This window comes from Bacillus salipaludis (assembly GCF_004358205.1).
In genome coordinates this window covers 173014-568850 of sequence record NZ_SMYO01000002.1, presented here as the reverse complement: position 1 = coordinate 568850, position 395837 = coordinate 173014, and the positions used below count along the sequence as shown (strand labels likewise).

359 protein-coding genes and 7 pseudogenes (1 of these 366 running past the window's edge) are annotated in these 395837 nt (G+C 40.4%); 88 read left to right on the top strand and 278 right to left on the bottom strand.

The window, feature by feature from the left end; all coding sequences use genetic code 11:
* Positions 1 to 332 (bottom strand): annotated as a pseudogene (locus tag E2K98_RS05350) (YfcC family protein); the annotation flags it as partial.
* A gap of 269 nt (positions 333 to 601) precedes the next feature.
* Here E2K98_RS05350 and E2K98_RS05345 point away from each other — a divergent pair.
* Positions 602 to 2644 (top strand): sigma 54-interacting transcriptional regulator, encoded by a 2043-nt coding sequence (locus E2K98_RS05345; RefSeq protein ID WP_133333211.1) that lies wholly within the window; start codon positions 602 to 604, stop codon positions 2642 to 2644.
* Between the two features lie 226 nt (positions 2645 to 2870).
* Positions 2871 to 3005: pseudogene (locus tag E2K98_RS05340) on the top strand (nucleotide excision repair endonuclease); the annotation flags it as partial.
* A 16-nt stretch (positions 3006 to 3021) separates the two neighbouring features.
* Here the strand turns inward: E2K98_RS05340 and E2K98_RS05335 are convergent.
* The 6 genes from E2K98_RS05335 to E2K98_RS05310 all read right to left on the bottom strand — a co-directional run bounded on the left by E2K98_RS05335 (position 3022) and on the right by E2K98_RS05310 (position 10348).
* Positions 3022 to 4212, bottom strand: coding sequence for a helix-turn-helix transcriptional regulator (locus E2K98_RS05335; protein ID WP_133333210.1), 1191 nt, complete (start codon positions 4210 to 4212; stop codon positions 3022 to 3024).
* An 80-nt stretch (positions 4213 to 4292) separates the two neighbouring features.
* The gene (hutH, locus tag E2K98_RS05330; protein ID WP_133333209.1) at positions 4293 to 5852 is read right to left on the bottom strand and encodes a histidine ammonia-lyase; all 1560 of its coding nucleotides are present in this window, start codon (positions 5850 to 5852) and stop codon (positions 4293 to 4295) included.
* A gap of 36 nt (positions 5853 to 5888) precedes the next feature.
* Positions 5889 to 7262: an MFS transporter gene (locus E2K98_RS05325; protein ID WP_235824722.1), complete on the bottom strand. Its 1374-nt coding sequence runs from the start codon at positions 7260 to 7262 to the stop codon at positions 5889 to 5891.
* Between the two features lie 285 nt (positions 7263 to 7547).
* The gene (gene solA / locus E2K98_RS05320) at positions 7548 to 8669 is read right to left on the bottom strand and encodes an N-methyl-L-tryptophan oxidase (protein WP_133333208.1); all 1122 of its coding nucleotides are present in this window, start codon (positions 8667 to 8669) and stop codon (positions 7548 to 7550) included.
* A gap of 208 nt (positions 8670 to 8877) precedes the next feature.
* Complete coding sequence (locus tag E2K98_RS05315; RefSeq protein WP_235824721.1) at positions 8878 to 9582, bottom strand: hypothetical protein; 705 nt, start codon at positions 9580 to 9582, stop codon at positions 8878 to 8880.
* Between the two features lie 139 nt (positions 9583 to 9721).
* Positions 9722 to 10348: a metal-dependent hydrolase gene (locus tag E2K98_RS05310; RefSeq protein WP_133333206.1), complete on the bottom strand. Its 627-nt coding sequence runs from the start codon at positions 10346 to 10348 to the stop codon at positions 9722 to 9724.
* Positions 10349 to 11224: 876 nt separating this feature from the next.
* Here E2K98_RS05310 and E2K98_RS05305 point away from each other — a divergent pair.
* Positions 11225 to 14389, top strand: coding sequence for an EAL domain-containing protein (locus E2K98_RS05305; protein ID WP_133333205.1), 3165 nt, complete (start codon positions 11225 to 11227; stop codon positions 14387 to 14389).
* A 59-nt stretch (positions 14390 to 14448) separates the two neighbouring features.
* Here E2K98_RS05305 and E2K98_RS05300 read toward each other — a convergent pair whose 3' ends face one another.
* Positions 14449 to 15537 (bottom strand): patatin-like phospholipase family protein, encoded by a 1089-nt coding sequence (locus E2K98_RS05300; protein ID WP_133333204.1) that lies wholly within the window; start codon positions 15535 to 15537, stop codon positions 14449 to 14451.
* Positions 15538 to 15836: 299 nt separating this feature from the next.
* Here E2K98_RS05300 and E2K98_RS30785 point away from each other — a divergent pair, with 299 nt between their 5' ends.
* Positions 15837 to 15992 (top strand): hypothetical protein, encoded by a 156-nt coding sequence (locus tag E2K98_RS30785; RefSeq protein WP_165976178.1) that lies wholly within the window; start codon positions 15837 to 15839, stop codon positions 15990 to 15992.
* Between the two features lie 55 nt (positions 15993 to 16047).
* On the opposite strand, the gene pyc is transcribed toward E2K98_RS30785, so the two are convergent.
* The 22 genes and pseudogenes from pyc to E2K98_RS05190 form a co-directional block, all read right to left on the bottom strand.
* Positions 16048 to 19488: a pyruvate carboxylase gene (gene pyc / locus E2K98_RS05295; RefSeq protein ID WP_133333203.1), complete on the bottom strand. Its 3441-nt coding sequence runs from the start codon at positions 19486 to 19488 to the stop codon at positions 16048 to 16050.
* Between the two features lie 52 nt (positions 19489 to 19540).
* Complete coding sequence (locus tag E2K98_RS05290; RefSeq protein ID WP_133333202.1) at positions 19541 to 20848, bottom strand: aminotransferase class I/II-fold pyridoxal phosphate-dependent enzyme; 1308 nt, start codon at positions 20846 to 20848, stop codon at positions 19541 to 19543.
* 47 nt (positions 20849 to 20895) lie between these two features.
* The gene (locus E2K98_RS05285; protein WP_133333201.1) at positions 20896 to 21477 is read right to left on the bottom strand and encodes a cysteine dioxygenase family protein; all 582 of its coding nucleotides are present in this window, start codon (positions 21475 to 21477) and stop codon (positions 20896 to 20898) included.
* 27 nt (positions 21478 to 21504) lie between these two features.
* Positions 21505 to 22689, bottom strand: a complete 1185-nt coding sequence (locus E2K98_RS05280; protein WP_133333200.1) for a MalY/PatB family protein — start codon at positions 22687 to 22689, stop codon at positions 21505 to 21507.
* A 229-nt stretch (positions 22690 to 22918) separates the two neighbouring features.
* Positions 22919 to 24397: an amino acid permease gene (locus E2K98_RS05275; protein WP_133333199.1), complete on the bottom strand. Its 1479-nt coding sequence runs from the start codon at positions 24395 to 24397 to the stop codon at positions 22919 to 22921.
* 352 nt (positions 24398 to 24749) lie between these two features.
* A complete protein-coding gene (locus tag E2K98_RS05270) occupies positions 24750 to 25127 on the bottom strand; it encodes a RidA family protein (protein ID WP_208025319.1) in 378 nt (125 codons plus the stop codon).
* 130 nt (positions 25128 to 25257) lie between these two features.
* A pseudogene (locus E2K98_RS05265) lies at positions 25258 to 26061 on the bottom strand (sulfite exporter TauE/SafE family protein).
* A gap of 46 nt (positions 26062 to 26107) precedes the next feature.
* A complete protein-coding gene (locus E2K98_RS05260) occupies positions 26108 to 27535 on the bottom strand; it encodes an MBL fold metallo-hydrolase (RefSeq protein WP_133333198.1) in 1428 nt (475 codons plus the stop codon).
* 16 nt (positions 27536 to 27551) lie between these two features.
* Entirely contained in the window at positions 27552 to 28133 is a 582-nt protein-coding gene (locus E2K98_RS05255) for a hypothetical protein (RefSeq protein WP_133333197.1), read from the bottom strand.
* A 26-nt stretch (positions 28134 to 28159) separates the two neighbouring features.
* Positions 28160 to 29359, bottom strand: a complete 1200-nt coding sequence (locus E2K98_RS05250; RefSeq protein ID WP_133333196.1) for an FAD/NAD(P)-binding oxidoreductase — start codon at positions 29357 to 29359, stop codon at positions 28160 to 28162.
* 287 nt (positions 29360 to 29646) lie between these two features.
* Positions 29647 to 30390, bottom strand: a complete 744-nt coding sequence (locus E2K98_RS05245; RefSeq protein ID WP_133333195.1) for an amino acid ABC transporter ATP-binding protein — start codon at positions 30388 to 30390, stop codon at positions 29647 to 29649.
* Between the two features lie 20 nt (positions 30391 to 30410).
* On the bottom strand, positions 30411 to 31094 hold the full coding sequence (locus E2K98_RS05240) for an amino acid ABC transporter permease (RefSeq protein WP_235824720.1): 684 nt from the start codon (positions 31092 to 31094) through the stop codon (positions 30411 to 30413).
* A gap of 11 nt (positions 31095 to 31105) precedes the next feature.
* Complete coding sequence (locus E2K98_RS05235; protein ID WP_133333194.1) at positions 31106 to 31924, bottom strand: amino acid ABC transporter substrate-binding protein; 819 nt, start codon at positions 31922 to 31924, stop codon at positions 31106 to 31108.
* A gap of 377 nt (positions 31925 to 32301) precedes the next feature.
* Positions 32302 to 32643, bottom strand: coding sequence for a thioredoxin family protein (locus E2K98_RS05230; RefSeq protein WP_026573868.1), 342 nt, complete (start codon positions 32641 to 32643; stop codon positions 32302 to 32304).
* A 13-nt stretch (positions 32644 to 32656) separates the two neighbouring features.
* Positions 32657 to 33622 carry a thioredoxin-disulfide reductase gene (gene trxB / locus E2K98_RS05225; protein ID WP_133333193.1) on the bottom strand — a complete coding sequence of 322 codons (966 nt, stop codon included), beginning with the start codon at positions 33620 to 33622 and terminating at the stop codon, positions 32657 to 32659.
* A 229-nt stretch (positions 33623 to 33851) separates the two neighbouring features.
* Positions 33852 to 35324, bottom strand: a complete 1473-nt coding sequence (gene nhaC, locus E2K98_RS05220; RefSeq protein ID WP_133333192.1) for a Na+/H+ antiporter NhaC — start codon at positions 35322 to 35324, stop codon at positions 33852 to 33854.
* A gap of 21 nt (positions 35325 to 35345) precedes the next feature.
* On the bottom strand, positions 35346 to 36527 hold the full coding sequence (locus E2K98_RS05215; protein WP_133333191.1) for a MalY/PatB family protein: 1182 nt from the start codon (positions 36525 to 36527) through the stop codon (positions 35346 to 35348).
* 124 nt (positions 36528 to 36651) lie between these two features.
* On the bottom strand, positions 36652 to 37632 hold the full coding sequence (locus E2K98_RS05210) for a 1-aminocyclopropane-1-carboxylate deaminase/D-cysteine desulfhydrase (protein ID WP_208025318.1): 981 nt from the start codon (positions 37630 to 37632) through the stop codon (positions 36652 to 36654).
* A gap of 17 nt (positions 37633 to 37649) precedes the next feature.
* Complete coding sequence (locus tag E2K98_RS05205; RefSeq protein ID WP_133333189.1) at positions 37650 to 38822, bottom strand: trans-sulfuration enzyme family protein; 1173 nt, start codon at positions 38820 to 38822, stop codon at positions 37650 to 37652.
* 243 nt (positions 38823 to 39065) lie between these two features.
* A complete protein-coding gene (locus E2K98_RS05200) occupies positions 39066 to 40514 on the bottom strand; it encodes a sigma-54 interaction domain-containing protein (RefSeq protein ID WP_133333188.1) in 1449 nt (482 codons plus the stop codon).
* Between the two features lie 253 nt (positions 40515 to 40767).
* A complete protein-coding gene (locus E2K98_RS05195) occupies positions 40768 to 41925 on the bottom strand; it encodes a trans-sulfuration enzyme family protein (RefSeq protein ID WP_133333187.1) in 1158 nt (385 codons plus the stop codon).
* Between the two features lie 307 nt (positions 41926 to 42232).
* A complete protein-coding gene (locus E2K98_RS05190) occupies positions 42233 to 42418 on the bottom strand; it encodes an aspartyl-phosphate phosphatase Spo0E family protein (protein WP_133333186.1) in 186 nt (61 codons plus the stop codon).
* A gap of 300 nt (positions 42419 to 42718) precedes the next feature.
* On the opposite strand from E2K98_RS05190, the gene E2K98_RS05185 reads away from it, so the two are divergent.
* Positions 42719 to 42868, top strand: a complete 150-nt coding sequence (locus tag E2K98_RS05185) for a DUF2922 domain-containing protein (protein ID WP_235824719.1) — start codon at positions 42719 to 42721, stop codon at positions 42866 to 42868.
* 241 nt (positions 42869 to 43109) lie between these two features.
* Here E2K98_RS05185 and E2K98_RS05180 read toward each other — a convergent pair whose 3' ends face one another.
* The 3 genes from E2K98_RS05180 to E2K98_RS05170 all read right to left on the bottom strand — a co-directional run bounded on the left by E2K98_RS05180 (position 43110) and on the right by E2K98_RS05170 (position 44693).
* Entirely contained in the window at positions 43110 to 43334 is a 225-nt protein-coding gene (locus E2K98_RS05180) for a hypothetical protein (RefSeq protein WP_133333185.1), read from the bottom strand.
* A 241-nt stretch (positions 43335 to 43575) separates the two neighbouring features.
* Complete coding sequence (locus E2K98_RS05175; protein ID WP_133333243.1) at positions 43576 to 44283, bottom strand: DNA alkylation repair protein; 708 nt, start codon at positions 44281 to 44283, stop codon at positions 43576 to 43578.
* Positions 44284 to 44426: 143 nt separating this feature from the next.
* Positions 44427 to 44693, bottom strand: coding sequence for an aspartyl-phosphate phosphatase Spo0E family protein (locus tag E2K98_RS05170; RefSeq protein WP_133333184.1), 267 nt, complete (start codon positions 44691 to 44693; stop codon positions 44427 to 44429).
* A gap of 514 nt (positions 44694 to 45207) precedes the next feature.
* On the opposite strand from E2K98_RS05170, the gene E2K98_RS05165 reads away from it, so the two are divergent.
* The 3 genes from E2K98_RS05165 (at position 45208) to tatC (ending at position 47988) form a co-directional block, all read left to right on the top strand.
* Positions 45208 to 46953, top strand: coding sequence for an alkaline phosphatase D family protein (locus E2K98_RS05165; protein WP_133333183.1), 1746 nt, complete (start codon positions 45208 to 45210; stop codon positions 46951 to 46953).
* Positions 46954 to 46980: 27 nt separating this feature from the next.
* Positions 46981 to 47187, top strand: coding sequence for a twin-arginine translocase TatA/TatE family subunit (locus E2K98_RS05160; RefSeq protein ID WP_133333182.1), 207 nt, complete (start codon positions 46981 to 46983; stop codon positions 47185 to 47187).
* A gap of 72 nt (positions 47188 to 47259) precedes the next feature.
* A complete protein-coding gene (gene tatC, locus E2K98_RS05155) occupies positions 47260 to 47988 on the top strand; it encodes a twin-arginine translocase subunit TatC (RefSeq protein WP_133333181.1) in 729 nt (242 codons plus the stop codon).
* A gap of 204 nt (positions 47989 to 48192) precedes the next feature.
* Here the strand turns inward: tatC and E2K98_RS30780 are convergent, their stop codons facing one another.
* Entirely contained in the window at positions 48193 to 48342 is a 150-nt protein-coding gene (locus E2K98_RS30780; RefSeq protein ID WP_165976177.1) for a hypothetical protein, read from the bottom strand.
* A gap of 312 nt (positions 48343 to 48654) precedes the next feature.
* On the opposite strand from E2K98_RS30780, the gene E2K98_RS05150 reads away from it, so the two are divergent.
* Positions 48655 to 49122, top strand: coding sequence for a phage tail protein (locus E2K98_RS05150; RefSeq protein WP_133333180.1), 468 nt, complete (start codon positions 48655 to 48657; stop codon positions 49120 to 49122).
* Positions 49123 to 49843: 721 nt separating this feature from the next.
* On the opposite strand, the gene E2K98_RS05145 is transcribed toward E2K98_RS05150, so the two are convergent.
* Genes E2K98_RS05145 through E2K98_RS05135 form a run of 3 tightly spaced genes read right to left on the bottom strand, consistent with a single transcriptional unit; the run spans position 49844 to position 53325 of the window.
* A complete protein-coding gene (locus E2K98_RS05145) occupies positions 49844 to 50629 on the bottom strand; it encodes an SDR family oxidoreductase (protein WP_133333179.1) in 786 nt (261 codons plus the stop codon).
* Positions 50630 to 50645: 16 nt separating this feature from the next.
* A complete protein-coding gene (locus E2K98_RS05140) occupies positions 50646 to 51920 on the bottom strand; it encodes a (Fe-S)-binding protein (protein WP_133333178.1) in 1275 nt (424 codons plus the stop codon).
* Complete coding sequence (locus tag E2K98_RS05135; RefSeq protein ID WP_235824718.1) at positions 51913 to 53325, bottom strand: FAD-binding oxidoreductase; 1413 nt, start codon at positions 53323 to 53325, stop codon at positions 51913 to 51915. Before E2K98_RS05135 ends, E2K98_RS05140 begins: the two co-directional genes overlap by 8 nt.
* Positions 53326 to 53430: 105 nt before the next feature.
* On the opposite strand from E2K98_RS05135, the gene E2K98_RS05130 reads away from it, so the two are divergent.
* A complete protein-coding gene (locus E2K98_RS05130; protein ID WP_133333177.1) occupies positions 53431 to 54072 on the top strand; it encodes a hypothetical protein in 642 nt (213 codons plus the stop codon).
* Positions 54073 to 54138: 66 nt separating this feature from the next.
* Here the strand turns inward: E2K98_RS05130 and E2K98_RS05125 are convergent, their stop codons facing one another.
* The 8 genes from E2K98_RS05125 to E2K98_RS05090 all read right to left on the bottom strand — a co-directional run bounded on the left by E2K98_RS05125 (position 54139) and on the right by E2K98_RS05090 (position 64408).
* On the bottom strand, positions 54139 to 54936 hold the full coding sequence (locus E2K98_RS05125) for an ABC transporter permease (RefSeq protein ID WP_133333241.1): 798 nt from the start codon (positions 54934 to 54936) through the stop codon (positions 54139 to 54141).
* Entirely contained in the window at positions 54936 to 55883 is a 948-nt protein-coding gene (locus E2K98_RS05120; protein WP_133333176.1) for an ABC transporter permease, read from the bottom strand. Before E2K98_RS05120 ends, E2K98_RS05125 begins: the two co-directional genes overlap by 1 nt.
* Positions 55847 to 56947 carry an ABC transporter ATP-binding protein gene (locus E2K98_RS05115; RefSeq protein WP_133333175.1) on the bottom strand — a complete coding sequence of 367 codons (1101 nt, stop codon included), beginning with the start codon at positions 56945 to 56947 and terminating at the stop codon, positions 55847 to 55849. Before E2K98_RS05115 ends, E2K98_RS05120 begins: the two co-directional genes overlap by 37 nt.
* 17 nt (positions 56948 to 56964) lie before the next feature.
* On the bottom strand, positions 56965 to 58059 hold the full coding sequence (locus E2K98_RS05110) for an ABC transporter substrate-binding protein (protein ID WP_133333174.1): 1095 nt from the start codon (positions 58057 to 58059) through the stop codon (positions 56965 to 56967).
* A 34-nt stretch (positions 58060 to 58093) separates the two neighbouring features.
* Positions 58094 to 59071 carry a TAXI family TRAP transporter solute-binding subunit gene (locus E2K98_RS05105; RefSeq protein WP_165976176.1) on the bottom strand — a complete coding sequence of 326 codons (978 nt, stop codon included), beginning with the start codon at positions 59069 to 59071 and terminating at the stop codon, positions 58094 to 58096.
* A gap of 156 nt (positions 59072 to 59227) precedes the next feature.
* On the bottom strand, positions 59228 to 60604 hold the full coding sequence (locus E2K98_RS05100) for a sigma-54-dependent transcriptional regulator (protein ID WP_133333172.1): 1377 nt from the start codon (positions 60602 to 60604) through the stop codon (positions 59228 to 59230).
* Positions 60579 to 62732 (bottom strand): transporter substrate-binding domain-containing protein, encoded by a 2154-nt coding sequence (locus E2K98_RS05095; protein ID WP_133333171.1) that lies wholly within the window; start codon positions 62730 to 62732, stop codon positions 60579 to 60581. The genes E2K98_RS05100 and E2K98_RS05095 overlap by 26 nt, the downstream gene beginning before the upstream one ends.
* A 704-nt stretch (positions 62733 to 63436) precedes the next feature.
* Positions 63437 to 64408: an LCP family protein gene (locus E2K98_RS05090; RefSeq protein ID WP_208025317.1), complete on the bottom strand. Its 972-nt coding sequence runs from the start codon at positions 64406 to 64408 to the stop codon at positions 63437 to 63439.
* Positions 64409 to 64804: 396 nt separating this feature from the next.
* On the opposite strand from E2K98_RS05090, the gene E2K98_RS05085 reads away from it, so the two are divergent.
* The 3 genes from E2K98_RS05085 (at position 64805) to E2K98_RS05075 (ending at position 65633) form a co-directional block, all read left to right on the top strand.
* The gene (locus E2K98_RS05085; RefSeq protein ID WP_026574130.1) at positions 64805 to 65023 is read left to right on the top strand and encodes a DUF1659 domain-containing protein; all 219 of its coding nucleotides are present in this window, start codon (positions 64805 to 64807) and stop codon (positions 65021 to 65023) included.
* A 36-nt stretch (positions 65024 to 65059) separates the two neighbouring features.
* Positions 65060 to 65278, top strand: coding sequence for a DUF2922 domain-containing protein (locus E2K98_RS05080; RefSeq protein WP_026574131.1), 219 nt, complete (start codon positions 65060 to 65062; stop codon positions 65276 to 65278).
* Positions 65279 to 65486: 208 nt separating this feature from the next.
* Complete coding sequence (locus E2K98_RS05075; protein WP_133333170.1) at positions 65487 to 65633, top strand: YvrJ family protein; 147 nt, start codon at positions 65487 to 65489, stop codon at positions 65631 to 65633.
* 388 nt (positions 65634 to 66021) lie between these two features.
* Here the strand turns inward: E2K98_RS05075 and E2K98_RS05070 are convergent, their stop codons facing one another.
* From E2K98_RS05070 to E2K98_RS05055, 4 genes are all read right to left on the bottom strand, one after another.
* The gene (locus E2K98_RS05070) at positions 66022 to 67218 is read right to left on the bottom strand and encodes a uracil-xanthine permease family protein (RefSeq protein ID WP_133333169.1); all 1197 of its coding nucleotides are present in this window, start codon (positions 67216 to 67218) and stop codon (positions 66022 to 66024) included.
* 450 nt (positions 67219 to 67668) lie between these two features.
* Complete coding sequence (locus E2K98_RS05065; protein WP_133333168.1) at positions 67669 to 68430, bottom strand: SDR family oxidoreductase; 762 nt, start codon at positions 68428 to 68430, stop codon at positions 67669 to 67671.
* 682 nt (positions 68431 to 69112) lie between these two features.
* Positions 69113 to 69910 carry a fumarylacetoacetate hydrolase family protein gene (locus tag E2K98_RS05060; RefSeq protein WP_133333167.1) on the bottom strand — a complete coding sequence of 266 codons (798 nt, stop codon included), beginning with the start codon at positions 69908 to 69910 and terminating at the stop codon, positions 69113 to 69115.
* A gap of 652 nt (positions 69911 to 70562) precedes the next feature.
* Positions 70563 to 71111, bottom strand: a complete 549-nt coding sequence (locus E2K98_RS05055) for a hypothetical protein (protein WP_133333166.1) — start codon at positions 71109 to 71111, stop codon at positions 70563 to 70565.
* A gap of 359 nt (positions 71112 to 71470) precedes the next feature.
* On the opposite strand from E2K98_RS05055, the gene E2K98_RS05050 reads away from it, so the two are divergent.
* Positions 71471 to 72169 carry a VIT1/CCC1 transporter family protein gene (locus E2K98_RS05050; protein WP_133333165.1) on the top strand — a complete coding sequence of 233 codons (699 nt, stop codon included), beginning with the start codon at positions 71471 to 71473 and terminating at the stop codon, positions 72167 to 72169.
* Positions 72170 to 72934: 765 nt separating this feature from the next.
* Entirely contained in the window at positions 72935 to 74179 is a 1245-nt protein-coding gene (locus tag E2K98_RS05045) for a DUF4153 domain-containing protein (protein ID WP_133333164.1), read from the top strand.
* Positions 74180 to 74426: 247 nt separating this feature from the next.
* Here the strand turns inward: E2K98_RS05045 and E2K98_RS05040 are convergent, their stop codons facing one another.
* The 4 genes from E2K98_RS05040 to E2K98_RS05020 all read right to left on the bottom strand — a co-directional run bounded on the left by E2K98_RS05040 (position 74427) and on the right by E2K98_RS05020 (position 80141).
* Positions 74427 to 75821 carry a sugar porter family MFS transporter gene (locus E2K98_RS05040; protein ID WP_133333163.1) on the bottom strand — a complete coding sequence of 465 codons (1395 nt, stop codon included), beginning with the start codon at positions 75819 to 75821 and terminating at the stop codon, positions 74427 to 74429.
* A 491-nt stretch (positions 75822 to 76312) separates the two neighbouring features.
* The gene (gene araA / locus E2K98_RS05030) at positions 76313 to 77737 is read right to left on the bottom strand and encodes an L-arabinose isomerase (protein ID WP_133333162.1); all 1425 of its coding nucleotides are present in this window, start codon (positions 77735 to 77737) and stop codon (positions 76313 to 76315) included.
* Positions 77738 to 77752: 15 nt separating this feature from the next.
* On the bottom strand, positions 77753 to 78466 hold the full coding sequence (locus E2K98_RS05025) for an L-ribulose-5-phosphate 4-epimerase (RefSeq protein WP_133333161.1): 714 nt from the start codon (positions 78464 to 78466) through the stop codon (positions 77753 to 77755).
* A 22-nt stretch (positions 78467 to 78488) separates the two neighbouring features.
* On the bottom strand, positions 78489 to 80141 hold the full coding sequence (locus E2K98_RS05020) for a xylulokinase (protein WP_407921202.1): 1653 nt from the start codon (positions 80139 to 80141) through the stop codon (positions 78489 to 78491).
* Positions 80142 to 80442: 301 nt separating this feature from the next.
* Here E2K98_RS05020 and E2K98_RS05015 point away from each other — a divergent pair, with 301 nt between their 5' ends.
* Together E2K98_RS05015 and E2K98_RS05010 are read left to right on the top strand one after the other, a co-directional pair.
* Positions 80443 to 81525, top strand: a complete 1083-nt coding sequence (locus tag E2K98_RS05015; protein WP_133333160.1) for a GntR family transcriptional regulator — start codon at positions 80443 to 80445, stop codon at positions 81523 to 81525.
* Between the two features lie 76 nt (positions 81526 to 81601).
* A complete protein-coding gene (locus E2K98_RS05010) occupies positions 81602 to 82303 on the top strand; it encodes an HAD family hydrolase (RefSeq protein WP_133333159.1) in 702 nt (233 codons plus the stop codon).
* A gap of 200 nt (positions 82304 to 82503) precedes the next feature.
* Here E2K98_RS05010 and E2K98_RS05005 read toward each other — a convergent pair whose 3' ends face one another.
* Together E2K98_RS05005 and E2K98_RS05000 are read right to left on the bottom strand one after the other, a co-directional pair.
* On the bottom strand, positions 82504 to 83412 hold the full coding sequence (locus E2K98_RS05005) for a DMT family transporter (protein ID WP_133333158.1): 909 nt from the start codon (positions 83410 to 83412) through the stop codon (positions 82504 to 82506).
* A 290-nt stretch (positions 83413 to 83702) separates the two neighbouring features.
* The gene (locus tag E2K98_RS05000; protein WP_133333157.1) at positions 83703 to 84767 is read right to left on the bottom strand and encodes a hypothetical protein; all 1065 of its coding nucleotides are present in this window, start codon (positions 84765 to 84767) and stop codon (positions 83703 to 83705) included.
* Between the two features lie 783 nt (positions 84768 to 85550).
* On the opposite strand from E2K98_RS05000, the gene E2K98_RS04995 reads away from it, so the two are divergent.
* Positions 85551 to 86291, top strand: a complete 741-nt coding sequence (locus E2K98_RS04995) for an SDR family oxidoreductase (RefSeq protein WP_133333156.1) — start codon at positions 85551 to 85553, stop codon at positions 86289 to 86291.
* A gap of 84 nt (positions 86292 to 86375) precedes the next feature.
* Here the strand turns inward: E2K98_RS04995 and E2K98_RS04990 are convergent, their stop codons facing one another.
* A complete protein-coding gene (locus tag E2K98_RS04990) occupies positions 86376 to 86801 on the bottom strand; it encodes a MaoC family dehydratase (RefSeq protein WP_133333155.1) in 426 nt (141 codons plus the stop codon).
* 368 nt (positions 86802 to 87169) lie between these two features.
* Here E2K98_RS04990 and E2K98_RS04985 point away from each other — a divergent pair, with 368 nt between their 5' ends.
* The 6 genes from E2K98_RS04985 to E2K98_RS04965 all read left to right on the top strand — a co-directional run bounded on the left by E2K98_RS04985 (position 87170) and on the right by E2K98_RS04965 (position 92236).
* A complete protein-coding gene (locus E2K98_RS04985) occupies positions 87170 to 88561 on the top strand; it encodes an amino acid permease (RefSeq protein ID WP_133333154.1) in 1392 nt (463 codons plus the stop codon).
* An 869-nt stretch (positions 88562 to 89430) separates the two neighbouring features.
* Positions 89431 to 90513, top strand: a complete 1083-nt coding sequence (locus E2K98_RS04980) for an LLM class flavin-dependent oxidoreductase (RefSeq protein ID WP_133333153.1) — start codon at positions 89431 to 89433, stop codon at positions 90511 to 90513.
* Positions 90514 to 90964: 451 nt separating this feature from the next.
* Entirely contained in the window at positions 90965 to 91150 is a 186-nt protein-coding gene (locus E2K98_RS30775) for a hypothetical protein (RefSeq protein WP_165976175.1), read from the top strand.
* Positions 91151 to 91641: 491 nt separating this feature from the next.
* Positions 91642 to 91761 carry a YjcZ family sporulation protein gene (locus tag E2K98_RS04975; RefSeq protein WP_081810731.1) on the top strand — a complete coding sequence of 40 codons (120 nt, stop codon included), beginning with the start codon at positions 91642 to 91644 and terminating at the stop codon, positions 91759 to 91761.
* A 49-nt stretch (positions 91762 to 91810) separates the two neighbouring features.
* A complete protein-coding gene (locus E2K98_RS04970) occupies positions 91811 to 91897 on the top strand; it encodes a YjcZ family sporulation protein (protein WP_133333238.1) in 87 nt (28 codons plus the stop codon).
* Positions 91898 to 92002: 105 nt separating this feature from the next.
* Positions 92003 to 92236: a hypothetical protein gene (locus tag E2K98_RS04965; protein WP_133333152.1), complete on the top strand. Its 234-nt coding sequence runs from the start codon at positions 92003 to 92005 to the stop codon at positions 92234 to 92236.
* A gap of 31 nt (positions 92237 to 92267) precedes the next feature.
* Here E2K98_RS04965 and E2K98_RS04960 read toward each other — a convergent pair whose 3' ends face one another.
* The 10 genes from E2K98_RS04960 to E2K98_RS04915 form a co-directional block, all read right to left on the bottom strand.
* Complete coding sequence (locus E2K98_RS04960; RefSeq protein ID WP_235824717.1) at positions 92268 to 92984, bottom strand: hypothetical protein; 717 nt, start codon at positions 92982 to 92984, stop codon at positions 92268 to 92270.
* 257 nt (positions 92985 to 93241) lie between these two features.
* Positions 93242 to 94708, bottom strand: a complete 1467-nt coding sequence (locus tag E2K98_RS04955) for an aldehyde dehydrogenase family protein (protein ID WP_133333151.1) — start codon at positions 94706 to 94708, stop codon at positions 93242 to 93244.
* 417 nt (positions 94709 to 95125) lie between these two features.
* On the bottom strand, positions 95126 to 96934 hold the full coding sequence (locus tag E2K98_RS04950) for a sigma-54 interaction domain-containing protein (RefSeq protein WP_133333150.1): 1809 nt from the start codon (positions 96932 to 96934) through the stop codon (positions 95126 to 95128).
* Between the two features lie 246 nt (positions 96935 to 97180).
* Positions 97181 to 98623 carry an aldehyde dehydrogenase family protein gene (locus E2K98_RS04945; RefSeq protein ID WP_133333149.1) on the bottom strand — a complete coding sequence of 481 codons (1443 nt, stop codon included), beginning with the start codon at positions 98621 to 98623 and terminating at the stop codon, positions 97181 to 97183.
* A 115-nt stretch (positions 98624 to 98738) separates the two neighbouring features.
* On the bottom strand, positions 98739 to 100691 hold the full coding sequence (locus E2K98_RS04940) for an oxidoreductase (protein WP_133333148.1): 1953 nt from the start codon (positions 100689 to 100691) through the stop codon (positions 98739 to 98741).
* Positions 100692 to 100694: 3 nt separating this feature from the next.
* Positions 100695 to 101435 (bottom strand): (Fe-S)-binding protein, encoded by a 741-nt coding sequence (locus tag E2K98_RS04935; protein ID WP_133333147.1) that lies wholly within the window; start codon positions 101433 to 101435, stop codon positions 100695 to 100697.
* Entirely contained in the window at positions 101435 to 102703 is a 1269-nt protein-coding gene (locus E2K98_RS04930) for a (Fe-S)-binding protein (protein ID WP_165976174.1), read from the bottom strand. Before E2K98_RS04930 ends, E2K98_RS04935 begins: the two co-directional genes overlap by 1 nt.
* 11 nt (positions 102704 to 102714) lie before the next feature.
* Positions 102715 to 103557 (bottom strand): adenine nucleotide alpha hydrolase family protein, encoded by an 843-nt coding sequence (locus tag E2K98_RS04925; RefSeq protein ID WP_133333145.1) that lies wholly within the window; start codon positions 103555 to 103557, stop codon positions 102715 to 102717.
* On the bottom strand, positions 103550 to 104566 hold the full coding sequence (locus E2K98_RS04920) for an electron transfer flavoprotein subunit alpha/FixB family protein (RefSeq protein ID WP_133333144.1): 1017 nt from the start codon (positions 104564 to 104566) through the stop codon (positions 103550 to 103552). The genes E2K98_RS04925 and E2K98_RS04920 overlap by 8 nt, the downstream gene beginning before the upstream one ends.
* 318 nt (positions 104567 to 104884) lie before the next feature.
* Positions 104885 to 105175 carry an SAV0927 family protein gene (locus E2K98_RS04915; RefSeq protein ID WP_133333143.1) on the bottom strand — a complete coding sequence of 97 codons (291 nt, stop codon included), beginning with the start codon at positions 105173 to 105175 and terminating at the stop codon, positions 104885 to 104887.
* A 378-nt stretch (positions 105176 to 105553) separates the two neighbouring features.
* Here E2K98_RS04915 and E2K98_RS04910 point away from each other — a divergent pair, with 378 nt between their 5' ends.
* Both E2K98_RS04910 and E2K98_RS04905 read left to right on the top strand, forming a co-directional pair.
* The gene (locus E2K98_RS04910) at positions 105554 to 105904 is read left to right on the top strand and encodes a cupin domain-containing protein (RefSeq protein WP_133333142.1); all 351 of its coding nucleotides are present in this window, start codon (positions 105554 to 105556) and stop codon (positions 105902 to 105904) included.
* A 2-nt stretch (positions 105905 to 105906) separates the two neighbouring features.
* Positions 105907 to 106503: an NAD(P)H oxidoreductase gene (locus tag E2K98_RS04905; RefSeq protein WP_133333141.1), complete on the top strand. Its 597-nt coding sequence runs from the start codon at positions 105907 to 105909 to the stop codon at positions 106501 to 106503.
* A 181-nt stretch (positions 106504 to 106684) separates the two neighbouring features.
* On the opposite strand, the gene E2K98_RS04900 is transcribed toward E2K98_RS04905, so the two are convergent.
* The 3 genes from E2K98_RS04900 to E2K98_RS04890 all read right to left on the bottom strand — a co-directional run bounded on the left by E2K98_RS04900 (position 106685) and on the right by E2K98_RS04890 (position 109837).
* Positions 106685 to 108106, bottom strand: a complete 1422-nt coding sequence (locus E2K98_RS04900) for a purine-cytosine permease family protein (RefSeq protein WP_165976173.1) — start codon at positions 108104 to 108106, stop codon at positions 106685 to 106687.
* Positions 108103 to 108312 carry a hypothetical protein gene (locus E2K98_RS04895; protein WP_133333139.1) on the bottom strand — a complete coding sequence of 70 codons (210 nt, stop codon included), beginning with the start codon at positions 108310 to 108312 and terminating at the stop codon, positions 108103 to 108105. Before E2K98_RS04895 ends, E2K98_RS04900 begins: the two co-directional genes overlap by 4 nt.
* 145 nt (positions 108313 to 108457) lie before the next feature.
* Entirely contained in the window at positions 108458 to 109837 is a 1380-nt protein-coding gene (locus E2K98_RS04890; protein WP_133333138.1) for a purine-cytosine permease family protein, read from the bottom strand.
* Between the two features lie 1160 nt (positions 109838 to 110997).
* Between E2K98_RS04890 and E2K98_RS04885 the strand changes: the two genes are divergently transcribed.
* From E2K98_RS04885 to E2K98_RS04870, 4 genes are all read left to right on the top strand, one after another.
* Positions 110998 to 111774 carry a GGDEF domain-containing protein gene (locus tag E2K98_RS04885; protein ID WP_133333137.1) on the top strand — a complete coding sequence of 259 codons (777 nt, stop codon included), beginning with the start codon at positions 110998 to 111000 and terminating at the stop codon, positions 111772 to 111774.
* Between the two features lie 338 nt (positions 111775 to 112112).
* On the top strand, positions 112113 to 113063 hold the full coding sequence (locus tag E2K98_RS04880) for an isopenicillin N synthase family dioxygenase (RefSeq protein ID WP_133333136.1): 951 nt from the start codon (positions 112113 to 112115) through the stop codon (positions 113061 to 113063).
* Between the two features lie 844 nt (positions 113064 to 113907).
* Positions 113908 to 114126, top strand: a complete 219-nt coding sequence (locus tag E2K98_RS04875; RefSeq protein WP_133333135.1) for a DUF1659 domain-containing protein — start codon at positions 113908 to 113910, stop codon at positions 114124 to 114126.
* Between the two features lie 36 nt (positions 114127 to 114162).
* Entirely contained in the window at positions 114163 to 114381 is a 219-nt protein-coding gene (locus E2K98_RS04870; RefSeq protein WP_133333134.1) for a DUF2922 domain-containing protein, read from the top strand.
* A gap of 269 nt (positions 114382 to 114650) precedes the next feature.
* Here the strand turns inward: E2K98_RS04870 and E2K98_RS04865 are convergent, their stop codons facing one another.
* The 16 genes from E2K98_RS04865 to E2K98_RS04795 all read right to left on the bottom strand — a co-directional run bounded on the left by E2K98_RS04865 (position 114651) and on the right by E2K98_RS04795 (position 137208).
* On the bottom strand, positions 114651 to 117131 hold the full coding sequence (locus tag E2K98_RS04865; RefSeq protein ID WP_165976172.1) for an exo-alpha-sialidase: 2481 nt from the start codon (positions 117129 to 117131) through the stop codon (positions 114651 to 114653).
* 148 nt (positions 117132 to 117279) lie between these two features.
* Entirely contained in the window at positions 117280 to 118425 is a 1146-nt protein-coding gene (locus E2K98_RS04860; protein ID WP_208025316.1) for a cyclically-permuted mutarotase family protein, read from the bottom strand.
* Between the two features lie 40 nt (positions 118426 to 118465).
* Entirely contained in the window at positions 118466 to 119314 is an 849-nt protein-coding gene (locus tag E2K98_RS04855) for a MurR/RpiR family transcriptional regulator (RefSeq protein ID WP_235824716.1), read from the bottom strand.
* A gap of 308 nt (positions 119315 to 119622) precedes the next feature.
* Positions 119623 to 119793 (bottom strand): hypothetical protein, encoded by a 171-nt coding sequence (locus tag E2K98_RS30770; RefSeq protein WP_165976171.1) that lies wholly within the window; start codon positions 119791 to 119793, stop codon positions 119623 to 119625.
* 1001 nt (positions 119794 to 120794) lie between these two features.
* Complete coding sequence (locus E2K98_RS04850; protein WP_133333132.1) at positions 120795 to 121037, bottom strand: hypothetical protein; 243 nt, start codon at positions 121035 to 121037, stop codon at positions 120795 to 120797.
* A gap of 209 nt (positions 121038 to 121246) precedes the next feature.
* Complete coding sequence (locus E2K98_RS04845) at positions 121247 to 122221, bottom strand: Gfo/Idh/MocA family protein (protein ID WP_133333131.1); 975 nt, start codon at positions 122219 to 122221, stop codon at positions 121247 to 121249.
* A gap of 37 nt (positions 122222 to 122258) precedes the next feature.
* Positions 122259 to 123431 carry a sugar ABC transporter permease gene (locus tag E2K98_RS04840; RefSeq protein ID WP_235824715.1) on the bottom strand — a complete coding sequence of 391 codons (1173 nt, stop codon included), beginning with the start codon at positions 123429 to 123431 and terminating at the stop codon, positions 122259 to 122261.
* Positions 123428 to 124948, bottom strand: a complete 1521-nt coding sequence (locus E2K98_RS04835) for a xylose ABC transporter ATP-binding protein (RefSeq protein ID WP_133333129.1) — start codon at positions 124946 to 124948, stop codon at positions 123428 to 123430. Before E2K98_RS04835 ends, E2K98_RS04840 begins: the two co-directional genes overlap by 4 nt.
* 205 nt (positions 124949 to 125153) lie before the next feature.
* Complete coding sequence (xylF, locus tag E2K98_RS04830) at positions 125154 to 126245, bottom strand: D-xylose ABC transporter substrate-binding protein (protein ID WP_133333128.1); 1092 nt, start codon at positions 126243 to 126245, stop codon at positions 125154 to 125156.
* A 177-nt stretch (positions 126246 to 126422) separates the two neighbouring features.
* Positions 126423 to 127136 carry a DsbA family protein gene (locus E2K98_RS04825; protein ID WP_133333127.1) on the bottom strand — a complete coding sequence of 238 codons (714 nt, stop codon included), beginning with the start codon at positions 127134 to 127136 and terminating at the stop codon, positions 126423 to 126425.
* 112 nt (positions 127137 to 127248) lie between these two features.
* The gene (locus E2K98_RS04820) at positions 127249 to 130857 is read right to left on the bottom strand and encodes a glycoside hydrolase family 3 C-terminal domain-containing protein (RefSeq protein WP_133333126.1); all 3609 of its coding nucleotides are present in this window, start codon (positions 130855 to 130857) and stop codon (positions 127249 to 127251) included.
* 515 nt (positions 130858 to 131372) lie between these two features.
* Entirely contained in the window at positions 131373 to 132269 is an 897-nt protein-coding gene (locus tag E2K98_RS04815) for a carbohydrate ABC transporter permease (RefSeq protein WP_133333125.1), read from the bottom strand.
* A 19-nt stretch (positions 132270 to 132288) separates the two neighbouring features.
* Positions 132289 to 133164 (bottom strand): carbohydrate ABC transporter permease, encoded by an 876-nt coding sequence (locus E2K98_RS04810; protein WP_133333124.1) that lies wholly within the window; start codon positions 133162 to 133164, stop codon positions 132289 to 132291.
* A 76-nt stretch (positions 133165 to 133240) separates the two neighbouring features.
* The gene (locus E2K98_RS04805) at positions 133241 to 134536 is read right to left on the bottom strand and encodes an extracellular solute-binding protein (protein ID WP_133333234.1); all 1296 of its coding nucleotides are present in this window, start codon (positions 134534 to 134536) and stop codon (positions 133241 to 133243) included.
* Between the two features lie 150 nt (positions 134537 to 134686).
* Positions 134687 to 135460, bottom strand: coding sequence for a response regulator transcription factor (locus E2K98_RS04800; protein ID WP_208025315.1), 774 nt, complete (start codon positions 135458 to 135460; stop codon positions 134687 to 134689).
* Positions 135454 to 137208 (bottom strand): sensor histidine kinase, encoded by a 1755-nt coding sequence (locus E2K98_RS04795; RefSeq protein WP_133333123.1) that lies wholly within the window; start codon positions 137206 to 137208, stop codon positions 135454 to 135456. Before E2K98_RS04795 ends, E2K98_RS04800 begins: the two co-directional genes overlap by 7 nt.
* Positions 137209 to 137382: 174 nt before the next feature.
* On the opposite strand from E2K98_RS04795, the gene E2K98_RS04790 reads away from it, so the two are divergent.
* Positions 137383 to 138006 carry a YesL family protein gene (locus E2K98_RS04790; protein ID WP_133333122.1) on the top strand — a complete coding sequence of 208 codons (624 nt, stop codon included), beginning with the start codon at positions 137383 to 137385 and terminating at the stop codon, positions 138004 to 138006.
* Positions 138007 to 138030: 24 nt separating this feature from the next.
* Here the strand turns inward: E2K98_RS04790 and E2K98_RS04785 are convergent, their stop codons facing one another.
* The 5 genes from E2K98_RS04785 to xylA form a co-directional block, all read right to left on the bottom strand.
* Positions 138031 to 138657 (bottom strand): polysaccharide deacetylase family protein, encoded by a 627-nt coding sequence (locus E2K98_RS04785; protein ID WP_133333121.1) that lies wholly within the window; start codon positions 138655 to 138657, stop codon positions 138031 to 138033.
* A gap of 16 nt (positions 138658 to 138673) precedes the next feature.
* The gene (locus E2K98_RS04780; RefSeq protein WP_133333120.1) at positions 138674 to 139657 is read right to left on the bottom strand and encodes an aldo/keto reductase; all 984 of its coding nucleotides are present in this window, start codon (positions 139655 to 139657) and stop codon (positions 138674 to 138676) included.
* An 18-nt stretch (positions 139658 to 139675) separates the two neighbouring features.
* Entirely contained in the window at positions 139676 to 140713 is a 1038-nt protein-coding gene (locus tag E2K98_RS04775) for an aldose epimerase family protein (RefSeq protein ID WP_133333119.1), read from the bottom strand.
* Between the two features lie 46 nt (positions 140714 to 140759).
* On the bottom strand, positions 140760 to 142259 hold the full coding sequence (gene xylB, locus E2K98_RS04770; protein WP_133333118.1) for a xylulokinase: 1500 nt from the start codon (positions 142257 to 142259) through the stop codon (positions 140760 to 140762).
* Between the two features lie 67 nt (positions 142260 to 142326).
* Complete coding sequence (gene xylA, locus E2K98_RS04765) at positions 142327 to 143658, bottom strand: xylose isomerase (protein WP_133333117.1); 1332 nt, start codon at positions 143656 to 143658, stop codon at positions 142327 to 142329.
* A 306-nt stretch (positions 143659 to 143964) separates the two neighbouring features.
* Here xylA and E2K98_RS04760 point away from each other — a divergent pair, with 306 nt between their 5' ends.
* Together E2K98_RS04760 and E2K98_RS04755 are read left to right on the top strand one after the other, a co-directional pair.
* Positions 143965 to 145125 carry an ROK family protein gene (locus E2K98_RS04760; RefSeq protein WP_133333116.1) on the top strand — a complete coding sequence of 387 codons (1161 nt, stop codon included), beginning with the start codon at positions 143965 to 143967 and terminating at the stop codon, positions 145123 to 145125.
* 273 nt (positions 145126 to 145398) lie between these two features.
* Complete coding sequence (locus E2K98_RS04755) at positions 145399 to 146388, top strand: glycoside hydrolase family 43 protein (RefSeq protein WP_133333115.1); 990 nt, start codon at positions 145399 to 145401, stop codon at positions 146386 to 146388.
* 358 nt (positions 146389 to 146746) lie between these two features.
* Here the strand turns inward: E2K98_RS04755 and E2K98_RS04750 are convergent, their stop codons facing one another.
* Complete coding sequence (locus E2K98_RS04750) at positions 146747 to 147187, bottom strand: CoxG family protein (RefSeq protein WP_133333114.1); 441 nt, start codon at positions 147185 to 147187, stop codon at positions 146747 to 146749.
* A 469-nt stretch (positions 147188 to 147656) separates the two neighbouring features.
* Between E2K98_RS04750 and E2K98_RS04745 the strand changes: the two genes are divergently transcribed.
* Entirely contained in the window at positions 147657 to 148613 is a 957-nt protein-coding gene (locus E2K98_RS04745) for a DMT family transporter (RefSeq protein WP_133333113.1), read from the top strand.
* A 105-nt stretch (positions 148614 to 148718) separates the two neighbouring features.
* On the opposite strand, the gene E2K98_RS04740 is transcribed toward E2K98_RS04745, so the two are convergent.
* Both E2K98_RS04740 and E2K98_RS04735 read right to left on the bottom strand, forming a co-directional pair.
* Positions 148719 to 149720 carry a glycoside hydrolase family 25 domain-containing protein gene (locus tag E2K98_RS04740; protein WP_133333112.1) on the bottom strand — a complete coding sequence of 334 codons (1002 nt, stop codon included), beginning with the start codon at positions 149718 to 149720 and terminating at the stop codon, positions 148719 to 148721.
* A gap of 36 nt (positions 149721 to 149756) precedes the next feature.
* Positions 149757 to 150878, bottom strand: coding sequence for a prolipoprotein diacylglyceryl transferase (locus E2K98_RS04735; RefSeq protein WP_133333111.1), 1122 nt, complete (start codon positions 150876 to 150878; stop codon positions 149757 to 149759).
* A gap of 406 nt (positions 150879 to 151284) precedes the next feature.
* Between E2K98_RS04735 and E2K98_RS04730 the strand changes: the two genes are divergently transcribed.
* Positions 151285 to 151758, top strand: a complete 474-nt coding sequence (locus E2K98_RS04730; protein ID WP_133333110.1) for a hypothetical protein — start codon at positions 151285 to 151287, stop codon at positions 151756 to 151758.
* A gap of 184 nt (positions 151759 to 151942) precedes the next feature.
* Positions 151943 to 152143, top strand: coding sequence for a cold-shock protein (locus E2K98_RS04725; RefSeq protein WP_028401851.1), 201 nt, complete (start codon positions 151943 to 151945; stop codon positions 152141 to 152143).
* A gap of 856 nt (positions 152144 to 152999) precedes the next feature.
* Here the strand turns inward: E2K98_RS04725 and E2K98_RS04720 are convergent.
* A complete protein-coding gene (locus E2K98_RS04720; RefSeq protein WP_133333232.1) occupies positions 153000 to 154472 on the bottom strand; it encodes a DHA2 family efflux MFS transporter permease subunit in 1473 nt (490 codons plus the stop codon).
* 962 nt (positions 154473 to 155434) lie between these two features.
* Here E2K98_RS04720 and E2K98_RS04715 point away from each other — a divergent pair.
* Together E2K98_RS04715 and E2K98_RS04710 are read left to right on the top strand one after the other, a co-directional pair.
* The gene (locus E2K98_RS04715; protein ID WP_133333109.1) at positions 155435 to 155668 is read left to right on the top strand and encodes a hypothetical protein; all 234 of its coding nucleotides are present in this window, start codon (positions 155435 to 155437) and stop codon (positions 155666 to 155668) included.
* Positions 155665 to 155910: a hypothetical protein gene (locus E2K98_RS04710; protein ID WP_133333108.1), complete on the top strand. Its 246-nt coding sequence runs from the start codon at positions 155665 to 155667 to the stop codon at positions 155908 to 155910. Before E2K98_RS04715 ends, E2K98_RS04710 begins: the two co-directional genes overlap by 4 nt.
* Positions 155911 to 156069: 159 nt before the next feature.
* Here E2K98_RS04710 and E2K98_RS04705 read toward each other — a convergent pair whose 3' ends face one another.
* Positions 156070 to 157185 (bottom strand): PepSY-associated TM helix domain-containing protein, encoded by a 1116-nt coding sequence (locus tag E2K98_RS04705; protein ID WP_133333107.1) that lies wholly within the window; start codon positions 157183 to 157185, stop codon positions 156070 to 156072.
* Positions 157186 to 157663: 478 nt separating this feature from the next.
* Between E2K98_RS04705 and E2K98_RS04700 the strand changes: the two genes are divergently transcribed.
* A complete protein-coding gene (locus tag E2K98_RS04700) occupies positions 157664 to 157948 on the top strand; it encodes a hypothetical protein (protein ID WP_133333106.1) in 285 nt (94 codons plus the stop codon).
* A gap of 397 nt (positions 157949 to 158345) precedes the next feature.
* Here the strand turns inward: E2K98_RS04700 and E2K98_RS04695 are convergent, their stop codons facing one another.
* Positions 158346 to 158531: a hypothetical protein gene (locus tag E2K98_RS04695; protein WP_133333105.1), complete on the bottom strand. Its 186-nt coding sequence runs from the start codon at positions 158529 to 158531 to the stop codon at positions 158346 to 158348.
* 369 nt (positions 158532 to 158900) lie between these two features.
* On the opposite strand from E2K98_RS04695, the gene E2K98_RS04690 reads away from it, so the two are divergent.
* The 3 genes from E2K98_RS04690 to E2K98_RS04680 all read left to right on the top strand — a co-directional run bounded on the left by E2K98_RS04690 (position 158901) and on the right by E2K98_RS04680 (position 162752).
* A complete protein-coding gene (locus E2K98_RS04690) occupies positions 158901 to 160256 on the top strand; it encodes a glycosyltransferase family 2 protein (protein ID WP_133333104.1) in 1356 nt (451 codons plus the stop codon).
* A gap of 716 nt (positions 160257 to 160972) precedes the next feature.
* Complete coding sequence (locus E2K98_RS04685; RefSeq protein ID WP_133333103.1) at positions 160973 to 162082, top strand: processed acidic surface protein; 1110 nt, start codon at positions 160973 to 160975, stop codon at positions 162080 to 162082.
* A 1-nt stretch (position 162083) separates the two neighbouring features.
* Positions 162084 to 162752, top strand: coding sequence for a class D sortase (locus E2K98_RS04680; protein ID WP_133333102.1), 669 nt, complete (start codon positions 162084 to 162086; stop codon positions 162750 to 162752).
* 191 nt (positions 162753 to 162943) lie between these two features.
* Here the strand turns inward: E2K98_RS04680 and hutG are convergent, their stop codons facing one another.
* The 6 genes from hutG to E2K98_RS04650 all read right to left on the bottom strand — a co-directional run bounded on the left by hutG (position 162944) and on the right by E2K98_RS04650 (position 169922).
* Positions 162944 to 164011 (bottom strand): formimidoylglutamase, encoded by a 1068-nt coding sequence (gene hutG, locus E2K98_RS04675; RefSeq protein WP_133333101.1) that lies wholly within the window; start codon positions 164009 to 164011, stop codon positions 162944 to 162946.
* A 127-nt stretch (positions 164012 to 164138) separates the two neighbouring features.
* The gene (locus tag E2K98_RS04670) at positions 164139 to 164897 is read right to left on the bottom strand and encodes an amino acid ABC transporter ATP-binding protein (RefSeq protein ID WP_133333100.1); all 759 of its coding nucleotides are present in this window, start codon (positions 164895 to 164897) and stop codon (positions 164139 to 164141) included.
* Positions 164894 to 165562, bottom strand: a complete 669-nt coding sequence (locus tag E2K98_RS04665; protein ID WP_133333099.1) for an amino acid ABC transporter permease — start codon at positions 165560 to 165562, stop codon at positions 164894 to 164896. Before E2K98_RS04665 ends, E2K98_RS04670 begins: the two co-directional genes overlap by 4 nt.
* 51 nt (positions 165563 to 165613) lie before the next feature.
* Positions 165614 to 166423, bottom strand: coding sequence for a transporter substrate-binding domain-containing protein (locus E2K98_RS04660; RefSeq protein WP_133333098.1), 810 nt, complete (start codon positions 166421 to 166423; stop codon positions 165614 to 165616).
* Positions 166424 to 166570: 147 nt separating this feature from the next.
* Positions 166571 to 167926: a sigma-54-dependent transcriptional regulator gene (locus tag E2K98_RS04655; protein ID WP_133333097.1), complete on the bottom strand. Its 1356-nt coding sequence runs from the start codon at positions 167924 to 167926 to the stop codon at positions 166571 to 166573.
* Positions 167919 to 169922 carry a transporter substrate-binding domain-containing protein gene (locus E2K98_RS04650; protein ID WP_133333096.1) on the bottom strand — a complete coding sequence of 668 codons (2004 nt, stop codon included), beginning with the start codon at positions 169920 to 169922 and terminating at the stop codon, positions 167919 to 167921. The genes E2K98_RS04655 and E2K98_RS04650 overlap by 8 nt, the downstream gene beginning before the upstream one ends.
* Before the next feature lie 220 nt (positions 169923 to 170142).
* On the opposite strand from E2K98_RS04650, the gene E2K98_RS04645 reads away from it, so the two are divergent.
* The 7 genes from E2K98_RS04645 to E2K98_RS04615 all read left to right on the top strand — a co-directional run bounded on the left by E2K98_RS04645 (position 170143) and on the right by E2K98_RS04615 (position 175548).
* Positions 170143 to 170496 (top strand): DUF898 family protein, encoded by a 354-nt coding sequence (locus E2K98_RS04645; protein WP_133333095.1) that lies wholly within the window; start codon positions 170143 to 170145, stop codon positions 170494 to 170496.
* A 615-nt stretch (positions 170497 to 171111) separates the two neighbouring features.
* Entirely contained in the window at positions 171112 to 171378 is a 267-nt protein-coding gene (locus E2K98_RS04640; RefSeq protein WP_235824714.1) for a helix-turn-helix domain-containing protein, read from the top strand.
* Between the two features lie 293 nt (positions 171379 to 171671).
* Complete coding sequence (locus tag E2K98_RS04635) at positions 171672 to 171902, top strand: helix-turn-helix domain-containing protein (RefSeq protein WP_133333093.1); 231 nt, start codon at positions 171672 to 171674, stop codon at positions 171900 to 171902.
* A 291-nt stretch (positions 171903 to 172193) separates the two neighbouring features.
* The gene (locus E2K98_RS04630; RefSeq protein WP_133333092.1) at positions 172194 to 172715 is read left to right on the top strand and encodes a competence protein ComK; all 522 of its coding nucleotides are present in this window, start codon (positions 172194 to 172196) and stop codon (positions 172713 to 172715) included.
* A 91-nt stretch (positions 172716 to 172806) separates the two neighbouring features.
* Positions 172807 to 173790: a DnaD domain protein gene (locus tag E2K98_RS04625; protein WP_235824713.1), complete on the top strand. Its 984-nt coding sequence runs from the start codon at positions 172807 to 172809 to the stop codon at positions 173788 to 173790.
* Positions 173790 to 175052: a replicative DNA helicase gene (locus E2K98_RS04620; protein ID WP_133333091.1), complete on the top strand. Its 1263-nt coding sequence runs from the start codon at positions 173790 to 173792 to the stop codon at positions 175050 to 175052. The genes E2K98_RS04625 and E2K98_RS04620 overlap by 1 nt, the downstream gene beginning before the upstream one ends.
* A gap of 64 nt (positions 175053 to 175116) precedes the next feature.
* Positions 175117 to 175548: a hypothetical protein gene (locus E2K98_RS04615; protein WP_133333090.1), complete on the top strand. Its 432-nt coding sequence runs from the start codon at positions 175117 to 175119 to the stop codon at positions 175546 to 175548.
* A gap of 131 nt (positions 175549 to 175679) precedes the next feature.
* Here E2K98_RS04615 and vanZ-A read toward each other — a convergent pair whose 3' ends face one another.
* Complete coding sequence (gene vanZ-A / locus E2K98_RS04610) at positions 175680 to 176177, bottom strand: glycopeptide resistance protein VanZ-A (protein ID WP_133333089.1); 498 nt, start codon at positions 176175 to 176177, stop codon at positions 175680 to 175682.
* A gap of 259 nt (positions 176178 to 176436) precedes the next feature.
* Entirely contained in the window at positions 176437 to 177219 is a 783-nt protein-coding gene (locus tag E2K98_RS04605; RefSeq protein WP_133333230.1) for a class I SAM-dependent methyltransferase, read from the bottom strand.
* Positions 177220 to 177582: 363 nt separating this feature from the next.
* Between E2K98_RS04605 and E2K98_RS04600 the strand changes: the two genes are divergently transcribed.
* Positions 177583 to 178257: a hypothetical protein gene (locus E2K98_RS04600; protein WP_133333088.1), complete on the top strand. Its 675-nt coding sequence runs from the start codon at positions 177583 to 177585 to the stop codon at positions 178255 to 178257.
* Positions 178258 to 178788: 531 nt separating this feature from the next.
* Here the strand turns inward: E2K98_RS04600 and E2K98_RS04595 are convergent.
* The 3 genes from E2K98_RS04595 to E2K98_RS04585 form a co-directional block, all read right to left on the bottom strand.
* Entirely contained in the window at positions 178789 to 180261 is a 1473-nt protein-coding gene (locus E2K98_RS04595) for a sodium:solute symporter family protein (RefSeq protein WP_133333087.1), read from the bottom strand.
* A complete protein-coding gene (locus E2K98_RS04590; RefSeq protein ID WP_133333086.1) occupies positions 180258 to 180458 on the bottom strand; it encodes a DUF3311 domain-containing protein in 201 nt (66 codons plus the stop codon). The genes E2K98_RS04595 and E2K98_RS04590 overlap by 4 nt, the downstream gene beginning before the upstream one ends.
* A gap of 1401 nt (positions 180459 to 181859) precedes the next feature.
* Positions 181860 to 185210, bottom strand: a complete 3351-nt coding sequence (locus E2K98_RS04585; RefSeq protein WP_133333085.1) for a fibronectin type III domain-containing protein — start codon at positions 185208 to 185210, stop codon at positions 181860 to 181862.
* A 683-nt stretch (positions 185211 to 185893) separates the two neighbouring features.
* On the opposite strand from E2K98_RS04585, the gene E2K98_RS31975 reads away from it, so the two are divergent.
* Positions 185894 to 186109: a helix-turn-helix domain-containing protein gene (locus E2K98_RS31975; protein ID WP_407921201.1), complete on the top strand. Its 216-nt coding sequence runs from the start codon at positions 185894 to 185896 to the stop codon at positions 186107 to 186109.
* Positions 186110 to 186208: 99 nt separating this feature from the next.
* On the opposite strand, the pseudogene E2K98_RS04575 reads toward E2K98_RS31975, so the two are convergent.
* From E2K98_RS04575 to E2K98_RS04555, 5 genes and pseudogenes are all read right to left on the bottom strand, one after another.
* Positions 186209 to 186736: pseudogene (locus E2K98_RS04575) on the bottom strand (hypothetical protein).
* Between the two features lie 22 nt (positions 186737 to 186758).
* On the bottom strand, positions 186759 to 188294 hold the full coding sequence (locus tag E2K98_RS04570; protein ID WP_133333084.1) for a YifB family Mg chelatase-like AAA ATPase: 1536 nt from the start codon (positions 188292 to 188294) through the stop codon (positions 186759 to 186761).
* A 27-nt stretch (positions 188295 to 188321) separates the two neighbouring features.
* A complete protein-coding gene (locus E2K98_RS04565) occupies positions 188322 to 188894 on the bottom strand; it encodes a transposase (RefSeq protein WP_133333083.1) in 573 nt (190 codons plus the stop codon).
* Positions 188895 to 189041: 147 nt separating this feature from the next.
* A pseudogene (locus E2K98_RS04560) lies at positions 189042 to 190574 on the bottom strand (polysaccharide biosynthesis protein); the annotation flags it as partial.
* Positions 190575 to 191176: 602 nt separating this feature from the next.
* Positions 191177 to 191590 carry a hypothetical protein gene (locus tag E2K98_RS04555; RefSeq protein ID WP_208025314.1) on the bottom strand — a complete coding sequence of 138 codons (414 nt, stop codon included), beginning with the start codon at positions 191588 to 191590 and terminating at the stop codon, positions 191177 to 191179.
* A 566-nt stretch (positions 191591 to 192156) separates the two neighbouring features.
* On the opposite strand from E2K98_RS04555, the gene E2K98_RS04550 reads away from it, so the two are divergent.
* The gene (locus tag E2K98_RS04550; RefSeq protein WP_133333081.1) at positions 192157 to 193113 is read left to right on the top strand and encodes an LCP family protein; all 957 of its coding nucleotides are present in this window, start codon (positions 192157 to 192159) and stop codon (positions 193111 to 193113) included.
* A 509-nt stretch (positions 193114 to 193622) separates the two neighbouring features.
* Here the strand turns inward: E2K98_RS04550 and E2K98_RS30765 are convergent.
* The 19 genes and pseudogenes from E2K98_RS30765 to E2K98_RS04460 form a co-directional block, all read right to left on the bottom strand.
* Complete coding sequence (locus E2K98_RS30765) at positions 193623 to 193769, bottom strand: hypothetical protein (protein ID WP_165976170.1); 147 nt, start codon at positions 193767 to 193769, stop codon at positions 193623 to 193625.
* 627 nt (positions 193770 to 194396) lie between these two features.
* A complete protein-coding gene (locus E2K98_RS04545) occupies positions 194397 to 195677 on the bottom strand; it encodes a right-handed parallel beta-helix repeat-containing protein (RefSeq protein WP_133333080.1) in 1281 nt (426 codons plus the stop codon).
* Positions 195678 to 196182: 505 nt separating this feature from the next.
* A complete protein-coding gene (gene rfbB / locus E2K98_RS04540) occupies positions 196183 to 197205 on the bottom strand; it encodes a dTDP-glucose 4,6-dehydratase (RefSeq protein ID WP_133333079.1) in 1023 nt (340 codons plus the stop codon).
* Positions 197202 to 198059: a dTDP-4-dehydrorhamnose reductase gene (rfbD, locus tag E2K98_RS04535; RefSeq protein WP_133333078.1), complete on the bottom strand. Its 858-nt coding sequence runs from the start codon at positions 198057 to 198059 to the stop codon at positions 197202 to 197204. The genes rfbB and rfbD overlap by 4 nt, the downstream gene beginning before the upstream one ends.
* A gap of 3 nt (positions 198060 to 198062) precedes the next feature.
* The gene (rfbC, locus tag E2K98_RS04530; protein ID WP_133333077.1) at positions 198063 to 198623 is read right to left on the bottom strand and encodes a dTDP-4-dehydrorhamnose 3,5-epimerase; all 561 of its coding nucleotides are present in this window, start codon (positions 198621 to 198623) and stop codon (positions 198063 to 198065) included.
* A gap of 12 nt (positions 198624 to 198635) precedes the next feature.
* Positions 198636 to 199514 carry a glucose-1-phosphate thymidylyltransferase RfbA gene (gene rfbA, locus E2K98_RS04525; RefSeq protein ID WP_133333076.1) on the bottom strand — a complete coding sequence of 293 codons (879 nt, stop codon included), beginning with the start codon at positions 199512 to 199514 and terminating at the stop codon, positions 198636 to 198638.
* A 980-nt stretch (positions 199515 to 200494) separates the two neighbouring features.
* Complete coding sequence (locus tag E2K98_RS04520; RefSeq protein WP_133333075.1) at positions 200495 to 201547, bottom strand: N-acetylneuraminate synthase family protein; 1053 nt, start codon at positions 201545 to 201547, stop codon at positions 200495 to 200497.
* 1 nt (position 201548) lies between these two features.
* A complete protein-coding gene (locus E2K98_RS04515; RefSeq protein WP_133333074.1) occupies positions 201549 to 203174 on the bottom strand; it encodes a cytidylyltransferase domain-containing protein in 1626 nt (541 codons plus the stop codon).
* 26 nt (positions 203175 to 203200) lie between these two features.
* Positions 203201 to 204628 (bottom strand): oligosaccharide flippase family protein, encoded by a 1428-nt coding sequence (locus tag E2K98_RS04510; protein WP_133333073.1) that lies wholly within the window; start codon positions 204626 to 204628, stop codon positions 203201 to 203203.
* A 49-nt stretch (positions 204629 to 204677) separates the two neighbouring features.
* A complete protein-coding gene (locus E2K98_RS04505; protein WP_133333072.1) occupies positions 204678 to 205787 on the bottom strand; it encodes a polysialyltransferase family glycosyltransferase in 1110 nt (369 codons plus the stop codon).
* Positions 205780 to 206712 carry an O-antigen ligase family protein gene (locus E2K98_RS04500; protein WP_165976169.1) on the bottom strand — a complete coding sequence of 311 codons (933 nt, stop codon included), beginning with the start codon at positions 206710 to 206712 and terminating at the stop codon, positions 205780 to 205782. The genes E2K98_RS04505 and E2K98_RS04500 overlap by 8 nt, the downstream gene beginning before the upstream one ends.
* A gap of 332 nt (positions 206713 to 207044) precedes the next feature.
* Positions 207045 to 207965, bottom strand: a complete 921-nt coding sequence (locus E2K98_RS04495; protein WP_133333070.1) for a glycosyltransferase — start codon at positions 207963 to 207965, stop codon at positions 207045 to 207047.
* A complete protein-coding gene (locus E2K98_RS04490) occupies positions 207965 to 208636 on the bottom strand; it encodes a sugar transferase (RefSeq protein ID WP_133333069.1) in 672 nt (223 codons plus the stop codon). The genes E2K98_RS04495 and E2K98_RS04490 overlap by 1 nt, the downstream gene beginning before the upstream one ends.
* Before the next feature lie 3 nt (positions 208637 to 208639).
* Positions 208640 to 209533, bottom strand: a complete 894-nt coding sequence (galU, locus tag E2K98_RS04485; RefSeq protein ID WP_133333068.1) for a UTP--glucose-1-phosphate uridylyltransferase GalU — start codon at positions 209531 to 209533, stop codon at positions 208640 to 208642.
* A 309-nt stretch (positions 209534 to 209842) separates the two neighbouring features.
* Positions 209843 to 210607, bottom strand: coding sequence for a tyrosine-protein phosphatase (locus E2K98_RS04480; RefSeq protein ID WP_133333067.1), 765 nt, complete (start codon positions 210605 to 210607; stop codon positions 209843 to 209845).
* A 99-nt stretch (positions 210608 to 210706) separates the two neighbouring features.
* Entirely contained in the window at positions 210707 to 211411 is a 705-nt protein-coding gene (locus E2K98_RS04475; RefSeq protein ID WP_328591956.1) for a CpsD/CapB family tyrosine-protein kinase, read from the bottom strand.
* A pseudogene (locus E2K98_RS04470) lies at positions 211401 to 212139 on the bottom strand (YveK family protein). The gene E2K98_RS04475 and the pseudogene E2K98_RS04470 overlap by 11 nt, the downstream one beginning before the upstream one ends.
* Positions 212140 to 212970: 831 nt before the next feature.
* Positions 212971 to 213702 carry a LytR/AlgR family response regulator transcription factor gene (locus E2K98_RS04465; protein ID WP_133333066.1) on the bottom strand — a complete coding sequence of 244 codons (732 nt, stop codon included), beginning with the start codon at positions 213700 to 213702 and terminating at the stop codon, positions 212971 to 212973.
* A gap of 65 nt (positions 213703 to 213767) precedes the next feature.
* A complete protein-coding gene (locus E2K98_RS04460) occupies positions 213768 to 215789 on the bottom strand; it encodes a PAS domain-containing hybrid sensor histidine kinase/response regulator (RefSeq protein WP_133333065.1) in 2022 nt (673 codons plus the stop codon).
* 193 nt (positions 215790 to 215982) lie between these two features.
* On the opposite strand from E2K98_RS04460, the gene E2K98_RS04455 reads away from it, so the two are divergent.
* The 4 genes from E2K98_RS04455 to E2K98_RS04445 all read left to right on the top strand — a co-directional run bounded on the left by E2K98_RS04455 (position 215983) and on the right by E2K98_RS04445 (position 219165).
* Positions 215983 to 216147 carry an aspartyl-phosphate phosphatase Spo0E family protein gene (locus E2K98_RS04455; protein ID WP_133333064.1) on the top strand — a complete coding sequence of 55 codons (165 nt, stop codon included), beginning with the start codon at positions 215983 to 215985 and terminating at the stop codon, positions 216145 to 216147.
* Positions 216148 to 216328: 181 nt separating this feature from the next.
* Complete coding sequence (locus E2K98_RS30760) at positions 216329 to 216487, top strand: hypothetical protein (protein WP_165976168.1); 159 nt, start codon at positions 216329 to 216331, stop codon at positions 216485 to 216487.
* A gap of 510 nt (positions 216488 to 216997) precedes the next feature.
* Complete coding sequence (locus tag E2K98_RS04450) at positions 216998 to 218449, top strand: C40 family peptidase (protein WP_235824711.1); 1452 nt, start codon at positions 216998 to 217000, stop codon at positions 218447 to 218449.
* A gap of 257 nt (positions 218450 to 218706) precedes the next feature.
* Entirely contained in the window at positions 218707 to 219165 is a 459-nt protein-coding gene (locus E2K98_RS04445; protein ID WP_235824710.1) for a DUF2306 domain-containing protein, read from the top strand.
* A gap of 331 nt (positions 219166 to 219496) precedes the next feature.
* On the opposite strand, the gene E2K98_RS04440 is transcribed toward E2K98_RS04445, so the two are convergent.
* A complete protein-coding gene (locus tag E2K98_RS04440; RefSeq protein WP_133333062.1) occupies positions 219497 to 220726 on the bottom strand; it encodes an ATP-binding protein in 1230 nt (409 codons plus the stop codon).
* Between the two features lie 169 nt (positions 220727 to 220895).
* Here E2K98_RS04440 and E2K98_RS04435 point away from each other — a divergent pair, with 169 nt between their 5' ends.
* The gene (locus tag E2K98_RS04435; RefSeq protein ID WP_133333061.1) at positions 220896 to 221438 is read left to right on the top strand and encodes a flavodoxin family protein; all 543 of its coding nucleotides are present in this window, start codon (positions 220896 to 220898) and stop codon (positions 221436 to 221438) included.
* A 171-nt stretch (positions 221439 to 221609) separates the two neighbouring features.
* Here E2K98_RS04435 and E2K98_RS04430 read toward each other — a convergent pair whose 3' ends face one another.
* The 8 genes from E2K98_RS04430 to kdgD all read right to left on the bottom strand — a co-directional run bounded on the left by E2K98_RS04430 (position 221610) and on the right by kdgD (position 231573).
* Positions 221610 to 222572, bottom strand: a complete 963-nt coding sequence (locus E2K98_RS04430) for an NAD(P)H-dependent glycerol-3-phosphate dehydrogenase (protein WP_133333060.1) — start codon at positions 222570 to 222572, stop codon at positions 221610 to 221612.
* A gap of 59 nt (positions 222573 to 222631) precedes the next feature.
* Positions 222632 to 223120, bottom strand: coding sequence for a DinB family protein (locus tag E2K98_RS04425; RefSeq protein ID WP_133333059.1), 489 nt, complete (start codon positions 223118 to 223120; stop codon positions 222632 to 222634).
* A 117-nt stretch (positions 223121 to 223237) separates the two neighbouring features.
* Positions 223238 to 224056, bottom strand: coding sequence for a sugar nucleotide-binding protein (locus E2K98_RS04420; RefSeq protein ID WP_133333058.1), 819 nt, complete (start codon positions 224054 to 224056; stop codon positions 223238 to 223240).
* Between the two features lie 134 nt (positions 224057 to 224190).
* Entirely contained in the window at positions 224191 to 225510 is a 1320-nt protein-coding gene (locus E2K98_RS04415; protein WP_133333057.1) for an MFS transporter, read from the bottom strand.
* Between the two features lie 232 nt (positions 225511 to 225742).
* Entirely contained in the window at positions 225743 to 227125 is a 1383-nt protein-coding gene (locus E2K98_RS04410; RefSeq protein ID WP_407921204.1) for a glucarate dehydratase family protein, read from the bottom strand.
* 489 nt (positions 227126 to 227614) lie between these two features.
* Entirely contained in the window at positions 227615 to 229144 is a 1530-nt protein-coding gene (garD, locus tag E2K98_RS04405) for a galactarate dehydratase (RefSeq protein WP_407921200.1), read from the bottom strand.
* 20 nt (positions 229145 to 229164) lie between these two features.
* The gene (gene gucD, locus E2K98_RS04400; protein WP_133333054.1) at positions 229165 to 230628 is read right to left on the bottom strand and encodes an alpha-ketoglutaric semialdehyde dehydrogenase GucD; all 1464 of its coding nucleotides are present in this window, start codon (positions 230626 to 230628) and stop codon (positions 229165 to 229167) included.
* Entirely contained in the window at positions 230629 to 231573 is a 945-nt protein-coding gene (gene kdgD, locus E2K98_RS04395) for a 5-dehydro-4-deoxyglucarate dehydratase (protein WP_133333053.1), read from the bottom strand.
* Positions 231574 to 231813: 240 nt separating this feature from the next.
* Between kdgD and gudD the strand changes: the two genes are divergently transcribed.
* On the top strand, positions 231814 to 233172 hold the full coding sequence (gene gudD / locus E2K98_RS04390) for a glucarate dehydratase (RefSeq protein WP_133333052.1): 1359 nt from the start codon (positions 231814 to 231816) through the stop codon (positions 233170 to 233172).
* Positions 233173 to 233302: 130 nt separating this feature from the next.
* Positions 233303 to 234004: a FadR/GntR family transcriptional regulator gene (locus E2K98_RS04385; protein WP_133333051.1), complete on the top strand. Its 702-nt coding sequence runs from the start codon at positions 233303 to 233305 to the stop codon at positions 234002 to 234004.
* 692 nt (positions 234005 to 234696) lie between these two features.
* Here the strand turns inward: E2K98_RS04385 and E2K98_RS04380 are convergent.
* The 13 genes from E2K98_RS04380 to dat form a co-directional block, all read right to left on the bottom strand.
* Entirely contained in the window at positions 234697 to 235548 is an 852-nt protein-coding gene (locus E2K98_RS04380; protein ID WP_133333050.1) for a MurR/RpiR family transcriptional regulator, read from the bottom strand.
* A 14-nt stretch (positions 235549 to 235562) separates the two neighbouring features.
* Positions 235563 to 236450 (bottom strand): ROK family protein, encoded by an 888-nt coding sequence (locus tag E2K98_RS04375; protein ID WP_133333049.1) that lies wholly within the window; start codon positions 236448 to 236450, stop codon positions 235563 to 235565.
* Between the two features lie 75 nt (positions 236451 to 236525).
* Entirely contained in the window at positions 236526 to 237215 is a 690-nt protein-coding gene (locus tag E2K98_RS04370) for an N-acetylmannosamine-6-phosphate 2-epimerase (protein WP_133333048.1), read from the bottom strand.
* Positions 237216 to 237879: 664 nt separating this feature from the next.
* Positions 237880 to 238719 (bottom strand): carbohydrate ABC transporter permease, encoded by an 840-nt coding sequence (locus tag E2K98_RS04365; protein ID WP_133333047.1) that lies wholly within the window; start codon positions 238717 to 238719, stop codon positions 237880 to 237882.
* 12 nt (positions 238720 to 238731) lie between these two features.
* Positions 238732 to 239607: a carbohydrate ABC transporter permease gene (locus E2K98_RS04360; RefSeq protein WP_133333046.1), complete on the bottom strand. Its 876-nt coding sequence runs from the start codon at positions 239605 to 239607 to the stop codon at positions 238732 to 238734.
* A 69-nt stretch (positions 239608 to 239676) separates the two neighbouring features.
* Positions 239677 to 241059, bottom strand: a complete 1383-nt coding sequence (locus tag E2K98_RS04355) for an ABC transporter substrate-binding protein (RefSeq protein ID WP_133333045.1) — start codon at positions 241057 to 241059, stop codon at positions 239677 to 239679.
* Between the two features lie 14 nt (positions 241060 to 241073).
* The gene (locus E2K98_RS04350) at positions 241074 to 241712 is read right to left on the bottom strand and encodes an SGNH/GDSL hydrolase family protein (RefSeq protein ID WP_133333044.1); all 639 of its coding nucleotides are present in this window, start codon (positions 241710 to 241712) and stop codon (positions 241074 to 241076) included.
* A gap of 1 nt (position 241713) precedes the next feature.
* Positions 241714 to 242628 carry a dihydrodipicolinate synthase family protein gene (locus E2K98_RS04345; RefSeq protein WP_133333043.1) on the bottom strand — a complete coding sequence of 305 codons (915 nt, stop codon included), beginning with the start codon at positions 242626 to 242628 and terminating at the stop codon, positions 241714 to 241716.
* Between the two features lie 96 nt (positions 242629 to 242724).
* On the bottom strand, positions 242725 to 244419 hold the full coding sequence (locus E2K98_RS04340) for an FAD-binding protein (protein WP_133333042.1): 1695 nt from the start codon (positions 244417 to 244419) through the stop codon (positions 242725 to 242727).
* A gap of 11 nt (positions 244420 to 244430) precedes the next feature.
* Positions 244431 to 244883: a YhcH/YjgK/YiaL family protein gene (locus tag E2K98_RS04335; RefSeq protein ID WP_133333041.1), complete on the bottom strand. Its 453-nt coding sequence runs from the start codon at positions 244881 to 244883 to the stop codon at positions 244431 to 244433.
* Between the two features lie 229 nt (positions 244884 to 245112).
* Positions 245113 to 245385, bottom strand: a complete 273-nt coding sequence (locus E2K98_RS04330; protein WP_328591955.1) for a type II toxin-antitoxin system RelE family toxin — start codon at positions 245383 to 245385, stop codon at positions 245113 to 245115.
* On the bottom strand, positions 245342 to 245596 hold the full coding sequence (locus E2K98_RS04325) for a hypothetical protein (protein ID WP_133333039.1): 255 nt from the start codon (positions 245594 to 245596) through the stop codon (positions 245342 to 245344). Before E2K98_RS04325 ends, E2K98_RS04330 begins: the two co-directional genes overlap by 44 nt.
* 182 nt (positions 245597 to 245778) lie before the next feature.
* Positions 245779 to 246618: a D-amino-acid transaminase gene (gene dat, locus E2K98_RS04320; RefSeq protein ID WP_133333038.1), complete on the bottom strand. Its 840-nt coding sequence runs from the start codon at positions 246616 to 246618 to the stop codon at positions 245779 to 245781.
* Positions 246619 to 246725: 107 nt separating this feature from the next.
* Between dat and E2K98_RS04315 the strand changes: the two genes are divergently transcribed.
* The 4 genes from E2K98_RS04315 to E2K98_RS32285 all read left to right on the top strand — a co-directional run bounded on the left by E2K98_RS04315 (position 246726) and on the right by E2K98_RS32285 (position 249480).
* Entirely contained in the window at positions 246726 to 247637 is a 912-nt protein-coding gene (locus E2K98_RS04315; protein ID WP_133333037.1) for a LysR family transcriptional regulator, read from the top strand.
* A gap of 119 nt (positions 247638 to 247756) precedes the next feature.
* Positions 247757 to 248545, top strand: a complete 789-nt coding sequence (locus tag E2K98_RS04310; RefSeq protein ID WP_133333036.1) for a hypothetical protein — start codon at positions 247757 to 247759, stop codon at positions 248543 to 248545.
* Positions 248546 to 248550: 5 nt separating this feature from the next.
* Positions 248551 to 249015 carry a hypothetical protein gene (locus tag E2K98_RS04305; protein WP_133333035.1) on the top strand — a complete coding sequence of 155 codons (465 nt, stop codon included), beginning with the start codon at positions 248551 to 248553 and terminating at the stop codon, positions 249013 to 249015.
* 15 nt (positions 249016 to 249030) lie between these two features.
* Complete coding sequence (locus tag E2K98_RS32285; RefSeq protein ID WP_372512546.1) at positions 249031 to 249480, top strand: CBO0543 family protein; 450 nt, start codon at positions 249031 to 249033, stop codon at positions 249478 to 249480.
* 125 nt (positions 249481 to 249605) lie between these two features.
* Here the strand turns inward: E2K98_RS32285 and E2K98_RS04300 are convergent, their stop codons facing one another.
* Entirely contained in the window at positions 249606 to 250499 is an 894-nt protein-coding gene (locus E2K98_RS04300) for an SH3 domain-containing protein (RefSeq protein ID WP_133333034.1), read from the bottom strand.
* Between the two features lie 139 nt (positions 250500 to 250638).
* Complete coding sequence (locus E2K98_RS04295) at positions 250639 to 252294, bottom strand: PucR family transcriptional regulator (RefSeq protein WP_133333033.1); 1656 nt, start codon at positions 252292 to 252294, stop codon at positions 250639 to 250641.
* Positions 252295 to 252580: 286 nt separating this feature from the next.
* On the opposite strand from E2K98_RS04295, the gene E2K98_RS04290 reads away from it, so the two are divergent.
* The 3 genes from E2K98_RS04290 (at position 252581) to E2K98_RS04280 (ending at position 256876) form a co-directional block, all read left to right on the top strand.
* Positions 252581 to 253699 carry an alanine dehydrogenase gene (locus E2K98_RS04290; RefSeq protein WP_133333032.1) on the top strand — a complete coding sequence of 373 codons (1119 nt, stop codon included), beginning with the start codon at positions 252581 to 252583 and terminating at the stop codon, positions 253697 to 253699.
* A gap of 311 nt (positions 253700 to 254010) precedes the next feature.
* Complete coding sequence (locus E2K98_RS04285; RefSeq protein WP_133333031.1) at positions 254011 to 255351, top strand: APC family permease; 1341 nt, start codon at positions 254011 to 254013, stop codon at positions 255349 to 255351.
* 223 nt (positions 255352 to 255574) lie between these two features.
* On the top strand, positions 255575 to 256876 hold the full coding sequence (locus tag E2K98_RS04280) for a helix-turn-helix domain-containing protein (RefSeq protein WP_328591954.1): 1302 nt from the start codon (positions 255575 to 255577) through the stop codon (positions 256874 to 256876).
* A 76-nt stretch (positions 256877 to 256952) separates the two neighbouring features.
* Here the strand turns inward: E2K98_RS04280 and E2K98_RS04275 are convergent, their stop codons facing one another.
* Complete coding sequence (locus E2K98_RS04275) at positions 256953 to 257960, bottom strand: DUF3231 family protein (RefSeq protein ID WP_133333030.1); 1008 nt, start codon at positions 257958 to 257960, stop codon at positions 256953 to 256955.
* 115 nt (positions 257961 to 258075) lie between these two features.
* Here E2K98_RS04275 and E2K98_RS04270 point away from each other — a divergent pair, with 115 nt between their 5' ends.
* Positions 258076 to 258564 carry a CBO0543 family protein gene (locus E2K98_RS04270; RefSeq protein WP_133333029.1) on the top strand — a complete coding sequence of 163 codons (489 nt, stop codon included), beginning with the start codon at positions 258076 to 258078 and terminating at the stop codon, positions 258562 to 258564.
* A 25-nt stretch (positions 258565 to 258589) separates the two neighbouring features.
* Here the strand turns inward: E2K98_RS04270 and E2K98_RS04265 are convergent.
* A pseudogene (locus E2K98_RS04265) lies at positions 258590 to 259566 on the bottom strand (NAD(P)-dependent alcohol dehydrogenase).
* A 204-nt stretch (positions 259567 to 259770) separates the two neighbouring features.
* Here E2K98_RS04265 and E2K98_RS04260 point away from each other — a divergent pair.
* From E2K98_RS04260 to E2K98_RS04250, 3 genes are read left to right on the top strand one after another with little or no spacing between them, the layout of a single operon-like run.
* Positions 259771 to 260142, top strand: a complete 372-nt coding sequence (locus tag E2K98_RS04260; RefSeq protein ID WP_133333028.1) for a DUF2089 domain-containing protein — start codon at positions 259771 to 259773, stop codon at positions 260140 to 260142.
* Positions 260143 to 260526, top strand: a complete 384-nt coding sequence (locus E2K98_RS04255; protein ID WP_133333027.1) for an SHOCT-like domain-containing protein — start codon at positions 260143 to 260145, stop codon at positions 260524 to 260526.
* 5 nt (positions 260527 to 260531) lie between these two features.
* The gene (locus E2K98_RS04250) at positions 260532 to 260801 is read left to right on the top strand and encodes a hypothetical protein (RefSeq protein WP_133333026.1); all 270 of its coding nucleotides are present in this window, start codon (positions 260532 to 260534) and stop codon (positions 260799 to 260801) included.
* Positions 260802 to 261241: 440 nt separating this feature from the next.
* Here the strand turns inward: E2K98_RS04250 and E2K98_RS32280 are convergent, their stop codons facing one another.
* The 3 genes from E2K98_RS32280 to E2K98_RS04235 all read right to left on the bottom strand — a co-directional run bounded on the left by E2K98_RS32280 (position 261242) and on the right by E2K98_RS04235 (position 262182).
* Positions 261242 to 261409, bottom strand: coding sequence for a spore germination protein (locus E2K98_RS32280; protein ID WP_165976167.1), 168 nt, complete (start codon positions 261407 to 261409; stop codon positions 261242 to 261244).
* Between the two features lie 238 nt (positions 261410 to 261647).
* Positions 261648 to 261872 carry a spore germination protein gene (locus tag E2K98_RS04240; RefSeq protein ID WP_133333025.1) on the bottom strand — a complete coding sequence of 75 codons (225 nt, stop codon included), beginning with the start codon at positions 261870 to 261872 and terminating at the stop codon, positions 261648 to 261650.
* A gap of 85 nt (positions 261873 to 261957) precedes the next feature.
* Positions 261958 to 262182 (bottom strand): spore germination protein, encoded by a 225-nt coding sequence (locus tag E2K98_RS04235; protein ID WP_026572771.1) that lies wholly within the window; start codon positions 262180 to 262182, stop codon positions 261958 to 261960.
* Between the two features lie 355 nt (positions 262183 to 262537).
* Between E2K98_RS04235 and E2K98_RS04230 the strand changes: the two genes are divergently transcribed.
* Both E2K98_RS04230 and E2K98_RS04225 read left to right on the top strand, forming a co-directional pair.
* Positions 262538 to 263086, top strand: coding sequence for an NADPH-dependent FMN reductase (locus E2K98_RS04230; protein WP_133333024.1), 549 nt, complete (start codon positions 262538 to 262540; stop codon positions 263084 to 263086).
* 177 nt (positions 263087 to 263263) lie between these two features.
* A complete protein-coding gene (locus tag E2K98_RS04225; RefSeq protein WP_133333023.1) occupies positions 263264 to 263815 on the top strand; it encodes a DUF3231 family protein in 552 nt (183 codons plus the stop codon).
* A 362-nt stretch (positions 263816 to 264177) separates the two neighbouring features.
* Here the strand turns inward: E2K98_RS04225 and E2K98_RS04220 are convergent, their stop codons facing one another.
* Together E2K98_RS04220 and E2K98_RS04215 are read right to left on the bottom strand one after the other, a co-directional pair.
* Positions 264178 to 265584 (bottom strand): M20 family metallopeptidase, encoded by a 1407-nt coding sequence (locus E2K98_RS04220; RefSeq protein ID WP_133333022.1) that lies wholly within the window; start codon positions 265582 to 265584, stop codon positions 264178 to 264180.
* 13 nt (positions 265585 to 265597) lie between these two features.
* On the bottom strand, positions 265598 to 266812 hold the full coding sequence (locus tag E2K98_RS04215) for an MFS transporter (protein WP_133333021.1): 1215 nt from the start codon (positions 266810 to 266812) through the stop codon (positions 265598 to 265600).
* 767 nt (positions 266813 to 267579) lie between these two features.
* On the opposite strand from E2K98_RS04215, the gene E2K98_RS04210 reads away from it, so the two are divergent.
* A complete protein-coding gene (locus E2K98_RS04210; protein WP_133333020.1) occupies positions 267580 to 269202 on the top strand; it encodes an SWIM zinc finger family protein in 1623 nt (540 codons plus the stop codon).
* Positions 269203 to 269348: 146 nt separating this feature from the next.
* Here the strand turns inward: E2K98_RS04210 and E2K98_RS04205 are convergent, their stop codons facing one another.
* The 23 genes from E2K98_RS04205 to E2K98_RS04095 all read right to left on the bottom strand — a co-directional run bounded on the left by E2K98_RS04205 (position 269349) and on the right by E2K98_RS04095 (position 295487).
* On the bottom strand, positions 269349 to 270773 hold the full coding sequence (locus E2K98_RS04205; protein ID WP_133333019.1) for an NAD-dependent succinate-semialdehyde dehydrogenase: 1425 nt from the start codon (positions 270771 to 270773) through the stop codon (positions 269349 to 269351).
* Positions 270774 to 270825: 52 nt separating this feature from the next.
* The gene (locus tag E2K98_RS04200) at positions 270826 to 272019 is read right to left on the bottom strand and encodes a thiolase family protein (RefSeq protein ID WP_133333018.1); all 1194 of its coding nucleotides are present in this window, start codon (positions 272017 to 272019) and stop codon (positions 270826 to 270828) included.
* 61 nt (positions 272020 to 272080) lie between these two features.
* Positions 272081 to 272386, bottom strand: coding sequence for a hypothetical protein (locus E2K98_RS04195; RefSeq protein ID WP_133333017.1), 306 nt, complete (start codon positions 272384 to 272386; stop codon positions 272081 to 272083).
* A gap of 60 nt (positions 272387 to 272446) precedes the next feature.
* On the bottom strand, positions 272447 to 273007 hold the full coding sequence (locus E2K98_RS04190; RefSeq protein WP_133333016.1) for an NADPH-dependent FMN reductase: 561 nt from the start codon (positions 273005 to 273007) through the stop codon (positions 272447 to 272449).
* 55 nt (positions 273008 to 273062) lie between these two features.
* The gene (locus E2K98_RS04185) at positions 273063 to 273236 is read right to left on the bottom strand and encodes a Spo0E family sporulation regulatory protein-aspartic acid phosphatase (RefSeq protein ID WP_133333015.1); all 174 of its coding nucleotides are present in this window, start codon (positions 273234 to 273236) and stop codon (positions 273063 to 273065) included.
* 231 nt (positions 273237 to 273467) lie between these two features.
* The gene (locus tag E2K98_RS04180; RefSeq protein ID WP_133333014.1) at positions 273468 to 274751 is read right to left on the bottom strand and encodes an MFS transporter; all 1284 of its coding nucleotides are present in this window, start codon (positions 274749 to 274751) and stop codon (positions 273468 to 273470) included.
* 498 nt (positions 274752 to 275249) lie between these two features.
* Positions 275250 to 277157 (bottom strand): sigma 54-interacting transcriptional regulator, encoded by a 1908-nt coding sequence (locus tag E2K98_RS04175; protein WP_133333013.1) that lies wholly within the window; start codon positions 277155 to 277157, stop codon positions 275250 to 275252.
* Between the two features lie 70 nt (positions 277158 to 277227).
* Positions 277228 to 278169 (bottom strand): phosphotriesterase family protein, encoded by a 942-nt coding sequence (locus tag E2K98_RS04170; protein ID WP_133333012.1) that lies wholly within the window; start codon positions 278167 to 278169, stop codon positions 277228 to 277230.
* A gap of 278 nt (positions 278170 to 278447) precedes the next feature.
* Complete coding sequence (locus E2K98_RS04165; protein ID WP_133333011.1) at positions 278448 to 279512, bottom strand: LLM class flavin-dependent oxidoreductase; 1065 nt, start codon at positions 279510 to 279512, stop codon at positions 278448 to 278450.
* Between the two features lie 243 nt (positions 279513 to 279755).
* The gene (locus tag E2K98_RS04160; RefSeq protein WP_133333010.1) at positions 279756 to 280472 is read right to left on the bottom strand and encodes a carboxymuconolactone decarboxylase family protein; all 717 of its coding nucleotides are present in this window, start codon (positions 280470 to 280472) and stop codon (positions 279756 to 279758) included.
* A 26-nt stretch (positions 280473 to 280498) separates the two neighbouring features.
* Positions 280499 to 281260, bottom strand: a complete 762-nt coding sequence (locus E2K98_RS04155) for an SDR family NAD(P)-dependent oxidoreductase (protein ID WP_133333009.1) — start codon at positions 281258 to 281260, stop codon at positions 280499 to 280501.
* Positions 281261 to 281280: 20 nt separating this feature from the next.
* Complete coding sequence (locus E2K98_RS04150) at positions 281281 to 282075, bottom strand: enoyl-CoA hydratase-related protein (RefSeq protein WP_133333008.1); 795 nt, start codon at positions 282073 to 282075, stop codon at positions 281281 to 281283.
* 128 nt (positions 282076 to 282203) lie between these two features.
* Positions 282204 to 283442: an acyl-CoA dehydrogenase family protein gene (locus E2K98_RS04145; RefSeq protein ID WP_165976166.1), complete on the bottom strand. Its 1239-nt coding sequence runs from the start codon at positions 283440 to 283442 to the stop codon at positions 282204 to 282206.
* 321 nt (positions 283443 to 283763) lie between these two features.
* Positions 283764 to 284537, bottom strand: coding sequence for an SDR family NAD(P)-dependent oxidoreductase (locus E2K98_RS04140; protein WP_133333007.1), 774 nt, complete (start codon positions 284535 to 284537; stop codon positions 283764 to 283766).
* 37 nt (positions 284538 to 284574) lie between these two features.
* Positions 284575 to 286680 carry an acetate--CoA ligase family protein gene (locus tag E2K98_RS04135; protein WP_133333006.1) on the bottom strand — a complete coding sequence of 702 codons (2106 nt, stop codon included), beginning with the start codon at positions 286678 to 286680 and terminating at the stop codon, positions 284575 to 284577.
* A 214-nt stretch (positions 286681 to 286894) separates the two neighbouring features.
* Positions 286895 to 287671: an enoyl-CoA hydratase/isomerase family protein gene (locus E2K98_RS04130; protein WP_133333005.1), complete on the bottom strand. Its 777-nt coding sequence runs from the start codon at positions 287669 to 287671 to the stop codon at positions 286895 to 286897.
* Between the two features lie 5 nt (positions 287672 to 287676).
* Positions 287677 to 289743, bottom strand: a complete 2067-nt coding sequence (locus tag E2K98_RS04125) for a heterodisulfide reductase-related iron-sulfur binding cluster (protein ID WP_133333004.1) — start codon at positions 289741 to 289743, stop codon at positions 287677 to 287679.
* Between the two features lie 149 nt (positions 289744 to 289892).
* Positions 289893 to 290864 (bottom strand): electron transfer flavoprotein subunit alpha/FixB family protein, encoded by a 972-nt coding sequence (locus tag E2K98_RS04120; RefSeq protein ID WP_133333003.1) that lies wholly within the window; start codon positions 290862 to 290864, stop codon positions 289893 to 289895.
* A gap of 25 nt (positions 290865 to 290889) precedes the next feature.
* Positions 290890 to 291654: an electron transfer flavoprotein subunit beta/FixA family protein gene (locus E2K98_RS04115; protein WP_133333002.1), complete on the bottom strand. Its 765-nt coding sequence runs from the start codon at positions 291652 to 291654 to the stop codon at positions 290890 to 290892.
* Positions 291655 to 291694: 40 nt separating this feature from the next.
* Positions 291695 to 292843, bottom strand: a complete 1149-nt coding sequence (locus E2K98_RS04110) for an acyl-CoA dehydrogenase family protein (RefSeq protein ID WP_133333001.1) — start codon at positions 292841 to 292843, stop codon at positions 291695 to 291697.
* Between the two features lie 21 nt (positions 292844 to 292864).
* The gene (locus E2K98_RS04105; protein ID WP_133333224.1) at positions 292865 to 293707 is read right to left on the bottom strand and encodes a 3-hydroxyacyl-CoA dehydrogenase; all 843 of its coding nucleotides are present in this window, start codon (positions 293705 to 293707) and stop codon (positions 292865 to 292867) included.
* 4 nt (positions 293708 to 293711) lie between these two features.
* The gene (locus tag E2K98_RS04100) at positions 293712 to 294899 is read right to left on the bottom strand and encodes a CaiB/BaiF CoA transferase family protein (protein WP_133333000.1); all 1188 of its coding nucleotides are present in this window, start codon (positions 294897 to 294899) and stop codon (positions 293712 to 293714) included.
* Positions 294900 to 295301: 402 nt separating this feature from the next.
* Positions 295302 to 295487, bottom strand: a complete 186-nt coding sequence (locus tag E2K98_RS04095) for a hypothetical protein (protein WP_133332999.1) — start codon at positions 295485 to 295487, stop codon at positions 295302 to 295304.
* A 220-nt stretch (positions 295488 to 295707) separates the two neighbouring features.
* Between E2K98_RS04095 and E2K98_RS04090 the strand changes: the two genes are divergently transcribed.
* On the top strand, positions 295708 to 296880 hold the full coding sequence (locus tag E2K98_RS04090; RefSeq protein WP_133332998.1) for an N-acetylmuramoyl-L-alanine amidase: 1173 nt from the start codon (positions 295708 to 295710) through the stop codon (positions 296878 to 296880).
* 36 nt (positions 296881 to 296916) lie between these two features.
* Here the strand turns inward: E2K98_RS04090 and E2K98_RS04085 are convergent, their stop codons facing one another.
* The gene (locus E2K98_RS04085; protein ID WP_026572757.1) at positions 296917 to 297126 is read right to left on the bottom strand and encodes a glycine zipper domain-containing protein; all 210 of its coding nucleotides are present in this window, start codon (positions 297124 to 297126) and stop codon (positions 296917 to 296919) included.
* Positions 297127 to 297275: 149 nt separating this feature from the next.
* Between E2K98_RS04085 and E2K98_RS04080 the strand changes: the two genes are divergently transcribed.
* A complete protein-coding gene (locus E2K98_RS04080; protein ID WP_133332997.1) occupies positions 297276 to 300188 on the top strand; it encodes a DEAD/DEAH box helicase in 2913 nt (970 codons plus the stop codon).
* Positions 300189 to 300549: 361 nt separating this feature from the next.
* On the opposite strand, the gene yiaA is transcribed toward E2K98_RS04080, so the two are convergent.
* The 6 genes from yiaA to E2K98_RS04050 form a co-directional block, all read right to left on the bottom strand.
* Positions 300550 to 300966: an inner membrane protein YiaA gene (gene yiaA, locus E2K98_RS04075; RefSeq protein ID WP_133332996.1), complete on the bottom strand. Its 417-nt coding sequence runs from the start codon at positions 300964 to 300966 to the stop codon at positions 300550 to 300552.
* A 162-nt stretch (positions 300967 to 301128) separates the two neighbouring features.
* Entirely contained in the window at positions 301129 to 302250 is a 1122-nt protein-coding gene (locus E2K98_RS04070) for an acyltransferase family protein (protein WP_235824709.1), read from the bottom strand.
* 179 nt (positions 302251 to 302429) lie between these two features.
* Positions 302430 to 303527, bottom strand: a complete 1098-nt coding sequence (locus tag E2K98_RS04065) for a 3D domain-containing protein (RefSeq protein ID WP_133332994.1) — start codon at positions 303525 to 303527, stop codon at positions 302430 to 302432.
* Positions 303528 to 303773: 246 nt separating this feature from the next.
* A complete protein-coding gene (locus E2K98_RS04060) occupies positions 303774 to 304175 on the bottom strand; it encodes a hypothetical protein (protein ID WP_133332993.1) in 402 nt (133 codons plus the stop codon).
* Between the two features lie 386 nt (positions 304176 to 304561).
* A complete protein-coding gene (locus E2K98_RS04055; protein ID WP_133332992.1) occupies positions 304562 to 304765 on the bottom strand; it encodes a hypothetical protein in 204 nt (67 codons plus the stop codon).
* A complete protein-coding gene (locus E2K98_RS04050) occupies positions 304755 to 305189 on the bottom strand; it encodes a single-stranded DNA-binding protein (RefSeq protein ID WP_133332991.1) in 435 nt (144 codons plus the stop codon). The genes E2K98_RS04055 and E2K98_RS04050 overlap by 11 nt, the downstream gene beginning before the upstream one ends.
* Positions 305190 to 305483: 294 nt before the next feature.
* Between E2K98_RS04050 and E2K98_RS04045 the strand changes: the two genes are divergently transcribed.
* A complete protein-coding gene (locus tag E2K98_RS04045; protein WP_133332990.1) occupies positions 305484 to 305918 on the top strand; it encodes a YwpF family protein in 435 nt (144 codons plus the stop codon).
* Positions 305919 to 306028: 110 nt separating this feature from the next.
* Here E2K98_RS04045 and fabZ read toward each other — a convergent pair whose 3' ends face one another.
* From fabZ to spoIIID, 4 genes are all read right to left on the bottom strand, one after another.
* Positions 306029 to 306463 carry a 3-hydroxyacyl-ACP dehydratase FabZ gene (gene fabZ / locus E2K98_RS04040; protein WP_026572751.1) on the bottom strand — a complete coding sequence of 145 codons (435 nt, stop codon included), beginning with the start codon at positions 306461 to 306463 and terminating at the stop codon, positions 306029 to 306031.
* A gap of 94 nt (positions 306464 to 306557) precedes the next feature.
* Positions 306558 to 306827 carry a DNA-directed RNA polymerase subunit beta gene (locus E2K98_RS04035; protein WP_133332989.1) on the bottom strand — a complete coding sequence of 90 codons (270 nt, stop codon included), beginning with the start codon at positions 306825 to 306827 and terminating at the stop codon, positions 306558 to 306560.
* A 399-nt stretch (positions 306828 to 307226) separates the two neighbouring features.
* Positions 307227 to 308228 (bottom strand): rod shape-determining protein, encoded by a 1002-nt coding sequence (gene mreB / locus E2K98_RS04030; RefSeq protein ID WP_026572749.1) that lies wholly within the window; start codon positions 308226 to 308228, stop codon positions 307227 to 307229.
* 256 nt (positions 308229 to 308484) lie between these two features.
* Positions 308485 to 308757: a sporulation transcriptional regulator SpoIIID gene (gene spoIIID, locus E2K98_RS04025; protein WP_026572748.1), complete on the bottom strand. Its 273-nt coding sequence runs from the start codon at positions 308755 to 308757 to the stop codon at positions 308485 to 308487.
* A gap of 538 nt (positions 308758 to 309295) precedes the next feature.
* Between spoIIID and E2K98_RS04020 the strand changes: the two genes are divergently transcribed.
* Entirely contained in the window at positions 309296 to 309604 is a 309-nt protein-coding gene (locus E2K98_RS04020; RefSeq protein ID WP_133332988.1) for an MGMT family protein, read from the top strand.
* Between the two features lie 37 nt (positions 309605 to 309641).
* Here E2K98_RS04020 and E2K98_RS04015 read toward each other — a convergent pair whose 3' ends face one another.
* The 17 genes from E2K98_RS04015 to E2K98_RS03935 all read right to left on the bottom strand — a co-directional run bounded on the left by E2K98_RS04015 (position 309642) and on the right by E2K98_RS03935 (position 331724).
* Positions 309642 to 310055, bottom strand: a complete 414-nt coding sequence (locus E2K98_RS04015) for a hypothetical protein (protein ID WP_133332987.1) — start codon at positions 310053 to 310055, stop codon at positions 309642 to 309644.
* Positions 310056 to 310377: 322 nt separating this feature from the next.
* The gene (locus E2K98_RS04010) at positions 310378 to 315141 is read right to left on the bottom strand and encodes an Ig-like domain-containing protein (protein ID WP_133332986.1); all 4764 of its coding nucleotides are present in this window, start codon (positions 315139 to 315141) and stop codon (positions 310378 to 310380) included.
* A 13-nt stretch (positions 315142 to 315154) separates the two neighbouring features.
* Positions 315155 to 315547 (bottom strand): hypothetical protein, encoded by a 393-nt coding sequence (locus E2K98_RS04005; RefSeq protein ID WP_133332985.1) that lies wholly within the window; start codon positions 315545 to 315547, stop codon positions 315155 to 315157.
* A 15-nt stretch (positions 315548 to 315562) separates the two neighbouring features.
* The gene (locus tag E2K98_RS04000; RefSeq protein WP_133332984.1) at positions 315563 to 317497 is read right to left on the bottom strand and encodes a protein kinase domain-containing protein; all 1935 of its coding nucleotides are present in this window, start codon (positions 317495 to 317497) and stop codon (positions 315563 to 315565) included.
* A gap of 19 nt (positions 317498 to 317516) precedes the next feature.
* The gene (locus E2K98_RS03995) at positions 317517 to 318284 is read right to left on the bottom strand and encodes a PP2C family protein-serine/threonine phosphatase (protein ID WP_133332983.1); all 768 of its coding nucleotides are present in this window, start codon (positions 318282 to 318284) and stop codon (positions 317517 to 317519) included.
* A 111-nt stretch (positions 318285 to 318395) separates the two neighbouring features.
* Positions 318396 to 319460 carry a DUF6382 domain-containing protein gene (locus tag E2K98_RS03990; protein ID WP_133332982.1) on the bottom strand — a complete coding sequence of 355 codons (1065 nt, stop codon included), beginning with the start codon at positions 319458 to 319460 and terminating at the stop codon, positions 318396 to 318398.
* Between the two features lie 99 nt (positions 319461 to 319559).
* Complete coding sequence (locus E2K98_RS03985) at positions 319560 to 319862, bottom strand: pore-forming ESAT-6 family protein (protein WP_051590913.1); 303 nt, start codon at positions 319860 to 319862, stop codon at positions 319560 to 319562.
* 33 nt (positions 319863 to 319895) lie between these two features.
* Positions 319896 to 320198 carry a WXG100 family type VII secretion target gene (locus E2K98_RS03980; RefSeq protein WP_026572740.1) on the bottom strand — a complete coding sequence of 101 codons (303 nt, stop codon included), beginning with the start codon at positions 320196 to 320198 and terminating at the stop codon, positions 319896 to 319898.
* Positions 320199 to 320353: 155 nt separating this feature from the next.
* A complete protein-coding gene (locus tag E2K98_RS03975; protein WP_133332981.1) occupies positions 320354 to 320605 on the bottom strand; it encodes a ubiquitin family protein in 252 nt (83 codons plus the stop codon).
* Entirely contained in the window at positions 320598 to 325169 is a 4572-nt protein-coding gene (essC, locus tag E2K98_RS03970) for a type VII secretion protein EssC (protein ID WP_407921199.1), read from the bottom strand. Before essC ends, E2K98_RS03975 begins: the two co-directional genes overlap by 8 nt.
* Positions 325170 to 325234: 65 nt before the next feature.
* Entirely contained in the window at positions 325235 to 325483 is a 249-nt protein-coding gene (locus tag E2K98_RS03965; protein ID WP_133332979.1) for a hypothetical protein, read from the bottom strand.
* Positions 325484 to 325544: 61 nt separating this feature from the next.
* Complete coding sequence (locus E2K98_RS03960) at positions 325545 to 326345, bottom strand: hypothetical protein (RefSeq protein ID WP_133332978.1); 801 nt, start codon at positions 326343 to 326345, stop codon at positions 325545 to 325547.
* Positions 326346 to 326524: 179 nt separating this feature from the next.
* Positions 326525 to 326860 carry a hypothetical protein gene (locus E2K98_RS03955; protein ID WP_133332977.1) on the bottom strand — a complete coding sequence of 112 codons (336 nt, stop codon included), beginning with the start codon at positions 326858 to 326860 and terminating at the stop codon, positions 326525 to 326527.
* Between the two features lie 31 nt (positions 326861 to 326891).
* Positions 326892 to 328055, bottom strand: coding sequence for a hypothetical protein (locus tag E2K98_RS03950; RefSeq protein ID WP_133332976.1), 1164 nt, complete (start codon positions 328053 to 328055; stop codon positions 326892 to 326894).
* A 14-nt stretch (positions 328056 to 328069) separates the two neighbouring features.
* Complete coding sequence (locus tag E2K98_RS03945) at positions 328070 to 328399, bottom strand: hypothetical protein (RefSeq protein ID WP_133332975.1); 330 nt, start codon at positions 328397 to 328399, stop codon at positions 328070 to 328072.
* Positions 328400 to 328586: 187 nt separating this feature from the next.
* Positions 328587 to 330581: a penicillin-binding transpeptidase domain-containing protein gene (locus tag E2K98_RS03940; protein WP_133332974.1), complete on the bottom strand. Its 1995-nt coding sequence runs from the start codon at positions 330579 to 330581 to the stop codon at positions 328587 to 328589.
* A gap of 279 nt (positions 330582 to 330860) precedes the next feature.
* Positions 330861 to 331724: a M23 family metallopeptidase gene (locus E2K98_RS03935; RefSeq protein ID WP_133332973.1), complete on the bottom strand. Its 864-nt coding sequence runs from the start codon at positions 331722 to 331724 to the stop codon at positions 330861 to 330863.
* 119 nt (positions 331725 to 331843) lie between these two features.
* On the opposite strand from E2K98_RS03935, the gene E2K98_RS03930 reads away from it, so the two are divergent.
* Positions 331844 to 332266, top strand: a complete 423-nt coding sequence (locus E2K98_RS03930) for a VanZ family protein (protein ID WP_133332972.1) — start codon at positions 331844 to 331846, stop codon at positions 332264 to 332266.
* Here the strand turns inward: E2K98_RS03930 and E2K98_RS03925 are convergent.
* The 10 genes from E2K98_RS03925 to E2K98_RS03895 all read right to left on the bottom strand — a co-directional run bounded on the left by E2K98_RS03925 (position 332191) and on the right by E2K98_RS03895 (position 338869).
* Complete coding sequence (locus tag E2K98_RS03925; RefSeq protein WP_165976165.1) at positions 332191 to 333210, bottom strand: NERD domain-containing protein; 1020 nt, start codon at positions 333208 to 333210, stop codon at positions 332191 to 332193. The two genes, E2K98_RS03930 and E2K98_RS03925, sit on opposite strands and share 76 nt — an antisense overlap.
* A 161-nt stretch (positions 333211 to 333371) precedes the next feature.
* Positions 333372 to 333536: a hypothetical protein gene (locus tag E2K98_RS30755; RefSeq protein ID WP_165976164.1), complete on the bottom strand. Its 165-nt coding sequence runs from the start codon at positions 333534 to 333536 to the stop codon at positions 333372 to 333374.
* 20 nt (positions 333537 to 333556) lie between these two features.
* Positions 333557 to 333721, bottom strand: a complete 165-nt coding sequence (locus tag E2K98_RS30750) for a hypothetical protein (protein ID WP_165976163.1) — start codon at positions 333719 to 333721, stop codon at positions 333557 to 333559.
* A 123-nt stretch (positions 333722 to 333844) separates the two neighbouring features.
* Complete coding sequence (locus E2K98_RS30745) at positions 333845 to 333982, bottom strand: hypothetical protein (protein ID WP_165976162.1); 138 nt, start codon at positions 333980 to 333982, stop codon at positions 333845 to 333847.
* A 68-nt stretch (positions 333983 to 334050) separates the two neighbouring features.
* Positions 334051 to 335079, bottom strand: a complete 1029-nt coding sequence (spoIID, locus tag E2K98_RS03920; protein ID WP_133332970.1) for a stage II sporulation protein D — start codon at positions 335077 to 335079, stop codon at positions 334051 to 334053.
* Positions 335080 to 335493: 414 nt separating this feature from the next.
* On the bottom strand, positions 335494 to 336798 hold the full coding sequence (murA, locus tag E2K98_RS03915; RefSeq protein ID WP_133332969.1) for a UDP-N-acetylglucosamine 1-carboxyvinyltransferase: 1305 nt from the start codon (positions 336796 to 336798) through the stop codon (positions 335494 to 335496).
* Between the two features lie 32 nt (positions 336799 to 336830).
* Entirely contained in the window at positions 336831 to 337580 is a 750-nt protein-coding gene (locus E2K98_RS03910) for a YwmB family TATA-box binding protein (RefSeq protein ID WP_235824708.1), read from the bottom strand.
* A gap of 264 nt (positions 337581 to 337844) precedes the next feature.
* Complete coding sequence (locus tag E2K98_RS03905; RefSeq protein ID WP_133332968.1) at positions 337845 to 338075, bottom strand: DUF1146 family protein; 231 nt, start codon at positions 338073 to 338075, stop codon at positions 337845 to 337847.
* 148 nt (positions 338076 to 338223) lie between these two features.
* Positions 338224 to 338403, bottom strand: coding sequence for a hypothetical protein (locus E2K98_RS03900; RefSeq protein WP_133332967.1), 180 nt, complete (start codon positions 338401 to 338403; stop codon positions 338224 to 338226).
* Positions 338404 to 338542: 139 nt separating this feature from the next.
* On the bottom strand, positions 338543 to 338869 hold the full coding sequence (locus tag E2K98_RS03895; protein ID WP_133332966.1) for a general stress protein: 327 nt from the start codon (positions 338867 to 338869) through the stop codon (positions 338543 to 338545).
* A gap of 197 nt (positions 338870 to 339066) precedes the next feature.
* Between E2K98_RS03895 and E2K98_RS03890 the strand changes: the two genes are divergently transcribed.
* Positions 339067 to 339450, top strand: a complete 384-nt coding sequence (locus E2K98_RS03890) for an IDEAL domain-containing protein (RefSeq protein WP_133332965.1) — start codon at positions 339067 to 339069, stop codon at positions 339448 to 339450.
* 36 nt (positions 339451 to 339486) lie between these two features.
* The gene (locus E2K98_RS03885) at positions 339487 to 339741 is read left to right on the top strand and encodes a GlsB/YeaQ/YmgE family stress response membrane protein (RefSeq protein WP_133332964.1); all 255 of its coding nucleotides are present in this window, start codon (positions 339487 to 339489) and stop codon (positions 339739 to 339741) included.
* A gap of 39 nt (positions 339742 to 339780) precedes the next feature.
* Here E2K98_RS03885 and E2K98_RS03880 read toward each other — a convergent pair whose 3' ends face one another.
* Together E2K98_RS03880 and E2K98_RS03875 are read right to left on the bottom strand one after the other, a co-directional pair.
* Positions 339781 to 339999, bottom strand: a complete 219-nt coding sequence (locus E2K98_RS03880; protein WP_133332963.1) for a hypothetical protein — start codon at positions 339997 to 339999, stop codon at positions 339781 to 339783.
* A gap of 299 nt (positions 340000 to 340298) precedes the next feature.
* The gene (locus E2K98_RS03875; protein WP_133332962.1) at positions 340299 to 340649 is read right to left on the bottom strand and encodes a hydrolase; all 351 of its coding nucleotides are present in this window, start codon (positions 340647 to 340649) and stop codon (positions 340299 to 340301) included.
* A gap of 155 nt (positions 340650 to 340804) precedes the next feature.
* On the opposite strand from E2K98_RS03875, the gene E2K98_RS03870 reads away from it, so the two are divergent.
* A complete protein-coding gene (locus E2K98_RS03870; protein ID WP_133332961.1) occupies positions 340805 to 341062 on the top strand; it encodes a GlsB/YeaQ/YmgE family stress response membrane protein in 258 nt (85 codons plus the stop codon).
* Between the two features lie 40 nt (positions 341063 to 341102).
* Here the strand turns inward: E2K98_RS03870 and cls are convergent, their stop codons facing one another.
* Together cls and E2K98_RS03860 are read right to left on the bottom strand one after the other, a co-directional pair.
* The gene (cls, locus tag E2K98_RS03865; RefSeq protein WP_133332960.1) at positions 341103 to 342602 is read right to left on the bottom strand and encodes a cardiolipin synthase; all 1500 of its coding nucleotides are present in this window, start codon (positions 342600 to 342602) and stop codon (positions 341103 to 341105) included.
* A gap of 81 nt (positions 342603 to 342683) precedes the next feature.
* Positions 342684 to 343073 carry a KGG domain-containing protein gene (locus E2K98_RS03860; protein WP_133332959.1) on the bottom strand — a complete coding sequence of 130 codons (390 nt, stop codon included), beginning with the start codon at positions 343071 to 343073 and terminating at the stop codon, positions 342684 to 342686.
* A 349-nt stretch (positions 343074 to 343422) separates the two neighbouring features.
* On the opposite strand from E2K98_RS03860, the gene E2K98_RS03855 reads away from it, so the two are divergent.
* On the top strand, positions 343423 to 344292 hold the full coding sequence (locus E2K98_RS03855; RefSeq protein ID WP_133332958.1) for an SDR family oxidoreductase: 870 nt from the start codon (positions 343423 to 343425) through the stop codon (positions 344290 to 344292).
* 120 nt (positions 344293 to 344412) lie between these two features.
* Here the strand turns inward: E2K98_RS03855 and sigB are convergent, their stop codons facing one another.
* From sigB to E2K98_RS03840, 3 genes are read right to left on the bottom strand one after another with little or no spacing between them, the layout of a single operon-like run.
* Complete coding sequence (gene sigB, locus E2K98_RS03850) at positions 344413 to 345189, bottom strand: RNA polymerase sigma factor SigB (RefSeq protein WP_133332957.1); 777 nt, start codon at positions 345187 to 345189, stop codon at positions 344413 to 344415.
* Positions 345155 to 345637 (bottom strand): anti-sigma B factor RsbW, encoded by a 483-nt coding sequence (gene rsbW / locus E2K98_RS03845; RefSeq protein WP_133332956.1) that lies wholly within the window; start codon positions 345635 to 345637, stop codon positions 345155 to 345157. The genes sigB and rsbW overlap by 35 nt, the downstream gene beginning before the upstream one ends.
* A 13-nt stretch (positions 345638 to 345650) precedes the next feature.
* The gene (locus E2K98_RS03840; RefSeq protein WP_133332955.1) at positions 345651 to 345965 is read right to left on the bottom strand and encodes an anti-sigma factor antagonist; all 315 of its coding nucleotides are present in this window, start codon (positions 345963 to 345965) and stop codon (positions 345651 to 345653) included.
* 270 nt (positions 345966 to 346235) lie between these two features.
* Between E2K98_RS03840 and E2K98_RS03835 the strand changes: the two genes are divergently transcribed.
* Positions 346236 to 346415 carry a hypothetical protein gene (locus E2K98_RS03835; RefSeq protein WP_133332954.1) on the top strand — a complete coding sequence of 60 codons (180 nt, stop codon included), beginning with the start codon at positions 346236 to 346238 and terminating at the stop codon, positions 346413 to 346415.
* A gap of 27 nt (positions 346416 to 346442) precedes the next feature.
* Here E2K98_RS03835 and E2K98_RS03830 read toward each other — a convergent pair whose 3' ends face one another.
* Together E2K98_RS03830 and E2K98_RS03825 are read right to left on the bottom strand one after the other, a co-directional pair.
* Positions 346443 to 347294 carry a CheR family methyltransferase gene (locus E2K98_RS03830; RefSeq protein WP_133332953.1) on the bottom strand — a complete coding sequence of 284 codons (852 nt, stop codon included), beginning with the start codon at positions 347292 to 347294 and terminating at the stop codon, positions 346443 to 346445.
* Positions 347291 to 350017, bottom strand: coding sequence for a CHASE3 domain-containing protein (locus tag E2K98_RS03825; protein WP_235824707.1), 2727 nt, complete (start codon positions 350015 to 350017; stop codon positions 347291 to 347293). Before E2K98_RS03825 ends, E2K98_RS03830 begins: the two co-directional genes overlap by 4 nt.
* A 202-nt stretch (positions 350018 to 350219) precedes the next feature.
* On the opposite strand from E2K98_RS03825, the gene E2K98_RS03820 reads away from it, so the two are divergent.
* Complete coding sequence (locus E2K98_RS03820; protein ID WP_133332951.1) at positions 350220 to 350684, top strand: Dps family protein; 465 nt, start codon at positions 350220 to 350222, stop codon at positions 350682 to 350684.
* A 92-nt stretch (positions 350685 to 350776) separates the two neighbouring features.
* On the opposite strand, the gene E2K98_RS03815 is transcribed toward E2K98_RS03820, so the two are convergent.
* The 3 genes from E2K98_RS03815 to E2K98_RS03805 all read right to left on the bottom strand — a co-directional run bounded on the left by E2K98_RS03815 (position 350777) and on the right by E2K98_RS03805 (position 353326).
* Entirely contained in the window at positions 350777 to 351919 is a 1143-nt protein-coding gene (locus E2K98_RS03815; RefSeq protein WP_133332950.1) for a fused response regulator/phosphatase, read from the bottom strand.
* Between the two features lie 137 nt (positions 351920 to 352056).
* The gene (locus tag E2K98_RS03810) at positions 352057 to 352266 is read right to left on the bottom strand and encodes a hypothetical protein (protein WP_133332949.1); all 210 of its coding nucleotides are present in this window, start codon (positions 352264 to 352266) and stop codon (positions 352057 to 352059) included.
* A 151-nt stretch (positions 352267 to 352417) separates the two neighbouring features.
* Positions 352418 to 353326: a magnesium transporter CorA family protein gene (locus E2K98_RS03805; protein WP_133332948.1), complete on the bottom strand. Its 909-nt coding sequence runs from the start codon at positions 353324 to 353326 to the stop codon at positions 352418 to 352420.
* Positions 353327 to 353440: 114 nt separating this feature from the next.
* Between E2K98_RS03805 and E2K98_RS03800 the strand changes: the two genes are divergently transcribed.
* Together E2K98_RS03800 and E2K98_RS03795 are read left to right on the top strand one after the other, a co-directional pair.
* A complete protein-coding gene (locus tag E2K98_RS03800; RefSeq protein ID WP_235824706.1) occupies positions 353441 to 353707 on the top strand; it encodes a hypothetical protein in 267 nt (88 codons plus the stop codon).
* 47 nt (positions 353708 to 353754) lie between these two features.
* Positions 353755 to 354462, top strand: coding sequence for a TrkA C-terminal domain-containing protein (locus tag E2K98_RS03795; protein WP_133332947.1), 708 nt, complete (start codon positions 353755 to 353757; stop codon positions 354460 to 354462).
* A 123-nt stretch (positions 354463 to 354585) separates the two neighbouring features.
* On the opposite strand, the gene E2K98_RS03790 is transcribed toward E2K98_RS03795, so the two are convergent.
* Positions 354586 to 356076: a mechanosensitive ion channel gene (locus tag E2K98_RS03790; RefSeq protein WP_133332946.1), complete on the bottom strand. Its 1491-nt coding sequence runs from the start codon at positions 356074 to 356076 to the stop codon at positions 354586 to 354588.
* 141 nt (positions 356077 to 356217) lie between these two features.
* On the opposite strand from E2K98_RS03790, the gene E2K98_RS03785 reads away from it, so the two are divergent.
* Positions 356218 to 356388 carry a CsbD family protein gene (locus E2K98_RS03785; RefSeq protein ID WP_035423704.1) on the top strand — a complete coding sequence of 57 codons (171 nt, stop codon included), beginning with the start codon at positions 356218 to 356220 and terminating at the stop codon, positions 356386 to 356388.
* Between the two features lie 112 nt (positions 356389 to 356500).
* Here the strand turns inward: E2K98_RS03785 and nuoN are convergent, their stop codons facing one another.
* The 13 genes from nuoN to E2K98_RS03720 all read right to left on the bottom strand — a co-directional run bounded on the left by nuoN (position 356501) and on the right by E2K98_RS03720 (position 369628).
* Complete coding sequence (nuoN, locus tag E2K98_RS03780) at positions 356501 to 358012, bottom strand: NADH-quinone oxidoreductase subunit NuoN (RefSeq protein WP_133332945.1); 1512 nt, start codon at positions 358010 to 358012, stop codon at positions 356501 to 356503.
* 6 nt (positions 358013 to 358018) lie between these two features.
* Positions 358019 to 359530, bottom strand: coding sequence for an NADH-quinone oxidoreductase subunit M (locus E2K98_RS03775; protein ID WP_133332944.1), 1512 nt, complete (start codon positions 359528 to 359530; stop codon positions 358019 to 358021).
* Positions 359527 to 361398 carry an NADH-quinone oxidoreductase subunit L gene (gene nuoL, locus E2K98_RS03770; RefSeq protein ID WP_133332943.1) on the bottom strand — a complete coding sequence of 624 codons (1872 nt, stop codon included), beginning with the start codon at positions 361396 to 361398 and terminating at the stop codon, positions 359527 to 359529. The genes E2K98_RS03775 and nuoL overlap by 4 nt, the downstream gene beginning before the upstream one ends.
* Before the next feature lie 195 nt (positions 361399 to 361593).
* Positions 361594 to 361908, bottom strand: a complete 315-nt coding sequence (gene nuoK, locus E2K98_RS03765) for an NADH-quinone oxidoreductase subunit NuoK (RefSeq protein ID WP_133332942.1) — start codon at positions 361906 to 361908, stop codon at positions 361594 to 361596.
* A complete protein-coding gene (locus tag E2K98_RS03760) occupies positions 361905 to 362423 on the bottom strand; it encodes an NADH-quinone oxidoreductase subunit J (protein WP_026572701.1) in 519 nt (172 codons plus the stop codon). The genes nuoK and E2K98_RS03760 overlap by 4 nt, the downstream gene beginning before the upstream one ends.
* Complete coding sequence (gene nuoI / locus E2K98_RS03755) at positions 362420 to 362839, bottom strand: NADH-quinone oxidoreductase subunit NuoI (protein ID WP_026572700.1); 420 nt, start codon at positions 362837 to 362839, stop codon at positions 362420 to 362422. Before nuoI ends, E2K98_RS03760 begins: the two co-directional genes overlap by 4 nt.
* 271 nt (positions 362840 to 363110) lie before the next feature.
* Entirely contained in the window at positions 363111 to 364115 is a 1005-nt protein-coding gene (gene nuoH, locus E2K98_RS03750; RefSeq protein ID WP_026572699.1) for an NADH-quinone oxidoreductase subunit NuoH, read from the bottom strand.
* Complete coding sequence (locus tag E2K98_RS03745; protein WP_133332941.1) at positions 364115 to 365215, bottom strand: NADH-quinone oxidoreductase subunit D; 1101 nt, start codon at positions 365213 to 365215, stop codon at positions 364115 to 364117. The genes nuoH and E2K98_RS03745 overlap by 1 nt, the downstream gene beginning before the upstream one ends.
* 3 nt (positions 365216 to 365218) lie before the next feature.
* Positions 365219 to 366661, bottom strand: coding sequence for an NADH-quinone oxidoreductase subunit C (locus E2K98_RS03740; protein ID WP_133332940.1), 1443 nt, complete (start codon positions 366659 to 366661; stop codon positions 365219 to 365221).
* A gap of 3 nt (positions 366662 to 366664) precedes the next feature.
* A complete protein-coding gene (locus E2K98_RS03735) occupies positions 366665 to 367177 on the bottom strand; it encodes a NuoB/complex I 20 kDa subunit family protein (protein ID WP_026572696.1) in 513 nt (170 codons plus the stop codon).
* Positions 367168 to 367542, bottom strand: coding sequence for an NADH-quinone oxidoreductase subunit A (locus tag E2K98_RS03730; protein ID WP_026572695.1), 375 nt, complete (start codon positions 367540 to 367542; stop codon positions 367168 to 367170). Before E2K98_RS03730 ends, E2K98_RS03735 begins: the two co-directional genes overlap by 10 nt.
* Positions 367543 to 368008: 466 nt before the next feature.
* Positions 368009 to 368725: a GntR family transcriptional regulator gene (locus E2K98_RS03725; RefSeq protein WP_133332939.1), complete on the bottom strand. Its 717-nt coding sequence runs from the start codon at positions 368723 to 368725 to the stop codon at positions 368009 to 368011.
* A 72-nt stretch (positions 368726 to 368797) separates the two neighbouring features.
* Positions 368798 to 369628, bottom strand: a complete 831-nt coding sequence (locus E2K98_RS03720) for a TIM barrel protein (protein WP_133332938.1) — start codon at positions 369626 to 369628, stop codon at positions 368798 to 368800.
* 205 nt (positions 369629 to 369833) lie between these two features.
* Between E2K98_RS03720 and E2K98_RS03715 the strand changes: the two genes are divergently transcribed.
* Positions 369834 to 370820 (top strand): SIS domain-containing protein, encoded by a 987-nt coding sequence (locus E2K98_RS03715; protein WP_133332937.1) that lies wholly within the window; start codon positions 369834 to 369836, stop codon positions 370818 to 370820.
* 209 nt (positions 370821 to 371029) lie between these two features.
* On the opposite strand, the gene E2K98_RS03710 is transcribed toward E2K98_RS03715, so the two are convergent.
* The 29 genes from E2K98_RS03710 to prfA all read right to left on the bottom strand — a co-directional run.
* Positions 371030 to 371887 (bottom strand): PfkB family carbohydrate kinase, encoded by an 858-nt coding sequence (locus E2K98_RS03710; RefSeq protein ID WP_407921203.1) that lies wholly within the window; start codon positions 371885 to 371887, stop codon positions 371030 to 371032.
* Positions 371888 to 371932: 45 nt separating this feature from the next.
* Positions 371933 to 372952, bottom strand: a complete 1020-nt coding sequence (locus E2K98_RS03705) for an SIS domain-containing protein (RefSeq protein ID WP_133332935.1) — start codon at positions 372950 to 372952, stop codon at positions 371933 to 371935.
* A gap of 83 nt (positions 372953 to 373035) precedes the next feature.
* Entirely contained in the window at positions 373036 to 373956 is a 921-nt protein-coding gene (locus E2K98_RS03700) for a carbohydrate ABC transporter permease (RefSeq protein WP_133332934.1), read from the bottom strand.
* A gap of 2 nt (positions 373957 to 373958) precedes the next feature.
* The gene (locus tag E2K98_RS03695; protein ID WP_133332933.1) at positions 373959 to 374834 is read right to left on the bottom strand and encodes a carbohydrate ABC transporter permease; all 876 of its coding nucleotides are present in this window, start codon (positions 374832 to 374834) and stop codon (positions 373959 to 373961) included.
* A 96-nt stretch (positions 374835 to 374930) separates the two neighbouring features.
* Positions 374931 to 376208, bottom strand: coding sequence for an ABC transporter substrate-binding protein (locus tag E2K98_RS03690; protein WP_133332932.1), 1278 nt, complete (start codon positions 376206 to 376208; stop codon positions 374931 to 374933).
* 399 nt (positions 376209 to 376607) lie between these two features.
* Complete coding sequence (locus E2K98_RS03685) at positions 376608 to 377015, bottom strand: F0F1 ATP synthase subunit epsilon (protein WP_133332931.1); 408 nt, start codon at positions 377013 to 377015, stop codon at positions 376608 to 376610.
* Positions 377016 to 377036: 21 nt separating this feature from the next.
* Positions 377037 to 378437 (bottom strand): F0F1 ATP synthase subunit beta, encoded by a 1401-nt coding sequence (atpD, locus tag E2K98_RS03680; RefSeq protein WP_133332930.1) that lies wholly within the window; start codon positions 378435 to 378437, stop codon positions 377037 to 377039.
* 174 nt (positions 378438 to 378611) lie between these two features.
* Entirely contained in the window at positions 378612 to 379469 is an 858-nt protein-coding gene (gene atpG / locus E2K98_RS03675; RefSeq protein ID WP_133332929.1) for an ATP synthase F1 subunit gamma, read from the bottom strand.
* A 48-nt stretch (positions 379470 to 379517) separates the two neighbouring features.
* Entirely contained in the window at positions 379518 to 381026 is a 1509-nt protein-coding gene (atpA, locus tag E2K98_RS03670) for a F0F1 ATP synthase subunit alpha (RefSeq protein ID WP_133332928.1), read from the bottom strand.
* Positions 381027 to 381050: 24 nt separating this feature from the next.
* The gene (locus tag E2K98_RS03665) at positions 381051 to 381587 is read right to left on the bottom strand and encodes a F0F1 ATP synthase subunit delta (RefSeq protein WP_133332927.1); all 537 of its coding nucleotides are present in this window, start codon (positions 381585 to 381587) and stop codon (positions 381051 to 381053) included.
* Positions 381584 to 382114, bottom strand: a complete 531-nt coding sequence (locus E2K98_RS03660) for a F0F1 ATP synthase subunit B (protein ID WP_133332926.1) — start codon at positions 382112 to 382114, stop codon at positions 381584 to 381586. The genes E2K98_RS03665 and E2K98_RS03660 overlap by 4 nt, the downstream gene beginning before the upstream one ends.
* Positions 382115 to 382237: 123 nt before the next feature.
* Positions 382238 to 382450 carry a F0F1 ATP synthase subunit C gene (gene atpE / locus E2K98_RS03655; protein WP_026572680.1) on the bottom strand — a complete coding sequence of 71 codons (213 nt, stop codon included), beginning with the start codon at positions 382448 to 382450 and terminating at the stop codon, positions 382238 to 382240.
* 51 nt (positions 382451 to 382501) lie between these two features.
* Entirely contained in the window at positions 382502 to 383215 is a 714-nt protein-coding gene (atpB, locus tag E2K98_RS03650) for a F0F1 ATP synthase subunit A (protein WP_133332925.1), read from the bottom strand.
* Between the two features lie 23 nt (positions 383216 to 383238).
* Positions 383239 to 383613, bottom strand: a complete 375-nt coding sequence (locus E2K98_RS03645) for an ATP synthase subunit I (RefSeq protein ID WP_026572678.1) — start codon at positions 383611 to 383613, stop codon at positions 383239 to 383241.
* Between the two features lie 2 nt (positions 383614 to 383615).
* Positions 383616 to 383840, bottom strand: coding sequence for an AtpZ/AtpI family protein (locus E2K98_RS03640; protein WP_133333221.1), 225 nt, complete (start codon positions 383838 to 383840; stop codon positions 383616 to 383618).
* A gap of 331 nt (positions 383841 to 384171) precedes the next feature.
* Positions 384172 to 386373, bottom strand: a complete 2202-nt coding sequence (locus E2K98_RS03635; protein WP_133332924.1) for a S8 family serine peptidase — start codon at positions 386371 to 386373, stop codon at positions 384172 to 384174.
* Positions 386374 to 386552: 179 nt separating this feature from the next.
* On the bottom strand, positions 386553 to 387182 hold the full coding sequence (gene upp, locus E2K98_RS03630) for a uracil phosphoribosyltransferase (RefSeq protein ID WP_026572675.1): 630 nt from the start codon (positions 387180 to 387182) through the stop codon (positions 386553 to 386555).
* A gap of 120 nt (positions 387183 to 387302) precedes the next feature.
* Positions 387303 to 388544 (bottom strand): serine hydroxymethyltransferase, encoded by a 1242-nt coding sequence (glyA, locus tag E2K98_RS03625; RefSeq protein WP_133332923.1) that lies wholly within the window; start codon positions 388542 to 388544, stop codon positions 387303 to 387305.
* A gap of 129 nt (positions 388545 to 388673) precedes the next feature.
* A complete protein-coding gene (locus tag E2K98_RS03620; RefSeq protein WP_133332922.1) occupies positions 388674 to 389240 on the bottom strand; it encodes a TIGR01440 family protein in 567 nt (188 codons plus the stop codon).
* Positions 389241 to 389265: 25 nt separating this feature from the next.
* On the bottom strand, positions 389266 to 389712 hold the full coding sequence (gene rpiB, locus E2K98_RS03615; protein WP_026572672.1) for a ribose 5-phosphate isomerase B: 447 nt from the start codon (positions 389710 to 389712) through the stop codon (positions 389266 to 389268).
* Positions 389713 to 389826: 114 nt separating this feature from the next.
* Positions 389827 to 390273 (bottom strand): low molecular weight protein arginine phosphatase, encoded by a 447-nt coding sequence (locus E2K98_RS03610; protein WP_133332921.1) that lies wholly within the window; start codon positions 390271 to 390273, stop codon positions 389827 to 389829.
* Between the two features lie 48 nt (positions 390274 to 390321).
* The gene (locus tag E2K98_RS03605) at positions 390322 to 390879 is read right to left on the bottom strand and encodes a manganese efflux pump MntP (RefSeq protein ID WP_133332920.1); all 558 of its coding nucleotides are present in this window, start codon (positions 390877 to 390879) and stop codon (positions 390322 to 390324) included.
* 130 nt (positions 390880 to 391009) lie between these two features.
* Positions 391010 to 391162: a hypothetical protein gene (locus tag E2K98_RS30740; protein WP_165976160.1), complete on the bottom strand. Its 153-nt coding sequence runs from the start codon at positions 391160 to 391162 to the stop codon at positions 391010 to 391012.
* A gap of 31 nt (positions 391163 to 391193) precedes the next feature.
* On the bottom strand, positions 391194 to 392249 hold the full coding sequence (locus E2K98_RS03600) for an L-threonylcarbamoyladenylate synthase (protein ID WP_133332919.1): 1056 nt from the start codon (positions 392247 to 392249) through the stop codon (positions 391194 to 391196).
* 185 nt (positions 392250 to 392434) lie between these two features.
* Complete coding sequence (locus E2K98_RS03595) at positions 392435 to 392881, bottom strand: GNAT family N-acetyltransferase (RefSeq protein WP_133332918.1); 447 nt, start codon at positions 392879 to 392881, stop codon at positions 392435 to 392437.
* Between the two features lie 102 nt (positions 392882 to 392983).
* Complete coding sequence (locus E2K98_RS30735; RefSeq protein ID WP_165976159.1) at positions 392984 to 393145, bottom strand: hypothetical protein; 162 nt, start codon at positions 393143 to 393145, stop codon at positions 392984 to 392986.
* Positions 393146 to 393253: 108 nt separating this feature from the next.
* Positions 393254 to 394264, bottom strand: a complete 1011-nt coding sequence (gene spoIIR / locus E2K98_RS32200; RefSeq protein ID WP_133332917.1) for a stage II sporulation protein R — start codon at positions 394262 to 394264, stop codon at positions 393254 to 393256.
* A 226-nt stretch (positions 394265 to 394490) separates the two neighbouring features.
* Positions 394491 to 395345, bottom strand: coding sequence for a peptide chain release factor N(5)-glutamine methyltransferase (gene prmC, locus E2K98_RS03585; protein ID WP_133332916.1), 855 nt, complete (start codon positions 395343 to 395345; stop codon positions 394491 to 394493).
* Positions 395338 to 395837, bottom strand: the 3' portion of a protein-coding gene (gene prfA / locus E2K98_RS03580) for a peptide chain release factor 1 (protein WP_133332915.1). 574 nt of this gene lie beyond the right edge of the window; only the last 500 of its 1074 coding nucleotides appear in the window; its start codon lies off the right edge, out of view; its stop codon occupies positions 395338 to 395340. Before prfA ends, prmC begins: the two co-directional genes overlap by 8 nt.

Genomic DNA, 395837 nt, shown 5'->3' with positions numbered 1-395837 from the left:
ACGTCAACCGTACCTGTTGCTCTTAATACACCGAAGAATCCTCCGATAATTAACAAGAAAAAGATAATATTGCCCGCTTCTACCATTCCTGTAGGAACAGCTTTTATCATATCGAACAAACCTACTGGTGCAGATTTTAACCACTTAAAAGAGTGAGGGTCTACCGTTGTCCGTCCATTCGCTTCAATCCGTACATATTCCCCAGCAGGCAAAACATAGGTTAATAGAGTTGCAATAAAAAGAATGATGAATAGCAATACAAAAATATTGATTTTTCTCTCTCTTTTCCCCGCTGTTCCGAGCGAAACAGTCTTTTCTTGTGGATAACCCATACACATATCTCCTTTGTAATGAAAATAAATGAAGAATACTAAAACGCTTACAAATATTTTTCTGATAGCCTATCTTTTTTTACCTTTCATCCTGCTTTTCCCCTCCTTTTCAAATCCTCTGGCACTTCATCGATTTATAAATGCAAAATCTGTGCCAAAATGTGTAGATTGATTTTCAAGGAAATTTTATGCTTAGAATCATTCTTTAGGGTTTTATTGGTCTTTTTTGGTGATATAATAGAACCAATTTAAAGACAGGAAGGTATCTTATGACGAAATCCACACTTACACTTATAGCGGGAAGTGTAAAAACAAAGCAAGCTTTGCATGAACAGCTGGAACACCTGCTTGGAGACTATGTTCAAATTAACAGTCATGCTGCAGATGAAGGAATACCGCGGTCTCTGGAAGATACCATTATCGTGTGTTCATCAGATGCCGCTTATAATAGAACAAACGGTATATATAGTGTGAATGCCGAGAAAATAATTGTGGGCAAGAGAACCGTTCATCATGAATATATTGACAAACTTTTAAGAATACCTGAAGGCTCCGACGTTCTGCTGGTAAATGATGATCCTGATGCAACGATCAATCTTATTGAATCCTTATATCAGCTTGGTGTCGACCATATTCAATTTATCCCTTTTCAAAAAGGCAGATTGTTTTATAAGGATATTCAAATTGCCGTTTCACCAGGAGAAACGCATCTGTGCCCCTCTTATATAAAAGAAGTAATCGATATAGGCGTGCGTCTTTTTGATATGACAACCATTTTGGAAGTTGTGGAATGCTGCGGTTTGGACAAAGATATAGCCTCGAAGATTTCAGAAAGGTATATTCGCAATATCATTGAATTACAACGTAAGCTGTTAGTTGCAGAGCGGGATGCCAAGCAGATGAGCGAGCACATTCAAAATGTGTTGGGAACTGTCGATGATGGAATATTGGTCGTTAACCAGGAGGGACGGATTACGGTATTCAATCACAGTCTTGCGGCATTGTTTCATGTTATTGCTCAAGATGTGGTTAATAAGTATATAGAACATGTGATGAATCGCCGGGATATGATCGAGTTCATCATGAACGGCAAGGATGATAGCAAATTCTTCGACATAAACGGCGTGGAAGTCGTAATTTTTCGATCGCAAATAGTGGAAGAAAATACCATTGTTGCAACCTTCAAAAGTGTACATCAAGCCTTTGAAATTGAAAAGACTGCACAAAGAGAAACGCAAAATAAAAGGTTTTATACGAAATACAGCTTTCATGATATTATTGGCGAGCATGATGGAATGAAAGAATGTAAGCAGATCGCCAAGAAGTTCGCCTTGTCGGAACATCCGATTTTGATTCAGGGCAAGACAGGAACAGGAAAAGAACTATTTGCGCATGCTATTCATGAGCATTCAATGCGGAAAAACGGGCCGTTTCTGGCTGTGAACTGCAGCGCATTAACAGAAACCCTGCTTGAAAGCGAATTATTCGGCTACGAAGAAGGGACATTTACAGGAGCGCAAAGGGGAGGCAAGAAAGGTCTGTTTGAATTGGCGGATAACGGGACTATCTTTTTGGATGAAATTGGCGACATAAGTCTCACTGTTCAATCACATCTGCTGCGCGTTCTGCAGGAGAGAGAAATTCGCAGAATCGGAGGTGGAAGAATTATCCCTATTAATGTTCGAGTGATTACCGCAACGAATAAAGATCTTCAAGGAAAGATACGGGAAGGCTCATTTAGATCAGACTTGTTTTACAGGCTGAATGTACTTAATCTCTGTATTCCACCACTCAATGAGAGAAAAGCCGATATTCCACTTTTGATTAAGCATCTCATCACAAAGAGCGGAAAGTGGGTAAAGTTAGAGCAAGATGTTCTGGAGCTTTTCTTGCAATATGAATGGCCTGGAAACATAAGGGAACTGAAAAGCACAATTGATTACATGCTTACGGTTTGTGAGGGAAATGTCGTAACAAAAAGAGACCTTCCTTCCTTTCTGGGGCAAGCTGGAGACAGTATAAAATCCGAATATTTCGCATGTGAAAGTATGCTAGAAATGCAGGAGCACGCTTTCATATTGGAAGTAATCAAGCAATACAACGAAAAAGGAAAAGCGGCAAGCAGAGAACTGATTTCACGTCAAAGCAAAGAATCGGACTTTGCCTTGTCCCCTCAGCAGATCCGTCGCCGGTTGGATATTTTAGAAAGCGAAGGATTTGTCGTCAAAGGCAGAGGAAGGGCAGGCACGAAGATCACCGCTGACGGAATAGAGTATTTATATTTTCTTAAGACAAAGCATTCTGTGAATTGATAGAAACTATTCCTGTATTTAATTTTTAAAATTATGCCTTTGATACGACTAGAGAAGGTGGTTAATCCATCCTAAAATATTTGGAAACAATCACCCGCTCTTTACAAACCGACAAGATCTACGCATTTTTTTAATCAAACGTTTGATTAGAATCAGGGAATAGATTATAAAATGGTGATTTCTTTTACATTGCAGTAAAAAGATTGTCAAAAAGAGCGTACAAAAAAAAATGCACCGTGATGAAGTGTATAAAATTTCTGTATCCGTCGTCGAGGATCCGATGGATAGAGAAATTTACGAAATCTACATCATCAACAACCAGCACACCAAATACAATATTGACAAAGTGTTTTATAAATAAATCCTGCCAAGAGCCCTCAAAAACGGTTACTCATTAATCGCCGATATTCGGTTGGGCTCGAATGGATATATTTTTTAAATAATCGGCTAAAGTAATTGGAATCCTCGAAACCCACTTGATTCGCAATTTCCTGCACGGATAAGTCGGTCTTTTCTAAATAGAATAAGGATTTATCAATTCGGAGCTTATTAAAAAAATCCATGACACTGGTTCCCACCTCTTTTTTAAAAAGATGGCTAAAATGATATCTACTTAAGTGGCAATAATGGGCGATCTCTTCTAAAGAAACCTCTTTTTGGTGATTCTCTTTCATATAACGAATCGCCTGTTTTATATTCGGGGAAACATCACGAATATAGATATTTTCTACCTGTTCGGTTAACCATTCTGCATACTTACAAACCTTCATAACAAATTTGTCATATCGGATCGTGTGATAGAGATCTTGAATCACATTTGCCGTATTGGTCAAAATCGAGACAGGACTTACTCCGGCTTCCAAAACAATTCTAGACATCATCATCAGCAAATCAATAACCTCAGATTTAAAAACCTCTTCATTATAATTATAAATCTCAGCAACCCGATCCATGATTCCTTTAATACCAGTCACAACCCCTTCTGTGTGCCCGATTCTAACAATAGAAAATAGTTCTGACTTTTCTTTTGTTAAAGGAATCTTTAAGGATTCCACGATGTTTTTTCTCATATCTGTGTGAAAAATTAATTTATTCCCTTGAAAAAACCTTCCGGACATTGATTTCTTGGCTTCTTCAAATGAACAAATGAGAGAAACTGGGTCATCATAAAAATTTCCGATCCCAATCGATACATGTATGCCAATTTGATCGGATCCCTTTTGAATCTCTTCAGCCAGTAAAAGGATTTCCCTTTTTCGATCATGTGCAGGTACCTCATGAAAATCCAGTAAGAGCGCCAGAACCCCCTCTTCTGTCCATGCCCATAAAAATGGAATAGGTAAGAGGATGTCTAATTGTTCCACAAGCTTCCGTCCAACAATTATTTTCCATTCGACTGGTTTTCCGTCAGCTAAATCCGGATAACGATCCATCGAAACCAAAACAACTACATTAGGCTGAATATTCACGCCGTACTTTTCTTGCAAAACTTCAAAAGGTGCCACGTGTACAAAGGTTCCTGAAAGCAGTAGCTGTGCAAAAGATATTTGTGTCAGTTCCTCGACCATATTCTAAGCCCCCAAAAAGAATAGAAGCTAATCTACTCGAATGAAGATGAGTAAAAAAGCTTCCATTATTCTAGACATTCCTACCAATCTAGTTTTCCCATTATCAATTCGACAGCGTTTAGAATTTCTCCTTCATTTATAAGGTTGGTAATAAATTCTATATCAGGATAGAAATATCGATCTTCTTCTACCGTTGGAACGGCGCTCCTGATGAGCTCATAAACCTTTTGGCTGACAGGTGAAGGTTTTAAAGGTCGATGAAAATCCAAGGCTTGGACAGCAGCCATCATTTCAAGTCCTAAAATATACTCCAGCTTTTTAGCGATTTGATAGGCTTTTTTTGCGGCAAAATAAGCAAAACTGACAACATCCTCCTGACTGGCACAGGTTGGTGTATTATCAACCGTTGCGGGATGTGCAAGAACCCTTATTTCATTCAGCAGTCCTGCTGCCGTATACTGTGGAATCATGTAACCGCTATTTAAGCCTGGTTTGGCTACGAGAAAATTCGGAAGTTCACTTACATGATAGTTAACTAGTCGGTCTAGCCTTCTCTCTGAAACCTTTGCTAGATTGGCCATTGCAATGGCCATTGTATCCGCATAGATACCGACGTATGTTCCATCGAAATTCCCACCCATAAGGGCATCTCCCTGATTCTCTGTAATAATCAGTGGATTGTCACTTGACGAGTTTATCTCATTACATATGGTAAATTCCGCATCTTTTAAAACCTTTTTTACGGCTCCATGAGCTTGAGGAATACATCTCAGGCTAAGGGCATCCTGTAATCGGTAATCCTGATATTTTTCAGCAATCTCACTGCCTTGCAGCATTTTTACAAGGTTTCGAGCTGTGCCAGCTTGTTCAATATGTCTCTTAACCTCATGTGTTCGTGGATCAAAGGCTTTAATGGTTCCCTTTAACGCTTCTAGAGACAACGCACCAGCAATATCCGCTGTTTTTGTCACCTGAATACTGTTGTAGAGAGCTAATGATGCGAAAGCAGTGACCGAAGTCGTTCCACTTGTAAGGGCTAATCCTTCCTTACAACCTAATGTTACTGGCTGTAAACCAGCTTTTTCTAATGCTTCACTCCCGGGAATCAGCTCACCATTATACCAGGCCTTTCCTTCCCCCATTAACACTAAGGCCATATGCGCTTCCGGAGATAAATACCCGACCGACCCTTCCCCAGGGGCAAAAGGAGTAATTTGGTGATTGAGCAGCGACCTTAAAAGTTCTAAAGTCGCTAACTTTACACCTGAAAAACCATTCCCTAAGTTCACTAGAATCATGAATTGGATGGCTCTTACCACTTCTTTCTCCAACGGAGCACCAACCGAAACGGCATGAGAACGAATAATATTTTTTTGAAGGGTCTCAGCATCTTCAGCGGAGATATTTTGGGTTACATTACTGCCAAATCCCGTTGTGACCCCGTAAATGACCCGCTCTTCTTCCAAAAACTTTTCAATGACTGATCGCGAAAGATTGACCCGGTCGTCGTAATCTTGTGAAAATAAAACCTCTGCATCATATCTAGCAACAGCAATGATTTCATTTAGGGAAACATCTCCATCACCCAAGGTAACTTTTTTTATTTCCTTTGGGCGGGTGTTTGATTCCGTAGTAATCATCCCTTATTTCCCCCTTTCATGACCAAGAAATGAATGTTATTTGACTGCTTCAACACTCTTTCCCTCTCCATTTAGACTAATTTCAACGTCTAGGTTTGGATCACTCGCTTCATTCAAGCCAAGTGATTTCGTTTCAGGTGCCCAGAAAATCGAAACAACCGTTCCAATCAATAAGATAACAGACATGGTGATCATAGATGCTGTCATTCCAAAGGAGCTTACACTAATCGGCAAAAGGAATGTTCCAATCGCTGAACCGATTCGGCTGATTGCGGTAACCATCCCAACGCCCGTACCGCGAATTTCCGTTGGGAATAGCTCTGCTGGGTAAACAAGAGTTAAATTGGAAGCTGCCGCCATAACAAAGGTGAAAATGACGAAAATCATAATCGAAAAACCATGCGATCCTGCTGGCAAAAGACTTAGAACAAATAAGGAAATTGTTAGGATAATAAAGGTATAAATGGTAAAACCGCGGCGTGAGAGCTTTTCTGTACACCATAAACCTGCGATTGAACCCACAAGAAGGAATAGATTTAACAGCATATCAACCGTAAAGGTTTCTTCAAAGCCCATTTTCTCTAAAATGGTTGGAAGGAAAGTATAAATAGCAAAGTATGGGACTACCTGACATACATAGAAAAGGCCGCCAAATGCCGTGCGTTTCCAAAGATGTTTGTTGAAAAGATCCTTCATTCCATAATTGGTGGCAGCATCTTGCGAAATCGTTTCATCCATTACGGCATGAGGTCCAATATATTTTTTCACGATTTCTCTTGCCTCTTCTTTTCGGCCCATTTTCACCAGCCATCTTGGAGATTCAGGAGTTCCAATCCGCATCACTAAAACAATGACAGCAGGAACGACTGCACTCACAAGCATCCAGCGCCAAGAATCCGGTCCCATTTTTCCAAGATAATATCCTACAACATTGGAAAGCACATAACCAACGGTCCATAAAACATTTAAGGATGATAATAGAAGACCTCTGTACTTTCTTGGTGCAAATTCCGCAAGTAATGTAGAACCTACTGCATAATCCCCGCCAAGAGCAATACCGATTAAAATCCTTAGTATGAAAAGGGTGATGGGATCATTCACAAAAAATTGCAAAGCAGAAGCTATGGTAATAATGACAAAATTAGATAAGAAGATTTTCTGTCTGCCAATTTTATCAGAAAGTCCGCCAAGCAAAAGACTACCAAAGAATAATCCGATTAAGGCTGAGCTTCCAATTAATCCATTCCACAATGGACCAAGATGCATTTGCGGACTAAGCAGACTAAGGGCCATCCCGATGATTCCAAGAGCATATCCATCCGAAAAATTGGAACCAAAGGTCAGCGCAGTAATTTTTATATGAAACTTATTTAGCGGAGCGTCATCCATCCTATAGGTTTGTTTGTTCACTGGAAATTCCCCTCTCTAATTTTTGATTTTTCAGATATTCAATTCCAAAAAAATAAACGTATCGACTCATTCCTCCTCTACAGCTAGCAATTAAAGCGTTTTCAATTGATTAATAAACTAGTAAATAATTAATCAATTAGTGTGATAAAGCGATTATATCTATTTTTAAATTGTTTGACTCTAGAGGATATTTCGAAATATTAGCACAATATTGCTATTTTAAAAAGACCATAGGGACGGTTCTCCTGATTCAAAAAGCCAGAAGAACCGTCCCCATGGACATTATCACCTTATTGAAAATCTACTCAAATCGTAATCCGCTTTCCCCTTTGTAACAACCTGGCTGATGACTTCGCCAATAACGCTTGAAAATTTAAATCCATGTCCAGAAAACCCAGCAGCAATAAACAGATGCGGATACTCAGGATGCTTGTCCAAAATAAAATCTTCATCCGGCGTTAACGTATAGAAGCAAGTACTTCCTTTTACCAAAGGGCCATTTGCTCCCGGCATATATTTCTCTAAAAACGTACGTATCTCCTGTTCATCATCCGCTCCATACGGGCTTACCGTTGCATCCGGATCCACCGGTACTCCCCCATCATGGCGGCCGATTTTCACTCCACTTCCACCAATGCTCGGAAACCCATAATAATGGGCATTCAGTAAATCAACTGTAAAGGCGGGAAATAGGCTAGAATCATATAATTGCCGGTCACATTCCAACCATGAAACGGTTTTCCTGGTGGGCTGAAGTGAGAGATCCAATCCTAACTCCTTTAACAATTTCCCCGACCATGCACCCGCACTTACCACGACAAAATCTGAATAATAGGTGTCATTCTCCGTTGTAATGGTTGCTCCATTTGAATCAACTTCAATCTTTTCAGCCTGTGTAAACGGAAGTAACGTCATACCATTTTCAATGCCCAGGTCTCGAAAAGCCTGTATGCATTGTTCACTATACAGTACTCCTGACCTCGTTTCAAAGCATCCGGTAAATCCTTCTGGGAAGGTAACACCCGGCCATCGATATGCCATCTCCTCACTCGATAAGACCTCAAAAGGCAAAGTATATTCCCTGCCGCTATTGATTGCTCCTTTTATAAAAGGAGACCCAGGTGCTCCAACTCCCAGCACTCCTGTTTGGAGAAATAACCGTTTATTCGATTCCTCCTGAAGTTGTTCCCATAATTCCTGTGCTCGTAATACAAGGGGAACATATTGTTTCCCTTCACCATAAGCATGGCGGATAATCCTTGTTTCCCCATGATGGCTTCCCTGATCATGCGGTGGATTATTCCGGTCAAGCAGCAAGGTTTTGATTCCCAGCTTGGATAAATAATAACCAGCAGCCATTCCCATAGATCCTGCTCCAACAATAATCACATCATAATGTCTTCCCATCTGTTTTCACCTCTCCCATGTAATCTTCTACATGTTTAAAATAATTCCTATATAATTAATAATATATCATCCGGAAAGACCTTCCCTTATAAATTGACAGGAAAAGCTGAATTTTGAAAAGAAAATCTTAAAACAATAAAAATAAGCATCGAAATCGATGCTTATTTTTTCAGCTTAATAAAATATTCAATTTGGTAAAAATACCAATTTACCGATCGCATCTGTATTTGAACTTAGGCTCTGTCTGAATATAATAAGCATTTCTTACCTCTGCACTCCAATTGGCAAAGGCTTCTCTCCACTCAATGGTATTAAAAAATTCATCAACTGTTTGATTTTCAGAATCCCAAACAATAAATGTGTTGAGCGGGGCAATTCCGCCTGACCAAATTCCATTATTGGCGTCCGTATTATCTTCCCTTACTAATAATATAGGTAGACCAAATTGAAAAGCCATAGAAGGTTCTACTTGTGAATATACGGATCCCTCCCAGAACGGAGGGGTCGATGGAGATGGTCCTTCATTGGTTTCAACGACCTCAACGAGAAATCGACGAAAGTTCATGGCCAACATTCCATAACTTGATGAAACTAACCGGCGAATATCCGTTAAAATGGATTCCGGGTAACTCTCACTTAAAGGTAAGGTACGCGGAAAAAGCAAAGCATTCTCAATCTCTAATATTAGACGGTTTAGAAACATGCTTTGATTGTCATTTAAATGTGTGGTCGTACTTAAAAATATCGGAATGCGATAGGCACGCTCAATAACTTCTTGGTGTTTAGCTTTAAATTGTTCTTTACTGCTGGGATAGGCATACTCAACGCCTTCTTGGTGTTTATCTTTATTTTTTTCTTTACTATTGGGAATACGATTGTCTTGGTTACCTTTGTGTTTTTCTCTACTCCCCACTGTCCTTTTCCCCTTTTTTATTTTTCTTCATACTTTTTAGTTGAACGGTTTTCGGCCTTCTTCTTGGGTACCAATAACATTTAATGCAACAGGTTTGAAAGATGTGTGGGAAAGGATTATTTTCAAGGTAAATTACAATCTATAGTTCCTTCGATGAAATAGGCAAAAACAATTTAACGCCCCGTCTATTACATGGCAATATTTTTAAATCAGCAATCAGATGACTAATGTATCCTAGAATGCACGTATAATAAACACCGTCCATTCCGAGTGACGCTTCTAACTTTGAAGCGGTCACTCCGAAGAAAATGACTCCTAATATAGAATGGGTATAGCTGCGATGTGGAACAAAGGACGCAATTAATATATATATCCCCAGTAGAATCAACCACATTTCCTGTAAAGAGAATCCACCTGCTAGTACACCGATTCCGGTAAGGGTTAACATATGCTTTTGCTTGATCTTCGCCGATATCACCATCATCACCAAGCCGATTCCAATCCCAAGCAATTTTTCTCTCCCTGCACCCTGAAAAAAGCTATAAAGGATCATCAAAATTCCAATTAACTGTGCTACTAGCTGGATCACCTGATGGGATAAGGTAATTTTTTCACGAAGTTTCCCGTCAATGTCAAGGTCGGGGACTAATCCCGAAACCCCACCCAATCCTATTAAAAATAGAGTCATAGACGGGGAGGTTTGTATAGTGTTGGCAACAACAAAACCTGTCGCTGCCCCAATTGCTGCATGTGCTGTTCCATTCAATCGAAAATCCACCTCTAACTAAATTTTTCTAAAAACACCATTGTCTTCATTCTACAACAAAACAAGTGTTCTGTTTAGCTTTAATTAATGAATGCATGATTCTTTTCCTGATGTATTTTAACTTTATCAGCCACTTTTGCACTTTTATCTTCCACTTCCCACCTTTTACCCTCTACTTTCTATTAAAACTACTAAACATCCATGTATTTCCCTTAAAATAGGTCTCTTTCTAAAAGATAATTTCCATTTTCAGTAAAACCCTACTCCGCAGGATCCAAGAAATCAACACATTTTAACGTTATCCACCAGTTTTGACACTTTACCTTCCAGTTTTATCAATTTATCTTCCACTTTTGCGCTTTTACTTTCCACTTCCCTTCTTTTATCTTCCACTCTCTATTAAAACTGCTAAACACTCTTTTATTTCTCTCAAAATGGGTCTCTTTTCAAAAGATAATTTCCATTTTCAGTAAAACCCTACTCCGCAGGATCCAAGAAATCAACACATTTTAACGTTATCCACCAGTTTTGACACTTTACCTTCCAGTTTTATCAATTTATCAGCCACTTTTGCACTTTTATCTTCCTCTTCCCTCCTTTTATCTTCCACTCTCTATTAAAACTACTAAACGCCCATGTAATTCTCTTAAAATAAGTCTCTTTCCAAAGGATAATTACCATTTTCAGTAAAATCCCACTCTTCAGGGTCCAAGGACCCAACGTATTTTAACGTTACCCACCACTTTTGCACTTGTACCTCCCATTTTTTAACCAAAAGCAGAATCTATTTTTCGAAAAAACGTTTATAATTATTAAATATAGAATCTCAACCCACTAAACTTAGATCTTCAAATATTACGTTTAGGAGTTTATGTGATGGCCAAAGACATGATTGAACAATTAGAACTATACAATCAACATTACCAATCGCTTTTTCAACATAATGCCAGCATGGTCTTCTCCCTTGATGTAGATGGAACCTTCTCCCACTACAATTCTGTTTGTGAAAAACTTACAGGGTTTCGGAAAGAAGAACTATTACGGCCGATGAAAATAAGAGACCTGATCGTTCTGAAACAACGCGAACAGGCTCTGCACCACTTTGACCGATGTATAAAAGGAGAACCACAAAACTTTCGTACGACAATCCTTCATAAGAACGGATCAAAGATTCATTTACAGGTTACCTTCGTCCCTATTATCGTAGAGGGACAAATCAATGGTGTTTTTGGAATCGCACAGGATATTACCAATCAAGTAGAAATAGAAAAAAACTATAAACATATGGCCTATCATGATTACTTAACAGGCCTGCCAAACCTAAATAAATTAAACTCAACACTCTCAAATGAATTAATCCTAGCCGCAGAAAAGAAACAAAATATTGCCGTATTATTTATGGATCTTGATCGATTCAAAATGATCAATGATACCCTTGGTCATCATACAGGGGACCAATTATTAAAAGCAGTAGCTGCACGTGTAAAGTCAACTGTAGAGGATAAAGACATCGTTTTCAGACAAGGCGGCGATGAATTTATTGTCCTTTTATATAACGCGGACCGAGACGTGGCAGCAAAAGTTAGTAAAAGGATACTAGATGCTCTAGCTTCTCCCTTTAAAATACAAAATTACGATATTTTTACGAGTCCCAGCATCGGAATCAGCTTATTCCCCGAAGACGGTGAGTCAGTAGAAAGCCTAATCAACCATGCTGATTTTGCGATGTACCAAGCCAAAAAGGATGGAAAACATAATTTTAAATTTTACTCCATGAATAGCCGCGAAACGGATATAAATCCGTTGAAATTAGAAATGTACCTTCATAAAGCAATCCAACAGGAGGAGTTACTTCTTCACTATCAACCAAAGATCAGTTTAAAAACAGGGAAAATCGTTGGAGTTGAGGCTTTAATCCGTTGGAACCATCCAGAACTAGGGATGGTCGCGCCAAATACCTTTATTCCGGTTGCCGAAGAAACGGGGTTAATTATTCCGATTGGCGAGTGGGCACTCTATACAGCTTGTAAACAGAATAAGGAATGGCAGCAGAAAGGATTCGTAACAACCGTATCGGTTAATCTATCGGCTAAGCAGTTTACTCAATCCAATTTGGAGGAAACGGTTGCGAAGATTCTTCTTCAAACGAAGTTGGAACCAAACTATTTAGAATTAGAAATTACCGAGAGTATGACGGCAAATATCGAACGTACGATTAACACCTTACACAAACTAAAGAAGCTTGGGGTCCATATTAGTATAGATGATTTTGGAACTGGCTTTAGTTCATTGAATTATTTGCAAAAGTTTCCGGTGAATACCTTGAAGATTGATCAATCGTTTGTTCGTAGTCTGCAAAACAACCCGAATGACGAAACGATTGTAAAAACCATCATTTCCATGGCACATAACTTAAATTTAAGTGTGGTCGCGGAAGGAATTGAAACAAAAGAACAACTAATCTTTTTACAGCAGCATCTCTGTGATGAAGGACAAGGGTTCCTCTTTACGAAACCATTATCAGCACAGGAATTAGAGGGTTCCCTTATTGAAATTGAAAAAGTAGTGAAAGATTCCGGAATTTCTCAAGATATCAATGAACGTAAGTGGTCCGAAGAATTAGTGCGTCAGGCGAAAAAAGAATTAAACGAAACGATCCGTTTACAACAAGGAATGATTTTTAAATTCAAAAAAATTAATGGTCATTTTATTCACACCTTATGTGACGGTGAATTATTGTATCGTTTAGGCCTTATGCCTAACCTTGTCGTAGGGAAGCAATTAATCGAGTTTTTTCCGGAAGAGATTGCGAAAGAAAAGGAACCGTATTATGAGCGGGCCTGGAATGGAGAAGAACGAGTTACCTATGAAACAGAGGTGAATGGCGTTTCCTATCTTGCAGTGTTAAGCCCGATTAAACGCGGCGGAGAAGTGATGGAGGTAATTGCTTCCTGTATCGATATTACAGATCGAAAGAATACAGAAAGAGCACTGCTGGAAAGTGAAAAGAACTATCGTTTAATTGCAGAAAACATGTCGGATTTGCTTATTTTATTTGATCTGAATGGAAACGGGATCTATGCATCCCCTTCCCATGCAACTGTATTAGGGTATTCTCCAGAGTTTTTTGAAGACAACAATACCCTTCATCTTATTCATCCCGAAGATTCTCTCATGATCCAAAGGCAATTTGACGAAGTGATCAAGACCCAATCCATTTCCAAGGCGGAGGCTAGGCTTTTACATGCCAATGGCGAATGGAGATTATTTGAATTAACAGGAACCCCCGTAATGGTTGAGAATGGCGTAGTAGAGCATATCATGGTAGTCGGAAAAGATATTACAGAGAAAAGAAAAGCAGAAGAACTCCTATGGAACTCAGAGAAGTTATCTTTAGTTGGGGAGTTAGCTGCAGGAGTCGCACACGAAATAAGAAATCCGCTTACCTCGATAAAAGGGTTTATTCAACTTTTCCAACAAGGTCCATTAAAAGAAGAATACTATAATGTGATTCTATCGGAATTTAATCGAATCGAGGATATTATCAAGGAATTTCTTTCCCTTGCAAAACCACAGGAAATTCAGCTTAAACAAGTAAATATCTCTGCCTTGTTAAAAGAAGTAGAAACCTTACTAGAGTCGGAAGCCCATCTGAAAGGAATCCAATTTTTCATTGAAATGGAACCGAAGCTCCCTTCCATTATGTGTGACGCGAATCAAATCAAACAAGTCTTACTTAATCTTTGTAAAAATAGTATTGAAGCTTTAGATTTCAACAGAAGAGGAATGATCACCATCACCGTTCGAATCGAGAACGGAGAAAATCTTCTGATTCAGGTTCGTGATAACGGAGTGGGAATCAGCGAAGAACGGATCAAGAGATTAGGAGAACCCTTCTATAGTAACAAAGAAAAAGGAACGGGATTAGGTTTAATGCTATGTATGAGGATTATCAGACAGCATAAAGGAACGTTAACGTTCGAAAGCATCGAAAATCTGGGTACAACAGTGAATATTAGGGTGCCGCTTTCTTTAGGGTAAAGCCACAGGGACGGTTCTCTTGGTTCAAAAATGCCATCAGAACTGTCCCCATGGTCCACTTATTGGAAAAAGCAATCAAACGGTCGGGCTTTTTTCCTGCCGGGAAGGATGAAAGTTTGGGCCTCAGGGGAGTCCGAACCAAAAAACTTTTCAACATCAAAGGTTGACTCGACGCCAATCTTATCGTAATTTTCCTTAATCCATGAATCCGCATTTTTTCGGCCGAAGTCACGCAAGTAAGTGAGATAATCCCACGAAACATTCAATTTACTTGAACCATTTAAATGGTTCAACCCTTCACCTGTATTAATAAAATGAATATATACTTTCTCCAATTCACCATCGTAATCAAATCCGTTATCGACAAGTCGATTTAACCCATTGATGAAGCGTATTTCACGCATTAAACTAGCATTAAAACCGATGTCGGTTGCACGGTCAACAATATCATGAGCAGTTGTTGGCAGCTTGGGATAATTGGTCGGGTTAATTTGAACAACCATTAAATCATTACAATCATGCTCCCATAACAGTGGGTAAAGAGCAGGATTCCCTACATAACCACCGTCCCAATAATGCTCTCCGTCGATTTCAACCGCTTTAAAGACTTGCGGCAAGCACGCTGAGGCTAGCACGGAATCGACTGTAATTTCATCGGTATCAAACACTTTAACTTGTGAAGTCCTCACATTCGTAGCAGATAAGAAAAGCTTTATTTTCTGATTGTTACGGACCTTCTCAAAATCAATCATTTCATTCAGTGTATCCTTAAGCGGGTTAAAATCGAATGGATTGAGCTGATAAGGGGAGAGGAACGAAGTAAGGATTCCCCATGATTGATAGAACGGGTTGAAATCCATATTACCAGGACTCACCATCCGATCGAGCCATGTCGGTTGAAAAGGAGAAAACATTCCCGATTCAGCGTTTTTACGCCAAAATAGGTCAAGCATCTCCCGCGCTGTTTGTCTGTTTCCAATCGTCAATCCATAGGCCAATACGGTTGCGTTCACCGCCCCCGCACTCGTTCCGGATGCAGCCGCAATTTCTAGGTTTTCTTCTTCAAGCAATCGGTCGAGAACTCCCCATGTAAAAGCTCCATGCGCCCCTCCGCCTTGTAAGGCTAAGAGAATCTTCTTTTTTTCCATATTTTCTTCTCCTTAAAATAACTGGATTTGCTTCATACTTATAGCCTTTCGTACATATATTAATCAAGGCTCTTGTTCATTTACCTTTAATTGTAAGTGATAACATCAATTAACACCTATATTTTATCATTTTAGTTTTCGACACGATTAGCGATAATGTCGAATTTTTTCGAATTTTATCAATTTTTTATACGCGAAATTTATAGTACTATTTAAATAGTTTAATCGCGATCGAAAAATGATAAATTCACTTAAAAAATGACCCTATTTTTCATGAAAATTTAAGGAGTGGTAGGTTTATGAGGAATCCTGATAGCATTACGATAGAGGAGTTAGATGAACGAATTGCTCATTTTGAGGACCGTCTTACCGATTTTATTATTACCGAAGATCAAATTGAGTTCATCCAAGAAAGGTTAAAGGAACTAAAGACGCTAAAGAGTGCAAAACTCTAATGCCACAGGGACGGTTAACCGTCCCTATGGGCGATTTATGCTTTCGAGAAAGGATTTATCGGCTTACCTCAATAAGCAAATCCCCTTGTTGAATGGCTTCCCCACTTTTCACATAAATATCTCTTATGATTCCGTCGAATGGTGCTTGAATGGTGGTCTCCATCTTCATCGCTTCGGTAATGATGAGATGATCACCTTTTGAGACCGTTTCTCCCTTTTGCACCAATACTTTGATAATCGTACCCGGCATAGTAGCTCCCAGATGGTTTAAATTGGTTAAATCAGCTTTCTGTCTAGAAAGGATAGTGGTCTTAATACTCTCATCTTTAATCATGACTTCACGGGATTGACCATTTAACTCAAAATACACCGTACGTATGCCATCCTGCCCAGCCTCACCAATGGAGACAAGCTTAACAATCAACGTTTTCCCTTTTTCAATTTCAATTTCCATTTCTTCGCCAAGGCGCATTCCGTATAAGAAAGTAGGCGTGTCTAAAACGGAAATATTCCCAAATTGCTCAACGTTCTTCTGATAATCGATAAATACTTTTGGATATAAGGCATAAGCAATCGCTTCTTGACTGGTAACAGGACGGTTAAGCGAAGAAAAAAGCGTTTTTTCTATTTGTTCAAAGTTAACCTCTTCTAATCGTTCTCCGGGACGAACCGTAATCGGCTCTCTCCCTTTCAGAACAATGCGTTGAAGTTCTTTTGGGAAACCTTCATAAGGCTGACCTAAATACCCCTCAAATAGTTCAATTACCGAATCCGGGAAATCCAATGTTTCTCCGCGCTCGTAAATATCCTGCTCCGTAAGATTGTTTTGAACCATGAATAGGGCCATATCACCAACGACTTTTGAAGAAGGCGTTACTTTGACAAGATCTCCGAATAAGTGATTCACCCTTGAATACATGTCTTTTACTTCATCCCAGCGATCCCCTAATCCAACTGATTTGGCCTGTTGCTGTAAGTTGCTGTATTGACCTCCGGGCATTTCGTGAACATATACCTCTGTATGCGGGGCGATCATTCCACTTTCAAAAGGTTGATAATACTTACGAACATCTTCCCAATAATAGGAGAGCTCCTCAAGGCTCTGAATATCGATGTTTGGTTTCCGTTCCTGACCCTCTAACGCATAAAATAACGAATTCGCACTTGGCTGCGAGGTTAAACCCGCCATCGAACTTACGGCTGTATCGATAATATCTACCCCTGCCTCAATGGCCTTCGCATACATATAAATTCCGTTTCCACTTGTATCATGGCTGTGCAGGTGAATCGGAATGTCTACGGTTTCCTTTAAAGACGAGATTAACTCATAAGCGGCTTGTGGCTTTAATAATCCAGCCATATCTTTAATCCCAATAATATGGGCACCTGATTCTTCTAGCTCTTTCGCAAGCTGTTTATAATAACTCAAATCATACTTTCTTCTCGTCGGATCTAAAATGTCTCCAGTATAACACATGGCAGCTTCGGCAATTTTACCGCTGTCTCTTACAGAATTAATCGCTAATGACATCCCTTTCACCCAATTTAAACTATCAAAAATTCGGAACACGTCAATTCCGGCATTTGCTGATTCTTCAACGAATTTTTTAATCACATTGTCTGGATAGTTTTTATACCCCACCGCATTGGAAGAACGAAGAAGCATTTGGAATAATAGATTGGGCATTTTCTTGCGTAATTGGAATAACCGATCCCAAGGATCCTCATGTAAAAAACGATACGATACATCAAATGTAGCACCACCCCACATTTCTACCGAAAAAAGATGAGGGGTTAAGCGTGCCGTTGGCTCCGCAATTCGTACTAAATCATTGGTCCGTATCCGGGTTGCCAGCAGAGATTGATGGGCATCACGAAAGGTCGTGTCGGTTAACAATACTTCTTTTTGTTCCTGAATCCACTTGACGACACCAGCAGCACCTTCAGCATCCAAAATTTGTTTCGTACCAACGGGAATAGGTTCTGAACAGATGGTTTTAGGTAAGGTGGGTTTTGTAAATACAGGCTTCTTCTTTTTCCCGATGCCAGGGAACCCATTTACTGTGACATTCCCGATATACGTCAGCAATTTTGTCCCACGGTCCTTACTTTTCGGAAATAGGAATAATTCTGGTGTCGTATCAATAAAGGACGTGTCAAAGTCACCCTTTAAAAACTTTTCGTGCTTGACCACATTTTCCAAATAAGGAAGGTTCGTTTTAATCCCGCGGATACGAAATTCACGAAGGTTACGCAGCATTTTTGAAGCCGCCTTCTCAAACGTATCTGCCCATGTCGTTACTTTTACGAGCAAGGAATCATAATAAGGAGTAATGACCGCCCCTTGAAACCCATTTCCAGCATCCAGACGAACACCAAACCCGCCACCTGAACGGAACGCCATAATTTTTCCTGTGTCCGGCATAAAATGGTTAAGAGGGTCTTCTGTCGTCACCCGAGATTGGATCGCAAAACCATTGATTTGTATGTCATCCTGAAGCGGAATCCCCATCTCCTTACTATGTAAGGAGTATCCATCCGCAATGAGAATTTGCGACTGAACAATATCAATCCCTGTAATCATTTCAGTAATCGTATGCTCCACCTGAACCCTTGGATTCACTTCAATGAAATAAAACGCATCTCCTGCCACAAGGAACTCTACGGTTCCGGCATTTAGGTAGCCAACGTTTGCCATTAATCGAATAGCTGCCTCGCAAATTTGTCTACGCAATTTTTCCGATAAGGTAACACTCGGTGCGATTTCCACAACTTTTTGGTGTCGGCGCTGGATCGAACAATCACGCTCATATAAATGAACAATGTTGCCGTCTTGATCACCCAAAATCTGTACTTCAATATGCTTAGGGTTTTCAATAAATTTTTCGATATAAACCTGATCATTCCCAAACGCAGTCTTTGCTTCAGACTTAGCACGTTCATAAGCTTCTTTTAATTCATCCGCACTTCGAACAATACGCATACCACGGCCGCCCCCACCCAATGCGGCTTTAATCATAAGAGGATAACCAAAGTCTCGGCCGAACGTTTCCGCTTCATCCTGACTTGAAATTGGACCATCGCTCCCGGGGATCACGGGAATATTAGCTTGGAGGGCTTGATAACGAGCTTTCACCTTATCACCAAATTGATCAAGATGTCTGGATTGTGGACCAATAAAGATGATACCCTCTTCTTCACAACGTTTGGCGAATTGAATATTTTCCGACAAAAACCCATACCCTGGGTGAATGGCATCTACTTCATGTGTTTTGGCCAGTTCAATGATTCCTTCAATGTCTAAATAGGCTTCAATTGGCTTTTTCCCTTTTCCAATTAAATACGCTTCATCCGCTTTATAGCGATGAAAAGATCCTGCATCTTCATTGGAATAAATGGCTACAGTCCGGATATTTAGCTCTGTGCACGCACGAAAGATACGAATCGCAATTTCCCCTCGGTTTGCCACTAACACTTTGTTAATTTTTCGAGTCATATTTTTACCTTCTCCTTATGATCTATAAACTTAGTAAATAGTAATCTCGTATCTATAATTTGACCAAATTCGTCTCTAGTTCCTTACTGGCTTGATAAATACATTCAAAAAGTTGTTGTAAATCCTCTACTTCAACACTTGAAAAAGCAATCCGGAGATTCTGCTGTCCAAACGAAATGGTACCTACCCCATATTGATCAATTAAATATTTCCGAAGGGACTCCGCATCCACCTGCTTGATACGGAGACAGACAAAATAACCCGAATTAAAAGGATAGGCCTCAAATGCATCCGTATACTTTTTACTGCTCACAATCTCTTTAATTCTTTGCCAACGCGTTTTCATTACTTGAAAATGGTCCTTTCGTTGGACCTCAAAATTTGGATGCTGAAGAACATCTAAAATAAAGGTTTGCGAAGGGTGCGGACAACAGGAAATCGTGCTTCGAATCGAAGCCAAAGTCTTTTCCTCTAAAGCTTCTAAAACTTCTGGATTCTGAATGCCAAAGGTCAGAAATCCAACCCGAAACCCCCATGCGTATTCTTCTTTCGTTGCGCCATCTACCTTGATGGGAAGTACACGTGGATGAACACCAACTAACCGTGAAAAAATCGATTCTTTTATTGAATCCTCATAAAACTGTCCAAAGTACGCATCATCGGCTACCACAACGAGATCAATACCTGAATTTGCTACCCTTATAATTGCCTCAATAATCTTGGCTACTTCTTCTTCATATGGAGTGTATCCTGTTGGATTATTCGGGAAATTCATCACTAAAATTAACTTGGACTTGCCGCATTGCATCATGGCTTCTTCCATCGCTTCTACATGAAACGTACCTGTGCTTGTAAAAAGAGGGTAGGTTACGGTTTGGCTTCCGTGTCGTACATCAAACGTTAAGTGATAATTATCCCAAAACAAATTGGGCAGAATGATTGGATCCCCCTTTTCCACAAATAAGTCAGCCACAATGCTTAATCCATGCGTTAGACCGTTGGTGACAATAGGGAGACCCAATTTCTTTTCACCTAATGAGGGATTTTCCTTCATTAATTTTTCTTTCCAGATCGTTCGTAACTCCATTTTTCCTGTTGGCGGAGCATAAGGATATAAATCCTTTGGATCAAACGCTGCTAGTTTGCTTTGTAAAGCCTCCAAGTACATGGGACTTCCTTTTTTTGTGGCAGTCCCAATCGTTGCATTAAAGGTATGGGCTTTTTCACGAGCCTCTCCACTCTGACTTACAATTCCTCTTGGAAAATACAGGGACTTCCCAAGCGAAGATAACATTTGATAAACATGTGCATCATTTTTTTCTATCGTATGATTTAATTCTTTAGCTAACGGGTTTAACATGGCTCTCCTCCTCGCGGTAATAAATTCTAGTCAATCCAGATCACAGCCTATACAGCGGTGTATTCCACATACTTTTCTTGTGCAAGATAGAGCCCTTCTTCTTCTAATGGAGTGAATTCCCGGAATTTCCTCAATTGCTTTCCATAAACATGGATTGTGATGGCGGGATAATCCCCCACCCCCTCTAAAATATGACAGTCGGCTGGAGGCAATAGCGTCCCTGTATTCTGTTCGTTTACAACGATGGTATCCGTCTGCTGCAACTTAACGATTTTTCCCCCTGATAATTCCTCTAATCGGATATAATTCGTAACTTTGATCTGACCCGCTACAACGCCTTCTGCACCCCATGTTTCATCGTGATCATGAAGCGTGGTCCTTTGACCGGGCTTCCAGACGAGCGCGATCACTTCGAAACGATCCTTTGGATCACAATACAACGGATGCCGCGAGTATCCCCCATCACTTGGCCTTCTCTTCTCTGCAGGCAGCCAGGAATGGGATTGAATTAATTTACCAACTAACCTTTCCGCTTCCAAAACACAAACTTTATCATTCTGACTCCGTTCAACCATATCGGTCATATCCTCAACAAAATCTTTGAAATCATATTTATTCCTGTGATCCATCCTACTTCCTCCTCAATGTATTAGGTCTTACTTTGTATGTGAAAGTTGATTGACGGCTTGTTCTAATTGGCGAAGGGCTTTTTCTAACGTAGAGCGGGGACATGCAATATTCATTCTCATAAATCCCTCTCCCCCTTGACCGAAAATGTGACCTTCATTTAAGGCCAATCTTGCTTTTTGCAGCATAAACTGATCTAATTCTTTCATACTAAATCCAAGTTCCCGGCAATCCAGCCATAGCAGGTATGTTCCCTCCGGTTCGACAAGCTTGATTTGCGGGACATTCTTTTTCAAATACGACCGAACAAAATCTACATTTCCTTCTAAATAATCAATCAGCTGATCCAGCCATTCTTCCCCAGATCGATAGGCACTTTCTAAAGCGGCTATACCAAAAGGGGTTGCCCATCCAATCGCCATACTGTTGATTTCACGATTATAGCGTTCTCTCAGATCACGATTTGGAATAATCACCACAGATGTTTGGACTCCCCAAATATTGAAAGTCTTACTTGGAGAAAAACACGTGATCGTCTGTTTAGCCAGCTCTTCTGAAATCGAGGCGATTGGAACATGTTTATACTCGTTGTAGACGAGATCAAAATGAATTTCATCCGAAACAATTAAAATATTATTTTTAAGACAGATTTCCCCAAGACGTGTGAGCTCTTCTTGTGTCCATACCCTTCCCACGGGATTATGCGGACTGCAAAGGATTAACATTTTAACGGACGAATCAATCTGATTCTCTAAATCCGCAAAATCCATCGTGTATCGTCCATCCTTAAAGGATAGAGGGTTGTTCACAACCGTACGTCCTTGCGATTCAATCACTCTGAAGAAGTGATGGTAAACTGGTGATTGAACGATGATCTTATCACCTGGCTGGGTTAAGGAGCGCAGGAGAAAGGCCAAAGCCGGAATAACGCCGGGGCTATGGGTGATCCATTCCTTTTTAATGGACCATTGATGCCTTCTTGACACCCAATCCACAATCGCTTCAAAATACGAGTCCGGGCGATAGGTGTAGCCATAAATCCCGTGTTCTACCCTTTCCTTTAAGGCTTCAATCACAGTAGAAGGTGCCTTAAAATCCATGTCAGCCACCCACATGGGCAGGACATCATTCACACCAAAGCGTGTCTCAAGATCATCCCACTTATCGCAAGCTGTATTGGTCCGGTTAATTTCCTGATCGAAGTTGTAATTCATTTCGCATCCCCCAAACTAATTAACTCTTTACGCCAAACTATATTGCAAAAACCATGCCAACTATAAAAATGATCCTCAAGCATTGATACAACAATTTTTGGTGTATTCGTTCAAATTTGCTTTTGGCCGTCTTTTAGCAAATCTGATAAGAATCCATCTCACATCCGAAAAAAAATCCTTCCTCAGAAAGGAAGGATTATCTCATTATTGAAATACAGTTGGGATCAACTTACTCGCGATTCTCAAAGTCACACTCCGTAAGAGGTACAACCTTAGTTTTTTTAATCATTTTATAACCAATCCAAAGCACTACAAAGAAAACAATGCCGATATAATTAGCGATGGTCGTTCCCCAATCAAACTTGCCTTCCGTAAATAAATTTTGACCAAGAACTAAAACAATAATGAACAAGAAGGTGATCATTGGACCTAAAGGGAATAATTTAGCTTTAAACGGCAGTTCACTAGGATCTTTTCCTTGAGCAATATAGGCCTTGCGAAAGCGGTAATGACTCACAGCGATCCCGAACCACTTAATAAATCCCGTCATAGCCGAAGTAGCCACTAGCCACATAAAAACGGAACCGCTTCCAAACATAGATGAAAGAAATGAAATAAACCCGAAGATGACCGATACCATTAAGGCAGCCATTGGAATACCGCGAGAATTAACCTTCGCAAACATACGCGGAGCTTTTCCCTCCTTCGCCAATGACCAAAGCATACGTGAAGATGCATACATGGCGGTATTTGCTGCAGATAAAATAGAAGTAAGCAGGACTGCATTCATGGCCGAAGCGGCAAACGCTAATCCGGCCCGTTTAAACACAAGGGTAAATGGACTAATCGAAACATTGCTAATACCCGTTTTAAGCAGATTTGGATCCGTATAAGGAATAATCAAACCAATAATAAAGATCGTTAATACGTAGAAAATAAGAATCCGCCAGAAAATGGTTCGAATGGCTTTAGGGACATTTTTAGATGGATTATTCGTTTCACCAGCAGCCGTTGCAATCACTTCGGTCCCCTGGAAGGCGAAACCGGCAACAAGGATTACACTAAAGAAGGCTAAAAATCCGCCGTGAAAGGGAGCATCTCCTTTTGTAAAGTTACTTAAACCCTCGGTATGCCCTCCCATTATTCCGAATATCATAGCTGTTCCGATGATTAAAAACAAAATAATCGAAACGACCTTAATACCTGCAAACCAATATTCACTTTCCCCATATCCCTTAACGGATAATAGATTAAGAGCTAGTAATATAACTAAGAAAATCGTACTCCATAATAATGCAGAGGAGTCTGGAAACCAATATTTCATTATCAGAACTGCTGCTGAGAGATCGGCCGGAATCGTAATAGCATTGGTATACCAATAATTCCATCCTAAAGCAAATCCGAAGGCGGGATCCACATACCTTGTTGCATAAGTTTCAAATGACCCCGGCACAGGTAAAAAGGATGCCAGCTCCCCTAAACTATTCATCACAAAATAAACCATGATTCCCACTAGTAAATAGGCTGCAAGAGCCCCTCCAGGTCCTGCTTTACTAATCGCTGATCCACTCGATACAAACAACCCTGTTCCGATTGCACCGCCAATCGCCATCATCGTTAAATGTCTGGACTGTAGACTTCGGTGTAACTGTCCAGTTGATTTTTCCTTGTTTGGGATCATATTTAATTTAAGTACCGGTTTGCCCATATAAGTACCTCCGATTTTATAAAATTACTTTCAAAAATGATAAAATATTGCAAAAAATTAATAGCCATTTTGCCGTATACAAAATCAATCAGGCAAAGAATCGTTTGCAACGCTCATCCGTATGAAAGAGGAGTGCGTGTAATCTAGGGATCATCATCACATACAAGCTGACACTGGAGCATAAGATGCAAAGAGAACGATACGATAACGCTTTCATTTAGTTCTGCCAAAGGGGCATGTAGAAGGGACTTATGTACGATCGTAAAGCTTCATAGGTGATCTAGGCAGAACTCGAGACTCAAAATTGACCTAAGATCACCTATGTTCAAAAAATCGTTGATCACAGCAAAAATTATTTCTTAGCAATAGCTTCTATTTCGATCATTACATCCTTTGGAAGACGACTTACTTCCACAGTAGACCTTGCAGGGTTATGCCCCTGCATAAATTGACTGTACTCTTCGTTAATAACAGGGAAATCATTCATATCTTTTATAAAAATAGTCGTTTTTACAATATTCGTAAGTAAAAAATCTTCCTCTTCTAAAATACCCTGAATATTCTTTAAAACCTGCTCGGTTTGAAGTCTAATATCCTTTTGAACTACCTCTCCCGTTTCGGGATCAAGCGGGATCTGCCCCGAAAGAAATAGAAATCCATCTACACGAATGGCTTGCGAGTATGGCCCAATCGCTTGCGGTGCTTTATTTGTTGAGATAACTTTCATCATAGTAATCACTCTTCCTTTTCAAATTTAATCTTAATATCACATTTCCACCGTGCAATGGTGGAAATTAGCATACTTTCAATCTAACAAAAAATAAATCAATTCCTTCCTGTTGTCTCTACAAAATATAGATTCATAAATTCAAAGCGTCTCCATTTTTAATCATTATATAAATAGCTACAGTTATGACAACAGCAGAGAAGATATATTGAAGGGCTTGTCGTTGTTTGCTTAAACGCTTTGCAACGATGGTACCAAAGATTCCCCCTATAAATCCACCGCATACAAGTGCCAGTACTACGAACCAATTAACCAATCCAGAAAGGCTGTAATTCAGTGCGGTTGTTAGTCCAAAAGTTCCTACAGAAAACAAGGATGTGCCGATTGCTTCAACGATGGCCATATTTGTGGCTGCCAGCAGGGAGGGAACAACCAAGAATCCACCGCCTATGCCAAAAAATCCTGATGCCAATCCTGTCATAACGCCGAATAGGGATAACTTTTTTCCATTAAATTTATCCATTTAACTCAAACCTTCTGTTTCAATATTTGCTGCCTGTTTTACTGCCTTTTTAGGCATGATCATCTTAATAGCCATAAAAATCATAAGTAGCGCAAAAAGAAACAATAATTGCTTGCTCGGTAAAAGCTTACCAAGATAAGAACCAAAGAGGGCGCCCACTACACCTGGTATTGCAAATACGATGGCCGGTCTTAGGTGGACATGCCCTGCACGTGAATGGGGTATAAGATTCAAGAAGGCATTAATGGAAACAGCAAGGGCTGTACTGCCAATCACAATATGCGGGTCTTTCACCCCGACCACATAAAGCAAAAGAGGAACCGCTAAAATGGAACCGCCACCGCCAATAAGTCCTAAAGTAAAGCCAATTATTCCGCCAGAGGCAATTGTGAGAATCCATTGTAGAATTGTCATTCGATAACTCCTTTTTACAATCCACGATGTGTATATAGGTGTTTCTTTAGTGAATTTTATTTACTAGTTTTGTACTGCTCTCTTTTAGCCATTGGTCAAACCCGCCTGTTAAATTAAGGACTTGGTCAAATCCATTTGCTTTCAAGATACTAACGGCAATCGCCGATCTTGCGCCTGATTTACAGTTTATAAGAATTGGTTTTTCACTAGGAATCTCGTTCATTCTGTCTTTTAAATGTCCAAGCATGATATGGTGAGCCTTAGGAATATGGCCTGCCCTCCATTCACTGTTCCGACGAACATCAAGGACATAATACTCCTCAAGCCTCTCCATAATCTCTTTTGGTTCAACTGATTGATAATCCACGACATCCATTTCATTCAATTCAAGCTGTTCAATGAACGAGTGATCCATCACAGCTTTCACCTGATCTAGTCCAATCGATTGTAATGCTTTCAGGGTTTCCGCTTCTTTTTCCTTACTTACCAATAAATAGATCGGCTGATCATAATCAAGCAGCCATCCAGCCCACGTCACAAAGGATTGATTGCAGGGAAGATTGATGGTTCCCGCAATATGTTTTTGCGCAAATTGCAACGCTTGCCGGGTATCCACCACAATGCCGTTTTGGATCCATTCCTGAACGAGGGTTAATGAAGGTTGTGCATGATGGACTGGCTCAAGTTTTTCGATTAGGGTAGTCCCCTGTTTGTTCAGTGACTTCATGATTCCAAAATATTTTGGCGCCTCAGGTTGTCCGGAAAGCAATTCTTCAATAAATAAATCTTCCTCATCATATTGCAATGCCCAGTTGGCCAACTTTTCATATCCAACGGTTGACGAAGGCACTGCACCCAATGATTTCCCGCATGCACTCCCTGCTCCGTGCGCTGGCCAGACTTGTAAATAGTCTGGAAGTTGTTGAAATCGCTGCAGGGATTTAAACATTTTTTTTGCCAGCGAATAAGCCGAACCCTTTACACCGGCAGCTCTCTCCAGTAAGTCGGGACGGCCTACATCTCCGGCAAAAACAAAGTCACCTGTGAATAAACCAATAGGGGCTTGCACTGTTGTGCCGCCGTCTGTCAATAGGAATGAAACATGTTCCGGTGTATGCCCTGGAGTATGAAGGACTTCAAAGGTTAAATTCCCAATTGAGAAGCGATCCCCGTCTTTCAGCAATTGGGAATCAATCTGATCGGCAATCTGATACTTCCAATCAGCATCGCCCTCATCTGACAGATAAAGCTTGGCCCCTGTTTTGGAGGCCAGCTCCATTGAACCGGAAATATAATCAGCGTGAATATGTGTCTCCGCAACAGCTGTAATCGATAATCCATTAGCCTCCGCTGTAATCAAGTAGGAATGGATGTCGCGGGAAGGATCAATCACAATGGCCACTCCCTTAGCTTGACACCCGACCAGATAAGAGGCATGAGCCAGTTTCTCATCATAAAAATATTTCATGAACATGTGAGTGAACACTCCTTTATTTTGATTTAGGTTCTGAAGCCAGGGTTACAAGCGCTTTAACAAAATGAATCCCCCGCTGAACGGCAGGTTCCTTGATTAATTTGAATACGGTAAAGATGGTCACAGGTGAATGGTCTTTGTCCGCTTCATTTTTCGCCCGCTGAATCAAATTCATGCCATTTTCAACCTTTTGCTGGATCGGGCCTGCGATTTCCTGTGCCCCCTTATACAAATAATCAACGGACTCCTTATCACGGGATATCGATAAGAGGAAATCCATAATCGGTTCCATCATTGACAAGTACTTAGTATATTTAGGGAGGCCCTGGACTAATGCCGTCAATGCTTCCAATGAATCTTTAGTGGGAATGTATTTTCCGAATTCATCTCCTAGTCCACCCAATAAATAGTCCATCGATTCTTTATCGCTCAGAGTGGATTTTATAAAAGCGATGTTTCGTTCTAAGGCAGAATACTGGTCAACAAGCCCTGGCAATTTTTCCAGTGTTTCGATTAAACTAGTTTGTATTTCCTTCTGGCTCAATAATGAAAGTAATGGTTGGAGATCAGATAAGTGATCAATCGTTGTTTTCTGCATAATCTTCCTCTCACTGACATGTTTTTTTATAACAAACCTTTCAACATTCCGTTCCAATAGACAATAGGGAGTACCTGCTTCTTTAATAAATACATACTGTATCTTTCCTTTGCTTGATCAAAAGGAAAGCTCTCATCCGGCTTAGATTCATAATCAAACTCTGCTAAAACTAAGCTGCCATATCCCGTTACAAGTGGGCACGAAGTATAGCCGTTGTACTTTTGCATACCTGTCTTTTGGTTCATTAGACATAATAAGTTCTGGACAAGAACCGGCGCTTGTTTTCGAATAGCGGCGCCAGTTTTTGATGTTGGCAAATTGGTACAGTCTCCAATTCCAAAGATATTTCCATATTTTTTATGGCGCAATGTATACGGATCTACATCCACCCAGCCAGTCTCGTTGGCTAATGGACTTTTCTCAATGAAATCAGGCGCACTCATTGGCGGGACAACATGAATCATGTCATAGGAAACCGTTACCAATTCATCAGTCGAAAGGTTTTTAAAAACAGCCTTTTTTTGCTGTGCATCTATTTCCACTAAATTGTGCTGATAATGTGTTTCAATTTCTTTTCTTTCAATTACTTTGTTCAATGTATCCGCATATTTTTTTACGCCAAAAATACTGCCCGCTCCTGAGAAAAAGTGGATCGTGGAATTTGAGCGAACCCCTGATTTGCGAAAGTAATCATCCGCCAGGTACATAATTTTTTGCGGTGCACCGCCACATTTAACCGGTGTATTCGGATTTGTAAAGATGGCATTACCGCCGCTGAAATTGCGAATATTTTCCCAAGTACTATCGACATAATCAAAAGAGTAGTTACTGCAGACGCCATTCTTGCCAATGCTTTCTTTTAAACCTTTCACCTTGGTCCAGTCAATTTGAATACCTGCTGCAACCACTAAATAGTCATAACTCAATTTGTTGCCAGATGACGTTACGATTGATTGTTCATTTGGAAAAAAATCTTCAACCGCTTCTTTAATCCAAACAATACCATCTGGAATTAAAGTAGACTGTTCTCTTTCTGTTACCTTTTTATCAACAACCCCGCCACCAACCAGTGTCCATAGCGGCTGGAAATAATGTTTTTCAGCAGGGTCAATAATGGCAATTTCCCCATAAAGAGCCCTTGATTCTTTTAATAGACGTGCTGCCACAGTAATACCGGCACTTCCGCCGCCTACAATCACAACTTTGTAGTCTGTCCTATCATTCATATAAACCCTCCTCTAGTCACCTAAGTTTGCACAGATTCAAAGTCTATTTTTTTTAATTTCCTCCCCCTCCCTCTTTTCGTTTTTTTATCTTGCAAGTGTTGTGCCAAAATAAAACCATTGGTAATTCAGCTTTCTTGCTACTGAAAAAACCAGTAATTTATCATTTCCGATATGAAAATAGTGTAAATCTACTGTTTCGTACTGTTTTTAGATTCCCAAATTTGAAAATACTTTCTTAATTATTCAAAAAAAAGATTGCAAATGAGATTTGCAATCTTAGGCCTTTCCTATGAACAAAGTTTATTTAAAAATTGTAATGTCCGTTCATGCCCTGTATGTTCAAAAATTTGTTGAGGTGTTCCTTCTTCAACGATCACACCTTTATCAATGAATACGACTTTATCCGCCGCTTCACGTGCGAAATTCATTTCATGTGTCACGACAACCATCGTCATTCCTTCTTTAGCAAGTTCTTTCATGACCTTTAGAACCTCTCCTACTAACTCAGGATCTAACGCGGAAGTAGGTTCATCAAAAAGGAGGACTTCAGGCTCCATTGCCATCGCCCGGGCAATTCCTACCCGTTGTTGTTGTCCACCGGAAAGCTGGGATGGATAGTGGTTCGCCCGTTCCGATAATCCTACCTTTTTCAGCAATTTAAGAGCCTTCGTACGAGAGGTTTCCTTGTCTTGTTTACGAACGTAAACTAAACCTTCCATAACATTTTCTAGTGCCGTCATATGAGGAAACAAATTGTACCCTTGGAAAACCATACCTGTTTGTTGACGGAACTTAATCACTCGATCTTTTGGAACTTGTTTTTTCTCCTGAAAATCCAAAGAAAACTTTCCAAGCGTAATGGTCCCTTTTGTAGGCGCTTCCAATAAATTCAGACAACGTAACAAGGTTGTTTTCCCTGAACCCGATGGCCCAATAATACAGACTGTATTGCCTTCCTCAATTTTAAGATCGATTCCCTTTAAAACCTCTGTTTGTCCAAATTGCTTATGCAGGTTCTTTATCTCAATCACGCGGATATCCCCCTATCAAATTAACCCGTCACATAACGATCAAACCGTTTTTCCATCCGTCCTTGAGCGTTAGAAAGAACTGTACTGAAAATCAAATAAATAAATCCTGCTAGACAATAGAGTACCAATGGTTCATAGGTTGTTGCGGTAATTTGCTGGGCCACTCTAAACATTTCCGTCACCGTAATGGTAGCGGCCAAAGATGTATCCTTTACCAAACTAATAAAACTGTTTGCCAAAGGCGGAACAGACACCCTTGTTGCCTGCGGGAGAATAATTCTTTTTAATGCCTGCGGGTAGCTCATCCCAATGGAGTAACCTGCCTCCCATTGACCTTTGGGAATGGAAAGGATAGCTGCGCGAATAATCTCTGAGTTATAGGCGCCCATATTAATGGTAAAACCGATTATTGCGGATGGCAGCGGACCAATGGTAACCCCTATACTTGGAAGACCATAAAAAATAACAAACAGCTGAACAAGCAGCGGTGTTCCCCTAATCACCCATACATAAAATCGTGCAGCAGCATCCAGAGGTTTAATTCCAGAGATTCGAGCCAGTGCAGTAAGCAGAGCAAGAATCAGTCCCAGAAAAAAAGAAAGGAGTGTCAACGGCACGGTAAAAGCAACCCCGGCTTTTAACATCGGAAAAAATGAGTTGACAACGATGTCAATAATTCGGTCCATTCTTTCTTGATCCAACATTCGAACACTCCTTATTTGGAAACATCGGTTTCAAAGTATTTTTTTGAGATGCTTAAATACATCCCATCTTTCTTCATATCAGCGAGTGCTTTATTGATAGCATCGACCAATTCTATATTCCCTTTTCTTAACATAATTCCCATTTTTGTTGGTTCATCAAGTTCGGCTGCAACTTTAAGCGGCGCATTAGGCTGTTGCTTTTTGAAATCAAGATAAGACAACCCATCATTAATCGTCGCATCCACACGTTTTGAAATTAATAAATCAATAGCTTGATTAAATCCTTCAACACCGACGATTTCAGCACCATTGGAAGCTGCCATGTCTTTAAACATACTAGTTAGTGACTCGGCTGACTTTTTCCCCTTCAAATCTTTGAACGTTTTAATCGTGTTATTGTCTTTGCTGACAATTAAGTAAGGTTTTGACACATTCGTTGGATCAGAAAAATCATATTTTTCCTGCCGGTCAGGACGAATACCTACTTGACATGCAATAATATCGAATCGCTTCGAATCAAGTCCCGCAAAAATTCCGTCCCACGGGGTTTCAACAAATTCAGCTTTCACACCAAGTCTTTTTGCTACTTCTTCAGCGATTTCGATATCAAAACCAGTCAATTTCCCCGATGCATCATGGTAACTAAAGGGTGCATATGTTCCTTCTGTACCAATTTTAATCGTCCCAACTGCTTTTATTTTTTCCAGTAGGTTCTTACTTTCTGCCGCCTGATCAGGTTTGGCTGATGTTTCTTTTTGAGTGTTCCCGCATGCCGTTAATACAAGTGCTACGAATACTGAAAAAGCAAATATAAATAAACTCTTTTTCATAAAACTCCCCCCTGTATTTATAAAAAATGGATGATTTGCGGTTTATTAGTTTCATTTTTCAGTATCATTTAAATATTCTGTTAATTTATCCCGTTTCAATATCTACTTTTTTCAAATGAACTCCACCTCCTCCTATTCAATTACTTTTTATGCAAAAGTTGTGCCATAATAAAATCCTTGTTAATTCAACATTCCTGCTAAAAAAAAAGATGCATCATTATCATTTCTGCAATAATTCTAGTGAAAACCTACTGTTCAGTACTATTCTCCTATTCCCAAATTCGAAAAATATTTTTCAATTATTCAAAAATATTCCTTTTAAAGCCAATAAATATAGAGCAATATCTCCATATTTATTGGCCCCTGGCAAGGATTTTCTATCCTAGTTTTCCACTTGCCTCAACAATTTGATTAAGAAACTGTTCAACCTCTTCCTGACTTTTTCCAAGTTTACTTACAAAGCGGTCCAGTTCCTTCCCTTCTTGAAAAGCAATAAAGCTTGGGATTCCGTACACGTCTAGTTTCTCTAAAACTTCTGGAAAATGTTCTCGGTTTACTGCAATCATGTCTACCTTTTCTTTATACGATTCTTCTAAAATGGGCATAAATAAATCGGTATGCTGGCAGTCTGGGCAATATTCGGCATAGAATTTGGCCATAACTGGTTTTGTTGATAAAATTGCCTCTTCAAACTCTTGTTTCGTTTTAATCTCTTTCATTTTTAAATCCTCCCTATATTTGGTTTTCCATGATAGATTGATTGTTTTCACTACATAATTCACTTGCATCAAGGTATTTTTCGCAATCCAGTGCAGCCATACAACCGCTTCCTGCAGCGGTAATGGCTTGGCGGTATTTATGATCTTGAACATCCCCACAGGCGAATACACCTGGAATATTGGTTTCGGTGGTACCAGGATTCACCACGATATATCCCATATCGTCCGTTTTGATTTGATTGTCTAAAAATGCTGTGTTCGGTTTATGGCCGATGGTAACGAAAATACCATCCGTTTCCAGGATTTCCTCTTTTCCTGTTTCGCTGTTTCTTACTTTCAAGCCAGTAACGTGTCGATCCCCTGCAATTACTTCTTCAGGAATGGAATTTAAGCTCCACGTAATTTTGGGATTCTTTTTGGCACGGTCTTGCATAATTTGGGAAGCGCGAAGCTCCTTTCTGCGATGGACAATGCGAACCTCCGAAGCAAACTTCGTTAAAAAATTGGCCTCTTCCATAGCTGAATCCCCGCCGCCGACAACGATAATTTTCTTTCCTCTAAAGAAAAATCCATCGCATGTTGCACAGGTGCTTACCCCACGGCCAATATTTTCTCTTTCCCCCGGAATTTCCAAAAGTTTTGCAGAAGCTCCCGTTGAAATGATTAATGATTGCGTTTTTAGCTCCCCTATTCCTTCCACCGTTAAGGTAAAAGGGTTGTTTGAAAAATCGACCTTTTTAACCCAACCTCTTTTAAACTTTGCTCCAAAATGCTCAGCTTGCTTTCGCATGTTCTGCATCAACTCTCGTCCTAGAACCCCTTCAGGAAAACCAGGAAAATTCTCGACATCTGTTGTCAATGTCAATTGCCCTCCTGGTTCTGGCCCTTCAATGACTAAAGGACTTATGTTAGCACGTGCTAAATAGATTGCAGCGGTTAACCCAGCAGGTCCAGTCCCTAGAATAATAGCTTTATACATCTCATTCCCCCCTTTCTCTTAGTCATGAAGATTAACTTGCAATATTCGTGCCAATTTTAAATTCCTTGCAAAATCACTATTTCCCCAGCTTCTGATAGGTTACTTATTCCTATTTCCTATCATGTTTGAAAAAAATTTTTTTAAAACTAAGAAAACATGAACCAGGTCAACTTACCAATTAAAAAAGGGCGATTCCGATTAGGAATCGCCTACATTAAAACCTATTCAGTTAGATCGCTTTAGTTACTGTTTCAACATCCTCGAGCTTCTCAGGCTTTAACTTCTTTATTGCAAATCCAGTGGCACCGTAGAGTAAATCGAATAATGGGACAAAGAAAGCTAAAAAGACATATGGGAAATAAGCATATGGCGATACACCCAGCATCTGCGAACAATAGATGGCGTTGGAATTCCATGGAATAACCGGTGCACCCATCGTTCCAACATCCTCGATATTACGCGATAGATTTTCTGGCGCCAAATGATTATTTTTAAAGACATTTCTCATAAGCGAACCCGCTACAATCGCAGTTAATAACATCGATGAGCCAATCATATTTGTGATTAAGGCAATTAACATAGTCACTAAAGTTATTTTAAAAGTAGAACCGTGTGTACGTTTAACTAAAGGCTCTACTAAAGCACTGAGAATGCCTGATTGTTCTAACATGCCGGTTACACACATGGCTAAAAGGACAACAAGGAATGAGCTCATTAAACTGTAGAGCCCGCCTCTGCTTAGGATGGGGTCAACTAACGTACTGCCGCTTTTAAACACAAATCCATTGGTCATGATATCAAACACTTTTGTTAAATTATACCCCTGAGTAAAAACAGCGACAGCCATGCCGCTAAACACTCCCATTAATAGCGAGATAATAGATGGAATGCCCTTTATAAGCATCACTAGTACAACCAGAAGAGGAATCAATGAAATCCAGGATAAATGGAAATGCTTTGATATTACACCAGTGATTTGTTGAATCTCCTGCATATTCGCTCCACTTTTTCCATACTTTAAACCTAAAATGATAAAGATAATTGCTGTTAGAATATACGCCGGGACAGTTGACCATAACATATGTTTTACGTGTGACATTACTTTAGAGCCGGCAACGGTAGCTGCTAAAATGGTACTATCAGACAATGGTGACAACTTATCTCCAAAGAAGGAACCACAAATAATGGCACCTGCTGTCATTGCTTGGGGAACTCCAAGTGCATTACCAACTGTCATTAAGGCCAAACCCGCTGTACCCAAAGTCCCCCATGAAGTTCCGGTTGCAAGAGATGTTGCTGATGTTAGGAGCAAAGCCGTGATTAAAAAGTATTGCGGTGAAATTAATTCTAAGCCCCAATACATAACATAAGGGATTGTACCAGAAGCCATCCAGGTAGCAATCATGACGCCGACTACTAAAATAATCGTATTCGGCTCAAAAGATTGCTTTCCCATTTCCCAAGCCATATTTTGAACCTCATTATATTTGTATCCCAGTTTCATAACTAGCAGGCTCACAACAATCCATAACAACAAAAACATTAATTCCAGAGATGCACCAAAACCAAGTGTTCCTGTAAGCAGCAGGCCGAAAAAGATTAAGACAGAAACCACTGCATATTTAAATGACACCGGAAATTTATAAGATTTATCATCCCACGAAACAGTTGCATTTCCCTGCTTTTCAGGTTTGTTCCCCATACGCAAAACCTCACAATTCAATTAGTTTTTTTTAAAACCATATTTATCATAGTTTAGCTTAATCTGTTTCAATGCGCGCTCTAGTAAAGCCCTTGTGCAAGCAATATTTACTCTTACAAAGTTACCACTATCTTTTCCGTATGAACTCCCATCATTGACTCTAACCCCTGCGTCTGTAAAAAATTCATCCAATTCCGTACTGGTGAGGCCCAGCCCCTCACAGTCAATCCATAACAAATAGGAACAATCAGGATACTGAACTTTTAACTTTGGTAAATGTTTATGGATATAGTTAATCGAAAAATCAATGTTGCTTCGTAAATAAGCATTTAATTCATCCACATAATAATCGCATTTATTATAAGCCGTAATTAAAGCCTCAACTCCTAAATAGTTATAATCAAAGTGGTATTTTGTGTAAATATCATCAAATGCTTTTTTCATTTTTTTATTTTTTATAATCACATATGCACTGAAGAAAGAGGCTAAATTAAAGGTTTTACTTGGAGAGTTCATTACCACCACATTTTGATCTTCTTCCTCACAAATCTCTAAAAAGGAGTGAAAAGGCAAACTTTTGTGAATCATATCGCTATGAATTTCGTCACTTATAATCATTACGTTATTCTCACGGCATAAATCATACATTCTCTGCATTTCCGCTTTTGTCCATACCCGCCCGATTGGATTGGCTGGATTACATACAAGAAGTATTTTCACATCTGGTAGCTTTAGTTTAGCTTCTAAATCTTCAAAATCAATCTGATAACTTCCGTTGTAGTAAGTTAATGGATTGTCGACTGCAACTCTATTAAAATTCTCTATTACCCTTTTAAAGGTTGCATAGACAGGAGGCTGTATCACTACTTTGTCTCCCGGATTGGTATAGGCATCTAAAAACATCCATAACGCCCCTGTCATTAATCCAGGCGCATAACTAATATCGTCTGCCCTAATATCAATTTTATGATGGCGGCCATACCACCCTTTGATCGCATCATTAAATCGATCATGCGGAAAATATCCATAACCAAATACGCCAAAATCCACCTTTTCCCTTACAGACTCTAAAACTTCACATGGTGCCTTGTAATCGGTATCAGCAATGCCCAGTGGAATCAATTGGCCGCATTTTCCTTCATTGTCCCATTTATCGGAATCCGTACCAATTCGATTAATCGTTTCATCAAAGTTGTGAATCATGCTTACCCCCCATTTTTCTAAAAAATTACTGCGAATGCGTTTACATTTTCGCAGCCAATATATCAAATGAAACTTTTTAAAAGTCTTCCGGACACACCCCGAGATGTGTCCAAAGAACAGACAATTAAATAGCTCCATATAACATTTTAATCTTCTCGTCCGTCCAGCCAAAAATCCCACCGGTATGAATAAACAGTATGTTTTGGCTTCCCTGAAGTTTTCCATCTTTAAGTTCGTTGTATAAACCATACATCGACTTCCCGGTATATACCGGATCAAGGATAATCCCTTCTTCTTGTGCGAATTTCTCTATGAATCTCAGTTCATCCAATTGGCTCTTACCGTAACCTAAACCTATATAGCGATCAATAATGTTGATTTCCTCAGCCGAAAAACGGAGATGATGGTCTCTATATTGATCCATATCTTCTAAAATGTGTAATAGATCATGAACGGCTTGTTCCCTCTGATTTAAGACACTCATGCCAATAATGGTTTTATTTTGATTACTTTCTTTATTTCCATATAACAAACCGGCATAAGTACCGCCCGACCCATTCGTAACCACAATCGTGTCGAACACGATTCCTAATTCCTGTTCTTGAAGGAGTATTTCATAATAGGCTTCTACATACCCTAGAGCACCAATGCCGTTTGAGCCTCCCATCGGAATGACATAGGGGTTGTGCCCGGAGGCAATCAATTCTTTTGTCAATTTTGCAATCATGGGTGTTAAATCTTGATACTCATCCTCAGTTGCCACCTTAATGGTTGCACCAACTAATTTAGTAAGAAATAGATTCCCTTCCGTTCTATTTACTTCACTTTCTTTTAAAATCAACAAGGATTTCATCTGATATTTAGCCGCCAACACCGCAGTTGCCCTCGCGTGGTTCGATTGGATCCCGCCACAGGTAATTAAATAATCACATTTTCTGTTTTTTGCATCGGCTAATAAATATTCCAGCTTTCTAATTTTGTTTCCCGATGATCCCATTCCCGTCTGGTCATCGCGCTTGATAAAAACTGATTTGTTTAAGTGTTTATTGAAAAAGTCCACTTTTTCAACCTTTGTGGGTACATTGGCGATTTCTATTTTCTCCATTAAGTATTTTCCAATCATTATAGTATTTTTTTCTGTAAGACATCGGCTGTTTTTACATGATCCAAGGCTTTAAATAAATCATTTAGAAGATCATTTTTATCTTCAATGCCGCAGCTCAGCCGAACTAGCCCGTCTGTCACCCCTAATTCAAGCCTCTCTTTTTCAGGAATTACGGCATGGGACATCGTGAAAGGATAAGATAATATCGATTCAACACCGCCTAAGCTAACGGCCACTATAGGTATGCTTACATGGGCAAAAAAGTCCTTCACATTTTCATAGCTTCCTAAATCAAATGTTAAAACAGCTCCACCGCTGCCTGCTTGGGAAAAATGAATCTCCCGTCCATTGTGATATTCAAGACTCGGATAATAAACTGCCTTCACCTTGCTATGTTTTAGAAGCTCACCCGCTATAAATGCCGCATTTTCAACTTCCTTTTCCATACGGATTTTCATGGTCTTGATTCCTCTTAAAATTAACCAACAATCATATGGGGGGAGCATACTGCCCAGCATTTTTTGCGTTTTGAATAACGTTTCCGCAATCTCTTGATCATTGGTCACAACCAATCCAGCGGTTACATCACTATGGCCATTGATAAATTTTGTCGCACTATGGATGACGATATCCACTCCCAATTTAATCGGATTTTGGAAAATGGGTGTCATAAACGTATTGTCGATGATGGTCAGCAAGTTGTATTTCTTTGCTAAATTAACAACACCTCTAATATCGGTAACCGTTAATAGGGGATTAGAGGGTGTCTCAATATAAATTCCTTTTGTATTTTGCTTGATTGCTTTCTTCCAGGCGTTAAGATCCGTCTCATCCACGAAAGTGTATTCAATTCCGTATCTCGGAAACATCTCGGTTACGAGCTGATAGGCTCCCCCGTATATATCTTTACAAAGGATTACGTGATCCCCCTGTGAGAAATTTAGCAATACCGCAGAAATTGCCGCCATACCGGAAGCAAAGGCATATCCATATTTAGCAAACTCCAAACAGGCAACCGTTTCCTCCAATGCTTTCCTTGTTGGGTTGCCAAAACGCGTGTAGGTAAACTCTTGTGATTGCGCAAATTGAGCTTGATGAAAGGTAGAGGATTGATAGATCGGTACGGATGAGCTTCCGGTATGCTGATCAATCAACGGACCACCGTGAATTAATTTTGTATCCAGTTCCATTTTGTTCACTCCTTTTGATTAATAATTATGCAAGAGTTGTGCCATAATAAAATCCTTGTTAATTCAACATTCCTGCTTGCAAAAAGGAGATGAAATTATCATTTCCGCGATGATTATAGCGAAACATGACCATTCAGTACTGCTCTTCTATTCCCAAATTTGAAAAATATTTTATTAATTATTCAAAAATATTTTTCCTTAAAGTAAAAAGATTGCAAATGAAATTGCAATCTCAGGGAAAAGTTAGAAAACTTTTAGATGATATCGTTCTAGCTTACGATAAAGTGTCGATAAACTAATTTTCAATTCATCGGCTACTTTTTCTTTGTCATTTCGGCCATGACCACTCATAAAGAAACTTTGAATAATGGACTTTTCATATTCGGCAACCATCTCATCTAAGCTTAACCCTCCTGTCTGAATAGGTGCCTTAATCTGGTACAAATAATCCGGAAGATCTTGAAAACCAATTACATCCGATTCCGCCATATTCACCATATACTCCACAATATTTTCTAACTGCCGAATATTCCCTGGCCAATCATATTGGATTAGCCATTTTTCTAACTGTGGGTCCACCGTCATGTACGGACGGTTTAAGATTGAACAATACTTACAAATGAAGTATTGGAGGAAGAAGGGAATGTCTTCCCTCCTCTCCTTCAATGACTTTGTATTTAGCGGAATCACATTGATTCGATAATATAAATCCTCACGGAAGGTACCATTTTGAACCATCTCTTCTAAATTGCGGTGTGTTGCCGTTATCACACGAATATTGACAGGAAGCGATTTGTTTCCTCCTACTCTTTCAACCTCTCGTTCCTGTAATACCCTAAGAAGTTTGGGCTGCAGGGAAAGAGGTAGATCCCCTATTTCATCAAGAAAGATGGTTCCATGATTCGCCAGCTCAAACTTCCCTGCTTTTCCTTCCCGGTTTGCCCCTGTAAAAGCCCCGCCCGAATAGCCAAACAATTCACTTTCTAGTAAACTCTCCGGTATAGCGGCACAATTAACCGCAATAAAAGGGTTGTTTTTCCGATTCCCTTCATAATGAATCGCCTTTGCCAATACCTCTTTCCCCGTTCCCGTTGCCCCTCTAATTAAAACGTTTGCCGTGCTGTTTACAATCCGCCTGGCTTTACGGATTACCTCTTTCATATCCTCGTTTTTGCTGACAAAGTTATCAAAGGTAATGATTTTATTTGTATTTAATGTCTCTTCGTATAAATTGCATTGTGATGCGAATCTTTCATTCTGCGATATTAACTGGGATTCTACTACAAGACTTAGATGTTGGAGGAATCCCTTAAGTGATTCAGCATTTTCAATCATCTTTTCTTTTTGTTCCATTGAAAAGCCCATGAGTCCTATGGCTCCTAATGTCTCACTTCCCTTGACAATCGGAAAACCAATGGTTGCTGTCTCTTTGCATTCCTTAAAAAATTTACAGCTCATACAATGGGATTCATTTTTAATAACATCATAGGTCATATCGGGTCTGCCGGTCTTCATTACAGCACGCAACAAGGAGCCATCAGGTGCAGGTTTGCCAATTTGATGTTGATAGCTTCCTGTACCGCTAACCCGATATCCGTTTCGGTCAAGGATGGTGATATCAAAACCAAGTACCGCTGTTAGGTTTTCCGAAAATAGTTGAATGAATTCCCGATTTTGAGTGATACCTCTCACGTTTTCTACCTCCCGTATGCTCCAGTGCTTTTAAATTTTTCCACGTACTATTTCTATATGCAATTTTCAAGCCAACAATAAATTTCCGAAAAACTATGTAAAAAAAAGCAAAACATCATTGTTTTGCCAATTTTCTATTTTTCTATTATACTAAATTTCTCAATTATGAAAATACATTCTCTCAAGGTTGATAAAATTTCAGATATTTACCTACCAAAGACCTTACTGAGGAGCACTTCCTTTTGCCGTACTGTTATTCTAATGCTGTTTCAAGATCGTTCCATATATCCTCTACATCCTCAATTCCAACTGAAAAACGAACGAGTCCATCATCGAGACCTGCTTTTTCTCTTTCTTCTTTTGGGATGATGGCATGTGTCATCGAAGCTGGATGTTGAATTAATGTACCTACATCACCTAGGGAAACGGCTAAAGTACTCAGTTTTACTGAATTCATAAGTTTAACCCCTGTTTCGTATCCCCCCTTCAAGACAAAAGAAATCATTGCTCCGGGACCTTTCATTTGTTTCTCCATGATCTGTTGATCTTCAAAGCTTGCAAGTCCGGGAAAATATACCTTCTCTATCGCCTCATGTTTTTCCAGACGTTCAGCCAAAATCTGTGCATTTTCTTGAGAGCGGTCCATGCGAATATGCAAGGTACGTATCCCCTGACAGAGAAGCCAGGCATCCATAGGGGACAAATTTGCTCCCATCGTCTTCTGCACTTCTTTCCTCATCGGATCAATGATTTCCTTACTGGAAATGACGAGTCCGCCAATAAGATATCCATGACCAGACAAATATTTTGTTGCACTGTGGATAACAATATCAATGCCGCATAAAATAGGATTTTGTAAGTATGGAGACAAAAATGTATTATCAACAACCGTCAAGATTCCCTTTTGCTTAGCAAGCCCCGCTACACTCTTCATATCTACCAAGGAAAGCGTAGGATTGGAAGGGGTTTCAAAGTAGATTACTTTCGTTCTATCTGTTATGTGTGGTTCAATCTCTTCCCCTGTCTTAAAGGGGACAAATGTTACATCAATTCCAAATTTCTTTACCGTTTTAGATAGAAATGCGTGCGTCGCCCCATACAACGCTGTGTGTGCAACAACATGATCCCCTGCTTGCAAAACACCCAAAAGGCAGCCAGTTATGGCAGCCATTCCAGATGAGAAAGCCAAACACCCTTCACCAAATTCCAATTCTGCTACCTTCTCCTCCAGTTCTCTTACATTTGGATTTCCCAGGCGTGAATACATAAATCCTGGATCCGCTCCCGCGAAGCGTTGTGCTCCTACCTCTGCATTATCAAAAACAAATGTGGAAGTCATATAAACAGGGGAGATGTGTGAGCCATGCCCTGGATCTTTGTTTACTTTTACTAGTTTTGATGTATAGTTCATGAGTATTTTCGCCTCCTGATTTTTGTAATCTGAAATGTTGCAGTTTTTATTTCTTCCTATTCGGTGTATACAAGTCTTTATATGCAAAAGTTATGCCAATTCTGTAAACCTTATAAAATCTGCAGTTTTCATTTTAAAATTTTCAAGTTATTTTCATTTTTGCCAAGGTTCACTGCAAAACATTGTAATGATCGAACCTACCAATTTTGCAATATCGAGAATACTTTCCTATAATTGGAGGGATTCTAAATATTATTCTAGCTTCTAAGTATTTCGTATGCCCGAAACACCCGTTCCACTAGCCCGATTAGGAGAGGCGCTTAATTCTCCGTGCTAATCCTGGATATCTAATTTTCATCATTTTGTTAATTAATATATCTAAATCTTGACTATATTTAATGGTTCTTGGATCAGACAGGCCATATATTGATCCTGACTTTTCCATTTCTATTTTTAGATATTTGTATTCTTCCACATATTTCATAAGTTCCATTTTTTATTCCTCCTTAAAGCAATCAGTGATATCAGTCTCCTTTGCTAATGTATATATATTTTGCAATTCCCATGCCAATCTTTAATTCTCTGTTAAGTGACTGTTCTTCAAAGATTGTATTAAGCTAGTCAGTCTCATTTCCTTTCATAATTGAGAAAAGTGTTTTCTAGATTGAGAAAAACTTTATTAGTCTAGTAAGCATTAATTTTAAGGATAGGAGGTGAGTTAATTGGCTAAATCATTGGAATTACAATTCGTAACGGCCACCGGTAAAATTGCCCGTATTGTGTTGATAATCCAATGGAACCGATTGACGAAGCGGTTGTGAATCAATCGATGGATGAAATCGTAAGCTCAGGGGCTTTCTATACAGGAAGCGGCGACCTTGTTTCGACAAAGGGAGCAAGAATCGTGGAGCGCAATGGAACAGATTATGAGCTTGTTTCGTAAGGAGGGAGGCCGGGTTCTTTGTGAGAAACCGGCCTCTTTTAGTAATTTGTTTCTATTTATCCTTAAAATATCCTTATTTTTAGCTGGATATACAGTTGTAAATCCACAGGGACGGTTCTACTTGCCTTTTTCGGGCTAAAAAAGCCTCCAGAACCGTCCCCGTGGTTCCCCACCCCGTACAGAAAAACTGACCCAAATGGGTTGTCATTCAACGCCCGCTTGGGTCACCTTCATGTAGAAATTAAAACCAACAAAATGGAAATATCGGCCAGCAAAATGGAATGAAGCATGCTCCCCAAAATCCATATCCATACCCTTCATTTTTATAAGAAGGATTGAATTCAACAATTTCTAATCCATCCCGTCTTACTTCTACGACTCTCCCTACTGCCCATTCTCCGTTTTCTTTCTTAAAACGAACCAATTCACCCTCTAAGTGACGGGCGTTTTCATAATTTAATTGCATGTAAGTCCCTCCTTTCAAAAGTGGACTTACTATAAGGTATGATAGATATGACTTCTTGCTAGGGCAAACGTCATAAGTTTGTCTGAAATGCTAGAAATTCTTATCACTAGAGTTAGATAAATGATACAACGGAGTAAGAACTCTTCTATGTATACTAGAATCAGATGTTAAACACTTGAAAAAAGCCACAGGGACGGTTCTCATGGCCCAAAAAAGCCGCAAGAACCGTCCCTATGGTCACTTAACACCTAACATATTTTCGTTTGAAGCCAAGCCGCCCTCGGTCTAGATCCTTTTGAATATTTTCGGAAGCATGCAGAATACTGCTTTTTTTCTTGTCACGCTTGATTTCGACTGGACCCACTGCCTTTGCAGTTTCAACCGCCTTATCATGGAGCGGCAAATAGGATATCCCGACGGTGTACATAAAATTATTCATCGCCGATTTCGTCCGGTCTGGAGAATCTTGAATCGTATTTTTCACCAGATCAAGCATTCCGGCAAGCTTGCTTGCACTAAACTCACTGTCCGGGCGATTACCCAAAAGCCAGCAGTAACAACTCCAGCCTGCCGACATTTTAAGCTCCTCCCCGCTGGCAATCCATTTATCGGCAACAGCTTGCGCAATATCGGTTTCAGCCAACGTTACGGCAACAACATAATCAGACAGCATATAAAAATACGCCGCTCCAATCCAACGCTCAAAATCCTCCTCCGTCATGGCCATGGGATCCGCAATGATGCCGGCAAAATACATGGCATCGTAGTTTCCGGTGGCGTAAAGCTCCTCTGCCAAAGGCTGATCTTTCTTGATTTTCTTCGCAATCGGCTTCATTGCACCTGTAGCCACACCAAAAAGCGGCTCATGTGCACCATTGCTTATGTACGTCTTTTTCATTCGTTCCTTGCCAAGCGCCTCTAGTTCTTGCATAACCGTTTCGAAATTCATCATTTTACACTTCCTTCCTTTATCATCATACCCACTTCTATAGGGATGTTCTCATGGTCATTATGCAAAAAACAATAAGGAATAGAGAAAAAAAGAGTGACATTTTTAGCCACTCCCTATCAAAATGAAATATAATTTTCATATTATAGTATAGAAAAAATAGAACTGTAACCTATACGTACAGACTTAAAAAGTGTTTTTTGTATAAACAGTAAAAATTCATGGTATACATCCATTGGATTGGTTTGTTTTGTTTCAATTAATACTAAATGATTATAATCATTTAGCAGCTGGTCGAGCTCTTGGCTACACTTGATTGTTTCTTGACACACCAATCCTTTATCCATTCCTACCTTAATCATCTCTTCTCTTTTCTTGCTTATAGCAAACTCCAAATCTGCCAGTTTCATTATGGACTCACACCTCGAAAAATTATTATAACTGTGTATATCTGCTAATCATATGAGGCAACTTGGACACTAAAATCATTATATCATTTTCCGACTTTTAAAAAATCAATTCGATAAAACAAGATAAAAACAGACAAAAACAGACACTATCCCAATAACAAATCAATATAGTTGAGACCGGCCATATCGTGAAGCCGGTCTCTTTTAATAGAATAATGAAGGGAAGGACCTATAAATGGGAATTCTACAGGGACGGTTCTCAATTACTTCCCATTTATTAAGCTTTTATTAATAAATGATTAAGAAATATAAGCCATAGGAACTAGTAAACTTCCTCTCTTCTCCATCACCAGGAGAAGAGTTCGTTAGTTGTAAAAATCTTAGTCAAAAAATAAACGGGCCTTTACTCCCTCTTTTCTAACTACAGCAATTTACAATTCTTAACATCCAGTTAAAACTAGCAAACTATAATAGGATTTATTGAAAACGATATAGGGAAAAGAGGGGTAATTTCATGAATAACGAAAGAGCACTGGATGAATGGATCAAAAACTGGAGCGAGGAAAGCCTGAGCAAAAATTTGGACCGACGCAGCTTTTTACAAGGCGCCACTAAGATTGCAGGACTATCATTAGGACTCGCTCTCGCCCAGTCAGTTGGAGGATTGAATGTTGAAGCTGCTCCAATGTTTAGTGATTATCCTTTTACCCTTGGTGTTGCATCCGGTGACCCGCTATCTGATGGAGTCGTATTATGGACAAGACTTGCACCAGACCCGTTAAACGGAGGCGGAATGCCCGACACCGAATTCGAGGTAAAATGGGAAATGGCACAAGACGAGCATTTCCGCCACATCGTCCAAAAAGGAACGGAGATTGCCTCCCCTCAACTCGGACATACCGTCCATGTTGAAGTAAGCGGGTTAAAAGCCAATCATCTTTACTATTACCGTTTCAAAAGCGGAAACGAAATCAGTCCAGTAGGAAGAACAAAAACACTGCCAAAGGCAGGTTCTAATGTCTCCAATCTAAAATTTGCCTTTGTATCCTGTCAGCAATATGAACATGGTTACTATACCGCTTATCAGCATCTGGCGAAAGAAGATCTCGATGTGGTATTTCACCTTGGGGATTACATCTATGAATACGGAGCAAACGAATATGTTGCAGCGAACGGAAACGTCCGGACGCATATTGGTCAAGAAATTATCACTCTTCAAGATTATCGAAATCGTTACGCCCAGTATCGCAGTGATGCAAACCTAAAAGCTGCCCATGCCGCCTTCCCTTGGATTGTAACCTGGGATGATCATGAAGTGGAAAATAACTATGCAAATGTCATTCCAGAAAAGGGACAATCTGTTGAGGAGTTTATCAAACGACGTGCAGCTGCGTATCAAGCCTATTATGAAAACATGCCGCTGCGCAAATCCACCATGCTTGGCGGTAACATGCAATTATATCGCAGCTTCCAATATGGGAATTTGGCCAATTTCTTTGTCCTCGATACCCGCCAATACCGGGATGACCAGGCAAATGGAGATAAAAGCAGTCCGCAGACAGCTGAGTCTCTTGATCCAAACCGTACTTTAATGGGCATGGAACAAGAAAAATGGCTTCTCGACAACCTGGAACACTCAAAATCGGTATGGAATGTGATGGCACAGCAAATCTTCTTTGCACAGCGGAATTACGGCACCGCTGCTTCACCAAAATTCAGTATGGATGCCTGGGATGGTTATCCGGCTGCACGCCAGCACCTGCTAGATTTTGCAAAAAACAGAAACATCGACAACTTAATCATTTTAAGTGGAGATGTTCATGCAAACTGGGCTTCCAACCTATTGACCAATTTTGATGATCCGAACTCGAAGATCATTGGAGCTGAATTTGTTGGAACTTCGATTACCTCTGGTGGTGATGGATCGGATAAACGAGCCGATACGGATAAAATCTTGGGCCTCAATCCGCATATTCAATTTTTCAATGATTTTCGAGGGTATGTACGCTGTAAGGTAACACCGGAGAAATGGCAAGCAGATTACCGCGTGGTTCCATACGTATCTTCCCAGGGGGCAGACATTACGACTAGAGCTTCCTTCGTCTTTGAAAAAGACCAAAACGGACTGAAGGAAGTATCAAAAGCAGCTGTTCCACACGGCAAGCGGCGATCGAATGAAGTAGAGGAAGATCGTGATCGTGCCCATACACGCGCACATGAAAAACAAGTAGAGAAACAGCGTGGAAAAATCCTACATTAATTCAAAATCGAAAGGCAGTGATTAAGCATGTTATCCAATATTGGAATCCCCGGTTTAATTATCGTTCTCGTGATCGCATTAATTATTTTTGGCCCCTCTAAATTACCGGATATCGGCCGGGCGTTTGGGCGTACATTAACTGAATTTAAAAGTGCCTCCAAGGGACTCATTTCAGATGAAGAAAAAGAGGATGAAAAAAAGCCTGTCCTGACGGCTGTAGAGAAAAAGGGATAATCGATTTTAAAAAAAGTGGACGAGGCAACTCGTCTACTTCTTTTATGAAGATTAAAAAAGGGAGGTACAGACATGGAACATCAACATCTTTTAGGGCATCTCGAAGAATTACGGAGCAGAATCATAAAAACATTAGTGGCATTTGTATTCTTTTTGATCGTGAGTTTTTGTTTTGTAAAGGAAATCTATCATTGGCTCGTTCAAGATATGGATCAGAAACTTGCCATACTTGGACCGAGTGATATCCTGTGGATTTATATGGTGATTGCGGCAGTCATTTCAATCGCTGTGACAATTCCTGTGGCGGCCTATCAAACATGGCGCTTTGTTTCCCCCGCTTTAAAACAGGAAGAAAAACAGGTCACGTTACGATTCATCCCAGGTCTCTTTCTATTATTTCTCTTAGGAATCTCGTTTGGATACTTCGTATTATTTCCGATGGTCCTGAAGTTCTTAACTTCTTTATCGGACGGTCAATTCGTGACGATGTTTACTGCCGAAAAATACTTCAGGTTCATGATCAATCTTATTTTGCCTTTCGGATTTCTATTTGAAATGCCGCTTGTGGTGATGTTTTTAACAAAACTAGGGATTCTCAATCCGAAGAGGCTCGCGAAAGCTCGGAAAGTCTCCTATCTGGCTTTGATTGTAATAGCAGTGGTCATTACTCCGCCGGATTTTCTATCTGACTTTTTAGTGACCATTCCTTTACTTGTTCTGTATGAGTTGAGCATTACTTTGTCGAGGGTGGTGTATAGGAAAAAGCTTATGAATGAAAATGTGGCAGTAGCACAAATATAAAAATTCCACATGGGCGGTTGTCTTGGTTGTATCAAAACTGTCCCCATAGTCTCTAAAGCAGCCAATTTGTTTCAGGTTTCCGATGTGTTTTTTACTTTTATAACGGAATTTTTTTGTATATAATGGATATATACTAAAAAAGAGAAGTGCTGCAAACACTTCTCCCTGCAGCTGCTACCGTCAGGGTGGTGGTTGTCAAATACCTTATTGATTTTCTTGAGAACCTCCCTTTTGCTTACGACGGCGTAGGGTGGTTTTCTTGTTTTCTAGAATGTTTTTCCGAAAGAAATAAGCAGTCAGTTCACGCAGTAGCCCTTTCAGAACTTCTCGTAGAATTTCAAGAAATGTTTCCATGATTATCACCTCCCTTCCTTAGCAACGGAAAGAAGACTGACAACCTACCACCCTAACAATATTCAGTTGCAACTCCATTCTAACACTTTCTATAAATACAATAGCCTATCAATCTTCGACAAAATTCGCAGAGCGGCTATCAGAACTGCCCTTATGAAAAGCTTCTTTTCTTTTTTATGGCTCGTTAACTTTCCGTGAAGTACAATAATTGGTGATAGTATAAATACATGGACATGTCTAGTTAAATTTTCAAAAACTGACCATACTGGAAGGGTAAGGATTTGTCCTTTAGATATAAGAGGAGGAATGGAAATGTCCTATGTTGTTGATTTTAAAAATGTGTCTACGATTGGTTTAGAGTCTTCACCTGCAGCAGATGCGCTTGCTGGTTTACGTGCGAATGAAGCCCGTTACTTTATGAACAAATACAAGCATGAATTTACGGTTGTCCCAGCTAGCGAAAGCAAGGAAACCCTTGATTATGTGAACCGAATTTTGAAAGAAGAACGTGATATTGAGTTTGCAGCCAAACCTTTAGAGACCTCGCGTTTACAAGTGGAAAATATCGATTGGACTTATGTCTTTTATGAGGATGGTCTTTCGGTCAACGTCCTGTATACGCTTGATGGCCCTAAGCCAAAGCGGGCCGTTGGTTTTAAGCTTTCTGAGGGGATGGAGGTCCCTAAGGAGTTAGAAGGGAAGTTTAAGTTTGCTAGGCAGAAGTCTAAACTAGCAGGAACCATTCGGGGCTCGTATTTTGTCATTAAAGGAGAATATTAAATTCCACCGGGACGGTTCTCCCGGCTTTTTTTGTCTATGAGTGAGAACGGTCCCTTTGTCGCCAAAATTGTCGATAAAAGCTAATTTTGTGTTGATATCATTCATTTTTGTGTTGATATACGGCAAAAAGTGTCGATATAATCCCATTTTGTGTCAATATCATAAAAACGGCCATTCGTTTACCCACCGTTTTAGCTCTTTACCCACCTATTTGAGCTATTTACATTCCGGTTCTCCCCTTTTACCCTCCACTTCACATTTTAGCTACTGAAAATCAGTTATCCTTTTCTAAAAATTACCTTTTTAAATTTAAATTACCATTTTCAGTAAACCCCTAGCCCTAGATTGGGTATCCTTTATAACCTAATTTCATTTACCCACTTGTTTTGGCTCTTTACCCACCACTTTGGGGCGTTTACATTCCAGTTCTCCCCTTTTATCCACCACTTCTGGCCATTCACCCTCCACTTCGCATTTTAGCTACTGAAAATCAGGTATCTTTCTTTAAAAATTACCATTTTCAGTAAACCCCTAGCCCTAAATTAGGCCTCCTTTTCAACCTAATTTCATTTACCCACTAGTTATGGCTCTTTACCCACCACTTTGGGGCGTTTACATTCCGATTCTCCCCTTTTACCCACCACTACTTCCTATTTACCCTCCAAAATAAAAAGGGCAGCTTCATATAGAGTCGAAGCCTGCCCGAAATGTAGCTATATTCTTAAACCGATTTCACCATCCCACCATCCACAAGCAACGAACTTCCTGTAACATAGGTGTTCGCATCCGAAGCTAAAAAAGTGACAACTCTAGCAAACTCCTCTGGTTTCCCATACCTGCCAAGAGGAATATTCTTCTTGGAAGCCGCCTCCACCTCATCAGGAGAAACCCCCAACTTATCTGCCTTAAGCTGATCTAGAAAAGCTACTCGGTCTGTTGCAATTCTACCCGGTGATACGGTATTGACCAAAATATTGTACGGAGCCAGTTCTTCCGCAAGACTTTTCCCAAGTCCAAGAACGCCTAAACGAAAGGTATTCGATAAAATTAGGCCAGGTATCGGTTGTTTAATGGAAGAGGAAGCGATATTAATGATTCTGCCGCCTTCTTTCTTTAAATCTGGCAGAACTTCTCGGACAAGTCGCACATAGCTTAATAGATTCAATTCGAAAGCTTGATACCAATCTTGATCTTGAAAGTCTTCAAAACCTCCCCCCTTTGGTCCTCCCGAGTTATTAATTAAAATCTGAATGTTTCCTAAGGTTTCCCTCGTATGCTTGACTAATGCTTCAATTTCCTCCGCTTTGGTAATATCCGCGGGAAAATAGGCAACTTTCCCTTCTCCTAACGACTGCAGCTCTTCTTGAACTTCCTTCAGCTTTTCTTTATTTCGGCTGGTTAACATAACATTAGCGCCCTCCATGACGAGTTGGGCCGCTATCGCTTTTCCCAATCCTTGGCTAGATGCCACCACAATCGCTGTCTTTCCTGCTAAATGTAAGTCCATTTTTTTCTCCCCCATATCAAATTTTATCGATTTCACAGGCTTCCGCTAGCAGTTCAACAAGATGAACCACTTTGATTTTTTCTTCTTTCCTTTCGCGCCTAACACCTAATTTCATCTGTAAATGGCATCCCGGATTACTTGTGACGATGATGTCCGGCTCCACTTTTTCAATATGATTCATCTTTTGATCCAACACTTCCATCGCTTCATGGTAATGGACGACATTGTAAATTCCTGCAGATCCACAGCACATGTCCTGTTTTTCAAACATACGGTAATCAATCCCCGGAACCTTCTTAATTAATTGATGAGGCTCATCAGCGACTTTTTGAACATGCCGTAAATGACACGAGGGTTGGTAGGCAACGATTTTTCGAATTTCTTTGGTAAATGGCAATGAACTCTCGGTCAATAAAACGCTAATGTCTTTACACCGCGCAGCAAATTTCTCTGCACGAGAATGCCATTCTGATTCTGCCTCAAACAATTCAGGATACTCCACCAACATCGCACCACAACCGCCGATACTATTGACAATAAAATCAAAATCATAGTGTTCAAAGGCGGCGATATTTTTTTTAGCAAGGGCGATGGTCTCTTCTTTTTTCCCACTATGATGCAAAAGGGCTCCACAACAGGATTGTTCTTCAATCAAGGTGACTTCACAGCCAGCAAGCTGCAGTAATTTCATACTGTCATCATTGATTTTTGAAAACATCACATCCATAATACAACCCACAAAAAATCCAACTGTATGGGTCTTCTTCCCAATCGGAGGTAATACTCGATATTCTCTTTCCTTTTTTGCCGGCATCTTGATCATGGGAGTAATGGATTCCATTGCCTGAATACTTTCTGGGAATGCCTTCATAATGCCTGACTTTCTCGCTAAAGAAACCATTCCGGTTTTTTGTGCGAATTGTAACCCTCTTCCCGCAACCTTTTGCCACTTTTTATTCGGTAATCCTTTTTCAAGGAGCATCGTTTCCATTTTGGAAGCAGGCTTCTCGTTCGCGATGAATTCCTTCGCGGATTGCAAAATGGTTCCGTATTGAACATTGGTCGGACAGGCGGTTTCGCAAGCTCGGCAGCCTAAACATAATTCAATGGAGGATGCGGCAGCCTCGACTGAAATCTTTTCTTCTGATAATAATTTCACTAAATTGATTCGCCCCCGTGGTGACTGGGTTTCCACACCGGTCGTCTCGTAGGTGGGGCATTTTGGCAAACAATAACCACATTGGACACAGGCAAAGGTTTCTTCATAGGCTAATCTATCGCTTCTACTCATCGGTTAACACAAACCTTTGTCCAGGCTCCGGAAATATTTTTCCGGGGTTTAAGAGATTATGAGGATCCCAGGCTTGTTTCATCCGTTTCATCATCGATAAACCAGCTGCACCAAGCTCCATTTCCATAAACGGAGCCTTCATTGTTCCAATCCCATGTTCTCCTGATAATGTGCCGCCCATTTCGACTGCAGCTTGAAAAATCTCCTCGACTGCTTTTTCCACTCGTTTCATTTCTTCGATATCACGTTTATCCGCTATGATATTCGGATGCAAATTCCCATCTCCAGCATGGCCAAATACAACTAAATCGATGGTATACTTTTCTCTTATTTCCTTTAACCGTTGAAACATATCGGGAATCCGACTGCGCGGAACCGTAGCATCTTCTGAAATCTTCGTTGGCTTTTTTCGAACAATCGCTGGAGAAACGAGTTTTCTCGCCTTCCAAAGTTCGGCTTCTTCTTCCTTTGTTTCTGCTATTTTCACTTCTCTCGCGCCAATTTCTAAACAAATTTCCTTCACCCTTTGGGCTTCTGCTTCGATGGCAGCAGGATGTCCGTCCAATTCGATTAATAACAGCGCTTCGATATCGGTGGGTAACCCGGATGGCTCAAATTGCTCTACTGCGATAACAGATGCTTGATCCATAATTTCTAATTTCGATGGTAAAATCCCACCTGTCAGGATGCTGGAAATCGCTTTTCCGGCAATGACGAGGTCATCAAAAAGGACCATTAACGTTCCGGTCGACTGTGGTTTAGGGATTAACTGTAGTATCGCTTTTGTGATAATCCCTAACGTCCCTTCAGAACCAACCATTAATTTCGTTAAGTCATAGCCTGTTACATTTTTTACCGTTCTTCCCCCGGTTTGGATGACTTCCCCGTCAGCCGTAACCACTTCAAGGCCGAGCACATAATCCTTCGTCACCCCATATTTAAGTCCGCGCGGGCCGCCGGCGTTCTCCGCTAAATTCCCGCCAATGGTAGACACATGGGAGCTGCTCGGATCAGGAGGATACATTAGACCATATTCACTGGCCATTTTATTGATATCTGCCGTGATCACTCCTGGGGAAACAATCGCGACTAAATCATCTGGTTCGATCACTAACGTATCTGTCCATTTAGAAAAATCAAGGACAATCCCGCCATGAACCGGTAATGGGCCCCCGCTTAAGCTCGTTCCCTTTCCCCTTGGATAAATCGGTGTTTTATGTTTATTGGCTACTTTGACAATTCCGACCACTTCATTCGTAGAAGTGGGCTGCACAACCACATCCGGTGGAAACACGCCGAAAGAGGCATCATAGGAATAACTGGCAAGATCCGCTTCATTTGTAAGGACTCGACGTTTGTCCTGAACCACTTGGCGGATTTCTATTTCGATTTCTGCATGTATCACAACCCCCACCTCCCTTTCTAAAAAATATATAGACAGAATATTGAGAGTATTATAGATAAAAATTAGTTATAATGAACAAAATGAGAATGAGAGAGGATGACAATTTTGAAAGTAGCCTTAATTCATGCAACAACCACAGCCTTACAGCCGATTGAAAAAGCGTTTCAGGAATCTGCTCCTGAAGTAGAGCTGCAACATTTTATGGACACCCATCTGCTTTCCATGATGGAAAAAGCCGGGGGCCTCACTCCCGAAATCATTCGCAGATTTTCGGTATTGGTAAACCTTGCTGCTGAATCGGAAGCCAATTGCATTCAATTGACTTGTTCAGCCTTTAATAACACACAAAAGATTTTGCAGCCGATGCATGCGGTTAAACTTTTTCGGTCCGATGAAGCAATGTTGGATGAAGCACTAGCTTATGAACGAATTGGCCTCATTTCCACCGTTAAAGAAACCCCAATCGCCTTAATGAGTTATTTACGAGAAAAAAGACCGGATTGTATCATTGAATCTCTAGTAGAACCGGGACTAATCCATCTTCTATTTCAAGGAAGGATTGATGAACATGATGAAAGGGTACGTAACATGATCCAGCAAATGGACGGAACAGTGGATGTCATTGTCCTTTCACAGTACAGTATGGCTCATGTTGCCGATCAGGTTCAGACCTCTGTTCCGATTCTTACTGCACCACAAGCAACGGTGAACAGATGTTTAGGCTATTTAAAATCTCATTCCTCTTGAACTTAAAACAGCCGGCTGTTTTGCTTTTACTAGCAAAATGCCGGCTTTTCTTTTTCCTCTTAATTCCTAATGCTGGGTGCCACCGAATAACTTTCCAACCCCATGAATCTTTTCAAGTACCACGATTAAAATGACAGAAATGAAAATAACCACACTCGACACAGAAGCGACGATTGGATTATACGCATCCTGCATCGTTGAGAAAATCTCGATTGGAAGGGTTCGCATATCCGGAGATATCATAAACAATGAGACGGTAACATTATCAAAAGATGTCAAGAATGCAAATAATCCTCCAGAGATCATGGCCGGCCGGATGAGCGGCAGGGTCACCTTCCAAAAGACAATCAATGGATTTGCCCCTAGAATCGCGGCTGCTTTTTCCAAATTGTAATCAAATCCGCTTAACCCTGTTAGGACCAAGCGAATCACATACGGGATACAAATGATCGTATGTGCAATTAAAAAGCCTGTTGAAGTACCTGCAAGCATCATCGGTGTGAAATAGATCAGCAGGGCAATCCCTAGTACAAGTTGAGGTACACTTAACGGCGCGGTCAAGATGGATGTAATATAGTGCTTTCCGGGAATATCATACTTCGCAATCGCAAGGGCCCCCAGCGTCCCGAATAAAACAGCAAAAAAGGCAGCTAAGGAAGCAAAGAGCAAACTATTATAAAAGGCTTCGACGAATTCAGTGCGTTCTAAAATCTTTGTATACCATTGCAGCGAAAAACCTTTTGGTGGAAAGCTTGGATAAGCTGCACTTGTAAACGATGCAGGGATGACCACCATTAATGGAAGTAAGATATAGATGATCCCGATCACAGCAAGGACCACACGGAACTTTCCAAGTACTTTCATCATCGGAACACCTCCCGAAACTTACTTTTTTCAAATGCACGTGTAAAGATGAAAACGGAAAGAAGCGTAATCAAAAGGAGTACGTACGACAATGCTGAACCAAATGTCCATTTCAGAAGGTTGTTAATTTGATCATATACAACCACTGGCATCATCGGAACATTTGCGCCTCCCATTAAAGAAGGAGTGACATAGGCACTCATCGATAAACTAAAGACCAGCACACAGCCCGATACAATCCCTGGCAAACTAAGCGGAAGAGTAATCGAAAAAAAGCTCCGCAGTGGACTGGCACCAAGAATCGCTCCCGCTTTCTCTAATGATGGGTCAATATTATACAAGCTCGTCACAATCGCTAACACCATGAAAGGCAAATAGGCATTTGAAAGACCGATGACCACACCAATTTCAGAGAATAATAGATTGAGCGGCTTATGAATAATGCCCAGATTCATTAAAAGTGAATTGATCGTACCGTTCGGTAATAATAATAAGTACCATCCAAAATTACGTACAACAATGCTGACCAAAAGAGGGGAAGCAATTAATAAAGTAATATATCCCCGAACTTTCGGTGAGCTTTTCGCCATCGTTAACGCGATGGGGTATCCCAGAATAAGGGAAACAAGTACAGAATATAAACTGATTTTTACCGTCAACCACATCGAAGATAAGTAATAGTGGTCGGTAAATAACGTGATATAGTTTTGTAAACTAAAAGCGGCATCGGTACCATTCAAACTATCAGTAGAAATAAAACTTAAATACAAAATATACAGCATCGGGACCACAAAGAATCCAAAGATGAATAACAGGATTGGGACTAAAAGAAGAAGCCCGGCAATCCAAGTTCTTCTTTTTTTCACTTTCGTCCTTTTTTGCGGTTCCGCCTTTACCGTTTTTTGTTCACTTACTTCTTGATCAGCATAATTTCTGACGGGTTCCATCCAACATACACCTCACTTCCATTTTGCCAGGTTGAGTCATAGGAACTGGTTAATAATTGTAGCGTTTTCCCTTGCAGGGAAACATCTACTTCCCATGAAGTACCAAGGTAATTCAGCTGAATGATTTTAGCCGGCTGAAGTTCCAAGTTTGGTGAGGAGGTTTCCCTCGTTGAGGAAATGTGAACATTCTCAGGGCGAATATAAAGTCTCACCTCATCCCCTGCTCTCAATGAACGATTCTCGCCAATCATATTGGCCGAATCGACATGAATGATTTCCTCACCGACTATCACCGAAATTTCCCTTCCTTCGGCTACCACAACCACTCCTTCAAACGAATTCGATTTTCCGATGAATTGAAAGACAAATTCCGTGTTCGGATGATTGTAGATCGCGGTCGGTGTGCTGATTTGTTCAATTTTTCCTGCATTCATCACAACGACCCTGTCCGACATCGATAAAGCTTCCTCTTGATCATGGGTAACAAAAATCGTGGTGACCCCTATTTCCTTTTGTAAACGCTTAATTTCCGCGCGCAGTTCATGTCGTAATTTTGCATCCAGATTGGATAGTGGTTCATCGAGCAGCAATAATTCCGGCTCAACGACGAGTGCTCTAGCAATCGCGACACGCTGCCTTTGCCCTCCCGATAATTCCCTTGGGTAACGATGTTCAAGCCCGGACATCTTCACCAGTTCCAGAACTCGATCCATTTTCTTTTTTTGCTCCGATTTAGCCACTTTTCTTAGGTTCAAACCAAAGCTTAGGTTTTCTTGCACCGTCATATGTGGAAACAAGGAATACGTTTGAAAGACCATTCCTAAATCGCGCTTATAAGGGGGGACTTTCGTTACCTTTTTCCCTTTAATGTACACATCCCCCTGATCGGCTTCCAGAAAGCCTGCAATTAAATTCAATGTAGTCGACTTCCCGCAGCCTGAAGGTCCGAGCAATGTTAACAATTCACCCTGTTTTACTTCCAAGTCAATATCATTCAGTACGACATTGGATCCAAATTGTTTTCTTGCACCCCTGATCTCTACATCGCAAGGAATTGCGTTCATGGTCTGTCCCTCCATTCTTATTTTAATTTTTTACCGATTTGTGGAACGACTTCTTTCGTCCAACGATCAGACCATTCAGCCCGTACTTTCGCGTATGCAGCAAAATCAGGTTTATAGGTTTTGTCTGTATCCTTTAGCCCAATCGATTCTTGGAACTTCTCTGGAAACTTCACGCCTTCAACAACTGGATAAAATCCCTGTTCTGCAATTAAAGCTTGTGAATCAGCACTTACTACATAGTTGAGGAATTCGAGTGCTTCCTTCTGGTGAGGAGTATTTTTCACAAGAGTTCCACTAAAGGCTTGAATCGGTACCCCTTCTTTTGGTACCACCATTTTAAGTGGAACACCTTGAACCGCTAAATCACCAATCGCATAGCTTCCCATAACGGTTACATCAGCAGCACCTTGCTGAAGCGCTGGCATCACTTGCGTTGAATTTTTATAAAAAGTTGTGGAGTAACCGGCAAGCTCTTTTGCTTTTTGGATCCCTGGCTCCACATTATCTGTACCGCCACCGTTTGCCATCGCAAGTGCGTTTAAGGTGTTAAAGCCCCAGTCATTTGTAATATCTACAAACGCTGTTTTTCCTTCATATTGGCCAGATGCTAAGTCGTTCCAGGATTCAATCGGTTTCAAGCCCTTCTCTTTAAACGTTTTTGTATTATAGGCAGGGGCAATGGCCAATCCAAATATTGGAGCACCTGCATCCTTAACGGCTACAAACTTCGGATCGACATGACTCATATTCGGAGCATTCGATTCATCGATTTTATCGATAAGCCCTTTATCATTTGCACGCTGTACATCGGTTGGTACAAAGATGGCAATGTCAATTTGTGGAGCATTTTTTTGTAATTCTACCTTCGATAAAATTTCTCCAGAAAGTCCTGGAACAAAGTTAACCGTGATGCCGGTTTCCTTTTTGAATTTCGGAGCAATGACGTCCCGGATGGTTTTTTCAATAACCCCGCCATTTCCTGCAATGGTAATAGATTTTTCCCCATCTTTTCCCGCTTTCGCAGTCCCTCCGGCCTTTTGTGGATTAGGAGCTCCACAGGCTGATAAAATAATTAGTAAAGCGATTGAAATTAATGAAAGGATCTTTTTCATTTTCACTTGCCCCCTATTTTTTTGTAGTAGTATTTTAATGGATGATTTCTTTGAAAAATTGTTTTGCTCCAGGATGGAGCTTGATTGGAATCCCTGCAGTTGCATTAGATAAATGGAGTTCCATTGCTTCTAGGTGAGCGTTTTTGGATTCTGGTAAATGGTCATATAACGTTTTTACTAGTTTGTAAGCTTCTTGTTTAGGCAAATCCGGGTATGTAAAAAGGACATTTTTTACGATTAATGTTGGTGTACGCTTGATGCCAGCGTAAGTTTGACTGCTTATTTCATCCAGTGTGTAAAATTCAAACTTCTCATGAAGGCTTTTTGCCATTTGTTTTGGAATCGGAATAAGAGAAATTTTCATCTCTGACGCAAGTTCCGAAATCACTGGATTCGGTAAACCGGAAGAAAAGAACGCAACATCAATCGTTCCATTTCTTAAGGCATCTGCCGATTGTGTGAAGGAAAGAGTAGATACATCCATTTCATTGCTTGCTAGATTGGCAGCCTTCAGGACCCTTTCAGCCATCAGTTTGGTTCCGCTTTCGACGGTTCCAATACTGACCCTTTTCCCACGTAAATCTTCTAAAGTATGAATATCACTTTTGGTTGTGACAATTTGGATATAATTCGAGTAAAGTCCAGTAAGGGCGAGAATTTTCTTTTTTTTCGTTTCTGGCAATGACAGGACATCCACCGTACTAAATCCTAATTCCGCTTGTTTCTGACTCACTAGCTTTGTATTCTGAATCGAAGCGTGCGTCACTTGTGTTCCAGCTGCTTTTCCATTGTACTTTCGAAATAAATCTGCCATCGCCTCTCCCAAAGGAAAATAGACACCTGACATATCCCCCGTCGCAATCACTAATGGAGTTTGACTTTCTGTAAGTTCCTCTGCAGGTGGAGGAACGGTTTGAACCCCACTTGGAAATAATTCCCGACTAACCGTTATACACCCAATCAAAAGAAAGAGTAAAAGGACTAAAATTTTTATAAGTGTCCCTGTTTTCAATGACTGTCCTCCTTTCACACAGATAATATGCAATTACCGTGCCAATTTTCAGATTATTGAATTTAAAAGCGTTTTCATAAATAGTTGTCCCTTTTTTAAAAAGAAAAGCGGCAAATTCTGCCGCTATTTTCGGCAAAATTTGCCGTATACCGGAATTTATTCAATTCCGATTTCATATAGTTTTATTTTCTCCCGGAGACTTCTTTCAGAAATTTGTAACGTCTCGGCAGTCCTTTGACGGTGTTTTCCACAATGTTTTAAAGTCCCAGAAATGACCTTTTTCTCAATTTCCTTCATCGATAGACCGACCGGAATAACGATACTATTCTCAGAATCATTTAAAATACCGCCAGCCTCTTTCTTTTGCTCTAGCATGTAATAAGGCAAATCCCCCTCATCAATGACGGTATCAATGGAAAGCGCTACTGCGTATTCAATGATATTTCCCAGCTCCCGAACATTACCCGGATAGTGATAGTCAAGTAAAAGTCTGCGGGCAGCTGCAGAAAGGGATCTCTTTTCTCTGCTCATTTCTTTACAATACTTTTGCAAAAAATAATCAATCAACAGCGGCAGATCCTCTTTTCGCTCTCGTAATGGCGGTGTTTTAATCGGAATCACGTTCAGCCTGAAATACAAATCCTCCCGGAACTTCCCTTCCTGGACCATTTGGGCAATATCTTTATTCGCCGCACATAGAATCCGAACATCTAATGAGATTTTCTTATTCGATCCGAGAGGTGTCACTTCACGTTCTTGAATGACCCTCAATAATTTAGCCTGAAGGGGCAGAGGCATCTCACTAATTTCATCAAGAAATAAAGTTCCTCCATTGGCGGCGACCCACTTTCCTTCCTTTGACTGTGTTGCCCCTGTAAACGCTCCCTTTTCATACCCGAATAATTCCGATTCAAGTAAGGTTTCAGGGATGGCTGCACAATTCAAAATTTCTAATGGTCCATCCTTACGCTTCCCTGAAAAATGAATCCTTTTCGCAACCAGTTCTTTCCCCGTTCCACTTTCTCCGGAAATCAAGACGCAAGAGTCGATATCTTTAATGCGATCGATCATTGAAAAGACATTTTTCATCGCTTTACTATTTCCTAAGAAGTCTTTAAAGCCCTTCCTTTCCTCCAGCTCTTCATGGAGGGTTTCAAGCATATTCGAGATTTGCTTAAACTCAGCGGCTCTTAATAAAAGCAAGGATAGGTTTTCGATATTAATCGGCTTTTCAATATAATAAAAGGCACCCATTTTGATCGCTTCGATGGAGGTTTCAATCGAAGCATAAGCAGTCATCATGATGACCGTCACAGATGGATCTTTTTGTTTAATTCTTTGCAAAACATCCAGCCCATTATAACGTCCAATCCGAAGATCCAGCAGAATAATATCGACCCGTTCTTTTTCCACGATGCCAATGCCTTCCTCCGGATCCGTTGTCGTCATCATAAAATAATCATCCTCAAGAGCAAAGCTAAGTGAAGCACAAATGGCTTGTTCATCGTCAATAACCAGTACCCTTGGCTTCAATCCGAATCTCCTCCTTTGTGTATAAAGGCAATAAAATCGTGAATGTCGTTCCTTGATCAGGAATACTATTTACTTGAATATCTCCATGGTTCTCTTTGATTAAATTGTAAGATAAGGTCAACCCCAGCCCGACACCTTTTCCCTTGGTCGTAAAAAATGGTTCAAAGATATGGTTGAGCACCCCTTGCTCCATCCCTTTACCCGTATCTATAATCAAAATCCTCCCCTTCTCGAGATCCTCTTTCGCCATGCAGATTGTAATTTTCTTCTCTTCTGTCTCTTCCACTGCATGAACGGCATTTAATAATAGATTAAGGAGGACCTGACGAATTTGCTGCGGATCAATGTGAAAAACAAGATCAGGTTCGATGCATTGTTCAAATTCAATCCTATTTTTATCCATCGTTACTTTTAGAATAGCGAGTAAGGACGTCAGCTGTTGAGCCGTGCAGGGTTGAATATTCGGTAAGCTGGGACGAGCATAATCAATTAAGTCGGTTACAATCCGATTGAGTCTGTTCACCTCTTCTGGTAAATGCTCCATTAGAACCTTTTGAAATTTCGGTTGATCGTATTTCTTTGGAATCAGGTCGATGAACGTTTTAATCGATGTTAACGGGTTCCGAATTTCATGAGCTACACCCGCTACTAACTGGCCGAGCGCATGGAGCTTTTCTTGTGTAATCAGCTTTTGTTCGAGTTTCTTTTTTTCTGTTTCGTCGTTCATGGAGAGCAAATAGCCTGCCTGGTTTTCAAGTGAGTTAAACATCTTATTGAGAGAATAATAGATGACCTTCCGTTCACCATTCTCATTTATTTCTAAAAAGCGATAATAATCAGCACCCTCTTGTTGCAAAGCTTGTCCAGAACGATCATGCTCAAAAAGCTTTAAAAAGATGGGCGAATCCTGAAGGTTGAACTTCGTATGGGCAGGAAGTTCGAGAATTTCCAATGCCCGCTGATTACAGCTTGTGATCTTAAAATCGATATCGAACGTGACAATGCCAGTGTCGATATTATTTAAAATTTGATCTTTAAATGCATTGCTATCAGCCGTTCGCTGCCGTTGCATGTGTAAATCTTCATTTAATAGTTGGAGGTCTTTTGTTTGAAGATTCACAGCTGCTTTTAACCGTTGATTCCAAATATAGATTGCAATGAGGATCAGGGCACCAATCAAAAGAAAGAGAGATAAATAGAAGATAAAATGTTCCAAACGGGCAATTTTCGCTTCGGTTTCGGGACGAACCCATTGATCAATTAATTTACTGACTTCTCCCTTAGCCTTTAATTTTGTAAGCGTTTGATTAATCATCGAAAGAAGGTCCTCATTCCCTTCCTTTACGGCAATCGCATAATCGGCCGGATTCATGACTTCATCCAGAATGAGGTAGTTGTCTTGTTGATCAAACTCTTTTAGAAAATAAGAAGCGGTAAATTCATTTCCAATAAAAACGTCCGCCCGGCCATTTAGAAGCGTTAAAAGACCAGAGTATTGATTGGACACCAAGGTAAGATTCGTATTCCTTAAATTTAGTAGCGTGCCTAGTACAGGAGTATGATCTTGCAGGACAATATGCCTGTTCCTTAGGTCTTCGATACTTTTAATTTTGTCCTTACTTGCTTTTGGGATAATTAACGAATCGGACATCGTAAAGTAGGATTGAGAAAAATCGAATACTTTATCCTTTTCGGTGGTATAGGTTACCCCCGCGATTGCATCTATTTTACCATCTCGTAAGGCCTGCTCTGCTTCATGCATCTCCATTGGTATATATTCAAATTTAAGCCCGTTTGCATCTGCAATTTTTTCCATTAATTTAATATTTATACCTGTCAGTGACCCTTGCTGATCTTTATAAGAAAAAGGAGGAAGGTCCCATTCTCCGGCGATTTTATAGGTTTTCCCTTCAGCAAATACAATAGGTTGTAGTAAGGATATAAATAATAGGAGACTTATGATGATAAAAAGCCTTCTTGCCAGTTCTCGGATAACACGGCCTCCTTTGCATAAGGATTCAAAATTCAGAATAATAATATAATCATAGGGAAAACTGCGGATGATAGCAAGTGCTCTGGAGTTCAGATTGGGGCGGTTTGCGCCGGATTTGGTCGAAGTTGTCCGCATTCCAAGGGGATTTATTAAATTGTCGATAAAATCCTACTTTTGTTGATATTCCACTAAAAAGTGTTGATATAACTCCATTTTGTGTTGATATCCGATGAAAAAGTGTTGATATCACTCCATTTTGTGTTGATATCCGGTGAAAAAGTGTTGATATCATAATAGAGGCCCTTCGCTTACTCACGAATAGGATATCTATAAATACAATAACCTACCATTCTTTGACAAAATCCGCAGCACTGATATCTGAAAGTTTTAATACCTGGGCCCATGTCGAAAACATTTTGTTAACTACGACATACTTCCCGCTTTTTCACATCCACTGTTTGCTATCTTTATATATATAATGAACCTATTATTCTATATAACAGAATGGTCATTTGATAGACGGGAATGGTTTACCACATAAAATAGGGGTTGATTTTTTTGGATCGACAAGAGAACTTTTTTTGCGGTTTGATTTGGGGTGCCTCTTTAAGTATTCCGTTATGGATTGCTATTCTCGGCTGGATCAAACTATTATTAACCCTATAGGTAGGCTCTAAAATCAAGATGATCCTTTCAGGCTTTTGGCAACCGTTTTATAGATATCCAGCCCACTAATGTAGCACTATTTCGGATTGCTCTATTAATCTGCCTTTTTATAATCATGGACCTAGTATTAATTTTAAAAAAGCCGTAACCTATCTGCAGGTTACGGCTTCTTTTTAACTATTAAAATATTTAGCAATTGTGCTTTTTAATTGTTCTGGATCAATAATGATTTCGGAATTGTTGGCCTTTAGGATGTCATCATACATCGTTCGGCCAACCCCTGTTAGTTGTTTGTATTTTAATTGCTTATTAGGATCAAAATCTTTCATGGCAAGGCCTAAGCTAACCATATCCGATGTTGACATATTCGTACCAACCATATATTTGGAAACCGAATTAACGAGTGAAGGCATTTTTGCAACATTGCTAGGGTTTAAAGCTTGTTTGGCAATTCCTTTTAGAGCCTCCAATTGAAGCTGCTGACGTCCATAATCTCCATTTGCAAGCGAATGGCGCTCACGGGAAAGAGATAATACAGTTTTTCCGTCCAAGAAATGAGACCCGGCAGTGACCACTTTATTACCAATTTTCACATCTGTTGGCACGTACATGTTAATACCACCCAATGTATCAATCATCGATTGAAGACCGTCAAAATTGGTTTCCACATAGTAATTAATCGGCACCCCAGTAAAATCACTGATTGCTTTTACGGCCCCTTCCATCCCTTGCTTAGGACCTTTATTGGCCTGCAAAATATACTGGACACTGGTGAGTTTCGTATATCCGTAACCATCTAGATGAACACGTGTATCACGTGGAATACTTACTGCATTAATTTGATTTTTATCCAAATCAACATGCGCAAGGAGCATGCTGTCCGTATGACCAATTTTTTGACCTGGTCTCGCATCGGAACCCATGATTAATAGGTTAAAATTCGTTCCAGTAGAATTGCTTGGTTGTGTTTTTTGTTCGGTTGTCCCCGCGTTCGCGTTCACTACGGGAATATTTTTAAAGTGATTCTTTGGTTGAAGCTGATAGTAGGCAAAGCCAACCGCTGCAATGGCTACCACGATAATCCCTAGAAGAGAATAACCAAAAACCTTCCATTTACTTCGTTTTTTCTTACTGCTTCTATTCATAAATTCCTCCGCTATAAATTGCGTCATTTCTATTAATTTAATACTGTAACAACTTAAAATATTATCACCATATGTGATAATTGTCACTTACTACATAATACCAATGTCTGCCTTTACGCCAATCGATCCTTCTTCCACTTTAAAAAGAAAGATAAAATCTCTCCATGTACTTCCCTGTTTGTACTCCCATGTTTTATCTGCGTTAAAATTAGATTTTATCTGCCATTCTGATGTATTTATCTGCGTAAATGGGACTATTAACTGCGTTCGAAAGCATCTTATCTGCGTATCTAAGAAGATGGAGCTTTCTTCCCCTAAGCGGAAAATTTATTTTCCAACACCATGTCCTTTCCCTCCATTTTTCTTTATATAGAAGGTGTGAGGAGGTGATAAACAATGGCACAGGCACGATTGACTACGACGAAGCTTCGCATCGTATTTGAAACAGGTGTGGACGGAGAAGGAAATCCAATTTTACGATCCAAGACCTTCAGCAATGTAAAAAAAGAGGCAACAGCGGATCAACTCTATCAAGCAGCACAAGCCATCTTTGTATTGTGTAATGACACGCTTTACCGCATCGAGAAAAATGACAGTTCCGATCTATTAGTCTAGTGAGCAATTCATTTTTGAGGATAGGGGGTGAGGAAATTGGCTAAAACATTGGAATTACAATTCGAGACAGCTACCGGTAAAATTGCTCGCATTACCGTTGATAATCCAAAGGAACCCATTGATGAGGCGGTTGTGAAACAATCAATGGATCAGATCGTGAGTTCCGGTGCTTTCTATACAGGAAGCGGCGATCTTGTTTCGGCAAAAGGAGCAAGAATCGTGGAACGTAATGTAACAGATTATGAGCTTGTATAAGGTGAATCTTCAATCAGTGGGGTCTTTTTCCCACTGATTGTTAGTTGAACCAATCGGGCTTTTACGGACAGTTGACCCCCGCTTATCTGAATGGTCCATCAAATTCTTAAGCTGGGGTCTTACTGTCCGTTAATGCGGGATAAAAGAGAGAGGCCGGGTTCTTCGTGAAACCGGTCTCCTTTACTAGAATGGAAGGAGGTGGCAGAAAATGGAGCAGATTATTCCAATCATTAGTGAAGTAGGTTTTCCGATCGTAGTGACACTCTATTTGCTTTATCGGATTGAAGCGAAGCTTGATATGGTGGTCCAGTCCATACAGAGCCTGCCGGACCGAATGAAGGGGCAAATGAAATAAGGGGGTTAACCCACCCATCCAAAGTAGGAAATACTTGCAATCATCTTTCATAAAAAAGCCGTAACCTATTTACAGGTTACGGCTTTTAAATAGGGCCATGGGGACTGTTTTCATGGTTTCAGTGTTCAATAGAATTGTAGATAAAGAGCAAAAAGTGTTGATATATACCCAAAAAGTGTCGATATCCTCCTAAAATGTGTTGATATAATCCCAATTTGTGTTGATATCACGTAAAAATATGTTGATATCCTAAAACATCGACTACCTTTCACCTAAAATCCACTCACATTCTCTATACCTTTTAGATAAAACCTTCCCATTACCAGGCATTGAGACCCTTTTTATTTAATTGAGCCAAAGTCTGACCGTAAAAGATTCTCCTAACGCTTCAATTGTTTGAAATAGCTTTTTCATTTTGATCTTCTCTCTTTGTCGTAAAATCAGGTACGATCCAATAAATGAGCAATCCGGCAATAGTAGCATAGGCGATCCCATTATGCGCATATCCAACCCCGATGATGAAGATAATCGCAACGATGACCAAATTTTTCATATTCGCTAGACTCACTTTTTCCTCCAGGAGGTGACGGATTCCCATTGCTGCAATCATCCCAAACAACAGGATACAGATACCACCCATCACCGCAACGGGAATGGATTGAATCACAGCTCCCACTTTACCGAACAAGCCAAGAAGAATCGCAAGAACAGCAGCCCCCTGAATGATCCTGCTGGAAAACTGGCGAGTGATGGCGAGAACCCCAAGATTTTCGGCGTAGGTGGTTTGCGCGGGTCCGCCGATGAAACCGGAGATTAAGGTTGCAATGCCATTCCCCCATAAGATCCTTGAAAATCCAGGATTCTTTGTTACATCTTTTCCGATAATCTCATTTAGTACAAACATATGTCCAAGGTCCTCGATAATGGTAACCAGGGCTATCGGCGCCATTCCAAGAATGACGACCCAGGTAAATTCCGGCGCGACGAAATGCGGAAGAGCAAAAGCCGGTGCAGCGGCGATGGTTTGAAAATCAACAAACCCACGTATGGCGGCATAAACATACCCAACAGCAAGACCGATGATAAGCGGCAAGAGACGGATTATCTTTGTGCCTGCGAGCGTTGCGATGACTGCCGCAAGAAGGCTGACGATTGCGACATCCCAATGGGTGGAGGCCATGTTAGTCACCGCCGTGGTTGCCAGCGAAAGACCGATAATACTGACAACCGGTCCGACGACAACTGCAGGAATTACCTTACGGACTTTTTCAAAACCGACAATTGATATAATCAATGATACAATGGCATAAACAATGGAAACGCTAATCAGACCTGCAACGGCTTCACCCGGTGAATGCAGCTTCCCGACATACAACGCAAGCGGAGCAATAAAGGCAAAGGATGAACCTAGATACGTTGGAACCTTTCCGCCTGTAATAAGATGAAAAATCAAAGTTCCGACACCACTAGCAATAAGAGCACTTCCTGGATCAAGACCGGTGAGGGCTGGCACCAAAACGGTTGCACCAAACATCGCAAACAAATGTTGTAACGATAACGGTATTGCGCTTAAAAATTTCTTCAATCCGTTTCCCTCCTTTATTCGTTCTTTAATGATATATTTCCTTAAGTGACTTTTAGACTAAATATTCAAAATATTATTCACTGCAAAAAAAGATCCTTTTCTTGCATGAAAAAGGGACCATTCTCTTAGTCTATTTTATTTTTTGGAACAAAAAAGCCAATAGAACCGTCCCCTTGGTCATTTAATCAAGGGGGGCCCCACTGGTATCTTGTTGCAGGAGATCTAAAAAATTGTTGATATAATCCTATTTTTGTTGATATCCTGCCAAAAAGTGTTGATATAATCCCATTTTGTGTTGATATCCTACTAAAAAGTGTTGATATAATCCCATTTCGTGTTGATATCCTACTAAAAAGTGTCGATATCCTTAAACCAGCTGGCCATTCTCCTGCTCCCACACCCCGAGAATTCAATAATAAAGAGCTCCCCACAAGGGAAGCTCTTTATTCATTATAGAATGGTGTTTTTCATATTGGCGTACATCGCCTTTACGGTCTCATCAATTTCATCTCGGGACATCCTCAGCGCATTTTCAGAACGGGCATAACCGATTTCGTTTTTTCCTGCTTCAAGGCCTTTAAAGATCGCATCAGCAAATTCATCTACAGGTGTGCCAAAGGTGTGAAGGCCTACTCCGCCTAGATCGGTATTCACGGCCGGCGGCGCAACTTCGATCACTTCAATGGCCGTATCTTCAAGCTGACTTCTTAAGCTCATCGTAAAAGAATGAACCGCCGCTTTCGTTGCGGAATAAATCGGCGCAATCGCCATTGGAGTAAAGGCTAAACCGGATGATACATTAAGGATCGCCGCATAGTCCTTGTTGGCAAAGTACGGCGCAAAGAGCATGGCAAAATGAAAGGGAGCCTCTACATTGGAGGCGATTTCTTGGCTGTAATAGCTCCAATCATCCTTCGCGTTCGTTTTAAGAACATGGAAGCGCTGCTGAATGCCGGCGTTATTTACAAGTACGTTCACATCGGGGTGCTCGCTCGTGATCCAGTCGAACAAAGCAATCCGGTCCGATTCTTTGGTGACATCACAAACACGTGTGATGAGTTCAGGATATTTTTCCTTCGCTTCCTGAAGACTTGCTTCGCGTCGGCCACAGACAATAACTTTATTGTCTGCTTTAATGAATCTCTCGGCAAAAGCAAACCCGATTCCTGCCGCCCCACCCGTAATAAGTACTGTATTTCCTGATAATTTCATCATATCCCTCTTTCGTTAAACGAACTTTCCTTCCTCATAAACAGTTTAACCTTTTGAAATTGTATTTCAAAACCATGTTTTTTATTCAGACAAGACTTCTTAATTTTCTACGATTCATGTCCAAATACCAGCCTCATTCAGATAGGCGGGGGTCTGCCCTTTCCAGATGTGATTGAATCAACTCTTTTAATTTTTCAACGCAGCATTCTCCTCACAACAATATTCTTATAGGATAATTTGACCACACTAAAAGTTCTAATTACTGTAAAGAAAAATTGGATTGAAACAACTTTAAATTGAAAGAATCGTTATTCAGATTTCTTTCTCCTAAACGACAGCATCCGACGCTTTCTTTTTCAATTAAACGTTTAATTAAAAACGTTCCAAAGCGCTTTGGAAAACGAACATTGTACAGTTTCCGAGGAAATTATTTGTCGATAAATTCTGTCCCATTCTCCCGATTGATCTCCTAAACTATCAAAAAATGACCTCATATCGCACAATGATACGCGTTTCTACAAGCTGGGCTTCTACACAAACGTTTGTCCTTCCAGCTACTTTGGATGGACACTTTTATTGGTTTCACGCATGATTTTGTCCTTCCACCTCTATCGGGCAATGAAACCGACTTAAAAAAAAGAGAAGTGCAGTTAGCACTTCTCTACCTTCAGCCTAATGGTTGCTAGATTACATAATTACGTAGTTTACCAATATTCTCTACTTCCACCGTTACGACATCGCCCGACTTCATTGGACAACTGCCGGAAGGTGAACCAGTAGCCAAAATATCCCCTGGCTCCAGTGTCATAACCTGTGAAATCCAACTGATTAGAAATGGAATGGAAAGTGACATCTGATTCGTATTCCCGTCTTGTACAACTTTCCCGTTTAAAGTGGTAACGATCCGTAAATTCGATGGATCAATACCTGTCACAATCCACGGGCCCAATGGACCAAACGTGTCAAAACCTTTTGCGCGTGTAAACTGGGGATCCTTTTTGGTAAGATCTCTTGCCGTTACATCATTAAAGATCGTACAGCCAAAAACATAATCCATTGCCTCTTCTACTTTTATATTTTTGCCGCGTTTCCCAATGACAAGGGCAACTTCCCCCTCCAATTCCACCTGCTGGGTTAAATCACTTGACGGAAGAATGATATCCCCTTCATTTGGAATCAAGGAAGAGGCCGGTTTTAAGAACAAAAAGGGTTCTTTGAGATTGGCCTCCCCGCCAGTCTCTTTAGCGTGTCCAGCATAGGTCCAGCCAAAATTAATCACTTTTGATGGGGCTACAGGCTCCAAAATTTTCACATCACTAAATTGAACTCTTACACCATCATATTTCAGTTCGTTGTTCGCAATTTCAGCAAAAGTACTGGACAATTGCAAAATATCATTGTCCTCAACCATTCCGTAATATACTTCACCATTATGATTTTCATACCGAACAATGGTTTGTGTTTTTTGTAAAACCTTCATGACAATACCAACTCCATTTTTAATTCATTGCAATTCTTCTAAAATACAACGTCTATTTTAAAACTTTAATGATTCTATCATTGTAGATGTTTCATCGTATGCAAACGGGCATGACGATCCATCATTTCTCTTGAGAGTGAATTTTAAGCCAAATTCACAATCTGGAATTTACACTTTATTTCCATATATTTCCGCAAAGCGCGTATTTACATTAGCTATTATATAATTAAATGGTAAAAAATCAATAAAATGTTCTCATTATGCACACATTTCCTATCTCTACTATTTTCCCTTCTTCTGATGATTCACATAAAAAAATGAAGATTAAGAGATCTATACCGTCCTTTTTCTGGTCCCACAAAAAACCTGTCGAATATCTCCGAACTTTCTTACCAACAATTGGGTGATTTTGTAGTATGATAAAAATATAACTTTCAAACTATTAAGAAAATTAATGGCCTTTTTTTATTCATAACGAATCACAATAGGTTTTCAAATAGTTAAATAACCTAAAGAGGAGTAAACACAAATGAAGCTAAAAAGAATCTTTTGTTTTTTTCGCAAATATCATAAGAATGATTACTACACTAGCGTTTGTGTTAGATGTGGTAAAAAAAGATAGAACCACGGGGATGGTTCTCGTCCCCGTGGTCTATAAAAAAGAATGAATTAAAAATAGAACTGCAAAAGCAATACCAGACCGCAAATGCCATTTCCGGTCCATCTTCTTATATCGAAATAGTCCCGATATAGGAACTGGAAGCAGGACTACCAAGGAAATCAATCCACTTATATTATTAAAATCAAATTTGAAACCGTGCATAAAGACAGCTACCGTATGCAAGACAATAAAAGCGATGGCGATAATCGCTGCTGGAGTATGCCATTTTCGGGCAAAACGTAGTAAAGTGGACAACCATTTTTTCACCTTAACTTGACCTTTTAATTGACGAAGCTTCATAACACGAAGAAGCACATAATAAGCAAGTACAAAAAAAACGGCAATTCTTCCATTGGAACCAAAACCTTTAAATGTATGTTCAAACTGCCTGCTATGCAGGGTGGTGAATGAAAGTTGTAATAGTCCTTTAAGCTCCCAAAGCATGATTAAAGCAGCGATCATAATTGCCACAATTACCCATATACGTTCCTTTTTAGGAATCCATCCTTGTTTTTGGACCTTGATTTCCCGTGTACTCATTGGTATGTCCTCCTATATATAACTTGGGCATTGTCACCGAATCCCGCCTTTTCGAAAAAAAACACTTAAAGTTAAAATAACCTTCAATTTTATTTAAATACAATTTAGCACGAAAAATGAAACATTTGTTAAATGAATGAATTCTTAAATTTTTAAAAAAGCCTTTTTTAAAATTGAATACCAAATTAACGTTTTTGTATCTTTGCTAATACATGTTTCCAATTTTATTCGGAGATTTTTTTACTAGCGATCGTAAATACTATAAAAAACTTTTTCCTTTTAGGAGGAGTTAGGAAAACATTAAACACAACAAAAAGAATCACATATTGATGTTAGATTAGTTAATAGGCGGTGAAAAAATGGATCAACACCTGCATCACGTGGAAGAACACTTTTCTGGGTCTGATTTCATTCGGGATATTGTAATTGGTATGTCAGACGGATTAACCGTACCGTTTGCATTAGCTGCTGGTTTGTCGGGTGCTGTGGATACAACAACTTTGATTCTCACAGCAGGAGGTGCTGAAATTGCAGCAGGGTCAATTGCAATGGGACTCGGCGGATACTTGGCAGGAAAAACAGATGTGGAACATTACGAATCAGAACTTGCTCGTGAACAGCGTGAAATAATAGAGCTTCCAGAACGCGAAGAAGAGGAAGTATCGGAAATTTTCAGGGAATATGGACTGGAAGAAGAACAAATCAAATCGATTACAGAAACCATGAAAAAGAACCCTGAAAAATGGGTGGATTTTATGATGAAATTCGAATTAGGGTTGGAGAAACCAGAGCCGACAAGGGCAAGGAACAGTGCGATTACCATTGCTGTTTCTTATATTGTCGGCGGGTTAATCCCTCTGTTCCCTTATTTTATCTTAAAACATCCTGCAACAGCATTAATGGTTTCGGCAATCGTTACACTGATCGCATTGATGATTTTTGGCTACGTAAAAGGAAGGTTTACGGGTACTTCCCCTATTAAGAGTGCTGTTCAAACGACGATTACTGGAGGACTTGCAGCAGCAGTTGCGTTTGGTTTAGCGAGAATACTCTCTTAAAAGCAGAATGGCAAACTGCATAAAAATTTGCCGGAGCTAATATAATGAATGGGGTCTTGCCCCTGAAACCGATCCCCTAGCATGATCAGTGCAAAGGGAAGATTGATAAAACCTTAAAAAGTGTTAATATAATCGGAATTTGTGTTGATATCCTACAAAAAAGTGTTGATATAATCCCATTTTGTGTTGATATTCGATGAAAAAGTGTCGATATCCTAAAAAACCTGCTTAAAGCACGGGTAAACTCCACTATTGTTCGCATGATTTCTTTTATGCCGTGTACTTTTCAGCTGTTCCGGCTTTATTACCGTATCTTTGAGAATGAATCCGTCTTGTTTCAGGATTGTCCCTAATCAAATCGTGATTTGATGGGGAATGAACCAAATATTGATCTCTTCGACAAAAATCGGGTGGTGCCTGGCACCACCCGATTTTTGTCGAATTAGCTTTTACTTACTTCTATCACCGCAAAGGTTTTAAGCGCATTGTATTCCTCAGGTGTTAGTCTTTTTAATACTTGGCTTGTAATTTCTGATTTCTCTTGAGGGGTGAGGCCATCTTTCGCTTTATCCGCAAAGGCTGCGATCTTTTAATAGTGGAGTGGGGGTCTGACCACATAGTCACATGGTCCAAAAAAGCCACGAGAACCGTCCCCGCGGTCTTCTAATCTACAACAAAAATATTATGAAAACTAATAAAAATTTATTGATAAACAATAAATAATGTTTTAAAATCAAATAAACAATGATTGAGGGAGGTTGAACCATGGACATGAACAATTTGATTAATAAAAATATCGCAAACCCCCATGAGCTGGAGAGACTGTTTAGAAAAGACCCTAAAGCATTTAAAAAGTCATTCCCACATGTCTGGGAGCAAAGCCCTGATTCGCAGGTTCTTGCCGTTTGGTATGAAAGATTGCATTTCAAGGAGACATCAAATACTGAAAAAGCTTTCTTGCTTCAGAAAGGTTTCTTATTCATGGGTCTGTTAGCGATTCTGGCCGGGATATGCACCAGGATCATTTTCCATTATGTCGAACAGCAAACCATTGCACCCATTAATCTTGCTTTCGGTATACTTCCCTTTATTGCAGCCTATTTTGTATACAAGAATCCCCCCAAAAAAATGGTTGTGATTTCCCTTGCAGCGCTGTTCCTCATCTCCGGGATTTACCTTAATATGCTGCCATTGAATTATAAAGACAGTATGATCTTAGCTTATATACACCTTCCCATTTTCTTATGGGGATTGGTTGGGCTTGCATTTACAGGAAATGAATATGGGGAAGGCAGCACAAGATTAGCCTATCTTAAATTTAATTTAGAATTCGGTATTCTCTACGCGAGCATGGCAGTTTGCGGAATGCTGCTAGCAGGATTAACCATGCGGTTATTTAGCTTTGTCGGCTTGAATATAGAAGACTTCTATTTTAGAAATATCGTTGTATTTGGCGCTGCGGCTCTCGCGATTGTGGCTGCTTACCTTGTTTCCATGAATCTTAAATTTGCTAAAAATATTACACCCTATATAGCGAAAATTTTTAGCCCGCTTGTCCTGGCCACATTGTTGGTCTATCTGATAACGGTGATTTTGGTCGGGAAAAATCCATTCTTGGACCGCAATTTCCTGATTGCTTTCAACGGAATCCTTCTTGGTGTATTGGCTGTCACCATATTTTCCATTACTGAAAGCGACACAGACGAGAAAAAGACCATTTCAGATTATATCAACTTTGCCTTAATTGTTCTTGCACTAATCATTGACAGTGTGGCTTTGTCAGCCATCGTGTTCAGACTTTCTTCTTATGGGATTACGCCCAATAGACTTGCTGTTTTAGGCGTCAACATACTGATCTGGGCAAACCTAATATGGATTATGCTCTCCTATATGCGATTTCTACAAAACAAAACCGGGCCTTCACCTATCCAAGATGCCGTTACGAAGTATTTGCCGGTCTACGCACTTTGGGCAGCTATCGTTGCATTTACGTTTCCTTTAATTTTTTAAAATAATACCTAATAGGGGGGCTGGCCGTTTAGTTGCCACCCCCCCTATTCTTACAAGCATGTAAGCATCCTTCTTAATTACCATTTTCATCGGAGATTCTGCTTATTATTGTATCTCGTTCTTTTTATGTTCCATTTCACTCAGTTTATGTGCCATTTTTCCGATATATGGACCAAACTAGCAAATATATGTGCCGACCTGCGGATTTCCATTCAAAAAGCCAGGAGAACCGTCCCCTGGCCTTTCTTTACGCACTTTTTCCGTTAATTTTTTTATTTTCTCCAATTTTTTCAATTTCCTCTAAACTACGACCGCGCGTTTCAGGAACGCGTGTCCGGATAAAGAAAACTCCAAGTATACAAATAACACCGAAGATGGCAAAAACAGCTTCTTGAGACATGGAAGCGGTCATGATTGGAAATAGCAATCCAACCAAGAAAGAACCAATCCAGTTAAAAGATGAAGCGAATCCAGACGCACGCCCGCGAATGGCTAGCGGGAAAATTTCTCCAACGATGACCCAAGTTAAAGGAGCCCACGTGAAGGAATAAAGTGCTACATAGATACTTAAAAAAACAACCATCATCATCGGACTTGCATTAGGAATTAATGAATTCAATATGGCCGGCAAAATAAAGGATAGCCCCATAATCGTTCCGCCTACGGTTAATAAAGTACGGCGATTAAATTTATCAGCAATCATTAGGAATATGAATGAACCTAGTACGAGAATAACTCCTTGAATAATGGGCCACATCAACGCTGAACTAGCCGCATGCCCTGTTGCTTTTTCTACAATCAAAGGAATGTAATAAAAAATTGCGTTTGCGCCTTGGAATTGTTGAAAAGCAGCAACACCCACACCGGCAATGACTAAATAACGGTATTTATTACTAAAGAGTGTACCCCATGATGCTTTTTGCTTTGCCTTTCTTTCCTCTCTGGCAGCTTCTTGAATTTGCGTGATTTCAGATTCAATTTCTTGTTTGTTAGAGCGAATATAGCCCAACACCTTACGAGCTTCATCAAATTTATGGTTCTTGATCAAAAAACGTGGTGATTCGGGTAATTTTAACATTCCAAAAAATAAGATCAAAGCAGGTACAGCAGCCAAACCAAGCATCAACCGCCATGCCATGGTTTCTGGTAAATCTTTCAATAAATAATCAACAATGTACGAAAGCAACATTCCGGAAACAATCATGGTTTGATTAATACCGGACAGACGTCCACGTAAACGGGCAGGCGCCATTTCTGACATATAGGCTGGGACCAACGCAGAAGCAGCACCAACAGCCAATCCTAATAAAATCCGAGCAACAATCAAATAAAATATCCCATTATGAGGGGCGATTCCTGACAAAATCGATCCAACAACAAAAATTAAAGCAGATATTAAAATCATTTTGCGCCGTCCTAAACGATCAGAAAGTTGTCCGGCCAAGGCACCTCCAAAAATAGCTCCAAACATCACTGATGAGGTAATCCAGCCAATAGCACCAGCGTCGTTTTGAAGGTTCCAATCATGTTGCAGGAAAGGCAAAGCACCCGTCATAACGCCGATATCATAACCGAAAAGAATGCCGGCAAAAGCCCCAAAAAAATAAATGAAGCCACTTGAGATTTTCTTTTCATTAACCATTAAAGTTCCCCCTCAAGGTTTTAAAATTATATTGTTAAAAATCCTACTACTTAAAATAAGGATGGCTTTTTAAGAAATGGCTGTGTTAAATTAGTGTGTTGATTTCCGTTCCAGGCACTTCGCTTTCCGCGGGCGTGACGGGGAGCCTCCTCGTCGCTTCGCTCCTGTGGGTCTCCCCTGCCCCGTACTCCCGCAGGAGTCTTCGTGCCTTCCACTCCAATCAACGGGGTAAAAAATCAACAATGTTCTTTAACACAGCCTAAGAAATAAAAACTGTTTTTCCCCATAAATCACATAGTTTCATTCCGCTGATTAAACGCTTTCAACTTTTCCTAAAATCCATGATCCCGCTTACAAATAAGGAGACCATGTTTTGATTATAACGCTTATTGTCCCTCTATCATTTTCCAATTTTCGGAATACTGATATCGCTTCCAATGGAAAGTACTAATACCCCCAAGGAAGCAAAGCCTCCTCGGAGAGAAAAGTCATTATTTAATCACAACATAATCCAAATCAACAAGTTTTGCATACGTGATCATTTGGTCTGTTGTTAAATTCAAAGAAACCACTGTATGGTGACCGCCGCCATTCTCAATCCAAGCTTTCACCCCATCTTGGAAGTTCGGCCGAATCTTCCAAATGACACGGGACACTGGAAGGTTTGGTGCTGGAACAGTCGGCTCAAAGGCAGAAACTTCGTTGATCAACAGCTTGTAATGGGTTCCAAAGTCGGCCATGGAAACCACTACACCGTCTCCTGCTTTACCGTCAAATACTAAACGTGCCGGATCCTCACGATTCCCAATCCCTAATGGAGAGACGATAATTTTTGGTTTGTTGCTTGCCAAAGTGGGGTCTACTTCAAGCATATGGGATTGAAGGGCTGATTCTTGACCAACCGCTAATTCATAGGTGTAATCTTCCATAAAGCCGGTTGATTGGTTATGGCTCATGACTTTGAGCAGGCGATCGAGCGCCGCCGTCTTCCAATCTCCTTCACCAGCAAAGCCATATCCTTGTTCCATCAAACGTTGAACGGCAAGACCAGGAAGCTGTTTCATCCCATATAAATCTTCAAAGTTCGTTGTGAAGGCATTGTAACCGCCATCATCAAGGAAACGTTTCATGGCGATTTCATAGCTCGCTTGAACTTTTACGCTCTTCTCCCAATCTTCCCTGCTGTATGGACCATAATCAAATTCATAAAGGTTTTCATATTCTGCAAATAATGCATCAATTTCTTCGTCCGTAACAGCATTCACGTATTGAACAAGGTCACCGATACCAAAGTAATCCACTGTCCACCCAAATTGAATTTGTGCTTCGACCTTATCCCCTTCGGTAACGCCAACGTTTCGCATGTTATCGCCAAAGCGGGCAACTTTGATGTTAAAGCTTTCATTATAAGCAACTGCTACGTCCATCCATTCTGCAATTTGCTTTTGCACTTCAGCGCGTTGCCAATAACCGACGACCACTTTATTTTGTTTTTTCAAACGGGCATTGATAAAGCCATACTCACGGTCTCCATGAGCAGATTGGTTCAAGTTCATGAAGTCCATATCAATCGTGGCCCAAGGAATGCTTTCATTAAATTGGGTTGCTAAGTGAAGCAATGGCTTTTGCAATAATTTGGTTCCGCGAATCCACATTTTCGCAGGTGAGAACGTATGCATCCACGTGATGACACCGGCAACTTCGTCCCGATAGTTGACTTCTTTCATAATGCTTGTGATTTTATCGGCACTAACAGCCAAATCTTGCAATACAAGTGGATAAGGGAAAACACCGCTTTCATTTAATGCATTGGTCATCGTTTGTGCATGTGCTTTGACTTCTGCTAACGCTTCTTCCCCATAAAGATGCTGTGAACCTACGACAAACCAAAACTCTCTTTTTTCTGTTGTGGTCATTATGATCCTCTTTTCTTAGTTTGATAGAATGTGTTGTTTTTGACCGTAATAAGCATTTTCCCCATGTTTTCTCAAGTAGTGCTTATCTAAAATACGTTGTGGTAATACTTCAGCAAAACGATTTAATTCTCGGGCAAATAAATTCATCTTCGAAACTTCTTCCAACACCACGCTATTCATGACAGCCGATTTTACATCTTTCCCCCACGTAAATGGAGCATGGCCATGCAGTAAGACACCGGGAACGGCCAAAATATCCAAACCGCGCTCTTCAAATGTTTCAATGATGACTTTACCGGTTTCCACTTCATACCCACGATCAATCTCCTCCTGTGTCAAAAAGCGGGCACATGGAACGGGACCATAGAAGGTGTCTGCATGTGTGGTTCCCATCGCAGGAACATCAAGACCTGCTTGAGCCCAAATGGTCGACCATGTGGAATGAGTGTGCACGATGCCTCCGATTTCCGGGTAATGCTTATACAGTACGGCATGTGTCGGTGTATCGGATGAAGGGTTCAACTCTCCTTCAACCACCTTGCCCTCTAAATCAACCACCACCATATCACTCGGTTTCATCTTTTCATAATCAACACCGCTGGGCTTGATGACGAATAAACCGCTTTCGCGATCAATGCCACTTGCATTTCCCCATGTGTATTTCACAAGTCCATGCTTCGGTAAGTCCAAATTGGCTTGAAATACTTCTTCTTTCAGTTGTTCTAACACGTTCATTCCTCCCGTTTCCCACTCATACGATCAAGGTTTCTACTGCAGCCTGTTCAATCATTAAACCTTTCTTGTATCGTTCAATAAATGCTTCAAATCCTTTAACATCCAATCGGTCAGGATACATTTCAATCCTATCAACCTCTTCAAATACTTTTAGGTCGAGGAATTCTTCTAAACTTTCATTTTGATGTTTGTTCAACATATAAGATGCAAGAATCGCCATTCCCCACGCTCCGCCTTCCCCGGCCGTTGCCATAACAGAAACGGGTGCATTCATGGTAGCTGCAACAATTTTCTGTCCAACAACGGGGGTTTTAAATAAACCGCCGTGAGCTAAAATGCTATCAATGGCGACGCTTTCATTCTTTGTTAAAATATCCATTCCGATTTTCAAAGCTCCAAAAGCGGTAAAAAGATGAGTCCGCATGAAGTTCGCTAAATTGAAATGACTCTCGGGTGTCCGGACAAATAATGGCCGTCCCTTTTCTAACCCTGTAATATTTTCACCTGAGAAATAACCGTAGCTTAACAGCCCGCCGCCATCTGAGTCGGCTTCGAGCGCCTTATTCAACATCACTTCAAATAATTGATTCGTTTCAATCTTTTGTCCCATTGCCTCCGAAAATTCACGGAACAATCCTAGCCAGGCATTGAGGTCACTTGAACAGTTATTTGCATGGACCATTGCCACCGGACTGCCGTTTGGTGTCGTGACCAAATCAATTTCCGGGTATACCTTTGAAAGTTCTTTCTCTAAAACAATCATGGCAAAAACGGAAGTTCCGACTGAGACGTTTCCAGTCCGTTTCCTCACACTGTTCGTCGCCACCATCCCTGTTCCGGCATCACCTTCCGGCGGACAAAGCGGAACGCCCGGTTGCAGATTTTGTGATTGATCGAGAATTTTTGCTCCAACTTCGGTTAAGGTACCTGCCTGTTCGCCTGATATACAAACTTCGGGAAGAATATCCCTTAGCCTCCATGGATAACCTTTTGGTGCAATGAGTTCATCAAATTGCTGGACCATCGCTTCATGGTAATCCTGTGTCGATTCATCCATGGGGAACATGCCCGAAGCATCCCCAATGCCAATGGCCTTTTTACCCGTTAGTAACCAGTGAATATATCCAGCTAAAGTGGTAATAAAATCAATCCGGGGCAAATGACTTTCCTCATTTAATATGGCTTGATACAAGTGGGCAATACTCCACCGTTCAGGGATATTAAATCGGAATCGATCCGTTAATTCTTTTGCTGCAACACCAGTTGTTGCATTGCGCCAAGTCCGAAACGGAACAAGCAGCTCGCCAGTACGATCGAATGCCATATAACCGTGCATCATGGCAGAAAATCCAATAGAACCAATGGTTCGAATGGTAATCCCATAATTTCGTTCCACTTCTTGTTTCATTTCACTATAAGCTGTTTGCAATCCAGTGATAATATCGACTAAGTTGTACGTCCAAAATCCATCTTCCAAGCGGTTTTCCCACTCATAACTTCCAGAGGCTATGGTTTCAAAACGATGATCAATCAACACCGCTTTGATACGTGTGGATCCGAATTCGATTCCAAGGGAAGTTTCTCCTTTGGCAATCGCTTGTTTTATGTCTGCTCGATTCGTTTTCACGTGAATCCCCTTTCCGATAGCGGTTTCAATTCCATCTGTCATGATTTATCTTCGTAAGGAGGCGATTTCCTTTTGCTTAACTTATTTACACCCCTAGTATATTTTCTGTACGTACATTTGTCAATAATTATATTAAAGGTCCACACAAATAGTTTTAATAGGATTTTGCCCTACTCTCCTTATTTGGATAAAATACTCGTGTAAAAATACAATCGGAAAATTGGTATTTTTTATAAAAATAAGCGTGATATGTTGGTTCATTTAAAACTATGGTAAAATATGTCCATACAAATTTTTCGAGCGAATTCATTCGTAAGTGAACAACTATGAAAGAGTGAGGTAAATGAAAACAAAGTATCAGATCATCATTGATGAGATTAAAAGTAAAATCCTTTCAGGAGATTACAAGTTAGACGAAAAAATTCCAACTGAATCCGACCTGCAAGAAACGTACAATGTGAGCAGACACACGGTTCGAAAGGCCATTTTAGAACTGGCGAATGAGGGATTCCTAAGAAGTGAAAAAGGATCTGGCACGTATGTCAGTAACAAATATCAAGCAAAATCCGGTGGAAATTCTACGAATAAAACGATTGGGGTCATCACGACTTACATTTCGGATTACATTTTCCCTTCCATTATTCGCGGAATTGAAAGAAGATTGAAGGAGGATAATTATTCGTTGCTGTTAGCCAGTACAAATAACGATGTAGAACAAGAAAAGAAGGCATTGGAAATGATGTTGTCCTATGGCGTGGATGGATTGATCATTGAACCTACGAAAAGCAATTTGTACAATCCCAATATTGCTTACTACCTTTCGTTTAAGGAGCAGGATGTCCCCTTCATCATGATCAATGCGTATTATGAAGAATTGGAAGTTCCTTTTTTATGTCTAGATGATGTGCAATCCAGCTATCTTGCAACAAAAGAGTTGATTTCAAAGGGACACACACAAATTGGACTGATTTCAAAAACCGATGATTTACAAGGAAAGTTTCGTATGAAGGGGTACATCAAAGCGCTTGGAGAAGCCAAATTGCGATTTCAGCCGGAGCAAGTGCTTTCCTATACGACCGAGACGAAGCCGGACCTATCCAGTAACTTGAAGAAGTTCCTCATTGAAAATAGAGACGAGTTGACGGCAATGGTTTGCTATAACGACGAGGTAGGGTTAGAAGTGGCAAATGTATGCAGACAACTGGATATTTCTGTACCGGAAAAACTATCCATTATTGGCCAGGACAATTCTTATATTGCCAAAAATGCAAATATCAAGCTAACTACCTTGACACACCCACAAGAACAAATGGGCCGTGATGCAGCGGATTGGGTCATTAAAAAGTTACAAGGAAAGAAAGATTTACCAAATGAAAACTACTATCAGCCGGAATTAGTTGAAGGTGAAACGGTTAAAGAATTATAAAGCCACTGGGACGGTTCTCTTGTTTTTTTAGGAGAGGGCCAGTAGGCTTGGTCTCGTTAATGGAAAGGAGATTGCGATGGAGATTAAAGCTGTTTTTTTTGATTTGGATGATACGCTGCATGATCATCAGGCCCCTTTTGCCAAGGCGCTGCTTGATACATTTTATCATTGGCCATCCATGCCTGATTTTAATACCGCTTATAAAAAGTTCAGATATTATAGTGATTATTTTTGGAAGGACTACACGCAAGGAAACATTTCTTTGGAGCAGCTCAGGATCAACAGAATCATAGCAACATTAGAAAACCTGGGGAAAGGGATATCTGAGCAAGAAGCTGTGCGATTTCAGGAGAACTATGAAAATAATCTAAATACCCCCATCTTATTTACAGAAGTCCCTTCTGTTTTCGACGCCTTAAAGAGGAAAGGGATCGTGGTTGGGCTCATTACAAACGGTCCTATCACTCATCAGCAAAATAAAATCAGCCAGCTCGGACTTCAAGATTTTATTAATGAAGAGCTGATATTTATTTCCGACCAAGTCGGTTTTGCCAAACCAAATCCCCAGCTTTTTCATACAGCCGCAAAAAAGATTGATCTCCCTGCGGAGCACCTCCTCTATGTAGGGGATACCTGGGAAAATGATGTCGTGGGGCCGATTTCAGCTGGTTGGAATGCGATTTGGTTTAACCACCGGAGCCGGGAACCATTAACCGACCATAAGCCACTCGCGGAAATAAACAAGTTGTCGTCGTTATTAAACCTTTTAAACTTGTAAAAGGCAGTACGAACAGGAACATTTCTCTTGGTCTATATCAATTAATAATTTCAAATAGCGAGAAGCCAGGCGGGCGCCTGGCTCAGATTATTTTTCTCCTAAGTATATAACGCTGTAAACTACTATTCGCACGTTCCCCTACTTTTAAATTACCATTTTCATGGGACATTCGTTTTTTATTGCACCCTATTCATACCCTCTCATTGGGCCATCTTTTGTTCATCAAAAGAATCGATTTTTCTTTTGCCGTACCGGACATTTCCACTTATAATACCTCCTAGTATGAGGAATACTCCAATCCACTGAGACCAACTCACGGGTTCCGTCAAAACGAACGAAGACAGGGTAACGGCTACTGGAAGTTCGGAAGCAACTAATATGGTGCCAAGCCCTGGTCCAATATGAGGCATTCCAATTGAAAATAAAAGCGGTGGAAGAGCAACTCCAAATAAACCAAGAAAAAGCCCGTATGGCGCCAAACCCGTTAAGACAGAAAAGTCGAATAGAAATGTTGGTGGATATAATGCAAATACAACGATTAATGCACCGGTAGTAAGAAGAGCACTTTTTAGCACCGGAGGAGTATCTTTCTCAACTGAACCACTCAGAAAAATGAAAGTGGTATGCATGAAAGCAGCAAGCACACCCCAAATCATTCCTTGCCAAGAGAGAGCAGCTCCCTCTTGTGAAATAATATTTGCAGCTAAACCAGAACCAATGAGTAGGATGGATATAGAAACAAGCTTTTCTTTGGACGGCTTTTTCTTATGAAATATCCACTCAAAAAGCGTACCCATCCAAATAAATTGAAATAAAAAAATGATGGCCAATGAAGCATCAAGTGTTTGCAGTGACTGATAATAAAATAAACCTGATAAGCCAACCGGAATTCCGGATACTAGCAGTTTGAAGATTTGTTTAAACGTTACTTTTGCCTTTTTTGTAAACAAAAAAACGATCCAAATCAGCACGGTTCCGAAAAAGAATTGTCCACCTGTTACCTCTGGCGCTGAAAAACCTGCTGAGTAGGCAAGTTTGACAAATGTTGATAATACTCCGTAACAGCATCCACCTAAAAATACAATTAATGCATAATGCCAAAGTTTCAAAATCTTTACCTCCTTTTTTACAATAAGACTCTGTTAAACCTAGTTGTTGATTTCCGCTCCAGGCACTTCGCTTTCCGCTCCAATCAACAAGGTCAAAAAATCAACATTGTCCTTTAACACAGCCTTTACAATAAAAAAAGCCACACAATTACCAATAAGGTAATTGTGTGGCGAAACTAGAGTTACTCTAGAAAAATCCACATCCGAAGACAGGTTTTAATATTCAATTCCATTAAATTTTATAATCAGCCATCATAAATTGTCAACTGCAATAATATGGCCATGTTTCATCATACCTTCCTCAATGCCTTTCGGGAAGGAGAAAGGTCAGATTGTTTTACAAAATTAACAATTAATTGTAGAAACAAAATAGGATCGTCTCTTTCAACAGATTTTGTCCTTCCAGACACTCTGGAAAGACAGGTTTCAGCTTTTTCATTAGATTTTGTCCTTCCAGCCACTCTGGAAAGACAGTTTCCAGCTTCTTCAACAGATTTTGTCCTTCCAGACACTCTGGAAAGACAGTTTTCAGTTTTTTCAACAGATTTTGTCCTTCCAGACACTCTGGATAGACAGTTTCCAGCTTTTTCAACAGATTTTGTCCTTCCAGACACTCTGGAAAGACAGTTTTCAGCTCTTTCATTAGATTTTGTCCTTCCAGACACTCTGGATAGACAGTTTCCAGCTTTTTCAACAGATTTTGTCCTTCCAGACACTCTGGAAAGACAGTTTTCAGCTCTTTCATTAGATTTTGTCCTTCCAGACACTCTGGATAGACAGTTTCCAGCTTTTTCAACAGATTTTGTCCTTCCAGACACTCTGGAAAGACAGGTTTCAGCTTCTTCAACAGATTTTGTCCTTCCAGACACAGGTTTCAGCTTTTTCAACAGATTTTGTCCCTCGAGCAAACTGGAAAGACAGTTTCCAGCTTTTTTATTAGATTTTGTCCTTCCAGACACTCTGGAAGGACAGTTTCCAGCTTCTTCAACAGATTTTGTCCTTCCAGACACAGGTTTCAGCTTTTTCAACAGATTTTGTCCCTCGAGCAAACTGGAAAGACAGTTTCCAGCTTTTTTATTAGATTTTGTCCTTCCAGACACTCTGGAAGGACAGTTTCCAGCTTCTTCAACAGATTTTGTCCTTCCAAACACTCTGGAAAGACAGGTTTCAGCTTCTTCAACAGATTTTGTCCTTCCAGCCACTCTGGATAGACAGTTTCCAGTTTTTTCAACAGATTTTGTCCTTCCAGACACTCTGGATAGACAGTTTCCAGCTTTTTCATTAGATTTTGTCCTTCCAGACACTCTGGAAAGACAGTTTCCAGCTTCTTCAACAGAGTTTGTCCTTCCAGACACTCTGGATAGACAGTTTCCAGTTTTTTCAACAGAGTTTGTCCTTCCAGACACTCTGGATAGACAGTTTCCAGCTTTTTCATTAGATTTTGTCCCTCCAGACACTCTGGATAGACAGGTTTCAGCTTTTTCAACAGAGTTTGTCCTTCCAGCACTCTGGAAAGACAGTTTCCAGCTTTTTCATTGGTTTTTGTCCTTCTAACTCTCTGGAAAGACAGAACAAATTGAACGAGATGAGGAGGATATGGAGCATTATCTTTTGTTAAATTTTTATAAATAATGTAAACATTTTTCCTAGTGGATAGTAACTATAATTATTTATTTGTATAATCTTTAAAAATACTCGAATGGAGATGAATAAGATGGAACATCCTCTTTTGGAACCGTCACCAATAATTGAAGAGGTCAAAAAGAAACCTTCATCAACTAGAGTTTTAAGGAATGCAATAACGATTTCGCTCGTAATAATTTCATTGTTTATTGATGTCATTATGGTTATTACCAATATGAGTAGAATAACAAGTATCGGATTAGGAATTATATCAATATTTATTTTTTGGCTTTCCTTGGATAATTACTACGAAAAGTGCCCCAAATTGCATGGAAAAACTGACCACTCCCATCACTAAAGCAGTACACCAAATAGACGGTTCTCATGGTTCAAATAACAAGCCCGGTCCCATGTTCACTCTTGAAAGTGTTAAACTGATGATAGCCAAAAATCCGTTATCCCGGGCGATTTTTTTGGCTGACCCATAATAGTATTAAGAAAGGATGTTATCCAGAATGTCTACGATTCAAGATAGAGTGGTGATCATTACAGGCGCCTCCAGCGGAATTGGGGAAGCGACCGCAAAAGAACTTGCATCAAAAGGGGCGAAGTTGGTACTGGCGGCTCGACGTGAAGATCGTCTAAAGAAACTGCAAGAAGAGATTCAAAGAAATGGCGGACAAGCTACATACAAGGTGACAGATGTGACTTCGCATGAACAAATGGAAGAGTTAGCGGAGTATACTCTGAAAGAGTTTGGGAAAATCGATGTCTTAGTGAATAATGCAGGCGTAATGCCTCAATCATTCCTCTATAAGAAAAAAATTGAAGAATGGAATACAATGATTGATGTCAATATTAAAGGCGTACTTTATGGAATAGCGGCTTGCCTTCCATCCATGAGAGAAAGAAAATCGGGTCATATTATTAATCTTTCTTCCGTTGCCGGATACGGAGTATGGCCAGCTAGTTCAGTTTATAGTGCTACCAAATCTGCCGTACGTGCCATTACGGAAGGTCTCCGCAAAGAAGAGTTTCGCAACAATATTCGTACAACCATTATCTCGCCAGGAGCGATTAGCACCGAATTAACAGAAACGATTACAGAACCTAAACTAAAAGCGGCATTCGATGAACTGTACAAAGGTGCGATTGAAGCCGAAAATATTGCCCGTGCGATTAGCTTCACCATTGAACAACCAGCAGACGCAGCTGTAAGTGAGATGATTGTTCGGCCTGCTCAACAAGAGTTGTAGGTTCCACAGGGACGGTTCTCTTGGTCTATTTTATAAATTTCTTGGAATAAAAAAGCCGGCAGAACCGTCCCCTCGGTCTCCCCTTCATCGCTCCATCAATGTGGACATCTCGCCCTCAAAAACTTTTTCTTCTTTATCATTGAATGTAGATAATTGTAACGTAAGAATCCCCGTTTGATTTTTCATTGCTTTTTTATCCATAACCTTACAAATGACTTGCAATTCATCTCCAGGATACACGGGCTTCATAAATTTAAGATGATTCATCTGTGTTCCTGCAATGATATCGTCCCCATAGATTCCTTCTTCCACCAAAAGCTTAAATGAAATGGCTAGCGTATGGATACCGGAAGCAATGATTCCCTGAAACCTTCCCTGATTTGCCCTTTCCTCATCCAAATGCATATATTGAGGGTCATATTCCGCTGCAAACCTCATAATATCCTCTTTTGTTAATTTGAATAATTTTGTTTTATAAACCTGCCCAACTGTAAATTCATCTAATTTCATTTATACCCCTCTATTCGATCATTGTAGTACTTGTTTATCTTAGCATTAATTACTACAAGTGAAAAAGGTATGAAAGATTGATTGAGATTGGCTTAATCAAGAAATAAGGTACTGGATTATAGAATTTTAATCAAATTTTAATAATTGGTAAAACCTATGTAAAATATCTTCGATTCCACAGGGACGGTTCTCATGCTCAAAAAAAAAGCCAGCAGAACCGTCCTCATGGTCTTTAGAAAATATTGATTTTTTCCAAAATAAATTATATTATTAATTTCGTTGTGAAATTCGACAAAAATCGCTATGATTCTTATTTGTTCATTTTATCAGAATATTTAGTTGATTTTGATTTGAGGAGGAACTATCATATGGATTTGTTTAGAAAAAAATCCATTCAAGATTTAATAAAAGAGTCAGGAAGAAAAGAGGTTTCATTAAAGAAAGAGTTAGGCGCCTTTGACTTAACGATGCTCGGAATTGGCGCCATTGTTGGAACTGGAATTTTTGTTCTGACCGGGGTCGCCGCAGCCCAACATGCAGGTCCAGCCCTAGTCCTATCCTTTATTATTTCTGGGCTCGTCTGTGTGTTCGCTGCCCTTTGCTATGCAGAGTTTGCTTCTACGGTACCCGTATCAGGCAGTGCTTACACCTATAGTTATGCCACTTTTGGCGAAATTATCGCCTGGATCCTAGGCTGGGATTTAATTCTCGAATATGGATTTGCCAGTGCTTCTGTTGCCAGCGGATGGTCGGGTTACTTTCAAGGTTTAATTGCCGGATTTGGGATCCACTTTCCTAAAGCCATCTCGAGCGCATATGACCCGGCACATGGTACGTATATAGATGTACCAGCCATTTTAATCACTCTGATCGTCGCATTCATGTTAACAAGAGGAGCAAAAGAATCAGCACGTTTTAATGCCATCATGGTAATTATAAAAATATTGGTTGTTCTCCTATTTCTTGGTGTCGGTGCATGGTATGTGAAGCCTGCTAACTGGACTCCTTTTATGCCGTTCGGATTCTCAGGGGTAACAGCTGGAGCTGCAACAGCCTTCTATGCCTATATTGGTTTTGACGCAGTCTCAACAGCAGCGGAAGAAGTAAAAAACCCACAGCGCAATATGCCAATTGGAATTATTGCATCCCTGATCGTCTGTACGATTCTATATGTGGCAGTATCAGCGGTATTAACAGGAATTGTTCCCTATCAATTACTTGATGTAAAAAATCCTGTCGCATTTGGACTTAATTACATTCATCAGGACTGGATTGCTGGTTTCATCTCCCTTGGAGCCATTGCTGGGATTACAACCGTTCTAATCGTCATGGTTTATGGACAAACCCGCTTGTTTTATTCCATCAGCCGAGATGGACTGCTTCCAAAGGCTTTTTCAAAAATAAATAAGAAAACGAAAACACCGGTTGTAAATACGTGGATTACCTTTGTTCTCGTTTCTATTTTTTCTGGCTTAATCCCACTTGGTAAGCTGGCTGAATTAACGAATATCGGCACGCTATTTGCGTTCATGTCCGTTTCGATCGGCATTTTGTTTTTACGTAAAAAACAAGGTCCGCCAAAACAAGGTTTCCGCGTTCCGTTTGTACCATGGATTCCAATCCTAGCCTTCCTATCCTGCGGATATTTAGTCCTGCAACTTCCATCCATAACATGGATCAGTTTCATCGTATGGCTATTGATTGGTTTAATTATTTACTTTAGCTATGGAAAAAGACATTCAGCATTGGGCAAAGAATAAAAAGCTCCATTCATCATGATTGTAACGGTAAATGAAGACTTTTCCTTTCTAGTAATCAATGGAGTTCATCATAAAAGCCGAGAGGCTAATGGCTCCTACCAGAAAAAAGATACATTATTTCTGGTAGGAGTCATTTTTTTTGTAAAACTTTTGAAATTTGCTGGGGGTGATTCATGGTACGGTTTCACTCGGAGGGGCGCTTGGGGCTGTACCAAGGCAAGGAACTCTTTATTGTCCTGACATTTATGCATATCCTGTCCACTTATGTATAAAATGAAGTGCAGGGGCAAGTTCTGGAGTCTACGATTCTTTTCTATCAGTCTGCAATTTTTTATTTTGCTGCAGCAGCAAATCTAATCTACGAACAAGCATTTCCTTCTTTTTTTTCTTCTCTAACACTTTACTTTTAATATTTAATGACATAGTTGCACCTCAAAAACGTTTAAATTTAGAATTTTAATTATTAAAGACATAGATAGGTTATGTAATCTTAAAAAAGTTTACTTTTTTTATAGGAAGATTACCTCATTGTCTTGCTTAATGTGATCGGACTTTTTGCTTAACGCTTATATCATTCGACATAATTCTTGTTTTTTTGTACTTAGTCTTTAAAAAATATCCTCTATAAGGAATAGACTTTCCCAAATATTTCAAAATCAACATCCTTTTTTTCTTACCAATAGGATTTATACCGTAGGCAGAAGGTCGTTTTAGAGGATGAAGATTGGTTCCTCTAACCTTGCGTAACCATTTAAAATTTACTTTTTTTAATCATTTAAAGTGGATTGGCCAAAAAATCATCATATACATATTTAAAAGCGGATGAATAAGTTCCGCGCGGACCCAATAACCTTTGTTGGAGGAGACCTATGGGGAAAGAGATCAAATTAAATGATTCTGGATTTGAAATGGGTATTTATACTTTTGGGGAACTACTTAGAGATCCCTATACTGGTCAAATCATAAATGCAAAACAACGTATAAATGAGATTGTAGAGGCAGCCAAGCTGGCAGATGATGCGGGACTGGATGTGTTTGGGATTGGTGAGCACCATCGTTTAGATTTCGCTGTATCCTCACCACCGGTTTTATTAGCGGCTATCGCTCAAGTTACCCGTCAAATTAAGTTAATCAGTGCAACGACTATTTTAAGTACAGCAGATCCGGTCCGATTATTTGAGGACTTTGCAACATTAGATATTATTTCAAATGGTCGTGCAGAAATAGTCGCAGGAAGAGGGGCGTTTTTAGAATCATTTGCACTGTTCGGCTATAGCTTGGATGACTATGATCATTTATTCGCAGAGAAGATAGATCTATTATTAAAACTAAATGAGAATGAGCACGTTACTTGGAAAGGTCAGTTCCGCTCGGAGCTTAAAGGCGCGGAGATTGCTCCTAGGCCCATTCAACAGGGAATCCCCGTTTGGATTGGTGTTGGAAGTTCACAAGAAAGTGCAGAACGAGCAGGCAGGCTGGGACAAGGGCTAATGTTAGCGGTGCTAGGAGGAGACCCTGGCTATTTTAAGCCAATCGTTGAGGCCTACCGGCGTGAAGGATTAAAGGCAGGACATATTCCAGCAAAACTTAAGGTGGCAGTTGGTGGACATGGTTATCTTAGTAAAACATCACAACAGGCGAAAAAAGAATTCTATCCTTATTATACCAATTACTTCAAGTCTTATATGAAAAACGGGATGCTACATAATATCACTGAAGCTGATTTTGAGCAAATGGTTAGTCCAAATAACAGCTTGTTCGTCGGGAGTCCCCAAGAAATGATTGAAAAAATTCTCCGACAGTATGAATTGTTCGGGCATCAACGCTTTCTAGCTCAAATGGACATTGGTGGTGTTCCGTTTAATCAGGTGGCTAAAAGCATAGAGCTATTTGCCACGGAGGTAGCTCCGGTGGTTCGCAAGGAAATTAAAAAAGGCTGCAAAAAGGAGTAGTACCAGCGAAGCGACCACCACCAGCAATTCGTTATTTCAGTTTAATCCTTCTAACATGCATACCCCCGTCCTTTTGGATGGGGGTATTATAAAATGTTCCTTATTTATGCTTTGAATTTTTTAAAGCGAATGCAAATACGATTAAAAACTTTTTCTTAGTCGGTGTCCCCACTATAAAATCTAACCATCCTATATTAGGCTGGACCATAACCGATCGCATGAGCAATGATAACCGCTATAAGTGGGACAAAAATAGAATGACAGTACATGGAAAAATCACAAATGTAATCATTAAAAAGGATAAGGTTTCGTTTAATAAAAAAAAGTCATCCTTTGTAGGTAATAACCTAATTTGAATATTGATAAGCTCTTTTCTAGTTACAGACCATAACATGAAGCAGGTTAGACAATTCCCTTTAAAAATGCAGGTGAAAATCTATGTATCATCCTTATGGAACAGGTCATATACCATATCCTTTTATTGGAACCCACATGGGATACGGATATCCATTGTCATTGTACCATCACTACCATCCACAACATCCTTTGTTCACTTTGGACATCACTTTCCGTATTTTGCTGTGCCCATTCAGGCGCCGGTTCGATTCTTGAATTAGAAATCACTGCATTAACATGAGTTTATTCCATACCATTGGTCATGTATTCTTTTATTAAGCAGAAAGTATTAAACATACAAAAAAGCCCAAGTTGGGCTTTTTTGATTGAGATTACTCTAACAAATCTTTGCGTTAAGGAAGAACATGGGTTTTCGGCTACACTCTAGACTATGCAATCGTTTAAATGAGTATCCAACCGATTAAGCCTATTTTGAGAAATTTTTATTTAAGAACAGACCAAGAATTAATTCTTTAATATCAGCCCTTGTCCATGCCATTTTATGATCTTGTACATATATTATGATTACCACCAGCGTAGAACCAACATATTCTACATTACCTTCTTTTCATGAAAGAGCGTTTGCCTATAAAGGCAGACGTTCTTTGCATTTTTAGGAAAATCGTATATTTTTCGATACCAATATGATAGTTGTCCAAGCCACTTTTGTTTTATGAAATATGATACATAGTGAAAGTTCTATTTAAGATCTTCTAACAGGTGGTGATCATTATGTGCTTTGGATACGGTGGTTATGGCTATGGCGGTGGTTTTTACGGAGGCAGTACATTTGTTTTAATCGTAGTATTATTTATCCTTTTAATTATTGTTGGTACTGCTTTTGTTTATTAATGACCAATACACGTTCTGGTGTAAAGAATCAATGCTGGAGGTGTAATAAATGAGCGGGCATGGAAATAATTTTGCGTTAATCGTTGTACTATTCATTCTCCTTATCATCGTTGGTGCATCCTTTATGTTCTACTAATAAGATGGATGGAGTAGGAAAAAGGCCCTTTTTATCGGGCCTTTTTTTCTCTTGCTTTCGGACTCTCTACCGGCATTCCCTGCTGGCTTTAGTATGCGGAAATAGATGAAATATGGATTAGCCAACCAAATGGTTAAAACCAACACCATTCTTTACGAATCGACTGCTACCGACGCTTATTTTTTTAATCAAACGTTTGATATAAACCGGGACAAAGCCTTTTGGAAAACGAACATCGTCAAGTTTCCGGGGAAATTTTTTGTCGATAAATCGTACCAAAACAGCGCTTATCATATTAGTGATGAAAATTCACTTGCAAGAAATATTCCCTCCGAATGAGTAAAACTTTTCTTTATCCAATCACCTATTATTATTCTTCTAAAAGTGCATAATAACGTTCTCCTGTCACACTACTCTTAGGAGAAAGCAAATTTAAGGCTGTCTCTAAATCGATTTTCCGATAAGTTTCAGTTACTCGACCATTAATCATTAATTTTTTCCGATATTCTAATATACCATCAACAACATCTTTTGAGAGCTCCTTTGAATTTTGAAGACTATCGAAAACACATTTTTCAGCAGCCTCACAACTAGTTATTTTCACATCAGAGTCTTTTACATTTCCAGTAGGAGAGTATGCTAAAGCGGTAATTATTTGATGTTTAGCAGCACTCACTGTTTCTCTCAAAAAGTTTGCTTTAACTGGTGGAATATCTTCTACAAGCAATCTAGTAATCCCCCGGTCATTAATGGCTCCGAGAATCTGTTCGGGTTCATCTTCGACCACAACTTCCTTGTGTGGCGGCCAAATATCAAGATAATAATAACTAGATTGTTTTTTTCCAACATGAAAAATATAGAACTGAGGATAAATGACAAGTTGGTCAGGCTTAAACCCAAGCTGAGGTCGGAAGAAATCATAGAACCGGGCTACAGCTGACATAAGAAGTGCACTGGCCCCGATTCCGCCTGCTGTTTCCCTTACTACCACACCAATACGATCATACTCATTAAATCCTTCAAAAATTTCTTCCAATAAAGCACTCTGTCCCTTTACCTCGATATCAAAGTCATTAGAACCCATCATATTCCTGGTATGTATTTTAAACACCCCCACTTCATTTTTAGAAACTAAAAAAATATATAAAACACTAAGAATAATATTTTCGAAATTGAATGTTCGGTGTGAGAGGAATTAGTCCTGCTAGTTCATTAATTATCATAAGGCTTCAAATGGATAGAAAAGATAGTAGAACGGCGGGCCAGTCAAGGGAAACAACTGACCACTTCCATTCTACTTCCTAGTTTGCTATGGAGTATTGATCATGCTTTTTGTACAAAAGATTATTTCCGCTTTGCTTTTGTTGGATCAAATGTAATCTGTTTCACCTCTGTTAAATGTTGGAATACCCATTGGCTTAAAATCCTTCCATTCCCGCTATTCTTCATGCCGCCAAATGGTGCTAGGAAATCCCAATAATTCGTGCTTTCATTTATATGAACCGTTCCATGTTCGAGATTATCTGCCATATACCAGGCATCTGCTAGGCCAGATGTAAATACTGAAGAGGTAAGCCCATATGGTGTGTCATTGGCAATCTCCACTGCCTCTTCTCTAGTTTTAAATTTAATAATTGGTGCTATTGGGCCAAAGGTTTCTTCTTTTCCTAAAAGCATAGACTGATTTGCATTAACGAGGATTGTTGGTTCATAATATAAACCACTGTGATTCCCACCATAAACGACTTTTGCACCTTTATTGACAGCATCCTTTATATGTTCATTCATTTTATCTACTACTGGTTGGCCCGATAATGGTCCCATTTCTGTACCATCTTCTAAAGGGTTACCTAAACGAACTTTTTTAGTTCTTTCAACTAATAAATCAACAAACTCATCGTGTATACTTTCATGAACTAAGATTCGTTCAGCTGCTGTACACACTTGGCCGGCATTATAAAAACAACCATTAATTGCAGCTTCTACAGCTTCCTCTAAATTTGCATCTTCCATAACAATTTGAGGTCCGTTACCGCCTAACTCTAAAAGAGTTCTCTTTAACCCAGCAGCTTGGGCGATCTTTTCACCTACAGCAGCACTTCCTGTAAAGCAAACCCCACGTACATCTTCATGAGTTACAATTCGGTTTCCAACGTCCCCTTTTCCTTGAACTAAATTAACTACCCCTGGTGGAAAACCTGCTTCATCAAATAGCCTAATCAGCAATTCAGTGCTAAATGGGGTAATTTCAGATGGTTTAAACACTACAGTATTTCCCACTGCCAATGCATAAGGGATAAGTTCAGCTGATAGAGATACCGGGAAATTCCATGGTGTGATTACGCTTACAACTCCGATTGGAGCATGGGTGATATGAATTCTTTTATTATTTGTTCTTTCAAAAGTACTTGGCAGTGTAGACCCTCTAAATCTTTGGACTTCTCCAATCGCATGTTCAAAGTTAGAGATACCAAGTTCATAGACTTCTTCACGAGCCTCTGTGATTGTTTTTCCCATTTCTAACGTAATATAGCGGGCCATCTCTTCCCCATATTTTGTTCTTCCGAGCTCTTCCGCTTTCTTAAGTAAATCTAATTTATCTAATAATGGAACATTTGCCCACTCTTTCTGAGCCTCTTTTGCACTTTTAATAGCTAAATTCACTTGTTCGATTGAGCTATTTCTGTAGTTACCGATAATTTCTCCATTTACAGGACTAACAACTTCAACAAGTTCTCCTTCACCATCCATCCACATCCCGTTAATATACGTTTTTGCATTCAAAATAGCCTTAGAGACTGTTTTTTCCATAAAAAAATTCCTCCTAATTTATTAGTTTTATAGTTAAATCTTCATTAAGTAGTACAAACTTTATAAATGCAATTTTTATGCCACTTTTTCAAAAATCAAAGAAAACTGCTGGACATATAGTAATATTGAGGTCTTCTAGGAAAGTTTTTTAAATTTCAGGAATTTATTGTAAGATTCTACAAATTATGCGGAAAAAATCGAACCTATTAAGCATCTATTGATGCAATAAAGGTTCGATATACTAATAGATGATGATATCATTTACGGAACCTGCCATCGCTTTATTCATGTCAACCACAAAGTGGACTTAAAAAAATGAATTACATTCTACAATGAACAATCGATGCAAAATGTGTTCAACCAAACTTACCCTTTCTATACTCCTATATTTGGAGGTCACTGATAAACAATCCCTTTTTACAAGCCGGAAAACTCTTCTTCATTACTTAAATTTAAATTATATTTATGTGTTTTCCGAATAATTGTCGTCTGATTCACTTCTAGTATTCTAGCCATTTTACGGGAGGTTTTGTACTTTTCCTGTGCCCTTTTTAGAAGCTGACGTTCCGTTTCTTCCACAGCTATTTTTAGCGGAAGAATACCAGATACGGTTACCCTTGGCGTTGTTTTCTCCTGCGTTTTTACAATATAAGAGGGTAAATCGATTTCATAAATCACTGCTCCCCTGGCAGTCACGATTAATTGTTCGATAAGGTTTTCAAGCTCCCTCACATTCCCGCCCCACTCATAGCCATTTAAAAGATTGATTGCCTCGTCGTCGATCATAATAGAGTGTTCATACTTATCATTAAACTTTTTAAGAAAATATTCTATTAGCAAGGTTATATCTTCTACACGCTCGCGTAAAGGTGGTACGGTGATTGGAACCACATAAAGCCGATAGTACAGATCCTCTCGGAAAAGATTATCCTTTACTCTCTGCTTGAGATTTTTATTGGTTGCAGAAATAATCCGGATGTCCACTTTTATTTCCTTGGTACCACCAACCGGGATGAAGGTTTTTTCCTGTACGAGCTGCAAAAGCTTGACTTGCAGGTCCATTGGTAGTTCCCCTATTTCGTCTAAAAACAAAGTCCCCCCATCCGCTTGTTTTACTAGGCCGATTTTCCCGCTTTTGTTAGCCCCTGTAAAAGATCCGGGCTCGTACCCGAATAATTCCGCCTCAATTAAGGAAGGAGATATAGCACCACAGTTTATTTGTACAAAATTCCGATCATTTCTTCTGCTTTTATCGTGGATAAGGCGAGCCAATAAATTCTTTCCCACTCCTGATTCCCCTTCAATTAACACAGAAGAATCAGTTGGGGACACCTTTTCAATAAGTTCAATAATAGAGAACATTTTTTCGGAACGCGTATTCAGCCTTTCCAAAAGGGGATTTGATTGAAAATCAGATAGTAATTGTTTTTGACGATCAATAACAGAATTGGCATAAGCAATTTGATTGCGCAACTTGACAAGTTCCGATATATCTCTCGAATTAATAATAATGAGACTAATCTCTCCTTTATCATTAAAAACCGGCTTTCCAGTAGCCAAAACCGTTGTTCCATTGGTATAAGTCTGCTGGCGAGACACTATTTTCTTGGTTTTAATCACTTCAAGACTAACGGAGTTTTCAACGAGACCTTGGTTAACAAGTTCCCTAACGTTCTTTCCTATAAAGAGTTCCGGTGGGAAACCCGTAATTTTTTTAGAAATTTCACTGACGAATAATGTGTTTCCTTGTCCATCAGTGACAAAAATTTCATCATAGGAGGAATCAAGGATGCATTTTAACTGATTGACCTGCTGACGAAGTGAATCCATCTCTCTATTTAATAAATCAACATTATTTAGGAGAGAATTATTATGCTGGCGTAGGGCGGTAGTTTCAATTTCCAAGCTGCTATATACCCTATATACATCCAGAGAATCCCGCAAAATAAAGTACTCCACATCAGGATTCGTGCCTGCTTCAGAAATAAGCATTTCCTCATTTTCAATCATGATAAAACGATCGTTAAAACAGCCACTTATTTCGGATTCCCAGCCTTTTACCGCGACATGTTTCCAAAAGCTCATTTCATCTACGATCCCCTGAACCCCTTCTTGGCTATCTACAAGGATATAAAGAAAATTTGACACATCTAGGAATTGCTTTAAGTTTTTACAAAGTTGTCCCTTGAAGGTACGTAATGGTAAAGCAGTTTTAAATTTAATCATCCAATACCACCATTAGAAAGTTTTTTTAAAATAAGATTCCTTATCGCCCATTTCATTTAACTAATCAGATTTTTCTGTTAACTGAACACAATTTGCATCTTTATTCTAACATAATTATCACAACATTACTAATATTAATAATTTTCAATATACTTTAAAATAAATGATCTCTATCTGCACAAAAAAGAGATTGTTATCCAATCTCTAAATTATGATGTTCATAACTTACATCGATATTTTGGTCAACTATAATTGATCAACATATATGGTTTTCACTTGAGTATAAAACTCAATGGCAGTTTTCCCTTGTTCTCTCGGTCCATAACTGGAATTTTTCACCCCTCCAAATGGCACTTGCGGCTCAGCACCTGTGGTTTCTGAATTCACATGAACCATACCTACTTCTATCTCATCAATAAATTCTTGGGCTAGGCTAAGATTATTCGTACAAAGGGATGCACTAAGTCCAAATTCTGTATCGTTTGCAAACCGGATGGCCTCGTGATAGTCCTTTGCTTTTAAAAGTACAATGACAGGTCCAAAAATCTCTTCTCGAGCAATACGCGCTTCTTGAGAATCAATTTCAAATATGGTCGGCTGTATATAAAAGCCTTGCTGAAGATTTGGATTTTGCAGTGTTTCTCCCCCGTAAAGTAATAATCCTTCCTGTTTTCCTGCTTTAATTAATGAAAGTACTGTTTCTTGCTGTGAATGGGAAACACACGGTCCCATAAAGGTATCTTTTTCTAAGGGATTTCCTACTTTAAGTGACATTGTCTGTTCGATTAATCTAGTCCGAAATTCGTCATAAATTTTTTCTTCTATGATGACTCGACTGGTAGCAGTACATTTCTGACCCGTTGATAGAAATGCTCCTTTAATGGCTAGGTCAACCGCCTTGTCAATATTTGCATCTGCCAACACAATTAATGGGTTTTTCCCGCCCATTTCTAATTGCACTTTTTTCCCAGTGCTAATAGCCAGTTCCTTAATCCCATTTCCAACTTTATTTGATCCGGTAAAAGATATTGCTTTAATATCAGGATTTTTGACAAGCTCCGTTCCAATGACCCTACCACTTCCAAACACGCAGTTAATGACTCCCGGTGGTATGCCTGCTTCATGAAATGCACTTATTACATGATAAACCGATTTAGGCGTCAGGTCGGCAGATTTCATCACGACTGTGTTTCCGTAAATGAGAGCAGGTGCCAGCTTCCATACCGGTATAGCTATTGGGAAATTCCAAGAAGTAATCAATCCAACAGGTCCTAATGGTATTCTCTTAGTATAAATCAGTGTTTTCTCATTGGATGAAGGAATTACACTGCCAATCGATTGGGCAGATTCTCCCGCGAAAAATTCCAGAATACTTATAGCTCGCTGTGTTTCTCCTATACCTTCAGCTATTGTTTTTCCTTCTTCTAACGTTAAGTCATAACCTATTTCTTCTACTTTATCTTTCAAAATTGCTGCTGCTGCCAATAGATAGGATGCCCGTTGCTTATAAGATAGGCTTTTCCATAATGAAAAAGCACCTTTTGCTGAGGCAATCGCCCTCTGCGCATCTTCTACTGAACTAGCAGGAAATTCCCCCAGTTCCCGGCCATCAATTGGACTTGAATTTGTATTGTAAGATCCGGAAAATGGTTCTACCCACTCGCCATTAATGTAATTTAAATAACGCATACATTTTACTCCTTTACATACTTTCTATATGATTCAGTAACATTAAACTATTAATCTATCCAATTTTAATTTATAAGATTCGTTATTCCCCATGAGAATGGGGCTTCTCATTTGTCTATAAATTAGCGGCTACTTCAAATCCTTCAAGAATTGCTTCTTCAACCGTTCGAGGCAACATGCAATCCCCAATACGATGAAGACTTGGTACGGATCCCTTTAATTGATAATAAATGTCTACAACTTGTTGGTTTCCTGTGGCAAGCACCAGCGTATCTACTTGATTCCTTACCAACATTTGCCCAGTATAAATGTTTTCAAATGTAATATTTGCTGCTTCTACCCTATGAAGATTGTATTGTGGTGTCATTTTCACTTCTAATAAATGCAGTTTGGACAGCATCACATCTCGTACATACTGTTGAAGACCATATCCAACTTGATAACAAGCACTGATTAACTCCACTTCATGTCCTTGCTCAGCTAAATATAAAGCTACACCTATACCTGGCATGTCACCTTTCCAATCAGCTACAATAACCTTTTTTCCAACCGGTTCTTTTTTCATCAACACATCCCAAGCCGTTATTACGCTTGGAAGATGAATACCGGAAACATTCGGAATATAGGGGGTTGCTCCAGTTGCCACGATCACTTCATCAGGCTGATGCGAGAGAATTAATTCTTTGGTTACATTCGTATTTGTTTTTACAACAACACGGTGATAGGCCAGCTCACGCTTTAGATTAGCTACCAGCTCCCCAAACTCTTCACGTCCAGGTATTTTGCGTGCTAATTTCACCTGTCCCCCCAATTCTTCTTCTTTCTCAAATAAAGTAACTTTATGGCCTCTTTCCGCTGCAATAACAGCTGCTTTCATCCCCGATGGACCTCCGCCAATAACAATTACCGTTTTGATATTTTTGGCCTTTGACATATGAGCGAATTGCAACTCTCTGCCGGTAACGGGATTTTGAATACACGTTATGGGTAAATCATTATGCATATGTCCAATACACCCTTGGTTGCACCCAATACAATACCGAATTTTCTCCATCTCTTCCCTCATTGCCTTATTAGGCATGTGAGGGTCACAAATAAGAGAACGGGTCATTCCCACCATATCTGCCTGCCCGCTTTCCAAAACCTTTTCACCCATGACAGGATCATTGATTCTTGAATTCACGAATACAGGTGTAGATAATAATTCCCTCATCTTCCCTGAATAAGCTGAAAAATGTGCTGGAGGGACAGGGGATGGCGGCGCAATAAAAATAGAGCTCATAAGTGTGGCAGAGCTTCCTCCGGTTAAGTTAAAGTAGTCTAATCCTCCAATTTCCTTTTCGATATACACCAGTATTTCTTTTACCTCCTCAAAAGTAGAACCATTTGTCTCATAATCATCTACACTCACACGCATACCAACTGCTATTTCACTTCCTACTTTTTGCCGAATACCCTCAATGATTTCTTTTAAGAAACGCAGCCGATTTTCAAATGATCCACCATATTGATCGGTTCGCAGGTTAAGTCTCGAAGACCAAAATTGGCTGATAAGATAACCATGTGAAGCGACAATTTCTACCCCGTCCAGTCCGCCTTTTTTTACCCTTTCCGCCGTTTCCACATAACCATTTATAATCTCTTGTATTTCTTCTACTTCTAGTTCCTTGGGCATTACCCGAAATCGATCATTTGGAATCGAAGAAGGGGCTACTGCTATGGCCCCCCCTGAAGGGAATACTTCTCTTCCCGGATGGAATAGTTGGACAAACATTTTAGTTCCATGGGGATGAACAGCTTCTGCTAATTTTTTATAATAAGGGAGCATCTCATCCGTATAAGCCATAATCGTATGCGAGGTAAACGCAGCCGTCCAATGGACAGCATTTGCCTCTATTACAATTAACCCAGCGCCTCCCTTTGCTCTTTCTTCGTGATAGGCAATGAATTGGTCGGTAGGTAAGTTATCTTTAACAAAAGTGGTCATGTGCCCAGTACTCAATATCCTATTTTTAATCCAGTGTGGACCAATTTTTATCGGTGTGAACAGATACTTAAATTGAGACATAGGTTAATCTCCCTTCGTTACTAGTTCATTTACAATTTCAGCAATATCTTTTGAAACCATGTTTGTTTTGCCATCTTGTTGAAGTAATCCAAGCGCTTCTTCCATCATGCTAAAGCAAAATGGACAAGAGGTAACCGTCATACTCCCCCCGGTTTGGACTGCTTCTTCCGCACGGATTGTATTGATTTTTTTTCCGCAGCTGGGTGATTGGAACATTGCAGCTCCACCAGCACCACAGCACATGGATTGTTTTTTATTTTTGTCCATCTCTTTAAGCTCGTAACCAAGCATTTCTAAAATGTCCCTTGGCTCGTCAAATACCCCGTTTTGTCTTCCTAGGTAGCAAGGGTCATGGTAGGTAATTAACTCACGATTTTGCTTATCAGGAATTTTTATTCTCCCTTGTTCGATCAGTTGATAAATAAATGTTGTATAATGCATTACTTTATAATCGCCACCAAGCTGCGGGTATTCATTTTTAAACATATTGAAGCAATGCGGACAGGTTGTAACAATGGAATCCACCTTATGTTTTTTCAAGGTTTTTATATTTGTAAATGCTAACTCTTGAAACAAAGCTTCATCTCCTGCACGTCGAGCCATGTCTCCTGTACAACGCTCCTCTGCACCTAAGGTTGCAAAATCGACATCAGCTTTTTTTAAAATATCAACAAATGCTCTGGCAATGCTTTGCAAACGTACATCATATGCTGTTGCGCATCCTACCCAAAACAATACTTCCATTAGATAATCTCCTCCTGTATCACTTCGTTATCTTCTCTATCTAACTGCGGAACTTGCAGCCCCTCGCTCCATCGACTTCTTTCAGACCAAGGTTTTCCCCAGATGTTTTGCTGTTCCTCAACATTTAAAAGCATATTCTCAACCTGTTTCCCCATAACAGACTCGCTAATTAACCCTCTTCTCATTGACATAATGAGATCAACATGATTAATTGCAACCGGACAAGCTTCCACACAGGCACTACAGGTCGTACAGGACTGCAACTCTTCAGCAGAGATAAAGGAAGCAACTTCTCTTTCTTTTGCCATATTATCTCGAATCTTTAGTACGATCGATCTTGGAGATAGTGGCTTGCCACTTATATTTGCTGGGCACTGAGAATCACAACGCCCGCATTCTGTGCAAGCATCGGTACTTAACAATTGCCAGGTAGTAAAGTCTTTAATTTTGGTAACGCTTTGAATATTATTTAGGTCTGTAACGATTTGTCCTGTTTTTTTCATCTCATATTCAGGATTTCTCAACATTCCTGTACGGTGGATTGGTTGAAAAAAGATATTGATTGGAGCCATGATGATATGGAATAGTTTTGTATAAGGTATTAGTGCAATTAATAAAAAAGCGAGTAATGCATGAGAGAACCAAAATACTCCATATAATCCCGATAATCCCTGATTGTTTTGGAACAGTTTAGCCAGAGCATATCCAACAGGGGACCACCCCCCATATTCAACCTTGGTCTCTGCAATTCTAATGCCTTCAACCATAAAGCCCCCAATTCCGATAAAAACGAGCAGCCACAAAAATGCATTATCGGCAAAACCATTTTTAAGACGGGGTCTCTTCTTCTTTGAACGAATCCAAATGGCCATCAACAAACCAGCAATGAAAAGTACACCAAATACATCCAAAAAAAGTTCATAAAAAAGATAGAAGTTCCCTCGTAAGATCGGAATGTGGAAATCATAATCAACCACTACTAAGCAGGTACCAATAAACAAAATAACGAATCCATAACTCGTAAATCGATGCATGAGTCCAAAAAACTTATCCCGTTTAATTTTTTCCTGTTTGACAGTCATAGTAAGAAAAATTTTTATATTATCTCTTACATCTTCCCACTTTACCTTCACCTTTCTCCCCTGTTTCCACAATCGATAGCGGCGGTAAAAGCCGTATAGAAAAATACAAATAGCGAACGAAGCAAAAACATATAGTGAAATTTTTAATCCTGAAGAAATGTTCCAAAAAGTGTGTCTTGCAACCATTGATTCCCCACCTACTCTTTCAACCATTGTTCTACTTTTCTAGCAATAAAATGAATATGCTCAGGAGTAGGAACACTTTTAGTCTTCGCTGAACTTTTTTCATTTTGATTTTTTGTAATCCCTGCGACACTCAACATCCGATGTTGGGCTAAAAAATCCGTAGGAACTTCAAGATAGCGGATCACCGGTTGTTTCTCTGAAATTTTTATCCGTTTATTTTTAACCGTTGCACTTTGAATCGGACCTGCCCTCTTGGTTATGATTTCAACTGATTTATTCCCATGGATTCGAGATATGTACCTTAATGGTGTGACCGATCGCTCCACACCGATTAGGGCTGGGAGTTTGATAGTGAAAGTATGCAGTGTACTCCTGCCTTCCTTACATTGAACACCCCATGTATCATCACCGAGTTCGGAATCAATTGAATACACCCTGGAAATGTAAGGTATATTTAAATATCTAGCTAAAAGGATGGGAGTTGTACCTCTTTGCATGTCTTCACTTTCTGAACCGCAAAGAATTACATCATAGTGACTCTCTTTTAGCTCTTCATAAATGTATGGAGCCATATCCGTTGAATGTTGATCACCTTCAGGAACATGAACAACTTTGCAGACATCGATTGGGAATTTTTTAATACGGTGCAAGGAGACTTCTCTTCCTTCTTCTACCATTAATAACACGGTAATATGTGCAGGTTGTTTCTCCTTGTAATTACATGCCCATTGCAGTGCATGTAAATCTTGTTTATTAAAGTTATCAGACAAATACTTAAGTTTTTGATTTTGATAATCCCACTTGATTGATATGGAATCAAACACAGATCTTACAAGAACTACGAAATTAAGCATATGCTTCCTGATACCGCCTTTCCATTTCAAAAGATTCAACAAGCATTTTAACCCCTTCTCTGAAATCCCCTACGATTCCGATGTCACAGCGATTGAAAATTGGAGCTGAGGCATCATCATTTATCGCGATTACATTTTTAACTCCTCTTATTCCTTCAAGATGTTGTGTTGAGCCCGAAATTCCGATTGCGATATAAATGTCAGCCTCTATATTGCTTCCACTTGCGCCAATTCTATTTTCCCTAGGAATTAACCCCAATTCATCCGCCACTTTACTTCCCCCTATAGGTGCGTTCAGAATTTCTGCCAGTTTCATAATCAGATTAAGTTCCTCCTGGTTACAACCGCTTACCCCTCTTCCAATCCCAATGACACAACGGGCTTCTGTAATTTTAAGTTCTTCTAGTGACATTTTCGACGATTTAACAAATTTGATTTTACGATCATTTTCAAACTTAAAATGGATACCTTTTAGTCTTGGTCTTTGACCATTTTCCTTTTCACCGTATAAGATTGCTTGATCGATTGTGACATATTGGAAGTTTATTTCTGGACTTAATGTAATCCATTCTTGGATTTTCTCGTTGTATAAGCTTCTCCTAACCATATAGTTTTTTGGGCCATCGCCAATCTGTTTAACTTCTAAGACCTTTATACTAATATCTGATTTATGTTTATCAGATAGACTTGTAGCAATATCGTGATAGAGATAACCAGATGAGAATAAACACATTCCCTGAATCGCGGATAATTCTTGGTAAATTCTTTCAAATGCTTGAATATGAGCTTCCACAAGGTGCCATTGTTCTTCCTCAAGCTTTACATGATAAACTTCGTCAAAGGGAAGTTCTAATAATGTTTTTTCTTCTAGTCCAGAATGTACTACGATCGCCAGGAAACGGGAATGTTCTAGTTGTGCAATTTTTTTGGCAAAATGATAAAGCCCCCATGTTTTTTCATTTATCACCTTTCCACTCTGAATTGGTACATAACAAATGATATGATTCATAAACTGCCTCACCTCTTACACATATACTTGCAAAAAATATGCCAACAAAATATCAGCTTTAGATAAAACAACTTCTAATCAAACAAATTTGTCATTGAGGCAAAAACGCATCAAAAAACCATTAAAAAAGAATTTTGTGGGAAGTTTCAACAAAAAAATCGAACACAAAAAGAATCGTATTGAGTCTTTTTGTGTTCGATTTTTTTCAGAATGTTTTTTGACCATAAAATTCCCCTACCAGGTTGACATAAGAGACTATCAAAAGAAATTCTCTTTTTCAGCTCCTTGAAGGAGATTAAATAAATCTTTTTTAAGTAGTTAAAATTTTTCTAGTAATTGATTCTTATCTAAAACCAAAGATAGTAAGTTTCGAAACTCCTCAATGTCTTCTTCTTTAATATCAAGCTTACGCGCCCAGTAATCTTCATCGGAAATGTCATTATAATTTAACATGACCATTTGCCCATTTTGAATGGAAATAGCCATTGCTTTCCCGAAGTACATTTCTGAATGCATAAAAACAAGATCATATCTATGATTCGTTGATGCGAGACAATAATAGCGAATTAAATGATTGGCTGTTTCCTCTAAAAGATTTTCTAATAACATAAAACGGATCCCCTTCCAAAATTGGATTATGGCAAAACAAAAACTTATACAAAATATATGCAACTAACATGCCAACAAATTTTCATCTTTTTTACAAAGAAAAACATCACAAAAGGGATTATTCGAACCTAAACTGCATCAAGATGAAACAATTTAGATTCGAACTTCTATTTTTTTGGCTGTGTTATAGAACATTGTTGACTTTTAAACAAAGTTGATTGGAGCGGAAATCAACAACCAAGATTAACAGAGCCATTTTTTTAAAAATAATACCCATTCTTACAATAAGTTGAAACTCCTTTCTATTAAAAGTTGGCATATATTTTGCATTTAAATAAGGTGTAAAATAAATCATGATGTAAAGGAGAAATCAGTCAAATGAAGAAATTAGTTAGTTTATTAAAAGGAAATGAAACCGAATTTGAAAATGTACCAGGTGCTCAAGGCGATTTAGCCATCTTCTCAAGAAATCTATCCGGGCTATCTACAACCATTGGAAGTGGATTTAAACATCTAAAGAAAGCTACAATTGATTGGGAATTGAAATACGATGAAGTGGTCTATGTGATTTCTGGTGAAATGTTTATCATTGAAGGTGATCGCAAAATGGAGGCAAAAGAGGGCGACTTATATTTTTTAAATGAAGGCGCAAAAGTCACATATGGAACAGATAGTGAGGTGAGATTTTTATACTCTTTATATCCTATAAATTGGAGAGAAATCAACTAACGATGAATGTATTATCAGTCTTAAGTCACCCGCGAGAAGATTCACTTACTTTTGCTGTTGCAAGATCATTTAATGAAGGCCTCGTAAATGCCGGCCACAATCCCGAGGTTTTGGATTTGTATCGGGAAAATTTCGATCCGCGATTATTTCAAGCGGATGAGCCTGACTGGAACGATCCTAATAAACAATACTCTGTCGCTGTGGAACATGAAATGAATAGATTGAGGCGTAATGATGCAATATCTATTATTTTCCCAGTGTGGTGGTATAATTTACCTGCTATCACAAAAGGTTGGATTGATAGGGTTTGGAACCATGGCTTTGCTTATGGTGGAGGACGAAAAATGGAGCAGAACAAAATATTATGGATTGCCTTAGCAGGTGAATCAGAAAGCAGCTTTAAAAAAAGGAAATATGATAAATTACTAGAACATCATCTAAACATCGGGATAGCGGGTTATTGTGGTATTGCAGATTCCGAGGTAAAGATCATCTATAATACCTTCGGTGAAGGAATCCATGAAGATGGAATCGATTCTGCCCATGTATTCTATCAAAATATCCTTCAACAAGCCTATGATCTAGGGAAAGAGTTTTAATTCATTTCTGCTAATCAAAGAAAAATAAAGCCAGAGAGTTTTAGAATGGAGCTCTCTGGCTTTATTTATATAGGCTATATTTACAGTGAACTTTTAGAGATTTTTTAAGATATCTTTCTTAGATTAATTTATTAATGATAGGATTTCGGAATTTCAACCGTGAAACAGTGCTTTTTCCACCCTATAGGTAATCACCTTTTTTAGAAGGTATCACAATGATTTTAGTTAGAAGGAAGTAACAAAGTCCAGATAATATGATCACTGGAATTGATGCACTGGTATATTTAAAGAAAGATGCAGATTTATAGGTGATGGGGTCAAGTAAATAAATATATGCAAAAAATCCGATTATACACGAAATAAATGCTGCAACATTAACTCCTTTCCAAAAATAATATTTAGATTCCTTTCCATTCATATATAACTGATTTAGAGAAATTCTTTGTTTTCTTAAAAGAAAGTAATCTGTGATTTGAATTCCAATTATTGGAGCAAATACAACTCCAAGAAATGCAAGGAACGAAGGAATTGAATTTAAAAATTGGTCGGCAAAAAATACACATATAATCGCGACAGGTAATAGAACAATTAGGGTAGTTTGATTCCAGGACGTTTTCTTTTCAATCCATTTTATTTGCCTTAAACCAATTCCAGTTGTGTATGCTCCTACAATCGCAGTTCCTATATTCGCCAATGCTAAAAATAGTAATGCAATAATACCGAACCCTATTCCACCGACTTCTACAAACCATTTAGTAGGGTCATAGTTTCCAGTTGCAAGCGCTGAATAGAGGCCGATTAGACTGATAACACCAGTTGGTAATCCCATTCCAAGCATGGTGGGCCATAACGTTTTTCCGGAACTTGGGACCATTCGAACAATGCCTCCCATATAAGGCCACCACGACAGAACACTCGCAACTAAGATCTCAAAACCAGCCGTGTAATCCCATAGGCGGTCACCCGAAGAGGCAAGGGGTTTTGCGTGAAAAATCTTAGTAATTCCAACTGTGCTGATTAATTTATACATGATTAATATTCCGGTTAAACCTACCAGCAGGCTAATAATAAGTGAGGTATTTTTAACTGCAGCAGATCCGCCACGTAATGAAATCCAACTAATAGAAATGGCTACAAGGGAACTAATGGCTGTGACGATTTGTTGTGAGGTTGAATGAAGTAAGCCGGTGGCCAAAAGAACCTCACTTACAGCTTTTCCAAATAGAATGATTAATAAGCAATTCCAGCCAACAATGGATGCATACTGCAGAAGAATTGCAAATACCGATCCTTTTTGACCAAAAATAGGTTTACTGGAAGCAATATTTTCTACTCCATATTTAACACTTACCGGAACTGTTGCAAGAACAACAAAAAACATCCCTACTAAACAACCTGCAATCATTGCCAATGTTCCCATTGTAGCATTAAGGTAATAGGCAACATAGCCGCCAATGGAGTAGCTCCATGCTGCAACTCCGGCACTTAAAGCTACTCCGGCTAGTCCCCAGGAGGTCCAAGTCCGTTTATTTTTCGGTAATGGCCAGCTTCCTTGGGCTACTTCCTGCGAAATAGATAATTCAATATTTTTTCCTGCTTTCATAAGAACCATCCCCCAATCATCAGTAAAGCAGGAATCACTATTCCAACAACAAAAAGGAAAATGTATTCCTTCTTATTGAAGTCCAAACCAAGATTAGATTCATCTGACATTTCATTGAGAATATGTTGCAGGTCCATTGATAATTGTTGGTCCATAAGGAAATGGTCGTTTACTATTTTCATTTCATCCTTAGTCATGTTATTCATTTTCCATCCCTCCTTAATTGAAATTTGTAAGGGCCTTCATCTAAATCACATATTTCGGATAAAATTTTCAAATTGTAATTCCTGACCGAAAAGATTATTTTGATTATTCAGATAATTGATTATATTGAAGGATAAATCATAGAAATTATCCTTCAATATTCGATTTAACCAACTTTAAATTCATTTGATTTAATTTGAGTTTCATTGGATAGTAATAGAGTATTCCAGGTAAAAAGATCCCTACAATCCAGGTTATATCGGCACCATCCAAAGCATTTGCGATAGGTCCCTTATACATGGAGGTGTGCATAAATGGAATCTCAATCATAACAACAAACAGGTAAACGATTAAACTGATCCAATTATATTTCCCATATATCCCATTTACATCAAAGATATCTTTTACGCTGTACTCACCTTTACGTAAGAAATAATAATCTGTTAGGTTGATTGAACTCCATGGAAGTAAAAAATAAGCCAGCCAAATCATAAATTCTGTATAGTATGCCTGCAGATTATTTTGTACTCCGATCGCAATTGCAGTTCCTAGAAAAGCCGCTACAAATAGAAGCCATGCTCGGAGCTTTGGCGTTATGCGCAGGTCAACAAATGATACGAGTGTTGTCGTGATTGACATAAATGTCCCATAAATATTCAGCACATTTAGTGCAACGATTCCTAAAATAAGAGCCAATACTACGATCACAGAGAAATTGGAACCAAACATGTTAGCAAAGTGCAAAGTAGAATTATTCATGAAATCAGGTATAGCCAATGTCAAAAGAACCCCCAGAGTCATCATCCAAACGGCCCCAATTACACTTCCAAAATAAGTGTACCAAAACGTCTTTGAAGTTGATGTTTTGCTAGGAAGATATCGGGAATAATCTGCAACATATGGTCCAAAACCCACTTGCCAGGTTACAATGATGCTCAAAAATAGCATAAAAGGGACAAAGTGAAAATCACCCATGGACCAGCTGCCCGCTGGCACTCCAATTGTTAGGACTAATATCGTTGCAATACCAAATAAAATCGTTGAGAGAAAACTTAAGTACTTTTCTAATGAATGAATAAAATCATATCCCAAAATACCGAAAATCAGCGTAATCACACTGAGTCCTACTAATGACCAATTCATTGGTATCGGTGTTACTGCACTAAGTCCTTCTGCTCCAAGCAGAGCGACTGCACTAAAGAAACCAATATACATTAGAATAACAACAATCAATGGTATGACGGCACCTTTTACACCAAATTGTGCACGACTTTGGATCATTTGCGGAATTCCCAGTTTTGGACCTTGTGCTGAATGAGAGGCCATGAAAATACCGCCTATCCCATTTCCCGCAAGTATTGCCACAACACTCCAAAAGAGATTTAGACCCATTGTGACTGCAAGAGCACCAGTAACAAGTGTCATTAATTGCATATTTGCACTAAACCACATTGTGATTAAGCTTTTAGCATTGCCATGCCTCTCATTCTCAGGAATAAATTCAATGCTTCGTTTTTCAATGTTCATATACTACACCTCTCGTTTATAGTGATTGAAAATTAAAGCGCTTTCTAAATTTTAAAAACCACTTCCAAAAGCCCCTTGTTTCTATTCCATTTTAACTTGTTTGGAGATAACGATATTGAGGATAAATCTTCTAAGAGGTTTGCTATTTGTTCCTTTCTTAAATTCCAAAAATTGTTGAAATAGCTTATAACCAGACCCTAAATTTTCCAAAATTTTTAATAGTTTGATTTTATACCTTTTGATTGATTATAAACCATATACCATTCTGACATCACCTCCCTTTTTTTATAAATGCAAGAATTATGCCATATTAAGTACTGAAAAAAGGGCCCATTCATAGAATAGTTTTTAAAATACTCATTTCAGATTGAACACATTTCGCATCATTGTAATGTGTAATTCGTAGAAAGTGTAAATGATTGTTTACTTTTCACACGAATCTATCATTGAACTTTTTTTACATCGAATGATGCAAAAGTGATTCGTTTTATCCTAATTGCTGTTTAATTTAACTTTTTATTTTTGAAACTTTTCTGCTTAGGTCTTGCATTCGGACTCTCTACCGGCAATTTCCCGCTTGTCCTATCCGAATAACCCTTACATTCCATTCCGACAATCTCTCTGAAACTGCTACGGCTTCTTGGAAAAAATTTAATGGCTTTATTATGCGGAAATATATGAAATGTGGATTAGCCAACCAAATGGTTACAACCATCACCTTTCTTTATGAATCGACAGCTGCTGACGCTTATTTTTTTAATCAAACGTTTGATTAAAACCGGGACAAAGCCTTTTGGAAAACGATCATCGTCTAGTTTCCGTGGAAATAATTTGTCGATTATTTCGTTTAACTTTTCCCGATTACTCTCCCAAACGATCAAAAAATGACATAATAGCACAAAAAAAGGTTCTTCGTTAACGACTCTTTCCGTCTATATATTCATCTTGATTGCTCAGAAAAAATAAATAAGCTGCCGAAGCAGCTTAAATTTGTCAATAAGAAAGTTGGCAAAAGTGGATATTTGAGAAAATGTTGAACGGGAGTTATCTAACTAAACCGGATTTGGAGTGAGGTTTTTTTACCAGAAAACATCATTTGAAGTACTCGTTGGGATTTAGTAATCTGTTAAAAGGGATGTTCTAAATTGGAGTTGACTTTTTTGGAAATAAGAAAAAATAAATATTTAAATTGGTCATATAAAATCATTTTTATCTTAATGGGTTTACTGGTTTTAAAAGTTTCTGAATTTAACGTTCTATATAGGATTATCCACTGGGCTTGGAAAATACCGGTGGTTGGAACGGAAGAGCTCATTGGTACGATTAGCACTACATTAATCTTTATGCCCTTCCTCTTTATTGTAATGAAACAAAGGATTCGATTAGAGGGGGCAGAAGAAAAATTTAAAGCCCTATCCTATTATGATCAGTTGACGGGACTGTCAAATCGGAGATATTTTGAAGAGAATTTGACTCATTCACTGATCGATTTAGGAAAAGAAAATAAAACGGGTGTTGTCTTATTTTTAGATTTTGATGGATTTAAACAGGTCAACGATAATCATGGACATGAAGTGGGTGATCTTTTATTAAAGGAAATGGGAAATCGACTTTTGGACTGCATACGCAAAGAGGATACGATTTCACGTTATGCCGGTGACGAGTTCGTGATCTTTTTACCAGACACGGACAAACCTGCTGTTATAAACATTGTTAAAAGAATCCTTGAGGAGATGAATAAGCCTATTACCATCAATAAGATTCAAATCAAGACTTCTACAAGTATTGGTTTAGCCTTTTTTCCGGAACATGGAACAGAGACGATAACATTAATAAGAAACGCTGATGTAGCCATGTATAAAGCTAAATCACTGAAAAAAAACAGTTATTATTTGTATGATCAGGGTGCTCATGAAGCTAAAGCAAAGAGTTGTTAATGGGTTTCATTTGCCGAAACAATTTCCAATTCCAAATGGATCCCCCTGATGTTAAACAAAAGCTCTCAATGGTAAAAGTAAATGGCATCTGGAAAGCATATAATTATTCCTGGTAAACCTATATCAAGAAGAAAATAGACTAGGCTAGCTCTCCTTACTTTAGGGAGGGCTGTTTTTGTAGAGGATGGCCGGATTCTTCGGGACGCCGTTCTCACGTCGCGACAACCCTCCCATGGTCCTGGTTTTCCCAATAATTTTTCTATTGTGTTTACCTAAATGTTATGTTACTTTTATATAGTTTTGAAGCGCTTACAAAATGGATAGGAGACAAATAGAAGATGACAAATCTAATGATTCGCACCTTAGACTTAAAGCAATACACCTACGGGAATTCAGAGCAACGAGCTGCATTTGCAGAAGAATTTGCTGCAGGTTTAAAAGAAACAGGCTTTATCATTTTAGAGGGCCATGGGGTTGATCCTAAGCTAATTGAAAAAAACTACGAGCTATGGAAAACGTTATTCAATCTAGATGTTGATATAAAAAAACAATATGAAGGTATTAATGGAGGTCAACGTGGATACACAGGTTTTGGTAAAGAGCATGCGAAAAACCGTACAGTTGGCGATTTAAAAGAGTTCTGGCATGTTGGCCAAGAATTACCTGTCGGCCATCCTCTAACCAGTCAATATCCTGCCAACATTTGGCCAGCGGAAGTTCCTGAACTGAAGCAATTTGCTGTAAACTTTTACAGCGAATTAGAGCGTGTGGCACGTAATATGCTCGAAGCACTTGCTATGCATTTTGATCTTCGCCCTAACTTCTTTGCGGATATGATTAAGGATGGAAATAGTATCCTTCGTACCATTCATTATCCCCCATTAGAAGAATCAATGGATCCAAATGCCATTCGTGCAGCCGAGCATGAAGATATTAACCTTATTACGTTATTAGTGGAATCCACTGCTTCCGGACTAGAACTGTTAACACGTGAAGGAGACTGGATGCCAGTCAAAGCGAAGCCAGGACAAATTATTGTCGATGCTGGAGATATGTTATCTCGTATTACAAATGAGGTGATCCCAGCTACAACGCACCGCGTCGTGAACCCTGAGGGAGAAAACACAGCTCGTTATTCTATGCCTTTCTTCGTCCATCCATATAGCACTTGCTTATTAGAAACCATTCCAGCTTGTATTTCTGAAGAAAATCCAGAAAGATATCCTGCCATTACAGCTGGTGACTTTCTGTATGAAAGATTGGTTGAGATTGGCTTAATCAAGAAATAAGGTACTGGATTAAAGCTTAAATACTTTTGAAATGATTAAAGGCAACTACCCCAAAACGGTAGTTGCCTCATTTATTAATGATTGAAAAAACCGCATTTACTTATGGTACGGTTCGGGGCAAAATACCCTAAACTTCTAAATCTCCCCCCAAGTATGGAAATAATCCGGAACTTTACGGGCATTTCTATGCTTAATCTGCGTTAAATGCGAGTTTATCTGCGATTCCGAGGAATTTATCTGCGTAAATACAACATTTATCTGCGTACCGAAGCATTTTATCTGCGAACCGAAGAAAGCTAAGAATCTTTTAAAAATAAAAGCATTCGAAAGGGACACTTCTATTGATCTATGTCCCCCCATAACGGATCAAAATTTCTGCCACGAAATCTAAATAAGAAGAATTTCATACACCCTTCCTCAATAAACATACTAAATCAGACAAATCTCGACCCTTTTCACGAAACATATTGTTAATCAAACGTTTAATTAAAACCGCAACAAAACCTTTTGAAAAACGAACCTTTTCTCCTTTTCAAGCAAATTTTTTGTCGATAAAAATGTTCTGTTCTCTCTATTTATCGACTAAGCTAGCAAAACTAGTGATCTTTTTACAATCTTTTACTTATTCCCACAAAAAGCATTTCCAATCAAACGTTTGATTAGAATCGAATTTTACCTTGTTAAATAAGGATTTCATTGTTTTTTCCAGTAAGGAATTTGTCGAAGGTTGCTTTCACTGAAAGGCAAATCTTAGCAGACACCAGGTTAATTTTTATTTTCCAAGACCCTGTCCTTTTCTTTCATTTTTCTTTATATAGAAGGTGTAAGGAGGAGGTGAGAAACAATGGCACAGGCACGATTAACTACGACGAAGCTTCGTATCGTATTTGAAACAGGCGTGGATGGTGAAGGAAATCCAATTTTACGATCCAAGACCTTCAGCAATGTCAAAAAAGACGCTACTGCGGACCAGCTTTATCAAGCAGCACAAGCCATCTTTGTATTATGCAACGATACGCTTTACCGCATCGAGAAAAACGACAGTTCCGATTTATTAGTCTAGTAAGCAATTATTTTTTGAGGACTGGAGGTGAGGAGTTTGGCTAAAACATTGGAATTACAATTCGTAACAGCTACTGGTAAAATTGCCCGGATTACCGTTGATAATCCAAAGGAACCGATTGATGAAGCCGTTGTAAAACAATCAATGGATCAAATCGTGAGTTCCGGAGCTTTCTATACAGGAAGTGGCGACCTTGTTTCAGCAAAAGGAGCAAGAATCGTGGAACGTAATGTAACAGATTATGAGCTTGTATAAGGTGAAACTTCAATCAGTGGGGTCTTTTTCCCACTGATTGTTAGTTGAACCAATCGGGCTTTTACGGACAGTTGACCCCCGCTTATCTGAATGTCCGTCAAATTCTTAAGTTGGGGTCTTACTGTCCGTTAATGCGGGATAAAAGTGAGAGGCCGGATTCTTCGTGAATCCGGTCTCCTTTTATACCACAGGGACGGTTCTCTTGGTCTACTTTATTCATCTCGCGGACTAAAAAAGCCGGCAGAACCGTCCCCATGGTCCCCAAAAATTCACTCTAAATTCGCTTTAACAAAGGAAATATCATCCAAAAGCAATTTCGCACCATTTTCATCCATCTTTTTGCCTTCTTGTGCTTTCACTTCGTTCTCGAGAGCCTTCAGACCGTTCAGAACGGTGCCTTTGTCATCCTGCTTAGACTGAATGTGCTGAACTTTTGACGTTAAACTGTTCAAAATTCCTTCATCTGTCACCCAGCCTTTATTCTTCGCGACAGCCAGGAATTCATCCAGATAACCGATATCAAAGGATACATGGAGCGTACTTGTCTTCACTGCTTCATTTCCAGCAACATCCACTGCTTTCACTTGAAGCGTATGATCGCCCGCCTTAAGGGATAGCGGCTCGATATGAATCGGATTCTCGACTTCTTTCCCATCCAAAGTCATTTGAACGTCAGCCACTCCGCTTATTGGATCCGTCACTGTAACTGGAATATTGGCTTCATCTGTCTGGTTTACGGTCAGAGAGTCCTTAAGATCAATCACAGGCGGGGTGGAATCCTCTTTCGTTACATCATAGAGCGAGAAGGAGGTGAATAAAATCGACCCTGCGTTATCTTCATATAACAGACCGATTTTCCCATCCTGTAGAACGGTTAAAGCTGAATAAGCATAGCCGCCCGGTTTTACCAGCATGGAAGATTTCCATGTCTTCCCGTCATCTTCACTTACACGTACCGTCCCGTTTACCCTGCCGGAGGTACTTGCCGGATTCGCCCAGATGACACGGTTTTTACCGTCTCCCAGATCAGGATAATTGATAACCGTTGACTGGCAATAAGGGTCCAACAGGGTTTGATCAAAGGTTACATCCCCCCAGGTTTCTCCTCCATCCAAGCTTTCGGCAACTGCCACTCTTCCTGTCCCTGAAGTATTTCGCATATATAATTTTAACGTTCCGTTGTCCAGTTCAATTACTTGTGATTCGGTTAATTGTGCCCCATAAACACCTGTTGTTTCAGATTGCAGCGTTGTGCCTTGCCATACCCTGCCATCGTTTGGAGATTCACCGCGTTTCCACGTCTTTCCGTGATCGTCACTATAGACGACGGCACTTGATTGCATCCCGTTCTTGTTTGTATAGTAAACTGGAAAAACTAATCGTCCCTTATGCTCACCCTTAGTTAGTTGAAGTCCTCTTCCGGGTCCTGTACCAAGGAATTTCATCCAGGACTCCTTCACCTGGCTGTTCAAATCCATCGGTTTTGACCATGTCTTTCCATCGTCATCACTTTTAATGATTTGCAAAAAGGCGGTTCTTGCTTCAAGAAGGCTTTCTTTCGGGTCAACACCTTTTTTCAGATATATGTTTCCACGTTTTTCGTCGTTTAGATCGACATCACCATTGGAAGAAACTGTGTATTCTGTTTTGACTCCGGCTTGGTTAAACACTTGTCCGTTTTCTCTTAGGGTAAATTCCTTTCCATCCTTGTCATAAAGAAGGCGGTATCCGTTGGCATCAAACCCTTTACCTGCTACAGCACTTCCAAACCCAATGCCGCCAGGGAAATGGTCAACCAAAAGCCAGATGGTCCCGGACTCTTGATCCTGCAGCATGGAAGAGTCAATGGTAGAAGCACCATCATATCCCGAACCTGGATAATCAATAATGACATCCAAATCACTCCAGGTCTTACCATTATCTGTACTTCTGCGGATGCCGGTATCAATATTATTCGGACTATCGGCTATACCAATTTTTCTTACATCTGCAGCAGCGATGATGGTTCCCTTTTGGGTGGTAAGCAAAGAGGGAATCCGATAGGCAGCCGTATTCGCCATGCCTGGTTCAAATAAAGGAACAGCCGCAGGTACATCTGGAGCAGGATAGATGTTATCACCGCTTATTTTTTTCACATCTTCCGCCGTTAAGGCTTGGTTGAAGATCTTCACGTTCTCAATGTCTCCACTAAAGTACCACTGTCCGCCGCCATTATCGGCATTACGGCCAATATACAAACCATCCATGTCTGTTACATGGGAGAAAAATGCTGTAGAAGAATGGGTGGCCATTAAAATTCCATCGACATATAATTTAGTTCCAGCAGCATCCACCGATAGGACAGCCGTGTGCCAGTTCCCGTCATTATAATAACCGGCTGCCTTCAGACTAGCAGCGTAACTTCCGTTTTCCCGATTTTCAAAGTATAAATCAGATCCATTTACACTTAAGGTGATATTACTCGAAGGATCTTTTTTATCCGTACCACTAATGATTGCTTTGGCAGCAGCACCGCTAGTGGTTTTAAACTTCGCCACGATCGATCCTTCCGTCAGCCCTGAAACCTTTTGAACATCCGCTGTTTTATCTATGTAGTCACTCGTGCCGTTAAAGGATTGATTTACCGAGTAATCAAGCAGTGCATTGGCCTCTGCCTTTATGTTACTCACATGGATCATCGAACTAAGAGAGAATACAAGCACAAAAGCTAGCAAAAAATTAAATAGACGTTTAGCGAAAAAAGTATTCATACAAAACTCCATTTCTATAAATTTTTTAATCGAAACAAACTACTTCTCTCTGTGCTGTAAGCTCTGCATTTTAGCTTGTCCTCATAAGCTGTATGAAATATTCGTTTCACGAGTCAATAAAGGGATTTCTAGAAATCATTTAATCTAGTTAATGGTTGAGTAAGGTTCCTGAATAAATCGCATTCGTTCTTACGCCAGGTTTTATTTCTCCATTGATCGAAAAGATATTTTTATTCATTAACACTAAGCCTTCCCCACAAGGTGCATCAAAAGGAACCTTTCCGATTGATCTCCATGTATCCTTTTTTGCATTATAGATTAAAACTTCTTTATTCCAATGAAACTCATAAGGGTCCGCATTAAAATATTTCGTTCTAAAAGCGGCTAATTCTTCTCCTGTTAGTGAGCCTAAATTTTTAACAGCGTTATCATAGATTTCCTTATTAAATCCACCAATGACCATCATTTCATCCCGATTTAATTTTACCGAATTGGCTCCTAGTAAAGAGATTTCTTTTCCATCCACTTTGACGGAAGAAACTTTTGACCAGGAATTTTTTTCAATATCATATTTATACCCATCTGTATAAGCAACGGATCCTCCACCACTAAAGACATAGAGGTTTCCGTTTAATAGTTGGGCCACACTTTGATTCCTGGCACTTTCCCCTGGGATGGACGCTAGCTCTTTCGTTTTAGACGTTTTTAAATCATATTCATATAATTTATTACTATCTTTTCCATTTTGCTTACCAAGGCCAATATACAATTTTCCATCTTTCTGAACAGCGATCCCATCACTGATCGTAAATGGCAGATCGCCTATTTTTTTCACTTTCAATTTTTTATGTGAATCAAGAGTTAGCAGCGTGATATCATCTGCGTATTCTTTTTCAGGACTTCCTCCAATGTAGTAAACGCCTTGATCTGTCGTGATGGAAGTTCCATATCCAATCTCATGATCAAGATTTGTATGTTCGACCATCTTTAATTGATGATCTTCATTTTTTAAAACATAGATATCGGAGTAATATTTCTTTGCCCCTCCATTTAAGACGGATTCGTAAGGAAAATTCGCTCCGCCTCCAATGATTAAATTCTTTTTATAAGATCCCGCTAGCACTCCTGCTGTACCGATATTCTTGTCAAATCCCTTTTGTGCCTCTAGTTCTCCTCCATATTCCCATGTGATTCGATCAACAGATTTTGCACTTCCAGAAGCGTTTGCTTTAATCCCAACATAGCTTCCCAGAACCAGCATGGATGTCATTCCTGCTATTAAAAATTTTTTCAAGCGATTTCCTCCTCGTATTGTACTCTTCCTTCAAAAAATCCTAGTAAAGCTTACTTGATAAGTTTTCAGATATCTTCGCGTTCATCGATTTGGCAATTTCAAATTTTTGCATGGCCAGTCCCGTACAGAGAAGGTCAATGAGATACATTTGAGCGACTTTCGACACTAAGGATCCACTATCTAATGGACTCTCCTTCGCAGACGACAATAAGACCAAATCAGCAAACCGTGTTAAAGGAGATTTAACATAACTTGTTAAGGCAATCACTGTCGCGTTATTGCGCTTGGCCACTTCCACCGCATCAACAATGTCCTTTGTACTGCCTGTAAGACTAATGGCAATGACAACCGTTTTCTCCGTCATCGACGATGCCCGCATGATTTGAAAGTGTGAGTCCGTGACAACACTGGCATGTTTTCCAATTCGCATTAAGCGATTCTGCATATCCAATCCGGCGATACCTGAAGCCCCAATACCAAATATTACGACATCATCGGATTGATGGATCATGTCGATTCCCGCTTGCAAGTCTTCCAATCTGACAATTTCAGATGATTCATTGATTGCTTGGATCATAGTATTTCTGATTTTTCTAATGATGGTTTCATGGCTGTCCTTTTGTGCTGCGTGTAATGTCTCTTGTGCAAACAAAAACTTAAAATCCTGAAACCCTTTAAACCCCAGTTTTCGAAAAAAACGTAAAACGGTTGCTTCCGCTACCCCGCTCGCCTCTGATAGTTCTGTTAAAGAATGATAGATCACCTGTTGACTATGATTTCGAATGTATTCATAGATTTTAATTTCTGCTTTCGTAAAGGTATGCTTGTTTTGCTCCAATAAAATGGACGGTTTAATCCCCTTCATTTTATCCATCGAATTTGTTGTCATCGTCTCTAACCTCCAAAATTGAAAACAGCCCTACAGTGTGTATAAGACCTTTCTTTAAAGATAACATGGCAGAGCGAAAGGTCCTATGCGAACGCTTCCAAAATCCTTGTCACCGTTTTTCAAAAGTCACCTCACTTCTTCCTTTTCTTGTTCACATGATGTTCGTTCAATTATGTTAGGGAAATATTAACACAATTGACAATTAGTTGTCTATATATTTTAAAAATTGACAATTTACTATCAAAATTAAAAGAAGTCTAAAAAGCGAAGAAAGGCAGAGCATTCTGCCTTTCTTCGCTTTTTAGATTCTAATTCGGTTTCTTAACCCAGACTTGATGATTCTTTCCCTTGTCAGCTTTTATATAGGCTACATTGCCTTTTTCTTGAGTTTTGTATTTCGTATTTGTTTGAAGGTATTTTTTACCGTTGTGATTTTGGTTTGCATTATTATTTTTACTGCCGCCACAGGAACATCCCATAAATTCTACCACCTGCCAAGTTATTTCAAATTCCAATCTTCTAACCGATAAAGGTCTATAAAATCGCCAGTATCATGTTGAAAAAAATACACCAGACAAACTTGAATTTACTTTCACATTATATTAAATGCTAAAGGGGCACTTTTTGATAAGGAAAAATACAAAAAAGCCCAAGCTGGGCTTTTTTTGATTGAGATTACTCTAACAAGTCTTTGCGTTAAGGCAGATTATAGGTTTCCGGTACACTCTAGACTATACGACCGTTTAAATGAGTATCCAACCGATTAAGGGGAATTTGTATTTAAGCACAGACCAAGAATTAATTCTTTAAAATCAGCCCTTGTCCATGCCATTTTATGATCTTGTACATATATTATGATTACCACCAGCGTAGAACCAACATATTCTACATTACCTTCTTTTCATGAAAGAGCGTTTGCTTATAAAGGCAGACGTTCTTTGTATTTTTAGGTAAATCGTATATTTTCCGATATCTATGTTTTATTAATAAGATGGATGGAGTAGGAAAAAGGCCCTTCTATTCGGACTATGGTTTTAAAACCCTCACCATTCTTTACGAATCGACAGCTACCGACGCTTATTTTTTCAATCAAACGTTTGATTAAAACCGGGACAAAGCCTTTTAGAAAACGAATATTCTCGCGTTTCCGAGGAAATATTTTGTCGATAAATTCCATTCAATTTCCCTGCTCATATCCCCATTCTCAAAAAAATGACTTTCAGTTACAATATTATACCGATTTCGACAAACATGACTTCTACACAAACGTTTGATTAAAAACCGAACAATCCCTTCTATTATATAGGTTTATGGACAGAAAAATGCAAAAAAATTGTCAAAAAATCAGACGAAAACACAAGAAAATTTATTTGTACAATGAAAAAATCAGGTGAAAAATTCGCCTGATTTCTTCAACTTATAATTTTCCAACTCTACTAAATAAATACCGTCTTTATGATAAGGTTCACCGTGCCAAGGATCAGCCAACCCAATTGGCGGCATTCATGTTAGTAACCTTTTTAATAGCTTCTTGCATCCCATCATTTTCAATTTTAATGAGGTAATTCGTCACAGACTCTGTTAACAGTGGCACATGATTTAGGTCCATACCCCAAACTTTTTCATAGGCAAGTACAGATGTAACAAGTTGTTTTATACCGCTGTCTGTTCCGTCATAGACAAGTTTTCTACAGGGCCCCAAAATTACTTTTTGATTAACCATTGTTGATATCCTACTAAAAAGTGTTGATATCCTATTAAAAAGTGTTGATATCCTATTAAAAAGTGTCGATATCCTACCAAAAGTGTTGATATAATTCAATTTTGTATTGATATCCAGTGAAAAAATTTCGATAGCATAAATGGGAAAAGGAAAAAGTGCAGAGACGAATAGCTGCGGCCCACAATTTTTATGTACCGTTATAAACTTTTTCATCTATTATTTAGAGAATGATAACAAGCATCGATGACACGCATATTATTAATGATATTCTCACCAGTATAATGGATTGGTTCATCTTTCAAAATAGCATTTGAAAAATACTCGACCTCCTGTAAATAGAGATCTCCATATATTCTTTCCGTTCTGTCAACAGAATCGTTTTGAACAATAATAACCCCTTCGCCGCCATTAACATCCGGACGGAAAGCTCTTGGAACAACGACTCTTCCTTTTGTCCCGACAATTTCATATTCATGTTTGAACGCCATTTCAAAGCTGCAATCAAAAACGGCCTTTACTCCATTTTCAAGTTTTAGTATACCAATGGCTGAAAGATCCACACCTGTTTTAGAATCAAATTCAGCGTAAGTTTCAACTGTTACCGGTTCCGAATCTAAAACATTTCGGATTGCATGAATACAGTAGCATCCCAAATCGTAAATGCTGCCGCCGCCTTTCGCTTTGTCCATACGAATGTTTCCCTCTTTTTGTTCAAGAAAAAAGGAAAAAGAGGCACGCATTAGCTTAACTTCCCCTATTTCACCTGAAACAAGAATTTCCCGAACCCGTTGATGCTGCGGATGGAATTGATACATAAAGGCTTCCATGAATTTAACATGATTTTCACGACAGACATTGACCATCTCAAGCGCATCTTCTGCGCTTAGAGCTGCCGGTTTTTCAACGAGTACATGCTTTCCCTGTTTTGCCGCTTCGATCACCCATTGTTTATGCAAGTGATTCGGAAGTGGGATATACACAGCATCAATTTCCGGATTGGCTAACATTTCCTCGTAACGATCATAATAGTTAGGAATATTGAATTCTAAAGCTGTTTCTTGCGCACGGCCACTTAAACTTGCAATCGCTGCAATTTCTGCATTTCCTGCTTGAAGGATGGCAGGAATCACTTGTGTTCTTGCAATATCAGCAGTACTTACGATTCCCCAACGAACTTTTCGCATGAATGAGCCTCCTTAAACGAGTTTACGAAATACTCTATTATTTTTTCTGGTTCGATACGTCCATCCATACAGCAAAAATAAGGATCAAACCTTTAACGATGTACTGCCAAAATGCCTCAATATTCATCATACTCATACCATTATCAATACTTGTCATAATAAGGGCTCCAATAATGGCTCCAACGATTTTCCCTTTTCCCCCCATCAAGCTTGTCCCGCCAATTACACAAGCTGCGATGGCATCCAATTCATAGGAAGTCCCTGCGCTTACAGTTGCAGCGTTCAATCGGCTTGTTAATAGAACCCCAGCTACACCAGCCAAAGCACCCATTAGAATAAATACATATAATATCGTTCGTTTAATATTAATCCCTGATAGAGCTGCGGCTTCAACGTTACCGCCGATCGCATAGGTGAACCGGCCAAAGGATGTCTTGTGGGATACAAATAGAAAGATTCCAGCTAAGATCACGACAATGAGCATTGGGACAGGAATTCCCAAATAACGATTAAGCATATACGTTAAAAATAATATACAAATAGAGTAAACAGATATTTTTCCATAGTCGATAAACAATGGTAAAAGGGACAAGCCTAAAGATTGACGTTTTGCTCTTGAACGTACTTTTGAAATAAACAATAGAACGACAGCGATGATTGCAAGGATGTATCCAAGAACATAAGGCAAAAAGCTGTTTCCAATTTGACCAAAACTCTGGCTTAGCGGGGCAATCGTTTGTCCCTTGCTGATACCAATTAATACTCCGCGAAAAATCAACATACCGCCTAAAGTGACAATGAAAGCAGGAACATTGCGGTAGGCAACCCACCATCCTTGCCATAAACCAATGATGGCTCCGACCACAATTGCCGCAATTATAACCGTTCCAGTATTCCAGCCATTCCATACTTGTAAAATGGCCGCTATTCCCCCGGTTAAACCCACAATGGAACCAACGGATAAATCAATATGGCCGGCAACAATGACAAGTGTCATCCCAACAGCGAGAACAGACATAACGGCCATTTGTGTAAATAAGTTTGAAAGATTTCGAGATGATAGGAACTCCCCGCCGGTAAAAGCCCCAAAAATAATTGCAATAAAAACTAGAGCGATAATTAATGTATAAGATTGTAGATCAAATTTAAAGCTGACTGCCTTTTTTTCTTGCGGTTTCATTTTAGTAGAAGTAGAGATCTGACTGCTCATAACTTTTTCCCTCCAGTAGCACATGCCATTATTTTTTCTTGTGTCGCTTCAACACGGCTGAATTCCCCCATTATTTCACCTTCTGACATGACAAGGACACGGTCTGACATTCCAAGTACTTCCGGCAATTCCGAGGAAACAATAACAATTCCCACTCCTTGCTCAGCCAATTCATTAATGATTTTGTAAATTTCATATTTGGCTCCTACATCAATGCCTCTGGTTGGCTCGTCTAAAACGAGAATTTTGGGATCATTAAGGATCCACTTGCTTAAAACGACTTTTTGCTGATTCCCCCCGCTCAATTGACCAACCTTTGCCTCAAGATTGGGTGCTTTCAGCTTCATTTTTTTCGTAATTTCTTCAGCTCTTTTAATCTCAAGGGCATCATCAATTACCTTAAGTTTAATTACTTTATTAAGGGCGACGAGTGTAGAATTCTTTGCAATATCCATCCCTAATACAAGGCCATATTTTTTTCGATCTTCAGAAACATAGGCCAAACCTGCTTTTATAGCATCTGCTGGTTTTTGAATATGTACTTCCTTCCCATCAATAACTACCTGACCTTGTTTTTTGCCTTCAAGACCACCGAATAGACTTATGAACAGCTCTGTACGGCCAGCACCCATTAACCCTGAAAATCCAAGTATTTCACCTTTTTTCAAGTTAAATGAAGCATTTTTAACAATCATTTTATTTGCTTTTTTGTCATAAAAAGAAAAGTTTTCCACTTCCAAGACGTTTTCACCAATTTTCCTTGGTTCATAAGGAAATAATTCAGTGAGTTCTCTGCCAACCATTTTTTCAATAATCTTATCTTCATTCATTTCTGAAATGGGATAGGTTCCAATTGTACGACCATCACGAAGGATGGTTACACTATCAGCTAATGCCATTACCTCACCAAGCTTATGAGAGATATAAATACAGGTAACACCTTTAGACCTTAGATCCATTAAAATTCCTTTTAAAATTTCAACATCACTCTCGGTCAGTGCAGCGGTCGGTTCGTCTAAAATCAAAATATCCGTATGATGTGTCAATGCTTTTGTGATTTCAATCAATTGTTGTTTTCCAACGGTCAGTTGATTAACCTTCGTTTCAGGGTCAATATCCAAACCAATATATTTCAGCCATTTCTGTGCTTCGGTATTAATCTTATTCCAGTCGATTACTTTACTTCTCATTAGATCATGACTTAGGAAGATATTTTCCGCTACTGACATTTCTCCTACTAGCGCCAGTTCCTGATAGATAATCGAAACACCAGCAATCTGTGACTCCTTAATCGATTTGAACGAAACCTCCTTCCCATTAATCAAAATTTGACCGCTGTAAGAACCACTGGGATATACACCACTTAATACCTTCATTAAGGTAGACTTTCCTGCACCATTTTCACCACATAAGGCATGAATCTCTCCCTTGCGCACTGAAAATGTTACATTATCTAACGCTTTAACTCCGGGAAACTCTTTCGTAATGCCTTGCATTTGCAGTGCAAAAGCTTCCATACTTTGTACCTCCCCAATAAAGCAAAACGCCTTATTAAAAATCTTTTTTAGGCTGGACTTCACTCAAACCGTTATGACGGCCTATTGTCGGACATCATAAAAAGACGCCGGGTTTCTTTCATTCATGTAAACTTTTATTCTGCCATTCTGTCATTCTAAAAAAAGAAGAAGGGGATAATAGCCCCCAATCTTCAATTTTCACCAGTTATTGTTTAGCTGGGCGTTCACTTGCTGGAACGTTTTTGTAAACATCATCATAAGGATGGAAATTATCTTTAATGATTGTATCCATCACGTTATCTTTGTTTACCATGATTGGATCAAGCTTGATAAATGGAACATCCATCTTTCCATTGTTTACAGTACTATCTGCCTGAACTTTTTCACCTTTGGCAAGTTGTACGGCTACTTCTGCACTCTTCGTAGCAATCGTCTTAATTGGTTTGTACACAGTCATCGTTTGTTTACCTTCAACGATCCGTTGAACAGCTGCCAAGTCAGCATCTTGTCCGGAAATTGCAACTTTTCCATCTAAATGTTGTCCTGCTAACGCTTGGATGGCACCGCCAGCAGTGCTATCGTTTGATGCTACAATTGCATCAATTTTATTCTTATTAGCGGTTAAACCATTTTCAATAATTTTCATGGCTTCGTTGGCATCCCAATCTTTTGCCCATTGGTCTCCAATCACTTTAATATCACCTTTATCCACTAGTGGCTGGATCACATTCATTTGACCTTGTCTAAACATTTTAGCGTTGTTGTCTGTTGGCGATCCGCCTAGAAGGAAGTAGTTTCCTTTTGGTACTGATTTCACAATGGCTTCAGCTTGCATTTCTCCTACACGAACATTATCAAAGGATACATACGCATCCACATCAGCGTTATTAATTAAGCGGTCATAGGCTAAAACAGGAATGCCTTCCTTTTTCGCTTGCTCAACCACTGGGGATAATGAATCAGAGTTGATTGCAATGATAACAAGGGCATCAATGCCTTGTGAAAGCATATTTTGAATTTGTGATAATTGCTTCGCTTCATCACCATTCGCTGATTGTACTAAAACATCTGCCCCAAGTGATTTGGCTTTGTCTACAAAGATGTCTCTGTCATGCTGCCATCTTTCGAGTGTTAAGTCTGAAACAGATAAACCAATTTTGAGTTTTCCGCTCTTTTTACCGTCAGCCTTGTTATCGCTTACATTCTTGCTGGCCAGATCCTGTCCGCCGCATGCCGCAAGCATTCCAACTAACAAAACGACTAGTAAGCTAGCAATAATACCTTTCCACTTCTTCATTATGTTGCCCCCTTAATTTTACTTTTGTTCCTTACAAAACCAATATACCATCACACCATTAGTTTGTCCATTAGATAAACTAAGTTAACAAAATGTTTATACTCTTCTTCCCCATCTTTCATTGTGAACCAACAATCACCGCTATTCGTTTCTTCTCCTCTACCTTGTATGCGGGTCTCATTTCTCCTTTGCTGCCTTGTCTACCATGTTTTTCAAATCATCCATTGTCTTTGCCAATTTACCATTAACAAAAATCGTAGGAGTCCCATTTACATTCAGTTGCTTCACAAGATCCATATCCTTTTGCCAAGCAGCATCCGCTTTATTCGCATCAAAATATTCAACAACCCTTTTTACACCGGCCTCACTGACAACTTTTTTTAATGTGTCCGTAAGAAATTTTTCATTATAAATATCCATTTTTTCATATTGGCTGTCAGGCTGTTTTCGATAAAGGAGATCATGAAATTTCCAATAGATCTTATTTCCCAGTACGGCATAAACAGATTCGGCAAACTTTGCCGAACGTTCTGAATCAGTATAAATGAAGGAATAATTCATAAAGTATAATTTCGCCTTACCCGTAGCTACTAGCTCTTGTTTAATGGTTGGGATGACCTTTTCGTTAAAATTTTTACAGGCTGGACATTTATAATCTCCAAACTCAATAATCGAAACAGGTGCTGAACTTTTTCCTATGAAAGGCTCATTTGAATAATCAATCTTTGCTGAACTTTTTCCAGTATTAGACTCAACTTTTGGACTTGTTGTACTTTGACTTTTATGAGGAGCTAAAAAGATAAAGCCAATTGTCATGACTGCAACAAAACTGACCACCCAAAATATGAACTTCGCAGAAGAAGGATTAGAACCTTTTTTTTGATTAGACATTTTGATAGCACCTCAACTGCCTGGTTTTCCATATGGATTTAAATGAATCAGCATTGGCAGAAATCTCTGCCAATAGCTGATTCATCGAAGTTATTGCTAGTTTACCTGCGTATTAATAGTTTTTAAGATATGAGAATACTGCATTGATAGGAACAGCTGCGTTTGCTGTTCCATTCGTAGCGATTATACCGATCTTTGGATTCGCCATTGATATCGGTGCCGTATTCAGCAATCTAAAAGTAGAACCATCAGTAGAATAATACGCAGTATATTGGCTGCCTGCCTTAACAATACGTAAATAAAGATTTGTTGCACTTAGATTTTGTGTTTTAAACAACATCTCGCCTCCATCGATAGACCTGATGAGATTGAGAGATTGCTGGCCTGAATAGGATGTTCCGTAGGTTACCTTGATATAATTATTCTGATCATCATATACTCCAAGTCCAACCTCTTGAGTGCCTGTAGGTTTGGCTGATAGATTGATTTTCGTTTCATACTGCCAATCACCTGCAGCCTGCTGAAGGAACATATTTTTAATCGATCCATCGGCAATATTGCCTGGCTGTGTTGTGATCTGCAATCCGTCAGTTGTCAAACTGTAATTATTTTTAGCTTCATTTAGGATTGACCACTGGTCACCAAGTGTACCAGACTTAAAATCAGCGGAAACCGGTGCCCGTCCGAAGCCGATTTTATAGGTGTGTGAATAATCACCCTCCTGAGTAACGATCGTAGCCGTACCCGAAATGGAAGTTGCCTGAGTTACTTTTACTTTCACATCCGGATTATGACTGGTGGCTGAAATTTGCGGAACAGTATTCGTGCCATCCGCTACTTGTACGGAGTAGTTGTATTGATTACCGGAAAATCCAGCTAACGGTTTACCATCCACATTAATTCCATCTAATTCTCCTTGCTTAACATACACAACAAATTGAGTGGACTTTTTAACGCCATGATAGCTTGCAGTAGCAGTAATGGTAGCTGCACCGCCTTTAATCGTTCTGATTACGCCATCATCAACGGAAACTACATCAGGACGGTTACTGCTGTATTTGATATTCAATCCTTCAGGTAATGATTTGCTGTTATTCTTGTAAATGTATCCATATAGACTATCATCGTTCATAGATACAGTAACTTGAGGAATGACTACTTTACCTTTGTCATACATCACGCGGCTAGGAACATCTGCCTCTTTGTCACCTTCTTGAACAGGCTTCACGGTAACAACACTTAGTTCAGGCTTTAAGTCTCCATGTACCTTTATGAACCCTTGCTGCTGGATATCAGCATCAGAACTTGATGTACCAATCTGAATGCCATAACGGCCTTGGTCTACTACATATTTATTCTGCGCTTCATCAAAGAAAGCAAGATCAGGAACTTTAACAGTCATGGTAACTGTCTTGGTTTCTCCAGGATTCAATGAAACCTTCTGGAATCCTTCCAGACGTTTGTTTGGACGCTGTAATTCCGGTGCCGCGTCAGGGGTGTTCACATAAAGCTGAACAACCTCATCCCCTTTTGTCTTTCCAGTATTCGTAACATCAACACTTACATCAAATGTGTCATTAGCCTGAAGATTTTTCTTGCTAATATCAAGATTTGAATACTTAAAGGTTGAATAACTTAGACCATGTCCAAATGGATAGGAAATCGGACCGTTAAAATACATATAAGTCCGGCCAGGATTATCTCCTGTAGGTCTTAATGTATAATCAGTGATCGCTGGAAGTTGTGAACTGCTTTGATACCATGTGAATGGTAAATGTCCGCTTGGATTATGGTTGCCTAAAAGAACATCCGCCAGACCTTCACCTTTGCGCTCGCCGTTATAAGAGCTCCAAATCATTGCAGAAACATCCTGATCAAATGAATTCACTTCTACTTGGCCAATTGTTTCCATAACGGCAATTGTATTTGGGTTCGCCTTAGCAACTTGATCAATTAATGAAGCCTGTGCTCCAGGCAGATTGAGGTCGTGACGGTCCCCGGCTTCGTCTGCAGTAGTGTTGTCAGTTCCAGCATATACAATCACAACATCGGCATTTTTTGCAGCCTCTACAGCGGCTGGATCTACTGTATTCAGATCTTTTGCTGTATTCCCTTTATCAGTAAAGCCCTTGTAGTAAGTAACTTCAGCATTAGGGTTAACAGCGGTTACAGCATTTTTGATACCATTATAGGCATTTACAAATTTGGCAACACCGGCACTGCCCTGATTACTTGAATACCCGCCGAGATACATGTTGTCAGGATTAGCAAAATAGCCTACTACTGCAACTTTGAAGCTGCCGGAAGCTGGAACCTTAAGAGGAAGAAGCTTTCCTTTGCTTCCGTCTTTCTGTGTGGTTTCACTATTTTTCAACAGAACTAATGAGTTAGCAGCTACTTTACGGGCCATGTCTAATCTTTCTTTTGTCTGAGTTATGGCGTTATTGTCATTACTATTCGTCCATGCACCTTCTGGAACATTCTTACGTGCTTCTTTCACCCATGGAACACTATTTGGATTATCAAATTCTCCAAGCTGCATACGAGCAGTAAAGAGACGGATTAAGGCTGTATCAACATCGTTTTCTGAGAATGTGCCAGTCGGAGTGACAATTTTCTGTGAAATAGCAGCTGGTACAGTGTTACCAAAGCTGTATCCATCGCTGTAGCCTGCGTTACAGTTAAGATCTTCACCTGCTCCTATTGAAAAAGCAGTTCTTTCTATCTGATTTACAGGACGCGTCCATCCTGGCGGAGTCCAGTTGTGGCCGCCAGGATTTGAAACTTCATAAACGGCGTCACAGTCAGAAGTCTCATAACCGGAGAAACCAAACGTTTGACGAAGGAGCGTGTCCATTGTGTGAACATTGGCTGATCCTGGTACTCCGTTAATGCTATTATAAGAAGTCATGACTGAACTAACATTGGCTTTCTGTACAACCCCTTTGAAAGGTGCAGAAAAGTACTCTCTTAGTGAACGTTCATCTACATTTGATGAACCGTTTAAACGGTTGACTTCACTGTTGTTAGCAACATAATGCTTAATTGTGGTTACCGTTTTGAGGTAGCCGTCGCTCTCAGGCAGCAGCTTTCCATCCATGTCCTTACCTTCCATACCGTTCACAAACTGAGAAGCGATTTGTGTTGTCAAGAATGGATCTTCTCCGTAAGACTCATCATTTCTTCCCCAGCGCGGGTCACGGGCCAAATTGATGGTTGGTGACCAGTAATCGAGATCCTGAGTATTCTCTGGCGCCACTTCACGGGCCTCATCGGAAATCATCCCTGCTTCCTTATACATTAGCTGCGGATCCCATGTAGAACCAAGTGAAAGGTCGATAGGATAGGAGGTTGTGTTATTCAATAGTGTAGCGTTACCGGTTGGATTGTATTGAGTACGGGCCACACCATGCAGTGCCTCATTCCACCAGCCATAGGCTTTAACACCAAGTCTTGGTATAGCCGGTGCTGAGCTGCTATTCATCTGGGAAGCTTTCTCCTCCAGCGTCATGCGGGAAACTAAGTCCGCAGCTCTTTCTTGGAAAGAGTAAGATTTGTCCAGATAGATGGGCTGTTTCGCTAAAACATTAGGTGCCTGAACCGGTAAATTTTGTTTTGTTCCTGCTGCACCGTTGGATGCCTGAACTGGTAAACTACTAAATAAGCTAAGACCAAGGCCGGCAGTGAGTAGCACGGACAAGGTTTTTTTACGCTTACTCATATATTCATCCTCCTTTTAATTTATATCCACCAGATTAACGAAGGGCCTCCATTAACCTGAGAGATTCCTTTTGAAGACGTTTTCAATACAATCAAAAAAAAATGGTTGTCTACTACGTCTATCAACTTAGTTTATATAATTGACAAACTAAGTTTAGAACAAAAAATACTTATTCTAATTATTTTGTCCATTGACGTTTCAGTGGCATTTCATTCCCTCATTTTTACTTGAAGTATGATGTCTGCATGCAGTGAACGCAACCTTAGCTATCCTTATAGTTTTACATTATCCTTTCAAACTATTCTGAATTTACATATTCATTCTAAACCTAATCATATAGTTTGTCTACTAGATAAACAAAGTTTAGTTCTAAAATACCATAAAATAAAAATACAAAATTCAACATCCTTCGACGTTCAGCTTGAGCTGTTAAAAGGATCATTTCAATTGCTATTGATCAGCAAAAAAAAAGCTGACTCGAAGGTTTTGAACTGTCACTCGAGTCAGCTTTTTTCTTATCCTTTTACCGATCCTGATGCAATCCCTTCGACGATTCGATCACTAAGAATAAAGTAAGCAATTAATACAGGGATAATACTAATCATAAGGGTCGCCCCAATTGCTCCCCAATCCGTTAAATACTGGCCAACAAAGTTGTTGACGCCAACAGTAATAGTTTTCCATTTATCAGAACTAAGGAATGTATTCACAAAAACAAATTCATTCCAGTTATAAATCATGTTAATAATAACAGTTGTTGAAAGTACAGGTATTGTCATTGGCAATGTGATTTGGAAGAAGATCCTATGGACCGAACACCCATCCATTACGGCTGCTTCTTCAATCTCCCGCGGAATCGTTCGATAAAATCCTGCCAAGATCATAATCGTAATGGGTAAATTAAATGCTACATAAGATAAAATCACGGAAACTGGATTATCAATGAGGTTTGTCGATTTAAATATGTTGAATAATGGAATCAAGGTTGAATGAAGAGGAATCATATACCCTGCCATAAACAACCCAAGAACGATTCCACTCCACTTCCAGTACATTCTTGTAATCGCAAACGTAACAAAGCTCGCAAGAATAACGGTTAGTACGACAGCGATAACGGTGTACAACACACTATTAAAAAAGTAAACATCAATGTGACCTGCTGTCCAAGCCTTGGCATAGTTGCCCCACTGAGGATCATGCGGCAGTGAAAACGGTGACATGCCAAAAACCTCTTGATTGGTTTTCAAGGAAAATAGGAATAACCACACTAACGGGTAAACTTGAACAATCGCAATGACTCCGAGAATAACGTATAATATTCCGAATCCGATTCTATTTCCGAGTGATTTACTAGTTTTATAAGAAGCTGAGAGGGACGTATTGCCTTTGGTTTCAATTGCTGCTCTACTCATTCTTTTCCACTCCCCTTTGTTAAAATTCCACATCTTTAGAAGACAGTAATTTTTGAATCAGCCAGGTCATCAGAAGACAAATAATCAATAAACCAAATCCAATCGCACTTCCGTATCCGAAGTGGTATTTGCTAAATGCTTCTGTATACATATAGGAGGCCATAACCTCACTCGCATGGTTCGGGCCGCCGCCAGTTAAGACAAAAATCAAATCGAAATACTTTAAAGAACCGACAATCGCTAAAATCACCATAACTTTTATAACACCTGAAATAAGCGGCAATTTAATTTTATAAGCAATTTGAATCGGAGTGGCTCCATCAATTTTCGCCGCTTCCACTAGTTCTTCTGGAACATTTTTTAATGCAGCATAGAAAATGATGATATAAAAGCCTGCGTATTGCCAAACGATTGGGAAGAACAGCGCATATAATACAATGTTTGAATCAGCTAACCATACAGGCGGGTTATCAACACCAAAAAGGATTAGCAATCGATTGATCATACCGTTTGAAGGATCAAAGATCTTGGCCCAAAGCTGACCAATCGCAACCGATGATAATAACATTGGAATCAAATAGATTTTTCTTAGAATGTTAGCTCCTTTTATCTTACTTGCCAAAATCAGCGATAAAATTAAATAACCAACCAGGCTCAATGCAGAGAAAGCACCTAATAACAAGGAATGCCACGTACTTTGCCAGAACAATTTGTCCTTGACTAACTCCATGTAATTGTCTAAGCCAATGAACTTCATCTTACCGATGCCGTTCCAGTCCATTAACCCATAATAACCAGTTAAAACGATTGGAATATAAATCAATAATAAAATAAGAATTAACGCAGGAAGTACGTAAAGGCTGATTACCCATTTGTTTGACATTACACTTTTCATTTTCTATACTCCCTTCTGATTGAAAAGCGGTTAAAATGATAGAGGGCATATCCTGTATGCCCTCTATACTTAAATTTTACTTCTTTTGCTCCTTAGCAAGTTCATCTGCCTGCTGCTTAACAAAATCTTTTGGCGTAACTTGTTTTCCAAATAAAGCTGTAACTAAATCATGGTGTAATTCCGATACAGCAGGGCTGGATTGAGTATCAAAATAAGTGGTAACATTCGATGCTTCACTCAAGTCTTTCAAAATATGAATGTACATTGGATTAAGATCCAATTTTGCTGTGTCAACTTTTGTTGCAGGGATAACACCTGCATCCGTTACAGACTTTTCTCCCCATTTCTTCACAAAGTAACCAACAAAATCTTTTGCTTCTTTTTGAACTTTAGAATCTTTTGCTACGAATAAACCTACACCAGGGCCGCCAACATAACTGTTGATATCGGTGCCTTTACCGCCTTCATAAACGGGGAACTTAAAATAACCAATCTTATCTTTAAATTCTTTTTTAACATCAGGGCTTGTTGTATAGTTTGGCAGTTCCCAAGTAGCTGTTAAGAACATAGCCGCTTTTTCATTCATGAAGAATCCTTTTGCATCATCATTTGATAAAGCGCTGGCACCCTTTTCAAAGCCGCCCATATCTACAAGATTTTGTACTTCTTGTGCTGCTTTTATAATGGCTGGATCATCCATTTTTGTTTTTCCATGGATAACATCTGTCAGAATAGTAGGTCCGCCGATACGGTCTGCAAGATACATAAACCAGAATGATGCCGGCCAGCCGTCTTTTGCTCCTACAGTTGCAGGGATCACTCCATGATCTGCTAAAGTTTTAACAACATGTTTGTATTCTTCAAAGGTTTTTGGAACTTCAAGGTTGTACTTTTTGAAGATTTCCTTATTGTAGAAAACATAGGAAATGTTTAACTCTAGTGGAAGACCATACGTTTTTCCATCAACTGCATAGGATTCTTTTACACCGGGAATAAACGCATCTTTAAGATCCGGGTTTTGATCAACTACATCGTCCAATGGCGCTAACATGCCGCCGTCCACGTATGGTTTAATGAACCCATCTGACCAAGTCATACCGATATCGGGAAGTTCATTGGAAGAGGCTAGAACCTTAAGCTTTTCTCTGTACTGGTCCGGATTGAGGATTTCTGTTTCAATCTTTATATCTTTATGTTCTTTTTCATAGTCTCCAATGATATCTTTGACGATGGAGAACTGGGCATTGGAACTGCCTTCAGGCCATAAATGCATAAATTTGATCACTTTTTTGCCATCAGCGCTGCTTTCCTCACTCGAACTTGTGGAAGAACAACCTGCTATTACTAGAGAGATAAGCATGATTACAGACATTAAGATTGCAACCGTTTTCTTTTTAAACAATATGATTCCCCCTATGACCTTTTTTGATATTGCTTATATATATAGATTACATTCAGATAGTTCAGAAAAATAGGTCACTACGATTAGGAAAAATACTACTATTTTTAGAAAACCCTTTCATTATTGGCTTTTCCGGTATGCACTTGGTGTCATTCCTTCTAATTCTTTGAATATCTTAATAAAATACTTCGCGGTTTTGTACCCTGATTCTTCAGCGATATCATTTATTGGAAAATTAGTAGTAATTAATAATTCCTTCGCCCGTTGAATTCTCCTTCTGGTTACATATTCACTGAAGGTTAGCTTGACATGTTCTTTAAATAAGACACTAAGATAACTTGGGTTTAAATGAACATGATCGGCCACTTCTTTCTGGGTCAGTTCATTCTTAATATTCTTGTTGATATAATCCATTGCCTCTCTGATCGGTCCACGATCCAAAGGGTTTTGAGTACTGGCATCAACAAGTTTCTTATCGACCACTTTTTCCATCATTCCTGCCCGCTCTTGTTTTTCAACAGCCTGCAGGGCATCTTCTACAGCTTCGATTAAAGCCTTTTTGCTAATTGGCTTTAGCAAATAGTTAATCACACCTAATCGAAGGGCCTCCTGGGCATACTCAAACTCAGAGTATGCCGAAATGACAATAATAACCGGGAAGATATTTTGCTCTTTTGCCATTTTTAATAATTGCAGGCCTGTTATTTCCGGCATCCGGATATCGGTTATGAGAATATGGACCTTTTGTTTTTGCATAAGACCAATCGCTTCTTCTCCATTTGCAGCTGTAAAGATCTGATATTTTCCATCTGCCCAAGCATCCAATGTTTTCTTTAGCCCTTGGCGGGTTCTTGGTTCATCATCTACGATCAAAAAAGTCTTCGTATTCAACATGGTTGTTCCTCCCCTATTACAGGTATAACAAAAGAAACGGTTGTCCCAACGTTTACCTCACTATTAATGGTTAGTCCTCTTTTTAAACGATTTTGATAGTATAATTCCAGCCGTTTGTGTACGTTAGAAATAGCCATTCCGTGGCCTTTATTGATAGCGGTAATCCCTCCGGATTTCATCGCTTGTTTAATAGATTCCAATTTTCCCATGTCTATCCCCGGACCGTCATCTCGTACAGTGATTTGCAGGTACTGAGTATCTGCCGTAGGTTGAATCGATACGGAAATGGTGCATGGCTTTACTGTATTCCCCGCCCCGTGCAGCACTGCATTCTCTACTAGAGGTTGAATCAGCAGTTTGGGGATATTGACATGCTCCCATTCAGGCGGCAAGGTTAGATTCCATTTTAAATGATGACCGAATCGCATTTTTATGATTTCCATATACTCTTTGATATGGTTCATTTCTTCCTTTATGGTTACCCAATCTCCATTCGTTTGCTTGGTAATGGTATAACGGAATAGGTTTGACATGGCGACAACAAGCTCAGCGAGTTCTTCCTCATCTTTATCCTCAAGCGACCATCTAAGTGCATCAAGTGTATTGAATAGAAAATGCGGATTAATTTGTGCCTGCAGCGCTTTTAGCTCGCTGCGGCTCCGGGTAATTTCCTTTTCGTAGACCATTTTTATCAAATGATTCGTTTCTTTAACGAGTTGATTATAGGTACTATTTAATTCTTTTATTTCATTAATAGTAGTAACATTAGGGTTCATTGCTAAAGAGCCCGCGCTTGCCTGCTGCATGGTCTTGGTTAATTTGATAATCGGTCTCGTAATAAAAGTGGATAGGAATAATGAACTGATAAGAAAGATAATAAATCCAATAATACCGGAAATCATAATGCCCATACGCAATACACTAATCCCTTCTGTAAGGGCGTTAATTGGGGTAAGAATAATCAGTGTCCATCCAGTTTCATCAGAGGTTTGTTTTGTTACCATATAATTCTGGTTGTAGAGCGTTATGACTGGTTTATCATTTTTTATTATTGGTTCAAGTGATTGATCATAGTTTGATAGAATAGGCTTTAAATCACTATCCAATAAAATAGAATACTGATTTTTATATTTTTTTTCATTTTGGTCTGTCAGCTGGAAATAGCTTTTATACGTACTAATAAGCAGGTAGCCGCCATTCGCATAGTGCTGATTCATTAAATTTACCCGCCGTATGGCTAGTATATTATCGGAGTTAAGAGGATCATCACCGATCCAAACGAGCCCGCCATTTGCTTCCTCTGCCTTTTCGATCCACTTTTCATTAATTCTGGTGATTAAACTGGTATCACCTAATGGAAGTAACCGGTGCAAATTTTTCGTATAAAGCTCAAATGAAAAAATTCCATCCGTATTGGCTTGGATGGTATTAACAATTCCATCTAATTGCTGACGCTCCCCAAAACTAACTCGTTCTCCCCTATATCCTTTTGTTAACGTTTTTTGAATGTTATTATTTGTCATTACCAGTTTAGAGGCCGTGCCAATTTGTTTATATAAAGACTCCATTCTGCCATTTGTTTCAACTGCTGTCTGGTAGATTTGTTTCTCTGCATTCTTTTTCAGCATGGCCGACACCTGATTAAACGTTAAAATGCCGACAATCAATAAAACAATCGCCATGACAACTAAAAATACGACTAGAATTTGATTTCTTAATGTGTTCCATTTATTTAATCTTGAAAACATTTACCATCTTCCTTTTGGATCATAAGGTAGTTTGGTTCTTTACCCTGCCTGATTATTGTGGAATCTTTAATATTTTTTTAGAATAATTATATTTTAAAAGTTTACCAAGATTAATACAATGGGATATAATTGAATAATCCGAAAAATAAGTAATGAAATAACGGAGGAAGGTTTATGAAAAAACGATCAATAAATGGTCTTTATGCCTTTACTGAGTGGATCACGAAGTTTGCATATGTCAACTTGCTTTGGATAGGCCTTTCTTTCCTTGGATTAGTAGTTTTTGGTTTTTTTCCTGCGACTGTCGCTCTGTTTACCGTTTTACGTAAATGGATGATGGGGGAGAACGACATACCGGTGTTTCGAACCTTTTGGGATGCCTATAAAAAAGAATTTTTAAAAAGTAATTTAATAGGAGTGATTTTCCTTTTATTGGCGGGCATTATTTATTTAGATTTATCTTACATGAAAATCGGTCAAAGTAATCTGCTGCAACTAACTCACATTCCTTTATATTTAATTATTATTGCGATCATCATGACCATTTTGTATATTTTCCCTGTTTATGTTCACTATGAGGTTAAGTTTATCCAGCTATTTAAAAATGCGTTCTTTATTATGCTGATTAACCCTATTTCCAATCTTGTCATGCTGCTGGGAGTTGCAGCGGCCATCTTTGTTATGAAAGTACTGCCTGGACTGTTATTCTTCTTTGGCGGAAGCATCTCGGCAGCGATCATTATGTCATCCTGCTATCTGGCATTCCAAAGAATTGAAAAGAAGCAAAAGGAAGCGTAATCACTTTAATTACGCTTCCTTTTTTTATTTTAAATCTGACAACTTTAATAGTTCGCTTACAGTGACAAGTTTGTATCCTTGGGATGTTAATTCAGAAACAAGCCTACCTACCGCTTCTATTGTTTGTGAGCGGTCTCCATAACCATCATGAAAAAGAAGGATACTGCCATTTTTCACACAGTCTCTTGTTTTTTCCAGAATATGCTCAACCCCGGGCATGTCCCAGTCCTGGGCCTCCAGATTAAGAGCACCAATCATGGGGTAACCCTTTTGCTCCAAAATAGAAACCGTTTCATCATGGTAATCAAGGTAAGGCGGGCGAAAGACGACGGGCTTTTGGCCTGCCAAATCCTCGATTAATTTCTCTGTCCGTTCGATTTCCTTTAGACATTCTGCCGGGCTTAATTCAGTTAACTTAGGGTGACTGTAAGTATGATTCCCAATTTCATGCCCTCGTTCCCAAACCTGTTTAACAATGGCAGGATTTGCAATGATTTGCTCACCGATCATAAAAAATGTCGCTTTACCTTCTGCGTTCGAAAAAATCTCTAACACTTGTGGAGTATAAATGGGATTAGGACCATCATCAAACGTAATGGCAACTGCCTTTTGCGGTACAGGTACTTCATTAAGTAAACTTTTTTCCCCCAATTGAATCTCTCCATTCTTAATAAGGGCCTCTGATGAAATCCTTTACTGATTCCTGATAAAAGCGTTCAATCACTTGCTTTTCTTCTTCTGAGAATGGTTTTGTTTCTAGTGCTGTTAGATTATCCTCAACCTGTTTGATATTTTTAAAACCTGGAATAATACAAGTAATTTCTTTTTGATCTAAAATCCAACGCAGTGCGGCACTGGCCATAGACTTTCTGCCCCCAGCAATCCACTTAAGCTGGTCGGCCAATTCCACACCCTTGCTGAATCCCAAACCGGCAAAAGTTTCCCCAACATTAAATGCCTCGCCATTTTCATTGAAACGGCGATGATCATCCGCTTCAAACACGTGATCTGTGGTAAATTTACCAGTCAGCAGTCCGCTCGCAAGCGGCAATCGGATGAGCAATCCTACCCCTTTTTGATAGGCTTCCGGAATTAATTTTTCCAGCGGTTTTTGGCGGAACATATTAAAGATGATTTGCAGGCTTTTCACATTCGGGTGTTCCAAACAAATCAGCCCTTCTTCCACCGTTTCCACACTGACCCCGTAGTGGCGGATTTTCCCTTCATGCTGCAGGCGGTCAAGCACTTCAAATACTTGGCCATCTTTCAAAATCTCAGTAGTAGGGCAATGGATTTGATATAAATCAATTGCTTCTCTGTTCAAGCGGCGGAGACTGTCTTCACAATAAGAACTGACTTTTTCATAGCTGTAATTTTGCGGGTCAAAAATATCTCCCTGCCGGCAGAATTTCGTAGCGATATAAATCTGGTCTTCCTTGCCTTTTGTAGCCTTAGCCAATAATTCCTCACTGTGGCCGTCCCCATATACATCGGCCGTATCAAAAAAGTTAACTCCTTGTCCAATCGCATAATCTAAAGACTTCAACGCTTCTGTATCATTGGTCTTTCCCCATGCACCGCCGATGGCCCATGTTCCAAAACTGACTTCACTTATCATTATTCCGGTATTACCTAGTTCACGATAATTCATTTTCTAAACTCCTTATCTCTATTTTTCAATCCCAAATTTATATATGGTCGTTGATGAATAAGGCTGATCTTTATCTAAAATGGCGGATGGAAAATGAGAATGATGGACCGCATCAGGTAAGCCTTGAGTCTCCAAGCAAATACCAAGGTATTTGCTTGATTGTACTCCCCGGAATTCACCTTCTGTTTTTAACGAATTACCTGAATAGACGACAACCCCAACTTCATCTGTTTCAATGGTTAAAATACGACCGCTTTCAGGATCCTTCAAAACGATCTCCTCAGCATGGTTTGTGTTTAATAGAAAAGGATGATCGTAGCCATTCCCAGCTAATATGTTTTGTGGATGAGCAGATGTGATTCCTGTTTCTAATACTCTTTCACTTGTAAAATCAAATGGCGTATTTTTCACGTCGATAAAAACACCGGTTGGAATAAACTCCTGATCGAGTTCTAAAAACTGGTCACTCTTCATGGTTAACGTGTGATTCAATATATCCCTTTTTAAGTTACCACTTAAATTAAAATAAGAGTGGTTTGTAACCGCTAGCAGGGTTTTTTTATCAGTTTGGGCCTCATAATTAATTTTCAATTCATTATCGTTATTTAGAATATACGTTACCCGGATTTGTAAATTCCCAGGGTATCCTTCCTCACCGTCAGGACTGAAATAGGAAAAACAAACTCCATCTTCCATAATCTCTGCATCCCAAACAACCTTATCAAATCCTTTTATGCCGCCGTGCAAATGGTTGTTACCATCGTTTTTTTCAAGGGTGTACGTTTTACCATCCAATTCAAAAGAGCCGCCTTTAATTCGTCCACCTACTCTTCCTACCACAGCACCAAGAAAATAGGGATCTCGAAGATAATCATTTAATTGATCATGCCCAAGGACAATATTTTCGTAATGTCCATTCTTATCAGGAACCACTATTTTCGTTATAATGCAGCCATAATTAATGGCAGTAACTTCTACACCATGATCGTTAACCAATGTGAACGAAGAGACAGACTGATCATCGATTTGACCAAAATGTTCCTGAATAACTTTCATTTCAATTCTCCCTTCCGGTTAATCAAACTGCTTTGTCCTGATCATGTTACTTTCTAAATTGACTTAATTGCTCATTTAATTTCTTCGTTTGCGCGTAAACTTGTTGATAGATAATAAATAGTTGCTTGTATGCTTCGACATTTTCCGGAATCGAATTATAGGTTTTTGAGGTTTGAATAAAACTTTTTGCGCATTCTTTAAGAGACGAGAACCAGCCGCAGCCGTATGCTGCCAGCATTGCCGCACCCATTCCGGGACCTTGTTCGCTGGTCAGCTTTTCAATCTTTGCATTGAAAATATCTGCCTGCATTTGCAGCCATGTTTCATTCTTGGCACCGCCGCCGATTGAAATGATCGAGTCAATTGTCTTGCCGCTGCTCCTAAAGATTTCGATGGATTCGTTTAAAGAGAAGGTAATCCCCTCAAGAACAGCACGGGCAAAATGCTTGCGCTCATGGGAAGCGTCCACACCAATAAAGCTTCCACGAATAATCGGGTCGGCATGCGGAGTTCTTTCTCCCACTATATATGGAGTGAATAACAGACCGCCAGAGCCTGCAGGTACTTCATCCACACCTTCTAAAAACTGATCAAACGCTTCTTCTTTTGCAAAGGTATCTTTAAACCAGCTTAAACTATAGCCGGCAGCCAAGGTTACGCCCATCGTATAATAAGCATTTTCTTCACCGTGGTTAAAGTAATGAACCTTTCCATGAAAATCAAGGTCATTTCGTTCTTCATACGAAAGGACCACACCAGAGGTGCCGATGCTGCACAATGTTTTACCTTCTGATAAAATGCCGGAGCCAATTGCACCGCAGGCATTATCCGCACCTCCAGCAAACACTTTGGTTGCTTCCGATAATCCTGTTGCCTGAGCAAACTCAGATGTAACATTCCCAACCAATGCATGAGATTCCACGAGTGGCGGACAAATTTCGGTGGATAGGCCAAATAATTCTAACATCTCATTGCTCCATTCCCGCTTCGCCACGTTTAACAATAAAGTCCCTGCAGCATCAGAATAGTCCATATGTATATTCCCGGCAATTCGATAACGCAGATAATCCTTTGGCAGCATAAAAACACCCGCACGTGCAAAAAGTTCAGGCTCTTCTTTTTTTACCCAAAGAATTTTCGGCAACGTGAAGCCTTCTAAAGCAGGGTTTTTCGTTACCTCCAATAAACGCTGTTTGCCAACCACATCATAGATCTCCTGACATTGTTTCGTCGTCCTCGTATCATTCCACAAGATTGCGTTTCGGAGCACTTGATTGTTTTCGTCTAACAAAACAAGGCCGTGCATCTGTCCGGAGAAAGAGATGCCTTCGATATCGTTTACATCGCCATCAAATTGTGCAATCAATTCGGCTAATCCTGCCTTCGTTTTTTCCACCCATTCTTCAGGGTTTTGTTCACTATAACCTGATTTTTCAATTATCAGAGGATAAGATTTAGACACTTCGTTGCAAACTTCACCATTTTGATTCACAAGTAAAATTTTCACAGCACTTGTTCCGAGATCAACACCAATGACATATTTCATTTCCCATCATCCTTTTCTTCTATAAAAATGTGCTGGAGTAAACTACTGCCAGCACATTTTTAATCATTTATACAGTTACACTTGATAGAGTTTCAAGCAGGTATTGGTTAATTAAAGCTTTTAGGCGCTCTGTTCTGCCTGATTGATTTTTGATTTCTGTTAATTGAAGGGCATAGGCTTCAAGCTCACGGAAGTTTGTTTTTCCTTCCACGATCTCTAAACCGATTCCTTTTGTATAACTGCTGTAACGCTCTTCAATAAAGCTGTCAAGGGCCTTATCTTCAATCAACTTGTTGGCTACTTTTAGACCGATCGCATAGGCATCCATCCCCGCAATATGTGCGTGGAATAAATCTTCCGGCTCAAACGAACCTCTTCTGACTTTTGCATCAAAGTTCATGCCGCCGCTGCCTAAGCCGCCATTTTTTAAGATTTCATACATAGCTAATGTGTTCGTGTAAAGGTCTGTTGGGAACTCATCTGTATCCCAGCCAAGAAGCATATCACCTTGGTTTGCGTCAACAGATCCAAGCATACCGTTAATACGAGCAACACGCAGTTCGTGTTCAAAAGTATGCCCCGCAAGTGTAGCATGGTTTGCCTCGATATTGAACTTGAAATAGTCTGTTAAATCATATTTTTGCAAGAAGGCTAGACCAGTAGCCACATCGAAGTCATATTGGTGTTTGGTAGGCTCTTTTGGTTTTGGTTCGATTAAGAATGGAACATTTAAGCCAATTTCCTTCGCGTAGTCAACTGCCATATGGAAGAATCGTGCCAAGTTGTCCTGCTCCAGCTTCATATCCGTGTTTAAAAGCGTTTCATACCCTTCACGGCCGCCCCAGAATACATAGTTTTCAGCACCAAGCTCTTTTGCCACTTCAAGGGCTTTTTTCACTTTTGCTGCAGAATAAGCAAATACATCTGCATTACAAGAAGTTGCTGCACCATGTACATAACGCGGGTTGGAAAACATATTAGCCGTATTCCAAAGCAGTTTTGCTTTGCTTGTTTTCATGTATTCTTTAATCATCGAAACAATTACATCTTGATTTTCGTTTGTTTCCTTCAACGTGCTTCCTTCTGGAGCAATATCTACATCGTGGAAGGCAAAGTAGGGAACATTTAATTTTTCGAAAAATTCAAATGCCGCTTCAACACGTGCTTTTGCTAAATCTAATCCTTTTAGGTGGTCCCATGGACGGATTGCTGTACCTACACCAAACGGATCCGTACCATCGGCTGTAAATGTGTGCCAATATGCAACAGAAAAGCGAAGAATTTCTTCCATTGCTTTTCCATTCATTTTTTCTTCCGGATTATAATACTTAAATGATAAAGGATTCTTGGATGTTGCTCCTTCAAATTGGATTTTGTTAACGGTTTCGAAATAAGCCATGCGGTTATTCCTCCTAGTAAATTTATGGTTTCAGATTAATAATGTAAAGGCTCTCAAAGGTTTCTTTATTTAATCTTTAAACCTTTATTTAATCGAATTATAGCACCCTAATCTTAGTTTGTCTATCGGACAAACTAAGATTTTTAAAAATTTTCCTCTTTTACCTTTCATCCCTTATTTATTTGGGAATAATTTATAAATATGAATAACTTGAAATCAGTATACCATCTGTATTAAAGTTTGTATATCCAATAGACAAAGTTTGTGCTATGCTAATATTACTACCAACTAAGGAGTTTTTTATAAGTGGAAACCATTACATGGAATCAACAGGTTGTCAAAAAAAATAATAAAGCACTCGTTTTACAATTAATTATGGAAAAGGAGCCCATTTCACGGGCAGACATTGCCCAAATATCAGGACTAAATAAGACTACCGTTTCCTCTTTAGTAAACGAATTATTAGAGGAAGAACTTATTTATGAATCCGGTGCAGGCGAATCAAGCGGCGGCCGGCGGCCAGTTATCCTGCATTTCAACAAAGTAGCCGGATATGCGATTGGGATCGATATCGGAGTAAACTATGTATTAAGTGTTCTCACCGACCTAAAAGGCAATATTCTCATTGAAAGAAATCAGTTTGTTAACCGGACTCCCTACCCTTCCATTATGAGCATCGTTCAAAATATGATTCAGGCCCTAATGGATGAAATGCCTGGCAGCAGATATGGAATTGTTGGGATTGGAGTCGGTGTACCTGGGATTGTACACAAAGAGGGTGTGATTCTTCTTGCCCCCAATTTAGGGTGGACAAATATCCAATTAAAGAACGACCTGGAGAAGCTTTACCAAGTCCCCGTCATCATTGAAAACGAGGCAAATGCAGGAGCCTTTGGCGAGCAGCAGTTCGGCGCCGGCCAAGACTTCCAAAACATTATCTATGTCAGCGCCGGAATCGGAATCGGTGTAGGGATTATTTTAAACAAAGAATTATATCAAGGGAAAAATGGCTTTTCTGGAGAAATGGGACATATGATTATTGATCATAACGGTAAGCCATGCAGCTGTGGCAGCAGAGGATGTTGGGAAACCTACGCTTCTGAACATGCGTTGTTGGAGATGGCTGACAATAAACCGGATTCTCTTGAGGCTTTGATAGATGAAGCAAAAGATGGGAAGGAAAATGCACAAAATCTCTTTAACCAAATAGGCATTTACCTAGGATATGGGATTAATAACATTATTAATACATTTAACCCTGATCAGATTATTATTGGAAACCGATTAGCATTGGCAAAAGAATGGATTGAACAACCGATACGGACGACGATTAAAAGTCATGCACTAGAATACAATCAAAATGAATTGCAAGTAGATTTCTCGAAACTTGAAAAGTATTCAGCTGCATTGGGTGTATCTGCTTTTGTAATCGAGAATTTTATTAAAGGGAAAGCAAAAATGGCATAAATTTCATTTTGACGCTAACGATCCTATATCCCTACTCTGCTTTTATTAAAATTGAGGCTCAGTGAAACTTAGTTGTTGATTTACGCTCCAGGCACAAGCGGTTCGTGGGCGGTCCGGGGAGCCTCCTCGTCGCGTCGTGCCTTCCGCTCCAATCAACATTGCTCTTTTACATAGCCAATTTTAAAAAAAGTTAGTTTACTGGATATACAAAGTCAATTCACTTTCGTTATACTAAATTTGTAAATATTCTATCATTATTATGGGAGAGATATTATGTGTAAAAACTCTAAACCGAATGAACCTTTAGTTACACATATTTTTACGGCAGATCCTTCTGCACATGTCTTTGAAGGAAAGCTTTATATTTACCCTTCTCATGATCTCGATCATGATGGCCCTTCGAATGATAATGGCGACCAATACGCGATGGAAGATTACCATGTTTTATCGATGGATAATCTAACCGCACCCTGTGTAGACCACGGCGAAGTGCTCCATTTAAAAGATGTTCCTTGGGCAAGTAAACAGCTTTGGGCACCCGATGCTGCATACAAAAATAATATGTATTATCTATTTTTCCCTGCAAGAGATAAAGATGGCATTTTCAGAATGGGTGTCGCGACAAGCCCTGATCCATCAGGACCCTTTTCACCAGAGGAAAATTACATACCAGGAAGCTTTAGTATTGACCCCGCTGTGTTAGTGGATGAGGATGAAAGAGCCTATGTTTATTTTGGGGGCCTTTGGGGTGGACAGCTGGAAAAGTGGGCAGAAGGATCCTTTAACCCAGAAGCCGAAGGGCCGGCACTAACGGAACCTGCCTTAGGACCAAGAGTAGCTGAATTAAGCGATGACATGCTGACGTTTAAAAGCACCCCCCTCGAAATCTCGATTGTAGATGAAAAAGGAAATGCGATTCTTGCAGGTGACGAGGACCGCAGATATTTCGAAGGTCCATGGGTTCATAAATACAATGGTCTTTACTATCTCTCCTATTCAACGGGGACAACTCATAAAATTGTTTATGCTGTAAGTGAAAATCCACAGGGCCCATTTTTGTTTAAAGGGACGATCCTTACACCAGTAATCGGCTGGACTACCCATCATTCGATTGTCCAGTTTAAGGATAAGTGGTATCTGTTTTATCATGATTGCTCGTTATCGGACGGCGTGAACCATAAGCGCTCTGTAAAATACACAGAACTAAAATATAACGAAGATGGAACGATTCAAACCATTCACCCCTATGGGGAAAATAAATAGATTGACGGCTGGCCTCATTCGTTGAGACCAGCTTTTTTAATCCCCCTGCCATTTTCACGAATGTTCAAGCAACCTTGCTTACCTCTATGTAATTTCAAATATAAAAAACTCTAATACTATTATTACTTATCTTGATAGGGTCTCCTTCCTTCGTCTGCTTGAAAAAGATCTTGAGTGGGGGTTGGCCTCGAGAATTCCCGTTCGCAAAAAGGAGGCCATCCATTTTTGGATAGCCCCCTTTCCGCTAATTATAAGATTTCTAGAAAAACTCTTTATCATTACAATGGTCACTTCAGAATGTTACCATCTTTACTTCAGAGAATAGCTCCAAAATGATTCGGCTTTCAATCTTTGCAAACTATGAGAATACTACAATTTTACGTGCTATTGATTCTGTTAAACGAGATGCTACTTTTGGAACAGCCCATTTAATAATAGGTGATAACACAGCACCCGATAATCCACCTGCTTGGACGTTCACCGTACAAGTCATGGTTGTTTTACCATTAACATCATCTGCAGTAAAGTGACCGCTTCCTGTAAATTTATCTGATAAACCTTTTATTTCAAACTTAATATTTGAAGGTTCATTCCATTCGGTAATATCTACCTGCGCTTGTATTGTTTTTTTAATACTTTTCACACTACCTTCAAATGTCCAAATAGATTGCTTGTCATTAATGATTTCATGTTCTTTATAGGCTGGTACTGACGTTGCCCACTTTTCAAGATCGCTGACATAATCCCAAACTGTATGTACATCTACTGGAATTTCTACTGTATGTGTTCCCGTTGCCATGATGATCCCCACTTTCACTACGTATGAATTGTGAATTTACATTTTTACCAATTTATTATTACATAAAAAGCATAAATTAACCACGGGGAAGGTTCTGCTAGCTTTTTTTGGTAGAAGAAATAAAGGAACTAATTGTCGATAAAACCCAAATTTGTGTTGATATGCTGCCAAAAGTGTTGATATCATCTAATTTTTTGTTGATATCCCGCTAAAAAGTGTTGATATCCGGCCAAAAAGTGTCGATATCTAGTGAAAAAGTGTCGATATCCTAAAAAACTGTTCATCATTCCATTGCTAGTCACCGAAACATAATCCCTTTCCACCCCTCTTCTCAACACAAGGCGGTTCTCATGGTCCAAAAATGCAACAGAACCCATGGTTTTATTTCGACAATCGAAAAAAACACCCCATAACTGGCTGCCATTGTTGTATAATGTTCGTTAAAGTGATAAAGGAAAGAAGTGGAATTATGCCCAAAGCACAGAAATATAAAATTTATTTGCTTTTAGTTTTTGTGATGGCTGCGTGGGGGTTTAATGTCATTGCAACAAAAATCCTTGTCACAACCTTTCCTACGTTGACCATAACATCCATAAGGGTTTTCACCGCAGCTATTAGTGTCTTTCTAATCCTATCTATTTTTAAAATGGTCCGACTGCCGAACAAAAAAGAGTTACGTTATATTCTTGCTGCCGGTTTTTTTAATGTCGTATGCCACCATTTCTTTTTATCGATGGGATTAGCGAAAACCACAGCCTCTAACGGCGGGCTTATTCTAGGACTAGGACCGCTGCTATCGACCATTGTTGCCTTTCTGTTTTTAAAAAGCAGGGTAACGGTTCCTAAGGTTGTGGGCATCATTTTAGGGTTTGCGGGTGTTGCCTTTATCGTAGCATCAGGAAACGGCGGCTTATCCCTAAGTGGAATCTCAAATGGAGATTTGTTCGTCTTTTTATCGATTTTTACTCAAGCGTATAGTTTTGTTCTGATAAAGAAAATCTCCGATACGCTGGATCCGCGCCTGATGACGGGCTATATGCTTTTATTTGGCAGCATTGTCTTATTTTTTATAAGTTTATTTGCGGAACCCGGTGGATTAAAGAAAATTCCGCACGGTTCTTTGGAGGTCTGGATGATTTTCCTCGCTTCCGCAGTCATTGCCACCGCGATTGGACACATGATTTACAACAGTGCGATTGGGAAAGTGGGTGTGACGGAATCGGCGATTTTTATCAATTTGAATCCCTTCTTCGCCTTAGTTGGTGCCGTACTGTTCCTTGGTGAAAAAATCTCCTCCCCGCAGATCCTTGGGTTTCTCTTTATCTTATTCGGGGTTTTATTTGGGTCGGGGGCACTGGAAGAATTCCTTCATCAGTCTAGACTGAAAAAGATACCTGCTCATCGAGGAAACGTTAAAAATCTATAATCCTATGACAATTAAGCTAACGCTTGAAGGCTGAAACCTTCAAGCGTCTTTTTGTTTGTAAATTACTTTTTAAACCTAAACTTACCTACTCCACATTGTATTTCGTTACGGAAGTTTCCAAGCTACATCATAGTCATTGGTACCACCAAAGTACTGCCAAATTTCTGCCTTTTCGTTTGTTCCAGGGAAATTGCCCCAATACGAGTTGCTTGTTGTCAAATCTGAAGGGATGTCACCAGGGTAATGAGCAAGCCAATATGCCCCCGGAGTGCTTGGTGAAAAGTCCCCCATCGTCAGTTTCCAGTTTCCTGTAGACGAATAGGTACCAGGTTTTACACCTTGTCCATATTGCTTTAGATAATTTACAAATGCGTTATAAATCGAACGATTATTTGCAAAGTCATTGTCCTTCATACCGGTTAAAGCTGATTCCACATCAATAAAAATCACAGGTCTAACTTTCGAACCATATACATTCTTCATAGCTTCATAGGTTTTTAGTGCTAATTTTGCCTGCTGCCTTCCCCATTCACTTGCAGAAGTTCTTGATGGCGCCTTTTGTATACCAGTTAAAAACCAATAGCCGTAAACATAGCTGGCCTTCTGTGCCCTTGCGCTGCTGAAATAAATTCCACTTCCCGCGCTTGCATCGAATGGTACTTTGCTGCCATACCCTAACTTTCCTAGATAAAGCTCTTCCCCTTTAGGATTCGCTGATGAAGCGGAATCGGATCCGAATACATATTTTGCAGCGGCCTCAGTTCCATTCGATTCTGCCAATGTTTTTTTGGCAAAGATTGCTGAGTTTGAAGCAGCATGCCTTTTTGCTGTTTCACTGGTATGTACACTTGCCTGCGATTTTACAATTTTGCTTTTTTTCTTATGCTGAACCTTAGCTTTTACTTTCGCTTTAGGCTTTGCAGAAGTTGCTTTTTTGCTGGCTGGCTGTTGGGCACTGTTTACTTGAACAGCTTTAACAGGTTCCATTTTTGTTTTATCAAGTCCAGCCGCTTCAGTAAAATGGCCTTCTGATATAAGTCCAAAAGACAATACTGTAGTGAATACGAAAGATTTTATAATTTTCATTGTGTTACGGTATTTTTTCATTCCAATTTTGCTCCTTTTTAATTTCGTTACATGCCGCTAAATAACGTTAAGAAAAAAAGGAGCTGCTTTTGGTGGTGGTGAAGGTGGAGCATTGATCCATTGATGATAGAACTTAGCATGGTGGGAAGTATAAATCTGGCCAAGGTTTACACCAAAATATTTATCCCAATCAAACCGATTTGCACTAAAGCTTATTGTGCCTGTCCCCGTGCTGAACAGCTCATTTGATTGCCCTCTAGAGGATTGCGTTCGTTGTGGAGGGTTATTCATGATCTCAATGTCCCCAAGATTCTTCCTATTAGGTGGAGTCTTATTTTCATCATCTATTAACGGTTTCTGCGCCAAGGTCAGAGAACTACTCGTCTTTATTGAAACTGAGGATTCTGTATCCTCTGTAATAGCTTCTGACTTAGGATTTAAATCTGTAGGCTGGCTGTTGGTTTCCGCCTCAGAATTTGTTTGATTTGAGGAGAGTGACTTAGGGACCTCCGGAAGCTTGCTTGTAACAGCATTTGGCTTTGTTCCTCCTGTTTGTCCTGTATCTTTCACCTCTACAGCCGGTTCTGCGGTTTGTCCTGTATTTTTTACTTTTGCGGCCGGTTCTGTCGTTTGTCCTGTATCTTTCACCTTCGCAGACGCTTTTGCTGTTCGTCCTGTATCTTTCACCTTTACAGCGGCTTCTGCTGCTTGTCCTGTATCTTTCACCTTTGCAGCCGCTTCTGCTGTTCGTCCTGTATCTTTCACCTTTACAGCATCTTCTGTTGCTTGTCCTGTATCTTTCACCTTTGCAGCCTGTTCTGCTGATTCACCAGCTTTTCTATTCTTTTCTAAAGAAGGCCCTGCCTTTTCAATACTCCTATTGGCCTTGTTTGGTGACCTTGGAACAGGTTTTATTGGTACGGTATGCTGGGTACTAGGATTCGACACTGGTTTTTGAACCACTTCACCTTTACTTTTATGTACGATTTCAGGTGTAACGGGAACAGCTTTTTCCGAAGTCACTGAATATTCCATTTTCTTTAAAGCGCGAGTATGTACGGTAGAATTTTGAGGTCCCGATTGAACGGTGGGTCCGTTTTTCTCGGCAAATGCAATATTGGGCAAGAAAACGGCCGCCCCTAAAAATATACCTACTAGTATAAAATTCCGGATTTGCATAATCTCACCTCCCCTCAAACTTTCTCGGACAGTATTCGACAATGTTTTTAAATTTTTGTCGGTTGTTCGTTCATTTAACAAAGAAAGCGTTCTTTTAACCTAAGCTGGATCTATAATGGATGAGTCGAAATTCCTTGAACAAAGGGACTTTTACTCATAGGTTATAACACTATTTGTTTTGCAAAATAAGAAATGGAGATTGAGAGCATAAACATGTGAATTTTTGATGTCAGAAAGAAAAAGACAGAGTCCGATGAGTAACAAATCGAACGAGATGAGGAAGAATTTGAAGTGTTGGATGAAGGTATAGAGCGTTAACCAAATATTGATGTTGTTCCTTTGGTATTTGAAGGAAATGACTGGTTAAACTAAAGGAGATAAAATACACAGAAAGGGGGAAAAGCTTTTGATACGGAAACTTTGGGTCTTTTTCCTCTTTGCCGTCCTTCTTTTCGCCGGTGGTCTTCACACTGACGGCCAACCGCCGCCGGACCCTGTCCAGGTGGGGATGAAAAAAGGATATTATGAAGGAATCCATTCAGGGCTTGAAGACCGCCATAATTTTAGGATCTCCCGTGCTTGGCAGCAAATGCCGCCCTCCCAGCTGCGCTTGGACAACAAGAAGGAGGTAGCTCAGTCCCTCATGAAAATAGGACTTCTCCGGGAGGTGTACCTCTCCTTTCCCTCTGGCGAAAAATTCGACGCCTACCTGCATTCCCATCCAGAAATGAATGCGGTACAGGCGGCCCAGCGGATACTTGGTCAAAAGTTTGTGACAGCGTACGAAAAAGGCTTCCAGAAAGGGTATGAGCAATCCCTCACTGCCTCACCCAAAAAGGCGGCAAACTACGCGGCCTTATTGAAGGCGGAAAAAAAATAAATACCATGGGGACGGACCGTCCCCATGGTCTTTCTTGCAAATACTTGTGAAAAATGTTAATCTATATAAGAATTATTTTTGTTCGGTGTAAAGGATTGTATGAGTAAAACTTTTCGTCTTGATGATCACTGAGAGCAAGGATAGTAATACAATGTGTGTGTTTACACACTAGGAGGCAACAAAAATGGAAAATGGTAAAGTAAAATGGTTTAACAGCGAAAAAGGCTTCGGATTCATCGAACGTGAAGGTGGAGAAGACGTATTCGTTCATTTCTCAGCTATTCAAGGCGAAGGTTTCAAATCTTTAGAAGAAGGTCAAGCTGTGACTTTCGATGTTGAGCAAGGTCAACGTGGAGCTCAAGCGGCTAACGTGCGTAAAGCTTAATAATAAACCTAAACTTAAGCAGGCTCTTTATAGAGTCTGTTTTTTATTTATCTTAAAAGCAAGAAACCCCACTCACGAATGAGCAGGGTACATGTAAACAGTAAATCAAATGGTAAACAAAGTGTATCACATAATCACCAATTATCCTAATTAACTTTGAATAAACATTTAAAAGCATTCGTAGAGAGTTGCCAAAAATTCATTTAATGTAACTGTCTAGATCCCGTCCATATCCATTTTTGTTCCATCAGATAAATACATATCTTTTACACAATAGGTTTGATTGCATCCAGGGACCTTATTGCAGTCAACGTAAGTGTATTTTATACCCGATGATTGCATGAACACCATTTTATCAGGGTTTAGCCATTGTTCGTTTAAAGCTTCATTAATTTGACTTCCGTTAATAACGGATTGCTTATCTAACCCCTCCCTGAAATAACCGATATGCCCGTGGCTGAAATGAAACAGTTTTCTGACCTGCGAAGTAAAGGCGATTCTACAATAAGTTTGCGGCGTGAATTATTAGAAATACATCAAAAAAATGTTCTGGAACAAATAAAAGATTTACAAAATAATCTTTTTAAGATTGAAGAAAAAATCAACCATTATAGGGAGTTGGAGGAAAGTAAAGGAAATAACAGGAATAAATCCGTTAATCTTTAAAGATGTTGAAACTTGTATGCGATTCTTCAAGATAATGCCTTAGAAGGTTATCGGCAATGAATCACTGCCGCATATACAACACGAAAAAAATGCTGTGTGGTAATTCACACAGCATTTTCTTTATATCCCATTATTAAGAATGCAACCGAAAACAAATCATTTAAACTCCTATTCAGCCAAATCAGAATTATCAATTCGGAGACGGCTGCTTCATATTTAATTCTTGAGATGACGCCCGTTTAAGTAAAAATGAAGCAATCCATGCGATGGCAACTAATCCGAATGCCAGTAAGAACGCACTTTTCATTCCAGCAATCATCGCTAAAATGGGTAAAGTTGAATCATCTTTCATCACCGTATTTTCCATAAAGTGACTAGAGCTATTGGTCATAACAGACACAAGCAATGCTGTTCCGACAGCACCCGCCACTTGCTGAAGCGTGCTGATTATCGCTGTACCGTGCGGATATAACGCAGGGGGCAGCTCATTTAATGCGTTAGTCATAACCGGCATCATAACCATCGAAATACCTAACATTAATAATGTATTGAAAATCATAATGGTGCTGTAGGAAGTTGATAATGTAATAAAAGCAAATTGCCATAAGGTAATCGCAATTAATCCTAAACCAACTAACGCAAGCACTTTCGCGCCGAATTTATCAAATAATCGGCCTGTGATTGGCGACATTATCCCCATAACAATTCCGCCTGGTAGCATGACTAAACCGGCCTTAAACGGACTGTACCCTAACGCATTCTGCAGAAAAATCGGCAGCAGCATCATCGCAGAAAACATTGCCATCATGATAATCATCATGATAAGCGTAGAAAGTCTAAAAATAGTGTATTTAAATGTTCTTAAATCGAGCAACGGGTGTGAAATGGTCAATTGTCTCCAAGTAAACAGCACCAAGGCAATAACACCAATAGCAATCGGAATAAGGACTCCAAGGCTTGACCAGCCCTCAGTTCCGGAGCTGCTGAATCCGTATACAATGCCCCCGAATCCTAAGGTTGAAAGCAAAAGCGAAATCGGGTCAATCTTTGGATTCGTCGTTTCCGTTACATTTTTGAGCTTAAAAAAGGCAAAGAGGATGACAAAGAGCGCAATCGGCAGGACACCATAAAAGAGAACCCGCCAGCTGTAATGTTCGACAATGATTCCTGAAAGAGTGGGACCAATCGCAGGAGCAAATGTTATGACGATTCCAATCGTCCCCATTGCCGAACCCCTTTTTTCGATCGGTACAATAGAAAATACTACATTGGTTAGTAAGGGAAAGAGCAGCCCGGTACCCGAAGCTTGAAGCACCCTCCCTAATAAAAGCGTGGTAAACCCCGGTGCGATCGCCGCAATAAATGTTCCCACCGTAAACAAGCACATAGCCCCAAGAAATAAGGTTCTAGTGGTAAACCGTTGAATCAAATAAGCAGTAACTGGTATAAGCACTCCGATCATCAGCAGGTATCCCGTTGACAGCCACTGCGCAGTACTCGGTGTGATTCCAATATCATTCATAATTTTTGATAAAGCTACATTTAGCAGCGTTTCATTCAAAATAGCTACAAACACACCAAGAATCATGATAATGACCAATAATAAATTACTTAAGCTCCCAAATGTCCCTCCATTTTGAGAGGTTTCGTTCTGTGTAATCATATTCTTTCCCCTTTCGTTTCCATAAAGCCATGCATATGGATTTTCGATCAAATCCATATGCATGGCTTTATATTTCATTTTCGTGCCAATCCCTTGGTACCCATCCTGTACCATCGTTATGTCCATGTTCTTATTCTACCCAAAATACAGAACAAACATTCGGTATATTCTACCACATATTTTTTAAAAATAAAATGACCTATTTTAACTACTTAACCTCATTGTGTACTGCAACAAAGGTTAATGTGAAAAGGACCCACGGGGACGGTTCTGCTGGTTTACTGAGGCAACCTAAAGGCCCTTTAGTCAACAAATTCTACTACATGAAAAGAGTTTCTGTTTCCACCACAATAATAAATGTCCCTCTTCTGAAGAGGGACATTTATTATTTGCAACGAAATCAGTAGCCCCCAGAGATGCTTAGCTCTTCGCATAGACAATGCTTTGCCGGTTTAGTCAGCCGCACCGGTTCTCGTAAGATATTCGCTCATGACCACTTTAAAATTAAGAAGAGAGCGCCTAATCCGTATAAACCGACAAATTCTGATACAAATTTTTTCATTCAAACGTTTGATTAAAACCACCTCAAAGCCTTTTGAAAAACGAACATTGTCTAGTTTCCGAGGAAATATTTTGTCGATAATATTGTCTAGCTTTTCCCGATTTATCTCCCAAACTATCAAACTATGACTTTATCTCGAATAATTGTACCAGTTTCGACAAACTGGGCTTCTATACAAACGTTTGATTAGAAACTGAGTAAATCCTTCTATTGTATAGGTTTCTTAATAAAGAGATGCAAGAAAGTTGTCGGAAGTTTGGACAGTATTAGAGAATTTCCCCCTTAATCGAAATTGCCGCCTATAGAAGGAAAAAGTGTCATCGAAATTGCTGAACTGAATGGAAAAACACCAGAGCACGCCGCTTTCGACCTTTTAATCGAAGAAAGAGGAAGTGTCACAATGGTGATTCATTGGGGACTGGAAGAGGACGTATTGCTCGGCATGTGCCATCCCTTGCAAATGGTTGGCTCCGATGGTATTTTTAGCGGAAAGCGACATCCAAGGTTAACCGGTACCTTCCTAAGGGTCCTGGGAAAATACGTAAGAGAAGATGGAGCATTAACGCTTGAACAGGCCATTCGAAAAATGACCAGTGCTCCTGCGCAATTAATGAGACTTCATGACGGTAGATGATAAAGGTTGGCTATCAAGCCGATCTTGTCGTCTTTGCCCCTGACACAATCGCCGATTGCGGAACGTTTCATAACCCTTTAGTCGGACCAACGGGTATTCACCATGTTCTGGTTAATGGCCAGCTAACCGTTCATAATGGTGAATATACTGGTGCAAGAGCCGGCAGGGTCATTCGCCCAGCTGCTAGAAGGGTAAAAATTGCAGACGTTTCTGCTGTTCATGATATAGTTTCGGGGTCATAATTTGATATATCTAATAGTAATTAAAACCCAAAAACTCGCCGGATGATTTTTTGGCGAGTTTTAATCTTTCCTTATACATACTGAGATCATGTCAAATGAGGGCCTCACCCCTAAATATCAAAAAACAAAAGATTTAACGAAAATGAAAACAAGTTTTTATTATGCAGCTTGAACGGTTCTCTTTCTTTGTTTTCTTTTGTTCTTTTTCTTAAACCACCACATATAAGTTCCTGTAATCATGAGAATGGATGGTGTAAGACCGCCAATTGCATATAAAATTTTTGTGAATATTCCTCCAAAAGTTCCTGTATGTAAGGGAAAATGCCATATTTGATAAAGGAGCCCACGGTTTATTTTTGGATCTAACTTTCCTACTATTTTTCCACTATACTGGTCTACCCATACTCGTATGTTTCCATCTCCAGGATCGTAAGAACGACTAAGGCGAATTTCTACAGCCCCTTCAGACATTCCTTGCTCCATTTTTTCTGGCATTCTAACTTGAGTAATCGTTCCCTTAGGTACTTCTTTTTCAGCTTTCCTTAATAAAAGGTCTAGTGGAAGCTTACCAGTTGGAAGAGGCTTAGAAATTAGTTTCTCCTCTGGAGGTGTTACCTTTGCCTTTCCGCCAAACCAGCCAAAAAGGGCCTCGTCATATGTAAAAAGAGCACCTGTTAATGAAACAATCAATAAAAATGGCAGGGACACTGCCCCGAAGACTTTATGGAAATCGTAATTCTTTACAAAAACGTTTTTATTGCGTCTAATTTTAAAACCGTTTTTCCACTTTTTTATTCCTGGCCACCATAAATAGATTCCTGACAACGTGATGAGGAAGAATAGAAATCCAATGATACCGACAATATTCTCACCTTTAAAATCTTCAAGGAGGAGTGATTTATGAAAATCAAGGAGGATATTAAGCAATGCATGATCACCCAATGTTCCATTGATCCGTCCGGTTCCCGGGTCGACATAGATCTCTTGCTGCTTTTCACCCTCTTTCAGACGAAATAAGTAAACTCCTTTCGCATTTGGTTCATCTGGTGTATATACACGTTTAATTTCCCCTTTTGGATATTTGCTTGATACCGTATCCAAAGCTTGTTGGTAAGGTACTTTTTCGCCCTCTGTAACGTGAAATAAATGAGGATGTATGACGTGATTTAATTCCGGTTCAAAAACAAGTAAACTTCCGGTTAACCCAATCAGTACGATAAATATACCGACTAACATGCTTAACCATAAATGAATTTTTCCAATGATTTTCCGCATATCATAAAAACCTACTTTCCAACCAATAGGATTAAAATAATGATTTATACAATCCGTTCAAAATTTTTAGCACTCACGTCTAAATAATCCCACCTACAACAAGTATTGAACATGGCATACTTCTACACCCCCTCCATCTATCATCAGCATAATCAACATTCATAACCACTCACTCTATCATTCTATTGCTGATTCATTTATTTAATTGAAATGCAAAAAAGGGTTGAGGGAAAAACAATTGATATTGATTATCATTTTCATTAAATATTTTATATGAGAATGATTATCAACGTCAATATTTTTTTTCCTATAAATACCACTTCCTTTCTTATCATCTATCTTCCTATTCCTGATCAGAGCTTTCTTATTTAATTCGTATTATTTATTTTGTATGCTTATAAAAAACAATATCGTTTCAATACAAATCTCGAATATACCAAAAATATTCTTTCTAACGAAAAATCGAAAGGAGCATTCGATGACTGAAACAAGGGCAATAAAAAAATCTTCCTCAAAAAAGAAGAAACAGAAAACAGCTTTTCTCGAAAATGTAAGTTTTTTTCATTTACTTAAGGTGATCTTTCTTATTTTCCTATCCCTGCTAATCGTCTATCTCTATTATTTACATACGAAAGGGACTCTTATTTCCAATATGGCCTTACTATGGAAATCGCATAAGAAAATGATTATGGCTATTTTTGGATTTGCAGCCTATAGTTTGGGTGTGTTTTACTTAGGTTTTAGGAAGGGAAGAAAAAGATAAAAGTAGTGGATAGCCTTTACTTTCGTTATATATTCAATTCCTTTTCATCTTACTACAGGTTACGCGTATATTTAGTAATGTGGTATTTGTTTTATTCGATAGAAAATTCCTTATATAAAACATGAAAGATTGGAGGGCACTCTATGAAATTATGGATGAGGATACTTGTAACATTAGACATTCTTATTATTTTGGGTGTTATAGCAGGTGAAGTTTTTTATTAAAAGAAATGTTTTTGTCTTTATTTAAAGCTGTTTTCGTGCTTTAAAATTTGTTGATCTCAAAAAAGAGAAGTGCTCTGAACACTTCTCTCTTTCCCTATCTACACTTAAGATGATTGTTTTCTAAGGATTTCCCCAAGATCCCTTATCCGCTGTTTCCTTGCAATAGGGGCACTTCAGTTATCTTGGCCTATTTTATAAATTTCTTGGAATAAAAAAGCCGACAGAACCGTCCCCATGGTCTTTTCACTTCCTTCAAATTGGACATCCCAATCATCTGTTTGATCGTCCGTTTTACAATCGTCAACTTCTGTATAAAGGATAGAATCGACTGCAGTTCTTTTTATTTTCTTAGTCTCCAATTACCAATCACCCCTTTAACGTAAGTCATTTTATAAAGTAATTCATTTGTAAGTTCAATATGCTTATGTGATTTCTTTTATTTCTCTTTTTAGTATATTCTCATTTATACAGATCGCTTGTGCTAGTTTATAGGTACTTATTCCCATCTCCAATTTTTGATGATTTTCAACATATCTCAAATTTCAAAAGGGCTAACGACAGTTATTCATGCGATGATGAAGCAAAAAAGCTTTTAAAATCGAACCTTGACCCATTTCCAAAAAATACTTTGTCGAAAAAACGTAGAAATTCATTACAAATTCTGTAAGATATGATATTTTATAAATTATTAGTTTTATATTAATTTCCTATGAAAGGCTTAAACTCCTATGAAACCTGCATTCAATCCTATTAACACCCGAATAAATAATGAGTACAACAACAGATTTTACATTCCAATAAAAACAAAGTTTTGGATCAGTCATTTTGCTGCCTTCGTATGGATGTGTTTTTCAATTTATATAGCACTCCCTTGGCTAAAAGATCTCTCCCATATTGTTTCTTTTCCAATTGCATTACTCATCATCGGAGGGATCTCTTACATTCCGGGTTATATGAATGCCTTTTTAGTCGCTAGCTTAATCCTAGACCGTCAGCCAGCCTATAAAAACGAATTTCCTAGTGATACGATCACCATCCTCATTGCTGCCCACAATGAAGAAGAAAAAATCTTTCAAACGTTGGACTACATTGATAAACAAGATTATCAAGGAAAAATAAAAGTCTTTGTCATCAATAATGGCTCTACCGATCAAACCGTCCAGGAAACATTAAAAGCAAAAAAACAATTAAGCATGGAAATAGAAGTACTTAATGAAGAGAAACCGGGTAAATTTCATGCCTTAAACAAGGCTTTAGCGTTCGTTACAACTCCTTACGTCATTACCATTGATGCAGATACCCTGCTTCATCCATCATCGATTCGTTATCTTGTAGCACGAATGAAGTCCAGCCCCAGTGATGTTTGTGCCGTTGCCGGATCGGTTCTTGCGAAAAACAGTCGGGAGAATTTATGGACAAAAATTCAAGAATGGGACTACTTCTTGGGGATCGCATCAATTAAAAGACTACAAGGTCTGTATCAAGGGACATTGGTAGCCCAAGGTGCTTATAGTCTTTATAAAACAGAATGCATTCAGGAAGTCGGCGGCTGGCCAGATGCAATTGGTGAAGATATTGTCTTAACCTGGCGTTTACTCAATAAAAAATGGAAAGTATATTTTGAGCCGCTGGCCGTTTCTTTCACCGAGGTACCTAGCAACCTTAAACACTTTGTCCGGCAAAGAGCAAGATGGGCAAGAGGAATGATAGAAGGATTAAATGAAATAAAACCCTGGAATCAGCCTGAAACTTATGTAAAATACTTAACCGGCATTAATTTAATCATGCCGTATTTAGATCTTACCTATACACTATGTTGGATTCCTGGATTGATATTGATGTTTTTTGGATACTACTGGATTGTCGGGCCGATGACATTACTGGTTCTTCCCTTAACATTAATAAGCTATAGCATTCTTTATTTCTATCAAAGAAATTATGTATTTAAACCTTTAAACCTTAGAATCCGTAAAAATATCTTTGGCTTTATTGTTTTCGTTCTAGGCTATCAAATGATTATGTCCCCCGTGTCCGTTTATGGTTATATACAAGAGACTTTTAAATTCAAAAGGAACTGGAAGTAATCGAATGGGAACATTTTCTGATCACCTCCTCAACCTGTTAGTAATTTAGCCATCCCTATTTTGCACAAAGCATCTGCTTTGTGTTTTTTTATTTATTTAATAGTTATCATTGGGCAATCATTCATGTAAAGGATCGATCATGTGGATTGGAACGGAAAGCTATGTTCAAAGGTAACCGGGTCAATAGACCTTCCAACTGACCAGTCCCCGGCAAAAATGGTTTTAAATGACATCATTCGACGACTTCAAGCTTTAAACAAACGTTTGATTAAAACCGCCAAAAGCCCTTTGGAAAACGAACATTGTCCTCTTTCCGAGGAAGTATTTTGTCGATAATTTTGTTTAATTTTTCCCGATTTATCTCCCAAACTATCAAACAATGACTACATCACGCATAATTATACTCGTTTCGACAAACTGGGCATCTACACACACGTTTAATTAGAAACTGAAGTTAAACTCTTTTTCAATCTTTTCCATCAACCGCGCTTTAATACTTTAAACTTTAGCTGAGCCGGGCTCTTGAGTGGGGGTCCAAGATAATATTTAACAATTATCACGAAAAAAGTACTAGGGACTACCATCAATCCCCTTTTTCGGATGTGCATTTCTTCCTAATTATTTTAAAAAAAGAAATTAATAATTACTTAAGGTGATTCTAAAAGTATAATTTATTGGAAGAATATCAACTAGAAATGTAGAAATGAGGAAGAAGTGTGGGGAAAATTGCTAGGATTGTCATTTCATTAGTTTTATTTTTAGGATTCATACCAAAGCTGGCATTTGCAGCCGAAAACTCCGATTTTGATGCTGATTTACAAACTTATTTGAATGAAGTCAGCCAGACCCGCGGTTTTACAGTATCAAAAGATGACATTGAGATGTCTCTCAGTAATTATGATGAAACTTTGGGGAATTTTAAAACCGTGAACGGTCCCGATGGATTAAAGGAATTTCTTGGTGAAGTGATCAAATCGGATTATAGTAATTTAGCCTATATGAAGGATGATTACGGTTTATCCATTGAACAAATTACTGCCTTATTAAAAGAAAACGGTGAAGACATCAACGACTATGTATTTGTAGACGATCTTGATCAAGCAGTCTACTTTTATTTAAATCCGGATGACAGCGGATCAGGAAATGAACTGGACCCAGATTCTATTAAAGAACTGTTAACTATGTTCCAGGATGAATTTGGACTTACAGATCAAGAATTAACAAATTTAGCGGACCATTTAAAAGGATTAGAGGAGAAACTATCCACACCTGAAGCCCTCGATCAAATGGACAAATTGGCACAAAGAATGGAAGCTTTTCAACAATTTCAAACGATAGACCAGTTAACTGCCGACCAGATCCAGGAACTTTTGTCCATTTATCAAGAGTTAACAACGATGCTGGAGTTAAAGATAGATTTCGTTCTTGTAAAAGGGGAAAATGAAACACCTTTAACTTTACTAGATGTATTAAACATGAAAGAACTGGTTAATGCAAAATTGAAAGTAACCATTTCTGACTTGGACGGAAACTTTTTAGCGGACCTACTTATCACAGGAGAAATGGTGGACTCTGATACCGTTAAACAAGTTGGTAAAGATTTAAGCACTACAACTGACAAAGTGAAAGAGGTTGTGAAGACAAAGCCAATTGCAAAGCATGTTGTAAAAGGGAAAAAGGCAGTTCTTCATCCTGTGATGAAAACTGTAAAAGGCGGTGAGCTTCCGAATACTGCTGGAAATTATGTTCAGAATGTTCTCATTGGAATGCTCTTGATTTTAGGAGGGGCCGGTCTTTATTTTTCCTTTAGAAGAAAGGCAGCTTAGGATGAAAAGAAAAAAGACAAAAATAACCCTAATTGTTTCGATTCTATTGATCGCAACAGGTTTAGCTATTTCAACCACAAATGGCTATAAGTTCTTACTGGGATATTTTATGTACAAAATGCATAAACCGGACACCGTTTCGGCCACTTCTAACTCAATTAAAAAGCCTGAAGTCCAAAACAATCAAGTGGCCATGTCTCAAGAATTATACACCGTTCGTCCGAAAAAAGATGAACAATTTGGTGAATTATACATTCCTAAGCTTAAAGCTGAATTACCTATTTTTGAAGGTTCAGATGAAGATGAATTATCAAAGGGTGTTGGGCATTATGCGCAAAGTGTTCTCCCTGGGGAAAATGATAATTCCGTGTTATCAGGGCATCGGATTACCGTTTTTCGAAGGCTGGGACAGGTTGGAAAAGGAGACCTGCTTGTTGTTACTACTTCAGCGGGCAAGTTTACCTATAAGATAAAAAAGGTAAGAATCGTTGATAAAGATGATAGGACGGTTATCGTTCCGAAACCGGTAGCCACGCTAACGGTTTCAACCTGCTATCCATTTAACTTTATCGGAGATGCACCCAAAAGATACATTTTAGTTGCCTATCTATTATCAAGTCAATTAACAAATGAATCTAAACAAACCGGTACTTTGAAAAAGTCTGTTTAAAGAAAAAAGAAACTAATTGCCTGCGTCTAGGGCAACCTTAAGGATATTCCAGTATTAAAAATCCCAATCTCTCAGTGTCATAACTGAGAAATCGGGATTTATTTATTAAACAATCTGAATTATTTAGAAAATCACTTTTTTTGTTCTAGAAACGTGCCCGATTTCTTAAAATGAAAAATGTAAAAAAGCTATTAAATTGGAGCCTCACTAAAGCTCCTGCTCAATAAGGATCTGTTGTATTCATCATCATTATAAAAAAAGCCGGGAAAACCGTCCCCATGGTCACTCTCCTTTGACAAAACACTATCAATTACTTCTACAATAAAAGCAGCTGCCAGTTTAACCGTTCGATTGTCCAAATCAAGCTTTGGGTTAATTTCAGCAATATCAAAACTTACTGTTTTCTTATGCTTCACCGCTTCTTTTAATAATGCCCTCAGTACTTTCGGTTCCATTCCAAAGGGCTGTGGGGCGCTTACACCGGGGGCATAGCCAGCTCCAATGACATCACTGCATAAGGTTACCATCACCGTATCATTCCTTTGGATAAACGCATTGATTTGCTTAATGACCCGTTCCATACCAAGTTGTGCCATCTCATCCTCTAGAATATACTCACATCCGTATTGTTTTGCCGTATCAAATAGATGCTTTGTATTTCCGTAACGCTGAATACCGATGCACATATATTGGAATGCAAGGTTTTCGTTTGCCAGTTCATCTGCCATTTGCTTAAACATCGTTCCGGAACTCGTCGTTTCATCATAGTGACGCATGTCAAAATGGGCATCAAAATTAACGATCCCAACTTGCCTGCCTTGTTTCCAGTATGGCTTTAACCCTAAAAAGTGCCCATATGCGACTTCATGTCCGCCGCCGATGATGACCGGAAAAATATTGAAACTCATCATTTTTTGGACATATTCACCTAGTTCGGCTTGGGCTTGCTCCAAATTCCCATCATCACAGCTAACATTGCCGAAGTCATACAGTTTCCCACTAGATACCAAATGTCCTGGTATGGAAGAGAGTGCTCTCCGAATCTCATCCGGTGCATGATAAGCGCCCACCCTTCCTTTATTCCTTCTAACCCCCTCATCACATTTAAAGCCGATGATTCCAATCGCTGGGGTGGTTTGCACTTCCTGAAAAGCAGATAAATCCTCAATATGAATAACTTGATGTAATCGAAACAGATCAGAAACGTTTTCGCTGTCCACACGCCCTGACCAAATCCCTTTTGCTGTAATCGTATACATACTGCTTACCGTCCTCTCCTTGTAATTGTAGGAAAATCCCTAAAAAAGAAATAGGCGAAAATTGCCGCTTGGAATTTTCACCTACTTTTTTTATTAACCTTGTTGGAGCCTGGCCCGCACGATTTATTTAATGTGCTAGTACTTTACTTAAGAAACTCTTCGTTCTTTCACTTCGTGGAGTTGAAAAAATAATAGAAGGCGGTCCATCCTCAATAATCCGCCCATCATCCATCACCACAACACGGTCGGCCACCTCTTTAGCGAATCCCATTTCATGGGTTACAATAATCATGGTCATTCCTTCCGCTGCAAGTTCTTTCATTACAGCTAACACTTCCCCTACGAGTTCCGGATCCAGTGCCGAAGTAGGCTCATCAAACAGCATAATATGCGGCTTCATGGCCAATGCCCGTGCAATCGCTACCCTTTGTTTTTGTCCGCCAGAAAGATTATCTGGATAGGCCTCTGCTTTTTCAGCTAATCCTACCTTTTTTAGCAGCTCCTTCGCCACTTCTATTGATTCTTTCCTTTTCATCCTTCCTAAAGTCAGAGGGGCGAGGATCACATTCTCCAGGACGCTTTTATGAGGAAATAAGTTGAAATTTTGAAATACCATCCCCACTTTTTCTCTCATTGCATTCAATTCTTTTTGAGCCATCTCTGCTTTTTTGGGGCCTTGCTGTAGAAGCCCGATTGGTTCCCCTTCAATCTCAATAACACCATCTTGGATTTGCTCTAAATAGTTTAGGCAGCGCAGAAACGTGCTTTTTCCTGAACCGCTCGGACCGATAATTACAACGACTTCGCCTTTTTCGATTTCCAAACTTATATTTTTTAAAACATGGTGTGTCCCATAATGTTTGTTGATCTCTTTGACTGTAATCATACACGCGCCACCCCTGCATGCAATCTCTTTTCGAAATAGCTAATGATTTTAGAAATCATGAAGTTAACCACAAAATATAAAACCGCGATTGCGATATAGATTTCAAAATACTTAAAGTTACTGGATACAATCGAATTTCCTGCCCTCATCAATTCAGGTACAGTAATAACGGACAGCAAGGAGGAATTCTTTGTTAAGGCAATAAATTCATTGGCCAATGGAGGAAGCATTCTTCGCAATGCCTGTGGTAAGATAATTTTTCTCATCGTCTGCCAATGGCTTAATCCAAGTGAACGCCCAGCTTCCATTTGTCCTTTTTCAATAGACTGAATCGATCCGCGAACAATTTCTGAAACATAAGCCCCGCTGTACATTCCCATCCCTAAAACACCGGCAACCGTAGCGGTCAAATCAAGCCCCAAGCCAATGGACAGCCCATAATAAAGGATCATCAGCTGTACAAGCAGTGGGGTTCCCCTAAACCAAGCTAAATACACGGAACAAAGGAAAGAAATCGTTTTATTTTTTGACATACCTCCAATCCCGATAAGCAAGCCGATAATAGAACTTAATATAAGTGCAAAAAAAGTCATCGTAAGGGTAATGCTCAACCCTTTGAGTAAAAAGGGAAAATTGCCATTTTCAAATAAAACATTAAAATCCATCGATTCTGCTCCTTTCTAATAAAAGAGGAGGAGTCCCCCTCTTTCTTCGATTTATTCCCCGAACCACTTTTTGCTGATTTGTTGGTATTTCCCGTTCTCTTTTAATGTCTTTAATGCTTTATTTACTGCCTGTGTAAAAGAGGAGTCCTCCTTACGAATTCCAAATCCATACTCTTCATTTGTTAATGTCTTATCCAATACCTTCACAGAGTTGTCTTGCATTGCATATACCTTGGCTGCCGGCAGGCCAGTTAAAACAGCATCTACTCGTCCACTTTTAAGTTCTAGAAACATTTCAACGTTTTTCTCTACTTCTGCTCTTTTTATGTCAGGGTAGTTTTCTTGAAGGAACTGTACAGATTTTGTCCCAATTTGAACGGCGATTTTTTTCCCTTTTAAATCTTCTATACTATTAATGGATTGATTATCCTTTTTAATTAAAAGAGAAAGTCCGCCTGGGTAATAGGTATCTGAGAAATTAATGGCCTTCTTTCTTTCGTCAGTTATATACATTCCGGAAGCAACCACATCAAACTTTTTTGCCTCTAGGCCAGGGATAAGACCTTTAAACTCCGTATCGACAAATTCTACTTTTTCCGCTCCTAATTCCTTTCCAATTGCACGCATCAAATCAATATCAAATCCATCAAATTCTTTTTTATCGTTTTTAAATTCAAGAGGCGGGAATGTTGCATCTGTTCCAACAACCAACGTTTTCTCTGCTTTTATCTTTTGTAATACTTCATCACCGTTTTGCCCCTGTTTGGATGCTTGATCTGCTTTCCCACATCCAACCAATGCAAGGGTCAGACAGAGCACCATTGTTACTATTCCAGTTAAACTTCTTTTCAATCTTTTCATAAGGAACCTCCTGTATATTTAATTGAATCGCTTACATTTATTTAATATGCAAATATTATGCCAACTCGGAATAGTTGTAACATTAGGAAAAATGAGCTTTTCTTTAAAATAAAAAAGCGGCGAAAACCGCCGACCGGCCATTTTCGCCTACTCATCTTCCCGATATTTTTTTAATTTCTCTCGTAATGTTCTTTCTCCCATTCCAATCGCTTGGGCAGTCTTTCTTCGATTTCCATTAAACGCAGCTAAATTATGGAAAATGACTCTTTTTTCAATCTCATCCAACATTTCACCTACATAGACAGGGATCAATGTATTGTCGCTAAAAACACGATTTTCCAGTTGAATTTCTGTAGGAAGATCCACCTTCTCAATAATCGATGAGCTGGTTAAAGCAATGGCTCGTTCCATGATATTCTGTAGCTCACGAATATTGCCTGGAAACGAATACTGCTTTAGAATTTCCAGGGCTTCACGAGAAATTCCATCAATTGGTTTTCCGATTTTGTCTCCAATTCGATTGATAAAGAACTCTACCAACAAAGGAATATCATCCCTTCGCTCCCTTAGAGGTGGAAGTTTAACCGGAATCACATTGAGCCGATAATAGAGATCTTCGCGAAAACGATTCTCCTTCACTTCTTTTACCAAATCACGATTCGTGGCCGAAATAATCCGAACATTGAAGTCAATTTCCTGTGTTCCACCTACTGGCATTACTTTCCGTTCCTGAAGGGCGCGCAAAAGCTTACTTTGTAAACCGAGATCCATTTCTCCTATTTCATCTAAAAAAATAGTTCCACCTTCAGCAAGGACAAAGAGACCTTGCTTTTTCTGAACAGCTCCCGTAAAGGCACCTTTCTCATACCCAAATAATTCAGATTCCAAAAGATGACCCGGAATGGCGGCACAATTAATCACTTGGAACTTTTTATTTCTCCGCTTGCTTTGATAATGGATCGTCCTGGCAACTACTTCTTTTCCCGTCCCGCTTTCCCCCGTAATGAGAATAGACGAATCGATATCTTTTACTTTTTTTATTAGAGAAAGAATTTCACGAATCGCGTAACTTTCACCAATTAACCCCTGTGCCTCTCCCATCTTATTAAGCTCACTACTTAAAAATTCAACTTTGGATTGTAAATTATAAAACTCCTCCGCCTTGGCCATTAATACTTCCAATTCATCAAGGTGAAGAGGTTTTGTAGCGTAGGAAAAAGCTCCCTTGCGCATGGCTTCCACGGAAGAAGGAATACTTCCAAATGCAGTCATCAGAATCACAACTGTAGCAGGAGAAACACGCTTTATTTCTTCTAAAATTTCAATTCCGTCATATTCGCCAATTTTTAAATCAAGTAAAACAATGGCGACTTCTATTCTTTCAAAAAGAGGGAGAGCCTCTCTTGGATCAGTAAAGGCATATACATGGTACTGATCTTCTAAAGCAAAAGTAAGTGATTGGCAAATAGTGGCTTCATCATCAATAATAATTACATTATGCATTTTCTTCTCGCCCCTTCCTTGGACATGGCAAATATACTGTCATTACAGTCCCTTTCCCCTTTGTACTTTCTACTTTTATACTGCATTGATTTTCTTCTAGCAGCTGATAGGAAACGAATAAACCCAATCCTACCCCATTCACTTTTTTACTGTAAAAAGGGTCGAATATCTTGGATGCCACTTCATCTGACATTCCAATTCCATTATCTTCAATTTCGATTACAGCAAACTCTCTCTGATAATACCCGCGAATGGTTAAGTTCCCCTGTTCCTTCAATGCTTCAATCGCATTTAAAATAATATTCACGAGAACCTGCTTAATTTGCAGGACATCAGCATATGCCTGAAGCTCCTCATCCATTTCAAAAACAATCCCTAAATTTTTTTCTTTGATTTTTTGTTTGAATAACTGTAAAGTCGATTGAATCATCGGGTATAGAAAAAAGAGAACCGGCTCCGATTTCTTCGGACGCGAATAATCCAATAAGTCATTAATCAATGAATTTAGACGGGTAATTTCACTTGTCACATGTTGAGAAAAAAAGCTGCGGAATTCAAGATTCTCGTACTTTTTCGGCAGCAGTTGCGTATAAGTAAGAATGGACGTCAGTGGATTACGAATTTCATGGGCAATCCCCATCATAAGCTGACCCAGTGAACGTAAGCGGTCTTCTTGGGCAACCTTTTTTTCAAACTCCTTTTGTTTCGTAATATCCTGAAAATTTAATACAGCTCCTTTACTATTCCCAGTTGTAGACACAATGGGGTAAATACTATAGGTTAGGATTCTTTTTAGAGAAACAACAGGCTCCCATGTTACTTCCTTCTGCAATACAATCTCCTTTTTCTCTAAGACATTCTGTATTTCTTCCTTCGAAATAAAGTCTTCCAAAATGGTTTGGGTGAAAGGCAATCCTACAATATCTTCATTCAGCTTCAAATAATCGATCGCTTTCTGATTGATCATCGATATATGGCCTCTATTATCCAACGTTACAAATGAGCTTAAGGTACTGTTTAATAACTGCTGTTGAAAGTTATTATTCTCTTGAAGTAGAATCATCTTTTCTTCCAGTTTCTTGTTTATCCTTTCAATCTGGCTCGTCCGACTTGCTACTTTCCTCTTTAATATGCGATTCCACCAAAGTACAGCTGTTATGATAATAATTGTAACGAAAAGGCCGACCTCTAAATATTTGATTACCTTTTGCAGCCTGGGAGCGGAGGGCATGATGTATTCACCAAACCACTTTTTTACTATTTTTTCATACGTTCCATCCTTTTTTATTTGCGAGAGCCCTTTATTAAATATCGTTAATAATGCTTTGTTTTTCGGTAAAACAGCAATACTGTAATTCGTCGGATTTATTTCATCGCCAACGATTTTAATTTTCGACTGCTTTCCGCTTTTTTGCAGAACATACTGGCCAGTAATTCGATTCCCAACGAATGCATCTGCCTTTCCCTCTACGAGTAGTTGAACAGCAGCCTGTTGATTATCCGTTTTAATTAAATGCACATTGTTCACTTTATTCAATAAATCATTGGAAACATCGCTTTTTTGCACCGCGACTTTCTTCCCTTCCAGATCATCCATCTGCCGAATATACATATTATCTTTTAAAACAAAAATAGCTTGGGAACTTATAAAGTAATCATTAGAAAAGGCATATGTTTTTCTGCGTGAAGGATAGTCTTTCATCCCCTGAATGGCATCTACCTTACCAGATTTAAGTGCCTTTAACGCTTGATTCCACGGCATGGGATAATATTCGATCTTGATTCCCGTTTGAATGGATATGGCATTCATGACATCTACGTTAAAACCGGTGTATACACCAGAACCACTTAGGTATTCAAATGGCGGGAAATTGTTGTCCCCCGCAATCCGAATGACCTTATTACTCTCTTGATAAGCAGTACAAGGAAAAAGAACAAAGGACAATAACAACACGGGTATCGTTACACAAATTCGAATAATAATGGGGCTTGGCATCTTACTTCTCCTTCACTAATTGCTTCTTTGATGAATTAATGCAATTTTCATGCCATGATTCCAGACGCCCCTTCCTCCTTCAGATCCATTTTCGTCTTAAAATTTGAATGGGTAAGTTGGTATATGGCATTAGTCACTATCGTTTATTGACAATATTGCTATAAACGATCCAATTGTCCATGGTATAATTTTCCCATAAATAGAAAACTGGGGGAAAATTATGAGTGAATCAAACGGGAAGGTTCTGCAAAATTATTCTGCTGAATCTGAGGAGCAGTCTTACTTTGATGGTGGATTGCTACAGTATATAGGTTGGTCAATCCTTGGCTTTTTAGTAACAGTATGTACATTAGGAATCTGCTATCCTTGGTCCATTACAATGATTCTTGGTTGGAAAGCCCGTCATACTGTAATTAATGGCAGGAGATTAGTATTTACAGGCTCGGCAATCGGATTGTTCGGGAATTGGATTAAATGGTGGCTGCTTTGCGTCATTACATTAGGGATCTATAGTTTTTGGTTATTTATTGCAATGGAAAAATGGAAAACAAAGCATACCATATTCGCTCATTAAATAGTTAATATCATGTCTATGAGTAGTAGTCTGAGAGGACACCGATCCCCTTGCAATTTGATGCAAGGGGATGATTTAATTTGTTGATAGAATCAAACTCTTAATCTCTTTGCCTATTATGGCATTCTCGAAAAAATTTGATGAGCTCTATTTTGAGGAATTATTTGAGATGGGGTACTGCTAATCGAATGAATCATGACAGCAATCATGAAAAATCGACAGCATCCTACGCTTTTATTTTTAACCAATCGTTTGATTAAAACCTCTGCAAAGCCTTTTGAAAAAACGAACAATGTTCAGTTCCGTTGCAAATTTATTGTCGACCAATTCGTTCCGTTCTTCGCGATTTATCTCCCAAACTCTCAATTATGACTTTATCTCTCAAAATTGTACCAATTTCGACAAACAGGGCTTCTACACAAACGTTTGATTAGAAACTGAGCAAACCCTTGTAATGATTAGATTTCTAAACAGAAAAATGCAAAAAAGTTGTCGAAAGTTTGGACAAAATTAACACCCGCCCAACAATGTTTCCTTAGGTAAAAATATGTAACCTCCAGTACGTGGAGCAAATGGTTTCCAGGTTATGTAATGGTCTTAAAAAGGAGAATTCCCTTGAGACCGAATGAAACCTTTGGTGAATTATTAGCAAGATTAAGGAGAATAAAACGACTATCCTCAGATGAACTTGCCTTCTTATGCGGGAAAAGCCGGAAGCATATAAGTGCACTTGAAAATGATAAAGCTGTACCAACCTATGATTTAACTTGTACACTAGCTGAAAAGCTGGAAGTTAAGCCCTCTTTACTATTCAATAAACTCGGCGAAATGGCCGACCAGGCACTGGAAGCTAGAAAACCATTCAGAAAAGACAACGATTAAAATGATTTAAGCTAATAAAGTAATGCTCTACCAATTCTTACAATCTTAGATGATTTTCGACAAACGCGTTTACTCATCAATCGTTTGATTAAATTCAGTAACACACCTTCCTATAACCGACTTTCTCTATTCGGTTGAATAAGAAAGTTGGCGAAGGGTGGACCGCAAAATTTGACAAAATCCCGAACAATTGTATGGAAACTTCCAAATGGGAAATGAACGTATTCCACACTGATAATTTTTATATGTTACTTTTGTCCTAGAGAGAGAATTCAAAAAGTGGAGGTAGAGAAATGGATAAGAAAGTGATTGTCAAATTACAAAGCTTGTTACAGGAACATAATATGTCCTCAAGAGAGTTGTCCAGATTAACGGATGTTCCTCGTTCTACTATACGTAAATTAATACGCCAAGAAATACAAAATATTCATTTAAACCATATATCGCGGATTTGTGCTTTCTTTGGCATCAATGATATTCGCGAAATTATTGACCTAGTAGACATATCTACCGAATCGTTGTAATGATCTTCAATGGGGCGGCTTTAGATCAACATACATAATGTTTATTGCCGCCCTTTATCTTGGCGAATGGGAACAAAAATCAAATTGTTTAAGAGAATTGGATATTCAATTGTTTTTTAACATTCAGCCTCGGCACCTACATTCGACCCCAAAATGTTAGTATCAAATCCTCAGGCAATGAAACCATTTGCCAAACTATCATTCCTTACTTTTGTAACCGCCTAAATGAAACAGCTCTCACTTTTTGTTTATAATCTATTTTTAAATAAATGAAGGAGTTGTGGAACGTTTATGGAAAAATTCCATATCATTAAGCCGTCTTTCATGTACATGGAAGGCCATGTCGACCGGTTTGCGAAGCTTTGTTCAAAGGTAACCCAAACAGATGGAATCATCCTTGTCGACAAGTCCCCTGTCCAAATTCTCAATGACAGCATCCGATGCATTGGTTTTAATTTCAAAGGGGCCTTGGAAACATCCAAATGGATCATGGGGGATTCCTATATGTGCCCCATCATGGTGAATCCGATTCAAAGAATCGTCGTGTTCCCAACAAAATCAATTAAAAATGAGGATTCCATCTGGTTGAACCCGGACCAAATCCTCCGGACAAGCAGCTATTACAACAAGACGAAAGTAGAATTTAAGAACGGGCATATGCTGATTGTTCCCTGCAGGCTGTCTGCCTTTAACACAAAGCTGCAGACGGCGGAACAGTTTCGAAGGATTACTTGTGGGATTGCAAGAGATCCTCTTTGTTTTGTTCTAGAGCCGAAGAGGAAGCGCATGAAGCTAGGGCGAAAAAAGCAATAAAGACCATAGGGACGGTTCTAATGGTCCAAAAAAGCCGCTAGAACCGCCCCCCTGGCAAACCCCTAGTCAAAAGAAAGGACAGTGATGGATAATGGCAAAATATAGAATGTTACATACTGATTTTTGGGAGAATCCGACTGTAGAAGAAATGTCTATGGAGGAAAAAATTTTTTACATTTATTTGCTTTCGAATTCTCGTACAACTCAAATTGGAATCTATAGAATTACCAAAAAACAAATTGCCTTTGCTTTGGACTATCCAATTGAGATGATTCATCCATTAATGGAACGTTTCATCAACGATTACAAATTGATACGCTATAATCCTGAAACAAGAGAAGTTGCTATTAAATACTGGGGGAAGGATAACCTGCAAAAGGGCGGAAAACCGGTCATGGATTGTATTAATTCTGAATTAAAAAAGGTCGAGGATCGTTCGCTTATCTGTTATGTTTCGGAATGGATTGAAAGACAGGAAATAAAAAGCCTTTATGAGAGTTTTTATAACCAAGCTGAGAAGGTTTTCTGGAACGAAGATATTGATTCAAATGAAAAGGATACATATAGAACAGAACGTGAAGAATTGGACGATCCGTCTCTGTATCGTCATACGATACGTGGACAAAAAGAAAAAGAAGAAGAAAAAGAAAAACAACAAAAAAAAACTTACTACCCAAATACCAGAAATCATCCAGATATAGAAGGTCCCTTGCAGCGTAATCAAGATGTGAAAGAAATAATTGAGTTCTGGGACGCGAATGGATTTGGCTTTACAAACCTGAATGCAAAACAGCAGCTGTTATCTTGGCTTGATGATTCTAGCTTTTTACAGCCGAAAGAAATGATTTTAAAAGCCATGAATATCGCCTGTGCCAATAACAAGCGAAGGCTGAACTATATCGTCGGGATTCTCAAAAACTGGGAAAATGAATCTTTACGAACTATAGAAGAAATTGACTCCTATTATGAGAACCAAAAACCTGTACTTAAGTCCAAGATCTTAACCGGATCGCCTCCTTCCGGAAGAGCCATTCCAAGTGAATTTACACTCGACCTTACGGCAGGTGAAGTGTGATGAGCATTGCTGAAAAAGCTTTCCTGGGAAGCTTAATGAAGGCGGAGTACTTACTCAAGGATACTGTGATTCAACCAGAACAGCTGGAAAGTATCCGGCATCAAGAAATAATGCGAAGAATGACCGAGTTAAAACATGCTGGTAAGAATATTGATTTAGTCACCTTCACCACCCTCTCCGACCTCGAAACACTCGGTGGAATGTCTTACCTTTCAGAGCTGTTATCGTACGCTGATGTGGAGAAATTTGGCGGGACGGAGAAGCTCATTCTTGAACTGTGGAAAGAGCGGGAAAAGCGAAATATCTTGAGCGTTGCCGCCATCAATGATTGGGAGATTACGAAAGTCATTGCCGAATTGGACAAAATTAACGAATTGAAGGCGGAAGATCATACGTCCTTACAACAGGCGTTGGCCAATGTCTATGAGGCACCTTGGGAGGATCAAGCAGCCTCGAAAAGTGCCACAACAGGAATCAAAAAGCTCGACGAGGTGACGGGAGGCTTTCAGAACGGGGAAGTAACAATTCTGGCAGCACGACCATCGATGGGAAAAACTGATGTGATGCTTCATTTTGCCAAAATGACAGGTTGGGCAGGATTTCTGCCCCTCGTCTTTTCCTTAGAAATGCCAGAAAAACAGATCACATCCCGATTAATCGCTTCTACAGGGGGCTTTAACCGTGCAAAAATGCGGGATCCAAAAAGAATGCTTACTCCAAATCAAAAGAATAAATGGTCGGATGTGATTGGGGATCTCACGGAAACCCATATGCAAATTTTTGATGGAGCCGGACAGACGATTGCCGAAATGAGAGCGAAAACGAGGAAGCTGATGCATCAATTTCCCTACAAGAAACCAATCCTTTTTATTGATTACTTAACCCTGATCCATTCCAGTCAATTTTACGGCGGGAATGCTCATTTGCAGGTAACAGAAATATCCAAATCCCTGAAAACGATGGCAAAGGATTTTGATTGTCCCGTCATTTGTCTGGCGCAGCTCAATCGATCGGTGGAATCAAGGGCAATTAAACGACCAATGATGTCGGATATTCGGGAATCAGGCAGTGTGGAACAGGATGCCGATGTCATTTTGTTCTTGTACCGTGAAGCGTATTATGACAAGGAAATCGACGATCATTCCCTTGAAATCATTGTCTCCAAAAACCGAAATGGTCCGGTTGGAACCATCAGGGTGAATTATAATGTGCATACAGGAAGGATTGAGGATCAAAAGGAACTGAACCTTACCCCTGAATAGCCTATATGCAGCCTTTTAAACGTAAGCCTATGGATGAAAAGGTCTAATAACGGGGTGTTATCACATGCTTGTGAAGGATCTATACCAGGATTGTTTACTTTATGAGGAATCCTCATTGGCCCATTACCTCTACCATTTACTCGCTGAAGGGAAAATATCATTATGGGACGACTCTTCCAGAATCGATTTAAACCATGCGGATCAACACAAAGTAGCGAAAATGATTCAAACCAATGTATTAGGTTTTCATAGGGTTGGCATCTACTCCTTGAAGATGAACAAAAAGGCATTTGCCTTTATCTATGCGAGCAGTCAGGAAGAGGCCATCCAATTCTATAACCAATCATTTCAAAAAACCCCATTGAACTGTCACGAATATCCTCTAGATTTGGAGCTTACTAGAGGTAATGGTGTCATTTCGTTTCGGGAGATGAAAAAGGAATTTAAAAGTTTTCCTGCTATAGCGGGATATTTTGTGAGAGGGCGAATCCCATAAAATCCACAGGGACGGTTCGAACAGGGGACAATCGGAAGTTTTGCGCGCAAAAAGGCACAACTAGTAGATTTTTAGCCAGTTGCGCCTTTGATTTTTCTTATGTCTTGATATCTGTTCGCAAAGTAAATAAACTAAGAATATTTAATTCTTAAATGGGTACGGTAATAGAGTAATAATAGGAGCAAAAGTATACCTACAAAAATAATCACTCTGTCTAATTTTTTATTATGAATATACTTATTACTTAAGCCATATAACTTCAGTCCAAGAAAGCCTCCAACAGCATTTGTAATTACATCTGTTATGTCTGTCGCACCAATAGCGAAGATAAATTGAATGAATTCAAAAGTAAGGCTCAAAACCAGTATCAAAGCAAACTTAGGTAAAAATCCAATTTTTTTGAAATTGACATTCATAAGCAAGCCAAGAGGAATAAAGATTATAACATTATCTATCATCTCTCTGAAACTTCCATTTACGATTGAAGGAGCTGCAAATGGAATCAAGTTAAGACTTCTATGTTGATAATTAAATACTGACAAAATATTGTATTGTAATTTGAATAACACTAACCAGATTAGTATCACTAAATACAAAACTAGCAATCCTCTAGATACTATTTTCCCCATATAATCTCCTCTAATTTATTTGTTTAAGTGTATAAAAAGTATACCCGATTTCCTAGTTAACATGGGGTTTATGTTAAAAGCTGGTGTTACCCCAAATGGTGCTGGTACATAATGTTGTTCATTCATTTCGTTTTTTTCATTCCGCAAATCCTTACCTCCTTGAGATGCGTATGTGTTAATCCGGGAAACACTGTCACAATTACACCATCCATATTGTTGCCTGTTATGACCCCGAAATCACAACCAAATTAGGAAATTCTTATTTCCTTCCACTCAAAATCATTGCATTTCCTAATACTTTTTTGTTCAATAAAAGCTTAGGCAATTTCATTACTTTATCAAGTTTGCAGCTATTCAATTCAGATACCCCATGTTTCTTTAAGATATTTAAGAGCTCTTTTTCATCTCCAAATATTTTTTCATCCATAAACAAATCTAAGAAGACAAATTCACCACCAGGTTTTAACACTCTTAATGCCTCTTTTATTACTTCGGTTTTATTTCTTCGATCTTTTACTTCATGAAAGGTTAGACAACTTACAATTCGATCAAATTCATCTTCATGGAAAGGGAGATCTGCAGCACTTGCTTTCAGAAAATCAATCCTTTCCGATACCCCTTCTATTACAGCATTCTGGTGGCATTGAGCTTTCGAATATTCCCAATTCCCGCCCCAATAATCAATTCCAGTTAAAAAGGAATTAGGAAAGGTCTTTGCCAGTTTAATAATCAGTGAACCACTGCCGGTTCCTATATCTAGTATTTTTCCTTTTCCATCCCAATTCACCTTGGCAACCATTAAATCATGTATTTTTGACTGATAATTCCCCCCAAATGCTGCGAATTGATAAACAGAATAAGAAAGGATAAATGCTATATAAATAAAAGGCAACGCTAAAATCCCTGACGGGACTCGCAGATATAAATGAACAGGTAATAATGTTACCAAGAGAAAAATGAGTGAAATAACCAAAAAAATAAGTAGTTTGTAAATTCGAATCCAAGTTTGATATCTAGCTTTTGTTTTCAAGTTATCAGCCATCCCAAAGTAATCTATTTTTTGCTTGTTATCATTATAACGTGCTTGGGGGTCTGACCCCATAGCCCATTCTTTTAAATACGGGCTTGTAGACCTAGTTATTTAACCAGCCACAAAAAGTAATTTGGAACTAAGTTTTTATATAAAAGAGCCTTAAGCAGGGGTCTGACCCTAAAGTTGTAAGAGGAATATCTAACTAAAAATTTTAAAAAAATAGTGCTAATAGACTAGAAGTACGTTAGAATATTTCTAGGGATTATTTAAAAGCAATTGTTGTATAAATATCTAACATCTTACAAAGCAAATAATATGTATTCATGAGTTTATGCTCATGAAACGACACACCAACAAATCGGAGGACTACAAATGCGGAAGTTTACAAAGGTAGGAACAACATTAGCTATTACTGGAGCTGTATCACTTTCATTCACTCTAGGGGCAATGGCTGCAACAAAGGTGTCACTTTTCTACAATGGGAAACAAAAGAGCACTAGTATAAAAGTCATTAATAATAATGCATATGTCCCATTAAAAGATGCAGTATCTTGGTTCAATGGAAAGGTTACATACGATAAAAAGAACAATAAATATACCGTAACATCAAAAGATTATAAGCCCGCTACACCAACCTCTAAGAAGTCGTACACTGTAAACCTTAACAAAACGTCAGGAGCTATGAAACTTCATATCAGCAAGGTAACAATTGATTCAAAGTATAAAGAAGATGAATACTCAACACCAATCAAGGCTATTATCTTGGATGTTAAAGTCACCAATACATCAACTAAAAAATTACGATGGCATTTAGATAATGGATTGTACGCCTTAAATACTGGTGAGCAAATTGATAGTGCTTATTCTTCTGATGTAGACGATAATTTCTTATTGGGCGGCGTAACAAAGAGCGGAAAGGTAGTTCTCGAAGTAAAGAGTAGTAACCTAGATTCGATTAACTCGATCAAGTTTGATTTGGACTCTGCGTACGATGCGGATTATAATGATATAGGAACAGAACAAACATTCGATTTGAAATTCCGATAAATAAACAAAAGGAGAAAATAAATAGATTTTAATAGGAATCTTAGACTATTTGCTTAATTTCTTTATTAGATCTCTGTGCTGGTCTGGAGCCATGTAATCTCATCATATCCTTTTCTAGTATGCTAGATTTAATACTTGTGCCCATTGCTAACAGCGATAATTGCAACGGCTGCCGGTGGTTATTTCTACAATGGGCCCAAGCATTCCGTCCAAGCTCTATTCTGCTATCATGTAGAGAATTTTACTTGTTATATTTTTTTATTAAATTGATAATTAATTTTTAGGATTCTTCTATTTAACACTTTTAAGGTTTTATTTTAGTGGAGTTCTGCCCCTGGAACAAACAAAAACATAGAAACAAATGAGTAAAACTAAAATTGACCAATCCTTATTCGGATTGGTCAATTTTTAGTTTTATATAGGCTACTCAAAACTTTCATAGCCTGTCGGTCACCGCAGACATAAGATGACCGATACTCAACGTCATCCTAGAAACAACTCGTCAAAGCCCCTGTTACACATACTCGAGGATCAAATAGTCTCTGATTTATCTTTCACATTTACCACTGCTTGAGATATTATACTCACGATTACCATTGAAATAGCATTAATCACCAAAGCAATAAAACCGATATTTAAATCCTGAATGAATGACGGCATGAACGGAAATAGTGTAGCCATTGATGTTTTGGTGATTGTTACGTATGCAACGATACCTACACCTACAATAATTCCAGTAAATGCACCATGCTTGGTTACAACACTATTTTTAAAGAAAGCGGCAACTAATGGCGGGAAAAACTGTGTAGCTAAATTAAATGCCATTAGGGAAAGGGTGACAAGTGAATTCCCCTTATCTAAAGCAAAATATAAACCAATCGCCGATAACACTGGGACCAATAACTTGGTTTTTATTAATAACTTTTCATCCGTTGTATTAGGAAAAAATACTGTATACACATTTTTCGTAAGGATTGTTGCACCAGTCATCAATAGGACGGAACCAGGTACTAAAGCGGTTAATAATCCTGCGGCTCCGATGAGTCCGACAAACCACGGATCAAACGTTTTAGTAACAAGTTTCAGTAAAGCTAGATCGCCGGCAGCTCCTTCTAACCCTGGAATTTGCAACACGGCGGTGAACCCGACAAAGAGAATAAATAGGAGCATAAGCGTGTACAATGGTGTAATGACAGCATTTCTGCGTAGAGCATTTCCGCTCTTTGCTGAGTAAATTGGGCCAAATGTATGAGGAAACATATAATAGCCAATAACAGTTAAAAAAACGGTTGAAATATACCAGGTAAGATTTAACCCTTTTTCAGGAAAAGTGAAAAAGTCTGGCTTCGCTTCTGAAACAGCTTGAAACATGGGATGAATACCCCCATAGTAATGAAAAGGCATATAAATTCCGATAAAAACAACTAGAGATAAGACTAAAATGTCCTTCATAACAGCTGTCCATGCCGATCCATGTATACCTGAAATCATCACATAGATCGTCACGGAAATAACGCTAATCCAAATCGCCAAATCTGGAGAGATCTTTCCATAGGAGGTTGCAGAAACAATAATTCCCAACCCTTTAAACTGAAGGACAATATACGCAATAGTTGGCAGCATCCCGACTAAAGCTACGAGAACACCCAACGATTTACTCTTATACTTTGAAACAAATAAGTCAGGATGTGAAACTAGATTATGCTTTTTTCCGTACTGCCAAATTTTCGGAAGTATAAAATAGGCTAGAATATACGCAAGGGATAAATAAGCAAGAATGTAATACGAAGGCGCCCCCTTAGAATATGCCCACCCACTTGCGCCAAGAAAGGTAAACGTTGTAAAGCTTTCGCCGGCTCCCAGAAAAAAGGTGAAGATTGTACCGAATCCTCTTCCCCCAACTGCCCACTCTTCCAGATTCATATTTTTCCCTTTTCTCGCCTTAATTCCAAGATAAAGGGAGATTAGTAAGCATCCAAATATCATAATTAGTGCAACATTCATTCCGCATCTCCCCCTTTATTTGCCAAATCAAATCTAAAAATAACTGCTAATATAAACGATGTTATGACTACCCATAATACAATCCAAAAAAGGATAAATGGCATCCCCAGAACATATGGGGTCATTCTGTTAAAAAGGATTGATCCACCCAGCATACCTATAAACGGAATCAAAGCCAACCAATGATAATTTTTCATCCAATATACCTCCTCCTGCCATGAACCAATTGCGCCAATCTTTTGTGCTTGGCTCGTCATCGCAATTAATAGTCTCTTGTACACCATGTCCAATACTTACTGTTACTGCACCCGGAGAACCGTCAATGTATTTATTACCTTCAAGATCATAGAAATAAATCCCTTTCCATATAGGGCAGTAGAATATTTACCTTCTAATACCGGTTAAATTAGGTATTCACGTTCTCCATATGTATAAATCCCTCTTTCTAAACTATCGAAATATATTACCAAATATTAGAATAATTAAATTGTATTATACATTTAAAATTTCCACTATTATACAAAAGGATAAAAAAATAGACTCCCTTGTATACACCATGTATAAGATGCTCGAGAAATATTTATATAAAAAATGAAAAAAGGAGTTTAATAAACCGAGAGGAGGAATTGACTTACTTTGGAGATTCGTATGTATGGAGTGTTACAACTCCTATTATGAAACAAACAAAATTGATTGCTGGTAAAAAGGGGTAAATCGGGGTAGCTTTTGATTCTGGCCGTAAAAACCCTCAGGAATTTCATAGTCTTTCCCCGGTTTTTATGTAAGGGTAAAATGAACTAACACCGGTACATCCATTAATATTAAAAGAAAAGGCAGACATGTTTGGATGCCCGATCTTCCTTCAATAAATATACCAGAGATTCTAAAATTCTTAGTTAAACTATTCTTCTAATAATACAAAACAAGGAGTAAAAAATGCTCCCCCGCAATGTAAAGTAAAAGAATCCCCGCTAATGAAGCAGGGATTCTTTTACTTTACCGCTTTAAACTTTAACTGAGTGGGGGTCTGACCCCGAGATTTCTTGTCTCTTCAAATCTTTGTCTATCAGCTTAAATTAAAGTTAAATTGGTTATTTGTTCATGAATTGATTAAGTATTTATTTTTAATGAAAATGGGGATCATCTAGGGCGTTAGATCACATTGTATTGGGTGTCTGAGGCTTTAGACCTCGTGGGTCAGCGATATGGATCTTGTCCTGCAAATACGGATAATACGTGAAATTCAAAGTTTATATTTGCTAGGTGGTATCACTGTAGGATGAAAACACGAGATCCTTTCACGTTCTAGAGGAGCCCTGTTATATAGTTCTGTGATGGTTGAGTCTTCAAAAAAATGGATATTTGGGATTCTACTTAAGTTCGGCCTTTTTTAAAAATATTTACTCTTGACTTAATTGCCATTATACGCTGACCCAGAAATTACAAGCTTGGGAATAAGGGAACTGACCGCAATAATAAAGGCCAGACCCCATGAGCAAAGGGTCTGGCCTTTATTGAATTCTTCAAATTACTTTCCCCCGAGGAAATAAGTGGCCGCTTCAAAGGTCGAAAACCACAAGAACTATCTCCTTGGTCAACTACGGCCTGGCACTCCTAACCCCCGTCCATCCACTATAGAACTTCGTGCTCGCTACTTTACGATATGTTCGGACCTTATAATAATAAGTCCTTCCCCTCTTCAGCGCACTATTGGTATACGAAGTAGAAGTGGTAGTTTTGATCAAGCTATACCCTCCCTTACTCGAGGTGGCTCGATAAATCTGGTAGCCGCTCGCCCCGGATACCAATCTCCATGAAACCTTGATCTTCGACGAACTAATCCTACTTGCCTTAAAACTCGACGGTACCGACGGGATCGGTTTCGCCGAAACGGTGGCAGAGTAATTACTATAGACCCTGGTACCTCCGACCGTCCGATACGCCCTGACTTTATAATAATACGTCTTATTGGTGGTCAGCCCGCCATTCGTTAAATTTGTCCCGAAGGTCGTTCCAACATAAGAATACGTTCCCTTGCTGGATGTGGCCCGGTACACCCGATATCCGTTCGCGCCGCTTACAGTCCTCCAGCTCACTTTAATACGATTATAAGACGATGATCCTGCCTTCACGGAACCAGGTGCCGCCGGGATCGGTTTCGCGGAAACAATCGGACTATAATTGCTATAAACGGTGGGAGCTCCATTCTTATAAGCTCTCACTCTATAATAATAGGTTTTTCCTGTCGTCAAATGGCTGTCCGTATAGCTGAGTGTGTTTCCATTGGAGAACGTTGCGACCTCATCATAGTCTCCATTTAGGGAATCGAAACGCTCGATTTCATATCCGTCGGCCCCGATTGGCTTCGCCCAGCTGACCGTAATTTTATCCATACCAGCCGAAACCGCCTTGGCTGATACTTGTGCAGAAACGGGTTTACCGCTGACTACCGGTGTGAACGAACTATAAATATAGTTACCATCCTCGATACGATAGGAATGGATTCTAAAATAATAAGTCGATCCCGGATTTAAATCATCGATCGTATAACTCTGTGAGTTCCCTATGTTGTACGTATAATTGTAATTACCTGCAGGCGAAGATGCCCGCTCAATTTCATAGCCATCGGCACCAGCCACTGGATTCCAGGAAACCGTCAGCTTATTGAAGCCCGCGACGGTGACTTTTGCATTTTTCGGTGTATCCGGATTTTTATAAAATTTCCCATATAAATTCAAATCATTCCGAAGATATGTGAAAAAAGGATATCTGGTTTGGAAGGTTTGATCGGTAAACCAATCGATAAAGGTATACCCATCCTTAACGGGAATCTCCGGACGAGTGAACATAACGTCGGAATTATACCGCTCCGAATTCAAAAGGGTATCGCCGTCCATGTAATTCACAAGATACGAATTGATTTGATACTGGGCCGTTACCGTTAAATTGGCCTTAACTGTATGGTAATCCGTACTCCAGCCGGTAAACGTATACCCATCCCTGATCGGATCCTCCGGTGCTGTGGCAGAATCCCCTTCCACAACGGTCTCTGTTTTTAGAATACGGTCATCGTAATCCTTAAAGGTAACCGTATATTTCCCCTTCACATTGACATTAAAATAGGCGGTCAAACCGTTATACGTCACTTTAATGGTTTGGTAGCCTGTTTTATTTGCATCATAGCCGCTGACCATATCATCGGTCACATCCACCGAATATTGATTTCCATGGTTGGTCCTTACCGTGATGGCAGCTCCGTTCAGATCAAGCGATTCCCCCTGGACATAGGTTGTTTTTTGTGGTGGGGAGGACATCGCGATATCTAGATTCTTCTCCGTTTCCGATACCGGTGGCTCTTTTAAAACCGGAAAATGATAATGGGAGTTATCATCCAGATTCCAAGTTGTTGAAAAATCGAAACCCGTAAATGTAGAAGCATACTTCATTTGTTCAAATGTTTTCTGGAATATCCCATCCGCTGTTCCTTTGCCAACGCCGTTCTGAATTTTATTAAGGAAATAGCTGTTTTCAATTTCGCCGGCAAATTCACCGGCAATTCCTCCACCAGCTGAAGGATAGGAAACGGTTGTACCGACTGTACCAGCATTATATGTGTTCTTAATGGTAGAATTCGTACCGTGTCCCGAAATCCCGCCACTATCGTATTTCCCTTTGACCGGCCCGATATTGAAACTATCCAAAATGGTATCACCCGAGCCCCAGCCGGTGATTCCTCCGGCAAAGCTACCAATCAATGTTCCCGTATTATAGGATTGGGTAATGACAGAGCTATAGTTTTCTCCGACAATCCCTCCGGAAGATTGGTCCACACTGATATCGGCCGTATTGTAGGACTGGGTAACCGAAGAGCTGCTTCCAAGTGAACCCGCAATACCGCCGCCGTCCGAGTATTGACCCGTGCTGTTGATTTTTCCAGTGTTATAGCTTTCGCTAATGGTGGTACTGCTGGCACTCCCGACAATCCCGCCACCACCCGAGGAACTCACCGTACTGCTTAGATTCCCTTGATTGTAACTGTGACTGATTGACGAACTAGAAGAATGTCCTGCAATCCCTCCCCCAGCTGACCGATAGTTGATGTTTCCAGTATTATAAGCATTGACGATGGAGGAACTGGAGGTTAAATCGGCAGCAATCCCTCCTGTATATCCACTTCCAGTTGTCGTAAGATCGGCTTTATTGTAAACATCGCTGAAATTGGTCCGATATACTTTACCCGCGATTCCCCCTGCCGCTGTCTTGGCAGTAATCAGCCCGGTGTTATAGCAGTTGGAAACAGTCGAAAACAAATTATAGCTGCTGGTAAGATAACCGGAAATTCCGCCTGCATAGCCATTGAACATGGAAACCGCTGTAATATTGCCAGTATTATAGGTATTCGTGATGGTGACGTTATACCCGTAGCCGACGATTCCGCCGGCATACACATCCGAAGTGCTAGAATTCAGAGATGTATTTTCCGCATAAATGCTGTCATTTTCTAATCTCAGGTTTGAGATACTAGCATTCTTTGCATATCCAAACAAACCAGCATAGCTCAATTGATCAGACTTGATAGACATCTTTAATCCAATAATTTTGTGGCCATTACCATCCAGGATACCCGCAAATGGTGCGGATGCATCCGCAATCGGCTGCCACCCGGAGCCATTATTGTAAAATGGGCCGCCCTCAGCCGTGGCATCTGTCAGATCAATGTCCTCCATTAAAATATAGCGGCCGCTGAGGTTATTTCGAACCTGGTCCAGGTCCTCAGCAGAGTAAATTCCAATATAACCGCTTGGTACTTCCGTTTGCGGACTGATGGTCTCTGCAGAGGTAGGAGTGTTTAGATAAAGCCTTGGAGGCGCAAATCCGACAATAAGCGTTAAGATGATGAAAATTGAAAAAAACCTGCGAAGAATCGTTTCTACCATCCTTCTTTCCATAGTTTATTTGAAATCCTTGTTTTGTAAGATAGGGCATTGACTAATTCTATTTTACCAGACAAAGGGAGCAACCGTTGTCAAAAAAAATCCTCACTTTCAATTCAGGCAACTACCACCAAAAGACAACTTCCGACGATTTCCCCTTCAATCAAACGTTTAATTAAAACCATAATAAAGCCTTTTGTAAACGATCTAAGTCCTGTTTTCAATAAAGTTTTTTGTCGATAAAATCGGTCCGTTTTTTCAATTTCTCCACTCTATCAAAATAAAGCATCGTTTCACAAAATTTGACCTGTCACTTCAAAACCAGCTACTAAACAAACGTTTGATTAGAATCCAGGAAGACGTTGTTAAGTTAGGACTTCTATCTTGATTTATTCAAAAAAATTAACAAAAGGTGTTTACAAAAGGAATATCCAAAGCTAGATATGATGGTCCAGTCCATTCAGAGTCTGCCGGAGCGGATGAGGGAGCAAATATATGAAATGGGGGCATCGCTGCCCCCGCAACCAATCCCCTTGCATTCGGCGCAAGGGGATTCTTATAAATCTAGTAACCCTCCTGGTTAATATTTAAGGAAATTGGTTTAAGGTATTTTTGTTAAACTAAATTTGAGCCACTTTTATACGATTTGATCACATAAAAAATGAGACACATGATTTCCAATTTTATTAACCTCTCCTATGATCGAAATGGCTCAATTTCATAAAATCAAATTCTTAAGTGAGGTTGAAGGGCTATCTCAAAGGCGAATTGCTACAAAACTTGGAATTTCCCGTAATAGCGTAAGTAAATATCTTAAAGAGCATACAGCACCAACAACTATCTTACGAAAAACAGTTAATGGGACAAAAGAATATTCACCCGAAACGAGCGTCATTCCAAATATAGATCAATGAATGACTAGAGGATGATATGAAGACGGCTTCCCTTTAATGTTTTTATTTATAGTTCTATTTTTCCGATAGTCGTCCAATTTATTTTCACGCTTTACCGCTTTAAACTTTAGTAGAGTGGGGGTCTGACCCAAAATTTCTCAACCCTGTTAGTTCAGCAATTTCTTCGATAGACTTTCCTTTTTCTATCATTCTTTTTGCAACAATTCTAATTCCCTCTTCTCTCCCAATCTTTTGATAGGAATTAATGATTTCCATGATTTTCTCACCTTCGTTAGACCCCATCGCCTTCACCTCATTTATTACTTTTAGTGCTTCCTCTTTATTTAATTGTAAATACGTATCAAAAAAGCCTGTCACTAAAGTTAATCTTGCTGGATCAAGTGCAAGCGAAGCAACATCTTTAAGAATTCTTTTTTTACTTCGATTTTCTCATTTTTAGTATATCCCATTTTACTTATAGTGCCGCTGCTACTGTACTATCTTGGCGAATATAATTACGACAGTTTTCCTTTTTTAATAATCTAAATCCTCGTATAGCTCCGGAAAAAAAAACAGGATAAATTCTTCAAAAAACGTTTTGAGAAGTTCTTTAAATAAACGGTCATGGTCAATATATTTAGCGGACATATTTCAGCTCTCCAAATATTATTTAAGTCTCTCTCGCCATACTCTGCTGCTTATGCAGTCCCCATCTTCTTAGCGTCATCACTTCCCAAATAGCCGTATCGGTAATTTCCTCCACCCCTGCTAAATCGGCAATTGTCCTTGCTAGCCGGATGATTTTAATTTGAACCCGGTTGCTCCAGTTCTGCTTCAAAGCAACATTCTTGAGCATTTTTTGTTGATCGCTTGTGAGCGGGCTAGTTTGGCAGAGTACCTCAAACGGTACTTTGGCATTCGTTATTTCCGTTTTATAGCGTTGATATTGAACTTCTCGGGCCCTTTCCACCCTTTTTTGGATATCAAATGAATGCTCTTGGATTTTTGAAGGCTGGTCTAGATTAACTGATTGTAGAGATAGAAGAATATCTAATCGATCATATACCGGTCCAGATAATCGATTGCGGTAGGATTGAATTTGCTTTTGGGAGCAGGTACAATATTGGCTGTTAGAACCAAGGTACCCACATGGACATGGATTCATCGCACCAATTAGAATAAATGATGAAGGATATGTAACGGTCGAATGCGCCCTGCTAATGGTTACCGCTCCGGTTTCAAGCGGCTGCCGCAGCATATCAAGTGTTTTTTTGGTAAACTCCGCTATTTCGTCGAGGAACAGTACACCGCGATGGGCAAGAGAGATTTCCCCTGGCCGGGGAGATGATCCGCCGCCGATAATGGCGACCGAGGAAGCGGAATGATGTGGGTGTCTAAATGGTACTTGTTGATGGAAACGTCTCTTTTCTCCCGCAAGCTGATATAGACTCATGACCTCTAATTGGGCCTGATTCGTTAGAACCGGCAGGATGGATGGAAATGTTTCTGCAATGAGGCTTTTCCCGCAACCTGGCGGGCCGCTCATCAAGACATTATGTTCTCCTGCAGCTGCTATTTCTAATGCCCGCTTTGCCCGATCATGACCAATCACGTGGAAAAAATCTTTTTGTGGACGGTCAGCAAAAAGAGGTGTTCGTTCTTCCTGAGTGGATTTTGGTGGCAATGTCATTATTTCTTGACCTTCGATGTGCTGCACTACTTCTTCAATATGTTGAACGACAATACATTCCAGCCCTTTCAGCATCTGAATCGGGATGGCTGGATCATATGGCAGATAAACCTTCTTAATCCCAAGTGTTTTCGCTGATATCAGGGCTGGCAGCATCCCATCCGCGCTTACAACGGTTCCATCTAAAGATAAAGCACCAAGAAACGCGGTTTCCGCCGGAATTTTACTCTTAATAAAATCGAGCTCCTTCAATGCAGCAATGGCCATTGCCAGATCAAACAATGGTCCGTTTTTCTTTTGCTCAGCCGGCGATAGATTAATGACCACCTTCTGATCCGTAACATCTGCGCCAAAATAGCTGAGAGCAGCTAAAACACGTTCCCTTGATTCCTTCACTGTTGCATCGGGCAGCCCTATGATAATCACCGATTCCGTTCCAGATTTGATCCTTACCTCCACCTGTACACGATAGCCTTCTAAACCTTTTAAACCAATACTGGATATCATGACTGTCAACACAAAAACCTCCTAATATCTTTATCTCTAATGAATTTCAACCGGTAAATTAGAGGGTACCGTAATTTTCCCTTCAACAAATTTACGGTAATAATTCTTTTGCGGCTCTGGGAAGAATGACAATATTTTTTTCGTTGTAAAGATTTCTAGATTGTGAGAGTTTGATATATATGCGGAATAACTGCTCCAGGGATAATGTTTAGGGGATTTAACCATGCCCGCTTCGACGGGATTTAAATGAATATATCTGCTAACATCTAAAAGGTATTCAGCGGTATCAATAAGTTCCGCTCCATATCGACCTTGAAAAAGATGCCCGATAAGATGATGACGCTTATTAAAATACATCGCATAACGGGAATTCAGCATTTTCATAATATGTTTGGGATGGTGATGGATGGTTTCAATCAGGAGATGGATGTGATTTGTCATGAGGCAGTAGGCGTGAAGATGAAAGGGAAAAACACTGCGAACTTCCTTAAGTAATTCTAAATATGCAAGATGGTCTTGTTCATCGTAAAAGATCGATGACCTTCGATTGCCGCGGTTTGTAATATGATACTTAGCACCAGGATACCAAATACGATGTGGTCTGGACACTAGCAAGGTCCCTCCTTTTATATTAATTTACCAATTACAATATTCAACAACATCTCTAATATTCCTTCTTATTTCGATAAAATATTTTTTTCATTTATACTTTAGCGCTTTAAACTTTAGCTGAGTGGGGGTCTGACCCCAAAATTGCAAATCAACGATTTTAATAGGTTCCCCCATATCCAAAACAAAGATTTCCCCACCCCTTGCCAGTGCGCCAGATTGAATTACCAATCTGGATGCTTCAGGAATGGTCATAAAGTAGCGCAACATGTCTTGGTGTGTAACCGTAACGGGACCACCTGCATGAATTTGCTTCTTAAATAAAGGAATAACACTTCCATTGCTTCCAAGGACATTACCAAAACGAACAGCGACAAATTTATTAGAACTGGTTTGAGCGAGATGCTGAATAATCATTTCAGCAAATCTTTTGGTTGCTCCCATTACATTGGTTGGATTAACTGCTTTATCCGATGAAATTAGGACGAAGGTGTTTACCCCGAACCTTTCTGCTGCATCAGCCACATTTTTTGTGCCAAAAATATTATTTTCCACTGCCTCTTTCACGTTATATTCCATTAAAGGAACATGCTTATGTGCCGCAGCATGATAGACAACGTCCGGGCGATGCTAATCCATCACTTCAAACATTCTTAACCTGTCTTGAATATCTGCAATCACAGGGACAAGATCAATCTGTTTTTGGAAGAGGTTTCTTAATTCCATTTCAATCTGGTAAATACCATTTTCACTATGATCAACTAAGACAATCTTTCTAGGCGAGAATTTACCAATCTGCCGGCAAATTTCCGATCCAATAGAGCCTCCTGAACCGGTTACCATTATAGTCTTTTCAAACACATATTCTGAGATACTCTCAATATCCAATTCTACTGGTTCTCTGCCAAGTAAATCCTCAACCTCTACCTCACGGAACTGATTGACTGAGACCTTTCCCGTCATGATATCCTCAAGTTTTGGCAAGATTTTTGTTTTCGCTTTTGTTTTCAAACACTCTTCAAAAATTCGATTTAATTCATTTCTACTTAAAGAAGGAATCGCGATTACAATATTTTCAATATCGTAAGTCTCCACAACCTTTGTGATTTGGGTAGAATTTCCTGCTACCGGTATCCCAAGGATGTCTAATTTGTATTTTGTGGGATCATCATCGATAAAGGCTATAGGCTTCAAATCAGTATCATGGTTATACAGTAATTGCCGTGCCACCATGGCACCCGCTGACCCGGCGCCGATAATCAAGGTTCTTTTCACATTTTGTTTATAGCTCATATACCCATCACGAAATATCCTCAAAGAAAACCTTGATCCGCCAATCAATAACACGTGGAGCATCCAAGTGACTGCAAGTATACGTACAAATCGATTATGATATACAAAATTCTGCAATAAAGCAGCTCCTGCGACAGAAAAGGTCACTGCCTTTAGAATCGCGATTAATTCTCCGACACTAGCATATTGCCATGATTTGATATAGAGCTTATAAACAAAGGCAAATATATGGTGGCAAACTAATAGAGTTAGGGAGGTCACAAGCAGCATTGGCATTTTAAAGATATAAAAATTAGGATTAAAAAATAGATAGCTTATGTAAATGGCGATCAATACAATGATTGAATCTAATGCGACTAAAGCCGCAATTCTTTTCCGATAGGTCACTCGTACACTCCCCTCTTTTGCGCCATTTTATTTCCAACAAAATGCTATTTTTCCATGATATTTTTATCGTATCATTGTCGAATTAATTGGTAAAGAGAAGGTTTTTAGCGAATCCTGTAACTTTTATCCTAGACAGAATAACGATCGAAAAAACCTACCTTAACTAGTTTGTATTTGTCGAAAACATTTGCTACTACCCTGACAAGCTTCTCGTTTTTTTCCCTTCCCTTATTTGCTATATTAATAAAAATATAAATAGGTATAAATTCCTTCTACTAGTTTAGCAAATTAAAAAATACGGAAAATTAACCTATTGCCAGTGTAAGCGTTATCATTTATATTTTAGTGAATACAACTGAAAATCAAAAAAGTAATCTACATCTTAAAGGGAGTGGATTTGTATGGAAAGACAAGGTAATTTCTTGACTGGTTTATTTTGGGGTACATCTCTTAGTGTTCCATTGTGGGTTGCATTTTTTGGTTGGGTCAAAATCATGGTTAGTTTATTTGTAAAATAGGAATATTTATAATGAGTAGAATTAACATAACGAGGATTCGAAAAAATTCGGGTTACCCTTACCCGAATTTTTTCAATTTCTACTTTAAGTATGTGAAACAATCAATTCACATTGACCCTCTAGTTCAAATTCTCCGAACCCGACCGGTACAATGAAATGGGTTCCTTTATTCAAAGGATATTTTTCCCCATTGTGAATGAGTGTTCCTTCTCCATTGATTACGCTTAAAAGCAAATACTGGTCATTAAAGGAAAAAGTAGATTTACCGCAAATCTTCCATTTGTAAACGGAGAAAAACTCCGACTCCACAAAGGTGGGAATCGCCGCCTGCTCCTTTTCTTCGACTTTAGGTGCTATAACTATGTCATGATGTAGAACAGTCGTTACCTCTATCGCTTTCACTAAATGCAGATCACGCAAGTTCCCTTCCGCATCCCTGCGATCATAATAATACACACGATAAGTTGTGTCATAGCTTTGCTGTGTCTCCAAATCCAATAGGCAAGATAGTATCTCTCCTCAATTCGGCGAACTTGCTCTTTCCCATAGGGCATCCCTGCATTCTTCTAATGGCAAGCCCTGCTGCAAGACCTACTAAACACACTTTATGATTGGAGCACTTTCCTTCATATGGATCTCGATGGAGCAATCTAATAAGATTTCGTCACTTTCCAGAGTGGGAAAGGTCCTGAAAGAGTTTACCTTTGTCCTATACCACTAAGATACGAAACAAACTGACAAAATTCTACCATTTTCCACTTTACACAAACGTTTGGTTAGAATCACTAAAGCCTTTGAAATATAAGGATTTCTAACTTTATTTCCATAAAAAAATGGTCGAACAATGCAGGGAATTAATAAAAGTTTAATTTGCGATTTATGCTATTTTAAAATATTCTATTTATAATACCCTAATAGGCAACGGAAAGAAGGTAGACTGTTTAATGCCAAACTACTTTTTTAAAGGCTTATTTTTGTGTTGTTTGATCAGCATACCGCTTTGGATTTGTTTTATATATTTATCTTGTAAATTCCCAATCTAGTCCTATACAACGGAGGAAAGTATGAAAAGAAATTGGAAAATTGTTAGTTTTAGCATTTTGGGGGTAATGATAATTGCTGTTGCAGTTGTTGTCTTTGAGTATCAGCAACTGCAGCCTAAAAATCATTTCAAAAATAATCCCGTGGTTAGTTCAGCTAACAGCAATCAAACCGTAAAACCGCCTAAAGACGGTGAGTTCAACGTGTTATTAATCGGTTCTGACCAGAGAAAAGGAGATCAAGCCGGTCACTCAGACTCGATGATGCTCGTTCATGTCGATTTGCAAAAGAATCAATACCACGCAGTCAGTATTCCGCGTGATACTCGGGTTCATTTAGATGGCTATGGCTACACAAAGCTAACAAGTGTTCAATATATCATGCAAGCAACAAAGGGCAAAACAGCAGGCGTAGAAGCTGCAGTCAAAGCGGTTGGAGAGCTTACCGGGGTCCCAATTAACTACTATGTAGAAACCAATTATTGGGGCTTTCAATCGATGGTCGACGCCATAGGCGGCATTGATATGCACGTTCCTTTCAATGTGACCCTAACCCATCCATGGTATAAAGAGAATAAAAATAAAGTGATCCAAGCCGGTACTCATGCTTTCGATGGAAAAATGGTAACAGAGGTCGTACACGAACGCTATTCACTAAAAAATGGAGAATACGGTCGCCAGCAATTGCAAGAAGAGGCGATGAAGGGAATTACAAAAAAAGCCTTAGATCCAAGCAATATAACAAAACTACCTTCGTTGGTCCAATCTATCCCAGATTTTGTTGTAGCAACGAATATGTCGACTTCTGATATGCTAAGCCTTGGTCTATCAGTAAAAGACTTTAATCCAAACAAACAATTAACGTACCATCAATTACACGGTGTCGGTCAAAACATGTACGATGATATCCTAAAAGCAAACAACGCAGAGATTGTTTTGGATCCGCAGCAAATAAAAGAGATAATGGCCAAGTATTTTTAAAGAAAAAATCACGGATTAGTGTTCTTGTGGATACTTTTATTTTGAAGCCGTTTGGTGTAGGTTAGAAAACTTCTCATTCACCACATCTTAAAGTAAGTTGACTTTGGACCAGGCTAGAACTTACAACTTTATGATCAATAAAGGCTTGTACATCAGGCTGAGCGTAAAGTTAATTTTGATTTGCTAAATATATCCTAACCATGTATCATATTGTTTTGAAAACATTGTTAATTGACCATTAATATTACCACCAAAGTCAATCTTTTAATTACGTAATTTACAAGTTACCATAAATTTCATTAAAAAGAATCATGTATTTTAAATCTGATTCCCTTTTCTTAAGCGAATAAAAAAATTGCGAATACTAAACATAAAATGAGAACAAGAAAATTTATTGCCCTAAATGAAACTATTTTTTACAAACATTAAAAACAATGAGGCAACATTCACAAAAGTAAAACAAACTAGTAAATAATAAATTCTTACAGAATTTATTAGCTAACTTTTTTTCAATAAAGACCACCATAATCCACACCAATAATCTTTTTTGTTTCAGCAAGTGAGGTCAATCCAATGATGGTCATGTTAATCGCTATAATCGCCATTATTAAACTGACATCATTTATAATCCTATTAAAATCAATAATTGCTTTCACTTCGGCCCCCTTTAAAACCTTGGTAAAAAAACTATAAGAATAGAATATTTTTACCAAAATATACAGAACAAGCGGACATGCAAGGATGCCCGCTCTTCTCAATTCTAGTGATATTGTACTTCCATCTTCCTTTCATACCAATTCGGATTCATCTTTTGCCATCTCCAAGAATCCCTACACATTTTATGCCATTGACATCTTGCCCCTGGGGCAAGATCTCTTACACTCCTAATTCCTCCAAATAAGAAATAATCAAGATTTATCACCATGACTCAAATTAATATTGACAAATATCGGAATTGTTATGAATGGCCGATAGAAGGATATGGAGTGCAATAGGACCTTAATTATTGGGTAGGTTGTATCTAAGATAACAATCGTTACAGGGTCCGTTGGGTGATTGGTTCGAGCTACACCTTAGGGATCATAGAAAGCTATCAAACTGGATGAAATTCTAAAGGGGTATATTCTCCTTGTGCGCAATGATACAAAATTGTATTTAAATCAAATAATACTTATTACATAGAAATTTAGCACTTAAGGGAAGGATGGAAGTTATGACCTTTCCATTTCTTTAGATCAAAATTCCCACTGAAAGTATTTTTAAATTTGTTAATTGAAATAATATTATTTTTCCTTTCCATTTATTATATTTTTACCGAAAATTCTATTTTCCTTTTGGCTTTGATTATTTATCATATCAGTTCCATTTCCACTTATGATATTATCTTCGATATATAAATTATAACAATCTGTATAACCTCGATGAGTTTTAATATTGATACTATTTCCTAAATTTTTAAAAATGTTGTTACTTTTAATTTGGATGTTGTAGCTATTTCCCTCTACGGTAATTGCATCCTTAGAAGAAGCTCCTTCACCTATTCCATTTCCTACTATAATATTATCATTTACAATTGCATCATGAACACCACTTTGCGAATCTTCAGTTCTATTCCAGTCAGCTTGAATTCGAATTCCATTTGCACCATTTTTCCTTGCTATATTCCCCTTCAATATGCAAAAAGAATTGTCCATTAATACAAACCCATGCTCTTCATTTTCATAGCTCACAGAATTTTGAACCATACTTTGACTAGAATAATGAATTGCAAAACCGCTATACATACCTTTGGAGCCATTATTATTTGCAATACTATTAGAAATAACAATATGAGATGGAGTATCTTGAACTTTTCCTGTAGGAGTTGTTAGAAATCCGTGATTAGTATTATGATGTGAATGTGCATCCGAAATAGTAATTCTTCCTCCCACAAACTTGTCTGTTCCAAAAATTCTGAAGCCATTAGCTTCATTATTTCTGGCTATACTATCAGAAATTATTACATTTTCTCCATTTACTGAAAAGCCAGCATCATGGAACTCTTGGTCTCCATTATGAATTGCTAATGATTTATCAATTACAGAATCAGTAAGTTGTTCAGTATATAGTCCAAAATCTCTGGCATTTTCAAATGAACAGTTAATAATTTTTATATTATTTGATGCAATGACGGAGAGAGCTTTTTTAGAAATATGATTAGCATCGAACGTAATGCCAGATACTTTAACGTTGGATGTATTTTTTAGGATTACTGGAACAGTAACCCCCTTTGCAGAGATCCTAGCGTTATGCCCAATGTATTCAATATTAGATATAAAGGAAATTTTAGAAACTAAGTAAACTCCCTTTGGAAACATTAGCACCCCTTTTTTCTTTGCTGCGCGAATTGCATTTCCGATAGCTTTGGAGTCATCTGTTATTCCATTACCTTTTGCTCCAAAGTCAACCACGTTAACATAATCAACTTCTTTGTTTGTTGAAAATTCCATTATTTCTTTGAAAATAAAAAATTGTACTAATAAGAAAATAAGAATAAAAAGGAAAGCTTTATCTCGTAATTTCATTTTGCTTTTCCCCCTTTATATAAGATATCTTTCAAGGAGAAGTATGCGATGTAAGAATTAATAAATTTTTAGCATCAAGTATGTTAAATGATAGATAAAACAAATGTTAAGTTAAAGATGACCATTATTTAGAAATACTCCTAAACAAACGCATTGTAAAAAATGGGTTATATTTCTAAATTACCTTTTTTAGGATGTGGATAGGTTTATAGTGGAATTTAAACTATGTGTTTATATGATTGGAAACAAGGAAAGTGAAGAATGATAACTATCAATAGTTCACCATAAATTTCAAGACTGAGCACCTTGATTTATAAAAAGGACCTAAAATAAATCATTACGTAAAGAGACCCTTAGTTATTTAAATTAGATACACAAACCAAGGTTATTCGATACCTAACTAGCTGATATATCTTACCTTTAATGTTATATGTAGTTATTAATAGGGAAATAAACCGAATTCACAATTATGTGAACCCGGTTTTTTATTTAATTTATGAAACGTTTATTTTAGAGAATACTGCTTTTCAAAGTAATTCTGATATTCCCCACTAATGATTTGCTCCCACCACCATTTGTTAACCAAATACCATTTAATAGTTTGAGCAATTCCTGTTTCAAAAGTATAAGTAGGTTTCCAACCTAACTTCTCCAATTTAGTTGGGTCTATAGCATAACGCTTATCATGGCCTAAACGGTCAGTAACAAATTCAATAAGATCTTCTGATTTCCCTAAAGTACTAATAATAGTCTGTACTACTTCTAAATTAGTCCGCTCATTATGCCCGCCTACATTATAAACTTCACCATTAACACCTTCATGTAAAACAAGATCTATCGCAGCACAATGGTCAAGTACATGTAACCAATCACGGATGTTTTTCCCGTCACCATATACAGGTACCTTTTCTTCGTTTAATACACGTGAAATTGTTAAAGGAATAAGCTTCTCTGGAAAATGAAAAGGCCCATAGTTATTTGAACAACGAGTAATATTGATTGGAAGTCCATATGTTTCATGATAAGCCCTTACTAAAAAATCTGATGATGCTTTACTAGCACTATATGGACTATTTGGCTGTAATGGTGTCTTTTCAGTAAAGAATGTAGTAGGATCAAAATCCAATTCACCATATACCTCGTCAGTTGAAACATGGACAAATTTCGTTACACCAATTTGTTTTGCTGCATCTAGTAAAACTTGAGTTCCTAGTACATTAGTGCGGACAAAGATTCCTGGATCCGTTATAGAACGATCCACATGACTTTCTGCAGCAAAATGAGTAATGTAATCAAATTTTTCCTTTTCAAAAAGTGACATGATTACTTCCCGATCAGCAATATCCGCTTTAACAAAATGATAGTTTTCATTCTTTTCAATCTCACGGTGTTTGGTTAAATCTCCTGCATACGTTAATAGGTCCAAATTATAGATATCATACTGAGGGTACTTGTTCACCATATATTGAACAAAGTTCCCTCCAATGAATCCTGCTCCTCCAGTTACAAGAATCTTTTTTCTTGTCATGATTTCACCTCATGTAGTAATTGCTTAATATAATGGTCTAATGAATTCTGCCAACTTGGTAATGGTTTAAACCCATTTTCGATTAATTTTTGTTTAGACATACGTGAATTTTTTGGACGAACAGCCCTTGTAGGATATTCTTCTGTGGTTATGGAATTAACCCGAACATCTTTCCCTGCCAACCGGAATATTTCCTTTGCAAATTCCGCCCAACTGCAAAATCCTTCATTTGTAGCATGGTAAATTCCATATCTATCGGTTTGAATTATATCCAACAATAATCTGGACAAATCAAATGTATTTGTAGGTGACCCTACTTGATCCCCTACAACATTTAACTCACTACGGTTTTCTGCTAATCGAAGCATTGTTCTAATAAAGTTATTCCCGTTTAACCCGAAAACCCACGATATCCGAATAATGAACCAATCTGCTAGGAGAGACTGAACTACCTTTTCTCCTTCATATTTTGTCATACCATAATAACCCACAGGATTGGGTGCATCTATTTCACTAAAGGGTAGTTCTCCCAATCCATCAAAAACATAATCTGTACTAATATACATGAATCTTGCATTTACGATTTTTGCCGCATTTGCTAAATACTGTGTTCCTTTAACATTAACATTCCAACAGTTTTCATTATCGTCCTCTGCTTTATCAACAGCCGTAAAGGCAGCACAATGGACAATCGCATGAGGCTTGACTTCATTTATATACTGAAAAACTGATTGTTCATCTGTTATATTTAAATCCTTTGATCCCACGCCTATCATTTCAAATCCACGTTTTAATCCTTCATGAACAACATCGTACCCAAGTTGCCCTGTATAACCTGTTACTAATATTTTCATTGATTACTCTCCAAAAATAAAATTATTGTCAGCATCTGCAAGAATGGGAGCTTTCTCATCCTTAGCTGATAAAATAGGAGTAATATCCATTGGCCACTCAATTCCAATGGACGGATCATTCCAAGTTATGCCTCGGTCACATTCAGGTGCATAAAGATTGTCTACTTTGTATTGGACTTCCACATCTTCAGTTAACGTCATAAAACCATGCGCAAACCCTTTTGGAATTAATAATTGCTTCTTATTTTCCGCACTAAGCTCAATTCCATACCATTGTCCAAAAGTTGGACTTCCTTTTCGAATATCCACTGCAACATCAAATATTGATCCTTTAGTACATCGGACAAGTTTTGTTTGTGCTTTAGGATTTAACTGATAATGTAAACCTCTTAAGGTTCCTTTATAAGCGGAAAAGGATTGATTATCTTGAACAAATTTTAAATGAATACCCGCCTCTTCAAACATTGCTTCACTATAGATCTCCATAAACCAACCACGATGATCACCAAATACTCTCGGTTCAATTACCTTGACGCCTTGTAGGAACGTTTCAATTACATTCACTTTTTAACACCTCTAATATTTAATACTGCCACTTGCTACTTTTAATAAATATTGACCATAACCTGTTTTAGAGTACTTTTCACCAGATTCAATTAATTTTTCAATATTAATCCAGCCATTAATATAAGCAATTTCTTCAGGCGCTGCAATCTTTATTCCTTGATGTTCTTCTATTGTTTTAACAAAATTGGTAGCCTCTACTAAACTTTGATGTGTCCCAGTATCTAACCAAGTAAAACCACGTCCAAGAAGTTCAACATCAAGCTCTCCCATACGTAAATATGCTTCATTAACTGAAGTAATTTCTAACTCACCACGAGCAGATGGTTTAACATTTTTTGCAATATCTACAATACGATTGTCATAGAAGTATAAACCAGTTACGGCATAATTGGACTTTGGTATTTTTGGCTTTTCTTCAACACTTAATACCTTACCATTCTCATCAAATTCCACTACACCAAACCGTTCTGGATCCTGAACATGGTATCCAAAAACCGTAGCTCCACTTTCTTTTTGTGCTGACCGTTGCAGAATTTTTCTCATTCCACTGCCATAATAAATATTATCCCCTAATATCATTGCAACAGAATCATCACCAATAAATTCTTCTCCAATTAAAAAAGCCTGGGCTAATCCATCCGGGCTTGGCTGAACCTTATATTCAAGATGAATCCCGAATTGAGAACCATTTCCTAACAATGCCTCAAAACGAGGGGTATCTTCAGGTGTTGAAATGATTAATATGTCTCGTATCCCTGCAAGCATTAAAGTTGAAAGAGGATAATAAATCATTGGTTTATCATAAATAGGTAATAATTGCTTACTAGTTACCATTGTTAATGGATAAAGGCGTGTTCCACTTCCACCTGCTAAAACAATTCCTTTCATCTTTCTTACGCTTCCCTTCCTAATTAATCTTTCTGTAAATGAATCAAATGCTTATTTAAGAATAATTAATTCAAGGTGCTACTAATAAGGTTATATTAAGATTTTTTTGTTGCTAGCCCAAATAGTCTATACACCCTTCCTTAGTTTCTCTTATAAAATAAGCCAAGTTTTTCTTTTGTTTTGATTACATCTGCATAACAAACTTACATCATGTGGTCTTCTGTCTAAAATTTATTAAGGATATAATTTTCCTGAGCTCTTTCAAAAGCTCCAAACATCGTCTAATAAACTATAACAAGTTCCAGTAACTAGATTAAATATTTTTATATTTTAAGAAGATATAACCTTTTTGAGTGCTTTAATTATTTCCAACAGCAAGAATCCACTAGATGGGATAAAGTCTTACTCAGGTTCCACCGGAATTATGTTAATTGGATTTTTTTCCATCTTATAAATTAATGAAGTCTTAAAATTGTTTGGAATTCCATTCGAATCTTCCCCAATCTTTCCGCTTTTGTGCGTCCCAATTCGGTTAAAATATCACAAATTGGCTTTTCAATATTCATTATCAGAGAAAAATTAATCTTTCAAATACCTTCCCTATATAAGTTTTGTCTCTAACATAAAAATTTATATCATTAAGTGAGAAATCCTCAGTAGTACATATTTAGACATTCCATTTACTGTTCACTTAAAACAAAGTTTTTTAAACCAAACTGCTTTTATTCCAACAAATTAAAATAATAATTTAAGCCAATGCTTTGTAATTCTCACATTTAACGGCTTCTAATAAACGTTCTCCTCCCTGTTAAACATTCCCCTTACCCATAAATATTAAATCACAAATAAAAAATTAATATCATAAAAAATTTTCAAAGCCCTTGTTTTTAGCAAACAAGGGCTTTAGTAATTTTCACTTAACTTTTATAAAAAAGCTCTCTTTAAATTGGTTTAATTTAGTTCAAAATGTTCACAGAAGCCTATAACATATCCCACATGAGTATTTCGTCTTCATGGATATCTACTCTAGCATTTCTTCCAATTACTTTATCAATATCCTTTGGAGAAATACCAATCCCTGGACGCTTCCAAGTTAGCATTTCTTCTGTAATCAATGTACCTTTTTGAATTGTAGTATTAGCCACAAGACTTCTTCTAGCATATTTTATTGCTTCCTTTTCAGCTTCTAATGGCTCTTTATAAGTTTGTCCTAGTACTTCTTTATAAATTTTCAAATTGTTTTTGAATATTTTAATATCTGCCGGATCCATAGCATGATAATGATCGTTTCCTTCTAAGGTCTTATCCAATGTAAAATGTTTTTCGATAATTTTAGCCCCTAAAAATGTTGCTACGTTAAGGGTCATTATACTTTTATCTGGAACTGTATGATCTGAATATCCGATTATATATTGTGGGTAAACGTTTTTTAAATGGGTAATCATATTTAGATGTGCGTCTTTATCTTTAGTCGGATAAGATAAAACACAATGTAAAAGTGCTATTTGCGAATTTCCTTCACTCTCTATTATATGAATAGCTTCATCAATTTCTCCTAAAGTAGATGCACCAGTTGAAAGAATAATCGGTTTACCATATTTTGCGATTTGCCTTAAAAATGGATGATTTGTTAAATCTGCGGATGCAATTTTAAAAGCCGGCATCAACTCATTTAAAAAATCTGCTGATTCACTGTCAAATGGCGTAGACATAAAATCTATATTGAACTCTTTACAATACTCTGATAAAATTTGATACTCCTCAATCCAAAATGAATCATATTTCTTAAATAGTTCATATTGCGAATTAGATTTTTCCTTTGTTTGATCCCAATATGCTGGAGAGTTTTTTGAAGCTAACTTTCCTGCTTTATAAGTTTGAAACTTAATTGCATCTGCACCAGCTTTAGCTGCTTCCCTAATCATTTCTTTAGCTACTTCAATATTTCCACCATGATTTACTCCAGCTTCTGCAATTAAATAAACATCATTAATTTCATTGTTAATTAGTCTACCGTTAATTTCAAATTTCATATTATTCTTCCTCTCTTGCAAATATAATTGAAAATATTCTTTTTAATCCATGTTTTAAATCATGTTTGAGCATTCGCTTGTGCATATTTCTCCGTAGATCAAAGTCGGAAATTAACCTAATTAGAACAGACTTTATTCTTTCATCATTAACTTCCGAATGAATTCCCAAATTTATGAAACCATTATAATTATGACCAAACAAATGAGTTACTTCCCTATAATTTTGAGCAATAATAATGGAAGGTGTCCCAATCATTGCAATTTCATACATTGTTCTTCCAGCAGATGAAAAGATAATATCTGAATTATACATATGATCGGCCATGTTTTTTACCGTTTTATAAATATTTATCCTTCTTTTGATTTTTTTTACTTCTTCATTTAGCTCATCAAAATGCAAATATCCTGGACCTAAGATAATTGTTATATCAAAGTTTTCATTAAGATTACATATTGATTTTAAGGTCTTTAATGTTAAATTATTGGGGTCCGTACCTCCAAAAGTAATAAGGATATTTTTTACTTCTTTTTTGATTTCTTTTATATTGGTATTTACAAATTCATTTCTTGAAATATAATATTTTTCACCAGTATAAAAATTTTCAAATGGAACGTCCCCTGGGTATAGGGCATTAAAAACACCATCTGCATATTCAGCACCATCACCTAAATCTTCGAAATTAAAAACCTTAATTCCTAAATTTTTAAGTGACTGAATATAATCTTTCGAGGTATCCAAAATATCATTTATTACTATATCTGGACCAAGTCTTATTATTTCATCAACTGGATTATCAATAAATGTAACAACATTAAAGTTTTGTTCTTTAACTAGCCTTATCCCTAAATCGTGTTTTTCACACATTAAAAATACAACTTCATGATCTATAATATTGTTAGCAATTGATAAGGTTCTAAAAATATGTCCTAGACCTATTTCTTTATATCCATCCACTCTAAGAACAATTTTTTTACGGTTTAATAACTTTTCTGCTACCCACCAATCCATTGGTGAATCAATATCCACACTTTCAAATTCACTAACAGTGTATAATGTTACATTTTTTCCAATTCTGCTATTTTCAGTTATTATATCCCTTTTTGAAGCAAGTATAGCTCCAGTTTCCCTGAATTCAGGAGGCAAATATTGTCTGTTTTTTCTTTCAGAGTACTTTGGAAAAAACATCCCATTTAACTCTTCCCAAGATAAATGTCTATCATCTTTGGCTGTTATTACTGTTTCATAATTTGAATTTATAAGCTTTTCAATTACACCATTTAAAGTTTTTAATTTTAATAACGGTGAAGTTGGCTGAACAGTTAAAACTATATCATAGTATTCATGCTGTCTCTCAAGATGTTGTACAACATCATAAATCACTGGATCTAATGGGACTTCATCAGAAGCTAAATATTCAGGCCTCATAATGACTTCAGCACCATATCCCTTTGAAATATTCGCTATTTCTTCATCATCAGTTGAAACAATAACTTTATCCACTAATTGGGAATCTAGTAATACTTGAATTGAGTAGGCGATCAATGGTTTTCCATTTAAATACCGGATATTTTTCCTTGGAATTCCCTTTGATCCCCCCCTAGCTGGAATAATAGCGACCGTTTTCAATTTTGATACTCTCCTTTTAAACAAAATTAAAAAGTTTCTTTAAACATCTTGATTAATTTTATTTTACGCAATCTTAAAAAGAAAATTAAAACGCATGTGTATAGAATTATCCAAAATAATAAACTAAATATATTATTAAGATTAAAAGTCTTCATAAACACAATAATTATTACTAAAGTAATAAATGGACAATAATTTAAAAATAATTGGCCAACCTTCTTTTTAAAAGAAAAGTTAAAATCGTTAAGACAAAAATTAATAATCAGAAATGAATAAATTAAATTTGAAATTGAGGTAGCAAAAGAGACTCCCACAATTTCAAATTTAAATTTAATAAACAAAAAGTTGAGAAATGAATTCGTCAAAATACCTATAAATAGGTATGATAAATATTTTTTATGTTTATGGCTACTATTTAAATAAACTGTATAAACACTTATTATAACAAGTGGGAATAAACCAATTGCAATAATAGTTGCTGATTCAATTCCTTCATTATATTTCGGCATAAAATATTTAACAAAGTACGGTAATAAATAATAAATTATTGCCAGTAGGTAGGGAGTTGACAAAGATAAAATTGTAGAGACATTATTTATTGACTGAATCAAACCACCATTTAAACCATCCTTACCAAATTTGTAACCTATTTTTGGATATAACACTTGGGAAATTACCTGTGGGAACATCATTAATCCCTGAAAAACAAAAATTGAAATTCCATAATACCCTAGAAATTTTGCTCCTAACATTGAAGATATCATAATTCTGTCTAAAGTTGTAAATAGATTCCATGATAATCCAATTATTAATATTGGAGCACCAAAGCTTATTAGGTATTTAACTAATTTCCAATTCCAACATAGCCCAACCTTTTCAGGCAATCTATTATACAAAATAATTATAGCAATAAATGAAGAAACATATATTCCAATAAATAAACCATAAAAATCGAAGACTATAACAAATAATAAAATAAGCATCTGTTGAATTGGACCAATTAATAATTGGTTTATCGAAACTTGCTTAAAATCATCAACTGTTAAGAACAAAATCCTATAAAATGACATTAGTTGTTGAATAGGGACTATAAGTATTGCAAGAGCAAAATAAATTTTGATAGTTTGTTCTAAATTAATAAAACAAATTATTATTAAAGCAATTACAGATAGTGAACAAGGAACAAACATCCAGGTAAGAGCCACCGACCTAATCTCTCTAACTCTTGAAAAGTTTCCCCTTCCAAACTCCTGTGGTATTTCTCTATTAATAGCATTAATTACTCCAAAATGCAGTAATTGCCCATATATAAATATTAAAGAAATTGTTAACCAAATACCGTATTTTAGTGGTCCTAATTTATTACTTAGATAAATTCCAACACCAAATTGAAAGAGTGCGGAAAGTAGAGTAGAAAGAAACATTAAACTTGAATCCTTGACCAATTTACTCAAATTTTCACCTAAATTCTTTATCCATTAAATGCTAATTGCGTGTAATTATTTATATTATAAATTCTTTAACTATTGCTCTATTAAGATTATAATACTCTCTCCAAATCTCTACAGCATCCTCGTCTAAAGCATATAATTCCATATATTTAACAGCTGAATATGAATCAATATCATACAAAGCCTTTGCATTCAATAAAGCAGTACTTGTATATCCAACTATTTGCCCTGGGTTCATTTTTTCTAATAACCTTTCTAGTGAAATATTTTCTTCTATTAAGGAAACTTTTTCCTTGGAATATATATTTAAAATATCATTATACTTATTCATCTTTTCTCTAGGATGAGGCTTTAAAACTACTTTTTTATGAGCGTGTAATAATTTATCAATTATTTCTTTTGTAACCCTTAATTCATCCTTTTCAGAAATAAAGTAGTACTCGCTAAATGGCTGAGTAACAACTATTGCGATTTCATTGTTTTTGACTTCTGACCTATTTAAAACATTCTGATATTGTTTTGCAACAGCTTCATTTAAATATAATATTCCATTCTCACTTTTAAAAAGGAACCTTTTTTCTGAATCTAATCGCATATATACCTTGTTAATTACTTTTGAAACTACCCACTTCAATATCTTTAACTTTTTATTATTTCCTTGATCAACCTTTTTAATTTTTTGCCAGGCTTTTTGTGACGCGTAACTACCTATTCCCTCATCAATTAAGATGTACTTAACTTTTACATTTCTAGCAAGTCTCGTATCATTAAAAATTTGCAATATTGGAAAATATGGTTTCAAAGGACAAATAATTTTTATTTCATTTTTTTGTTTACTATTTAATAATTGGCTTTTAAAGAACCCAACTAACTGTCTCATTATAACTGAAAGGTTCTGGGACTTATTTTCCTTCATAATATAAATTTTATTCTCATTATTAACTAATCCTTTAAATTGTTCTTCTGCTAGAAGAACTCCATCTTTAGGATGAGGTAAAATAATTATTAATCCGCCTTTAGTAAATTGTCTACTTTTAATTTCTGCTTCTACCCCAATTGCATGCCAATGTGAAATTGCAAAAGCAATAAAATCTATCCTATTTTCTCTTATTAAAGAGATAAATTCAGAAAACAGTTCTTCTTGATAGATTTCTTTAATCATATAAAATGTCTCCTGACTGTTTTTCTAATTTCATTTTTTTAACTAAACTTTTTAGGGCAATAGTTATACCCAGATAAAACCATAAATAAAATCCAATATCATCACTTAATGTAAAAACCATTATTAAGTATCCGACTAAACCCATAATTAAAATGTTAGAAATATTAAAAAGAAGTTGGTTATTTTTCATAGCTATTCTCCGAATACTAATTAGACTATGAAGTATATATATTATTAACGAAAATAAAAATAGGATACCGAGTAAACCACGTTGTACTAAAACTTGGCAATATAAGTTATGTGTACTAATAAAATTCCCAGTTATCTGCCCTAAATCGTTGATATAATCTTTTTTACCCAATCCTAATAATAAGTTACTATTTTCCCATAAAATTAAAGCACCTTTCCACTGCTCAACACGTGTGTCAACATTTTCAACATTGTTTATTCTGGAACTATTGGTATAGCTATCATAGATTCCTAAATACGAAAAAATAATTATTGCCACAAATATACCTATTAATGACAAGAATATACTAGACATTTTTATTCTATTATAAATTTGGAATAACCAAAAATATAATAAGAAAATTACTACCGTTACCATAATACCTGATCGAGAAAATGTTAAAAATATTGCTGTTAAAATTGTTAATAATGTTGATAAAAGTAAAATATAATTCCACCTTTTCTTACAATTGTTAAGGAAGAAAATATTTAGGACTAATGTGAAAATTAACGGCAACATCGCATAGTTTGGATCAAATAGGTTTATTGGCACAAGTCTATTTGAATCAAAATATGGTGCATTAAAGAACATTTCTTTGCGAAAATACTGCACCATCCCTAATATTGGTCCCGTAAAAAAAGAAACTATAAAAATATACATAAATAAGCCTTTAATTTGTTTTATATTGTTAATCATGAAAATTACAATATACCCAAATAGCCCATAATAAAATATTAAATATAAACAAATATAAAAAATGTCCGTAGATACACCATTGAAGAGACTAGTAAGAAGAATAATAAATACATATATAAATAAAAAGAATAAATACTTAACAATACTATTTGAATATTTGCGTATATTCTTATTTTTTATTAATAAAATCATTATTAATAAAAATAGAATAATAAGATGGATTATTACTCCTATCTTTTTAAAATTCTCTAGATATAAGGGAAATGAAAAATAAACTAAAAATATCGAATAAAAAAAGTATTTGAGCATTTTATAAAATCCTTTTAATTTTGTCATTTCATATAAGCTGACATATTCCTTTTAAGTGAATCTGGAAAAATTTTATGAGCCTTGCCTAGTCTATAACCTAAGTATTTAAAAATAACCTCACAAAATGAGTAGGGTATCATTTTCAAATTATTAGTCTTAATTAAAAATTTCGTTTGATTAATAATCATTTTAAAACCCTCTTTTTCATTAGAAACATCTTTGAATAAATCAGAAGTTTCATTAAACGCCATTCCTATATCAAAATATCTTTTGAAAACCTGCTTAATTCTATAATTATGAGAATGTAGCACCTTTGATTCAGCATTATAGATAACCTTTTTTCCTCCAAATATTACTTTAGAAGCGAGAATCATATCTTCATTTAAAATAACCTTTTCTGGAAAGCCACCATATATTAAAAAGGTTTCCCTTCTATACATACTACATACGTTCGAGTTAAAAAAAGTCTTTATACCCAGTGTTTCAATACTATTTAAATTCTTTTCAATTGACTTTGAGGGGTAATTAAAATTTCTTGCAAAAATCTCCAAAGGATTTGCATCCTTTTTTGGAATCTGTCTTGCAAATGAAATAAATACATCTGGGTCACTAAATGCTGTTAATAAATTTTTAACCATCCTTTTGTCATAAGGGATTGCATCTTGTGTCATGTATAACAGATAATCTCCTTTTGATATAGACATTAAATAGTTCCTAGTTCCTCCATGATCGAAGTCCTTGTTTTCAATTACATTTAAAGTTATATTAGGATATTTCGTTCTTATCAAACTAACAGTATTATCAGTTGACGAGGAATCAACAATTATTATCTCCATCTCAAAATTTGGATCCAATTCCTGATCATATAATCTGGATAAAGTTTCTATTATCTCTGTCCCCGCATTGTAAGTTGGAATTAATACAGAAACTACTTTTTTCTCCATTAATATGCTCCCTTTCGTTTTAATACTTGAATTACTGTCGCACAAAGAATTTTAATATCTAAAAATAAACTTTTATTATAGACGTAAAAAAGTTCAATATCAACACGTTCTGGATACCCAACATTACTTCTACCGCTCACTTGCCAATAACCGGTAATTCCAGGCTTTACCTTCAAAAAATCTTCTTTCTTATTTTTGTATTCTTCTAATTCCTCCTCTACCACAGGTCTTGGTCCTACTAGACTCATATCCCCTTTTATTACATTAATAAATTGAGGGATTTCATCTAAACTGGTTTTTCTAATAAATCGGCCAAATGGTGTTATTCTAGGGTCCTCACTTGGATCTAATTTAAAATTATTTCTTACATATTTATTATACAATTCATTATTTTCTCTTAACCTAGTCTCAGCATCTACTACCATTGATCTAAACTTGTAAATATAAAATTTCTTACCGTTTTTTCCAATTCTAATTTGTTTAAAAAAAATTGGCCCCTTATTTGTTCCAAATAAATAAAAACTCATAATAATAAATAGGATTGGTAAAGTTAGAAGAATCCCCATTACTCCCCCAATAATATCAATTATCCTTTTCCCAATAATGTAACCAGGTGAAGTGTCTTCTTTATAACTAATTTCAACTACTGTCTGTTTCTTTATTTGTTCCATCACTTATTTCTCCCCTAACAATTGGAAGTCTTTTTCTAATATTTCTCTCATGTATTTTTTTAGTTCTTCCCTTAATTCATTATTTTGAAGAGCAAAATCAATAGTCGTTGTGATATATCCCAACTTCTCCCCTACATCATATCGTTTTCCTTCAAAATCATATGCAAAAACACGTTGTATTTGATTTAATTGGTGGATTGCATCCGTTAATTGGATTTCTCCTCCTGCACCTTTTTCTTGACGGTCTAGGAACATGAAGATTTCAGGTGTTAAAACATAACGCCCCATTATCGCTAGATTAGAAGGTGCTGTCCCTGATTTGGGCTTTTCTACAAAGTTACTAACCTGATAACGGCGCCCTTCTTGTGAAGAAGGTTCGATGATTCCATACCGGTGAGTTTCTGATTCAGAAACGGTCTGAACTCCAATCACTGATGAGAAGGTATCTTCATATTGATTGATTAATTGGCGTAAACATGGAGTCTCACTTTGAACAATATCATCGCCTAATAAAACGGCAAAGGGTTCATTTCCTATAAAGTTCCGAGCACACCAGACAGCATGTCCTAGTCCTTTTGGCTCCTTCTGGCGAATATAATGGATATCTGCAAGATTAGTAGAATATTGAACACGATCTAATAAGTCGTATTTTTCCTTTTCGACTAAGTTCTGCTCGAGCTCAAGTGCATAGTCAAAATGATCCTCAATCGCCCGTTTTCCTTTACCTGTTACAATGATAATATCCTCGATACCGGATGCAACTGCTTCCTCCACTATGTATTGGATGGTTGGCTTATCAACAATTGGTAGCATTTCCTTTGGCATTGCTTTTGTTGCTGGTAAAAATCTTGTACCCAGTCCAGCTGCTGGGATAATGGCTTTTCTTACTCTTTTCAAAGATAACTCCTCCTTATTAGTGTATTTTTCGTGTATCTAAATGCCTTCGCAAAAAAATAAATATCTAATGGAATTGCAAGTGCTTTCACACTTATTCTTTCATTAGATATTTATTGTTTTAGTTATTAAGTGGGCATCTAACCCGCCCTCACATCACACTCTTGACGACTCGCGCCTAAGGAGGATTACTGTTTCCTCCCACAGTATGACCGAGTGCTCCCATGGATAACGGACAGGAAGCATCGCCGATCAGGTGAAAATACCTGATAATGAATCATTAATTGGGTAAATTCTCATCGGCTTACTAAGTTAAAAGAATTTAAAGAGCTTTTTCTTTTTGACCCTTTCTGGTACTTCTTTATAGACATGATGACCTTCTATTAAGAAAGTTGCATTTTCATCAAACATATAAATGAAGTCGTTCCCGTACTTTGCTTGAACAATATCGAATGCTTCTCGCATTTTAAATGTACGTTTGCTTGTGTTATGGGCATCGGAAGCAATGAAATGGGTGAGGTTCGCTTCAATCAACTGGAGAGAAAAGCTTTTGATTTTTTTCCCAAAGTCCCCCGTAATGCTTGCTGCAGTGACTTGGGACAATGCTCCCTTTTTCACAAGTTGATAGAGAATTTCTGGCTGTTCAATAATTTCTTGGTTCCGTTCCGGATGGACAATCACTGGGATCAGTCCGCTCATTTGCAAGTCATAAAATAACCTTTCTGTATATCGCGGGACGTGACCTGATGGAAATTCCACTAAGATATATTGGGTATGGTTAACCGGCAGTATTTCTCCAATCTCATAGGCATCCAAAACTTCACCGAAGATTCTGGTTTCTTGCCCCGGAAGGATTTTTAAATCAACCTTCTCTTCCTTTAATGCCTGATTTAGTTCTTCTACTTTTTTAATAATCTGTTGTTTTGGGTTTTCATATTTGTTATTTAAATGGTGGGGAGTAGCCACAATGATGTGGATCCCTTGTTCGACAGCCTTCTTGGCCATCTTTATACTCACTGATAGATCCTTTGCCCCATCGTCTATACCAGGTAATATATGACAATGCAAATCAATCATAAGTCCCACCCTTTTCAACAAATTGTTAACATTCTATGACATTTTTAATAGTATCACTGTCGCAATTTTAGGTAAAGGGTGGGATTTTGTCGAAATTTGTTATTTCGCACCATAATAATAGTAATATTCGCCCTTTTGTACCTCTTTGTGGTTTAACACAACGCCCAATAGCTTGCTCTGAGCACTTCCTAGCAGTTCCTTACTCTTTTTCGCCTGAGCGATTTCAGTTTTTTCACTATATACCACAAGAATAGATCCATCGCATTGATTCGCTAAAATATGTGCATCTGCAACCGCTAATAATGGTGGTGTATCGAAAATGATATAATCAAAGATTTCTTTGGCTTCGATCATAAATTGCTCCATTGACTTCGAGCTTAATAGTTCTGCAGGGTTCGGTGGAATTGGTCCGCTAGTTAAGATGAATAGATCATCTTCCAGTGTGTCGAGAACAGTCTTTTCAAGTGTTGATTGTTTTGTTAATACGGTTGTAAACCCGTTGATATTGTTTTTTCTAAATGTATGGTGTACCGTCGGTTTCCGAAGGTCGGCATCGACAAGCAATACCTTTTTACCAAGTTGCGAGAACGCAACAGCAAGGTTTGCGGCGGTTGTTGACTTTCCTTCCGCCGGACCAGATGAAGTCACCATGATGGTTTTCATATCACCGTCTACTGCTGAATATTGAATATTTGTACGAATGGTCCGGTATTGTTCAGAGATTGGCGATTTCGGGTCAATCATCGTCACAAGTTTTCTGCTTGAATCTTTGCTATTTGTTTTATTTTTCTTTCTAAGAGCCAACTGTCTCACCCCGCATTTCTTTTTGCTCTACGTGCCTGAGCATCTTCAAGTTTTTGATCATCGATTGTCGCAATAACCCCTAAAATCGGAAGTTCTAGGATTTTTTCAATATCTTGTTCGTTTTTAAGCGTGTTATTAAAGTAATCAAGTAAAAATGCAAGTCCTACCCCTGCCATCAATCCAACAACAATCGCAATGGCAATATTTAATAACGGTCTTGGTTTTACAGGTGATGGATTTTCATCAACCGTGGCTTTTGCTAAAACACTTACGTTATCGAGCTTCATATTTTCTTTTGTATATTTTTGAAACACTTCTACAGTTGTGTTTGCGATATCTGCTGCTACTTTAGGATTTGCGTCTTGAACTGTGACATTCACAACCTGCGAATCCTTTTCACTGCCTACTGTAATTTTCCCCTTCAGTTGCTCCGACGTCATCTTCAAATCGAGTTTTTCTGCCACTTTATCTAAAATCGTCGGGCTTGTAATAATGACATTGTAGGTATTGATTAATTGCAGGTTGGTTTGTACTTCGTTGTAGTTATAAAGTGCGTTTTTATCTTTTGCTTGGTTTACAAGAATTTGTGTAGAAGCTTGATAGATTGGGGTTAAAAAGTAACTCACGACACCGCTAGCGATTGCCGCGATTAGTGTGATGGAAATGATCAAAACGATACGTTTTTTCAAGGTCTCCAACAATTCTTTTAAACTTATGGTCTCTTCCATTTTGTCCTCCTAAATAATTGACTCAAAACACTGTTGTGTATTATATCACAAATTGTCATTGTTTTTCGTAAGATATCGAATATTTATCACATACTCTATTAAACACCTTTTTGTAAGAAATTAGAAGGGGGATGAGGAAATTGGCATATTTTCATCCTCAGAGGGTCTTTTTTCCATAAAATGGTATTGTTATTCGAAGCAAATAGGCCTTTTACTTAATGAAAAAGACCTTCCATATGTCCCAATCAATCGATGAACCTTGTTGATTCTGAATTTAGAAATATAGGTTGTTTTTCTGAGTTGTCGAAATGTGCCGAATCCTAAGGCTTCTATTTCTTAAAGTTCACTTCATAGGAACAGTGAGTTTCGGGAAACCCTTCCTCAAGGATACAGAAGAGGTATGTAGTCCAAAAGACTCATCTACTATACGTCAACTAGATTAAGAGTACCACTACTTATGAAGCATTGGAATAAACCATAGATAATCTTAACACTAAATTTACAATTTTAAATATAAAGGTCCCCATATGGGGGAATACCGGATTGAAATGCGGTAAAGGAGGTATAAAGTGAGGAGTCTTTGACATCCAGGGCTATATGATGTTGGTGAAATTTAATAGGATTGCTATATTATATTAAATGGACAAATCAATCTAGGTGTTAAAGGTCAATGTCGACTTAGGAAACAACGCTGATTGGAGCGAAGCGACGAGTTGGCTCCCCGGACCGCTCACGAACTTCTTGTACCCGGAGTGGAAAGCAACAACCTAGTTAAACAGACCCTGAAATTTCTAAATTAAAAAGGCCTTTAACTCACGTTAAAAGACCTCTTCACGTCCCCATCAATCGATGAATTTCGTGGATTTTCAATTTTGAAATATAGGCTGTTTTTTCACAGTTGGCGAAGTGTGCCGAATAGGTCTCGCCTAATGCCTCGATTTTAACTATTTTCTTCAAGTTTACCAGATAGGAACGGTGGGTTTTATGAAAATAATCAGGAAGCCGATCCGCAAGCTCTTGAAGCGATTCATGCGTTACAAACCGCTCATCCACCGTATGAATAACCGATTTCCTTCCCTCTTTTTCTATAAAAAGAATCTCTTCCACAGGGAGATAGACAAAGGTTTGATTCGATTTAATCGCAAGCCTTTTCCATTCCTTCTTTGCCGTTCTTGCTTCGATAGCCTTCACTATTTCCACAGACTTCTTTGCTTTTTCCAGCGCCATAAAAAAGCGGGTCCGCTCGATCGGTTTGACTAGATAATCCACGGCTGAAAGGTTAAACGCTTCCACTGCATACTCTTCGTGACCCGTTGTAAAAATGATATGAACAGAAGGAGCCATCATTTTACAGGCCCTTGCTGCCTCCACACCATTTAGGTCCGGCATCTGGATATCCAATAAAACAATTTCCGGTTTTTCTTTCATGACTAATTCAAGCAACTCATTGCCGTTGGCTGCTTCCCCGGCAACGATATAGTCGGGCAAAAGCTGTGTAAATTGTGCTAAAAGCATTCTCGAAGAAGGATCGTCATCGGCAATGACCACCTTAATCTCATCCATTTTGATCCCCCATTTAAACGAAGCCTATCCATCCATATTTTGGCTTCTCTATCGGAAACTATGCATTAAACTAAATACTTGGAAATTTGCTGAATAAAAGAGGCAATATCCAGCGGTTTTGTGATATATTCCAAAAAACCGGCCTCCCTTGCCCGATGGATGTTTTCCTCCATCGCATTCGCACTTACCGCCAGAATCGGGATGTTGGCGGTCTTCCGATTTGCTTTTAATACCTTGAGGACTTCAAATCCACTTATATCCGGGAGATGGAGATCACATAGGATTACATCAGGCATTTGCTCTCGGGCTGCTACGATTCCTTCCGCTCCGGTTAACACTGAGATCAGCGATACTCCCTCAAGCGTCTCAAAAATTTCAAGTACCAATTGTATATTGGCGAGATTGTCCTCGATATATAATACTTTTGTCCCCTTCGGTTTTTGGGGTTTTTTGACAGCCTGCTCAGTTGTATCTTCTTTTGATCCCTCATGATAACTTGCCACTGGGAGGCTAAACCAAAAATCGCTGCCCTTGCCGATCTCGCTTTCTACCCCCATCCCACCGCCCATTAAGGTCAGAAGACGCTTGACGACCGAAAGTCCGATTCCTGTCCCTTCAACAGAGGAATGGTTAATCCGATAGAAGGGTTCAAACACCACATCTTGTTTTTCCTTTGCTATGCCAATACCGGTATCTCGGATATGAACGGTGAGAAAACCCTCCTGGCTCGTATATTCGATAAAAATTTCCCCGTTCTCTCGATTGTATTTTATCGCATTATCTACTAAATTCAAGATAATCTGCCGCAAGCGAACGGGATCTGCCACCACATATTGGTTTGATGTGGCATTTTCTTGATAGCTGATGTGGATTCCTTTCTGATGGGCCGATGGACTGGTGAAATCGATGCACTCCTTCATCATTTCGTTAATGTTAACCCTCTTCGCCGAAATTTTTAGTTTTCCCGCTTCAATTCGGGAAAGGTCGAGGATTTCATTGATTAACTCTAACAGATGGCGTCCGCCCTTCCCGATTTCCTCCACAAATCCCCGCTGCTTATCGTTCAGCGTTTCATCCAATTCCAGCAGCTGATAAAATCCAAGAATTCCATTTAACGGTGTCCGCAGTTCATGACTCATATTGGAGAGGAATTCGGATTTGGCTTGATTCGCTTTTTCTGCTTCTTCCTTAGCCTTTCGATTGGCCAACTCCATTCTTTTTCGCTCGGTAATGTCATCAAATGTCCATAGATGGCCCTTTAGCTCCTCCTCCATATAAAAAGGGCGGTAGCTTCTCCTCAGGATTCTTCCGCCTTTAAAGGAGACTTCATCCACTACGGGCTGATGATTCCGGATCATTTCCCCTACCCTTTTTCCTTCTTTTTCGACATGTTCAAAATAAACATGGTGGTAATCTGCCACATTTTTTCCCATGTAGGACTGAATCGGTTGGTCTAATTGAAACATTTTGCCGCACGCCTCGTTGATCGCGATGATTTTCTTCTCTTGATCCACTACAAGGATGCCGAGTGGCAGACTATCAATTAACGTTCTGCCTAAGGCAAATGATTCTTTCAGTCTTTTTTCGTGTTCCTTTTGCGGGGTAATATCAACACCCGAACCAATCACTTCCACCACTTGGCCATTCTCGAAAACCGGGCGTAAACTCACTAGGTAGTCGACTCCATTTAGTCTTTGCTCGTAGTTTACCTGCTCCCCTTCCCAGGCTTTTCGATAGGACTGAAGCTTTTCTTCCGCATAGTTCTGTGGCAAAAAATCACGTAAATCTTTTCCTACGACTGCTTCAGAAGAAAGTCCTAATTTGGCTAGCAGTTCTCCTTCACACAAAGTATGAATGTATCGATCGTCGCTTTTTACATATTTTAAGGTTAACCCTTGCTGCTTTTGAATCGTATGGAGCAAGTCTTGTTTAGCTTTTTTGATTTCGGTTTCTAGTTCTGTTTGCTTCCGAAACTTCTTTTTTTGCTCGCTTGAACCCAGCCTGTTGGACAGTATGGCACAGGCAGCAAACGCTGCGAGGGCCGTAACGGCTATTAATACGACAAGCATGATTACATTTGGGGTCACGGCTCTCACACTTTCTTTGTAACGCCTTTGTTACAAATTTTACTCTTTCATGTCAAGGATTCCTCAATTCAACCTTCTTTAACCGCATTATAATCCAGAATTGGTCCATATGGGAATCTCGATATTTAAAATTTCAAATTTAATGATAATATTAACTTTGGCTTATTTAGATGCTTCATAAGGAGCGGAAATCATGCAACATTTGATCATAACGATTGAAAAATATAAAAAAGACTTGGCTGATTTGGTGGAAACCTATGGGATTACTTCCCCTGAAGCCATTAAATGCAATCAGGAGCTGGATTCTCTCATCCATTTATTATTAACCACTGCAGAAAATAAGGAGCAGTCTCGGTAGATTTTCCTCAACCGAGAGTACTCCCTTTTTAATAGGAATTTTTTTTGAAGCCGGTTTAACCAGGAAGATTTCTACAAATTTCGAAAAATTCACCCAATTTCCGACTTGTAAACTATTTACATTTCAATAATTTAGTAATAAAATAGGTAATTAGGATGACTATAGGAGGCGTGCAAAGATCGTGGAAAGTAAGGAGAAAAACTTCCGCTCGGAGGAGCAAAGTGCCTTTTCAGAGATTATCAAGAAGGCATATGAAAAGGGCTTGAAAGACAGAAATTTAACTGTACATAAGTTATTAGAAGACTTAGAAACAGAACTGAAAAATATGATGGTCAGTTAATAAGATAATGGGGTCGCCCGTAAACGATATCCTGTTATCTTTTTTTGTTTGGCTATGTTATAACTGAATGTTGATTTCACTGTATTTAAAAAATAAACGGTAAAATTCCGTTTAAATTGGGAAATACCCATATTTCCTTAAAAATAAAGGAAGTATTTCCGTTTATATGATCCAAATCTTTGGATTTTGTCTTATTTAGAGCAGTTAATCGGAATATCTCCGCTTAAATCTGCCTCTTAAACTTTCTTTATATACATTAGCCGGAAATTCTCCGCCTATGAATTCTCATATTACACGAAAATCAACAATGAATAATAACAGTAGTATTGTCGATCCTGCTTTAGTGTTTTTATATTTTTACCATATTCCCCTACGATTTTCAAATTCCACCCGTCTTTTCCGCAAAATCTTGCCTCATTTGTCATCTTTTTCAATTTTTTGCCCCGAAACACTAGCAAAATATGATAGAATATTTGCAAGAATGAAAAAATGGAGAGGTGAATGGACTCAATGAAGAAAACAATAGTCCGTGCGGTTTCGACAGCGGCGGTTTTATCAGCAGTTTACGCAGGGACGGCACACGCTAGTACATATACAGTCAAAAAGGGTGACAACCTATCACATATTGCCTCGAAATATAACACCAGTGTACACACCTTAATGGCATTGAATGGTTTAAAATCAGATTTTCTACAAATCAACCAGAAACTTAAGCTCCCAGACACAAAGGTAAAAACGACTACTGTTACGAAGACATCCTCCCCTGTAAAGACGTATACCGTTAAAAGTGGAGATGCCTTGATTAAGATTGCCAATAAATATGATGTAAGCGTTGGGGATTTAAAGCTATGGAATGCGCTTAATAGCACGATCATTTATCCTGGCCAGGTGTTGAAGGTTTCAGGATCATCGAGTGCAACCTATACAACAGTGTCGGATGATAAGAAGCAGTCCACTCCTTCCAAAACCACTACGTCTACATACGTTGTACAAAGTGGCGACAGTTTGAGTAAGATTGCAGTGAAATATAGAACAACTGTTTCGGAATTAAAAAAGTTAAACAACTTGAAGTCTGATCGGATTTATGTTGGTCAAAAGTTGAAGGTTCCTGGTAAGGCGCAGACCACCACTACGACCACTTCAACGAATCAAAACGTGTCCACCTATACAGTCAAATCCGGTGATACACTAGGCAAGATTGCCAAGCAATTTGGGTTGAGTTTGGCAGAGTTGAAGTCACTTAATGGCTTGAAATCCAATTTAATTCGAGTTGGTCAAAAGCTGAAAGTAACCGGGAAGCCTGTTGCTGCTGAACCACCTACACATCAGGACAAGCCCTCTGTGGAGCCTGATCAACCACAAACACCTCCGGCAGATGCGACGGATTATATCGTGAAAGGCGGCGACACTTTAGGCGGGATTGCGTCTAGAGCCGGGATGACGGTTGCCGAATTGAAGACATTGAACCACCTCAGTTCCGACCGGATTTATGTCGGACAGAAATTAAAGATTAAGGGTTCTTCTGTATCTGTAACAGAGTCGACTCAGACCGAAAACCAGACACAGACTCAGACACAGACGCCTTCCTCAAGTGGCGATGTATCGGCCAAAATCGTCAGCACGGCGAAAAGCCTAATGGGCATCCCGTATGTCTGGGGCGGCAGCACTCCGTCGGGCTTTGATTGCAGCGGCTTTATTTATTATGTCGCCAACCAGGCTGGCATCGAAATCGGCCGCTTAACAGCCGATGGCTATTACAACCGTTCTTATTATGTGGATAAGCCGAAAGCCGGCGATCTTGTATTCTTTGAAAATACCTATAAAAGTGGCATCTCCCATGTCGGAATCTACATCGGGAATAATCAATTCATCCACGCCGATCCAGATCGTGGTATTGCCACTTCCAGCCTAAGCATCTCTTATTTCAAAGAGCATTTTGCTAGTTTTAAAAGATTCTATTGATTTGCATAGCCAGTCCTCATTTAAGGGGGCTGGTTTTTTTGATGAAAATCGTGAGATTTTCGCTGCCTTCGTTATATTTGCTAGGCCTAGATTGTTGGGTTAGTCTTGGTTCCCCACTTCTATCCTTCTTCAGGTTGAAGCCCGGTTTTTGACACTTGGAAAGCTAGTGGGAATGTGGATGGGTTCTTTTTCATAAGATGATTTGTCGTGGTTATTGGTATTTTTCTAGCTTATGGATTGGTTTGGGGGGATGTTGGGTGTTTTCTGTGTTTTTAGTGACGCATATTGTGACGGGTGCGGTTTGTTTAGTTAGTGGGTTGCTGGCCATGTTTGCGAGGAAGAGGAAGGGCCGGCATACGATGTCTGGTGAGGTTTATCATGGGTCGTATGTTTTGGTGTTTATGACGGCATTGGTGATGTCTGTGCTTCATTGGCAGGAGAGTCAGTATTTGTTTTATATTGCGTTGTTTTCTTATGGTCTTGCTTTGTATGGGTATGTGGCGGTTAAGCGGAAGTGGAAGAATTGGTTAGGTGCACATATCGGGGGGATGCTGGGGTCGTATATTGGGATTGTGACGGCGACGTTGGTGGTGAATGTCCCGAGGATTCCTGTGTTGAATGAGTGGCCTGTTTTGGTGTTTTGGTTCTTACCGACGGTTGTGGGGACTCCGCTGATTATGATGGTTGGGCGCCGGTATCGGCCTAGGCGGAGATAACAATCAATAAAAAGATCGGTACTTAAGATGGATGGTTTGGAACATATATTGCAGTAAATGGAACATATACGAGGAAAACAGAGCATAAAGTGATTGGAATGGAACACAAGGTAGAATGCCTTCTGAAAAAGGGAATTAAAAAGGGTGAGATTCCTCAAAAAATGGTCTAATGCATTAAAATTCAAGGAAGAAGTGACCTAAGCCAGACATCCGCCTGGCTTTTTGAATGGAAAAAATTCGATTGGAACATATATTGCTGCAAAGGGAACATAAAACTCTAAAAAAGGACCATAAATCCAAATTATTTATGTAATCTAGAGCCGTGATTCCCTTACGACACCACCAACAACGGCTGCGTGACCGTCGGCAGCGTGATTTCCACCGTTGTCCCCTCTTCTACTACACTCGTAATCTTAATTTCTCCGCTATGGTTTTCGATGATTTTGTAACAGGTCATCAGGCCGAGACCGGTGCCTTTTTCCTTTGTGGTGTAAAACGGCTCGCCGAGTGTCGGGATCCGGTCTTCGGGAATCCCTACGCCCTGGTCGATGATCTGAATCGAAATCTTGCCGTCTTCCTTTTGCTTGACCTTCACGTCGATTTGGCCGCCGGTGGGCATCGCCTCAATCGCATTCTTCAGCAGGTTGAGAAACACTTGCTTCAGCTGATTCTCCTCGCACATCACCTTCGGCAGGTCGCTGTCAAACTCGACATAAATCTGGACATTATTCAAAATCGACTGGTTATTGATCAGGGTGACGACGTCTTTGATTAAATTTTTCACATCTTTTTCAATAAAAACCGCGGCAGTTGGTTTAGCAAGAACGAGGAATTCGCCGACGATGCTGTTAATCCGGTCAAGCTCTGAGAGGACAATATCAAAGTAATCCGGGTGCGTTTCCCCAGACTTGAACAGCTGGATAAAGCCGCGGATGGATGTGAGTGGATTGCGGATTTCGTGGGCAATCCCGGCTGCCATTTGCCCGAGAAGAGCGAGTTTTTCGGATTTTTGCAGCAGCTGTTCCGTTTCTTCTTTGCGTTCGGAGATGTCCTTTCCAATGCAAAGCACGGCCTCTTTCCCGCCAAACACTATGTACATAGAAGAGACTTCAAAGAAAAAGGTTGAACCGTCTAGACGTTTTGCCTTGTATTCGATGGTGTTGACCGGTTGTTTTTCTTTATTAATCTGTTTGTACCGTTCTTGTGCACGTTCTTGATATTCTGGGACGATAAAATCAAAAATTGATTTCCCAATCAGTTCTTCCTTGCTTTTTACTCCTGCTGTCCTGACAACGGCTTGGTTGACATAAAGTAGTTTTTGGTCACTTAAAATGTAAACGGGGTTCGGCAAAGAATCGATGAGTTTTTTATAGCTGCACTCACTCTCCCGGACCTTTTTGGCAAAAAAACGTGCCTTGTCATATTGATAGCCCACGATCCATGCAATCACGGTGAAAATCAAAAAATCAAGGGTGAAAAATACTTGTTGGTGATACATTTTTTGAAATAAAGTAAATAATAGCGAAATACCTACGAGCGTGATTTGTCCTGATTTCCTCATGGCCTTGCCCTCTTACGATTCTCTTTTTCTTAAATTATATCACTTATGGGAAATTTGGTGGTAATGGTAGTTTTATGTATGTTTTTGTCGATTCGAGCACAGCTTGGTGAGTTTCGGTTAATTTTTGGTATGATGGAAGGGAAATCCATTTATAAAGGAGATGGAACAGATGTCAATTGCGGTTCTTTACGGGGGAACTCGTCCAAATGGGAATACGGAAGCACTGACCGAGCATGCGATTCGCGGGTTGGATGTGGAGAGAATCAACTTGAGGGATTTTTCGATTTTGCCGATTGAGGATGCGCGCCATGATGAAGCCGGATTCCAAGATCGCGGCGATGACTATAATGCTGTGATGGATCGGGTTTTAGAGCATGACACGTTGATTTTTGCGACGCCGGTTTATTGGTACAGTATGTCGGGGACGATGAAGAACTTCATTGATCGCTGGTCACATTCGATGCGGGATGCGAAGTATCCTGACTTTAAAAAGCAGATGGCTGCGAAGAAGGCCTATGTGGTGGCTGTTGGCGGGGATAATCCGTACTTGAAGGGGTTGCCGATGATCCAGCAATTCAAGCATATTTTTGATTTTATGGGGATGGAGTTTGCCGGGTATGTGATTGGTGAGGGCAATAAGCCTGGGGATATCCAGCAGGACAAAACTGCCTTATATGCTGCTGAACAGCTTCAATTGAAGCTTAAAAACTAACTTGAAAAGCTGCGTTTCAAAGTAAAAGGCAAGCACAATACGCGTGCTTGCCTTGATTTAGGATAATCTTAGGGTTCTTATTTAAAGGTTCTTTTCGAAAAAACAACAATCGTGCCGAAACAGCCTATTTATAAGCCGTCGTAACCTTGAATCATCATGAAAAAGATATGGTTAAAACTCAAATTTCACAGGTCTTAAAAATAAATCCTTTAAGGTTTCTTCCGCATTTTTACTTTCAAATATGATCTCATATAATGCCTGACTAATCGGAAGTTGAACGTCATATTGAATGGATAATGTTCTTAATGCCTTTATGGTTGCAACACCTTCTGCTAATTTCCCAAACTTTTTTCCTTCCACTAATGCCTGTCCAAATTTTCGATTATGACTATGATCTGAAAATAATGTTGCTTCATAGTCTCCTAGATGACTTAATCCATATACCGTTACATCATTTCCACCCATTGCCCTGACGAGACGAGAGATTTCCCTTGCTCCCCTTGCCATTAGTGAACCTTTTAAACTGCTATAATGTAATCCATCCAACATTCCTGCAGCGATTCCCATCACATTTTTTGCCGCAGCCCCAATTTCATTTCCAATCAAGTCTTGCCCATAGTAGAACCGAATTAAATCACTGTTCAATTCTTGGACTATTTTTTTCGTTACTTCAATATTGTCAGAACCGATCACCATACAATTTGGAATATGATTCACAAAATCCTGTACATGTCCAGGCCCTACCCATACGGCTAGATTTACATTTTTCCCGACTTCTTCCCCAAATACTTGAGAAAGTCTTTTTCCGCTTTCCGCCTCTAATCCTTTCATGCATAAAACAAATGTTTTGCCTTGTATTTCATTTAGCGAGCTTAATCGTGTTGCAAATGAGCGTAATTCTTGTGCACTAATGGAAATGATGATGATTTCAGCAAATGATACGGCCTTTTCCAATGAATTCGTCAGTTCGATCTCTTCTGGTAATGACAGGTAATCATTTCTTCTGCTTTCCTTTAATCCAATGAAATTTCTGGAGTTTTCTCTGCCCCATAATTGAACATTGTGTCCAACTTTATTCGTGTACCAGGCCAAAAAGGTTCCCCAACGTCCACAACCTAAAACCGAAATATTCACGATTTCACCCTCAGCTTTTTTAAAATTTATCCATCCTTACTTGTAAAAAACTAAAACCCTTAATCTTCTGTCCCTAATACATCGGTGTTCGGGGGTTCATACCCCATTTGGCGTAACATGGCGACAATTTGCCCCTTGTGATGGAATTCATGTGTAATGGTATGCATGAGCAATTTTCCGGTTGTGATGGATAGCGTTTCTGGTGCCTCTCTCCAAGGGATCTTTTTTTCCATCATCTCATTTAATTGATTTCTAGGAAGTTCAAATACCTCATTTACAATCGAATCTACCTGTTCGAAACGGTCCTTTATTTTTTCCAAATTAAATTGATCCCGTTTCTCCTTTGGAGTAATCGGCTTCTTTGTCTTTTCTAATACAAATGAGCCTAGCCATGCATAGTAACAATCTGCTATATGTATCAATGTGTCCCGTACACTTTGCAAAGCGAAGCCATGTTGGTGAGTAAAATCCTTGGGATTTAGTTGCGCACAAAAGTCTAATAGTGTGCCGCGGGTTTGTCGGACCCATTCATATTCGTTTTGATTCATCATGCCACCCACTTTCAAGGAATACTATTACATATTCAATATGTGTAAAAAAATACCTTCTCCTACTTCGCTTCTACGTCAGGTCAATCAAATAGGGGCTGCGATCTGCAACCCCATTTATCCCAGCAGGTAAGATATAATATCCATATTAGTACTTTGAAGAGAGCATGGCATATCCTTTCGATTTGACTTCAATGCAAAATAAAAAGTGTCGGCCTTATCCTGAAACAAGTGGGTTCGTAATAGGCTCAAGTCTAGTTCTAGTTTGCTTGTTATCTGTTCATAAAATTGACCTTGCGTCATCCGATCCACTGAACCTAAGTGAAAAATCCCTTTTAGCTTATTTTCCATAATGAATCGAAGTTGCTTGGCTAACTGAATATCTAAAAGATTGTTACAAACGAGATTGCTGTACACATCGATCATTTTTTGACTCTTTATACTTTCTTTGATTGCATTGTATCTTGGAGAATCCTTCCCCCATATCGCTGGAATCCGGATAATGTTTGCTCGCTCGACTAAAATTTCCTTCAGCATCTTTTCGCATTCAATTTTGAAGGATCCATATTCGGATTGGGAAAAAGGTAGATCTGTTTCGGTGTAGGGTCTAGTATAGTCGCCATCAAATACATTTGTGGTAGAAAAGAAATACAAACGACCATTCTCATTGCGTAACTCTTCAGCCAATTCTTTATGAAACATGAGCTGATGATCATAGTCTCCTCTAAGGCAAGATATCACTATGCCAGGTTTGATTGCACGGATGATTTCCTTTAGCTTATCGGTTTGCTTCACTTCCAATTGAAACTGCTTACCATCAGGGAGACTGGGTAACGTTGTTGAATAAGTTCCATATACGTCAAAACCATCCCTCAATTCATCCGTTAAAGCTCTCCCAACAAGACCACTCGCACCAAGAATAAGAACCTTTTCCATCGTACTTCCCCCATTCATCAACATGCTTTTATAATTAAACGATTGAATACAGTAAAAAGATACGCGATTTGCAACTATACTGTTCGACAAAAATCGGGTGGTGACAGGCACCACCCGATTTTTGTCGAAAATGATTATTTTTTATCTGCTAATTCAAGTCTTTCCGGTTTGTTTACGATGAAGATGTAGGATAGGGCTCCGATCAACATGATGCTGGCGACAAAGATGAGGGCGCCGTTAAAGGAATGGGTTTTAGCAAAGATCAATCCGATTACTAATGGTGTAACAATTCCTGCCGTATTCCCGATCGTATTGAAGATACCGCCGGTTAAACCAACCAATTCTTTCGGTGCCATATCACCGACAAGGGACCAAGTAATCCCTGCCATCCCTTTTGCGAAAAAGGAAACCGTCATAATAATGATAATAATCGAAATATTTGAAGTGTAGTTCGCCAATACGATACTGCTTGACAAAAGAAATCCCGCAATGATTGGAGTTTTACGTGCCACAGCGAGTGATTTTCCTCTTTTCAATATGGCGTCAGAAATAAATCCTCCGAAAAGCCCTCCAAAAAATGCTCCCACATACGGAATCGATGCTGCAAAACCTGTTTGAATGAGTGTCAAGCCCTTCTCCTCTACAAGATACGTAGGGAACCAAGTTAAGAAAAACCATACAATCGTATTCATTGCGTACTGACCAATATAAATTCCAGCCATTTGTCTATTAGTCAACAATAAGCGGACATCAGACCATTTCCATTTGCGTTTTACTTCTTCATTGGCGAGTCCCCCGCCTGAGTTAATATAATCAATTTCTGCTTGATTGACACGTGGATGATTATAAGGTTCACGGACAAACTTAAACCATAGGATTGCCATCACGATTCCTGCTCCACCTGATACCCAGAATACATGACTCCAGCCGAAATCTTTTAAAATCCATGTCATAACCGGTGTAAAAAGTGCTAATCCAAAAAATTGTGCGGAGTTATAAATCGATACAGCTCTTCCACGTTCATGCTGCGGAAACCACATAGTGGTTAATCGGCTGTTTCCTGGAAAGGATGGAGCTTCTGTTATACCCACTAAAAATCTTAAAATGAATAATCCAACTAATGTAGTAATAAATCCTTGGAAAAACGTACAAGCGGACCATAATAATAAGGCAATTCCATAAACATTTCGAGCGCCAAATCGATCCAGCAGCCACCCGCCTGGGATGTTAAAAATCGTGTACGCCCAGTTAAAGGCGGAAAAGGCAATTCCCATTTTTACCGCGTCAAAAGCGAGGTCTTCTCGCATGACGGGAGCAGCGATACCAAGAGCAGAACGGTCGATATAGTTAATAATCGTAACGATAAATAACATGGTAAGGATCAAATACCGGACTTTGGATTGTTTAAGGTTCTGACCCTCAGGGCTTATCCGTTGAGCACTGCTATTATTCATTAACTTTCCTCCTATTCTTTGAAAACACGAATCTACTATTATTTATGGATGGTTGAAATACCGCTCCAGGCACTTCGCTTTCCGTGGGCGGTTCGGGGAGCCTCCTCGTCGCTTCGCTCCTGCGGGGTCTCCCCTGTCCCGTACTCCCACAGGAGTCTTCGTGCCTTCCGCTCCAATCAACATTGTACTTTTTTACCAGAATATGATTTCAGTTCAATCGTTTTTTCATTCTTTATCTCACCAAACATGGTTTCTTGGAGTGGTATTGCCAATCTTTAATGAGGTATTGCATCGAAATGGTATCATCCCGATCATGGTACGGTAATCGATGATATAATTCATTTGCTTTCATAACCTTATCCATATTGATTTCGACACCCAGACCAGGTAAATCAGGCAGTTTAATGACTCCATCTCTTATTTGCATCGGATTGTCACATAATTCTTGACCATCCTGCCAAATATAGTGGGTATCGATCGGCGAGATATTTCCTGGTGCCGCAGCTGCAACCTGCGCAAACGCTGCTAAGGTAATATCAAAGTGGTTATTGGAGTGGGACCCCCATGTTAACCCCCAGTCCTTCAATAAATAAGCCATCCGAATGCTTCCATTTAATGTCCAGAAGTGAGGGTCGGCTAACACAATATCCACAGCTCGAAGTGCAGCGGCATGATGGAATTGGCGCCAATTGGTCGCAATCATATTGGTCGCAACCGGCAGCCCCGTTGCATCTTTGAATTCAGCCATAATCTCACGGCTGGAGAATCCAGCTTCAGGACCGCATGGGTCTTCAATATAGGCAAGAATATCATGTTTTCCTTTGCAAAGCCTTATGGCTTCTTCTAAGGACCAAGCCCCGTTTGGATCTAGGTTGATTCTTGCCTCAGGGAAGGCTTCATGTAACGCTTGAATTGCTTCCATTTCTTCGTCGCCGCTCAAGACCCCGCCTTTTAATTTGAAATTGGTAAATCCATAACGGCTATGTGCTGCTTTTGCTTGTGAAACAATTCCCTCAGCGGTTAAGGTTTCCATTCGTCTTACACGATCCCAGTCATCCTTCCATTCGGTTTCGCGTAAATAAGGCAGATTCATTTTTTCGCTATCCGCGATATAGAATAGATAGCCTAGGAACGGAACTTCTGTCCGCTGCAGACCTCCATCGCCCAGGAGAGCCGCGATGGGCTGGTTCACGAATTTTCCAAGTAAGTCCATCATCGCGCATTCGACTGCTGCTTCTGCCTGGACGACAAATTTCAAATTGGCTAAGTTTAATCCTTGTAACCCTTCACCAGAGTCCCCTTTTACACTTAAGCCTCCGCTTCTTATGGCCGTAAGGCAAGCTCGATAGTTGGCAATTTCTTGGCCAACTACAAACGGGCGATAGCTTTCTAGCATTCTCGTAATGTCTTCGCCGCCATGAATCTCACCGATTCCCTTATTTCCCGTTTCATCTTCTAAGATCACAATATTACGGGTAAAAAAGGGTCCATGACAGCCGCTTAGGGTAAGTAGTGCACTATCATATCCGGCAACGGGGATCACTTTCATATCTGTAATGATGGGGGATCCTTGTCTTCTCATTCCATACCATCCTTCCTGGCTTGATTCACTTATACATTTTTTTCAAAAGGCTGTTTTCTAAAAGATTGGTGTTGTTAAAAAGTTATGTGCGATGTTGATTGGAGCAGAAGGTGTTCACCTGTCCCGCGGAAAGCGAGCATCCTGAAGCGGAAATCAACCTTTCTTCTTTTTAGTAAAAAACTGCTTTTCAAAAAGTTGTGTGACAGCGCTATCAATTTAGCGCATCCGGACTCATTTCTAAAAAATGTTTGCTTTTTAAAGCTTCACAGATAAAAGGCTGAGTATCGCAGATAAAACGTATAGTATCGCAGATAAATGCCCCAGCAACGCAGATAAATGTTCATTTTCCGCAGATAAATCTTTTTGAATGTGTACTTTTTTTAAGTAAATCTATGAAAATAGCTATTTTTGGCGACCATTTCAGGGGGATTCCCCCCAAAGTGTCTCCTATTAGACTCATTGGCGACAAAACAGGTTGATGAAAGACCGAATTGTCGCCTATAAACAGAGATTTTCTAAGGATCATGTAATCGGAGCTGGATTAAACAAGGCTAAGTCATTGTGCAATCCCCAATGCTCCGTCCATGTTTTCTTCTGACCGCTTGCCACTTCCAAAATAAAGTGGAAAATCTCCCAGCCAACTTCTTCGATCGTTCTTTCTCCTGTAGCAATCGTGCCGGCATTGATATCAATCAAATCGTCCCAATGCTCTGCCAAAGCGTTACGGGTAGCCACCTTCACGACGGGGGCCATGGCCAGTCCGTATGGCGTTCCTCTTCCCGTTGTAAACACTTGAAGATGCATCCCGGAAGCGAGCTGTAAGGTTCCACAGACAAAATCACTGGCAGGTGTGGCGGCAAAAATCAACCCTTTTTCAGTTGCCTTCTCACCAGGTGCAAGGACGCCGGAAATCGGACTTTTCCCTGACTTGGCAATCGAACCCAATGATTTCTCCACGACATTGGCTAATCCACCCTTTTTATTCCCTGGAGACGGATTCGCCGATCGGTCTACTTCTCCTTTGGACAGATACTGATCATACCATTCCATTTCACGAATTAACGCATTTCCTACTTCTTCATTGACCGCCCGCGGTGTTAATAGATGAATCGCATCGCGTACTTCTGTTACCTCTGAAAATAATACCGTCGCCCCGGCCCGAACCAATAAATCGGCTGCATAGCCAACCGCTGGATTCGCGGTGACACCTGAGAAGGCGTCACTTCCCCCGCATTGCAGGCCGATGACTAGATCCGAAACCGGACAGGTTTCCCGTTTTCTTCTATTTAGTCGGATTAATCTTTCTTCCGCCATCTCCATAATCGATTGAACCATGCCCATCATCCCCTGCTGATCTTGAAGCGAGAGGATATCGGCTTCATTCCGCTCCGGAGTGATTCGAATTGGTGAGAGCTTCTCACATCCCAGACCAATGACCATTGCTTCTCCCCCAAAGTTCGGGTGTTTGGCTAGGTTGGTAATCGTTCGAATTGGAATCTCAGCTTCAGGGGCATTGATCGCCACGCCGCATCCATAGCTATGATTTAAGGCCACGACATCATCCACATTCGGATACTTCGGTAAAATCTCTGCCTTTATTTTTCGAACGACAAAATCAAGAACGCCGACCACACATTGAACACTTGTGGTAATTCCTAAAATATTCTTGGTTCCGGCACTGCCATCCTGATTCCGAAACCCTTGAAACGTATAGCCTTCTAATGGAGGCAACGCTTCAGGAACCTGATTGGCGATCGGTAACTCGTTTAAATTAGGAGAGGCCGGCAGTTTTACTAACGACTCTTCCACCCAGCTGCCTTTTTGAATGAAGGCAGCTGCATAACCAATTACTTCTCCATAGCGGATAATCTCTTCATCTTCCTTGATATCGGTTAAAGCGACTTTATGTCCCTGAGGGATTCTGTCGATCAGTTGGAGTCCACAAGAGAAAACCGTCCCAGGTTCTAAGCCCCCTGTATTCACGACGATGGCGACATTGTCTTTTTCATTTACTTGAATATAAAGAGGTGTTTCTTTTACCTTCGTTTTCAAGTTCATGGTCCTCCCGTGTTTTATTTAACAAAAACTGTTTTAATCGATGTAAAGAACTCTTTTGCCGCTTCTCCTTGTTCACGGGAATGCGAGCTGGAGTTTTTCATGCCTCCGAATGGCGCCTGTAGTTCCACCCCGGCACTTTCTGCATTGACCCGAATCAACCCTGCTTCCATATCGCTGACGAAGGATAGCAGATTCTGAATATTTGTGGTAAAAATAGAAGCGCTCAATCCATACTGCACATTGTTCGCAATCTTCAGGGCATCCTCTACGGATTCAGCCTTCAAGAGGGCGATGACAGGTCCAAAGATTTCTTCCTGTACAATCGCCATATCCTCTGTACAGTGATCAAAGATGGTTGGTTCAACATAGAAGCCGTTCGCCAATTCTCCTTCTACGACGCGTTTTCCGCCAGTAAGCAGTTCAGCGCCTTCCTCGAGCCCTTTCTCTATGTAGGATAGAACGGTGTTAAGCTGGCTTTCACTTGCACTTGGTCCCATCCATACCGTGCTGTCGAGTCCATTTCCAATTGTAATCTCTTGTGTTTTTTGCACAAGCTTTTCTTTGAATTCTTCGTAAATTCCTTGTTCCACGATCACGCGGCTAGTTGCTGTGCACTTTTGACCAGTTGAACGGAAGGCACCGGCAATGACGGCTTCTACTGCGAGGTCAAGATCGGCATCTGCTGCCACAATCACAGGGTTCTTCCCGCCCATTTCCAGCTGGTATTTGGCCCCGCGCTGTAAGGCAGCCTGACCAATTCTTTTTCCAACACCGTTGGAACCGGTAAAGGTAATCCCGTTAATATCCTCATGATCGGCGATCCCTTGTCCAATCACACTTCCTGGTCCTGTAACCATATTCACGACCCCAGCAGGGAAACCGGCTTCTTCAAAGCACTCAATGATTTTTGCAAGGGTAACAGCGGTTTCCGTTGCAGGCTTGACGACAATGGTGTTTCCATATACAAGTGCCGGTGCCATTTTCCAAATCGGAATCGCAATTGGGAAGTTCCATGGTGTGATCACCCCTACAACCCCAAGCGGCACACGAGTCGTAAACATCAGGGCCGTGCTATCAGTGGACGGAATCACATCGCCTACTTTGCGCATTCCTTCCCCTGCATAATACTTCAGGATGGCAATCCCGCGTGCGGTTTCCCCTTTTGTTTCGGCAAAGGTTTTTCCCATTTCTCTTGTTGCGCATTCAGCAATCTCATCGATCCGTTTTTCAAGAATTGCAGCTGCTTTAAAGAGGTACTCGCCGCGCGCCGCGCCTGAAAGTTTGCGCCAGTTTTCTTTGGCTTGTTTTGCGGCGTTGACCGCACGGTTCAAATCATCCTCGGTTGATTTTTGTACATAGCCGACAATTTCTTGGCTATCGGCTGGATTGATACTTTTTTCTACTTCATTAGAAGCTGAAGCAATCCATTCACCGTTAATATAGTTAAGATAGGTTTTTGTTTGAACAGTTGTGGTCATCTATAAGTCTCCTTTTATGGATTGAACGAGTATGTTTTTTGGATAAAGATCGATTGCTTTGTTCAAAATAGATTCTAGTTCTCTATAATGTTCTTTTTCTACCGGAAGAATTGGCAGTCTTACCGTTTCCCCTACTGGCAATCCCATAATTTCCATACCGGCTTTAATCAGTGAAACCGCATAGCCCTTGCGCTGGTGGCGGATACTATTAATAGGTAAGATCACTTGTTGTAATAAATCTTGTACGACTTCCTGCTCCCCGTTCAATAGCGCTTCGTAAAATTTCCTCGAGATGTGCGGGATGTAATTCGAAATCGCTGATGAGTAAGAGTCAAAACCGAGTGGAACAAAAGCCGGCATCGTTACTTCCGCTAATGGCATTCCATTCAGCCAGCTAAACCGCTTTCCAAATGTTTGGGTTAGAATCGTATTTAGCTCCATATCTCCTAAACCATCTTTTACTCCGACGACCTGAGGGACTTCTGCCAGCGCTTCCAAAACAGAAACGGATAAAGAAACCTGATCCCGTTGGTAGACAATTGCATTTAAATCGGTACTTTCCGCAATCGTTTTAAAATAACCCGCTAAGCCTGCCTGTTCCCCAGCCACCAGATATGGAGGCAGGATCAAATAGCCATCTGCCCCTTTGTCTGCCGAGATCTTCGCGAACTCTAAAGAAGTTTGAATATTGCCGCCAACCCCTGTATACACAGGTACCTTTCCGCCTGTAACCGATACGGCCACATCGATCATGGCTTCATATTCTTCTTTACTTATTGATTGATATTCTCCAGCTCCACAAGCTACAAAGATCGCTTCAAGCCCTTCATCTAATAAAAATTGAATATTCGTAGCAAGTCCCTTTTCATTCAGTTGGTTGTTTTCGGTAAAAGGCGCAACTGGAAATCCTAAAATTCCTGTCGGAGCCTTACGTGTTGTCGTCATCCTTGTTCCTCCTTTTGTTTGGTTGTTCGTTTGTTTTATTGTAAGACAAATAAATTAATCGGTCAATTATTTATTTTCTGAAATTTAAAAATCAAATGATTGACAAACAATTTTATTTGTCTTACCATTTGAGAAAAATAATAGATTACCGCATCTTCTTATCACTAGAGTCTTATTTTGTAACCGGTCTCTTTTTGAAAGAAGGTAAGAAATGTTCTACTACTAAAAGGAGTGATAGATATGGAAGCACAATTCGTTCAAGACGCTAAAAAAACAAGTACACCGATTATTACAGAAATGCTGGTGGTTCCCGTTGCCGGACATGACAGCATGCTTCTTAATTTGAGCGGCGCCCATGCCCCCTACTTCACACGTAACATTGTGATTCTAAAGGATAATGCAGGAAATACCGGGGTTGGAGAAGTTCCAGGCGGCGAAAGAATCCGCCAGACCCTCGAAGATACAAAACCATTCGTGATTGGACAATCGATTGGTACATACAAAAATATTTTAACTACGATTCGCAAACAGTTTGCGGACCGAGACTCGGCAGGAAGAGGACTTCAAACGTTTGACCTCCGTACCACGATTCATGCGGTTACGGCTTTAGAAGCTTCACTCCTTGATTTAGTCGGACAATATTTACAGGTTCCTGTTGCTGCTCTTCTTGGTGAAGGTCAACAGCGTGACAAGGTAGAAATGTTAGGGTATTTATTTTATGTAGGAGATCGCAAGAAAACGGATCTTGAGTATTTAAGCGCACCGGAAGCGGAAGATGACTGGTTCCGCCTTCGTCACGAAGAAGCGTTAACACCGGAAGCGATTGTACGTTTGGCGGAAGCCGCCCGAGAGCGCTATGGATTTAATGATTTCAAATTAAAAGGCGGAGTCTTACGGGGAGAAGAAGAAATTGAAGCCGTAACGGCGCTTGCGGAGCGCTTCCCTGAGGCTCGCATTACGCTTGATCCCAATGGCGGCTGGTTATTACAGGACGCGATTCGACTTTGCCGGGATCAACACCATGTGTTAGCTTATGCGGAAGATCCTTGTGGTGCAGAAGGCGGATTCTCCGGCCGCGAGATCATGACAGAATTTAGACGGGCAACCGGACTCCCCACCGCAACGAATATGATTGCCACCGACTGGCGGCAAATGGGGCATTCGATTCAGCTTCAGTCTGTGGACATCCCTCTGGCCGATCCACATTTTTGGACGATGCAGGGCTCCGTTCGCGTTGCGCAAATGTGTCATGAATGGGGTCTGACATGGGGATCGCACTCCAATAACCACTTTGATATTTCACTGGCGATGTTTACCCACGTTGCAGCGGCTGCGCCTGGGAAAATCACGGCAATTGATACTCACTGGATTTGGCAGGACGGGCAGCGTCTAACCAAGGAGCCTTTCAAAATTGTCGGCGGCATGGTGGATGTTCCTGCGAAACCGGGTCTAGGAGTTGAAATTGATATGGAACGGATCGAGAAAGCGCATCAGCTTTATCAACAAAAAGGGCTTGGCTCCCGCGATGATGCCATTGGCATGCAATACCTGGTTCCGAACTGGACGTTTGATCCTAAAAAGCCTTGTATGGTTCGATAAATTTTTTTAGGGTGCGTTTCTCGATCGAGGGACGCACTATTTTTTTAATATGTATTTAATAAATGGGAATTTGTCAGTATAATTGTATTACAATAAGACTATTAATGGAGTCAAATAGAGGTGTTATACTTTGGAACCATCATCAAAGAAACTAGAGGTTCAATCGGTAAGCAGGAATACCCTTTCCAAACAAGTCGTCGACCAGATTGTCCAGCTGCTTGTCAGCGGGCAAATGAAATCGGGTGACAAACTGCCGCCTGAAATGGAACTGATGAAGGAACTCGATGTAAGCCGGCCGGTTTTGCGCGAGGCGCTTAGTTCACTTGAAACGCTTGGTGTGATTACACGGAAGACGCGGGAAGGTACGTTTTTTAATAATAAAGTCGGGTCGTATCCCTTCTCAATCATGTTAGCACTGGCTACGGATAACTTACCCGCCATCATTGAAGCGCGGATGTCTCTTGAACTTGGACTTGTGACGATTGCAGCTGAAAAAATTAAGGATGAAGATCTGGCAAGACTGCAGGAAACCATTGAGACCATCAAAAATAGCAAAGATAATAATTACGGTGAGGCCGACAAGGAATTTCATCGAATTATTGCCATGAGTGCAAATAATCCGATTGTCGAGGGGATGATTGACTCCCTGCTGATTACCCATGAGAAAACAGATAGCCTCATCCAGTACAGGGAACGCGACCTAACCGTAGCTTTTCACCAAGGCATTTACGAAGCACTCGCAGCGCACAACCCACATGAGGCCTTCAACCAAATGTACAAGCATCTAGACTATGTCCGTCAGAAAATACTTCAACATTCACAAATTAATTAGTGTTGTGTTCGAAAAAAATCGGGTGGTGCCACCCGATTTTTTTTATGTATAGGACATATTCAGCATGGGGAGATGAGCCCCTATTTAAGAGCCGCTCCGTATTGGGACTTTACCCTCCACTTTTGCGGATTTACACTCCGGTTCTGCTCATTTACCATCCGCTTTGGGCGAAATACCTTCCACTTCGATAAAGTCCTCCTCATTAAGAGGCCTCTACCAGGCTCAAATACCTTTTTTTGAAGGGAAATTTCCTTTTTTAGTAAATCCCTGCCCCCCGCTTTTCCTACAAATCTGCAAATCTTGCTTTTACCTACCGGTTTCAGGGTTTTACCCTCCGCTTTTGTGGATTTACACTCCGGTTTTGCTCGTTTACCATCCGCTTTGGGCGAAATACCCTCCACTTCGATAAAGTCTTCCTCATTAAGAGGCCTCTACCAGGCTTAAATACCTTTTTTTAAAGGAAAATTTCCTTTTTAGTAAATTTCCATCCCCGCTTTTCCTACAAATCTGCAAATATTGCCTTTATCCACCGGTTTCGTGACTTTACCCTCCGCTTTTGTGGATTTACACTCCGGTTTTGCTCGTTTACCCACCACTCTGGCCGAAAGATCCACGGGGACGGTTCTCACTGGTTTTTTACTGTTCGGCAAAAATCGGGTGGTGCCAGGCACCACCCGATTTTTGTCAAATTCTTATAGCATTTTCTCAATAACGGCTTTTGCGGTTTCTTCTTTGTTGAGTGTTGATTCTTTGTAGTTTCTTCTGAAGAATTCGGCATATAGGATGTCGAGCAGGTAGAGCTGTGAGATTTTGGCAGAGAGGCTGCCGCCTTGGAGCGGTCCTTCGTTTGATCCGCAAAGCAGGGTAATATCTGCGTAATTGGTTAAGGGTGATTTCGCGAACCGGGTAATCGAAATGACTTTTGCTCCTCTTTCCTTTGCTGCCTTTGCGACATCAATCGTATCCTTCGTGGATCCTGAATAGGAGATCGCAACCGCCACATCCCTGTCTGTCATTAACGAAGCAGACATAATTTGCAGATGGGAATCAATCGAACATTCCGTTTTATTCGTGATCCTCATAAACTTATTCTTCGCTTCCATTGCCGTCATCAACGAAGACCCTACGCCAAAAAAGTGAATCCGGTCTGCCTGAATGAAACAATCAATTGCCTTCGAAATATCTGTCTCATTAATGAGATTCGAGGTTTCTGTTAGCGCGTTGATATTCGTCGCTAAAATTTTCGAGGCTAATTCGCCGATCGTATCCTGCTGAGTAATTTCGCCGGACATTTGCTGCGTTTCTTCATCTTGGGTACTATGGGCTAAGGCAATTTTAAATTCCTGATAGCCTTTTAAATTCATGGTTTTGCAAAATCGAAATACACTGGCCTCGCCGACATTGCATGCATCCGCAAGGTCGGTAATCGACATGTAGATGACATCCTGCATATGTTCAAGAATATAGTCGGCTACCTTTTTTTCAGATTTCGTAAAGGCATTGTAGTTTGAACGAATCAATGAAAAAATATCTACTTTTGACATACATAGCACTCCTTCTAGTTCCCACTTCTCAGATGAAGCGAAACCGCCCCAAGAATTCCAGCTTTATTTCCAAGAGAAGCTTTTAAGATTTTTACATCGGAAAAGCTTTCCATGATTAACTCCCGTACTTCAGCCGCCACCATCTTCACCAAAATTTCCTGTTCCATTACACCGCCGCCAATGATGATTGCACGGGGGTTAAAGATGTGGACCAACGAAGTAAGTCCGATAGCCACTTCAAATACCCAATGATTGAGCACATCGATCATCCGGCTGTCACCGTGGTAAAGTTTTTCAAAAATGACTTTTCCATTCAGGCACTCCGGATCCACTTCTTTTGCCATCCGCACCAAGGCGGTCGTGGAGGCATATTGTTCATAACAGCCTTGTCCACCGCAGTTACACGGCAGTCCTTTAGGATGGGTCAAGATATGCCCAAATTCAGCCGCTACCCCATTATATCCTGAATAAATTTCGTTATTTTGAATGATGGCACCGCCGATACCGGTTCCATAGGTCAAACAAAGAAAATCCTGAAAATCCCGGCCGGCACCAAAATACTGTTCTCCCAAAGCAGCCGCATTCACGTCATTCTCTACTTTAACGGGAACCTTAAATTTTTCTTCTAACAGATCCTTTAACCGCGTTCCCGTATAGTTGGGGATATTTTCATTGGCATAAATAATGCAGCCCTGCTCTCGATCCACCTGACCGGCTGTACTGATTCCGATGGCATCAAAGCCATCATATTCGGATATAATTTGCATGAGCTTTTCAACGACAAATTTTCCGCCTTTTTTGCTTTCCGTATCATATTCTTTAAAGACAGCCAAATTTCCTTTTTCATCGGAAATTCCCAGCTTAATCGAGGTTCCACCAATATCAGCAGCTAATATTTTCAAGTTTCTCACCCTTTACCCATTTCCTAAGGCGGTATAAATCCCACGAGAATCACCCGTGGGATTTATAGCTTGTATCTAAGATATCGCTTGAATAAACCTTTTTGTGATCTCCATCGGTCTCGTAATCGCTGAACCCACAACTGCTGTATGGGCGCCTCGTTCAAAAGCAGCCTTCAAATCCTCCGGGGACCAAATCCCGCCTTCTGCGATAATCGGAAGATCAAAGTCTCTTTTTAATTTCCCTATTAACTCAACATCAGGCAGTTTCTGATCGTGAGTGTAGGAGGTATAACCGCTTAAAGTGGTCCCGATACAATCAAAGCCTAATTCATATGCTAGTTCCCCTTCTTCATAGGTGGAACAATCGGCCATGAAGATTTGGTCCGGGTACTTTTTACGGATGATTGGAAAAATTTCTTGAATGGTCTTGCCATCCGGTCTAATCCGATTCGTTGCATCTAATGCAATGATATCGACTCCCTCTTGATAAAGCAATTCAATTTCCTCCATCGTAGGGGTGATAAATACTTCCGAGCCCTCATACACACGTTTAATAATTCCGATGATTGGCAAGGAAACGGTTTTTTTGATTTCGCGAATATCTTCCACGCTATTCGCGCGTATCCCACACGCTCCGCCAAGCATCGCAGCGTACGCCATCCTTCCCATGATATAGGAGCTGTGAAGCGGCTCCTCTGGAAGTGCTTGACAAGATACGATGAGTTTCCCTTTAATTTTTTCAAATAGTTCTTCCTTGTTCTTCATTTCAAAGCATCTCCAGTTGATTATTTAAAAAATAGCTGTATTTGATTTGCTTTCCGTGGAGATCTGCGAGACGATCCGATAAACACCAAATCTACCTATCTCCTCATGGGTTTTGGCTTTCATATCGCTGATGAACACCAAATTTTCCTATATCATCATGCGTTTTGGCTTTCATACCGCCGATGAACACAAAATCATCCTATCTCCTCATGCATTTTGGCTTTCATACCGCCGATGAACACAAAATCATCCCATCTCTTCATGAGATTTGGCTTTCATACCCTCGATGAACACCAAATCTTCCTATCTCCTCATGCGTTTTGGCTCTCATACCGCCGATGAACACCAAATCTTCCTATCTCCTCATACGTTTTGGCTTTCATACCGATGATGAACACCAAATCATCCCATCTCTTCATGAGATTTGGCTTTCATACCCTCGATGAACACAAAATCTTCCTATCTCCTCATGGGTTTTGGCTTTCATACCGATGATGAACACAAAATCTTCCTATCTTCTCATGCGTTCTGGCTCTCATACCGCCGATGAACACCAAATTATCCCATCTCTTCATGAGATTTGGCTCTCATACCCTCGATGAACACCAAATCTTCCTATATCCTCATGCGTTTTGGCTCTCATACCCTCGATAAACTCCAAGGTTCATCCCTTTTCTGCCCCAATCGCCAATCCTTTTGTAAAATACCGTTGGAATAGGATAAAGATTACGAGCATTGGCACAGCAGCCACCGTAGCTCCGGCCATCTTATAAGCAAAGTTTGGACTTAAATCCTGCATCAAGGATGCAATTCCGACCATTAACGTTTTTGAAGTTTCCTCTTGGCCGACAATTAACTGCCAGAGGTAATCGTTCCATACCTGAACAAAATTCAGGATGAATAACGCCCCAATTCCGGGTTTTACAATCGGCAAGATAATTTTATAAAAAGTATAAAACTCCCCTGCTCCGTCAATCCGGGCCGCTTCTCGTAGTGAATCAGGTATCGTATCAAAAAATCCCTTAAGCAGAAATACTCCAAAGGCTGTGGCAACATTCGGCCAAATCATGCCATTTAGTGAATTTACCATTCCAAACTCCTGAATAATCCTGAATAAAGGAACGATCATGACCTCTTTTGGAATCATTAAACTGGAAATAAAAATGATATAAATAACATTTTTCCCTTTAAACTTCAACTTTGAGAACGCATAAGCAGCAAGTGAGCTGACAATGATCACCGCTACGGTTGTAACCAGTGAGACAATAATACTGTTAAATGTCCATCTTAATGCCGGCTGGTTCTGGAATACGTCCGCATAGTTACTAAAGGACATCGTTTTCGGAAACCAATCAGGAGGCATTTTGATAACATCCGAACTGTTCTTTAAGGAACTAGTAAAAAGCCAATAAAGAGGAAATATATTTAGGACAGCAAAGAAAATGATGATAGCATTGGCGATTACGTCAACGGTTTCTCTTTTTTTCTTGTTTTTCGTTTTCATGCGAATTCACCTCTAATCTTTCTTAAACATTGCTCTTAATTGTGGAACCGATAATATTAATGTAATTAAGAACATAATCACACCTACTGCAGAAGCCACACCAAGCTGATTATACTTAAAGGCATTATTGTATAAGAAATACATAAGAGTCGTAGAAGCATTGTTTGGTCCGCCACCCGTTAATAGTTGAATGACAACGAATATCTTTAAGACGGCAATAATGTTCATAATCGTGATATAGATGGTAGTAGGTTTGACCATGGGAATGAGAATTTTCATGATGATGGTCGTTCTGCTTGCCCCATCCACTTCTGCTGCTTCAAATAGTTCCTTTGGTACCCCGATCATCGACGCAATGTAAAGGATAATCGCTTGACCTACATTGGTTGCAAACGTAACGAAAATGATCACCGGTAATACCGTATGGGGATTCCCTAAAAAGTTCACATTTGAAAAATCCAGTTGTTTTGCCACGTACGGAATCAGTCCATTGGCTGGATTTAGTAAGAAACTCCAGATCATACTCATGACAACCATCGAAACCATTACAGGGATATAGTAGGCTCCTCGGATAAAGGAAACATATTTTGCATTTTTATCAAATACAGCCGATGCAACAAATAGAGAAAATATAACTGTTAAGGCCACAATGAAGATAACGAAAACAACGGTGTTAATCGTAGATTTTACAAAAACAGGGTCCTGAAAGAGTCTGGTGTAGTTGTCAAATCCGACAAATACTTCATTGGTGTAATTAATTCTGAACAAGCTTAGCCGAATTCCTTCAATGATGGGATAAACAAGAAATACTAAGAAGAGTAAAAGTTGTGGAGCTACAAATAGATACCCTGTCATATTTTCTTTGAAAGTATGCTTATTGAATTTCATCGTAACCATTACCTTTCTAAAATTTAAGCCCCTAATCTTGAGGGGCTTAAATTTATAAAGTTTACAGGGCTATTGTTTGATAACTGAGTTGGCCCTTGCATTTTCAATAATTCCATTACCATTTTTCTGATAGTCTTTCACGGCTTGTTCCGCTGACTTTTGTCCAGTTAATAATGCTTGAAGCTCTGGATATAAAGCCTGTCTTAGCTCGCTGTAACCTGGAACACTGCCAGTAAAGTTAAACAAATACTTCGCGTTTTTATCGTATGCTGCGAATAATGGATTTTGAGACTTGAATTCATTTGCTACAGAAGTCCTTACTGGAACCCCATTTTTTGAAGCTTTTACAAGTTCAGGATCTGTTGAGAAGAATTTAACAAAATCTTTACTTACTTTAATTCTTGTTTTGTCCTTTGTATTGAAAACAGCAGCACCTGATACATACGTAAAGGTTAACGGATCGCCGCTTTCAGATGGAATATTTGCAAGTCGGATATCAAACTTAGGTGCTTTACCTGCTGCCATATCTGCTTTTGCATTGTTAAAGAGTACAGAGTTTGTGAAGCTGATCGCGAGCTTCTGGTTTTGGAACATGGCATTGGCATCATTAGATGAAACCGATTCTGCACCTGGGTTTGTTAATCCGGCATCATAGATTTTCTTTAACCATTTTGCTGCCTTCACTCCGTTTGCATCATCAAGGATAATGTTGCCTTTGTCATCGAAGAACTTATTACCAAACATTCTTAAATAAGCTAGGTTCCACGTATCGCCTTGGTTATTTAACGCATATAGCGCCATTGGATACTTATCCTTCGGTAAATCCTTCTTCAACGCATTGAGGATGGTTTCATAATCTTTTAACGTCCAAGTCTTGATTTCATCCTTGCCACCAAGATACTTTTCAAGTCCTGCCGCCTTGAACATATCCGCGTTGTACGCTAAGGTTCCTGGCATATGAGAGAATGGATAGAAGTAAACATCCTTGCCGAACGTCACACTATCCCAGTACTTTTGGTCAATGTCTTTCTTCGCCGCATCATCGACAATATCGTTTAATGGAACTAATGCACCGCGATGTGCATAATCACCCATTGCGAACGTGTTTTCAAAGAAGATATCCGGAGGAGTGCCGCCGTTTAACTTAACATTTAAGAGTTCATCCCTTTGCTCAGCCGCAACTACTTCTACCTTCACTTTTACGTCGTAATCTTTATACTGTTTGGAGAACTTATCTGCCGCATACTTGAAGAAGCTATCGTAGTCTGCCCCTTTTTCAGTAGGGTCCATGACTCCCTTCCATTGCGGTGTTAACATAAGCGACAATTCAACTGTCTTTTTACCATTTGCCCCTGTATCCGATTTACTTGTTTCTTTGTTTGCACAACCGGCTAAAGCTCCAAGTGCAAGCACACCAGTCAAAGCGGTGGCTAGAAAGCGTTTTTTCAACATTCCTTTTTCCCCCTTTATAGCATGTTTTTTATTTTTTGAAGGACAAGCCTGGCTAAAAGCTGATGTCCTTCTTGATCCAAATGCATGTAATCAATCGTATTCATCGGAACACGGCCGCTTAAATCAAGAAACTCAGTTCCTTGCAGCTGCAGTAGCTCCTCTAAATGGCTGGGCAGTTCAGCTGATTTCTGATCACAATTTTTCCCCATTGACTTGCCTACTTCTGTATCAACGTACTCTTTCCCAATGGGAGGCGGCGCCATCACGAACACTTTAGGTGGTGCTCCATTCAAGCCAGCCGGAGTACTTTTTGCTTTAAGCGCGAGCCTGGCAATTCCTTGAGCGATATTAAAAGAAGTGAGATTAAATCTTTCCTTTGTATCATTGGTTCCAAGCATAATCACAACCAACTCAAGCGGCGCATGACTCATTAAGCAAGGATGCAGATAGGTCAAACCGTTTAGGCCTTCAAACAATGGATCGTCTACGACGCTTGTTCGGCCGGAAAGTCCTTCCTCGACAACTTGAAAGTCATCGCCTAATCCTTCAGCCAGCAAGCTGGTCCATCTGACTCCTTCAGGAAATCTCCCCATCGTTGCGGCATCAAAACCCCATGTATTTGAATCTCCGAAGCAGACAATTCTTCGCTTCATGTTAGTTTTTTCCGTATTTTAGAATTGCTTGGTCGATCATCTCTTTAATTGCCGGGATATTATTTAAATCCTCTCCGTGTACCGGCTCAAAAGGTGCTCGAACGCTTCCAACATTGACGCCATTTAATTTAAGAACTTCTTTAATGACGGAATACATCGAACCATTTAAGGAACATAAAGCGATAATAATGTCATTGATATCTCGTTGAATGCTTCTTGCTTGTTCAACGTTTCCAGTTGAAACAAATTCTTCGGCTTTTAAAAATAACTCCGGCATCGCTGCATAGGTTCCGCCAATTCCGCTATCAGCCCCAATGATTCTTCCGGCCACATATTGTTCGTCAGGTCCGTTAAAGACGATAAAGTCTTCGCCTGCTGCTGCCTTAAAGCGTTCAATGTCCATCGCTGGCATCGAAGAGTTTTTAACACCCATTACTTTTTTATTCTCAATTAATTGCTTGAATAGATTCATGGATAGATTGTACCCAGTTGTTTGTGGAATGTTATAGATGATGAATGGTAGCTCCGCTGCATCCATAATGTCCGTCCAATACTTATAGATTGAACTTTCAGGAAGTTTAAAGTAGATCGGCGGGATGGCGGATAAGGCATCATAGCCAAGCTCTTCCGCATATTTTGCTAATTCCACACTGTCTCTTGTGGAAGGTGCTCCAACATGAGCGATGAGCGTCAGCTTCCCTTTTACGGTTTCGGCCACATATTTTAATGTCGCTTTTCTTTCATCAAGGTTATGGTAAATGCATTCTCCAGAACTTCCGCTTACATAAAGACCTTGAACCCCTTTTTCATAAAGATAGTTACAAAGATCCTTTGTACGGCTCTCTGATATTTCTCCTGCATCGTCGTAGCACGCATAGAATGCTGGAAAAACACCTTTAAATTTTTGATTTGTCATTTATCTTCGCCACCTGGAAATGAATTTATTGGTACCGTTTACAAAGTAAATATATCACGCTTGAGTGGTTCTGTAAATAATTTTCACCAATTTAATTTATTTTGGAAAAAATATTCTCCTTTTTGAAAATTTTGCCCGAAACTCCAGAGTTACTTCTTTGTTTTTTAAGGAGATCCATAATCGTTTTTGAAAATTTTCGTCCTCATTCGGAAAATCTTCGCGATAATGGGCCCCCCTGCTCTCTCTTCTTTCCAACATTGCCTTTAACAGAATTTCCGAAAGCAGCAAAAAATTTCTTGCTTTAAATGCACTTTTTCGTTCATTTTCGTTCTGTACATGAAGACTCATATTGAATGAGGCCTTTAATTCGGTTACCTTTTTTAGGGCGGATGTTAGATTTTTTTCATCTCGAATCACATTTGCCTTCAACCACATGAGTTCCCGGATTTCTTCGATTACTTGATGTGGGGTGATGGACTTCTCGGATGTCTTTGGAATGGACTTGTTTAATTGATCGATTGCCGCTTGGATATCAAGCGGTTCAAGCCGGCCATTGTTCACATAATCCAGACAATTCTGGGCGGCTCTTTTTCCAAAAACCATACAGGAACCTGTAGAATTTCCTCCCAATCGATTAGCTCCTTCAATTCCTCCTGCGAGCTCACCGATTGCATAAAGTCCTGGTACAGAGGTCCGTCCACAGCTATCCACCTTGACCCCGCCATTACTAGCATGCGCAAAAGGAGCAATTTTGCAAGCGTCCGTCACAAGATTGATTCCTCTTTCTTTCAGCCAATTAAGATAGATCGTATAGAAATCTCGCTGATCCTCATAAATCGCCTCATCAAAGACAAGCTCGAAACCTGCTTCGCTTTTGGTTCGGATAATTTCTTTCATCATCGCGATATCAAAGTATTTTGACGGGAGAGAATGGGTAAATGGCCCATGTGTACTCCGGATTTCCAAGCATTCTTGCTTGCTGAGCCCGTCGGGAAGCACCTTTTCTAAAATACTGATCCCTTCTTCATCCACAAAATCTTTACAATAATTTAGGGTGTGTTCGCCCCATAATGTCTTATATTTTGGTGCGGTGAATCCTGGAATGAATTGAATAAACTCCATATTTACGAGACTTGCTCCTGCTTCTAGCGCAAGGATATGCCCCGATCCATCGACATCATTTGGGTTTAAGTTATGCTTGTAAAGATTCCCGAAACCGCCTGTTGCCAAGATGACCGCCTTACAATGGATCAGGATAAGGTGATTTTCGTGGTCCAATAGGAAAGCTCCGGTTACCTTGTTGCCGGTCTTGATTAAGGAAATTACAGCAGATTTTTCGTATAACGAAATATTAGGGTAATGGTTGAAAATCGTTTTCACATTTTCGCGGATTTGGTCCCAATCCCTCAGCATATAAATGGTCCGGCTATGTTCCGCAAAGCAGGCCTTGCGATCGTCAGGCAGTTTAAAAGGCTCAATCCCGATTTCAGGAAATTCTTGGACTCGGTCCTGGATTTCCTCCACATAGATTTGGGCCATTTCTTTGTCGTGCATGTGAAGGCTGACTGCCTCTATGTCTTGTAAAAATACTTCTTTGTCTTGGTGATCCTTGGTCACCTGTGTTCCCAGGGAGGCTTTCAGGGGATAGAAGCTTGAGCCGGAACAAACATGGGTTTTGGTCGACATGATCACGGTTTTACCGGCTTTCGCCAACTCGATGCTTACCTTTAGGCCGGCGATGCCGCTTCCTACGACGAGTACATCGGTTGTGATGGTTTCTTGGGGATTCATGGGCTCACCCCCTATAATTTAACTTTGAATACGATTTTTCTTACTTTTTCCGATGTGTCGACCTTGATTCCGGTCATATGGGCATCCTGTGGGAAGAGAATCATGAAGTTTCCCTTTTGTAATGTGGCCGCTGATTTTAGGTTGCCTTCGAGTAGAAAATAGTCGTCTTGTTCATCGTATGGTTGTTTGATTTTCATTTGGTCGAACGGCTCAAAGCCGATTTGTTCTGTTCCTTCTAATAGATAATGGACATCTAGATACTTTTGATGTGATTCCCAGAAGCGTTCTTGCAGGGTTTTGGTTTCGTATTCGATGAGATTAAAGAATAGGTTTTCGCCGTCGATTTCATGCATGCCGGTTTGGAGGTTTGTGAAATCGGTTTGTTGGATATAGTCGATTGCTTGATTGATTCTTTCATGGATACCTTTATAGAAATGAAAATTACGGATGTGATCAACAATCATCCTTATTAGCCCCTTTTTTATGGATTCGTTTTCAAGTTTAGGATAGCATAGGGGGATAATTTCGTAAATAATTTCCTCTCGTTTGATTTATTTTGGAAAAAATTTTCACCATTTTGTTGAGAGGGCGTGAAGGTATACATCATTAACAATTGGGCAATATCCTTTTTCGAAGATCATTCATGAAAAAAGGACCTTCCCTGTTCGTTTACTGGAGGTCCTTTTAAGTTTCTTATTTATATACATCGCCACGATTATCGATGGTTAAAATATAAATTATTTTTTCATGGTGGTTAATTTCAAAAATAATCCTATACGTTCCAACTCTAAGCCTTAACTTATTTTCTCTTCCCTTTAATGGTTTTATGTCTCCAATTGGAGGACGTATTGTTAAGCCTTCTAAAGCTTTTCCAATTCGTTCTTGAATATTTCTTTCCTGTTTTCTTAAGAATTTAACGGATTCACGACTTAGAGTCAGTCGGTAGGTTAAGCTCACGCTTCGCATCCTCCCACGACACAAACTCCGAGCTATTCTTTAGTTGCCGTTCTTCCTCTTGACTCAACGGAATCTCATCAGATTCCATTACCATAATATCCTCCCAATCTGGTCGTGAATGACGGTAAGACAAATATTTCAAATAATCATAGGCCGATTTTTTTGCATCTTCAGGAAGTTTTTTTATCATCTTATACAATTCTTCATTGCTTATAGCCATATCCATTCCCCCTTCGCAAAAAATCCTTTAATAACTTCATTTTATCATATATCTGATAAGAGATATAACACCTCCGACCCTCTCATCTATTTGAAAAATGACCTAGCTCGATTTCTCAAATCACCATTTTCCAATAAAAAGGGACCTTCTAAAGCTAAATTCCAGAAGGTCCTTCCTATTAGCTAATCAGTAAGAATGAACTCTTTAAATTTCCTATAAGCCTTCTTCGTCCATTCTCCCGCAGTTCCTTTACCGATACTTTTTCCATCCACATTGACAATTGGCAGTATTTCCGATGTTGTACTCGTGATAAATACTTCATCCGCTTGAAGGAGTTCCTCAGGTGTGAATTTTTTTTCGATGAATGGGATCCCTAAAGATTCGGTAACCTTTTTAACGGCCATTCGGGTGATCCCGGATAAAATTTGTTTCGACAGCGGCGTCGTATAGACCACTCCATCTTTCACCATATACACATTTGAACTGGTACCTTCTGTAATAAATCCGTCTCTGACTAGGATTGCTTCATAGCAGCCGGCGTCATGGGCGATTTGTTTGGCTAAAATGTTAGGAAGGAGGTTTAAGGATTTAATATAACAATTGGCCCAGCGTTCATCTTCATGAAAGATTGCCTTCATTCCCTTTTCTCTTGCCTCATTATCAATCCCAGCCACATGTCGAACTGTCATCGTAATGGATACGGGGGCAGCCGGGAATAGATGCTGCCTTACAGCAACCCCTCTAGTTATTTGCAAATAAACAGCACTTTCCAGTTCGTTCGATTTTTGAACCGCTTCTAAAATGAGTGCTTTAAAGTCTTCTACTGATTGTTGAATTGGTAATTTAATCGCCTTTGCACTTTGAATCAGCCGTTGCAGATGCTCCTCCAGCATGAAAGGTTTTCCCTTATACACCCGAATTACTTCATAGACACCGTCACCAAATTGATGACCTCGTTCATCAATTGGAATGACCGGTTCATCCAATTGGACATACTTACCGTTAGCGTAGCCAATGTTCATCGTTTTTTTCCTCCCTTTGATATTTTAAGTAAACGGCAAATAATCTAAAAAATCCAATAGAAGTTTGTCATAATGGCTATAGAATATTTTTATAAGGGGCAACTTGAATGAATATCGAACAAATTGAAGCATTTATTTTTGTGGCAGTAACAAGGAGTTTTAGCAAGGCGGGCGAAGCGTTATTTACCACACAGCCAACGGTCAGCGCCCGGATTAAGGCACTAGAAACCTCGCTGAACTGTCAATTATTTTACCGAACAGGAAATACCGTCAATCTGACAAAAGAAGGGAGTACCTTCCTCCCCTATGCAAAAGATATCCTTCACAGCCTGCAGGACGGCCAATATGCCATTCAGCGGGAGCAACTGAAATTGGTGGGGGAAATTGAGATTTCAGCCGTTTTTGTAGCTGCCTTTCATTTTCTTCCGGATTTAATAAAAGAATTCCATAATCAATTCCCTCAAGTGAAAGTAAACCTGTATACCGGCCATTCTACTCAGGTCTTGGACATGGTGTTAAATCATCAAGTAACCTTTGGGATTGCAAGGGCTGTTAACCATCCAAGAATTGAAAGTATCCATTTGTTCCATGATGAAATGATCCTGGCCATATATCCTGAGCACCCTTTTGGATCAAGGGAAGCCGTAACCATGGAAGAGTTGGCCCGCGAGAAGTTTATTTTGTATAATCGAAATTCAATCGATTGGACCCTGATTCATAATGCTTTTGACCATCTCCAGCTACAGAAGAACGTCATTATGGAAACAGATAATATCGAGGTCGTAAATCGAATGGTGAAACAAAAAATCGGAATCGCCATTTTGCCAAAGTCGGCAATTGGAGAAGAGCTGAAGAACGGTACCTTAATAGAGATAAAAGTGACGAATCTCCCTTACATTCAAAGAGATTATGAATTAATTTATTTAAAAGACAGAAACTTTGACCGCATCTCGGAAAGCTTTCTTGATTTTCTGGTGCAGGGCAAGGAATCTATGAATTCGTCAAAATTCGGGCGGTGACAGGCACCACCCGAATTTTGTCGAATTGACTTTTGCCCATGGAAAATTTGTAACCTAGGATAAATATGCTTATTCGTGGAAAACTTGGTGAATTGATTGGGTTTTAAAGGTGGGGTTAAATGAACAACTATACGAATGATAATACTGCTAGAAGATATAAAGCACATGTAAGTATTCTTGGTACGACTCAGCTTCATTTACGTAATCCTTACATTATTGCTTGGTGGTCGGCAGCATTCCCCGGATTCGGACATTTGATTTTATCAAAATATATTAGAGGATATGTATTATTTATATGGGAAGTTGTTGTAAATATAAATGCCCATGTCAACCTTTCCATGATTTATTCATTCCAAGGCAATATAGACTTAGCCAAAGAGGTATTAAACACTAGGTGGCTGATCATGTATATTCCCGTTTACCTTTTTGCAATTTGGGATAGTTATCGAACAACCGTAGATATGAATCGGGTTTATCTTTTAGCTGAACGTGAGGAACATCGTTTTAATTCCTTTACCTTGGGAGCATTAGAAATTAACTACCTTGATAAAAGAAACCCAATTCTCTCCCTCATATGGTCATTGTTTATTCCAGGTCTAGGACAACTCTATATCCATAGGATTTTGACTGCCTTTTTTGTCATCATTTGGTTAGTCATCTTTTTTTATTATTCGCACTGCCTCGAGGCCGTTTCCCTTTTGTTTTTAGGCAAAATCAAGGAAGCTACTTCTGTATTAAAACCTGAGTGGCTTTTATTTATCCCATCCCACTATGGGTTCGCCATGTATGACTCTTATATTAATACGGTTGAAAATAATAAACTTTTTGAAAAGGAACTAAGGAATCATTTGAAAGAAAATTACCAAGCCTCTGGATTCAGAATATCAAAAGGACAAAAAGTGAAGTGATGAATTTGCAGCTTTTTTCAACATTTGAAACAACCCACTATTTAGAAATGGCCATATCGAAATTGGAAAAAAGAGGAATGAAAAAAGAAAATATCTATGCAGTCCCACTGGACAATCGTTCTGAGGAGAGAAAAGTTTTTGATTCCCTTCATCGCTCTGATGGTACATCGCTTATTGATATAGGAATGGCACTCGGAACAGCTTTTTCTGTTATAGGAGCAAGTATTGGGTTTAAATTATCATGGGGCCCAATTTATTGGGGGCTTATTAGTGCTATGATTGGGTTTGCTCTAGGATTTGCGATTCGGCTTTTTACTGAATTGGTTGTAAAGAAGAGAAAAAGGCTGTTAAGAGGTAAGCATTCTGAAATTATCCTCATTATTAATTGTGAAGAATCTCAAGCTGAATTAATCGAAAATATTCTTTGGAATCATTTTGCGTTAGGTGTAGCAAAAGTGAAGGAACGTTAAGGAGCGGGGGTTAGTTTGTGGAAACTCATATTTGTCCTATTTATCATATTTAACATAATTGCCTTTTTTGTTCCAAAGAGGATCGGTAGAATAGAGATTTACGCCACATGTTTTTTTGCATATGCATACGGTTTGACAACTGATATGGTACTTGATTTGCATTATCATCTTTATGGCTATTTTCAAAAAGGCTTTCAATGGATAGCATTACTTGGAATTATTCTTTACTTTCCGGCCATTAGTTTCCTATTTCTCAATTTTTATCCTTCTGAAAAAAAGATAGTAAAAAAAGCTATATACATCTTATATTGGTCTGTTTTCTCTATTACTTTTGAATGGATATCCTTGCAAACTGATTTTTTTTACTATAACGGGTGGAAGCTTTGGTATTCTGGAGCATTATATCCTGTCATCTTTTCAGTTCTTGTGATAAATATGCGGTTGGTTCAAAGAATTATTAAATAATTTTATGCTTATATTCGACGAAATTCGGGTGCACCACCCGATTTTTGTCGAATGAATATAATCCTTTTCCATTAAGAAAGGACCATTCTGAAATCTCAGAAAGGTCCTTTCTTTTATTATGAAACCTATTTATAAACCGAACTCGGTATTTTTACAGTCGGGAATCCTGCAGCGTATGGCCCTACTTCGTATTCTTGGAAAACTAATTTAATGCCGCCATCTGTATAGTAAAATTGGGTGTATTTATCAATAACAACATCACTAAGTTTTGTAACTGTGAAAATCTCCGGATGCTTCATCATGTAGTTGTAGGCATATTGTTGTACCCTGCTGATTTTGGCCTTTGATGTAAGTTTATCCATAAGCTTAACTTGTTTTCCACTGCTGATGATGAAATTATAGGAGGTTGCGGTTTCTGAACCATGTGCACCGCCTAGATACAAAGAATCGTAGAGAATAATACTTAAATGTTTTCCATCATTGTATTTCACGCTGTAGAATGTGGAGTAATCGTAATCACACGCATACGAATATTCACTGCACCATTCCGGATCATCTTGTTTGACCTGCTTTTCGTCTGCCAGCATTTTAAGATAATTCTTATATGCGTCCTTCGCATAGCCTAATAAGGCCTGGTTAATCTTCTTTTCAGCTGTTTTGCTTTTCAGACCCTTTACCTGTGGGTAAGGCAGATTACCTTTCCCTTTATAGTGATATTTTTTTACCGTTACTCCAAATTTTAAATATTTGGTTGCGACATAGGCTTTTTTCTCTTTATAGCGGATTTGAGACCAACTTGATTTTTGAGCGTAAACCGTCACTTTTGTACCCTTCTTCAAGGATCCAACCTTTTTATACTTAGTCCCTGCCCCGCTCCTAACATTTAACTTATCTACCGCTACAGTTGCACTTTTCGTGGTAGCCGCTTTGACTGGTTCATTGTTCAAAACAAATGTAGAAAACACCGACAAGATGACCGCAAACACCAGCGAAAGCTTAACCGTTTTTACTAACTTCACAAATAATCCCCCTTTGACAACATTCCATAACCATCCAAATTTTAACAGAAGTTGTTGAGCTATTGTAAGAAAAGAATTCGACAAAATCCGGGGTTTGGGGTATTTGATGAGCTGGTGATTGGTAATCCATTTAATACATTTACTTTGTAAGTACTCCTCTTTGTAAAAGTTGATAGGCTTTCAATGCTATTTCAGTGTTTAATCTGTTCTCTGGCATATCAAAATCAAAACCAATAATCTGTTTTATTTTTTCAAGTCGATAATAAATAGTTTGTCTTACTGTATCTAAATATTGAGCTGTAAGCTGCTTAGAACGTTCAAATTCAAAGTATTTTGTTAAAGTTAGAATCAATTCCGAACCATATTTCTTATCGTGATCAATTAAAGGAGAGAGGTAGTCCTCAATAAAGTTGGCGGTCTCTTGATCCTGCTGAATTAAGAGAAGAAGACGATATATACCAAGTTCCTCATAAAAGACACTTGATGAAAGTGTTCGATAATTTAATGCTGCCTGTGCTTCTCGATAGCCATTATGAGCATCTGAAAGTAACTGATATTGTCGCCCAACGCCTATACTGATTTGACCAGACTCCCCGACTTTAACATTCTGCAATGTATCGATCACTTTCAGGAATCGAGCCTTAGAGGAATCAGTTTTATCCAGATCAATTGCTAATACAATTATCTGATTTCTTATTGATGTAATATAGGATGTAAAAGAATTTTTTGCGAACTCAGATCGAATTTTTAAAGAATAATGATAAATCACAGAGTCAGGCTCTTCATCCAATAAACTTAAAGAAGATGGGTGAACAATATCTCGGATATCAATGATTACGATTCGATAACGCAGAGAATAGGAGTGCTTAAATTTTGAAGAAATAAATCCCCTAGCTTGTTCCTCATTATTTATACGTTTATAAAGCAGATCGTCCAACCATACAGATTCTAATCGTAATCGTTTTTCATCTAAATAATGTTTTCGCAATAAGTCTTGTGAAATAGCGAGAGATGCACGATCAAGGATTAGAAAATCAAATTCATCAGATTCACGATCTAGAACCATAACAAGGTAGGCCCAAATTTGCTCCATTGCTCCTATTGGTTGGAGAAGAATAGTATGGTTTAATGCCTTCCATTCGATGGGAGCATTATTTGTAATTCGCTCGTGCCAGTGTTCTTTATTTTTGTCAATATATTGAATGAGATATTCCTGAAATTCACCCTTCATTCGTGGAATCGAAAAAGGTTTTCCTTCTACAGGAACATAGAGAATTTGTGTTTCTGTCTTCTGCTGCAATAGCATTAATATTTTAGATACACCGTTAGTAGTAAGTGACAGAGATTGGAACTCTTTTGAAATTGAATCTAGCACAACCAACTTTGAATGATGAGCATTTACGATATATGAATGCAGATCTTGCGTTATTTCAATAAAATTTACAAGCTCTCTAAATATAATGATCGGAAACTCATACTTATTTGCCATCTCGATCATTTCTTCTGGGATTATTTCGAAGTAGTGTCCAAGTTCTATACATAAACATGATGCGTTGTGTTCGATAAGATTTAACAAAAATGAGGAATTAGAGGAGTCTTTCCATTCAAATCCAAAGCCAGTGGAAAGGATCAGTTCTCCCCCTTGAAAAATGGTGTCATCAAAATAGGGAATTTCAAGCACATGTGTCCATTTAACTTGACGGTTCAACCCATTTAATCCTGCAACCACTTCAGCATTAGAAAAGAGAGGACGCTTAAGAATATCTTGTATAGTGAGAGATAGATTAGCTTGCATAGTTGCCTCCACTCCATAATTGATTGCTGCAAATAAAACAATTCTATCATAAACATAATAGAATTATAAATTTATAAATACAGGTAAATCGTACTCCTTTACCGTTTCTCCTCTTTTCAATTTTGTATTCATTATCGTTCAAATGAACCGTTCAACGGGACCAAACCAAAACGTTGTAAAAAAAATAGTATGTAAATTTTAACGTGGCGTCTAATGAAAGGGCTGTCATTTTTCTATAAGATTTAGACAGTTCTAAAAATATTAAGATTAGGAAGGGGAGTTTACCATGATAGTGGGAGTTCCAAAAGAATTAAAAACAGCAGAAACTAGGGTTGGATTAACCCCAGAATGGGTCAAAAAATTAACAGCCTCCGGTCATAAAGTGCTAATACAAAGTATGGCGGGGAAAGGCAGTGGTTTTCCTGATGAGGAATATATTTTCGCAGGTGCCGAGGTAGTAGATACCATTGACGAAATATATGAGCAGGCAGAATTTGTGGTAAAAGTGAAAGAACTACAACCGTACGAATACGGTCTTCTAAGAGAAAATCAAATGGTAATGGCTTGGTTTCATTTGGCGGAAGATGTGAATCATGAAATGTTACAGGCATTACTGGATAAAAAAACAATTTCGTTATCAATGGAATTAATGGTTTTACCTGATGGAACGAGGCCTACCATTAAACCAATGAGTGAAATTGCAGGAACGTTAGCAATGCTTGAAGCAGTAAAATATGCACAATACGGTTATGGAGGAAAAGGAATCCTTCTGCGGAAAATGGCCGGTTTGCCATCAAGCAAAGTAGTCATACTTGGCGGGGGAAATGCTGGATTCAATGCTGCACAAGTTGCCGTGGGTCTCGGATTAAATGTAACAATCGTAGAAGCATCGATGAATCGCATTGATTATTTAACCAAACAGCTGCCACAGGTGGATGTTGTGCTTTGGGATCAAGATTTGCTGACTAAATTACTTATTCATAGCGATGTTTTAATTAATACAATTTACCCGATGCCAGGAGCTAAATCTCTAGTAACACGAGAAATGGTAGGTACGATGCAGCCTCATTCTATGATTATTGATATCACAGGAGTAGGGTTAATAGAAACCTCACATTATACGACTTTAGAAGAACCGATTTATTACGAACATGATGTCTTACATTACTGTGTCCCGAATATGCCTGCTCTCTGTCCGCAAACTTCAACCAATATAATGTTGATGACGACTGGCAATTATATTTTGAATATTGCCAATCAGGGATTGAAGGATGTTGTAGAAAAAGATGAAATCGTTAGAAACTGTATCAGCACCTGGAACGGTGAAATCGTTCATCATGAAGTTGGAATCAATCATAACATGCCTTATACAGAAATAAAAAAAGTGTTACTATGTGCTAAATAAAAATAATCTCATATTTACATGATTTATCGATATTCAGCAGAAATCAGATATTGAGTAGGTTATAACGAAAGAAAGTATCAGAAGTCAGTTAGATGCCAGCGTTTAGATTTTTCAGGAATAATAATAAATATGATATATTCCAACGAATGATCTTTCATTCTATAGACGGAATTCACCATGGGTTGGATCCATCTAAATTTAGATGGATAGCTGGCATCTTATTGTTTTATATATTCTTAAAGTGTAAGTATTTGGAGCATATGGGAAAAGTAAAATAGGGTTAAATCAGATAATAGGGGATGGTATTTTATATGTCAGACATACGAAAAATGGATAGAACATTGACACTCATTCCGGTTGTTTTGTTTGGTTTTTCATTTATGGGGTTAACTACAGCTTTTACTACATATGGTATTGCAGCTGAGGTCTCCCATGGTATAGTTCCAGGAGCAATGATCGTTGCACTGATGGTAATGATGTTTACTGCTTATAGTTACGGGAAGATGTCAATTGCGTTTCCATCCTCTGGGTCTGCTTATGTTTATGCGCAAAAATCGATCAGCCCCCATGTTGGATTTATTGTTGGATGGGCAATCTTAATGGATTATTTATTTTTGCCAATGGTAAATTATCTGGCTTTTGGCATCTTTTTTTCGGCGGCATTTCCCGCAATTCCAAATTACGTATGGATACTTGGCATGTTAATAATTGTTACTTTTATTAATATTAAAGGATTGAAATTTGCAACAAGTGTAAATGCTCTCTTAACGATTTTTGCTTTTCTTTTTATCATTATTTTTATATGTTTTTCTATTAAGGAAGTTATTAGCGGAGAAGGTACAGGCTCTCTTATTTCAATTAAACCCTTCTTTAATTCGAAAGAACCTCATTCTTTTATTATAGCAGGAGCATCACTTTTAAGCTTCTGTTTCCTTGGGTTTGAATCAATTACAGCGTTTGCAGAAGAGACAGTGAATCCTAAAAAGACAATTCCACGAGCTGTTATTATTGTTACTCTTGTTAGCGGATTAATCTTTACATGTGTTGCATATTTCTCATTCCTTGTATGGCCAGAGTATAACACATTCCAAAATGCTGATTCGGCTGCTCACGAAATTATTACTCTTGTCGGCGGAAAGACTTTATACTCTGTATATCTTGCACTTTATGCATTAGCTGTTTTAGGTAGCGCCATGTCATCTCAGGCCAGTTGTGCACGGGGCCTCTATACAATGGGGCGTGATGGGCAGTTGCCTAGAAGGTTCTTCGGCACCCTGCACCCAAAATATAAAACACCTGTAAATAATGTTCTAATCATTAGTCTTTTCTCTTTACTTGCCTTATTTTTAAGTTTAGATCTTGTAGCATCATTTATTAATTTCGGAGCATTTCTTGCATATGCTAGTGTTAATATTGCCGTAATTGTCCATTATTTTATTAAAAATAGAGAGCGTTCGTTAAAAGGATTTATTATATATTTAATTGTTCCTGCTATCGGGGGTGTTCTTGATATAGTACTACTTTTGAACCTTGATATACACTCAAAAATACTTGGAGTAGGTTGGGTTATACTAGGTTTCATTTATTTATTTGCATTGACGAAAGGATTTAAACAACAACCGCCGGAATTGAAATTAGAAGAAAGCGTTTAAAAAAATTATAAGGTTGGGCAATTTGCCCGATCTTCTTTGTGTGCACCTGGATCCCGAATTCTTTTTAAAGTAAATAGCCCTAACATAAAGAATGACCCCAAATCATTATTTATCATGCAAAATAGCGACTAAAATAGGTGAAAAATAACATCTAAAGTGAATGACAACCACCACCCGTTACTTCTGCTATAATAAGTTTAAAATGTGATTGTGCGGGAATGGGGTGAGATACTTGAAGATTCGTTTAGGTTTGTTAGGGGTTGCGGATTCGTTGGAGATTATTCAGTCTGTGACGAATGAGTATTCGGAGTTTATTTGTACGCCGGTTGAGGTTTTGACGGAGGAGGATTTGGATGAGAAGGTAGCTCCTTTGATCAATGAAATGGATATGTGGTTATGTACGGGGCCGATTACTTATGAAATTGTTCAGGACTGGAATAAGATTGATGCCCCTGTTTTTCACGTCGGCTACAATGGCTCCACTCTCTACAAAACCGTGCTGCGGGTATTATATGAACAAAAAATTGCTGTCGATGAAATCAGTTTTGACTCGTGCGATGCCCCCACCTGGGAAAATGCCTTACAGGAGGCCGGGATTTCCACCAAGCTAAAATATGTAGAATCTGAAGTGATTTCGCTCGAAGGATTAATTCACTATCATTATGAACTCTGGAAAAGCGGCAAAACGAAAGCAGCCATCACCGGACACCCGATTCACCATGAACTGCAGCGTCTTGGCGTTCCGGCCTATCGAAGCCTTCCGTCCACCATGGCGGCTGAGGCGGTGCTGACCCAAATCCTCCGCACCTACGAAATGCTGCATTATAAATCAACCCAGATTGCTGTCCAAATCATCGAAATCGACTCGTTTTTAGATTTGAAAAAAGATAATTTCTCGACCGACGAGCTTTTTCGCATCGAGCTCAAGTACATGGAGACCCTGCTCTCCTACACCAAAACCGTTCATGGATCGGTGAAACCGTCGGGACTTGGCCGCTATGTTATTTTTACCACGAGAGGCCTTTTGCAGGATATCACGAACAACTATAGCCAAATACCGGATATGGAAGATTTTGATCAGATCAGCAAAGAGGCTGTTACCTGCGGAATTGGAATCGGACAAACCGTATATGATGCGGAAATTAATGCCGGAAACGCCTTATTGCATGCGAAAGAAGTCGGAAAAGGCTCCTGGATGGTTTGTTTTGATGATAAAACCATTGCCGGCCCGTTAGGAAAGCCTGAGCAGCTGACCTATTCCTATACATCCGAACAACTAGAATCGATCAGCCAAGAAACATCACTGAGTGTCATGACCTTAAATAAACTGAAATCTTCTTTAAAAAAATTAGCAAGTGACGAACTGAACGCCAATGAGCTTGCGAAATACATGCAAATCCCAGCAAGAAGTGCTCGCAGGATTTTAACGACGCTTGAAGAAAAAGGGTATGCTGAAGTGGTAGCTGAGGAAAAGCCGCATACACGTGGGAGACCGCGGAAGATTTATAAGATTGCACCATTTTAATGATCTAAGCAACCGTTTTATACTGTCACTTTTTCAAACAAAAACTCCCTTTCGTAAAAGGGAGTTTTTGTATAAATTATTTATTTTGGTTTCTAAGTGCTTCTCGATCAATGGATTGGGGAGGTTTTTCAAACCATCCATGATCAATTAAGAGTTTTGCACCTTCCCCGGCATATGTCCCGACCTTAAGGATATAACCTTCATAATTGACCGTTAAATCTTTTCGAAGGGATGCCGCAATGGCAAGTCCAAAATCTCCAATTCCAATCGCACTTTGCGCATTCGTATGAAATAACATTAATTTATCCGAAAAAGGTGCCTCCGTGCTATTCGTAATCGTTGAATCCCATGTGGAGGGATGAGAATCATCATCTTCATTTAGTTTCATCATAAAATCTTCCACCATTTTCTTACCTAAATCATATCCCTCTTTAAAGTAGTCACTCAGTTTTTTAGACTGAGCGACTTGGCTAAATCCCAAAAGCATGGTTTTCGCTACATTTGCCACTTCGATATTAACCCCTAAATGCGCAATTTCCATTCCAAGGAGCGGCCGGCGATGGCCTACCAGTCCGCCAAGGAATTTTTTATCTGTAACATACTCCACTTTGTCAGGGTAAGCAATATAGGGAGCTCGTATAAAGACCCCTTTTTCCTGCATCAGTTCCACATTACGGTCATACAACATTTCTGTTTGATTTAAAAATTGTTTGAACAAGTTACGGACATCTTTGCGGGCAGAAACGGACTTAGCCAAGCTGTATGAATTCAATCCCGTCCTCCCCATATGATGCAAGTAACGCATGTACGTTACATCTGAAAAAAGTTTCTTTGCTTTCAAGTTCACATCCTGTTCTCCAAATCCATTCGGAAGAGGAATCCCTTCCTCTGTGAATAAATCCGATATTTGAGCAACATGGTCATATGAATAGCTAAGAGCAAGTTCGATGATCGGCGAAATGTCCTGATCTTCACACGTTTGTAAAAAATGTTTTAGAACACAAATAGACATGGTGTCACCAATATATGTACTCCACAACATCGAAATTTCAGCAGATGTTATTTTGGGTAAGTGTTCTACCATTCATTTTCATTCCCATCCCATAATTTCTCTTTATCATTTCCATAATTATGGAAGTTAATGCAAACTTAAATAATCACTCAATCAATTTGGGCATACTTCAAGATGAGGTGTCGTGATGAAAAAAACATTCGAGAAAAGTGTATTATGGGCTTTATTGATTTTTGGTATCATCTCATTTATAAATTTGATTCGAAAACCTCCTGCTAAAGATTGGTTACTGATCTTTCTTTTTAAAGGATTTTTATCTTCCATATTAGATAATTTAATTGTGAAAAAAGGATACATCAAATATCCGGTTAAATTATTAAAAACCTTTGATTTTAGCTTTATTTTTGATTATTTACTCTATCCGATAACATGTGTTTACTATAACCAGGTTACAAAAAAATCCAATATTTTCGGTGTATTTCTTAAAGTATTCTATTTTAGTATTCCGATGACCGTAACAGAGCATTTCTTAGAAAAATACACGTCTTTAATTAAATTTAAAAAGGGGTGGAATTCCTTTACTAGCTTTTATTCATTGAGTATCACTTTTCTTATTTCTCGGGCCTTTATCGCAATCGTCAGAAAAGCAAATAACAATCCTGTTCCCAAAAATTAATTTTCTTTTGGAACAGGATTGTTATTTAGAGTTGTTCTACCTTTATGACAACATTCCCCTTCTTGTGCCCCTTCTCGACATATCGATGAGCTTCCACAATATCTTCAAACACATAGGTTCTATCAATGACCACTTTTAACATCCCCGTCTCAACCAGTTCTTTAAGAAATTCCAGTGCTTCCGAGGTTTCAGGTGAATTTCGACTTAATAATATTTTCTTGCTGCTAGTCATTTGAGTCCAAAGCATTCGAGCACTTGGCAGCGGCTCCGTGACATTGATATAGGTACCGTCCTTCTTTAACCATTTCATACAAGCTGAAAACGAACTCTTGTTTACCGCTTCAAAAATCACATCATACGTCTCGTCTATCCTGGAAAAATCCTCCGCAGTATAATCCATAACCTTGTCAGCTCCCAGAGATTTGACCCATTCCAAATTCGTGGTGCTGCACACCCCTGTCACGTTCGCTCCGAAATACTTGGCAAGCTGAACCGCATAACTTCCTACACTTCCGGAAGCACCATAAACCAGAACCCTTTGACCTCTTTGTATATTAGCCTTTTTTAGAAAAAATAAGGCTGTGCGGGCTCCAATTGGGATGGCGGCAGCTTCCTCATACGTGATATTGGAAGGTTTAAAGGTTATTGGTCCATCTTCCGGCAGACATTTATACTCAGCATAAGCACCAAAATCCGCTAAAGATGCGGCAAAAACCTGGTCACCTTCCTTAAACCGTTTGACCTCCTTCCCAACGGACTCCACTTCTCCGGCCAGCTCCATTCCTAAGATCGCCTTTTTGGTTGTCTGAAACCAAGTGTGATCCGGGCAGGCAGCCAAAAGGCCGGAGGAACGGTAAAACTCCGTGACCGAATATCCGCTGCGGTTACGGTGGTCGCTTTTATTTTTACCAGGATTTCATTCTCTTTCGGAATCGGTTTTTCTACCTCTTTTAGTTGAAGAACTTCAGGGGGACCGTATTTGGTGTACACAATTGCCTTCATTCTATCCTCCTCCATCCGTTATATTTATTACTTTTTATAATTAGATAGAACAATTGTGAAGGAACCTCTTTTTAGCAAATAAAATTAAAATATAAATTAATATTATTAATTAATTTTATGTAATTTTTAAATAATATTAATTGTGTTATTCATTTTTTAATTCAGATGTAGTATGATGAGGTTAAGTTAGGAAAGGAGATAAAAATGGCTTATCCACTAATCTCTAATTGTCCGGTTTGCAGCAAGCAATTAACCATTACCAAGCTGCAATGTACTCATTGTCATACCACGGTGGAGAATGAATTTGAATTATCGAAATTTGCAGCTCTTGCACAAGAACAGCTTCATTTCATTGAAATTTTTCTGAAATGCCGTGGAAACATCAAGGAAGTTGAAAAGGAGCTTGGAATCTCTTATCCGACCGTTCGTGGGAAATTGGATGAGATTATTAGCTCACTGGGTTATAACGCAGGAAAGAAAACAGACATCGATAAGAAAAGAATTGTTTCCATGCTTGAAAAAGGGGAAATTACCGCAGAAGAAGCCATACAGTTAATTAAAGAGGGGGAATCCTAAATGAAAGAGGAAATTTCACGTGTATTAACGATGGTTGAGGAAGGGAAACTGGATAAAAAGAATGCGACAGAATTAATAAATGCCTTACAGGGGAAAGAAACCCCCATTCTAGAAAGAAAAGATACACCCTATCTAAATAAAATGCTCAAGATTCGCGTGACATCTGAAGAGGGCGATCATGTAAATGTCAATCTGCCCATAAAGCTGGTAAAGGCAGTTTTAAAAGTGGGAACAAGTATTGCTGAAAAAATCCCAGAAGCTGAAAAATATGTGAAAGATATTAATATTGACCTCTTAATTGAGGCGATTGAAAATGAAGTAGACGGCCAAATCGTTGATATCACCTCGGCCAAAGGTGAAAAAGTATTTGTAACTATAGAGTGATGCCTATGTTAAAAGTGAAAATTAAAACAAAGGATCGAAAATTCACCATACCTGTTCCATATGCCCTTTTAACGATGCTTAGTGCCATTCTTACGTCAGAACGGATATTAAAATATGCAAATAAAGCAATCGAAAAGGAAGGAAAATCCTTTAAGGTTCCAAAAATAGATAGAAAAGATTTGAAACCACTGCTGCATGCACTTTCTGAGAACAAAGGATTACTATTGCTAGAAACCATCCTAAAGGATGGAACAGAAGTAACGGTTAAGCTTTAAAGCATTACTCTTGAAGAATTGACGCAAAAAATGAGCACGCCAAGGCGGCGTGCTATTCTTTATTAATCGCACGCCGCCTTACACCAGCCTAGTCTAATAAAGGTATTTTGTACCATAATTGTTCAACCAATTTCGATAGGTAAGAGCAGCTGGTGATACCGGCGATGGAAAAAATGGCACGTAAATGGGTATATGCCATGGATGGTAGTGATGCAAAATTATGTAGTAAGCCATTCCAATCATCCTCTCATTTAAAGTTACAGTAGATTATGAGTGTTCACCCAAATATGATTGGATGGATGCCTAGTTTATTACAAACATCCTAAAACTAGTGTTACTAAAAGGGCAAGCAAATGCTTGTCCCTTTTGCTTTTTAAGGCTCTTTTCGTCATCTTTGTTGCTGATCGTACAAAATAATGGAACAAAATCGCACTCTGAATTCATATTTTACGTCCTACGTTCGTTATAACGATTGTCCCCGTGTTGTCGCCTCCAGCCCCACGAACTGATTTTGATATAGTTATTGGCGAATTAATAACTGCCCCACCGAAGTTGACAACCCCGCCTGAAATGGTACCAATATGGATACCGTCTTTTTTAACAAACAAGTGTATTCCCCCTAAAGTGCTCTTACATCATTATATGTGCAAGCTGTTATACTTGTTTGTACTTATATGATATGATCAATCGCGCCCTGTCAGGGCTTGACCATCCACACATGAAAAAATACCAAGGAATGTTGTGCCGGCTTCCGCTTTTTTTATGCACTTTCATTCCCTGGTATTTTTTATATTCCCCGAATTTAAGAAATTCCAAATCACGAAGGGGAAAACGGTTGTTATCACTTTAGTTATTACCGTAAACTGGCTGATCTACTACATCAGGGTCAACATAATTTGTAGCATTTACCCCGGTATTGGATATCACTGCTCCCCCTGAGTTAAATCCTCCAGAACCAGCATAGGCTTTGGAATCAGTCTTTGGTGTCAAAAAAATGGAGTCACCAAATTTAACATTACCATCTGTGGTGATATTATCGATTGATACGGGTCCATTAATAATTGCAGGCATTTAGGCAGCCATCCTTTTCATTATTTTTTATTTCTTGGAATTTTAAGAGATTCCAAATCACGAAAGGAAAACGGTTTTTATTACTTTAGGCATTACCAATAGTTGGCTGGTCAACTCCGTCAGGGTCAATAAAATTCGTAGAACTTACACCTGTATTTGTTACTATGAACGCTCCCGTGTTAAATCCACCGGCACCAGCAGGAGTCTTAGATGCAACCTTTGGTGAGTTGAACAAGCTATCACCAAATTGGACATCACCATTTCCAGTGATATTATTTATTGTTACCGGTCCAAAAATAATCGCAGGCATTTTGACAGCCATCCTTTTTATTTAAGTTAAACTCGTTTTAATAGGCTATGCACCCCTTCTTGTTCTTGTGCTTTTTTATTTTAGGCATTTTTTAAAAAGGCGTGCAAACGGTGCACGCCTTTTCCTTGTCATTAGATTCGAACCTTATATTCCTTAACCTTCGGCGGTAACAATCCTGTTCCCCAAAATTAATTATCTTTTGGAACTTAATGATCAAAAGATTGTGTTAGATTTGTTCCACTTTGATGACAACATTCCCCTTCTTATGTTCAGTCCTATGATAAATGGTTCTTGTTACGATAGGCGTTGTACTATATGGTCAAAGTGACAATTTTATACAATAGGAGGATTAACTATGGAAGACTTAAAATCCGAATTACATATTGTGGGGATTTGCGGCAGCTTACGTAAAAATTCGTTTAACCGTGGTTTATTACGTGCATTTGAACAGCAGCTGCCCGATCACATTAAATTTACAATAGCTGATTTATCAGAACTCCCCTTTTTTAGCGAAGAAAGAGAAAACAACTTGCCTGAAACCGTATTAAAACTTAAAGAATTAGTGGAGTCTGCGGATGCTGTAATCGTTAGTACACCCGAATACAATTTGTCCTATACGGCTGTGCTAAAAAATGCTCTAGAATGGTTATCACGCGGTTCTTTACAAAGACCATTAGCAGGCAAACCAACTGCCGTTATGGGTGCTGCCTCCATTCAGGTTGGAGTCTCACAAAGTCATTTACGGGATGTTATGCATGCTTTAAATGTAAAGTTGATCAATAGACCCATTATCCAAGTGGGGAATGCCCGTGAAAGATTTGATGAGAAAGGAAATCTGGTTGATCGCGGTGTCAAAGAGCAGTTAGAGAAATTAAAAGATGAATTCATCAACGTTTTAAACTAAAACGCTAGACTGTTCCTTATTTTACATCGAAAATTGAAGTTTGGGCTGTGAAGGACGCTAACCTTGGGTTTAACAAAGAGTTGTATGCTGCGACTCTTTTTCTTGTTCCCTTAAGGTCTTTCTAAAATTACATTCTTTTTTTAAAAATTGGAATAATATAGTTAAGGAGGTATGATCATGTCTAATCCTTTTGAAGCGATTTGGAATATGCTTAAAATATCGATTGATACAACAAATGAAGCAAAATCACCATTACATATCATTGAAGCGGGTGACTGTTGGACGTATTTAACTTTGATGGAAGAGTTCATTCGTTATGAGGAAATGGGGTTAAATACGACAACTGATGATGAAGTCAAAGAAATGTTAACGGATGTAATCCGAATATGTGAATCACAAGTAAAAAAATTAAGCAATTTTATGAAAAAAGAGGGAATTCCCTTACCGGATGTATCATCATCAAAACCAAATTCATACCCAAATGATATTCCTTTAGGAGTAAAGTTGACGGATAATGAACTGGCAAATGGTATAGCTTTCAAGCTAGTTACCTGTTTGCAAGCGTGTTCGAAGGGACAAGCTGATTCTATTCGAAATGATGTCGGATTAATTTGGTTGCAAAACTATCTAGAATGGGCAACGTATGGAACCACCTTAAAAACACTTATGCGTAAACGAGGGTGGCTTAAAGTCCCCCCCTATTACTATCCTCCTGGTCTACCACGATAACAAAAACCAACTCAAATCTTTAAGGGTTGGTTTTTTAATATACTCCATCGGGACATTATTCGGTTTAAAGTCTTAAAACTGTCCTTTCAGATAGGCTGGTGGGACATTATTCCGCTTAAAGTCTTAAAAATGTCCTTCCAGATTGGATGGTGGGACATTTTTCCGCTTAAAAACCAAAAAGTGTCCTTCCAGCTGGGCCAGAGGGACATTTTTCCGCTTAAAGTCTTATAAATGTCCTTCCAGATAGGCGGAGATTGTCTCTAATTTCATCCTTAACTACCGGGGTGCTTTTGATGAAGAAATAAATCTAATCGAATATAAAAAAAGCGTGCTATCACACTGTGCACGCCTTTTCCTTGTCATCAAATCCTAACCTTATATTCCTTTACCTCGGGCGGCAATGGACACACATACTCTTCGCCATCCCGGCGCTCCACCAGCTCCGCCTTCGCTTTTTCAATAAGCTCCGGCCTCTGCAAAACATCGACCGCGGTTGCCGCCATAATTTTTCCAGCATGAAGCATCCCCTTATGCGCAATCGAAGTCGTTCCCGTCGCGACGATTTGCCATGTATGGAGCGGCGTCCCGAGCGGTTCACAGGCCGTCATACATTGCGCAGTCGGCACAATCCAGCTCACATCCCCCACATCCGTCGACCCTGCCATAAATTCATCTGGAGAAAACGGATTAATGTGATCCGCCATATCTTTACCCGCCAATGCCCGATTCTTCTCCACCTCAAACTTCTTGTCCGCCTCTGCTAGTGTTGCCCGGATTTTTTGTGCAAATTGAAGCTCCTCTTCATTATGTTCAGGCACACCCAATTCCACAAAGTTCTCATACATCACTTCTTCTAGCGTCGTATTCGGAATCACATTCGAGAGCGCTGAAGCGAGGTCGATCTCTACCTCGGTTCCGGTCATCAGTGCCGCCCCCCGCGCGATATCGCAAACCCGCTGGTACACCTCTTCGGTCTGCGAAACCCTTGGTGCCCTCACAAAATACAAAACTTCCGCCTCCGCCTGAACCACATTTGGAGAAAGTCCGCCCGTATTGGTGATCGCGTAATGCACCCGTGCTTCAGGAATGATATGCTCACGTAAATAATTCACGCCGATATTCATCAGTTCAACACCGTCAAGGGCGCTTCTGCCTAAATGCGGGGTTGCTGCCGCATGCGAACTTTTCCCCTTAAATTTGAAATATACTTCATAACAGGCAAGGGTTCTCGCCGACCAAATATTATTCGTGGTTCCCGGGTGCCAGGTTAAGGCAAAGTCGACATCATCAAACACTCCCGCTCTCGCCATAAAGGTCTTGCCGCCGCCAATTTCCTCACCCGGGCAGCCATAATAACGGACCGTCCCTTCGATATTGTTTTCTATCATGTAGGTTCTTAGGGCAATCGCTGCCGCAAGGGATCCTGTTCCGAGCAGGTTATGACCGCAGCCATGTCCGTTGCCACCTGTTTTTTCGGGGGCCGGTTGTGTGGCGCCGCCGTTTTGGCTTAACCCTGTAAGGGCATCAAACTCGCCTAAGAAGGCGATCACCGGTTTCCCGCTACCGTAGCTGCCGATAAAAGCGGTTTCAATATCGGCAATGCCTTTTTCTACCGAAAATCCCTCTTCTTCTAGTGTTTTGCAAAGTAGCTCCGCTGATCGAAACTCCTCGAAGCCTGTTTCCGCGTAACTCCAAATCTGGTCACTTACTTGAATCAATTTTTCCCGCTTTTCTTCGATAATTTGTGATAATCTTGTGCGAAAATCCATGTTTGGTCACCTCTTATGCTGATTGGTTGTTCTCTATGATACTAGGATTATTTTTGGGAATTTTATAGAATAAGCCGCAAATTAACACGACCGCCAGTGCGCAAATGAGGAAGATGAATGCTGCTTGGAACGATCCTCCAAAGCTGTCGATTAGCGCCCCCATTGCCGTTGGTGCAATAAACCCGGCCATTCCCCCGGCAAAATACATCATTCCCATAAACGAGCCAATGATATTCTGCGAAACATATTTGAGCGGAATCGTGATAATTGCCATCGCAATCGCCGAATCGCCCAGGGAGAAAATACTTTGATAAGTAATCGCTAGTTGAATATTTGGTGCCTTGAACATTAAATACAAACAAATACCGGAAACAATTGCGCCGATTAAAACGATGAATTTTTCCTTGCCTACTAAGGATTTATCGATTAAAAAACCTGTAAGAACGGCCGCTAGCAATCCACATGCTTGTGGAATCATCGAAAGTGAGCCCACATCTCGTAAATTCAGGTGGCGGGTTTGCTCCAAATATGAAGGCAGCCAGGAGGAGAATCCCCAGTGGACCACACTTGAACAAAAATACATAATGACGATTGTCCATAGAAGCTTACTTTTGTATAGGTCTTTCATTGGTAAGGAATTTGAATGATTGCTGGCTGATTTTTCAACCTTTGGTGGATTGTAATATTTAAAGAGTAATAGGGTTACAACGAGACCTAGACCGCCAACGATGTAAAACATCACCCGCCAGCCCCATGTGTCTGCGATGACGCCGGCAAGATATAAGGCGAGGACTCCGCCGATTAGTTGTGCAGCTAGCAGCATCGACTTGGCTCGTGCACGTACTTCTCTTTTGTAAATTTCGGTGATTGCCACACCTGAGCCTGTTGGAAGACCCCCGTCCCCTAATCCAAGAACAAAACGAATTGCTAGAATTGCGATGAATGATCCGGTCATCCCGGTTAACAATGAAAATAGTGAAATGATAAATACAGCAATGACAATGACTTTCCTGGAGCCAAATTTGTCAGAGACCCAGCCGGCAATCAGTGTCATTAACGCACTGCTCAACCAGAAGCTGCTAATCACCATCCCGCTTTGAGTCTGTGACAAATGCAACTCTTTACTAATCGGAATAATCGCTACATTCATCCCAAACAACGTCAACGAATCCACCAACCACCCAAGGAACAACAACGAGAAAATAAAATGACGCCTACCACTACCCATCCAACTCACCCTCCATCTTTGATTTTTATTTTCGGTTAATAACGGTCTTGACCATAATTATATAACCCAACTTGCCATCGCGCAATAGATTTCTAAATATTCGACAAAATCCGGGCGGTGCCTGTCACCACCCTAATTTTGTCGAATTGCTTAGTGGCGGGTTGAATTCGAAGTGGACGGTAAAGTTGCAAAAGTGGAGGGTAAAACTACTGAGCTGGTGTGTAAATGGCCTAAACCGGTGGGTGAACCTTTAAAAGTGGAGGGTACATGGATTGGTAGGTAGTTGGTTGGTGGATTTTTCGTAGTTTTGTTTGAAAATCTCACTTTTCCCCTCATAAAAATGGAGGGTAAGTTACCTTTTTCGGAATTTAGATCAATGAGAGGTCGTAGTGGACGGTAAAACAGCAAAAGCGGAAGGTAAAACTACGGAACTGGTGGGTAAATGACCCAAACCGGAGGGTAAATCCAAAACCCCAAAAGCAAAAAGTACCCAAAATAAAAACTAGCCCCATATCGTAAACCCTAGATTAACCGGCTAGAAGGTAACCAAATCAGAGCTAGAATACGATAGGAACTAGTTCATTAATAACAGAATGCCCAAAACACAATAATTTATGCACCATAAAAGAAAAAATCCAATCGACAAAATTCAGGCGGTGCCTGTCACCACCCGAATTTTGTCGATTCAAGCACTCCCCTCCTCTTACTATGATTTTTTGGGTATAATAGTGGAATATGGATTTTTTCGGGTAAAGGGGGTTTTGGTTTTGGAGTTGACGGAGGAGATACAGGGGTTTGCGGACGAGATTAAGGATCTGCTGAGTCCGAATTCCACTGAGGATGCGAGGATGATCCAAAAGGGGTTGATGCTGTACCGGCAAGGGTTGGTATCGCAGCTATCGTTCGGCAAGACTACAGTCACGGCAACAGTTCAGGATGTGACACCGGTGAAGGTAACCCTCGACCTTACCTTTTTTACGATGAGTGAATGCTCCTGCCCATCAGAAGAATGGTGCCGCCATCAGATGGCTGTTTTTTTTGCAGCCTATTCACAGGTCGGCAGTGTCGCTGAGTGGGTAGAAGCGTGGCGCGAACCGATGAAGGAAAAAATGGCGGCCGCCAGCTGGGGACTCCAGACGGCGAAGGATTTGATCAAGGCCAATGGTGTGTTGAAGCCGGATTACGGACGTTGGGTCCATTCCTTTGAAGTAAGCTTTGATACGCTTCTGCAATCGAAGAAATCGACGAGCCCCTATGTGATTGAGGAATTGTTCAAAATTTATGAGCGGCAGGTTCGTGCCAGTGCCCCGGTGGAGAAAGAATGGCGTCTGCTCTATGAAATGGTTGGAACAGTCATTTCGTTTAAAAAGCTGGCCATGCTCAGTGAGCGGTCGGAACACTCCGAGGAAATATCCAAACGTACCTATGGCAGCGTGTTTGAAAAATTACAGGACGATGCCGAAGAGCTTGTCGAGAAAATCGGCATGCAGTCGATGCCGTTTGATTTTGATGAGTTTATTTTAAAATTGAAAGACGACGCCTTTGATTTGTTGACCTGTGTGCAGCGTCTTGAATTTGAACGGATCTATTTTTACCGCCTGCTTTGGACTAACTTGTTTAAAAAGAAGGACTGGCGAGAAGAGGAAATCTTGAAAATTAGCACGCGGATGAAAGAGCTCCAGGATTGGGAAAACCCAGGACCGCTGATGATTGCCGGGGTTCACTTGAACTTTCTTCTGCAGAAGGATGATACGGCACTTAAGTTAATCCAAGCTTCCGGAGAGGATTGGACTACGCCTTACATCCTTTACTGGATTGATCTTTTGAGCAGCCAGAAAGCATGGAAACGTGTCGGACCGGTAATTGAACTGTTTATCGGAAGAATTAAAAAGTACTTGGATTCTCTGAACGGTTATCATAGTTGTTCAAGTTTTACGAGAACGGCCATTCGGGCGATTGCCCCCTATTGTGGCGGGAACGACCGTTTTGATTTATTTGAAAAGGCATTGATGCAGACGCTTCCTTACAGTTATTCGGATTATGAATATTTGCTGTTTGAACGCGGGATGTTTGATAAATGGGGCGAGCTCCAGGCGTTTGTCGGGTTGAATTTCTATGATATCCCGAAGGACCGGGTGAAGCTGATTGAAAAGGAAAAACCCGAGGTGCTGCTTGCGCTGCTCCACCAATCGGCCCAGCGGGAAATCGACGCCAAAAACCGCTCCAGCTACAAAATGGCCGTACGGCACCTAAAAAAACTGCGGACCATCTACAAAAAAGTCAAACGCGTCGACGACTGGGAATACTTCATCGAAACCCTTATGGAACGAACCAAACGCCTCCGCGCATTCCACGAAGAATGCAAACGGAGCAAGTTGGTCGAAGGTTAATGCGGTGATTCAATACGGTGACAGGCACCGCTCGTGGATTTTTCACTTGATTTGTCCATTCCACACGGACACAACACAATGACAGGCACCGCCCGTGTGGGCGGTGCCTGTTTTTGTTTCTTTATTTAAGAAAGAAGATAAAAATACTACATTTTAATCGCTAAAGAAATCGTTTTTAGTTCCAAGTATTCGTCTAAGCCATACTTACTTCCTTCTCTTCCTAGTCCACTTTCTTTTATTCCACCAAATGGGGCTTGTGCTGCGAACGGTGCCGGATCATTCACACCAACCATTCCGTATTCTAATTGTTCCGAAACGCGATACGTTCTTGATAAATCATTCGTATAAAAATAAGAAGCAAGACCGTATTCAACATTGTTGGCTTTCTGAATCACTTCTTCTTCAGATGAAAAACGAATTAAAGGTGCCACAGGTCCAAATGTTTCCTCATACGTAATTTTCATCCCATCATTTACATCAAGTAATACCGTTGGAGAGAAGAAGGTACCCTTTTCATATTCTTCACCCGTTGGTGTATTACCTCCGCAAAGAACCTTCGCCCCCTTCATTTGCGCATCCTCAATTTGATCGATTACTTTATCGATCGCCTGTTTATTTACAAGAGGCCCAACCTCTGTCTTTTCATCCAAACCATTGCCAATCACCATGGAAGACACCTTTTTGGCAAAAAGCTCCGAAAATTCCTGATAAATCGAATCATGAACATAAATTCGATTCGCACAGACACATTGCTGCCCTGTTGATGCAAATTTGCTCTTAATCGCGCCCTCGACGGCTAACTCTAAATCAGCATCTTCAAACACAATAAAAGGAGCATGCCCACCTAACTCCATTGAAATACGTTTAACTGTATCCGCAGACTGTTTGATGAGGATTTTCCCAACTTCAGTCGAACCTGTAAAGGAAATTTTCCTCACTTCTTTATTGCTCATTAATTCTCCAACAATCTCACTAGAATCCCCGATTACTAAGTTTACAACCCCGCTTGGAAACCCTACTTCATCAAAAATTTTAAAAAGTTCTAATGAGGACAAAGGTGCTTCTCGAGATGGTCTTAGAATGACTGTACACCCGGCAGCTAATGCAGGTCCAAGTTTCCTTGCACCCATTGATAAAGGAAAATTCCATGGAGTAATCGCCGCAATCACACCAACTGGCTGCTTAATAACGGATATTCTTTTATTCGGAACAGAGGCTGGAATGAGATCACCATACACTCTGCGTGCTTCTTCTGCATACCATTTAAAATAGGAAATCGTACTGTCGACCTCATAGCGTGCATTTTGAATCGCTTTTCCCATTTCTTTTGTAATCGTTTGAGCTAGATATTCCTTCTTTTCTTCTAGTTTATCTACCACTTTGTGCAGATACTCGGCCCGTTGTTCCCCTGTAAATGCCGACCATTCTGGGAAAGCCCTTTTCGCTGCCTCTATAGCCTTCTGAGTTGCCTCTCTTCCAACCTTATAAACTTGACCTACATAGTCGCCATTGGCAGGATTTACGATTTCTATCACTTTATCGGATTTTATCCATTCTCCATTTATATACATCTCTTACCTCCAGTAAATTTCTTCCTAGACTAAAACCAAGCGGCGCTGATTCCTAAACCTGCATATTTTCCACGATGGTTGTTATTCCTTGACCTCCGCCAATACAGAGCGTAACCAATCCATATTTTTCTCCTCTTCGTTCCATTTCGGACAATAATTTCGTCATTAAAATGGCACCTGTAGCCCCAAGAGGATGACCTAACGCAATGGCTCCACCATTGACATTCACTCTATCCAAATCCAAATTCAGTTCCTTGATCACAGCTAGAGCTTGAGCAGCAAAGGCTTCATTTAATTCAATTAAACCGATATCATTTAAAGAAAGTCCTGCCATAGATAACGCTTTCTTTGTGGCCTGTACCGGGCCAATCCCCATAATTTCAGGTGAAACTCCTGAAACAGCCTGAGCAATTATTTTTGCTTTTGGTTTCAACCCATGTTTTTGTGCAGCCTCTTCAGACATCATTAACACGGCCGATGCCCCGTCATTACGCCCACTGCTGTTTCCTGCTGTTACCGTACCGTTTTCTTTAAACACTGGTTTCAAACCAGCCAGCTTGTCCAAAGTGGTTGACCGTGGATGCTCATCGATTTCAAAGGTCTTCTCTTCTTTTCGTTGTTTAATAGAATAAGGAACAATTTCCTTTTGAAAACGCCCCTCCTTAATTGCTTGCAGGGCAAGCCCCTGACTGCGAAGGGCAAATTGATCTTGTTCCTCTCTCGAAATCTTGTAATGTTCTGCTAAATTTTCAGCTGTATATCCCATGGTAAGATTCCCATAGATTTCGATAGGTTGTGAGCGTGGCTGGCTTTCTGTATTCGGGTCGATGATCTCTCCGTTCCCTGCCCCCAATCCATAGCGCGCCTTTCGAAGATAATAGGGGGCTGTACTCATCGACTCCACACCACCGGCTATGACCACATCCGATAATCCGCTCATAATCTGCAATGCAGCCGAATTAATGGCCTGAAGTCCTGATCCACATTGCCTGTGAACAGTAAAACCAGGTACCTTCACTGGAAGTCCTGCACGCAATAAGCTTAAGCGGGCAAGATTGGGCGAGTCGGAACTCTGTTTCGCCTGTCCCATGATCACCTCATCAACTGCGTCTTTTTCCATTTCTGTTCGTAACAGAATTTCGTTAATCACTTTCGAAGCGATGAAGTCTGCTTCTACATCCTTAAGACTCCCGCCCATTCGACCTATTGCCGTTCGTACTGCGTCAATAATGACAACATTTTTCACTCTTCATTCCTCCTTGAATGTTTTTGCTCCCCAGATAGGGCGCTTTTTCCATTGCCCCCAGTTAAAGATTGGAGGCCCTTTTGGCTAAGATTGGTTTAAATCTATAAGAATAGTATTCTTGTAATTTTATCGTTAATCCGCCATTTCCAAATTTACAACGGCTATTTTTAAATTCAGTTTTCCCTTTAATAAATTCAAGAAAAGAGAGGATGTTCTTTCGTCTTTCTAAAATATTTTGAAATCCCTGCGTGTAAAACCATTCATCAATTGTGTTGTATACCCCTCTATTTACTCCATACTGATCCGCACATACTTGTGCAAAAGATCGATCCGTTAAATGAATGATTTCTTTGTCCGCTGCTGGCATGATTCTCCCTCTTTCAACGTTTATGTTCACACCATGGCCTCAACATAGAAAAAACTTTCTCTAATTTAACTGGTGCTCTTTATTTGTTGTATTAAGTGCTTTTTGCAGAAAAACGACTTCTTCACTTAATGCAGAAATCCGTTCTAATACTTCTTGGTCAACCAGTTCATTCTGAGCGTTGAAATGGTCTGTATGAGCATAAACAAATCCTGGTGCCACATATGCACGGAAATAGCCTGCGATTGGTTTTAACTGATTTTCAATGACTAAATAATGCTGATATGTCCCTCCATTTGCTACAAATCCCATTACCTTATTACGGAAATCATTTGGAGGAATCAGATCAAATAAATTTTTAAGTGCGCCTGTAATCGAACCTTGGAAGATCGGAGTACCAATAATATAAAAATCAGCCGAGGAAACAAGATCGATTACTTTTTTTGTATCTCCCGTATACGTGGATGGGTTGCGTCCATCACAGAACTGAATATCAAACTGCTTTAAATCAAGTAATTCTACTTCAATGTCGGGATGATTTTTCTTCACTTCTTCTAAAACTTTTTCAACCACAATTTTTGTTTTTGAACCTGTAATGGTTCCTGATATTCCTAGTAATTTCATTTTGTAATTCCTCCTCCATCAATTCGAATTGAAAATGTATCCTTTTATTAGTAGGCTAGGCCATCATGATATGAATCATCTTTTGTAACTCTGCAGTTTTTTGATCTAATTTTTCACTCATATCTACTAAAACGGGATCGTTCAATTTTTGATTTTTAGATTGTTTATACAATTGAATTCGATATGACTCAATTTCTCTCCTTAACTTTAATGATTTGGACAGAAACATCTTCCTTTACCCCCATTTATTAATTTAGTAAGTATTAATTTCTATTTATATATCATGCAAGTTTCGTACCAACTTTCTAACTCTATTGAAATAGCGGGTGATTCATGGATGTGTCTCAAATTTAAACTGGTCAGGTTCCGATTTTGAAACACCATTTTTCTCTTTTGCTAGAATGCATTCAGGAATAACAAAAGAGAAGCAGTGATGAAACCTGCTTCTCAAGTCTTGATCCTATACAATTAAATCTTCGCGTTCTTTCTCAACAGATAATGCCCTTTTTCGAAAATACTGATCAGGATTTGCAATAATCAGAAAAGTAATCGCAAAGACGGCCCCAAGTACGGAAAACATTAGAATTGAGGAATTATATCCTTGCATGACATTACTGCCGGCTTTCTGTACCAAACTTCCGGTAACGATTGGCCCAATCACCCCTGCCAGCGTTGTACATGCTGTATACGTCCCAATCATGAACGTACTGCGTTCTGGAACTAATCGACTGATCATGTGCGGTCCAAGCGACATCGAGATGGAGTAAAGTCCTTTTCCTGCACAGAAGCAGAAAATCACCCAAGCAACGGAGTGCACTTTTGTGATGGAGAAAAATAGGACTGCCCCGATCAATACCGATACCCCAATAACAGCCACATGGGACAATTTATAACTTGAGGTTTTCTTGTGTATATAGCGTGAGATCGTCGCAATGCCAATCGTAACCAATCCTGCACCCAAACCTGTAATAGCTAAAAGGTTCGCCATCTCTGTTGATGACACTTTTACAGCCTTTACTAGATAGGATGGCATCCAGACCTGAATCCAAGTGAGCAGCCAATAAGCTGTAAAGGCAAGAAGGATGGTAAGAATGAAGTTACGGGAGAGCAAGGCCGAAGAAACTTCTCTAAATTTCACTTTCGGCTTGGCTGGTACGACTTTCTTACTGATGTTATTTTCTACCGCACTATTCTCCGGCTGTTCTTTCCCGATGAATACCCATAAGACTAGCCAGACTAAACTCACTATCCCTAGTGAGGCAAAAGACATTCTCCAGCCGAAATGATTAATCAAGTACACTAATATCGGAGCACTGACAAGCGATCCAACCGGACTGCCAAAATTAATAATGGCAGTAGCCGCCCCGCGCGATTCAGGGGCAAACCATTTGTATAAATGAGTGAGAACGATTGCAAAGAAGGGACCTTCAAAAACACCCAATAAAATCCGATAGATGATGAGCGCTTCCAAACTATGTATGGCAAATGCAGCGAGCTGTAGAAGCGACCAGATGAATGCCATAACCGAAAGCATTTTTTTGGTTCCGAAGCGTTCTGATAAGGAACTGCCAAAGATACTTGAAATAATAAAAGACCAAAAGAAACTGCTCCCTACTAATCCCCATTGTATGGGTGAAAGACCAAATTCTTTTGAAATGTGGACAGACGCAAAGCCTGCAATGGATTTATCCGCATAATTGATTGTAAACAGTACAAATAAAAAACCTAGAGTGATCCAACGCATAGTTTCAATCCCTTCGAATGATTAATAATCTTAAATAGGAACCAGTTCTATTACCGGAGCTATTCCTTTTTTAGAATTTCTGCGGAATACCCTTGCTGTTGAGTTAGTGACTCTATATTATGCTGGATTGCCCTAAAGTATCGGCTTATCCACTATTAACGTCAAATGGTTTACAGCCCATTTCACTCCCTTCTTATACTAAATTGAGTAGAGTTTTTGAATTGAAAATCATAACCACTTTCAAATCCTACTATTCTGGCAAATTCTTCTTTCATCCCCCTCTCCTAGGACAATTTAACAAACTGAATCCATCCCATAACGAACGGGAGATCCTTATAAAAAGAATATGCAAGATTTATGCCACAGTAACTTTTTAGTGCGAAAGGTTGATTTAAGTGGTTTTATCAGTAAACCGCTTTCATAAATATCACCGCGATTGTCTTATAATTGAAACACTTTAGGTTTTATGAAACACTTTTTACCTTGGGAAAATTCGATTTAATTGATTTCATTTAATTTCCTCCATAAAGTACTTCTGCTCATCCCCAATAATTTTGCTGCATCCTTTTTATTCCCATTTGTCTTTTGCAAGACCCCTTTGATCGTATTAATCTCCGCTTCTTTTATAAGTGTTTGATAGGTCTCATTTTCAGTAACCTGGTTGTTAAATGAAAAATGGTTGTCCTCTAAGCTTTCGATCAAGTTAGTTAAAACATCCCGTTTCGTTATATTTATTGGAGACTCCAAATAGGCAAAGAACCTCTCAAGGTTATTTTCCAATTCCCTGATATTACCTTTCCATTGGCATTTTGCCAGCAGTTGGCTAATTTCTTTGTTCCATCTCTCTATGACATTTACAAAATTCGGATGCCTGCGGGTTGTATAAGATAAGACCAAATCCTCCAGGTCCTCTATGCGCTGATTTAAGGTTGGTAAATTTAGCTTCAGAACACCAATACGATAAAATAAATCTAAGCGAAACTTTCCCTGTTCTACTTGTTCTGGAAGATTTACATTGGTAGCAGCTATGATTCTCACATCAACAGGAATGGACTTTGCACTCCCTACCCTTCTTACCATCTTTTCTTGGAGAATCCGGAGTAACTTGGATTGCATACTTAATGGAATTTCTCCCAATTCATCTAAAAATAACGTTCCTTTATGTGCAAGCTCGAATAGTCCCGGCTTTCCTCCCTTTATTGCCCCTGTAAAAGCTCCTTCACTATATCCGAAGAATTCTGATTCAAGCAGATTCTCTGGAATGGCTGCACAGTTTACCGCAATAAATGGTTCGTTCAATCGTAAACTCGCATTATGAATACTTTGTGCAAATAATTCTTTCCCCGTTCCTGATTCGCCGATAATGAGCACATTTGCATCCGATTTAGCAATCTTTTTCGCTTTGTTTTTTACCTTTTGGATGATCTCACTCTTGCCAATAATATCTTCAAATTCATAAATCGCTCTGTTTGAATCATCATATAGTTTTCTTCGTATTTTTTTCTCATGTTTCTGAATTTCTACTGCATCAGAAATAATGAATAAAGAGCCATCGTTAACATCCTTTACGTAAATAGGAAATGATTGCAAATATAGATTTTTATTCTCGTACTCAAGTAATTTACCACCAGAATAATCAGAATTTACAAGGTGCTCATATATACAGTCAAGCTCATCTATTTCCTTTATACTGACTCCTCTTAAATCCCGATATTTTTGGAGTCCTAACAACTCAACGGCCTTAGGATTTACCTGGATGATCCTCCCGGTAACATTTAAGCTAAGGACTCCTTCATTAAAATGATCGAGTATATATTCTTGTCTTTTATGACTGCTTTGCTCCTCAAAACGAGCCATTAACAGATTAAAGGCAATATCAACGGCCACCTTTATACTCTCTTCGCCATACCAAATAAACCCCTTCAACCCTTTTTTTATGGCCTTCGAGACAATTAAACCGGAACCTATCACAATACTTTGGTTTTTTTCGATCAGTTCATCAATTAATACATCCGTTCCTTCTGTATCGGTATAGTAATATTGATGAATCTTTATATTAAAAATTCTTTCCAGCTCTTCTGTATCATTTTTCAAAAATACTTCTTTATAATTGATGATATTTACTTCATTTCCCACCATGGCCGCCTGGTTCAGGGCTTTGAAAAAGTCCGATGTTTGAACTCTCATCGGAACTAACTGGCCTCTAACATTTATCTTTTTAAAAACTTCATAAATGGTAGAACCACAAATTAACACGTCATCATTCTGAATATAGGTTGGGTTTTTCAGGATATCACGAGACTCTAATCTTTGAACCACTAGTTCCTGAAAATTTGCTTTTCTGATTTTTATCGCTTCTTCTACATATTGATCTAAAGGTGAAAATCCACTCACAAAAAGCTTCATGGTACCCTCCTTTGGATGATTCTATAGGGGATGATTTAACTATATAAAGGGTAATGGATCGATACTTGGATTATCTTAGCCAACTTTTTACGTTCTCGGTCATCAGGATATGAATATCTTCTTTGGTCACTCCTTGAGCTAAGAGGGTTGGAATGACTTGATCTAGCAGGAATGTCATCGACCAATCAGGGTACTTGGATTTTTTATAACTTTCTGGTTTCAGCAGGTCAGATGTACAACAATAGTCTTGGGATAAAAACATTCGATTCACATAGCCTTTTTCAATCAAAGCTAGTAGGGTAGCATTTCTTTGTTCAGTAGATATGACAGAAGTTAATCCATAACGGTCCATTCCGATATAGACGCCTTTTTCGAGGAGTCTTTCCAAATAATCCAAATGATCCGTATCACCGCAATGTCCGATTAACACTTTACTTAGATCCACACCTTCTTCTTCGAAAATCTGAATCTGTAATAATCCATTCTCTTTTTCAGGCACTGAGTGAGTCATGATCGGTACACCTGTACGTAGATGCGCACGGGCTACAGCTCTTATGACCTTTTCAACATCCGGAGTAATTCCTTGATTACCGGTTGCACATTTTAAAAACCCTGCTTTTATTTCGCTATTTTGAACGCCCACTTCGATGTCCCTCACAAATTGGTCAGCCATAAAGTCGATATCATTTGCCTTAAACCTCGTTGGCAAATAATGGAATGTATAAATTCCAGTAGCCGCAATAATTTGAACGCCGGAATCCTCCGAAACCCTTTTCATAAATCTGACATCACGATCAAGCCCCATTACACTTGGGTCAAAAATAGTTTTAATCCCCCTGTCACGAACAGCCGTAACTTGATCCATGGCTAATCGATATTCCTCATCCGCATCGTACAAATGGGGAAACTGAACAGCTACACTCTCAGCCCTCGTTCTTAAATGTTCATGTACCAACGTTTTTCCTAATCGATCGATTTCAATCGGACCGGTAACTGAATTAATTTGCTTCATAATTTCCTCCAAAAATTAGCATTCTAGCGATTTCGATAAAAGGAATAATCACTTTTTTTCTTAAAATTGAATCACAACGTAAATTGTCCACTTTCTAATATCCCCCTGAATTTTCCCAAAAAGCAATGCTTCAAGAAAAAGTCATTTTATGAAGGATATTAAAAAGTGGTTTTTTACATAAAATAGTTGTATAAGCCAACATTTTGAGGTCGCGATACACAATCGCATTTTGTTTGTCAAAAGTCACTGTACGGCTTTAATTTAGTTTGTAAACGCTTTTATTTCACTACTAACTGATCATTTTCAACAAAATGCGGCATTACTTTTTCAGAAAACAGTTCCATTGACTTTAATACTTGTTTCTGTGGTTGTCCGCCAATATTCATCCATAAAATGATATTATTCAGACCGGTTACTTCCTTATAGCGTTTAATATCTTCGATGACTTTTGCCGGTGACCCCACTAACGTATTGTCCATGTTTAAAAAGCGGTCGTAATCGATATTTCGTTCCCGGTCAATGACTCCGAATGTAGGGCGATTATCCCGTTCGCTCATATACCATTCCAGGCCTTGTCTATACTCTTCTTGGGCTTGCTCAGTCGTTTCTGCTACGTAACAGAATAGTAATTTGCCTGATCTTGCTACAGCATCGGTCACATATTCTTGTGATAAGCCTGATTCCAGAGCTACCGTTTTATATAAATCAATTTTATGTTTTGTATCTTCATTTGTGATTCCACCCAGTACAAAGGAATGCCCCTGCTTTGCTGCATTGATCATGGAAGCATCATTGCCTGATACCATTACAAAGATTGGCGGTCCTGATGGTTGAACAGGTCTAGGGTAAACGGGAATATCTTTTATATCAAAAAACTTTCCGGAATAGGTAACCTTATGATTCTTTAATGCAGTTGTTAGAATATCTAACGACTCTAAATATCTTTCATGGCGGTCTTCAAAATTAAAGTTATAGGCTTCAAATTCTAATGGATCGTATCCTTTCCCAACTCCCAAATACAATCTCCCATTACTGATGACATCTACTAATGCCATATCTTCTGCTACTTGTAATGGATGATGGATAGGTAAACGAGATACGGCTGAACCTAACATAATATTAGAAGTTTGAGCAGCAGCCGCTGCTAAGTAGACGGCAGTTGAGCTGACAACGCCATATGCACGGGCATTATGCTCTGCGATCCAAGCCGAATGAAATCCTAATTTATCTGCTACCTTAATTTGCTCTAAGCCATCTCGTAATTCTTCTGCGTCCGTTTTCCAAGGTGCCACAGAGTTTAAAAAAAACAGTCCAAATGTCATATCTTTTCCTAAAATCGCCATTTAAAAAATCCCCTTTACATTAAAAAGTAATTTTCATAAAAATTAGATGCAAGAATCGTTCCAAAAATATGAAGGCAAGTCGTTCGACATATACCTGCCTAAATTCACACTATTTAGACTGTTCCTAACTATTTTATCTGAAATTTCACCAAGATAAAACGTTGCATTTTTGAAACATCTATGTTTCAATTTCGAAACTATCACTGACATGGTTTTAAGCAATCCATTATCGGATTCTTTTTTTTATTCACCCTTTGAAGATAGAACTTCTTTTAAGATGGGGATACTCACATAAAAAGTATTTACACCTTGTGCACTGGTTAGTTTGAAAACGTCCATGATCTCTTCGAAGGTTGCTCCGCATTTTAAGGCATTACGGATATGAACTCTTATTCCTACATCAAATAAATGGGTGGTTGAACTATCAATTGCAATATAAATGAACTCTTTTAATTTTGAACTTAATACTTCTGTTTCCCAAGGATTGGTCAGATAGTCAAAATAACTTTCAAAAAAGTACTCATCATTAGCTAAGAGAATATCTCGAAATGTATTCCAGTAGCCCATCTTATCGATAAAGCTTTCCTTTAATTTCTTCTGGTTGTGATTCAGGTCCGGCTCGGCCGGCCGCTTCCTATATTGTTCACTTTCTTCACTTAGAATTGGAACCCCCACTGAACAAGTATGCATTCCTAGAACACTTACAAGTTTTAAAACTTCTAAAATTTCCTTTTCTGTGGCTCCATGGGTAACGGCATTTTCCATATGGATTTTTAGTGTTTCTTTACCAAGACAAGTGGGTGAGGCGCTTAAGGCAATATTGATTAATTCTCTTGATTTTGCGTCAAGTACGTTATTTTTATAAGGAGAGGAAACGAACTTTTTGTATATTTCAAAAAACTCGGGATCCTGCTCCAACAAATAATCTAAGGTGGAATTCCAATAACCTGACTTATTCATTTTTACACCTCTCTCCTATTTTGTATTTACATACCAGGCGATCCCGATACATAAATGATCTGACCTGTTACATAGGCAGACTTATCGGAGGCTAAAAATTCGATTACATTCGCAACATCTTCAGGCTTGCCTAATCGTTGCACAGGATTTTTTGTGATCACCGCTTTCTTAAATGAGTCGAAATCAGCAATCCCTCTTTTCCCCGCAGACGTTTCAGATACCCTGCTCATGTCGGTTTCGATGAATCCTGGAGCGACAGCATTCACCAGAATTCCGGAATGGCCAAGTTCCACCGCTAAAGCTCTGGTCATTCCTTGAATTCCTGCTTTGGATGCAGCATAGTTTACTCTACCTTTGGTCCCTAATGCGGCAAGGGAAGAAACCAATACCATTTTTCCATATTGTTGTCTCTTCATATAGGGAGTAACGGCTTTACAGCAGTTAAAACTGCCTTTGAGATTGATATCGATGACTTGATCCCATTCTTCCTCCGTCATCTCTTCAATAAAATTGTCTTGTAGAATCCCAGCATTATTTATTAAAATATCAATTCTATTAAACTTTTCTTCTACAAGTTCTACAGCCTTTTTTACATCACCATCATTTCGGATATCGACTGGAATCTCTAAAATATGATCTTCATAATCCGCAAATTGTTCTTTTACGCCTTCTAATAAATCAAAAATAGCGACCTTTGCTCCTTGCAAAAGTAATTGCCTTACAGTGGCTAGACCAATCCCTCTTGCCCCGCCTGTAACAATGGCAACCTTCCCTTCAAGCATCTCCATGAGCGGTCCCCCCTGCCAGTTTATACCTCTTGGTCATTGAACCACTGAATCGCACCTTTTAAACCTAATTCGCCAATCTTATCTCGCACTAGTTGGATCCCGTCTGCGGTATGAATAATGGCATCTTGCTCCGGTCCGAATAATACTCCCGTCCGGAAACCTTGTAATTCCATCATTCTGTTATGCGCCTTCTTCTTTAATTTCAAGATATCCAGTGGGGTTTTGGCAATTCCACGCGCGATCTCGAGCGTTTTTTCTTCTAATTCTTCTGCTTTAAAGCAACGGGCAGCAAAGCCATACTCTGTGGCCTCTTTCCCTGTAATCCTGCTTCCTGCTGTTAAATCCAATAATTTTGCCCGTTGGGGTCCTACATGCCACCCCCAATAAATCCCAACAAATCCGCCGCCAAGAGGCAAGGATGGAAACCCAAATTGTGCATCTTCTGCGGTAATAACGAAGTCACATGATGCCAGCAGCTGTGTCCCGCCAGCCAGAGCAAATCCATGGACTTGCGCAATGATTGGCTTTGGATATTCCCATACCCGCAGCCATCTTTTTGTAAACTCCTCTAATTTATCCCGGTCTTGCATCACCGTAGGATGGGCGTATTTGCCGACATCATACCCTACACTAAATGCACGTCCACTTCCCTTTAGAATGACGACGCTGATGCTATCATCCTTTTCGATATCCTCTAAAGCGCTATCAAGTTCTGTGAACAGCTGCTGATTCAAGGCATTTAATTTATCGGGACGATTCAAGATAATATAAGCAATACGCCCCTTTTTTTCGACCAAAACACATGGTTGTGCCATTTTTATCCTCCTCACAATTCAAGAAATTTTTAGGTTGGCTGTGTTAACCTTGTCTGTTGATTTCCGCTTCAGGTGCTTCGCTCCAATCAACTAGGTTGAAAAATCAACAATGTTCTTTAATACAACCTTTAGTTAAAACTCAAATCCCCTTTTAATAAACGTCTGGCAATGGTACGTCGATGAATTTCGGAGGTTCCGTCTGGGATTCGAAGGGTTCTTGCCAGGCGATAACCTGCTTCTAATTTAAGTTCATTTGATAGACCCATTCCTCCATGAATCTGGATGACTTTGTCATACACCCGTCCCATCATTTCGGTACAGTAAGCTTTGACCATTGAAATCTCTTTCGTCGGTTGTTTTTTGGAGTTTTCAATCTTCCAAGCACAATGCAGCGCCATATTGCGGGCAGCGTAAATATCCATTGCACAATCAGCCAACATATTTTGAATTGTTTGGTGTTCACCAATTTTCTTTCCGAACGTCTGGCGGATATTGGCATAGTCCACCGCTTGCTTTAGAGCCCATTGAGCATAACCAATACATTTCCCACTCATTCCAAGCCGGCCATTGTTGATCCCATTCATTGCCCGTGAAAATCCGTTATCTAATTCCCCAATGATATTCTCTTCAGGCACGCGTAAATTTTCAATGCTGATAATTCCGGCATCCCCACCGATTTCGCCCATGACAGGAACAACGGAGTCTACGTCAAATCCCTCGCTTTTGGTATCGACAAAGAAACAGGTAATTCCGCCCTTTCTGCTTGCTTGCATATCTGGATTTGTTACGGCAAATAACATACAATAATCGGCATATGGAGAATTGGTGATCCATTGTTTTGTACCATTTATGACCCATTCGTTTCCGTCTTTCACTGCTTTCGTTTTGATTCCCCATACATCTGATCCAGCATCGGGTTCTGTTAAACCAAAACAAAGCGTCTTCTCACCGGTTCGAATTCCTTCCAAGTATTGATCTTTTAGTTCTTGTTTCAAACCGTTTAATACCGGTGTTAAACCATTTGTAAAGGGGGAAGGGATGACGACTGTTTCGATCAATTTTCGATTTGGATAGTTCTTGCCAATGGCCTCTTGAACTAATAAGGATGTAACCGGGCCAAGTTCTTCTCCCCCAAGTTCCTGCGCTCCAAACATGTTGTAAAATCCCGCTTTTGCCGATTCCATTCTGACTTTTTTTCTTAATTCCTCTACCTTTGGGTGGCGCTTTCCATTTTCTAGATAATAATTTCGCTCATTATAGAGTAACTCTGAATTTTCATCCTCCAATGGGATGACTACTTTATCAATAAATCTTTTTAGTCCATTAATAATTTCGACCGTTTCTTCTGATGGATTAAAATTCAACATGAATGCTTCCTCCAATTTGATTTTTTACTTTGGCTCTTTTTTATAGGCTGTTTTCGTAAACTTCGTTTCTTTCACAATAGTGGTTGATTTCCTCTCCAGGATGCTCGCTTTCCGCGGGGCGGGCGGTGAGCCTCCTCGTCGCCTTGCTCCTGGGGGTCTCACCTGTCCCGCTGCTCCCGCAGGAGTCTCGCACCTTCCGCTCCAATCAACTTTATTAATTGAAGGTTTGTCTTTACCCAAACCTATGTCAAAAACAGCAATCTTTTAGTAAAAGGCCTTTACTTTTATCCAACACGCTTTGTTTCGTGTTTCAACTAATCATTACCCCATGTAGACTCCGCCGTTGATTTCCATTACTTCGCCCGTGATGTAACGGGCTTCGTTTGAGGCTAGGAATACTGCGGCGTTGGCGATGTCAATCGGCTCTCCTACGAAAGGAACGAGCAGTTCTTCGCGGAATTTTTTTACCGCTTCTGCATTATTTGCATGAAGTTTCCTCATCTTTTCACCGCTAACGATACTTCCGGGTGCAATCGCATTCACACGGATGCCGTAATGGCCCACATCGTAGGCAAGCTTGCGTGTAAAGGTTGCAATACCGCCTTTCGAAGTGGCATAAGCGGCATTGGCGGTCTTCATTCCTTTTTTCGCAGTCACGGACGACATGTTGACAATACTTCCGCGTTTGTTTTCTTTCATAACCGCAACTGCCGCCTGGGACACAAGGAAGGTTCCCCTCAAGTTGACACCCATCACCTTGTCCCAGTCTTCCGCTGTCAATTGTTCAAAATCTAGCGGTGTTCCGAGCGCTCCGCCGGCATTGTTCACTGCAATCGTCAATGTGCCGAACGTTTTTACCGCATGTTCCACCATGCCGTAAGCATCCTCGCTGCTGCCGACACTGCCTGTATAATAGGTAACCTTTTCACTGCCGAATTCAGCAGCCAACGTTTCAAACGATTGTTTCAGCAGCGTTTCATTGACGTCGTTCAAGCAAACCTTTGCCCCCTCTTGAAGAAAAGCCTGTGCAATCCCAAAACCGATTCCTCCAGCAGATCCTGTTACAACAGCAATCTCTTCTGCCAATCTCCCCACTTTAACCCCTCCGTCTAACCTAGAATATTCGTTCGTTTTAGACCAACTTCATCAATGCATCTACCACTTTAACCCCTTTGGTTTCCTTGAAAACCAGTGTAGGATTAAGGTCAATTTCTTCGATCTCTTCGAATGCATCAATAAAGTAGCTGAATTTTGAAACAAATTTACTTAAAGCGGTTACATCATACGCAGAATTTCCTCTAAACTCCTTGAGCATGGCACTCGATTTTAATTCCTCTATCATTTCTGCAGCTATTTCCACTGATACAGGCGCTTTTCTCATTGCAACATCTTTGAATACTTCTATATAAATCCCGCCTAATCCCACAAGGATCATTTGTCCAAAAACCGGATCCTTTTTGGAACCAACGTACATCTCAACCGATTTTTCTGTGACCATTTCTTGAATTAATACACCTTCAAATGTGGCATTTTCGGTTTCATCAATGATTTCTTTTAATCTAGTAAAACCTTCTTCCACTTCTTTGGAATCTTTTAGATGTAAGAGAACTAACCCTTTTTCGGTTTTATGTAAAATCTGAGGGGACATCCCTTTTAAAACTACCGGATAACCGATACGCTCTGCGTACTGTACTGCTTCCTGTGCATTTTGTGCCAGTTGTTCCTGCGTAACTGGCAGATCATATTTCGCAATCACTTTCTTACTTGTATATTCAGTCAATTCCTTTGAATCATTCAAAATGAAGCTTTTCAGGCTTACTTCCCTGGTATCTCTTTGACTCTCCACTGCTTCCCTTTTCATGGTTTTGCCTAATTGAACTAATGCGGACAGCATTTTTACCGCCCTCGTCGGGTCTTCGTTGACGACTAATCCAGAATCAGAAAGTATCTTCTTGGAGCTTGGATTATTTAACGTCACGGTAACGAGAGGAATCTGCGGGAACTTCGCCTTTACTTTGAGAAGTGATTTAATTCTCGCGTTTAATGAGTCCGTCTTTAAGCCAGCAAAACCCAAAAATACAATAGCTGAATCATAGTGGCCGCTTTCTAGAACCGCCTCCATAAAGTCTTCCAGCAATGTAGGCATATAGGAGATTTGGGCCGTTGTATCGAGCGGATTTTTAACACTCGCAATTGGAAGCATTTCTTTTAATCTTTTTTGGATATCCTCTGGTGTTTCTGGTAAGACGAGTCCATTTTCCATGGCTTGATCCGCTAGCATGATGCCCACTCCGCCTGAAATTGTGAAAATCGCCACTCGGTTACCGTCGACAACCGGCAATTTTGAAAAGGCCTGGGCAATATCAATAAACTCATCAATGGTATTTGCCCGGTAAGCCCCATATTGACTAAAAATGGTATCATATACGGCATCAGAACCAACCATGGAACCGGTATGGGACATCGCTGCTTTCATTCCAGCATCCGATTTGCCCACTTTTAAAACGACAACTGGCTTATTCTTTTGTTTAGCCAGTTTTAAAGCTTGGGTTAATTTCTTCCCGTCTTTCGCTCCTTCAATGTAGCAGGCAATCACCTTCGTTTGTTCGTCCTCAGCCAAATATTGAATACAGTCTGCTACATCAATATCACTCTCATTTCCAGTAGCAATAAAATGACTAAACCCAATATGATGCTGTCTGGCTAATGTAAAGACGTGGGAACCGAACGCTCCACTTTGGCTGACAAAACCGATATTACCGCCCTGAATCGGTTCCTCTTCTTCTAAGATGGTTGAAAAGGTCGCATACATCCCTTTACTTACATTAAATAAACCTAAGCAGTTTGGACCTAAGACACGAATATTGTTTTCCTTAGCCAGCCTAGAAAGCTCTTCTTGTTCCTTTTTGCCTTCCTCCCCTAATTCAGAGAACCCAGCGCTAAATATGACAACAGACTTTACTTTCTTTTCGATGCAAGACTTAAAAGTACTCAACACTAATTTTTGGGGTAAGGCGATAATCGCTAAGTCGATCTCCCCCTGAACACTTATAATATTTTCGTAGCATTGGAACCCGCGGATTTCTGGATAGTTTGGATTGATTGGATAGATTTTTCCTTGATAATCATATTTGATTAAGTAATCTAAAGGTCTGCCGCCTATCTTTTTGGCGTCCGGAGAACAGCCTATGATCGCTATACTGTCCGGGTCAAACAAATATCTCAAGTTGTTACTCATACCTTTCTCCTTTCTAATCTCTTTACTTAGTTTATTTGCAATTATCGTGCCAACATTTTAAAAATATCGGTGTTTAATCCGTCGAATATTGCAAAATCTATCAATCTTTTGTTTTTAATTGAAGTGAATTTAGATCTTTACGTTTCTTAACATTCTGAGTTGTTTTAAAAGTGAAACCTGCGTATCTCAAAAATGAAACAAGCAAGGATTCCACCTATTTACCGGTAAAGGCTGCCTGCCTTTTTTCAAGAAAGGCCTGTGTCCCTTCATTCTTGTCATGGGATCCAAACAAAACGGCTTGTGACAGTTTCTCGATTAACAGTGCTGTATCCATATCCGTATCAAATCCGCGGTTAATCACAAGTTTGGCCATTCGAACCGCAAACGGGCCTTTTGCTAAAATCTTTTCCGCTTTCGCTTTTGCCGCCTGCCACAAATCTTCCATCGATACCACCTCGGAGACTAAGCCGATTTCTTCTGCCCGCTTTGCGGTTATGATTTCTCCCGTCAAAATCATGTCGATGGATCTGCCTTTTCCAATGATCCGGGCTAAACGCTGGGTTCCACCTGCACCCGGAATGATCGACAAATTGAGCTCCGGCAGGCCGAATTTCGCGTGCTGTGCTGCGATTCGAATATCACAGGCCATTGCCAGCTCACACCCTCCGCCCAACGCAAAGCCATTAACAGCCGCAATCGTTGCTTTCGTACAATTTTCAATCCTGCGATAAATGCCAGACATTCCGGGAAAGAGCGCATCGAGGGGCTGCTTTTCCCTTAACTGCCGAATGTCTGCACCCGCTGCAAATGCTTTTTCTCCCGCTCCGGTAAAGACGATTACTCCTACTCCATCATCATTCTCGAGGGATTCCAGTGCATAGCTTATTTCGGTTAAAGTTTGGCTATCTAACGCATTTCTGACATCCGGCCGATTCATCTTAATGATCCCGATGCTTCCTTCTTGTTCCACTAAAATATTTTGATATTCCATCTCTATCACTCCTTGGCTGATAATGAACGTGCCACAATCTCGGCAATATCCATGGTTTGGACCTGTTCTTCTGCTTCCTTCGCTTTTGTCCCATCGGATAACATCGTCAAACAGTACGGACAATTACTTCCGATCATCGTTGGACTAAGCTTGAGCGCCTGTTCGACACGTTCCACGTTGATCCGTTTTCCCTGTGTTTCCTCAATCCACATCCTGCCGCCGCCAGCCCCACAGCACATGGCATTTTCTCTATTCCGTTCCATCTCTAAGATTTCTACTCCAGGAATCGATTTAAGAATTTGGCGTGGAGTATCATAGATATTGTTATAGCGGCCAATATAACAGGAATCATGATAGGCAATCGCTTCCTTGACCTCGTTCTCTGGCTTAATCCGTCCCTCTTGGATCCACTTCCAAATCAGTTCTGTATGATGATATACCTCCGCCTCCAAACCAAACTCAGGATATTCATGTTTAAAAGTGTTGAAAGCATGGGGATCGATGGTCACAATTTTCTTCACCCCATAAGCCTGAAAATTAGCAATATTCTCTTCGCATAATTGCTGAAATAAAAATTCATTCCCCATTCGGCGTGCCGTATCACCGGAATTGCGCTCTTCGTTACCAAGAATGGCAAAGCGGATACCGGCCGTGTTCATAATTTTGGCAAAGGATTGCACAATCTTTTGACTTCGTTTATCATAGGACCCCATCGATCCCACCCAGAACAGATAGTCAAATTCTTCTACTTCCTTTACCGTCGGAACTTGAATATCATCGCATTCATCACGCCACTTGATACGCTCCTTCCGGTTCATCCCCCATGGATTGCTTTGCCGCTCAATGTTTTGAAAATAACGAGTAGCTTCGTGAGGCATACTGCCTTCAGTCATCACCAAATAACGTCTTAAATCAATAATTTTATCCACATGTTCGTTCCCCACAGGACATTGATCTTCACAATTCCGGCACGTCGTGCACGCCCATAATTCTTCCTCGGTAATCACATCGCCAATCAAATTAGGCATTTCCACCGAGACGGCAGCTTCCTGTGCAGCGGGTCCCAGGGATAAGGCAGAAGAGCCAACAACCAAACTAGGCATCCATGGACTGCGGGAGGTTACAGCTGCTCCTTTTTCTGTCAAATGATCCCTCATTTTCACAATTAATTGCATCGGAGATAAGGTCTTCCCCGTGACAGAAGCCGGACACATATTCGTGCATCGTCCGCATTCCGCGCACGCATAGAGATCAATCAACTGCTGCCGGGTAAAATCCTCAATTTTCCCGACGCCATATTCCTCAACTGTTTCATCCTCGAAATCAATCTTTCTCAATTTCCCAACAGGGCCGCTCTTTTTAAAAAAAAGGTTGAACATGGCAAATACCTCATGTGCCTGCTTTGACTGCGGTACAAATACCATGAAGGATACCACGGTCAACAGATGAAGCCACCAAAATACGTAAAACAACACGGTTCCCGCTGTCTTTCCAATCCCAAAGAAGGCTGCAGCTATGACTCCTGAGAATGGAGTGTGGGAGAAATCAGGGTGATGCCCCAGCATGACCTGTTCAAATCCCAGTGTAAACAGGATCGACAGAGTCAGTGTAATTAAAGCAATAATGACAAATGCAGCCTTCTTATCCCGCTTTAATTGCAGCCTCTTCAACTTCTCGATATAGCGGCGATAAAAAGCATAGATCATTGCGCACAGCATGAGGAAAACTGTCCATTCCTGCAAGAGACTAAAATATTTGTGTGCACTGCCGAAAGGAAATTCATACCCTCTGATAAATCCCTTTAGAATGATTTCGATGAGGCCAACCTGGATGATAAAAAAGCCATAAAATAAGATTAAGTGCATGAGACCGCTTTTCTTGTCCTTAAACAATTTTCGCTGGCCGAACCCATTCACTAATACAGCATTGATTCGTTCTTTGAGGTCCTGTTTATAATCAACTTTCTTCCCAAGCTTTATGAACAAATACCGGCTGTATACAAGTTGGGCAAATAAATAAACGGCATATCCTGTCACCGCTAGGAAAGCAAGTAAATTCAGCAGTAATAACATTTTGTCCTCCCCTAATGTCGGATTTAGTTATTTTCGTTACGTTGTGGATGGTGGTGAAACGCTTAAATATTCCAGTGTGTAAAAATAGTCCCCTCTGTATTAAAAAAGGGGGACTAAAATGGTACCCGATGAAACCCGGGCCTGGAAATTTAAACGGTGACCAATACTTTGTTAAATTCTTCTGTTAAAAGAGGTACAACCTCAAACAAATCGCCTACAATTCCGTAGTCCGCTACTTGGAAAATCGGCGCTTCCGGATCCTTGTTGATGGCCACAATCACTTTAGAATTCGACATACCGGCCAAATGCTGAATAGCACCGGAAATTCCGCAAGCGATATACAAATCAGGAGTTACCACTTTTCCTGTTTGGCCAATTTGTAAAGAATAGTCACAAAACTCCGCATCACAGGCCCCGCGTGAAGCTCCAACTGCACCGCCCAATACTTCTGCCAGCTCCTGAAGTGGCTTGAAACCATCTTTACTTTTCACACCGCGGCCACCGGAAACAATTATTTTTGCTTCACTCAAATCCACTCCAGTTGTGGCTTTCCGAACGATTTCTTTCACAATGGTTCTTAAATCCTTAATCACCGGCTGGAATGGAAGAACCTCAGCCTGCCCAGGATTTTCTATTACCTCAAAGTTATTCGGTCTTAGGGTCGCAAACACTTTCCCTTGGTTAAAGACCTTCTTTTGGAATGCCTTCCCTGCATAAATAGGGCGGGTGAAGACAATGGCGCCATCCTCTACCTCTGCCCCTGTGCAGTCCGAAACCAGTCCGGCTCCTAATTTCCCAGCCACTCTCGGGGCCACGTCTTTTCCAATCGCTGTATGTCCCATCAGAATGACTTCCGCTTGCACTTCCTCAATTAGCTGACACAATGCCTGCGTATAGGCATCTGTTGTATAGGTTGTCAGGGCCTCATCTTCGAGGACATAGGCTTTATTTGGTCCGTACTTGCTTACTTCCTGCACTAATTCAGTTGCTCCGGGACCAAATAACGCGGCATTGACCTCCCCTCCATCAGCCAATCGATTGGCTGTTGTCAAGGCTTCAAAAGAGACATTCCTCAGCTTTCCTTCTTTGCTTTCTATAAAAACAAGTACTTTTTTACCCATTTGGATCATCCTCCTAAGTTCGTAATTAGACTACTTTTGCTTCCGTGCGAAGCAGATTCACAAGATCCTGAACCTGTTGGCCGATTTCGCCTTCTAAAACTTTCCCTGCTTGTTTTTTTGGCGGCAAATATTGATCTTGAACGGAAGTCCGCGGAGCTAAGTCATCTTCAAATAACGCGAGATCTTCTACTGAGAAACGTTCTAGCGGCTTTTTCTTCGCCTTCATAATCCCCGGAAGAGATGGATAACGCGGCTCGTTTAATCCTTGTTGAGTGGTTGCCAAAAACGGAAGATTCACCTCAGTGATTTCCACGTCTCCCTCAATATCGCGTTCAACGATTGCCTTCGTGCCATCAAGAGAGAGATTGGTAATCGTAGAGACTTGAGGAATCCCTAGTTCTTCCGCCACCCGAATGGCAACTTGGCCGGATCCGGAATCAACCGCCATATTTCCAGCCAGGACTAAATCGTACTCCTGCCCTTTAATGGCTGCTTTAATGATCTTAGCGATGGCATACTCGTCTGCCTCTTCCTCTAGTTCAACAATGATCGCTTTGTCTGCTCCCATTGCGAGCGCTGTTCTTAAAACACTCTCAGAACGAGTTGGTCCGACTGTTAATACCGTTACTTCTGCCCCGGACTCTTCCTTGAGTTTTACAGCCTCTTCCACTGCGTATTCATCATACGGATTAAGGATAAACTCTACCCCCTCATCGCTAATCTGTCCGTTTTGAACAACGATCTTCTCTTCCGTATCAAAGGTCTGTTTCACTAAAACTAAAATATTCATTTTCTGGTATCCTCCTATTCTTCTACTCTTATTTATCAATCTAGAGGTATTCCCGCTTTAGCTGCGCGGCAATAATATTTTTTTGGATTTCAGATGTTCCTTCATAAATCTTGGTGATTCTGGCATCCCGGTAAAAGCGTTCCACAGGGAATTCAGCAATATATCCAATCCCTCCGTGAATTTGTACAGCCTTATCTGCCACACGATTATAGACCTCGGATCCAAGGAGCTTTACCATGGCCGCTTCCTTAATGACCTTCATCCCTTGGTCCGTCATCCAAGCCACACGGTACGTCATGCTCCTTAAAGTTTCAATATCCAGCGCCATTTCTGCTAAATAATGTTGGATAATTTGTTGTTCAAAAATGGGTTTGCCAAACTGAATTCGATTATTTGCGTGCTGAATCGACATCTCTAACAGCTTTTCGCAGCTTCCTAGATTTCTTGCTGCAAGCCCCGCCCGGCCGTTGGCAAGAATTTTCAAAGCGTTGACATAGCCTTGCCCTTCTTGACCAAGCACGTTTTCTGCAGGAACTTCACAATCTTCAAAGAAAATTTCCGCGGAATGAGATCCACGAAGACCCATTTTCTTTTCGTTTTTCCCTACTGTGAACCCAGGAAAGTCTTTCTCTACAATAAAAGAGGTAATCCCTTTTGCTCCCTTCGATGGATCGGTTACAGCCATAACCGTAAAGACATCGGCAATTGGTGCATTCGTGATATAATGTTTGCTCCCATTTAAGACATATGTATCGCCTTTTCTCACCGCCGTTGTTTTCAGATTCGTTGCATGTGAACCTGCACTAGGTTCCGTCAATGCAAAGGATCCAATCATTTCCCCACGAGCCATGGGCGGCAGGTATTTTCGCTTTTGTTCTTCATTCCCCATCTCGACGATTCCAACAGAACCGATCCCTGTATGGGCACCGATTACCGTGGTGTACCCATTATGCGTCCTGCCTAATTCCTCATAAATGGCACACTTGCCGACCATTCCAATACCGGTTCCACCGTATTCTTCCGGGATACTGAGTCCAAACAATCCCATTTCCTTCGACATGTCCATGATCTTTTCAGGAATCTCGTCCTTCTCCTCAATTTCCATCGCAAGGGGATCGACTTCGCTGTCAATAAATTCCCGAATACTTCGCTTTAAAAATTTAATATCTTCTGATAATTGAAAATCCACTTTTTCTCACGTTCCTTCTTATTAATATTGGTAAAATCCTCGCCCTGACTTTTTCCCCAATCGTCCAGCCTTCACATATTTCACTAGTAAGGGAGATGGACGGTATTTTTCACCTAATTGCTGATACAAATATTCCATATTTCGCAAACGGCTATCCAAGCCTACAAGGTCCGCCAATTCAAGTGGGCCCATCGGATGATTTAAACCATATTTAAGTGCCTTATCTATGTCTTCGGCTGAAGCCACTCCTTCCATTAGCATGTTCATGGCTTCATTTCCAATTAGACAATTCATTCGGCTTGTTACAAAACCAGGAAACTCATTGACTTCGACGGATACTTTCCCCAGTTTTTCAGCCACCTGTTTGACTACTTCGACCGTAGTATCAGATGTATCTAAGCCTCGAATAATCTCGATTAATTTCATGCGATGAACGGGGTTAAAGAAGTGCATCGCGATACATTGTTCAGGCCTATCCGTAGCGGCTGCAATCTCTGTCGGGCTCATGGTGGATGTGTTGGTTGCAAGGATGGCATGAGACGGCGCTAGCTCATCTAATTGCTTAAAGATATTGATTTTCAATTCCATTATTTCTAAGGCCGCTTCGATGACCAGGTCCGTTTCACTTACAGCTTCTTGCAGCTGCGTTGTGTAAGATAGATTTTTCTTTGCCTCTGCTTCCTGTTCAGCCTGGATATATCCTTTAGCTGCGCTTCTATTTAACAAGTTTTCAATGTACTCTCTTGCGTTTTCAAGAGCCTGTTCAGATATGTCCTGTAAAGTCACTTGAAAACCGGCTAATGCAGCGGTATAGGCTATTCCACGCCCCATTGTACCGCTGCCAATGACAGCAATATGATTAATCATTTTAAATAATCCCCTTTTCTTTAAAATCAGCAATGTCTTCGAGACTATAACCGAGGGTAGTCAACACATCATCTGTATTTTCACTTAATAAAGGTGGTGCTTTTCGAACGGACCCCGGCGTGTCTGATAATTTAAGAGGGACTCCAAGCATTTTCAGCATGCCAATCGTGGGATGCTCTACCTCTTGAATCATTTCCCGATATTGAACCTGGGGATGTTCCAGAAGTTGGGCAATGTCATTGATTGGACCGCTCGGTATACCTGCCCCTTTTAATCTTTCGATAATTTCCGATGATTCTTTGCTCTTCGTATATTCGGTAAGAATCCCAACAAGTTCTTCCCTGTTTGCTACGCGGTTCACGTTCACAGCATATTTCGGATGATCCTTTAAATCATGAAGTTCAAGCGCAACACACATTTTTCTCCATAGCCAATCATTTGGTACCGCAATGATGACGTGGCCATCCTTCGTCTCGAAGGCTTGATAAGGTACGAGATTTGGATGTGCAGACCCTAATCGTCCTGGAACTTTTCCTGTTGCTAAAACACCTTGCCCAAGGTAATTGGTCAATGAGACGATGGTTTCCAACAAAGAAGATTCTACATATTGGCCTTTTCCCGACTTTTCTCTAGCCAGCAAGGCAAGGACAACCCCAAGCGATGCATAAAGCCCTGTTGCTAAATCGACGATGGAATATCCAGCCCTTACAGGAGCCCCTCCTGCCTCTCCGGTAACACTCATAAATCCTCCAAATCCTTGCATCAACAAATCATAAGCCGGTTCATCTTTCATCGGACCTGTCCGGCCAAACCCGCTGACTGCGCAATAGACGAGACGAGGGTTGATTTCTTTGAGCACATCATACCCTAAGCCAAACTTCTCCATTGTTCCATTTCGGAAATTTTCAATTAATACATCAGAATCCTTTACCAGCTGTTTTACGATCCGTTGACCCTCATCCGTTTTGAGATTCAGCGTAATGCCTTTTTTATTTTTATTTAGGCTCATAAAATAGGTTGATTCTCCATTTATTTCTGGCGGAATATAGCTTCGTGTTTCATCCCCAATCCCCGGCTGTTCAACCTTAACTACTTCCGCTCCCATATCAGCCAATTGCATACTGCAAAACGGACCCGCCAGCGTCCTTGAAAGTTCCAGCACTTTTATCCCTTCTAGTGGACCTGCCATCCAAAAAACCTCCTAAGTCTTTGCTAATATTCCATACTTTTATATGAGTTACTGCATATTCAATTCTCTAATTATGTAATATGCAAGATTCATGCCAACATATAAATCTACTAAAATTGCCGGACAATATTTTAGATGTCTCATATCTGAACTACTCAGGTTTAACTTTTGAAACACTTTGGTGCGGTGACAGGCACCGCCCGTGGACTTTTTGCTATTTTTGTCCATTCCACGCGGACAGGGGAAGAGAAGATGGTGGTTTTGCTCGATCCTTTTTTGTCACTGGCCAGGTACCCTTTTTAAAGGCGGGCTAAATTTATGCCCTATTTAGCCCTAAAACAGCTTAAGAGCCAGGCATCCATGCCTGGCTCTGATAACGGTCCTAAATTTTTAAAATACGGTTCATATCTGATTGTTGTTAATTCGTTCATGATTATACTTTTCTAATTGAGTCTGTAAAACGGATATGTAATTCGTCATTGCCATTCTTACAATCGAAGGATAGTAGCGATTATAAAGTTCGTATTCACATTCCTCAATATCCATCTTTTTTAAGGCAATCATTTTATTTAATTCCTCTGTATACATCGATCATTCCCCTTTTCACTGGCACTCTCCCAATTTACTCTTGTATAGGATCAGGATAGACAAAGAATTCAAGAAATATACTAGAATTTCGGCTCTATTTTTTTCTAACTCTTTTAAAAAAACCTACACTTGTAATCTGCAAATTAAAAATTCTAGATTATATTTTGCTAGAAACCTGTCCATACTAGTTTTAGAGTTTGAAAAAGAAGGAGGTTACAAAATGATCACAACCAAACTCAAGAACTTCGGCCTAGCCAAACTACTTATCGGCCTTAGTGTCATCGCCATTCCCTTTGTCGAAATGGATCAAGATGCATACGCAAATCCCTCCCCAGCGAAAGTCACCGTAACAGCAACCAATCTGAACGTCCGGGAATCTCCTGGCATTTCAGGCAAGGTGATGGGTCTTGTACATAAAGGGGACACGTTTGTTGTTATGAAGAAAAAGAACAACTGGGACCAAATTAAACTGGCAAACAACCAAATGGGCTGGATCAGCCACGCTTACACGGCCCCGCCGAAACATGTAGGTGCAACCGTAAATGCCGACTTTTTAAATGTTCGCACGGGTCCCGGCGTATCGAACCCCGTCATCGGCAAATTAGATTGGGGAGCCCAGATCACGGTTCAGGCAGAACAAGCAGGCTGGGCCAAAATCGTATCTTCCTCCGGCATCAAGGGGTGGGTAAACGAATATTACATTACAAAACACGAACCGAACAAGTTTCACACACAAGCTGTTTCTAAACCTCCAACATCAAAGAACACTACGGACCATGACAAAAAGAGTTCTGCACCCGCAAGAGTATCACCTAAGACCACGACAGCCAAAACAACAATCCAAGGCCCCCTTAGCGGAAAAACTATCGTTCTTGACCCCGGTCATGGCGGAGTCGATATCGGGACCACAAGCATTGACGGTACACATGAAAAAAAATTAACCCTTGAAACAGCCAAAGCAGTAGAGCAAAAGCTTAAAAATGCCGGTGCACATGTCATTATGACCCGGACAAATGATACCTATATTTCTTTACCAGAACGATCTAACATCTCAAACCAAAACGGTGCCGATGCCTTTATCAGCTTCCATTACAATTGGATCAAAGACCCTTCCGTTAATGGTATGACTGATTTTTACTATCAAAAATCAAGAGATAACGAATTAGCCTCCCACATTCTAAAGGAAGTTGCCAAAACAACGAAATTAGAGAATGTTGGTACAAGATTCAATAACTTAAGTGTACTGCGAAATAACTCACAACCTAGTACCCTTATAGAGCTTGGTTTCCTATCAAATAAACAAGATGATGCAGTTGTGGAAGGTTCTGCTTTCAATGAAAACGTCGCTCAGGGGATTTACTTAGGATTGCTAAATTATTTTTCGAAAAAGTAAAATGGGACCTCATTACGAAGTCCCATTTTATTTATGCTAATCTTCTCGTCCTGCCCCTTCATCGACAGCGTTATCAGCGGCATCTCCTGCTTTGTTACCCAATGCCCCGCCGACAACTGCTCCAGCAACGGTACCAATTGGTCCAAGAACAGAACCTACAGCAGCACCTGCAACTGCCCCGGCACCTGTTCCAACCGCTTCACCAGCGTCAACATCAGCACGATTGCGTTCTCTGTTTTCAGCCATTCTATTCACTCCCACTTTTTTAATCGGGAAGCATCTTCCCGAACCTATTTTTCCCTTTAGGGACAAATTTACTCACCGAAGCAAAACCCCAACTTTTGGGTTATAATAAAGGAATATGGACTTTTGTACGGTAAAGGAGCACGGAACCGATGCTTAAAACTAGGTTTATTAAACTGCTGACAATGAAATTAGAGGATGGGCGTTATTTTTTGGCGGCGCAGGAGGAGCGCGGGCACTTTTTGCATCCGGATGACTGGAAGAATCTCGTGTTCAGCCAACATGAGGAAAGCTTTTTTGGCACGCTTTTGGAACCGGAAAACGTACGGGGAATTGAGGGTGTGCCGCTCGGTGCCTGGCAGCTGGTATCACTTTTTGCGAAGGAGTCATTCAACCGGTTTATTGAGTGGGACTGGAGTGAGGAGGCGGAAATTTGCCTCGCCGCAGCTTTCGCGCTTCACGAAGGAATCCTTGAAAAAGATTGGCTCCCGGACTTTTCGGTCTGGGAGCATGGCGATTTCCGCTGGCAGCTCCCGGAACGGGTAAAGGAAGAGTTTGATCCCTCCTTTTGGGAGCAGGAAATGGAAAATGCCTCGGAAACCGCACTCCAATTTATTGACGAACTCTACAACAACGCACTCGATGGTTATTTAACAAGGAACTCAGCGATGAAAGAATTGTTCGGACCAAAGCTTGACCTTTTGAAAAAACAAAATATTTCCGGCGGTGAACTTGCCCGGTATTTTGATGAGGAAAGCTGGCTCGAGTGGGTTGGAATTAAGGAAAGCGATACGCCATTTACCATTGGCTTGCGGCTTGAAGAACCGGAGGATGGCGAAGGCGCGTGGATTTTGGATGTGTTTTTGCGCGGAAAGAAAAATGTCGATGAGATGGTTGGGCTGGAGTCGAAAATTCCCGGGAAATGGAAGCCTTATATCGACAAAGTCGACCGGGAAATCGCGCGCTGGGTGCGATTGATTCCGTGGCTTGAAAATGATGTCGACCCTTCCCATTTAAAATCCCATCTCACCGAGGAAGAAGCCTGGATGTTTTTAACGGAAGCAAGCGAAACCCTTGTGGCACTTGATGTTGAGATCCTCCTTCCTGCCTGGTGGCAGGCGATGAAAAATTCAAACTTAAAAGTGAAGGCATCACTAAAAGGAACGTCAAGTCACCGTCCGTCGTTCGTTGGCTTGCAGGCGATGCTCGATTTCAATTGGCGCTTTTCGATGAACGGAGTCGACCTATCCGAGGATGAATTTAGCCAACTTGTCGAAGAAAAGCGCCGGCTTGTCTATATTCGCGGCCGCTGGGTGAAGCTCGATCCGCAGTTTATTCGACAAATTCAAGATTTGATGAAACGGGCTGAAAAAGAAGGACTGCAGGTCCGTGATTTGCTTGAGCAGGAACTGGTGAATTCGGAAGCAACCGAGGATGAACTGGAGAATCCAAAGGCATTTGCCAAAATTCAAATCGAGTTGAACCGTCAGTGGAAACAGATGATCAAGCAGCTTTCCGAGGTAAAAGAAATCCCAATGGAACCGGTGCCGGAGGGCTTGAACGGAGAACTCCGCCCCTACCAGCAGCTGGGGATGAGCTGGCTGTGGTTTTTAAGGCAGCACGGGTTTGGCGCGGTCCTTGCCGATGATATGGGTCTTGGAAAAACAGTGCAATTGATTTCATATTTGTTGAAGGTGAAAGAACTTTCTGGCGATGAGCCACCTATGGTTGAAAACGAGTCTCGCAGCCGTCGAGGGAAAAAGGATGCGGAAGAAGCTGCTCCAGCAGTGAAGGCTCCGACTAAGGCTTCATTGATTATTTGCCCTACCTCCGTTCTCGGAAACTGGCAAAAAGAGCTGGAACGTTTTGGACCGGAGATGGATGTTTATTTGCATTATGGTTCAAACCGCTTGAAGGAAGAAGCCTTTTTGGAGCGGGTTAAAAACGTCGATGTGGTGTTAACTTCTTATGGGTTGAGCCATCTCGATTCCGATGAGTTTGAATCGGCGATTTGGAGCACGATTGCGATTGACGAGGCGCAAAACATTAAGAACGCGCAGACGAAACAATCGAAAGCGGTGCGCAGGCTGCGAGGCCGGCACCATGTTGCTTTAACCGGAACGCCTATGGAAAATCGCTTGTCTGAGCTGTGGTCGATTTTTGATTTTACGAATCACGGATATTTGGGAAGTTTGGGGCAGTTTCAGAAGAAGTTCGTGATTCCAATTGAGAAGGATGAGAAGAAGGAAAAGGTGCATCAGCTGCAGGCGTTGATTCGGCCTTTCTTGTTACGGCGGACGAAGAAGGATGAAGAGGTTGCGCTGAATTTGCCGGATAAGCAGGAGCAGAAGGAGTACTGTCCACTGACAACGGAGCAGGCATCGCTGTATGAACAGCTCGTGCGCGATACGTTTGAGCAGATTGAAAAATTGACTGGGTTTGAGCGCAAGGGTCTGATTTTGCAGATGTTGAGCCGATTGAAGCAGTTATGTAATCATCCAGCCTTGTATTTGAAGGAGCAATCGGCCGGACGTGTGCTGCTGGAGAGGTCGAATAAACTGGAGAAGCTAGTCGATTTAGTCGATGCGGTTTTGGATTCAGGCGAGAGCTGTTTGATTTTTACCCAGTATATCGAGATGGGTGAAATGATTCGTTCGGCACTGAAGAAGCGGTTTGGGATCGAGACGCCGTTTTTGAACGGAAGTGTGGCGAAGACGCAGCGTGATACGATGATTGAGCGGTTCCAGAATGGTGAGTTTCCGGTGTTCTTGTTATCGCTGAAGGCTGGCGGCACGGGGCTGAATTTGACGGCGGCGAATCATGTGATTCACTATGACCGCTGGTGGAATCCAGCCGTTGAGAATCAAGCCACGGACCGAGCCTACCGAATCGGGCAGTCCCGGTTTGTCCACGTCCATAAGCTGATTTGTACGGGGACGCTGGAAGAAAAAATCGACGCCATGCTCGAGAAGAAGCAATTTTTAAATGACCAAATCATCCAAAGCGAAAACTGGATTACCGAGCTCTCGACGGATGAGCTAAAGGATTTAGTGTATTTGGGGTAACACTCTGAAAAGTCCACACGGTGACACACTAAAGTGACAGGCACCGTTCGTGGACTTTTTGCTGTTTTTGTGCGTGTGGGGTGGACATTGTTGGTCTATTATCGAAGAAGCCGCAGATTTAGCAAAAAGATAAACAGTTACTACTAAAGACCAGTCCCCCGACTGGTTTTTTCCACCATGAATTTCGATTATATCGACACTTTTTGGCCAGATATCAACACAAATCGATACTATATCAACACTTTTCCAGCGGATATCAACACTTTTTGACCAGATATCAACACTTTTCAAAAGGATATCGACAATTTCCCTTTCCAAGAGCACCTCGCCGAGCAAAAAAAACGACAGTGCCCTGTCGTCGTCAATCTCTTTCTCTTGCCCTCTGTGTATCTCGAATATTCTTTTGAACGGTTATGGCTGCAAATAAGCTAAGAACAAACGACATCCCATAAAATCCCTTTTCACTTAACACAATACTTCCTGCATTATATAACCCGATAACCATTAATGAAATCGACACAATCATCGCAAACCAGCTAATCCCATAATAAATATTCGTAACGGGGATTCCCTCTTCTTTATCCCTTACTGCTTTTTGCAAAGATACCGCGGAATAGAGTCCGAACACTAAAACGGCAAAGTAATATCCTTTTTCGTTCAGTTGCATTGATGCGTTAAACAAACCGATGAGATAAGCCGCAACCCCTACTAACAGCGCTGCCCATGAAGCCCCTTTGAAAGCGGAAGTTGGTTCTCCCTCTTTCCTTTCCACTTTTATTTTTGGATCATTTTGTTTTCCTTTATCTAATCATTCGACATGGACCGTTCCCCCCTCTAATAAAATTGGTGCACCCCAGATACACTGTAGGGCCCCTATCTAAATCTATTATAAAGGAATTTTTTACAAATAATAGTCCAATTTCCCAACTGGGAATTCCACCTATTTTTGAAGAGAATACGTTGCTTGGGCCTTGTTTTTCCTCCTTGCCGCCTTCATCCCAAACAAAAACCTCAGCAGGCTCAAGCGCCGAACAACAAAGTGATAGCCAATCATAATCAAGATAAAGGAAATGGAAATAAGAAAAATTAGCTTAACGGGTATTGGCCATGATAGGTCGCGGATGAAAAAGCCAAGCAGCACAATGACAGGCTGATGTAATACATAAAATGGCATCGACGCTTCACTTGCATACTTTAGAAAACGATTGGTAAAAGATAAATATTTGTCTGCCAGGAAGAAGATGCATAGTAACAAGCTCCAGCAATTAATCGTTCGGACAGCAAAAAAGATGATCTCCTCCACCGATCCCGGTTGAGGATAAGCCTTCATAAACCAGACGATGTATACAGCGGAAGAAATCAAGGCAAGTGTCATGTGAATCTTGATTGTGGCTTGAAGATTATCTTTAAAAGCTTCACTGGAAAAATAGTAATAACCATAAATAAAGACGATTAGATAAAATACAAGGTCCCAGCCGCCTAACCCCTGGGTTTTGATTAATCCTGATGCAAAAAGAATGAACGGCAGCAGCCACAAATGGACCAAGCTAAATCTCCCGCTGATTGGAATTTTTTTAAATATAGGTATCGTAAGAAAGGAGAATACGAGCAGTACGAGTAAATACCAAAGATGTAGTCCAAAGAACGCGAAATTTCCTGTTCCGCCAAAATCTAAATAAATCCCATCAAAATAGTGAGGAAGAAAATCTAGGAATGAACCATTAAACTGACGGTTGGCAATTCGTTCGAGAAAAATTTGGTGAGGAGTTAAGATGAATACCCCAAACACAAGCGGCACTCCTAGCCGAATCAACCGTTCTTTGAAAAAAGCAGTTATGGGCCTATTTTTCAAGGCATATGTCACACTGATCCCTGATACCGCGAAAAAGATCGGCATGATCCAAGCACCCACAAATAAGGAAAATACTAAAATACTCCCTGAATCTATTTGATTATTTTTGACATGCCATGGGAATGGGTTAAAAAACATCGAGCAGTGGTAAAGAAATACCGCGAGCGTCGCGAACACACGAATCCAGTCCAAATCATATTGTCTTTTCATCATCCACCCTCCCTATTGTGGAATTAATATCCAATATTACTGTAGGCTGGAACCGAATACAAGTCAATAAAATTTTATATATTCGGCAAAAATCGGGTGGTGCCTGTCACCACCCGATTTTTGTCGAATCCTAAAAAAAGAGACCAAACAATTTGTATGTTTGATCTCTTTCTTGGTTATTAATCTAATATTTTCACTTTCACGGTTCTTCTGCCCCATGCTAGTGCCTGTGCTTTTGTTGGTTTTAAAACATCGATTATGTGGCCGTGGATAGCGCCGCCTGTATCGCCTGCGACCGCGACCCCATAGCCTTCTACCCAAACCTTGCTTCCTAATGGAATGACAGATGGATCAACGGCAATAAGCTTCATATATGGGTTTTCTTTAATATTGTAGCCCATTCTTGTAATCGCACCTGAACTTGAGTAGCTGTAGGCGGTTGCGGTAACGTAAAAGGTTTCCCCGTTGCCTGTCGGTTGTGAATCGTTTTGCTGGCTTCCTGCAGATGCCGATGCAGCTACTGCCCTCGATTTTGCCGCTGCCTGTTCCTTGCGAACTCTTTCTTCAGCCGCTCTTAGCTCAGCTTGAATGCTTGCTTTTTCTTTTTTGGCAAGCGCCATTTCTTTATCGATTTTGCTGTATTTATCTTGCATTTCTTTTAAGGTTTCTTGTCTTTTTTGCAGATTCAAACTAAGTTGTTCCTGCTGATTGGCTAGGTTTTTTTGTTCTTCTTTTAAAACCTGCTCTTGTTGATCAATCTCTTTTTTATCGTCTTCAATCTGTTTAAGGTCATGTTTCTGGTCATCTAAAATGCTCTGATCAGCGTTGAATAGAGCCGAGACCGCACTTGCACGTTGTAGTAAGTCATCAAAGCTTTTTGCGTTTAGTAGAACTTTGATCACTAAGCTTACACTATTGTCGTGCTGAAGGGCGACTAGCCGCTTTTTCATGACATCTTGGCGGGCCAGGATTTTGTCCTCAACAGTGACAATTTCTTCTTTTTTCTGCTCAATGAGCTTATTGGTCTCATCAATTTTGTTTTGCGTTTTGGACAACGCTTCTTTGTTCGCTGAAATATATTTATAGATTGAGTCCATTTCTTGCTTAATGTTTGTCATCTCGTTTGAAACAGATTGCTTTTCTTGTGCTTTTTGCTGAAGGTCCTGCTCGACACTATGTAATGCTTCCGTATTGCTCTTGGCATATGTCATGATTGAACCAGTTCCACACAATGTTAATGTAAAAATTACGAGAATCATACGCTTAAAAAATTGCATACTCTTTCCCCCTTTCCCTATTTATATCAAATCAATATACCAGCAATGTTACAAAAACATTAAAATTCCCTCCATTTTTGTCATATAAGCCGAAATTTCACCAAAAGGGGACAATTACCAAATGCGGTGACAGGCACCGTCCGTGGACTTTTTGGCATTTTTGTGCGTGTGGGGTGGACAGTTAGGGTTTTGATTGGCAAAAAAAATAAGCTAGGCTGGATGCCTAGCTTATTTCTTAAATTCTACTCACTCCCCGACCCGCTTGCTCTCCGCCAGCACCCGAGTTTTCTTCTTTTTCGCCGTCCTGATCTTGTCTTCTGGGAAGCTTGTTAAATAGGAAGCCTTATTCCCTTCTTTTACGATAAAATTATTTAAAATATTATAAACGGCTTGCTCACTGAGCTGCTGATTTCCTTCGAAAAGCTGAAATGAATGATTTTGATAGGTAAATTGAAATCTTTTATTATAGTAATAGATGGATACTGAATGTGTATCGCCAAGAGGAATGGTTTGATAGAAGCTGCTCTTAGATGGGTGTTTGGAAAGCGTTAATGCATCGAAAAAGCCTGGCTTGCTCTTGATCATAATTTCGCGGTTGCTTAGCCTGACGCCAATAAAGTTCAATGAACTGCTCGGATTTTTATCCATATGATCACTCCAAATCTTACAATTATCTACATTATATGACAATAATTTCTTCTCCAGCAATTACCCTAGAAACAAAATATGGAATTGTGCGTTTTTATTCACAATTTCTCCTACTTTCGATACTTATCAAACGTTAATCACCGGTAATACCCTTTTTTGGGCAAGCACAGGCAATGGGACCATTTCTATGTACCTTTCCCCAAAAAACGAAGAAGCCGCTGAACAACTATGTCAGCGGCTTCTTATAAAAAAACAGGGGGTTTTGCTAACATTGTTCCCTGTTGCCGTTTTTTTATACCTCAAAAATAAAAATCCGGCAAATTCGCCGGAAATTTGGGGTACATCGGAGAGATGTTTGATTTTATATAGTGAGGAAATCATGGCCATCAACTGATGTGGGGGGTGGATGAGGCAGTTTCTTGAGGTTGCTCGGGGTAGATACGAATGGTGCCTCGCTCTTTTTCCTCCATGATAAAGGTTTCAAGCTGGATGACCCTTCGCTGCAGGCCGTCTACTTTTTGATTGGCTTTTCCGACCATTTTGATTAATGATTCCATGAGCTGTTCTAAACTATCATGATTAGCTTCCAACTGGCACTTCCTCCTTTTTTTCCCTCGGTTCAGAATTCGGGCTCTGGGTCTGGCTTGGTGCTGGAGCTGGAGTTGGAGACGGACTCGGGCTTGAATTATCCACATGCGGTTTGGCGCCTAGAAAGCGGATTTGCTCCCCGATCACCTCGGTTATATACACCCTCTTTCCTTCTTTTTCGTAATTCCGGGTATGCAGCCGCCCTGTCACCCCGACGACGGACCCCTTCCGGCAGTATTGTGCGGTGTTTTCGGCTGCTTTCCGCCACAGCGTACACAAAACAAAGTCTGCTTCGATCTCTCCATTCTGGTTGCGAAAATTTCGGCTTACAGCGAGCGTCACCTGTGTGACGGGGGTTCCATCGGACGTTGTTTTCAGCTCTGGATCCTTCGTCAGTCTTCCGACAAGTGTGACTTGATTGATCATTTGTTCATCTCCTCTCTGTTTCATGGCTTTATCATATTCCTCTCCGCCTCCCCCTGTAAAATGACGAAAAAGGCATTTTCGAGAATATCTACGGTTGAAAAAAGGGTTTTTCTCTAGGGAGAAATTGGGCTTTTTGATGGGTATTGGGCGTGAAAAGATATTTTTGCAAGATTCGACATATATTTTTCGACATTTGCTTTCATTCTGCATATGTTATAATTTAGGAAAAGTAATTCGTCACGTTGATTTTGGGGAATAAGTCCGCGGCAAACTGCTATAAGGAGGTTTTACCTAATGAAATCGTTCAAGTTGGTGTCATTGGAAGTGGTTGAGAATGACAATTCGGTGGAAATCCCGTTACATGATGGTTTAATCATTAATAAAGAAGATGAGCAGCTGACCTGGCTGCTGGAAGCTTATACGGATCTGTCTCTTTATGATTATTTTAAAAAGATTCAGGATGAAGGCCGCGAAATTATTGTTGAAGCGGTGATTACAAAGCTTGAAAATGAACCGGCATTTTTCCAAACGAAGATTGGTACGTTGAATAAGTTTGAAAATCATATGAGTGTGCTGCTGGAAGGCCGTCTGCGCCGTCTGCGCCGCGATTATTCTGAGCTGCTGCTCGATAGTTTGATTCAAAAAGGCTTGAGTGGCCAAGCCCTCCTGACTGAGTTTAAGGAAAAGATGAAAAGTAAACCAAAGATTAAGATGAAGACTCCGCAGTGAGTGTAAGCCAGGCCTGGTGCCTGGCTTTTTGGTTTGGTGGTTTAGAACTTGAAACTGCCAAAACTCACCCACAAAAAAAATGACCAGTCCCCCGGCCATTTCTCCAAACACTATTCTTTTTTCTCGCCTAGCGCAAATGTAATTTCCGCTTCGCAGGCAATCTCACCGTCAACCGTCGCAACAGCTTTTCCTTTTCCAACTGGACCGCGTAAACGAATGATTTCGACCTCAAGACGCAGCTGGTCCCCAGGCTTGACCTGTTTTTTGAAACGGCAGCCGTCAATCCCCGCAAAGAATGCTAATCGGCCGCGGTTTTCCTCTTTTTTCAACATTGCAACAGCACCAACCTGAGCCAGTGCCTCCACGATTAATACACCCGGCATGACCGGATAATCGGGAAAATGTCCGTTGAAAAACTCCTCGTTCGCTGAAACATTTTTAATCCCAATCGCCCGTTTCCCTTCCTCAACCTCCAAAATTCGGTCTACCAGCAAAAATGGATAACGATGAGGAATAATTTCTTTAATTTGTTCGATATCAAGCATTTTTAGTACCTCCTACTAAGATTAGCTACTTAAAATCCATTTTACTATTAAACACAAACAAAGGGAAGAGATTGCTCCCTTCCCTCCAATCGATTTATTTTTTATCAACCAAGTCGATGATATGCGTCCACGTTGATTCCTTAAAAACATCTGCAATTTTTCCGCCGCCAAGCATACCATAGCCTACCGCTGATCCCGCCATGACGCAAATAAATATACTCATCACCAAAAGGATAAGCCGCAGCCAAATCGGAATCAGGCGCACTCTCACCCGTTTTGTCACCGGGCGTACTTCCTCCGCCGCGTTTTGCGAATCAACTTTTTCCTTTTTAAATTCTTCCCTCGTTTTCACTTGTTCGGACATCGGAATTCCCCTTTGTGTTTCTCCCAAAACTAGCGAGTTAAAACATATTATTACCTAAATTATGCAGATAATATTGTTTTTATAAAATTATTCAACTAGTCTTATCTCTATTATAAAAAATATTTTAAAAATACTCATTAACTTTTTGTGGAAAAGGTCGCCTTTTGTAAAAAAAACGCGAATTGTGTATCTTGAAGGGGAAGTGACCCTATTCAGTAAAATCGTTCACTCATTTTAGATTCGCACCAGTTGAATTTCTACTTTACCCACCACTGTTACCTATTTACCCTCCGCTTTCCCCAAAATACCGACCACTACCACCAAAACTCCAACCACCCCAAACCACAACAAAAAAGCCCAACAACGCACCCACGCGTCATCAGGCTCTAACCAAAAATCTTATCCCAGCTTCCTACCAGGAATCCGGTCAATATTATCCAACATAATTCCCGTACCAATCGCCACGCAGTCCATTGGATTCTCCGCAACCAATACCGGTACCTTCAACTCATCCGCAAGCAGCATATCAATCCCGTGCAGCAATGCACCGCCGCCCGTCAAAATCACGCCGCGGTCAATAATATCCGCAGACAACTCTGGCGGAGTCCGCTCAAGCACACTCTTCGCCGCCTGAACAATCACGGCAACCGACTCACGAAGCGCCCCCTCAATCTCTTCCGAACGAACTGAAATCGTGCGTGGCAAACCGCTGACCATATCACGGCCGCGAATCTCCATTTCCTCCGAACGAGATCCAGGAAATACCGTCCCAATATTAATTTTAATATTTTCAGCCGTACGCTCCCCAATCAACAGCTTGTACTCACGCTTGATGTGGTTGAGAATCTCCATGTCGAACTTATCGCCCGCCATCTTAATCGAAGAAGACGTCACGATATCGCCCATCGAAAGCACGGCAACATCCGTCGTACCGCCACCGATGTCCACGACCATATTCCCGCTTGGCTGGAAAATATCCATCCCTGCGCCAATCGCCGCCACCTTCGGCTCCTCTTCAAGATAAATCTTCTTGCCGCCGCTCTTTTCAGCCGCCTCCTTGATCGCCTTCTGCTCAACGCTCGTAATATTCGTCGGGCAGCAAATCAAAATACGCGGCTTCGAAAGAAAACCTTTTACATTCAACTTATTAATAAAATGTTTTAACATTGCTTCAGTTACATCAAAGTCAGCGATTACGCCATCCTTTAGCGGACGAATCGCGACAATGTTCCCAGGTGTACGTCCCACCATGCGGCGCGCCTCTTCACCAACCGCCAAAACGCGATTCGTATTTCGGTCAATCGCCACCACAGAAGGCTCATTCAACACAATTCCACGGCCCTTCACGTGAATCAACACGTTCGCAGTACCCAAATCAATACCAATATCCCTAGCAAACATTCTCTTGTCTTTCCTCCTTAACGGATCCTACTACTCTAATTGTTTATTGTATCACAACCAAAGAAAATTCCATACTTTTAACTCAAAAATATGTAATTATTTGTCGGTAATCAAAAAAATCCGAAAACAGTAATTGTCCTCGAATTTTTTGAAAAAGGAACCCGTTAAGCTTCCTTCCAAATATAGCGCTTACATATAGGCACACTCCTATAGCCACAAATCCCCCTTCCGCCAAAAGTCCTGCATATCTCTAAAATTATTTCACCGCTTCTCCTTCTCTTTCTTCTTTCTGGTACTTCATTTTCGTTGCTTCCCCGCCCCTTAGGTGCCGGATCGATTTATGATAATCTAAAATCTCTTTTACTTCATTCGCAAGTTCTGGATTAATTTCAGGAAGCCTCTCTGTTAAATCTTTATGGACTGTACTTTTGGATACGCCAAACTCTTTCGCGATAACGCGAACCGTTTTCCTCGTCTCCACGATATACTTTCCAATCTTGATAGTTCTCTCTTTGATGTAATCGTGCACACTCTCGCCCTCCCTAAATTGGATGTGAGTAGTGTGAAATGAGACTCGCTTATCACAATGACGAATTCTGCTTTCCGCATGGGTGACAGGCACCACAAAAGGACATTTTCACCACTTTGTCCATCTGGGATGGACATTACTTATGATGGGTCACCATGCGACAGAAAGTAATCTACCTTCTGATCATACTAGGAATAATCATGTCCCCGACTAAATCCACGCCCTCCACAAACGATTCCTCACCTCAAACACTCTCTTTGTAAAGGTTTGTAACAGTTTATTAGCTTGGATACGGGTTTATGCACAAAAAACACAATCAGGACAAGGTGTTTCGGAAATTTTTTGAAAAATCGGACACCGATTAAATCAGTATTCTTTTGCATTCCACCATTCGACAACACTTCGAAAATGCTGAAATCCGCCATATCCCTATTATTTTCCGGGAAATGACTCTCCCGTAATGCTATTTCCCAAGAAATTTGTCGATTTCTCCGATTTCAAATAAAATTAAAATAATTGATTAGGAAAGGACATCAACATGACTCCATTTACCGAAAATGTGATTAGCATCATTAAAAATATTCCTGCAGGGAAAGTAATGACTTACGGGCAGATTGCGGGGCTCGCCGGCAGTCCACGCGCAGCCCGTCAAGTTGTGCGCATCCTCCATTCGATGAGCCGGAAACACAGCCTTCCCTGGCACCGCGTCATCAATGGCCAAGGCCGTATCGCCCTCCGATACGATGAATCTTATCATGAGCAACTGTTTGCGCTTGAGGGCGAGGGAGTTGAAGTTGGCCTGCACGGCAGCATTGATTTGGAAAAATATCAGTATCAACCGCAATAAAATAAGTTAGGAAAGATATGACCTTGCTTTTTCAATTTTATGTTCCATTCGTATCGATATATGATTCATCCGTATCTTTATCTGTTCCTTCTGTATCGATATACGATCCGTCCGTAACTTTATCTGTTCCTTCTGTATCGATATACGATCCATCCATATCTTTATCTGTTCCTTCTGTATCGATATACGATCCATCCATATCTTTATCTGTTCCTTCTGTATCGATATACGATCCATCCATATCTTTATCTGTTCCTTCTGTATCGATATACGATCCATCCATATCTTTATCTGTTCCTTCTGTATCGATATACGATCCATCCATATCTTTATCTGTTCCTTCTGTATCGATATACGATCCGTCCGTAACTTTATCTGTTCCTTCTGTATCGATATACGATCCGTCCGTAACTTTATCTGTTCCTTCTGTATCGATATACGATCCATCCATATCTTTATCTGTTCCTTCTGTATCGATATACGATCCGTCCGTAACTTTATCTGTTCCTTCTGTATCGATATACGATCCGTCCGTAACTTTATCTGTTCCTTCTGTATCGATATACGATCCATCTATATCTTTATATATTCCTTCTGTATCGATATACGATCCATCTATATCTTTATATATTCCTTCTGTATCGATATACGATCCATCCGTATCGATGAATCGATATATATTCCAACCGACCCATTTTATGTTGCTAACACCAACTCAATCCTCCAAAATCACAACACAAAAAGCCAGGCATCCGCCTGGCTCTCCAACAAACTTACTCACTTACATCTTCCTCCTTCCGGCTCCTCAGCACAGCCGTAACCCCCAGACCAATCAACGCCAATACGCCCACAATACTGCCTGAAAACAAAGGCTTATTCTCATAAAACTTCACAATCGCAGCCTTTTTGGCGATCTTAAATGAGAATTCTGTGGTTTTCTTGTTACCGGCATCATCGACCGCAACAACCTTCACCCTATACTTGCCGATACCCTTAAATCTATCCGATAACACCGTGTTCCCGTTATCATCCTTTGTACGATCAAAATCCCAAAGCTTACCGTTCACCCATACATTCGTTATCTCATCCTTCGGATTATCAAGATGAATCGCTAAACTCACCGGATCATAATAGGTTTCACCGTTCTTAACGCCATCAAATTTGACCTCTGGCACCGTCTTATCAAGAATAAACTCGACACTCATCTGCCTAATGTTACCAGCCTTATCCTTGACCTCAAAGAACAGAACATGCTTCCCTTCCGACGTAATCGGCTCGCCTAACTTATAATCTTCGCCGTCCAAGGTTTGCGCGATAATATCGTAGGCACTATGGTCCTGAATCAGCAATTTCGGAATTAAGTCCTCTTTAAAATACTGATTGGAAATCGCCTCGTTGAACTTGATGGACGGGGCCGTCTTGTCAATCGTGAACACAATCGTTCTCGAGCTAACGTTTTTCGCTAAATCGGTCACCTGCGCCTTCAGAACATAAACCTTCTCCTCATTCAGCTTCGTGCCGTTGACATATGGTCTGCCATCGAGTGTGACAGATGTTTTGCCCTTATCCAAATGCACATCTGAATACGTCACAACCGGTGCGAGGTCCTTTTTAAAGAATCCATCCAAAACACCTGTAATCGACAGCTCCGGCTTAGAAGTGTCTAAGGTAAAATGAATCGCCAGCTCCGTTTCATTGCCGGCTTTATCCCGCGCAACAACCTTGTACTTATACTCCATTTCCTTCGATGCGGTCAGAGCACTTTTTCCAATGTTTTTACCGTTCAAAACCACCGAAACAATCGAATCATCACTTGGGCGATCGAGCGCAAATTCTGGTGTAAAAATCTCATTAATAAATGCGCCGTTCTTAATCACACGGTCCTGCCCTCTGAATTTCGGGGTAATCACCGGCTTGGTTTTATCAATCGTGAATTTCATTTCCTTGCTAAAATGATTCCCGGCTTTATCCGTCGCATCGACGGTCAACTGATAATCGCCCTCTTTGCTAAAATTATGGCTAAACGACGCTACATCCCCGCTCACCACAAATCCGGCAACAGGATAATTGTGTCCATCCCTCTTAACAATGATTTTATTGATATCAAAGTTCCGGTCTTGAATTGTTGCCTTAACAAGCTTGTCTTCGTTATAATAGGCGCCCTGTTCCACGCCAGTAATCTCAATCGCCGGTTTCGTTTTATCAATCGTAAACGTACGCTTGACCTCAACCGGACCATTGCCTGCCTTATCCTCCGCACGAATCAAAATCGAATACAAACCATCTTTTGAAAAATTGTAGATTAGATTCGAATGCTGTTTTATAGGCATTGTTCCAATCCCAAACGGTTGACCATCTTTCATAACAGCTAACTCCACCTGATTGGTAGAATAGTTTTCTTCATCCACCGAAATCTCCACATTCCGGCTCTTGGGATTATAGGAATTATTGTCCACCCCGTCTACTTTTACCACTGGCTTCGTGTGGTCAATAATAAATGAAACTGGCGCAAAGCTCGTATCACGGCCTGCTTTATCCGTGGTCGACAGCTTCACGACATAATTTCCTTCATCCTTAAAATTGTAGCTTAACTCGCCCTTTGTCTTTGAAGTTAACTCCAGCCAGCCAACCGGATACGACTTGCCGTTCCGCGAAACCTTCAGCGAGGTTTGGCTTAAATCAATATTGGTATCCTTCACCGTAAACGCAGCGGTCTTGCTCTTGTAATTCTGCCCATCCTCAATCCCGCTAATCTCAAGCTCTGGATTGATATGGTCAATCGTAAACGTGACTGATTTTTCAGCACCCTTATTCCCGGCCGCGTCGGCTGCCGCAACTGTAATCGTATATTCATGGTCCTCTTTAAATTCGTAATCGAGTGTAGAGGTCTCACCGCTATTTTTCCAATCACCGATGGATAAGTTTTTACCGTTTTCCTTCACATTCACATCAACATGATTATTTTTAAAATTATGTTCCTCAACGACAACAGAAACCTCTTTATCCTTGCTGGAGTAGGAATCATTCTTCACCGCAGAACCCGAATTCTTATTCACAATACTAATTTTTGGTGCAATGGTGTCGACCGTAAATGATAAGGTTTTCGCCTCAGCGACATTGCCCGCTTTGTCCTCCGCTTCAACCTTAATAACGTAATCGCCATCCGTCGTGAACGGAATTTTCACTTCAGAGTGAACACCCGTATTTTTGAATGTCAGCTTTTTGTCCCCAACCGTGACCGTCACGTCATCTGTTTGAAAATGCGTCTCATCCACGCCAATCGTCACTTCGCCTTTTTGCACAAAGGCCCCCTCATTGATTCCCGTCAACGCGATTTTCGGTGCCGTTTTATCGATCACAAACGAAAGCTGATTGCGGCTGGTTTTTCCAAAAATATCTCCTGAGGTGACGGTGATGTCATAATCGCCTTCCTCCGTAAACGGAAGCTCCATCTCGCCGCGAAGAATCCACTTAAATTGATCCGACAATGTCCAGTCGCCGATGATTTCCTTCGTGACATCCTCCCCATTTTTCAATACCTTCACCTGCGTCTTTTGCGGGTCAAATGTGTAATCATCCACCGAAACGGTGACCGTTTTATCGGTATTGTAGTGCTCTCCCGGTGCAACATTATCGGAAAAATGAATCGTCGGACCGTTTTTATCAATCGTAAACATCTTGGTAACCGTTTTTTCATTATTTGCTTTGTCCTTGGAGGTTACCGTGATTTCATAAACTCCGTCTTCGTCAAATTGATGTTCCGTCGTGGCAGTATCGCCGTCAAGGACCAGCGGTTTGATTGCATACGCCTTTCCGTCCTTCTTCACAGCTACATCGTATTGATCCAAATAAGGATCTTGAACGGAGATTTTCACGTTTTGATCCTTATCATATTTAGCCCCGTCTTCCACTGTGGAAATTGTCACAACTGGGGCGGTACGATCAATCGTAAACGCCGCTGTTTTTTCAGAAGCGGCATTTCCTAATCGATCCGTTGCATTGAGGCTCAACTCATATTTGCCCTCGTCTTTAAACGTATGCTTGGCCACCGCCGCGCGGCCCGACTCAACAAACGAAATCGGCTCTTCGTAAGCAGCCCCATCTTTCAATACTTTTAAATTGATTTTACCCACATCAAGTGTCAAATCCTGGGCAGTAAAAATAACCTCTTTCGCCCCATTGATATACCCGGGAACATCCGAAATGTCCAACACCGGCGCCGTTTGGTCAATGGTAAACGTAATCGTCTTCGTTGCTTTGTTTCCAGCTTTATCGGCCGCCGACAGCTCAAGGCTGTAGACACCGTCCTCAGTAAGGCTGTGCTCTGTATACGCTTCTTTGCCCGCAAACGTTTTATCCTTACCGCTATCATGAGTCACCTTCAGCAGCACAGAATCCTCATCCAAATTCGGATCCTTCACATCGATTCCAAATTTCCGCGGCTTTTTGTCGCTGCCCTGATCTTCCACACCGGTAAAGCTTAGCTCCGGCTTCGTGGTATCAATGGTAAACGTGGTTTCACCGAGGTCGAGACCGACAGGATTTTTTCGATCCCTCACCGTGACCTTTACTTTATAAACCCCTTGTTCCGAAAGCTCAAGAGTGGCAGTCTTCCCGCGTTCGTCGAAGGATTTTGTCGTCGTTTCCCCGTCCTTCTCTACCACCGCAGTGGCATCCCAAATCTTAAAATCATCACTGACCTTCAACTGAACCGGCTCATTATAAGAGCCATTTTCCCTGCTATTCACAATCGTTAAGCGCGGACCCTTATCCCAAATCCCAAAGGTGACCTTTTTCGCTTCACTCTTGTTTCCTGCCTCATCCGCAGCAACAACCTTCACTTCATAATCACCGATTTGGTCGAATGTCAAAGTCGTTTGACCGTCCTTCCATTCAGGTGACGAACTTAAGGCTATATCATCTTTGACAACCGAAATCGTATCCTTCGAAGGATCAAAGTGAGCGTCGTCGACTTTGACCGTCATCGTGACCGGCTTTTCCGTAAACCCGCCGTCTAAAAAATCACCGTCCTGAAACTCCGTTTGAACGTCGACAACCGGCTTGGTTGTATCCCGTTTAATCGTAAACGTGCTCGTATGTTCAGGAATTTTCCACGTGTTTTTCTTTACCATCTCAACCGTGACGTCCAAATCCCCGTCCTTGCTGTCCGCAGGCAAGGGAATGGTTACCGTGTATTCACCTTGAAACCCTTTTTCTGCGTCTTTCACCTCGGTAATTTCCGGCTTCACCGCGGCACCCGGGTAAGATGCGCTAACCTCAAACGGCCTTTCCGCCCCTTCCGGCTGACTGTTTTTAAAATCCTCCGTTAAATCAATCTGGAAGGATACAGAATTTCCATTTGTGTACCAGTTGGGCTGCTTGTCCGATTCCATATCCCATTGATCGCCGTTAAAGACAACTAAACGTTTGGCTCCATCCAATGAAAACGCGTTTGTGCTAAAAAACAGCACAGACAAGAGCAACAATCCGCACGCTAATACCCAAATCAGCGATTTTCTGTTTGCTATTTCCGACATTTTCCTATCCCCTCTAGATGACCGTGTTGGAATGCACAATCACTACATCTACTTCTTTGATAAACTCGTTTTCTACCAAAAGTGTCGTTTCTTCTACTAAAAGCGTAGTCTCTTCCATCAACAAGGTTGTCTCCTCGATTTCCCCCAGCAGTACCGTTTCCGCCACTTCCAAAAGCTCTGTTTCCTCCGCTGCCGCTGATTCCGCATACTGTTTTTTCAGCATGATTTCCTTTGTATGCTTTTCCCTAGATTCCTCATCTATTCGACGGCGCTTTTTCCGAAACTGAATCCCGGTTAAATCCGTGAAAACCTGGGCGATTTCCATTTTTACAAAAAGGACAATCGAAATGGCGAGAGCAATCAGGGCGCCGGCTAGGCCCCCGTAAAACATGATCTGGTACCCCATCTTTTCTCCCCCTTTCTACTTGAGACCGAGTGTCACAAGCCGCCCTGTCAACTTTTTAAAATCAGCATCGCCCTTCGCACCGGCAAGCTTACTCACTTTTTCATACACTTGTTTGGCCTGCTTAAAATTACGCTTGCCCTCCGGCTTGGCTTGTTCAATATCCAGCAATACATCTGCTAGTTTCATATAGGCATCGATGTACTTCGGATATCCCTTGATCGTATCCTGCAGCATCGTGACGGCCTTCTCCTCATCATCCATATCGTGATAAATCGCACCGATTTTCGTTAACACTTCCGGTTTGTCTTGTACGTCCAAATCCTGCAGCAGTTCTTGATAAAATTGGATTGCCTGTTCAAGATCTGCTCTTGACTGCAATTTCACGCCCCTGCTGTAATAGGCTTGCCCCAGTTTGCTTTTAAAATCTTCTTCATACTGGGATTCCAATTTTTCATCATCGATTGACTTAAGGACTTTATATGCTTTATTGATAATTTCAATCGTTTTTGTATTTGCCTCGGCCAACTCCCCTTTATAGGAAATATAAATTCCGGCCAAGGATTTATAGTTATCGACCTTTTTCCGGTCATTCGCGAGCCCATCATTAAATTTTTCAAACTTCTTCAAGTTGTTGGCAAATTTTTTATAATCTATATTCATCGAGCTCGCCTGCGTGGCAATCGTCTCATAGTATTGCACATCAGGGATTTCCTCGGGATCAACATGATTAAAATGCTTCAGCGCCTCCGGATAATTATGCATCAAATCAAAATACGTCATCCCCATCTTGAAGCGGAGCACACTATTTTTTTGGATATTCCCATATTCACCGTTGATATAAGTTTCAATTTTTGCTAGGCCGTCATCGGTTTCATCGCGGCTAATAAATAAATCCAACAAACTGATATAAGCCTCCGGCCGCTTTTTATCGACGCCTGTGATCGCTTTATCCAGCAATGTGAGCGCCTTCTCGTCCTCGCCATTCATATGCGAGACGTCTGCAGTATTTACTAGCTTCATATAATCCTGGAATTCCGTATTTTTGATGCCCTGAAACCCAGCAACAGCTGTCGTTGTAAAAATAAAAAACAGTATGACAGGGATCAGATACACCGACAATTTTTTCCGCAACCGTTGTTTGTATCCTTCCGTCAACTTGTTAATATTGTAAAGATCATAGAGCAGCTCACTACTGCTTTGATATCGGTTATTTGGCTCGGACTGGGTACACTTATGGATAATATGTTCAAGCCCTTCCGGCAGGGCCGGATCCCAGTGGCGGATCGGCTTCAACTCAAACGGCGGTTCATTGATACTTTTTCCAGTGACGAGATGATATAAGGTAACTCCTAAACTATAAAGATCGGTCCTTGCATCGGTTTGCTTCCCGGAGAGCTGCTCTGGCGCTGCATAGGATTTCGTCCCAAGATTGGTCGTATCGGTTGTGCTTTCCGCCTTAAACTCGCGGGCGATCCCGAAGTCGACGAGCTTGATTTTTCCTTCTGGAGTGAGCATGATGTTGTCCGGTTTCATATCCCTGTAAATGATCGGGTGGGGTTTTCTCGTATGTAAATACTCTAAAACTTCACCGAGCTGCTTCGCCCATTCAATGACTTTGTCTGCGGGAATCGTTTTTTCTCGTTTCAGTTTTTCCTTTAGCGACTCGCCTTCGATGTAGTCCATAACGACGTAGATGTCGCCTTTTGCATCGATAATGTCATAGATTTTCGGCAAGGCCCCGTGGTCGAGTTTCTTCAGCATGTTGGCTTCGATAATCAAGCTGTTGATAAGCAGTTCGTTGTTGCTCGGCTCACGCTTGCGGATATCTTTTACGACCAAGGATTTATTGAGGCGGTTATCCATGGCAAGGTAGACGATACTCATCCCGCCGCGGCCGATCTCTTTTAATATTTCATAGCGACCATCGATTACTGTTCCAATCTGTATCAAGAAAAACTCCCCCCGTAGCTTAGACCACTTTTGCCGCCACAACCGTTATGTTATCGACTTCTTTTCGTGCTTTCACTAACTCTACTAACTCGATTACCTTTTCCTTCATCTGCACTTCATCTATCAGTTTGGCCGGATGAAAGCTCTCCGCCAGTTCTTCCTCTGAAATCTGATGATAAAATCCATCTGAGCACAACATAAATACCGTATTTTCCTTAAGTTCCCCCGAAGAGAAAGCAATCTCAATATTCTTCGTCGCCCCAACGCATTGCAGCAACACATTTCGGCGCGGATCAGATTTAGCCTGCTCCTCTGTGAGGTTGCCACGGGCCACTTCTCTTGCGACCAACGTTTGATCTGTCGTTAATTGGGTTAGGGTACTCGAAATGTGATAGACTCTGCTGTCGCCAATGTGGACGATATAGTATTTGTCGTGAACCATGAGCAGTGCCGTCACGGTAGTCCCTAAGGTTACCTTTTCAGACTCCCCGTAGCCCAAGATTTTTTCATTTAATTGTTGAATGCAGGCTTCTAACTCCCTGCGAATGTCTTCCTCCATGTGCTCGGATTGAGCGATGTTCGGCATCTCGGAGTCAAACCAATCGGCCATCCCCCTGATGACGGTTGCGCTGGCGAGTTCTCCCTGGGCCAGGCCCCCCATGCCGTCACAGACCACGAACAGGCCGACCTGCCCTTTGGGTGTCCGGGCCGTTTTTAGTAATAATCCATCCTGATTGGTTTTCTTTTTTATTCCCACATCGGTATGGAATGCGGTTAAAATGGCCATATTTCAAACCTCATTCTTTTGTTTTTCACCTATATATCCCTGAAAGAGGTACAAAATTACCCCTTATCCTCAGATTAAAAATTTTATCCGCGAATCTCAAAATCTATTATTTTAAAAGAATCTAAAAACAAACTCTTCGTTTGCGAGTTTAATTTTATCTTCATGCTTCAGCTTGGTTTTACTGTTTTGAACGAGCCTTACCCCGTTTAAGTAGCTGCCATTTCGAGACTGTTTGTCCACAAAGAAATATTCTCCATCCACCGTAAGGATCTCCGCATGAACCCGGCCGACCACTTTATTTTTCGCAACAAAATCAACCTGCTCCGGGTCCCTGCCCAGCTTAAAAACATCCTTCCTCAGAAAGATTTTTTCACCTGTAGCTGCTTCGAATAGAAACGGCCTTGCAAAAGATTGCGGTCCGACCCCCAATGCCGTGGTGCCCTCTTCCTCCTGAATGTTGACCGCACCTAAAACCGTCGTACCCTCTTCCAATGCGGCAGCCGCTTCACTGACAACATTACCATGGCTTGGACTATAAAAATGAGCCTGTGGAACCGCCTTGCTTGAATCCGCCCCAGGGCCCGCACCAACCGCAGCAAACTCCTTCAGCTTTTCTTTAAAATCCGGTAAATGAAGGTCAGCGTTTTTGACTAGATAATTGTGGAGCTTGATAAAAAATAACAAATCATCTGCTTCATCGTACGAAGTCTCGGCGATCAACGTTTTAAGAAACTCGTTCATTGATACCTTTTCAAAAACATTAACTTTCACCGGAACGTACAAAAATACTAATCTATTTGAAAAGTCATCAAGGAAGATATATTTCTTGTTGAGCAGGATTTTCTCGGGATTGAGGCCATGTTTCTTGAGGTCCTCGAGACCTTCCATCATCATTAAAAGATTGTCCACAAGCTGCGCCTTCGTTAGGGTACTCGCGAAAAGCTGCTCCAAATTGACCTGCGAAATCATATCATAACGCAGCGCAGCCGCCCCATCCTTCTTCACCACACCAAACGGCAGCAGCCCGGAAATCCGCATCTTATTATTCGTCAACAAATCCGTCTCCGCCTTATCCGCCACCAATTCAGCATCCAACTCCATACCCTCCGGAACCGGAAAATAAAAATACTTCGAAAACCCATAATCCTCTAGCTTAAGCTCCATATTTCTAATCATCTAAACTCCCCTCCCTATGTTAGTGGTGCCTGACAAAATTCGACAGGTGCCAGGCACCACCCGAATTTTCTTGTTCCACAGAATGTTCCACAATCTAAATTATTTGAATGCGCTGGCGTTATTGTTGATGGCTGTTTCTGTGCTGTCGTATGAGTTTACGGTTTGGTCTAAGAATTTTCCGTAGCTTTCGACGATTTCGCGGAAGTTATCGAATTTTGGTACTAGTGAGTTAAAGTTGTTTCTGATTGTGTTGGATGCATCACTGTTCCACGCATTGGCTAAGGCGTTCATTTCTTTTTTGATTTCGTCCAGTCTCGCTGTTAAATTGTGGTTTAACGTGCGGATTTGGCTGGCGGTACTAGTGACCTCATTAAGGCCAATTTTAATTCCTTCAATTGTCATGGGTTCCACCTCTCTTTCCTAGCAATCTACTTATTAGTTTGTCAGACGTTTCGCTCCAGAAATGATATCTTGCTGTGTGTTTCTGTAAGTTTTTGCGCTAACTTTTAGGAAATCGGAGTATTGTCTCATAAGCTGAGTCATTTTTTGGAAATCATCCGTAAATCCTTTGATTTGGGTCGTATATGCAACGTTATCCTGCCCTTGCCAAGCAGCCTGCATTCCGTCTACTTCTTGAAAAAGTGCTTTATAAAGTCTTTCGTATTCAGCTGATTGCTGATCAATCTTATTTGCTGCGTCTTCCAGCTTAGCCGGATCTACCATAATGGATCTTGCCATGTTTTTTCACCTCCTTTAAAGTGTTTTCGTTCGCTGTTTGGCGGTTGGACACCTATCCGACAATGGGCAAACCTTATACGACAATTGGACACCGCTATCCGACAATGGGCGGCGAACCTTATCCAACAATAAGCCAAGCCTAAAGCCAAACCCATTCACAGCAGCATCAACTTCGCCCCATTCTTCAAGCCAAGCTCCTCAATCGTCCTGCCCAAGTCCAAAACATTCCCCGTCTTCCGGTCACAAAGAATTGTCTGCTCAGACGCCTTATAATAGCCCTGAGATAACTCAGAAACCGTATTCGACAACAACATTAAAACTTCATACAGCTTACTTTTTACCGGAATAAACACATCAAAGGAACGTGAGGCGGCGGGGTTATAGACTTCAACTAAAATCTTACGCATATTGCACCGCCCCCTCTACAAGAACCTCTGCAGCAGTCACAAGCTTCAAAAGCTTCACTTTGTCCTTCTGGATGACATAGCCAAAGCCCTCCGGCAGCTCTCCATATAGGTCGTTCGTGATTTTGCCAATCTTAAAGACATATTGCTCAGCAATCCCATTGCCGACCCAAATCGCTTGATTTAGCGACACCTGTTTTTGGAACCACGCATCATACATCATCGGACTGATTTTATCCGCTGCATCAGCGATGATCATCGTCACATTCAGCCCGTCGCCTTTTTCTAAAAAGACCTTCAGCTTATCCTTGCCATCCTCTGACAACTCTGCCATTAACCCGCTCAATGAATTCACCAAACAGGTAATTTTCTCAAACACCGGCGGCGCTAAGCCTTCAGCAATAGCATCCTTCGTTGTGTTGTTGCGATACACCAACGTATTAAACAAGTGCACAACCATCTCTTCTAGTCGTTCCGACTCAACCACATATTGGTACCCGCTATAAAGGTCGGCCGCAAAGCCTGCCCCAGCATCGAGAACCATGACCTCACCGTCCGTATCGCGCGACACAACCTCAGCAAGTCCCTGCATAAACCCAGAGCAATCATCCACACTCAACGCCGATACAAAATTCACAAACGAGGCATCAAAATCATACCCGGCAACCGCCAAAGACCCTTTTTCAATCCCAATCGGCACACCCGAAACGCCATCGAAATCAGCCAAATAGTGAACATCTACCTTCTCTGGCAATAGCGGCACCCGATTCGCCCGAGTGCCCTGCCACTGATAACTCCGGCAATACTCGGTCACAAAGCGATACAAGTCGGACGAAGCACGCCCAATTTGCGCCACCTGAAACTCGTAAACGGCATCCGTCTTAAATATCCCCCGGCCTTTAAATTTCGATGGATAAACCCCATCAACATGTCCCAGTACCCCGGAGTATTCAGAAGCATCATTCAACTGCAGCACATACAACTGTTTAAAGTTCTGCAACAGGCGGTACCTTATCGCCCCTGTATTCAACGCCGTCACCACAAAATAAACCCCATATTTCAGACCCTCGCGCGTCAAGTAGGAAATCGTTTCCTCATATTGCTCATACGTTTCAGCGAACGCCGCATAATTATGGATGACTACCACCAATGACGGAACCGTCTCTGGCGACCTTTTATTAAAGGCCCTGAAGTCGCCCCCGTACTCAGCAAATCGCTTCTTCCTGACAGCCATTTCGGCCGTAATCATTTTAAAGAGGCTATCAATCTTCTCCGCATCATGCGAAAGCATAACATCGCCGACGTGCGGCGCCTCGCGATACCAGCTCAAAGTCTCAGAGCCAAAATCGAGGAGATAAAGATGGACCTCGTCTGGTGTGTGCTCTTCCATCAACGAGTAAATGAGAGTAGTTAACAGCGTTGTCTTCCCGCTGCCGGCCACCCCGTAGACGACCGTATTGCCTTCAAACGGCAATCTCAGAACACTCTGCCGTTGATTCGCCGGATCATCGTATTCACCAATGACCGGATTCAATCCGAGGTCAGCAGCCGAAACAAAGCCGTACTTCGCCTTCAATTCATCCACATAAATATCAGCTGGTATTGGTTCAAGCCACAGTGGCTTCACCTGAATCCGTTCCTGCTCCGCAAGCGCTGCAAGATATTTCACCACTTCATCAATTTGCTTCGAAGGATTCTTCACACGACGCTCCCGCTCAAGCCGCGCCTTCTTCACAACACGCCCTAAATGGTCGATAATCTCAATCCCATCATCCTTCCGCTTCTCCACTCGATCAGCAGGATAATACGGCGCCCCAGCCCACGCTGACTGCCCAAGCTCAAACAGCTCGTTGTAGCCGACCTGCAGGAAGAAACGGCCCGTTTGCGAAAATTCCGCGGCATCCGGGCGCTTGATGACCTCCATACTGTCGGCCTTCTCCTGCACCTTCAAGCTGATCCGGAACTTACTGTTACTCCAAATCTGATCATCGACAACCCCAGAAGGCTTCTGCGTCGCCAAAATCAAATGCACGCCCAGGCTTCGGCCAATCCGCGCCGCACTGACCAGCTGGTCCATGAATTCCGGCTGCTGCGTCTTTAACTCAGCAAACTCATCGGAAATCATCAATAAATGCTGCAAAGGCTCCGTGACAACGCCCTCGCGGTACAGCTTTTGGTATTTATAAATATCAATATTGCTCTCGTTCAAGCGCCGGCTTGTTTCGCTAAAAATGGCCTGGCGCCGCTTCAATTCACTTTGAATCGAAATGAGCGACCGCTTCACCGCCGCACCGTCCAGATTGGTAATGGTTCCAGCGAGATGTGGCAGGTTCAAGAAGGCATTCGCCATGCCGCCGCCCTTATAATCGATCAAAATAAACGCCACTTCGTCGGGATGGTAATTGACCGCAAGCGATAAAATCAGCGTCATAATGAATTCACTTTTTCCCGAACCGGTCATCCCGGCAATCAGCCCGTGAGGACCGTGATATTTTTCGTGTAGGTCGATAGAAAAGTGTTCACCTTGCGTGTTGACTCCAATTGGAGTCCTCATCGTGAGAGTCGGATTATTTTCACTCCACCGCGTCAACGCGTTTAAATGTTCAATTTTTCCGACTCCAAACATCTCTAAAAACGTCATCATCTCTGGCAAAGTGAAGGCTTCAACAGATGAAGCAAGCTGGATATTGGCCAACTTGACCGCAATCTCCTCGGCATCCTTCTTGAAATAAATATCGGGCTCAAATGCCTGATATCTACCTGAGAGGTCATCCTTGTCATAGATTTTTCCAGTCATACCATCCAACTCGACAACATTCGTGCATTCCTTCGGCAGCTTTTCAAGCTCATCATAAAGGGTAATCAAGCTGAAGCCCAGTTTCCCCTTTAAAAGCAAATTGACCATTTCCGCTTTTCCCGCCAGCTCCTTGTTCATTGAAAACACGACATAATGCGGCGGTGCGGGCTCCCACTCCTGCTCTTCCCGAAGCGCAAGCTCCTTCTCAAAATAAGCCGAAAGCTCCTTGATTTCATTAGCATCCGTCGCCATAAAGCGAATGGTTTTCTCATCATCCCACATATGTGGCAGCCATTTCACAAACTCCCACGGCTCAGATGGATCGTAAATAAACACGAGCTTAAGCTCGTCATAACTATGTAAAGCCGCTAATTGAAAAATAATCCCCTTGACGAAATCGATGACATTTTCTCGAGGACCGATGATCCCACTCACTCGCTCTTCGATCAACGACAGGGTGACGGGCACCTGAGGGAGAATTTTCGGAGCATCGACCAATTGGTACAATGCCTCTTGAAGATTGTCATCCTCTAATGTAAATTTCTTTTCAGGATACTTGATTTCCGCCACCATCGATAAATCGCCAATCCCGACACGGACCCGTAAGAAATCCTCTTGCCCGATGACCCGTTCCCACAAATTGCGTTCGCGCCGGTCAATCCGTTGCAAGCAATTTTCAAGCGAAACATGGTTTTCGTGGAGAATCTCGCATTGATGTGAGCATTCTGCCGTAATCGCTCTTTTCATGTCTTCTATGTATTGTAAGTATTTTTCCTGGCGGATTTTCTCCTGAGCAATCCGCCGTTTCTTTTCATACCGTTTCGTTAAAATCGGCCAAAGAATCATCCCAATCAGCATACTGACCGACATCACCAAAGTCGGCATCGCGTACATCATATCACCGTTTGTCCGCATGACATTGAGCACAGCGAACACCCCGGTTGCAAGCGAGGCCATCCCCATCGTAATCGATGGGCCGAGCATTAACATGAGCGGTGTCTCATCCGGCGCCTGCGGCTGCGGCGGCGGGTCAATCTTGATCGTTTTCCGCTCAACCTCCCGCTTAAAACGCGGCGAGCGATAGAACAGATCTTCATTCTCTTCTTCTATTAAAAAATCATCGAGCTCGTCGTCTTCTTCGATAACCGGCTTTTGTACTGCAAACGGCTGAAAACTGCCCCTGTCTAAAAACACAAGCTGATGCGGATTATTTAATGAAAGCATGTGGCCATTAAAGATAATCCGTAAGCCCATAATCGAGATGACATCGCCGATTGCGAGAACTTTTTCGCTAATTCTTTCTCCGTTTACATACGTGCCGTTTGAGCTGTTTAGATCGCGCAGCTTCGCCTGTCCATCGCTGCTGTATTCAATCAATGCGTGTGTGCTGGAAACGAGTTTATTCGTAAAACAAATATGATTATCCTTGGCACGGCCAATCTTCACCACGTCACGGATCACAATATGTCTTGTAAACTCGTTGCGGTCCTCGCTGAACGGCTCAGCATAGAGAAGGGCCGAGGGATCGCCGTCCCGGTCGATGGTATAGGTCATGAATGGTTCAAGCAGCGCTTTCGGATCGGAATCTTTCAAATGGGCATATTTATTCGACTTAACATACCATTTACCCGCTTCCGCTTCGACCGCCATTAAATCTTTCGGATTACCCGCGTTGTCTTCAGTTGTCAGGATATATCTTCCGGTAATTTTTTCGGGAAGTACGAGTGTGAAAGCCTTACCCCGATCAAAAAGCGTTAAAATCACAACCATTCTCTCCTTAACGTGACAGCACGAAATTATATTAAAATAGCATTAAATAAAAAAACGAGCACTCTCTATCTAAAATCTGCGATATTTCTTGGGCCATAAATAATGATTGCGATAATTAAGAGTACAAGGAAAAGCCGCTTTCCGCGTTTATCGGCCATGCGATATTCCTTGATCAGGTGAAGAATTGTCACTACAATCATTAGAATAAAAAAGCTGCCAATAAACATGGAACCAATTGCCATGGCAATATTATAAAACCTAGTAAAAAATTGCGGGTTCCTAATCAGCGCTGCACTGAAAAATAGAATGATCAAACCCGCGCTCCAAGCGGAGACACTCTTCTACGTATTTTTCAGCATGAACCGACTTACCCTTTTATTCCACATTCGCCGCGGCCATCCCTACGCCATCCAACAAATCGCACCACTCTTCATGGGTGCTTAACTGAATTTGTACCGGTTTAACGGCATGATCACTGTATTCAATCAGCCAGATTCCTTGTTTCGAAGGAAGAAAGAATACAATATTTTCAAGGTAGGGATCGGCTTCAAGGCCTTCCAGCTGGAAAAATGAAATATTAAACAACGACCAGTCTTCTGCTTGCAAATCGCTCACAAACTGTTCAAAGCCTTCCTCTTCTTCCGCTGTAAAGCGGCACATCTTTCTTACCTTCTTTTCCTTACCGGGCTTGCTTAATAAATCAAACGCCTTGTCGGTCAGATTAAACTCAAGCCTTTTTTCAAGCGGCGCATCGGAAAAGGAATAATAATCCCGGACAATCGCCGGAATCTCCTCGCGGTGGATATAGGCAAATTCATGAATGATGTCCCGGTCAATCACATGGGTCATCCACGTGCTCCCTTCAATATGGTGAAGCATCAAAATATTGGACTTCGCTTGATTCGAGCAGCGAATCATCCATTTCGATTCGACATAGGAACGTATAAATTCTTGGACTTCCACGCTTATCGGGCTCTCGCCATTTGCATCCTTTTCTTCGTCCCAGAGCTGTTTCTGGATTAATTGGTGGACGGCCGCTTCCATGATCGCCTGCCATTCTTTTTCACTTTTCTTCCCAAAAGAAGCTTCCGCAATCGTTTTGGCCACACTTGGATACCCATTTACGGTAACCAACAGGGCCAGTTCCTCCGACGTACAGGTCATCAAATAGTCCATCGTTTCACAGTCCTTTAATTTTTGGCTTTGTTTTTCCGCTCCAGGCGCAAGCGGTTCGTGGGCGGTCTGGGGAGCCTCCTCGTCGCTTACGCTCCTGCGGGGTCTCCCCTACTCCGTACTCCCACAGGAGTCTTCGCACCTTCCACTCCAATCAAAAAAGAGAGCTTCACATCATCTTTTTATAAAAAAATCATTTCCAATATATTTTTAATTACATAGTAGATAATCACGCATACCACACACAAAATACTGATTGAGATGAGCAGCAGGATCTTTCTGACGATCCAAGAAAACTTCATAAATCTATTATTGAGGTACGGTCCGACCCCAAGTACAGCGACCATACAAAATGTGGACACACGTTGAAATAGATTTCGCGGGTTTTCATAAACCCATGCTTCATACGGACCCAGGATCACCCTGCCCATGACCAATACCAATGCACTAAATGACATTTGGACACAAAAATAATAGGCGACAATATCTAAAATTACTCTTACTGTTTCAGGTGTCATATTCCAACCCTAACCTTCATTTGATATGTACTTAGTTAAACCAGCTCTTGACTGATTTGAAGCCACTGCTTATCTTACTGCCGAGATATCTTCCCCCGGATTCGGCAGCTCCGCCAATCTTCTCGCCGACATCCTTAATTTGGTTTTCAAACACCATACTGCCGACACCGCCGACCAAACCGCCCACGGCACCGCCGACGATAATTCCTACTGGGCCGCCGACCGACCCAATCATTGCCCCCAGCTGGGCACCTCCGGTAATGGCACCAAAATCGGCAAGAATTCCGGCAGACGCCCTCCCTAATTTTTCGCCAGTGTTTTTCCCGACATTATCGTCACTCCATAATTCCGATAAGTTTGCTCCAATAGAAATGCCCCAGCCTACTACTGGAATCTTCTTCGCAGCACCATACAATCCTCTCGCCTTCAAGACCTCTTCTGCTACTTCCTTTGTGCCAATTGTAATTCGGTTTTTGAAGGTGGAGGATAGCGTTTTTCCCTTTAACATCGAATTAACGTTCTTTGGAAAACCGGCTACGTGTTTCAACAATGCCGATGGGCTTGAATAGGATGCGACAAACTTATGGAGTTGTTTAACAAGTGGATTCGAAGGATTGGATTTGGAAAAGTCATAAATCATCCGGGCAACTTTCGAGCTGTACCCCCCTCTGCTTGTCCAGGAAGGGTCCGCTTTCACGGTAAATTTGTAGTCCCCCTTTATTTTCTGAAGGAAGGATGGCTTGCCGTTAATATAATTGATCTTCAGCTTACGTGAAAGGGCACCAGTCGTTGCAACGGAAAGAAGCTGCGTTGCAATCAAAGCAGCGTCACTTTTACTTAAATTACTATTAAATGAATTTAAAAAATTAATAATCGCCAGGAACGTCGGCTTCCCTTTCTTCGTGGAGATCGCATCAAAAGATTTCTCCGTCAGTCCCCTTTCCACCCGCCAATACTGCTCTGCTGAATGGTCAATAAACTGCTCTAACGCCTTTACCTGTCTTTCGAGATTACTTATTTCTTTTACCGCCCCATCCATTCTCGAGAGAAGGTTGTTTCTTCCCGTGATTTTATAATTGATGGAAAACATGAGCGTGGATAATCCGTCCTTCATATCCAACAATTTTGAGGAATCTGGTGCGAGGCCAGCACCGGTGCTTTTTACAAAATCAGGTTGAATTTTAATCCGCGACACGATTCACACCTCCCTTACTTTTTGTCATGTGCTTTCTTCGCTTTTGCCTCCGCTTCAGCTTTTGCTTTCGCCTCTCGCTCTGCCTTCGCTTCTTCTTCCCGATTAATATCGTTTGCGGCGCTCCTTACATCCGAACTGATCCCCTCTAATTTGGAGGCCAGAGCCGCCATATCCCGGCTCATTTGCTCGATCGCCTGATTCACATACAACATTTCCTCCGCTTGCCAGCCATTATTTAAATTGCCTCTTGCCCTTACTAAATGCTGCTGCACATCACGAAGTGTTGAGGCATAATGGCTTATTTTATTGGCCTGGGAATGGGCGGCATGAACATTAATTCCCACTAAATCACCTACTTAACTGTTAAAAACTTCCCTATTTTTTATTCATTATAAAAGTTATCAATTTATTATTCTATACAATAGGGAAAAGTTGGGTAATTCATCCCGGTAGGAAGAGGGTATAAATTCCCACCTTTAGATAAATCTTCAAATAAAAAAAACCAGGCAGTTTCCCACCTGGTTTTTCGCTCTATTTCCACATCTTAAAGACCTTCGTCAGTTTCTTCACCGGTACCTGCGAGCCACCGCGCTTCTCGACGTTCTCGATCATCATCGCCATCATCAGATTCGGTTTCTTCGGATTGTACGCAATGAACCAGCCATTTTGCGTTCCCAGCTCACCCTGCTTCTGCTTAATTTCAGCGGTCCCCGTTTTACCGGCAAGCGGATAACCAGGAATATTCGCAGCACGTGCTGTTCCGCCTGGGTCCGTCACAACCTTCCGTAACATCGGTGCAATTGTTGCCACCGCATCCGGTGTCATCGCCTGCTCCTGAAGCACCTGGCTCTTCTTATCACCTGCAAGCAATATTGGCTTGATCATATTGCCACTGTTCACAAGCGGCGTATAAGCGTCCATCAAACTCACGATATTCATCTGAATCTGCCCTTGACCATAGCCTGAATCGGCTAGTGAAATTTCACTGCCAAGACTGCCAATCGTCGGCTTTTCCAATGGGAACGGATAGTCTTGTTCTTTTTCAAACCCAAATTTCTTCAACCCGTCCACAAACGCCGTCCGGCCTGTTTTCAGCGCTGCTTGTGCAAAGTAAATATTGTCGGAGTATACAAATGCTTTTTCAAGATTAACCGGGCTAGCCTCGTGGACCCGTGTCACATAATAGCCGCCCCATGACTTGCTCTTCTGCCATTTCAGCCCTTTTATCGCCACCGACTGCCCCGGTGTGATTGCCTTGTTCTCAAGCGCAATCGCCGCCGTAATCGGCTTCATCACCGAGCCCGGTGCATACGTCTGTTTAAAGCGTGTCGTCAGCGGCATCTTTTTATTGCTCTGCAGTGCCTTCCACTCGGATGCCGAGAATCCAAGCGACGCCTGATTCGGGTCAAACGACGGACTGCTCACGAGTGCGAGTGTTTCCCCTGTCGTCGGGTTCATTGCCCCCGCTGTCCCAGCATCGCCCTGCATCTCATCATAAATACTTGCCTGCAGCTCCGCATCAATTGTCAGCTTGATCCTCTTGCCGTTCTCGACCGGCTTCTCCGCAAGCACCTCTTCTTTGCCATTCTTCTTAATTGTAATCTTCACACCTGTCTGGCCCTTGAGCTCCTGATCATACACCTGCTCGAGGCCGCGCTTCCCAACAAGATCCTGAGCGGTGTAGCCCTTCGACTCCAGCTCCTTCAACTCATCCGCGGTAATAGCACCGACATAACCAACGAGCTGTGCCGCCGCCTCCTTATATGGATAAATCCGTGCTGGCACATCCTTTGTGACGACCGACTGGATGCTCATCAGCTGATTGATCGTCTTATGATCATCAAGCGGAATCCTTCTCAGCGGCACAAACAGCTCCGGCTTCACCCAGCCTGCCCCAAGATCCTGTTCAATCTGTTCCTTTGAGATATCTAACAGCTTCGCCAGTTGTGCGACGATCTGTGCTTTTTTGTCACCCATCTTGCCAGGAACGACACCGACTTCCATCACATCGCCATTTACCGCGAGCCCATTGCCATTGCGGTCAAGAATTTCCCCGCGTTCAGGGCTTGTCGTGCTGAGACCAATCTTATCGCCCTTCTGCAATTTTGGAAAAATGAACCCTGTATTCCAGTCGACGTACCAGTTTTTCTTATCGTCCTTTTCCTCTTTTTTCAACTTCGCCTTGTAAGTGAAGTTAATCGGTCCAGCCACACTATTCATCTTGGCATTAAAAGAATAGGTTGCTTTCTCTTCATCTGCTTGTTTATCTTCTTTCGGCTTTTTGAAATTGACTTTGAGGTCCGTAATTTGCAAGTCTTTATAGATCTTTTCATAGCGCGAGGTGAACTCCTCTTTGGAGATGGATTTTTTCGCGCTCGTTGAAAGGTAATCATACATTTGGTCAAACTTTTGTTGGTTCCATAATTTTATGTATGCAGCAAATCGGTCCTGCGGCGCCGGTTCTTTGTTGCAGCCGGCAAGGATGATTACGAATCCAAGCAGCAGCACCCCGATTAGTTTTTTCACGGATACTCCCCCCTTTTTTCTATTATTTTACCATCGAAGGGAGCTCCCGACCAATTTTTAGGAGGTGAAAAAAGGAAAAAGGAGCTGAGGCTATGTTAAGGACTACCCTCATCTTGGAAGCCGCACTAGGTTCCTTTTTCTAAAGGCTCTTTTAAACCTGGTTGTTGATTTCCGCTCCAATCAACGTTGTTTAAAATCAACATTGTCCTTTAACACAGCCTTTCTAAAAAAAACACAAAAAAGAGGAAAGTTTATTCCCCTTTCCCCTCAGTTCCAATATTATGAATTTGTGTCGGAAGAGCTGTCAGATGGTGTGCCATCTTCTTCAGAAGATGTGCCTTGGTCATCTTGAGTGTTTGTGCTGTCATCAATCTTTTGATCGTCTGGAGTTTTCGTGCTGTCATCGATCTTTTGATTGTTAGCTTTATCTTCCGTTACTTTTTCTGTTGTGTCCGCTGCTGGTGTTGTGTTTTCTTCCTGTAACGCGCTTAACGTTTTGTTAAAATAGTTATCAGGATTGACTGGAACATCATCTTTGCGGATTTCAAAGTGTACATGGGTACCAGCTTTTTCATTGAATAGGCTTTGTCCAGCTTTGGCAATGACTTCGCCTTGTTTCACTTGCTCGCCAACCTTGACCTTCATGTCATTAACGGATGAATATTGGGTTACTACCCCTTTTTCATGTTCGATTTCAATGACGTTACCTAAAGTAGCATCTTCGTTTACTTTTGTAACTGTTCCACTTAAGGCAGCAACTACATCAAATGTTTCCCCGTTTTTCATCGTGATGTCGATACCGGTGTTTGGAACGTATTGATTGTTGTAATGAACTAATGCTGCGACTTGCTCTTCCTTGCTCGCTTTGAAATCATAGAATTTCTTTTCTATAACGGCGGTGTCGGAATTTGCCACTGGCATTTTAAAGTTTTCCATTGCTTTGTTGACTTCAACAGATGGTTCGTTGAATTTTTTCTGAGCGATGTCTGTAGCTTTGTTGTCTTTAGTCGAACTGGTAAGGTTCGTGTACCAAAGTACACCGGTCAGAATGATTGCTGCACTTGCGATATAAATGGCTGGAAATACCCAACGCTTTTTGAAAAAGCTTTTCTGAGAAGATCGTTTGTTTTCTTCCTCTCTCATTTTCATCACCTCAGCAATCATTCTGAACAGATAAGTAGAATTATATACACGAGGTGGAAAAATTTTTTTAGTTTTTGTCAAGGGTTTTGTTTTTATGCATGGAAAGGTGGAATTCTTTTATGAAGTTTTTTAAGTGGGTGCTCCGTTTGCTGCCCATTGCTTATATGGCGGTGATTTGGATCCAGTCGAGTTTTTCTTCGGATCATTTTGTCACCCTGCCCAAGGAGAGTCTCGATAACACGATTAAGGAGTCGCTGCACTTGGTTGAGTTTGCGATTTTGTATGTTTTACTAGTGTTGGCGTTTTTGACGCGCCGATCCAGTTTGAGTGTGCGGTTGAATATAGCCTGTGCGGTGTTTGCTGCGCTTTACGGCATCAGCGACGAGATTCATCAATCGTTCAATCCGACCCGCTCTGCCTCGTTTTTTGATCTATTTAAAGACTTTGTCGGGATTGGGGTTTGCTTCTATTTTGTGCATGGTGCTTTGTTTAAGGGAAGGTTTGCCGGATTGCGGAAGGTACTGGGGCTTGTGGGAGCATAATAGACTCGCCCCTTGTTTGCCCCATTAAAAGGTAAATTCATGGAAGTTAGAATCGTATAAGCCACTTTACGGGATGAAATATGTAGAAGCGCACATAGTTCAGCGTTTGTGATCGTGGGTTTAATCAGAAGGAAATAATCGTTGATAAGTTGAACATGGGTATCTTTAGACTTTTTCCCGCAATCTCGGCAATACCAAATACCTCTTTGATAAATCATTGGACGTGTATGACAGTTGGGGCAGCGTACTCCTGAAAGAAGTTCTTTGGGGGAAATCTTGAATTTTTCAAGGATATCTGGATCATCCGGAACATGGTTCGCAAGTAATAGGCCCGTGATTTTCTTTAAATCCTTTGCCTCCATTCTTTCCTGACAACTGTTTTCGATCAGTTCAATTTTGCCAAGCAGACCTTCGCTATTGCAGATATTCCGATTAATCTCGTAATTATTGGTGTCCGTGATGATGACCGTTTCTTCTTTACTGTTTACAAAAAGGTACATAGTCGGCGGTACTGGATGATTACGGTCCTCTAACCATTTCCTCAGCTTCCGCGCCTGTGTCTTGGCCTGTAGGACCGGGTTCTTTATTCTGGTCCTTTTATTGTTTTGTTTAAGCGTGGTTTGGTTAAAATTCCTTTCGAAAATAATTTCACCACCCCTATTTTTTACTTCAAGGACGAGGAAGAATGAGGTACATAAAATCAGAATATCAATTTGAAAATAGTATTCTCCATCGAAGAGGCGGAGGTCGTGGATGATATCATATTTTTTCATAGAGAGCTGACTTAAATAGAAAACTAGTGACTTCTCCCCTTTATACCCTCTCATTTTACTACTATATTCTTGGAGAATTTCCGGCAATGTTGGGGAATCTGAAGGTAGTCCTCTAATCAAGGCCTCAAGTCTAGGAATGATTGGGGGAATTGTGCATGGTTTTAGGATCATAAGCATCTTCCTTTCATTTTTTGTATTATTTCTTCTTTGTTATGAGTTTCCCTGCAAAAATCGCTTTATTTCAATGACAAATTTGTGTCGGTTTGAGGTTAGTTTTTCAAAGGACTCTTATTTATGTTCCATTTCAATTGGTTTATGTTCCATTCGTGTCGCTATATGTTCCAATCGACTATTTTCCATTCAAAAAGCCAGGCGCATGCCTGGCTCAGGTCACTTTCCTCCCCCATTTCTAATCCAGAAGGCCTTTTCTCGTTGATCCCACCCTTTTTAATTACCTTTTTCAATGGGATCTCCAACTTATTTTCCATTGCATTCATTTTAGGTTCCAACTCCACCATTATATGTTCCCATCAACTTTTTTCCTTTCAAAAAGCCAGGCGCATGCCTGGCTCAGGTCACTTTCCTCCCCCATTTCTAATCCAGAAGACCTTTTCTCGTTGATCCCACCCTCTTTAATTACCTTTATCAATGGGATCTCCAACTTATATTCCATTGCATTCATTTTATGCTCCGATTCACCTCATTTATGTTCTAACTCCACCATTATATGTTCCCATCAACTTTTTTCCTTTCAAAAAGCCAGGCACCTGCCTGGCTCAACTCATTTTCCCTCCCCATTTTTAATCTAGAAGACCATTTCTCGTTGATCCCCACCCTCTTTAATTACCTTTATCAATGGGATCTCCAACTTATGTTCAATTGCATTCATTTTATGTTCCGATTCACCTTGTTTATGTTCCATTGACCTGGATTTATGTTCCAAACTCCCCTCTCCCCAACCACAACACAAAAAAAGCCAGACAAATATTTGCCTGGCTCCCCCAATCCCCACTACTTCGCTGCTGTAATCGTCGCCAACATATTCTGGGCCGAAGTAATCTGTACACCTTGATAATAGTGCTTCACAATCTGCTTATAATCTTTGCCCTCCGCCGCCATTCCGTTCGCTCCGTATTGGCTCATTCCGACACCGTGGCCAAAACCTTTGGTCGCAATAATGATATTGTCGCCCTTACGGCTCCACGTGAAATCAGACGACTTTAAATCCAACTTATCGCGGATATCTTTACCGGTTAGAATTTTCCCATTAAAATCAACTTTCCCAACACGATGCCCCGCCGTCCGGTCAATAATTTTTCCAATCGTTGATCCAGACCCAAGCTGCACACCTAGCTTCGCCTGAAATTGTGCTACAGAGACCACCTGTTGGTTATAGAATTTCGGTGAATTTTTATCCCACGGGCTTGCAACACTGCGTAGATATGGGTAGGCGTCCGGCCAATAATCCTCGGAATTTTCCGTGTAGCCATTACTAGTGGAGAAAAAGGAAGCATCGATGGGCTCGCCTTTATATGTAATAATCTGGCCGCTGGTCGCCCTGACTGCCTCAAGTACCTTTTTCTTCTTCCAAGAATAATCCATTCCCCACTCTCGCTTCAGCTCATCATCGCTTTTGTACACCTGATGCATCTGAGTATCTGTTACCTCTGCACCCTTTGGAACACCAAGAGGCTTTTTACTCCTCAATCTCTCCACAATATATGTCCTTGCGGTTAAAGCCTGAGCCTTAAGGGCTTCTTCCTTGAAATCTGCAGGCATTTCCGCTGCCACAACTCCAACAAGATAATTCTCAAGCGGTACCGTTTCAATTTTTTCCTTCGCTGCACGGTAGACCGACACTTCCACCGCAGAATCTGCAGACACGGTCGAAGTTTCCTTTGCCTTGGCCTTTGTTAGATCCTCGCCCAGTTTCCCATTTGCCTCACCTTGCGCAAACGGCAACACCAGAACCGCGGGGATAAGCAAAGTCACGGCAAATAGAATAGACGCTAGTACGATGAGTGGTTTGAAATTTTTCATGAAAGTGCCTCCAGTGTGAAATTTATGGTGACAGGCACCGTCCGTGGACTTTTCAGCATTTTTGTCCGTGTGGAATGGACATAGATTTCCCTTTCGCAAGGCAACGCTAAACAGTCCCCTGTACCTATCTTACTCATTTCATCATATGGAGGTGGACAAGCATTTATGACTTTTAAATGATTAAATTTGGACTTGATTAAAAGCTCTCAAAAAGCAAAAACCGAAGAATGCACCTGTCGGACATCAGACAGCCACTTTCTCCGGTTTACCCGTATTTATTCATTTCCAGGCACTCTTCACATACCGCTGATCCTTGATTCTCACTCAAGTGCCTAAACAATAGTGCCTGTCACCATTGTGAATAGTTCACAATCTTACCACAACCACACTCACAACAGCGACTCCCACTAAAAATTAAGCATTCATATCCGAAATTAATTTCTCGATATAAATCTCATCTTCTTCTTTCACACGCTCGATATCTGCACCTAATGCAGCTAGCTTCTCATGGAAATCTACATATCCACGGTCTAAATGCTTCAATTCGGTCACACGTGTCACACCATCTGCAACTAAGCCAGTCAAAATCAAGGCTGCTGCTGCACGAAGATCGGTTGCAGACACCTCGGCGCCCTGTAAATTAGACAGGCCATTTAAAATAACCGAACGTCCTTCAATCTTAATATCAGCGTTCATTCTGCGGAATTCCTCCACATGCATGAAGCGATTTTCAAAAACCGTTTCCGTAATCATCGAAGTACCTTCTGCGCGAAGCAATAACGCCATCATTTGCGACTGCATATCCGTTGGAAAACCTGGATGCGGCATCGTTTTAATGTCGACTGACTTCAAGCGCTCTGGTCCAATGACACGAACTCCGTCAAATTCTTCTATAATCTTAACACCCATCTCTTCCATTTTGGCAATCAAAGAAGACAAGTGCTCTGGAACTGCTCCTCGAACAAGCACATTTCCGCCGGTAATCGCCGCAGCCACCATGAACGTACCTGCCTCGATTCGGTCAGGAATAATGTTATGATCTGCCCCAAATAAACGATCGACACCCTCAATACGAAGCGTGCCTGTTCCGGCGCCTCTTACCTTTGCGCCCATTTTGTTCAAGAAGTTTGCCAAATCGACGATTTCTGGTTCTTTTGCGACGTTTTCGATGACGGTCGTTCCAACCGCTAGCGATGCCGCCATCATAATGTTTTCTGTTGCACCAACACTTGGGAAGTCCAAGTAAATCTTTGCACCTCTTAAGCGGCCATCAACCTCCGCCTCGATAAAGCCATTTCCAACCTTAACCTTTGCACCCATGGCTTCAAAGCCTTTAAGATGCTGATCAATTGGGCGGGATCCGATGGCACAGCCGCCAGGCAAAGCTACCCGAGCCCGGCCATTTCGGGCTAATAATGATCCCATTACAAGGACAGACGCACGCATCTTCCGAACATATTCGAAAGGCGCTTCCTCTTTTAACACTCTGGATGCATCAACGACAACTGTATTATTTTCAAACACTACTTCAGCGTTTAGATTACGTAATACTTCATTAATTGTGTATACATCGGAGAGTGTAGGTACATCACGAATTACACTTTTTCCATCACTTGCTAATAATGTTGCAGCGATAACAGGCAAAACGGCATTCTTTGCACCTTCTACTTTCACCGTTCCATGAAGCCTTTGTCCGCCGCGGACGATAATCTTTTCCAAGAGTATTCCCCTCCGCGTCCATTTTCTCTATATTAATATTCAATCGTTATGATTGGTGTGCCAACTACTACGGTAGTCTCTGCGCCCAATCCTTCGGAGCGTACCCCAATTTGTAGATTCAGATCTGTTTTTGCATCCCCAATCGACTCTGAGAAGTCAGGTGAAAATGCCGTTACAGACATGAACGTCTCCTCTTTTAACGCTTCGATTTTTTTCGCATTCAAGGCAGACAGCAATTCATTCACTGTTGCAGGTAAAGCCTTATCCATCTTATCACCGACAATACCCTTCATACAAGAAAAAACTGTCGGTTTTCCTCGAAATACATCGCTTAGCCTATTTTTGAATTGATTCGTTGTGAAAAAGGACTCTGTAGCCTTATTCCACTCCTTGCCGCTGACCTTATATACTATATACGCATCGATCGGTTGGTTTGTGCGGGACGACATAATTTGAAGTGTTTCTATGTGGTGGTTTGAAGCTGGAGATACTGCTGTCACTTCCCATTTTTGGCTGGTGTTTGCTGTGGACCAATCCCAATCTGGAAACTTCCGCTTAAGCTCCTCTGCATAAACCTGTACGTCTTTTTCACTTTTTAGGTCAACCAAATGTTCCCGTGCATATAAAGTCCATTCACTCGGCATAATATTTTTTGTTTGAAAAATAGAACCAATCTTCATCAAATCCAGGCTTTCATTTTTTGCCGCTTCTGTATTTCGATTCCCCAAAACAACTGTAATCAAACTTAAAATGGCAAGGATGCCAAAAATATATTTCTTCAACCGACTCTCCCCCTTACTACCAGTGTTTCCAATGATGGGAAGAGCATACTTGGGAATTCTCGTCACTTTTAGACAAATACGTAAATTCTATCAAGTTCGGTTTTTCACAAAGTCGTGCTTTACAACATTAACGTATGTAATCACACAAAGAGAATTGTACTCAAAAACCGGACAAATTGGAACATGTATGAAGACCTAAATATTTACCAATTTGCTCGCTCGAGATTTCAATCCCTATAGCTGGACCATTCATAAAGCCTTACATTACTGAAACATCATCGGGAGCTGCTGTGACCATTGTAGATAGTCTAGGAAAAAGTTACTAACTGTTGACCCGAGGAAAATTGCCAATAATATGTATAACAGCCGTGCCTGAAAGACATGATTCGCCTTCAGCACTTTTTCCAAGCGGATCGCCTGCAGCGCCCACCAGGACAAGGCAATAAATACCAAATGTGAAGCAATACTTAATAACGCAATTTGTCCGAAATCCACTCTGTCATCACTCCTCCTTGATGATAGTCTAACATATTGACGAATGAAAATCGGAAAAGTTTCATTTTGTACCAAAGTAAAAAAAAAATTAACTGCCTAAACACAGTTTACAGTGATTAAACGGTGTTTAGGCAGTTAATAAAAATAGTTAAAGCCCATTCCAAATCTTATTTAAATTTAAGGGCACATAGATTCGATCCCCCTGAATTTCTCGGTGAATGATCGGGTCTTCGAAAAATTGGTCCAGGCTCCGTTTTCCGCTCACTTTATGACGGGCCCGCTTGTGAATACCCCGTAATTTTTCTAAGCTTTGATTTGAAAATTTCATTATAATTCTCCTCTCATTTTTTAGGCACTTTTAAATTTGGGGTTGATTTCCGCTCCAATCAACTTTTTTTCATAAATCAACATTTACATTTAATACAGCCTTGTTTAAAGAGAGCGGGCCAGAATCGGCCCGCTTTTCTTTAGGCTGACTTTGAAGCCACCACTATGACTTTGCCGTGATCCATTTCTGCTTCATAGCGCTCTGCTTCTTCATCTGATAATCCTAATGACTCGAGCATCGTTCGAAGTTCGTCTCCCCGAGAGCGAAATACATTTGCAAGGGAATCGAATACACCCTGTTCGGCAACACCGATATCGGAAATGTCTAAGGCATCGGTTAAATCCTCTGAGCGATTTTTGTCATGCGCCAGTAAATAAATTTCATTTTTGCTGAACCCTTTACCCATTAATTGTTCAATTTCCTTTTTTGCCTGCACGCCATTTTCTACAATTTTAACGGTTTCCATTTGTAAATCCCTCCAGAAAAATTAGTTTGCCCTTAGTGGACTTGTCTTTTATGTAACCGCTTCTTGAAAAATTAAAACCTATTTTTCTAAAATTCTATTTATTTTTATTGGTTAGGTTACATAGCAGGCGATTAGGGGTAAATACGTAACATCTAATTCATTCTTTCAACAACGAAAATTTGATTGGAGGTATATATATGAGGAAACTGGTTTGTAAAGCTTGTGGCAATGCTGAATTTTATGTGTTAAATGTTCGTGAAACACTGTGCAAAAAATGCGGGTTACGGTTAACCCAACCAAGTGACTACCTTAGGGAGGAGTCACAGCATAGAAAAGAGCAGCTGTATTTAGAAACAAAACGGCAGGCGGAAGCTATTTCAAAAATCAGCCTGTTAAAGCGAAAAATTGACCAATGTCTCGACGACCGAGATCAAGAAAAATTTAAACAGTTAACCTATGAATTAAGGGTGTGCCAGTATTTTTTAAAAACAGGAAGAAATGAGGCTCAAACTCGTTTCAAGGATAAGATTAAACAGGAAGGACAGAAAAAAGGGTTACTGTTTGAAGATAAGGGTATTTAATCACCACCTTTTCATAATCGAAAGGAGCGAACAATTATGGGATTTATCTGGACTTTATTTATTGGTGGAATTATCGGCTGGCTGGCAGGGCTTCTTCTTGGAAGTGACATCCCCGGAGGAATTATCGGAAATATGATTGCTGGATTCATCGGCGCCTGGCTTGGTTCCCTTTTATTAGGAACATGGGGACCTGTCATTGCAGGTTTTTACATTATACCGGCAATTATTGGTGCCATCATCCTTGTCCTCGTTGTTGGTCTCATCTTAAGAGGTGTAAGAAGTAGAACATAATGAAAAAGACTGCAGAAAATGCAGTCTTTTTTCATTTCTTCATTCCATCCCTGTCTTATATTTTTTTTCACTTGAGGAAGTATCTTTTGAATCATGTTTTGCCTTTTCTTCCCGCTGCTCTTCCTTCAAATCCTCTACAGGAATCGGGTCCACGTTTTGTTCGCTTTCAAATCGATCGAACAAGCTTTCATTCTCTGTAGGGTATTGTTCAGGATGGTCCCTTGATTCCACCAAATACACTTTTTTCTTCTCATTCATTTCCTATCACCCCATTGGTTACATACCCTCTTGTTCCGAACTCCAAACTAATTCGTGAATGATGAAAAATGTAGAAAATCTAAAGAAATTGCCACACAAAACTATGTTACATCCTTCAAGAAAGGGGAAAAATAAATATGATAGAAAATTCAAACATTTTATAACCGGGAGGAATTAAAAATGAAATTCTATACACGTGAATGGCTTTTACTTAGCAAGGAAATTAAGATAAAACTGATTCGTTTAGCGATTTTAGAAAATGAAAAAAGAGCCTAATCCAATAAGGCTCTTAATTTCATTTATCTAAAATTTTGGTTTCGTATCCTTAAAAAGTCGTTATTTAGAATCCCCATCTCCTTGATATGATCACGAGTTTTTTCATCTCCGAGCTGATAAATGAACGCATAGATTATAACCATTCGTGCATCATATTCTTTATTTTGTGGGTCATGATGATATTCAAGAAAAGGAACATGAGACCGGATATAGCTTTCCCAATCTGTCTGGTAGTTTTCATCGAATAACTGTTTAAGACTTTTGATTTGACTGTCTGTCGCCTCCACTTTAAAATCCCATTCCAACTCAAAAGGCTCCCTCGCTATTTCATGTGATTGAATATTAATATAGTAGCTCTGTTTTTGTTGTTCCACTAATTTCGCCTCCCACCTCTTTTATTATCCTGTACCCCCAACGATGGCGAGTTAATCATTCAATCCCCCTTTAAGCATCGTTTTAGTTTATTCAGTGAAATTTCGGGTACTTATATACCATAGACATTATTTAAAATTGAAGGGAGAGAATCTGTATGGGATTTATTTGGTCATTAATTATTGGGGGCGTTATCGGTTGGTTAGCGGGTCTAATCATGCATCGTGATCTGCCAGGAGGGATCATTGGGAATATTATTGCAGGATTTATTGGTGCCTGGCTTGGCTCACTCATTTTTGGAGATTGGGGTCCGGAAATTGGAGGCTTCTTTTTTATCCCCGCATTAATTGGAGCGATTATTCTCGTATTAATCGTAAACTTTGTCATAAAAGGCATGCGACGAGAAGCACATTAAAAATAAAAGAGAGGCTGCAAATGCAGCCTCTCTTTCGCTTTTATAATACTCCCGAAAACAGCCGGGCAAAGGATTCTTTTACCCTCTCCTCCATTCCTCTTTTATAAAATTCCACAGGACGAAGCCGGCAGCACTCCTGTAAATCTTCCTCATAATAGCGGGTTAAATCCTGAATCGATTCCGTTCCTGTTAAAAACAAATTGACTTCCAGGTTCAGACGAAAACTTCGCATATCCATATTGGCTGTTCCAATCGTAGCCAGGTCCCCATCGACGATGATGATTTTTTCATGTAAAAATCCTTTTTGATACAGGTACACTTCGATTCCATTACGTAATGCCTCCGGGAAATAGGACTGCGAAGCATATTGCGTGAGGAAACCATCATTTCTCTCCGGCACCATGATGCGGACCTGTATTCCCTTTTGTGCCGCAATTCTTAGGGCCGTCCGGATTGCCTGATTGGGAACAAAATAAGGCGAGGCAATCCAAATCGATTTTGTTGCACATGAGATCATCGTATAATAGTGATCACTCATATCCTCCGTTTCAGGCCCAGTGGCCACGACATGCACCAGTCCATCCGCTTCTGCCGGTATTACCCTCTGATACCGTTCATCCTTCAAAAGCATTTCTCCGGTAACATCCATCCAATCTAATAAAAAAACCGCGTGGAGTGTTTGAACAGCTTCCCCTTTAAGAAGGACATGCGTGTCCCGCCAGAAACCAATATCTTCGTCTTCTCCGAGGTATTCCACCCCGATATTCAAGCCCCCGACAAAGCCGGTTTTCCCGTCAATAACCATGATTTTACGATGATTACGAAAATTAAACTTTTGATTAAATAATCCGCTCCTAATCGGGTTAAAGGGATGGACATGGATACCGGCGTTCTTCATCCTGTTCACATCGGAGCTTGATAAGGATACACTTCCGACCGCATCATACATAAGGCGTACCTCCAACCCTGCTTTTGCCTTTTCCATTAAAATCTCGATAATCTCCTTGCCTAATCGGTCAGACCGAAAGATGTAATATTCCATATGAATAAACTCGTTTGCTTCCCTCAGCCTTCTTTTTATTTCTTGGAATGTTTCTGTCCCGTCTTTTAATATCGTGGTTTTTGTATGGGGATCTGAATGCGTGACACTTACTTTATTAAGATAACGTACGAAGCACTGTTGGTGATTATTCAGCTTTGAAAAGTCTGTCTTCCTAACCCTTTTACTAATTGTTTCGAGTACTTCGCGATCATTCGCACGCTTACGTTTAAAAAGAGTCCCTTTTAATAAAAGTTGACCGGAATACCAATAAAATAGATACCCTATTACCGGTAAAAACAATAAAATATAAATCCATAATAGTGTGTTTTGTGCCGAGCGATATTCAAGCATTAAGGAAAATATCGTGATCAAAATAATTACTCCGTAGAATGACAGGCACAATACTTTCCACTTAAATGAAATGTCTGTCAACACCACCAAATATCCTAGAATCACGATGAATATCACAAAGACAAATTCGATTGTTTGTTTTTTCATCCAGGCAATCCCCCTATAGTAAAGAAGCTTGCACAAATTTGTGCAAGCTCTTTTCTGGTCGTTTTCATCTATTTAAAAGGGTTAATCATCATCACGTTGGTTACTGCGGGACTTTCCGCCTTTTTCTCCGATTTCTTGATAAAATTCTTTATCATGGTTTTCGGAGGTTGCCTCTCCGCCTTTTCGGCCAATCTCCTGATAAAACTCTTTATCATGATTCTCGGCTGTGGCCTCTCCGCCCTTTCTGCCGATTTCCTGATAAAACTCTTTATCATGATTTTCGGCTGTGGCTTCTCCGCCCTTTTGGCCAATCTCCTGATAAAACTCTTTATCATGATTCTCGGCTGTGGCTTCTCCACCTTTTCGACCGATCTCTTGGAAAAACTCTTTATCATGTTTTTCTGCAGTGGCTTGTCCACCCTTACGTCCTCTTTCTTCCATGCTCATATTATCATTATTATTGTTAGCCATTTTTATTTCCTCCCTTAAATTTTGATTGGTCTTTTTCTTTTCAGTAACAAGTGCCGCTCTCATTTTCAGATTGGAATATGAATCCTATAGCACTAGGTCTCCCCGCTGCTTTGGATAGAAACTGAGGTATTATCAGCAACTTTCAACAGGTTCATCCTATATACCTCCTTCTAAATTGACTTCGTCAGGTTAGCTTGTTTTTGTAACCTTGGTTATGATATACCACCTTTTTATCGGCGCAAAACTCTTTTTTGCCCCTTTATTTGTTTTAATTTTAATAGGTTTATGAATGATAGATTCGGGTAGGTATGACTATGATACAGATTAAATTTTAAAGGAGGAGATGAACATGACTTCTAAAAATCAACAGCAAAATGGACAACCCGCCCAGCATCAGGATCAACAGCCGGGAGTAACCTCTAAAATGGAACCTAAACCGCGTGATAAAGATTCCTCATACAAGGGCCGTGGGAAATTAAAGGGAAAAACAGCGCTTATTACCGGCGGGGATAGCGGAATCGGCAAAGCCGTTGCGATTGCCTTTGCAAAGGAGGGCGCGGACGTCGCCATTGTCTATTTGGATGAACATAAGGATGCTGAAGAAACACAGGCCCAAATAAAAGAGGAAGGTGTTCGTTGTCTTCTGATTCCAGGGGATATTGGAGACGAGGCTTTCTGTCAAGAGGCGCTCTCCAAGACGGTAGAAGAGTTGGGCGGTTTAGATATTTTAGTCAATAATGCCGCTGAGCAGAATCCACAGCAAAGTATTGAAGATATTAGTTCGGAACAGTTGGAAAAAACGTTCCGCACGAATATTTTTTCGATGTTTTATCTCACCAAATCCGCTCTTCAACATTTAAAAGAAGGTAGTGCAATTATTAATACGGCATCCGTTACAGCCTATGAGGGCAATGAACAGTTGATTGATTATTCAGCAACAAAAGGAGCCATCGTCTCCTTTACTCGATCAATGGCCAAATCTCTTGTGAAGAAAGGAATCCGAGTGAATGGTGTGGCTCCAGGTCCGATTTGGACCCCATTAATTCCATCCACCTTTCCCGAAGAAAAGGTTGAAAACTTTGGAAAAAACACGCCAATGGGCCGCTCGGGAAAACCGGAAGAACTTGCCCCTAGTTACGTGCTACTCGCGTCTGACGATTCGTCCTATATAACAGGACAAATCATTCATATTAACGGCGGTCAATTTATGACAAGTTAATAGTGCCTGTAAAAACACCTCCAAATTTTTCGGAGGTGTTTTTGATAAGGACCTAAAATTAAAATAAAAAAGCCGCACAACTATTTCCCTTAAAAATAGTCGTACGGCTTAGGTTCATTCTTAATGGACATTGCTTTCGATTTCCCTTCGCAGTTTTTCAATCGCCTTCTTTTGCAGGCGGGAAACATGCATCTGCGACATTCCCAATTGCTCAGCTGTCACCTTTTGACTCTTATTCTCCAAAAACGTACACTTCAGGATCTCCTTCTCCCGATCCGATAACACATGAAGACTGCTCTCAAGTACCAGCTTTTGGTCTACCCTTTCAAAACCTTCATCAGGCGAACCGATAATATCAAGCGGCGTCACCGTGCTGCCCTCAGACCCCGTTTCCGTTGGCTGATCAACAGATGCAGCTTGATAGTTTTTCCCCATCTCGATGGCCTCTAGGACCTCTTCTTCCGAAATCCCTATATAATCTGCAATTTCCTGGATTTTCGGTGAACGCTGATACAGAGTAGTGAGCTCGTCCACCACAGTTTTTACCTTTGGCCACAATTCCTTGATCCGCCTTGGGACATGGACACTCCACGTTTTATCCCGTAAAAACCGTTTTATTTCACCAATGACGGTTGGAATTAAAAACGCTTCAAAAGATTTGCCAAAACTTTCATCATATCTTCTAATCGATACCAATAGCCCAATCATCCCTACTTGAAAGAGATCTTCATGAAAGTGTTTCCCCCTTGAATATTTCCTTGCAAGACTCGCAATCAGGGCCGTGTATTGTTCTGTTAGCGCGGTTTGAGCTAACGGGCTCTCATTCTCCTGATACTCGCGAATCAGCTCATTGATTTCTTCCTTAGTTCGCTTCATGGCTTGAGATGGTTGTGTCATGATTATCACGCTCCCCACTTAAATGCTTCACCATGAAGACGGTTACGCCGGACGTGTTCGTTACATGGACTTCGTCCATGAGCGTTTCAATCAAATAGAGACCCAACCCTCCTTCTACAAGTTGATCCACGGTGCTTGACTTTGTATATGGGCCAAGTTCCTGTTTCGTCTTGGCAAAATTAAAGCTCTTTCCATAATCCGCTACCATCACTTCTAATTTGTCCTCATAAATTCCAAATCCTACCACCATTTCTCCTGCTTCGTCCTCACGGTAGGCATGCTGAACGGCATTTGTACAAGCCTCACTTACAGCAATTTTAATATCCTCAATTTCCTCATATGTATAGCCCATTCGGCTCGTGATCCCCGATAAGGTTAATCGGATGACACCCACATATTCTGGTTTTGCAGGAATCTTCATTTCAATATAATCCATCACTTGTTTCATCGTCCCCCACCCTTTATTCTGCAGAAATATGAATAATGTTGCTTATGCCTGTAATTTCGAAGAGTCGTTTTAACCGATCGGATAAATCAATCAGCTTCAGCTCTCCTTCATTTTTCTTCAATTGTTTAAATAAACCGATAAAGACTCCAAGTCCGGTACTGTCTAAATAAGAAACATCCTTTAAACTGACGGTTAGCGTCTTGTTTTTTCCTTCCGCTAGCGGCAACAGTTCTTCTCTTAGCTGTGGTGCCGTATAGGCATCAATTTCGCCGGAAACTTGGACAAAGGTTTCTTCATTATTCTGATGTTTATCTATTTTTAGATTCATTTCATGATCACCTCTGGATTATTTATTTGTTACATACCCGCCTCTTCAGAACCTTAAACCTTTTTTAAAAAAATTTTTTCAAGTTTATTTCCGCTCCAGATGCTTCGCTTTCCGTGGGCGGTCTGGGGAGCCTCCTCGTCGCTTTGCTCCTGCGGGGTCTCCCCTACCCCGTACTCCCACAGGAGTCTTCGCACCTTCCGCTCCAATCAATAAGTTTAAAATGTTTCAATAAAAATATAGGTGGTATATAAAAAGAAAGGAGTGATAGCAATGGATGAAAAGGTTAAATCTGCTCAATTCATTCAGGATTTGAAGGCTGCATCCAACAATAACAGCTCGATGGCTCAGAATTTGGACGAAATGAAAAAGCTTGGTAAAGAAATGAAGGAGCAAAAAACGGGCAGTGAGTTACGGGAAGAAAATCTCACCCCGGACCCGCTGCAAGATTAATCGAAACGGCCCTTAAACGGGGCCGTTTTACTTTTTCCGATAAATTCGTTCCTGCGAATTGAATTCCTCATAATGAATGTCTTTCGGGAGAAACAAGATCGATTCCTTACTGCCCAGGCCGATGAAGCCCGCATCTGCCAAACTGTTGTACATGAGGCGATGGACGTTCTGCTGAAGGTCGCTGTTAAAATAAATCATAACATTCCGGCACAAAATGACATGGAACTCATTAAACGAACTATCCGTTACTAAATTATGCTGCGCAAAAATCAGTTTCTCCTTCATCATCGGGCAAAAATAAGCAAACTGATGATCCGTCGTATAATATTCGGAAAAAGCCTTACTTCCTCCCGCAGCCAAATAATTTTTCGTATATTGCTGCATTTTCTTCAGCGGGAACGCTCCCTTTTGCGCCACCTTAAGCGCTCGATCATTCATATCCGTTGCATAGATGGTCGTTTTTTCCGCCAGCCCCTCCTCCTGCATGAGAATAGCCATGGAGTAAACCTCTTCCCCAGTCGCACAGCCCGCGTGCCAAATCCGAACTTCCGGAAGCGCGCGCAGCAATGGAACCACTTCTTGGCGAAACGCCGCAAAAAAGCTTGGGTCCCTGTACATTTCTGTCATCCGAATCGACAAATCATTGAGCAGCCGCTCTAAACAATCCGGTTCATGAAGCACTTTTTCCAATAGCGCCGTAATCGTCTTAAGCCTCTCCATTTTCATCCGGTTGGTAACCCTTCTGAATAATGAGGCCCGGACATAGTCGCGAAAGTCATAGCCATACATCTGATAGATGCCTTCAAGCAGCAAATTCATTTCAATATTCTGCAGCTCTGTCGGCGAAAACTCTTCGGTTTCTACGATTAATTCACTCATGATTGATTCACCTGCTCAGTCAGCCATACCCGCATCAACGAGAACAGCTGATCAATATTTAATGGTTTCATAATATAGTCAGATGCTCCTGCTTCCATACATTTGCTGCGTTCCCCTTTCATCGCTTTCGCGGTCAAGGCAATAATCGGCAAATGAACCATCTTCAGATCGTGACGGATTGCCTTCATCGCCTCATAGCCGCCCATCACCGGCATCATAATATCCATAAAAATAAGGTCAAAGTCGGTGTTGTCCCGCAAAATATCTAATGCCTGCTGCCCATTTTCTGCAATTTGCACCAGCATTCCTTTTCGTTCAAGCGCCGTCACAAGGGCGAAAACATTACGGGCATCATCGTCCACAAGGAGAACTTTTTTCCCTTTAAATAAGTGTTCAGACGACGGAGATTTTTTTTCAAAAGGAATTTGCGTCGCTGCTACTTCGTTGATCCCTGCCGCTGCCTCCTTAAGCCCCTGTTCTTCTTGCTGCACCTCAGACTCGAGTCTGCTCGGAATATAAATGGTAAATGTACTTCCCTTCTGCGGTTCACTTTCTAGCTTGATCAAACCGCCAAGTAAGCGGGTAAATTCGCGGCAAATCGAAAGGCCTAAGCCGGTGCCGCCGTATTGACGATTCGTCGTCCCGTCCACTTGTTGAAAGGCATCAAAGATAATTTGCTGCTTTTCAGCTGGAATTCCAATACCCGTATCCGTCACGGAAATCGCCATAACCGGTCCCTCCACCTCTAATTTTTCTGCAAAGTCTGGTGGGGCAAGCTCCATTCGTACCGTTACTGACCCTTGTTCAGTAAATTTAAAAGCATTCGATAAAAGATTTTTTAAAATCTGCTGCAATCGTTGTCCATCTGTCGAGATGACTGGAGGGACATCCGGATGCGTTACCACTTCAAACTTCACATTCTTTTTTGCGGCAACCGGGTCAAACATGTTTTTTAATAACTGCGGAAGCTCTGTAACATTCACTTCGTCTGTTAAAATTTCAATTTTTCCTGCCTCAATTTTTGATAAATCAAGAATATCGTCGATTAGCCGCAGCAAATCTTCCCCAGCCGTGTACACCACACGTGAATATTCCTCGACCTCAGCATTGTCCATCTCCTGATTATTTTCTATCAGCATTTGCGAAAGGATGAGAATACTGTTCAACGGTGTACGCAGCTCATGTGACATATTCGCAAGAAAATCCGATTTATATTGCGAGCTCTGCTCAAGCTTCAACGAATATTCCACTAATTCATCCTTCGCTTTTTTCAGCTCTGCGGCCCGTTGTTCGGCATGATGGTTTTGCTCCTCTAAAAAGTCATTGGAGATTTGCAGCTGCTCTTGCTGCATTTGCAATTCCTCCGATTGCGCTTGAAGTTCTTCCGATTGTGCTTGTAATTCCTCTGTCATTACTTGGGATTCACTAAGCAGTCTCTCTACTTCCATCCGTCCGAGCACACTCGTAATCGATGAACCAAATTTATCTTGAAGCAGGTCCAATAAGGTGAGGTGCTGCGTTTGAAACGGCTGCAGTGCAGCGAACTCAACGACTGCCTCGACCTTGCCGTCCACCACGATAGGAGCAACTAGTAAATGGGTCGGTGAGGAAGCTCCGAGGCCGGAGGTTAGTTTGATATGATCTTCAGGCAAAGTGTCGATAAGAAAAATTCTTTGATCCAGGGCACATTGTCCCACCATCCCTTCCCCTAGGCGAAAGCTTGAGGCAACATCCTGATCTTTAATCGCATAGCCCGCTGTTTTGACAAAATGAACGCCTTGACCATCCGCCTTCCGCAAATAGACGACACCATAAACAGCATCGAGCAACGGGGCAAGCTTTGTGATAAAGGTTTGTGCCAGCACGGTGATATCCGTGATTCCCTGATACATTGTCGAGATTTCCGTCATACTTTTCTGGATCCAGCTTTGCTTCTCCAAACTGCTGAGGAGATTGTTCATCGCATCGGCCAGGTCACGGGTCTCATCACGGGTTTTCACTTTTATGCGTGTGGAAAGGTCGACTTTGGATTCAGTGATGCTTTGAATCGTTCTTACAACCTGCCTGATCGTTTTTACAATCGAGTTCCCCAGTGAAAATGCTGTTACTAATGTGATGATGGACACTAAGATGATAATCGTATAAAAAGTAATTTTTAAATTTATATTATTTTGATTCAGTTTATCAATCCGTTGCGCCGTCAACTGCTTTTCTTCATTGAGAAAGGAATCAAATTGTGTATTCAGCTGGTCGGTCAGTTTTTTTCCGGTATTTTCTTTAAAATGCCGATTTAATGCGGCTGTATCATTTGCCTTTTTCGCCTCAATCACATATTCCCCAGAGTTTTTGATCCAGCTTTGGATCAGCGGTTTGATTTCCTCGAGGTTATGCTTCTGGTTCGTGTTATGCATTAATAGCGAGTGAAGCTTATTATAATTAATCAGCCAGCTTCTGCTTCCGTCCTCATAGGGGTCGAGATATTGGTTATCTCCCGTGATGACATAGCCTCGCATGCCTGTTTCCATGTCGAGAACATTTTTTTGCAGCTGATTGACCAAGTCGTGGACTTGGATATCATGACTGGAAAGGAGGTCTGCCTCCTTCTGTAAATCTGTCATTCTATCATTGACGATTAGTAGAGAGATCCCGAGGCAAATCAGGATGGTTAAATAGCCTGTAATGATTTTTGCTGGAATATTGAATTTAATATTTTTTATGATCATCGCCCTCTTCCCGGTATCATTCGACAAGGATAACGCCATAATTCTACCATATTTTTCATATTAATTTTGGCGTTTACGACTATTGTTAGGCGAATTTTACCAATTTGAAAAATTTATGAAACATTCTTGTAAACTTGCTTTTTGTTTAGTCTGGGTGATGGACGGGTACTGAATAGATATCAAGTGAATGGAGGGATTTTTTATGGCTAATACAAAAACAAAAGACAAAACCGCCCAACTTACAAAGGCACTGGATCAGCAGGTGGCGAATTTCTCGGTTCTGTACATGAAATTGCATCATTATCACTGGTATGTCAAAGGAGAGCAGTTTTTCACGCTTCACCTAAAATTTGAAGAGCTGTATAAGGAAGCTGGTCTTCATTTTGATACGATTGCGGAACGAATGCTGTCGCTGCGCGCGCTGCCAACGGCAACCTTGAAGGAACAATTGGGGCTGGCTTCAATTAAAGAGGCATCCGGTGATGAGGATACAGCGGCAATGGTGAAGACGCTGGCCGAAGACTTTGAGATGATTTGCGGTGAGTTGACGGAGGGGATTACGGTCGCAGAGGATCATGATGATCAACCGACAGCCGATATGTTTATTGCAATCCGAACTTCGTTAGAAAAACACCGCTGGATGCTAGAGGCATTTTTGGAAGGGTAAAGGATTGATTAAAGCACACGAGGGGTCGTGTGCTTTTTTTGTTGACATGGGGACGGTTCTGTGACTTTTTAAACCAGAACCGTCCCCATGGCTCACGCTTTCGCTGAAATCATCACCAAGCACATATCATCCTTAGGCACATTCAGCGGCTCGGCGCTTTGCTGGATTTGCTGGAGGATCAAGGCAGGAGTATCATTTTCCTTTTCCTGCAACGTGCGAATAATTTTCGAAGTCGCATCCTCATACTCCTCCTCCAACCATTCCGACAATCCGTCCGTAAACAATAACAGCCTCGCCTCTTCTGAATAGTGAATAACCTCTTTGGCTACCTCAATATCCTCAAAAAATCCAATCGCACAACATCCTTCTGTCAAAAGCTTCACTTCATTATCGACAATCGCAATCCCCGCCGGATGGCCCGCATTCACATACTCAATGGTCTGCTGCTCCGTATCAAGGACAAAATATATCGCTGTAAAATAATAGTTGATCAAACTATCCGGGAAATGAAGCTGATTCATCCGGCGATTCAACTCCTTCATCACCGACTCGGGATCGCCAAACTCTACAATCGTATCCTTTAAAACCGAATAGATATACATACACATGAGCGAAGAAGAAATCCCATGCCCCATCATATCAAGCAAAATCACCGCATAGCGGTTAGGGCTAATCTGGTGCCAGGCATACAAATCACCGGCAAGTTCAAAAGACGGACGATAGACCGCCGAAATCGAAACCTTTTCATCCTGAATTGGATGACTGAGCATACTTAACTGTACCTGTTTCGCCAAATCCAACTCAAACTGAATCCGCCGGTCGCGTTCCTTTCGTAAATCCTTCTCCTGTTTTAACCGGAGAACAGAACGAATTCTTGCCAGCAGCTCAATTTTATTGATGGGCTTCATCACGTAATCAAGGGCACCAGCATCCATCGCCTCCGCCATTTTATAGGAATCACCCATTGCCGTTACAAAAATAATCGGTAGGTCCTGATACCGCTCCTGAGCGAGAATCGTCCGGCACGCCTCGACACCATCAATTTCCGGCATCATCAGATCCAGCAAAATTAAATCGACCGGGACCTCCGCCGTTTTCGGTCCATCCAGCTGCAAATATTCATATAATTCTTTGGCAGATGAAAGCTTGACGATGCGATCATAGCCGTCTTTTTGCAGGATTTTTTCGATAATCATTAAATTCGTCAGATTATCGTCCACAATGACAATATTCATCGTCTCCCCCCTTTTCGTTCACACCTTCTATGTATCTAGTTTTATCTTAGCATGACAACCGTACGAAAACAGCGAGAGACAGCTCGGTCTCTCGCTTATCTATTTATTCAACTCCAGGAAATCCCAGAGAATATTTCCTAATCCCTATTTTGCTCAATATTATAACCAGAATCGGATCCCCCGCCATTTTGACTTTTCTGATATTGATATTTTTCATTATCATACTGTGAAGCGGTTCTTCTCATTCTATCCTCATCTACTTCTCTATCATGATGGTTAACAGCATCTTGTCCCTCTTGAAGACCTGCTTCCTCGATACTCTTTTCATCATATAAATTCTTAGCCATTTTCCATTCCTCCTCTTTTTTTAAATTGCTGCCTCTCATTTCCTGCCTTTTCACGAGCACTTACTGAATTTGCAGCTGCATATTTCAACCACCCTCTTTCCTTTGCTAGCCTTATTAGGGTAATACCCCCCTTTTCCAGTACTTAAACACATTATTTAAAAAACGAACCCTTTCTTTTTCCTTTCAACAAATCGCCTGTCCAGCCTTTTATCTTTAAATAACCGTATAGCAAAAGTGTTGAGACAATCGTGATGATAATCGAAAAAAGGTAGCCATACTTCCACCCAAGCTCAGGCATATGCTTGAAATTCATTCCCCATAGGGCCCCAAATGCCATAATCGGGGTAAAAATCGTCGTAATCACGGTTAGAGTTTTCATAATTTCATTACCACGATGGGAGGAGATGACTTCTTCCAAATTAATCATCGAATCGAGCTCATGTTCATACTCATTCAGAAGCGCAAAGGCCCGTTCCATCCGCTTAGAGCTGCAGAAATAAATCTCCTCATTACCACCCTTATGAAGATTGACTTCCTCGATTGCCATGATCAACTCCTTTATAGGGATTAAGAGATTTTTCCACACCAATAACTCATGTCTTTGGCGATACAACAGTTCAAGAATCCTCGTTTCATTCCGTTTACGGACGCTCCAAATTAAGGTTTTAAGCGATTCTTCAAATTGGTCAACCTCTCCTAACATTTCATTCAATAACTCTCCTAAAAATAATAAAAAGCCATCAACCGCCGTTTCCGACTTGTCCATTTCTTTTAACGGAAAAGTGCTCCATTCAAGATCAACCGTTACCCATTTTTCATTCGTTAAATAGAAATGGAAAATCTTATTATCTTGTTCCTCTTTAAAGCTTTGCTGATAAATCAGCGAGGCATGCATCGCCTTTTCTCCATTTTCGAGCACTTCCACCCGAAGGCAGTTACTCTTATTTTTCCGAACCCGTTCCAGCCATTCACTTTGAAGCCCCTCCATCGCCCCACGTTCAATCTCGCATTTATTTAACTGAATCCACTTCCACTTGTTCTCACCCAATACTTTTTCCATCGCAATCTCCTTTTTTCTAGTTAATCCCCGTTTTGATGTACATTAAAACGTTTCATCCGCTAAAAGAGCGGGTATGGATAAGTAAGCTTCAAAATTTTGAGGAGGTAGGATAATATGAAACGAAGTATTGGAATGACTTCACTCGTGGTGGCAGGAGTTGGCGCTTCGGCAATGTGGTTATCCAATAAACCGAATCGCATTAAGGCAGAGAATTTTTTAAGGACATGGAAACGAAAGATTATGCCGACTGTTTTTGAAAAAAGCGAACAACTACCAATTCATAAAGGCGGTCACCCGCATCCACATGATATAGAGGATAATAAGATGGTGGATGAAGGCGCGATGTATTCAGTGAAATTTTATAATGAGAAAATCCAATAAATAGTTGGGGCGCATTTTGCCCCAACTTTTTTTATGAGAGGTGAAAAATGACTTTACTCTTTTTGCTGATCTATTTCATCATTATTGTCGCCGTCATTGAAATTTTCGTGATCTTATTTCGGCTAACCGGCCTGAAGGTAGAGATTTCGCGGTTTCAAGTTATTTCCTTGATGACCGGCACTGGATTTACCACCGATGAATCGGAACTTATATTGGGACACCCGATCCGCCGCAAACTGGCGACCTTTCTCATTTTGTTTGGAGCGTTTTCTTTAGCCGTGATTATCTCATCAATCAGCCAATTTTTATCGAAGGGGCTGCAGGCGAAAGAGATTTTTTTCCTCGCAGCTATGACCATGCTCGTTTATCTGGTCCTAAAGCTAACCTGGCTGCAACGAAAATTATCAAGTTTATTCAATCGAAAAATGCAGCAGAAAGTAGAGCTCGCTGATTTACCAGTTCGGGAGATTTTTTTGAAAAGTAAAGAAGATGTTTTGCTTTATCTTCATATTTTCAGAGAATCCAAGCTGGCTGGACATACCTTTAATCAAATGATAGAAGACTTGGATCAACTAGAGCTCAATATCTTGTTTATCCAACGCGGCAAGGTGAAAATTAGAAGAAATTTATTGGATACACCCCTCCATGAAGGCGATCAAGTCCTGTTATTTGGCACGAAAAAGGCAATTTATGAAGCAGTTCATGAAGATTTAACGATAATGAAAGAAAAAGAAGCTGAAGAAGAACTCCTTTGAGGACTTTTTCAGCTTCTTTTCGTTAGAATTACACCCTTACTAAATTTATCCGCGTTTCTAGGTGGGTTATCCGCGAATCTAAAAAACAATCCGAATCCACCCAAGGATTCGGATAATCAACTTCTAAATATTTTTCCCTTCACTCAGCTTCTCATCTAGCTTCCGCAAATATTTCCCGGCAAACTCTTTTCCGCCAATCCCAAATGCAAGACCGAACGCAAGCGCCAAGCCACCTAAGACGAGGATAAATGCAGCATTCACAATCGAATGAGCCACACCCAATTGATCCAATGCCATAAACAAGGTAATCGCAAAAATCGTATATTTCGCTACCGCTGCCAGCGTTCGTGCGTAGCGGTGCTGGAGAACATTTTGCAGGACACGCCCGACTAATTGACCTAAATATAAGCCAATCCCGAGTATGACAATCGCCGCCAATAGCATTGGTAAATAAGCAATCACACCCGATGCCAAACTCACCAAGAAATTTAAATGCACAATTTGCAAGGCCTCTGCTGTAAATAACAGGACGACCACAATTTTAACGAGCAATCCAACCACTTGTGAAAGCGTATATTTTGATTTCTCCGGAGTTAGTGAACCGATGCCCATTTGATGAAATAGACTATCAAACTTCAAACGCCAAAGCATTTGTGCCACCATTTTTTCTAACCATTTTCCAACCCATAGGCCTGCTAAAATAAAAACAATGGCCACCAAAACATTTGGAATTAGTGTCAATACACGGTGCAACATCGCAATCGCCGGGTCGGATATCCCTTTTAAGTCCAGCTTTTCTAGTGCTGATATTATCGCCGGAATTAACACGAGTACAAACGCAATATTCCCAATCACACCCGATAGATTGTCCATCAGCCCCATTCGCTGGCCAATTGAATCCATTCCAATACTCTTTAATAGATTCGTTAAAATATCTCGAACAATTTTCGCAATCAGCCAGCCGATGAATCCTATCAGTGCTGCGGCAAACAGCTTCGGAATAAATGATAACATCGAACTAAGGGCATGTGAGAATGGGTCCGAAACCCCCTCCATATGTAATGCCCCTAAAACGGCCGGTAAAAATAATAGCAGAATGAAATAGAAAAGCCCTTTTGCAATACTATTAATAACATTAAAGGCATCCACTTCACTCTTGTTCATTCTCCATTTTACAAGGTGGCGTTCGAAATGAAACATGGAAGCCCCTTTAATAAACAGCATTCGAACTAGATAGGCAACAACCCATGCCAACAGCAGGATCAAAGCTGCTTTTAATAGATTCGGGATCGCCCCGGTTAAAGTGGAGACCATTTTGACAAGCGGTGCTGCAATCAAGCTGAGGTTCAGCATATTAAAGAAGATAATCCAGACAAAGACTAGTAATAGATAGTAAACAATTTTTCCGATAATGACTTCCGATGAAACCTTTCTATTTCCAACATTGGAGAATAGCTTATTATCGAGGTTTGTTTTCTTTAACCCTGCTTCGACTGCCTTACCAATCGCTTTTGCGATAAGCCAGCCTACCAATAAGACGAGAAGTGCAAGCAATACATTCGGGATTTGCTGGAGGTAGTAAGACCAGCCATTCATCATTTGATTTAGATTCATTTTTCCATCTCCTTTTCTCGCATTTGCTTGCTATATGAACTACCCCGTCATTTTACTTTTAAACATTTCCACTGATCAGGTTTAACCCATTTTCCAAGCGGGTATTTACCAATTGAAACCAAACCAAAGGAGGAAGGTAAAATGAATAAAGAAACAGTAAAAGGAAATCTTGATCAGGTTAAAGGCGAAGCCAAGGAGCAATGGGGTAAATTAACCGATGATCATTCAAAGGAAGCGGAAGGAAAAGTGGATAAAGTAAAAGGAAAAATAAAAGAAGGCTATGGTGAAGTAAAGGATGAAATAGAGCGCTAAAATAAAAGAAGAGGCCCGCGGGCCTCTTTTCGTGTTTAACTAGTAAACATGTTTAGACTTTGAGATTTGTCCAGCTCCAGCGCCTAGCCCCTCGAGGTTGCTTCCGCTTTTCTTACTGCAAAAAGTCTGCAAATTGATTGAAGTGGTTGTGCAGGAAGTCTAGAGCCAGGTTTGGCGCAACTCCAAATAGCACAGATGCCACGACAGCGACGATTAAGACAACCAAAATTCCAAATGGAATATTGAACTTGCTTTCGTCAGCAGCCGGACGGAAGAAGATTTGCGTCATGACACCGAAATAGTAGAAGTACGATATAACCGTTGTTGCGATCATAATCGACGCTAATACATAGTGGGATTCACCCGCAAAGGTTCCGATAAAGATATTAAGCTTTCCGATAAATCCGGCCGTGCCCGGGAAACCTGCTAACGAAACAAGTAAAATTCCCATCGCAACTGCAAGAACCGGCGAACGGCGATAAAGACCGGCATAATCGGCAATCCGTTCAGTACCTGTTTTTTCCGAAACCAATTGAATCACAGCGAATGCGCCAAGATTCATGAATAAGTAGGCAAGCAGGTAGAACCAGATGGCATCGAACATGATAAAGTTCATCGATGCAAATGCCACAAGGATGTAACCGGCATGGGCAATACTTGAGTAAGCAAACATTCTTTTAATATTCGTCTGTTTCAAGGCAACGACGTTCCCGATAATCATCGTTGCTGCCGCGATAAAGCTGATGTAATCCTGCATTTTATATAAAATTGGTGCAGAACCAGGGCCTTCCGATGCAGCCACGCCGAATACGGATAACAAAATACGGATGACAATCACGAAACCGGCTGTTTTTGAAACAACGCTCAAAAATGCGGTAACAGGTGTTGGTGCTCCCTGATAAACATCTGGTGCCCACATATGGTAAGGTGCAGCCGCAAGCTTAAAGGATAAACCAACGAAAATCATCAAAAATGCTAAGCCTAGCAAGTAGACGTGCTGCCCGTCCGCAAGACTTTGCAGCTGTCCGGCAATCGAGAGTAAATTCGTTGTGCCAGTTAAACCATACACATAGCTCATCCCGAACAAGGTAATCGCAGTGGAAATGCCGCCATTGATGACGTATTTCATTGCCGATTCATTCGAGGCGTCATTGCGTTTGCGCATCCCTGCAAGGATATAAGATGAAATCGAGAGCAATTCTAGACCGATAAATAATGTAATCAAGTCTCCGCTTGAAGTCATAACCATCGCGCCGAGCAAGGCTGTTAAAAACAGATAGAAAAACTCGCCGTGATATTCCTTCATTCCGTCTTTCGGTTCATAGCTGACCGCTAAGAACATGACTAGAGCGGCACCAACAAGAAGCAAAACTTTAAACGCCTTGCCAAAACCATCAAGACGGAAGGTGTCATTTAAAATCGAAACCGTTCCTTGGTCAATCATTCCCATTACCGAAATCAAAGCGGCAAAAATACCGACAATCCCAATCCAGCCAAGAATTCTGCGATCCTGATTTTTCGGCATAAATAAATCCAGAAGGGTTAGGACGGCAGCAACGCCAACGATGATGAATTCCGGTGTCATAGCGCCCCAGTTAAATGATTCCAATGCTTTGATATCCATCCTTCATCACCCTCCTATCCCAAGCAATATAGTTTCAAGTGTGGCATGAAGTGGTGAGCTTAGAACACTTGGATAAACACCGATTAACACGATTAAAGCAATCAAAACAACAACCGGTACAATTTCAACACCTTTTAGATCGACAACACCGGTAAATTCGCGATGTGCCTGGCCATAGGTAATCCCGAGAACGGCACGAAGTAAATAAACGGCAGTCATGATAATCCCGATGGTCCCAACGGCTGCAATCACTGGCATTTCTTTGAACAAGCCAAGGAACGCCATGAATTCGCTGACGAATCCGGACATACCAGGAAGTCCGAGTGAGGCAAGACCACCGGCAAGCAAGAAGCCTGCAGCTCGCGGCATCCCCTTCGCCATCCCGCCAAGATTTTCAATTAAAGATGTATCCGTGCGCTCGTAGAACACACCGACAAGGAAGAACAATAAAGCTGAGATTAACCCGTGGGAAACCACTTGGAAAATCGCCCCTTGAATCCCCGCTTCATTCATCGCCGCAAGACCGATTAACACAATTCCCATGTGAGAAATCGAAGAATAGGCCAAAACCATTTTGAAGTCGGATTGAATGAATGCCAAGAAAGCACCATACAAGAGATTGATTACCCCAAGGATGGCCAGCATGACGGCAAGCTTATCAAACTGTGCCGGGAAGATTCCCATTCCGAAACGAATCAAACCGTACGCACCGATTTTTAGTAGAATGCCAGAGTGAATCATCACCACTGACGGCGGTGCTTGTACGTGAACGCGGAGCATCCAGCTGTGCAATGGGAAAATTGGTAATTTTACACCAAAGGCAATGAGCAAGGCAATAAACAAGCCCATCTTTAAATCACCCGAAATCGGACCGCCTTTGACATTAACAATATGCTGTAATTGCTCAATATTCGTGGTTCCTGTTTTTGAAAACAAGATCATAATCGCGATTAATAATACCGCAGAACCTAATCCATTGTAGATTAAGAAGCTGAATGCGGCTTTTTCTTTTTCAAAATAACCCCATTTTCCGATTAAGAAGAAGGTTGGAATTAGGGTTACCTCGAAGAAGATAAAGAACAAAATTAAGTTTTCCGCTGTAAATACGCCGAGCATGCCAATTTCTAAAAGAAGGAACAGCATGAAGTAGCCTTTCCATTCTTTTTTCACAAATTGTGCCGCACCAATCGCTGACAACGTCGCAATCACCGCTGTTAATACGACTAATAACAGCTGGAAGCCGCTGATCGCAAGCTCGTAACGAACCGATAACAAATCCTTTGCGGCACCAGTTAGATTCCCAAATTTAATCCATGGAACCGATACGGAAAAGTCCGCTAGGTTTTTACCTGCTTGATAATGTAAATACACGGCAAGTGCCAGGAGCAAGGCCGGCAATGTAGCAAGGAAGCCAATCGCTTTGATTGCTTTTTCCGCTGTCTTTGGCATGAATGCTAAAATCACAATCCCTAGTAACGGGGAGAATACTAGGATTGAAAGAACGGATGTTAAATTCATTTTAAGTACCCCCCTGTTAACGCAAAGATGACAGCTAGAACGGCAAGACCCACGAAGGCAACTGCACCATAGGTTTGAACCTGTCCGGTCTGCATTTTCGAACCGGATGCTCCAAGTCCCTGTACAAACCCGACAACCCCCTTCACAATTCCCTCAACAATAAAGGTATCAATAAACTTAAGGAAGTAGCTGATTCCGGTTGTAACAGCAACCACTGTCATTTGGTAAAATTCGTCGATGTAATATTTGTTTAACAAAATTGTATGCAGCATATCGCCAGTTCCACTCAACCAGTTGCGTGATACTGAGCGTTTACCGTAGATCAACCATGCAAGGTAAATTCCGAGCAAGGAGACAACGGTTGCGGCAATCATAATCCACACAGGCGCTTCTACATGGGCGTGTGCTGCCAAGGTTTCGTTTCCATCCACTAACCAGTCGCCAAGAAATTCTCCGAACCATGGTGTATTAACATAACCACCAATTACCGCTAACACGCCAAGAATAATCATTGGAATCGTCATATTGGATGGTGATTCATGAACATGCTTTTGGTCACCGCGCGCTTCACCGGTAAACACCATGAAGAACAAGCGGAACATATATAATGCTGTAAAGAAAGCCGCAATCAGCGCCAATACGAAAAGGATTGGATGGCCGCCTTCCCATGCGGATGCTAAAATTTCATCTTTACTAAAGAAACCTGATAAAAGTGGAACCCCACTAATGGCAAGCGTTCCGATTAAGAATAATGGTCCTGTCAGACGAAGCTTTTTCCAAAGGCCGCCCATTTCCTCGATGTTTTGCGTATGTACCGCATGGATGACACTACCTGCTGCTAGGAACAGCAATGCTTTAAAGAATGCATGTGTCATTAAGTGGAACACACCCGCCACATAGCCGGCAGATCCGAGGGCAAGCATCATGTAGCCAAGCTGGCTGACGGTTGAATAGGCTAATACCCGCTTAATATCTGTTTGCACAAGACCGATGCTTGCGGCAAAAATCGCTGTAATCCCGCCGATCACGGCAATGACAAGCAGCGCTGTTTTACTTGCTAAGAACAATGGGAATAGTGCTGCAACTAAGTAAACCCCGGCAGCAACCATTGTTGCGGCGTGGATTAAGGCCGAAACTGGTGTCGGGCCTTCCATCGCATCAGGCAGCCACGTATGAAGCGGGAACTGACCTGATTTACCAACAGCCCCGATAAAGATCAGAATAGCTGTTAAGGTGATCATCGATTGTGAAACAGCACCGTTTTGGACGGCAGCAAAAATTTCACTATATTCAAAGCTTTTCGTTTCCCAGAACAAGAGGATCATCCCGATTAATAGCCCAACGTCCCCGATACGGGTCATGATGAAGGCCTTTTTGGCAGCAGCCCTTGCCTCTTCTTTGTAAAAATAAAAACCGATTAAGAGGAAGGAACCGACACCGACAAGCTCCCAGAAAATATAGGTTTGCAATAGGTTTGGTGAAATGACCAGACCAAGCATTGCAAAGGTAAATAGTCCTAAATAGGCATAGAATACGTGGAACCGCTCGTCACCATGCATGTACCCTTTTGAATAGGTATGTACTAAGCAACTTACGAGCGATACAATCACTAGCATTAATGCATTTAATTGGTTCACTTCAAAGCCCGCTGTTAAATGAAGATCTCCTATCGTCAGCCAGTCTGCCTTTGTCATATAGGTTGGCTCTGTGAAGCGTTCAAAGAGCACTAACACCGAATAAACAAGCGATGCCAATGTGAGCAGAATTCCCACATATGCACTCGCCTCCTTCAGGCGCTTCCCGAAAAGAAGAAGGAGCACAAACGATAATAGCGGGAAAAGCGGTATGATCCATGCATTTTCCATCAATATCACGATCCCCTTTTTTAAACGCGCTACCGCTGTAAATTTTATAAAATTGCGCGTCAGATTGGGCCCGCTAAAAATAGCAGGACAGATAAAGGTGTGGTCAAGACCACTTACCTCCTCACAGGTTATAAAACACTACCTGCGCATTCATTCACAAAATGTTCAAGATTTCCCAGTTGAAAATCTCTTGTTTGATTAGTTTTTCAATTTGTCCATTTCGTCAATGTTTACCGTCTTACGGTTGTTGTAAAGCGAAATGAGGATGGCTAATCCGACGGCTGCTTCGGCTGCGGCTACGCAGATGGCAAATAGGGCAAAGATTTGTCCGGTGATGGACGGTGCTAAGCCGTATTTGCTAAAAGTAACCAGGTTGATGTTAACAGCATTCAGCATTAATTCAATTGAGATTAGGACAATTACGGTATTGCGTTTTGTTAAGGCACCGTACAATCCGATGCAAAATAGAATCAGCGCAAGGGCCAGGAAGGCTGAAGCAGGAACTGAACTCATTCGTCGTCCGCCTCCTTCTTGTCTTTTTTCGCTAAAACAATCGCCCCAACCAATGCCACTAAAAGTAAAACAGAGGTTAACTCAAATGGAATCACCCATTTTGAGTAAAGAGCTTTACCGATTTGCATGGTGTTATTTTCATGCAAAGTGGTAGGAACTTGTTCGATATTGAAGTTATAGATCCCAATGTATACGGCAAATGCGAAGCCTACAACCCCTAGGAACAATAGAAATTTTCGGAGCTTGCCTGTTGTTGGTTCACTTTCGTCATCATGCTTCGTTAACATGATTCCAAAAAGCATAATGATGGTAATTGCACCTGAATAAATTAAGATTTGGACACCTGCAACGAATTCTGCTGACAGCATAACATAGATGCCGGCAATGGCAACGAAAGTGAATATGAGGGCAACGACCATGTGCATAACCTTTGTCAGGTTTAAAAGCAGCACACCACCGATGACCGCAGCCAAGGCAAGACCCAAAAATGCGAGAAACTCGCCTGAAAATGTCATGGTTTATTCACCTGCCGTATGTTTTCGTCGTTTTCATCTAACCATTCAAGGTTTTTAAATAGAGCATCCCTGCTGTATTCAGCAAGCTCAAAGTTATTGGTCATGATAATCGCTTCTGTCGGGCACACCTCTGTACATAGATCACAAAGGATGCAGATTTCAAAGTTAATATCATAGGTATCGATGATTTTCCCTTTTTTCGTTGGATCCGGGTGTTTTTTACCGACTAAATCAATACATTCGGTCGGGCAAATGTTCATGCACTGGTTACAGACGATACATTTTTCCGGATAGAATTTTTGAATGCCGCGGAACCGGTCAGGCAGTGGCAGCGGCTTATTCGGATAGTCATAGGTGACCTTTTCTTTTGTTAATTGTTTTAGGGTATATTTCAAGCCTTTTGCTAATCCAAGCACGTTTTTCACCCCTTTTATCATTTTAAAGTATGCTTTTCTGCCATACGTGAGGCAGTCAAGTATGGGACAACTCAAGTCTCGCAACGAGAAATGGGTTCCTTTTTAAAAAGGTCTTAATCAATTAGCTGCTGATTTCCGCTCCAGGCACTTCGCTTTCCGTGGGCGGTCCGTGGAGCCTCCTCGTCGCTTACGCTCCTGCGGGGTCTCCCCTGCTCCGTACTCCCACAGGAGTCTTCGTGCCTTCCGCTCCAATCAGCCTTTAACACATTCTTTAAAAAAATAAGGTTTTGATTAGGGCGGTTAGGAAGATGTTTGCCAGGGATACTGGCAGTAATACTTTCCAGCCCATTTCCATCAAGTGGTCGGCACGCAGACGCGGGAACGCTACACGGAACCAGATGTAGACGAATAGGACGACAGCAAATTTAAGTGCGAACCAAACTGCTCCTGGGATAAATCCAAGGAAATGGAATGGTGGCAGCCATCCGCCAAGGAAGATGGTCACAATGAGTGACGTCATCGCAAATAGGTACACATACTCGGCCAGCATGAAGAATGCCCAGCGGAAACCTGAGTACTCGACGTGGTATCCAGCGACAAGCTCTGATTCCGATTCCGGAAGGTCAAATGGTGTCCGGTTTAATTCTGCGACCGATGCGATTAAAAAGACGATAAAAGCGATTGGCTGTAATAGGATAAACCAGCCATGGCTTTGTTGGTGCACGATATCGTTTAAGTTTAAGCTGCCGGTGATAAGGATGATTCCCACCACTGACATGACAAGCGGGATTTCATAGGAAATCATTTGGGCTGCCGCACGCATTCCTCCGATAAGGGCGTACTTGTTGTTTGAAGCCCAGCCGCCGGTTACGACTCCAAGTGTGGTTAACCCGGAAACCGCAATGTAGTAAAGCAAGCCGACACCGATATCAGCAAATTGAAATTTGTCGGTAAACGGAAGCGTTGCCAGCACCATGAACGATGGTGCAAACGCAATGACCGGCGCCAAAATAAATAATGGACGGTCCGCAAGTGTCGGAATAATATCTTCTTTTAATAATAGTTTCAAGACGTCCGCAACGGTTTGCAAGAGTCCCCAGCGGCCGCCGACTTGGTTCGGACCGTGGCGGAGCTGCATGTACCCCATGACTTTCCGCTCTGCTAATATCCCGTAGGTAACGAAGCCAAGCACGACTAAAAGTAAAATGACTCCGAGTAAAAAGAAGATGAGAAAATTGAACAATCCAGGACTTGATTGGAGCAAATTATTAATCATTAGCCGTCAACCTCCCCAAGGACAATATCTATGCCCCCTAAGATGGCGATGAGGTTTGCGATATTTTCTCCTTTTAATAGTTTAGGGAGAATTTGCAGATTGTAGAAGGATGGCCTTCTCAGCTTTAAGCGATATGGCTCTTTCTTACCATCACTGCTAATATAAACGCCAATCTCTCCGCGTGGTGCTTCGATTCTGACATATGCTTCACCTTTAGGCGCTTTGATGATTTTTGGCACTTTCGCGAGTATGTCCCCTTCTGCCGGGAATTGTTCGCAGGCCTGCTCGACAATTTTCAAGGACTCTTCAATTTCCTTCAGGCGCAGCTGGTAGCGTGCCCAGACATCCCCGCCGTCAAGGGTCGGAACATCAAAATCAAAACGGTCATAAATCGAATATGGTTCGTCCTTGCGCAGATCCCATTTAACACCGGTACTGCGAAGGTTTACACCGCTAAGGGAATAATTGAGTGCATCTTCTTTTGTGTATTTTCCAACGCCCTTTACACGGCTAAGGAAAATTTCATTTCCGGTAACTAGGTCATGGTAGCCTTTGACTTGTTCTCTCATGTAAGGGACAAAGTCTTTAACTCTTTCGACCCAACCTTCTGGAGCATCCCATTTGACGCCTCCAACACGCATATAGTTAAAGGTTAAGCGGGCACCAGATAATTCGTTTAGGAAATTCAAGATCATTTCCCTGTCGCGGAAAGCGTATAGGAATGGACTGACGGCCCCCATATCGAGGAGGAAGGTTCCCCACCACAGGATATGGCTTGAAATCCGCCCTAATTCCATCGCAAGAATCCTTAAATATTCAGCCCGTTCTGGTACTTTAATTCCCATCATCGTTTCGACTGCATGACAGAGAACATAGTTGTTCGTCATCGCTGATACATAATCCAAGCGGTCTGTATAGGGAATGATTTGAGTATATTGCAGGTTTTCAGCAAGTTTTTCTGTTCCGCGGTGTAAGTAACCGATAACAGGGTTTGCTTCGGTAATAATTTCCCCATCGATTTTTACAACAAGCCGGAATACTCCGTGCGTACTTGGATGCTGAGGACCTACGTTTAACATCATTTCTTCTGTTCTGATCATTGGCTATACCTCCACATCGTACGGCTCATAATCTTTTCTAAGTGGATGGCCAACCCAATCTTCTCCGAGCATGATTCGGCGTAAATTCGGATGTCCTGTAAACTTAATTCCTAGCAAATCATAAGCTTCACATTCTGCCCATTCCGCACCTGCCCAAATTGGCGTGACGGACTCGATCGTTGGTTCATCTCGGTCAATTTTCACTATGACAGCGACAGATTGACGGTTTTTGTATGAGTAAAGATGAGCATAAACTTCCATATGTGATTGAAAATCGGTTCCATGGATCTCGGATAAATAATCGAATCCTAACAGCTCATTGTATTTTAAAAATTGTGTAAGCTTATAGTAGGATTCACGTTTTACCACGAGGGTTGGAACGTCTTTGGACAGTTTATTAATATAAGAATCTTCTAAAACCTCTGCGCCCAAATTTTCCTCAATTACTTTTCGGTATTTATCCAGGAATGGCTGATTTGGTGACGCAGCTTCCTCGGCTGCCGGTGCTGGTGCATCGCCCGCTTTGCCGGCTGCTTTCGCCTTTGCGGCTGCTGCCGCTGCGGCCTTTGCTTTCGCTGCTGCGATGGCTTTTGCTTTTTCGTCATCGCCGCCTGCTGCTGCTTTGGCTTTTGCTGCTGCTGCGGCCTTCGCTTTGGCGGCTGCAATTGCTTTTGCCTTTTCGTCATCGCCTGCAGGAGCATCCGAAGCTCCACCAGCTAATTCCGCTGCTTTTCGCTTCGCTGCTGCTGCGGCTTTCGCTTTGGCCACTGCGGCTGCCTTTTTCTTCGCTAGATCATCGTCGCTGCCCGCTTCCGCTGCTGGTGCTTCCGCCGGTTCCTCAACAATGCCTTCTCGTTGCTTTTTCGCTAATGCGGCAGCTTTTGCTTTCGCTGCTGCTGCGGCTTTTTTCTTCGCTAGGTCATCGCCTTCTGCTGGGGCTTCCTCTGCTGGTGCAACCGGTTCCTCAACAATGCCTTCTCGTTGCTTTTTCGCTAATGCGGCAGCTTTTGCTTTCGCTGCTGCTGCGGCTTTTTTCTTCGCTAGGTCATCGCCTTCTGCTGGGGCTTCCTCTGCTGGTGCAACCGGTTCCTCAACAATGCCTTCTCGTTGCTTTTTCGCCAATGCGGCTGCCTTTGCATTCGCTGCTGCTGCGGCTTTTTTCTTCGCTAGGTCATCGCCTTCTGCTGGGGCTTCCTCTGCTGGTGCAACCGGTTCCTCAACAATACCTTCTCGTTGCTTTTTGGCAAGTGCGGCTGCCTTTGCTTTCGCTGCTGCTGCAGCTTTTTTCTTGGCAAGATCGTCAGCGTCGCCTGCTGGGGTTGGCGTGTCTTCAGGCTTCGGTGCGTTTTCTCCGGCTTCCTTCGCCTGGCGTCTCGCTAGTGCGTCCGCCTTTGCCTTTTCAGCGGCTTCTCGCTTTAATTGTTCGAGATCTTTCTCCCCGCTCATGGATTACATCACCTTCTTCCCAGTCTTCGCTTCGTAACGAATCTTTTCCTTTAACTTATTGATTCCATATATTAAAGCAGCCGGGTTTGGAGGACATCCCGGGATATAAACATCTACCGGGACGATTTGATCCACACCTTTAACAACGGAATAGGATTTCACATACGGTCCGCCCGCTGTCGCACACGATCCCATCGCAATTACCCATTTCGGTTCCGGCATTTGATCATATAAACGGCGAAGAATAGGTGCCATTTTTTTCGTCACGGTCCCTGACACAATCATACAGTCCGACTGCCTCGGCGACGTCCGGAAGAACGATCCGAATCGGTCCAAGTCATAGTGGGAGGAACCAACGGCCATCATTTCAATCGCACAACAAGCCAGACCAAATGTCAGCGGGTAGATCGAATTGCTTCGCGCCCACGCCTTCACCTGCTCTAGTGTTGTCATAAATACATTCCTCTGTAACTCTTCCATTTCCTGAGGCGATACGTTGTCTAGTTTTAGGTCCATTTTAACACCTTCTTCTTCCAAGCATAGGCTAGGCCAATTAGCAGCATGACAACGAAAATTAACATTTCAATCAATGCAAAAATGCCTAGTTTATCATAGGCAACAGCCCATGGATATAAAAATACAGTTTCTACATCAAAAATAACAAACATTAGGGCAAAAATATAATAGCGGACATTGAACTGTACACGGGAATCGTGAAATGGCTCAACACCGCTCTCATATGTGGTATTCTTTGCATCACTTGGTGCATGAGGACGCAAAAGCTTACCTAAATATAATGCTACCGCAGGCAGCAATACCCCGAGACACAGAAACACAAAAACAATCAGATAGTTATTCTGATATACATTTAGAAGTTCCATGTCTATCCCCTCCAATGTTGAAAATTTTCTTACTAGTAAATATTTGTAACCGAATACATTATAGCATTGATATATACCGGTGTCGACAAGCCTCCGCCTTTAAATTGGAAATACAAAAAAGGTCATTTTTATTCTAAAAAAAGACGTAGAAACTCTGATAAATCAAGCTATTATGCTTCAATAATTCGACAACAACCCCTATTTAACTACAAAACCTCCATACTGTCAGTGAGATTTGTCATTAATTGTTCATCTTCTTCATTTAAAAACTAGACTTGTTATCATTTTCACTACTACAATCATATTCTTGTACGGTGATTTCATGCTTGGAATAGTGAAATGAGTAAAAAGGAGTGTAGGATACTTGAACCACCGTTATTTTCTGGTCACTTCACTTTTCCCGCTTTAAAAACAAAAGGCCCCTCAAAAAAGAGGGGCTCCGTCTGCACAAGGGTAATCGCTTTCATTACTTCAAGTTGTATTTATAACTATCACCCAAAATATACTGTTTTCCAATATGCACAGGTCTGTCGTTTTCATCATAGACCGTTGTTTCCATGTAAAAAAGAGGTTCTCCGCTCGATGTATGAAGTAAATTGACTTCTTCCTCAGTGGCACGAACAATCTCCAATGTTAACTCTCCCGCACGATCTGGTTTTACATTCAGCTTTTCTTCCAATATCTTGTAGACAGAGTCGTCCAAGTTTTCATTTAATAATGAATGAAAATCTTTATATGAAAAGTAGTTATTTTCAATCATAATCGGTGATTCATCCGCATATCTTACTCTCTGAATGAATAACAATGCATCTCCCTCATCGAGTTGAAGTCTTTCTTTATCCTTGGGTGTTGGTTGAATGATTTCCTTTTTAAAGACTTTACTGCTGGCTTTCATACCATTTGCTTTACAAGCATCCGTAAAGCTTAAAAAATGAACGATTTTTCTTTCAATTTTCCTTTTGTTTACAAACGTACCTTTCCCCTGCTTTTTAACTAAATAGCCTTCTTCTACTAAATCGAGGATTGCCTTTCTTACCGTAATCCTGCTAATCTTATACTCTTCGCTCAATTCTAATTCAGTGGGAATTTGATCTCCGAACTTTAATTGCCCATTTAAAATCGAACTGCGGATGGATTCCTTTAATTGGATGTATAAAGGAATTTGATTATCTTGTTTTAACATTTGTTTCACCTGCCTTCATTACGTCATTCTGTCTACATTCAAGTATATAGAATTTCATTCACCCTATCAATTTCAAAAAAAATCGGAAAAAACATTCAATGTCCTTTCAATTGCAGCATCCGGATTTTGCACATATTGATAAGAAGTATATTCTAATGTTAGAGAGCCCTTGTAGCCAATTTCATTCAATTGTTCGATGTATTTCTGTAGAGGAAGGACCCCATCACCCCAGACAAGATGGCCTTCAGGTTTTCCATCAATAAAATGAATATGAACTAAATCTTCCTTTAATAAGCTAAAATAATCATGGAAATCTTCGTTCGCCAATGCCATTGGAATACTATCAATCATTCCTTTAAGATATGGGCTGTTCACTTCATCTAACATGGCTTTAAGTGTCTTCGCATTGTAAATTAAATTTGACTCTACCCTTGTTAATGGTTCAAGCGCAAGGATTAAGTCTAAATTAGCGGCAACCGTTGTTAATCGTTCCAATGAATCTCTTGTTCTTTTCCATGCCTCATTGCAGTTCTCATTTTCATAGCCCCAGCCTGGAGTAACTAACAGCATGGGCGCATCCAACTCTTTCGCGGCTTGGGCTGATTTAATAAAGTATTGGATACTTTTTTCCCGGATTCGATCCTCTTTTGCTGCAAGATTGATTGGATATACACACTGCTCTGGTGTAAAGCAGACAACCGATAAATCTCTTCTATCAATCTCTTTCTTTACTTGTCTAATGTCTTGGATACTCATATCATCCACATAAAAATGCGGAGAGGCACCCCATAATTCAATATTTTTAAACCCGTATCGAACCATTGCATCTAAAAAGTATTCGAAAGAATAGTGTTTATAATGGAAGTTCATCCCTGTAACTTGGTCCCGTCTGATTTTTGCCATGTACTCAACCCCCTCCTTTTTCAGCTCATTATCAAAATCAACATAACATTATATTATGTTATAAGTCAATGTAATATTAATTTCTTCGGGTTTCAGAAAATTAAATGTTCGAAAAACATTGACAATTTATCTTTTGACACTTAATATAATGTTATATAATGTATTATTATATTCAATACAAAAGATTTTAAGGGAGGAAACATGAATGGTTAATTCACAAGTAGTTGTCGATCAGCAAGTTCAAAATGTTTTAGATGCTTTGAAAGGACGTACCATCAACCACGTATATTTTGTTGCATGTGGAGGTTCTTCTGCCATTATGTATCCAAATAAGTACATATTGGACCGTGAAGCAAAAGATCTTACTTCTGATGTTTACAGTTCGAATGAATTCATTCATCGCAACCCTAGAAAACTTGGAGAAAATTCACTCGTTGTATTATGCTCTATGTCGGGTACAACTCCTGAAACGGTTAAAGCAGCAGAATTTGCCCGTCAAAAAGGAGCATTAACAGTTGGATTTACAAACCAGCCAACCTCACCTCTTGCACAAGAAAGTGAATTTGTTGTGAAATATGAGTGGGGCGCTGAATCCGTTGCTTTTAATACAAACTTAGGTTTACTCTATCAATTAACATTCGGCGTTTTAAACGTATTAGAAGGAAATGATAAGTTTGACAAAATGGTCAACAGCTTATCCAATCTCCAATCTGTGTTTGAGAAAGCCGCTAAGCAATATGAAGGCAAAGCACTACAATTTGGCCAGGAATACAAGGATGAAAAAGTGATCTATACAATGGCAAGTGGGGCAAACTACGGAATTGCTTATTCTTACGCCATTTGTATTCTAATGGAAATGCAATGGATCCACTCCAATGCCGTTCACTCTGGTGAGTACTTCCACGGTCCGTTTGAGATTATTGATAAAGACGTACCATTCATTATCCTGCTTGGCTTGGATGAAACACGCCCACTAGATGAAAGAGCATTAGATTTCTCGAAAAAATATGGTGAAAAACTAGTTGTATTAGATGCTAAAGATCTTGATTTAACTGGTGTTGACGAAGAGTTAAGGGGCTATATCGCACCGCTTGTATTGAATCATGTTCTTCGTAAATATGCTGAACAATTAGCAGAGGCGCGCAATCATCCACTATCACAAAGAAGATATATGTGGAAAGTTGAATATTAATAGTAAGAATTAGCTCCTCGAGTTTGAACTCGAGGAGCTTTTTTCATTTAGATTGTTGTTTATACCTACGTTCAAGCTTCTGATAGTCATCTTAACAGCGGGTTTTAATAGTTTATTAGCAAATCCAGTGTTTTATTTGCAAATTTATTATAAAAGCAACAAAGAGCCCCAAAAAATAACCTGCTCTTCAACAGAACAGGTTCATCTTATTAATGGCCAATGACAATCTTACTCTCCCGCTTCTTTCCATGACCAAAGGCGCCAAAGCGCTGGCACGTTTCAGCTGCAGCTGCGGAACCTTTTTCCATTGCAACCTGGGCATTTCCATGTGCGACATATTCTTTTAAAAAGATCGCTACAAACGTATCCCCAGCTCCAAGTGTATCCACTACATCGGTCTCGACAATACCCTGATCATAAACCTGAAGGGAATCCGAGAACAATGATCCTTCAGAGCCTCTAGTAACGACAACATTTGGTGTACCTGCCTTGTGTACCTTCGTAATTAACGCATTGCATTCCTCTTTGGTTAAATCTCCACCAGAGAAAATTGCATATTTCACATATGGACAAACCTGTTTTAAATAGTCATCATCATATTTGGTTGAAAAATCAAACGAAATATCGATGTATTTTTGCAATAATGGCAACTCTTTCTCCAAATGACTAAAAACGCTTGTATGCAGCAGCGAAAAGGTTTGAATATATTCTAGTTCCTCATCGGTAAGATTCAATTTTAGCTGCTGTTGGACTCCGCCTTTATTGGAGCCGACAAACTTCCGATCCCCAAGATCATCGAGTGTGACAACCGCTTCACCTGACGGACCAATCGCTCTTCGTACCCTTGAAACATTGAGATTTTCCAACTTTAACGAGTTAACAATATGATCGCCCTCTTCATCATTGCCGACAATCCCAATATAGGAAACCTCATCAGCACCATAACGTTTCCAAAAGACCGCCACATTTACAGCATTCCCGCCTGGAAACATCTCACCAAGGTCATCATAAAAATCTACTACATTATCTCCTACTGCTATCAATCTCATAATTGAAACCTCCCATATGGTGAATAAGAGAAAGATACCTCTTGTATCTTTCTCTAAATCTTATTAATAAGCCACTGTACGATAATATCTTCTAATCTCTAAAGAATGATTACGTTTATCTTCTAAATGGACACTCAGTCTTTGGAGAAGCGTCGATGTAACGATTGGTGATAAATATTTGCGGAACTCTTCATTAATTCCTTCTAGCTCAAACGCCTTTGTATCGATTACGGTCAATTTCTTTGTATACTTCTCAGCAAAAGCCTCAACACGGTCCATCAACGGGCGTGATTCATCTTCACCCTTAAGTAAAAGAACGCTCGTGTCTTCTTCCACTAGTTCCAAGGTGCCATGGAAGAATTCTGCTGCATGAATCGATTTTGTTTTAATCCATTGCATTTCTTCCAATACACACATCGCATAGGAGTAGGCACGTCCCCAGGTATTTCCGGAACCAACTACCATATGATAAGGCTCATCCTTATAAGCGACAGCAAAAGCTTCCGCCTTGTCTTCAAACTGTTCTTTTGCCTCGATTAATCGTTCTGGAAGAGCTTCCAACTGTGCTGCAAACTCCTCATAACGAGGGAAATCTCCATTTTTATTCATTAATTTAAAAATAAGTAAATAGAGAACTAGTTGATTCCCATCGCTGGCAAAGTCATTTTCTGCAAAATTAACGATTGGAAAATCAACTGTGTCAGCAAGCGGTTTATTGTACTCACCTGTCAATCCAATTGTTGTTGCGCCTTTTTCTTTACAATATTTCGCTGCTGCTACTGTCTCCTGCGTTGTACCTGATAGAGAAGATAGAATGACAAGCGATTGTTCACTTAGTTGTTTATGATTCTGTAGGACAACTTCTGCTGCGATTTCGGCATAGGCTGGAATCGTAGATGTTGAATTAATCATAAATTCAAATGGATAAAAGGTCGCAACAGCACCGCCTGATCCAATTAAGAAAATATTTTTAAACCCATTCTCATAAACCTCGTCCACTACCTTTTCAATTTCTTCGCGCAGCCCTACTGCACCGCCGGTTACCTTCAAATACTTCTCTCTACTAAAGTTTAACAATCTCATTCACTCCTTATTAAAATTAATATGTTATAAAACGTTATATACAAGATAATAATAGTGGGGCACTGATTGTCCCCGGTCTCTTATTATCCTTTTACACTTCCCTCGGCCAAGCCTCTGACAAAATACTTCTGCATCATCAGGAAGATGGCAATCAATGGTATGGCGGAAATGACCAGTCCAGCTAGTAAGACTCCCCAGTTTGTATTTAATGCATCTTTGAAAACTAATAAACCGGAAGTAATCGGCTTTACCTCTTCTGTTTGAATGAAAAGCATTGAGAATAAAAACTCATTCCATGAATAATAAGCAGTTAAAATGACACCCGTAAACATGATCGGTTTGCTCATTGGAAGAAATATTCTCACAAAAACATCTATACTCGTAGCCCCGTCGAGATAAGCTGATTCTTCCAATTCTTTCGGAATTCCGAGGAAAAATGAACGAATCAACAGAACCGTTAATGGAATTCGATAGGCTGTAAACGTTAAAATCAGCGCCCAATAGGTATCAAAAATCCCCATCTTTTGAATTAATTCATAGAGTGGAATTAAACCGCTTTGCGGGGAAAACATCAGACCAGCTGACACAAATAGGAGCAGGAACTTTCCTCCTTTTATTTGGAAACGGGTCAAACCGTATGCACATAACGAGCTAATCAAAACCGTTAAAATACATGTACCAATCGTAATGATCAAGCTATTAACGAAGTAGCTCGAAACCCCTTGTTCCCACGCAGCACTATAATTTGAAAACAGCCATTCTTTTGGAAGCCCCCAAGTATCGTTATAAATTTCTGTTGTATTTTTAAAGGAATTGACAACCATCCAAAAGATTGGATAGGCGATCGCAACAAAGTAAAGAAGTAGAAATAGAAAGATGATCCCAACGACGATGGAGAAGCCTTGTTTATGTTTTTTCGCTTTCGCACTGATTTTCGCAGGCTTTGCGATCGTTGCATTCGGACTCACCACTCCTGAATCTCCCTGTGATTCAATCGGTTTCATTTTTACTCCTCCCCTGTTTTTACGAACTTATTTTGTAGAAAATAGAAGATTAATGTGATACCCAAAATTACGTTTGCTATAGCAGAAGCAAATCCCGGTTGATTGTCAATAAACGCCTTTTGGTATAGATAGGTACTAAAGACTTGTGAAGAGTTATTTGGACCGCCAGCCGTTAATACGTATACTTCACTAAACACTAAGAATGAACCTGTTACGGTATAGATTAATAGCACAAAGGTCATTTCTTTTACCTGTGGAACTGTAATGCTAAAAAATGTGCGGATTTTTCCTGCTCCATCGATGGTAGCTGCTTCATATAATTCCCCTGGGACTTTTTGGACGGCCAACACATACAACATAACGGTGTAGCCAAGGCTTTGCCATTGAGAAACACCTATAACAGCGAAAATTGATGTTTTCGGATCCCCAAGCCAGCCTCTTGCCCAGTCACCCAAGCCAATTGCTTTAAGAAAACCATTTAGTAACCCAACCTCTGGATTATAGATGAAACTAAAGAGGATCCCAATTACGGTCATGGAAATAAGAACAGGAATAAAAAAAGTTGTTCGAAAGAATGTGGAAAATCTTCTGAAGATCTTGTCTTCTAATATCGCTGCAATCACTAATCCAAGACCAACTTGAATAATAACGGAGATAAAAGCGTAAAATAGATTGTTTTTAAGTACTGTAAAAAAGACGGGATCTTTAAAGAGGTGTACATAATTTTGTAGTGCTACAAATTTTCGATCTAAAGTAAATGGATTCCATTCATAAAAGCCATTTATTACATTTCGAACTAATGGATAATAAACAAATAATGCAAGCATAAGAATGGCCGGTGCTATGTATAAAACTGGGACAACTCGTGACTTGTGCATTCTATACCCCTCCCATCAATATCTATTAAAATATGTCGGTTTAAGAGGATCAAGGACTCCGCTAAACCGACATTTTAATAGATTTCATGTCTTCCTTTATTGATTTACTTGTTTCGCTGCATCCTGAACATTCTTCATGACTTGTTCTGGTGTCATGCTGCCGCCAAGCATAGCTTGTACCCCATCACCATATGGCTTAAATACTCTGCTGTCTAATGCGCTGTCAGTCCAAATGGCCATATTCTTTGCGCTCTTGATTAAATCCATTGCTTCGACTTCATGATCCGTCGCGCTATTCGCATTCACCGCACCATCCACCGTACTTGCCAAACCTGTATCTTTGATTAGTTTCTCTCCATTAACTTTAGAAGTCATAAACTCCAAGAACTCCATTGCTTCTTTCGGATGTTTCGATTTACTATGAACCATAAATCCTTCAGGTGCACCAATTAAGCCTTCTTGGTCACCTTTCGCTCCTGCAATGGTCGGTACTTTAAAGGTTCCCCATTTAAATGTAGCGTCTTTCATAAAGGTAATTTCCAATGATTCAAGGAATGTTACCGCTGCTTTGCCGCCAAGGAATAGGTTTCTTGCTTCGTCATGGGCAATCGCATTTGGATTATCATTCATATACGTTTTTAATTCATTTAATTTCTTTAATGCTTCTACATATCCAGGGTCTGTAAACTGGGCCCCTTTATAGCTTAAATCCTTATCTAAAACTTCCTTCGGTACTAGTCTCTGATTCAATGCTGTTACATAGTGAGCAGCAGCCCATGGTGCTTTATTCCCTAAAATAAGTGGTGTCGTTCCGCTCTTTTTAATGACAGCAAGGTCCTGAATAAATTCATCCCATGTCGTTGGTGCCTTTAAATTTAGCTTGTCAAACAAGTCTTTGTTGTAGAAGAATAACTTACTGTCAGTAAATAGTGGAACACCATAGACTTTATCATCCTTTTTAAAGAAATTTACTTGTGAACCAATTAATTTACCTGACCAATCTTTGTTCTCGTCATAGTATTTCGAGAGATCTAATGCTACACCATCCCGGATAAACTTTTGACCATATTCTCCTGCCCAAGTAAAGAAAACATCCGGCGGATTTTGACTTCCAAGAAGAACATTTGCTTTTTGCTTATAATCATCATTTAATGCGGTTACTTCTTTAATTTGAATGTTAGGGTGCTGCTTTTCAAAATCTGCAATCACACTCTTAAAGTAAGACTTGTATGGCTCATTTGGCCAACGGTAAAAAAATGTAATGGTTGTCTTTCCGTTTGCTGAATTTGAACTCGTGCTTTTCGAGGAACATCCGGCTAAAAATATGGACATTACCAAAAGGATACCAACTGCTAGATTAAGCCAACGTTTCATATACAAGATCCCCCTAATTAGTCTATAAACTATCAAATTACCAGATTAACCGCTTACAATTTCAAAATATGTCTTCTAAGTATCATTACACCCCACTGTCTCAGCGATTTTCCTATCACTTAATGTATTATAATATAATATTACATTCTATAACGTTTCACGTCAATATCAAAATAGCTTAAACTTTCAAACTATTTATTGTAAATTTAAAAAGAACCATTAATTCCAGCTCTTCTCATTAGAAAACGGTATATCAAAATAATTCTTTCCTATCTATAAATACCACAAAATCAGCAAATTTAATAGTAATAATATTATCTTTTTTCAAAATACTCTATACACCAGATAGAGTAACAAAAAACCCCTCCAAAAAGGAGGGGTTCTTATCTAAAAACATAATTATCTATTATCCGATACGGCGAGGCGGTTGATGGCACGTTGAAGAGCTAGTTCAGCACGCTTGAAATCAATATGTTCCTGCTGTGCTTGTTGAAGACGCTGTTCAGCGCGTTCCTTCGCCCTTAGGGCACGATCAACATCAATATCAGCTGCATTTTCCGCTGCTTGAGCTAAAATCGTCACTTGATCCGGACGAACTTCTAAAAATCCGCCGCTCACTGCGATCTGCTCTTGTTTACCGCCGCCTAACTTCAGACGAACAGCACCAATTTCAAGCGGGGCAACCAAGGGAATGTGGCCAGGCAAAATACCGAGTTCGCCACTTTTAGCTTTTGTACTAACCATTTCCACATCTGATTCATACACCGGGCCATCGGGAGTAACAACATTGACTTTAATCGTCTTCATTTTTTACCCTCCTGGCTGGAATTAGACCTCTACGCCCATGCGTTTAGCAGACTCAACCACTTCTTCGATGCGGCCGACAAGACGGAATGCATCTTCAGGAAGGTGGTCGTATTTACCGTCAAGGATTTCTTTGAATCCTTTAACCGTTTCTTTAACCGGCACATAAGATCCAGGCTGGCCAGTGAACTGCTCAGCAACGTGGAAGTTTTGTGATAAGAAGAACTGGACACGACGAGCACGAGCTACGGTTAACTTATCATCATCAGAAAGTTCGTCCATACCCAAGATCGCAATGATATCCTGTAATTCACGATAACGCTGTAAGGTTTGCTGTACTTGACGAGCAACACTGTAGTGCTCTTCACCAACGATTTCAGGTGACAATGCACGAGAAGTCGATGCTAACGGGTCCACCGCAGGGTAGATACCCATCTCAGAAAGCTTACGCTCAAGGTTTGTTGTTGCATCTAAGTGAGCGAAAGTAGTAGCCGGAGCCGGGTCCGTATAGTCATCGGCTGGTACGTAAATCGCTTGGATCGAAGTAACAGAACCTTTTGTTGTTGAAGTAATACGTTCTTGTAATTTACCCATTTCAGTAGCAAGTGTCGGCTGGTAACCAACAGCAGATGGCATACGGCCAAGTAACGCGGAAACCTCAGAACCTGCTTGTGTGAAACGGAAAATGTTATCGATGAACAATAACACGTCTTGGCCTTGCTCATCACGGAAATATTCAGCCATTGTCAAACCAGTCAAGGCAACACGCATACGTGCACCTGGAGGCTCGTTCATTTGTCCGAATACCATCGCAGTTTGCTTAATAACGCCGGAATCCGTCATTTCATGGAAAAGGTCGTTCCCTTCACGAGTACGCTCCCCTACACCAGCAAATACGGAAATACCGCTGTGCTCTTGTGCGATGTTATTGATCAATTCCTGGATTAATACGGTTTTACCTACACCGGCACCACCAAACAGACCGATCTTACCACCTTTAATATATGGAGCAAGAAGGTCAACTACCTTAATACCAGTTTCAAGAATTTCAACCTCAGTTGAAAGATTTTCATAGGTTGGTGCTTCACGGTGAATCGGATCACGGCGAGCGCCTGCAGGAATTTCATCCTTAAGGTCAATTACTTCCCCTAATACGTTAAATACACGGCCAAGAGTTGGTTCCCCAACCGGTACAGAAATCGGTGCACCTGAATCCAATACTTCCAAACCACGAGTTAACCCGTCAGTAGAAGCCATTGCAATCGTACGAACTGTATCATCACCTAAATGAAGGGCTACTTCAAGGGTTAGGTTGACTGATTCAGAACTAATTTTCAATGCATTATAGATCTCAGGCAATTGGGCGTTATCAAACTTAACGTCAACAACCGGACCCATAATCTGAACAATGCGTCCCTTGTTCATCATTTTCCCTCCTTACTTACTTTTTTGATCCAAAACCCCTTTTTTAAAAAAGGAACTTATCGAATCACACCGAACTCTGATTTCGGCCTGAAACTTGTTCACAGCAATGAATCACGATCCATCAACTGTTACAAGTCACAGACACGAAATAAGGTTCATTTTTCAAAAAACGGTCTATTCAAGTGCCGCCGCACCGCCGACGATTTCGGTAATTTCTTGCGTAATCGCTGCCTGGCGGGCACGGTTATACATAAGTGTATAGTTACGAATTAATTCTTTTGCATTATCGGTTGCATTCTTCATTGCCGTCATCCGGGCAGCATGCTCACTGGCTTTGCTGTCTAACAGCGCGCCATAGATTAGGCTCTCGGCATATTGCGGCAGGAGAACTTCGAGAATTTCTTCGGCAGACGGCTCGAATTCATACGAAATCAGCTTGCCAGTCGGTTTAATTTCCGAAAGCGGCAACAGCTTCTTTTCGGTTACTTCTTGCGAAATTGCGCTTATATAATGATTGTAATATAGATAAATTTCATCAAATGTACCATCAGCAAACATGCCAACTGTGCTCGATGCAATATCTTTAATGTCAGCAAATGAAGGTTGGTCTGAAATACCAATGATTTCAAGTGCTACTTTGATGCCGCGCTTCACGAAGAAGTCCCGGGCAACACGACCGATGGCAATAATCGCAAATTCGTCATTAGACTTATGATTTTGTTGAATGGTTTGGTTTACACGTCTTAAGACGTTACTGTTAAACGCACCCGCAAGACCACGGTCAGATGACATAACGATATAGCCTGTCTTCTTAACAGGACGTGCCTGTAGCATTGGGTGATTTACACCCTTACTGCCAAGCGCAATCGCTGCGGTTACCTCTTGGATTTTTTCCATGTAAGGGACGAATGATTTCGCATTCATCACCCCGCGGTTCCATTTTGCAGCAGAGGTCATTTCCATTGCTTTGGTAATTTGACTCGTCTTTTTCGTTGAATTAATACGAGTTTTTATATCGCGTAATGATGCCATTTTAAGTTCTCACCACCCTCACTAAAAGTGTTCAATGTTAGCCATGAATTACTCGGAAACTGCAAACGTCTTTTTGAAGGCGTTGATCGCAGATGCCCAATCGTCATCAGAAGGAAGATCCTTCGTTTTGGTAATATGGTCTAACAACTCTTTGCGATTGTGGTCTAACCATGTTAGGAATTCAGCTTCGAAGCGACGGATATCTTGTAATGGGATATCATCTAAGAAGCCGCGTGTTAATGCATATAGGATCGCTACTTGTTTTTCAACAGATAACGGCTTGTTCAAGTCTTGTTTTAGCACCTCAACGGTACGTGCACCACGATTCAGCTTCGCTTGGGTTGCTTTATCAAGGTCAGAACCAAATTGAGCAAATGCTTCTAGCTCACGGTATGAAGCAAGGTCAAGACGCAGTGTACCTGCAACCTTCTTCATCGCTTTGATCTGTGCCGATCCACCTACACGAGATACGGAAAGACCTGCGTTGATCGCTGGGCGAACACCGGAGAAGAAAAGGTCTGATTGTAAGAAAATTTGTCCATCTGTGATGGAGATAACGTTTGTTGGAATATAGGCAGAAACGTCACCTGCTTGTGTTTCGATAAATGGCAGTGCAGTGATTGAACCAGCGCCAAGGCTGTCGTTCAATTTCGCTGCACGTTCTAATAAACGGCTGTGCAAGTAGAATACATCCCCTGGATATGCTTCACGACCTGGAGGACGACGAAGTAACAAGGAAAGCTCACGGTATGCAGATGCTTGTTTTGTTAAGTCATCATATACGATTAATACGTGCTTACCGTTGAACATAAATTCTTCACCCATTGATACGCCCGCATATGGTGCCAAGAACAGCATTGGAGCTGGTTGTGATGCAGATGCAGACACAACGATTGTGTAATCTAATGCGCCATTTTTACGAAGGGTTTCAACCGCACCGCGTACTGTTGATTCCTTTTGCCCAATGGCAACATAGATACAGATCATGTTTTGGCCTTTTTGGTTCAAGATCGTATCGATGGCAACGGAAGTTTTACCTGTTTGACGGTCACCAATGATTAACTCACGCTGACCACGGCCGATCGGCACAAGTGCGTCAATCGCTTTAATACCTGTTTGTAATGGCTCATGAACGGATTTACGCGCCATAACGCCCGTTGCTACTTGCTCAATAGGGCGAGTTTTTGTTGTATTGATTGGACCCATACCATCAATTGGTTGTCCTAATGAGTTTACTACACGTCCGATTAACTCTTCACCAACCGGAACCTCCATGATGCGGCCTGTACGGCGTACTTCGTCACCTTCACGGATATCAGTGAAAGGTCCAAGGATGATAATACCGACGTTATTTTCTTCAAGGTTTTGTGCCATACCCATAACGCCGTTTGAAAATTCAACTAGTTCTCCAGCCATAACGTTGTCAAGACCGTGAACACGAGCGATACCGTCACCAACGGTGATAACCGTACCAACATCTGTTACTTGAATTTCCGCCTGATAGTTTTCAATTTGCTTTTTTATCAGGGCACTGATTTCTTCAGCTTTGATGCTCATGAGTTTCACCCCTATCTACAAATCTTAGCTTAACAATTTACGTTGCAAACGATCGAGCTTGCCGCGCAAGCTGCCGTCATATATACGATTTCCGATGCGGACCTTCACGCCGCCAAGTAATTCGGAATCCACGATATTTTCAATTCTGAGAGACTGCTTGCCAACTTTTGCTGCAAAAGTAGCAGAGATCGCCTCACGCTCAGCATCTGAAAGCGGGCGCACGCTGGAGACTTCAGCTTCAGCAACACCGGATGCTTCATATGCAAGCTCAATAAACTGGTCGACCACTTCAACAATTTCACCTTCACGGTGGCGGTCCATTAGAATCATTAATGTATTAACAACAAATCCATTAATGTTTGCAAAAGCCTGTTTTAAAATGGCTTTTTTGTTTTCCTTTGAAAGTTTTAAAGAGCTGAGAACAGCCTTTAAATCCTTATTCGTTTGGATTACTTCTTTTACTACACGAAGATCTTCTTCTACTTGACTTAGAACCTGTTGTTCTTTAGCAATTTGAAAAAGTGCCGACGCATAGCGCTTTGCTACGATGGAGTTACTCATCGGCGTTCTCCTGCCTCTTTAATATATTCGTTGATGAGTTGATCCTGATCTTGGGTATTCAACTCTTTCTCAATAACCTTAGAGGCGATTAATACAGACAAGGAAGCAACTTGTTCGCGAATTGCGGCCATTGCTTTTTCCTTTTGCTGATCAATCTCAAGCTTTGCAGCTTCTTTCACGCGTTCTGCTTCTGTGCGGGCAATCGCAATGATTTCCTCACGCTGAACATCGCCTTGCTTTTTCGCATTTTCGATTAAGCTTTGTGCTTCTGTACGTGCTTCTTTTAAAAGGCTTCTTTGCTCTTCTAAAAGCTTTTGCGCTTCAACACGGCTTCCTTCAGCCGCATTAATTTCACCTGCAATATGGTCTTCACGCTGTTTCATGATGCCCATTAATGGACCCCACGCGAATTTTTTAAGCAATGCTAACAAAATTAAGAAAACTACTAGTTGGAAAATACTATCTCCACCATTGAAATGGCCTGCGCTTTCTGCAGCACCTAGGACAAATAGATTGCCTGATAACACCACGGGTTCACTCCCTTCAAGAGTCGTTCGCTACTCGAAAAAGTATGTTCTCTATTGCACAAACATAAATGGCGAAGGTGTCTCTTCTTCCTCTCCGCCACTTGGGATTTTTCTCTCTACTAATTAACGTCCTAAAACCATGAACGCGATAACAACGCCGATGATCGGTAATGCTTCAACTAACGCAACCCCGATAAACATTGTTGTTTGTAATAAACCACGAGCTTCTGGTTGACGAGCGATACCTTCAACTGTACGTCCAACGATTAAACCGTTACCAATACCTGCGCCTACTGCTGCCAAACCAATTGCAATTGCTGCTGCTATAAGATTCATTATAATGTTCCTCCTTAAAAATGTATGAATAATTTAGTGTTTAAAAATATATTAATGGTCGTGACTCACTTTGTGAGACAAGTAAACCATTGTTAACATGGTAAAAATGTATGCCTGGATCGTTCCGACGAATACGGAGAAACCTTGCCAAACAAGGGTTAATGGTACGGCTGCTATCATACCAGCTACTCCGGTCCAAGCTAAGCCTCCCGCTAAAAGCGATAGAAGCAATTCACCTGCGTAAATGTTCCCATAAAGACGCAGACCAAGCGTTAATGTGTTCGCGAATTCTTCAATAATTTTCAACGGGAACAAGAATCCCATTGGGCTGAAGAATCCCTTTCCATATCCAGCTGCACCTTTTAGCTTTACACCATAATAATGGGAAAGCGCAACGACCATTACGGCCAGCGATAATGTGACAGCAGGATCGGCTGTTGGTGATTTCCACCAAAGCTTACCATCAACGGAGATAGAAAATGGAAGACCTAGCATATTAGATACAAAGATATACAAAATTAAGGTAAGTCCAAGGATGTGGAATCTTCCGCCTTCCTTCCAATCCATCGTACTGTTGATGATTCCTTTGACGAAGTCCATCACCCATTCAAAGAAGTTTTGCATGCCTGTCGGCTTCATCGCAAGCTTCCGGGTAGATAGAACAGCAATGATAAAAACAATGAGACTTGCTACAAGAATCATTAGATCATTCGCCAAGTTAAAGGTTAGTCCCCCAAATGTTACTAAAGGAGCTTCATGATGCATCTATGTTCACCTCACTTCCCTTATCATTTATGAAAATGCAATGCATGATAAAAATAATCTATCATAATGACAATATAGGATGTCATTAGTCCCATAACCACACTGACTACATGAAAGTAATTGGGCCATCTCATGGCAATAATCACTGCGATCGCGGCTGTCGCCATTCTTTGCAGCGAGCCGAGCGATTTCATTTTTTTACCTTTATCAAAGGCCTTGTCGAACTTCTCTGTTTTCTTGGTTAACATCCAGATGTTCAGAAAACTAAAGCATGTCCCAAGAATTAATCCTAAAAATACAGTTTTGTAGGAGGTAAACCCCCATCCAAGCACGAATATAGATAACAAGTACAAATTCCATTTTCGCTGCCTAGTAAATATCTCTCTAAAATCCGGCATAATCATTTATCTCCCGAGAAAAAATGGCGAATCGAAACAAGCATGGCATAGGTTCCCGCTGCTAATCCGATTAACAATCCGATAATTAAGAAAATTGGCTCGGTACCCCACTGATGGTCCAACCATCTTCCTGCAAAAATACCAATGAGAATGGAACCTACTAACTGGGAGACAATTGCGGACATTAAAGCCATAGCTTGAAATGGATTGCGGTTGTTTTTACGCATCATTATCGCATCCTCACCATAAGAGAATGTGAACCGGGCTTTATGGCAAATCACCAAGGAAATTAACACTTTCTTGAATGTGAAAACCTTATCATTTACACCCTTTGTAAGCATACAATAGGCAATATGTAAAGTCAATGAGTTTCCACGAAATATTCACTTGCAATTTTCAGCTTTTCACGATATATTAGGATACTAAAAATTATCAGAAAATTTAATATATACCTATACTCTTCCCCTTAGAAATTTTTTTGAAAAAACTTACCTAGGAGGACACACAGTTAGTTAATACGGCCAAGTTTTAAAAAGGTTTCACTTTCTTTTTAAAAATTTACTGCTGCCGTTTTTCGATTTTTAACATCGTTTCAATGAAATCCTCTTTACCGGCCTTTTTCGCAAAAACTTTGGCAAGGTATACCCCGTCCTCCGGAAGATTCTCATTTTCAATTTTCTTTTGAATCAATCCTTTTTTGACATTTTCAATGGAATCTAAAAAACCGACAAAGCGATAATCACCGGGATCGAACAAGGCAATGCCGAACTCCTCGGCTCCCCCCGGAAGGTAAACCTCATATAAGTACTGCCCCGGAGCATCACCTTCCCCAAAGGAAAATCCCATTACCCTCGGGTAATTTGGTTCTTCGAGTACATAGATATATGGAATATGGATGAGGGTGGATCCCGCCTGAAGCTTGATGTAACCATCATGAATTTTATTTTTAATGCTTTGCGGGTCGACCCTCAGTTCAATTGCAACATCCTTGGTTTCCTTAGGTGCCAAGGTAAACGAAAGCGGAATTTTCCACGATAGTCCCTCTGTTCGCTCTGGAACATCAAAGGAATATCTCTTTGTTGCATTGCTTGTATTTTCAACGTGTAAAAGGGTTTTATGAACATCCCGCTGTTCTGTAAATTTACCAAAGTGAATCGAGCTCGGTGTCACAAGCGATTCCGTTTTTACCGCCTCGGGCACTTGAATCCTCCCTGCTCCCTGCTCGTAAGTCCGATACGGAGTATTTGCATTTTTAAACAGTGTCTTGGCTGTATTCATCAAGGAAGCTTTTATTTGCTGCGGCGTCCAGTCTGGGTGGGCCTGTTTGATTAAGGCACAGGCACCGGCGACATGCGGTGCTGCCATACTTGTGCCCTGTAACGAAAGATAGCCGCCCGGTACGGTTGAGTTAATCGCAACCCCGGGAGCCACGATATCTGGTTTTACCTCCCATGTTCCGGTTACTGGACCTCGAGAACTAAACTCTGCCATCCGGTCCTTTTCTTCTTTTTGGATAATCCGCATTGTGATAGACGTTTCTTTTAATAACTGCTCCCCGTCATGCTTTGAAATGGACCCGACGGGAAGCGGTAGCAACGTTTCTAAATTTCCGATAAAATTTCCGCTCATATTATTGTAGATGAGTACAGCCTTGGCCCCCGCCTTTTGGGCGTTTTTAGCCTTTTCAGTAAAGGTTAAGCGGCCGCGCTTAATGAGAACGATTTTGCCCGCAACATTTTTCAAGTCTTCCTTCTTGCCAATTCCACCATCGACGATTGTATACGAGCGGTCCAACTCCCATTTTTCCGAACCTTCCATTGGCTGAATTCGGATTTTTTTCCGCGTTCCTTCTATTAATAAGGACGGTATTTTCATGGTGGGTGTCGAGGCCCCGACGGAGATTGCTTTTGATGCCGTTCCGGGTGAACCGACTGTCCAAATATTCGGGCCGGCATTGCCATTTGCCGCCACCGCGACAATTCCTTTGTCGACGGCGCGGTTGAGCGCGAGGCTAATCGGCAGATCCGGACCGTTGACATCATTTCCAAGGGAAAGATTCATGATATCGACCTTATCCTTAATGGCTTGATCGATCGCAGCAATAACTTGCTCCGTCGTTCCGCCCCCTCCTGGTCCGAGTGCCCGATAAGCAATAATCTTCGCCTCTGGGGCAACACCGCGGATTTTACCATTAGCGGCGATGATTCCCGCAACATGTGTACCGTGAATGGTCGCTTTGCCAATAGCACGGGTTTCCATAGGATCCTTGTCGTTATCAACAAGGTCGTGTCCACCGCCATAGTTGCGCCGAAGGTCGGGATGGGTGTAATCCACACCGGTATCGATGACCGCGACAGTGATTCCTTTGCCAGTGAGGCGTTGATTTTTCGGTGAAAATAATCCGCGTACCTCTTCCCCTCCAATGATTTTGACGCTCTCCTCAGTCTGGGCCTGGTAACTGGTTACGGGAGACACGTTTAGAATTTTAACGTTTTCTGCTAGTTTTGTGATGGCCGCGCGGTTGCCCTCAATGGAAAATCCTGTGATGGCTTCCGTAAAAATACGGCGCAGTTTGATGTCCTTGTATGATGTGAGGAACTGTTTGATTTGTTCTTTAGTTTGTGGTTGTTTTGTAACGACGATGGCGACGGTTTGCTGATTTGGGATCGGCGGTGTGATCAGTTTCCTTGTTTGGGATTGGATTGGTGCGGGTATGGTGATGGATGTAATTAGAATAATGGCTAGAATAAGTTTCTTCATTTTGCTGATTTCCCCTTTTTTCATAGGGTTTTCTTTGGGTGAAGGAAATATGCAGGAGGATTTTTTGGGGAGGGGATATCTGTGGTGGAGTTTACCCTCCACTTTTACCAAAATACCTTCCGCTACCCATTTCCCCAATAAAAAAAGAGACCTTTTTCAAAAAAAGATCTCTCAAAAAATTATTTCGTTCCAAACAACCGATCTCCAGCATCGCCTAGTCCTGGTACGATATAGCCGTGGTCATTCAGCTTTTCATCTAACGCTGCAATATAGATATCAACATCCGGGTGAGCCGTTTTCACCGCTTCGACTCCCTCTGGTGCCGCAATCAAACACATAAACTTGATATGTTTCGCGCCGCGCTTCTTCAACGAGTTGATTGCTTCATTGGCTGAACCGCCAGTTGCCAGCATTGGATCAACGACGATGAAATCACGTTCTTCCACATCACTTGGAAGTTTTGCATAGTATTCAACTGGCTTAAGTGTTTCCGGATCACGGTAAAGACCGATATGGCCTACCTTTGCTGCCGGAATTAATTTCAAAATCCCATCAACCATTCCAATCCCTGCGCGCAGAATCGGAACAAGACCGATTTTCTTCCCGGAAAGAACCTTTGATTGGGCCGGACAAACCGGCGTTTCAATCGTAATATCTTCAAGCGGCATATCCCTCGTGATCTCAAAAGCCATAAGTGTTGCCACTTCGTCTACCAATTCCCTGAACTCTTTCGTTCCTGTGTTTTTATCACGTATGTATGTAAGCTTATGCTGAATGAGTGGGTGGTCGAAGACGTAAACCTTTGCCACAAAAATCGCCCCTTTTATAAAAAATTTAACATCAAACACTTCGTCTAATTTTACAGAAAAACATCCAAGAGGGCAAATAAAAATCGACCTTTTTTATAAAAAGGCCGATTCCCAAAAATCTTAATATTCAGGATATAAAACAAATTTGCTCGTTAACGCTTCAACGCGCTTGCTAGCTTCTTCAAGCTTCGCTTTGTCTTCATGGTTTTTCAAAGTAAACGCAATAATCGATGCAATTTCATCCATATCCTCTAAACCGAAGCCGCGGCTTGTAACAGCTGCAGTACCAATACGGACACCGCTTGTTACAAATGGGCTGTTTTGATCGTAAGGAATGGTATTTTTGTTAACGGTAATTCCTACTTCATCAAGGACATGCTCAGCCACTTTACCAGTTAAGCCAAGAGTCGTTACATCCACTAATAATAAGTGGTTGTCCGTTCCGCCGGAAACAAGCTTTAAGCCTTCTTTTTGCAGACCTTCAGCAAGACGTTTTGCGTTCGCAATAATGTTTCCTGCATACTCTTTAAAGCTGTCCTGCAATGCTTCGCCAAAAGCAACCGCTTTTGCAGCAATCACATGCATTAATGGACCGCCCTGGATTCCAGGGAAAATGGACTTATCAATCTTTTTCGCAAACTCTTCACGGCAAAGAATCATCCCGCCGCGTGGGCCTCTTAAGGTTTTATGCGTAGTAGTCGTAACAAAATCTGCATATGGAACAGGATTTTGGTGAAGACCTGCCGCAACAAGACCTGCAATATGAGCCATATCCACCATTAAATAGGCGCCCACTTCATCAGCGATTTCACGGAATTTTTTAAAGTCAATTTCGCGAGGATATGCGCTGGCACCCGCAACAATCAATTTCGGCTTATGCTGGCGAGCTTTTTCTAAAACATCCTCATAATTGATGCGGTGTGTTTCTTCATCTACACCGTACTCAACGAAATTATATTGAACACCACTGAAGTTTACCGGACTTCCGTGTGTTAAGTGACCGCCGTGTGAAAGGTTCATCCCTAGAACGGTATCGCCTTGCTCAAGAATTGTGAAGTAAACAGCCATGTTTGCTTGTGCACCGGAGTGTGGCTGTACGTTCGCATGCTCTGCACCGAAGATTGCTTTCGCACGGTCACGCGCTAAATCTTCTACGATATCAACATATTCGCAGCCGCCATAATAGCGTTTTGCTGGATATCCTTCGGCATATTTATTAGTTAAAACAGACCCCTGTGCTTCCATAACCGCTTCGCTTACAAAGTTTTCTGATGCAATTAATTCAATCTTCGCGCGCTGACGTCCTAATTCCTGTTGAATTGCCTGAAATACCTGCTCGTCCTGCTGTGATAAGTGCTTCATAAAGATCCCCCTTTATTGGTTAAAATCCGCTATTCAGTTAAAATCAACCTCATTTTAACATAGTTTTTTGGTTATCGAAAAAGAAAGAATATTTGAATTTTTGGAATTGCTTTCATGAAAAAATGCTTATTAGCTACAGCTCAAATTCTCACTTTTACGCTCGTATACGGCTCTTTCCCCACCAATGAGTTTTGGCCGTGTCCGTGCAAGCGTTACGTGGGCATGTCCCACCATTTTTTGCTTCACGCGAACGGGTACAGCGACATGTTTTAAATGCATGCCGATAAAGGTTTGGCCGATATCAATTCCCGCATCCGCCTTGATAAATTCCACGACGACTGCATCCGTCATTTTTTCAAATGCGTACGTTGCCATTGCCCCACCTGCTTTTCGTACGGGCACAACCGAAACCTCGTCCAATTTCCGTTCGTTCGCTGTTGCCCTTTCGATCACCAATGCACGGTTTAAATGCTCGCAGCATTGGAAGGCCAAACGAATTCCAGTCTTCTCCTGAAATTGTTTTAACTGGCGAAAAATCATTTCCGCGACCTCTAACGTACCGGATGTGCCGATTTTTTCGCCCATGACCTCGCTTGTACTGCAGCCGACCACCAAGAGCTGACCCGGTTTTAAGTCGGCCTGGTCGTTAAACTCTGACAGTATCGCTTCTAATTCCTGTTCCCACTTCTTTATCATGATTTTCGCCCCTTATTTTGGGATATTAAAGATGCTTATTTTCAATTTCAGTAATTTTGTTGACACGATTGGCATGTCGGCCACCTTCAAACTCGCCTGTCAGCCAAATTTGCGCGATATCTCTCGCAAGACCGGGGCCAATCACGCGCTCTCCCATTGTTAAAATATTGCTGTCATTATGGGCACGTGTTGCCTTTGCACTGAATGTATCATGAACAATTGCCGCACGAATTCCTTTTACTTTGTTTGCCGCAATGCACATGCCAATGCCGGTGCCGCAAATCAAAATGCCGCGGTCAAACTCGCCGTTTGCTACTTTTTCCGCAACCGGCAGGGCATAGTCGGGATAATCGACGGATGTTTCGCAGTCACAGCCAAAGTCCTGATATTCGATGCCCAATTCATCTAGTAAATGAGCGATTTCCTTGCGAATATTCACGCCGCCATGATCTGATGCCAATGCTACCTTCATAAAAATACCCCCAGATTTAAATTTACTCTGCCTACATTTTGACATACCCGGAGAAAAAGATAAAGTTTCTTACCATCACAAAAAAGGCCCTCCAATTAAGATGGAGAGCCAGCCTTACGTATGCTTCGTTATTTTTTCAATAACGATATCAATTAATTTTTCAAGCTCCTGAAATGTTTCGCGATAAATAGAGACGTTCCCGCCATAGGGATCACTTACATCTTGAAAGACGGTTTCTCCGGTATATTCCTTAAGGGTAAAAAGCTTCGCCGCCGATTCCGGATAATAATTCAAAATCGCGCCCTTATGGGAACCGGTCATCGTTAAAATCAGATCCGCCCAGCCCACTTCTTCTCCCGTCAGCATACTGGATTGATGATTATGTACAATTTGATTTTCCTCCAACACCTGCTTGGCGTGTGCCGAAGCTTCATTGCCGTCCACCGCAAAAACCCCTGCTGAGCGAACCTCAATGCCTTCGAGGTTTTTATTTTTCAAAATTGCTTCCGCCATTGGACTCCTACATGTATTTCCCGTACAAACAAATAAGATGCGCCGCATGTTACTTGCCCCCTTTCTTTCTAGTATTTTAACAAATTACTGCCATCATCACCAAAAAAGTGGAAGCAGTTTTACCCCGAAAGCTAGCAGGATCGTACCGCCAAGCGCCTCGCTATAGGGGCCTATCCAGCCTTGTACCTTTCTGCCGAGCAAGAGACCCGCCCATGCTTGCAAGGTTGCTACAATCCCAAAGCATATAATAACCATAATGGTTTTGGCACCATATATTCCGAGAGTAAGGCCAAGGGAAAAACTATCGAGGCTCACACTGAGGGCAAAAACAATTAAACCAAACCCAACTGGGGTCATCACTTTTTCATCGCCTTTTTTGAAGCTGCCCCAGATCATTTGCACTCCTAAAATGATGAGCAGCAGACCGCCGATTAGGGACGCAAAGGTACCGAATTTTGCCGATAAAAATTTTCCGGCCAGGATTCCTACGAGCGGCATCCATACATGAAAAAGTCCGATGGTCAGACCGATTTTAAAAATTTGCCGTCGTCTGAGGTTGTACATCCCCATGCCGAGGCCAACAGAAAAGGCATCCATACCTAGCGCGAGTGCCATTATTACGAGTGTAAGGATTTCTCCAATCATTGCTGACATTCTTTCTCCGCCCCCTTGGACTTGCTATTTCAACATATGCACGTCCACTGCCGTTTAGAAGTCAGACCTGAGAAATTGGGGAATTAGATTTATTGTCCACTTGGGCCTTTTTATTTGCCACTTTTATGAGTTATTTTCCATTCATGTTATTTTCATTTAAAAGCAGGGCCTTGAACCTTGGCACCGATACTTTTGTATCTGGTATTCTATTATTTACCACTTTCGTCACTTTATTTACCACTTCCACCCATATATCAGCCTTCCCAGCAACCAAAAAAAGCACCCAGTCCCCCCAGGTGCTCCCCCAAAAACAATTATTCCGAAATAACCTTATTCCCCGCAGCCTTCTCCAGCCGGTTCATAATTGCCAGACCAACTCCGCCCCTCGGGAACATTTCACTAAAAATTACATCGACCTTTTCTAAATTAAATCGCCGCAATGTATCATAAAGCTCCGTTGCAACCGTTTCGAGCTCAGCCCTTTGTCCACAAGCAATGACAACATCCGCCGAAAATTCACTCTTATTCTCCTCCGTTGTCAGCACGCCGACACGCAAACCCTCACGCAGTTTTTCATCCACAAGCTCCTGAAGAAACGACCGGCTCCCATCGATTAAATAAAGCGGAGCATTCGGGGCGTAATGACGGTATTTCATCCCAGGCGATTTCGGCTTCAATCCACCTTCGCCGGCACCACTCTCAAGCGCCGGATCCATCCGAACCTCCCCAATCACTTCCTCAAGCTGCTCCTTTGTCACACCACCTGGCCGCAAAATAACTGGAACCGCTTCCGTACAATCCACAACGGTCGACTCGACACCAACACCGGTCGGACCCGCGTCCAGCACCCCGGCAATTTTCCCTTGCAAATCCTCAATCACATGCTCAGCATGAGTCGGACTTGGCTTTCCTGAACTATTCGCACTTGGTGCCGCAATCGGCAGACCGCACGCCTTTAGCAGCGAGAGGGCGACCGGATGGTCCGGCATCCTCACTCCAACCGAGTCAAGACCCGCAGTTGCTTTTTCCGAAAGCACGCCTTGCTTCTTTTTAAATATAATCGTCAATGGACCTGGCCAAAATGCCTCCATCAACCGCTCTGCCGTTTCCGGTATTTCCGCCACAAATCGACACAACTGCTCCCGATCCGCAATATGAATAATTAACGGGTTATCCCCAGGTCTGCCCTTTGCCGCAAAAATCTTCGCGACCGCCACGTCGCTCTCCGCATTCCCGCCAAGGCCGTAAACCGTTTCCGTCGGGAGCGCAACCACCTCATTTTCTCGTAAAAAATGTGCTGCATCCACAATATGTGGATTATTTTCTAAGATATCCACATAGTTATCCACTTTCCAAACTTTTGTGTTCATAGTTATCCACCTTTATATAAAAACAAAACTTCTATCGAAATTTGCCGAATCTAGGCACCTAGACTCATATTTTTCACATTATACGTTTGCAAGTATAAAAGAAGGTGTGGAAAAATACAAGTTTTGTCCACAAATTGTGTATAACTTAGTGGAAATCGTGGATAACTTTGCCCAAATATCCACATCTACAATAAAAATTTCAGAAAAATCGAGTTATCCACATTTAAAATATGTCGAATATGCTCAGACCCGTTCATTTCAGACGGTAATTCCGCACGTTCAATCTCTTGAAATCCTAGTAAATTGAAAAATGGCAGGGCCGCCCGCTTATTCGTCGCCAAAAATAAACTTTCCATCCCCTTCTCCTTCGCAAGCTTCATCATTTGTTCCACAAGAATAAAGATTTCTTTTTCCGCCTGCCCTGGGGTGACCACCAATGAGCGAAGCAGGCCAAAGCCTTCAAACGCCTCGATTCCAAGCGTGCCCTTTAATTGTCCTTCCACATCCTCTAGCAGCAAAAAGTATTCAATCGTTTCGTCTGTTAGTCCGTCGGTCCCAAGGTTTGCCTTGATCAAGAACTCTCTTAATTTCCCCAAATCCTGCTTATTTGCCGTGCGAATCAATGCCTGCATCGTGTTCCACCCCATTTTTATAAATTCTATTCTATGAATATGAGAAAATAGGAAAAGTAGAACAATGAACTCTATTATTTTTAAAACAAGGCTATGTTAAACTTATCTGTTGATTTCCGTTCCAGGCACAAGCGGTTCACAGGCGTGCCGGGGAGCCTCCTCGCCGCTTCGCTCCTGTGGGGTCTTTTCCCCTGCCCCGTACTCCCGCAGGACACTGAATTGCTTCCTTGAATCCACCCACGCACGAAGAAAATGCGTTAGCATTTTCGAGGAGTCTCCGTGCCTTCCACTCCACTTAACAGGGTTAAAAAATCAACAATGTCCTTTAACACAGACTAAAACAAAAAAGAACCCTTCCCATTGAAAGAGTTCTTAGTCAAAAAGCTTTTTCCACAATTCTACTACGAAAAATTTCACTTGAACAGGATCCTCGTCTTTAGAGGTATAAACAGGCGCTTGAGCTGTCTGTTCGGATTTGCTTACATCCACGGACTTTTCCACAGTATTTTTATCAGTGGTTTCAGCCTTTTGCTCTACACCACTAGTAGCCGGTGCAGATTTCTCCTTAACATCACTAGTAACTGCAGTAGGATTTTCTTCAGTATTATTAGTCGTTGTAGTAGACTTTTCCTCAACCTCGCTAGTTCGTGTTACAGGATTTTGCTCAACCTTACTATCTGTTTCTACATGCTTTTTCTCAACTTTACTAGTAGAGGTCACAAATCTTCGCTCAGAATCCGTCGATTCTTGCTCTTCGTCACTCCCTGCCGCCACAGCCTTTTGCTCTTCTCCTTGGTCTTCCACTTTTTCACTAGTTTTCTCCGAATCCCTCTGAACTTCCGACTCCGATTTTACCTTTTCATCAAACCCATCGCTCACCGCAACCCCATTTGAAAAATCAAGAAAGCATAATGGCGGATATAGCACACACCACCAGTTTGCACCTTTTCCTTCACCAAGCGTGATTAAAATCGCTTGATACTCACCTGCAGGATATAAAAACTCGCCATATAACTTCGTTGGAAACTGAACCTTACCGAACTCGACATGCACTGCTTGCTTCGAACCTTTAGCCGCAACCGTTTTTTCCGCAATGTCCTGAATTTCCGGGAGCTTTGACTTAATTACCGATCTTGCTTTATTAATCGAAGTTAAATCCTTCACCCAAACGGTAATTTTCGCATTCACCGCATCCCTTACTTCACGCTTCAACTGCTGGTCAGCCGGCACATCACTGTTTGCTAGAATCCTTAAGCGGATCGCTTCCCCCGGAATCACCACTGACTCCTTCGCAATCGCTTCATTTTTCGGTATATATAAACTTAATATCGTCCCAAACGATAAAATTAGAAGATACGCCCAAATCAATGTTTTACTATGCATTCTTAGCACCGTCCCTTCGATATCCTCATTGTGGACAGAAACTAAGAATCTTAAACTAGTAATTTTTAATATTTTTAAAAGAAAAGCGGAAGCGCCTCGTTCAGCTCCGACAAGCACAAGACAAGCCGGCCGAAAGGTTGATCTTTAACCTTTTGGACGGATTGGCTTGTGACCTAGAGGGGCTAGGCGCTGGAGCTGGACAATTCTCAAAGTTGAAAAAACGCCCCTACACCCCGAAGCCAATTTCCGCAAACACCATCCGGTCCTTACCGTTTATATCATTCACAATCTCCACTTTTACGTCTTTAAAGGCTTTTTGAAAAAGCTCCGCTACCGCTTCGCCCTGACCGGCCCCAATTTCAAAGCCAACGAGCGCGACCGGCGCTAGTACACGAGGCAGCTCTTCCATAAAGCGGCGGTAAAAATCCAAGCCGTCCTCACCAGCAAACAACGCCCGGTGCGGCTCATGCTCCGTTACCACTTCAGACATTGTTATTATATCGCCAGTAGGAATATAAGGCGGATTGGAAATTACGACATCAAGCTCTTCTTGAAAAGGCTGAAGCAGGTCTCCTAGATAAAATTTGACGTCCGCCCCAAGCAGCCGGGCATTTTCTTTTGCCACCTTCAGTGAATCCTCGGCAATATCGGAGGCGGAAACATTTAATGTTGGGTCCTCAAGTTTTAGCGAAATCGCAATCGCGCCGCTCCCAGTCCCAATATCCGCAAGTTTTTTCGTGTCTTTCGGAAGCCTTTTTACTCTTTTCAATGTTTCATAAACAAGTTCTTCCGTTTCCGGCCGCGGAATCAGCACTGCTTCATTCACGATAAACGTTCGGCCGTAAAATTCCTCTGAGCCGATGATATATTGAATTGGAGTTCCTTTCACATGCTCATGCACTGCTTTTTCAAATTGGTCCCAAACGGTTGGGTCCAAATCCTCTCTGACATTCGCAAATAGATGTGCCCGCGACATTCCGGTGAAATGGCGGAGGAGAAGTTCCCCTGAGTTCTCATCTCGGTTAGATTTTTTTAAAAAAGAAGAAGCCCATTGAAGAGCTTCGTAAATTTTTTTACTCATTTGCGGCATTTTCCAATCTTCTTGCTTGGTCATCTAAAACCAAAGCATCAATAATTTCCTCAAGCTTGCCTTCAATGATTTGATCAAGTTTTTGAATCGTTAAACCGATTCGGTGGTCCGTCACGCGATTTTGCGGATAGTTGTAAGTTCGAATCCGCTCTGAACGGTCACCGGTACCAACCGCAGATTTCCTCGCCTGGTCAAGCTCCGCCTGAGCTTCCTGCTGGAACTTGTCATATACACGTGCCCTTAAGATCTTCATGGCTTTATCCTTGTTCTTATGCTGGGATCTTTCGTCCTGACTGGTTGCGACGATACCAGTCGGAATATGGGTTAAACGAACCGCTGACATGGTCGTGTTAACGCTCTGTCCACCGGCACCGCTTGATGCGAAAGTATCAAAGCGGATATCCTTATCGTTGATCTCGATATCAAACTCTTCTGCTTCCGGCAGCGTAGCAACGGTTGCAGTAGAGGTATGGATGCGGCCGC

Bases quoted from the DNA above. Each gene is read 5' to 3' on its own strand.
- atpA (WP_133332928.1), bottom strand. From the start codon at position 381,026: ATGAGCATCAAAGCTGAAGAAATCAGTGCCCTGATAAAAAAGCAAATT.
- E2K98_RS04895 (WP_133333139.1), bottom strand. From the start codon at position 108,312: ATGAATAACATGACTAAGGATGAAATGAAAATAGTAAACGACCATTTC.
- E2K98_RS04435 (WP_133333061.1), top strand. From the start codon at position 220,896: ATGTCAATTGCGGTTCTTTACGGGGGAACTCGTCCAAATGGGAATACG.
- E2K98_RS04100 (WP_133333000.1), bottom strand. From the start codon at position 294,899: ATGGCAGGTCCACTAGAAGGGATAAAAGTGCTGGAACTTTCAAGGACG.
- E2K98_RS04350 (WP_133333044.1), bottom strand. From the start codon at position 241,712: ATGAAGCGAAGAATTGTCTGCTTCGGAGATTCAAATACATGGGGTTTT.
- E2K98_RS03830 (WP_133332953.1), bottom strand. From the start codon at position 347,294: ATGAGTGAATTAATCGTAGAAACCGAAGAGTTTTCGCCGACAGAGCTG.
- E2K98_RS04195 (WP_133333017.1), bottom strand. From the start codon at position 272,386: ATGCCAGCAGCGGACAAAGAAATCATTCATTTAACGGATCGATCTTTT.
- E2K98_RS04750 (WP_133333114.1), bottom strand. From the start codon at position 147,187: ATGGCAACGGGAACACATACAGTAGAAATTCCAGTAGATGTACATACA.
- E2K98_RS04270 (WP_133333029.1), top strand. From the start codon at position 258,076: ATGAAAAAAACATTCGAGAAAAGTGTATTATGGGCTTTATTGATTTTT.
- nuoH (WP_026572699.1), bottom strand. From the start codon at position 364,115: ATGATTAATAATTTGCTCCAATCAAGTCCTGGATTGTTCAATTTTCTC.
- E2K98_RS03720 (WP_133332938.1), bottom strand. From the start codon at position 369,628: ATGGCAAAAATCAGACGGGACCAAGTTACAGGGATGAACTTCCATTAT.
- E2K98_RS04420 (WP_133333058.1), bottom strand. From the start codon at position 224,056: ATGGAAAAGGTTCTTATTCTTGGTGCGAGTGGTCTTGTTGGGAGAGCT.
- rfbD (WP_133333078.1), bottom strand. From the start codon at position 198,059: ATGAAAATATTAGTAACAGGTTATACAGGGCAACTTGGGTACGATGTT.
- E2K98_RS04835 (WP_133333129.1), bottom strand. From the start codon at position 124,948: ATGGAAGCTTTTGCACTGCAAATGCAAGGCATTACGAAAGAGTTTCCC.
- spoIID (WP_133332970.1), bottom strand. From the start codon at position 335,079: ATGAAAAATTTCAAACCACTCATCGTACTAGCGTCTATTCTATTTGCC.
- nuoN (WP_133332945.1), bottom strand. From the start codon at position 358,012: ATGGATATCAAAGCATTGGAATCATTTAACTGGGGCGCTATGACACCG.
- E2K98_RS04005 (WP_133332985.1), bottom strand. From the start codon at position 315,547: ATGGGGTACCAGATCATGTTTTACGGGGGCCTAGCCGGCGCCCTGATT.
- E2K98_RS04065 (WP_133332994.1), bottom strand. From the start codon at position 303,527: ATGCAATTTTTTAAGCGTATGATTCTCGTAATTTTTACATTAACATTG.
- E2K98_RS03715 (WP_133332937.1), top strand. From the start codon at position 369,834: ATGGTTAATTCACAAGTAGTTGTCGATCAGCAAGTTCAAAATGTTTTA.
- E2K98_RS03595 (WP_133332918.1), bottom strand. From the start codon at position 392,881: ATGCAGGCATTGATTCGCACGGCAAATAAGCAGGATTTGGGGAAATTA.
- E2K98_RS04720 (WP_133333232.1), bottom strand. From the start codon at position 154,472: ATGATTACACAGAACGAAACCTCTCAAAATGGAGGGACATTTGGGAGC.
- E2K98_RS05145 (WP_133333179.1), bottom strand. From the start codon at position 50,629: ATGGACTTACATTTAGCAGGAAAGACAGCGATTGTGGTGGCATCTAGC.
- E2K98_RS04175 (WP_133333013.1), bottom strand. From the start codon at position 277,157: ATGAAGCTTTTTGTGAGTGGATTTTCACCTTTAGATCAATATGTAGAA.
- E2K98_RS04455 (WP_133333064.1), top strand. From the start codon at position 215,983: ATGCAACATTTGATCATAACGATTGAAAAATATAAAAAAGACTTGGCT.
- E2K98_RS04045 (WP_133332990.1), top strand. From the start codon at position 305,484: ATGAAATCGTTCAAGTTGGTGTCATTGGAAGTGGTTGAGAATGACAAT.
- E2K98_RS04910 (WP_133333142.1), top strand. From the start codon at position 105,554: ATGAAGAAATTAGTTAGTTTATTAAAAGGAAATGAAACCGAATTTGAA.
- E2K98_RS05260 (WP_133333198.1), bottom strand. From the start codon at position 27,535: ATGTTCATGAAATATTTTTATGATGAGAAACTGGCTCATGCCTCTTAT.
- E2K98_RS05305 (WP_133333205.1), top strand. From the start codon at position 11,225: ATGGCCAAAGACATGATTGAACAATTAGAACTATACAATCAACATTAC.
- E2K98_RS04180 (WP_133333014.1), bottom strand. From the start codon at position 274,751: ATGCGTTGGATCACTCTAGGTTTTTTATTTGTACTGTTTACAATCAAT.
- E2K98_RS04060 (WP_133332993.1), bottom strand. From the start codon at position 304,175: ATGGATAAAAATCCGAGCAGTTCATTGAACTTTATTGGCGTCAGGCTA.
- E2K98_RS05270 (WP_208025319.1), bottom strand. From the start codon at position 25,127: ATGATGAAAGTTATCTCAACAAATAAAGCACCGCAAGCGATTGGGCCA.
- E2K98_RS03890 (WP_133332965.1), top strand. From the start codon at position 339,067: ATGAGGAAACTGGTTTGTAAAGCTTGTGGCAATGCTGAATTTTATGTG.
- E2K98_RS04940 (WP_133333148.1), bottom strand. From the start codon at position 100,691: ATGTCTCAATTTAAGTATCTGTTCACACCGATAAAAATTGGTCCACAC.
- E2K98_RS04215 (WP_133333021.1), bottom strand. From the start codon at position 266,812: ATGGGTAGTGGTAGGCGTCATTTTATTTTCTCGTTGTTGTTCCTTGGG.
- E2K98_RS04290 (WP_133333032.1), top strand. From the start codon at position 252,581: ATGATAGTGGGAGTTCCAAAAGAATTAAAAACAGCAGAAACTAGGGTT.
- E2K98_RS03600 (WP_133332919.1), bottom strand. From the start codon at position 392,249: ATGAACACAAAAGTTTGGAAAGTGGATAACTATGTGGATATCTTAGAA.
- E2K98_RS04825 (WP_133333127.1), bottom strand. From the start codon at position 127,136: ATGTCTAATCAAAAAAAAGGTTCTAATCCTTCTTCTGCGAAGTTCATA.
- prmC (WP_133332916.1), bottom strand. From the start codon at position 395,345: ATGAGTAAAAAAATTTACGAAGCTCTTCAATGGGCTTCTTCTTTTTTA.
- E2K98_RS03825 (WP_235824707.1), bottom strand. From the start codon at position 350,017: ATGATCATAAAAAATATTAAATTCAATATTCCAGCAAAAATCATTACA.
- E2K98_RS03820 (WP_133332951.1), top strand. From the start codon at position 350,220: ATGGCTAATACAAAAACAAAAGACAAAACCGCCCAACTTACAAAGGCA.
- E2K98_RS04755 (WP_133333115.1), top strand. From the start codon at position 145,399: ATGTGTAAAAACTCTAAACCGAATGAACCTTTAGTTACACATATTTTT.
- E2K98_RS04340 (WP_133333042.1), bottom strand. From the start codon at position 244,419: ATGAATCCCCAAGAAACCATCACAACCGATGTACTCGTCGTAGGAAGC.
- kdgD (WP_133333053.1), bottom strand. From the start codon at position 231,573: ATGACGACAACACGTAAGGCTCCGACAGGAATTTTAGGATTTCCAGTT.
- E2K98_RS04160 (WP_133333010.1), bottom strand. From the start codon at position 280,472: ATGAATAAGTCAGGTTATTGGAATTCCACCTTAGATTATTTGTTGGAG.
- E2K98_RS04505 (WP_133333072.1), bottom strand. From the start codon at position 205,787: ATGATTAAAGAAATCTATCAAGAAGAACTGTTTTCTGAATTTATCTCT.
- E2K98_RS05300 (WP_133333204.1), bottom strand. From the start codon at position 15,537: ATGGAAAAAAAGAAGATTCTCTTAGCCTTACAAGGCGGAGGGGCGCAT.
- E2K98_RS04120 (WP_133333003.1), bottom strand. From the start codon at position 290,864: ATGGGTAAAAAAGTACTTGTTTTTATAGAAAGCAAAGAAGGAAAGCTG.
- E2K98_RS04795 (WP_133333123.1), bottom strand. From the start codon at position 137,208: ATGTTTTCAAGATTAAATAAATGGAACACATTAAGAAATCAAATTCTA.
- E2K98_RS05230 (WP_026573868.1), bottom strand. From the start codon at position 32,643: ATGAAAGAGATTAAAACGAAACAAGAGTTTGAAGAGGCAATTTTATCA.
- E2K98_RS04980 (WP_133333153.1), top strand. From the start codon at position 89,431: ATGGGGAAAGAGATCAAATTAAATGATTCTGGATTTGAAATGGGTATT.
- E2K98_RS04855 (WP_235824716.1), bottom strand. From the start codon at position 119,314: ATGACAACAAATTCGATGGATAAAATGAAGGGGATTAAACCGTCCATT.
- E2K98_RS05090 (WP_208025317.1), bottom strand. From the start codon at position 64,408: ATGAATAGAAGCAGTAAGAAAAAACGAAGTAAATGGAAGGTTTTTGGT.
- E2K98_RS04680 (WP_133333102.1), top strand. From the start codon at position 162,084: ATGAAAAGAAAAAAGACAAAAATAACCCTAATTGTTTCGATTCTATTG.
- E2K98_RS04800 (WP_208025315.1), bottom strand. From the start codon at position 135,460: ATGTTGAATACGAAGACTTTTTTGATCGTAGATGATGAACCAAGAACC.
- atpB (WP_133332925.1), bottom strand. From the start codon at position 383,215: ATGCATCATGAAGCTCCTTTAGTAACATTTGGGGGACTAACCTTTAAC.
- E2K98_RS04335 (WP_133333041.1), bottom strand. From the start codon at position 244,883: ATGATTGTTGATCACATCCGTAATTTTCATTTCTATAAAGGTATCCAT.
- E2K98_RS05060 (WP_133333167.1), bottom strand. From the start codon at position 69,910: ATGAAGGTTTTACAAAAAACACAAACCATTGTTCGGTATGAAAATCAT.
- E2K98_RS03800 (WP_235824706.1), top strand. From the start codon at position 353,441: ATGAAACGAAGTATTGGAATGACTTCACTCGTGGTGGCAGGAGTTGGC.
- E2K98_RS04920 (WP_133333144.1), bottom strand. From the start codon at position 104,566: ATGAATCATATCATTTGTTATGTACCAATTCAGAGTGGAAAGGTGATA.
- E2K98_RS04495 (WP_133333070.1), bottom strand. From the start codon at position 207,965: ATGGAGAAAAAAGTAGTTTCTGTATTAATTCCAACTTACAATGCGGGG.
- E2K98_RS04960 (WP_235824717.1), bottom strand. From the start codon at position 92,984: ATGATGGGTTCTAATGACTTTGATATCGAGGTAAAGGGACAGAGTGCT.
- rsbW (WP_133332956.1), bottom strand. From the start codon at position 345,637: ATGAAACAAGTGATGGATTATATTGAAATGAAGATTCCTGCAAAACCA.
- mreB (WP_026572749.1), bottom strand. From the start codon at position 308,228: ATGTTTGCTAGGGATATTGGTATTGATTTGGGTACTGCGAACGTGTTG.
- E2K98_RS04745 (WP_133333113.1), top strand. From the start codon at position 147,657: ATGCCCAAAGCACAGAAATATAAAATTTATTTGCTTTTAGTTTTTGTG.
- E2K98_RS03775 (WP_133332944.1), bottom strand. From the start codon at position 359,530: ATGAATTTAACATCCGTTCTTTCAATCCTAGTATTCTCCCCGTTACTA.
- E2K98_RS04890 (WP_133333138.1), bottom strand. From the start codon at position 109,837: ATGAACATTGAAAAACGAAGCATTGAATTTATTCCTGAGAATGAGAGG.
- E2K98_RS04380 (WP_133333050.1), bottom strand. From the start codon at position 235,548: ATGTCAAAAGTAGATATTTTTTCATTGATTCGTTCAAACTACAATGCC.
- E2K98_RS05210 (WP_208025318.1), bottom strand. From the start codon at position 37,632: ATGGAGAAAATAGAAATCGCCAATGTACCCACAAAGGTTGAAAAAGTG.
- atpG (WP_133332929.1), bottom strand. From the start codon at position 379,469: ATGGCATCATTACGCGATATAAAAACTCGTATTAATTCAACGAAAAAG.
- E2K98_RS03895 (WP_133332966.1), bottom strand. From the start codon at position 338,869: ATGGAAACCGTTAAAATTGTAGAAAATGGCGTGCAGGCAAAAAAGGAA.
- E2K98_RS05250 (WP_133333196.1), bottom strand. From the start codon at position 29,359: ATGAATGATAGGACAGACTACAAAGTTGTGATTGTAGGCGGCGGAAGT.
- pyc (WP_133333203.1), bottom strand. From the start codon at position 19,488: ATGACTCGAAAAATTAACAAAGTGTTAGTGGCAAACCGAGGGGAAATT.
- E2K98_RS05165 (WP_133333183.1), top strand. From the start codon at position 45,208: ATGAATAACGAAAGAGCACTGGATGAATGGATCAAAAACTGGAGCGAG.
- E2K98_RS04330 (WP_328591955.1), bottom strand. From the start codon at position 245,385: ATGCGAAGCGTGAGCTTAACCTACCGACTGACTCTAAGTCGTGAATCC.
- glyA (WP_133332923.1), bottom strand. From the start codon at position 388,544: ATGAAGCACTTATCACAGCAGGACGAGCAGGTATTTCAGGCAATTCAA.
- nhaC (WP_133333192.1), bottom strand. From the start codon at position 35,324: ATGGGGAACAAACCTGAAAAGCAGGGAAATGCAACTGTTTCGTGGGAT.
- E2K98_RS05125 (WP_133333241.1), bottom strand. From the start codon at position 54,936: ATGAAAGTACTTGGAAAGTTCCGTGTGGTCCTTGCTGTGATCGGGATC.
- E2K98_RS03880 (WP_133332963.1), bottom strand. From the start codon at position 339,999: ATGAATGAGAAGAAAAAAGTGTATTTGGTGGAATCAAGGGACCATCCT.
- E2K98_RS05045 (WP_133333164.1), top strand. From the start codon at position 72,935: ATGGACATGAACAATTTGATTAATAAAAATATCGCAAACCCCCATGAG.
- E2K98_RS30780 (WP_165976177.1), bottom strand. From the start codon at position 48,342: ATGGAAACATTTCTTGAAATTCTACGAGAAGTTCTGAAAGGGCTACTG.
- E2K98_RS04840 (WP_235824715.1), bottom strand. From the start codon at position 123,431: ATGAGCAGTCAGATCTCTACTTCTACTAAAATGAAACCGCAAGAAAAA.
- E2K98_RS04865 (WP_165976172.1), bottom strand. From the start codon at position 117,131: ATGAATACTTTTTTCGCTAAACGTCTATTTAATTTTTTGCTAGCTTTT.
- E2K98_RS04085 (WP_026572757.1), bottom strand. From the start codon at position 297,126: ATGGCTGAAAACAGAGAACGCAATCGTGCTGATGTTGACGCTGGTGAA.
- E2K98_RS03645 (WP_026572678.1), bottom strand. From the start codon at position 383,613: ATGCCGGATTTTAGAGAGATATTTACTAGGCAGCGAAAATGGAATTTG.
- essC (WP_407921199.1), bottom strand. From the start codon at position 325,169: ATGGTTGTGATTTTAACGCTTTTTGATCGGGGTAAGGCTTTCACACTC.
- E2K98_RS03985 (WP_051590913.1), bottom strand. From the start codon at position 319,862: ATGACAATTGAAGGAATTAAAATTGGCCTTAATGAGGTCACTAGTACC.
- E2K98_RS05280 (WP_133333200.1), bottom strand. From the start codon at position 22,689: ATGAATTACAACTTCGATCAGGAAATTAACCGGACCAATACAGCTTGC.
- E2K98_RS04905 (WP_133333141.1), top strand. From the start codon at position 105,907: ATGAATGTATTATCAGTCTTAAGTCACCCGCGAGAAGATTCACTTACT.
- E2K98_RS04365 (WP_133333047.1), bottom strand. From the start codon at position 238,719: ATGAAAACGAAAAACAAGAAAAAAAGAGAAACCGTTGACGTAATCGCC.
- E2K98_RS04190 (WP_133333016.1), bottom strand. From the start codon at position 273,007: ATGAAATTACTAGGAATATCAGGAACCATTACAGGTTCAAAAACAAAA.
- E2K98_RS04345 (WP_133333043.1), bottom strand. From the start codon at position 242,628: ATGACAAATCAAAAATTTAAAGGTGTTTTTCCAGCATTCTATGCGTGC.
- E2K98_RS03610 (WP_133332921.1), bottom strand. From the start codon at position 390,273: ATGCGGCGCATCTTATTTGTTTGTACGGGAAATACATGTAGGAGTCCA.
- E2K98_RS03925 (WP_165976165.1), bottom strand. From the start codon at position 333,210: ATGATCCTAAAACCATGCACAATTCCCCCAATCATTCCTAGACTTGAG.
- E2K98_RS04655 (WP_133333097.1), bottom strand. From the start codon at position 167,926: ATGCATAATGTAATTATTATTGATGATGAAGCCACTATTTGCCAATCA.
- E2K98_RS03700 (WP_133332934.1), bottom strand. From the start codon at position 373,956: ATGAAACCGATTGAATCACAGGGAGATTCAGGAGTGGTGAGTCCGAAT.
- E2K98_RS04810 (WP_133333124.1), bottom strand. From the start codon at position 133,164: ATGAAAAGTGTAATGTCAAACAAATGGGTAATCAGCCTTTACGTACTT.
- E2K98_RS04945 (WP_133333149.1), bottom strand. From the start codon at position 98,623: ATGCGTTATTTAAATTACATTAATGGCGAGTGGGTAGAACCATTTTCC.
- E2K98_RS03815 (WP_133332950.1), bottom strand. From the start codon at position 351,919: ATGAATATTGTCATTGTGGACGATAATCTGACGAATTTAATGATTATC.
- rfbA (WP_133333076.1), bottom strand. From the start codon at position 199,514: ATGAAAGGAATTGTTTTAGCAGGTGGAAGTGGAACACGCCTTTATCCA.
- E2K98_RS04080 (WP_133332997.1), top strand. From the start codon at position 297,276: ATGCTTAAAACTAGGTTTATTAAACTGCTGACAATGAAATTAGAGGAT.
- E2K98_RS04500 (WP_165976169.1), bottom strand. From the start codon at position 206,712: ATGATTAACAATATAAAACAAATTAAAGGCTTATTTATGTATATTTTT.
- E2K98_RS03690 (WP_133332932.1), bottom strand. From the start codon at position 376,208: ATGAAACGTTGGCTTAATCTAGCAGTTGGTATCCTTTTGGTAATGTCC.
- E2K98_RS05110 (WP_133333174.1), bottom strand. From the start codon at position 58,059: ATGAAAAAGATCCTTTCATTAATTTCAATCGCTTTACTAATTATTTTA.
- E2K98_RS03810 (WP_133332949.1), bottom strand. From the start codon at position 352,266: ATGGCTAAGAATTTATATGATGAAAAGAGTATCGAGGAAGCAGGTCTT.
- E2K98_RS04240 (WP_133333025.1), bottom strand. From the start codon at position 261,872: ATGCCTGCAATTATTAATGGACCCGTATCAATCGATAATATCACCACA.
- E2K98_RS04125 (WP_133333004.1), bottom strand. From the start codon at position 289,743: ATGTTATTACTGCTGAATTTACTTGCTTTCCTAGCGGTGACAGGATAT.
- fabZ (WP_026572751.1), bottom strand. From the start codon at position 306,463: ATGCTTGATATCGAACAAATTAAAGAAATTATTCCTCATCGTTATCCA.
- E2K98_RS03620 (WP_133332922.1), bottom strand. From the start codon at position 389,240: ATGATAAAGAAGTGGGAACAGGAATTAGAAGCGATACTGTCAGAGTTT.
- E2K98_RS03760 (WP_026572701.1), bottom strand. From the start codon at position 362,423: ATGACATTTTCAGGCGAGTTTCTCGCATTTTTGGGTCTTGCCTTGGCT.
- E2K98_RS04250 (WP_133333026.1), top strand. From the start codon at position 260,532: ATGTTAAAAGTGAAAATTAAAACAAAGGATCGAAAATTCACCATACCT.
- E2K98_RS04205 (WP_133333019.1), bottom strand. From the start codon at position 270,773: ATGTATATAAATGGAGAATGGATAAAATCCGATAAAGTGATAGAAATC.
- E2K98_RS04815 (WP_133333125.1), bottom strand. From the start codon at position 132,269: ATGAGTAGAGCAGCAATTGAAACCAAAGGCAATACGTCCCTCTCAGCT.
- tatC (WP_133333181.1), top strand. From the start codon at position 47,260: ATGGAACATCAACATCTTTTAGGGCATCTCGAAGAATTACGGAGCAGA.
- E2K98_RS04700 (WP_133333106.1), top strand. From the start codon at position 157,664: ATGACTGAAACAAGGGCAATAAAAAAATCTTCCTCAAAAAAGAAGAAA.
- E2K98_RS04970 (WP_133333238.1), top strand. From the start codon at position 91,811: ATGAGCGGGCATGGAAATAATTTTGCGTTAATCGTTGTACTATTCATT.
- solA (WP_133333208.1), bottom strand. From the start codon at position 8,669: ATGGGAAGACATTATGATGTGATTATTGTTGGAGCAGGATCTATGGGA.
- E2K98_RS05240 (WP_235824720.1), bottom strand. From the start codon at position 31,094: ATGTTGGATCAAGAAAGAATGGACCGAATTATTGACATCGTTGTCAAC.
- E2K98_RS04635 (WP_133333093.1), top strand. From the start codon at position 171,672: ATGGATAAGAAAGTGATTGTCAAATTACAAAGCTTGTTACAGGAACAT.
- E2K98_RS30750 (WP_165976163.1), bottom strand. From the start codon at position 333,721: ATGAATGCAATGGAATATAAGTTGGAGATCCCATTGATAAAGGTAATT.
- E2K98_RS04130 (WP_133333005.1), bottom strand. From the start codon at position 287,671: ATGGAATATCAAAATATTTTAGTGGAACAAGAAGGAAGCATCGGGATC.
- E2K98_RS04315 (WP_133333037.1), top strand. From the start codon at position 246,726: ATGAATATCGAACAAATTGAAGCATTTATTTTTGTGGCAGTAACAAGG.
- E2K98_RS05275 (WP_133333199.1), bottom strand. From the start codon at position 24,397: ATGGGCAAACCGGTACTTAAATTAAATATGATCCCAAACAAGGAAAAA.
- E2K98_RS03990 (WP_133332982.1), bottom strand. From the start codon at position 319,460: ATGATTAGAAATATGGAGCTTAAGCTAGAGGATTATGGGTTTTCGAAG.
- E2K98_RS03745 (WP_133332941.1), bottom strand. From the start codon at position 365,215: ATGATCAGAACAGAAGAAATGATGTTAAACGTAGGTCCTCAGCATCCA.
- E2K98_RS04230 (WP_133333024.1), top strand. From the start codon at position 262,538: ATGGAAGACTTAAAATCCGAATTACATATTGTGGGGATTTGCGGCAGC.
- atpD (WP_133332930.1), bottom strand. From the start codon at position 378,437: ATGAACAAGGGACGCATTGTTCAGATTATGGGTCCGGTTGTTGACGTT.
- xylA (WP_133333117.1), bottom strand. From the start codon at position 143,658: ATGGCTTATTTCGAAACCGTTAACAAAATCCAATTTGAAGGAGCAACA.
- E2K98_RS04090 (WP_133332998.1), top strand. From the start codon at position 295,708: ATGATCACAACCAAACTCAAGAACTTCGGCCTAGCCAAACTACTTATC.
- E2K98_RS03860 (WP_133332959.1), bottom strand. From the start codon at position 343,073: ATGGCTAACAATAATAATGATAATATGAGCATGGAAGAAAGAGGACGT.
- cls (WP_133332960.1), bottom strand. From the start codon at position 342,602: ATGAAAAAACAAACAATCGAATTTGTCTTTGTGATATTCATCGTGATT.
- E2K98_RS04035 (WP_133332989.1), bottom strand. From the start codon at position 306,827: ATGTCCGAACAAGTGAAAACGAGGGAAGAATTTAAAAAGGAAAAAGTT.
- E2K98_RS04450 (WP_235824711.1), top strand. From the start codon at position 216,998: ATGAAGAAAACAATAGTCCGTGCGGTTTCGACAGCGGCGGTTTTATCA.
- E2K98_RS03855 (WP_133332958.1), top strand. From the start codon at position 343,423: ATGACTTCTAAAAATCAACAGCAAAATGGACAACCCGCCCAGCATCAG.
- rfbB (WP_133333079.1), bottom strand. From the start codon at position 197,205: ATGACAAGAAAAAAGATTCTTGTAACTGGAGGAGCAGGATTCATTGGA.
- E2K98_RS04255 (WP_133333027.1), top strand. From the start codon at position 260,143: ATGAAAGAGGAAATTTCACGTGTATTAACGATGGTTGAGGAAGGGAAA.
- E2K98_RS03955 (WP_133332977.1), bottom strand. From the start codon at position 326,860: ATGACACCTGAAACAGTAAGAGTAATTTTAGATATTGTCGCCTATTAT.
- E2K98_RS04845 (WP_133333131.1), bottom strand. From the start codon at position 122,221: ATGCGAAAAGTTCGTTGGGGAATCGTAAGTACTGCTGATATTGCAAGA.
- E2K98_RS05215 (WP_133333191.1), bottom strand. From the start codon at position 36,527: ATGATTCACAACTTTGATGAAACGATTAATCGAATTGGTACGGATTCC.
- E2K98_RS04625 (WP_235824713.1), top strand. From the start codon at position 172,807: ATGGCAAAATATAGAATGTTACATACTGATTTTTGGGAGAATCCGACT.
- gudD (WP_133333052.1), top strand. From the start codon at position 231,814: ATGGAAGCACAATTCGTTCAAGACGCTAAAAAAACAAGTACACCGATT.
- E2K98_RS04620 (WP_133333091.1), top strand. From the start codon at position 173,790: ATGAGCATTGCTGAAAAAGCTTTCCTGGGAAGCTTAATGAAGGCGGAG.
- E2K98_RS04480 (WP_133333067.1), bottom strand. From the start codon at position 210,607: ATGATTGATTTGCATTGTCATATATTACCTGGTATAGACGATGGGGCA.
- E2K98_RS04115 (WP_133333002.1), bottom strand. From the start codon at position 291,654: ATGAATATTTTAGTTTTAGTGAAACAGACCTTTGATACGGAAGAGAAG.
- E2K98_RS04135 (WP_133333006.1), bottom strand. From the start codon at position 286,680: ATGAGTAACAACTTGAGATATTTGTTTGACCCGGACAGTATAGCGATC.
- E2K98_RS04170 (WP_133333012.1), bottom strand. From the start codon at position 278,169: ATGAAGCAAATTAATTCAGTTACCGGTCCGATTGAAATCGATCGATTA.
- E2K98_RS05190 (WP_133333186.1), bottom strand. From the start codon at position 42,418: ATGGAACTTATGAAATATGTGGAAGAATACAAATATCTAAAAATAGAA.
- E2K98_RS05015 (WP_133333160.1), top strand. From the start codon at position 80,443: ATGAAAACAAAGTATCAGATCATCATTGATGAGATTAAAAGTAAAATC.
- E2K98_RS03735 (WP_026572696.1), bottom strand. From the start codon at position 367,177: ATGGACCTAAAACTAGACAACGTATCGCCTCAGGAAATGGAAGAGTTA.
- E2K98_RS03840 (WP_133332955.1), bottom strand. From the start codon at position 345,965: ATGAATCTAAAAATAGATAAACATCAGAATAATGAAGAAACCTTTGTC.
- E2K98_RS03695 (WP_133332933.1), bottom strand. From the start codon at position 374,834: ATGCACAAGTCACGAGTTGTCCCAGTTTTATACATAGCACCGGCCATT.
- E2K98_RS04875 (WP_133333135.1), top strand. From the start codon at position 113,908: ATGGCACAGGCACGATTAACTACGACGAAGCTTCGTATCGTATTTGAA.
- vanZ-A (WP_133333089.1), bottom strand. From the start codon at position 176,177: ATGGGGAAAATAGTATCTAGAGGATTGCTAGTTTTGTATTTAGTGATA.
- E2K98_RS03740 (WP_133332940.1), bottom strand. From the start codon at position 366,661: ATGAGCGGGGAGAAAGATCTCGAACAATTAAAGCGAGAAGCCGCTGAA.
- E2K98_RS04850 (WP_133333132.1), bottom strand. From the start codon at position 121,037: ATGGTTAATCAAAAAGTAATTTTGGGGCCCTGTAGAAAACTTGTCTAT.
- E2K98_RS05115 (WP_133333175.1), bottom strand. From the start codon at position 56,947: ATGAACGCAATTCCTTGCGATGTAGAGATCAGGGGTGCAAGAAAACAA.
- E2K98_RS04950 (WP_133333150.1), bottom strand. From the start codon at position 96,934: ATGATTAAATTTAAAACTGCTTTACCATTACGTACCTTCAAGGGACAA.
- E2K98_RS03790 (WP_133332946.1), bottom strand. From the start codon at position 356,076: ATGAATCTAAATCAAATGATGAATGGCTGGTCTTACTACCTCCAGCAA.
- E2K98_RS05170 (WP_133333184.1), bottom strand. From the start codon at position 44,693: ATGAAACTGGCAGATTTGGAGTTTGCTATAAGCAAGAAAAGAGAAGAG.
- E2K98_RS05065 (WP_133333168.1), bottom strand. From the start codon at position 68,430: ATGAAATTATCAGGAAATACAGTACTTATTACGGGTGGGGCGGCAGGA.
- E2K98_RS04490 (WP_133333069.1), bottom strand. From the start codon at position 208,636: ATGGAACAAATAAAGAAACAGACAGTAGTTGAAATTAGTTATAAAGAA.
- E2K98_RS04295 (WP_133333033.1), bottom strand. From the start codon at position 252,294: ATGCAAGCTAATCTATCTCTCACTATACAAGATATTCTTAAGCGTCCT.
- E2K98_RS04710 (WP_133333108.1), top strand. From the start codon at position 155,665: ATGATAAAGGTTGGCTATCAAGCCGATCTTGTCGTCTTTGCCCCTGAC.
- E2K98_RS05010 (WP_133333159.1), top strand. From the start codon at position 81,602: ATGGAGATTAAAGCTGTTTTTTTTGATTTGGATGATACGCTGCATGAT.
- E2K98_RS04545 (WP_133333080.1), bottom strand. From the start codon at position 195,677: ATGAAATTACGAGATAAAGCTTTCCTTTTTATTCTTATTTTCTTATTA.
- E2K98_RS03935 (WP_133332973.1), bottom strand. From the start codon at position 331,724: ATGAGAGAGGAAGAAAACAAACGATCTTCTCAGAAAAGCTTTTTCAAA.
- E2K98_RS03960 (WP_133332978.1), bottom strand. From the start codon at position 326,345: ATGGACTATTTGATGACCTGTACGTCGGAGGAACTGGCCCTGTTGGTT.
- E2K98_RS04520 (WP_133333075.1), bottom strand. From the start codon at position 201,547: ATGAAATTTGAAATTAACGGTAGACTAATTAACAATGAAATTAATGAT.
- gucD (WP_133333054.1), bottom strand. From the start codon at position 230,628: ATGACCACAACTGTTCAAACAAAAACCTATCTTAACTATATTAACGGT.
- E2K98_RS30770 (WP_165976171.1), bottom strand. From the start codon at position 119,793: ATGGGATGTTCCTGTGGCGGCAGTAAAAATAATAATGCAAACCAAAAT.
- E2K98_RS31975 (WP_407921201.1), top strand. From the start codon at position 185,894: ATGATCGAAATGGCTCAATTTCATAAAATCAAATTCTTAAGTGAGGTT.
- E2K98_RS05285 (WP_133333201.1), bottom strand. From the start codon at position 21,477: ATGGATCACAGGAATAAATATGATTTCAAAGATTTTGTTGAGGATATG.
- E2K98_RS04070 (WP_235824709.1), bottom strand. From the start codon at position 302,250: ATGAAAAGACAATATGATTTGGACTGGATTCGTGTGTTCGCGACGCTC.
- rpiB (WP_026572672.1), bottom strand. From the start codon at position 389,712: ATGAAGGTAGCATTGGCATCAGATCATGGCGGCGTGAATATTCGCAAG.
- E2K98_RS04820 (WP_133333126.1), bottom strand. From the start codon at position 130,857: ATGAGTAAGCGTAAAAAAACCTTGTCCGTGCTACTCACTGCCGGCCTT.
- E2K98_RS04665 (WP_133333099.1), bottom strand. From the start codon at position 165,562: ATGGATTTTAATGTTTTATTTGAAAATGGCAATTTTCCCTTTTTACTC.
- E2K98_RS04325 (WP_133333039.1), bottom strand. From the start codon at position 245,596: ATGGCTATAAGCAATGAAGAATTGTATAAGATGATAAAAAAACTTCCT.
- E2K98_RS03870 (WP_133332961.1), top strand. From the start codon at position 340,805: ATGGGATTTATTTGGTCATTAATTATTGGGGGCGTTATCGGTTGGTTA.
- E2K98_RS04650 (WP_133333096.1), bottom strand. From the start codon at position 169,922: ATGCCAAGCCCCATTATTATTCGAATTTGTGTAACGATACCCGTGTTG.
- E2K98_RS05175 (WP_133333243.1), bottom strand. From the start codon at position 44,283: ATGAATTTCGAAACGGTTATGCAAGAACTAGAGGCGCTTGGCAAGGAA.
- E2K98_RS04165 (WP_133333011.1), bottom strand. From the start codon at position 279,512: ATGGCGATTTTAGGAAAAGATATGACATTTGGACTGTTTTTTTTAAAC.
- E2K98_RS04050 (WP_133332991.1), bottom strand. From the start codon at position 305,189: ATGATCAATCAAGTCACACTTGTCGGAAGACTGACGAAGGATCCAGAG.
- E2K98_RS03640 (WP_133333221.1), bottom strand. From the start codon at position 383,840: ATGCGTAAAAACAACCGCAATCCATTTCAAGCTATGGCTTTAATGTCC.
- E2K98_RS03980 (WP_026572740.1), bottom strand. From the start codon at position 320,198: ATGGCAAGATCCATTATGGTAGATCCGGCTAAGCTGGAAGACGCAGCA.
- E2K98_RS05150 (WP_133333180.1), top strand. From the start codon at position 48,655: ATGTCCTATGTTGTTGATTTTAAAAATGTGTCTACGATTGGTTTAGAG.
- E2K98_RS04355 (WP_133333045.1), bottom strand. From the start codon at position 241,059: ATGTTGAAAAAACGCTTTCTAGCCACCGCTTTGACTGGTGTGCTTGCA.
- E2K98_RS04975 (WP_081810731.1), top strand. From the start codon at position 91,642: ATGTGCTTTGGATACGGTGGTTATGGCTATGGCGGTGGTTTTTACGGA.
- araA (WP_133333162.1), bottom strand. From the start codon at position 77,737: ATGACCACAACAGAAAAAAGAGAGTTTTGGTTTGTCGTAGGTTCACAG.
- E2K98_RS05180 (WP_133333185.1), bottom strand. From the start codon at position 43,334: ATGCAATTAAATTATGAAAACGCCCGTCACTTAGAGGGTGAATTGGTT.
- xylB (WP_133333118.1), bottom strand. From the start codon at position 142,259: ATGAAATATGTCATTGGTGTTGATCTCGGAACAAGTGCTGTGAAAATT.
- E2K98_RS04780 (WP_133333120.1), bottom strand. From the start codon at position 139,657: ATGAATTATCGTGAACTAGGTAATACCGGAATAATGATAAGTGAAGTC.
- E2K98_RS04010 (WP_133332986.1), bottom strand. From the start codon at position 315,141: ATGTCGGAAATAGCAAACAGAAAATCGCTGATTTGGGTATTAGCGTGC.
- E2K98_RS05290 (WP_133333202.1), bottom strand. From the start codon at position 20,848: ATGTTAAACCCGTTAGCTAAAGAATTAAATCATACGATAGAAAAAAAT.
- E2K98_RS04465 (WP_133333066.1), bottom strand. From the start codon at position 213,702: ATGGATGAGATTAAGGTGGTCATTGCCGATGACGATCCTTCTTCGAGA.
- E2K98_RS04235 (WP_026572771.1), bottom strand. From the start codon at position 262,182: ATGCCTGCGATTATTTTTGGACCGGTAACAATAAATAATATCACTGGA.
- E2K98_RS04020 (WP_133332988.1), top strand. From the start codon at position 309,296: ATGACTCCATTTACCGAAAATGTGATTAGCATCATTAAAAATATTCCT.
- E2K98_RS04915 (WP_133333143.1), bottom strand. From the start codon at position 105,175: ATGTTATTAGAAAATCTTTTAGAGGAAACAGCCAATCATTTAATTCGC.
- E2K98_RS05140 (WP_133333178.1), bottom strand. From the start codon at position 51,920: ATGAGTAGAAGCGATAGATTAGCCTATGAAGAAACCTTTGCCTGTGTC.
- trxB (WP_133333193.1), bottom strand. From the start codon at position 33,622: ATGTATAAAGCTATTATTCTAGGGACTGGACCTGCTGGGTTAACCGCT.
- E2K98_RS05335 (WP_133333210.1), bottom strand. From the start codon at position 4,212: ATGGTCGAGGAACTGACACAAATATCTTTTGCACAGCTACTGCTTTCA.
- E2K98_RS04900 (WP_165976173.1), bottom strand. From the start codon at position 108,106: ATGAAAGCAGGAAAAAATATTGAATTATCTATTTCGCAGGAAGTAGCC.
- E2K98_RS30735 (WP_165976159.1), bottom strand. From the start codon at position 393,145: ATGCTAACGCATTTTCTTCGTGCGTGGGTGGATTCAAGGAAGCAATTC.
- spoIIR (WP_133332917.1), bottom strand. From the start codon at position 394,264: ATGCATAGTAAAACATTGATTTGGGCGTATCTTCTAATTTTATCGTTT.
- E2K98_RS04775 (WP_133333119.1), bottom strand. From the start codon at position 140,713: ATGAAAGTTATTCAGGAACATTTTGGTCAAATCGATGATCAGTCTGTC.
- E2K98_RS05040 (WP_133333163.1), bottom strand. From the start codon at position 75,821: ATGGTTAATGAAAAGAAAATCTCAAGTGGCTTCATTTATTTTTTTGGG.
- E2K98_RS04150 (WP_133333008.1), bottom strand. From the start codon at position 282,075: ATGGCACAACCATGTGTTTTGGTCGAAAAAAAGGGGCGTATTGCTTAT.
- E2K98_RS05075 (WP_133333170.1), top strand. From the start codon at position 65,487: ATGGAGCAGATTATTCCAATCATTAGTGAAGTAGGTTTTCCGATCGTA.
- E2K98_RS04630 (WP_133333092.1), top strand. From the start codon at position 172,194: ATGGAAAAATTCCATATCATTAAGCCGTCTTTCATGTACATGGAAGGC.
- E2K98_RS05050 (WP_133333165.1), top strand. From the start codon at position 71,471: ATGGATCAACACCTGCATCACGTGGAAGAACACTTTTCTGGGTCTGAT.
- E2K98_RS04145 (WP_165976166.1), bottom strand. From the start codon at position 283,442: ATGTTGAATTTTAATCCATCAGAAGAAACGGTCGAAATTATTAATGGA.
- E2K98_RS03835 (WP_133332954.1), top strand. From the start codon at position 346,236: ATGGATGAAAAGGTTAAATCTGCTCAATTCATTCAGGATTTGAAGGCT.
- E2K98_RS04310 (WP_133333036.1), top strand. From the start codon at position 247,757: ATGAACAACTATACGAATGATAATACTGCTAGAAGATATAAAGCACAT.
- E2K98_RS04715 (WP_133333109.1), top strand. From the start codon at position 155,435: ATGGTGATTCATTGGGGACTGGAAGAGGACGTATTGCTCGGCATGTGC.
- E2K98_RS04590 (WP_133333086.1), bottom strand. From the start codon at position 180,458: ATGAAAAATTATCATTGGTTGGCTTTGATTCCGTTTATAGGTATGCTG.
- E2K98_RS03635 (WP_133332924.1), bottom strand. From the start codon at position 386,373: ATGAAGAAACTTATTCTAGCCATTATTCTAATTACATCCATCACCATA.
- E2K98_RS04935 (WP_133333147.1), bottom strand. From the start codon at position 101,435: ATGGAAGTATTGTTTTGGGTAGGATGCGCAACAGCATATGATGTACGT.
- E2K98_RS05195 (WP_133333187.1), bottom strand. From the start codon at position 41,925: ATGAACTATACATCAAAACTAGTAAAAGTAAACAAAGATCCAGGGCAT.
- E2K98_RS05185 (WP_235824719.1), top strand. From the start codon at position 42,719: ATGGAACCGATTGACGAAGCGGTTGTGAATCAATCGATGGATGAAATC.
- E2K98_RS03930 (WP_133332972.1), top strand. From the start codon at position 331,844: ATGAAGTTTTTTAAGTGGGTGCTCCGTTTGCTGCCCATTGCTTATATG.
- E2K98_RS04600 (WP_133333088.1), top strand. From the start codon at position 177,583: ATGCGGAAGTTTACAAAGGTAGGAACAACATTAGCTATTACTGGAGCT.
- E2K98_RS30755 (WP_165976164.1), bottom strand. From the start codon at position 333,536: ATGAATGCAATGGAAAATAAGTTGGAGATCCCATTGAAAAAGGTAATT.
- E2K98_RS03730 (WP_026572695.1), bottom strand. From the start codon at position 367,542: ATGGAACTTCTAAATGTATATCAGAATAACTATCTGATTGTTTTTGTG.
- E2K98_RS04670 (WP_133333100.1), bottom strand. From the start codon at position 164,897: ATGATTACAGTCAAAGAGATCAACAAACATTATGGGACACACCATGTT.
- E2K98_RS04925 (WP_133333145.1), bottom strand. From the start codon at position 103,557: ATGCTTAATTTCGTAGTTCTTGTAAGATCTGTGTTTGATTCCATATCA.
- E2K98_RS04790 (WP_133333122.1), top strand. From the start codon at position 137,383: ATGAAAAAACGATCAATAAATGGTCTTTATGCCTTTACTGAGTGGATC.
- E2K98_RS04995 (WP_133333156.1), top strand. From the start codon at position 85,551: ATGTCTACGATTCAAGATAGAGTGGTGATCATTACAGGCGCCTCCAGC.
- E2K98_RS03995 (WP_133332983.1), bottom strand. From the start codon at position 318,284: ATGGCCATTTTAACCGCATTCCATACCGATGTGGGAATAAAAAAGAAA.
- xylF (WP_133333128.1), bottom strand. From the start codon at position 126,245: ATGAAGAAGTGGAAAGGTATTATTGCTAGCTTACTAGTCGTTTTGTTA.
- E2K98_RS04550 (WP_133333081.1), top strand. From the start codon at position 192,157: ATGAAAAGAAATTGGAAAATTGTTAGTTTTAGCATTTTGGGGGTAATG.
- E2K98_RS03685 (WP_133332931.1), bottom strand. From the start codon at position 377,015: ATGAAGACGATTAAAGTCAATGTTGTTACTCCCGATGGCCCGGTGTAT.
- E2K98_RS03705 (WP_133332935.1), bottom strand. From the start codon at position 372,952: ATGAGATTGTTAAACTTTAGTAGAGAGAAGTATTTGAAGGTAACCGGC.
- E2K98_RS05235 (WP_133333194.1), bottom strand. From the start codon at position 31,924: ATGAAAAAGAGTTTATTTATATTTGCTTTTTCAGTATTCGTAGCACTT.
- E2K98_RS03665 (WP_133332927.1), bottom strand. From the start codon at position 381,587: ATGAGTAACTCCATCGTAGCAAAGCGCTATGCGTCGGCACTTTTTCAA.
- E2K98_RS04615 (WP_133333090.1), top strand. From the start codon at position 175,117: ATGCTTGTGAAGGATCTATACCAGGATTGTTTACTTTATGAGGAATCC.
- E2K98_RS03900 (WP_133332967.1), bottom strand. From the start codon at position 338,403: ATGAAATTTTCAAATCAAAGCTTAGAAAAATTACGGGGTATTCACAAG.
- E2K98_RS30775 (WP_165976175.1), top strand. From the start codon at position 90,965: ATGGAACAGGTCATATACCATATCCTTTTATTGGAACCCACATGGGAT.
- E2K98_RS04805 (WP_133333234.1), bottom strand. From the start codon at position 134,536: ATGTCTGTAATCATGCTTATCTCTCTAGTAATAGCAGGTTGTTCTTCC.
- E2K98_RS03795 (WP_133332947.1), top strand. From the start codon at position 353,755: ATGACTTTACTCTTTTTGCTGATCTATTTCATCATTATTGTCGCCGTC.
- E2K98_RS03785 (WP_035423704.1), top strand. From the start codon at position 356,218: ATGAATAAAGAAACAGTAAAAGGAAATCTTGATCAGGTTAAAGGCGAA.
- E2K98_RS04595 (WP_133333087.1), bottom strand. From the start codon at position 180,261: ATGAATGTTGCACTAATTATGATATTTGGATGCTTACTAATCTCCCTT.
- dat (WP_133333038.1), bottom strand. From the start codon at position 246,618: ATGAACATTGGCTACGCTAACGGTAAGTATGTCCAATTGGATGAACCG.
- E2K98_RS04660 (WP_133333098.1), bottom strand. From the start codon at position 166,423: ATGAAAAGATTGAAAAGAAGTTTAACTGGAATAGTAACAATGGTGCTC.
- E2K98_RS04015 (WP_133332987.1), bottom strand. From the start codon at position 310,055: ATGGATGGATCGTATATCGATACAGAAGGAACAGATAAAGTTACGGAC.
- E2K98_RS04370 (WP_133333048.1), bottom strand. From the start codon at position 237,215: ATGAAGAACAAGGAAGAACTATTTGAAAAAATTAAAGGGAAACTCATC.
- E2K98_RS04740 (WP_133333112.1), bottom strand. From the start codon at position 149,720: ATGAAAAAATACCGTAACACAATGAAAATTATAAAATCTTTCGTATTC.
- E2K98_RS04415 (WP_133333057.1), bottom strand. From the start codon at position 225,510: ATGAATAATAGCAGTGCTCAACGGATAAGCCCTGAGGGTCAGAACCTT.
- E2K98_RS04990 (WP_133333155.1), bottom strand. From the start codon at position 86,801: ATGAAATTAGATGAATTTACAGTTGGGCAGGTTTATAAAACAAAATTA.
- E2K98_RS04955 (WP_133333151.1), bottom strand. From the start codon at position 94,708: ATGGAAAAAACAGTCTCTAAGGCTATTTTGAATGCAAAAACGTATATT.
- E2K98_RS05345 (WP_133333211.1), top strand. From the start codon at position 602: ATGACGAAATCCACACTTACACTTATAGCGGGAAGTGTAAAAACAAAG.
- nuoK (WP_133332942.1), bottom strand. From the start codon at position 361,908: ATGAGTTCAGTTCCTGCTTCAGCCTTCCTGGCCCTTGCGCTGATTCTA.
- E2K98_RS04735 (WP_133333111.1), bottom strand. From the start codon at position 150,878: ATGCAAATCCGGAATTTTATACTAGTAGGTATATTTTTAGGGGCGGCC.
- E2K98_RS30785 (WP_165976178.1), top strand. From the start codon at position 15,837: ATGAGGAATCCTGATAGCATTACGATAGAGGAGTTAGATGAACGAATT.
- E2K98_RS05055 (WP_133333166.1), bottom strand. From the start codon at position 71,111: ATGAGTACACGGGAAATCAAGGTCCAAAAACAAGGATGGATTCCTAAA.
- hutG (WP_133333101.1), bottom strand. From the start codon at position 164,011: ATGTATACGATTACAGCAAAAGGGATTTGGTCAGGGCGTGTGGACAGC.
- E2K98_RS04605 (WP_133333230.1), bottom strand. From the start codon at position 177,219: ATGGCTGATAACTTGAAAACAAAAGCTAGATATCAAACTTGGATTCGA.
- E2K98_RS04985 (WP_133333154.1), top strand. From the start codon at position 87,170: ATGGATTTGTTTAGAAAAAAATCCATTCAAGATTTAATAAAAGAGTCA.
- E2K98_RS04260 (WP_133333028.1), top strand. From the start codon at position 259,771: ATGGCTTATCCACTAATCTCTAATTGTCCGGTTTGCAGCAAGCAATTA.
- atpE (WP_026572680.1), bottom strand. From the start codon at position 382,450: ATGAATCTTATAGCAGCAGCAATTGCAATTGGTTTGGCAGCAGTAGGC.
- E2K98_RS03975 (WP_133332981.1), bottom strand. From the start codon at position 320,605: ATGCGTAAGATTTTAGTTGAAGTCTATAACCCCGCCGCCTCACGTTCC.
- E2K98_RS04705 (WP_133333107.1), bottom strand. From the start codon at position 157,185: ATGCGGAAAATCATTGGAAAAATTCATTTATGGTTAAGCATGTTAGTC.
- E2K98_RS03605 (WP_133332920.1), bottom strand. From the start codon at position 390,879: ATGTCAGCAATGATTGGAGAAATCCTTACACTCGTAATAATGGCACTC.
- E2K98_RS04645 (WP_133333095.1), top strand. From the start codon at position 170,143: ATGAGTGAATCAAACGGGAAGGTTCTGCAAAATTATTCTGCTGAATCT.
- E2K98_RS04930 (WP_165976174.1), bottom strand. From the start codon at position 102,703: ATGGTTGCAAGACACACTTTTTGGAACATTTCTTCAGGATTAAAAATT.
- E2K98_RS04585 (WP_133333085.1), bottom strand. From the start codon at position 185,210: ATGGAAAGAAGGATGGTAGAAACGATTCTTCGCAGGTTTTTTTCAATT.
- E2K98_RS04425 (WP_133333059.1), bottom strand. From the start codon at position 223,120: ATGAATCAAAACGAATATGAATGGGTCCGACAAACCCGCGGCACACTA.
- E2K98_RS05085 (WP_026574130.1), top strand. From the start codon at position 64,805: ATGGCACAGGCACGATTGACTACGACGAAGCTTCGCATCGTATTTGAA.
- sigB (WP_133332957.1), bottom strand. From the start codon at position 345,189: ATGACACAACCATCTCAAGCCATGAAGCGAACTAAGGAAGAAATCAAT.
- E2K98_RS04185 (WP_133333015.1), bottom strand. From the start codon at position 273,236: ATGTTTCTGTCCAAATCATTAAAGTTAAGGAGAGAAATTGAGTCATAT.
- E2K98_RS05020 (WP_407921202.1), bottom strand. From the start codon at position 80,141: ATGACAGATGGAATTGAAACCGCTATCGGAAAGGGGATTCACGTGAAA.
- E2K98_RS03885 (WP_133332964.1), top strand. From the start codon at position 339,487: ATGGGATTTATCTGGACTTTATTTATTGGTGGAATTATCGGCTGGCTG.
- E2K98_RS04880 (WP_133333136.1), top strand. From the start codon at position 112,113: ATGACAAATCTAATGATTCGCACCTTAGACTTAAAGCAATACACCTAC.
- E2K98_RS05160 (WP_133333182.1), top strand. From the start codon at position 46,981: ATGTTATCCAATATTGGAATCCCCGGTTTAATTATCGTTCTCGTGATC.
- E2K98_RS04275 (WP_133333030.1), bottom strand. From the start codon at position 257,960: ATGGTAGAACACTTACCCAAAATAACATCTGCTGAAATTTCGATGTTG.
- E2K98_RS04220 (WP_133333022.1), bottom strand. From the start codon at position 265,584: ATGGATTTTCGCACAAGATTATCACAAATTATCGAAGAAAAGCGGGAA.
- E2K98_RS03805 (WP_133332948.1), bottom strand. From the start codon at position 353,326: ATGGAAAAAGTATTGGGTGAGAACAAGTGGAAGTGGATTCAGTTAAAT.
- E2K98_RS04725 (WP_028401851.1), top strand. From the start codon at position 151,943: ATGGAAAATGGTAAAGTAAAATGGTTTAACAGCGAAAAAGGCTTCGGA.
- E2K98_RS04690 (WP_133333104.1), top strand. From the start codon at position 158,901: ATGAAACCTGCATTCAATCCTATTAACACCCGAATAAATAATGAGTAC.
- E2K98_RS04440 (WP_133333062.1), bottom strand. From the start codon at position 220,726: ATGAGGAAATCAGGACAAATCACGCTCGTAGGTATTTCGCTATTATTT.
- E2K98_RS04155 (WP_133333009.1), bottom strand. From the start codon at position 281,260: ATGGAGATGCTTGAAGGGAAGGTTGCCATTGTTACAGGCGGGGCAAGA.
- E2K98_RS05120 (WP_133333176.1), bottom strand. From the start codon at position 55,883: ATGGAACCCGTCAGAAATTATGCTGATCAAGAAGTAAGTGAACAAAAA.
- E2K98_RS04225 (WP_133333023.1), top strand. From the start codon at position 263,264: ATGTCTAATCCTTTTGAAGCGATTTGGAATATGCTTAAAATATCGATT.
- E2K98_RS04360 (WP_133333046.1), bottom strand. From the start codon at position 239,607: ATGAAATTCAATAAGCATACTTTCAAAGAAAATATGACAGGGTATCTA.
- E2K98_RS05095 (WP_133333171.1), bottom strand. From the start codon at position 62,732: ATGCGGACAACTTCGACCAAATCCGGCGCAAACCGCCCCAATCTGAAC.
- E2K98_RS05255 (WP_133333197.1), bottom strand. From the start codon at position 28,133: ATGCAGAAAACAACGATTGATCACTTATCTGATCTCCAACCATTACTT.
- hutH (WP_133333209.1), bottom strand. From the start codon at position 5,852: ATGATTACTACGGAATCAAACACCCGCCCAAAGGAAATAAAAAAAGTT.
- E2K98_RS03725 (WP_133332939.1), bottom strand. From the start codon at position 368,725: ATGTTAAAACAAGATAATCAAATTCCTTTATACATCCAATTAAAGGAA.
- E2K98_RS05205 (WP_133333189.1), bottom strand. From the start codon at position 38,822: ATGGAACTGGATACAAAATTAATTCACGGTGGTCCGTTGATTGATCAG.
- E2K98_RS04965 (WP_133333152.1), top strand. From the start codon at position 92,003: ATGAAATATGGATTAGCCAACCAAATGGTTAAAACCAACACCATTCTT.
- E2K98_RS04095 (WP_133332999.1), bottom strand. From the start codon at position 295,487: ATGTATACAGAGGAATTAAATAAAATGATTGCCTTAAAAAAGATGGAT.
- E2K98_RS04285 (WP_133333031.1), top strand. From the start codon at position 254,011: ATGTCAGACATACGAAAAATGGATAGAACATTGACACTCATTCCGGTT.